Annotated in this window: 428 protein-coding genes, 5 tRNA genes, 1 other RNA gene and 4 riboswitches (1 of these 438 cut by a window edge); of the genes, 230 read left to right on the top strand and 204 right to left on the bottom strand. The window is 70.2% G+C overall.

Going from position 1 to position 454,806, the window contains the following annotated elements; translation table 11 throughout:
* Window positions 1-102, bottom strand: the 5' portion of a protein-coding gene (locus tag ABD798_RS07175; protein WP_344871883.1) for a hypothetical protein. Its footprint begins 351 nt before the window's first position; only the first 102 of its 453 coding nucleotides appear in the window; it begins with the start codon at window positions 100-102; its stop codon lies beyond the left edge, outside the window.
* 116 nt (window positions 103-218) lie between these two features.
* Between ABD798_RS07175 and ABD798_RS07170 the strand changes: the two genes are divergently transcribed.
* Entirely contained in the window at window positions 219-1,358 is a 1,140-nt protein-coding gene (locus tag ABD798_RS07170; RefSeq protein WP_344871881.1) for a hypothetical protein, read from the top strand.
* Window positions 1,359-1,363: 5 nt separating this feature from the next.
* On the opposite strand, the gene ABD798_RS07165 is transcribed toward ABD798_RS07170, so the two are convergent.
* The 5 genes from ABD798_RS07165 to ABD798_RS07145 all read right to left on the bottom strand — a co-directional run bounded on the left by ABD798_RS07165 (window position 1,364) and on the right by ABD798_RS07145 (window position 5,933).
* Entirely contained in the window at window positions 1,364-2,140 is a 777-nt protein-coding gene (locus tag ABD798_RS07165; protein WP_344871879.1) for a hypothetical protein, read from the bottom strand.
* 35 nt (window positions 2,141-2,175) lie between these two features.
* Window positions 2,176-2,976, bottom strand: a complete 801-nt coding sequence (locus ABD798_RS07160) for an SAM-dependent methyltransferase (RefSeq protein ID WP_344871876.1) — start codon at window positions 2,974-2,976, stop codon at window positions 2,176-2,178.
* A complete protein-coding gene (locus ABD798_RS07155) occupies window positions 2,976-3,620 on the bottom strand; it encodes a response regulator (RefSeq protein WP_344871874.1) in 645 nt (214 codons plus the stop codon). Before ABD798_RS07155 ends, ABD798_RS07160 begins: the two co-directional genes overlap by 1 nt.
* Complete coding sequence (locus tag ABD798_RS07150) at window positions 3,608-4,900, bottom strand: sensor histidine kinase (protein ID WP_344871872.1); 1,293 nt, start codon at window positions 4,898-4,900, stop codon at window positions 3,608-3,610. Before ABD798_RS07150 ends, ABD798_RS07155 begins: the two co-directional genes overlap by 13 nt.
* Before the next feature lie 262 nt (window positions 4,901-5,162).
* On the bottom strand, window positions 5,163-5,933 hold the full coding sequence (locus ABD798_RS07145) for a glucose 1-dehydrogenase (RefSeq protein WP_344871870.1): 771 nt from the start codon (window positions 5,931-5,933) through the stop codon (window positions 5,163-5,165).
* Window positions 5,934-6,360: 427 nt separating this feature from the next.
* Between ABD798_RS07145 and ABD798_RS07140 the strand changes: the two genes are divergently transcribed.
* Window positions 6,361-7,503: a thioester domain-containing protein gene (locus tag ABD798_RS07140; protein ID WP_344871868.1), complete on the top strand. Its 1,143-nt coding sequence runs from the start codon at window positions 6,361-6,363 to the stop codon at window positions 7,501-7,503.
* A 59-nt stretch (window positions 7,504-7,562) separates the two neighbouring features.
* Here ABD798_RS07140 and ABD798_RS07135 read toward each other — a convergent pair whose 3' ends face one another.
* The gene (locus ABD798_RS07135; protein ID WP_344871866.1) at window positions 7,563-8,948 is read right to left on the bottom strand and encodes a BNR-4 repeat-containing protein; all 1,386 of its coding nucleotides are present in this window, start codon (window positions 8,946-8,948) and stop codon (window positions 7,563-7,565) included.
* A gap of 279 nt (window positions 8,949-9,227) precedes the next feature.
* Here ABD798_RS07135 and ABD798_RS07130 point away from each other — a divergent pair, with 279 nt between their 5' ends.
* Window positions 9,228-9,830 (top strand): putative glycolipid-binding domain-containing protein, encoded by a 603-nt coding sequence (locus ABD798_RS07130; protein WP_344871864.1) that lies wholly within the window; start codon window positions 9,228-9,230, stop codon window positions 9,828-9,830.
* Between the two features lies 1 nt (window position 9,831).
* On the opposite strand, the gene ABD798_RS07125 is transcribed toward ABD798_RS07130, so the two are convergent.
* The 4 genes from ABD798_RS07125 to ABD798_RS07110 form a co-directional block, all read right to left on the bottom strand.
* Complete coding sequence (locus ABD798_RS07125) at window positions 9,832-10,239, bottom strand: nuclear transport factor 2 family protein (RefSeq protein ID WP_344871861.1); 408 nt, start codon at window positions 10,237-10,239, stop codon at window positions 9,832-9,834.
* A 55-nt stretch (window positions 10,240-10,294) separates the two neighbouring features.
* Window positions 10,295-11,479, bottom strand: a complete 1,185-nt coding sequence (locus ABD798_RS07120) for a thiolase family protein (protein ID WP_344871859.1) — start codon at window positions 11,477-11,479, stop codon at window positions 10,295-10,297.
* A gap of 27 nt (window positions 11,480-11,506) precedes the next feature.
* Window positions 11,507-13,468 carry a hypothetical protein gene (locus ABD798_RS07115; RefSeq protein WP_344871857.1) on the bottom strand — a complete coding sequence of 654 codons (1,962 nt, stop codon included), beginning with the start codon at window positions 13,466-13,468 and terminating at the stop codon, window positions 11,507-11,509.
* Between the two features lie 67 nt (window positions 13,469-13,535).
* Window positions 13,536-14,519 carry a prephenate dehydrogenase gene (locus ABD798_RS07110; protein WP_344871855.1) on the bottom strand — a complete coding sequence of 328 codons (984 nt, stop codon included), beginning with the start codon at window positions 14,517-14,519 and terminating at the stop codon, window positions 13,536-13,538.
* A 187-nt stretch (window positions 14,520-14,706) separates the two neighbouring features.
* Here ABD798_RS07110 and ABD798_RS07105 point away from each other — a divergent pair, with 187 nt between their 5' ends.
* From ABD798_RS07105 to ABD798_RS07090, 4 genes are all read left to right on the top strand, one after another.
* Window positions 14,707-15,195 (top strand): tRNA adenosine deaminase-associated protein, encoded by a 489-nt coding sequence (locus tag ABD798_RS07105; RefSeq protein ID WP_086820817.1) that lies wholly within the window; start codon window positions 14,707-14,709, stop codon window positions 15,193-15,195.
* Window positions 15,196-15,199: 4 nt separating this feature from the next.
* A complete protein-coding gene (locus ABD798_RS07100; protein WP_344871853.1) occupies window positions 15,200-15,682 on the top strand; it encodes a nucleoside deaminase in 483 nt (160 codons plus the stop codon).
* A gap of 84 nt (window positions 15,683-15,766) precedes the next feature.
* A complete protein-coding gene (locus ABD798_RS07095; protein WP_086820815.1) occupies window positions 15,767-15,976 on the top strand; it encodes a CsbD family protein in 210 nt (69 codons plus the stop codon).
* Between the two features lie 47 nt (window positions 15,977-16,023).
* Window positions 16,024-16,110, top strand: a tRNA-Ser gene (locus tag ABD798_RS07090).
* A gap of 388 nt (window positions 16,111-16,498) precedes the next feature.
* On the opposite strand, the gene ABD798_RS07085 is transcribed toward ABD798_RS07090, so the two are convergent.
* The gene (locus tag ABD798_RS07085) at window positions 16,499-17,239 is read right to left on the bottom strand and encodes an APH(3') family aminoglycoside O-phosphotransferase (RefSeq protein ID WP_344871850.1); all 741 of its coding nucleotides are present in this window, start codon (window positions 17,237-17,239) and stop codon (window positions 16,499-16,501) included.
* 127 nt (window positions 17,240-17,366) lie between these two features.
* Between ABD798_RS07085 and ABD798_RS07080 the strand changes: the two genes are divergently transcribed.
* From ABD798_RS07080 to ABD798_RS07055, 6 genes are all read left to right on the top strand, one after another.
* The gene (locus ABD798_RS07080; protein ID WP_344871848.1) at window positions 17,367-19,829 is read left to right on the top strand and encodes an endonuclease/exonuclease/phosphatase family protein; all 2,463 of its coding nucleotides are present in this window, start codon (window positions 17,367-17,369) and stop codon (window positions 19,827-19,829) included.
* A gap of 226 nt (window positions 19,830-20,055) precedes the next feature.
* On the top strand, window positions 20,056-20,511 hold the full coding sequence (locus ABD798_RS07075; protein WP_344871846.1) for a hypothetical protein: 456 nt from the start codon (window positions 20,056-20,058) through the stop codon (window positions 20,509-20,511).
* Window positions 20,508-20,786 (top strand): type II toxin-antitoxin system RelE family toxin, encoded by a 279-nt coding sequence (locus tag ABD798_RS07070; protein WP_344871844.1) that lies wholly within the window; start codon window positions 20,508-20,510, stop codon window positions 20,784-20,786. Before ABD798_RS07075 ends, ABD798_RS07070 begins: the two co-directional genes overlap by 4 nt.
* Window positions 20,787-20,870: 84 nt before the next feature.
* Window positions 20,871-21,422: a DUF433 domain-containing protein gene (locus ABD798_RS07065; protein ID WP_344871842.1), complete on the top strand. Its 552-nt coding sequence runs from the start codon at window positions 20,871-20,873 to the stop codon at window positions 21,420-21,422.
* Between the two features lie 29 nt (window positions 21,423-21,451).
* Entirely contained in the window at window positions 21,452-21,622 is a 171-nt protein-coding gene (locus tag ABD798_RS07060; protein WP_344871840.1) for a hypothetical protein, read from the top strand.
* Window positions 21,623-21,696: 74 nt separating this feature from the next.
* On the top strand, window positions 21,697-21,972 hold the full coding sequence (locus ABD798_RS07055; protein ID WP_344871838.1) for a hypothetical protein: 276 nt from the start codon (window positions 21,697-21,699) through the stop codon (window positions 21,970-21,972).
* A gap of 55 nt (window positions 21,973-22,027) precedes the next feature.
* Here the strand turns inward: ABD798_RS07055 and ABD798_RS07050 are convergent.
* The 3 genes from ABD798_RS07050 to ABD798_RS07040 form a co-directional block, all read right to left on the bottom strand.
* Window positions 22,028-22,112 (bottom strand) — tRNA-Ser (locus tag ABD798_RS07050).
* 46 nt (window positions 22,113-22,158) lie between these two features.
* On the bottom strand, window positions 22,159-22,698 hold the full coding sequence (locus tag ABD798_RS07045; RefSeq protein ID WP_344871836.1) for an AAA family ATPase: 540 nt from the start codon (window positions 22,696-22,698) through the stop codon (window positions 22,159-22,161).
* A gap of 7 nt (window positions 22,699-22,705) precedes the next feature.
* Complete coding sequence (locus ABD798_RS07040; protein ID WP_344871833.1) at window positions 22,706-23,944, bottom strand: ATP-grasp domain-containing protein; 1,239 nt, start codon at window positions 23,942-23,944, stop codon at window positions 22,706-22,708.
* A 140-nt stretch (window positions 23,945-24,084) separates the two neighbouring features.
* Between ABD798_RS07040 and ABD798_RS07035 the strand changes: the two genes are divergently transcribed.
* From ABD798_RS07035 to ABD798_RS07025, 3 genes are all read left to right on the top strand, one after another.
* Entirely contained in the window at window positions 24,085-25,380 is a 1,296-nt protein-coding gene (locus ABD798_RS07035) for a hypothetical protein (RefSeq protein ID WP_344871831.1), read from the top strand.
* Between the two features lie 18 nt (window positions 25,381-25,398).
* Window positions 25,399-25,493, top strand: an RNA gene (gene ffs / locus ABD798_RS07030) — signal recognition particle sRNA small type.
* Window positions 25,494-25,565: 72 nt separating this feature from the next.
* On the top strand, window positions 25,566-27,665 hold the full coding sequence (locus tag ABD798_RS07025) for a DNA polymerase III subunit gamma and tau (RefSeq protein ID WP_344871829.1): 2,100 nt from the start codon (window positions 25,566-25,568) through the stop codon (window positions 27,663-27,665).
* Window positions 27,666-27,883: 218 nt separating this feature from the next.
* Here ABD798_RS07025 and ABD798_RS07020 read toward each other — a convergent pair whose 3' ends face one another.
* Together ABD798_RS07020 and ABD798_RS07015 are read right to left on the bottom strand one after the other, a co-directional pair.
* Window positions 27,884-28,681, bottom strand: coding sequence for a DUF3592 domain-containing protein (locus tag ABD798_RS07020; protein WP_344871827.1), 798 nt, complete (start codon window positions 28,679-28,681; stop codon window positions 27,884-27,886).
* A gap of 95 nt (window positions 28,682-28,776) precedes the next feature.
* Window positions 28,777-29,610 carry an N-acetylmuramoyl-L-alanine amidase gene (locus ABD798_RS07015; RefSeq protein ID WP_344871825.1) on the bottom strand — a complete coding sequence of 278 codons (834 nt, stop codon included), beginning with the start codon at window positions 29,608-29,610 and terminating at the stop codon, window positions 28,777-28,779.
* A gap of 99 nt (window positions 29,611-29,709) precedes the next feature.
* On the opposite strand from ABD798_RS07015, the gene ABD798_RS07010 reads away from it, so the two are divergent.
* The 10 genes from ABD798_RS07010 (at window position 29,710) to ABD798_RS06965 (ending at window position 38,988) form a co-directional block, all read left to right on the top strand.
* A complete protein-coding gene (locus ABD798_RS07010; protein WP_344872916.1) occupies window positions 29,710-30,030 on the top strand; it encodes a YbaB/EbfC family nucleoid-associated protein in 321 nt (106 codons plus the stop codon).
* Window positions 30,031-30,042: 12 nt separating this feature from the next.
* The gene (gene recR, locus ABD798_RS07005; protein WP_344871823.1) at window positions 30,043-30,651 is read left to right on the top strand and encodes a recombination mediator RecR; all 609 of its coding nucleotides are present in this window, start codon (window positions 30,043-30,045) and stop codon (window positions 30,649-30,651) included.
* On the top strand, window positions 30,648-31,208 hold the full coding sequence (locus ABD798_RS07000) for a uridine kinase family protein (protein WP_344871821.1): 561 nt from the start codon (window positions 30,648-30,650) through the stop codon (window positions 31,206-31,208). Before recR ends, ABD798_RS07000 begins: the two co-directional genes overlap by 4 nt.
* Before the next feature lie 176 nt (window positions 31,209-31,384).
* On the top strand, window positions 31,385-33,073 hold the full coding sequence (locus ABD798_RS06995) for an ABC transporter substrate-binding protein (protein WP_344871818.1): 1,689 nt from the start codon (window positions 31,385-31,387) through the stop codon (window positions 33,071-33,073).
* A gap of 37 nt (window positions 33,074-33,110) precedes the next feature.
* Complete coding sequence (locus tag ABD798_RS06990) at window positions 33,111-34,121, top strand: ABC transporter permease (protein WP_344871816.1); 1,011 nt, start codon at window positions 33,111-33,113, stop codon at window positions 34,119-34,121.
* Window positions 34,122-34,159: 38 nt separating this feature from the next.
* Window positions 34,160-35,074, top strand: coding sequence for an ABC transporter permease (locus tag ABD798_RS06985; protein ID WP_344872914.1), 915 nt, complete (start codon window positions 34,160-34,162; stop codon window positions 35,072-35,074).
* Window positions 35,075-35,080: 6 nt separating this feature from the next.
* Complete coding sequence (locus ABD798_RS06980) at window positions 35,081-36,067, top strand: ABC transporter ATP-binding protein (protein ID WP_344871814.1); 987 nt, start codon at window positions 35,081-35,083, stop codon at window positions 36,065-36,067.
* Window positions 36,064-37,194 (top strand): ABC transporter ATP-binding protein, encoded by a 1,131-nt coding sequence (locus ABD798_RS06975; protein WP_344871812.1) that lies wholly within the window; start codon window positions 36,064-36,066, stop codon window positions 37,192-37,194. Before ABD798_RS06980 ends, ABD798_RS06975 begins: the two co-directional genes overlap by 4 nt.
* A 203-nt stretch (window positions 37,195-37,397) precedes the next feature.
* Window positions 37,398-38,273 (top strand): lysozyme, encoded by an 876-nt coding sequence (locus ABD798_RS06970; RefSeq protein WP_344871810.1) that lies wholly within the window; start codon window positions 37,398-37,400, stop codon window positions 38,271-38,273.
* Between the two features lie 67 nt (window positions 38,274-38,340).
* Window positions 38,341-38,988: a class II aldolase/adducin family protein gene (locus ABD798_RS06965; protein ID WP_344871808.1), complete on the top strand. Its 648-nt coding sequence runs from the start codon at window positions 38,341-38,343 to the stop codon at window positions 38,986-38,988.
* Here the strand turns inward: ABD798_RS06965 and ABD798_RS06960 are convergent.
* The 3 genes from ABD798_RS06960 to leuA form a co-directional block, all read right to left on the bottom strand.
* The gene (locus ABD798_RS06960; RefSeq protein ID WP_344871806.1) at window positions 38,967-39,572 is read right to left on the bottom strand and encodes a DedA family protein; all 606 of its coding nucleotides are present in this window, start codon (window positions 39,570-39,572) and stop codon (window positions 38,967-38,969) included. The two genes, ABD798_RS06965 and ABD798_RS06960, sit on opposite strands and share 22 nt — an antisense overlap.
* A gap of 63 nt (window positions 39,573-39,635) precedes the next feature.
* Window positions 39,636-40,685, bottom strand: a complete 1,050-nt coding sequence (locus ABD798_RS06955; RefSeq protein WP_344871804.1) for a DNA topoisomerase IB — start codon at window positions 40,683-40,685, stop codon at window positions 39,636-39,638.
* A gap of 58 nt (window positions 40,686-40,743) precedes the next feature.
* The gene (gene leuA / locus ABD798_RS06950) at window positions 40,744-42,537 is read right to left on the bottom strand and encodes a 2-isopropylmalate synthase (RefSeq protein WP_344871802.1); all 1,794 of its coding nucleotides are present in this window, start codon (window positions 42,535-42,537) and stop codon (window positions 40,744-40,746) included.
* Window positions 42,538-43,109: 572 nt separating this feature from the next.
* On the opposite strand from leuA, the gene ABD798_RS06945 reads away from it, so the two are divergent.
* Both ABD798_RS06945 and ABD798_RS06940 read left to right on the top strand, forming a co-directional pair.
* Window positions 43,110-43,412: a hypothetical protein gene (locus ABD798_RS06945; protein ID WP_344871800.1), complete on the top strand. Its 303-nt coding sequence runs from the start codon at window positions 43,110-43,112 to the stop codon at window positions 43,410-43,412.
* Between the two features lie 21 nt (window positions 43,413-43,433).
* Window positions 43,434-43,766: a hypothetical protein gene (locus tag ABD798_RS06940; protein ID WP_344871798.1), complete on the top strand. Its 333-nt coding sequence runs from the start codon at window positions 43,434-43,436 to the stop codon at window positions 43,764-43,766.
* Window positions 43,767-43,941: 175 nt separating this feature from the next.
* Here the strand turns inward: ABD798_RS06940 and ABD798_RS06935 are convergent, their stop codons facing one another.
* A complete protein-coding gene (locus tag ABD798_RS06935) occupies window positions 43,942-44,547 on the bottom strand; it encodes a nitroreductase family protein (RefSeq protein ID WP_344871796.1) in 606 nt (201 codons plus the stop codon).
* A gap of 367 nt (window positions 44,548-44,914) precedes the next feature.
* On the opposite strand from ABD798_RS06935, the gene ABD798_RS06930 reads away from it, so the two are divergent.
* The 3 genes from ABD798_RS06930 to ABD798_RS06920 are packed head-to-tail and all read left to right on the top strand — an operon-like array spanning window position 44,915 to window position 48,764.
* Complete coding sequence (locus tag ABD798_RS06930; RefSeq protein WP_344871794.1) at window positions 44,915-46,180, top strand: aspartate kinase; 1,266 nt, start codon at window positions 44,915-44,917, stop codon at window positions 46,178-46,180.
* 6 nt (window positions 46,181-46,186) lie between these two features.
* Complete coding sequence (locus tag ABD798_RS06925; RefSeq protein WP_344871792.1) at window positions 46,187-47,245, top strand: aspartate-semialdehyde dehydrogenase; 1,059 nt, start codon at window positions 46,187-46,189, stop codon at window positions 47,243-47,245.
* A 19-nt stretch (window positions 47,246-47,264) separates the two neighbouring features.
* On the top strand, window positions 47,265-48,764 hold the full coding sequence (locus ABD798_RS06920) for a gluconokinase (RefSeq protein ID WP_344871790.1): 1,500 nt from the start codon (window positions 47,265-47,267) through the stop codon (window positions 48,762-48,764).
* Here the strand turns inward: ABD798_RS06920 and ABD798_RS06915 are convergent.
* Window positions 48,689-49,906, bottom strand: coding sequence for an MFS transporter (locus ABD798_RS06915; protein ID WP_344871788.1), 1,218 nt, complete (start codon window positions 49,904-49,906; stop codon window positions 48,689-48,691). The genes ABD798_RS06920 and ABD798_RS06915 overlap by 76 nt on opposite strands.
* Before the next feature lie 146 nt (window positions 49,907-50,052).
* Between ABD798_RS06915 and ABD798_RS06910 the strand changes: the two genes are divergently transcribed.
* Window positions 50,053-50,634, top strand: coding sequence for an NADPH-dependent FMN reductase (locus ABD798_RS06910; protein ID WP_344871786.1), 582 nt, complete (start codon window positions 50,053-50,055; stop codon window positions 50,632-50,634).
* Window positions 50,631-51,173: a DUF1707 SHOCT-like domain-containing protein gene (locus tag ABD798_RS06905; RefSeq protein WP_344871784.1), complete on the top strand. Its 543-nt coding sequence runs from the start codon at window positions 50,631-50,633 to the stop codon at window positions 51,171-51,173. The genes ABD798_RS06910 and ABD798_RS06905 overlap by 4 nt, the downstream gene beginning before the upstream one ends.
* Window positions 51,174-51,295: 122 nt before the next feature.
* On the opposite strand, the gene ABD798_RS06900 is transcribed toward ABD798_RS06905, so the two are convergent.
* Window positions 51,296-53,131 carry a S9 family peptidase gene (locus ABD798_RS06900; protein WP_344871782.1) on the bottom strand — a complete coding sequence of 612 codons (1,836 nt, stop codon included), beginning with the start codon at window positions 53,129-53,131 and terminating at the stop codon, window positions 51,296-51,298.
* Between the two features lie 144 nt (window positions 53,132-53,275).
* Between ABD798_RS06900 and ABD798_RS06895 the strand changes: the two genes are divergently transcribed.
* A complete protein-coding gene (locus tag ABD798_RS06895; RefSeq protein WP_344871780.1) occupies window positions 53,276-53,635 on the top strand; it encodes a YciI family protein in 360 nt (119 codons plus the stop codon).
* 22 nt (window positions 53,636-53,657) lie between these two features.
* On the opposite strand, the gene ABD798_RS06890 is transcribed toward ABD798_RS06895, so the two are convergent.
* The 5 genes from ABD798_RS06890 to ABD798_RS06870 form a co-directional block, all read right to left on the bottom strand.
* Window positions 53,658-54,869, bottom strand: coding sequence for an RNA polymerase sigma factor (locus ABD798_RS06890; protein ID WP_344871778.1), 1,212 nt, complete (start codon window positions 54,867-54,869; stop codon window positions 53,658-53,660).
* Between the two features lie 7 nt (window positions 54,870-54,876).
* The gene (locus ABD798_RS06885; protein WP_344871776.1) at window positions 54,877-57,183 is read right to left on the bottom strand and encodes a VIT domain-containing protein; all 2,307 of its coding nucleotides are present in this window, start codon (window positions 57,181-57,183) and stop codon (window positions 54,877-54,879) included.
* The gene (locus ABD798_RS06880; RefSeq protein WP_344871774.1) at window positions 57,180-57,743 is read right to left on the bottom strand and encodes a helix-turn-helix domain-containing protein; all 564 of its coding nucleotides are present in this window, start codon (window positions 57,741-57,743) and stop codon (window positions 57,180-57,182) included. Before ABD798_RS06880 ends, ABD798_RS06885 begins: the two co-directional genes overlap by 4 nt.
* A gap of 140 nt (window positions 57,744-57,883) precedes the next feature.
* A tRNA-Pro gene (locus tag ABD798_RS06875) sits at window positions 57,884-57,957 on the bottom strand.
* A gap of 18 nt (window positions 57,958-57,975) precedes the next feature.
* Window positions 57,976-58,938, bottom strand: coding sequence for a metallophosphoesterase (locus tag ABD798_RS06870; protein WP_344871772.1), 963 nt, complete (start codon window positions 58,936-58,938; stop codon window positions 57,976-57,978).
* A 74-nt stretch (window positions 58,939-59,012) separates the two neighbouring features.
* Here ABD798_RS06870 and ABD798_RS06865 point away from each other — a divergent pair, with 74 nt between their 5' ends.
* Window positions 59,013-59,483: a GatB/YqeY domain-containing protein gene (locus tag ABD798_RS06865; RefSeq protein WP_344871770.1), complete on the top strand. Its 471-nt coding sequence runs from the start codon at window positions 59,013-59,015 to the stop codon at window positions 59,481-59,483.
* Between the two features lie 22 nt (window positions 59,484-59,505).
* Here the strand turns inward: ABD798_RS06865 and ABD798_RS06860 are convergent, their stop codons facing one another.
* Window positions 59,506-61,911: a penicillin-binding protein gene (locus ABD798_RS06860; RefSeq protein ID WP_344871768.1), complete on the bottom strand. Its 2,406-nt coding sequence runs from the start codon at window positions 61,909-61,911 to the stop codon at window positions 59,506-59,508.
* Between the two features lie 245 nt (window positions 61,912-62,156).
* On the opposite strand from ABD798_RS06860, the gene ABD798_RS06855 reads away from it, so the two are divergent.
* A complete protein-coding gene (locus ABD798_RS06855; RefSeq protein WP_425549189.1) occupies window positions 62,157-62,438 on the top strand; it encodes a WhiB family transcriptional regulator in 282 nt (93 codons plus the stop codon).
* Between the two features lie 6 nt (window positions 62,439-62,444).
* Here ABD798_RS06855 and bagB read toward each other — a convergent pair whose 3' ends face one another.
* From bagB to ABD798_RS06835, 4 genes are read right to left on the bottom strand one after another with little or no spacing between them, the layout of a single operon-like run.
* The gene (bagB, locus tag ABD798_RS06850) at window positions 62,445-63,581 is read right to left on the bottom strand and encodes an ATPase BagB (RefSeq protein WP_344871764.1); all 1,137 of its coding nucleotides are present in this window, start codon (window positions 63,579-63,581) and stop codon (window positions 62,445-62,447) included.
* Window positions 63,578-64,579, bottom strand: a complete 1,002-nt coding sequence (gene bagA, locus ABD798_RS06845; RefSeq protein ID WP_344871762.1) for an ATPase BagA — start codon at window positions 64,577-64,579, stop codon at window positions 63,578-63,580. The genes bagB and bagA overlap by 4 nt, the downstream gene beginning before the upstream one ends.
* Window positions 64,580-64,618: 39 nt before the next feature.
* Window positions 64,619-64,870, bottom strand: coding sequence for a hypothetical protein (locus ABD798_RS06840; protein WP_344871760.1), 252 nt, complete (start codon window positions 64,868-64,870; stop codon window positions 64,619-64,621).
* A gap of 59 nt (window positions 64,871-64,929) precedes the next feature.
* Complete coding sequence (locus ABD798_RS06835; protein WP_344871758.1) at window positions 64,930-65,379, bottom strand: phospholipase A2; 450 nt, start codon at window positions 65,377-65,379, stop codon at window positions 64,930-64,932.
* Window positions 65,380-65,463: 84 nt separating this feature from the next.
* Between ABD798_RS06835 and sp36 the strand changes: the two genes are divergently transcribed.
* Window positions 65,464-65,622: a Sp36 family protein gene (gene sp36 / locus ABD798_RS06830; RefSeq protein ID WP_086823907.1), complete on the top strand. Its 159-nt coding sequence runs from the start codon at window positions 65,464-65,466 to the stop codon at window positions 65,620-65,622.
* Window positions 65,623-65,626: 4 nt separating this feature from the next.
* Complete coding sequence (locus ABD798_RS06825; protein WP_344871755.1) at window positions 65,627-66,085, top strand: RidA family protein; 459 nt, start codon at window positions 65,627-65,629, stop codon at window positions 66,083-66,085.
* Between the two features lie 279 nt (window positions 66,086-66,364).
* On the opposite strand, the gene ABD798_RS06820 is transcribed toward ABD798_RS06825, so the two are convergent.
* The 3 genes from ABD798_RS06820 to ABD798_RS06810 form a co-directional block, all read right to left on the bottom strand.
* On the bottom strand, window positions 66,365-67,576 hold the full coding sequence (locus ABD798_RS06820; protein ID WP_344871753.1) for a hypothetical protein: 1,212 nt from the start codon (window positions 67,574-67,576) through the stop codon (window positions 66,365-66,367).
* A 75-nt stretch (window positions 67,577-67,651) separates the two neighbouring features.
* A complete protein-coding gene (locus tag ABD798_RS06815) occupies window positions 67,652-68,542 on the bottom strand; it encodes a Gfo/Idh/MocA family protein (RefSeq protein ID WP_344871751.1) in 891 nt (296 codons plus the stop codon).
* An 18-nt stretch (window positions 68,543-68,560) separates the two neighbouring features.
* The gene (locus tag ABD798_RS06810; protein ID WP_344871749.1) at window positions 68,561-69,013 is read right to left on the bottom strand and encodes a hypothetical protein; all 453 of its coding nucleotides are present in this window, start codon (window positions 69,011-69,013) and stop codon (window positions 68,561-68,563) included.
* A gap of 23 nt (window positions 69,014-69,036) precedes the next feature.
* Here ABD798_RS06810 and ABD798_RS06805 point away from each other — a divergent pair, with 23 nt between their 5' ends.
* Together ABD798_RS06805 and ABD798_RS06800 are read left to right on the top strand one after the other, a co-directional pair.
* Window positions 69,037-69,906, top strand: coding sequence for an NUDIX hydrolase (locus tag ABD798_RS06805; RefSeq protein ID WP_344871747.1), 870 nt, complete (start codon window positions 69,037-69,039; stop codon window positions 69,904-69,906).
* Between the two features lie 46 nt (window positions 69,907-69,952).
* A complete protein-coding gene (locus tag ABD798_RS06800; RefSeq protein WP_344871745.1) occupies window positions 69,953-70,729 on the top strand; it encodes an MBL fold metallo-hydrolase in 777 nt (258 codons plus the stop codon).
* 228 nt (window positions 70,730-70,957) lie between these two features.
* Here the strand turns inward: ABD798_RS06800 and dnaN are convergent, their stop codons facing one another.
* A complete protein-coding gene (gene dnaN / locus ABD798_RS06795) occupies window positions 70,958-72,082 on the bottom strand; it encodes a DNA polymerase III subunit beta (RefSeq protein ID WP_344871743.1) in 1,125 nt (374 codons plus the stop codon).
* A 106-nt stretch (window positions 72,083-72,188) separates the two neighbouring features.
* Here dnaN and ABD798_RS06790 point away from each other — a divergent pair, with 106 nt between their 5' ends.
* The gene (locus ABD798_RS06790; protein ID WP_344871741.1) at window positions 72,189-72,797 is read left to right on the top strand and encodes a hypothetical protein; all 609 of its coding nucleotides are present in this window, start codon (window positions 72,189-72,191) and stop codon (window positions 72,795-72,797) included.
* Between the two features lie 53 nt (window positions 72,798-72,850).
* The gene (locus ABD798_RS06785) at window positions 72,851-74,311 is read left to right on the top strand and encodes a CehA/McbA family metallohydrolase (RefSeq protein ID WP_344871739.1); all 1,461 of its coding nucleotides are present in this window, start codon (window positions 72,851-72,853) and stop codon (window positions 74,309-74,311) included.
* Window positions 74,312-74,314: 3 nt separating this feature from the next.
* Here ABD798_RS06785 and ABD798_RS06780 read toward each other — a convergent pair whose 3' ends face one another.
* From ABD798_RS06780 to ABD798_RS06770, 3 genes are all read right to left on the bottom strand, one after another.
* Window positions 74,315-75,580, bottom strand: a complete 1,266-nt coding sequence (locus tag ABD798_RS06780; protein WP_344871737.1) for an MFS transporter — start codon at window positions 75,578-75,580, stop codon at window positions 74,315-74,317.
* 412 nt (window positions 75,581-75,992) lie between these two features.
* Entirely contained in the window at window positions 75,993-76,667 is a 675-nt protein-coding gene (locus tag ABD798_RS06775) for a Crp/Fnr family transcriptional regulator (RefSeq protein WP_030428181.1), read from the bottom strand.
* Window positions 76,668-76,920: 253 nt separating this feature from the next.
* Window positions 76,921-77,184, bottom strand: coding sequence for a hypothetical protein (locus ABD798_RS06770; RefSeq protein ID WP_030428182.1), 264 nt, complete (start codon window positions 77,182-77,184; stop codon window positions 76,921-76,923).
* Window positions 77,185-77,340: 156 nt separating this feature from the next.
* On the opposite strand from ABD798_RS06770, the gene nth reads away from it, so the two are divergent.
* The 4 genes from nth to ABD798_RS06750 are packed head-to-tail and all read left to right on the top strand — an operon-like array spanning window position 77,341 to window position 80,538.
* Window positions 77,341-78,036 carry an endonuclease III gene (nth, locus tag ABD798_RS06765; RefSeq protein WP_344872912.1) on the top strand — a complete coding sequence of 232 codons (696 nt, stop codon included), beginning with the start codon at window positions 77,341-77,343 and terminating at the stop codon, window positions 78,034-78,036.
* On the top strand, window positions 78,033-78,656 hold the full coding sequence (locus ABD798_RS06760) for a TlpA family protein disulfide reductase (protein WP_344871734.1): 624 nt from the start codon (window positions 78,033-78,035) through the stop codon (window positions 78,654-78,656). The genes nth and ABD798_RS06760 overlap by 4 nt, the downstream gene beginning before the upstream one ends.
* Window positions 78,657-78,697: 41 nt before the next feature.
* On the top strand, window positions 78,698-79,357 hold the full coding sequence (locus ABD798_RS06755; protein ID WP_344872910.1) for an NUDIX hydrolase: 660 nt from the start codon (window positions 78,698-78,700) through the stop codon (window positions 79,355-79,357).
* Window positions 79,354-80,538, top strand: a complete 1,185-nt coding sequence (locus ABD798_RS06750; RefSeq protein ID WP_344871732.1) for a MarP family serine protease — start codon at window positions 79,354-79,356, stop codon at window positions 80,536-80,538. The genes ABD798_RS06755 and ABD798_RS06750 overlap by 4 nt, the downstream gene beginning before the upstream one ends.
* Before the next feature lie 70 nt (window positions 80,539-80,608).
* Here ABD798_RS06750 and ABD798_RS06745 read toward each other — a convergent pair whose 3' ends face one another.
* Window positions 80,609-81,094 carry a phage holin family protein gene (locus ABD798_RS06745; protein WP_344871730.1) on the bottom strand — a complete coding sequence of 162 codons (486 nt, stop codon included), beginning with the start codon at window positions 81,092-81,094 and terminating at the stop codon, window positions 80,609-80,611.
* Between the two features lie 57 nt (window positions 81,095-81,151).
* On the bottom strand, window positions 81,152-82,342 hold the full coding sequence (nhaA, locus tag ABD798_RS06740) for a Na+/H+ antiporter NhaA (protein ID WP_344871728.1): 1,191 nt from the start codon (window positions 82,340-82,342) through the stop codon (window positions 81,152-81,154).
* A 103-nt stretch (window positions 82,343-82,445) separates the two neighbouring features.
* Here nhaA and ABD798_RS06735 point away from each other — a divergent pair, with 103 nt between their 5' ends.
* On the top strand, window positions 82,446-83,225 hold the full coding sequence (locus ABD798_RS06735) for a sulfite exporter TauE/SafE family protein (RefSeq protein WP_344871726.1): 780 nt from the start codon (window positions 82,446-82,448) through the stop codon (window positions 83,223-83,225).
* Between the two features lie 204 nt (window positions 83,226-83,429).
* On the opposite strand, the gene acs is transcribed toward ABD798_RS06735, so the two are convergent.
* Both acs and ABD798_RS06725 read right to left on the bottom strand, forming a co-directional pair.
* Complete coding sequence (gene acs / locus ABD798_RS06730) at window positions 83,430-85,397, bottom strand: acetate--CoA ligase (RefSeq protein WP_344871724.1); 1,968 nt, start codon at window positions 85,395-85,397, stop codon at window positions 83,430-83,432.
* Window positions 85,398-85,519: 122 nt separating this feature from the next.
* Window positions 85,520-86,122, bottom strand: a complete 603-nt coding sequence (locus tag ABD798_RS06725) for a GNAT family N-acetyltransferase (RefSeq protein ID WP_344871722.1) — start codon at window positions 86,120-86,122, stop codon at window positions 85,520-85,522.
* A 142-nt stretch (window positions 86,123-86,264) separates the two neighbouring features.
* Between ABD798_RS06725 and ABD798_RS06720 the strand changes: the two genes are divergently transcribed.
* Window positions 86,265-86,969 (top strand): Fic family protein, encoded by a 705-nt coding sequence (locus tag ABD798_RS06720; RefSeq protein ID WP_425549171.1) that lies wholly within the window; start codon window positions 86,265-86,267, stop codon window positions 86,967-86,969.
* A 57-nt stretch (window positions 86,970-87,026) separates the two neighbouring features.
* Here the strand turns inward: ABD798_RS06720 and ABD798_RS06715 are convergent, their stop codons facing one another.
* From ABD798_RS06715 to ABD798_RS06690, 6 genes are all read right to left on the bottom strand, one after another.
* Window positions 87,027-87,959 carry an N-acetylmuramic acid 6-phosphate etherase gene (locus tag ABD798_RS06715; protein ID WP_344871718.1) on the bottom strand — a complete coding sequence of 311 codons (933 nt, stop codon included), beginning with the start codon at window positions 87,957-87,959 and terminating at the stop codon, window positions 87,027-87,029.
* Entirely contained in the window at window positions 87,956-88,891 is a 936-nt protein-coding gene (locus tag ABD798_RS06710; RefSeq protein WP_344871716.1) for a MurR/RpiR family transcriptional regulator, read from the bottom strand. Before ABD798_RS06710 ends, ABD798_RS06715 begins: the two co-directional genes overlap by 4 nt.
* 468 nt (window positions 88,892-89,359) lie before the next feature.
* Complete coding sequence (locus ABD798_RS06705; protein ID WP_344871714.1) at window positions 89,360-91,105, bottom strand: serine hydrolase domain-containing protein; 1,746 nt, start codon at window positions 91,103-91,105, stop codon at window positions 89,360-89,362.
* A gap of 9 nt (window positions 91,106-91,114) precedes the next feature.
* Entirely contained in the window at window positions 91,115-92,395 is a 1,281-nt protein-coding gene (locus ABD798_RS06700) for an exo-beta-N-acetylmuramidase NamZ family protein (RefSeq protein ID WP_344871712.1), read from the bottom strand.
* A gap of 17 nt (window positions 92,396-92,412) precedes the next feature.
* Window positions 92,413-94,107 carry a glycoside hydrolase family 3 protein gene (locus tag ABD798_RS06695; RefSeq protein ID WP_344872908.1) on the bottom strand — a complete coding sequence of 565 codons (1,695 nt, stop codon included), beginning with the start codon at window positions 94,105-94,107 and terminating at the stop codon, window positions 92,413-92,415.
* 775 nt (window positions 94,108-94,882) lie between these two features.
* Window positions 94,883-95,716, bottom strand: coding sequence for an HAD family hydrolase (locus ABD798_RS06690; RefSeq protein WP_344871710.1), 834 nt, complete (start codon window positions 95,714-95,716; stop codon window positions 94,883-94,885).
* A 775-nt stretch (window positions 95,717-96,491) separates the two neighbouring features.
* On the opposite strand from ABD798_RS06690, the gene ssd reads away from it, so the two are divergent.
* The 8 genes from ssd (at window position 96,492) to ABD798_RS06650 (ending at window position 102,127) form a co-directional block, all read left to right on the top strand.
* The gene (ssd, locus tag ABD798_RS06685; protein ID WP_344871708.1) at window positions 96,492-97,565 is read left to right on the top strand and encodes a septum site-determining protein Ssd; all 1,074 of its coding nucleotides are present in this window, start codon (window positions 96,492-96,494) and stop codon (window positions 97,563-97,565) included.
* Window positions 97,562-98,755 carry a TadA family conjugal transfer-associated ATPase gene (locus ABD798_RS06680; protein ID WP_344871706.1) on the top strand — a complete coding sequence of 398 codons (1,194 nt, stop codon included), beginning with the start codon at window positions 97,562-97,564 and terminating at the stop codon, window positions 98,753-98,755. The genes ssd and ABD798_RS06680 overlap by 4 nt, the downstream gene beginning before the upstream one ends.
* Window positions 98,756-98,765: 10 nt before the next feature.
* Window positions 98,766-99,530, top strand: a complete 765-nt coding sequence (locus ABD798_RS06675) for a type II secretion system F family protein (protein ID WP_344871703.1) — start codon at window positions 98,766-98,768, stop codon at window positions 99,528-99,530.
* A gap of 275 nt (window positions 99,531-99,805) precedes the next feature.
* Entirely contained in the window at window positions 99,806-100,264 is a 459-nt protein-coding gene (locus tag ABD798_RS06670) for a type II secretion system F family protein (protein ID WP_344871701.1), read from the top strand.
* A 78-nt stretch (window positions 100,265-100,342) separates the two neighbouring features.
* Complete coding sequence (locus tag ABD798_RS06665; RefSeq protein WP_344871699.1) at window positions 100,343-100,546, top strand: DUF4244 domain-containing protein; 204 nt, start codon at window positions 100,343-100,345, stop codon at window positions 100,544-100,546.
* Window positions 100,546-100,890 carry a TadE family type IV pilus minor pilin gene (locus ABD798_RS06660; RefSeq protein WP_344871697.1) on the top strand — a complete coding sequence of 115 codons (345 nt, stop codon included), beginning with the start codon at window positions 100,546-100,548 and terminating at the stop codon, window positions 100,888-100,890. Before ABD798_RS06665 ends, ABD798_RS06660 begins: the two co-directional genes overlap by 1 nt.
* Before the next feature lie 8 nt (window positions 100,891-100,898).
* Window positions 100,899-101,255 carry an Rv3654c family TadE-like protein gene (locus ABD798_RS06655; protein ID WP_344871695.1) on the top strand — a complete coding sequence of 119 codons (357 nt, stop codon included), beginning with the start codon at window positions 100,899-100,901 and terminating at the stop codon, window positions 101,253-101,255.
* Window positions 101,256-101,506: 251 nt separating this feature from the next.
* Entirely contained in the window at window positions 101,507-102,127 is a 621-nt protein-coding gene (locus ABD798_RS06650; RefSeq protein WP_344871693.1) for a bifunctional DNA primase/polymerase, read from the top strand.
* Here the strand turns inward: ABD798_RS06650 and ABD798_RS06645 are convergent.
* A complete protein-coding gene (locus ABD798_RS06645; protein WP_344871691.1) occupies window positions 102,111-104,525 on the bottom strand; it encodes a DEAD/DEAH box helicase in 2,415 nt (804 codons plus the stop codon). The two genes, ABD798_RS06650 and ABD798_RS06645, sit on opposite strands and share 17 nt — an antisense overlap.
* Window positions 104,526-104,767: 242 nt before the next feature.
* Here ABD798_RS06645 and ABD798_RS06640 point away from each other — a divergent pair, with 242 nt between their 5' ends.
* The 7 genes from ABD798_RS06640 (at window position 104,768) to ABD798_RS06610 (ending at window position 115,312) form a co-directional block, all read left to right on the top strand.
* Entirely contained in the window at window positions 104,768-107,089 is a 2,322-nt protein-coding gene (locus ABD798_RS06640) for a sodium-translocating pyrophosphatase (RefSeq protein ID WP_344871689.1), read from the top strand.
* 192 nt (window positions 107,090-107,281) lie between these two features.
* Window positions 107,282-107,902, top strand: a complete 621-nt coding sequence (locus ABD798_RS06635; protein WP_344871687.1) for a hypothetical protein — start codon at window positions 107,282-107,284, stop codon at window positions 107,900-107,902.
* A 109-nt stretch (window positions 107,903-108,011) separates the two neighbouring features.
* Complete coding sequence (locus ABD798_RS06630) at window positions 108,012-108,602, top strand: hypothetical protein (RefSeq protein WP_344871685.1); 591 nt, start codon at window positions 108,012-108,014, stop codon at window positions 108,600-108,602.
* Window positions 108,603-108,765: 163 nt separating this feature from the next.
* Window positions 108,766-111,600: a type I DNA topoisomerase gene (topA, locus tag ABD798_RS06625; RefSeq protein ID WP_344871683.1), complete on the top strand. Its 2,835-nt coding sequence runs from the start codon at window positions 108,766-108,768 to the stop codon at window positions 111,598-111,600.
* Window positions 111,601-111,702: 102 nt separating this feature from the next.
* On the top strand, window positions 111,703-112,107 hold the full coding sequence (locus tag ABD798_RS06620; protein ID WP_344871681.1) for a hypothetical protein: 405 nt from the start codon (window positions 111,703-111,705) through the stop codon (window positions 112,105-112,107).
* 40 nt (window positions 112,108-112,147) lie between these two features.
* Entirely contained in the window at window positions 112,148-114,100 is a 1,953-nt protein-coding gene (locus tag ABD798_RS06615) for a bifunctional MFS transporter/dTMP kinase (protein ID WP_344871679.1), read from the top strand.
* Window positions 114,101-114,103: 3 nt separating this feature from the next.
* Complete coding sequence (locus ABD798_RS06610) at window positions 114,104-115,312, top strand: DNA polymerase III subunit delta' (RefSeq protein WP_344871677.1); 1,209 nt, start codon at window positions 114,104-114,106, stop codon at window positions 115,310-115,312.
* 17 nt (window positions 115,313-115,329) lie between these two features.
* Here the strand turns inward: ABD798_RS06610 and ABD798_RS06605 are convergent, their stop codons facing one another.
* Window positions 115,330-116,091, bottom strand: a complete 762-nt coding sequence (locus ABD798_RS06605) for an SDR family oxidoreductase (protein ID WP_344871675.1) — start codon at window positions 116,089-116,091, stop codon at window positions 115,330-115,332.
* Between the two features lie 265 nt (window positions 116,092-116,356).
* Here ABD798_RS06605 and ABD798_RS06600 point away from each other — a divergent pair, with 265 nt between their 5' ends.
* Window positions 116,357-117,559: a glycoside hydrolase family protein gene (locus ABD798_RS06600; RefSeq protein ID WP_344871673.1), complete on the top strand. Its 1,203-nt coding sequence runs from the start codon at window positions 116,357-116,359 to the stop codon at window positions 117,557-117,559.
* Here ABD798_RS06600 and ABD798_RS06595 read toward each other — a convergent pair.
* Window positions 117,556-119,049 (bottom strand): hypothetical protein, encoded by a 1,494-nt coding sequence (locus ABD798_RS06595; protein ID WP_344871671.1) that lies wholly within the window; start codon window positions 119,047-119,049, stop codon window positions 117,556-117,558. The genes ABD798_RS06600 and ABD798_RS06595 overlap by 4 nt on opposite strands.
* Window positions 119,050-119,212: 163 nt before the next feature.
* Between ABD798_RS06595 and ABD798_RS06590 the strand changes: the two genes are divergently transcribed.
* Window positions 119,213-119,286 (top strand) — tRNA-Thr (locus tag ABD798_RS06590).
* A 41-nt stretch (window positions 119,287-119,327) separates the two neighbouring features.
* Here ABD798_RS06590 and ABD798_RS06585 read toward each other — a convergent pair.
* The gene (locus tag ABD798_RS06585) at window positions 119,328-119,546 is read right to left on the bottom strand and encodes an AMED_5909 family protein (protein WP_344871669.1); all 219 of its coding nucleotides are present in this window, start codon (window positions 119,544-119,546) and stop codon (window positions 119,328-119,330) included.
* Between the two features lie 131 nt (window positions 119,547-119,677).
* On the opposite strand from ABD798_RS06585, the gene ABD798_RS06580 reads away from it, so the two are divergent.
* Window positions 119,678-120,421, top strand: coding sequence for a DUF5919 domain-containing protein (locus ABD798_RS06580; RefSeq protein WP_344871667.1), 744 nt, complete (start codon window positions 119,678-119,680; stop codon window positions 120,419-120,421).
* An 8-nt stretch (window positions 120,422-120,429) separates the two neighbouring features.
* Window positions 120,430-120,900 (top strand): NUDIX hydrolase, encoded by a 471-nt coding sequence (locus ABD798_RS06575; protein ID WP_344871664.1) that lies wholly within the window; start codon window positions 120,430-120,432, stop codon window positions 120,898-120,900.
* 319 nt (window positions 120,901-121,219) lie between these two features.
* On the opposite strand, the gene ABD798_RS06570 is transcribed toward ABD798_RS06575, so the two are convergent.
* Both ABD798_RS06570 and ABD798_RS06565 read right to left on the bottom strand, forming a co-directional pair.
* Window positions 121,220-121,819 (bottom strand): SMI1/KNR4 family protein, encoded by a 600-nt coding sequence (locus ABD798_RS06570; RefSeq protein WP_344871662.1) that lies wholly within the window; start codon window positions 121,817-121,819, stop codon window positions 121,220-121,222.
* Window positions 121,816-122,325, bottom strand: coding sequence for a GNAT family N-acetyltransferase (locus tag ABD798_RS06565; RefSeq protein ID WP_344871660.1), 510 nt, complete (start codon window positions 122,323-122,325; stop codon window positions 121,816-121,818). Before ABD798_RS06565 ends, ABD798_RS06570 begins: the two co-directional genes overlap by 4 nt.
* 144 nt (window positions 122,326-122,469) lie before the next feature.
* Between ABD798_RS06565 and ABD798_RS06560 the strand changes: the two genes are divergently transcribed.
* Window positions 122,470-122,754 carry a chorismate mutase gene (locus tag ABD798_RS06560; RefSeq protein WP_344871658.1) on the top strand — a complete coding sequence of 95 codons (285 nt, stop codon included), beginning with the start codon at window positions 122,470-122,472 and terminating at the stop codon, window positions 122,752-122,754.
* On the opposite strand, the gene ABD798_RS06555 is transcribed toward ABD798_RS06560, so the two are convergent.
* Both ABD798_RS06555 and ABD798_RS06550 read right to left on the bottom strand, forming a co-directional pair.
* On the bottom strand, window positions 122,717-123,724 hold the full coding sequence (locus ABD798_RS06555) for a serine hydrolase domain-containing protein (protein WP_344871656.1): 1,008 nt from the start codon (window positions 123,722-123,724) through the stop codon (window positions 122,717-122,719). The two genes, ABD798_RS06560 and ABD798_RS06555, sit on opposite strands and share 38 nt — an antisense overlap.
* Window positions 123,724-124,260 (bottom strand): MOSC domain-containing protein, encoded by a 537-nt coding sequence (locus tag ABD798_RS06550; protein ID WP_344871653.1) that lies wholly within the window; start codon window positions 124,258-124,260, stop codon window positions 123,724-123,726. The genes ABD798_RS06555 and ABD798_RS06550 overlap by 1 nt, the downstream gene beginning before the upstream one ends.
* Before the next feature lie 46 nt (window positions 124,261-124,306).
* Here ABD798_RS06550 and ABD798_RS06545 point away from each other — a divergent pair, with 46 nt between their 5' ends.
* Complete coding sequence (locus tag ABD798_RS06545) at window positions 124,307-125,434, top strand: winged helix DNA-binding domain-containing protein (protein WP_344871651.1); 1,128 nt, start codon at window positions 124,307-124,309, stop codon at window positions 125,432-125,434.
* Between the two features lie 78 nt (window positions 125,435-125,512).
* The gene (locus tag ABD798_RS06540) at window positions 125,513-125,902 is read left to right on the top strand and encodes a hypothetical protein (protein ID WP_344871649.1); all 390 of its coding nucleotides are present in this window, start codon (window positions 125,513-125,515) and stop codon (window positions 125,900-125,902) included.
* Here the strand turns inward: ABD798_RS06540 and ABD798_RS06535 are convergent.
* A complete protein-coding gene (locus ABD798_RS06535; protein WP_344871647.1) occupies window positions 125,879-126,847 on the bottom strand; it encodes an N-acetylmuramoyl-L-alanine amidase in 969 nt (322 codons plus the stop codon). The genes ABD798_RS06540 and ABD798_RS06535 overlap by 24 nt on opposite strands.
* A gap of 121 nt (window positions 126,848-126,968) precedes the next feature.
* Window positions 126,969-127,427 (bottom strand): DUF4442 domain-containing protein, encoded by a 459-nt coding sequence (locus ABD798_RS06530; protein WP_344871645.1) that lies wholly within the window; start codon window positions 127,425-127,427, stop codon window positions 126,969-126,971.
* Between the two features lie 52 nt (window positions 127,428-127,479).
* Between ABD798_RS06530 and ABD798_RS06525 the strand changes: the two genes are divergently transcribed.
* The 3 genes from ABD798_RS06525 (at window position 127,480) to ABD798_RS06515 (ending at window position 130,198) form a co-directional block, all read left to right on the top strand.
* A complete protein-coding gene (locus tag ABD798_RS06525; protein ID WP_344871643.1) occupies window positions 127,480-127,887 on the top strand; it encodes a MerR family transcriptional regulator in 408 nt (135 codons plus the stop codon).
* 98 nt (window positions 127,888-127,985) lie between these two features.
* Window positions 127,986-128,513 (top strand): MarR family winged helix-turn-helix transcriptional regulator, encoded by a 528-nt coding sequence (locus tag ABD798_RS06520; RefSeq protein ID WP_344871641.1) that lies wholly within the window; start codon window positions 127,986-127,988, stop codon window positions 128,511-128,513.
* On the top strand, window positions 128,513-130,198 hold the full coding sequence (locus ABD798_RS06515) for an MDR family MFS transporter (protein WP_344871639.1): 1,686 nt from the start codon (window positions 128,513-128,515) through the stop codon (window positions 130,196-130,198). The genes ABD798_RS06520 and ABD798_RS06515 overlap by 1 nt, the downstream gene beginning before the upstream one ends.
* 90 nt (window positions 130,199-130,288) lie before the next feature.
* Here ABD798_RS06515 and ABD798_RS06510 read toward each other — a convergent pair whose 3' ends face one another.
* A complete protein-coding gene (locus ABD798_RS06510) occupies window positions 130,289-130,804 on the bottom strand; it encodes an inorganic diphosphatase (protein ID WP_344871637.1) in 516 nt (171 codons plus the stop codon).
* 296 nt (window positions 130,805-131,100) lie between these two features.
* On the opposite strand from ABD798_RS06510, the gene dacB reads away from it, so the two are divergent.
* From dacB to hpt, 4 genes are all read left to right on the top strand, one after another.
* Window positions 131,101-132,696, top strand: coding sequence for a D-alanyl-D-alanine carboxypeptidase/D-alanyl-D-alanine endopeptidase (gene dacB / locus ABD798_RS06505; RefSeq protein WP_344871635.1), 1,596 nt, complete (start codon window positions 131,101-131,103; stop codon window positions 132,694-132,696).
* A gap of 98 nt (window positions 132,697-132,794) precedes the next feature.
* Entirely contained in the window at window positions 132,795-133,838 is a 1,044-nt protein-coding gene (locus tag ABD798_RS06500) for a zinc-dependent metalloprotease (RefSeq protein WP_344872906.1), read from the top strand.
* 3 nt (window positions 133,839-133,841) lie between these two features.
* On the top strand, window positions 133,842-134,828 hold the full coding sequence (tilS, locus tag ABD798_RS06495; RefSeq protein WP_344871633.1) for a tRNA lysidine(34) synthetase TilS: 987 nt from the start codon (window positions 133,842-133,844) through the stop codon (window positions 134,826-134,828).
* A gap of 19 nt (window positions 134,829-134,847) precedes the next feature.
* Window positions 134,848-135,399 carry a hypoxanthine phosphoribosyltransferase gene (hpt, locus tag ABD798_RS06490; RefSeq protein WP_344871631.1) on the top strand — a complete coding sequence of 184 codons (552 nt, stop codon included), beginning with the start codon at window positions 134,848-134,850 and terminating at the stop codon, window positions 135,397-135,399.
* A 4-nt stretch (window positions 135,400-135,403) separates the two neighbouring features.
* On the opposite strand, the gene ABD798_RS06485 is transcribed toward hpt, so the two are convergent.
* Entirely contained in the window at window positions 135,404-137,062 is a 1,659-nt protein-coding gene (locus ABD798_RS06485; protein ID WP_344871629.1) for a substrate-binding domain-containing protein, read from the bottom strand.
* 462 nt (window positions 137,063-137,524) lie between these two features.
* On the opposite strand from ABD798_RS06485, the gene ftsH reads away from it, so the two are divergent.
* The 5 genes from ftsH to folK all read left to right on the top strand — a co-directional run bounded on the left by ftsH (window position 137,525) and on the right by folK (window position 142,269).
* Window positions 137,525-139,837 carry an ATP-dependent zinc metalloprotease FtsH gene (gene ftsH, locus ABD798_RS06480; RefSeq protein WP_344871627.1) on the top strand — a complete coding sequence of 771 codons (2,313 nt, stop codon included), beginning with the start codon at window positions 137,525-137,527 and terminating at the stop codon, window positions 139,835-139,837.
* Window positions 139,834-140,448, top strand: a complete 615-nt coding sequence (folE, locus tag ABD798_RS06475; RefSeq protein WP_344872904.1) for a GTP cyclohydrolase I FolE — start codon at window positions 139,834-139,836, stop codon at window positions 140,446-140,448. The genes ftsH and folE overlap by 4 nt, the downstream gene beginning before the upstream one ends.
* A complete protein-coding gene (gene folP, locus ABD798_RS06470) occupies window positions 140,448-141,296 on the top strand; it encodes a dihydropteroate synthase (RefSeq protein WP_344871625.1) in 849 nt (282 codons plus the stop codon). Before folE ends, folP begins: the two co-directional genes overlap by 1 nt.
* The gene (gene folB / locus ABD798_RS06465) at window positions 141,293-141,673 is read left to right on the top strand and encodes a dihydroneopterin aldolase (protein ID WP_344871623.1); all 381 of its coding nucleotides are present in this window, start codon (window positions 141,293-141,295) and stop codon (window positions 141,671-141,673) included. Before folP ends, folB begins: the two co-directional genes overlap by 4 nt.
* Before the next feature lie 110 nt (window positions 141,674-141,783).
* Window positions 141,784-142,269 carry a 2-amino-4-hydroxy-6-hydroxymethyldihydropteridine diphosphokinase gene (folK, locus tag ABD798_RS06460; RefSeq protein WP_344871621.1) on the top strand — a complete coding sequence of 162 codons (486 nt, stop codon included), beginning with the start codon at window positions 141,784-141,786 and terminating at the stop codon, window positions 142,267-142,269.
* A gap of 174 nt (window positions 142,270-142,443) precedes the next feature.
* Here the strand turns inward: folK and ABD798_RS06455 are convergent, their stop codons facing one another.
* Genes ABD798_RS06455 through ABD798_RS06445 form a run of 3 tightly spaced genes read right to left on the bottom strand, consistent with a single transcriptional unit; the run spans window position 142,444 to window position 143,596 of the window.
* Window positions 142,444-142,809 (bottom strand): cupin domain-containing protein, encoded by a 366-nt coding sequence (locus tag ABD798_RS06455; RefSeq protein WP_344871619.1) that lies wholly within the window; start codon window positions 142,807-142,809, stop codon window positions 142,444-142,446.
* The gene (locus tag ABD798_RS06450) at window positions 142,806-143,297 is read right to left on the bottom strand and encodes a YbaK/EbsC family protein (protein ID WP_344871617.1); all 492 of its coding nucleotides are present in this window, start codon (window positions 143,295-143,297) and stop codon (window positions 142,806-142,808) included. The genes ABD798_RS06455 and ABD798_RS06450 overlap by 4 nt, the downstream gene beginning before the upstream one ends.
* A complete protein-coding gene (locus ABD798_RS06445) occupies window positions 143,297-143,596 on the bottom strand; it encodes an ArsR/SmtB family transcription factor (RefSeq protein WP_344871615.1) in 300 nt (99 codons plus the stop codon). Before ABD798_RS06445 ends, ABD798_RS06450 begins: the two co-directional genes overlap by 1 nt.
* A 60-nt stretch (window positions 143,597-143,656) precedes the next feature.
* On the opposite strand from ABD798_RS06445, the gene ABD798_RS06440 reads away from it, so the two are divergent.
* Both ABD798_RS06440 and ABD798_RS06435 read left to right on the top strand, forming a co-directional pair.
* A complete protein-coding gene (locus ABD798_RS06440; protein ID WP_344871613.1) occupies window positions 143,657-144,130 on the top strand; it encodes a DUF3180 domain-containing protein in 474 nt (157 codons plus the stop codon).
* Window positions 144,131-144,229: 99 nt separating this feature from the next.
* Window positions 144,230-146,044 (top strand): DUF6779 domain-containing protein, encoded by a 1,815-nt coding sequence (locus ABD798_RS06435; protein WP_344871611.1) that lies wholly within the window; start codon window positions 144,230-144,232, stop codon window positions 146,042-146,044.
* Window positions 146,045-146,051: 7 nt separating this feature from the next.
* Here the strand turns inward: ABD798_RS06435 and ABD798_RS06430 are convergent, their stop codons facing one another.
* Both ABD798_RS06430 and ABD798_RS06425 read right to left on the bottom strand, forming a co-directional pair.
* A complete protein-coding gene (locus tag ABD798_RS06430; RefSeq protein ID WP_344871609.1) occupies window positions 146,052-147,188 on the bottom strand; it encodes an NADH-quinone oxidoreductase subunit D in 1,137 nt (378 codons plus the stop codon).
* The gene (locus ABD798_RS06425) at window positions 147,185-148,123 is read right to left on the bottom strand and encodes an SAM-dependent methyltransferase (protein ID WP_344871607.1); all 939 of its coding nucleotides are present in this window, start codon (window positions 148,121-148,123) and stop codon (window positions 147,185-147,187) included. The genes ABD798_RS06430 and ABD798_RS06425 overlap by 4 nt, the downstream gene beginning before the upstream one ends.
* 85 nt (window positions 148,124-148,208) lie before the next feature.
* Between ABD798_RS06425 and ABD798_RS06420 the strand changes: the two genes are divergently transcribed.
* From ABD798_RS06420 to ABD798_RS06400, 5 genes are all read left to right on the top strand, one after another.
* Window positions 148,209-149,417 carry a PrsW family intramembrane metalloprotease gene (locus ABD798_RS06420; RefSeq protein ID WP_344871605.1) on the top strand — a complete coding sequence of 403 codons (1,209 nt, stop codon included), beginning with the start codon at window positions 148,209-148,211 and terminating at the stop codon, window positions 149,415-149,417.
* A gap of 106 nt (window positions 149,418-149,523) precedes the next feature.
* Window positions 149,524-150,438, top strand: a complete 915-nt coding sequence (locus ABD798_RS06415; RefSeq protein WP_344871603.1) for a Rossmann-like and DUF2520 domain-containing protein — start codon at window positions 149,524-149,526, stop codon at window positions 150,436-150,438.
* Entirely contained in the window at window positions 150,435-151,346 is a 912-nt protein-coding gene (panC, locus tag ABD798_RS06410; RefSeq protein ID WP_344871601.1) for a pantoate--beta-alanine ligase, read from the top strand. The genes ABD798_RS06415 and panC overlap by 4 nt, the downstream gene beginning before the upstream one ends.
* A gap of 13 nt (window positions 151,347-151,359) precedes the next feature.
* Complete coding sequence (gene panD, locus ABD798_RS06405) at window positions 151,360-151,839, top strand: aspartate 1-decarboxylase (RefSeq protein WP_344871599.1); 480 nt, start codon at window positions 151,360-151,362, stop codon at window positions 151,837-151,839.
* Between the two features lie 13 nt (window positions 151,840-151,852).
* Window positions 151,853-152,638: a type III pantothenate kinase gene (locus ABD798_RS06400; protein WP_344871597.1), complete on the top strand. Its 786-nt coding sequence runs from the start codon at window positions 151,853-151,855 to the stop codon at window positions 152,636-152,638.
* Here the strand turns inward: ABD798_RS06400 and ABD798_RS06395 are convergent, their stop codons facing one another.
* Window positions 152,639-153,403 carry a class I SAM-dependent methyltransferase gene (locus ABD798_RS06395; RefSeq protein WP_344871595.1) on the bottom strand — a complete coding sequence of 255 codons (765 nt, stop codon included), beginning with the start codon at window positions 153,401-153,403 and terminating at the stop codon, window positions 152,639-152,641. It lies immediately after the preceding gene.
* A 113-nt stretch (window positions 153,404-153,516) separates the two neighbouring features.
* Between ABD798_RS06395 and lysS the strand changes: the two genes are divergently transcribed.
* Both lysS and ABD798_RS06385 read left to right on the top strand, forming a co-directional pair.
* Complete coding sequence (gene lysS, locus ABD798_RS06390; RefSeq protein WP_344872902.1) at window positions 153,517-154,971, top strand: lysine--tRNA ligase; 1,455 nt, start codon at window positions 153,517-153,519, stop codon at window positions 154,969-154,971.
* Between the two features lie 141 nt (window positions 154,972-155,112).
* Complete coding sequence (locus ABD798_RS06385) at window positions 155,113-155,460, top strand: histone-like nucleoid-structuring protein Lsr2 (protein WP_086826837.1); 348 nt, start codon at window positions 155,113-155,115, stop codon at window positions 155,458-155,460.
* Between the two features lie 100 nt (window positions 155,461-155,560).
* On the opposite strand, the gene ABD798_RS06380 is transcribed toward ABD798_RS06385, so the two are convergent.
* Together ABD798_RS06380 and ABD798_RS06375 are read right to left on the bottom strand one after the other, a co-directional pair.
* Window positions 155,561-156,580 (bottom strand): ABC transporter substrate-binding protein, encoded by a 1,020-nt coding sequence (locus tag ABD798_RS06380; RefSeq protein ID WP_344871592.1) that lies wholly within the window; start codon window positions 156,578-156,580, stop codon window positions 155,561-155,563.
* Between the two features lie 146 nt (window positions 156,581-156,726).
* On the bottom strand, window positions 156,727-157,713 hold the full coding sequence (locus ABD798_RS06375; RefSeq protein WP_344871589.1) for an ABC transporter substrate-binding protein: 987 nt from the start codon (window positions 157,711-157,713) through the stop codon (window positions 156,727-156,729).
* Between the two features lie 91 nt (window positions 157,714-157,804).
* Between ABD798_RS06375 and ABD798_RS06370 the strand changes: the two genes are divergently transcribed.
* From ABD798_RS06370 to ABD798_RS06360, 3 genes are read left to right on the top strand one after another with little or no spacing between them, the layout of a single operon-like run.
* Complete coding sequence (locus tag ABD798_RS06370; protein WP_425549170.1) at window positions 157,805-158,896, top strand: FecCD family ABC transporter permease; 1,092 nt, start codon at window positions 157,805-157,807, stop codon at window positions 158,894-158,896.
* Entirely contained in the window at window positions 158,893-159,981 is a 1,089-nt protein-coding gene (locus ABD798_RS06365; protein WP_344871587.1) for a FecCD family ABC transporter permease, read from the top strand. The genes ABD798_RS06370 and ABD798_RS06365 overlap by 4 nt, the downstream gene beginning before the upstream one ends.
* Window positions 159,978-160,820: an ABC transporter ATP-binding protein gene (locus ABD798_RS06360; protein ID WP_344871585.1), complete on the top strand. Its 843-nt coding sequence runs from the start codon at window positions 159,978-159,980 to the stop codon at window positions 160,818-160,820. Before ABD798_RS06365 ends, ABD798_RS06360 begins: the two co-directional genes overlap by 4 nt.
* Window positions 160,821-161,155: 335 nt before the next feature.
* Here ABD798_RS06360 and ABD798_RS06355 read toward each other — a convergent pair whose 3' ends face one another.
* Window positions 161,156-162,037 (bottom strand): (2Fe-2S)-binding protein, encoded by an 882-nt coding sequence (locus tag ABD798_RS06355; RefSeq protein ID WP_344871583.1) that lies wholly within the window; start codon window positions 162,035-162,037, stop codon window positions 161,156-161,158.
* Between the two features lie 344 nt (window positions 162,038-162,381).
* On the opposite strand from ABD798_RS06355, the gene ABD798_RS06350 reads away from it, so the two are divergent.
* Window positions 162,382-164,913, top strand: coding sequence for an ATP-dependent Clp protease ATP-binding subunit (locus tag ABD798_RS06350; RefSeq protein WP_344871581.1), 2,532 nt, complete (start codon window positions 162,382-162,384; stop codon window positions 164,911-164,913).
* A 90-nt stretch (window positions 164,914-165,003) separates the two neighbouring features.
* Window positions 165,004-166,029, top strand: coding sequence for an endonuclease/exonuclease/phosphatase family protein (locus tag ABD798_RS06345; protein WP_344871579.1), 1,026 nt, complete (start codon window positions 165,004-165,006; stop codon window positions 166,027-166,029).
* A 15-nt stretch (window positions 166,030-166,044) separates the two neighbouring features.
* Here ABD798_RS06345 and ABD798_RS06340 read toward each other — a convergent pair whose 3' ends face one another.
* From ABD798_RS06340 to ABD798_RS06325, 4 genes are all read right to left on the bottom strand, one after another.
* Entirely contained in the window at window positions 166,045-166,422 is a 378-nt protein-coding gene (locus ABD798_RS06340) for a hypothetical protein (protein ID WP_344871576.1), read from the bottom strand.
* Window positions 166,423-166,769: 347 nt separating this feature from the next.
* Entirely contained in the window at window positions 166,770-167,138 is a 369-nt protein-coding gene (locus tag ABD798_RS06335; protein ID WP_344871574.1) for a hypothetical protein, read from the bottom strand.
* Between the two features lie 135 nt (window positions 167,139-167,273).
* Window positions 167,274-168,098, bottom strand: a complete 825-nt coding sequence (locus ABD798_RS06330; RefSeq protein ID WP_344871573.1) for an SIR2 family NAD-dependent protein deacylase — start codon at window positions 168,096-168,098, stop codon at window positions 167,274-167,276.
* Entirely contained in the window at window positions 168,091-168,402 is a 312-nt protein-coding gene (locus ABD798_RS06325) for an antibiotic biosynthesis monooxygenase family protein (protein ID WP_344871571.1), read from the bottom strand. The genes ABD798_RS06330 and ABD798_RS06325 overlap by 8 nt, the downstream gene beginning before the upstream one ends.
* A 54-nt stretch (window positions 168,403-168,456) precedes the next feature.
* Here ABD798_RS06325 and ABD798_RS06320 point away from each other — a divergent pair, with 54 nt between their 5' ends.
* A complete protein-coding gene (locus ABD798_RS06320) occupies window positions 168,457-169,206 on the top strand; it encodes an alpha/beta fold hydrolase (RefSeq protein WP_344872898.1) in 750 nt (249 codons plus the stop codon).
* On the opposite strand, the gene ABD798_RS06315 is transcribed toward ABD798_RS06320, so the two are convergent.
* From ABD798_RS06315 to ABD798_RS06300, 5 genes are all read right to left on the bottom strand, one after another.
* On the bottom strand, window positions 169,203-169,709 hold the full coding sequence (locus ABD798_RS06315) for a 2'-5' RNA ligase family protein (protein WP_344871569.1): 507 nt from the start codon (window positions 169,707-169,709) through the stop codon (window positions 169,203-169,205). The two genes, ABD798_RS06320 and ABD798_RS06315, sit on opposite strands and share 4 nt — an antisense overlap.
* Window positions 169,702-170,595, bottom strand: a complete 894-nt coding sequence (locus ABD798_RS06310; protein WP_425549169.1) for an HhH-GPD family protein — start codon at window positions 170,593-170,595, stop codon at window positions 169,702-169,704. Before ABD798_RS06310 ends, ABD798_RS06315 begins: the two co-directional genes overlap by 8 nt.
* Before the next feature lie 93 nt (window positions 170,596-170,688).
* Complete coding sequence (locus ABD798_RS37195; RefSeq protein ID WP_425549168.1) at window positions 170,689-170,997, bottom strand: DUF6355 family natural product biosynthesis protein; 309 nt, start codon at window positions 170,995-170,997, stop codon at window positions 170,689-170,691.
* A 198-nt stretch (window positions 170,998-171,195) separates the two neighbouring features.
* Window positions 171,196-171,480 (bottom strand): DUF6355 family natural product biosynthesis protein, encoded by a 285-nt coding sequence (locus ABD798_RS06305; RefSeq protein ID WP_344871567.1) that lies wholly within the window; start codon window positions 171,478-171,480, stop codon window positions 171,196-171,198.
* Between the two features lie 592 nt (window positions 171,481-172,072).
* Window positions 172,073-172,564 (bottom strand): beta-class carbonic anhydrase, encoded by a 492-nt coding sequence (locus ABD798_RS06300; protein ID WP_344871565.1) that lies wholly within the window; start codon window positions 172,562-172,564, stop codon window positions 172,073-172,075.
* Window positions 172,565-172,750: 186 nt separating this feature from the next.
* Between ABD798_RS06300 and ABD798_RS06295 the strand changes: the two genes are divergently transcribed.
* Window positions 172,751-173,473 carry a hypothetical protein gene (locus ABD798_RS06295; protein ID WP_344871563.1) on the top strand — a complete coding sequence of 241 codons (723 nt, stop codon included), beginning with the start codon at window positions 172,751-172,753 and terminating at the stop codon, window positions 173,471-173,473.
* Here the strand turns inward: ABD798_RS06295 and disA are convergent.
* Entirely contained in the window at window positions 173,470-174,534 is a 1,065-nt protein-coding gene (gene disA / locus ABD798_RS06290) for a DNA integrity scanning diadenylate cyclase DisA (RefSeq protein WP_344871561.1), read from the bottom strand. The genes ABD798_RS06295 and disA overlap by 4 nt on opposite strands.
* 264 nt (window positions 174,535-174,798) lie before the next feature.
* Between disA and ABD798_RS06285 the strand changes: the two genes are divergently transcribed.
* Genes ABD798_RS06285 through ABD798_RS06275 form a run of 3 tightly spaced genes read left to right on the top strand, consistent with a single transcriptional unit; the run spans window position 174,799 to window position 177,366 of the window.
* Window positions 174,799-175,362 carry an RNA polymerase sigma factor gene (locus ABD798_RS06285; protein ID WP_344871559.1) on the top strand — a complete coding sequence of 188 codons (564 nt, stop codon included), beginning with the start codon at window positions 174,799-174,801 and terminating at the stop codon, window positions 175,360-175,362.
* Window positions 175,359-176,294 carry a hypothetical protein gene (locus ABD798_RS06280; RefSeq protein WP_344871557.1) on the top strand — a complete coding sequence of 312 codons (936 nt, stop codon included), beginning with the start codon at window positions 175,359-175,361 and terminating at the stop codon, window positions 176,292-176,294. The genes ABD798_RS06285 and ABD798_RS06280 overlap by 4 nt, the downstream gene beginning before the upstream one ends.
* 52 nt (window positions 176,295-176,346) lie before the next feature.
* On the top strand, window positions 176,347-177,366 hold the full coding sequence (locus tag ABD798_RS06275; RefSeq protein ID WP_344871555.1) for a S1 family peptidase: 1,020 nt from the start codon (window positions 176,347-176,349) through the stop codon (window positions 177,364-177,366).
* Here ABD798_RS06275 and radA read toward each other — a convergent pair.
* Window positions 177,363-178,754, bottom strand: coding sequence for a DNA repair protein RadA (gene radA, locus ABD798_RS06270; protein ID WP_344871553.1), 1,392 nt, complete (start codon window positions 178,752-178,754; stop codon window positions 177,363-177,365). The two genes, ABD798_RS06275 and radA, sit on opposite strands and share 4 nt — an antisense overlap.
* 111 nt (window positions 178,755-178,865) lie before the next feature.
* Window positions 178,866-179,651, bottom strand: coding sequence for a copper chaperone PCu(A)C domain-containing protein (locus ABD798_RS06265; protein WP_344871552.1), 786 nt, complete (start codon window positions 179,649-179,651; stop codon window positions 178,866-178,868).
* A gap of 337 nt (window positions 179,652-179,988) precedes the next feature.
* On the opposite strand from ABD798_RS06265, the gene ABD798_RS06260 reads away from it, so the two are divergent.
* From ABD798_RS06260 to ispF, 3 genes are read left to right on the top strand one after another with little or no spacing between them, the layout of a single operon-like run.
* Entirely contained in the window at window positions 179,989-180,477 is a 489-nt protein-coding gene (locus ABD798_RS06260; RefSeq protein ID WP_030428277.1) for a CarD family transcriptional regulator, read from the top strand.
* Between the two features lie 24 nt (window positions 180,478-180,501).
* Window positions 180,502-181,200, top strand: a complete 699-nt coding sequence (gene ispD, locus ABD798_RS06255; protein WP_344871549.1) for a 2-C-methyl-D-erythritol 4-phosphate cytidylyltransferase — start codon at window positions 180,502-180,504, stop codon at window positions 181,198-181,200.
* Window positions 181,197-181,691, top strand: a complete 495-nt coding sequence (ispF, locus tag ABD798_RS06250) for a 2-C-methyl-D-erythritol 2,4-cyclodiphosphate synthase (RefSeq protein WP_344871547.1) — start codon at window positions 181,197-181,199, stop codon at window positions 181,689-181,691. Before ispD ends, ispF begins: the two co-directional genes overlap by 4 nt.
* Window positions 181,692-181,881: 190 nt before the next feature.
* Here ispF and ABD798_RS06245 read toward each other — a convergent pair whose 3' ends face one another.
* Window positions 181,882-182,133 (bottom strand): hypothetical protein, encoded by a 252-nt coding sequence (locus ABD798_RS06245; protein ID WP_344871545.1) that lies wholly within the window; start codon window positions 182,131-182,133, stop codon window positions 181,882-181,884.
* A gap of 215 nt (window positions 182,134-182,348) precedes the next feature.
* On the opposite strand from ABD798_RS06245, the gene ABD798_RS06240 reads away from it, so the two are divergent.
* From ABD798_RS06240 to ABD798_RS06215, 6 genes are all read left to right on the top strand, one after another.
* The gene (locus ABD798_RS06240) at window positions 182,349-183,665 is read left to right on the top strand and encodes an MFS transporter (RefSeq protein ID WP_344871543.1); all 1,317 of its coding nucleotides are present in this window, start codon (window positions 182,349-182,351) and stop codon (window positions 183,663-183,665) included.
* Window positions 183,666-183,674: 9 nt separating this feature from the next.
* Window positions 183,675-184,331 (top strand): HAD family hydrolase, encoded by a 657-nt coding sequence (locus ABD798_RS06235; protein ID WP_344871541.1) that lies wholly within the window; start codon window positions 183,675-183,677, stop codon window positions 184,329-184,331.
* Window positions 184,332-184,364: 33 nt separating this feature from the next.
* Window positions 184,365-185,756: a cysteine--tRNA ligase gene (gene cysS, locus ABD798_RS06230; protein WP_344871539.1), complete on the top strand. Its 1,392-nt coding sequence runs from the start codon at window positions 184,365-184,367 to the stop codon at window positions 185,754-185,756.
* Window positions 185,756-186,712, top strand: coding sequence for a 23S rRNA (guanosine(2251)-2'-O)-methyltransferase RlmB (gene rlmB / locus ABD798_RS06225; protein WP_344871537.1), 957 nt, complete (start codon window positions 185,756-185,758; stop codon window positions 186,710-186,712). The genes cysS and rlmB overlap by 1 nt, the downstream gene beginning before the upstream one ends.
* Window positions 186,713-186,939: 227 nt before the next feature.
* On the top strand, window positions 186,940-188,373 hold the full coding sequence (locus ABD798_RS06220; protein ID WP_344871536.1) for an MBOAT family O-acyltransferase: 1,434 nt from the start codon (window positions 186,940-186,942) through the stop codon (window positions 188,371-188,373).
* 19 nt (window positions 188,374-188,392) lie between these two features.
* A complete protein-coding gene (locus tag ABD798_RS06215; RefSeq protein WP_344871535.1) occupies window positions 188,393-189,709 on the top strand; it encodes an alginate O-acetyltransferase AlgX-related protein in 1,317 nt (438 codons plus the stop codon).
* A 2-nt stretch (window positions 189,710-189,711) separates the two neighbouring features.
* On the opposite strand, the gene ABD798_RS06210 is transcribed toward ABD798_RS06215, so the two are convergent.
* The 7 genes from ABD798_RS06210 to ABD798_RS06180 form a co-directional block, all read right to left on the bottom strand.
* Entirely contained in the window at window positions 189,712-190,575 is an 864-nt protein-coding gene (locus ABD798_RS06210; RefSeq protein ID WP_344871534.1) for a metal ABC transporter permease, read from the bottom strand.
* 6 nt (window positions 190,576-190,581) lie between these two features.
* Window positions 190,582-191,379, bottom strand: coding sequence for a metal ABC transporter ATP-binding protein (locus tag ABD798_RS06205; protein WP_344871533.1), 798 nt, complete (start codon window positions 191,377-191,379; stop codon window positions 190,582-190,584).
* 9 nt (window positions 191,380-191,388) lie between these two features.
* Window positions 191,389-192,348 (bottom strand): metal ABC transporter solute-binding protein, Zn/Mn family, encoded by a 960-nt coding sequence (locus tag ABD798_RS06200; RefSeq protein ID WP_344871532.1) that lies wholly within the window; start codon window positions 192,346-192,348, stop codon window positions 191,389-191,391.
* Between the two features lie 132 nt (window positions 192,349-192,480).
* On the bottom strand, window positions 192,481-193,581 hold the full coding sequence (locus ABD798_RS06195; protein ID WP_344871531.1) for an ABC transporter ATP-binding protein: 1,101 nt from the start codon (window positions 193,579-193,581) through the stop codon (window positions 192,481-192,483).
* Between the two features lie 115 nt (window positions 193,582-193,696).
* Entirely contained in the window at window positions 193,697-194,599 is a 903-nt protein-coding gene (locus ABD798_RS06190; RefSeq protein ID WP_344871530.1) for a sugar ABC transporter permease, read from the bottom strand.
* Window positions 194,599-195,516, bottom strand: a complete 918-nt coding sequence (locus ABD798_RS06185) for a carbohydrate ABC transporter permease (protein WP_344871529.1) — start codon at window positions 195,514-195,516, stop codon at window positions 194,599-194,601. The genes ABD798_RS06190 and ABD798_RS06185 overlap by 1 nt, the downstream gene beginning before the upstream one ends.
* 145 nt (window positions 195,517-195,661) lie before the next feature.
* Entirely contained in the window at window positions 195,662-196,924 is a 1,263-nt protein-coding gene (locus tag ABD798_RS06180; RefSeq protein WP_344871528.1) for an extracellular solute-binding protein, read from the bottom strand.
* Between the two features lie 239 nt (window positions 196,925-197,163).
* On the opposite strand from ABD798_RS06180, the gene ABD798_RS06175 reads away from it, so the two are divergent.
* Window positions 197,164-198,189: a LacI family DNA-binding transcriptional regulator gene (locus tag ABD798_RS06175; protein WP_344871527.1), complete on the top strand. Its 1,026-nt coding sequence runs from the start codon at window positions 197,164-197,166 to the stop codon at window positions 198,187-198,189.
* Between the two features lie 193 nt (window positions 198,190-198,382).
* Here the strand turns inward: ABD798_RS06175 and ABD798_RS06170 are convergent, their stop codons facing one another.
* From ABD798_RS06170 to ABD798_RS06160, 3 genes are read right to left on the bottom strand one after another with little or no spacing between them, the layout of a single operon-like run.
* Complete coding sequence (locus tag ABD798_RS06170) at window positions 198,383-198,814, bottom strand: VOC family protein (protein WP_344871526.1); 432 nt, start codon at window positions 198,812-198,814, stop codon at window positions 198,383-198,385.
* Complete coding sequence (locus ABD798_RS06165; protein ID WP_086821494.1) at window positions 198,814-199,059, bottom strand: acyl carrier protein; 246 nt, start codon at window positions 199,057-199,059, stop codon at window positions 198,814-198,816. Before ABD798_RS06165 ends, ABD798_RS06170 begins: the two co-directional genes overlap by 1 nt.
* A 7-nt stretch (window positions 199,060-199,066) precedes the next feature.
* Window positions 199,067-200,920: an HAD-IIIC family phosphatase gene (locus ABD798_RS06160; protein ID WP_344871525.1), complete on the bottom strand. Its 1,854-nt coding sequence runs from the start codon at window positions 200,918-200,920 to the stop codon at window positions 199,067-199,069.
* Between the two features lie 132 nt (window positions 200,921-201,052).
* Here ABD798_RS06160 and ABD798_RS06155 point away from each other — a divergent pair, with 132 nt between their 5' ends.
* Together ABD798_RS06155 and ABD798_RS06150 are read left to right on the top strand one after the other, a co-directional pair.
* Complete coding sequence (locus ABD798_RS06155) at window positions 201,053-201,739, top strand: UDP-N-acetylglucosamine acyltransferase (protein ID WP_344871524.1); 687 nt, start codon at window positions 201,053-201,055, stop codon at window positions 201,737-201,739.
* Window positions 201,740-201,936: 197 nt separating this feature from the next.
* Window positions 201,937-203,034, top strand: coding sequence for a LacI family DNA-binding transcriptional regulator (locus tag ABD798_RS06150; protein ID WP_344871523.1), 1,098 nt, complete (start codon window positions 201,937-201,939; stop codon window positions 203,032-203,034).
* Between the two features lie 272 nt (window positions 203,035-203,306).
* Here the strand turns inward: ABD798_RS06150 and ABD798_RS06145 are convergent, their stop codons facing one another.
* The 5 genes from ABD798_RS06145 to ABD798_RS06125 form a co-directional block, all read right to left on the bottom strand.
* The gene (locus ABD798_RS06145) at window positions 203,307-204,539 is read right to left on the bottom strand and encodes a pentapeptide repeat-containing protein (protein WP_425549167.1); all 1,233 of its coding nucleotides are present in this window, start codon (window positions 204,537-204,539) and stop codon (window positions 203,307-203,309) included.
* Between the two features lie 109 nt (window positions 204,540-204,648).
* A complete protein-coding gene (locus ABD798_RS06140) occupies window positions 204,649-206,619 on the bottom strand; it encodes a tachylectin-related carbohydrate-binding protein (protein ID WP_344871522.1) in 1,971 nt (656 codons plus the stop codon).
* The gene (locus ABD798_RS06135) at window positions 206,616-208,604 is read right to left on the bottom strand and encodes a tachylectin-related carbohydrate-binding protein (protein ID WP_344871521.1); all 1,989 of its coding nucleotides are present in this window, start codon (window positions 208,602-208,604) and stop codon (window positions 206,616-206,618) included. The genes ABD798_RS06140 and ABD798_RS06135 overlap by 4 nt, the downstream gene beginning before the upstream one ends.
* Window positions 208,605-208,810: 206 nt before the next feature.
* Window positions 208,811-211,345 carry a trehalose-phosphatase gene (gene otsB / locus ABD798_RS06130; RefSeq protein WP_344871520.1) on the bottom strand — a complete coding sequence of 845 codons (2,535 nt, stop codon included), beginning with the start codon at window positions 211,343-211,345 and terminating at the stop codon, window positions 208,811-208,813.
* Between the two features lie 85 nt (window positions 211,346-211,430).
* Window positions 211,431-212,873 carry an alpha,alpha-trehalose-phosphate synthase (UDP-forming) gene (locus ABD798_RS06125; RefSeq protein ID WP_344871519.1) on the bottom strand — a complete coding sequence of 481 codons (1,443 nt, stop codon included), beginning with the start codon at window positions 212,871-212,873 and terminating at the stop codon, window positions 211,431-211,433.
* A 286-nt stretch (window positions 212,874-213,159) separates the two neighbouring features.
* Here ABD798_RS06125 and ABD798_RS06120 point away from each other — a divergent pair.
* The 6 genes from ABD798_RS06120 (at window position 213,160) to thpD (ending at window position 218,200) form a co-directional block, all read left to right on the top strand.
* Window positions 213,160-213,232, top strand: a tRNA-Thr gene (locus tag ABD798_RS06120).
* A 658-nt stretch (window positions 213,233-213,890) separates the two neighbouring features.
* Window positions 213,891-214,919 carry an L-glyceraldehyde 3-phosphate reductase gene (gene mgrA, locus ABD798_RS06115; RefSeq protein ID WP_344871518.1) on the top strand — a complete coding sequence of 343 codons (1,029 nt, stop codon included), beginning with the start codon at window positions 213,891-213,893 and terminating at the stop codon, window positions 214,917-214,919.
* 140 nt (window positions 214,920-215,059) lie between these two features.
* A complete protein-coding gene (gene ectA, locus ABD798_RS06110; RefSeq protein ID WP_344872892.1) occupies window positions 215,060-215,557 on the top strand; it encodes a diaminobutyrate acetyltransferase in 498 nt (165 codons plus the stop codon).
* Window positions 215,558-215,612: 55 nt separating this feature from the next.
* Window positions 215,613-216,854 (top strand): diaminobutyrate--2-oxoglutarate transaminase, encoded by a 1,242-nt coding sequence (ectB, locus tag ABD798_RS06105; protein WP_344871517.1) that lies wholly within the window; start codon window positions 215,613-215,615, stop codon window positions 216,852-216,854.
* The gene (locus ABD798_RS06100) at window positions 216,851-217,243 is read left to right on the top strand and encodes an ectoine synthase (RefSeq protein ID WP_344871516.1); all 393 of its coding nucleotides are present in this window, start codon (window positions 216,851-216,853) and stop codon (window positions 217,241-217,243) included. The genes ectB and ABD798_RS06100 overlap by 4 nt, the downstream gene beginning before the upstream one ends.
* 21 nt (window positions 217,244-217,264) lie before the next feature.
* Window positions 217,265-218,200 (top strand): ectoine hydroxylase, encoded by a 936-nt coding sequence (gene thpD / locus ABD798_RS06095; protein ID WP_425549166.1) that lies wholly within the window; start codon window positions 217,265-217,267, stop codon window positions 218,198-218,200.
* 65 nt (window positions 218,201-218,265) lie between these two features.
* On the opposite strand, the gene ABD798_RS06090 is transcribed toward thpD, so the two are convergent.
* The 3 genes from ABD798_RS06090 to ABD798_RS06080 form a co-directional block, all read right to left on the bottom strand.
* Window positions 218,266-219,774: an alpha/beta fold hydrolase gene (locus ABD798_RS06090; protein WP_344871515.1), complete on the bottom strand. Its 1,509-nt coding sequence runs from the start codon at window positions 219,772-219,774 to the stop codon at window positions 218,266-218,268.
* A gap of 166 nt (window positions 219,775-219,940) precedes the next feature.
* Window positions 219,941-220,378, bottom strand: coding sequence for a hypothetical protein (locus tag ABD798_RS06085; protein ID WP_344871514.1), 438 nt, complete (start codon window positions 220,376-220,378; stop codon window positions 219,941-219,943).
* 61 nt (window positions 220,379-220,439) lie between these two features.
* A complete protein-coding gene (locus ABD798_RS06080; protein ID WP_344871513.1) occupies window positions 220,440-221,546 on the bottom strand; it encodes an ADP-ribosylglycohydrolase family protein in 1,107 nt (368 codons plus the stop codon).
* A gap of 155 nt (window positions 221,547-221,701) precedes the next feature.
* Here ABD798_RS06080 and ABD798_RS06075 point away from each other — a divergent pair, with 155 nt between their 5' ends.
* The 3 genes from ABD798_RS06075 (at window position 221,702) to ABD798_RS06065 (ending at window position 228,072) form a co-directional block, all read left to right on the top strand.
* Complete coding sequence (locus ABD798_RS06075) at window positions 221,702-224,533, top strand: AfsR/SARP family transcriptional regulator (RefSeq protein WP_344871512.1); 2,832 nt, start codon at window positions 221,702-221,704, stop codon at window positions 224,531-224,533.
* The gene (locus tag ABD798_RS06070; RefSeq protein WP_344871511.1) at window positions 224,530-227,349 is read left to right on the top strand and encodes an AfsR/SARP family transcriptional regulator; all 2,820 of its coding nucleotides are present in this window, start codon (window positions 224,530-224,532) and stop codon (window positions 227,347-227,349) included. The genes ABD798_RS06075 and ABD798_RS06070 overlap by 4 nt, the downstream gene beginning before the upstream one ends.
* Before the next feature lie 219 nt (window positions 227,350-227,568).
* Window positions 227,569-228,072: a hemerythrin domain-containing protein gene (locus ABD798_RS06065; protein ID WP_344871510.1), complete on the top strand. Its 504-nt coding sequence runs from the start codon at window positions 227,569-227,571 to the stop codon at window positions 228,070-228,072.
* A 207-nt stretch (window positions 228,073-228,279) separates the two neighbouring features.
* Here ABD798_RS06065 and ABD798_RS06060 read toward each other — a convergent pair whose 3' ends face one another.
* The 7 genes from ABD798_RS06060 to ABD798_RS06030 all read right to left on the bottom strand — a co-directional run bounded on the left by ABD798_RS06060 (window position 228,280) and on the right by ABD798_RS06030 (window position 235,986).
* Window positions 228,280-229,056, bottom strand: a complete 777-nt coding sequence (locus ABD798_RS06060; protein ID WP_344871509.1) for an SGNH/GDSL hydrolase family protein — start codon at window positions 229,054-229,056, stop codon at window positions 228,280-228,282.
* A 105-nt stretch (window positions 229,057-229,161) separates the two neighbouring features.
* A complete protein-coding gene (locus ABD798_RS06055; protein ID WP_344871508.1) occupies window positions 229,162-230,163 on the bottom strand; it encodes an N-acetylglucosamine kinase in 1,002 nt (333 codons plus the stop codon).
* 169 nt (window positions 230,164-230,332) lie between these two features.
* Window positions 230,333-231,598 carry a 6-phospho-beta-glucosidase gene (locus ABD798_RS06050; protein ID WP_344871507.1) on the bottom strand — a complete coding sequence of 422 codons (1,266 nt, stop codon included), beginning with the start codon at window positions 231,596-231,598 and terminating at the stop codon, window positions 230,333-230,335.
* A complete protein-coding gene (locus tag ABD798_RS06045; protein WP_344871506.1) occupies window positions 231,598-232,458 on the bottom strand; it encodes a carbohydrate ABC transporter permease in 861 nt (286 codons plus the stop codon). The genes ABD798_RS06050 and ABD798_RS06045 overlap by 1 nt, the downstream gene beginning before the upstream one ends.
* The gene (locus tag ABD798_RS06040; RefSeq protein WP_344871505.1) at window positions 232,455-233,435 is read right to left on the bottom strand and encodes a carbohydrate ABC transporter permease; all 981 of its coding nucleotides are present in this window, start codon (window positions 233,433-233,435) and stop codon (window positions 232,455-232,457) included. Before ABD798_RS06040 ends, ABD798_RS06045 begins: the two co-directional genes overlap by 4 nt.
* Window positions 233,432-234,757, bottom strand: coding sequence for an extracellular solute-binding protein (locus tag ABD798_RS06035; protein WP_344871504.1), 1,326 nt, complete (start codon window positions 234,755-234,757; stop codon window positions 233,432-233,434). Before ABD798_RS06035 ends, ABD798_RS06040 begins: the two co-directional genes overlap by 4 nt.
* 20 nt (window positions 234,758-234,777) lie before the next feature.
* Window positions 234,778-235,986 (bottom strand): ROK family transcriptional regulator, encoded by a 1,209-nt coding sequence (locus tag ABD798_RS06030; RefSeq protein ID WP_344871503.1) that lies wholly within the window; start codon window positions 235,984-235,986, stop codon window positions 234,778-234,780.
* A 159-nt stretch (window positions 235,987-236,145) separates the two neighbouring features.
* Between ABD798_RS06030 and ABD798_RS06025 the strand changes: the two genes are divergently transcribed.
* From ABD798_RS06025 to ABD798_RS06015, 3 genes are all read left to right on the top strand, one after another.
* Window positions 236,146-236,808, top strand: coding sequence for a DUF3159 domain-containing protein (locus tag ABD798_RS06025; RefSeq protein ID WP_344871502.1), 663 nt, complete (start codon window positions 236,146-236,148; stop codon window positions 236,806-236,808).
* A gap of 9 nt (window positions 236,809-236,817) precedes the next feature.
* Complete coding sequence (locus tag ABD798_RS06020; RefSeq protein ID WP_344871501.1) at window positions 236,818-237,705, top strand: helix-turn-helix domain-containing protein; 888 nt, start codon at window positions 236,818-236,820, stop codon at window positions 237,703-237,705.
* A gap of 238 nt (window positions 237,706-237,943) precedes the next feature.
* Window positions 237,944-242,308, top strand: coding sequence for a DUF7927 domain-containing protein (locus tag ABD798_RS06015; protein WP_344871500.1), 4,365 nt, complete (start codon window positions 237,944-237,946; stop codon window positions 242,306-242,308).
* Window positions 242,309-242,517: 209 nt separating this feature from the next.
* Here ABD798_RS06015 and ABD798_RS06010 read toward each other — a convergent pair whose 3' ends face one another.
* The 3 genes from ABD798_RS06010 to ABD798_RS06000 form a co-directional block, all read right to left on the bottom strand.
* Complete coding sequence (locus ABD798_RS06010) at window positions 242,518-242,832, bottom strand: DUF6355 family natural product biosynthesis protein (RefSeq protein WP_344871499.1); 315 nt, start codon at window positions 242,830-242,832, stop codon at window positions 242,518-242,520.
* Window positions 242,833-242,972: 140 nt separating this feature from the next.
* The gene (locus ABD798_RS06005; protein ID WP_344871498.1) at window positions 242,973-243,944 is read right to left on the bottom strand and encodes an N-acetylglucosamine kinase; all 972 of its coding nucleotides are present in this window, start codon (window positions 243,942-243,944) and stop codon (window positions 242,973-242,975) included.
* A gap of 75 nt (window positions 243,945-244,019) precedes the next feature.
* Complete coding sequence (locus ABD798_RS06000) at window positions 244,020-247,292, bottom strand: S8 family serine peptidase (protein WP_344871497.1); 3,273 nt, start codon at window positions 247,290-247,292, stop codon at window positions 244,020-244,022.
* Between the two features lie 258 nt (window positions 247,293-247,550).
* Between ABD798_RS06000 and ABD798_RS05995 the strand changes: the two genes are divergently transcribed.
* The 10 genes from ABD798_RS05995 (at window position 247,551) to ABD798_RS05950 (ending at window position 256,914) form a co-directional block, all read left to right on the top strand.
* A complete protein-coding gene (locus ABD798_RS05995) occupies window positions 247,551-248,405 on the top strand; it encodes a fumarylacetoacetate hydrolase family protein (RefSeq protein WP_344871496.1) in 855 nt (284 codons plus the stop codon).
* Between the two features lies 1 nt (window position 248,406).
* Complete coding sequence (locus ABD798_RS05990) at window positions 248,407-249,702, top strand: enolase C-terminal domain-like protein (protein WP_344871495.1); 1,296 nt, start codon at window positions 248,407-248,409, stop codon at window positions 249,700-249,702.
* The gene (locus ABD798_RS05985) at window positions 249,699-250,436 is read left to right on the top strand and encodes an SDR family NAD(P)-dependent oxidoreductase (RefSeq protein ID WP_344871494.1); all 738 of its coding nucleotides are present in this window, start codon (window positions 249,699-249,701) and stop codon (window positions 250,434-250,436) included. Before ABD798_RS05990 ends, ABD798_RS05985 begins: the two co-directional genes overlap by 4 nt.
* A 33-nt stretch (window positions 250,437-250,469) precedes the next feature.
* A complete protein-coding gene (locus ABD798_RS05980; RefSeq protein WP_344871493.1) occupies window positions 250,470-251,492 on the top strand; it encodes a sugar ABC transporter substrate-binding protein in 1,023 nt (340 codons plus the stop codon).
* On the top strand, window positions 251,493-253,013 hold the full coding sequence (locus ABD798_RS05975) for a sugar ABC transporter ATP-binding protein (RefSeq protein ID WP_344871492.1): 1,521 nt from the start codon (window positions 251,493-251,495) through the stop codon (window positions 253,011-253,013).
* Entirely contained in the window at window positions 253,010-253,981 is a 972-nt protein-coding gene (locus ABD798_RS05970) for an ABC transporter permease (RefSeq protein ID WP_086822165.1), read from the top strand. Before ABD798_RS05975 ends, ABD798_RS05970 begins: the two co-directional genes overlap by 4 nt.
* 38 nt (window positions 253,982-254,019) lie before the next feature.
* Window positions 254,020-254,964, top strand: a complete 945-nt coding sequence (locus ABD798_RS05965; protein WP_344871491.1) for an aldo/keto reductase — start codon at window positions 254,020-254,022, stop codon at window positions 254,962-254,964.
* Complete coding sequence (locus ABD798_RS05960) at window positions 254,961-255,791, top strand: amidohydrolase family protein (protein WP_344871490.1); 831 nt, start codon at window positions 254,961-254,963, stop codon at window positions 255,789-255,791. Before ABD798_RS05965 ends, ABD798_RS05960 begins: the two co-directional genes overlap by 4 nt.
* A 111-nt stretch (window positions 255,792-255,902) precedes the next feature.
* Entirely contained in the window at window positions 255,903-256,439 is a 537-nt protein-coding gene (locus tag ABD798_RS05955; protein ID WP_344871489.1) for a M23 family metallopeptidase, read from the top strand.
* Between the two features lie 160 nt (window positions 256,440-256,599).
* Complete coding sequence (locus ABD798_RS05950; protein WP_344871488.1) at window positions 256,600-256,914, top strand: hypothetical protein; 315 nt, start codon at window positions 256,600-256,602, stop codon at window positions 256,912-256,914.
* Window positions 256,915-256,983: 69 nt separating this feature from the next.
* Here the strand turns inward: ABD798_RS05950 and ABD798_RS05945 are convergent, their stop codons facing one another.
* Together ABD798_RS05945 and ABD798_RS05940 are read right to left on the bottom strand one after the other, a co-directional pair.
* Window positions 256,984-259,833: a BREX system ATP-binding domain-containing protein gene (locus tag ABD798_RS05945; protein ID WP_344871487.1), complete on the bottom strand. Its 2,850-nt coding sequence runs from the start codon at window positions 259,831-259,833 to the stop codon at window positions 256,984-256,986.
* A gap of 115 nt (window positions 259,834-259,948) precedes the next feature.
* Window positions 259,949-260,626: a FadR/GntR family transcriptional regulator gene (locus tag ABD798_RS05940; protein WP_344871486.1), complete on the bottom strand. Its 678-nt coding sequence runs from the start codon at window positions 260,624-260,626 to the stop codon at window positions 259,949-259,951.
* 253 nt (window positions 260,627-260,879) lie between these two features.
* Here ABD798_RS05940 and nagA point away from each other — a divergent pair, with 253 nt between their 5' ends.
* From nagA to ABD798_RS05915, 5 genes are all read left to right on the top strand, one after another.
* Entirely contained in the window at window positions 260,880-262,106 is a 1,227-nt protein-coding gene (nagA, locus tag ABD798_RS05935; RefSeq protein ID WP_344871485.1) for an N-acetylglucosamine-6-phosphate deacetylase, read from the top strand.
* A 215-nt stretch (window positions 262,107-262,321) separates the two neighbouring features.
* A complete protein-coding gene (locus tag ABD798_RS05930) occupies window positions 262,322-262,483 on the top strand; it encodes a hypothetical protein (protein WP_344871484.1) in 162 nt (53 codons plus the stop codon).
* Between the two features lie 116 nt (window positions 262,484-262,599).
* A complete protein-coding gene (locus ABD798_RS05925) occupies window positions 262,600-263,226 on the top strand; it encodes an FMN-dependent NADH-azoreductase (protein ID WP_344871483.1) in 627 nt (208 codons plus the stop codon).
* A 20-nt stretch (window positions 263,227-263,246) separates the two neighbouring features.
* Entirely contained in the window at window positions 263,247-263,684 is a 438-nt protein-coding gene (locus ABD798_RS05920) for a YybH family protein (RefSeq protein ID WP_344871482.1), read from the top strand.
* Window positions 263,681-263,860: a hypothetical protein gene (locus ABD798_RS05915; RefSeq protein WP_344871481.1), complete on the top strand. Its 180-nt coding sequence runs from the start codon at window positions 263,681-263,683 to the stop codon at window positions 263,858-263,860. Before ABD798_RS05920 ends, ABD798_RS05915 begins: the two co-directional genes overlap by 4 nt.
* 328 nt (window positions 263,861-264,188) lie before the next feature.
* Here the strand turns inward: ABD798_RS05915 and ABD798_RS05910 are convergent, their stop codons facing one another.
* From ABD798_RS05910 to ABD798_RS05885, 6 genes are all read right to left on the bottom strand, one after another.
* The gene (locus ABD798_RS05910) at window positions 264,189-264,524 is read right to left on the bottom strand and encodes a hypothetical protein (RefSeq protein ID WP_344871480.1); all 336 of its coding nucleotides are present in this window, start codon (window positions 264,522-264,524) and stop codon (window positions 264,189-264,191) included.
* 99 nt (window positions 264,525-264,623) lie between these two features.
* Window positions 264,624-265,664: an SIS domain-containing protein gene (locus tag ABD798_RS05905; protein WP_086822195.1), complete on the bottom strand. Its 1,041-nt coding sequence runs from the start codon at window positions 265,662-265,664 to the stop codon at window positions 264,624-264,626.
* Window positions 265,661-267,097 (bottom strand): glycoside hydrolase family 3 protein, encoded by a 1,437-nt coding sequence (locus ABD798_RS05900; protein ID WP_344871479.1) that lies wholly within the window; start codon window positions 267,095-267,097, stop codon window positions 265,661-265,663. Before ABD798_RS05900 ends, ABD798_RS05905 begins: the two co-directional genes overlap by 4 nt.
* A gap of 6 nt (window positions 267,098-267,103) precedes the next feature.
* Window positions 267,104-267,919: a carbohydrate ABC transporter permease gene (locus ABD798_RS05895; RefSeq protein ID WP_344871478.1), complete on the bottom strand. Its 816-nt coding sequence runs from the start codon at window positions 267,917-267,919 to the stop codon at window positions 267,104-267,106.
* Window positions 267,916-268,881, bottom strand: coding sequence for a carbohydrate ABC transporter permease (locus tag ABD798_RS05890; protein ID WP_344871477.1), 966 nt, complete (start codon window positions 268,879-268,881; stop codon window positions 267,916-267,918). The genes ABD798_RS05895 and ABD798_RS05890 overlap by 4 nt, the downstream gene beginning before the upstream one ends.
* A gap of 7 nt (window positions 268,882-268,888) precedes the next feature.
* Entirely contained in the window at window positions 268,889-270,157 is a 1,269-nt protein-coding gene (locus ABD798_RS05885; RefSeq protein WP_344871476.1) for an extracellular solute-binding protein, read from the bottom strand.
* A gap of 291 nt (window positions 270,158-270,448) precedes the next feature.
* On the opposite strand from ABD798_RS05885, the gene ABD798_RS05880 reads away from it, so the two are divergent.
* Both ABD798_RS05880 and ABD798_RS05875 read left to right on the top strand, forming a co-directional pair.
* On the top strand, window positions 270,449-271,204 hold the full coding sequence (locus ABD798_RS05880; protein WP_344872888.1) for a GntR family transcriptional regulator: 756 nt from the start codon (window positions 270,449-270,451) through the stop codon (window positions 271,202-271,204).
* Complete coding sequence (locus tag ABD798_RS05875) at window positions 271,201-272,703, top strand: MFS transporter (protein ID WP_344871475.1); 1,503 nt, start codon at window positions 271,201-271,203, stop codon at window positions 272,701-272,703. Before ABD798_RS05880 ends, ABD798_RS05875 begins: the two co-directional genes overlap by 4 nt.
* Window positions 272,704-273,173: 470 nt before the next feature.
* On the opposite strand, the gene ABD798_RS05870 is transcribed toward ABD798_RS05875, so the two are convergent.
* Window positions 273,174-274,124, bottom strand: coding sequence for a threonine ammonia-lyase (locus ABD798_RS05870; RefSeq protein WP_344871474.1), 951 nt, complete (start codon window positions 274,122-274,124; stop codon window positions 273,174-273,176).
* Window positions 274,125-274,219: 95 nt separating this feature from the next.
* Here ABD798_RS05870 and ABD798_RS05865 point away from each other — a divergent pair, with 95 nt between their 5' ends.
* From ABD798_RS05865 to ABD798_RS05855, 3 genes are all read left to right on the top strand, one after another.
* Window positions 274,220-274,861: a hypothetical protein gene (locus tag ABD798_RS05865; RefSeq protein WP_344871473.1), complete on the top strand. Its 642-nt coding sequence runs from the start codon at window positions 274,220-274,222 to the stop codon at window positions 274,859-274,861.
* A gap of 325 nt (window positions 274,862-275,186) precedes the next feature.
* Window positions 275,187-276,311, top strand: coding sequence for a S1 family peptidase (locus ABD798_RS05860; RefSeq protein WP_344871472.1), 1,125 nt, complete (start codon window positions 275,187-275,189; stop codon window positions 276,309-276,311).
* A 235-nt stretch (window positions 276,312-276,546) separates the two neighbouring features.
* The gene (locus tag ABD798_RS05855) at window positions 276,547-277,746 is read left to right on the top strand and encodes a S1 family peptidase (protein ID WP_344871471.1); all 1,200 of its coding nucleotides are present in this window, start codon (window positions 276,547-276,549) and stop codon (window positions 277,744-277,746) included.
* A 55-nt stretch (window positions 277,747-277,801) separates the two neighbouring features.
* Here the strand turns inward: ABD798_RS05855 and thiE are convergent, their stop codons facing one another.
* A complete protein-coding gene (gene thiE, locus ABD798_RS05850; protein ID WP_344871470.1) occupies window positions 277,802-278,458 on the bottom strand; it encodes a thiamine phosphate synthase in 657 nt (218 codons plus the stop codon).
* A 31-nt stretch (window positions 278,459-278,489) separates the two neighbouring features.
* A riboswitch (TPP riboswitch) is annotated at window positions 278,490-278,599 on the top strand.
* Here thiE and thiO point away from each other — a divergent pair.
* From thiO to ABD798_RS05830, 4 genes are all read left to right on the top strand, one after another.
* On the top strand, window positions 278,594-279,649 hold the full coding sequence (thiO, locus tag ABD798_RS05845) for a glycine oxidase ThiO (RefSeq protein ID WP_425549188.1): 1,056 nt from the start codon (window positions 278,594-278,596) through the stop codon (window positions 279,647-279,649). Its footprint overlaps the riboswitch before it by 6 nt.
* Complete coding sequence (gene thiS, locus ABD798_RS05840; protein ID WP_344871468.1) at window positions 279,646-279,843, top strand: sulfur carrier protein ThiS; 198 nt, start codon at window positions 279,646-279,648, stop codon at window positions 279,841-279,843. Before thiO ends, thiS begins: the two co-directional genes overlap by 4 nt.
* 4 nt (window positions 279,844-279,847) lie before the next feature.
* Window positions 279,848-280,612, top strand: a complete 765-nt coding sequence (gene thiG / locus ABD798_RS05835; RefSeq protein WP_344871467.1) for a thiazole synthase — start codon at window positions 279,848-279,850, stop codon at window positions 280,610-280,612.
* Window positions 280,613-280,623: 11 nt separating this feature from the next.
* Window positions 280,624-281,202 (top strand): DUF3558 domain-containing protein, encoded by a 579-nt coding sequence (locus ABD798_RS05830; protein ID WP_344871466.1) that lies wholly within the window; start codon window positions 280,624-280,626, stop codon window positions 281,200-281,202.
* A 191-nt stretch (window positions 281,203-281,393) separates the two neighbouring features.
* Here ABD798_RS05830 and ABD798_RS05825 read toward each other — a convergent pair whose 3' ends face one another.
* From ABD798_RS05825 to ABD798_RS05800, 6 genes are all read right to left on the bottom strand, one after another.
* On the bottom strand, window positions 281,394-282,185 hold the full coding sequence (locus ABD798_RS05825; RefSeq protein ID WP_344871465.1) for an ion transporter: 792 nt from the start codon (window positions 282,183-282,185) through the stop codon (window positions 281,394-281,396).
* Window positions 282,186-282,258: 73 nt separating this feature from the next.
* Window positions 282,259-283,233 (bottom strand): GNAT family N-acetyltransferase, encoded by a 975-nt coding sequence (locus tag ABD798_RS05820; RefSeq protein WP_344871464.1) that lies wholly within the window; start codon window positions 283,231-283,233, stop codon window positions 282,259-282,261.
* On the bottom strand, window positions 283,230-285,983 hold the full coding sequence (locus ABD798_RS05815) for a transcriptional regulator (RefSeq protein ID WP_344871463.1): 2,754 nt from the start codon (window positions 285,981-285,983) through the stop codon (window positions 283,230-283,232). Before ABD798_RS05815 ends, ABD798_RS05820 begins: the two co-directional genes overlap by 4 nt.
* A gap of 75 nt (window positions 285,984-286,058) precedes the next feature.
* The gene (thiD, locus tag ABD798_RS05810) at window positions 286,059-286,925 is read right to left on the bottom strand and encodes a bifunctional hydroxymethylpyrimidine kinase/phosphomethylpyrimidine kinase (protein WP_344871462.1); all 867 of its coding nucleotides are present in this window, start codon (window positions 286,923-286,925) and stop codon (window positions 286,059-286,061) included.
* Complete coding sequence (gene thiC / locus ABD798_RS05805) at window positions 286,922-288,568, bottom strand: phosphomethylpyrimidine synthase ThiC (protein WP_344871461.1); 1,647 nt, start codon at window positions 288,566-288,568, stop codon at window positions 286,922-286,924. Before thiC ends, thiD begins: the two co-directional genes overlap by 4 nt.
* A riboswitch (TPP riboswitch) is annotated at window positions 288,559-288,685 on the bottom strand. (Overlaps the previous gene by 10 nt.)
* A gap of 74 nt (window positions 288,686-288,759) precedes the next feature.
* A complete protein-coding gene (locus tag ABD798_RS05800) occupies window positions 288,760-289,332 on the bottom strand; it encodes a peptide deformylase (RefSeq protein WP_344871460.1) in 573 nt (190 codons plus the stop codon).
* 132 nt (window positions 289,333-289,464) lie between these two features.
* Here ABD798_RS05800 and ABD798_RS05795 point away from each other — a divergent pair, with 132 nt between their 5' ends.
* Together ABD798_RS05795 and ABD798_RS05790 are read left to right on the top strand one after the other, a co-directional pair.
* Window positions 289,465-289,779, top strand: a complete 315-nt coding sequence (locus ABD798_RS05795) for a DUF3263 domain-containing protein (RefSeq protein WP_344871459.1) — start codon at window positions 289,465-289,467, stop codon at window positions 289,777-289,779.
* Between the two features lie 28 nt (window positions 289,780-289,807).
* Complete coding sequence (locus ABD798_RS05790) at window positions 289,808-290,431, top strand: LytR C-terminal domain-containing protein (RefSeq protein ID WP_344871458.1); 624 nt, start codon at window positions 289,808-289,810, stop codon at window positions 290,429-290,431.
* Window positions 290,432-290,479: 48 nt separating this feature from the next.
* Here the strand turns inward: ABD798_RS05790 and ABD798_RS05785 are convergent, their stop codons facing one another.
* The 6 genes from ABD798_RS05785 to moeA all read right to left on the bottom strand — a co-directional run bounded on the left by ABD798_RS05785 (window position 290,480) and on the right by moeA (window position 298,151).
* Window positions 290,480-292,678, bottom strand: coding sequence for an AAA family ATPase (locus ABD798_RS05785; RefSeq protein WP_344871457.1), 2,199 nt, complete (start codon window positions 292,676-292,678; stop codon window positions 290,480-290,482).
* Window positions 292,679-292,869: 191 nt separating this feature from the next.
* Complete coding sequence (gene pssA / locus ABD798_RS05780) at window positions 292,870-293,811, bottom strand: CDP-diacylglycerol--serine O-phosphatidyltransferase (protein ID WP_344871456.1); 942 nt, start codon at window positions 293,809-293,811, stop codon at window positions 292,870-292,872.
* Window positions 293,812-294,522: a phosphatidylserine decarboxylase gene (locus ABD798_RS05775; protein ID WP_344871455.1), complete on the bottom strand. Its 711-nt coding sequence runs from the start codon at window positions 294,520-294,522 to the stop codon at window positions 293,812-293,814.
* A 75-nt stretch (window positions 294,523-294,597) separates the two neighbouring features.
* Entirely contained in the window at window positions 294,598-294,861 is a 264-nt protein-coding gene (locus tag ABD798_RS05770) for a GlsB/YeaQ/YmgE family stress response membrane protein (protein ID WP_344871454.1), read from the bottom strand.
* Between the two features lie 4 nt (window positions 294,862-294,865).
* Window positions 294,866-296,806, bottom strand: coding sequence for a M48 family metallopeptidase (locus tag ABD798_RS05765; RefSeq protein ID WP_344871453.1), 1,941 nt, complete (start codon window positions 296,804-296,806; stop codon window positions 294,866-294,868).
* A 130-nt stretch (window positions 296,807-296,936) separates the two neighbouring features.
* Window positions 296,937-298,151: a molybdopterin molybdotransferase MoeA gene (gene moeA, locus ABD798_RS05760; protein WP_344871452.1), complete on the bottom strand. Its 1,215-nt coding sequence runs from the start codon at window positions 298,149-298,151 to the stop codon at window positions 296,937-296,939.
* A 64-nt stretch (window positions 298,152-298,215) separates the two neighbouring features.
* Here moeA and ABD798_RS05755 point away from each other — a divergent pair, with 64 nt between their 5' ends.
* The 9 genes from ABD798_RS05755 to ABD798_RS05715 all read left to right on the top strand — a co-directional run bounded on the left by ABD798_RS05755 (window position 298,216) and on the right by ABD798_RS05715 (window position 308,596).
* The gene (locus ABD798_RS05755) at window positions 298,216-298,902 is read left to right on the top strand and encodes a TIGR00266 family protein (protein ID WP_344871451.1); all 687 of its coding nucleotides are present in this window, start codon (window positions 298,216-298,218) and stop codon (window positions 298,900-298,902) included.
* A gap of 102 nt (window positions 298,903-299,004) precedes the next feature.
* Entirely contained in the window at window positions 299,005-299,211 is a 207-nt protein-coding gene (locus tag ABD798_RS05750) for a cold-shock protein (protein WP_344871450.1), read from the top strand.
* A gap of 81 nt (window positions 299,212-299,292) precedes the next feature.
* Window positions 299,293-300,600 carry a protein kinase domain-containing protein gene (locus tag ABD798_RS05745; protein ID WP_344871449.1) on the top strand — a complete coding sequence of 436 codons (1,308 nt, stop codon included), beginning with the start codon at window positions 299,293-299,295 and terminating at the stop codon, window positions 300,598-300,600.
* A 160-nt stretch (window positions 300,601-300,760) separates the two neighbouring features.
* Window positions 300,761-302,383, top strand: a complete 1,623-nt coding sequence (gene groL / locus ABD798_RS05740) for a chaperonin GroEL (RefSeq protein WP_344871448.1) — start codon at window positions 300,761-300,763, stop codon at window positions 302,381-302,383.
* Between the two features lie 711 nt (window positions 302,384-303,094).
* Window positions 303,095-303,772 (top strand): copper homeostasis protein CutC, encoded by a 678-nt coding sequence (locus tag ABD798_RS05735; protein WP_344871447.1) that lies wholly within the window; start codon window positions 303,095-303,097, stop codon window positions 303,770-303,772.
* Window positions 303,773-303,917: 145 nt separating this feature from the next.
* Window positions 303,918-305,207 carry an extracellular solute-binding protein gene (locus ABD798_RS05730; protein WP_344871446.1) on the top strand — a complete coding sequence of 430 codons (1,290 nt, stop codon included), beginning with the start codon at window positions 303,918-303,920 and terminating at the stop codon, window positions 305,205-305,207.
* A gap of 24 nt (window positions 305,208-305,231) precedes the next feature.
* Window positions 305,232-306,173: a carbohydrate ABC transporter permease gene (locus ABD798_RS05725; protein WP_344872886.1), complete on the top strand. Its 942-nt coding sequence runs from the start codon at window positions 305,232-305,234 to the stop codon at window positions 306,171-306,173.
* Entirely contained in the window at window positions 306,170-307,024 is an 855-nt protein-coding gene (locus ABD798_RS05720) for a carbohydrate ABC transporter permease (RefSeq protein ID WP_344871445.1), read from the top strand. The genes ABD798_RS05725 and ABD798_RS05720 overlap by 4 nt, the downstream gene beginning before the upstream one ends.
* A gap of 6 nt (window positions 307,025-307,030) precedes the next feature.
* Window positions 307,031-308,596, top strand: coding sequence for a beta-N-acetylhexosaminidase (locus ABD798_RS05715; protein ID WP_344872884.1), 1,566 nt, complete (start codon window positions 307,031-307,033; stop codon window positions 308,594-308,596).
* Between the two features lie 115 nt (window positions 308,597-308,711).
* Here the strand turns inward: ABD798_RS05715 and ABD798_RS05710 are convergent, their stop codons facing one another.
* Window positions 308,712-308,936: a PspC domain-containing protein gene (locus ABD798_RS05710; RefSeq protein ID WP_086823285.1), complete on the bottom strand. Its 225-nt coding sequence runs from the start codon at window positions 308,934-308,936 to the stop codon at window positions 308,712-308,714.
* A gap of 93 nt (window positions 308,937-309,029) precedes the next feature.
* Here ABD798_RS05710 and ABD798_RS05705 point away from each other — a divergent pair, with 93 nt between their 5' ends.
* The gene (locus ABD798_RS05705; protein WP_344871444.1) at window positions 309,030-310,181 is read left to right on the top strand and encodes a CapA family protein; all 1,152 of its coding nucleotides are present in this window, start codon (window positions 309,030-309,032) and stop codon (window positions 310,179-310,181) included.
* Between the two features lie 341 nt (window positions 310,182-310,522).
* Here the strand turns inward: ABD798_RS05705 and ABD798_RS05700 are convergent, their stop codons facing one another.
* Complete coding sequence (locus ABD798_RS05700) at window positions 310,523-310,759, bottom strand: hypothetical protein (RefSeq protein ID WP_344871443.1); 237 nt, start codon at window positions 310,757-310,759, stop codon at window positions 310,523-310,525.
* A gap of 86 nt (window positions 310,760-310,845) precedes the next feature.
* Between ABD798_RS05700 and ABD798_RS05695 the strand changes: the two genes are divergently transcribed.
* Entirely contained in the window at window positions 310,846-311,004 is a 159-nt protein-coding gene (locus ABD798_RS05695) for a hypothetical protein (RefSeq protein WP_344871442.1), read from the top strand.
* Between the two features lie 11 nt (window positions 311,005-311,015).
* On the opposite strand, the gene ABD798_RS05690 is transcribed toward ABD798_RS05695, so the two are convergent.
* Both ABD798_RS05690 and ABD798_RS05685 read right to left on the bottom strand, forming a co-directional pair.
* Complete coding sequence (locus ABD798_RS05690) at window positions 311,016-311,972, bottom strand: o-succinylbenzoate synthase (RefSeq protein ID WP_344871441.1); 957 nt, start codon at window positions 311,970-311,972, stop codon at window positions 311,016-311,018.
* A 3-nt stretch (window positions 311,973-311,975) separates the two neighbouring features.
* Window positions 311,976-313,637, bottom strand: coding sequence for a DNA repair helicase XPB (locus ABD798_RS05685; RefSeq protein ID WP_344871440.1), 1,662 nt, complete (start codon window positions 313,635-313,637; stop codon window positions 311,976-311,978).
* A gap of 159 nt (window positions 313,638-313,796) precedes the next feature.
* Between ABD798_RS05685 and ABD798_RS05680 the strand changes: the two genes are divergently transcribed.
* The 7 genes from ABD798_RS05680 to ABD798_RS05650 all read left to right on the top strand — a co-directional run bounded on the left by ABD798_RS05680 (window position 313,797) and on the right by ABD798_RS05650 (window position 320,578).
* Window positions 313,797-314,438: an LppU/SCO3897 family protein gene (locus tag ABD798_RS05680; protein ID WP_344871439.1), complete on the top strand. Its 642-nt coding sequence runs from the start codon at window positions 313,797-313,799 to the stop codon at window positions 314,436-314,438.
* A gap of 70 nt (window positions 314,439-314,508) precedes the next feature.
* Window positions 314,509-315,492, top strand: coding sequence for a Bug family tripartite tricarboxylate transporter substrate binding protein (locus ABD798_RS05675; protein WP_344871438.1), 984 nt, complete (start codon window positions 314,509-314,511; stop codon window positions 315,490-315,492).
* Entirely contained in the window at window positions 315,489-315,986 is a 498-nt protein-coding gene (locus ABD798_RS05670; RefSeq protein WP_344871437.1) for a tripartite tricarboxylate transporter TctB family protein, read from the top strand. Before ABD798_RS05675 ends, ABD798_RS05670 begins: the two co-directional genes overlap by 4 nt.
* The gene (locus ABD798_RS05665) at window positions 315,973-317,460 is read left to right on the top strand and encodes a tripartite tricarboxylate transporter permease (protein ID WP_344871436.1); all 1,488 of its coding nucleotides are present in this window, start codon (window positions 315,973-315,975) and stop codon (window positions 317,458-317,460) included. Before ABD798_RS05670 ends, ABD798_RS05665 begins: the two co-directional genes overlap by 14 nt.
* Before the next feature lie 155 nt (window positions 317,461-317,615).
* Window positions 317,616-318,596, top strand: a complete 981-nt coding sequence (locus ABD798_RS05660) for a Bug family tripartite tricarboxylate transporter substrate binding protein (protein ID WP_344871435.1) — start codon at window positions 317,616-317,618, stop codon at window positions 318,594-318,596.
* Window position 318,597: 1 nt separating this feature from the next.
* Window positions 318,598-319,083, top strand: coding sequence for a tripartite tricarboxylate transporter TctB family protein (locus ABD798_RS05655; protein ID WP_344871434.1), 486 nt, complete (start codon window positions 318,598-318,600; stop codon window positions 319,081-319,083).
* Window position 319,084: 1 nt separating this feature from the next.
* The gene (locus tag ABD798_RS05650; protein WP_425549165.1) at window positions 319,085-320,578 is read left to right on the top strand and encodes a tripartite tricarboxylate transporter permease; all 1,494 of its coding nucleotides are present in this window, start codon (window positions 319,085-319,087) and stop codon (window positions 320,576-320,578) included.
* An 87-nt stretch (window positions 320,579-320,665) separates the two neighbouring features.
* Here ABD798_RS05650 and ABD798_RS05645 read toward each other — a convergent pair whose 3' ends face one another.
* A complete protein-coding gene (locus ABD798_RS05645; RefSeq protein ID WP_344871433.1) occupies window positions 320,666-321,649 on the bottom strand; it encodes an ABC transporter substrate-binding protein in 984 nt (327 codons plus the stop codon).
* Window positions 321,650-322,104: 455 nt separating this feature from the next.
* Between ABD798_RS05645 and ABD798_RS05640 the strand changes: the two genes are divergently transcribed.
* Genes ABD798_RS05640 through ABD798_RS05625 form a run of 4 tightly spaced genes read left to right on the top strand, consistent with a single transcriptional unit; the run spans window position 322,105 to window position 326,857 of the window.
* Complete coding sequence (locus tag ABD798_RS05640; RefSeq protein ID WP_344871432.1) at window positions 322,105-325,218, top strand: nitrate- and nitrite sensing domain-containing protein; 3,114 nt, start codon at window positions 322,105-322,107, stop codon at window positions 325,216-325,218.
* Complete coding sequence (locus ABD798_RS05635; RefSeq protein WP_344871431.1) at window positions 325,215-325,637, top strand: roadblock/LC7 domain-containing protein; 423 nt, start codon at window positions 325,215-325,217, stop codon at window positions 325,635-325,637. Before ABD798_RS05640 ends, ABD798_RS05635 begins: the two co-directional genes overlap by 4 nt.
* A gap of 28 nt (window positions 325,638-325,665) precedes the next feature.
* A complete protein-coding gene (locus ABD798_RS05630) occupies window positions 325,666-326,277 on the top strand; it encodes a DUF742 domain-containing protein (protein WP_344871430.1) in 612 nt (203 codons plus the stop codon).
* Window positions 326,258-326,857, top strand: coding sequence for a GTP-binding protein (locus ABD798_RS05625; protein WP_344871429.1), 600 nt, complete (start codon window positions 326,258-326,260; stop codon window positions 326,855-326,857). Before ABD798_RS05630 ends, ABD798_RS05625 begins: the two co-directional genes overlap by 20 nt.
* 78 nt (window positions 326,858-326,935) lie before the next feature.
* On the opposite strand, the gene ABD798_RS05620 is transcribed toward ABD798_RS05625, so the two are convergent.
* Entirely contained in the window at window positions 326,936-327,655 is a 720-nt protein-coding gene (locus tag ABD798_RS05620) for a hypothetical protein (RefSeq protein ID WP_344871428.1), read from the bottom strand.
* A gap of 344 nt (window positions 327,656-327,999) precedes the next feature.
* A complete protein-coding gene (locus ABD798_RS05615; RefSeq protein ID WP_344871427.1) occupies window positions 328,000-330,258 on the bottom strand; it encodes a helicase-associated domain-containing protein in 2,259 nt (752 codons plus the stop codon).
* 104 nt (window positions 330,259-330,362) lie between these two features.
* Between ABD798_RS05615 and ABD798_RS05610 the strand changes: the two genes are divergently transcribed.
* From ABD798_RS05610 to ABD798_RS05595, 4 genes are all read left to right on the top strand, one after another.
* Window positions 330,363-330,548 carry a hypothetical protein gene (locus ABD798_RS05610; RefSeq protein WP_344871426.1) on the top strand — a complete coding sequence of 62 codons (186 nt, stop codon included), beginning with the start codon at window positions 330,363-330,365 and terminating at the stop codon, window positions 330,546-330,548.
* Between the two features lie 100 nt (window positions 330,549-330,648).
* On the top strand, window positions 330,649-332,043 hold the full coding sequence (locus ABD798_RS05605; RefSeq protein WP_344871425.1) for an NAD-dependent malic enzyme: 1,395 nt from the start codon (window positions 330,649-330,651) through the stop codon (window positions 332,041-332,043).
* A 5-nt stretch (window positions 332,044-332,048) separates the two neighbouring features.
* Complete coding sequence (moaC, locus tag ABD798_RS05600; RefSeq protein WP_344871424.1) at window positions 332,049-332,531, top strand: cyclic pyranopterin monophosphate synthase MoaC; 483 nt, start codon at window positions 332,049-332,051, stop codon at window positions 332,529-332,531.
* Window positions 332,528-333,445 carry a molybdenum cofactor biosynthesis protein MoaE gene (locus ABD798_RS05595; RefSeq protein WP_344871423.1) on the top strand — a complete coding sequence of 306 codons (918 nt, stop codon included), beginning with the start codon at window positions 332,528-332,530 and terminating at the stop codon, window positions 333,443-333,445. The genes moaC and ABD798_RS05595 overlap by 4 nt, the downstream gene beginning before the upstream one ends.
* A 208-nt stretch (window positions 333,446-333,653) precedes the next feature.
* Here the strand turns inward: ABD798_RS05595 and ABD798_RS05590 are convergent, their stop codons facing one another.
* Together ABD798_RS05590 and ABD798_RS05585 are read right to left on the bottom strand one after the other, a co-directional pair.
* Complete coding sequence (locus ABD798_RS05590; RefSeq protein WP_344871422.1) at window positions 333,654-334,295, bottom strand: transglycosylase family protein; 642 nt, start codon at window positions 334,293-334,295, stop codon at window positions 333,654-333,656.
* A 1-nt stretch (window position 334,296) separates the two neighbouring features.
* Window positions 334,297-334,445, bottom strand: a riboswitch (cyclic di-AMP (ydaO/yuaA leader).
* 295 nt (window positions 334,446-334,740) lie between these two features.
* Window positions 334,741-335,589, bottom strand: a complete 849-nt coding sequence (locus ABD798_RS05585; RefSeq protein WP_344871421.1) for a phosphatidylinositol-specific phospholipase C/glycerophosphodiester phosphodiesterase family protein — start codon at window positions 335,587-335,589, stop codon at window positions 334,741-334,743.
* 1,159 nt (window positions 335,590-336,748) lie between these two features.
* Between ABD798_RS05585 and ABD798_RS05580 the strand changes: the two genes are divergently transcribed.
* The 3 genes from ABD798_RS05580 to ABD798_RS05570 are packed head-to-tail and all read left to right on the top strand — an operon-like array spanning window position 336,749 to window position 346,244.
* A complete protein-coding gene (locus ABD798_RS05580; RefSeq protein ID WP_344871420.1) occupies window positions 336,749-339,835 on the top strand; it encodes an AfsR/SARP family transcriptional regulator in 3,087 nt (1,028 codons plus the stop codon).
* Window positions 339,832-343,044, top strand: coding sequence for an AfsR/SARP family transcriptional regulator (locus ABD798_RS05575; protein WP_344871419.1), 3,213 nt, complete (start codon window positions 339,832-339,834; stop codon window positions 343,042-343,044). Before ABD798_RS05580 ends, ABD798_RS05575 begins: the two co-directional genes overlap by 4 nt.
* An 11-nt stretch (window positions 343,045-343,055) precedes the next feature.
* Window positions 343,056-346,244, top strand: a complete 3,189-nt coding sequence (locus ABD798_RS05570; RefSeq protein WP_344871418.1) for an AfsR/SARP family transcriptional regulator — start codon at window positions 343,056-343,058, stop codon at window positions 346,242-346,244.
* Here the strand turns inward: ABD798_RS05570 and ABD798_RS05565 are convergent, their stop codons facing one another.
* Both ABD798_RS05565 and moaA read right to left on the bottom strand, forming a co-directional pair.
* A complete protein-coding gene (locus tag ABD798_RS05565; protein ID WP_344871417.1) occupies window positions 346,245-346,505 on the bottom strand; it encodes a MoaD/ThiS family protein in 261 nt (86 codons plus the stop codon).
* Window positions 346,502-347,551 carry a GTP 3',8-cyclase MoaA gene (gene moaA, locus ABD798_RS05560; protein ID WP_344872880.1) on the bottom strand — a complete coding sequence of 350 codons (1,050 nt, stop codon included), beginning with the start codon at window positions 347,549-347,551 and terminating at the stop codon, window positions 346,502-346,504. The genes ABD798_RS05565 and moaA overlap by 4 nt, the downstream gene beginning before the upstream one ends.
* Window positions 347,552-347,721: 170 nt before the next feature.
* Between moaA and ABD798_RS05555 the strand changes: the two genes are divergently transcribed.
* The 7 genes from ABD798_RS05555 to ABD798_RS05525 are packed head-to-tail and all read left to right on the top strand — an operon-like array spanning window position 347,722 to window position 352,769.
* A complete protein-coding gene (locus ABD798_RS05555; protein ID WP_425549164.1) occupies window positions 347,722-348,228 on the top strand; it encodes a MarR family winged helix-turn-helix transcriptional regulator in 507 nt (168 codons plus the stop codon).
* A 32-nt stretch (window positions 348,229-348,260) separates the two neighbouring features.
* Window positions 348,261-348,653: a TOBE domain-containing protein gene (locus tag ABD798_RS05550; RefSeq protein ID WP_344871416.1), complete on the top strand. Its 393-nt coding sequence runs from the start codon at window positions 348,261-348,263 to the stop codon at window positions 348,651-348,653.
* Window positions 348,650-349,399, top strand: a complete 750-nt coding sequence (gene modA / locus ABD798_RS05545) for a molybdate ABC transporter substrate-binding protein (protein ID WP_344871415.1) — start codon at window positions 348,650-348,652, stop codon at window positions 349,397-349,399. Before ABD798_RS05550 ends, modA begins: the two co-directional genes overlap by 4 nt.
* A gap of 2 nt (window positions 349,400-349,401) precedes the next feature.
* On the top strand, window positions 349,402-350,175 hold the full coding sequence (locus ABD798_RS05540) for an ABC transporter permease (protein ID WP_344872876.1): 774 nt from the start codon (window positions 349,402-349,404) through the stop codon (window positions 350,173-350,175).
* Window positions 350,172-351,206, top strand: a complete 1,035-nt coding sequence (locus ABD798_RS05535; protein ID WP_344871414.1) for a sulfate/molybdate ABC transporter ATP-binding protein — start codon at window positions 350,172-350,174, stop codon at window positions 351,204-351,206. The genes ABD798_RS05540 and ABD798_RS05535 overlap by 4 nt, the downstream gene beginning before the upstream one ends.
* A 34-nt stretch (window positions 351,207-351,240) precedes the next feature.
* Entirely contained in the window at window positions 351,241-351,999 is a 759-nt protein-coding gene (locus tag ABD798_RS05530) for an HAD-IIA family hydrolase (RefSeq protein WP_344872874.1), read from the top strand.
* 32 nt (window positions 352,000-352,031) lie between these two features.
* Window positions 352,032-352,769, top strand: coding sequence for a maleylpyruvate isomerase family mycothiol-dependent enzyme (locus ABD798_RS05525; RefSeq protein WP_344871413.1), 738 nt, complete (start codon window positions 352,032-352,034; stop codon window positions 352,767-352,769).
* Window positions 352,770-352,772: 3 nt separating this feature from the next.
* Here ABD798_RS05525 and ABD798_RS05520 read toward each other — a convergent pair whose 3' ends face one another.
* The 8 genes from ABD798_RS05520 to ABD798_RS05485 form a co-directional block, all read right to left on the bottom strand.
* Window positions 352,773-353,525 carry an ESX secretion-associated protein EspG gene (locus ABD798_RS05520; RefSeq protein WP_344871412.1) on the bottom strand — a complete coding sequence of 251 codons (753 nt, stop codon included), beginning with the start codon at window positions 353,523-353,525 and terminating at the stop codon, window positions 352,773-352,775.
* A complete protein-coding gene (locus ABD798_RS05515) occupies window positions 353,525-353,902 on the bottom strand; it encodes a hypothetical protein (protein ID WP_344871411.1) in 378 nt (125 codons plus the stop codon). Before ABD798_RS05515 ends, ABD798_RS05520 begins: the two co-directional genes overlap by 1 nt.
* A 161-nt stretch (window positions 353,903-354,063) precedes the next feature.
* Window positions 354,064-354,459 (bottom strand): hypothetical protein, encoded by a 396-nt coding sequence (locus tag ABD798_RS05510; RefSeq protein ID WP_344871410.1) that lies wholly within the window; start codon window positions 354,457-354,459, stop codon window positions 354,064-354,066.
* Window positions 354,460-354,471: 12 nt separating this feature from the next.
* Window positions 354,472-355,017 (bottom strand): DUF3558 family protein, encoded by a 546-nt coding sequence (locus tag ABD798_RS05505; RefSeq protein WP_344871409.1) that lies wholly within the window; start codon window positions 355,015-355,017, stop codon window positions 354,472-354,474.
* Window positions 354,999-355,394, bottom strand: coding sequence for a hypothetical protein (locus ABD798_RS05500; RefSeq protein WP_344871408.1), 396 nt, complete (start codon window positions 355,392-355,394; stop codon window positions 354,999-355,001). Before ABD798_RS05500 ends, ABD798_RS05505 begins: the two co-directional genes overlap by 19 nt.
* A gap of 1 nt (window position 355,395) precedes the next feature.
* A complete protein-coding gene (locus tag ABD798_RS05495) occupies window positions 355,396-356,550 on the bottom strand; it encodes a hypothetical protein (RefSeq protein ID WP_344871407.1) in 1,155 nt (384 codons plus the stop codon).
* 52 nt (window positions 356,551-356,602) lie between these two features.
* Window positions 356,603-356,917, bottom strand: a complete 315-nt coding sequence (locus tag ABD798_RS05490) for a hypothetical protein (RefSeq protein ID WP_168200752.1) — start codon at window positions 356,915-356,917, stop codon at window positions 356,603-356,605.
* 119 nt (window positions 356,918-357,036) lie between these two features.
* Window positions 357,037-357,432 carry a YccF domain-containing protein gene (locus tag ABD798_RS05485; RefSeq protein ID WP_344872872.1) on the bottom strand — a complete coding sequence of 132 codons (396 nt, stop codon included), beginning with the start codon at window positions 357,430-357,432 and terminating at the stop codon, window positions 357,037-357,039.
* A 96-nt stretch (window positions 357,433-357,528) separates the two neighbouring features.
* Between ABD798_RS05485 and ABD798_RS05480 the strand changes: the two genes are divergently transcribed.
* The gene (locus ABD798_RS05480; protein ID WP_344871406.1) at window positions 357,529-359,163 is read left to right on the top strand and encodes an AMP-binding protein; all 1,635 of its coding nucleotides are present in this window, start codon (window positions 357,529-357,531) and stop codon (window positions 359,161-359,163) included.
* 4 nt (window positions 359,164-359,167) lie between these two features.
* Entirely contained in the window at window positions 359,168-359,704 is a 537-nt protein-coding gene (locus ABD798_RS05475; protein WP_344871405.1) for a hypothetical protein, read from the top strand.
* Here ABD798_RS05475 and ABD798_RS05470 read toward each other — a convergent pair.
* Both ABD798_RS05470 and ABD798_RS05465 read right to left on the bottom strand, forming a co-directional pair.
* Window positions 359,635-360,576: a R2-like ligand-binding oxidase gene (locus ABD798_RS05470; RefSeq protein WP_344871404.1), complete on the bottom strand. Its 942-nt coding sequence runs from the start codon at window positions 360,574-360,576 to the stop codon at window positions 359,635-359,637. The two genes, ABD798_RS05475 and ABD798_RS05470, sit on opposite strands and share 70 nt — an antisense overlap.
* Complete coding sequence (locus ABD798_RS05465) at window positions 360,573-361,184, bottom strand: TetR/AcrR family transcriptional regulator (protein ID WP_344871403.1); 612 nt, start codon at window positions 361,182-361,184, stop codon at window positions 360,573-360,575. The genes ABD798_RS05470 and ABD798_RS05465 overlap by 4 nt, the downstream gene beginning before the upstream one ends.
* A gap of 91 nt (window positions 361,185-361,275) precedes the next feature.
* On the opposite strand from ABD798_RS05465, the gene ABD798_RS05460 reads away from it, so the two are divergent.
* Together ABD798_RS05460 and ABD798_RS05455 are read left to right on the top strand one after the other, a co-directional pair.
* Window positions 361,276-361,938, top strand: coding sequence for an HAD family hydrolase (locus ABD798_RS05460; protein WP_425549187.1), 663 nt, complete (start codon window positions 361,276-361,278; stop codon window positions 361,936-361,938).
* A 149-nt stretch (window positions 361,939-362,087) separates the two neighbouring features.
* On the top strand, window positions 362,088-362,477 hold the full coding sequence (locus ABD798_RS05455) for a cold-shock protein (RefSeq protein ID WP_086820569.1): 390 nt from the start codon (window positions 362,088-362,090) through the stop codon (window positions 362,475-362,477).
* A 3-nt stretch (window positions 362,478-362,480) separates the two neighbouring features.
* Here ABD798_RS05455 and ABD798_RS05450 read toward each other — a convergent pair whose 3' ends face one another.
* The 3 genes from ABD798_RS05450 to ABD798_RS05440 are packed head-to-tail and all read right to left on the bottom strand — an operon-like array spanning window position 362,481 to window position 365,697.
* Window positions 362,481-362,960, bottom strand: a complete 480-nt coding sequence (locus tag ABD798_RS05450) for a DUF2771 family protein (protein WP_344871401.1) — start codon at window positions 362,958-362,960, stop codon at window positions 362,481-362,483.
* A 9-nt stretch (window positions 362,961-362,969) separates the two neighbouring features.
* A complete protein-coding gene (locus ABD798_RS05445; RefSeq protein ID WP_344871400.1) occupies window positions 362,970-364,850 on the bottom strand; it encodes an MFS transporter in 1,881 nt (626 codons plus the stop codon).
* Window positions 364,851-364,902: 52 nt separating this feature from the next.
* Window positions 364,903-365,697 carry a glutaminyl-peptide cyclotransferase gene (locus ABD798_RS05440; RefSeq protein WP_344871399.1) on the bottom strand — a complete coding sequence of 265 codons (795 nt, stop codon included), beginning with the start codon at window positions 365,695-365,697 and terminating at the stop codon, window positions 364,903-364,905.
* Between the two features lie 58 nt (window positions 365,698-365,755).
* On the opposite strand from ABD798_RS05440, the gene ABD798_RS05435 reads away from it, so the two are divergent.
* Window positions 365,756-366,676, top strand: a complete 921-nt coding sequence (locus tag ABD798_RS05435) for a DUF3027 domain-containing protein (protein ID WP_425549163.1) — start codon at window positions 365,756-365,758, stop codon at window positions 366,674-366,676.
* On the top strand, window positions 366,673-369,612 hold the full coding sequence (locus tag ABD798_RS05430) for a sacsin N-terminal ATP-binding-like domain-containing protein (RefSeq protein ID WP_344871398.1): 2,940 nt from the start codon (window positions 366,673-366,675) through the stop codon (window positions 369,610-369,612). The genes ABD798_RS05435 and ABD798_RS05430 overlap by 4 nt, the downstream gene beginning before the upstream one ends.
* A 96-nt stretch (window positions 369,613-369,708) precedes the next feature.
* On the opposite strand, the gene ABD798_RS05425 is transcribed toward ABD798_RS05430, so the two are convergent.
* Entirely contained in the window at window positions 369,709-370,050 is a 342-nt protein-coding gene (locus ABD798_RS05425) for a DUF2530 domain-containing protein (RefSeq protein WP_344871397.1), read from the bottom strand.
* Between ABD798_RS05425 and ABD798_RS05420 the strand changes: the two genes are divergently transcribed.
* The 5 genes from ABD798_RS05420 (at window position 370,049) to ABD798_RS05400 (ending at window position 375,986) form a co-directional block, all read left to right on the top strand.
* Complete coding sequence (locus tag ABD798_RS05420) at window positions 370,049-371,497, top strand: NCS2 family permease (protein ID WP_344871396.1); 1,449 nt, start codon at window positions 370,049-370,051, stop codon at window positions 371,495-371,497. The two genes, ABD798_RS05425 and ABD798_RS05420, sit on opposite strands and share 2 nt — an antisense overlap.
* A 58-nt stretch (window positions 371,498-371,555) precedes the next feature.
* The gene (locus ABD798_RS05415; protein WP_344871395.1) at window positions 371,556-372,551 is read left to right on the top strand and encodes an esterase/lipase family protein; all 996 of its coding nucleotides are present in this window, start codon (window positions 371,556-371,558) and stop codon (window positions 372,549-372,551) included.
* 17 nt (window positions 372,552-372,568) lie between these two features.
* Window positions 372,569-373,003: a MarR family winged helix-turn-helix transcriptional regulator gene (locus ABD798_RS05410; RefSeq protein WP_086820560.1), complete on the top strand. Its 435-nt coding sequence runs from the start codon at window positions 372,569-372,571 to the stop codon at window positions 373,001-373,003.
* A gap of 4 nt (window positions 373,004-373,007) precedes the next feature.
* Entirely contained in the window at window positions 373,008-374,387 is a 1,380-nt protein-coding gene (locus ABD798_RS05405; protein WP_425549162.1) for an MFS transporter, read from the top strand.
* Between the two features lie 231 nt (window positions 374,388-374,618).
* The gene (locus ABD798_RS05400) at window positions 374,619-375,986 is read left to right on the top strand and encodes an ATP-binding protein (RefSeq protein ID WP_344871394.1); all 1,368 of its coding nucleotides are present in this window, start codon (window positions 374,619-374,621) and stop codon (window positions 375,984-375,986) included.
* Window positions 375,987-376,066: 80 nt separating this feature from the next.
* On the opposite strand, the gene ABD798_RS05395 is transcribed toward ABD798_RS05400, so the two are convergent.
* Window positions 376,067-376,690: a superoxide dismutase gene (locus ABD798_RS05395; protein ID WP_344871393.1), complete on the bottom strand. Its 624-nt coding sequence runs from the start codon at window positions 376,688-376,690 to the stop codon at window positions 376,067-376,069.
* A 170-nt stretch (window positions 376,691-376,860) separates the two neighbouring features.
* Window positions 376,861-376,978, top strand: a riboswitch (cobalamin riboswitch).
* A gap of 29 nt (window positions 376,979-377,007) precedes the next feature.
* On the opposite strand from ABD798_RS05395, the gene ABD798_RS05390 reads away from it, so the two are divergent.
* From ABD798_RS05390 to ABD798_RS05370, 5 genes are read left to right on the top strand one after another with little or no spacing between them, the layout of a single operon-like run.
* A complete protein-coding gene (locus ABD798_RS05390) occupies window positions 377,008-377,973 on the top strand; it encodes an ABC transporter substrate-binding protein (protein WP_344871392.1) in 966 nt (321 codons plus the stop codon).
* A gap of 47 nt (window positions 377,974-378,020) precedes the next feature.
* Window positions 378,021-379,019, top strand: coding sequence for a FecCD family ABC transporter permease (locus tag ABD798_RS05385; protein ID WP_344871391.1), 999 nt, complete (start codon window positions 378,021-378,023; stop codon window positions 379,017-379,019).
* Window positions 379,016-379,774: an ABC transporter ATP-binding protein gene (locus ABD798_RS05380; protein WP_344871390.1), complete on the top strand. Its 759-nt coding sequence runs from the start codon at window positions 379,016-379,018 to the stop codon at window positions 379,772-379,774. Before ABD798_RS05385 ends, ABD798_RS05380 begins: the two co-directional genes overlap by 4 nt.
* A complete protein-coding gene (locus ABD798_RS05375; protein ID WP_344871389.1) occupies window positions 379,771-380,463 on the top strand; it encodes a hypothetical protein in 693 nt (230 codons plus the stop codon). The genes ABD798_RS05380 and ABD798_RS05375 overlap by 4 nt, the downstream gene beginning before the upstream one ends.
* 41 nt (window positions 380,464-380,504) lie before the next feature.
* A complete protein-coding gene (locus tag ABD798_RS05370) occupies window positions 380,505-382,139 on the top strand; it encodes an ABC-F family ATP-binding cassette domain-containing protein (protein WP_425549161.1) in 1,635 nt (544 codons plus the stop codon).
* Between the two features lie 108 nt (window positions 382,140-382,247).
* Here the strand turns inward: ABD798_RS05370 and ABD798_RS05365 are convergent, their stop codons facing one another.
* Window positions 382,248-383,747, bottom strand: a complete 1,500-nt coding sequence (locus ABD798_RS05365; protein ID WP_344871387.1) for a glutamate-cysteine ligase family protein — start codon at window positions 383,745-383,747, stop codon at window positions 382,248-382,250.
* 219 nt (window positions 383,748-383,966) lie between these two features.
* On the opposite strand from ABD798_RS05365, the gene ABD798_RS05360 reads away from it, so the two are divergent.
* Both ABD798_RS05360 and ABD798_RS05355 read left to right on the top strand, forming a co-directional pair.
* On the top strand, window positions 383,967-384,800 hold the full coding sequence (locus tag ABD798_RS05360; RefSeq protein WP_344871386.1) for a TrmH family RNA methyltransferase: 834 nt from the start codon (window positions 383,967-383,969) through the stop codon (window positions 384,798-384,800).
* Between the two features lie 59 nt (window positions 384,801-384,859).
* A complete protein-coding gene (locus ABD798_RS05355) occupies window positions 384,860-385,453 on the top strand; it encodes a DUF2537 domain-containing protein (protein WP_344871385.1) in 594 nt (197 codons plus the stop codon).
* A 141-nt stretch (window positions 385,454-385,594) separates the two neighbouring features.
* Here ABD798_RS05355 and ABD798_RS05350 read toward each other — a convergent pair whose 3' ends face one another.
* Both ABD798_RS05350 and ABD798_RS05345 read right to left on the bottom strand, forming a co-directional pair.
* Window positions 385,595-387,367 carry an ABC transporter ATP-binding protein gene (locus ABD798_RS05350; protein WP_344871384.1) on the bottom strand — a complete coding sequence of 591 codons (1,773 nt, stop codon included), beginning with the start codon at window positions 387,365-387,367 and terminating at the stop codon, window positions 385,595-385,597.
* Window positions 387,364-389,133: an ABC transporter ATP-binding protein gene (locus tag ABD798_RS05345; protein ID WP_344871383.1), complete on the bottom strand. Its 1,770-nt coding sequence runs from the start codon at window positions 389,131-389,133 to the stop codon at window positions 387,364-387,366. The genes ABD798_RS05350 and ABD798_RS05345 overlap by 4 nt, the downstream gene beginning before the upstream one ends.
* A 353-nt stretch (window positions 389,134-389,486) precedes the next feature.
* On the opposite strand from ABD798_RS05345, the gene ABD798_RS05340 reads away from it, so the two are divergent.
* Complete coding sequence (locus tag ABD798_RS05340; RefSeq protein WP_344871382.1) at window positions 389,487-389,939, top strand: MarR family winged helix-turn-helix transcriptional regulator; 453 nt, start codon at window positions 389,487-389,489, stop codon at window positions 389,937-389,939.
* Window positions 389,940-390,018: 79 nt separating this feature from the next.
* Here ABD798_RS05340 and sepH read toward each other — a convergent pair whose 3' ends face one another.
* The 7 genes from sepH to ABD798_RS05305 form a co-directional block, all read right to left on the bottom strand.
* Complete coding sequence (sepH, locus tag ABD798_RS05335) at window positions 390,019-390,969, bottom strand: septation protein SepH (RefSeq protein WP_344871381.1); 951 nt, start codon at window positions 390,967-390,969, stop codon at window positions 390,019-390,021.
* 219 nt (window positions 390,970-391,188) lie between these two features.
* Window positions 391,189-392,325, bottom strand: coding sequence for a phosphoserine transaminase (gene serC / locus ABD798_RS05330; protein ID WP_344871380.1), 1,137 nt, complete (start codon window positions 392,323-392,325; stop codon window positions 391,189-391,191).
* A 155-nt stretch (window positions 392,326-392,480) separates the two neighbouring features.
* Complete coding sequence (locus ABD798_RS05325) at window positions 392,481-392,612, bottom strand: hypothetical protein (protein WP_344871379.1); 132 nt, start codon at window positions 392,610-392,612, stop codon at window positions 392,481-392,483.
* Window positions 392,613-392,624: 12 nt separating this feature from the next.
* Window positions 392,625-393,383, bottom strand: coding sequence for an alpha/beta fold hydrolase (locus ABD798_RS05320; RefSeq protein ID WP_344871378.1), 759 nt, complete (start codon window positions 393,381-393,383; stop codon window positions 392,625-392,627).
* Between the two features lie 39 nt (window positions 393,384-393,422).
* On the bottom strand, window positions 393,423-394,043 hold the full coding sequence (locus tag ABD798_RS05315; protein ID WP_344872865.1) for a response regulator: 621 nt from the start codon (window positions 394,041-394,043) through the stop codon (window positions 393,423-393,425).
* Between the two features lie 8 nt (window positions 394,044-394,051).
* On the bottom strand, window positions 394,052-395,329 hold the full coding sequence (locus tag ABD798_RS05310; RefSeq protein ID WP_344871377.1) for a sensor histidine kinase: 1,278 nt from the start codon (window positions 395,327-395,329) through the stop codon (window positions 394,052-394,054).
* Window positions 395,330-395,690: 361 nt separating this feature from the next.
* Window positions 395,691-396,824, bottom strand: a complete 1,134-nt coding sequence (locus tag ABD798_RS05305; RefSeq protein WP_344871376.1) for a citrate synthase 2 — start codon at window positions 396,822-396,824, stop codon at window positions 395,691-395,693.
* Window positions 396,825-397,065: 241 nt separating this feature from the next.
* Between ABD798_RS05305 and pdxH the strand changes: the two genes are divergently transcribed.
* Window positions 397,066-397,725 carry a pyridoxamine 5'-phosphate oxidase gene (gene pdxH / locus ABD798_RS05300; RefSeq protein WP_344871375.1) on the top strand — a complete coding sequence of 220 codons (660 nt, stop codon included), beginning with the start codon at window positions 397,066-397,068 and terminating at the stop codon, window positions 397,723-397,725.
* Between the two features lie 4 nt (window positions 397,726-397,729).
* Here pdxH and ABD798_RS05295 read toward each other — a convergent pair whose 3' ends face one another.
* Window positions 397,730-399,109 (bottom strand): hypothetical protein, encoded by a 1,380-nt coding sequence (locus tag ABD798_RS05295; RefSeq protein ID WP_344871374.1) that lies wholly within the window; start codon window positions 399,107-399,109, stop codon window positions 397,730-397,732.
* A 180-nt stretch (window positions 399,110-399,289) separates the two neighbouring features.
* Here ABD798_RS05295 and ABD798_RS05290 point away from each other — a divergent pair, with 180 nt between their 5' ends.
* Entirely contained in the window at window positions 399,290-400,573 is a 1,284-nt protein-coding gene (locus ABD798_RS05290; protein ID WP_425549186.1) for an MFS transporter, read from the top strand.
* Here the strand turns inward: ABD798_RS05290 and ABD798_RS05285 are convergent.
* Window positions 400,545-401,441 carry an arginase family protein gene (locus ABD798_RS05285; RefSeq protein WP_344871373.1) on the bottom strand — a complete coding sequence of 299 codons (897 nt, stop codon included), beginning with the start codon at window positions 401,439-401,441 and terminating at the stop codon, window positions 400,545-400,547. The two genes, ABD798_RS05290 and ABD798_RS05285, sit on opposite strands and share 29 nt — an antisense overlap.
* A 186-nt stretch (window positions 401,442-401,627) precedes the next feature.
* On the opposite strand from ABD798_RS05285, the gene ABD798_RS05280 reads away from it, so the two are divergent.
* The 8 genes from ABD798_RS05280 (at window position 401,628) to ABD798_RS05245 (ending at window position 410,403) form a co-directional block, all read left to right on the top strand.
* Window positions 401,628-402,263, top strand: coding sequence for a DUF2975 domain-containing protein (locus ABD798_RS05280; RefSeq protein ID WP_344871372.1), 636 nt, complete (start codon window positions 401,628-401,630; stop codon window positions 402,261-402,263).
* The gene (locus tag ABD798_RS05275; RefSeq protein WP_344871371.1) at window positions 402,264-402,524 is read left to right on the top strand and encodes a helix-turn-helix domain-containing protein; all 261 of its coding nucleotides are present in this window, start codon (window positions 402,264-402,266) and stop codon (window positions 402,522-402,524) included.
* A gap of 64 nt (window positions 402,525-402,588) precedes the next feature.
* Complete coding sequence (locus ABD798_RS05270) at window positions 402,589-403,983, top strand: APC family permease (protein WP_344871370.1); 1,395 nt, start codon at window positions 402,589-402,591, stop codon at window positions 403,981-403,983.
* Between the two features lie 41 nt (window positions 403,984-404,024).
* On the top strand, window positions 404,025-404,942 hold the full coding sequence (locus tag ABD798_RS05265; protein WP_344871369.1) for an aldose 1-epimerase family protein: 918 nt from the start codon (window positions 404,025-404,027) through the stop codon (window positions 404,940-404,942).
* An 83-nt stretch (window positions 404,943-405,025) separates the two neighbouring features.
* Window positions 405,026-406,243, top strand: coding sequence for an amidohydrolase (locus ABD798_RS05260; RefSeq protein WP_344871368.1), 1,218 nt, complete (start codon window positions 405,026-405,028; stop codon window positions 406,241-406,243).
* Window positions 406,240-407,178: a carbohydrate kinase family protein gene (locus ABD798_RS05255; RefSeq protein ID WP_344871367.1), complete on the top strand. Its 939-nt coding sequence runs from the start codon at window positions 406,240-406,242 to the stop codon at window positions 407,176-407,178. Before ABD798_RS05260 ends, ABD798_RS05255 begins: the two co-directional genes overlap by 4 nt.
* 458 nt (window positions 407,179-407,636) lie before the next feature.
* The gene (locus tag ABD798_RS05250) at window positions 407,637-408,968 is read left to right on the top strand and encodes a citrate synthase (RefSeq protein ID WP_344871366.1); all 1,332 of its coding nucleotides are present in this window, start codon (window positions 407,637-407,639) and stop codon (window positions 408,966-408,968) included.
* 94 nt (window positions 408,969-409,062) lie between these two features.
* Entirely contained in the window at window positions 409,063-410,403 is a 1,341-nt protein-coding gene (locus ABD798_RS05245; protein WP_344871365.1) for a cryptochrome/photolyase family protein, read from the top strand.
* 13 nt (window positions 410,404-410,416) lie between these two features.
* On the opposite strand, the gene ABD798_RS05240 is transcribed toward ABD798_RS05245, so the two are convergent.
* From ABD798_RS05240 to ABD798_RS05230, 3 genes are all read right to left on the bottom strand, one after another.
* Window positions 410,417-411,070, bottom strand: coding sequence for a hypothetical protein (locus tag ABD798_RS05240; protein ID WP_344871364.1), 654 nt, complete (start codon window positions 411,068-411,070; stop codon window positions 410,417-410,419).
* A 116-nt stretch (window positions 411,071-411,186) separates the two neighbouring features.
* Window positions 411,187-412,389 (bottom strand): ABC transporter permease, encoded by a 1,203-nt coding sequence (locus ABD798_RS05235; protein WP_344871363.1) that lies wholly within the window; start codon window positions 412,387-412,389, stop codon window positions 411,187-411,189.
* The gene (locus ABD798_RS05230) at window positions 412,386-413,297 is read right to left on the bottom strand and encodes an ABC transporter ATP-binding protein (RefSeq protein WP_344871362.1); all 912 of its coding nucleotides are present in this window, start codon (window positions 413,295-413,297) and stop codon (window positions 412,386-412,388) included. The genes ABD798_RS05235 and ABD798_RS05230 overlap by 4 nt, the downstream gene beginning before the upstream one ends.
* Before the next feature lie 139 nt (window positions 413,298-413,436).
* On the opposite strand from ABD798_RS05230, the gene ABD798_RS05225 reads away from it, so the two are divergent.
* Window positions 413,437-413,928: an FBP domain-containing protein gene (locus ABD798_RS05225; protein WP_344871361.1), complete on the top strand. Its 492-nt coding sequence runs from the start codon at window positions 413,437-413,439 to the stop codon at window positions 413,926-413,928.
* Here ABD798_RS05225 and ABD798_RS05220 read toward each other — a convergent pair.
* Both ABD798_RS05220 and ABD798_RS05215 read right to left on the bottom strand, forming a co-directional pair.
* A complete protein-coding gene (locus ABD798_RS05220; RefSeq protein ID WP_344872861.1) occupies window positions 413,925-415,475 on the bottom strand; it encodes a glycerol-3-phosphate dehydrogenase/oxidase in 1,551 nt (516 codons plus the stop codon). The two genes, ABD798_RS05225 and ABD798_RS05220, sit on opposite strands and share 4 nt — an antisense overlap.
* A 26-nt stretch (window positions 415,476-415,501) precedes the next feature.
* Window positions 415,502-416,224 (bottom strand): TetR/AcrR family transcriptional regulator, encoded by a 723-nt coding sequence (locus tag ABD798_RS05215; protein WP_344871360.1) that lies wholly within the window; start codon window positions 416,222-416,224, stop codon window positions 415,502-415,504.
* A 16-nt stretch (window positions 416,225-416,240) separates the two neighbouring features.
* On the opposite strand from ABD798_RS05215, the gene ABD798_RS05210 reads away from it, so the two are divergent.
* Window positions 416,241-417,896 (top strand): FAD-binding oxidoreductase, encoded by a 1,656-nt coding sequence (locus tag ABD798_RS05210; RefSeq protein ID WP_344871359.1) that lies wholly within the window; start codon window positions 416,241-416,243, stop codon window positions 417,894-417,896.
* Here the strand turns inward: ABD798_RS05210 and ABD798_RS05205 are convergent.
* Window positions 417,853-418,368, bottom strand: coding sequence for a VanZ family protein (locus ABD798_RS05205; protein WP_344871358.1), 516 nt, complete (start codon window positions 418,366-418,368; stop codon window positions 417,853-417,855). The genes ABD798_RS05210 and ABD798_RS05205 overlap by 44 nt on opposite strands.
* A gap of 47 nt (window positions 418,369-418,415) precedes the next feature.
* Here ABD798_RS05205 and ABD798_RS05200 point away from each other — a divergent pair, with 47 nt between their 5' ends.
* From ABD798_RS05200 to ABD798_RS05190, 3 genes are read left to right on the top strand one after another with little or no spacing between them, the layout of a single operon-like run.
* Window positions 418,416-419,618 (top strand): amidohydrolase, encoded by a 1,203-nt coding sequence (locus tag ABD798_RS05200; RefSeq protein WP_344871357.1) that lies wholly within the window; start codon window positions 418,416-418,418, stop codon window positions 419,616-419,618.
* 41 nt (window positions 419,619-419,659) lie between these two features.
* Window positions 419,660-420,556 (top strand): GNAT family N-acetyltransferase, encoded by an 897-nt coding sequence (locus ABD798_RS05195; protein ID WP_344871356.1) that lies wholly within the window; start codon window positions 419,660-419,662, stop codon window positions 420,554-420,556.
* Entirely contained in the window at window positions 420,556-421,443 is an 888-nt protein-coding gene (locus tag ABD798_RS05190) for a GNAT family N-acetyltransferase (protein WP_344871355.1), read from the top strand. The genes ABD798_RS05195 and ABD798_RS05190 overlap by 1 nt, the downstream gene beginning before the upstream one ends.
* Before the next feature lie 18 nt (window positions 421,444-421,461).
* Here the strand turns inward: ABD798_RS05190 and ABD798_RS05185 are convergent, their stop codons facing one another.
* The 4 genes from ABD798_RS05185 to ABD798_RS05170 all read right to left on the bottom strand — a co-directional run bounded on the left by ABD798_RS05185 (window position 421,462) and on the right by ABD798_RS05170 (window position 425,202).
* Window positions 421,462-421,839: a hypothetical protein gene (locus tag ABD798_RS05185; protein WP_344871354.1), complete on the bottom strand. Its 378-nt coding sequence runs from the start codon at window positions 421,837-421,839 to the stop codon at window positions 421,462-421,464.
* Window positions 421,836-424,622 (bottom strand): FtsK/SpoIIIE domain-containing protein, encoded by a 2,787-nt coding sequence (locus ABD798_RS05180; RefSeq protein WP_344871353.1) that lies wholly within the window; start codon window positions 424,620-424,622, stop codon window positions 421,836-421,838. The genes ABD798_RS05185 and ABD798_RS05180 overlap by 4 nt, the downstream gene beginning before the upstream one ends.
* Window positions 424,623-424,688: 66 nt before the next feature.
* On the bottom strand, window positions 424,689-424,937 hold the full coding sequence (locus ABD798_RS05175) for a hypothetical protein (protein ID WP_344871352.1): 249 nt from the start codon (window positions 424,935-424,937) through the stop codon (window positions 424,689-424,691).
* Between the two features lie 4 nt (window positions 424,938-424,941).
* Window positions 424,942-425,202 (bottom strand): hypothetical protein, encoded by a 261-nt coding sequence (locus ABD798_RS05170; protein ID WP_086828749.1) that lies wholly within the window; start codon window positions 425,200-425,202, stop codon window positions 424,942-424,944.
* Window positions 425,203-425,571: 369 nt separating this feature from the next.
* On the opposite strand from ABD798_RS05170, the gene ABD798_RS05165 reads away from it, so the two are divergent.
* Window positions 425,572-427,305, top strand: a complete 1,734-nt coding sequence (locus ABD798_RS05165) for a M14 family zinc carboxypeptidase (protein ID WP_344871351.1) — start codon at window positions 425,572-425,574, stop codon at window positions 427,303-427,305.
* Between the two features lie 358 nt (window positions 427,306-427,663).
* On the opposite strand, the gene ABD798_RS05160 is transcribed toward ABD798_RS05165, so the two are convergent.
* The 7 genes from ABD798_RS05160 to ABD798_RS05130 form a co-directional block, all read right to left on the bottom strand.
* Complete coding sequence (locus ABD798_RS05160; protein ID WP_344871350.1) at window positions 427,664-428,518, bottom strand: hypothetical protein; 855 nt, start codon at window positions 428,516-428,518, stop codon at window positions 427,664-427,666.
* 29 nt (window positions 428,519-428,547) lie between these two features.
* On the bottom strand, window positions 428,548-429,060 hold the full coding sequence (gene ahpD / locus ABD798_RS05155) for an alkylhydroperoxidase, AhpD family (protein ID WP_344871349.1): 513 nt from the start codon (window positions 429,058-429,060) through the stop codon (window positions 428,548-428,550).
* Entirely contained in the window at window positions 429,060-429,512 is a 453-nt protein-coding gene (locus ABD798_RS05150) for a hypothetical protein (protein WP_344871348.1), read from the bottom strand. The genes ahpD and ABD798_RS05150 overlap by 1 nt, the downstream gene beginning before the upstream one ends.
* Entirely contained in the window at window positions 429,509-429,964 is a 456-nt protein-coding gene (locus ABD798_RS05145; RefSeq protein ID WP_344871347.1) for a hypothetical protein, read from the bottom strand. The genes ABD798_RS05150 and ABD798_RS05145 overlap by 4 nt, the downstream gene beginning before the upstream one ends.
* 111 nt (window positions 429,965-430,075) lie before the next feature.
* Window positions 430,076-430,870: a transporter substrate-binding domain-containing protein gene (locus tag ABD798_RS05140; RefSeq protein ID WP_344871346.1), complete on the bottom strand. Its 795-nt coding sequence runs from the start codon at window positions 430,868-430,870 to the stop codon at window positions 430,076-430,078.
* A 19-nt stretch (window positions 430,871-430,889) separates the two neighbouring features.
* Window positions 430,890-431,501 (bottom strand): DUF4232 domain-containing protein, encoded by a 612-nt coding sequence (locus tag ABD798_RS05135; protein ID WP_344871345.1) that lies wholly within the window; start codon window positions 431,499-431,501, stop codon window positions 430,890-430,892.
* Window positions 431,502-431,572: 71 nt separating this feature from the next.
* Window positions 431,573-432,631 carry a gamma-glutamylcyclotransferase family protein gene (locus ABD798_RS05130; protein ID WP_344871344.1) on the bottom strand — a complete coding sequence of 353 codons (1,059 nt, stop codon included), beginning with the start codon at window positions 432,629-432,631 and terminating at the stop codon, window positions 431,573-431,575.
* A gap of 22 nt (window positions 432,632-432,653) precedes the next feature.
* Here ABD798_RS05130 and mtnA point away from each other — a divergent pair, with 22 nt between their 5' ends.
* Window positions 432,654-433,661 carry an S-methyl-5-thioribose-1-phosphate isomerase gene (mtnA, locus tag ABD798_RS05125; RefSeq protein WP_344871343.1) on the top strand — a complete coding sequence of 336 codons (1,008 nt, stop codon included), beginning with the start codon at window positions 432,654-432,656 and terminating at the stop codon, window positions 433,659-433,661.
* A gap of 132 nt (window positions 433,662-433,793) precedes the next feature.
* On the opposite strand, the gene ABD798_RS05120 is transcribed toward mtnA, so the two are convergent.
* The gene (locus tag ABD798_RS05120) at window positions 433,794-434,993 is read right to left on the bottom strand and encodes a cytochrome P450 (protein ID WP_344871342.1); all 1,200 of its coding nucleotides are present in this window, start codon (window positions 434,991-434,993) and stop codon (window positions 433,794-433,796) included.
* Between the two features lie 85 nt (window positions 434,994-435,078).
* On the opposite strand from ABD798_RS05120, the gene ABD798_RS05115 reads away from it, so the two are divergent.
* The gene (locus ABD798_RS05115) at window positions 435,079-436,248 is read left to right on the top strand and encodes a cytochrome P450 (RefSeq protein ID WP_344871341.1); all 1,170 of its coding nucleotides are present in this window, start codon (window positions 435,079-435,081) and stop codon (window positions 436,246-436,248) included.
* Window positions 436,249-436,455: 207 nt separating this feature from the next.
* On the opposite strand, the gene ABD798_RS05110 is transcribed toward ABD798_RS05115, so the two are convergent.
* From ABD798_RS05110 to ABD798_RS05095, 4 genes are all read right to left on the bottom strand, one after another.
* Window positions 436,456-437,547 carry a LacI family DNA-binding transcriptional regulator gene (locus ABD798_RS05110; RefSeq protein WP_344871340.1) on the bottom strand — a complete coding sequence of 364 codons (1,092 nt, stop codon included), beginning with the start codon at window positions 437,545-437,547 and terminating at the stop codon, window positions 436,456-436,458.
* A gap of 350 nt (window positions 437,548-437,897) precedes the next feature.
* Window positions 437,898-438,566: a ceramidase domain-containing protein gene (locus ABD798_RS05105; protein WP_344871339.1), complete on the bottom strand. Its 669-nt coding sequence runs from the start codon at window positions 438,564-438,566 to the stop codon at window positions 437,898-437,900.
* 16 nt (window positions 438,567-438,582) lie between these two features.
* Window positions 438,583-439,122: a PEP/pyruvate-binding domain-containing protein gene (locus tag ABD798_RS05100; protein WP_344871338.1), complete on the bottom strand. Its 540-nt coding sequence runs from the start codon at window positions 439,120-439,122 to the stop codon at window positions 438,583-438,585.
* Window positions 439,122-439,787 (bottom strand): hypothetical protein, encoded by a 666-nt coding sequence (locus ABD798_RS05095; RefSeq protein WP_344871337.1) that lies wholly within the window; start codon window positions 439,785-439,787, stop codon window positions 439,122-439,124. The genes ABD798_RS05100 and ABD798_RS05095 overlap by 1 nt, the downstream gene beginning before the upstream one ends.
* 642 nt (window positions 439,788-440,429) lie before the next feature.
* On the opposite strand from ABD798_RS05095, the gene ABD798_RS05090 reads away from it, so the two are divergent.
* Window positions 440,430-440,756 (top strand): hypothetical protein, encoded by a 327-nt coding sequence (locus ABD798_RS05090; protein ID WP_344871336.1) that lies wholly within the window; start codon window positions 440,430-440,432, stop codon window positions 440,754-440,756.
* A gap of 369 nt (window positions 440,757-441,125) precedes the next feature.
* Here the strand turns inward: ABD798_RS05090 and ABD798_RS05085 are convergent, their stop codons facing one another.
* The 6 genes from ABD798_RS05085 to ABD798_RS05060 all read right to left on the bottom strand — a co-directional run bounded on the left by ABD798_RS05085 (window position 441,126) and on the right by ABD798_RS05060 (window position 445,853).
* Entirely contained in the window at window positions 441,126-441,578 is a 453-nt protein-coding gene (locus ABD798_RS05085) for a flavodoxin family protein (protein ID WP_344871335.1), read from the bottom strand.
* Window positions 441,579-441,588: 10 nt separating this feature from the next.
* Complete coding sequence (locus ABD798_RS05080) at window positions 441,589-441,828, bottom strand: hypothetical protein (protein WP_344871334.1); 240 nt, start codon at window positions 441,826-441,828, stop codon at window positions 441,589-441,591.
* A 48-nt stretch (window positions 441,829-441,876) separates the two neighbouring features.
* On the bottom strand, window positions 441,877-442,548 hold the full coding sequence (locus ABD798_RS05075; RefSeq protein ID WP_344871333.1) for a TetR/AcrR family transcriptional regulator: 672 nt from the start codon (window positions 442,546-442,548) through the stop codon (window positions 441,877-441,879).
* A 168-nt stretch (window positions 442,549-442,716) separates the two neighbouring features.
* Entirely contained in the window at window positions 442,717-443,367 is a 651-nt protein-coding gene (locus ABD798_RS05070) for a response regulator (RefSeq protein WP_344871332.1), read from the bottom strand.
* Entirely contained in the window at window positions 443,364-444,437 is a 1,074-nt protein-coding gene (locus ABD798_RS05065; RefSeq protein ID WP_344871331.1) for a sensor histidine kinase, read from the bottom strand. The genes ABD798_RS05070 and ABD798_RS05065 overlap by 4 nt, the downstream gene beginning before the upstream one ends.
* Window positions 444,438-444,455: 18 nt before the next feature.
* On the bottom strand, window positions 444,456-445,853 hold the full coding sequence (locus tag ABD798_RS05060) for an alpha/beta hydrolase (protein WP_344871330.1): 1,398 nt from the start codon (window positions 445,851-445,853) through the stop codon (window positions 444,456-444,458).
* A 90-nt stretch (window positions 445,854-445,943) separates the two neighbouring features.
* Here ABD798_RS05060 and ABD798_RS05055 point away from each other — a divergent pair, with 90 nt between their 5' ends.
* Entirely contained in the window at window positions 445,944-446,654 is a 711-nt protein-coding gene (locus ABD798_RS05055) for a class I SAM-dependent methyltransferase (RefSeq protein ID WP_344871329.1), read from the top strand.
* On the opposite strand, the gene ABD798_RS05050 is transcribed toward ABD798_RS05055, so the two are convergent.
* Both ABD798_RS05050 and ABD798_RS05045 read right to left on the bottom strand, forming a co-directional pair.
* On the bottom strand, window positions 446,602-447,363 hold the full coding sequence (locus ABD798_RS05050) for an SDR family oxidoreductase (protein ID WP_425549160.1): 762 nt from the start codon (window positions 447,361-447,363) through the stop codon (window positions 446,602-446,604). The genes ABD798_RS05055 and ABD798_RS05050 overlap by 53 nt on opposite strands.
* Window positions 447,364-447,368: 5 nt before the next feature.
* Window positions 447,369-448,169 (bottom strand): alpha/beta fold hydrolase, encoded by an 801-nt coding sequence (locus ABD798_RS05045; RefSeq protein ID WP_344871328.1) that lies wholly within the window; start codon window positions 448,167-448,169, stop codon window positions 447,369-447,371.
* 62 nt (window positions 448,170-448,231) lie between these two features.
* Between ABD798_RS05045 and ABD798_RS05040 the strand changes: the two genes are divergently transcribed.
* Window positions 448,232-449,560, top strand: coding sequence for an aminotransferase-like domain-containing protein (locus ABD798_RS05040; RefSeq protein WP_344871327.1), 1,329 nt, complete (start codon window positions 448,232-448,234; stop codon window positions 449,558-449,560).
* An 11-nt stretch (window positions 449,561-449,571) separates the two neighbouring features.
* Here the strand turns inward: ABD798_RS05040 and ABD798_RS05035 are convergent, their stop codons facing one another.
* Window positions 449,572-450,369 (bottom strand): erythromycin esterase family protein, encoded by a 798-nt coding sequence (locus tag ABD798_RS05035; RefSeq protein ID WP_344871326.1) that lies wholly within the window; start codon window positions 450,367-450,369, stop codon window positions 449,572-449,574.
* A gap of 171 nt (window positions 450,370-450,540) precedes the next feature.
* Here ABD798_RS05035 and ABD798_RS05030 point away from each other — a divergent pair, with 171 nt between their 5' ends.
* From ABD798_RS05030 to ABD798_RS05020, 3 genes are all read left to right on the top strand, one after another.
* Window positions 450,541-451,677, top strand: coding sequence for a Zn-dependent alcohol dehydrogenase (locus ABD798_RS05030; RefSeq protein WP_344871325.1), 1,137 nt, complete (start codon window positions 450,541-450,543; stop codon window positions 451,675-451,677).
* 71 nt (window positions 451,678-451,748) lie between these two features.
* The gene (locus ABD798_RS05025) at window positions 451,749-452,303 is read left to right on the top strand and encodes a TetR/AcrR family transcriptional regulator (RefSeq protein ID WP_344872857.1); all 555 of its coding nucleotides are present in this window, start codon (window positions 451,749-451,751) and stop codon (window positions 452,301-452,303) included.
* A gap of 26 nt (window positions 452,304-452,329) precedes the next feature.
* Window positions 452,330-454,258 carry an ABC transporter ATP-binding protein gene (locus ABD798_RS05020; RefSeq protein ID WP_344872855.1) on the top strand — a complete coding sequence of 643 codons (1,929 nt, stop codon included), beginning with the start codon at window positions 452,330-452,332 and terminating at the stop codon, window positions 454,256-454,258.
* A 66-nt stretch (window positions 454,259-454,324) separates the two neighbouring features.
* On the opposite strand, the gene ABD798_RS05015 is transcribed toward ABD798_RS05020, so the two are convergent.
* Window positions 454,325-454,618 (bottom strand): DUF6355 family natural product biosynthesis protein, encoded by a 294-nt coding sequence (locus tag ABD798_RS05015; protein WP_344871324.1) that lies wholly within the window; start codon window positions 454,616-454,618, stop codon window positions 454,325-454,327.
* Between the last annotated feature and the right edge of the window lie 188 nt (window positions 454,619-454,806).

Raw genomic sequence — 454,806 nt, 5'->3', positions numbered from 1 at the left:
GACCGCGCCCACGGAAAGCAGTACCAGTGCCCGTTTCCGGCGCCCGGCCTGGTCGGTCTCGAAGCGCGTGACGCGGGCGCCCAGTTCCCTGCTGCCGGCCACTCCGCGGCTCCTCTCGCCGCGCGGAAGACTAGCGCTGCCGATCTCCCTCGCCCGCACGAGACCGTCTCCCCCTGCGGAGGGAGGTCGCGGCGCGGCGTGCGCCAGAGACTCGGAGCATGACCGAACGAGCACTCACGCGGACCTCCGCGCTCGCACTCCTCTGGTCGTTGCTCGCGACGGCGCTCGGACTGCTGTGGACCATCGACACCTCGCTGTACCCCTTCGGCGCCAACGACACCCGGCCCGGCGGCGGTTCACTGCTCGCGAGTGTCGACGTGCGGGTCGGCGCCTCGGCGACGCTCGTGCTGGGTGCGGTCGGAGTGCTCGCGGCGCTCGCGCTGCGCAGGGGGAGCGGGCGTCCGGTGGCCGTGCTGGGCGGGCTCTACGCGGTCCTCTTCGGCCTGTGCGTCCCGGACATGCAGGTGCTGATCCTGGTCGGCTACCTCTTCGCGCTCGGTGCGCCGATCGCGCTGGTTGTCGTCCTGATCGCGGGAGCGCTGGGGAGCCTGCGGCGCGCACTGGTCGTGCTCGGCGGGCTGCTGGTGCTCGGGTTCGCGGCGTGGTGGAGCGGAATCCTCGACGGCACTTCGGTTTCCGCGCTCCTCAACGCTGAGGCCGCTCCGGAGAACCAGCTCTCGATCCGACCGGTCTACATGGTGTTCTTCCTCGCGGGCGGCCTGGTGTGGGCGTGGGCCTCGGTCGTCGCTTTCCGTGCCGCGAAAGGACGTTGCGGCTCGTGCGGGCGGCCTGGCGCCAGGTGGACCGAGCCGGAGGCAGCTGCGCGCTGGGGCCGCTACGTCACCATCGCGGCCGCGCTGTGCCCGCTGCCGTACGGCCTGATGCGGATGTCGTGGCTGACGCCGGTCGCGTTGCTGGGGCCGGAGAACGTCGCGGAGTCGCCGGGAATCCGGCTGATGGGACTGCTGCTGGGCTTCGCCGCGATCGGTGGCAGCGTGCTGACGCTCGGGCTGATCCAGCGCTGGGGCGAGATCTGGCCCCGCTGGGTGCCGGTGCTGCGCGGACGCCCGGTTCCGCTCGCGTTCCCGGTGACCTTCGGCGCCCTGATCGCCGCCGTGATGGCCTTCGCCGGGGTCGCCTTCGCGATCACGGCGCTGTCGGGGCCGGACCCGAAGCCGGAGATGCTGCTGGTCTTCCCGTTCCCGCTGTGGGCGCCGCTGCTGGCCGCTGCCGTGCTGGCGCACTACTACCGGCGCCGTCCGGCCTGCCGCCACCACGCGGTGACGGCAGACCGATGAGCGAGCTACACCGCGCCCTCGTCCAGACCGTCGGCGTCGAGGCCTTCGAAGCCCTCCGGGCCGAAGCCGTCCGGGAAGGCGGCGCTGGCGGCCAGCTCGAACGCGGCGGAGCGGGCGACGATGTCCGTCGGCGCGTCGGCCAGGTTCCACTCGACCATGTCCAGCACGTCGGGGTTGCCGGAGACGCGCTCGCGCAGCTCCTCCGGGTCGACGTCCTCGCCGCGCAGCAGCGCCACCGCGATCCACGCGGCCGCGCCCAGGTCACCGCCGTCGGTGGCGAGCTTGGCGAAGGACTCCACGTGCAGCGGGGACACCGCGTCGGGGGCGACCGTGGCGAGGGCGATCATGCCCGCTGCGTCGCGCTCCAGCGTCAGGTGCTCGAAGAGCGCGGGGGCGACGGCGACGACGGCCGCGCGTGCGGCGACCACGGTCTCCGGGAGGTCGGTCTCCACGCCCGCCTCGTCGTAGGAGGCGCAGACGATCTCCGTGCCGTCGGCGGAGAAGGCCGAGGTGGTGTTGGCGATCGCGGCGACGAAGAAGGTCAGGTGCGCGCGGATCTCGGCGTCCAGCCCCGGACGGGGGAGCAGCTCCGCGAGCATCGGCACCACGTGCGGTGTGGCCTCGGACAGCGTGTCCTGGTGCAGCAGCCTGCCGTAGAGGTCGTTGATCGCCGACTGGCGGCCGTCCTCGTCCGCGCCGGTCAGCGCGTCCAGCAGGGCCGGAACCTCGGTCGCGGGCCCGTAGGCGTCACGCAGTCCGGTCCAGTCAAGAACCCCGGTCACTTTTCCTCCTGGCCTCACCGATGTGACGGCCGAGGCTAGTGGATCACCCGGGGCCGCCACGACAGGGTGACAACGTCGTCCCCGGACGAGCCGAGGTCCGGCGGCCGATCCGGGTCGACCCCGAGCACGCGCAGCTGTCTGTCCACTTCGGACGCTCGGTCGCCGGGAAGGCACAGCCGCCGCCTGGTGACCTCGACGAGCGAGGCGAAGTCGGCGTGCTCGGCGGCGGGCGCCCGGCTCCACCGCTCGACGCGGGGCTCGATTCCCAGCTCCCGCAAGCAATCCGCGAAGTCATCAGCCGTGGGGCCGGTCGGTCGCTCGATGCCGTGGAAGTGCCGCCACAACGGGTTCAGCGAGGTCAGCGGGTGCCGCTCGGCCGTCTCCACCACGACCAGCCGCCGCGCGTGGGCGGTCATGGCCGCCACGAAGGGTCCGAGGTCCGGCACGTTGTAGACGACGTGGCCGCACACCACCACGTCCACCACCGGGCAGCTCGGCGCGACCTCGGGCCAGTGGCCGAGCACCGTGCTGGCCTCGGCGCGCCTGGAGAACTCCGCGAGCAGCTCGGCGTCATCGTCCACCGCTGTGAGCGATGTGGCTGCACGCAAGGGAATGCTGGCCGCGCCCGCCGCCGCGCCGATGTCGAGCACAGTGCCACCAGCGCCGAGCGCCTCCTCGGCGAGCCGCAGCGAAGCGCCTTCGCGCCGAAGCAGCTGGCGGTCGCACCGCCGGAGGAAGACCTCGCGCGGCAGCACCCACGGCGACTCGGGCTGGCCGACGTCGGCCGGGATCGCCCACGCCGCAAGGGAGTCACGCCACCTGTCGAGTGCTCGCATCAGCTCTCAAGATAGCGGAGCACGGCCAGCACGCGCCGGTGGTCGGTGCCGGCGGGCGGGAGGTCGAGCTTGCCGAGGATGCTGCCGACGTACTTCTCCACCGCGCGTTCGGTGATCGTCAGCGCCGAGGCTATGCCCGCGTTGGAGCGGCCCTCCGCCATCAGCTGCAACACCTCCCGCTCGCGCGGGGTGAGCGGCGCCATCGGGTCGTTGCGCCGGTTGCGCGCCAGGATCTGCGCGATCACGTCGGGGTCGAACACCGCGCCGCCCGCCGCGACGCGGTTCAGCGCGTCCAGGAAGTCCGCGACGTCGGCGACGCGGTCCTTGAGCAGGTAGCCGACCCCGTTGAGATCGCCGCCGATCAGGTCGGCCGCGTAGCGCTCCTCGACCCACTGCGACAGCACGAGCACGGCGGTCTCCGGCTGCGCCTGCCTGATCAGCAGGGCCGCGCGCAGTCCCTCGTCGGTGAAGGTCGGCGGCATCCGCACGTCGACGACGGCCACGTCGGGCCGGTGCGAGCGGACCGCGCGCAGCAGCTGCTCCGCGTCGCCGACGGCCTCCACGACCTCGTGCCCGTTCTCCGCGAGCAGCAGGGTCAGCCCGGTGCGCAGCAGCGCGGAGTCCTCGGCGATCACGATTCGCACGGCAGCTCCATCGTCAGGGTGGTCGGCCCGCCCACCGGGCTGTGCACCGTCAGCGTTCCGTCCACGCCGCTCGCGCGGTCCGCCAGCCCGGCCAGGCCGTGGCCCGGCCGCACGAAGGCTCCGCCGGAACCGTTGTCCCGCACGGTGATCCGCAGCGCCACGCCGGAGCGCTCCACGCCGACCACGACCTTGCTCGCGTCGGCGTGCCTGGCGATGTTGGTCAGCGCCTCGGCGGCCATGAAGTAGGCGATGGCCTCGATCGTCCTCGGTGGCCGCTCGGAGACGTCGTAGCGCACCGTCACGGGCACCGGAGAGCGCGCGGCGAGGCCGGACAACGCCGCGTCCAGGCCCCGGTCGGCGAGCACCGGGGGGTGCAGTCCGCGCACCAGGTCGCGCAGCTCGGTGATGGCTTCTTTGGCTTCGTTGTGGGCTTGTTCGAGCAACGCGCTCGCGCCGTCGGGGTCGTTGTCCTTCTTGCTGCGAGCCCGGCCGAGCGTCATCGCCAGCGACACCAGCCGTTGCTGCGCGCCGTCGTGCAGGTCGCGCTCGATCCGCCTGCGCTCCGCCTCGACGGAGTCCACCGTCGCGGCCCTGCTCACCTCCAGCTCGCCGACGCGCTCCGTCAGCTCGTGCATCTTGCTGCCGCGCAACAACAACTGCGCGAGTCCGATGTGGACGTTGGAGAAAACCCGCCACAGCAAGGGAGAACCCAGTACGAGCGTCAGACCGAGCAGGATGCACAGCGGCCCGTTGATCGCGATCTTGGGAGGGGTCGCCAAGAAGGCCAGCTCCGGCAGCGCTCCCTCGACGAACATCATCCGCAGCGGCTCCCTGACGAGGTAGCCGCCCAGCGCGAGGACGAGCAGCGGCGCCAGCAGCGTCAGCAGGGCCAGCGGCAACCGCAGGACGTTGTACGCGGCGAGCTGCCAGAAGCCGGAGTCGGTGAGCAGCGAGCGCGCGTCGCCGAGCAACGAGGTGCCGGTGGGCACCGTGCGCGGCGAGATCCGGATGTGCACTCCGAAAACCCGGCGGAACCACGTGGACTCGCTGCGCGCTGCGCTGATCAGCACGTCCCCGGTGAGCACGAACAGCGGCACACCGAGCAGCACCAGCGGGAGCGTCACCAGCGAGCCGACCAGGCCCGCGACCGTCGCGAAGGCGGTCAGCAGCGCCCACCACGGGGCGATCAGCAGGTGCAGCGCGCCGAGCCACGCCCGCTTGCCGTAGACGAACCGCAGCCCGGTGCTCACCCGGCTCGCGGCGGCCATGTCACCACTCACCGGCACATTGTTTCGGGAGCGCGATGACCTGCGCCAACCCGGGAACCCGTCAGCCGGCACACCGGCTAGCACCCCTGCCGATTCCGGTGTTCGCTCAACCGCGACATCCGGGACGCGCCGGAGGTACGGGTGTCTTCAAGACCACCAAACCCCCCTTTCGATCATCGCCAACCGCCCCCGACTTCGGCGCATCCGAGGGTTTGCCGTCGTTGGAGACCGCGGGGAACGGGGTTGGGTGGTCTTGAAGACCGGCGAACCCGGGTCAGACGAGGCCGCCCGCGGCGACGATGGACTGGCCGGTGATCCACCGCGACTCGTCCCCGGCCAGGAAGGCGACGACGTCGGCGATGTCCTTGGCCTGCCCGAGCCTGCCGAGCGGCGTCTGCGCGATGAACCCGTCGAGGTTCTTCCTGACGTCCTGCGAGATCCCGTCGGTGTCGGTGATCCCCGGCAGCACGGTGTTCACGGTGATCCCGCGCGGCCCCAGCTCCTTGGCGGCGGAGACGGCGAACTGCTCGACGGCGGCCTTGGTGCCCGCGTAGATGCCGACCTTCGGGCTCGGGTAGCGGGTGTAGCCGGTGGAGATGTTGATGATCCGCCCGCCGTCGCGCAGCTCGCGCGCCGCGTACCGCATCGCCTGGAACGTGCCGATGAAGTTGACCGCGACGGTGCGCTCGATCTCCTCGTCGCTCACCTCGGCGGTGGGCTTGTTGACGGCGACCACCCCGGCGTTGTTGACCAGGATGTCCAGCGCGCCGAACTCCCGCAGCGCGGTCGCGAAGAGCCGGTCGACGTCGGCCGGGACCCCGATGTCGGCCTGGACGGCGACGGCCTTCCCGCCCGCCTCGGTGATCGCGTCTACGACCTCCTCGGCCGCGGCGGAGTTGCTGTGCCAGTTCACCACCACCGAGGCCCCGTCCTCGGCGAGCCGCAGTGCGATGGCCCGGCCGATCCCACGCGAGGCCGCGGTCACCACGGCCACCTTCCCGGTGAGCTTCTCGTTGTGCGCCAAGGATTTCGCTGAAGTCGTCATGGGACCGACGCTAAAGTTTGACACCCGTGTCAGGGTCAATGTGGTGCCGGACACACCCGGCCGCTGGATAGGCTCGGCGTTGCCGGGGGATTCGGAAACGATTGCGAAGCGTTTTCGCGGCGTTACACGTAATGCGTGTTTTCGCCCGATCGGTCCCATTGCCGTAACGCTGTACTGGGCTTTTGTCGGCCGCCCGGCTTTCGTTACCCACAGTGAAGATCGTTTTCCCGCTATGGGGTACCCCGCTCACGCGGGTTTGACACGAACGAGTATTGTTCGCCCGGTCGTTCCGCGAACCTGGTATTTCTCGCCGAGGAACTAGCCCGAACGGGCTAACCGGCTCGACGTCGAGCGACGGGTGCGTTTCAACAATTCCAAACCCTTTAAGCCCCGTTTCCGGGAGAGATCCCGAGCGGGAAGGAGAGTTATGGCATCCGGGTTGCGTTCCTCGCGCCTCGGCGCGGTGCTGCTCAGCGCCGCGGCGATCACCCTGGCCTTCGCGGGCCCTGCGTTCGCCGAAGCCGCCAAGGCCAAGGTCAACCACGCCGCCAACGTCGACGGCCTGCACGTCAAGCTGTCCGACGGCAACTCCTGGCACGCCAAGCTGCTTGGCGTCGAGCTGGAGGACGGCACCAAGGTCAAGACCTACTGCGTCGAGCTGACGGTCAACAACGTCAACGGCGCCCCGCTCGTCGAGTCCCCGTGGGAGAAGTACCCCGACAGCTCCAAGGGCTTCAAGACGCAGCCGGAGAAGGTCAACTGGATCCTGCACCACTCCTACCCCGCCGTGTCCGACCTGGCCGAGCTGGCCAAGGCCGCCGGCAGCGGGCCGCTGGACGAGCGCGAGGCCATCTCGGGCACCCAGGCCGCGATCTGGCACTTCAGCAACAAGGTCAACCTCCTCGACAAGCCCGGCGACAACCCGGCCGACGTCGTGGCGCTGTACAAGTACCTGACCGGTCCGAAGAACGTGGGCATGAAGAACCAGCCCGCGCCGGCGCTGACCGTCGAGCCCGCCGAGAAGTCGGGTGTCGCGGGCAAGGCGATCGGCCCGTTCAAGGTCAACACCACCGCCGACAAGGTGAGCGTGGAGGCCAAGGGTGACGCGGGCGCCAAGCTCGTCGACGCCAAGGGCAACGTCGTGACCTCGGTCGCCAACGGCGGCGAGGTCTTCGTGTCGGTCCCGGCCGATGCCAAGGCCGGCAAGGCCACCATCGACTTCAACGCCAAGGCCGTCCTGCAGAAGGGCCGCCTGTTCGTCGGTGACGGTGCCCGCACCCAGACGCTGATCCTGGCGCAGGCGGAGAACACCAAGGTGAAGGCCAAGGCCAAGGCTGACTGGACGGCGGCCCCGGTCGTCACCACCACGCCGGGCCCGACCACCACCACGGTCCCGACCACGGCGCCCACCACGACGCCGACGACCGCGCCGACCACCACGACCACGGCGAACAACGACGACCTGGCCAACACCGGTGCGTCGATCCTGTTCCCGGCGATCCTCGGTGGCGTGCTCGTCGCCGGTGGCGCCACCGCCCTGGTGCTCCAGCGCAAGCGCAAGAAGGCCTGATAGCCCTCTGAGCTGACGAGACGGGGCCGTGTCCACTGTGGACACGGCCCCGTTTCTCGTTACCGCAGCACGCAGCCGAGCACCGGCAGTTCGACCCGGCAGGGCCTGATCCCGGCAACGGTGATGTCGCCGTCGGCCACCTTCACGTCGCGGTCGCTGGACGCGCCGGTCGCGATGATCCGCGCCGGGTCGCGGAAGCCGGTGACGACCTCCACCCGCTGCACGGGCTTCGCCGTCGGGATCACCGTTTCCGGCCGCCAGTTCCGCCCGTCGGAGAGCAGGAACGTCTCGATGTTCGGCTGTCCCTCGCGCGTCGCGTACACCCGCCAGGTCGAGCTGTCGACGCGCTCCGCCTCGCGCACGCGCAGCCCCGTGGCGATTTCCTTCGTCTCCCAACGGTTTCCGGTCCACACCGACGCGAAGTCGTGCAGCACCTTGTTGTCGTCGCCGGTGAACCACAACAGGAACGGCCGGTTTTCGTTTGCGCCGACGAGCTGGATGTAGTCCGGGGACTTCATTCCGCCCGGCAGCACCAACGGCGTCTCGGCGACCTTCAAGTGCAGTTCCTGGTCCGCGTCGTCGATCTGCGTGCCCAGGTCGCGTCCGTTCGCGGAATGGAACGAGCGGGTGGCCGGGTCGAACGACGCGTAATAGACGTTTCGGTGGTAGCGGTCGTGTTTGTGGCCTTCAGGACCGCCGCCCGCGAGCGTGTAGACGATGTGCACCCGCTCCCGGGAACCGCTGCGTTCGTAACGCATCTGGCCGATGTAGATCTCGTTCATGTTGTCCGCGCGCGCCGTCGAGCCGATCGCGAACGGCTTCCCCGTGAGCTGCTCGGAATTGCGCCACGTCCGCCCGTTGTCGGTGGAGAGCACGTAGCGCATGGGCCGGGTGTCGGTCGGCACCGACGGGTCCAGCTCCTGCGTGGTCTCGCGGAAGAACACGTAGATGTGGCCGTTGGCGGTCTTGAAGGGCATCGGGTAGCTCGCGGCCTTGCCCTGCGGGATCTCCGTCTGGGTCCAGCCGTCCGAGATCGAGTGCGGGCGGTTGGTGCGGGTCATCACCAGCGCCTTGTTGTGCATGCCCTGGAAGACCAGCACGTGCCCGTCGTCGGCGAGCACCATCGTGGGGTAGTTGTGCGGGTCCGACTCACCCGCGGCGATCTTCTGCGGCGGGCTCCACGTGCCGCGCCGGTGGTCGTAGCCCTGCACGTAGTTGTCGGCGTGCTGGCCGGACCAGGTGATGTAGGTGGCTCCGGCGACCGGGTCGTGCACGGCGCCCGCCATCGGACGGCGGTCGGTGCGCGAGGCCACGGTGCTCGCCGTGGTGGTCGTGCTGAACTCCGGGGCCGGGCGTGCGGCGACGACCGCGGCGGCGGCCGGTGTTGCGGTGACCGTGGCCGCGAGCAGCGACAACGGCACGAGGACGCGAAGCAATCGCGACATGGGCGGGGACCTCCTGGTTGCGACCCGTTTCGGGTGCGCTCCAGGCGGCGGCGCGACGATCGTCGCACGTGGCTACCGGTGCGGGCCAGAACGGCGGTAGCGTGATCTTGGCTCGGCCGTCCTCCGACGTGGTGACTCACCGCCACGGCAGCGAGGGCCGGTCGGGTCGGCTGTGAGAACGCCCGGGTGAAGTCGAGTACGCTGCGTGGCTGGTGCTCGGCGCGCACTGTTCGTGACCAGGCCGGGCCGGAACGCGGGGACGCACGAGGAGCGATGAGCGTGTCGAACACCACTCCCGGCCAGCGCCGTCCGTTGCTGCTGACCTGGCAGGGCGTTGGCGCCCCGCGCCTGGAGTCGGCCCGGCTGCTGCTCTCCGACAACCGCAGGCTGCGGGCCGCGGGCCGGATGATCGCCCCGCGCACCCGCGAGGCCGAGGCCTTCAACGCCACCTACGACGTCACGGTCGGCGAGAACGGCGTGGTCAAGCGGGTCTTCCTGCACAGCATCACCGCCGAGGTCGAGCGGCAGCTGTCCTTCAGCCGCTCCGAGGACGGCTTCTGGCTGATGGACCGTGGCCAGGGCGCCCAGCGCACCCAGTTCGACGGCGCCGCCGAGGTCGACGTGCAGCACTGCGTGCTGTTCAACACGCTGCCCGTGCGCAGGCTCCAGCTGCACCACGAGGCGGGCGAGCACGACCTGCCGATCGCGTACGTGAGCCTCCCGGACCTCACCGTGGAGATCAAACGGCAGACCTACCGCACGGTCTCGGTCGGCGAGGGCACCTCGGTGGTCAACTACTCCTCCGAGGGCTTCAGCTCCGACATCACCGTCGACCGCGACGGCATCGTGATCGACTACCCCGAGATCGCCCGCCAGATCTGAGCTAGCGCGTGGCTTCGGCGATGGCGGCGGTGTCCCAGTAGAACGGGCGCACCTCGCTGATCCGGCCGCCGTGGAAGGCGATCGTCTGCAGGATCGGGAACTCCAGCTCGCGCCCGGTGGCCCGCGCACGCGCGCGAACGTCGGTGAGCACCACGATCGGCTCGGTCGTGGAGATCATCCGCTGCCGCACCATCTCGAAGGACTCCCACGCGGCGCTCATCGCCACGAAGAACCGCTCCATCCCGTCGTGCCCGCGCCACACCCCGCCGTAGGGCAGCGCGTCGGCCTGGTGCAGCACGACGTCCTCGGCGAAGAACGGCGCCAGCTCGGCGAAATCCGCCCTCCCCGGCCCACCGGCGGCGAGGTAGCTGGCCTCGGCGGCGTACATCCCCTTCAGCACGTTCAACATGCCTGGAAGCCTCGTCCGCGCGGCGCCCAAGAGCTGGCGGGAAACCGCCGTTGCCTCAGCCGCGCACTGCGATGGCCTGGGCCTGGCCGACCGCGACGCAGCTGACCGCGACGCCGACACCACCGCCTCGCGCACGGAGGTGCCTGCACAGGTCGGCGATCACGCGTGGCGTCGAAGCGCCAAGAGGGTGGCCGTAGGCGATCGCCCCGCCGTGCACGTTCACCCGCTCAGGCGCGATCTCCGGCAGGTGCCGCTGCACGGCCAGCACGACGGCCGCGAACGCCTCGTTGATCTCCCAGAGCGCCACGTCCTCGGCCTTCACGCTCATCCGGGCCAGCAGCTTCCGCACTGCCAAGGCAGCTGCGCCGAGGAAGCTCTGCGGTTCGCCCGCGACGACAGCGCTGCCGACGATCTCGCCGAGCGGCTGGACCCCGAGCTCGGCCGCCGTGCGTTCAGTACCCAGGAGCAACGCGACCGCGCCGTCGTTGAGCGGGGACGAGTTGCCCGCGGTCACGGGGCCGTCCGTGGAGAACGCCGAGCGCAGCGACCCGAGCTTCGCCGCGCTCGTCTCCGGTCGCACGGACTCATCGCGCCGCACAGGGTGCGAGGAATCCGGGGCGAGCACCGGGAACACGAAACCGTCGTGCACGCCCGCGTCCCACGCCGCAGCGGCCCTGCGGTGCGAGCGCAGCGCGAACTGGTCCATCTCCGCGCGGTCGATGCCCAGCTCCACGGCCGCGCGCTCGGCGGCGAGCCCCATCGGCACTGTCCACTCCTGAAGCATCCGGGGGTTCACCATCCGCCAGCCCAGCGTCGGCACCAGCTCCATGCGGTCGGGCATGGCCTGCGCGGGCCGGGGCACCACGAACGGCGCGCGGCTCATCCCCTCGACACCGCCCGCGATCACCACCTCCGCGTCACCAGCGGCGATCGCGCGCCCCGCCAGCACCACGGCCTCGCCGCCGGAGGCGCACAGCCGGTTCACCGTCGAGCCGGGCACCGTCACGGGCAGGCCCGCCAGCAGCGCGGCCATCCGGCCGACGTTGCGGTTCTCCTCACCGGCTCCGTTGGTGTTGCCGTAGACCACGTCGTCGACGCGGGCCGGGTCGAGTGTCGCGGAGTGCCGTCGCACCAGCTCCGAGATCGGCAGTGCCGCGAGGTCGTCGACCCGAACCCCGGAAAGACCGCCCCGGTACCGGCCGAACGGTGTGCGTGCTGCGTCCAGGATGAGCGCGGGCATGCCTCCATGCTGCCGTGTTCCGTGCGGTTACGCGGGGCCGAGCAGGAAGGAGACGAACGCCTGCGCAGGTGGGGTCGACGGATTCACCCCGATGGCCCGCACCTCGACGGTGTGCGGACCGAACGGCAGCTCGGTCGTGCTCAGCCCGAAGCGCCACCGCCCCGCCACACCCGGCCCCTGCTCGGCCGTGGGCAGCCGGGCAACGCGTTCGTTGTCCACCAACACCTCCAGCCCGGCCAGCGGCGCCAGCTCGCCCGCGGCGACCTGCGCCGCCGGACCGTCCAGCTCCACGGCCAGCACCACGCGGCCCGGTGTCAGCGTCTTGCCGGGGACCAAGGGCCGCGCCGAGGCGTCCAGCAGCTCGGCCCTCGGCTCCGCGAGCAGCGGCGGGGTCCTGCGGACCAGCGGGCGGCTCGACTGCGTCGCGGGGGGCTCGACGCGCGCGCCGGGCTCCGGGAAGACCTCGATCCCGGCCTGCATGACTTCGAGCGGGCCTTCGTACTCCACCACCACGTTCAGCGTGTTGAGGTCGCCGGTGACCACGAGCGCGTCCTTCGGCAGGTCCGCGACCACGGGGAAGCCCACGCCGGTCACGATCTCCGTTCCGGGCACCGCCATCCGCACGGGCACGCGGACGGTGCCGACCCGCACGGTCATCTGCTCCAGCCGCACAGTGCCCCGCGAGAGCAGGGTGAACCGCAGCTGGCCGCCGGAGTACTGGTCGAGCTGACGCCCGTTCACGGGGCGCTCCAACGGTTCCCGCCGATCGTCCTGCGACCAGTTGAGCCGTGGCTGCACCGACGGCTGCGGGGGAGCGGTCGGTGCTCCGAGGAAGCCGACGAGGTCGACGGTGCTGCGCGTCTGCCCCGAGCCGCGGCCGGTGAACCCGAGCAGCACGGTGGCTTCGCGCCAGTTCACCACGATGTTCGCGGCAGCCACGGGTTGCTTGTCCCGCAACACTTCCACGCGGTCCGCGTAGACGACGACCTCCCAGCGCTGCCGCACCGAGATCGGCATCGGCGGCAGGGTCGCGGGCACCGAGCGCCGATCGATCACCGTCGCGGAGCGCGGCGTTCCCGGCGGCACCAACAGCTGCGCGGCCCCGCTGTCGCCGAACGCGGTGGCCCGCAGCCGCACGGTTCCTGGCGGCAGCGACTGGTCCTCGACCGCCTCGGTCGGCTTCGTCGAGCCCTCGACCTCCTTCACCGTCCCCAGCACGAGATCCGCCGGGCCCGGCACGAGGTCGATGGTGAACTGCTGAGCGGTGCCGGGGCCGTCGGTCTCCACGATCGCGCGGCCCAGCTCCCCGTTTCGCTGCGGCGTCTGGGCCAGCCGGAACGGAGTGCGTGGGCGCAGCGTCGCGGGCTCGTTGCCGCAGTTGCCGACGATCACCAACTGCCCGGCCTCCTCGCCACCACCGGGCATCGCCGTGCCGCAGGAGCCGCGCTGGTTGAGCCGCCAGTTGTCCGCGATGGTCCTCGGATCGTCGAAGGCGTCGACGTAGCTCCACGGCTCGCGCAGCGGATACGGCTCCGGCCGCCCTGAGCCGCCGACGGGCGCCGAGCGCTGCCCGAAGGCGTCCACCGTGCGCACCTCGACCCGGTACTCGGCGCCGTTGTCCAGCCCGCCGATCTGCACGAGCGAGCGCGACACCAGGCGCGTGTGCTCCAGCGCCTTCCCCTTGCCCCACCGCACCTCGTACCCGGCCGCCCCCGGGGGAACGACGCCGTCGGAGAGCGAGTCGCCCCACCTCAGCAGCAGCTGGCGCGGGCCCGGCTCCACGGAGAGCACCGACACGGCGGCCGGGGGTGCCTGCGCGACCGGCAGGATCGCTCCGGAGGTCGAGAAGCGCTCCAGCTGGCGGGGTTCGGTCTGGCGCGGACCCTGGCGCACCGGCTCCGGTCCCTCACTGGTGGAGCGCAGCACGGTGACGGCGCCGACGAGGAGCACCGCCGCTCCGAGCAGCAAAACGAGACGCCGACGTTCCACCCGGCCACGCTAGCGGCGCCGGTGACCCCGGTCACCCAAGGTTGCCGAGCCGCAACGCTGCACGGGCTCAGATGGGCCAGTCGGCGTACTCGCCCACGGCGGTCATCCCGTCCAGCGAGGTGACCCGCCCGCCGAGGATGCCGAGGCTGCGCAACAGCTCCATGGCTTCGGGAGCGGTGAGGTCCACGCTGGTCAGCGGCTCGGGAGCCTGCTCGCGGCCCGCCTCCCACGCCCGCCGCGCGCGGTAACCGGTCTCCAGCGTCGCGCCGAGCGCCCCCGTCGAGGCCAGCGAGCCCCGGGCCGCGCCGAGCCTGCCCAGCGCGTCGTCGACCGCGTCCAGCAGCGCGTCCCTGTTGCCCTCGCACATCGCCTTCACCAGCGCGGGATCGCTGCCCGCCACGCGCGTCCCGTCGGCGAAGGACCCCGCCGCCAGCGCCATCGCCATCGGTCCGCCGTCCGTCCCGACCGCGGCGAGCACCGCGGCGAGCACGTGCGGCAGGTGCGAGATCCGCGCGACCGCCGCGTCGTGGTCGCCCTCGCCGGCGGGCACGACGTAGGCGCCGCAGTCCAGCGCGAGCGTCGCCACCTCGGCCCAGGCGATCGCGTCCGTGCCCTCGTCGGCGGCGACCACCCAGGCCGCGCCCTCGAAGAGCTTGGCGTCGCCTGCCGCCCAGCCGGACTCGGCCTTGCCCGCCATCGGGTGCCCGCCGACGTAGCGGGCCTCCGGCGCGTAGCGGCGCACGGCCTCCGCGATCGGGCCCTTCACGCTCATCACGTCGGTCAGCCGGGTCTTCGCCGCGAAGCGGTGCACCACGGTCAGCACGTCCGGCGCCGCGGTCAGGGGGACCGCGAGCACGATGAGGGAGTCCCGTTCGGCGGCGTGGATCACCGCCTCGTCCACCGTCGACACCACGGTGAAGCCGTCGGCTTCCGCGGCGGCCCGGTCAGCGGCGGAGGCCGCCGTGCCGAACACCTGGTAGCCGGCGGCGGCCGCGGCACGCAGCACAGAACCACCGATGAGACCCAACCCGATCACACACACCGAACGCACCCGGCCATCCTGCCGGTAGCCCGGCCGTCGCGGCAGAGGGCGGGCGGGTCGAACCTTCACCCGATCACGTGAGCCGGTGTCCTCAGCGCGCCGCAAACCTCCTCCGCACGGCCCGTATCGGGAATTCGCAGGTCTCCCGAGCCCCTTCTGGCTTTCGGCGGAGCGCGAATGCGCATAGCGTGTGGTCATGGCGGTGCAAGAACCGATCGGGGGAATTGCGGTCGCCGTCGTCCGAGAGGACGGACGGTGGCGGTGCAGCCCCATGGACAGCTCGGTGCTCACCGACCTCGACAAGGCGATCACCGAACTGCGCGGACTGCGGTCCACGGGTGCGGTCTTCGGACTCCTCGATGTCGATGACGAGTTCTTCGTTGTTGTCCGCCCCACCCCGGGCGGAGTCGACCTGCTGCTCTCCGACGCGGGCGCGGCGCTGGACTACGACGTGGCGGCCGACGTGCTCGACCTGCTGCGCGTGGATCCGCCCGATCCCGACGACGAGGAGCTCTGGCCGGAGGGCGACCTCGGCCTGCTCGCGGACCTCGGCATGCCCGAGCCCGAGCTGCGCCTGGTGGTCGGCGAGGACGAGCTCTACCCCGACGAGCAGCTGCGCATGATCGCCCAGCGCTGCGGCTTCGTCGACGAGTTCGACAAGGTCGCGGAACCCCTGCTGGCCTGAGCGCATGACACCGTTCGCCACCCCGGCCGACCGGGCGCTGATCCGCGTCGCGATCGAGGTCGCGCGCACCGCCGCCACATCAGGGGACGTGCCGATCGGCGCCGTCGTCGTCGCTCCGGACGGGACCGAGCTGGCGCGCGCCCGCAACGCCCGCGAGGAGCTCGGCGACCCGACCGCGCACGCCGAGATCCTCGCGCTGCGCGCCGCGGCGGCCCGCAACGGCGACGGGTGGCGGCTGGAGAACTGCACGCTCGCGGTCACCGTCGAGCCCTGCACCATGTGCGCGGGCGCGCTCGTGCTCTCGCGGATCGGGCGCGTCGTCTTCGGCGCGTGGGAACCGAAAACCGGCGCCGCGGGATCGCTCTGGGACGTGCTCAGGGACCGCCGGTCCAACCACCGTCCCGAAGTCGTCGGCGGCGTTCTCGAAGCCGAATGCGCCTCGCTGATGAACGAGTTCTTCGCGTCTCCTTCTCACCGCTCCGAGTGATCCCGGCCACGAAACCGTGATGGATTCCGCAGCGCGGGCATCTCTCCTGTGTCCCCTGCCAGAACGCGAGAAGGAGAAGTCGCCATGAGCGTTTTCGACAAGGCCAAGGACAAGGCCGAGCAGCTCGTCGGACAGGCGAAGGAGGGCCTCGGCAAGCTCACCGGCAACGAGGACCTGGAGAACGCGGGCAAGCGCGACCAGCTCTCCGGTGAGGTCAAGGAAGCCGGTCACGACCTGAAGGACAAGGCCGCCGGCGCCGTCCAGGACGCCAAGGACAAGCTCTCCGGCAAGTAGCGGGGGGCCGTGCGAAAGCGGCGTCAGGCTCGGGTAGGCTGTCCCACGGTAGCGTGTCCGAGCGGCCGAAGGAGCACGCCTCGAAAGCGTGTGAGGGTTCACGCCCTCCGTGGGTTCAAATCCCACCGCTACCGCTCAGGCTCAGGCGACGTGTGTCCGCGGAAATCGCGGACCCCGTCGCCTGAAGTCATTCTGGGGGTGCAACCCCCAGGCCCCGCCCGGGCGGCTTCGCCCCCGGACCCCCGCCCAGCGTGGTTTCGTCGGGTGGGCTGGGTTCCGTTGGATGCCGGGCTTTTTCGTTGCTGCGCCTAGAGGCCCTGTCCTGTAAGTCACCGGGTTTGCAGGTCTTCAAGACCACCCAACCCCCGCCCCAGCCGTCTTCAACGACGGCAAACCCCGCAAGGCCAGAGGGTTTGCGGCGGTTAGCGATGATCAACAGAGGGGTTTGGTGGTCTTGAAGACACCCCAACCCCAGCGACACCGTGACCGGAACGCACAGCGCAACCACTTACAGGACAGGCCCTAGAAGAACTCGTCCAGCAGTTGGTAGAACTCCACGCGCTCGGGGTCGGGAACGACGCCGTAGGACTTGAAGAAGCGCGGTGCGTGAGTGGGGCCGAGGCTGCGCGCGGTCAGCGCGAGGTCGTTGTAGCGATCCGCGACGCCGAGCCGCCCCACGTCGATCAACCCGGTGATCGTGAGCGTGTCCGGGTCGAGGAGCACGTTCGGAGTGCAGAGATCGCCGTGGCAGACCACGAGATCCTCGCTCTCGGGGCGATTCGCTTCGACATCTTTGATCAGCTCCAGGGCTGTGCGGCCGAGGCGGTGCTCGTCGAAGTCGGTCTCGTCGACCAGCCCGGCCTCGGCGTTGCGCCTGGCCTGCGGGATGACCTCGTCGAGCGTGCGGTCGAAGGGGCAGTTCGCCACCGGTAGCGCGTGCAGCGTCCTGGTGATCTCGGCCAGCGCGGCGACCTGCTCGGCGCTCCAGTCCCTGTCCTCACCGCCCAGTTCGGCGAGCGAGCGACCGGGCACGGCGACGGTCACCATCCAGGTCTCGCCCAGCTCGACGACCTCCGGTGCGGGCAGGCCCTGCTCCCTGAGCCAGCCGAGGCACGCCGCCTCCTCGTGCAGCTCAGTGCCACCCTCGACGGTCTTCAGGAAGTAGTCGGTCGAACCGGAGAGCCGCCAGACACCGGCGCCCGAACAGCCGATGGTCACCTGCTCCCACGTGTGCTGTGCGTATCGGGCGTGCACCTGCTCCATCACTCTTCCAGCTTCGCTCACCGCGCAATCGGTTTCGAACTGGTGGCAAGTTGTTGCATAGGCGCCTGTCCAAGTTCACCCCGTCGGGGAAAGATTCCACCTCCCGAATACCTGTACGGGAGGACGCGTGACCCCGCACCGCCGCCGCACCACCCTGTCGGCACTGGCAAGCACAACCCTGCTCGTCGCACTCGCCCCGGCCGCAACGGCGGCTCCCTCGCCCGACGCGGTCATCGCCGAGGTCTACGGCGGAGGCGGCAACGCAGGGGCCACGCTGACCTCGGACTTCATCGAGCTGAGCAGCCCGACCGCCGTTTCGCTCGACGGTTGGAGCGTGCAGTACCTGCCCGCCGCGCCGTCGCCGACCAGCCGCTGGCAGGTCACCAAGCTGGCCGGGAGCATCCCCGCGGGCAAGCGCTACCTGATCGCCCAGGCCAAGGGCCCCGGCGGCACCGTCGCGCTGCCCACCCCGGACGCGACCGGGACCACCAACCTCTCCGGCACCGCGGGCACCGTCGCGCTCGTCAACAGCGACCAGCCGCTGACCTGTCTCACCGCCGCTGACTGCGCCGCCGTCCCCGCCATCCGCGACCTGGTCGGCTTCGGCGCGGCCACCGTGCGCGAGGGCGCTCCGGCTCCCGCCGCCAGCAACACCTCCTCGGTCGCGCGCAAGGCCGACACCGACGACAACGCCGCCGACTTCACCGCAGGCGACCCGACGCCGGAGAACACCAAGGGCGAGCGCCCCGGTGGCGGCGACCCCGGACCGGCTCCGGAGAAGGCCCGCATCCACCAGATCCAGGGCACCACGCGGCTGTCTCCCTTGGCGGGCAAGCAGGTCATCGACGTTCCCGGCGTGGTGACCGGTGTTCGCGCCTTCGGCTCCTCGCGCGGTTTCTGGTTCCAGGACGCGCAGCCGGACTCCGACCCGCGCACCAGCGAGGGCCTGTTCGTCTTCACCGGCACCACGACGCCCGCCGTCAAGGTCGGCGACTCGGTCCTGGTCGCGGGCAAGGTGGCCGAGTTCTACCCGCTCGCCAGCGGGGAAACCGTCGCCAACACCGCGAACCAGTCGGTCACCCAGCTCACCGGCGCGCAGTGGACCGTGCAGTCCAGCGGCAACACCGTGCCCGCCGCCGAGGTGCTCAAGCCGGACACCGTTCCGGTGCCGATCGCGCCGAGCCCCGGCGGCAACATCGAGGGCCTCGCCCTTGAGCCCGCCAAGTACGCCCTCGACTTCTACGAGTCCCGCGAGGGCATGCGGCTGCGGGTCGACGACGCGCGCGTCGTCGGGCCGACCGACGGCTTCAACGCGTTGTGGGTGACCAGCAAGCCCGGCCAGAACCCGACGGCGCGCGGCGGCTCGAACTACCAGTCCTACGCAGACGCCAACACCGGCCGCATCAAGATCGAGTCGCTGATCCCGTTCGCTGAGCGGCCTTTCCCGATCGCCAACGTCGGCGACAAGCTCACCGGGACGACCGAGGGACCGCTGGACTACAGCCGGTTCGGCGGGTATGTCCTCCAGGCCAGCGCGCTCGGTCAGCACGTCGCCGGGCCGCTCGCGCCGGAGACCACCCGCAAGCAACGCGAGCACGAGCTGGCCACCGCGACCTACAACGTGGAGAACCTGTCGCCGAAGGACGACCAGGCCAAGTTCGACCGCCTCGCGGGTGCCGTCGTCCGCAACCTCGCCGCGCCGGACATCGTTGCGCTGGAAGAGATCCAGGACGACAACGGCTCGACCAACGACTCCGTCGTCTCCGCCGAGCAGACACTGCGCCGCTTCACCGACGCGGTCGTCGCCGCAGGCGGTCCGCGCTACGAGTGGCGCCAGATCAACCCCGTCGACGACGCCGACGGCGGTCAGCCCGGCGGCAACATCCGCGTCGCCTTCCTGTTCAACCCCCAGCGAGTGTCCTTTGTGGACCGTCCGGGCGGCGATTCCGTCACTCCCGTTGCGGTGCACCAGGAATGGGGCCGCGCCAAGCTCAGCGCGTCGCCCGCCCGCATCGCCCCGGCCGACCCCGCGTGGCAGTCCAGCCGCAAGCCCCTCGTCGGCGAGTTCCGCTTCCCGGCTCAGGGACCTTTGCAGCGCAGCGTTTTCGTGGTCGCCAACCACTTCAACTCCAAGGGCGGCGACCAGCCGCTGCACGGCCGCATCCAGCCGCCCGTGCGCTCCAGCGAGACCCAGCGCCTCGCGCAGGCCAAGCTCGTTCGCGGCTTCGTCGACAGCCTGCTCAAGGCCGACCGCAACGCCAACCTCGTCGTGCTCGGCGACCTGAACGACTACGTCTTCTCCCCGGCCGTTCAGTCCCTTCTCGACCCCAAAGCCCTTGTCGCGCCGATGAACCAGCTTCCCGTCGGCGAGCGCTACAGCTACGTCTTCGAGGGCAATTCGCAGACCCTCGACCACATCCTGGTCGGCAACCGCCTTCAGAAGCGGGCCAACCTGGACGTTGTGCACATCAACTCCGAGTTCCACGACCAGGCAAGCGACCACGACCCGCAGGTGGTGCGATTCCTCCCGCGAACCGGAATCGACTGGATCGACGACCTGGAGCAGTTCCTGTACGGCCTGCTTCCCTGATGTGACGCGCTTTCCGGCCCGTTCCAGTTCCTGGAGCGGGCCGGAGGTCTGTCAGCACATCGAGGGATCGTTTGCCAGCGCGGCAAACCCCCTTCCGCTGCCATCGTTCAGGAGTGACGATCCTGCACGACGCGAAGGGTTCTGACGAATGAAAACGGAAGTGGGCGCCTGTAGGGCGTATTCTGCTGAGGGTGGCTCTGTCATCGTGAGACCGGATCGGAGGGCCATGAACGAGCATTCCGCCAGGGTGTCCGCCGACGAGCTCCGCGAAGTGCGGAAGAGTGACCAGGATTGGGTCGCACGCGTCAGGACGGCCTATGAAGCGGTCCGCGAGGCCGCTGCGCACCAAGACGAGCGTGCGCGCCAGCGTGCGATGGCACATCTTGTCGCGATCAGCGAGGAGTACGCCGACGCGGTCCGGGGCGCCGCCGAGAGCCTGAAGTGGGAAGCGGCGGTCCAGCGCGCGGAGCGCGGCGAGACCGTTGCCGTCATCGCGCACGGCGACCACGTTGCCGACGTCGTTCCTTCTGGAGAACTGCACCGTCTCCGCGAGACCGTCGAGGTGTTGTCGGACAACGATCTCGTCCAGCAGCTGCGCGATGGCCTGCGAGATCTCCGCGACGGTCGTACGTACTCGCTCGCGGACATCGAGTCGGACATCGAGGCTCGCCGCGCTCCATGACCGTTCCGCCGTCCTACAAGATCGAATTTTCTGCTACCGCAAGACGGGGGATGAACAAGCTGCCGGTCGAGGCGGCTCTTGCACTGCTGGAACTGATCTCAGGCCCGTTGGCCGAGAACCCGCGTCGCCTGGGTAAACCGCTCGACGAGCCCTATGACGGGGTCCTGAGCGCACGGCGCGGTGAGTATCGCGTTCTCTACGCGATCCAGGACAACACGATGACGGTGGTCGTCCTGGCGGTCAGTCACCGTCGGGACGCCTATCGGCCGCGATGAAGGAGCGAAGAAGCTCGATTGTTCATCAGGTCGAGTGACGGATTGCCTTGGTGGCAACAACATCCTCCCTGAGATGGTGCGGCCATGTTGACGATCGCTCAAGCGGCGTTCCACCTGGACATCCCGTTAAGGGCCATCCGGAGCTGGATGAGACGAGAACTGGTGGAAGGGGTGCGCGAGGGACGTCTTCCGCTTCCCGCGCTCGTGCAGGCCCACTTTCTGAGATCGCTCCTCAGAACAGGGATGAGCGGGACGGTGCTGGCCGACGTCGCCACGGATTTCGGGCAGCTGTGGCCCGCTCGGCAAGAACTGGTCAAAGCGGTTTCGAGAAGGGCGAAGAACGTCGACTTCGCTCAGGTGCTTGACGAGCACACCGCTCTCGTCGCGGTCGACGCCGACGGCATGCCCCAGGCGATACGCCTGAGGTCCTACTGGGAACAAGGGGTTGCTGTCGTCGTCGACCCGCGCACAGCCGAGGGTCGGCCGGTCTACGAACACAGCGGTGTGCCCGTTCTCAACGTTGTGAGGGCTTTTCTGACCGGAGAGCGTCCCATCGACATCGCATGGGAGCACTCCGTTCAGCTCGACGACGTCCACGGGGTGCTCCGGGTCCACCTCGAACTGACGCACCTGTGAAGGCTTCCCACTTGAGAGAGAGCACAGCCGTGTCGGACGAAGAGATTCGCCACCCGTTGTTCGCCGCTCCGCAGCCGGTCGCGTTCCTGGACGGGGCGCCGCCGCGGGACGGTGACAACGCGGCCGCGCTGGAGACGCTGCTCAACATGAGCCGGGCCCTGCTCTTGGTGCTGCACGACACCGGGCGAGAGGACCCGTGATCATTGACGTGATGCTCACCGACTACGACCAGTTCGGATGGGGTGTCAGCAGCCCCAGCTGCCCGAATTGATCGGTGGTCGGAAGACCTACCAGGAGTTGGTGGGAGAACTCGCCGGGGGACACCATCGGATGGATCACTGACCAGTTGGCCGCCGAGGACGCCGCGTGCGTGGTGATCAACGTGGCCGAGGACATGATCCGCACCCAGTTCCTCGGAACCGGTGCACCCACCGACGGAGGGAAGAGCGTCGACGAGATGCGGTGGAACGCGGACACCACGATCAGCGACATCATTCGTGCCCAGGACGCGGGCACGGTGGAAAGCGGTCAGCTCGTCGCGGTCTGCTGAACGAGGCCCGAGGACGACGAAGGCCCCGAACGCTGGGCGTCCGGGGCCTTGTCCGCGGAGGATGCGGGATTTGAACCCGCGAGGGTTTTACCCCAACACGATTTCCAATCGTGCGCACTAGGCCACTATGCGAATCCTCCGTCGCAGACTTTACCGGAGGAGGGTGTTGCGGCCCAAAACGGGGGGTCAGACGGGGTCCGGCAGCCGGTAGACGCCCCGCGCGATGCCTTCCAGCACCACCGTGGCGGTGGTGTCGACGTCGAGGTCGGCCGAGTCGATGACGTGGCGCTCCCAGTCTCCGAGGTCGGCGAACTGGCGGTGCATCGCACGCACCGGCTCCTCCTCGGTGAGTGCGTCGGCGCCCCGGGCGGCCGCGCGGGTCACGGTGGTGGTCTCGTCGGGGCGCAGCACCACGTAGTGCACGGCGAAGTCGTTGCCAGGCCTGCGAAACGCGTCGAGGAACCACGGTCCGACCACACCGTCGCAGATGACGTCGTAACCCCCGGCGGCGTAGCCGAAGGCCGCGGTGGCAATGACGCCGGTGACGACCTGGTTCTGGTGCTGGGCCTCGGGAAGGTACGGGAGCACGGAGCCGCGCCGGATGCACGCGTAGAAGTCGTCGGTGTGCAGGTGGACGCTGGAGGAGAACTCGTCGGCGAGCAGGCGCGCCACGGTGCTCTTGCCCGCACCGGGCGGTCCGCTGAGGACGATGACCTGTCCGCTCATGCCCCGATCATGACGGTTCGACGTGGAGTTCCGCTTCGATTTCCCTGAGGAGTGCCTCGTCGGTGGCGACGGCGGCAGGGTCCTCGGCAGCGAGGACGACGTGGCCGAGGTTGGTCCACAGGTCCACCGTGCGGGCGACCCGCGAGCCGTCGCGGTGCGGAATGTCGACCTTGTGCAGAGTCGGCAGCAGCTCCCGGAGCCGCCCGAGCCGCGCAGCGCCGCGCAGGACCCCGGACTCGGGCGCGGAAAGGTAGACCGAGCGCGCGTGGCGCAGCAGCCGGTAGTCCGCGATCGCGCCCTCGCCGTCGACCCAATGGCGCACAGTGCGCTCGAGCTGCGAGTCGCCGACGGCGAGGCGGGACAGGTACTGCTGGTCGCCACCGGCGAGCCGCGCGCCGACCTCGATCAGCCGGGGGCCGGACGCGGTCAGCATCACCTCGACGTGTCCCGGACCGTTGCGCACACCGACGGCGTCGAGCACGCGCCGCGCGTAGTCAGCGACGGCGGTGACAGCGGGATCGTCGGGAGACACCGCGCACGCGGAAAGGTAGACACCGAGCCGGTTTCCCTCGGCGCGCTTGTCGTAGCGCCACACCGCGACCAGCCCGTGCGCGCCACCGACGGAGTAGGTGTCGATCGCGTACTCGACGCCCTCAGCCAGCTCCTGCACGAGCACGCTGGTGTTGGTCAGCTCCAAGCGGTTCACCGCGCCGAGGATGCGGTGGAGCGGCACGCGCCAGTCCTCACCCGGGCGTGCGATGAACACGTCGTCGGCCCCGGCGCTGTTCTGCGGCTTCAGCACGATCGCCGAGCGGTCGAGGTCGTTGGCGCGCAACCATTCCGCGACCTCGTCGGCGGTGGAGGCGCTCAGCTGCCGCAGGTGCGGGATGCCCGCGTCGGCCAGCGCCACGCCCATGCGCCACTTGTCGCGCCGCGCCGAGGACAGCTCCGCGACGTTGCTCTGCCCGGGCAGGACGAGCTCGGACAGGTGCTCCGCCGCTTCGACACCGGTTTCGGTCCCCGGCAGCACGCACAGCGGGTCCAGCTCGCGCAGCCGCCTTGCGAGCTTGTCCGCGTCGTCGAGGACGAAGACCTCGGTGAAGTGCTCGGGGTGCCAGGTGTCGGCGAAGGACGCCGTCGGCTCCGGTGTGGTGAGCACCGCGACGGCGGGGACTCCGCGTTCGGCGAAGGCGGGGGCCAGGGCACTGCCCGTCGAGTACGGGTCGACGAGCACCACGTTGCGCATCGGCGCAGGTTAGTGGCTCGGAGGAAGCGGTTTCGCGTTCCTGTCCGCCGTTGGCAGGACAGATGTGACCGAGGACTCCGACCGGCTGATTTCGCCGGGCACACCGGGCGGCGCGGACATGATCGGGTCAGTGTTTCGCCATGGATCGGGACAGGGCCGGTCTTCATCGCTGGCTGATGCGGACGACGGCTGCGCTGTGCGTGCTCTCGGGAGCGGGGTTGATCGCGGCGCTGGCGCTCGCGGAGCGGCCTCGTCTGCCCGCCCTCGTCGGCTTGGCGGTGGTGTTCCTCTCGGCGCTCGTGGTGTTCGTCGTCCGGCCCTTCGGGCGCGAGCCCCGCCACTACTGGATCTGCTCAGCCGCGATCAGCGCCCTCTGCCTCGCCGGGCTCGTCGGCACGTGGCACCTGGTGCACGAGGACGACCACCACGTGGTGATCGGCTCCGAGGTCACCTCCGCCGAGAGCTCGAACGCCTTCCTCGCACGCGAACTGCCGCCCGAGAGCAGGCCGTGGCGCGTGCCGACCGGCGTCTACCTGGAGTCGATCCAGTTCGCCAACAGCAACGAGGTCAAGGTCAGCGGCTACGTCTGGCAGCGCTACAGCGACGACATCCCCGCATCGGTCGCGCGCGGCGTGGTGCTGCCGGAGGCAGACGACTCCTACCCGGCGAAGCAGGCCTACCGCCACCGCGAACCCGGCGCGGAGGTCATCGGGTGGTACTTCAAGACCGCGTTCGTGCAGAAGTTCGACTACACGCGCTACCCGCTGGACCGGCAGGACGTGTGGGTCCGGATGTGGCACCCCGACCTGGACCGCCGCGTCGTGCTCACGCCGGACTTCGACGCGTATCCGAGGCCGTGGGAGGCGAGCGCGATGCACGGACTGGACCCCCAGTTCGTCACCGCGCGGTGGCAGCCGCAGTCGACGCTGTTCAGCTACTCGCGGCACGACTACACGACGAACTTCGGGCAGGGCAGGTACGCCGACCGGCCGCCGTTCCCCGAGCTGTACTTCAACCTGCTGGTCAGCCGCCAGTTCCACGGGCCGCTGTTCGAGACGCTGGTGCCGACGGGGTTCATCGCGGTGCTGGTGTTCGCGGCGCTGTTCGTCACCACCCGGGGCGACGAGCTGCGCAGGACCTTCGTCGGCTTCACCTCGTTCGGGGTGATCAGCTTCGCGGTCAGCATGGTGCTGGTGATCGCCGTCCGGCAGAACGCGATCAGGGAGGCGACGGCCGCGCCCGGCATCGTGTACCTGGAGTACTACTCGTTCGTGCTGTACCTGGTCGTGCTGCTGAGCGCGATCAACGCGCTGCTGGTGACCGGGCGCAACCCCACGATCCTGGTGCGCTGGCGGGACAACCTGCTGCCGAGGATCGCCTACTGGCCCGTGCTGTTCGGCTTCTCCCTGGCGGCGACCCTGTACACGCTCGGATGAGCGGCGCGCTACACTTTCCGTGGACCCCATGCGGTGCGCATCTCGTGAACCTCCCCAGGGCCGGAAGGCAGCAAGGATAAGCGGGCTCTGGCAGGTGCGTGGGGTCCCCTTTTGTCTCCAGGTGCCCCTGCCCTGACGGGCCCGGATTCTCCCGTTGTCGGTGCTCGCCAGTAAGGTGCGGAGCCGTGGCGCTGGCCCTGTATCGCAAGTACCGCCCGGCGAGCTTCTCCGAGGTCGTCGGGCAGGAGCACGTCACCGACCCGCTGCGCATGGCGTTGCGGGCCGGGCGGATCAACCACGCCTACCTCTTCTCCGGCCCACGCGGCTGCGGGAAGACCTCCAGCGCGCGCATCCTGGCCCGCTCGCTCAACTGCGTGCAGGGCCCGACGCCCGATCCGTGCGGCGAGTGCAACTCGTGCGTCGCACTGGCGCCGGAGGGCGGCGGCAACGTCGACGTCGTCGAGCTCGACGCGGCCAGCCACGGTGGTGTCGACGACACCAGGGAGCTGCGCGACCGCGCGTTCTACGCCCCGGCCGAGTCGCGCTACCGCGTCTTCATCATCGACGAGGCGCACATGGTCACCACGCAGGGCTTCAACGCCCTGCTGAAGATCGTCGAAGAGCCGCCGGACCACCTGATCTTCATCTTCGCCACCACCGAGCCGGAGAAGGTGCTCGGCACCATCCGCTCGCGGACCCACCACTACCCGTTCCGGCTGATGCCGCCCGGCGTCATGCGCGAGCTGGTCGAGCGGATCTGCGCCGACGAGGGCGTCGCGGTCGAGCCCGCCGTGTTCCCGCTGGTCATCCGCGCTGGTGGGGGATCGGCGCGCGACACGCTCTCGGTGATGGACCAGCTGCTGGCCGGTGCCGGGCCGGAGGGCGTGACCTACGCGCGCGCCGTCTCGCTGCTGGGCGTCACCGACGTCGCGCTGATCGACGAGATGGTCGACGCGCTCGGCGCGCACGACGGTGCCGGGGTCTTCGGCACGGTGAACCGGCTGGTGGAGGCGGGCCACGACCCGCGCCGCTTCGCCACCGACCTGCTCGACCGGCTGCGCGACCTGGTGCTGCTGCACGCCGTTCCGGACGCGGGCGAGCGCGGCCTGGTCGACGCGCCCTCGGAGCAGCTGACCACGATGCTCGGCCAGGTCGACAAGATCGGCGCGGGCACGCTGACCCGCTACGCCGAGATCGTCCACACAGGACTGATCGACATGCGCGGCGCGACCGCTCCGCGCCTGGTGCTGGAGCTGCTCTGCTCGCGGATGCTGCTGCCCGGTGCCGCCGACAGCGAGGCCGCGCTGCTGGACCGCATCGACCGCCTCGAGCGGCGTGCCCCGGCCGTTGCGCCCGTTGCCGCGGCTCCGGCTCCCGCCGGTGCCCCCGTCGCGGCCGCTCCCGCACCGGCTCCGGCCGCCGCGTCGCCCGCGCCCGCAGGGGACCGCCCGACGTTCCAGCGCCGTTCGCAGGCCCCGTCCGAGCCGCAGGCCCAGCCCGAGCCCGTCGCCCAGCCGCCGCAGCGCCCAGCCGCTCCCGAGCCAACGCCGACTCCGGCGCCAGCTCCGGTCCAGGCCGCACCGGCTCCTGCACCGGAGCCCGAACCGGCCGCTCCCGCTGCTGCCTCCGGCGTTCCTGGCGCGGTGGACGTGGCGACGCTGCGCCAGTCGTGGCCCGCGCTGCTCGCCGCCGTGCGCGCGCAGAGCCGCAGCACCGAGGCGATGCTGACCAACGCCGTCGTGCAGTCGGTGGAGGGCAACGCGATCACGCTGACCCACACGGCGGAGGCACTGGCCAAGCGCTTGTCCGACCCGAGGAACAGCGAGGTCATCGCCGCGGCCGTTGAGAGCGTGCTCGGCGGGAAGTGGCAGGTCCGCTGCGTGGCGGGCAACGCCGCCGCCGCGCCCGCGCGCGCTGCCGCCGCCAAGCCGGCGGCGGAGCGCCCGGTGGTGCAGCGCCGCAGCCAGCAGCAACCCCAGCAACAGCAGTCCTCCGCCGACACCGCTGTCGCTGCCGCACCGCAGGCCCCCGCTCCGGCCCGTCGGCCCGAACCCGTCCGGCGCTCCGCGTCGGCCCCGGCCTCCGACGAGCCCCCGCCGCCGGAGCCGCCCGCCGACTTCGACGAGCCGCCGCCGCCCGACCCCGCCTCCGAGCGCGAGGACGAGGAGGCGATGCTCGACGAGGTCGCCGCGGCCCCGATGGGCAGCCCGGACGTGAAGCAGCACGACCCGGACGAAGAGATCATCAAGCTCTTCAGCCCGCTGGGCGCCCGCCGCATCGACTAGGCCCCGTCCCGCGCGTGGTTGAGCCGAGGACCCGGTCACGGCGTAACCGGGGGTGAGGTGCCTTCAAGACCCCCCAACCCCCTGTCGATCATCGTTAACCGCCTCAAACCCCATGACTTCGCGAGGTTTGCCGTCGTTGAAGACGATTGTGGTGGGGGTCGAGTGGTCTTGAAGACCGGCGAACCCATGACCCGCAGAACGCCGCGCGCTCGGCCCTTTCACCACCAGCGGAGGAAGGCGGCGCCGGTGGTGAGGCCCACCAGGCCCAGCACGAGCAGGGTGATCGGGAAGATCCACGTCCACACGGTGTAGAGCGTGCCGACGGCGGGAGCGCGCGGGTCGACGTAGACGCACACGCGTTTGCCCACGTCGGCGGAGCTCTGCCTGCGCGCGCCGGTCCAGCTGCGCCGCACGCGGCCGTCGATCTCGTACTCCACCTGGGGCTCGTAGGTGGTCTCGCCGGAGCGCGAGCGGTGCGCCACGATCATGCCGCCGACCTTGCGGGAGGCCCGCGCGAAGCGCAGCGCGCCGACGAGCACTCCGATCCCCGTCACCACGAGCAGGCCGGAGAACAGCGGGAACACCAGCGGGGCCAGCTCGACCAGCTCGGCGGCCCCGGGTGGGGCGATCCACGCGGCGGCGAGCAACAGCACGCCGTAGCCGATCAACGCGCCGGGCATCACCGTGCGCGGAGTGCCGGTCAGCCGGAGCGCGGCGGGGTGCTCCAGGCAGGGGTGGACCTGGACCTCGTCGCCGACCTCGACGTTGAGGCGGGTCGGTGCCAGCTCGACCAGTTCTCCGTCGCGCGCCCCGGACACCAGGCACAGCGTCGCGCCGCGCTTGCCGCCGGAGGCGTCACCGACCTCCTCGACGCGGGCGCGCAGCAGTGAGCGCCGCGTGGTGCGCCTGCGCAGCAGCCAGTAGACCCCCGCGAGCAGCACGAGCGCGCTGATCACGGACAGGGCGATGCGCGTGGCGTCCTTCGCAACCACGATGTCGGCGAGGGTGCTGCTCATGGGTGCAGTGATAACTCTCCGACCCGCCGTCGCCGTCCCCGACCGGGCGATCGATACCAACTCGGCGCCCGCCGGAGACCGCTTGGGCTAGCCGGTTACCCCAGGTAGCGGAGCAGTCCGTCGGTGATCGCGCTCGCGTACTTGGCCCGCCCCGCCGCGCTGGAGAGCTGGGCGGCGTCCTCCGGGTGGCGCATGTTGCCGCACTCGACCATGACCGCCGGGCGGGTGGTGTGGTTCATGCCCGCGATGTCCGGCCTGCCGTGCAGACCGTTCGAGCCGATGTAGTTGGACACCGGGAAACCCTTGGCGCGCAAGGTGTCCCTGAGTGCGCCCGCGAGCTTCGTCGACGGTTCGCGCTGCGCGGCGTTCAGCGGCGGCGCCGAGTAGATGATGTGGAAACCGCGTGCTGACGCGGAGTTCGAGCCGTCGGCGTGGATGGAGACCACCGCGTCGGCGCTCGCCCGGTTGCCGATCTTCGCGCGCTCGTCGACGCAGGGGCCGACGCCGTTGTCGTCCTCGCGCGTCATGACCACCTTGACGCCGCGCGCGGTCAGCGCCTCGCGGACGCGGACGGCGACGTCCCAGGTGAAGGCGTGCTCGGAGTAGCCGGCGTTGGTGGCGGTTCCCGTGGTGTTGCACGCCTTCGAGCCACCGCGGCCGTCGGGGACGGGCTTGTTGATCACGCCGGGGTTCGAGGAGTTGCGACCGTTGTGCCCGGGGTCGAGCACCACGGTCTTCCCGGCGAGCGCGTTCGTGCTGGGGCTCGCGGGGGCGGTCGTCGGATCGGCGGTGATCGGCGGACTCCCGACGGACATCGAGGTGGGTTCGGGCGCGGCACTCGACGGTGGGGTCTCCGCAGGTCCACCGCAGGCGGTGAAGACCAGGGCAACCGATCCGGCGAGGAAGATGCTCAAATCGCGGCGTCGCACGCGGTACACGGTGCCAGACGGTGCGCGACTACCCTGACCGCATGCTGTGCCTTTCCGGAGCACAGCTCGCCGAGAGGAGCCGTCTTGCAGCCCGGTGGCATGCCCGACATCCAGCAGATGCTGCAACAGGCCCAGCAGATGCAGCAGCAGCTCATGGTCGCCCAGCAGGAGCTGGCCGACGCCGAGGTCTCCGGCAACGCCGGTGGTGGCCTGGTGACCGCGACCGTCTCGGGCGCTGGCGAGCTGAAGGCGCTGACGATCGACCCCAAGGTCATCGACCCCGAGGACCCGGACACGCTGGCCGACCTGGTGGTCGCCGCGGTCCGCGACGCCAACACCAACGCCCAGGAGCTGGCCCAGCGCACCATGGGTCCGCTGGCGGGCGGCCTCGGTGGCGGGTTCCAGCTCCCCGGAATGTAGGCACGGAGCGACGTGTACGAGGGACCGGTCCAGGACCTGATCGACGAGCTCGGCCGGTTGCCCGGCGTCGGGCCGAAGAGCGCGCAGCGCATCGCTTTCCACCTGCTCGCGGCCGAGCCCGCCGACGTGACCCGGTTGCAGGAGGTCCTGCAGAAGGTCAAGGAGGGCATCCAGTTCTGCGACGTGTGCGGCAACGTCTCCGAGGAGACCACCTGCCGCATCTGCCGCGACCCGCGCCGCGACCTGTCGGTGGTGTGCGTGGTCGAGGAGCCCAAGGACGTGCTCGCGATCGAGCGCACGCGGGAGTTCAAGGGCCGCTACCACGTGCTCGGCGGCGCACTGGACCCGTTGTCCGGCGTGGGTCCTGACCAGCTGCGCATCCGCGAGCTGCTGTCCAGGATCGGCACCACGCTCGACGGCGTGGACATCTCGGAGATCATCATCGCCACCGACCCGAACACCGAGGGCGAGGCGACGGCGACCTACCTGATGCGCATGCTCAAGGACTTCCCGGGCCTCACGGTGACCCGCCTGGCCTCCGGCCTGCCCATGGGCGGTGACCTGGAGTTCGCCGACGAGCTGACCCTGGGCCGGGCCCTCTCCGGCCGCCGCGCCATGTGAGCACCCTCGCGGACGTCCTCGCCGCGGTCGAGGCGGCACCCGCCCGCCTCGGCCGGGTGAAGCTGGTCGCGGTGGACGGGCCGTCGGGCGGCGGGAAGTCCACCTTCGCGAAGGCCCTCGTCGAGGCGCTGGGGGAGCACCGCACGGCGCTGGTGCCGACGGACGACTTCGCGACCTGGGACGAGCCGGTGTCGTGGTGGCCGAATCTCGCCAGTGGAGCACTCGAACCTTTCCGGCGCGGTGAGCCCGCCGTTTACCGGCGGACCGAATGGTCGGATGGCTTGCCCCGGACGGGCTCAGAAGTCCGCATCGACACGCCCGAGATCCTGGTCCTGGAGGGCGTCTCCAGCGGGCGTCGCTCGATCAGGTCGTCGCTGTCCGTGTTGGTGTGGGTCTGTTCCGGTGATCGCGAGCATCGCCTGAAGAGGGCTGTTGCCAGGGATGGCGAAACCTGCGCGGGACCGCTTTCCCGCTGGCAGGACTTCGAGGCGGGCTGGTTCGCGGTGGACGGCACCAGGGAGGCCGCGGACGTGCTCCTCGCGGAACACCTCCGGTAGTACCAGCCGGTTGACGCCAGAAAGCGGTGTGACTCGCGGGTAACACCGGCGAAAATTCACCCGATCTTACGACGTTCTGCGTGGCCGGATCGTGACCTGGAGCACTCGGCAACGAGCTCGTAAGGGGTTAGTGTCGGCCACCACACACAGTGACATCGGACCATGAGGTGTGCGCGATGCCCAAGAAATTCACTGCGCTCAGAACCCCCATGCGCAGGCTGGCGGTGATCGGCGTCGCCGGCGTCACCGCACTGTCCCTCGCCTCCTGCGCGCAGTCGCAGCGCGGGAACGACGCGGGACAGGGCAAGGTCGGCGGAACGATGACCTTCGGCGCCGAGGGCGCACCGAAGCTGTTCGACCCGTTCTACGCCACCGACGGCGCCACCTTCCGGATCTCGCGGCAGATCTTCGAGGGCCTCGTGGGCTTCGAGCCGGGCACCGCGAAGGCCGCGCCCGAGCTGGCCGAGAAGTGGTCCTCCTCCCCGGACGGCAAGGTCTGGACCTTCACCCTGCGCGAGGGCGTGAAGTTCCACGACAACACCGACTTCAACGCCGAGGCCGTCTGCGCGAACTTCAACCGCTGGTACAACCAGAAGGGCGCGGGCCAGAGCGACGCCGTCTCCCAGTACTGGGGTGACAACTTCGGCGGGTTCTCCGACGGCGCGAAGCCCTCGCTGTTCAAGTCCTGCACCGCCAAGGACCCCAAGACCGCCGTCGTCGAGCTGACCGCGACCACGTCGAAGTTCCCCGACGTGCTCGGCCTGCCGTCGTTCTCGATGCAGAGCCCGACCGCGATGAAGAAGTTCAACGCCGACGACGTCAAGGCGCAGGGCGACAGCTTCGTCTTCAACGAGTACGCGCTGAAGAACCCGACCGGCACCGGCCCGTTCAAGTTCGTCAACTACGACACGGCGAACAACTCGATCGAGCTGGCCCGCTTCGACGGCTACCGCGCGGACAAGGCCAAGCTGGACAAGCTGATCTTCAAGATCATCCCCGACGAGACCGCGCGCAAGCAGGCGCTGCAGACCGGGGACATCGACGGCTACGACTACCCGGCCCCGGCCGACTGGGCGCAGCTGAAGCGCGACGGCTTCAACGTGGCGATCCGCCCGGCGTTCAACGTCATGTACCTGGGCTTCACGCAGAAGAACAACGCCAAGCTCAAGGACCTCAAGGTCCGCCAGGCCATCGCGCACGCGATCAACCGCGAGCAGCTGGTCAAGTCGCAGCTGCCCGAGGGCGCCGTGGTGGCGACGCAGTTCATCCCGGACACCGTCGACGGCTACAACCCCGACGTCAAGAAGATCGAGTACAGCACCGCGAAGGCGAAGCAGCTGCTGGCCGAGGCGGGCGCGTCCGACCTGACGGTCAACTTCTACTGGCCCAGCGAGGTCACCCGGCCGTACATGCCGAACCCCAAGGACATCTACGGCGCGATCGCCGCTGACCTCCAGGCGGCGGGCATCAAGATCAACGTGACCACGAAGCCGTGGAACGGCGGCTACCTCACCGATGTCGACCAGAACAAGGCCGACCTGTTCCTGCTCGGCTGGACCGGTGACTTCAACACCGTCGACAACTTCGTCGGCACCTTCTTCGGCAACCCCGAGAACCGCTTCTACACCGCCGGTTCGCCGTGGGGCACCAAGCTCGGCGCCGACCTGAAGAAGGCCGACGCGGAGCCGAACAAGGCCGCCCGCGACCAGCTCTACAAGGGCCTGAACAAGCAGATCATGGAGGAGTACCTGCCCGCCGTCCCGCTCTCGCACTCGCCGCCCGCGCTGGTGCTGAAGAAGGACATCAAGGGCCTGGTCCCCAGCCCGCTGACCGCTGAGGAGTTCGGCCCCGTCAGCAAGGGCTGATCGTCCCCCTCCCACCACGAGAACAACGGGATAGCCAGTGCTCCGCTTCACCGTGCGGCGGCTGATCCAGCTAGTCGGGGTCGTCGCGGTGTTGTCGCTGCTGCTCTTCGCGTGGCTGCGCTCGCTCCCAGGAGGGCCGGTTTCGGCCCTCCTGGGCGAGCGCGGCACCGAGGAGTCGCGCGCGCGACTCACCGCCGAGCTCGGCCTCGATCAGCCGATCATCACGCAGTACTTCAAGTTCATCGGGCGCGCCCTCTCCGGCGACTTCGGGACCTCGACGGGGGTGCAACCGGGAACCGCCGCCATGGACATCTTCCTGGAGCGCTTCCCGGCGACCCTGGAGCTGAGCATCTTCGCGATCGTCGTCGCGGTGGCGTTCGGCATCCCGCTCGGCTACCTCGCGGCCAAGCGCCGGGGCGGCTGGCTGGACAACCTGGGCGTTGTCGGCTCCCTGATCGGCGTCGCCGTCCCCGTCTTCTTCCTCGCGTTCCTGCTCAAGTACGTCTTCGCGGTGAACCTGAACTGGTTGCCCTCCTACGGCCGCCAGGCCGACGCGCTGGAGGCGACGCGGGTCACCGGGTTCTTCGTGCTGGACGGGCTGCTGACGCAGGAGTGGGACGCGGCGTGGGACGCCTTCGTCCACCTCATCCTGCCCGGCGTCGCGCTCGCCACCATCCCGTTCGCGGTGATCTTCCGGATCACCAGGGCGGCGGTGCTCGACGTGCTCGACGAGGACTACGTGCGGACCGCCGAGTCCAAGGGCCTCACCCTCCAGACCATCCGGACCAGGCACGTCGTGCGCAACGCGATGCTGCCGGTGGTCACCACGATCGGCCTGCAGACCGGCGCCCTGCTGGCGGGGGCGGTGCTGACCGAGAAGGTCTTCGCCTACCCCGGCCTCGGCGAGGCGCTGGCGATCAGCTTCGAGCGCAGGGACTACCCCGTGCTGCAGATGGTGATCCTGATGGCGGCGCTGGTGTACGTGGTGATCAACCTGCTGGTCGACCTGTCGTACGCGCTGATCGACCCGCGCATCCGGACCAGGTGAGGGGAGGAGAAGAAGTGACCACCACCAAGAAGGAGCGCGTGGACGCGCTCGCCGCCTCCTCCGCGAAGAAGGCCGACGACAGCGGGGTCAGCCTCGCCGCGAGCGCGTGGCGCAGCCTCCGCAGGAACCCGGTGTTCCTGATCGGCGCCGTGCTCGTCGCGCTGTTCGTGCTCGTCGCCCTGCTCTCGCCGCTGCTGGCCCAGCACGACCCGGGCGAGCGGATGCTGGCCGACCAGGTCGTCAAGGCGCGCAACGAGATTCCGCCCGCCCAGGCGGGGCACCCGCTCGGCGGTGATCTCCAGGGCAGGGACCTGTTGTCCCGCTTGCTGATCGGCTCGCAGCAGACGCTGATGGTCGGCGTGCTCGCGACCGTCCTCGGGCTGATCGGCGGGTTGGTGCTGGGCACCCTCGCCGGTGCGCTCGGCGGCTGGGTCGACTCGCTGGTCATGCGCGCGGTCGACGTGATGCTCTCCATCCCGAGCCTGCTGCTCGCGGTCTCGGTCGGAGTGCTCTTCTCGCCGCCGAACATCTACACGGTGATCGTCGCCGTCGCGATCGTGCAGGTGCCGATCTTCGCGCGGTTGCTGCGCGGATCGATGCTGGCGCAACGGCACAGCGACCACGTGCTGGCCGCGCGCTCGCTCGGGGTGAAGCCCGGCGCGATCGTGTTCCGGCACATGCTGCCGAACTCCCTCGGCCCGGTCATCGTGCAGTCGACCCTGGTGCTCGCGGTCGCGATCATCGACGCGGCGGCGCTGTCCTTCCTCGGCCTCGGCAACCCCGACGACTCCGTCCCGGAGTGGGGTCAGATGCTCGGCACCTCGCAGCAGGTCTTCGACAGCCACCCCAACCTGGCGTTCTGGCCCGCGGGCTGCATCATCGTGGTCGCGCTCGGCTTCACCCTGATGGGCGAGGCGCTGCGCGAGGCACTCGACCCGAAGAACCGGCGGTGATTTCCCTTGGCACTGCTTGAGGTTCGCGATCTCAGCGTCGTGTTCCAGCGCAAGGGCGAGGAGCCCTTCACCGCTGTCGACGGCGTCAGCTTCGACGTGGAGCCCGGCCAGACGGTCGGGCTGGTCGGTGAGTCCGGCTGCGGCAAGTCGGTCACCTCACTGGCGATCATGGGTCTGCTGCCACGGCGCGGCCCGAAGATCTCCGGCTCCGTGCGCTTCGAGGGCACCGAGCTGCTGTCCTTGTCCGACAAGCAGATGCGCGACCGCCGTGGTCGCGATCTCGGCATGGTCTTCCAGGACCCGCTGTCCTCGCTGAACCCGGTCATCCCGATCGGGCTCCAGGTCACCGAGGTGCTGGAGCGGCACCGGGGGATGAGCCGCAAGGCCGCCCAGCCGCACGCCGCTGACCTGCTGGACAAGGTCGGCATCCCGGACCCGACGCGGCGGCTCAGCGAGTACCCGCACCAGCTCTCCGGCGGGATGCGCCAGCGCGCGCTCATCGCGATGGCGCTGGCCTGCAAGCCGAGGCTGCTCATCGCCGACGAGCCGACCACGGCGCTGGACGTCACCATCCAGGCGCAGATCCTGGCGCTGCTCGCGGAACTGGTGCAGGACACCGAGACCGCGCTGGTGATGATCACCCACGACCTCGGCGTCGTCGCCGGGCTGTGCGACGAGGTCAACGTGCTCTACGGCGGGCGGGTGGTGGAGCGGGCGCGGCGGCACGAGCTGTTCAAGCGGCCGAGGCACCCCTACACGCACGGTCTGCTGGCCTCGATCCCCAGGCTCGACGCGCCGCGCGGGGAGCGACTGGTGCCGATCAAGGGCTCGGTCGCGGACAACATCCCGTGGACCAACGCCTGCGCCTTCGCCCCGCGCTGCCCCAACGCGCTGGATACCTGCGTCGAGACGACACCGGTGATGGAGGCCGACAACGGCCGCCTGCTGCGCTGCCACAACCCCGTCGAGCAGGAGCAGGAGGTGTCCGCATGAGCACCCTGGTCAGCGTCCAGGACATGAAGGTGCACTTCCCGATCAAGCGCGGCGTCGTGCTCGACCGGACCGTCGGCTACGTCTACGCGGTGGACGGGGTCGACCTGGAGATCCGCAAGGGCGAGACCTACGGCCTGGTCGGCGAGTCCGGCTGCGGCAAGTCCACCCTGGGCCGCGCGATGCTCCGGCTGACCGAGCCCACCGGCGGCAAGGTCCTCTTCGACGGCAACGACCTGTCCACCATGAAGGGCGAGCCGCTGCGCAGGATGCGGCGCCGCATGCAGATGGTGTTCCAGGACCCGTTGTCCTCCTTGGACCCCAGGCAGTCGGTGGAGTCCATCCTCGTGGAGGGGCTGCGCGCGCACGATCTCGACAAGGGCAAGGAGTCCACGGCGAAGCGGCTGCGCGAGCTGCTCTCCGCCGTGGGCCTGCCGTCGACGGCACTGCGCAAGTACCCGCACGAGTTCTCCGGCGGTCAGCGCCAGCGCATCGGCATCGCCAGGTCGCTGTCGGTGAACCCGGACCTCATCGTGGCCGACGAGCCGGTCTCCGCGCTCGACGTGTCCGTGCAGGCCCAGGTGGTGAACCTGCTGGAGGACCTCCAGGTCGAGTTCGGGCTGACCTACCTGGTGATCGCGCACGACCTCGCGGTGGTGCGCCACATCGCCGACCGGGTCGGCGTGATGTACCTGGGCGGGCTGGTCGAGGAGGCCACCTCCGACGGGCTCTACGCCGAGCCGCTGCACCCGTACACGCGGGCGCTGCTGTCGGCGGTCCCGGTGCCCGACCCGGAGCTGGAGGACCGCCGCGAGCGCATCCTGCTCACCGGCGACCTGCCCTCGCCCGCCGCGCCGCCGACGGGCTGCCGTTTCCACACCCGCTGTCCTTGGCGGCAGCCGGGCAAGTGCGACACCGAAAGACCTGTGTTGCGCGAACTCGCCGTGTCGACGCTCGATCCCGCAAGCGGATCTTCGGCGGGGCACAAGGTCGCCTGCCACTGGGCCGAGGACATCCGCGACGGCAAGATCCAGCCGCACGCGGTGGAGCCGGAGCTGGTCGAGGTCAACGACACGATCTCGCCGGACATCAGCGCTGCGGGACCGGCCTCTGTGACCGAGGTCATCTGAGGCCTGACGTCCGCTGAACGGAGTCGAGGGGGCGTCCGAAAGGGCGCCCCCTTCTCGTGCGCGTACCGCCTGATCAGGGGAATTCCGCGAAACTCCCGCTGGATGTCAGCGGTTTTTTAGCCCGATTTGTGACCATCGCCTCAGTCCGGTGGGTGGCCCTGCCTCCACCCGCACCCCTGCAACGGACGAAAGAGGGCTGAAGCATGTCCATCACCGTGCGAGCAGCACGATCCGTCGTCACCGCCGCCGCGCTGGTCGCGGCGCTCGGATTCGGCGCGGTGGCCCCCGCCGGGGCCGACCCACTGATCGGCAACCCCGACACCCCGATCGGCGAAACCTCCGGAGGTGACGCCACTGAGGGCGATACACCGATGGGTTCGCAGATCGCCAAGCACGAGGGCGTCTCCGCCGAGCGCGCCCGCAGCCTCACCGATCCCGTGCCCGCGGACGCGGAGACGCGCGCCGCGGTCGCCGGGATCGACGTCAGCGGCCACCAGGGCAACGTGAACTGGCAAGCCCAGTGGAACGCGGGCAAGCGGTTCGCCTACGTCAAGGCCACCGAGGGCACCGGGTACAAGAACCCGTACTTCGCCCAGCAGTACAACGGTTCCTACAACATCGGCATGATCCGCGGCTCGTACCACTTCGCGTTGCCGAACAAGTCCAGCGGCGCCGTCCAGGCGAACTACTTCGTCAACAACGGCGGCGGCTGGTCCCGGGACGGGAGGACCCTGCCCGGCGCCCTGGACATCGAGTACAACCCCTACGGCGCGACCTGTTACGGGCTGAGCCAGCAGGGGATGGTCAACTGGATCCGGGACTTCAGCAACACCTACAAGAACCGCACCGGTCGCTACCCGATGATCTACACCAGCACCAGCTGGTGGTCGCAGTGCACCGGCAACCTCGGTGACTTCAGCAGCACCAACCCGCTGTGGGTCGCGCGCTACGCGGCCTCCGTCGGCACGCTGCCGCACAAGTGGGGCTTCTACACGATCTGGCAGTACTCCGAGACGCCGATCGACCAGAACTCCTTCAACGGCGCGCACGACCGCCTGGTGGCTCTGGCCAACGGCTGATCTGCGGTTCGGCAACGGAACGGCCGTCGAGGACACTCGGCGGCCGTTCTTTCGCATACTGGGACGCGTGCTGCTGCAAGAGGAACGCGAAGCCGTCGTCCGCGTCTGCCGCCTCATGGCCTCCGAGGGACTGGTCGTGGGCACGGCGGGCAACATCAGCGTGCGCAAGGGCGAGCTGATCGCGATCACGCCGAGCGGGCTGTCCTACGACGCGCTGACGCCGGAGCTGGTGTCCGTGTGCGAGCTGGACGGCACGCTGGTGGACTCGCCGCTCAAGCCGACGAGCGAGCTGCCGATGCACTCCGCCGCCTACCTCCAGTCCATGCCCGGTGCGGTCGTGCACACGCACTCCGTCGCCGCGACCGCGCTGTCCTGCCTGGTCGACGAGGTGCCGCCGGTGCACTACTACCTCGGCCTGTTCGGCGGGAGCGTGCGCGTGGCGCCTTACGCGCTCTACGGCAGCCCGGAGCTCGCGGAGAACATGTGCGTGGCGATGACCGAGCGCACCGCGTGCCTGCTCGCCAACCACGGCGCCGTGGTTCTCGGCGGCAGCCTCGATGACGCCTACGAGCGCGCGAAGTACTTGGAATGGCTGTGCGATGTGGCCCTGCGCGTGCAGTCGGCGGGCCTGCTGCCTCGTGTGCTGGGGGAGGAGCGGATGGCCGAGGCGGTCGATCGGCTGTCGACCTACGGTCAGAAGGCGCCGGAGCGGTAGTCCGCGGCAGCGCGCTCGCGCACCGCGTCCTTGGCCTGCGCGCGCTTCACCGCGTAGCCGATCGGCAGGCTGACCAGCACGGTCATCCCGATCGACAGCGCGATGGCGACGAACGGCTCGGAGATCAGCTGGCCTCCGGTGTAGCCGATGAGCGTCGCGTAGGTGGACCACAGCGCGGAGCCGATCGTGGCCACCGGCAGGAACCTCGGCATGCCCATCCGGAACGCGCCGGCGAACACCGCGCCGACGATGCCGCCGCCGGGGATGAACCGCCCGGCCACCATCATCGGCTCGCCCCGGTTGTCCAGCTGCCTGCGCAGCCAGCCCAGCGCGGCGGCGGTGCGCGGCTTGGACTCGAAGCGCTTGACCGCGCGCATGCCGAGCCTGCTGCCGATCGAGTAGTTGAACAGGTCCGAAGCCAGGCAGCCCGCCGTGGCCACGAGGATCACCGTGACCAGGTGCACCTCGCCGTTGGCCGCCAGGACCGCGCAGCCGATGACGGCGGCTTCGGTCGGCAACAGCGGCACGGCCGCGATGATGAACATCATCAGCAGCGCCAGCTCCGGGGCCTGGGCGAAGGACACGATTCCAGTAACGCCTCACGTCGGCCGCGGGGCATCTGCCACGCGGACATCTTCAGGAAGTCCTCAGATGGTGCTCGGTGGGTCCAGCTCCTGACGAGCCCTGCGCAGCAGTGCCAGCACCGCGCGGTCCACCCTGTTCCTGGCGTCGTTCCCGGTGTCGCTCGACTCGAGTTCCGCCGAACCGCCTCGCAGCACTCTACTGCCCGTCGGAATTCCGTGCTCGAAGGCATCGATCACATACGGGTCCACATAGGATTTGCGACACACGGCCGGTGTGTTTCCCAGCTCCTCCGACACTTCACGCATCGCCGCGGTCACAGCGCGTTGCCGACCGCGTTTCGTATCCGGTCGCGGGCCCGCTGCCAGCGCGATCGCCGCCAGCACCGTGCCATTCCACGTTCTGAGATCTTTCGCCGTGAATGGACCTCCGGTGATCTCGCGGATGTGGTCGTTGATATCCGGAGAGCGCACGTTGTGCCATCGCTGACCGTCCCAATAGGACAGTAGTTCCGGATTTCGGTCACGCCTCCGAAGCAGTCCGCGAACCACGTCGCACACCTGTTCGTCGTCGATCACCACATCGCGGTCCTGCCCGCCCTTGGCGACGTAGCGCATCCGGACGCGGCCCTTCCGCAGCGTCACGTGCTCGCGCAGCAGCGTCGAGAGCCCGAAGCTGCCGTTCTCCTTGGCGTAGGCGTGCCCGCCCGCCCGGAACGCGCCCAGCTCCAACATCCGCACCGAGGCCGAGAGCACCCGGTCCTTGGTCAAACCCTCGGTGTCGAGCCGCTTCGCGATCTCCTCGCGCACCTTCGGCATGCGCGCGCCGAGCTTGAGCACGCGATCGAACTTCTCCGAGCCGCGGCGCTCGGTCCACGAGGGGTGGTAGAGGTACTGCTTGCGCCCGGCCTCGTCGACCCCGACGGCCTGGATGTGCCCGTTGGGCGCCGCGCAGATCCACACGTCCTGCCAGGCGGGCGGGATCACCAGCTCCTTGACCCGCCGCACGACCTCGGGGTCGTCGACGGGACCGTGGCGGTCGAAGTACCGGAAACCGCGCCCGCACCGCTTCCTGGTCAGTCCAGGACCGCTGGGATCACTCCGCCGCAACCGCACTCCGGGCTAGTACCCACCGTTCGCGGACTCAATGCCCGCGAACGGTGGGACACCCGGGCTAGCGGAAGGCGCGGTTCACGGCGGAGAGGACCGCGCGCAGCGACGCGGTGACGATCGAGCCGTCCACGCCAACGCCCCAGAGGACGCGGTCGCCGATGGTGGTCTCTACGTAGGCCGCGGCGCGGGCGTCATCACCCGCGGACATGGCGTGCTCGGCGTAGTCCAGCACGCGCACGTCGTAGCCCACGGTGGCCAGCGCGTCCACGAACGCCGCGATCGGGCCGTTGCCGCGACCGCTGACCTCGTGGTCCTCGTCCTCGACGCGGACAACGGCCTCGATCTCGTCGTGGCCCTGGCCGTCGTCGGACAGGCGGTGCCGGACGAGGCGCACGGGGGCGACGCGGTCCAGGTACTCCGTGGCGAAGACGTCCCAGATGCCCTTCGGGTCGATCTCGCCGCCCTCGTTGTCGGTGACCTCCTGGACGAGCTTGGAGAACTCGACCTGCAGCCGCCTCGGCAGGTCCAGCTGGTGCTCCGCCTTCATCACGTAGGCGACGCCGCCCTTGCCGGACTGCGAGTTCACCCGGATCACGGCCTCGTAGCTGCGGCCGACGTCCTTCGGGTCGATCGGCAGGTAGGGGACCTCCCACGGGAAGTCGTCCACGTGCTCGCCCGCGGCCTTGGCCGCGCGCTCCAGGGCCTCGAAGCCCTTCTTGATCGCGTCCTGGTGGCTTCCGGAGAACGCCGTGTAGACCAGGTCGCCGCCGTAGGGGTGCCGCTCGGGAACGACCAGCTGGTTGCAGTACTCGACGGTGCGGCGGACCTCGTCGATGTCGGAGAGGTCGATCTGCGGGTCGACGCCCTGGCTGAACAGGTTCATCGCCAGGGTCACCAGGCACACGTTGCCGGTGCGCTCGCCGTTGCCGAACAGGCAGCCCTCGATGCGGTCGGCCCCGGCCTGGTAGCCCAGCTCCGCGGCGGCCACACCGGTGCCCCGGTCGTTGTGCGGGTGCAGGCTCAGCACCACCGCGTCGCGGCGCTCGAGGTTGCGGTGCATCCACTCGATGGAGTCCGCGTACACGTTGGGCGTGGCCATCTCCACCGTGGCGGGGAGGTTGATGATCGCCGGGTTCTGCGGCGTCGGCTGCCAGATCCCGGTGACCGCGTTGCACACCTCGGCGGCGTAGCTCAGCTCGGTGCCCGTGTAGGACTCCGGCGAGTACTCGAACCGGAAGTTCGTCTCCGACTGCTTGCCCGCCAGCTCCTGCACCAGGTGCGCGGCGTCGGTGGCGATCTTCATGATGCCCGCGCGGTCGGAGTTGAACACCACGCGCCGTTGCAGCACCGAGGTCGAGTTGTAGATGTGCACGATCGCGCTGTGCGCGCCCTCCAGCGCCTGGAAGGTGCGCTCGATCAGCTCCGCGCGGCTCTGCGTCAGCACCTGGATCGTCACGTCCGCCGGGATGGCGTCATCGGTGATGATCTCGCGGACGAAGTCGAAGTCGGTCTGGCTCGCGGCCGGGAAACCGACCTCGATCTCCTTGTAGCCCATGCGCACGAGCAGGTCGAACATCCGCCGCTTGCGCGCGGGCGACATCGGGTCGATCAGCGCCTGGTTGCCGTCGCGCAGGTCCACCGCGCACCACTGCGGCGCCCGGTCGATGACCTTGTCCGGCCAGCTCCGGTCGGCCAGCGCGATCGGCTCGACGAGCTCCGCGAACGGCCGGTAGCGGTGGTAGGGCATCGAGCTGCCGCGCTGGGTGTTCCACCCGGGCTGGTCCGAGGGGGCGGGCCTGGAAGGGGTGTTCAGCCTGCTGGTCGCCGAGGTGAAGGTGGCGGGGTCGATCGTCATCGCTGGGGGAGCTCCTGCTGCCGGGGAAGAGTCGACCGGCGGGCGTGGGGCCGCAGCCGAATCCCGCGACGGGGGGCCGGTCTGGTCAGACCCCGTCGCGGCGAAGAAGGAGCAGGACACCCGCCACGCCGCCAGACTAACCATGCGCGGGCCGCTGGATGAAACCCACGTCCCACATCCTGGGCCATCCTCCGCACTCCGCCACCCACCCCGCGCCGCTGCGCCCTGAATGACTCATTCAGGTACTTGAGCTCCCTCAATGACTCCTTCAGGTACCTCAACTCCCTCAATGACTCATTCAGTCCGTTGAGCGTGCTGAACGACTCGTTGAGCACGCTCAACCCACGTGAACGACCCGTTCAGTGCGTTGAAGTACCTGAACGACCCGTTCAGTGCGTTGGGAGCCCTGAACGGGTCGTTTAGTGCGTTCAAGTACCTCAACGGGTCGTTTGGTGCGTTGAGCGCACTGAAGGGGTCGTTCAGGGCCGGTGCGGTCAAGACGGCGGAGGTGTGTGGAGGGGGCGGGAGGGGTACACGGTCGGGTGACAGGTGCCGAGGGAAAGGACGTCCTCATGGTTGCCAGGGACCGCGTTCGCAGTGGTGGCTCGGTCGTCGCGTCCGTCGTTCGGGCGATCGGGACGGTCATCGCGCTCATCCTGCTCGCACACGTGATCTTCGTGTTGGTCTCGGTGAACGAGGCCAACGCGCTCGTGCAGTTCGTGGCCAGTGCCGCGAGTGCGCTGGCGCTGTGGTTCGTGAACCTGTTCGCCACGGGCAACGCCACGATGGACCTGCTGCTCAACTACGGCATGGCCATCGTGTTCTGGCTGGTGGTGACGGGAATCGTGGTGAGGTTGTTGCGCCGCACGGCCTGATGTCCTGTCAGACTCGCCGGCATGGCCAACCACGCTGAGCGCCGCAAGGGCGGGGGCGCCGCGCAGACCAAGGCGGTCCTCGGCGTGCTCGCCCAGGTCATCCGCTGGGCGGGCACGCTGATCGCGGTCCTGCTGGTGGTGCACGTGATCCTCACCGTCGGCGGGGCCAACCCGGACAACGGCATCACCCAGTTCGTGCGCGCGTGGGCCGATCCGCTCGCGCTCGCCTTCCGTGACCTGTTCCCCGCCGAGCGCCCGGAGACGGCGGTCCTGGTGAACTACGGGACGGCGGCAATCTTCTGGTTGGTGGCTACGGCGCTCGTGGTGAAGCTCCTGCGCCGGATCACCGCCTAGGCCCTGTCCTGTAAGCGGTTGAGCTGTGGGTCCCGGTCACGGCGTGCCAGAGGTTCGCCGGTCTTCAAGACCACCGAACCCCTTTCTCGATGAGGTTTGCCGTCGTTGGAGACCGCGAAGGCGGGGGTTTGTGGGACTTGAAGACCGGTGAACTGCGAGACTTGCAGGACACGGCCTAGAACGCGGGAGTTCCCCACCCAGCACCGAAAACCAGCTCCGACAGCGGCTTGCGCTGACGTGGTTTGGTGTCGCGCTCGACGATCGAGGGGTCCACGTCGACGCCGTCGCCGAAGTGGCCGATCGCGATGGCCACCAACGGTTCCACGCCTTCGGGCAGCTCGAACGCCGCCTTGGCCGCCTCGGCGCTGAAGCCCGCCATCTGATGCGCCACAAGGCCTTCCGCCACCGCCTGCAACACCAGGTTCTGCGTCGCGAGGCCGAGGCCGTACTCCGCGTAGGGCATCGGCTCGCCCTCGTCGTTGCGGGTCCTGGCGATGCCGAGCACCAGCGCGCCCGCTGGAGCGGCCCAGTTCTTGTTGCCCCGGCTCAGCGTCGCGAAGATCCGCTCGAAGGTCTCCTCGCCCCGCCTGCCGACGAGGTAGCGCGCGGGCTGGCTGTTGCCCCACGACGGTGCCCAGCGCGCGGCCTCGAACAGCGCGCGCAGCTGGTCGTCGGTGATCTCCGCCTTCGGGTCGAGCACGCGCGGGCTCCACCGGTCGCGGATCAGCTCGTGCAGCGGCGCGCTCGACTCGGCAGGCCGGTGCGCACTCAGTTCCGTCACGAGAACCCCTTCAGTCAGTGTGAATACCGTCACGCCCGCGCTGGTCGGCGGGAGACGACTCGTCACCCGTGGCACCGAAGATCCTCCACCTCGGGCCCCGACCGGCGAACGGATCTCCGCTCAGCCCGGCGCGTCGTCGTGGGCTCTGCCACACGATGCCCCGCGACACGCCGCAACGGGAAGGCGTTCTCCGAGGTGGTGGCGCTGCGAAGTGCGAAAACGCACTGGTGGACGGGGTGGCTCTGGTGAGTAGGCTTGCCCGGAGACTGCGATGGCGCGGTCCAGGTACAGCCTGTGCAGAAGGCCCATCCGTCGCGCCCGCGCCACCAGTGCGGGCACGGCAGGGCCGTCGTCCGGAGGAGGTTCGGTGGCGCTCGTCGTCCAGAAGTACGGCGGATCATCGCTGGAAAACGCTGAACGAATCAAACGAGTGGCCGAACGGATCGTCGAGACGCGCAAAGCGGGCAACGACGTGGTCGTCGCGGTCTCCGCGATGGGCGACACCACCGACGACCTGCTCGACCTCGCCAGCCAGGTGTCCCCGGTCCCGCCGGACCGCGAGATGGACATGCTGCTCACCGCGGGCGAGCGCATCTCGATGTCGCTGCTGGCGATGGCGATCCACTCGCTCGGCGCCGAGGCCCGCTCCTACACCGGCTCGCAGGCCGGGGTGATCACCACCTCGGTGCACGGCAAGGCGCGGATCATCGACGTCACGCCGAGCCGCATCCAGGAAGCGATCGACGCGGGCGCGATCACCATCGTCGCCGGTTTCCAGGGCGTCAGCCAGGACACCAAGGACATCACCACGCTCGGCCGCGGCGGCACCGACACCACGGCCGTCGCGCTGGCCGCCGCGCTCGGCGCCGACGTCTGCGAGATCTACACCGACGTGGACGGCGTCTACAGCGCCGACCCGCGCATCGTGCCCAACGCCAAGAAGCTCGACAACATCACCTACGAGGAGATGTTGGAGATGGCCGCGTGCGGCGCGAAGGTGCTGATGCTGCGCTGCGTCGAGTACGGGCGCCGCAACAACGTCGCCATCCATGTCCGCTCGTCGTTCAACAACAAGCCCGGAACCATCGTGTCCGGGTCCATGGAGGACCTTCCCGTGGAACAGGCCATGATCACCGGCGTCGCGCACGACCGGTCCGAAGCCAAGATCACCGTCACCGGCGTCCCGGACCACCCGGGTGTGGCAGCCAGGATCTTCCGGGTGATCGCCGAGGCCGAGCTGAACATCGACATGGTGGTGCAGAACATCTCCCAGGTCGCCACCGGCCGCACCGACCTGACCTTCACGCTGCCCAAGACCGACGCCGCGACCGCCGTCGAGCAGCTGGACAAGGTGCGCGAGGAGATCGGCTTCGAGCAGGTCCTCTTCGACGAGCACGTCGGCAAGGTCTCGCTGATCGGCGCGGGCATGCGCTCGCACCCCGGCGTCACCGCGGTCTTCTGCGAGGCGCTCGCCAAGGCCGGGGTGAACATCGAGATCATCTCCACCTCGGAGATCCGCATCTCGGTGGTCTGCCGCGACACCCAGCTCGACGACGCCGTGCGCGCGCTGCACGAGGCGTTCGACCTGGGCGGCACCGAGGAAGCCGTCGTCTACGCCGGAACCGGGAGGTAAGCACCGATGAGCACCCGTCCCACCCTCGCACTCGTCGGCGCGACCGGCGCCGTCGGCACGGTCATGATCGACATCATCAACGGCCGCGAGTCCGTGCCGTGGGGGGAGATCCGGCTGATCGCCTCCCCGCGCTCCGCGGGCAAGCGGATCACCGTCCGCGGTGAGTCCCTCGAGGTCATCGCGCTCTCCGCCGAGGCCTTCGACGGCGTCGACGTCGCGATGTTCGACGTCCCGGACGCGGTCTCCGCCGAGTGGGCGCCGATCGCCGCCGCGCGCGGAGCTGTCGCCGTGGACAACTCCGGCGCCTTCCGGATGGACGACGACGTGCCGCTGGTGGTGCCGGAGGTGAACGTCGACCAGGTCGCCAACCGGCCGCGCGGCATCATCGCCAACCCCAACTGCACGACGCTGTCGATGATGGCCGCGCTCGGCGCGCTGCACCACACCTTCGGACTGCGCGAACTGGTCGTCGCCTCCTACCAGGCCGCTTCCGGCGCTGGTCAGGACGGTATCGACCGCCTGTACGCCGAGGCCGCCGCGGTGGCGGGCAAGGGCGTCGGCAACCGCGCCGGTGACGTGCGCGAGGCGCTCGAAGCGGCCGGACTGTCCTCTTCGGACTCCCCGTTCCCGGCCCCGCTGGCGTTCAACGTGGTCCCGTGGGCGGGCTCGCAGCGCGACGGCGGCTGGTCCAGCGAGGAGCTCAAGGTCCGCAACGAGTCCCGCAAGATCCTGGGCATCCCGGACCTGAAGGTCTCCGCGACCTGCGTGCGCGTCCCCGTGGTCACCACGCACTCCCTCGCCGTGCACGCGGTCTTCGCCGAGGAGGTCACCGTCGAGCGCGCTCGGGAGATCTTCGCGGCGCAGCCCAGCATCCGGCTGGTCGACGACGCGGCCAACGGCGTGTTCCCCACGCCCGCGGACGTGGTCGGCGGCGACCCGACCTACGTCGGCCGCATCCGCCAGGCGCTGGACTTCCCGAACACGCTGGACTTCTTCGTGTGCGGGGACAACCTGCGCAAGGGCGCGGCGCTCAACACCTACGAGATCGCCGAGTCGCTGGTCTGAGCACTGGTAAGAAGAACCCGTGACGACACGGGTAGTGCTCGGGATCGACCTGGGCAGCACGGCGACGAAGGTGGTCGCCGCTGATGCCTCCGCAGTGGTCCACGTGCTCGCCGAGCGCGGTTGTCCGATGCTCGGCGAGCACCCCGGCGAGGCCGTCCACGACCCTCGCCAGGTGCTCACCGCCGCCCTTGAGGCGTTGACCGAGTGCGTTGTCCACTGTGGACAGAAGGGGCTCGTCGTCGATGGGCTCTCGCTGACCGGCGCGATGCACACGCTGATGGCGTTGGACGCCAACAACAATCCGCTCACGCACGCGGTCAGCTGGGCGGACAACCGCGCCGCCGACCAGGCCGCGCGCATCAAGGGTAGCCCTGCGGGGGCCGAGTTGCACCGCGCCACCGGCACGCCCGTGCACCCGTTCGCTCCGCTGTCGAAGCTCGTGTGGTTCCACGAGAAGACCGATGTGCGAGCCGTGAAGTGGTGCAGCCTCAAGGACTTCGTGCTCCTGCACCTCACCGGGCGCCTGGCCACCGAGCACTCCTACGCGTCGGGCTCCGGCCTGATGAACATGCACACCCTCGACTGGCACCCGGAGTCGTTGCGGCTCGCGGGGATCACCGCCGACCAGCTCCCGGAGCTGGTGGCGCCCACGGATGTCCTGCCGCTGACCGCGCAGATCGACGGCCTGCCAACGGGTCTGCCCGTCGTCGCGGGCGGGGGAGACGGTCCGCTGGCCAACCTCGGCGTCGGCGCGGTCGTCCCGGGGATGGCCGCGCTGTCGCTCGGCACCAGCGGCGCGCTGCGCGTCGTCCGTGACGAACCCGGGATCGACGAGCACTGCCGGGTGTTCTGCTACGCGATCGGCGAGGGCCTGTGGGTGCTCGGCGGCGCGATCAGCAACGGCGGCAGCGTCGCCGCTTGGGCCGCGAAAGCGTTCGGTACCAACGACATCGGCTCACTGCTCGCCGAGGCGGAGAGCGTGCCGCCCGGCGCCGGCGGTCTGCTCGCGCTGCCCTACCTGCTCGGCGAGCGCGCTCCGTGGTGGGACCCGGACCCGCGCGCGATGATCCTCGGACTGCGCCGGGAGCACGGCCGAGCGCAGATCGTGCGCGCGCTGATCGAAGGTGTCGGCCAGCAGCTTGCCCTGGTCCGCGATGCCGTGGCCGCCACGGGCGCGCCGATCGACCGCGTCCGCGCGACGGGCGGAGCCTTCCGCTCGCCGCTGTGGGCCGAGGTGATCTCCGCGAGCCTGGGCACCGACCTGGAGCTGGCTGAGGACAGCGAGGGCTCCGGCCTGGGCGCGGCGCTGCTGGGCTGGCGCGCGCTCGGCGAGCTGTCTTCGCTGCGCGCGGCCGCAGACCTCATCGAGCCGGTCGACGTCGTCCGCGTCGACGCCGCCAACGCCGCGCGCTCAGCCGCCGTGCGCCCGGTGGTGGAGCGGGCCTACGAAGCGCTGCGAACGCTCTCTTCGGAGCTGGCGGAAGCCGAAGCCGGAGCGGCCGACGCGCGCGGGCGCTGAAGGAACAGCACAGCGGCGGCGGCCACGGTCACGAGGCCACCCGCCGCGACGAAGCCCATCGCGGGCGAGGTCGCGTCCATCACCGCGCCGACGAACGGGGCGCCCATCGCGCTGCCGAGGGTGAGCGCGGACTGCTGGAGCCCCATCACCTCACCGCGCACCGACTCCGGCGCGAGCCTGCTGATCCACTCCGTGGTGGCCGACAGCAGCGGGGCGCACAACGCGCCCGCGGGAAGGATCGCCAGGCACAGCCACCACCAGTCGGTGGCGATGCCGACCGGGATCGTCAGCACGCCCATCGTCGTCATCAGCACGAGCGGCGGCACCGTCCTGGTCATCGCGCCGTAGACGAAACCGCCGGTCAGCGAGACCAAGCACCAGACCACGATCACCAGGCCGGTCCACGACACCTGGCCGTGGCGTTCGAGCGTGGCGACGATCGCGACGTCGGTGCCCGCGAGCACCAGGACCGCGCCCGCCGAGATGATCAGCGCGCCGACCAGCTCCCTGGTCAGCCACTCCTTGCGCGGAACCGGCTCGGCGGACTCCTCGGTGCTCGCCGCCGACCGGATCGGCGGGTTGACCAGGAAGAGCACGCTGCCGGAGATCACCAGGCCGCCGCCGATGGCGACCAGCGTGAGCGTGGTGGAGACCTGCGTGGCCATCAGCACGCCGAGCGCGGGGCCGAGCATGTAGCTGGTCTCCACGAAGATCGTGTCCAGCGAGAACGCGGCCTTGCGGTGCTCCGGCGGCACGATCGCGGCCAATGCCTGCCGTGAGGTCGCGCCGACCGGCAGGGTCAGGAAACCGCCGATCAGCGCCGTGCCCAGCAGCGCCGCGTACGGCAGCGACGGCGCGATGAACCAGAACGTGGCTTCGCCGATCGTGGTGATCGCCAGCATCAGGCGCAGCCCCCGGCGGTCGACGAGTCGTCCGAACAGGGGACCGCTGAGCGCCATGCCGATCGTCGCGCAAGCGGAGACGAGCCCGGCCGCGCCGTAGCCCTCCTTGAGCGTCAGCACCACGTGCAGCGTCATCGCGACACCGACGGCGCTGCCGGGAATGCGGGCGAACAGCGCGATCAGCAGCAGGCGCCGAACGCCCGGCAGGGCGAGCACCTGCCGGTACGGAGAAAGGGCCACCCCACCATGAGACTCCTGGATCCGTTTGTTCTCAACAGCTTTTCGCCTTTCGTGGGCGGCCTTGACCTCAACGTAGGTCGAGGTCCTAGCGTGAAGGTCTTCACGACGACGACCGACGGCAACGCCTCGGTGGAAGGATCAGGCGCATGACGGTCACGGTGGTGGGCATCGGCGGCTCGATCAGGGCGGATTCGCAGTCCGAGCGCGCGCTGCGGGTGGCCCTGGCGGGAGCCGAGGAGGCGGGAGCGCGCACGATCGCGATCTCCGGCTCCGACCTGGTGCTGCCGTTCTACGACCCCGCCGTCAGCGAGCGGACCGAGGCCGCGCGCAGGCTGGTCGACACCGTGCGCGAGGCCGACGGCGTCGTCCTGGTCTCGCCCGGCTACCACGGCACGGTGTCCGGCCTGCTCAAGAACGCCCTCGACTACATCGAGGACCTCCGCCAGGAGCCCCACCCGTACCTGGACGGCCGCGCGGTCGGCTGCGTGGCCACCGCCTACGGCTGGCAGGCGTCGGTGACCACGCTGACCGCGCTGCGCTCGATCGTGCACGCGTTGCGCGGCTGGCCGACCCCGCTCGGCGTCGCGCTGAACTCCACCGAGGTCATCTTCGACGGCGAGGGCTGCTGCTCGGACGCGAAGACCTCCGGCAATCTTCGAACCGTCGGCCGGCAGGTCGTCGAGTTCGCCCTCTCCCGCCGTGAGCAGGTCCTAGGCTCGAAGCCGTGACTGACGAACTCGTCCCGAACCTCCAGCCGTCGAAGGAGGCCGCGCAGCACGCACTGGAGCGCGCGGTCGGCCAGGGCAGGCTGACCCTCGACCAGTTCACCGAGCGCGTCGACCTGGTGTGGCAGGCGGAGAGCCTCGCCGAGCTGGAGAAAGCCACCTCGGGACTGCCCGCGCCGATCGAGGACTCGAACGTGGTCGTCGTCGGCAGCGTGCGGCACTCCGTCTTCGACGACGTCAAGCGCAAGGGCCGCTTCGCGCTGCGCTCCGGCACCACGGTGTCCTCGGTGTTCGGCGACGTGCGGCTGGACCTGCGCGACGCGGTGATCACCGAGAGCGTCGTGGACATCACCGGCAGCACGTTCTTCGGCGACGTCAAGGTCGTGGTGCCCGAGGGCGTTCAGGTCGAGGTCGAGTCCTCGCTGTTCTTCGGCGCCGAGAAGATCCGCGTCGCCGAGGTGCCGCGCATCCCCGGCTCACCGGTCATCCGGCTGCGCGCCAAGACCTTCTTCGGCGATGTGAAGGTCACCACCAAGCGTTAGGCCGCTCGGTCGCGTGGGTACCCGTTCAGTGCGGAGGGAGGCGGTGCCCGCTCGGACACCGCGCCCACCTCTCGTGACGGCCCCTCGTGACCCCCAGGCGAGGGGCCGTCCCCGTGCTCGGGTCAGAGGCCGAGCACCCGCCGGGTGAAGGCCACCTCCGCCGCGGTCTGCTTGATCGTCTCGGCCACCACCAGCGAGCCGTGGCCCGCGTCGTAGCGGTAGACCTCGTACTTGGCGCCGCGCTCGGCCAGCCGCTCCAGGTAGTTCTCGATCTGCCGGATCGGGCAGCGCGGGTCGTTCTCACCCGCGAGCACGAGCACCGGAGCGCGCACCGCCTCCACGTAGGTCAGCGGCGAACATTCCTTGTACAGCGCGGGAAGTTCCTCCGGCGAGCCACCGAAGAGCGCGCGGTCGTAAGCGCGCAGCGGCTCCATCTCGTCCTCGTAGGCCGCCACGTAGTCCGCGACCGGCACACCGGCGACACCGGCCGCCCAGCGCTCCGGCTGCGTCCCCAGCGCCAGCAGCGTCAGGTACCCGCCCCACGACGCGCCGTTGACCACGCAGCGCTCCGGGTCCGCGAGGCCCGACTGCACGGCCCAATCCTGAACCACAGCAACGTCTTCCAGCTCCGTGAGCCCTGGGCGACCCTCGATCGCGTCGCGCCAGACCGAGCCGTAGCCGGTCGAGCCGCGGTAGTTCACGTGCACCACCGCGAAGCCCGCGTCCAGCCACACCGCGCGGTAGGCGGAGAAGCGGTCCTCGTCCGCTGCGTGCGGTCCGCCGTGCAGCAGGAACACCGTCGGCAGCGGGCCTTCCGCGCCCTCCGGCCGCGCGATCAACGCGTGCACCGGCCCGCCCGCACCCGGCACGAAGGCGTCTTCGAGGTCCTGCGAGGGCGCGGGCTTGTGGCCAGCGGGCTCCAGCAGCACGCGGTCCGAGCCGTCCGGCGACATCGCGCGCACGACCGGCGGTCGCCCGGCGGAGGACCACGAGTACTCGATCGTCCCGTCCGGCCGCGCCGAAGCGCTGCCGACCGTCCCCTTTGGAATGTCCAAAGCGGACAGTTCACCGTTGGCGAAGTCGTAGCGGTACAAGGTGTTCCGGCTCTGGTGCGTGTGCACGACGAGCAGTCCGGAGCCGTCCGGGTACCAGTCCGCGACGATCTCGCCCGGCAGGTCGAACTCCAGCAGGGACTCGGTGTCGGCCTCGACGTCCCAGATCAGCAGCTCCTCGCGCCCGCGCCGCTCGTGCAGCACCAGCAGCCGGGGGTCGCCCTCGATCGGCGCGAACCCGATCGACTCCAGTCCCTTGCCCTCGCCGTCCCACTTCTCGGCCACGGTCGAGCCGTCGGCCACCCGCAGCACGCGCAGCGCCGGGTGCCGCGAGTCGCCGTGCTCGGAGTGCGCGATCGACAGCAAGCGCTCGTCCTTGGACAGCGAACCCGCGCCCGCGTCGTTCTCGTGCTGGTAGAGCACGGTCGGGTCGCCGCCGAGGGGCGCCGTCCAGATCGTCGTGCCGTCGTCGGTGGACATGCCGAGTGCGACGATCTTCGACCCCACTTGCAGGCCCGCCGGGTAGCCCGCGTGCGTTCCCGGCACCCCCGGCTCCGGCTCGGTTCCCTGCGCGCGCCCCGCGAAGGGCTCCGCCACCCACGTGCCGAACTCGTCGCCGTCGGTGTCGGCGAACCACCAGATCCGCTCGCCGTCCGGGGTGAGCGTGCCGTGGTAGGTGCCGTTCGGCCGGTCCGTCACCTGCCGGTGGGTGTCCGTCGCCCGGTCCCAGGCGTAGACCTCCCACACCCCGCTGGCGTTGGAGACGTACAGGTTGCGGTCCGGGGCGTCCTCCGCCCACCCGGGCAACGACGTGCGGCGGGCGGTGAACCGCTCCGTCCACCGCGCCTCGGCCTCGGGGTCGTCGAAGAGCCGCTCGGGGATGTCGGTACTGGGGTGCTCCGTCACACCCCGATCCTGCCCCACGCGGCGTTCTGCCCGATCACCGCAGCGCGGCGAAACTGTGGCAAGAAGTTCGCGCGAGCTGTCGAGAACCGGTGCTGCTCGTTCGTCACCCGGGTGACAGAGCCCTTCCGACCATGAGGAGCGACCATGAAGTACGCGATGTTGATCTGCGGTGACGACCGTCAGTGGGCCGCCTTGTCCCCGGCTGACGAGGAGGACGTGATGAAGCAGGTCTTCGCGTGGTTCGAGCGGTGGCAGCCGGCGGGCAAGGTCGCCGAGGGCGGCATCGAGCTGCAGCCCAGGGACACGGCGAAGACGGTGCGCGCAGGCGCGAACGGCGAGCCGGTGATCACCGACGGGCCGTACTTGGAGCTCAAGGAGGTCGTCGGCTCGGTCATCGTGCTGGAGTGCGACGACATCGACGAGGCTGTGGGGATCGCGGCGACGTGGCCGCTCGCCCCGGGCGTGAGCGCCGTCGAGGTCCGCCCGGTGATGAGCCGCGACTAGGGGTGGCGCTGGGGCGCCGGCCTCACAGCCGGCGCTTCAGCTCTCCCACCCGGCGGGACATCAGCTCGCGTTCGGCCGGGTTCGCGGCCAGTTCCAGGGCGCGCTCCGCCGCCGCCAGCGCCTCCGACGGTCGATCGAGCGCGGCCAGCAGATCAGCCCGGGCGGCGTGCCACAGGTGGTAACCGGCCAGCCGTTCGCCGAGCGCGTCGACCTCGGCCAGCGCCGGAACCGGGCCCACCGCGAACCGCGTGGCCACGGCCCGGTTCAGCAGCACCACCGGCGACGGGTCCAGCGGGTACAGCCGGTCGTAGAGCGCGCGCACGTCGGCCCAGTTGGTGTCCTCGTAGGAGCCGGCCAGGGCGTGCAGCGCGGCGATGCCCGCCCGCGCCTGGTACGGCCCGGGCTTGCCGGAGAGCACCGCCGCCCGCAGCCGCAGCACCGCACGTTCGATCGCCGCCGCGTCCCACAACCGCCGGTCCTGCTGGTCGAGCAGCACGATGCGGCCCCACGAGTCGAACCGTGCGGCAGCGCGAGCGTGATGCAGCTCCAACAACGCGGCAAGACCGGCCACCTCCGGCTCGCGCGGCAGCAGAGCGGCGAGTTGGCGCGCCAGCTCGACCCCCTCGCGGGCCAGCTCACGCCGCTGGTGGGCCGACCGGCCACTGGACAGGTAGCCCTCGTTGAACACCAGGTAGATCACCGCGAGCACGGCCGGCAGCCGGTCGGCGTACTCGTGCGGCTGCGGTACCTCGAACCCGATGCCGCGCTCCCGCAGCTGGCGCTTGGCCCGGGACAGCCGCTGCGCCATCGTCGGCAGCGGCACCAGGAAAGCGGCGGCGATCTCGGCCGTGCTCAGACCGCTGGCCGCGTACAGCGTGAGCGCGACCTGGGCCGGCTCGGCGAGATCCGGGTGGCAGCACGCGAAGATCATGGCCAGCCGGTCGTCCACACCGGGCTCCGGCGGTGCTTCGGCGGCCACCCGGGCCGCCTTCTCCCGGCCGACGGTGTCGCGGCGCAGCCGGTCCAGCGCCTTGCGCCAGCCCGTGGTGACCAGCCACCCGGTGGGGCTGTCCGGCACACCCTCGTCCGGCCAGCGCTTGAGCGCCTCGGCCACCGCGTCCGACAGCGCCTCTTCCGCCCGCTCGAAGTCACCGAGCCGACGGCTGAGCGCGCCCAGCATGCTGGCCGCGTCCGTCCGCCAGATCCGGTCGACCAGCTCGGTCACGCCGTCCACTGGTGGTTCAGGGTCTCCAGGACCTCCGTCGCCCCGCCACACCAGCGAGATCTTCCAGCACCGCTGTGGCGTGCCGCCAGCGGCGGTCCACCTCCTCGAAGCCATCGCCTCCAGGTGCGGAAAGCACCTCAGCCAGTGCTTCGAGCTTGGCTCGTGCCTCAGAATCGGTGGTGGAGCCGGGCACGGACAGCCACGACCTGATTCGTGCGGCCAGCTCGGTGAGGTGCTCGGCTCGATCGAGGTCGCCCCGCACTCGCCGTTCACGGAGCACACGCAGTTCTTCGCTGACGAACAGAGCCAGCTCGAAACGAGGAGGCGTGGAAACGTAGGCCCCTCCAGGATCTGCCGGACCACTGCCCAGGAAGGGCATCGCGCGCGCGGCACCCATCGCAGCGCCGTACCCCGGCACACCGCCCGGCGCTCCTGAGGGGGCGGCGGGTGCTGCTGCTGCGGCCCAGCCGCTGGGCGCTTGGACCGGCTGAGTCACCCGGTGCACGCGGCCTGCGGGGTTGACCACGTCCTCGTCCGTGGCAACGAAGGCGGTGAACCGCGAGAGCACCCCGAACTTCAGCGAGGTGGCGACGATCTGCTCCTCAAGGTCCTCCTCGGAGGAACCGACCACGTAACGGTCCTCCAGGTCGCGCAACCGAGCCCGCGCCCACAGCGCGTCCAGTCCCGGGTTGTCGCTCGGCACGGCTTCGACAGCGGTGCTCCACGTCGGGTGCCCGGCAACCGCGACGCGCCCACGTGCCGGCCCCGAGAAACGACCGGTCACCACCACGGGAACACCCGGGTACAGGTCGGGCACCGGCTGCGGGGCGATGCTGTCGGCGTCGATCGCGAGGCTGTCGCCGGTCACCCGCAGGCCGGTGAGCACCGGGGTGCCGATCCGCCGGTGGATGTTGTGCATGGCCTCGTCGAGGCGGTCCTCCGACTCGACCAGCTCGCATCGTCCGGTGCCCGCGCTGAGGCGCTGGAGGAAAGCTTCGTTGACCGCTCGATCGATGCCGACGGTGTGCACGCGAACGCCGGCGAGCCGAGGGCCGAGTTCACGCAGGAGCTGGTCCTCGTTGCCGACCTGCCCGTCGGTGACCAGCACCAGGACGCGCTCCCGTGCCGTCTCCCCGTTCAGCATCTCGGCGGCCCGGCGCAGCGGCCCCAGCATCTCGGTGCTCCCGCGCGCGTCAACGCCGACGAGGAATTCGACCGCCCGGAAACGGTTTCGGTCATCGGCGTCGACGAGTCCGTCGGACATCCCCGGCGGACTCTCGCAGGTGTGGTCGAAAGCCAGGACGGCCAGGCGGTCTCCGCTGCCCAGCGTGTCGACGATGCGTGCGGCGGCTCGCCGCGCGGCGACCATCTTCCAACCGGTCATCGAGCCGGAGCGGTCCAGTACGAGCACCACGTCTCTGGCGGTGGCAGCCGGGGTGCATGTTGGGGGCAGCACGGTCAGCGCGAAGGTGCCGCCTCCGCCGTCCTCGTCGGCGCGCACGGCGAGCGAGGTGCTGAGCGCGGACTCGTCGCCGATCTTCAGTCGCAGCAGGAAGTCGCGGTCGGCCCGGTCGCCCGCTTCGAGCCGGACGCGCAGCCTGTCGCCGTGTTCCTCGGTGACCACGGTGTGCAAGCTGGAGCTGACCCCGAGCAGCGGCAGTCCGGCCGGATCGATGTCGACCTCCGCGCTCAGGCGCACCGGGTTCGGGAAGCCGGGCAGCAGCACCGGTGGGCTGATCCTCGACGCGTCGGGCACCGCGTCGGTGTCCAACGCCGTGCCGTCGCCCGCCTGCCCGCCTTCCAACGGGGTTCCCGGCACGTAGCGCGGTGCGACGACGAGCGGTAGCCGGAAAGTCGCCTGACCGTCCTCATAGGACAGTGCGCCTGCGAGGGTCAGGTGCACGGAGACCCGCTCGCCGGGCAGGATGTTGCCGACGCGCATGGTGAACACGCCGGGTCGCTCCTCCTCGGCGATCGAGGCGCGCCTGCCCTCGGCGACGGCGTTGTCGTAGTCCTCCCGTGCCTCGTCGCGCTTCTTGAGCCTGCCCTCGATCACCCGGCCGTCCGCCTCCATGCGCATCGCCGTGACGGCGGCGCGCGGCGGCAGGGGGAAGACGTAGGTGGCCTCCAGCGGCTGCGCGTGGGTGTTGCGAAAACCCTGGACCAGCTCGGTCCGCGAAGCGAGACCGGTGAGCCGCGCCCGCACGTCGATCGACTCCAGCGGCAGATTGCCGAGTTCGGTCTGGAGGCAGCCGATCCCCTCGTCCGTACCGGGGAGCGCGGACGCCTCCTCGGGGCCCATCAGATCGACGGTCGTTCTCATCGCTCTTCCTTTCGCTCGGTCAGGCCGAGCCGTTCGAGCGACTCGAGCAGCGGCGCGGCGGCTGTTCCCAGCTCGGCCAGCTCTGTCGCGTTGGGCGCCCTGGTGGCAGCATCCAGCACGACGGTGACAGTGTCGCTCAGGCGGATGCTGTGGATGTTCTTCGCGGCGGTGCGGGGCGGGGCAGGACGGTCCTTCCAGAACTCCGCGCTTCGAGCGGGTGCGGGAGTGCGCGTATCCCGGGGCGGTGGCGCGCCGGCGAGCTCGGCGAGCCGTTCATCGGTCGCTCCGACCAGCTCACCCTGGATCTCGGCCAGCGTGAGCCCCGCCGCCTGCAATCTCTTGACGGCCGCGAGCTGGACCACGTGGCGAGGTCCGTACAGCGCTGTCCTTCCCCGCATCGCCACCGGGCGGTCCACCAGCCCGATCGTGGTGTACCAGCGAATCGTGCGACCGTTGGGCAGCTCTCGGACACGGCCACTGGACTGGCCGTCGTAGTTCTCCGACAGCATCGCCGCGACCTGGTCCGGCAGCTGTTCGATGGTCCACAGAGACTCCGGCACGCCGCAATGGTGACAGTGTCATCTGACAGTGTCAAGGTGGGCCGAATGCGGCGGGGGATGTTCTCCCGGATTTCTCCCTGAAACGCACATCAGGCCCGGTCCACATCTCCTGTGGACCGGGCCTGACCTGGGCTTACTTGTCGGGGTGACAGGATTTGAACCTGCGACCTCTTCGTCCCGAACGAAGCGCGCTACCAAGCTGCGCCACACCCCGAGTGGAACGAGAGAAAGCCTATCGCATGTCCACGCCAGCTCCGAATCGGGTGGGGGCCTGGGCCCGCGATCCCTTGAGCGAGGCCTCTTCCGAGCGTGGGACCAGCGTCAACAGGCTGGCTTCCGGCAGGCAGGCGAACCGTACGGGGGCGTACGGCGAGGTGCCGAGCCCGGCGGAGACGTGCAGCCAGGTGTGCTCGCCCCACTGCGACGGGCCCTTGACGCGCTTGCGGTCGAGGCCGCAGTTGGTGACCAGCGCGCCGTAGAACGGGACGCAGAGCTGGCCGCCGTGGGTGTGCCCGGCGAGCACCAGGTCGTAGCCGTCCCGCGCGAACGCGTCGAGGATGCGGGGCTCGGGGGAGTGCGTGACGCCGATGCTGAGCTGGGTCTGCGGCCCGGGCTTGCCCGCGATCTGCTCGTAGCGGTCGCGCTTGAGGTGCGGGTCGTCGACACCGGCGGCGGTCACGGTGACACCGGCCACCGTCGTGGTGTGGCGCAGGTGGGTCAGGTCCTGCCAGCCGCGCTCGGTCATGGCGGCGCGGAGGTCGCGCCACGGCAGGCCGGTGCCGTGCACGCGCTTGGCCTTGTGCGCGGGGATCAGGTAGCGGAAGGGGTTCTTCGGCTTCGGCGCGAAGTAGTCGTTGCTGCCGAAGACGAACATGCCGGGGAAGTCCAGCAGCGGCCCGAGCGCCCGCATCACCGTCGGGACGGCCTTGGCGTGTGCGAGGTTGTCGCCGGTGTTGATCACGAGGTCGGGTTCGAGCCTGGCGAGCTCGGCGACCCAGCGCTGCTTCTTGGTCTGGTTCGGCGTCATGTGCAGGTCGGAGATGTGCAGGATGCGCAGGGGGCGCGCGTTCTCCGGCAGCACCGGCAGCGTGGCGTGCCGCAGGGTGAAGCGCAGGCGTTCGATGCCCGCGGCGTAGCCGACCGTCGCGGCGCCGAGCGCCGTCGTCCCGAGGAGAATCCGACCGAACGTGTTCACCTCCCCGAGCCTACGGACCCCGCCCCTCGTCGCCGGAACGGGTGAGCCCCTTCACCGCGGGTAACCTCGCCGCCATGGCAGAGCTCAAGGCACGGTTGAAGGCCGACATGATCACCGCGCTCAAGGCGAAGGACAAGATCGTCCTCGACACGCTCCGGATGGCGCTGACCGCGGTCGGCGCGGAGGAGGTCGCGGGCAAGCAGGCCCGCGAGCTCTCCGACGACGAGGTGCTCAAGGTCCTGGCGCGCGAGGCGAAGAAGCGCAAGGAGTCGGCGGAGGCCTTCGCCGCGGCCGGCCGGGACGAGCTGGCGACGAAGGAGCGCGCCGAGGGCGAGGTGCTCTCCGCGTACCTGCCCAAGCAGCTCTCCGACGAGGAGCTGACCGCCGTCGTGCGCGAGGCGCTGGCCGAGGTCACCGAGCAGGTCGGCGGCAAGCCCAGCCCGAAGCAGATGGGCCAGGTCATGAAGGCCGCCAACACCAAGGTCGCCGGGCGCGCGGAGGGCGGCAGGGTGGCCACCCTCGTCAAGGCCATGCTCAGCCAGTAGGTCAGTAGGCCAGGAGGACCGGCTAGCCCGGCGGAGCGGGACCGCCGGTCTCTCCGCCGGGGCCAGGACCCGGGCCGGGCGAGGGCGGACCACTGGGCGGAGGTTCGGGCGCGGTGGTCGGCGCGACGCCGTTGCTCACCACGAGGGAGATCGTCTCGCCGGGCAGCGCGGCGCCGCGCGGGCTCTGGCTGAGCACGGTGCCCTTCGGCTTCAGGCTGTCCGTGCTGGACGCGCTGACCTCGTAGCCGGCGCTCTTCAGCTTGGTGCGCGCGAAGCCCTCGCTCAGCCCGACCACGTTGGGCACCTTGGCCTCGTTGCCGCCCTCGGAGTAGCGGTCGTCGACGTCGGGCAGCGACGCCGTGTCCATGTCGGTCATGATCCCCGGCGCCGACCCGATCCCGTTCATCGCCGCGAACCAGCTGCGCGCGGGGGATTTGCCGCCGTAGATGAAGGTTCCCGAACTGCACGGCCGAGGCGGCGCGTTGCCCGCCGGATCGCACAGCGTCTTCGGCGAGGGCGTGTCGTCGAAGGTGAACACCGCGCCGGCGAGCTGCGGGGTGTAGCCGAGGAAGCCCGAGGACTTGTGCTCCTGGGTGGTCCCGGTCTTGCCGGCCATCGGCCTGTTCCACCCGAACGCCCGCGCGGCGTCCCGCGCGGTGCCTGAGGTCGCGTCCTTGCTCATGCCCACGGTCAGCGCGTTGGCCAGACCGGCGGGAACCACCTGCTCGCAGGCGTCCTCGCGCAGCGCGACCGGGCGGCCGTTGCGGTCGAGCACCTGCTCGATCGGGCTCGGCGGGCACCACATGCCCTCGCTGGCCAGAGTCGCGCCGACGTTCGCCAGCTCCAGCGTGCTGGTCGGCGTCGGGCCGAGGGTGAACGAGCCGAGGTTCTGCTCGGCGAAGAACTTGCCGATCGGCCGCTTCTTGGGGTCCTCACCAGCGGGCACCGTGCCCAGTGAGCGCAGGCCCAGCCGCACGGCCATGTCCACCGCCGACGACACCGTCGTTCGTTCCAGCAGGGCCACGAAACCGGTGTTCGGCGACTGCGCGAGCGCGTCCTGCAGGCTCATCCGCTCCGGGTACTTGCCCGCGTTCTGCACGCAGTACTTCTTCGCGCCAGCCGCGCCGGGACAGCTCGCCCCACCGCCCTTGAACACCTCGGAGACGTAGGTGCCCGGAACGGAGATCGAGTTGTTGATCCCCATGCCCTTCTCCAGCGCGGCGGCCGCGGTGAAGAGCTTGTAGATCGAGCCCGCGCCCAGGTTCTGCATCGCGTAGGGCAGCCCGAGCGTGGTCTGGTGCTCGTCCCGGTTGAGGCCGTAGGTGCGGTTCGCGGTGATCGCGACGACGCGGTGCTTGTCCTTGCCCGGCTTGACGATCGCCATCGCGTTGGCGACGTGGTCGGTGTCCGGTGGTACCTCGGCGTCTACCGCCGCCTTGGCCTTGGTCAGCGCGTCGCGGTCGAGCGTGGTCTTGATCGTGTAGCCGCCCCTGCGCAGGTTCTCCTTGGAGAAGCCCGCGCCCTCCAGGTACTTGATCACGTAGTCGCAGAAGTAGCCCGCGTCGCCCGTGCCGATGCAGCCGTTGGGCGGGGCGCCGATGTCCGGGCGCGTGCCGAGCGGGGTCTTCTTCTCCGCCTCCGCGACCTCCCTGGGGATGCGGTTCTGCTTCGCCATCTCGTCGATCACGACGTTGCGACGGGTCAGCGCGCGCTCGGGATGCCGCTCCGGGTTCAGCCCGCTCGGCTCGTTGACGATGCCCGCGAGCAGCGCCGCCTGCGCCACTGTCAGCTTGTCGGCGGTGGTGTCGAAGTAGGTCTTGGCCGCCGCCGCGATCCCGTAGGAGCCGTTGCCGAAGGGCACGGTGTTCAGGTAGCGGGCGAGGATCTCGTCCTTGCTGAGCTTGTTCTCCAGCTGGAGCGCGATCCGCAGCTCGCGGAGCTTGCGCGCGGGGGACTGCTCCTGGGCCTTGGCCTGCTCGGACTTGGAGGTCGCGACCACGTGCATGAGGTAGTTCTTCACGTACTGCTGGGTCAGCGTCGAGCCGCCCTGCGCCACCTTGCCCTGGAGCGTGTTGGTGATCAGCGCGCGCATCGCGGCCCGCCAGTCGACGCCCTGGTGGTCGTAGAAGCGCTGGTCCTCGATGGCCACGATCGCGGCCTTCATCGTGGTGGCGATCTTGTCGGGGGCCACCAGGACCCGGTACTGGTCGAACAGGTGCGCGAGCGGGTTGCCGTTGGTGTCCAGGACCGTGGTCAGCAGCGGCGGGTCCTTCTGGACCAGGTCGGCCGATGTGCTGTCGACGGTGTCGCTCGCGCGGTTGGACACCACGCCGATGGCGCCGACCGCGGGGAAGAGCACCCCGGCGAGCAGGACGCCCGCCAGCAGGCACAGGCCGACGAGCTTGAAGACCGCACGGCGAACAGGCACGCAGCCCAATGTACGCGTGGCCCGGATGGAGCAGTGACCGCGAACACGTTCCGGTGACCGCAGATAACGGGTGGGCAAACGCCACTTGGTTGCGGGAACCGCGAAGCTCTACAGTCCGTCAACGTCTCACGACTGCGAAACCGGTCAACGTGTTATGTCTCTGTGACACGTCGGTTCTCGCAGCTCGGCGCCGGGGGGTGCCGGGTCAGGTCGCGACGACGGTACTGAGGAGCTGGGGGAACATGATGTTCAGCCAGGGGGACTGGCGGGTTGACGCGTCGTGCCGCGACGAGGACCCGGACCAACTGTTCGTTCGAGGCGCCGAGCAGCGCAAGGCCAAGACGGTCTGCATGGGCTGCCCGGTGCGCACGGAATGCCTCGCTGAAGCGCTCGACAACCGCATCGAGTTCGGTGTCTGGGGCGGGATGACGGAGCGGGAGAGGCGCGCGCTGCTGCGCCGTCGCCCCGACGTCGACTCGTGGGTGGAGCTGCTCGACGAGGCGCGCAAGGAGCGCCAGGTCAGCTAGTACGGCTCACTCGCCTGCCAGCCGGTGGCCGATCTCGCGGAGTCCGTCGAGGTCGTGCACGTCGGAGGGCAGCGCGGGCACGCCGACCAGCGCGACGGCCGGGTGTGCCCTGGTGAACCGGGAGAGCGTCCGTTTCTCCCGGTCCGCCACGGCCACTCGGTCCGCGTGCAGCCGCAGCACCGCGCTCGCCAGCGGTGCGGAACTCGCGCGTTCGAGGTCCTCCGCCGCCGCGAGCGCTCGCGCTGCCGGGAGTTCGGCGAGCACCGGGTGCGTGCGGTTGACCACGAGCCCGGCCAACGGCATCTCGTCACCGCTGAGCCGGTCGACGAAGTAGGACGCTTCGCGCAGCGCGTCCGGCTCCGGCGCGGCGATCACCAGGAAGGCCGTGCCCGGCGAGCGCAGCAGCTCGTAGGTGGCCTGCGCGCGTTGGCGGAACCCGCCGAACATGCTGTCGAAGGCCTGCACGAACGCGGAGGCGTCGGCGAGCAGCTGGCCGCCGATGATCGTCGAGACGGCCTTGGTGAAGAGCCCGAAACCCGCGCCCACCAAGCGTTTCAGCCCCAGCCCGCCCGCGCGCGCAGGAGCGGAGAGCATGCGGATGATCTTCCCGTCGAGCACCGTGGACAGCCGCTGCGGCGCGTCCAGGAAGTCCAGCGCGGAGCGGCTCGGCGGGGTGTCCACCACGACGAGGTCCCACTGGTCGTCGTGCACGAGCTGGCCCAGCTTCTCCATCGCCATGTACTCCTGCGTTCCGGAGAACGACGAGGAAATGGTCTGGTAGAAGGGATTGCTCAGGATCTGTTGCGCGCGTTGATGTCCAGCGTGCGCCAGCACCATGTCGTCGAAGGTGCGGCGCATGTCCAGCATCATCGCGTGCAGCTCGCCGCCGCCGTCCTCGCCGAGCTCGACCGCGCGCGGGTGGTTGCTCAGCTCGCTGAGCCCGAGCGACTGCGCCAGCCTGCGGGCGGGGTCGATGGTCAGCACCACCACGTGCCTGCCCCGGCTCGCCGCGCGCAGGGCCAGCGCCGCCGCCGTGGTCGTCTTGCCGACGCCGCCGGAGCCGCAGCACACCAGGATGCGCGTGTCCGGGTCGTCGATCAGCTTGTCGACGTCCAGCAGCGGTGGACGGGTGCGCGCACTCACCGCACGCCCTGTTCGCCGAGCAGCTCGGCCAGCTCGTAGAGCGCCCCGGTGTCCACGCCGTCGGTCAGCTCCGGCAGCTCCAGCGACGGCAGGTCCACCGCGTCGAGGTCCGCGCGGGCGCGCTGTTCGGCCTGGACCCGGATCGCGTGTTCCACCGTCTCCTCCACCAGCCCTTCCAGCACGTCGGCATGCAGCTCCAACCCGGCTTCGAGCAGGCCCGCGCGCACCCGGCTCGCGTCGACCCTTCCGCCAGCGGCAGCGGTCATAGACCTCGCGGACAGCCGGGGCGGGCGCACGCGGTTGGTGATCACCGCGCCCGGTCGCAGGTCCGCGGCGTCCAGCTCGGTGACCGCGTCGAGGGTTTCGCGGACCGGCATCTCCTCCAGCAGGGTGACCAGGTGCACCGCGGTGTCGCCGGAGTGCAGCAGCCGCACCACGCCGTCGCTCTGCGAGCGGATCGGGCCGACCTTCGCCAGGTCGGCCATGGCCTTGGTGACGTCGAGGAACTTGACCACGCGGCCCGTCGGCGGGGCGTCGAGCACCACCGCGTCGTAGACGTGCCTGCCGCCGGAGTCCGTTCGCCGAACGCACTCCTTGACCTTTCCGGTCAGCAGGACATCGCGCAGGCCCGGCGCGAGCGTGGTGGCGAACTCGATGGCGCCCATCTTGCGCAGCGTCCGCCCGGCGAAGCCCAGGTTGTAGAACATCGACAGGTACTCCAGCAGCGCCGCTTCGGCGTCCACCGCCAGCGCGCGGACCTCGCCGCCGCCCGGCGCCGCCGCGATCCGCTCCTCGGAGTACGGCAGCGGCGCGGTGTCGAAGACCTGCGCGATTCCCTGCCTGCCCTCGACCTCGACCAGCAGCACCCGGCGCCCGCCGGAGGCCAGGGCCAGCGCGAGCGCGGCGGCCACCGTCGTCTTGCCGGTTCCCCCCTTGCCGGTGACCACGTGCAGGCGCGCGCGGCTCAGCTCGTTGGTCCACCGGTCAGGGCTCGTCACACGATCAGCGTATGCGGGCCCGGCGTGGACTGCCCGTGCTCAGCCGACCATGGTGAGCGTCAACACGATCAGCACTACGAATGCGACCAGGGCCCACGCGATCGTTTCGGGGAGCACCGTGGCGATGAGCGCGGTGACCACCGACAGGACCGCGAGCGCGATCAGGCCGGTCTGCGTCACCTGGGCCCTCGTGCTGTGCTTGCGGTCGCGGACCTGCGCCATCGCCACCAGTACGAGCACCAACCCACCGAGCGCGAACACGCCGGTGGCGATCATCCGCCAAGTCTCCACCCGCCAACGGTAGCGCTCCAAGATCCCGGACAGGTGGCGTTCAGATCGCTATCACCGCATTACGGGAAGAAGTGCTTCGCGCCGAAGTTCCGGACGACGCTCGCGTACTTGCTCGCCCAGCTGAGGCAGTCATCGCGGTGCTCGCCGGCGAACACGTTGCAGCGACGGTCCATTTCCTGCTTGAAACGGCCGTCGACCCACGCGCGCCGCTTCTCGGTCACGTCCAGGCGCAGGCGCGTCGTCCCGTGGTAGCCGTAGTTGCGGTACCCGAAGTCGTGCATCTCGCACGGCCCGGCGAAGGTCTGCCGGTAGGGCAGCGGGATCGGAGTGCTGCACTGGTCGGTGTTCCAGTCGAAGGGCTTCGGGTGCTGGTGCCGGAACTTCACGAAGGAGACGTAGTCCACTTTCATCATCCGGTCGGCCTGCTGGAGCAGCGTCTCGGCCGAGCCGGTTCCGGTCACCGTGCCCATCAGTACCGCGATGACCAGGCCGATCTTTCCCACGCGCATGCCGTGGTGATCGACGCGGCGCGTGCGGGAGTTGATCACTCGGTGGTGGGATGGCCGAGGGAGCGTGCGGTTAGGCTGCCCGGCATGACGAAGTGGGAGTACGCGACCGTCCCACTGCTGATCCACGCCACGAAGCAGATCCTGGATCAGTGGGGCGTGGACGGCTGGGAACTGGTGACGGTCCTGCCGAACCCGAGCGGCGAGCAGCACGTCGCCTACCTGAAGCGACCGAAGGGCGAGTAGAGAAGTGGCTGACTGGAAGCAGCGCCTGGCCGAGCTCGGCCTGAAACTGCCGGTGGTGGCGGCCCCCGTCGCGGCGTACGTGCCCGCGGTGCGCACCGGATCGCACGTGTTCACCTCCGGCCAGCTGCCGTTCGTCGACGGCGCGCTCGCCGCGACCGGCAAGGTCGGCGCCGAGGTCGGTCCCGAGGAGGCCAAGGAGCACGCCCGGCTGTGCGCGCTCAACGCGCTGGCCGCGGTCGACGCGCTCGTCGGCATCGACTCCGTCGTGAAGATCATCAAGGTCACCGGCTACGTGGCCTCCGCCGAGGGCTTCACCGGCCAGCCCGCGGTGATCAACGGCGCCTCCGAGCTCTTCGGTGAGATCTTCGGCGAGGCGGGCGCGCACGCCCGTGCCGCCGTCGGCGTCGCCGAGCTGCCGCTGGGCGCCCCGGTCGAGGTGGACCTGATCGTCGAGGTTGCCTGACCCCACCGCACGACACCACGACAGGGGCCCCGCCGAGCGAGCGGGGCCCCTGTCCCGTTAGTGCGCTGAATGACTCATTGAGGTACTTGAGCGTCCTGAATGAGTCATTCAGGACGCTCAACGCGCCAAACGAGGCTTTCGCGGCCAGCGCCACGGTCCGGCCCGGGTGTCGGTCACGCAGGCGAACAGCCGGAGAGCCGCGGTCGCACCGACGTCCATCGCGAACCCTGGACACGACGAAGGCGGCGCCGGAGGAACCCGGCGCCGCCTTCGTCGTACTCAGGACGGGAGCGCGTGCAGCGCGGCGATCAACCGCACCCGCTGCTCCGGCTCGATCCTGCGGTACGGCCGTGCTGCCACACGGCCGGTCGCGGCCTCGATCCGCCTGCGCACCGGATCACTGCCGCGCAACGCGCGCACGCCCTCGGCGGTCAGGCCCTCCGCCTGCCAGGCGGCCGCGTGGGAGTCCGCCCGGTGGTACCGCAGCGCGCCGAGCCGGTCGAGCAGCCTGCCAGCCACTGGACCCGCCGGGTGGCGCGCCGCGAGCGCGTCGAAAACCAGTCCGGCCGACGTGCCCGAGGCACGGTCGACCACGTTCTGCACCATCGCCAGCTGCTCGGCGGGCTCACCCCACAGTTCGGTCGCGGCGGCGTCAAGTCGTTGGGACACATTGGAAAGCAGCTCGCGGGAGCGCTGGGTCACCGCGACGCCGTCACCGCGCCGCAGCAGCCAGCCGTCGCCGACGAGCGACTCCAGCGCGAGGTCGAGCTCCGGGACGTAGCGGTGCACCGCCCGCACCAGGGACATCGGCACCACACCGTCGAGCAGCGGGCGACGGATGTCCACCAGCAGCTCGGTGTGGCACGGGAGAGCGCCGATCCTGTTGCGCACGGCGGGAATCAGCCGGTCGAGCTCCTGCGCGGCGAGCCGCCCGGTGAAGCACGCGTCCGCGGCGTTGAGCGCCTGGCTGGAGGAGGCGATCAGCTCGGGATCGGCGTCGGATGCCAGTCGCAGTCGCAGCGCCATCGCGAAGTGCGAGCGCGCGATCTCCCAGTTTCCCGTGTCGTAGTGGCACTTCCCGGCGTGCTGGAAGGCGAAGTACTTGCGGGCGTTGAGACTTCCGATGCGACCGCTGTCCTCGATGCAGCGGTCGAACTCCACGAGCGCCTCGTCGAAGCGGCCCTGCCACTGGAACACGTGCGCGAGCCGGATGCGCGCGAACACGGCCTCCTCGTCCCTGCCGTGCCGCTCCGCCAGCTCCAACGCCGTCGCCAGGTGCTGCTCGGCGATGTCGAGCCTGCGCAGCATCCTGGCCGCGGTGCCGATGCGCGTGTGGTGCTGGCGCGCCTCACCGACCTCGGCGGGCAGCGGTTCGGCGAGCGCCCTGCGCAGCCAGGCCGATGCCGCGGCGGGATCGTCGAAGGAGTCCTGCAACGTCTCGTCGTCCATGCTGAACGCGAGCGTGTAGAACTCGATGTGAGGCGGAGTCACGAAGCTCCTCTGTGGACGGTCCGGGTGCCTCTTCGTGGGGTAGATCGCCCGGAACCGCCCGCGGTGTTACTCCGCTCACCCAGCCCGGTGACGAACCTCGTGCAGCAGCCGTTGCAGGTGCAGTCCCCTGCGGACGTCGCACGGGTGCGAAGCCGTGCCACTGTGGATCATCGCGAGGAAGTCGTCGAGCAGGGCCGTGTAGCAGTCGGAGCCGGTGGTGTTGTTGTTGGCCAGCTCGCGGTAGCCGTGCTCGCCGTAGACCGAGATCTGCCACAGGGTCGGCCGTACCGGCATGCGCATCGACATGCTCGCCGTGCTGACCGCGCCACCCGTGTGGCCGAACATCACGTGCCACAGGTCGTTGGCGGGCTCGTGCTTCGCCGCGAGCACCTCGGTGATCTCGCCGAGCGCCGCGTCGAGCAGGTCGAACATGTGCGGGCCGATGTCGGCGAGCGCGCCACCGCTGTGCCGCCACGCCGAGTGCGAGTAGTCGCCGCCGAGCAGCGCGCCGGAGAACCACTTCGCGCCGCCACCGGTCCACTGCCCGGCGCGCGCGATGCCAGCCAGCCACTCCTGGGTCTCGCCGGCGAAGCGCCGCGTGAGCACGACGAGCGAGGCCACCCCGGCGCCCTCGACGGCGTCGGCGAGGCGCTCGGCCTGCTCAAGCGAGCCCGCGATCGGCTTCTCCAGGATCACGTGCTTGCCCGCCGCGACGGCGCGCAGCGCGAGTTCGCCTTGCACCTCAGGGGGAACGGCGAACGCCACAGCGTCCACAGTGGACAGGAATTCGTCGAAGTCCTCGTACGCCTCAGCGCAGTAGGGGCTCGCCAGCTCCCGTCCGGCATCGAGGCGGCGGGTGTGCACCGACGTGAACCGGATTCCGGGGTGATCGGCGAGCAACGGCGCGTGTATCGCACGAGCCCAGGGCCCGGCGCCGACCAGACCGGTCCGGAGGTGTTGTTCCACCCAGCTAATCCTGCCCGGTCACCGCGTGTCCTTAAACACGCTGACCGGAACGCGGATCTCGACACCGCGCGGGAAACGCAGAACTGCCGCGTCTGCCAGCCATTCCACCCGCATCTCGGCGGTCGGGCCCCACCCCGCCGACACCTCGACGACGTGACCGCGAGTGACGTCCCCGCCGCTGTTGCGCCCGAGCCACACCGCGTCGGAGTCGCCGCCGAAGACGCGAGAGGTCCGCTTGGTCGCGGCGGCGTAGCCCGTGTAGTCACCCGCCGACGCCACCTCGGCCGGGGCGTCGTTGACCGACACGGTGCTGGTCGTCGGAAGGAACAGCAGCAGCCCGGCGACCACGGTCATCACCGTGCCGACGAGCGCGCCGAGCACCACCGAGACGATGTTGGCCAGGCAGCCGAACGCGGCCGGTCGTGCGGGGCGCGCGACGGAGATCTGCTCGGGATCGTGCTGGTCGGGCATGGAGGACACCCTAGGCTGCTGGGATGCCCGAGCTTCCCGAGGAACTGACCCTGCCGAAGGGCTACGTCGCGGACAGCCCGCCCGAGGTGCCCGCCCCGGCCAAGGACTCCGCGACCGTGGTGCTGCTCAGGGACGCCCCGGGCAACATCGAGGTCTTCCTGCTGCGCCGTGTGCTGGGGATGGCCTTCGCGGGCGGCATGACCGCGTTCCCCGGGGGCGGCCTCGACGGTCGGGACGCGGACACGTCGGTGGCCTGGGCAGGTCCCGAGCCGGCCTGGTGGGCGCGCCAGTTCGGGTGCACGCCGGAGATGGCGCGCGCGCTCGTGTGCGCCGCCGTGCGGGAGACCTTCGAGGAGGCGGGCGTCCTGCTCGCCGGGCCCGACGAGCACAGCGTTGTCGGCGACACGAGCCGGTACGCGGAGTACCGCGCCGCGCTGGTCGGTCGCCAGGTCTCGCTCGCCCAGTTCCTGGCCGAGGAGGGCCTGGTGCTGCGCGCGGACCTGTTGCGCCCCTGGGCGAACTGGGTGACTCCGATCGACGAGCCGCGCCGTTACGACACCCGCTTCTTCATCGCCGCGCTCCCCGAGGGACAGCGGGCGGACGGTGTCACGACCGAGGCCGAGGACGTGGAGTGGTGCACGCCCGCCGAAGCGCTGGCCGCGTGGCGCGATGGACGGCGCGGGCTGCTGCCTCCGACCTGGATGACCCTCGCTGAGCTGGCCGAACACCCCGACGTGGCCTCCGCGCTTGCCGAGGACCGGACGATCGACAAGATCATCCCGAGGGTGGTGCGGGAGGGTTCGGTGATCCGCGCGGTGCTGCCCGGCGACCCGCGCTACGACGCCGCCCCCGCCCACGTGGACGCCGAGCCGGGCGACCGGATCGAACGCTGACGTTCGTCACATCCGCACGCGGGCCCGATCCGCCTACGCTGGGGCGATGATCAGCCATCCCGCGTACGGCGAGCTGCGTGCGGTCACCCCGTACGCCGCGGTGCTGCTGGCCGAGAACCCCTCGGGCATGACCCTGGAGGGCACCAACACCTGGCTGCTGCGCGCTCCGGGCGCGGAGTCCTGCGTGGTGGTCGACCCCGGTCCCGCCGACGACGCGCACCTGGAGCGCATCGCGGCCAACGGCCCGGTCGAGCTGATCGTGCTCACCCACTTCCACGGCGACCACAGCGATGGCGCGGCGCGCCTGGCCGAGCTGGTCGGCGCTCCGATCCGGGCCATCGACCCGAAGCTCTGCGTGCGCGCCGAAGCGTTGGCGGACGGCGAGATCGTGCGTGCGGCCGGGCTCGACATCAAGGTCGTCGCGACTCCGGGCCACACGGCGGACTCGCTGTGCCTGCTCGTGGAGGACGCGGTGTTCACCGGCGACTCCATCCTCGGGCGCGGCACCACCGTCGTGGCGCACCCGGACGGCAGCCTCGCGCCGTACCTGGACTCGCTGCGCTGGCTGGCCTCGCTGCCCAAGGGCACCCCGGCCTTCCCCGGCCACGGCCCGGAGATCGCCGACGTGGTGCCGGTCGCGGAGCAGTACCTCGCGCACCGCGTCCAGCGCCTGGAGCAGGTTCGCGGCGCGCTCGACACCCTCGGCGCCGACGCGACGGCCCGCCAGGTCGTCGAGCTGGTCTACGCCGAGGTCGACAGGTCGCTGTGGTGGGCGGCCGAGATGTCGGTCCACGCCCAGCTGGACTACCTGCGAGCGCGCTAGCCGCAGTCCTGTGAGCCGCCGCGGGGTTCGGCAGTCTTCAAGACCCGCAAACCCTCGCCCTGGCAGTCCTCAACGACGGCAAACCCTCACCGGGGCACGGGGGTGTGCTGCGGTTGACGATGATCGAGTGGGGGGTTCGGTGGTCTTGAAGACTGGTGTACCCCCGGCAGCGCCGTTACCGGAACGCGCGCTCATCCACTTGCAGGGCGAGCGCGCTGGGCGCGGCGCTCAGTCGGAGGGCAGGCGGATCGGCATCACGACGTAGCGCAGGTTCGCATCCCCCTCCGCCACGTCGGCGAGCGCGATGACCGTGGAGCGCATGCCGTGCCGCACGCTCAGCCGGAGCCTGGCCGAACCGAACACGCGCAGCGCGTCCGCGAGGTAGCGCGCCTGGTAGCCGTGGGTGAACCGGTCGCCGTCCACGGTCGCCTTCACCGTCTCCTCGGCCTCGCCGTTCTGCGGGTCGGCCGCCCTGATCCGCAGGCCGGAGTCGCCCAGCTCGACCGCGATCACCGCGCGCGGACCCGAGTACGGCGCCACCCGTCGCACCGCGCCTGCCAGCACTTCGCCGTCCACCTCCACCACGGCGTCCACCGGCGCGTCGGTGTGCCGGGACTCGTCGGGGAACGTCGAGGCCAGCAGCACCGTGCCGAGCTGCGCGCCGGGCCAGCTCAGCCCGAAACGGCTGCCGTCGGCGTGGATCGTGATCACTTCTGCGGTCCGCGCCTGCTTCGCCACCTCGATCAGCAGCGGCGCGGGCACCAGGACGTCCAGATCGCCCTCCGGCTGCCACGGCAGGTCGCCGATCGCCATCCGGTAGCGGTCCGTGGCCACCAGCGCCAGCCGGTCGCCGCGTCCCTGCACGTGCACTCCGGTGAACAGCGGCAGCGCGTCGTCCCTGGACGCGGCCGACGCCACCTTGCCGACGAGCGCGATCAGCTCGTCCGCGCTCACCTGCCCGACCGCGGCGGGGAGCGCGCCGACGCCGGGGTGCAGCTCGCCGTCCATCAGGGGCAGCGCGAAGCGACCGCCGGGCGTGCGGATCGCCAGCCTGCTGCCCTCCACCACGAGCCGGACCTCAGGCTCCTCCAGCGCGCCCAGGGTGTCGGCCAGCGGCTTCGCCGGGACCAGCACCTCGCCGTCGGTGTGCACGAAGGCGGTCCGCCGCAGCCGGACGGTGTTCGTGCGGTCGGTGCCGGAGAGCACCAGCTCGTCGTCCTGCCCGCTCAGCAGCAGGCCGGTCAGCAGTGGCTCGATGCCCTTGACCGGCAGCAACCGGGCGGCGTCCGCGACAGCGGCGGCGAGGACGGCGGTGTCCGCGGTGACATCAAGACCGGTGAGATCCAGGCTCATGGTGGCGGACGCTACGACGGACCCCTGACAACGTAACGAAGTGGCGACGCACGGTAACCACGCGCACGCCTGCCACGACACCCCGGGCTGAGCGAGAGGAGCCGACGTGGCTGGCAAGCGTGATCCATCGGTCGTCGTGGCGATATGGGCGACGGTCGCCGCCATCGGTGGTGCACTCATCACCACCGGGGGCGGACTGCTCAGCGGACTGCTGTCCGCAGGGCCCGCGACTCCGAAAACCGTGGTCAGCACGGTCATCCAGACCGAGACGGTGACCGTGCAGGCTCCTGCGGGGAGCACGACCAAGCCGCCTGCGGGCGCTCCGGTGGGCAAGGGGTTGTCGCTGCGCGAACTGCCCGCGCAGGGCACCAGGGTGTTCACCTACTCGCCGCAGACCGTCGCCGGGGTCCGGTACGAAACGGTGCTCGGCGCCCCGGCGAACCCCAACAACTACCGGCGCGAGAGCTACATCGCCCCCGCCGACAAGGGGACCTTCCGCGCGGTCATCGGCCTCGTCGACGGCGCGCCCCCGGACTCGACCGGCACGTTCGTGGTCACCGACTCCAAGAACCGCAAGGTCGAGAAGACGGTGCTCGCGGGCAAGACCGAGACCATCGAGTCGGTCGTCGGCAAGGGGCAGCGATTCAGCATCTCGGTGCTCAGCCACACGGGCGAGAACACCCTGGCGTGGGTCAACCCCGTGTTGGACGAGTGACTTCACTCCGTTCGCGGTGTCCGGATCTTGTTGTGCCCCATAGCGTTTGAGCAATGTGCGAGTGCGCGAAGCGGGTGTCGAGGCGATCGGTGCTGCTCGCCGGGGCGGTGAGCACCCTCCTGCCCGCCGTCGCCTTCGCCGAGCAACCGGACTCCGAGCGCACCAAGACGATCAAGGGGCGCTTCGAGCCGGGCGCGCCGGACTGGGCCTACCTGCCGGTCGACGTGCCGCGCGGAGTGCGGGAGATCGAGGTGGTCTACCGCTACGACAAGCCGCCCGGTGTGCCCGGCAACGCGCTGGACATCGGCATGTTCGGGCCGGAGGGCCACGAGCTGGGCGATCACCGGGGCTTTCGCGGCTGGTCGGGCGGGGCGCGCGACCGGTTCACGATCAGCGCGTCCGGCGCGACCCCCGGCTACCTGCCCGGTCCGGTCGTCGCGGGCACCTGGCACGTTCTGCTCGGCCCGTACACGGTCTCGCCGCAGGGGATGAACTACGAGGTCGACGTGACGCTGCGGTTCGGCCCGCCGGGGGAGCCGATCCGGCCGAACCCGGCTCCGCGCAGGGCGACCGGTCGCGGTCGGGCCTGGTACCGGGGCGACTGCCACCTGCACACCGTGCACTCCGACGGCAAGCGCACGCCCGAGGAGCTGATCACCGCCGCGAAGACCGCCGGCCTGGACTTCTTCGTCTCCACCGAGCACAACACCACCTCCGCGAGCTTGCGGTGGGGCGACCACGCCCGGCCCGATCTGCTCATCGTCAACGGCGAGGAGGTCACCACGCGGTCGGGGCACTGGCCCGCGCTCGGCCTGCCCCCCGGCTACTGGATCGACTGGCGCTACCGGGGATCGGAGCAGGCCGCGTTCGAGCGCTTCGCCCGGCGCGTCCACGCCGTCGGCGGCCTCGTCGTCGCCGCGCACCCGTACGCGGCGTGCCCCGGCTGCTCGTGGGAGTTCGGCTACGACCACGTCGACGCCGTGGAGGTGTGGAACGGCGACTGGTCCTTCGACGACGAGCTCTCAGTGCGTCTCTGGGACGGCCTGCTGCGCGAGGGGAAGTGGGTGCCCGCGATCGGTTCGAGCGACGCGCACCGCGAGCCTCAGCCGGTCGGGCTGCCGCAGACCGTGGTGCTGGCCGAGGACCTCGACACGCGCTCGGTGCTCGCGGGCATCGAGGCCGGGCGGTCGTGGCTCGCCGAGTCCTCCCGCGTCGAGCTGACCATGCGAGCCGTCGCGGGCAGGCAGGTCGCGGGCATCGGTGATCGCCTGCGCGCGGCGGAGGCGCGGATCGAGCTGGACATCGCGGGCGCCCCTGGCTGCGAGGTCCGGCTGATCACGCCGACCCGCATCGCGCACAGCGAGTGGGTCCCCGCGACCGGCAGGGCTCAGGTCCGCTGGGCCGCCGTCGACGCCGACTGGGTCCGCGCCGAGGTCCGCAGACCCCTGCGAACCCCGACGACACCGGACACGATGGTGGCCCTGACCAACCCGATCTTCCTGGGCCGCAGGTAGACCTCAGCGACCCGCGAGCTCGACCTCGTCGCGGGTGCAGCTCGCCGCGTTCTCCAGCCACTGCCTGCTGTCGCGCACGCTGTGCCTGCGCAGCCACACCACGCTCGCGATCACCAGGCCGAAGAACGCCGAGGCGAGGAAGGCGGCGGGCGGCCCGAACAGCTCGATGAGCTGGCCGCTGAGCAGCTGGCCGAAGGCGAGGCCCACGGTCACCGCGGTGATCACCCAGCCGAACGCCTCCGTTGCGGTGCCCGGCAGCGCGACCTCCTCGATCGCGGCGGAGTGCGTCATCGCCTGCGGGGTGATCAGCGTGCCGACCACGAACAGCGCGACGGCCAGCCCGATCAGCGTCGTCGGGATCGCCAGCAGCGTCACCAGCACGGAGAAGCCGCCCAGCAGCACCGGCAGGCGCAGGTAGATCGGCCGCGGCCAGGGACGGGAGCCGTAGAGGACGCCGAAGATGACGGAGCTGACCGACCAAACGCTCAGCAGCACTCCGCCGAGCGCCTCGTGGCCCGCGTGCGTCGCGGCGGCCGGGACGGCGACCTCGACGAAGCCGATGGTCACACCGAAGCCGAGCGCGGCGATGGCGACCGTGCGCATGCCGGGGGTGCTGAGCGCGCCGAGCATGCCGACGCTGGCCCGCTCGTCGCTGCGCGGACGCCACGCCCGCACGGTGCGGGTCAGCGCGAAGCCGGTGGCTCCGACGACCTCGCAGACCGCGCCCAGCAGCACGCCCGTCCCGGCCCACGGCAGCGCGGTGAACAGACCGGCGAGGCCCGGGCCGAGGATGAAGAAGACCTCCATGCTGATGGCCTCGTAGGAGTAGGCCGCCTGCCGGGCCGATCCGGGCGGCAGCAGCCTGGTCCACAGCGACCTCGACGAGGAGCCGACCATCGGCTGGCTGGTGCCCAGCGCGAGCGCGAGCACGGCCATCAGCCAGGCGGGGGCGCCGGACTCGATCGCCAGGATCTCCGCGGTCACCATCACGCTGAACAGCGCGGACGCGGTCAGCAGCACCCGGGTGGGGCCGACGAGGTCGACGAGCCTGCCCTGCAGGACCGAGCCCATCGCCACACCGACGAGCGCGCCGGCGGAGACCAGGCTCGCCGCCGCGAAGGAACCGCTGACCCGCTGCACGTAGAAGAGCAGCGCGATGCCCACCATGGCGACCGGCAGCCGGGCGAGCAGTGAGGTCAGGACGGGACCGCGCGCACCGGGGGCGGTGAGCGCCGTGCGGTAGTCGGCGAGGGAGGCATTCTGGGACACGCGTACCAGTATGCCGGAGAACTGGTACGGGGGTACCACTAATTCGCGGTGGTCTTGCTCACCGTGTCACGATTTGATAACAACGTTCGGGCGCACGGGTGAAATCGCACAACGAAACGGGCCCCGCCGGCGTCCTTGAGGGTGAAAGCAATTGAGTAAACGAGCACTTCGGGACCATTGTGGGCAGCAACGCCGGGCTGGTATCGGCCGCGTTACACCCATGGACCACAATTGCTCGCAGTTGCTTCGCCTTGAGGAAGCTCAAGACCTCCTTCGGCGCTAACGGGTCGGGGCCGGGCGTCGGAGGTCGGGAAAGCGTGGCCGGTCGGGGGACGGGTCGCGCACACACAGGGAGGCCGGTGCGCCGCGTCGGGGGCGGCGCCCGGCCTCCTTGTCTTTTTCGCTGTGGTGCCTAGCGCGCCCTGCGGGCCAGCCGCTCCGGGTCCAGGATCAGCACGCTCTTGCCCTCCAGCCGCAGCCAGCCGCGGTGCGCGAAGTCGGCGAGCGCCTTGTTCACGGTCTCCCTGGAGGCGCCGACGTACTGGGCGATCTCCTCCTGGGTCAGGTCGTGGGTGACCCGCAGCAGACCGGCCTCCTGCGAACCGAAGCGCTGGGCGAACTGCAGCAGCGCGCGCGCCACCCGGCCCGGGACGTCGGTGAAGATCAGGTCGGCCAGCATGTTGTTCGTGCGGCGCAGCCGTCGCGCGAGCACGCGCAGCAGCTGCTCGGCGATCTCTGGCCGCTTGCCGATCCACTCGCGCAGGCTGGGCCGGTCCATCGTGAGCGCCCGCACCTCGGTCACCGTGGTCGCGGTGGAGGTCCTGGGGCCGGGGTCGAAGATGGACAGCTCACCGAACATGTCCGAAGGACCCATGATGGACAGCAGGTTCTCGCGGCCGTCCGGTGACTTCCGGCCGACCTTCACCTTGCCCGACTGGATGATGTACAGCCGGTCGCCGGGCTCGCCCTCCGCGAAGATGACGTGCCCACGCGGGAAGTCCACCTGCTCCAACGTGGCCACGAGCGCCTCGGCGGCTGCCGGTTCAACGCCCTGGAAGATGCCCGCCCGGGCAAGGGTCTCGTCCACCTCGTCCCTCCATGTTGAGACGCGACGGTTCACGTGAGCGGCCAGTACCGCAGGAATGCGGTCTTCGGCCACGTGCCGCCGATCACTGGCGAGCAGTCTAGGCCGTCTTCGGCAAGGATCTGCTCGGCTCGCCGGTTGAAACCGATCAGTCGACCGACCGGTCTGTTAAAAGTCCCCCTGAGCAGGCCTGATCAGCACGGGTGCGACAGCGGCGGCCGAGTGCGGGGACTTCGGTCGCGGGCGCGTCGCCCGATCAGGCGCGGCTGCGCGTGCGGCGCGGCTTGCGCGGGGGACGCGCGGTCCCGCCGACGCGGCGCCTGCGGCGGAACAGCTCGAGGGCTCGGCCGATGCCGTGGCCGTAGAGAGCGCGCACCTCGTCGGGCCGCGCCTTCTCCAGGAACTCCTCGACCTCGTCCTCCTGCACCGCGACGTGCCGCAGGCGAGCCTCAACGCGCTCCATGAAGAGCGCGAAGAGCATCACGATGAGTGGAACCACCACTACGAGCCATGCAGTCATAGTGCGCCCGATCCTCCCCCACTCCGCTTCTTCGCGCGCATCCGGGGTCGGTCCGGCTGTCGGTCCCACCCGTACGCTGGAGGGGTGCCAGCGAAGACCCGCCAGACGACCAAGGCAGTGGAGACCAGGCTCGGCCTCGTGCGGCGGTCGCGGCGCATGCTGCGCGGGCTGGAGGTGGCCTTCCCCGAAGTGCGCTGCGAGCTGGACTTCACCACCCCGCTCGACCTCGCGGTCGCGGTGATCCTCTCCGCCCAGTGCACCGACAAGCGGGTCAACGAGGTCACCCCGGCGCTGTTCGCCCGCTACCGCACGGCCGCCGACTACGCGGGGGCCGACCGGGCGGAGCTGGAGGAGCTGATCCGGCCGACCGGCTTCTACCGCAACAAGGCGACCTCGATCACCGGGCTCGGCGCCGCGCTGGTGGAGCGGCACGGCGGCGAGGTGCCCGGCAAGCTCAAGGACCTCGTCCTGCTGCCCGGTGTTGGCCGCAAGACCGCGAACGTGATCCTCGGCGAGGCCTTCGGCGTCCCCGGCATCACCGTGGACACCCACTTCGGCCGACTCGTGCGGCGGTGGGGCTGGACGGAGCTGGAGGACCCGGTCAAGGTCGAGCACGCGATCGGCGAGCTGATCCCGCGCAAGGACTGGATCTCGCTCTCGCACCGGGTGATCTTCCACGGCCGTCGCGTCTGCCACGCCCGCAAGCCCGCCTGCGGTGTGTGCGTGCTGGCCAAGGACTGCCCGTCCTTCGGCGCGGGCCCGACCACCCCCGCCGAGGCGGCCAAGCTCGTGCGCGGTCCCGAGACCGAGCACCTGTTATCGCTGGTCGCCGAGGGCGAGGCCGGTCGATGACCGATCGCGGACAGGCTCTGCGCTGGTTGCTCGTGGTCGCGGTGCTCGGCGTCGCCGGGATCGTCGCGATCTGGCCGCGCGACGATGGCGCGCAGTCCTCCGCGGCCTCCGGGCCGCCGGCCGTCGACCTGGCCGCCGCGCGCGCCAAGGCGGCCCTGCCCGCGTGCCCCGCCGCGAAGCAGGGGGCCGCGCCGGTGAGCGGGCTGGCCGGGCTGTCCCTGACCTGCATGGCGGACGGTTCGCGCATCGACATCGGCACCGCGCTCGCGGGCAGGGCGACTCTGATCAACATCTGGGCGACGTGGTGCACGCCGTGCCGCGAGGAGCTGCCCGCGCTGGCCGCCTACGCGTCCTCGCCAGGGGCGGCCGGAGTGCTCGGCGTGCAGATCAAGAGCGGCGAGGCGGACGGCTTGGAGATGCTGGCGGGACTCAACGCGCGCATCCCCTCCGTCGTCGACGTGGACGAGCGGGCTTCGGGAGCGCTGAAGCCGCCCGTGATGCCGATGTCCTACGTCGTGAGCCCCTCCGGGCGCATGGAGCGCGTCAACCCGCCCGTGGTCTTCAGGTCCGCCGAGCAGGTCCGCGCGACGGTCGACGAGTACCTGAGGCGGCTCGGGTGAACCCAGGACCTCTGGTCGGCGAGAACGACGTGCCGGAGTGGATGCGGCCCCTGCTGCGTTCCGTGGCCAACCTGGAGAAGAAGCACTTCCAGCGGGTCAAGCCGCCCGCGGACGGATCGGGGCGGCCCGCTGCCGTGCTGATCCTGCTCGGCGAGGGCGAGGACGGGCCCGACGTGCTGCTGCTGCGCCGCGCGGACACGCTGAACTCGCACGCGGGCCAGGTCGCTTTCCCCGGCGGCACGATCGACCCCGAGGACGACGGTCCCGTCGCCGCCGCGCTCCGTGAGGCGACCGAGGAGACCGGCGTGCTGCCGAGGGGCGTGCGTCCGGTGGCGCTGCTGCCCGAGCTGTACCTGACACCGACCGGCTTCCTGGTCAGCCCGGTGCTCGCGCACTGGGTGGAACCGAGCCCCGTCATCGCGGTCGACGCCAACGAGACCGCTGCCGTCGCCCGGGTCCCGCTGGCCCACCTCGCCGATCCCGCCAACCGCTGCACGATCGCCTACCGGGGCTACCGAGGGCCCGGCTTCCTGGTTCCGGGGATGCTGGTGTGGGGCTTCACCGCCCTGCTGCTGTCGGGCGTGCTCGAACTCGGCGGCTGGGAACGGCCGTGGAACCGCACGGACGTCCGCGACCTCGACGAGGCGTGGCTGGCGGTCTCGGAGCCCGAGCTGCCCGCGAGCGCGAAGGAGCAGACGTGAACTGGGTCGACCTGCTGATTGTCCTGCTCGCCGTGCTCGCCGCCGTGTCCGGAGCGCGGCAGGGCATGGTCGTGTCGCTGTGCTCGGTCGCCGGTGTGCTCGCGGGCGCGATGCTCGGCCTGTGGCTGGCGCCGATGCTGGTGGCCAACTTCGCCGACGTGAGCACCCGCGTCGCGATCGGCGTCGCGCTGGTCGTGCTGATGATCGCCCTCGGCGAGATGCTGGGCGTCTGGGTCGGCAGGCCCATCAAGGAAAAGCTCAACGCCACCAAGCTCACCGTCGTGGACAACACCCTCGGCGCGGTCACGATGAGCGCGGTGGTGTTCGTCGTCGCGTGGCTGCTCGCGGTGCCCCTGACCTCCGCCGCCGGTCTGCCCGCGCTGTCCTCCGCCGTCAAGCGCTCCACCGTGCTCGGCGTCGTCGACGACGTCATGCCGCCCGCCGCGCAGAGCCTGCCCGGCTCGCTGCGCCAGCTGCTCGACTCCTCCGGCTTCCCCGCCGCGCTCGACCCGTTCTCCTCAACGCCGCGCGCCGAGGTCGGCCCGCCGGACCTCGCTCTGCAGACCGATCCCGTGGTCCAGCGCGTGCGCGCCAGCGTGCTCAAGGTGCGCGGCCGGGCTCCGTCGTGCTCGCGGGCGTTGGAAGGCACCGGTTTCGTCATCGCTCCGCAGCGCGTCATGACCAACGCGCACGTGGTCGCCGGTACCGACAAGGTCACCATCGAGGTCGGTCGCGGTGACTTCGCCGCCACCGTCGTCCTCTACGACCCGCAGACCGACGTGGCGATCCTGGACGTGCCCGACCTCAAAGCTCCCGTGCTTCCGTGGGCTCCCACCGACGCCAAGCCCGGCCAGGACGGCGTCGTCGTCGGCTACCCGCTCGACGGCCCGTACACCCCGTCCGCGGCGAGGGTCCGCGACCGCATCAACCTGCGCGGCCCCGACATCTACGAGGCCAAGACCGTGGTTCGCGACGTCTACACCATCCGCGCGAAGGTCCGCAGCGGGAACTCCGGCGGTCCGCTCATCGATCCCAGCGGCCGCGTCCTCGGCGTGGTCTTCGGCGCCGCCGTCGACGACCACGAGACCGGCTTCGTGCTGACCGCCAAGGAGGTCGCCGACGAGCTGGCCTCCGCCCCGAAGCTGTTCAGCCGCGTCGCAACCGGAACCTGCACGACCTGATCCTGATCAACGCAAACGAAGATCAACGGTCATCTGGCCGCTGACTTCGTGGTCACCTGGACGGAGAGGCTCAGTACTGAGCGGGCTCGTCCTCGGGGGAGCGCCGGGCGATCGAGGCGTTCTCGCGCATCGTGCGGATGGTCCGCTCCGGCGCGCGGATCTTGCGCACCTTGCGGTAGCCGAGGAAGCCGAACAGCCCGGCCGCGCCCAGCATCAGCAGGAACACGATGCCGAAGGCCGCCCAGCGGTAGAGCCACACCGACAGCAGCTCGCCGAGGAAGAAGAACAGGAAGAACATGCTGAAACCCAGCACGGCGAGCGCGAGGACGAAGTACACGCTGCCCTTGAGGCCCTTGCGCACCTCACCCTTGAGCTCGAGCTTGGCGAGTTCCAGCTCGGCCCTGATCAGGGTGGACACGTGCGTGGTCGCCTCGCGGACGAGCCCGCCGATGGACTGCTCGGCCGCGGTGCTGGCGCTGTCGTCGGTCAGCGGGATGGACGCGACGGGCGGCAGCTCGGCTCCGCTGCCGTTGCCTTTGTGCTGGGCGCTGGTCACGCGGTCATCGTGCCATGCGCCCCGCGCACCGGCGTGTCGGCTCCTCGCCCCGGCATGTCACGAGCTGCGCGCCCGGCTCCTCTTGATCAGCATCGCCGCGGCGAGCAGGGCGGCTGCGGCCGACGCGACCAGCACGGCAGCCTTCGCCAGCTCGGCCTCCGCCTTGGGCAGCGCGAGCTCGGCGATCAGCAGGCTCACGGTGAAACCGACGCCGCCGAGCATCGAGACGGCGGCCATGTCCCGCCACGCCAGGTCCACGGGTTTGCTGGCCAGGCCGAAGCGCACGGACAGCAGCGAGAAGCCGAAGATCCCGATCAGCTTGCCGACCACGAGCCCGACGATGACGGCGAGCGCGATCCGATCGGTGGTCAGCGCGGACAGCGCGGAGGCGCCGACCGGGACCCCGGCGGCGAACAGCGCGAACACCGGGACGGCGAGCCCTGCCGACCAGGGCTGGAGGCGGTGTTCCAAGCGGACGGCGGGCGCTGCGGGCTCGTAGCGGTCCTTCTTCACCCGCGTGAGCAGGCCGAGCGCGACCCCGGCGATGGTGGCGTGCACGCCGGAGGAGTGGACCGCGACCCATACCGCGACGGCGAGCGGTACGTAGATCCACGACGACCTCACGCGGCGCCGCTGGAGGAACCAGTACAGCGCGAGCAGCACGGCCGCGGCGCCGAGGGCCAGCAGGTCGAAGCCGCTGGTGAACAGCACGGCGATCACCAGGATGGCGCCGAGGTCGTCGACGACGGCCAGGCTGAGCAGGAAGATCCGCGCGCTGCTCGGCAGGCCGGAGCCGGTGATCGCCAGCACGCCGAGCGCGAAGGCGATGTCGGTGGCGACCGGGATCGCCCACGCCTGACCGGAGCCGGGAGCGCCCCAGCTCACCGCGAGCGCGATGCCCGCGGGCACCACCATCCCGCCGAGCGCGGCGATCACGGGCAGCGTGGCGGCCTTGCGGTTGGACAGCTCTCCGACGACGAGTTCGCGCTTGAGCTCAAGGCCCGCGACGAAGAAGAACAGCGCGAGCAGGCCGTCCTTCGCCCATTCGCCCACCGTCAGGTCGAGGTGCAGCGCGGCCGGACCGAGCCGGAGATCGCGCAGCCACTGGTAGGACTCCGCCAGCGGGGAGTTCGCCCACACCAGAGCGACGGCGGTGGCCCCGAGCAGGACCATGCCGCCGACGGTCTCGGTACGGAGGTACCTGGCGAGGTCGGGCAGGACGGCGGCGGCTCGGCGGGCTCGCGACAAGATCGTGCTCCTCGGTCTGGGGACGGCGCAGCGCTCGCCGACCAGACTTCCCGGCACACCTGTGCGCAATCTTAACGGCGCGCCGAGCACCTAGGGTCGAACTGTGAGACCCGGCTCCGAACACGCCCGGCTGGCCACCATCGGAGCGGTGGCGGGGACGCTCTCCGGGCTCTTCGGCGTCGGCGGTGGAGTGGTGGTCGTTCCCGCGTTGGTGACCTGGTGCGGCCGTGACCAACGGGAGGCGGTCGCGACGTCGTTGACCGCTGTCGGACCGCTCGCCGTCGCCGGAGCGGTCGGGTACGCGCTGCACCGCCAGATCGACCTCGTGGTCGCGCTCCCGCTCGGCATCGGCTCGGTGATCGGTGCCTGGCTTGGCGCGCACCTGCTCACCAGGGCTCCGCTCGCGGCTTTGCGCTGGCTCTACGCGGTGATCGCCGTGGGCACCGCGGTGCGCCTGTGGATCGCGCCTGGCGAGGTGGGCGGCGTGGTCAGCCACGGGCTGGGGACCCTGGCGCTGCTGCTGCCGATCGGGATCGCGGTGGGACTGCTGTCGGGGCTGACCGGGATCGGTGGGGGAACCGTGCTGGTGCCGATCATGCAACTGGGATTCTCGCTCCCGGCGGCTCCAGCGAAGGGAACCTCCCTCCTGGTGATTCTACCGACTTCCGCGCTCGGCGGTTACCACAATGCGAAAAAAGGAAATGGTTGCCTGAAAGATTCTCTCTTGGTGGGGTCCGTAGGTGTGCTCGCCACGCTGGTGGCCAGTCAGTTCGCTGTGTTCAGGGACTACGCCCTGTCCGACGTACTCCTAGCGTTCTTGCTGCTGGCAGTGGGCATCGGGGCGATTTTGGGAGACTTGCGATCGCTACTTCGGCGACGGTAAGAATCGCAAGACAGACATTTTAGCAAGAATAAGACGTGTTCTTCGGTTTCGTGTCCGCGCACTTTCGAGCCAGGGGGCCGTCAGCTCGGTGCGTGCGGTGTCGCGGACGAGGTGCAGTAGCACTTCCGCGCGCGCCTTCCCCGGCGCTGACAAGGAGAACGGGACCCTCCGGAATCCCGGAGAGCCCCGTTCGTCCACAAAGGACTAGTCCTCGGAACCCTTGTTCAACCCGGAGCTGATCAGGTCCATCACGGTCGAGTCGGCCAGCGTGGTGACGTCGCCGACCTGGCGGTTCTCCGCGACGTCGCGCAGCAGCCGCCGCATGATCTTGCCGGAGCGGGTCTTGGGCAGCTCCGGGACGACCATGATCTGCCTGGGCTTGGCGATCGGGCCGATCTCCTTGGCGACGTGGTCGCGCAGCTCCTTCACGATGCCCTCGCCCTGCTCGACACCGCCGCGCAGGATCACGAACGCCACGATGCCCTGGCCCGTGGTCGGATCGGTCGCGCCGACCACGGCGGCCTCGGCCACCTTGGCGTGCGAGACCAGGGCCGACTCCACCTCGGTGGTGGAGATGCGGTGCCCGGACACGTTCATCACGTCGTCCACCCGGCCGAGCAGCCAGACCGCGCCGTCGCTGTCGTACTTGGCGCCGTCACCGGCGAAGTAGAAGCCCTGCTCCTCGAAGCGCGCCCAGTAGGTGTCGCGGAAGCGCTGCTCGTCGCCCCAGATACCGCGCAGCATCGCCGGCCACGGCTGGTCGAGCACGAGGTACCCGCCGCCGCCCTTGCCGACCGCCTCACCCAGCTCGTCGACGACCTTGGCGCCGATGCCGGGCAGCGGGCCCATGGCCGATCCCGGCTTGCACTCGGTGACCCCGGGGAGCGGGGCGATCATGATGGCACCGGTCTCGGTCTGCCACCACGTGTCCACGATGGGGCAGCGGTTGCCGCCGACGTGCTCGCGGTACCACATCCACGCCTCGGGGTTGATCGGCTCGCCGACGCTGCCGAGCACCCGCAGCGAGGACAGATCGTGCTTGGCCGGGATGTCCGCGCCCCACTTCATGAACGTGCGGATCAACGTCGGCGCCGTGTAGTAGATGGAGACCTTGTACTTCTGCACGATCTCCCAGTGGCGCGCCTCGTTCGGCGTGTTCGGGGTTCCCTCGTAGACAACCTGGGTCGCGCGGTTGGCCAGCGGCCCGTAGACGATGTAGGAGTGCCCGGTGACCCAGCCGATGTCGGCGGTGCACCAGTAGACGTCCTCGCCCGCCTTGTGGTCGAAGACGTAGTGGTGGGTGTAGGCCGCCTGGGTCAGGTAGCCGCCCGAGGTGTGCAGGATGCCCTTCGGCTTCCCAGTGGTCCCCGAGGTGTAGAGGATGAACAGCGGGTGCTCGGCGTCGAAGGACTCCGGCGCGTGCTCGTTCGACTGCCCGTCGACGAGGTCGTGCCACCAGATGTCGCGGCCCTCGGTCCACTCCACGTCGGTGTCGGTTCGCTTGACCACCAACACGTTCTGGATGCTCGGCGTCTGCGCGACGGCCTCGTCGACCGCGGGCTTCAGCGGTGCGGGCTTGCCCCTGCGGAACTGCCCGTCGGTGGTGATCACCAGCTTCGCCTCGGCGTCGTCGATGCGCGAGCGCAGCGCCTCCGAGGAGAACCCGGCGAAGACCACGCTGTGGGTCAGGCCGAGCCGCGCGCACGCGAGCATCGAGTAGATCGCCTCGGGGACCATCGGCATGTAGATCGCCACGCGGTCGCCCGCGACGAGGCCGAGCGAAGCCAGCGCGTTGGCGGCCTTGCTCACCTCGTCCTTCAGGTTCGCGTACGTGATGGTGCGGGAGTCCCCGGGCTCACCCTCCCAGTGGATCGCGACCTGCTCCCCGTGCCCGTCGGCCACGTGCCGGTCGACGCAGTTGTAGGCCACGTTGAGCGTGCCGCCGACGAACCACTTCGCGAACGGCGCGTCCGACCAGTCCAGCACCTGGTCCCACTCCGAGCTCCAGCTCAGCCGTCTGGCCTGCTCCGCCCAGAACTCCTCCCGGTCGGCAGCGGCCCGCTCGGCCAAGTCCGTCCCGGCGTTGGCCTGCTCGGCGAACTCCGCGCTGGGCGGGAACGTGCGGCTCTCGGAGAGCAGGTTGTCCAGGGCGTTGCCGCTCGGTGGGGTCATGGGGGCGGACCTCCAGGAGATATGGGCGCTTCGCATTCACGTTCACGTTCGACCGTAGTGCGATCCAGCTCACGAAAACAGCTGAGCCCCTGTGGTCCAGACCACTTCGTTGCCGGTCCGTGTCAGTTCACGAGGCGCGCTGTCAGCCGCTCCCTCGCCCCCGGCCACTCCTGCTTGATCATCGAGAAGGTCACGGTGTCCCGCAATGAGCCGTCCGGACGGATCCGGTGCGCCCGGTGCACGCCCTCGCGCACCGCGCCGAGCCGCGCGATGGCCCGCTGCGAGCGGAGGTTGTTGATGTCGGTGTGCCAGGTGACCCTGTTCGCGTCCAGCAGCTCGAAAGCCCTTGCCAGCAACAGCAGCTTGGCCTCGGTGTTGAGCGCGGTGCGCTGCCACGGCGCGCCGATCCAGGTGTAGCCGATCGCGACGCCCCGGTGCTCGGGGGTGATCTCGTAGTAGGAGGTCGTCCCGGCCACCTCGCCGGTGCGCTGGTCGATCTGCGCCCACGGCAGCCGGAATCCGCGCTCCCGGTCGGCGGTGCCCACGTCGATGATCCGCCGCGTGTCGTCGAGCTCGATCGGCTGGCGCCAGCTCAGCCAACGCCAGATCTCCGGGTCCTTGCCCGCCGCGTGCAGCCCCTCGGCGTGCTCCTGGGTCAGCGGTTCGAGCCGGACGTGGCGGCCGATCAGGACCGGCTGCTCCCACCACCTGCTGTCAACAGTCACAACCCGAAGGTAGGTATCAAGCCACCGAAGGGGGAACGTCCACATCGCGACGATCGCGCTAGGCCACTGCCGCCGGTAACGTCCCCGTCTTGTGAGTGCCTTGGTCGCTGACCCACTGCGTCCGCTACTCGACCTGCCTCGGGTGTCCGAGGCCGTGAAGTCCGCCAGGGAGGCGATCGACGAGCTGCACCGGCACCCGGCCAACCGCAAGGGCTGGCCGACCACCGCCGCCGAGGCGTCGGTGCGCGCCGCGCGGGCTTCGGCGGTCCTCGACGGCGGCAGCGCGGAGATCCCCGCCGGGGGTGAGGTGAGCGATCCCGTGCTCGCCGGTTCCCTGCGCGTCGCGGAGTCCGTCGGCTTACTGCTGACCACCTGGCAGCGCGCGCCGTTGCAGGCCCTCGCCCGGCTGCACGTGCTCGCCGCGGCGGACCTGGTGCCGATCGCCCAGTCCGACGCGCTCGGCCGCCCCAAGGGTGATCCCGGGACTTCCACCCGGCTCGACCTCCTCGCACAGCTCGTTGCCGGTGCCACCGAGGTCCCGGGCCCGGTGCTGGTCGCCGTGGTGCACGGGGAGCTGCTCGCGCTGGACGCCTTCGGCACGGCCGACGGGGTGGTCGCGCGCGCGGCGGCCCGGTTGACCGCCATCGCCACCGGCCTCGACCCGAAGGGGCTCGCGGTGCCGGAGGTGGGGTGGATGCGCAAGCCGGAGGACTACCGCAGGGCCGCGGCGGCCTTCGCCTCCGGAGAGCCCGACGGCGTCGGCGAGTGGGTGCGGTTCTGCTGCGCCTCACTGGAAGCCGGTGCGCGCGAGGGCAAGAGCATCGCGGACGCCGCGCTCGAAGCCTGACGCTCGACGTGACAAGGCCCCCGGGAGAGAGACCGGGGGCCTTGTGCGCCTTGCGTTCTAGCGGGTCGCCGCGCCCAGCGTCACCAGGGCGTCGCGCACGTGCCCGTCGGTCTCGCCGAGCGCGAGCGCGGCCTGAGCACTGTCCACACCGGACAGAAGGCAGACCAGCGCGACCTTCACGTCGCCGTCCCCCGCCTGCAGCGCGTCGGAGCACTCCTGCTCGCCGAGCCCGGTGGCCTCGCGCAGGATGGTCACGTTGCGCCCGCGCAGCTTCGCGTTGGTCGCGCGCATGCTGACCATCAGGTTGGAGTACGTGCGGCCGAGCTTGATCATCACGGCGGTGGAGAAGGACGTCAGCACCAGCTTCTGCGCGGTGCCCGCCTTCATCCTGGTGGAGCCCGCGATCGCCTCGGGGCCGGTCTCCAGCGCCACCACCACGTCCACCTCCGCCAGCGACGCGGTCGCCGGGTTGGAGGAGACGAAGCCGGTGTGCGCGCCGATCCGCTTCGCCTCGGCCAGCGCGCCGAGCACGAACGGCGTGCGCCCGGACGCGGCCAGGCCCAGCACGAAGTCACCGGCGACGGCGTGCTCGCGGATGACCCGCGCGCCCGCCTCGTCGTCGTCCTCGGCGTTCTCGACGGCCTTGATCAGCGCGGCGGTCCCGCCCGCGTGGTGCGCGAGGAACCAGTCGTCCGGCGCGTTGAACGTCGGCGACAGCTCGGCGGCGTCCAGCGTGGCGAGGCGACCGGAGGTGCCCGCGCCGACGTAGTGGACCTTGCCCCCGCCGCGCAGCGCGGCGACGGCGAAGTCAACGGCGCGCGCGAGGTGCGGCAGCGTGGCCGCAACGGCGTCGGGGACCGTGCGGTCCTCGTTGTTGATCAGGCGCAGGATCTCCTGCGTCGGCAGCAGGTCGATGTCCATCGTGCGCGGGTTGCGGCGCTCGGTCGGCGCGTTGACCTGGACGGCCGGGCGAGGGCTTGGCACGGTCATTTTCCTGACTCCCGTTGGCGGCGGCGGCCGTCCGGCCGCGGTCCGAGGCGGTGACCGCTCACCGCCTCGTAGGTGGCCTCCAGGGCCGCGGTCGCCGAGTCGTGGTGCCGCTGGGCGATACCGACGAACAGGCAGTCGATCACGGTCAACTGGGCGATCCGGCTCGCGGTGGCACCGGAGCGGAACGTGGTCTCGCGCGCGGCGGTGGTCAGCACGTGGTCGGCGACCTCGGTGACCGGCGAGCGCGGGAAGTTGGTCAGCGCGACGGTGATCGCGCCGCGGCTGCGTGCGACCCGCAGCGCCTCCACGGTGTCCGCGGTCGCGCCGCTGTGCGTGATGCCGACCGCGACGTCGCCCTCGGTGAGCACGGCGGCGGAGGTCAGCGCGATGTGCGTGTCGCTCCACGCGAAGGAGGTGCGGCCGATGCGGTGCAGCTTCTGCTGGAGGTCCATGGCGACGAAGGCGCTCGCGCCGACGCCGTAGACGTCGACCCTGCGGGCGATGGACATGGCCTCGACGACGCGCTCCAGCACGGTGACGTCGAGCTGGTCGGCCGTCTCCTCGACCGCGCGGGCGTCGGAGAAGGCGACCTTGTTGACCACGGCGCGCAGGTCGTCGCCGGGGCCGATGTCGCTGCCCACGTCGCGTTCCGCGCGCGCGGCGGTCCTGGCGGTGTCGGCGGCGAGCGCGATGCGGAGATCTGGGTAACCCCCTACGCCGATCGCCTTGCAGAAGCGGGTGACCGTCGTTTCACTGGTACCCGCCTGCTCCGCCACCTCGGTGATGCTCCGGTGTGCCACGGTGGCCGGATCCGCGAGCACGACCTGGGCGACCCGCTGCTCCGCACGGGCGAGACCCGGGAACAGTGAACGGATCCGAACGAGGGGGCTTGCTTCGCCGGTGTCCATAGCTACGCCGTTCTCTGAGGCCATGTCGGAAACTTACTAACAAGTAGGTTGCGGATCAACCCCAGGCGAACTGCTTGTCTTGGAGGCTGCTTCGTCACCATAACTCAGCTGAGCGGGGCTGTTGATGAAGAACTTGCCCCGATCTGGATACGCAAAGTGCTTTCCGATGTCGTTCATTCGGACGACAGGTTGTAGCACGTTCAACTTCCAGGCGACCAGACATCCGGCTGGTGGGGGCGGTGCGGCCCTCGACGGGTGAGAGCCCTCTCATGGCCTGATCCGCTGATGACAACGTTTGTTCCCGATCGGTTCAGTGCCTCGAAAATCCGTAGGACGTTCATCTGCCCGCGCTGTCCGCGAGGCCGAATCGTTACACCGCACCCGGATCGACCTCCGCGCCGATGTGACGAAGGCGTCACCGCGCACCGGACAAACGCGGCGAAGCCCCACCTCCCGCGCTGGTGGAGGTGGGGCTTCGTGGTCACGCGGGCGTCAGCGCCGAGCGGTCTGCCACCCATCGCCGGTGAGGCGCTGGGGCTGCCGCTCGCCGTCGAGCACGAGCCCGCCGGAGCCCCAGACGCGGATGCCGTCGAGGTACACGCCGCGACCGGAAGCCTGGGCGTCCGTGCTGTAGCGCCACCGCAGCGCGAGGTCCTTCGCCTCCGGCAGCTCTGCCCGGATCTTCCACCACGAGCGGTGCCCGCTGCCGCTGAGCGACTCCTGCGCCCCGTCGGGAGCGCCGCGACCGCTGACCCGCAGCGGCACGGCCTTCCACGTGGTGCCGCCGTCCGAGCTGGCCTCGACGGTCAGCTTGTCCAGCTTCGGCTCGGTGTCCACGAAGGCGTCGAACGTGGCGACCTTCGCCCCGGACAGCACCGGCGTGGTCAGCGTGGCGTTGCGCGCGTCGGGCGCCCCGGAGTACCAGGCGTCCGGGCCCTGCACGGGCCGCACGGGCATCGCCTGCGCGAGTCCTCTGGCGAACGCGCGCCGTGCCGGGTTGTTCGAGCCCCAGTTGCGCGTCGGGTGCACGCGGTTGGTCAGCAGCACCGCGACCGAGCGCGAGGTCGGGTCGATCACCAGCGAGGTGCCCGTGAAGCCGGTGTGCCCGACCGTGCGCTGCCCCGAGAGCCCGTCCATGTACCAGTGCTGGTTCATCTCGAAGCCCAGCCCGCGCTGGTTCGGCGCGAACTGCGGGATGTAGTTGACCATCATGTCGCGCAGCGTGTTCGGCTTCAGGACGCGCTCGCCGCCGTAGCTGCCGCCGTTGAGCACCATCTGCCCGAACACGGCCATGTCCTTGGCGGTGGAGAAGACGCCCGCGTGCCCGGCGACGCCGCCGAGCGACCAGGCGTTCTCGTCGTGCACCTCACCGCGGACCATGCCGCGAGGGGGAGTCGCGGCGAACTCCGTGGCTGCGACGCGGTGCAGCTTCTCCTTGGGCGGGTTGTAGCCGGTGTCGACCATGCCGAGCGGGTCGGTGACTCCCTTGCGCACCAAGGTGTCCAGCGGCGCGCCCGCCACCTGCTCGGCCAGCACCGCGAGGGTGATCAGGTTGAGGTCCGAGTAGATGTAGGCGGTGTTCGGCGGCTGCTGGAGCTTGGACTCCAGCGCCGCCTTGATGCGCGAGGCCTTGTTCGGCCAGTCCCGCCACAGCGGGATGAACGGCTGCATGCCCGTGGTGTGGGTGAGCAGCTGCCGGACCTTGATGCCCTCCTTGCCGTTGGCGGCGTAGGCGGGCAGGTAGCTGGCGACGGTGCGATCGAGGTCGATCTTGCCGCGCTCCACCTGCTGCATCACGACGACCGTGGTGAACAGCTTGGAGATCGAGGCCATGTCGAAGATCGTGTCGGCACCCATCGGCACCCACTTGTCCTTCGGCAGCTCGGTGCCCTTGTCGTCGGCGTAGCGCAGCGCGTGGCCTAGAGCGTCCTTGCTGACCACGACGCCGTCGTGCACCAGCACGCCGACCGCGCCCGCGTACAACGGATTCGTGGTGCCTTGCTTCTCCGTCCAGGACCGCAGCTGGTTCCACGCGGCGTCGATCGGAGCGCGGTCGAGGCCGACCTGCTCCGGGCTGCCGTCACGCAGTTTCGTCCACTGCGGCGCGAAGTCGGAGTGCGGGCGGTCGAACCGCCCGGCTCCGCCGAAGGCCGACGTCTCGGGCGCCGCCGACGCGGTCCCGCCGAGCACGGCGAGACCCGTCAGCAGTGCCGCACAAGTCAGTGCAGGGGAACGCATGTCACCTCATTACCGGTAGATCAGGTACTTGGCGCGGTGCTTGCGGAACTCGGCTTCCTCGACCCGGTAGGTGCCGACGATCTCGTCGACGCCCGCGCCGCGCTCCACCATGTCCTTGAGCCGGTCGGTGCCCCACAGCTTCGCGATGAAGTTGTCGGTGCGCCACGCGAACAGCGTCGGGTAGAGGCGCTTGGCCTCCACCAGCATCGCCACCCCGGCCCGGATCGGCTCGAAGCGGTGCCGATCGGTGATCATCAGCTGCACGCCGCCGCAGTTCACGCCGACGTGCTTGTTGAAGGTCGGCTGGAAGTAGGTCTCGCGGAAGAGCACACCCGGCATGCGGTAGCCGTTGAGCGCCTCGGCCCACTTCCAGTCCACCTTGGGCGCGCCGATGATCTCGAACGGCCGCGTGGTGCCCCGGCCCTCCGACCACAGCGTGCCCTCGAACAGGCAGGTGCCGGGGTAGGCGAGCACGGTGTCCGGCGTCGGCACGTTGGGGCTCGGCGGGACCCACAGCAGCCCCGTGTCGGCGAACAGCGTGTCCCGGCGCCAGCCGCGCACCTCGATCACGTCGAGCTTGGTGACCTTCGAGCCGGCCTCCTGCGGCAGGAACGTGTCGTTGTACAGCCGCGCCAGCTCGCCCATGGTCATGCCGTGCCGCAACGCGATCGGCTTGCGACCGACAAGGGAGGCGTGCTTCGGGTCCAGCTGCGGCCCGAACGCCTGCCCGCCAATGGGATTGGGCCTGTCGAGCACGATGACCGGCAGGTTGCCCGCGAGCACCGCGGCGTGCATGGCCGTGTAGAGCATCCAGATGTAGGTGTAGAACCGCACACCCGCGTCACCGATGTCGAAGACGATGGTGTCGACACCGGCCTTCTTGTACTTCGCGGCGAGTTCGGCGGCGGTGATGTGATAGGCGTCGTAGACCCGCAATCCGGTGCGCGGGTCGTCGAACTCGCCTTCGGAGCCCCCGGCCTGCGCGGTGCCGCGGAAGCCGTGCTCGGGTCCGTAGATGCCGACGATGTTGACCTTCTTGCTGTCGGCCATGGCGTCGACGACGTGCCGCATGTCCGAGAGCATGCCGGTCGGGTTGGTGACGATGCCGACCTTCTTGCCCGCCAACGCCTTCCAGCCGCTCGCGGCGAGCACGTCGGCGCCGGTGAGCACGCGGCGCCCGAAGGACTCCGCCTCCGGCTGCTGAGCCGCTGCGGTACCAGCGCCGAGACCGAGAGCGGGCGCGGCGAGAGCACCGGCGGCGAGGAACCTCCGCCTGTTCAGACCATCCATTGTGGACATTCCTCCGCTTACCAGGTCAGGCCGTGGCCGAACGGGAACCGGACAACGTTCGGGTCGCTCGCGCTCGGCACGCTCACCGGGAGCTTGCCCTTGGGCGACAGCTCGCCGAGCACGACCTTGGCGACAGACTCCATCGAGCCCGCGCTGAAGGAGTAGGTGTTCAGCCACGTCTTCACGGCGTCCACGTGCGCGGCGTCGTACGGATCGCGCACCGCGACGGCGATGACCGGCTTGCCGGTGGCCGCGAGCTTCTCCAGCAGCTGGCGCTGCAAGGGCTCCTTGGCCGCGCGGTTGGTCAGCACGACCACGGCGTCGTTCTGCCCAGCGGCGGCAACCGCCGAGTCGATCGCCTGCGACGTCGGCCTGAGCCCCGTGGTCAGCGCGGTCGTCGCGACACCGCGCGCGTTGAGCTGCTTCGAGAGCGTCTGCGTGCTCGCGGTGCCCCACGTGGCCGCGGTGTCGCTCCAGCCGGTCACGAGGACCTTGCCGGGCTTGGCGCGCATCGGCAACAGCTTGTCGTCGTTGCGGATCGCGGTCACGGTGTTGTCGGTGACCTTCTGCGCCACGACCTGGTTGCGCTTGTTGCCGACGAGCTTCTCCGCGGCGGCCGGGTCGACGAACGGCTTGGTGAGGATGCCGCGCTTGAGCTTCATCATCAGGATGCGCAGCACGCTCTCGTCGATGCGCCGCTCGGTCAGCTCACCGGTGCGCACCGCGTCGATCACGCTGTTGATCGCCAGCTCCAGGTACTGCGGCATCAGCAGGACGTCCACGCCCGCCTTCAGCGCCAGCACCGGCAGCCGGGCGTCCGGGTGCTTCTTGCGCGCGCCCTCCATCCGCAGCGAGTCGGTGTAGACAACGCCGCGGAAGCCGAGCTCACCGCGCAGCATCCCGGTGATCACCTTGGGGGACAACGTCGACGGCTCGCCGGAGTCGTCCAGCTTCGGCACCACGATGTGCGCCGTCATGATCGAGTCCACGCCCTTGGCGATGGCCGCGCGGAACGGCGGCGCGTCCAGCTGCGCCCACTGCTCGGGGGTGTGGTTGATGACCGGCAGGCCGTAGTGGCTGTCCACGTCGGTGTCGCCGTGGCCGGGGAAGTGCTTGACGTTGGCGGAGACGCCCTGCGTCGGCAGTCCGCCCTGGTAGCCCCTGACCTGCGCGGCGACCATGTCGGAGACGAGCTTGGGGTCGGAGGAGAACGACCGCACGCCGATCACCGGGTTCGCCGGGTTCACGTTCACGTCCGCGTCCGGCGCGAAGTCCTGGTTGATGCCGACCGCGCGCAGCTCCTGGCCGGTGATCTCGGCGGCCTTCCTGGCGTCCTCGGTGGAACGCGACGCGCCGAGCGCCATGCTGCCGGGGAACTGGGTGGCGGGCGGACCGAACCGCGTCACCACGCCCTGCTCCTGGTCGGTGCTGACCAGCAGCGGCAGGTTCCCGGAGCTCACCGCCGCGCGCTGAAGGCCGTTGGAGAGCTCGGCGACCTGGCGGGCGTTGTGGAAGCTGTCTGTCCACGCGAAGTAGATGACGCCACCGAGGTGGTAGCGCTTGACGACCTCGGCCGCCGTGTCGACGCCGAACTCCTCGCGGTTCTTCGGGTGCGGGGTGTCGGCCGTCTTGCCGTAGACGTTGGCCACGAAGAGCTGGCCGACCTTCTGCTCCAGCGTCATGCCGCGGAGCGTGCTCGCCGCCGCGCTCATGGTCGCAGCCTCGGTGCTCTGCGTCTCCGCGGGCTGCGCGGGCGCGTCCTGTGCTGTGGCCGCAGGGGCGCCCACCGCGGCGGCGGCGATGGCTGCTGACAGCAGCACCGCGACCTGCCTGCGGGGGATGGACTTGACGTGACGCAACGGAGCCTCCCGACGTCGCTGGCGGGCAATTCTCAACTGGATACCCGGTAAGCACGGCAAGTTACCCACGGGAATGGTGGGGGTCAACGCGCGTGACGGGGCTGCAACGAACTCATGTGCCCTGGTCACCCGCTTGCCGAACAATCCGATCCCATCACTGGTTCATCTGGCGCAGTGGGTGCAGGCTTTCACGAGCGGTGCCGGGATGCCCACCCTGTGTGGCAGGGGCCGAAGTGTGGGAGCACGAAAAAGGGGACGGCGCCCGTCGACTTTCGTCGAGGGCGCCGCCCCATCAGCGAGGAGGATCGGGGTACCAAGCGTGCATCTCGTGTCGTACCTGGTGAGGACTCGGCGTCCAGCGTCCTGATACGCAGTCCTTCGACGACATGCCTCCCGCGGCGTGCTGCGCGTGGGTTCCCAATCTCCTCGCACGGAGCGACGGGGGGTGAGCGGTACTTCTCTTCGTATCGCCCCTGGCCTCTGCCGGTCCGCACTTCCCTTTGTAGTCCGTGATTGCCGTCACAGCAAGGGCACGGACGGGTGCACCGTTTCAGCAAGGTCGACACGCCTTGCGGCAACCCGTCAGTAGGGCTGCGCCTTCGGCTGGAACCCGCTAGCCCTAACAGGTTCAGTAGCCCGGTTCCTCTTGCCCTTTGGCCCTTCGCTGGTGCCTGCGGATGCCGTAAAAAGCGACTCCCGCCGCCGCGACGACACCGAGGCCGACCGCCGCCGCGGCGACCGCCGTGCCGGACGGGCTCGGGATGCGCGAGCGGAGCGAGACCGGGTCGGAGAAGGTGAGCACCGGCCACCCCCGCTGCGACGCGACCTTGCGCAGCGACCGGTCCGGGTTCACCGCCGTCGGGTGGCCGACCGCCTCCAGCAGCGGCAGGTCGGTGATGGAGTCGGAATAGGCGTAGCAGTCGGCCAGGTCGTAGCCGTTCGCCTCGGCCAGTTCCCGGGCCGCCACCACCTTGTTCTCGCCGTAGCAGTAGAAGTCGACCTCGCCGGTGTAGCGGCCCTCGGCCGACACCATCCTGGTGCCGACGCTCTGGGTGGCACCGACCATCTCCGCGATCGGCTGGACGATCTCCGCGCCCGAGGCAGAGACGACGATCACATCGTGGCCCTCGGTCTTGTGGTCGGCGATGAGCTCGGCGGCCTCGGAGTAGACCAGTGGGTTGACGATGTCGTGCAACGTCTCGTCCACGATCGCGCGCACCTGCTCGACATCCCAACCGGTGCAGAGCGAGGTCAGGTGCTCGCGCATGCGCTCGGTCTGGTCCGCGTCCGCCCCGGCGAGCATGAACATGAACTGGGCGTAGGCGCTCTTCAGCACCGCGCGCCGGTTGATCAATCCTTCCTGGAAGAAGGGCCTGCTGAAGGCCAGCGTGCTCGATTTGGCGATGACGGTCTTGTCGAGGTCGAAGAACGCCGCGACCCGGGTCTTTGCCGTCTTTCGCACGCTCTCACCAGGAACGATCACGGGCTCAGCATAGGTCTCGTTGCGGCACCGGTGCCGAATCGTCACCTGTCGCTCGAACGGACGAGAGGCAACTTCTGGTGGCGGGGGGATACAGTAGTCACGTCCGGCTGTGCCGGACGGGTTCAGTCCGACCCCCCGGGACTGAACCTATGACGACCCCCGTCCCTCCCCCCTGGCGGGGGTCGTCCCATGTCCGGACCCGTTTTCGACCGGTCTTCGGAACGCTTCTCACGTCCTTGAAACGTTCTACGCCGCCGTTGTGCGCGACCGGATCGCGACCCCGTGCGCACCGCCGAAGCCCGGTGCCGCAGAACGGTTTCACCCCGGGTTCACACCACGAGCGCCGACGCTGAACGACTGATCGGTTCAGGCCTTCGCCGCGCATCCACCCGGCTCCGCCGCCGCGTCCTCCGCTTCTCGTCGGCTCCGCCGCCGCTTCTCCCGCTTTCTCCGCCGACGCCGCTTCCCTCGGCACCTCCGCCGATGCCGCTTCTCTCAGCACCTCCGCCGACGCTGACTCCCTCCGAGGCGTTCGCACGGTGAATCGCGCGCGTGGGGGAGCCCCCCACATTCAATTCTTCCCTGTGGCACCGACATTTCCGCCGCGGCGACCACCAGGTGCGGCCGAGTTGTCCACAACGCACCCCGTTGTCCACAGATCGCCGATACCCCATGGCAACCGACCCGCCCCCGAGCGACCGTGGAACGACCGCCGGAACTCACACCGGCGAGACACGAACGGCAGGGGGAGACAGTGGAAACGGCACGACCTCTGGTGTTGATGGAGGACACCGAACTCCTCGACGAGGCACTGCGGCTGGCCGCGGCGGCGGGCTGCGACGTGCACCGGGTGCTCGACCCCGCCGCGGCGCGGCGGCACTGGGCGGCGGCACCGCTGGTGCTGCTCGACGACTCCGGCCTGAAGCACTGCTCCGACGCGGACCTGCCGCGCCGGGCCGACGTCGTGGTGCTGACGACGACCGAACTCGACCCGGCGATGTGGCGGAGGGCGGTCGATCTGGGAGTGCACAAGGTCCTCTCCCTCCCGGAAGCCGAGGACTGGCTGACCGCGACGCTCGCCGACGTCGCGGAAGGGCCGGGATCGGACGGGGGCCGCGTCCTCGCGGTGATCGGCGGCAGGGGTGGAGCGGGAGCGTCGGTGCTGGCCTGCGCGGCATCGGTGGTCGCGCTCCGCAGGGGCGAACAGGTGCTGCTGGTGGACTGCGATCCGCTCGGCGGCGGTCTGGACCTGATGCTCGGCGCCGAGCACACGGAGGGCCTGCGCTGGCCCGCGCTGACCCCGACGCGCGGCCGGATGTCGTCCTCCTCGCTGCGATCCGCCTTGCCCACGGCCGGTGTGCGGGGCGGTGGTCTCACCGTGCTGTCCTGCGACCGGGACGGCACCGGTCCTGAACCGGCCGCGGTGGAAGCGGTGGTGTCGGCGGGGCGCCGTGGCGGCGGGATCGTGGTGTGCGACCTGCCCCGGCACCTGCCCGACGCCGCGCTCATCGCGCTCGACCTCGCCGACCTGGCGGTGCTCGTCGTGCCCGCCGAGGTCCGTGCCTGCGCGGCGGCTTCCCGGGTCGCCGAGCGGGCGCTGAGCCGAGGGGTGCAGCTGCGCGTCGTGGTCCGTGGACCGGCACCGGGCGGCCTCCTGGCCGAGGACGTCGAGCGCTCCCTCGCTCTGCCCCTGCTCACGACGATGCGCCCGGAACCCGGTATCGACCGCGCGCTCGACAACGGCCACCCCCCGGCGCAGGCCAAGGGGCCGCTTGCCGAGGCTGCCGGAGAAGTGCTCGACGCGTTGCGCGGGGACGGGGCGCGATGAGCGGCGATCTCGCCGATCGCGTCCGCCACCGGCTCGCGGCCACCAACGGCTCCGTGACCGCGGGGGCGGTCGCCGACGCGGTCCGCGCGGAAGCCGGGGGAGTGATCGGCGACGCGACACTGCTGCACACGATTCGCTTGTTGCATCAGGAATTCGTCGGTGCGGGGCCGCTCGAACCACTGCTGCGCGACCCCGCGACCACCGATGTCCTGGTGGCCGGTCCGGGCAAGGTCTGGGTGGACCAGGGCAGGGGACTGCGCCAGGCCCTGGTCGACCTGCCGGACGAGGAATCCGTGCGGCGACTGGCACAGCGGCTCGCGCTCGCGGCGGGGCGGCGGCTCGACGACGCGCAGCCCTTCGTCGACGGTTGGCTGCCCGAGTGCGGCGCCGGGGGCAATGTTCGGCTGCACGCGGTGCTTGCGCCGATCGCTGCGGACGGCACGTGCGTGTCGCTTCGCGTGCTGCGTCCGGCAACGCACGACCTGGACGCCCTGTGTCGCCTCAAGACCTTCGACCGCGAGATGACGGCGGTGCTCAAGGCGTTGGTGGCGGCGCGGTTGGCCTTTCTCGTCGTCGGCAACACCGGTTCCGGCAAGACGACCTTGCTGGCCGCGATGCTCGGCTGCGTTCCCGCCGAGGAGCGGATCGTCAGCGTCGAGGAAGCCGCGGAGCTGCGGCCTGGGCACCCGCACGTGGTGCGTCTCGTGGCCCGCCCGCCCAACGTCGAGGGCGCGGGTGAGATCGCACTGCGCCAGCTCGTCCGGCAAGCCCTGCGCATGCGCCCCGACCGCTTGGTGGTCGGGGAGGTGCGTGGTGCGGAGGTGTGCGAACTGCTCGCGGCGCTGAACACTGGTCACGACGGCGGGGCGGGCACCGTGCACGCGAACTCTCCGGCGGAGGTCCCGGCGCGACTGGAAGCGCTGGCCGCGCTCGGCGGGCTGTCCCGTGACGCCTTGCACAGTCAGCTCAGCGCGGCTGTCCAAGTGGTGCTGCACATGAAGCGCGAACCGGACGGACGGCGTCGTCTGGCGGCTGTTGGCACCCTCGCTCGCATCGACGAGCGGGCCAGGTTCGTGCCTGCCTGGCAGCACGGCGGCGGGTGGTCCTGCGGGCAGTCCCTGCTCGCCGATCTCCTCAGGGCGAGGGAGGTGAACCCGCCGTGGCCGGTGCCGCTCTCCTCCTCGCACTAGGAATCATGTTGTGGCCCAACGCTTCTGCAAGACCCAGGCTTGCCGCGCTGTTCGGGGTGCCACCGCGTTCCCGACGGTTGCGGCTCCGACCGAGCACGGCGCTGCTCGTTCCGGTCACTGGCGCGTGCGGGTTCTGCTCGCCGGAGTGGGCGGGGGAATCGCGGTCGCGGCCTTGGCGTGGACCGGCGTTCGGCAACTGCGGCGGCACCGGTTCGAGCGCCGCCAGCGAGCCGCTGCGTGCGGTCTGGCGGAGGCGCTCGAACTCGTCGTCGGAGAGTTGCGTTCGGGTGCGCATCCCGCGAGCGCGGTCGCCGACGTCGCGGCGGATGTGGATCCCGAGGCTCAGAAAGCCTTGCAGGCCATAGCTTCCACGGCTCGGCTCGGTGGGGATGTGCGCGCGGCCGTCGACCGCCTCGCGCTGGAGGACCCCTTGCGCGGGCCAGTACTGAAGCAGTTCGGCGAGGCGTGGAGCACGGCGGAGAACCACGGTGTGCCCCTGGCGGAATTGGTGGAGGCGTTGTACCGCGACTTGAGCCAGCGGGTCCGCTTCGCGCACCAGGTCGAGGCACGCATGGCCGGTCCGCGCGCCACGGCCTCGGTGCTGGCGTGCTTGCCCGTCTTGGGTCTGCTTCTCGGTGAGGCGATGGGAGCTGCCCCGCTCGCTGTGCTCGTGCGGACTGGAGTTGGCCAAGTGCTGCTGGTGATCGGCTCCGCGCTGATGTGCGCGGGTGTGACGTGGAGTGCGCGTTTGGTTTCGCGGGTGGTGACCTCATGACGGCACAGGCCCTGGCGGCACTCGTGTTGGCGACGGCATTGGTTGTCGCGCCCGGTTCGCCCAGCACACGGCGAAGGCTTAGCGCTCTGCAGGGGCAACCACGCGCGGAACACGACGCCGATGCTCGAGCTGCTCTTCGGCGGCGGTGGTTGGCCGTCGTCGTCGGGCTCAGCGTCGGCGGCTGTTTCATCGCGTTCGCGCCAGGCTCCGTCTTGCTGGGTCCCGTTGTCGCGGCCGTGGCTTGGTATGGCGCGCGTTGGTGGCTCAGCAGACCGGTGACGCCATCTGAGGCCGATCCGTTGGTGCTCGCCGCAGCGTGGGACATGCTCGCCGCCTGCCTGAAGTCCGGCATGCCGGTGCCCGTTGCCGTGCGCGTTGCCGCAGAACGGCTTTCCGGGCGAACACGAGCCGCGTTGGTGGAAGCCGCTGATCTGCTCGCGCTGGGCGCGGATCCCGCCGTCGCGTGGCGATCCGCGGCTGACCTCCCCGAGACCACTCGATTAGCCAGGGCGGCGCGGGGAACGGCCCGGTCGGGTGCCGCGCTCGCCCATCTCGTTCACGAGCTGGCCGTGGCGCTCCGTGCCACCGCAACCGAACGGGCCGAATCGCTCGCGCAGCGGGCAGCGGTCCTGATCTCCGCGCCGCTGGGTGCGTGCTTCCTGCCCGCCTTCCTCTGCCTGGGCGTCGCCCCCGTGGTCGTGGGGCTGGCGAACGGGCTGCTGACCACCTGGTAACGCCGATATGCGAAATGTCCGAAGTGGACAGGAAATACATGGAGAACTCGCCGAGTCCCCGGAAGAGGTCGGTTGAACGTGCAAGGGAAAATCTTTTCGCCATCGAGGTCCCTCCTTGTCGGACTCGTCGACTCCGACACCGGGATGGCCAGCTCGGAATACGCGATCGTCACCATTGCCGCCGCCGCATTGGCGGGCATCCTCTACGCGGTGGTCACCGGCGAGCCGGTGACGGCGGCACTGGAGGGGTTGGTCCGGCGTGCCCTCGACGTCGCTTTCTAGTGGCGGGCGACCGCGGCGCGGTGACCGTGGAGGCCGCCGTCGCGGTGGCCGCGCTCGTGCTCGTGCTCGGCCTCTCGCTGACCGGGCTGCGGGCCGCCGTCGACCAGATCCGGTGCGTCGACGCGGCCCGCGAGGTCGCCCGACTGCTCTCCCGTGGCGATCACGGCGGCTCGGCGGAAGCGCTCAGCAAGATCGCTCCGAGCGGTGCCGTGCTGACCGTTCGGCGGGACGGCGACAGCGTCTCCGTCGATGTGGAGGTGGCCGCACTCGGGCGCCTGCTGCCCGGCCTGCGGCTGCGCGGGAGCGCGTTCGCACTGCTCGAACCCGGGGTCGGCGAACCCTGAACAGGCCATTGAGCAGCGCAGACGGCGCCGATCGCGGGTCTGTGACCGTGCTCGCGGCGGTGGGGATCGCCGGGCTGGTCTCCGTGCTGGCGCTGCTGATCGGGCTCGGCTCGGCTCAGGTCCAGCGGCACCGGGCCGAAGCGGCGGCCGATCTCGCGGCGCTCGCGGCGGCTGGGCAGGCGCTCGCCGGGACCGTCGCCCCGTGCCGCGCGGCGGAGCGGGTCGGAGCCCGGATGGCGGTCGTGGTGACCTCCTGCCGGCTCGACGGGTGGGACGCCCTCGTCGAGGTTCGAGCGGTGCCGAACGGTCCCCTGCCGTTCGTCGTACCGGTCGTCGCACGGGCCAGGGCCGGTCCGGCGGAGTGATCATCCCGTGGCGACTGCGATGAGCGGTCGGTGAGCGACGGCGAGCGGCAGAGAGATCCACTGTGATCGGCATTACCCCCGGAGAGAGGGTGTCGGCCGTCGCAGTCGAATGGTCCCCGGAGTTCGTTCCGCCTGCGATCCACGTCTCATTCGCCGTGCCGTAGCTACCGGTTGTCGACGGGGGGTTACGCAAGGTGGCTGTTGTGCCGTTTGGTTTTACTGGAAGCGAGAAGCACTGTTGGAGGCAGAAAATGGATTGGTCGGACAGCTGGCGCGGAGCATTCCGGATCGAGCTGCGCGCTGAGGCCATCGGCCTCGCCTGGCGCGGCTGGCCGGTCCTGCCGGGCACCTACCCGACCGCCGCCGGATGGGCGGGCCGGGACGGCATCCAGACCGACGGTCCCGTTCCCGTGCACCAGGACTGGGCCGACCGCGTCGGCACCCAGCCCGACCAGGTCGCCACCTGGTGGAGCGGCCGCCCCTACTCGCTGCTCGTCGCCACCGGCACCGTCCTCGACGCGATCGAGGTGGACGCGGAGCTCGGTCGCCGCGCCGCCATCGAGCTTCGCGCCGCCGGTGTCATCGTCCCCATCGCGGCCACCCCTTCCGGCCGCTGGCTCTTCCTCACCGACACCGGTGCCCCGCTCCGCGAGGAGCTGGCAGACCAGGAGGGGATCGTCCTGCACGGCAAGGACAGCTACATCCCGCTCCCGCCTTCGCCTTTCCAGCACGGCGTCGCGCACTGGCGGGTCAAGCCGCAGCTCTGCGGCTGGAACCTGCCGAGCTCGGAGATCGTTCAGGACGCTCTGTCCCTGGCTCTGCGCTCCGACGTCGTCGACAACGCTGCGCGGCTGGTTACCGCGGAGCGCTAGAGGGAGAACGGTCCGCCCGTTCGACGCGACTCGACCCCACGACGGCGAGTACCGCATCGAGCACGGCGACCGCTCCCGCCTTGTCCAGCGGTTCGTTGCCATTCCCGCACTTTGGCGACTGAACGCAGGACGGGCACCCCGCCGGGCACTCGCAGGAAACGATCGCCTCCCGCGTAGCTGCTAGCCAAGGGACAATCGCGGCATGGCCGCGATCGGCAAAGCCGGCTCCCCCCGGATGCCCATCGTGCACGAACACCGTCGCCTCCCCGGTGTCAGCGTGCGAAGCGGTGGACACCCCGCCGATGTCCCAACGGTCGCAGGTCGCAAACAGCGGTAGCAGGCCGATCGCCGCGTGCTCGGCAGCGTGTAGCGCGCCGGGGGTGCGCGCCGGTTCCAGACCGGCGCCCCCCGGCGCGCTACCGCGCAGAAGCTCCTCCGACAGCGTGTACCAGACAGCCCGCGTGGTCAGGGTCTGCGCGGGCAGGTCGAGCGGAACCTGGTCGAGGACCCGGCCGGAGGGCAGCTTCCTCAGGAAGCCCACCACCTCCGAGGTCACCTCCACCTCACCGAGGCAGACCGACACCCCACCTGAATAGCGACGTTCCTCCTCGGTGCGCACCACGGAGATGTCCACGACCGTCCTCGGTGAGGTCGTCCACTCCGGGTCCTCCGCGTGCACGAGCGCGAGACCGCCGTCCAGGTCCAGCTCGTCGACCACGTAGGACTCACCCCGGTGCAGGTACACCGCGCCCGGATGCACTGTGGCGCAAGCGGAATCCGGGTCGACCGTGCCGAGCAGCCTGCCGGACTCGCCCTCGACGACCGCGATCTGCTCGCCGCCGGAGCCCCTGATGTCGACAGTCGCGTGCGGGCTCTCCCGGTCGGTCCAGAACCACCCGGTCGGCCGCCGCCGCAGCACTCCGTCGGCGACCAGCCCGTCCAGCACCGGACGTGCGGCGGGACCGAACCCGGCAACGCAATCCTCGGTCAGCGGCAGCTCCGCCGCGGCGCAGACCAGTTGCGGCGCAAGCACATAGGGGTTGGCCGGGTCCAGCACCGTTGCCTCGACCGGACGGCTCAGCAGCGCGGCGGGGTGGTGCACCAGGTAGGTGTCCAGCGGGTCGTCCCTGGCGATGAAGATGACCAGTGCCTCGTCACCGTCCCGCCCGGCACGGCCCGCCTGCTGCCAGAACGAGGACAGCGTTCCCGGCCAGCCCGCCACGAGCACCGCGTCCAGACCGGAGATGTCGACGCCCAGTTCGAGCGCGCTGGTGGTGGCCAGGCCGAGCAGCCGCCCGTCGAGCAGGGCCCGCTCCAACGCGCGCCGCTCCTCCGGCAGGTAACCGCCGCGGTAGGAGTCCACGAACCGCGCGAGCTCCGGATCGACGTCGGCGAGGGCGCGGCGGGCGCCGAGCGATGCCAGCTCCACCCCGCGCCGCGATCGGACGAAGGCCAGCGTGCGCGCGCCTTGGAGCACCAGGTCGGCGAGCACGCGCGCGGCCTCGGCCCCGGCGGAGCGCCGGAGGGGTGCGCCGTTCTCGCCGGTCAGGTCCTCCAGCAGCGGCGGTTCCCACAGCGCGATCGTGCGCCCGCCGCTCGGCGAACCGTCCTCGGTGACCGCGTGGCACTCCGCCCCGGTCAGCAGCGATGCGGACTCGGCGGGGCTGGCCGCGGTCGCCGACGCGAGCACGAACACCGGGTCGGAGCCGTACCTGCGGGCGATCCGGCGCAGCCGCCGCAGCAGCAGGGCGACGTGCGAGCCGAACACCCCGCGATAGGCGTGGCACTCGTCGATCACCACGTGCGTCAGCCTGCGGAAGAAGCCCGACCAGCGGGCGTGGGCGGGCAGGATCCCCCTGTGCAGCATGTCGGGGTTGGTGAAGATCCATCGCGAGTGCGCCCGCACCCAGTCCCGCTCCACCCGAGGTGTGTCCCCGTCGAAGGACGCGGCCCTGATCCCGGCGAGCCCGAAGCCGTTGACCGAGCGCAGCTGGTCGGCACCCAGCGCCTTGGTCGGCGCGAGGTAGAGCGCCCGCGCCCGCTCGTCCTCGGTCAGCGCCGCCAGCACGGGTAACTGGTAGGCCAGCGATTTGCCCGACGCGGTGCCGGTCGCAACTACCACGTTCCGGCCCGCGCGCGCCAATTCGGCCGCGTCGACCTGGTGCCGCCACGGCCGTCGCACTCCGTCTTCGCGCAATGCGTCCACCAGCGCGCCAGGAGCCCAGTCCGGCCAGTCCGCGAAGACCGCCGACCGGGCCGCGACGGTGGCGACGTGGGTCAGCGGATCCTCCTCAGGACCGGTGCCCGCGACCACCTGCTCCAGCAGGTCACGGCCGCGCGGGCGCCGATGCGCCGCACCGCCCGCAGTCTCCCGTCGCCCTTCCGTCCGCCCTCGCACGTCCCGGAGTCTGACAGCAGGCACCGACAGCCTCGAAACCCATGATCAGCGCGGTCGAAACGATCACGGAGAGTGCCCGTGTAGGGACGGCGTGAAGGCGCCTGTGACGTTGGCAATAGACTCCGCCTCCGTTGCATCGCCGGGACCGCGCCGTCCCGGCGGTGCACGTGCCTTTTCCGCGTCGGAGCTGACGCAGCTGGTGGCTCCTGGCGTGGCATAACCGCGACAGACCAGGAGGACGGATGTCCCGCCTCAACCTCGCCCAAAGCACGTGGGCGCAGGGCATCGAGCTCAGCGGAGGTGATCGCGGCCTCGTCGCGATCGTCGCCGTTGTCGCTCTTGCCGCGCTCGGCATTGGGTACGTCCTGCTCAGGGAGGTCCTGGCGGCCGGCCAGGGCACCGAGAAGATGCAGGAGATCGCCAAGGCGGTGCAGGAGGGTGCGGCCGCGTACCTGAACCGCCAGTTCCGCACGCTCGGCATCTTCGTCGTGATCGTGTTCGTGCTGCTGTTCGCGCTGCCCGCGGAAGACTGGTCCGAGAGGATCGGTCGCTCCCTGTTCTTCATCGTGGGCGCCGTGTTCTCCGCGGCCATCGGCTACCTCGGCATGTGGCTCTCGACCAGGGCCAACGTCCGGGTCGCCGCCGCGGCCAACGAGGGTGAGGGCGGCCGGGAGAAGGCGGCCCGCGTGGCCTTCCGCACCGGTGGCGTCGTCGGCATGATGACCGTCGGCCTCGGCCTGTTCGGTGCCGCGATCGTCGTGCTCACCTACGCCGGTGCCGCCCCGAAGGTGTTGGAGGGCTTCGGGTTCGGTGCCGCGCTGCTCGCGATGTTCATGCGTGTCGGTGGCGGCATCTTCACCAAGGCCGCCGACGTCGGCGCCGACCTGGTCGGCAAGGTCGAGCAGGGCATCCCCGAGGACGACCCCCGCAACGCCGCGACCATCGCCGACAACGTCGGTGACAACGTGGGTGACTGCGCGGGCATGGCCGCCGACCTCTTCGAGTCCTACGCCGTCACGCTGGTCGCCGCCCTGATCCTCGGCACCGCCGCGTTCGGCACCCAGGGCCTGCTGTTCCCGCTGATCGTTCCGGCGATCGGTGTGGTGACCGCGGTGCTCGGCGTCTACATCACCAGGACCAAGGCCGGTGAGAGCGGGCTGACCGCGATCAACCGCTCCTTCTACATCTCGGCGATCATCTCCGCCGTCCTGTGCACCATCGCGGCCTTCGCCTACCTGCCGAGCACGTTCGCGGGCCTGACCGGCCTGGCTCCCGAGGTGGCGGCGGAAGAGGGCAGCCCCGCCATGATCGCCGCCGTCGCGGTGATCATCGGCATCGTGCTCGCCGGTGTGATCCTGTGGCTGACCGGTTACTTCACCGGCACCGACTACCGCCCGGTCAAGGACGTCGGCAAGACCTCGCTGACCGGCGCGGCCACCGTCGTGCTCTCCGGCATCTCGGTCGGTTTCGAGTCGGCCGTCTACACGGCGCTGGTCATCGGCGCCGCGGTGTACGGCGCGTTCCTGCTCTCCGGCTCGGTCATCATCTCGCTGTTCGCCATCGCGCTCGCCGGCTGCGGCCTGCTGACCACGGTCGGCGTCATCGTGGCGATGGACACCTTCGGTCCGGTCAGCGACAACGCGCAGGGCATCGCGGAGATGTCCGGAGACGTCGAGGGCGAGGGCGCGAAGATCCTCACCGAGCTCGACGCGGTGGGCAACACCACCAAGGCGATCACCAAGGGCATCGCGATCGCGACCGCCGTGCTCGCGGCGACCGCGCTCTTCGGCTCCTACACCGACGCGATCACCAAGGCGCTCGGTGGCGTCGCGCAGGACCTGGGCCTTGCCTTCGGCTACAACATCGTCCAGCCCAACCTGCTGGTCGGTCTGATCATCGGTGCCGCGGTCGTGTTCATGTTCTCCGGTCTCGCCGTCAACGCGGTGACCAGGGCCGCTGGCGCGATCGTGTTCGAGGTCCGGCGCCAGTTCCGGGAGAACCCCGGGATCATGGACGGCACCACCAAGCCGGAGTACGGCCGGGTCGTGGACATCTGCACCAAGGACTCGCTGCGCGAGCTGGCCACCCCCGGCCTGCTGGCGGTCCTCGCCCCGATCGCGGTGGGCTTCGGCCTCGGTGTCGGCCCGCTGGCCGGTTACCTGGCCGGCGCCATCGCCACCGGCACCCTGATGGCGGTCTTCCTCGCCAACTCCGGTGGTGCGTGGGACAACGCGAAGAAGCTGGTCGAGGACGGCAACCACGGTGGCAAGGGCTCCGAGGCCCACGCCGCGACCGTCATCGGCGACACCGTCGGTGACCCGTTCAAGGACACCGCCGGTCCGGCCATCAACCCGCTGATCAAGGTCATGAACCTGGTCGCCGTGCTCATCGCGCCGGCCATCGTGACCCTGAGCATCGGCGAGAGCGCCTCGCCCGGCATCCGCGCGGCGATCGCCATCGTGGCGATCGTGGTGATCGTCGGTGCGGTGCTGGTCTCCAAGCGCCGCCCGACCGCCATCGCGGACGACAAGGCCTCGGAGGACGCGGCGAGCACGACCGCCTGATCCTCGCGGCATCACTCGGCCCATCCTGGGAACACTCCCGGGGTGGGCCGAGTTGTTGTTGGGCGCAGACCTGAATTTAGTAACTCGTCCGGGGGTACCCCGCCATGAGAGTGTCAGTGGGTGCCGGTAACTTCCGGATCGGTTGCTGAAGATCAATGCTGTCTGAGGCACTGAAGCGCTGGGGGTAGTCAGGTGGATCGCAAGCTTCTGGTGGTGACAACAGTCGCGGCGGGCGTGCTCGCCGCGGTCGTGGGCTGTGCGCGCGGTGGCGTCGAAGCGGCCGCGGGGGACCGTCCCGCCGACGCCACGACCGTCAGCGTCCGCAAGGCCCCGGTGAGCAGCTGGGCCGCCTCCACCTGCACCGGATTCGTCGACACGCTCAAGACCATCGCGACCTTCATCGACTACGACCCGACCGCGCACGGCTCGACCGAGCGGGCCAAGCGCGCGGCGTTGGACCTGCTCAACGCGGCCATCAAGCGCACCTCGGAGATCAAGAAGAAGCTGGCGGACGGCGGTGCGCCGGACGTCGCGGACGGCGAGCGCGTCCAGCAGCTGCTGCTCACCGACTTCTCCGGTCAGATCGGTGTCTTCGAGACCTCGCGCAGGGACACCGAGGCGATCGACCCGGCCGCCGCGAACTTCACCGAGTCGGTCATGCGGGCGCTCAGCGGCGAGGGCAACCCCGCCGCGCAGGGTGAGCCCAAGGTGCTCGCGGAGCTGGAGAACAACGCCGAGATCAAGCAGGCGATGGCCGCGCACGCGTCCTGCCGGGACCTCCGGGGGGCGCTGACCGGCCAGAGCACCCTGTGAGGGCTCAACCGGCGTAGCTCGCACGTCGTCATCCGGAAGAGGGAATTCGGCTCCTCGCTGTGCGTGACCGAGGTCCCTCGCGTTCGAACACCTGTTCTACGCTGCCCGCGTGGGGCAGCTGTCCTTCTACTCGGCCGAGGCCGCGCCGCCCGCACTGGGCGACCTGGCCGGGCTGCTGTGCGCCCACGGACGGCTCACCGGGTTCGGGCGGGGCACCGCGGCGAGCGTGTCGGTCGAGCTGGCTGAGCGCTGGCGGGCGCACGCGCTGGCAACGGCGTGCGCGGAACTCGGCGTGCGGACCCGTCTTGGCTGGTCGGAGCGGGGGCGAACGGTGCTCGGCAGCCCGTTCCGGACCGATCTCACCGGGCTGGCCGAGGCGTGGTCGCGTGGCGGGGCCAAGCGGGTCCCGGCTAGCTTCACCCTCGACGGGCGGGCGCTGCGGGTGTGGGCGCTGGCCGCCGGGCGCTGGCAGGGCCCGGCCTACGCGCTGGGGCTGGACCCGGACGCGCCGGAGACCCATGATCCACTGCTGGGGGTCTTGACCGCGGCCGGTCTTGCGGCGACGGTGATCGCCGCCAGTGACGGCGAACCGGCGCTGCGGGTCACCGGACGGAGGCGACTCGCGCGGCTCGCCGAGCTGGTGGGGCCGGTCCCCTCGGGGGCCGCCGCAGCGGAATGGCCTGCTCGACCGGGCGACTGACCTGGGAATCCAGTGTTCGGAGAATGCGTTCGCAGGGTAAGCGCGACGGAGGCGGCACGCGGGTGTGCCACTCTGTCAGCTCACCCGCAACACCGAGGGTGACCGCGCTCGGTGCACACTTGCGAACCGGGACGTACTACAGGGACGAGAGAGCGGTATAAGCGTGGCAGGGTCGACACGGGCGAAGAAGGACGGCGGTGACGGCGGTTCGGGCACGCGTCGCCTGGTGATCGTCGAGTCACCGGCGAAGGCGCGCAAGATCGCCTCCTACCTGGGCAGGAACTTCGTGGTGGAGTCCTCGCGAGGGCACATCCGCGACCTGCCGAGGGGCGCGGCCGACGTACCGGCCAAGTACAAGGGCGAGGCGTGGGCCCGGCTCGGCGTGGACGTCGAGAACGACTTCGAGCCCCTCTACATCGTCACCCCGGACAAGAAGTCCACGGTCACCGAGCTCAAGGAGGCGCTGAAGAGCGTCGACGAGCTCTACCTCGCGACAGACGGTGACCGCGAGGGCGAGGCCATCGCGTGGCACCTGATGCAGACCCTCAAGCCCAAGGTCCCGGTGCGGCGGATGGTCTTCCACGAGATCACCGAGCCCGCGATCCGCGCCGCCGCCGAGAACCCCCGCGACCTCGACCAGCACCTGGTCGACGCGCAGGAGACCCGCCGCATCCTCGACCGCCTCTACGGCTACGAGGTCAGTCCCGTGCTGTGGAAGAAGGTCATGCCGAAGCTCTCGGCGGGCCGCGTGCAGTCGGTGGCGACCAGGATCGTCGTCGAGCGCGAGCGCGAGCGCATCCGCTTCGTGCCCGCCTCGTACTGGGACATCTCCGCCGTCATGGAGACCCAGAAGACCGACGGCGACTCGGCGAACCCGCGCTCCTTCGGCACCCGGCTGATCTCCGTCGACGGCACGCGCCTTGCGACCGGCCGCGACTTCGGGCCGGACGGCAACCTCCGCGCGACCTCCGAGGTGCGCACGCTGGACGAGGCCGAGGCGCGCCGCCTGGCCACCGGGCTTGCCAACGCGGCAATGGCCGTGAGCAGCGTCGAGGAGAAGCCGTACACGCGGAAGCCGTACGCGCCCTTCATGACCTCGACACTTCAGCAGGAGGCCGGGCGCAAGCTGCGGTTCACCGCTGATCGGGCCATGCGCACCGCGCAAAGGCTCTACGAGAACGGCTACATCACCTACATGCGTACCGACAGCACCACGCTGTCGGAGACCGCGATCACCGCTGCCCGATCGCAGGCGACGGAGCTCTACGGCGCGCAGTTCGTCTCGGACAAGCCGAGGCAGTACACGCGCAAGGTCAAGAACGCCCAGGAGGCGCACGAGGCCATCCGCCCCGCCGGTGAGGTCTTCCGCACCCCCGGCCAGGTCGCGCGTGAGCTGGAGGCCGACGAGTTCAAGCTCTACGAGCTGATCTGGCAGCGGACCATCGCCTCGCAGATGGCCGACGCCAAGGGCACCACCATGACCGTGCGCATCACCGGCACCGCCGCGAGCGGTGAGGAGTGCACGTTCTCCGCCTCCGGTCGCACGATCACCTTCCCCGGCTTCCTCAAGGCCTACGTCGAGACCGTCGACTCCGAGGCGGGCGGTGAGGCCGACGACGCCGAGACGCGCCTGCCCAGGCTGACCAAGGACGAGCCGGTCACCGCGACCGAGCTGAACCCGGACGGCCACACCACCAACCCGCCGCCGCGGCTGACCGAGGCGAGCCTGGTCAAGACGATGGAGGAGATGGGCATCGGCCGCCCCTCCACCTACGCCTCGATCATCAGCACCGTCCAGGACCGCGGCTACGTGTGGAAGAAGGGCTCCGCGCTGGTGCCCTCGTGGGTGGCCTTCGCTGTGGTCGGGCTGCTGGAGCGGCACTTCGGCCGCCTGGTCGACTACGACTTCACCGCCGCGCTGGAGGACGAGCTGGACGGCATCGCCGCCGGTCGTCAGGAGCGCACGATCTGGCTGTCCGGGTTCTACTTCGGCGGCGATGTCGGCCCCGACGGCTCGATCGGCCGTGCCGGTGGGCTGAAGAAGCTGGTCGGCTCGTCGGTGGAGCAGATCGACGCCCGCGAGGTGAACTCGATCCCGATGTTCGCCGACGACAAGGGCCGCACGGTGATGGTCCGCGTCGGGCGCTACGGCCCCTACCTGGAGCGCGACGGCGACAGCGGCGCCGATGGCGACGTGCAGCGGGCGAACCTGCCCGACGACCTGCCGCCGGACGAGCTGACCTCGGAGATCGCGGAGAAGCTGTTCTCGACCCCGATGGAGGGCCGTTCGCTGGGCACCGACCCGGCGAGCGGCAACGAGATCGTGGCGAAGGAGGGTCGCTTCGGGCCCTACGTCACCGAGGTGCTGCCGGAGGACGCGGGCAAGGTCAAGCCGCGCACCGGCTCGCTGCTGAAGTCCATGTCGCTGGACACCGTGACGCTCGCCGACGCGCTCAAGCTGCTCTCGCTGCCCAGGGTGGTCGGCAAGGACCCGGAGAGCGGCGACGAGATCACCGCGCAGAACGGCCGCTACGGCCCGTACCTGAAGAAGGGCACGGACTCGCGCTCGCTCGCCACCGAGGACGACATGTTCACCGTCACCCTCGAAGAGGCGCTGAAGATCTACTCGGAGCCGAAGAAGCGCGGCAGGCAGGCCTCGGCGGCCCCGCCGCTGAAGGAGATGGGCAACGACCCGGTCTCCGGCAAGCCGATGATCGTCAAGGAGGGCCGCTTCGGCCCGTACGTCACCGACGGCGAGTACAACGCGTCGCTGCGCAAGGGCGATGACGTCGAGACGCTGACCGATGAGCGCGCGGCCGAGCTGCTCGCCGAGAAGCGGGCGAAGGGACCGGCGCCGAAGAAGAAGGCGGCGGCCAAGAAGCCCGCCGCGAAGAAGCCGGCGGCGAAGAAGACCGCTGAGAAGAAGACGACGACCGCTGAGAAGAAGCCCGCCGCCAAGAAGCCGGCGGCGAAGAAGGCTTCGGCTTCGAAGTCCTGACCCACCCGGTGCAGAGGGGCCCGCTGCGGCCCCTCTGTCCGTTTTTCCGGGCTTGAGGGCGCGGCGACGGGGGTGGACACTCGCCCGAGGAGGTGAGGGCCTGTGAGCTCTGATGCGTTGTTCGGCCCGGACGGCACCCAGGCCCCGCCGCCCCCGCCCTCCTTCCCGGACGCGTTGAGCGCACCGGCCGAGCTGGACTTCGTCGACCAGCCCAAGATCGCGGTCCGACCTCCCGGCCTGCCCGATCCGGACGCCGTCCAGCGCGCCGTCGAGCAGGTCATCGCGGCTGAGCGGGCTCCCGTGCCGAAGCAGCGCCCCCGTCAGCGCAGGCAGGCGCCGGTCCAGCAGCCGATGCGGCCCATGCAGCCGATGCCTCCCGCGCTGCCCCAACCCCAGCCCCAGCAGCAGGCCAAGCCCGGCGCGGGCTGCGGCATCAGCGCCATGATCTTTTTCGGACTCCTGCTCCTTGGCTTCATTCTCAACGTGGCTGAACACCTCTTCCCCTAGTCTGAGCACCGCTTCGGCTGATGCGAACGGGTGATCTGACGTGGGTGATGCGGGAACGCCGCCGGTCTCGACCGCTCACCGGGTCCGCAGCGTGCTGGCCATCCAGCCGTTCCGCAGGCTGTGGGCCGTCAACGCGCTGAGCAGCGTCGGCGACTGGCTGTCGCTGCTGGCGCTCTCGGCGCTGGCGACCAACATGACCAGCGGTTACCAGGCGCAGGGCTTCGCGCTCGGCGGCGTCGTGGTCACCAAGCTGCTGCCCGCGCTGCTGTTCGCCCCGGTCGCGGGCGCGCTCGCGGACAAGTTCGACCGCCGCGCGCTGATGGCGATCTGCGACGTGCTGCGCTGCGTGCTGCTGGTGAGCGTGCCGCTGGTGGGCTCGCTGTGGTGGCTGTTCGTCGCGACCTTCCTGATCGAGCTGGTCACGCTGTTCTGGGCGCCCGCCAAGGACGCCGCCGTACCGAACCTGCTGCGCAGGCCGGACCAGGTGGAGACGGCCAACCAGCTGAACATGGTGATGACCTACGGCGTCTCCGTGGTCGCGGCCTCCGGCCTGTTCACCGCGCTGACCGTGATCGGTCCGACGCTGGCCCTCCAGCTCAGCCCGACGGGCACGATGGCGGTCGCGCTGCTGCTCAACGCGGTCCTCTACCTCGGCAACGCGATCACCGTCGCGGTGCGCATCCCGGAGATCTCCAGCCGCGCCCACGATGCCGGGAAACTGGCGGGGGAGAGCCTGTTCGCCCTGGTCCGCGGCGGTCTGACGTTCGTGGGGCGGACGCCGCTGGTGCGCGGCCTGGTGATCGGCATCGGCGGGGCGTTCGCGGCGGGCGGCGCGGTGATCGCCTGCGCGAAGCTCTACGCGCTGAGCCTCTCCGGCGGTGACGGCAGCTACGGCCTGCTGTTCGTGTCGGTGTTCTCCGGGCTCGGCATCGGCATGGTGTTCGCGCCGAAGCTGGCCGCGCGCATGCCGCACAACCGGCTCTTCGGCGCCGCGATCATCGCGGCCGGGCTCGCCATGGTCCCGGCGGCGCTCGCCCCGCACCTCTGGGTGGCGCTGGCGACCGTGGCGCTGGTCGGCACGTCGGCGGGCGTCGCCTTCCTGACCGGGATGACGATCATCGGCGCGCAGGTGGAGGACACCGTGCGCGGCAGGACCGTCGCGTTCATGCAGTCGCTGGTCCGGCTCGTGCTGATGGGCGCGATGGCGGTGGTGCCGCTGCTGGTCGCGGTGGTCCCGCCGATCACCTTCGAGGCTCTGGGCCGCGCGGTGCGGATCGACCCCACCAGGCCGGTGCTCTTCGCCGCCGGTCTCGTGGCCGCGCTCGCGGGGGCGATCGCCTACCGGCAGATGGACGACAGGCGCTCCGGAGGTGTCCGCGACCTGCTGTCCGCGCTGGTCAGGACCCCGCGAACGGGCAGCGGCCTCTTGTTGTCGGTGGAGGGGGATACCGTCGGGGAGACGGCCGCGCAGGCACGCCTGCTGGTGGACTGGCTTCGCGAGGGTGGACGCGAGGTCCTGCTGGCGGGAGACCCGGCCTCGGAGGGCGAGCGCCTGCGCGACCTGGCCGAACACGGTGGCCTGACCGGACTTCGGGCGCACTCGTTGCTGGCCGCCGCGGTCCGCGCGGACGTGGTGGAGCGGCAGGTGGTGCCCGCGCTCGAAGCCGGTTCGGTGGTGGTCCTGGTGTGCGAGCCGAGTTCAGGGTCCCCGGACGGGCTCGTGGACTGGGCGACCGGGCGGTTGCGTCCCGAGGTCACCGTGCTGCTCGACCGCGCCCAGGACGGGCCGGCCGGGCGGATCGAGTACACGTGGCGGCACGTGCTGACCGAGCTCGCGGCGGCGGACCCGGAGCGCTACGTGGTCGTCGACGCGGACGGAGAACGGGAGGAGGTGGCACTCAGGGTGCGGGAGGCGGTGCTTCCCGCGCTGTCGGCGCGGCGCGTTACGGTGCCACCGACCGATGGGTCCCTGGCGAGTTCCGAAGCGGGGTAATGCGTGAGCACCGGAGTGTGGGCCGAGGTGGTCGGCCAGCCGGAGGCGGTGGCCGTGCTCGGAGCGGCGGCCCGCGCCGCTGACGAGCTGGTGTCAGGACGTCCGGTCACCCCCGGGGCGATGACGCACGCGTGGCTGTTCACCGGCCCTCCCGGCTCGGGGCGGACCACGGCGGCCAAGGCGTTCGCGGCGGCCCTCCAGTGCTCGTCGGCGGGCTGGGGCGATGTGCCCGGCTGCGGCGAGTGCCAGGCGTGCCGCACGGCGCTCGGCGGTACGCACCCGGACGTGCGCGTTGTGGCTCCGGAAGGACTGTCCATCGCGGTGGCGGAGATGCGCGCCCTGGTGCAGATCGCGGCGCGCAGGCCGACCACCGGCCGCTGGCAGGTCGTGATCATCTCCGATGCCGACCGGCTCACCGAGGGTGCTTCGAACGCGCTGCTCAAGGCGATCGAGGAGCCGCCGGAGCGCACGGTGTTCCTGTTGTGCGCGCCGTCGGACCACCCCGAGGACATCTCGGTGACGATCCGTTCGCGGTGTCGTGCGCTGAGCCTGCGCACGCCCCCGGCATGGGCGATCGCGCAGGTTCTCCAGGACCACCACGGTGTTCCGGAGGACATGGCGGCGTGGGCGGCTTCGGTCAGCGCCGGGCACATCGGACGCGCTCACCGGCTCGCGACGGACCCCGAAGCGCGCACGCGGCGCGAGGCCGTGCTGAGCATCCCGCTCGGCCTGCGCAGGCTCGGCGACGTCTTCACCAAGGCTGATGACCTGGTGAAGTCCGCCGAGGCGGAGGCGAGCGCGCTCAGCGAGACCAGGGACGAAGCGGAGAAGGAGGCGCTGAAGACCGCGATGGGCTCCGGCGGCACCGGGCGTGGTGTCGCGGCGGCCGAGCGCGGGGCCAAGGCTGCCTTGCGGGACCTGGAGAAGCGGCAGAAGTCGCGGGCGACGCGGACCCAGCGGGACGCGCTGGACCTGGCGCTGATCGATCTCGCCGGGTTCTACCGCGACGTGCTGACCGCGGCGGTGCGCTCCGAGGTCACGCTGAACCACCCCGACCGCGCGGCCGACGTGCGCACGGCCGCGGCGGAGTGGAGCGCTGACTCAGCGCTCCGCCGACTCGAAGCGGTGATCCACTGCCGGGAAGCGTTGGGGCAGAACGTGAAACCCCGGATCGCGATCGAGGCCATGCTGACGTCCCTGCACCGGGGCTGATCCTTGGGGCTGACGCTTCAGCGGCCGAGCCAGCCGCCGTCGACGACGAGCGTGTGCCCGTTGACGTAGTCCGACGCCGAGGACGCCAGGAACACCGCCGCGCCGACGACGTCGTGCGGCTCGCCCCAACGACCTGCGGGGATGCGGGAGCGGATCGCGGGCTCGCGCACGGGGTCCACCAGCAGGGGAGCGGTGTTGTTCGTGCGGATGTAGCCGGGGGCGATGGCGTTGACCTGGACGCCGCGCTCGGCCCACTCGTTGGACAGCGCCTTGGTCAGCCCGGCCAGCGCGTGCTTGCTCGCCGTGTAGCCGGAGACCAGGATGCCGCCCTGGAAGCTCAGCAGCGACGCGATGTTGATGATCTTCCCGCTGCCTCGCGCCAGCATCGGCCCGCCCACGGCCTGGGCGAGCGCGAACGCCGAGTCCAGGTTCACCGACAGCACGCGCCGCCACTGCTCCAGCCCGAGTTCGGCGGCGGGCTCGCGGTGGATCATCCCGGCGTTGTTGACCAGCACGTCGACCTGTCGTTCGGCCAGCAGTTCGGCGATCGCCGGGCCGACCGCGCTCGGGTCGCTCAGGTCGAGCACCAGGCGCTTCGTGTCCGCGCCGGTCGCCCTGACCTCGGCATCCACCTCGTCGAGGTCGTCGGTCCGGCCGAGCAGGACGACATCCGCCCCCGCCGCTCCGAGCCCGATCGCCACGGCCCTGCCGATACCGGTGCGGGCGCCGGTCACCAGCGCGGTCCGGCCGCGGAGCGAGAACAGCTCAGCAACGTCCACTGTGGACTCCAGCTGGCGCCGCTCCCGGGTTCTCGGCGGGCGATTTCACCAGTGTGAAAGGAAAGCTGGTCCGGCCGTGCCGTACCGCCATGCGCTACCTCCGCCTCAAGCCCGGTTGGCCCCTTCCGCGCGCCTGCGGTCGATGCCACGATGTCGTTCGCAGCACATGGAACTACGTTCCGCCCGACGGAACAAGGCTTGTGCGAAGCCGCCTCGCGACTCCCCATTTCCGCCCCAAAGCCGCCGCCGCGACGAAAGGGCAGTGATGACAGCGCTTTCCAGGAGGCTGGTCCTCGGCGGTGCCGCAGCGGCGGCGACGACCCTCGGCCTTCCGCTGGCCGGTGGGACCGCCCAGGCCGCGCCGAGGGCTTTGCGAGACGGCCTCGACTACTCGGTGCGCAAGCTGCGCGCCGTCGCGCCGGGCATCACCCGGTTCCCGGAGGAGACGAAGTTCGAGAAGTGGATCTACACCGACGGCGGCGGCTGGGTGGGCGGCTTCTGGCCCGGCCTGCTCTGGCTCGCGCACGTGGAGACCAAGGACCCGCTGTTCCGGCGGCTGGCCGAGGAGTCCGCGCAGCGCTTGGCTCCGCGCCGGACCGACCTGGGAACGCACGACCTCGGCTTCCTGTTCTACCCGTCGTGGGTCACCGCCTACCGGCTCACCGGTGAGCGCGCGTGGCGCGACGGCGCGATCCAGGCGTCGGACTCGCTGATCCGGCGCTACAACGCCAAGGGCAAGTTCCTCCGCGCCTGGGGGCACATCAACGACCCCGGCAACGCGGGCCGCGTCATCATCGACACGATGATGAACCTGGACCTGTTGTTCTTCGCCAGCAAGGAAACCGGGGACGCCAAGTACTCCACGATCGCCGTCGAGCACGCCAGGACCACCGCGAAGTACTTCCTGCGCCCAGACGGCTCCACACCGCACGTCTACGACTTCGACCCGGCGACCGGAGCGCCGATCGGGCCGAACACCGTGCAGGGCTACAGCCCGACCTCGTGCTGGTCGCGCGGGCAGTCCTGGGCGATGTACGGGTTCACCACCGTCTACCGGCGGACCGGGCAGCGCGAGTTCCTCGACGTGGCAACGAAGTTGGCCGATCACGTCCTGCCGTACCTGCGCACCGATCCCGTGCCTATCTGGGACTACCGCTCGCCCTACGCGCCGCACGACATCCGCGACTCGTCGGCGGGGGCCATCACCGCGTGCGCGCTGCTGGACCTCGCCAAGATCACCGGCAACAACCGCTATCGCGACACGGCGGTGTCCGTGCTCAACGCGATCACTGACACCTGTCTCACGACGAAGTCCTCGCGCGCCGAGGCGATCGTTGCGCGAGGAACTCGTCATCGCAGTGCTGAGGGCGGCATCGAGGTGTCGCTGCCCTACGGCGATTACTACTACGTCGAGGCGTTGCTGAGGCTGTTCCGCCCCGCTGAGCTCGGCGCCGCGATCGGGCTCTAGGTACGGCGGCGGTCAGGCAGGGCCGCCACCATGATCACGCCGACCAGCAACAGGAACGTTCCCGTCCAGAACAGGGGAACCGTTTGGTAGGCCGCGCTGGTGTACGCCAGCTCGGGGCCGGGCGGCGATCCCTGCGGTTCCGGCGAGGCGACGCCCTGCGTGCTGGTCGGCGTGATCGCCTTGCACACCACGCCTCCTGGCGGTGCCGACGCGCGCGCGACCTGCTCGCCGAATGCGACCTGCGCGAGCGCTGCGGGAAGTCCCGGCAGTGCCAGCGCGTCCGTTGGCAGCAGCTGCAAGTCCATCAGCCTCGCCACCGCTCCGACGGAGCTGCCGTCGCGCTTTTCCTTGAGCTGCCCCACTTCCAGGCGCAGCACACCGATGTCGAGCTTGCGTGCGCCAGCACCGACGATCGGCAGATTTCCCAGGCCTGGCAACGGAATCCCGACCGGTACGTCCAGCCTCGGATTCGCCGCGTCGAGCGTGCCGAGCGTCTTTCCGCCCTGCGACACCCGCAGCACCGGCGCCGTGTACGTCACCTTCGACGTTTTCGCGTCGCCCGTGGACAGCGCCGTCAGCGTCGGCTTGCTGACCACGTCGATCCTGATCTCCTGCGGTGTCCCCGCCAGCACCTGGATGCTTGCCAGCTGCACCGTCGAGACCGCGCTCACCGCTTTGCCCTTGTGGTCTGGCACGTCCACCAGCCGCACCGTCGACTGCGCGCTCATCGTCTCCGGCAGCCGCACCAACGAGCCGTTCGCCGTGAGCAGTCCGCCCAGTTGGCTCAGCGGCGCGGCCAGCCCCTTCACCGCTTCGATCAGGTCCACCTTGCCCGCCGCGATCGAGCTGAGGTCGGAAATCCTTGGCAGGGAAGGGATCGTGTTGATCGCCGACAGGCTCGCCACCGAGGTCTTCGCGTCCGCCACCGGCTCCACGCACGGCCCGAGCTTGTCGTCCCAGCGCGCGTGCACCGAGCCCTCCACCAGGCCGATGTTCAGCAACGGGTTCGCGGGCGGCGTCAGCCCACCCACCGTCGGCTTCGCGTTGTCCGGGCTCGCCGTCTGCGCCAACGCCCCCGGCGTCCGCGGCGCCCTGCCACCCAAGGCGAACCCGAACGGCGAGGACTCCGCGATCGCCCTGTCGTGCGCGTAGACCGCGTGCGAGTTCCCCTGCGCGATCGCCAACCCCACGCCGAACTCGCCCGCCGCCTGCTTCGGCAGCTTCTTCTCCTGCTCGTCCGTCAACCCCGGCGCGTCCGTCTGCACCGACCCCGGCAAGACCCGCACCAGCCCGAGCCCCGCCCCCGCGTCCCCGATGATCGGCCCCGGTTGCGGCGTCGGGTTCGGGTTCGTGAACGGCGGCTGGCTCGGGTCGACCGGTGTCGGCACCGGCGTCGTCGGCGGGGCCGCGAGCGCCGGCGCCGCGCAGAGCGCTGTCAGCAACGCCGCTGTCGGCAGGGCGACGGTCAGAGGTAATCGGCGGGCACGCATCGGCGGGTGTCCTCCTCGCGGGCTGGTGTGACGCAGAGCACCACGCCGTGCTCAACGACCGATGTGCCCGAAGGGTGACGCTCTGGTTCGTTGCCGCAGCTCAGGGCCTTGTGGGATACCTGTTCGGAACCTGGCCGTCCGCCCGCTACACTTGTCACGCCTCGCCGCCTTAGCTCAGTCGGCCAGAGCGACGCACTCGTAATGCGTAGGTCAAGGGTTCGATTCCCTTAGGCGGCTCAGCGAGGACCAGGGCGCTTCCCACCGGGAGGCGCCCTGGTTCATGTCCGGGCCTCCTCAAACTCCGCGGCCTTCTGCCGCTCATGGCTGACCCAGTACAGCGCTTCGTGATGGTGGCGACGGTCGATGTCGGCAACGTGCGCGTAGACCTGCTCGCTACGCCGGTAAAACTCCCGCCAGAGTTCAGGCTGCTGTGCGCCCGGCACAGGCCGCAGACGCCGCAAGACTTCGTGCGCTTCCCTCAGCGTCTCGACCTTCATCGCTGCATCCCACCGGTCTCCTGTCGCCACGTCATCAGAGCAACCGAAATCCCGAGACACCGGCACCGCGCTGTAGGACTTTTTGAGACGTCTCGCGTCCATTCGCGTCCTAGTCGTCCCTCGGAGGGGGCATGGCGAACGAACGGCTACGAGACGCGCTGGCCCGCAATGGCCTCAGCTACGAGCAGATCGCCGAGGCAACCGGGGTCGATCAGAAGACCGTCGAACGCTGGATCACCAAGGGCCGCACGCCCTATCCGCGCCATCGCCACGTGATCGCGTCGATGGTCCGCGAGACCGAGACCTACCTCTGGCCGGATGCCGTTGTCCCCGAACGCAAAGCCCGGATCACCGAGTCGGAGTTGGTCAAGCTCTACCCGCACCGCAACTCCATCCCTGCGGACCTGTGGGACCACCTGATCACCAACGCCACTGAGCACGTTGAGGTGCTGGTCCATGCCGCGATCTTCCTGATCGAGCGCCCGACCTTCGTCCGCGACCTCGTGCGCAAGGCCGAGGCCGGAGCCAGAATCCGCCTGAACTTCGGTGACCCAGCCAGCCGTGACGTTGCCCGCCGCAGTGAAGAAGAGCAGCTAGGAAAGGGCACGCTCGGGTCCCGCATCCGCAACGCCCTGGCCTTCTACCGCCCCCTGCAAGGCGTCGAGGGCATCGAGATGCGCTTCCACAAGACCACGCTCTACAACTCGATCTTCCGCTTCGACGACGAGATGGTCGTCAACACGCACATCTATGGCTTTCAAGGTGCACACGCGCCCGCCTTGCACCTGCGTCGCCTCACTGCAGGCGAGTTGTTCGAGTCCTACTCTGAGAGCTTCGAACACGTCTGGAAACTGTCCAAGCCAGCGACGTTCTAGGGAGCTACATGGGCCGCGTGGACTACGTCAACGACCCCAACGCCCCGAAGGTCAACAGCATCCGCCCTGCCGTCAGTGTCTTCGTCCAAGATTCGCGCGGCCGCATCCTCATGATCCGCCGCACCGACAACGACAAGTACGGCCTCCCCGGCGGCGGCCAGGAACCCGGCGAAACCCTCACCCAGACCGCCGTCCGCGAAACAGAGGAGGAGACCGGCATCCACGTCGAGGTTACCGGTCTCATCGGCCTCTACTCCGACCCCACTCACGTCATCGCCTACGACGACGGCGAAGTCCGCCAAGAGTTTTCGATCTGCTTCCGCGCCCGACCAGTCGGCGGTGACCTCCGCACCAGTAGCGAATCCAAGGAAGTCCACTGGGTTCAGCTTGAACGGCTGGACGAATTGGACATCCACTCTTCGATCAGACTTCGCATCCAGCATGGCTTACAGAGTCGTCGAGAACCTTATTTTACGTAGAATCTAGCTGGCATTGGCGCTGAGTTCCGAAGACTTATCGCGTTCGACGTCTCTTCAGGTCAAGTAAATGACCAATCTGTGCGATCTTCTTGCGGCCGATGACGCTTGAGCAGATCCTCAACGTCAAGCGGTAGACGGTGGTGTCCTGCCAGCCGTCGGGTTCGCTGGTCTTCAAGACCCGCAAACCCCTGGCCGTATCGGGGTTTGAGGCGGTTAACGATGATCGACAGCGGGGTTTGGCGGTCTTGAAGACCGGCAAACTCCCGGTGTTCTGCGCTTCAAAGGGCTGCGGAACGCGGGAGCCGAGAGTTGCGTGCGGTCAGACCCAGTCGAGGGTGCCGTCGTCGAGGGCTTCGGGTTGGTAGCCGGTGATGTCGGTGTTGTGGTCGAGAGAGTGGGCGATCTCGGCGAGCATGGTTGCGGTGTTTGGCCAGCTGGGCTCAGACACTGCGGCTTCGTATTTTTCCCACTGCATGACGCAGCCGTGGAGAGGGCCGGAGCGTAGGTCGACGAAGAGGTAGTCGCCGCCGCCGTTGTGCGCGAGGGGGAGCCACACTGGGAGCCAGAAGGTGCATGCTGAGCCAGCGGGGTCGGCTGCGAGGGCTGCGGTTTCGGCGGCGTCGTCGCAAGGAGCGATGTCGAGCATTTCCTCGCGGTGCTCGATCGCTTCGTCTGCCGTGAAGGGGGCGAAGCCGGGGATCAGGCGGCCCTTGATGAAGTCGGTTACACCGCAGGATCGGCGCCACCATGCGAGGAGATCGGCGGGTAGCTCTCGGTTGAGAAGGGCCTCGACGACGGCGATTTCGTTCTTGGTCGCGGGTCGGCCGATGTGGGCTGCGGATACGGGCACGTTGCGGTGCAGCCAAGTGACGACGCGATCCCAGGACTCCTCAGCAGGGTGAGTCATCTGGGAAATCATGCCAGCATCAGGGACTTCACGAGGAACCGCGCGGGATCGGCGATGTCGTAAAGGTTTCCGTCGTCGTCGGTGTACTGGTAGCGGTCGAGGTAGTGGAGGCCGGTTTCCTGGTAGCCGAGACGGAGGTAGAGGGCGGCGGCTTGGGTGTTTCCGTCTTCCACGCCTAGGCCGATCTGGTGGTGGCCGCGTTGGCATACAAGGGTTTCGGCGAAGGAGATGAGGGTTGTGCCGATGCCGTGGGACCGGAGTTCGGGCGGCCAGACGTCGAGGCCGTTGAGTTCTGGGCAGGTGGGGTAGTGCTTGTTGATCTCAGGAGCTGCGCAGCCGTTCCAGAAGATCTCGCCTGCGCCGACGGGGCGTTCGTCGAGCCATGCGATGAGGAATGTGCTCTGACCGAGTTGCTGGCGTTCGAACCGCGTGGCGTGACGAGCGGGTTGGCCTGGCGTGGGAATGTGCTTTTGTAGCAAGGCGATGTCTTGTTCCTCGCAAGGGCGAACGGTGACCATCTATACCCCTCTGTCGGCAGGTTTGAGCGGGAACGACTGTCGGGCCGTGCGCCAGATTTGATGAGGCCGAGCAGGTTTACGTGGCGAAGCACCTCGCCGTCGTGGTCCCGAATCCATTGCGTCACGGCATGCGAGGATCGCGTGATGGCTGAACCGAAAACGTTGGCTGAGGTTAGGGCGCGGATCGATGAGCTGGACGCGGAGCTGATCGGGAAGTTGGCGGAGCGTCAAGGGCTTGTGCGCGCGGCGGCGGTGTTCAAGGCCGATGAGCACGCGGTGCGGGCGCCGGGGCGGGTGGAAGAGGTGGTGGCCTTGGCGCGGAAAAGGGCGGTGGAGGAAGGGCTGGCGCCTGAGGTGGCGGAAGCGGTGTGGAGGGCGATGATCGGGGCCTTCATCGACTGGGAGATGGGTCAAGCAGGAGTTCGTTGAGCGCGCGGGCGATGGGCCAAGCGCCGTCGGAGGTGTTGGAGATGACGGTGTAGGTGAGGCCCGTGGCGGGGTCGTGGGCGCTGCGGAACGAAACGCCGGCGTCGTAGCCCTCCAACTGGAGAACGTCCCGGGTGAGGTGCATCCAGAAGCCGAGGCCGCAGCGCAGGTACGAGTTGGAGCTGCGGGGGCGGACCATCTCGGCGACCACAGCGGGCGGGACGATGCGGCCGGAGAAGAACGCGGGCCAGAAAGCGCGGAAGTCGGCGGCGGTGGAGTAGATGCCGCCATCGCCGTTGCCGCGCACGGGCAGGTGGTGGACGTTGGTGCGCAGTCCGGTAGCGGCCAGGTAGCCGAGAGCCGTGCGGCCAGGAAGCGAATCGGAGCGCAGAAACTCGGTGTCGGACATGTTCGCTGGTTTGCAGACGCGGGAAAGCACCAGGTCGTGGAAGGGAATGCCGCTCGCGCGCTCGGCGATGAGGGCGAGGACGACGTAGCCGCCGTTGCAGTACGACAAATCGGTGCCGGGGGCGAATTTGGTGGGGAAGCCGTCGAGCACGGCGAGGAAGTCCGACGTGGTGGCGAGCGCGTGGACGGGCACGGGGAGCACGTAGTCGTTGATGTCGCCACCGGCGTCCTCGTCGAAGTAGTCGCCGATGCCGGAGCGGTGGGCGAGGAGGTGCTCGACGGTCACGGCGGAGTCGATGAGCGGCAGGTCGTCGCCGAGCAGCGACCGCGCGGTAGTGGAAAGGCTGAGCGTGCCGTCGGCGACGAGGCTCATCACGGCCAGCGCGGTCAAACCCTTGGTGCCACTGGCGATCGCGAAGCGGGTGTCGAGTTCGTTGGGGATGCCGTAGCCGCGGTGCGCGAAGCCGTAGGCCTCGGCGAACTCGACGGAATCGCCGCGGCTGACGGAGATGACGCCGGAGAAATCGTTCGAGGCAGCCAGCGACGAGACATCGGCGTAGGTCATCAGACGGGCTCCAACCGCTCGTGGGGCTGAGCGGGGAGCTCGACCCGGATCTGGTCGCCGGGGCGGACCTCGCCGCCTGTCACCACGACGCCCATGATTCCGGCCTTGCGCACGACATCGCCGTTGGAGTCGCGGCCGAGCACGGCGGGCAGGACGCCCTTCTGGAACCGGTCGATCTGGACGCAAGGGTTGCGGAGGCCGGTCACGCGCACCACCGCGTTTGCCCCAACGTGCAGCAGCGTGCCGGTGGGCAGGCCGAGCAGGTCGATGCCGCGCGTGGTGATGTTCTCGCCGAGCTCGCCGGGGCCGACGCTGTAGCCCGCTTCGGCCAGCTCGTCGTGCAGCTCGGCGTGGATGAAGTGGACCTGGCGGAGGTTCGGCTGGCTGGGGTCGCGGGCGACGCGCGAACGGTGCTTGACGGTCTCGCCCATGTGCGCGTCGCCGTCGACACCGAGCCCGGCGAGCAGTGTGATCGACTCGTGGTTGGGCTTGCTGAACGAGTAGGTGGCGTTGCGGCTCACGGCGGCGACGAGCATGCGGTTCCTCCGGCGAGTGTCGGTGGGCGGAGCTAGCTTTCCCAGCATGGGTGAACGGCTCTCGTTGGTCGAACAGAATCGCGCGCTCCTGGCGCGCCAGGGGCTGTTGGAGCGGTGGCGCGCGCCGTTGACGGACGTCGTCGAGTCGATCGGAGCGCTCCAAGCGCAGCAGTGGGGCGCGCTGCCGGTCGCGCTGTGGACGCGGATGCACGACTTCGAGCCGGACGAGCTGTACAGCGCGTTCGAGCGGCAGGAGCTGGTGACGGGGCAGTTCCTGCGCGGGACGCTGCACGCGGTGACGGCGCGGGAGCAGCCGTACTACTCGATGGTGGTGCAGGACGGCGGCCTCAACGCGTGGCAGCGGACCAAAGCGGAGTCGAATGGCGAGGACCTCCGGAAAGCGTTGCGCGAGTACACAGACGGCGTGACGCGGACCGTGGAGGAGTCGTGTGCCTTCATCGAGGACTGGGTGAGCGCGAATCCGGGGGCGATCGCGGATGAAGAGCATGTGTTCCAACGGGATCGCAAGTGGCGGCCGTTCCGCGCGACGAGTGACTTCATGCGGTGGCCAGCGAGCGGGGAGTGGGGGACGAAGGCGCCGGAGGCGCACCGCACCGCGCCGTGCCCGCCAGGGGAAGGGCCCGACGGCGAAGAAGCACTCGAAGCCGTTGTGCGTTGCCATATAAGGGCTTTCGGGCCAGTAACGGCTGAGGACACGGCGTACTGGATGGGCTGGAAGGTGCCTCCGGTGCGCAAAATGCTTGAAGCGCAAGGAGATCTGCTGCGGTTCACCGACGAGGCGGGGCGCCCGCTCTACGACCTCCCGGACGCGCCGAGGCCGGACGCGGAAACCGTTGCTCCGGCGCGGTTTCTCGCGCCCTTCGACAGCGTTTTGCTTGCGTACGAAGCGAAACGACGGCAGCGCGTGCTGCCTGATGAGCACCGGTCGGCCGTCTACATGAAGGCGAACCTGCGCGTGCTGCCGACGTTCCTGGTGGACGGCCTGGTGGCAGGGCTCTGGGGGAGCGAGCTCAAGCGCGGCGAGGCCACGCTGACGCTCCAGCCGTTCGGCAAGATCACCAAGGCCGCGCGCCGCGAACTCGACGCCGAGGGGGAGGGTTTGGTGCGCGTGCTGCACCCGCGCGCCAAGAACTGGCACGTCGTCCTTGAGTGATAGGTGCAGCTTCATGACCGGTAAAGCATCCAAATGGCTGATAGCCGCCAAAAGTGTGACGGCGAACACTCCTCGGTCATGCGTTCAGACCTCGCGGAGCCACTCTCCGTCATGTCGCGCCGGAGACGGTCGCGGCACGGGCCACTGGCCCACGCCCTGGAAACCATGCTGGAGCGGGACGAGCGCATCCGCGCCGTGGCCGCGGGGCTGTCGCCAGGGATCGGGGACGTGCTCCTCGCGGCCACGACGCGGCGCATGGTCGCTGTCGCGCACGGTGGCTGGGCGGTCTCGGTGTTCTACCCGCAGATCGCCAGCGTGGTGACCGGCGGCTGGCTGGGCCTGACCGTCACGATCACCACCGCCGGCACCGTTCTGTGCTTCCGCGCACCCGGTCACTCCGGGCGCGAGTTCGCCGACGCCGTCCGGATCGGGACGCCGATCGTGTCAGGCGGCCTTGCGGCGGTCTAGCTCCTCCTGCGCTGCCCGCGCCACCGCCGCGAGCTGCTCATCGGTCAGCTCACCCCGCCGCTGCTGGACGGTGTCGGCCGCCGCGCTCGCCAATCGTTTGTTGATGTCCTCGTCCTTGATCTCCGAGGGCTGGTTCGGCTGGCCCGCCGCCTTCCACGCCGCGAGGTTCGCGTAGGTCAGCCACACCCACGCGGCGTGCTTGATGTTCGGGTCGTCCGGGTTGTCCAGCACCTGGTTCCACACCGCCGCAGGCAGTTGCGGCAGGCCGTCCGCCGCCATCCAGGCCGCGACGTTGGCGTAGGTCAGCCACACCCACGCGGCCTGCTTGTTCTCCGGCTTGTCCGGCTGGGCCAGGATGTGGCTCCACACCGCCGTGGCGATCTCCTCTGGGCTTGGCATGCCACCCTCCATCCATTCCCCGACGGAGCCCCGGAAGCCGCCCATGTCGCCGGGCCAGCCGGCGGGGTCGATCTTGCGGTTGGGGGCCCACTCCTTGTGTGCCAGCGCTCGGTCCGGGCCCAGCCCGACGTGCCCGAGCAGCGCCGCGACGCCGCGCGGGTACGACTCGTGCTGGGCCGAGGTCCAGTCGCCGCGACCTGTCGACTCCGCTTCGACGCCGATCAGGTGGTTGTTCCCGTTGTCCCTCCCGCACCACGACGCGTAGCCGGCGCCCGCGTGGTACGCGAGGCCGGCGGCGACGACGAACCAGGTGCCGTCCCGTCCGAGTCCGAGGTTGCACAGGGGCCCGGCCAGGCCCGGACGGCCGTTCACGAGCACGCCCTGCGAGGGGAAGTTCCCGCTCGCCGGTCCGGCGGTGTGGTGCAGGAGCACACCCCGGACATCGGAGAAGTTGCCGTGTCCCCGGTTCTGCCAGCCGCCGATCTCCACCACGTCCAGGCCGGCTTCGCGCAGGACTCCTGGCATCCAGGTCAGCGCGTAGACCACGGTTATCACCTCCAGAGAACTGGTCGGTGCGGTCCGCTCGCAAACCAGTCTGGGGGTGAAGAAGAAACGGGGTATACCTCCAACTAGATGACGTTTGCCCGAACGGCTGTGGAGTACCCGTTTAGCCCTTGGAGTGCGGTTTCAGGGTCCAGACGATGTCCAGCCGCCCGGTCTCCAGCCCCTCGGCGTCGTTGATCGTCACGTGCACGGGGACGTCGGGGCGGATGCCCGCCTTCAGCTCCGCGATCGCGTCGGCGGCCGGCCTGCCCAGCACGGCGGTCGCGGTGAGACGACCGCGCGCGAGCTTGGCGTAGGTGATCTCGCCCTTGGTCGGCAGCGGCGTCGCGATGGCCAGCTGCTCGATGAACGCGGCCGCGACCAGCGCTCCGGAGGCGGTCTCGGCGGCGCCGAACATCATGGCCGCGTGCGGCCCGCCGACGTGGTTGCGGTTCTCCTCGAGATCGGGCAGTTCGACGACCACCTTCTCCGGTCCCGCCTCCAGGAACTGGATGCCCACCGTGCGCACCCACGGGACGATCTGTCGCATCATTTCGCCGACCTGGCTGGTGTCCACGCTCATGCCCACGGACATTACTCGCGAGTAACAACGCTTGGCCAGGTCCGGTTCGGGAATGTCCGCGCCGGGTGCCGTCGTTGGGGTCGGAGTGCTGATCGGAGAGCTGGCCGAGCGCACGGGGGCCAGCCCGCGTTCGCTGCGGTACTACGAGCGCCAGGGCCTGTTGGTCGCCGTGCGCAAGGGCAACGGTTACCGCGAGTACGACGCCGAGGCGGTGCGAACGGTCTGCGTGATCCGTTCGCTGCTCGACGCCGGGCTCAACACGGAGACCATCGCCAGGATGCTGCCGTGCATGCGGATCGAGGGGCCGCGCGTCGTGCCGTGCGCCGGGTTGGTCGAGGACCTGGCCGCGCAGCGGCGGCGGATCGACGGCGAGATCGCCGCGCTGAACCACTCGCGAGGGCTGTTGAGCCAGGTCATCGATGCTGCGAGGAGTGAGGCTCCGGTGACCGTGGGTGCGTGAGAGTTCTCCCACAGCATATTTCAGTTGCTAAGAGAACCCGGTGCATCGCATGCTTGTACCCAGCAACTAGTTGGCTGATGCAATCAAGCGAGGCAAGCGTGACTCCTTCCGCGACCGACACGGCGGCGCCCACCGAGGCCGACCTGGCGATCGCCGACGAGCTCGGGATGGCACTGGTCCGGCTGAACCGGGTCCAGGCGTGCATCGCCGGTCACGCCTCCAGGAACGGTGGGCTGGACAAGTCCTCCTTCATCCTGCTGGCCACCCTCGTCGGACAGGGGCCGACCCGGTCGAGCGCGCTCGCCGAGGCCGTGCACTCCGACCCGTCCACCATCAGCCGGCAGGTCGCGCAACTCGTCAAGGACGGCCTCGTGGAACGCAGGGCCGACCCGGTCGATGGGCGGGCAACTTTGCTCGCGGCCACCGACACGGGCCTTGAGCTGCTTAAACTGCACCGCCACCGCCGCAATGGGGCCATTGCCGGGATGGTGGCGGACTGGGCGGCCGAGGACCGTCGGCTGTTCGTGGAGCTGCTCTCGCGCTTCGCGGGCGACTACGAGGACTACATGCCTATCGCTATCGCCGAGTTCAACCGCCAGGGAAGCTCGGAAGAGGGGAACCACTGATGTCCGACTCCGCAACGCGCGCCGCCGCGGCGCCCGCGGACTCCGACGGAGGACTGAGCCATCGGCAGGTCCTCGTCGTGCTCTCCGGGCTCCTGCTCGGCATGCTGCTCGCAGCGCTGGACCAGACCATCGTCTCGGCCGCGATGCGCACCATCGCCGACCAGCTGCACGGTCAGACCATCCAGGCGTGGGCGACCACCGCGTACCTGATCACCGCCACCATCTCCACGCCGATCTACGGCAAGCTCTCCGACATCTACGGCCGCCGCCCGATGTACCTCGCGGCGATCTCGATCTTCCTGATCGGCTCCGCGCTCTGCGGCATCTCGTCCAACATGTACGAGCTGGCGGGGGCCCGCGCCGTGCAGGGACTGGGCGCCGGTGGCCTGATGTCGCTGGCCTTCGCGATCCTGGCGGACATCGTCCCGCCCAGGGAGCGCAGCCGGTACCAGGGCTACTTCATGGCCGTCTTCGGCACCTCCAGCGTGCTCGGCCCGGTCGCGGGCGGCTTCTTCGCAGGCCTCAACGACTTCGTCGGCATCGACGGCTGGCGCTGGGTCTTCCTGATCAACCTGCCGGTCGGCATCATCGCGCTGGTCGTGGTGAGCCGCGTGCTCAACATCCCGCACAAGCGGGTCGACCACCGCGTGGACTACCTCGGCGCGGCGATGCTGTCCCTCGGCCTCGTGCCGCTGCTCGTGGTCGCCGAACAGGGCCGCGAGTGGGGCTGGACCTCGTTCACCTCGCTGAGCCTGATCGCGCTGTCGGTCATCGGCATCGTGCTGTTCATCTTCGCCGAGCGGCGCGCGGGCGACGAGGCGCTGCTGCCGCTGCGGCTGTTCCGCAGCTCGGTGTTCAGCGTCGGCAACGCGCTCAACTTCATCGTCGGTGTCGGCATGTTCGGCGGTCTGCTCTCGCTGCCGCTGTACCTGCAGATCGTCAAGGGCGCCTCGCCGACCGAAGCCGGTCTGCTGATGCTGCCGCTGACCTTCGGGATCATGGTCGCCTCCGGTGTCAGCGGCTCGATGACCGCGCGGACCGGGCGCTACAAGGTGTTCCCGATCATCGGCATCGCGGCGATGATCGTGGCGATGCTGGTCTGGAGCAACATCGGCGTCGACACCCCGCTGTGGCTGACCTCCGCGGTGATGGTGCTGATGGGCGCGGGCCTCGGCCTCTGCATGCAGACCCTGGTCCTGGCGGTGCAGAACGACGTGCCGCCGTCGGACATGGGCGTCGCGACCGCGTCGGCGACCTTCTTCCGGCAGATGGGCGGCACCATCGGCGCCGCGGCCTTCCTGTCCGTGCTCTTCGGCGTCGTCGGCGACCGGATCGCCGACTCCTTCCGGACGGCGGCGGGCTCGGTGGACTTCCGCGCCGCGCTCAGCGACCCGACCGTGCTGGCCAACCCGGCCAACCGGCCGGTGCTGGACATGATGCAGAACGGTGCGGCGGGCGGCGGTCCCTCGCTCGATGACACCACCTTCCTCAACCACCTCGACCCGAGGCTGGCCCGTCCGTTCCTGGAGGGCTTCTCCAGCGCCATGGACACGGTGTTCCTCGTCGGCGGCCTGGTCATGGTCGGCGCCTTCATCCTGATCTGGTTCCTCAAGGAGAAGCCGCTGTCCACGCAGTCCGGCATGCAGGCACGGGCCGCCGAGGCCCGCGCGGCCGCCGCGCACTGACGCACTGACCGGCAGTTCCCACCACAGCGAAGGGCGCCCCCGGAAGTTCCGGAGGCGCCCTTCGTGCGTTCAGGCTCAGTGCCCGTTCGCTCAGTGGCCTTCGCCGTGCGGGCCTTCCTCGGCCAGCCGCTCCAGCTCGCGGTCGTAGGACCGCTTGATCTCGGCCTCGGCCTCGGTGCGGCCGACCCAGGTCGCGCCCTCGACGCTCTTGCCCGGCTCCAGGTCCTTGTAGACCTCGAAGAAGTGCTGGATCTCCAGGCGGTAGAACTCGCTCAGGTGGTGGATGTCGCGCAGGTGCTCGGTGCGCGGGTCGTCCGCCGGGACGCAGAGGACCTTGTCGTCCCCGCCCTTCTCGTCGGTCATCCGGAACATGCCGATCGCGCGGGCGCGGATCAGGCAACCCGGGAAGGTCGGCTCCTGGACGAGCACGAGCGCGTCGAGCGGGTCCCCGTCCTCGCCCAGTGTGTTGTCCACGAAGCCGTAGTCGGCCGGGTACTGGGTGGCCGTGAACAGGGTGCGGTCAAGACGGATGCGACCGGTCTTGTGGTCCACCTCGTACTTGTTCCGGTTGCCCTTGGGGATCTCGATCGTGACGTCGAACTCCACGCGCTTCCTCGCTCGCCTTTGTTCTGTGCAGTGACTGCTGTGTTCGACCGAGGGCGGTGCCGCACGGCCATGTCAAGACACGTCTAGTGTGAACCAAGAGTCGCACCGAACCCGCATCCGAGTGGGGCGTCCACTGTGTGACATTGCTTGTGTTCACCGCTTGTGTTCACACACGACACCGCACGGGAGGCCGGGTGTCCGACGCTGGACAGCCACGGGGTGGGGACGCGCCGGAGGAGCCGACGCGGAAGCTCCAGCAACCACAGGGACCTGGCCTCGACCAGGCAACCGTTCGCATGCAGAGGCCGCACGCGCAGCCGATGCGCGTCGGTCCGGTCCCGCCCGGCAAGCCCCAGCCCCAGGTGTTCCCGGTCGGTCCCACGGTGCCCTCGCGCAAGCCCGAGGAGGCCGCTCCGGCAGCCCCTCCGCCCGAGCCGCCCGTGACCGAAGACACAGCGGACGCTGCCGAGTCCGAGTCCCCGACGCCGAAGAAGAAGCGCCGCGTCGGGCTGGTGCTCACCGCGCTCGTCGTGGTGGCCGGACTCGGCGTCGGCGGAGCGCTCTACGGGCCGCAGGCGCTGCGCGCGGTCGGACTCGGCGGCATGGTCGCCGACCCCACCGCCGCCCCGGCTCCGCCCGTCCAGGTCCGCGCCGCTCTGCGCCCGCTCGGCGCGCAGGGGCCGAGCCCCACCAAGCAGGGCGTCTCGTCCGCGCTCGCCGGGCCGTCCGGTGCGTCGGTGCTGGGCACCCTCGGCGGCACTGTCGTCGATCCGGCCAGCGGTGACGTGCTGTGGGACAAGTCCGCGGGCACCGCGATGACGCCCGCCTCCACCGCCAAGATCATCACGTCGGCGGCGGCGCTGCTCGCGCTCGACCCGCAGGCGACGCTGACCACCAAGGTCGTCGAGGGACCGGAGCCCGGCACGATCGTGCTGGTCGGCGGCGGCGACCCGACGATCTCCGGTGGTGCCAAGGGGTTCTACCCGGGCGCGGCGAAGCTGGACGACCTGGTCGCGAAGGTCAAGGCGGCCACCAACGGCCAGCAGGTCCGCAAGGTCCTCGTCGACACCAGCGCCTACAGCGGCGACACCAAGGGGCCCGGTTGGCAGGGCCCGGACATGGACGGCCAGGGCGATGACTACGCCGCGCCGATGGAGCCCGTGATGCTCGACGGCGGGCGGCTCGTCATCACCAACGGCGACTCCGCGCGGACCACCACCCCGGCGCGCTCGGCGGCGGGCAAGCTCGCCGAGCGGCTCGGCGTCTCCGGCGGCGCGAGCCCCGGCACGGCCGCGCCCACCGCCCGCGTGCTCGCCGAAGTGCAGTCGCCGCCGATCCGCCAGCTCGTCGAGACACTGCTGCTGACCTCGGACAACGTCCTCGCCGAGGCCATGGCCAGGCAGGTCGCCAAGGCCGCCGGTGGCGAGGTGTCCTTCGCGGGCGGGGCCAAGGCCGTGCACGACGTGCTGTCCCGCAACGGCTTCGACCTCGCCGGGAGCACCCTCGTCGACGGCAGCGGCCTCTCCACGCAGAACAAGATCACTCCGAAGCTGCTCGGCTCCGTGCTCGCCGCGGCGGCAGCCCCGTCCACCGGCCCGACCGCCGAGCGGACCGCCAAGCTGCGCGCGCTGCTGACCGGCCTGCCGGTCGCGGGGGGCAGCGGCACGCTCGCCGAGCGCTACGCCTCGGGCTCGGCGACCGCGGGCAAGGGCTGGGTGCGGGCCAAGACCGGCACGCTGAACGGGATCAACAGCCTCGCCGGGCTCGTCACGGACTCGGACGGGAAGTTGCTGGTCTTCGCTTTCCTGGGCAACGGGACCGGGGCCAACGCCGACGCGCGCGCCGCGCTGGACGTGCTGGCCTCCGCCCTGCGCTCCTGCGGCTGCCGCTGATCGAACTCGTGATCGCGGACGGCCCGGTTGGCTGATGCCCGGGTGGGGTGGCCACAGGTAGCGTCGGTGGGGTGAACGCCGGATCGGCCGCTCCCGACATGCCGCCGGTCGAGGGCCAGGGGCCCATCGACTGGGGGATCGCCGCTGCCACCGCTCAGCGCTTCATGAGCGCGGGGCCGGTGATCCCGAAGGAGGAGGCCGGTGACGCGGTCCGCCGGATGCGCGAGCAGACCGTCGAGGCGGAGCGGCACGTCCGCGACCTGACGGGGCTCGGCCACGGCCTGCCCGTGTTGCCGGGCGATGTGGTCGACAGGGCGGGCTGGGTGCGCGCCGCGACGGCGGGGCTGGCCGCGCTCACCGATCACGCCTTGCCGAGGAACAGCCCCGGCCTGCGCGGCAACGTGCTCGCGCGCACGGCCGGAGTGCAGGCGGGCATGGTCCTCGCCTACCTCGGCGGACGGGTGCTCGGCCAGTACGACCCGTTCGGCGGGGACGGCCCGGGTGGCAGGCTGCTCGTGGTGGCGCCGAACGTCGTGGCGACGCAGCGGGCGCTGCGCGTGCCCGAGGACGACTTCGCGCTGTGGGTGTGCCTGCACGAGTCCACCCACCGGCTCCAGTTCACCGCCGTCCCGTGGCTGCGCGAGTACTTCGCGTCCCAGGTCGGCGAGCTGTTGTCGATCATGGACGAGTCCACGGCGACGGTGCTGACGCGCATGGCCGAAGCGCTGAAGACCGCGCGCTCGGAGAAGGACAACAAGGACAGCGTCGGGCTGCTCGAACTGCTCCAGAGCCCCGAGCAGCGCGTGGTGCTCGACCGGCTTCTCGCGCTGTCCACGCTGCTCGAAGGGCATGCAGAGCACGTGATGGACGCGGTCGGGCCCGCCGTCGTGCCGAGCGTCGGCACGATCCGCGCGCGCTTCAGCGTGCGTCGCGGTCCGCGCGGCAACGTGGACCGGCTGCTGCGCGCGCTGCTCGGCGTGGACGCGAAGGTCAGGCAGTACGCGCAGGGCTCGGCCTTCGTCGACCACGTCGTCGGAGCCGTCGGCATGGAGCGCTTCAACACCGTGTGGACCTCGCCGGAGACGCTGCCGACGCGCGCGGAGATCGGCGACCCGGCGCGCTGGCTGAACCGGAACGCCTGACCCGTGGGCGGACCCGATCCGGCGGTAGCCGCAGTGCGCTTCGCTGTGCGCCGCCTGCTCGACGCCGTCCAGCCGCGCGAGCACGTCGCGGTCGCGTGCTCCGGCGGCACGGACTCGCTGGCGCTCGCCGCGGCCACCGCGCACGTCGCGCAGCGCCGGGGCGTCGTGGTGCACGGCTTCGTCGTCGACCACGGTCTCCAGGCCGACTCCGCCGAGGTTGCGGCCAAGGCAGCCGCTCAGCTCTCCGCTCTGGGCATCGTGGCCCGCGTGCTCCCCGTGCGCGTGGAAGGGCCCGGCGGACCGGAGGCGGCGGCTCGGCGGGCCCGCTACGCGGCGCTGCTCGACGCGCGGCCGGACCCGGACTGCGTCGTGCTGCTCGGACACACCCTCGATGACCAGGCCGAAACGGTTCTGCTCGGCCTGGGGCGGGGCTCCGGAGCGAGGTCGATCGCCGGGATGCGCGCGCTGGACCCGCCCTGGGGCCGACCGCTGCTCGGAGTGCGCCGGGGCACCACGCGGGCCGCGTGCGCGGCGCTCGGGCTCGACCCGTGGGAGGACCCGCACAACCTCGACCCGGCGTTCACCAGGGTCCGGCTCCGCCGCGAGGCGTTGCCGCTGCTGGAGAACGTGTTGCACGGTGGCGTCGCCGAGGCGCTCGCCCGCACGGCGGCGCAGGTGCGCGAGGACGGCGAGGCGCTGGACGAGCTGGCCGCCGCGTTGCTGCTGCGCGCGGAGGACGGCCGCGAGCTTGAGGTCTCCGAGCTGGCGCAGGCCCACGCGGCCGTCCGGCGGCGCGCGCTGAGGGCCTGGCTGCTGGCGGGCGGAGTGACCGAAGTCACCGACGCGCACCTGCGCTCCGTCGACGCGCTGGTGGGCAAGTGGCGTGGTCAGGGCGGTGTGGCGCTGCCCGGTGGGTTGGTCGCCGAGCGCGCGCATGGCAGGCTTCACCTCGACCTGGGCGGCTCCGGCTCGGAGCGGCTGAACCCGTAGCTAGCAGGGGAGTCCGGCCTTGTACGACGGCGACATCGCGTCCGTCCTCGTGACCGAGCAGCAGATCAAGGACAAGATCGCTGAGCTGGCGAAGCAGGTGGCCGACGACCACCCCGAGGGCAAGGGTTCCGACCTGCTGCTCATCGGCGTGCTCAAGGGCGCGGTGATGTTCATGACCGACTTCGCCCGCGCGCTGCCCGTGCCGGTGCAGCTGGAGTTCATGGCCGTCAGCTCCTACGGCTCGGCCACGTCCTCCTCCGGTGTCGTGCGCATCCTCAAGGACCTCGACCGCGACATCACCGGCCGCGACGTGCTGATCGTCGAGGACATCATCGACTCCGGCCTGACGCTGTCCTGGCTGCTGAAGAACCTCCAGTCGCGCGGGCCCGCCTCGCTGGAGGTCTGCTCCCTGCTGCGCAAGCCGGACGCGGTGCAGGTGGACGTGCCGGTGAAGTACGTCGGCTTCGACATCCCCAACGAGTTCGTCGTCGGCTACGGCCTCGACTACGCCGAGCGCTACCGCGACCTGCCCTACATCGGCACGCTCGACCCCAAGGTCTACTCGAACTGAAGCGTCAGCAGTTCGGGCGGCAGCGGCGCTGGATGACGGCGTCCACCAGCACGCCCCGGACGTCACCGGCCTCGCGCGCCGCGTAGGCCTTGCCGCCCGTTGCCGTCCCGATCTGCTGCAACGCCTCCATGTCCACCTCCGGGCCGAGCCCGATCAGGATGATCGGCACCGGCTGCGCGGGGTTCGCCTCCGCGCGCAGGGTTTGCAACAGCCCGGACAGGTCCAGCCCCTGCTGGTCCTCGTTGCGCCCGTCGGTGATCAGCACCACCGAGTTGACCTTGGTGGGGTCGTGGTCGGCGCGCACGGTCCGCCACGCTGCCAGCGCCGTGTCGTAGAGCCCGGTCGCGCCCCTTGTCCGGCCGGTCAGGCTCGCCGCGGCGGCCTTCAGCGCGTCCCTGCGGGTACCGCCGTCCATCCGCTCCATCAGCGGCCCGAGCCCGACCAGCTGCGTCCAGTCCTGGCTGCCGGAGTGGTTCGTCGAGAAGATCCACAGGCCCAGCTGGGTGGAGTCCGGGAGCACGCCGAGCGCGGTCAGCGCGGCGTCCCTGGCCAGCTCCATCCTGGTCTGCCCGTTGCCCGCCCTGGCCTGCATGGACCCGGACACGTCGATCACCGCGAGCATCCGCGCGTCCAGCGTCGCCGCGCTGAAGGTGCGCAGGACCTCGGCCGCCTGGTCCGGGGTCGGCGTCGGCACCAGCTTCGCGGCCGCGCCGCGCACGCCGTCGCGCTCCGCCCAGCCCGCCGCCGCGGCGCCCTGCGGATCGCGGAACCCCGCGTCGCCGAAGCGCTTCGCGGCGGCCGGCGCGCGAAGGGCCTCCTCGACCAGGTCCAACGCCTTCTCCAAGCCCTCGGGCTCGCCCCGTGAGCGCACGCGGACCAGCGGGTGGTCCATGGACAACGTGCCCTCTTCCGCGTAGCGGACGGAGACCCGGTTCGCCGCTGCGGCGTTGTGGGCGATCACCGACTGCTCGGTGGTGCTGAAGGCGGGTGCGGTCAGCGGGTCCTGCTCGACCTTGGCGAAGGCGTCGCGCATGGACGGCAGGGCGTTGCGGCCGACCTTCATCAGCGTCTCGACCAGCTCCGGCCGGGGCGTCCCGTCGTTGTTGCCGAGCAGCGAGCGGATCAGCATCAGCGTGGCCAGGCCCTCGGTGGCGCTGGTCGGATCGCCGATCACCGCGGGCACCCCGCCCTGGATGAGCTTGCGCCAGCCGGTGGACTCGCCCAGCTTCTCCACCATCGGCAGGCTGGCGGCGACCACCAGCGGGGAGCTGGCCAGCGAACCCCGGATGTCCAGCTCGGGAACGGGCCCGCTGGCGCTGCTCGCCTGCTGGAGCACGCGCGCGGGCCACAGCCCGGAGTCGGGCACCCACAGGTTCGGCGTGCGGGTGCCGCCGGGGAGCACGTTGACCAGCTCGGTGGCCACGGCGGAGGCCGCCTTCACCGACACCTTCACGTGCACGCAGCGGCCGTCGACGGCAGGCCTGGTGGCCTGAAGTTCCTCGACCACGGCGCGCAGCGGGCGTTCCGCGTTCGCCGTGACCGCGAGGTTGACCGGCAGCTCACCCGTGCAGGTGCCGCCCCAGCCCCGCAGCGCCACGACGGTGGTCGCCGCTGCCGCCGCGACGCCGAGCAGGGCCCCGAGGGGCAGGGCGACGCGCTTCATCCGACTGCTGGGACGGGGCAAGTGGTGTCTGCCAGGCATGGTCCTGTGGCTTTCCAACGGGGGAGGGGTTTCGGCCGTGAGTCATTTGCACGAGCAATCGGGGCTGTGCGCGCACGGAGACTGCCACGCTCACTCGTCGGAGTGAAGCATCTTCGCCTTTGCTCACTCGGAAAGGCCAATAACGATTGCGCCACGTGACCAGGGCGAACCCGCCGGGTGGGGGCGTGTCCGGTGTCACCGCGCCACCGCGGGAACCCTCCGCCGCCCCCGCCCGTTGCCTGGGGAGACCGGTTCGCCAGGGTCGTCCCGCGCCGTGCTTCGGAGCGGGACTCGGCTCGGGCGGTACGCTGGTCGGACGACGGTCGCCGGACGAAAGCCGGACACTCCGTGTGCCCCACTCGGCGGCCCGTCACCCGACATGCAAGTCAGGGAGGGGCGAGGCCGCCCGACGGCCGCAAGTTGATGGACCGCAAGCGCCTGCTTCGGAACCCGCTGATCTGGATTCTCGCGGCGTTCCTGCTGTTCTACGCCTTCAGCGTGCTGCTGGACGACACCCGCGGCTACGAGGAGGTGCCCACCTCCCGCGCCCTGGAACAGCTCAACAACGGCAACGTCAAGAGCGCGATCCTCCAGGACAAGGAACAGCGGCTCAAACTCGATCTGAACAACCCGGTCGACGGCAACAAGACCCGGCTGATCACGCAGTTCCCGCGCGGCGGGGACACGATGCTGGTCCAGGCCCTGACCAACGCCAAGAACATGTCCGGCGGCTGGAAGACCGAGGTCACCCAGGAGTCGCTGCTGGTGACGGCGCTGCTCTACCTGATACCGGTCGGCCTCGTCCTCGTCCTGCTGATGTGGATGATGAACAACTCGCAGGGCGGTGGCAGCCGGGTCTTGAACTTCGGCAAGTCCAAGGCCAAGCAGTTGTCCAAGGACATGCCGAAGACCACCTTCGCCGACGTGGCCGGGGCCAACGAGGCGGTGGAGGAGCTCTACGAGATCAAGGACTTCCTCCAGAACCCCGGCCGCTACCAGGCGCTCGGCGCCAAGATCCCCAAGGGCGTCCTGCTCTACGGACCGCCGGGAACCGGAAAGACGCTGCTCGCGAGGGCCGTCGCCGGTGAGGCTGGAGTGCCGTTCTACTCGATCTCCGGCTCGGACTTCGTCGAGATGTTCGTCGGTGTCGGCGCCTCCCGGGTGCGCGACCTGTTCGAGCAGGCGAAGCAGAACGCCCCGTGCATCATCTTCGTCGACGAGATCGACGCGGTCGGCCGCCACCGCGGCGCCGGCCTCGGCGGTGGGCACGACGAGCGCGAGCAGACCCTCAACCAGCTGCTGGTCGAGATGGACGGCTTCGACTCGCGCGGCGGGATCATCCTGATCGCCGCGACCAACCGGCCGGACATCCTGGACCCGGCGCTGCTGCGCCCCGGTCGCTTCGACCGGCAGATCCCCGTCGCCGCGCCCGACCTCTCCGGTCGCAAGGCGATCCTGCGGGTACACTCCAAGGGCAAGCCGCTCGGCCCGGACGCCGATCTGGACTCGCTGGCCAAGCGCACCGTCGGGTTCTCCGGCGCCGACCTGGCCAACGTGATCAACGAGGCCGCGCTGCTCACCGCGCGGCACAACGGCCAGCTCATCACGGCCGAGGCGCTGGAGGAGTCGGTCGACCGCGTCGTCGGCGGCCCGGCCCGCAAGAGCAGGCTCATCTCCGAGAAGGAGAAGAAGGTCGCGGCCTACCACGAGGCGGGCCACGCGCTCGCGGCGTGGGCCATGCCCGACCTGGAGCCGGTCTACAAGGTCACGATCATGCCGCGCGGTCGCACCGGCGGGCACGCGCTGGTGGTGCCCGAGGACGACAAGGAGCTGATGACCCGCTCCGAGATGATCGCCAGGCTGGTGTTCGCGATGGGCGGTCGCTCGGCGGAGGAGCTGATCTTCCACGAGCCCACCACCGGCGCCTCCAGCGACATCGAGCAGGCCACCAAGATCGCCCGCGCGATGGTCACCGAGTACGGCATGAGCGCCAAGCTCGGCGCCGTGAAGTACGGGACCAACCAGGGCGAGCCGTTCCTCGGCAGGCAGATGGGCCACCAGCCGGACTACTCGCTGGAGGTCGCGCACGAGATCGACGAGGAGGTGCGCAAGCTCATCGAGGTCGCGCACACCGAGGCGTGGGAGATCCTGTCCCAGTACCGCGACGTCCTCGACTCGCTCGTCGTCGAACTGCTCGACCGGGAGACGTTGCAGCGCAAGGACCTGGAGCGCGTCTTCGCCACGGTGGAGAAGCGGCCGAGGATCACCGCGTTCAACGACTTCGGTGGGCGCACGCCCTCGGACAAGCCGCCCATCAAGACCAAGGGCGAGCTGGCCATCGAGCGCGGCGAGCCCTGGCCCCCGGTCGTCGAGGAGCCCGAGCCCACCCCGGTCGGCACCGCCCCCGGCGGCAACGACCTGCCAGGCGGCCCGCCGCACGGCAGCGGGGAGACGCCCGGCCCGAACGGCAGTGGTCCGCAGCAGCCGCACCCGCCCGCGTGGCAGGCGCAGCAGAACGCCGACCCGGCCGCTCCCGCCCAGCCGCACGCGGCCGGACCGCCCTACTACGGGGCGCCTCCCGGCTGGACCCCGGCGACCGCCCCCGGCGGCCCGTCGGCGGCGTGGAGCGGGCAGCAACAGCCGAGCACCGAGCGCCCGGCGGAGCAGCAGCAGCCGGAGACGCAGAAAGAGGTGCAGCGCTCGATCGACGCCGACCCCCAGGACGGCAAGCGCTGAACGGCAACGACACCGACGGCACACCCGGCCTCGGCGGGCACCTGGTCTTCGACCGGGAGCGCGCCGAGGCCGCTGTCCGCGAGCTGCTCGCCGCGGTGGGGGAGGACCCCACACGCGAGGGGCTGCGGGACACCCCGGCCCGGGTCGCGCGGGCCTACGAGGAACTGTTCGCCGGGCTGCGCACGGACCCGGACGAGGTGCTCGACAAGACCTTCGACGAGAGCCACGAGGAGCTCGTCCTGGTCACCGACATCCCGATGTACTCCACCTGCGAGCACCACCTGCTGCCCTTCCACGGCGTGGCCCACGTCGGCTACATCCCGAACGCGCAGGGGCAGGTGACCGGGCTGTCCAAGCTCGCGCGGCTGGTCGACCTGTACGCGCGGCGCCCGCAGGTGCAGGAGCGGCTGACCTCGCAGGTCGCCGACGCGCTCGTGCGCAAGCTCCGCCCCCGCGGAGTGATCGTGGTGATGCAGGCGGAACATCTCTGCATGGGCATGAGAGGCATCAAGAAGGCAGGGGCGCTGACCACGACCTCCGCCGTGCGCGGGCTGATGCGCGACTCCGCGTCGACAAGGGCCGAGGCCATCGCGCTGATCAAGGCCCGGTGATGGGCCACCCCGCCCTGCCCAGCACCGGCCGGTGCGCCGTGATGGGCATCCTCAACGTCACGCCCGATTCGTTCTCCGACGGCGGGCGCTACCTCGACCACGACGACGCGGTCGCGCACGGCATCGAGATGTTCCACCGCGGCGCCGACCTGATCGACGTCGGCGGTGAGTCCACCCGGCCGGGCGCGCAGCGCGTCGCTCCCGCCGTCGAGGCCGCCCGCGTGGTCCCGGTGATCCGCGACCTCACCGCGCACGGCGTGCGGACCAGTGTGGACACCATGCGCGGTGAAGTCGCCGTCGCGGCGCTGGAGGCCGGTGCCACCGTGGTCAACGACGTCTCCGGCGGCTTGGCCGACGAGCGGATGGCGCACGTGGTGGCCGAGGCCGGCTGCCCGTGGATCCTGATGCACTGGCGCGGTCACAGCACCGAGATGGACCTGCTCGCCAGCTACACCGACGTCGTGTCCGACGTGGGCGCCGAGCTGACCGCGCGGGTCGAGGTGGCCATCGCCGCCGGGGTCGCCGAGGACGCGATCGTGCTCGATCCCGGGCTCGGGTTCGCCAAGAGCCGCAGGCAGGACTGGGAACTGCTGCGCAGGCTGGACGAGCTGGTGAAGCTGGGCTTCCCGCTGCTCGTCGGAGCCTCGCGCAAGCGGTTCCTCGGCGCGCTGCTCGCCGACGCCGACGGGACGCCGCGCCCGCCCGACGGCAGGGAGTTCGCCACCGCCGCGATCACCGCGCTGGCGGCCTCCTCGGGCGCGTGGGGCGTGCGGGTGCACGATGTCGCTGGGTCGCTGGACGCCGTGGCTGTGGCGACCGCGTGGGCGCGAGGCTGGGAGGACCGATGACGGACCGGATCACGTTGACGGGGCTGCGGGTGCGCGGCCACCACGGCGTCTTCGACCACGAGAAGCGCGACGGTCAGGACTTCGTCGTCGACATCACCGTCTGGATCGACCTCGCCCGCGCCGCCGAGACCGACGACCTCCGGCACACGCTCCACTACGGCGTCCTCGCCGAGCGCGCCGCGGAGATCGTCGGCGGCAAGCCCTACGACCTCATCGAGACCGTCGCCGGCCGCGTCGCCGACGACGTGATGATGGACGAGCGCGCGCACGCCGCCGAGGTGACGATCCACAAGCCCAACGCGCCGATCCCGTTGGAGTTCACCGATGTCGCCGTGACCGTTCGGCGTTCTCGCCGGAAGGGACGCGCGGCCGAGTGAGCACCGCCGACGTGCTCTTCCCAGCGGAGGCGGCATGAGTACCGCCGACGTACTTCTCCCAGCGGAGGCGGCATGAGCACCGCCGACGTACTTCTCCCCGCGGAGGCGGCATGAGCAGGGCTGTGCTGTCGCTCGGTTCGAACATGGGGGACCGATTGGGTTTCCTCCAAGCAGCTGTCGACGGGTTCCGCCCCGAGCTCGTCGCGGTGTCGTCGGTCTACGAGACGGCTCCGTGGGGCGGTGTCGAGCAGGAGGACTTCCTCAACGCCGTGCTCGTCGTCGAGGCCCCGGACGCCGACGAGTGGTACTGGCTGCGCCGCGGTCAGGACCTGGAGGAGCAGGCCGGTCGGGAGCGCCTCGTGCGGTGGGGGCCGCGGGTGCTCGACGTGGACGTGGTCGCCGTCGACGGCATCGCCTCCGACCACCCCGACCTCCTGCTGCCACACCCCGGAACGCCCGACCGCGCCACCGTGCTGCTGCCGTGGCTCGACGTCGAGCCCGACGCCGTGCTGCCCGGCCACGGCTCCGTGCGCGACCTCCTGGCCCGCCTCTCCACCGACGGCGTCCACCGCAGAACCGACCTGGCCCTCACCTAGCCGCCAGTGCGCCGCAAGTGGTCGAACAGAGGAGTCCGGCCACGGTGTGTCGCCGGGGTTGGGGTGTCTTCAAGACCAGCAAACCCCTCTGTTGATCATCGCTAACCGCCGCAAACCCTGCGGTCTCGCGGGGTTTGCTGTCGTTGAAGACGCCCAAACCCTGGCCGTGCCGGGTCAGTCGCCGGTGGGAATGACGGTGCCGGGCTCGACCATGAGGACGGTGGTGCGGGTCGGGGCGACGGGGCGGTGCATGACGTTCTTGGGGACTGTGAAGGCCTGGCCGGGGCCGAGTTCGGCGTCCGGGTGGCCCTCGACCTCGATGATCAGCTTGCCTTCGACGACGTAGAAGAACTCGTCCTCGTTGTCGTGCTTGTGCCAGTGGAACTCGCCTTCGAGCACGCCGAGCCGGACGACGGAGTCGTTGACGGTGCACAGCGTCTGGTTGTGCCACTGCTCGGTGACGGCGGCGGCGAGGAGGCCGACGTCGATGCGCTCAAGGTGGGCGAAGCGCGCTTCGGTGGTGATGGAGTACTCGGTCACGGGGTGCTCCCTGCGGCGGCGGTGGCGATGCGTTCGACCCTGGGGCGGGTGATCGCGACGTAGTCGTTGGTGGACAAGGCGATCGAGCGGTCCAGGCGAGCGGCGTTGAAGTACAGCTCCTCCTGCTCGACCAGCGCGGGGTCGACGATGAGTTCGAGGTCGGGGTGCCAGGTGAAGGGCAGGATCGTGCCGCTGGCGCTGCCCGCGAGGGCCTCGGCGACCTCCTGCGACGCGAACGCGGCGTAGCTGCCGCCGAGCAGGTCTCTGAGCCCGGCGAGGTCGACCCTGCGGTCACCGGGCACCACGGCGAGCACGTGGCGCCTGGTCCTCTTGCCGATCTTGACCATCACGACGACGCACTTCGCGGCCTGGGCGAGGGCGTTGCCGCGCAGTTCGCTGACGAGGTCGGTGCGGCCCTCGGGTGCGTGGTCGAGCACGCGGTAGCGGGCGCCCTCACTGTCGAGGAGGTCGATGAGCTTCTCGTACATCACAGGTCCTTCAAGGCTTCGCGGACTTCCTCGATGCGCTCCTCGTTGCGCCGGTAGAAGACCCACTGCTTGATCCGCGTGCCGATGACGAGGTCGGCGGCGGCCAGGACCTTGAGGTGCTCGCCCGCGCTCGGCTGGCTCATGCCGAGCTTCTCGGCGATGTAGAGCGCGCACACGCCGTCGCGCTCCAGGTCCCCGTCCACCTGGGGCGGGAAGTGCCGCGTCGGGTCCTTGAGCCAGTCCAGGATCTGCATCCGCCGCTCGTTGGCCAGCGCCTTCAACACGTCGATCGTTGTCACTTAGGCAGTTTGCTTATTAGCTAATTGTCTTGTCAAGGGCGGAGGCGTCAGGATGGGAGTGTGAGATTCACCAGGCCACGGGATCTGGCCGTCGCGGCGGTGGTGGCGGCGTTGCTGGCCCACCTGCTGCTGATCGCCGGGTACAACTCGCTGCCCCGCCTGCCCGCGTTCATCGGGCTGACCTTCCTGGTGCTCGGCGGCGTCGAGGCGTGGTTCGGGTTCAGCCTCCGCTCGCGCATCCAGCGCAAGCCGGGAACGGTGCCGGTCGAGGCGCTCGTCGCGGCCCGCGCCGTGGCGCTGTCGAAGGCGTCCTCGCTGGCAGGGGCCATCATGGCCGGGGTGTGGGGTGCCGTGCTGCTCTACGTGGCACCGCGCTTCGCCGATCTTGAAGCGGCGGCGGGGGACACGCTCGCGGCGGTCGTCGGACTGGTCAGCTCGGCGGTGTTGGTCGGGGGCGCGCTCTGGCTGGAGCACTGCTGCCGGACCCCCGAGGACCCGGACGAATCGGACAAGATCACCAGGCTTCGGCGCTGAGCAGAAAATCTGATGTGGATCACAACGTGCCTGCACCGAGACGGGAATGAGCCCGCGGAGGAGGTCTCGGTCGGATAACCGCCAGGTACCGTAGAGCGTATGACCGGCCGCAGCGACTCGTCCGAGCGCAGCACTGGCCGTGGCATGGGCTTGGCGTTGGTCGTGGCAGTGCTGTCCTTCGCCGTGGTCGCCGCGGCCGTGTTGGTGTTCAGCGACTCGTCCCGTTGGCTGCGCCTGGCCGTGGTCGCCGCGCTCTGGGCGGCCCTGCTCGCCGCCTTCGCCGCGGCCCGCTACCGCAACCAGGCCGTGGAGCGCGAGGAGCGCGAGGAGGAGCTGCAGCGGGTCTACGAGCTGGAGCTGGAGCGCGAGTGCGCCGCCCGCCGCGAGTACGAGCTGGAGGTCGAGGCCGACACCCGGCGCCAGCTGGAGGACGAGTCCCGCAACGAGCTGGACGACCTCCGCAGTGAGCTGCGCACGCTGCGCGAGAACCTGGAGGCGCTGCTGGGCGGCGAGGTCCTGGTGGAGCGGGTGGCGCTGCGCGCGGAGGCGACGCGGATGCGCGCGCTGGACCAGGCCCGCCTTGTGGCCATCGCGGACAGCCGCGAGAGCCGGATCATCACGACCACCGAGGAGCACCGCCGCAAGCTCGCGCCCGCCCAGGCGCAGGTGCGGCAGCAGCCGGTGCGCGCGGACGCGGCGCACACGCAGGTGATGGCCAAGGACAGCGCTCGCCGCGTCGAGTCCGGTCGTCCGCAGCCCGTGCGCAATGAGCCGTCCCGCCCGCAGCGCCCGCAGCCCGCTCAGCGTCCTGAGCCGACCCGGTCCATGCCGCAACGGCGCGACCACCAGATGCAGCCCGCTGCGGCGATGCCCGAGGTCGTTGAGGCGTGGCCCGTCACGCGTCCCCAGCAGCCCGCCGTCGCGCCGCCGGTCACCGCGCCGCCGGTCACCGCGGCGGAGACCACCGAGGTGCACGAGCGCACGCCCGCTCAGCCGCCGCAGCGCCCACGTGACTCCGGTCGGATGGCCGCGCCCGCTCAGCCGCCGCAGGGGTCACGTGACTCCGGCCGCATGGCCGCGCCCGCCCCGGCACCAACACCAGCGCCGACGCCTGCACCCGCGCCCGCCCCGGCACCGGCGCCAGCTCCAGCTGTGGCGCCGACCCCGCCCGCCAAGCCGCAACGCCCGGAACCGCAGGTTGTCACCCGCCCGCCGGTGCGTGAGCCGCAGGTCGTCAACCGTGCGCCGGAGCGCGCTCCTGAGCCCAAGCCCGAACCGCGTCGTCCGGAGCCCGAGGCCCGCCGCCCCGCACCGCTCCCGGAGCCCGAGCCCGAGGTGCGCGAGACGGAACCCGTGCGCAGGTCCGAGCCGCCGCGCCGTCCGGAGCCCGAAGTCCGTCGTGCCGAGCCCGAGGCTTCGGCGCTGTCCTCGCTCGCGGAGCCGTTCTCCCTGCCCGAGCCCGAGCCGGAACCCGCGCCTGTGCCTGAACCCGAGCCTGAGCCGTACGTCGAGCCCGTGCGCTCCAGCGGCCGCAGGCACCGGGGTGACTCCGAGCCGAGCTGGATGGACAAGCTCGCCGAGTCCCAGCGCGAGGCCCCCAAGCCGACCCCGACCCCGCCGCCTCCGCCGCCGAAGGTCGACGTGAACGCGGAGTGGGCCACGCAGGACGACCCGCCGCCGCGCCGGGACACCTCGTCGTCGACCGGACGCCGCCGTCGCCCCGAGGGGGTCGCTCCGTCCTGGGACTCCACCGGAGCCTGGAACCCGGAACTGTCCGACGCCGCGCCAGCCAAGCCGCCCGTGCCCGCCGCAGGCAACCACTCCTCAGGAGCGGGGCTCTCCGTCAGCGACCTGCTGGCGGCCAACGGCGTGAACGACTCCCCGCGCCGACGCCGCCGCCGCGCCGACGACTAACCAGGGCTCACTTGTCGATGTCGCCCACGACGAGGGCGAAGGAGCCGAGCACGGCGGGCAGGTCGGCCACTCGTGTTCCGGGCAGCAGGGATGCCAGGGCTTGGACGTTGTTGAAGGACGGCGTGCGCAGCTTCAGGCGCCACGGGGTCTTCTCGCCGCGCGAGGCCAGGTAGACGCCGCTGACGCCCAACGGCGCTTCGAGCCAGGTGTAGACCGAGCCCTCGGGAGCCTTGACCGCCTTGGGCAGGCGCACGTTCACGGGGCCGCCGGGTAGGCGGTCGAGGCATTCGCGGGCCAGGCGGACGGACTGCGCGATCTCGCCCGCCATGCACTCGACGCGGGCCAAGGCGTCGCCGGTGGTGCCGAGCACGGGCTCGACGGTGAGTTCGCCGTAGGCGCAGGTCGGGTCGTCGCGGCGGAGGTCGATGTCCACGCCGCTCGCCCTCGCGGCCGGGCCGGTGACGCCCAGTTCGAGCACGTCGTCTCCGGAGAGCACGCCGATTCCCGTGTAGCGGGCGCGAAAACCAGGATCGTCCACAGTGGACTGACGGATGACTCCGAGGTCCACAGTGGACAGAGCGGCGGCGACGTTGGCGGTCCAGCCTGCGGGCACGTCCTCGCGGAGGCCGCCGATTCTCGTTGCCATGAAATGGATTCGCCCGCCGGTCGCCTCCTCCATGACCGACTGGACGGCGTGCATGCCCTGCTGCGCGGCGGTGGTGCCCGCCGTCGACGAGCCGTCCGGGGTGCGGGTGAGCGGGGCCAGGAACGCGAGGTGCGCGAGCATGCGGTTCAGCTCGCACAACAGGCTGCGCAGCCACAAAGCCCTTGGGGGCACGTCCATTCCGGTCATCCGCTCCACCGCGAGGGCGAGCGTGACCTCGTTGCAGAACGCGGCGAGCCAGTCGTGGCGGTTGGCCAGCGCGAGGGCCTGGCGGTAGTCGCGGACCTCGAAGAGCTTCTCCGCGCCCCGGTGCAGGTGGCCGACCAGGGGCTCCGCCTCGGTCACGACCGTGTCCTCCAGGCGCAGCCGCAGCCGGTACGCGCCGTGCGCCGCCGGGTGCAGCGGGCCGAGGTCGATCACCCGGTCGACTCCGAGGTAGGCCGCGCCCGCGCCCACCCCGATCGTTTCCTGCCTGCTCACGGGAGCATGCTTCCATGCAGCAGCCAGTGGAATCCGCCTAACCCCATCGGGTCGGTCAGCTCGGCGATCCGGCCTGCTCGGGCGGCTTCGTCGAGCCAGCGCAGGGGATCGGTCGCGGCGAGCCCGGACGCGGGCGCGGAAGCGGAGATGCCGAGGGCCGCGAGCGCGGTGGCCTGCGAAGTGATCACGCCACCTCCGGCCGCCGCCGCGCACGAGTCCATCGCGACGTGCGCGGTCAGGTCGCGGCTGCCGTCCGGGATCGGCGGAACTTGGCGGCCGCCCAGATAGCCGGTCAGCGTGCCGAAGCGGGGCCGCCGCGACCGGAGGTGCCCGTAGTCGACGGCCAGCGCCGCTCCCGCGCGCACGCGCCCGACCGCGTCGGCCCAGGCCTCGTCCCTCGGCAGGCCGACCTCGGCTCGCTCCGCAAGAGGCCACCACCGGTGCAGCCACTCCAGCGCCGGGCCGGTGACGGGCGGGCCGAGGGACTCGGTGCCGTGGTCGTCGACGTGCATGGCGCTGGTCTGTCCACTGTGGACTTCGACGACCTGGCACGGGATCGAGTCCAGCCACTCGTGGCCGACGAGCAACCCCACGACCTGTTCGGGGAGGTCGCGGCGCACGCGCACCCCGGTGGGCACGGCGGGCGGGGCGAACTCCACGGCCGTCACGCACAGGCGCCGACGGAGTGCGGGCGGGGCGAGGTCGTGCACGGCGGCGGACAGCTCGCCACCACCCGCGCCGACGTCCACGAAGTCCAGCGAGCCGGGGCGGCCGAGCGCGAAGTCCACCCGGGAGAGCAGTTCGAGCAGCGCCTGCGCCAGCTCCGGGCCGACCAGCGGCGAGGTCCTGAAGTGCGCGGACGGGCGCTCGCCCCGGGCGAAGAAGCCGTCGGGGGAGTACAGCGCCGCCTGCCACGCCTGCCGCCAGTCCCGCACGGAACGGGGACCCTACCGAGCCGTCCGGGCGGGACCGGCACGTCCGTTCCGAGCGGTATGGGGCGAAACCGTAGGCTCACGCATCGTGACCACGGATGAGCTCCCGGCCCGGCCGGCTCAGCAACGCCGACAGCAGCGCGCCGTCATCGGCTCGGTGATCGGCCTGATCCTGCTCGGCACGTGCGGCCTGATCCTGCTCGGGATGGCCACCTCGCGCGTCGGCCTGCTGGCCGTGCTGATCGGGGCGGGCACGGCGCTGGTCCCGGTCGGCTTCGTCGTCGGCGCCTTCCTGTGGATCGACCGCTGGGAACCCGAACCGACCCGGCTGCTGCTCGCCGCGTTCCTCTGGGGGGCCTGCGGTGCGACGATCAGCGCGCTGCTGATCAACGACAGCGCCCGCGCGGTCGGTGACCTGCTGCTCGGCCCGTCCGGCGGTGACTTCCTCAGCTCGGTGGTCTCGGCGCCGCTGGTGGAGGAGACGGCCAAGGCGCTGTTCCCGCTCGCGCTGATGCTGCGGCGCAGGCACGAGTTCGACGGCGTGGTGGACGGCATCGTCTACGCGGGCGTCACCGCGGCCGGGTTCGCCTTCACCGAGAACATCTTCTACTTCGGCCAGGGCTTCGCGCAGGCCGGTTTCGGCAACGCCACCAGCGGGGTGGTGGCCGTGTTCATCCTGCGCGGAGTGCTCTCGCCGTTCGCCCACCCGCTGTTCACCGCGATGACCGGGATCGGGCTCGGCCTCGCGGCGGGCAGCTCGCGCGCCGCGGTCCGGTTCTTCGCGCCGCTGCTGGGTTTCCTGCTCGCGATCGGCCTGCACGTGCTGTGGAACGCGGCGGCGACGCTCGGCGGCGGGCTGGACTTCCTCGACGTCTACTTCCTGATCATGGTGCCGATCTTCGCCGGGATGATCTGGCTGGTGGTCTGGCAGCGCCGCCGCGAGCAGCGGATCGTGGTCGACCAGCTGCCCGCGATGGCGGAAGCGGGCTGGATCGCGCCGAGCGAGGTTGCGCTGCTGGCCAGCATGGCGGGCAGGCGCTGGTGGCTCGGCCGGGTCCGGCACCGCGCGGGCGAGGAGGCCGCGCGTGCCGTCGCCGGGTACCAGACGGCGGTCACCGAACTCGCGTTCGTGCGGCACCGCATGCACAACGGCACCTGCGGCGGCGACTCCGACCAGCGGCACGCGGAGCTGCTGGCCACGCTGCACCAGGCGCGGGCCGCCGCGGTGAACGCCCCCGGCGCGCTGGGGATCTCGAACAACCGCCAGCCCCGCCGCCGTCCCGGACGCCCCAGGTGAAGCTTGTCACCAGCGTCGGCGCGGACCCCCTCACGGCGGTTAGTCTCGCGCCGCTGTCCGGTACCCGCGGAGGACGTGGGCCTGGAACACCACGAGGAGCAGGACGATGACGTCAGAGCGCCCCGCGCGGCTCGCCGTCGGAGTGATCTCCGCGGGCCGGGTCGGATCGGTGCTCGGCGCCGCCCTGGCCAGAGCCGGCCACATCGTCAACGGTGTCTCCGCGGTGTCCAGCGCCTCCCTCGCCCGCGCCGAGCAGCTGCTGCCCGGAGTCCCGGTGCTCGCCCCCGACGAGGTCGCCCGCAAGGCGGATCTGGTGCTGCTCGCGGTGCCGGACGACGAACTGAGCGGCTTGGTGCGTGGTCTGGTCGCGACGAACTCCTTGCGCGCGGGGCAGATCGTCGTGCACACGGCGGGCGCCAACGGCGTCGAGGTGCTGCGGCCCGCGACCGAGATCGGCGTGCTGCCGCTGGCACTGCACCCGGTGATGACCTTCACCGGCCGCGAGGAGGACCTCCAGCGGATGGCCGCGTGCTGCGTCGGCATCACCGCCGCCGATGAGGACGAGGTCGCCTGGCACGTGGCCGAAGCCCTGGTCGTGGAGATGGGCGCGGAGCCGGTGCGCGTGCCCGAATCGGCCCGCAAGCTCTACCACGCGGCGATCGCGCACGGTGCCAACCACCTGATGACCCTGGTCGCCGAGTGCGCGGACCTGTTGCGGGAGGCGGGGATCGGGCCCGCCGAACGCGTGCTGGCGCCGATCCTGTCCGCCTCTCTGGACAACGTGCTCCGGCTGGGCGACCGCTCGCTCACCGGCCCCGTCGCCCGAGGTGACGCCGGGACGGTGCGCTCCCACGTCGACGTGCTCCGCCGCTCGTCACCGGAGGCGCTGCCCGCCTACCTGGCGCTGGCCCGGCGCACCGCCGACCGGGCAGAGCGCTCCGGCCTGCTGCGACCCGGCGCCGCCGACGCCGTCCGCTCCGAACTCCCTGGACTGCCCGAACCCCCCGAGGACCCGCGATGACCACCAGCACGCCGAAGTTCACCCGCGACGAGCTCACGGTGCACACCGATCCCGTCGAGCTCGGCAAGGTCACCAGGGCGCTGCGCGGCGTCGGCAGGAAGATCGCGCTGGTGCCCACGATGGGCGCGCTGCACGACGGCCACCTGGAGCTGATCAGGATGGCGCGGCGGCTGCCGAACACCGTGACCGTCGTGTCGATCTTCGTGAACCCGTTGCAGTTCGGGCCGAACGAGGACCTGGCCAAGTACCCGCGCACCCTGGAGGACGACCTGGCCAAGTGCCGGGAGGCCGGGGTGGAACTGGTGCTCGCACCCGCGGCCGAGGCGATCTACGGCGACTCCCCGCAGGTCACCGTGCACCCTGGGCCGCTTGGCGATGAGCTGGAGGGCGCGGTCCGGCCGGGCCACTTCGCGGGCGTGCTCACCGTGGTGGCGAAGCTGTTCAACATCGTGCGGCCGGACCACTCGTTCTTCGGCGAGAAGGACTACCAGCAGCTCGTGCTGATCAAGCGCATGGCGCGCGAGCTGAACTTCGAGACCTCCGTCGTGGGCGTTCCGATCGTCCGCGACCGCGAGGACCACCTGGCGCTGTCCTCCCGCAACCGCTTCCTCTCCGAGGCGGAGCGGGCCAGCGCGCTGGCGCTGCCCAAGGCGCTGTCCGCGGGCACGGAGGCCGCGATCGAGGGAGCGGAGCAGGGGGTGGCGGCGGCGCGGGCGGTGCTCGACGCCCACCCCGAGGTGGTCGTGGACTACCTGGAGCTGCGCGGCAAGGACCTCGGACCGGCTCCCGCCACCGGCGAGGCGAGGCTGCTCGTCGCCGCCAGGGTCGGCGGGACCAGACTCATCGACAACACCCCCGTGCTGCTCGGCGTGCCCGAGAGCGGGGGGACACCGGAACTCCACGGGTGAGAGGGGCAGCCCCATGTTCCGCACCATGCTCAAATCGAAGATCCACCGGGCCACGGTGACCCAGGCCGACCTGGACTACGTCGGCTCGGTCACGGTGGACGAGGACCTGATGGACGCCGCGGACCTGCTGCCGGGCGAACAGGTGGCGATCGTCGACGTGACCAATGGGGCCAGGCTGGAGACCTACGTGATCCCCGGCGAACGGGGCAGCGGGGTGCTCGGCATCAACGGCGCCGCCGCGCACCTGGTGCACCCCGGCGACCTGGTCATCCTGATCGCCTACGGGCTGATGGACGACGTCGAGTCGCGCGCCCACCAGCCGAAGGTGATCTTCGTGGACGCGCGCAACTCCATCGTCGAGCTGGGCACCGACCCGGCCTTCGCGCCCGAGGGCTCCGGCCTGACCAGCGGCGCGGAGACCGAGCCCGAGGAGCCCGCGGCCGAGACGGTCGACGCGGCCCGGCTGGACAAGCTCATCCAGGCAGAGGACTGAGAGGCGGTTCCCCGTGCTGCTCGCCGTTGACGTCGGCAACACCAACATCGTGCTCGGCCTGTACGCGGGCGACGGCGCGGACACCACGCTGCTGCGCGACTGGCGGATGCGCACCGACGCCAGGATGACCGCGGACGAGCTGGCGCTGACCACGCGCGGACTGCTCGGCGAGCACGCCGACAAGATCACCGGGGTCTCGGCGCTGTCCACGGTGCCGTCGGTGCTGCGCGAGCTGCGGGTGATGCTCGGGCGCTACTGGGGCGACGTGCCGCGCATCATCGTCCAGCCCGGCGTGCGCACCGGAGTGCCACTGCTGGTGGACAACCCGAAGGAGGTCGGGGCCGACCGCGTGATCAACACGCTGGCCGCGCACCACCTCTTCGACACCGCCTGCGTCGTGGTGGACTTCGGCACCTCGACCAACATCGACGTGATCTCCGCGAAGGGCGAGTTCCTCGGCGGGGCCTTCGCGCCCGGCATCGAGATCTCCGTGGACGCCCTCGCCGCGCGCGCCGCCCAGCTGCGCAAGGTGGAGCTGGTCCGGCCGCGCTCGGTCATCGGCAAGAACACCGTGGAGTGCCTCCAGTCCGGCATCCTCTACGGCTTCGCCAGCCAGGTCGACGGCCTGGTCCGGCGGATCGTCGCGGAGCTGGAGGCCACGGACTCCGGCCCGGTCACGGTGATCGCCACCGGCGGACTCGCGCCGTTGGTGCTCGCGGAGTCCTCGACCATCCAGCACCACGTCTCCGACCTGACGCTGCTCGGCCTGAAGCTGGTCTACGAGCGCAACACCAAGTAGCTAGAGCTTGCGGACGCGGATCGCGGTCGTGACCAGCGGCAGGTCGAACTCACCGTCGGCGGTCTCGGGGGTCGCGTCGAGGTAGGCGCGCACGCGGGCGAGGGTCTCCGCGCGCTCAGCCTCCTCTTTGATCAGCGTCACCGAGTGGGTGGCGACGGTCTCGGTGAGCGTGGCCGCTGTCCTGCGCTGCGAGTGCTCGAAGGTGCGCTGGCCGAACGCGGTGAACACGTCGTTCTCCGGCAGCAGCTCGGAACGGTCGTGCTGGTGCTCGGTGTAGCGGACCTTCGTGCCGGTGATGTCGGCGAGCCCGGCCACCCACGGCACCCGGTCGTCGTCGTGGTTCCACAGCGCCGCGAGCACCCCGCCGGGCTTGAGCACGCGCGCGATCTCCGGCAGCGCCAGCTCCGGGTCGAACCAGTGGAAGGCCTGCCCGACCAGGACCGCGTCCACCCGGTCGTCGGGCAGCGGGATGTCCTCGGCGGTGCCCTTCAGAGCGGCCAGGCCGGAGAGCCGGTTCAGCAGCTGCTCGCGCATGGCGTCGTCCGGCTCCACCGCGATCACCGCGACCGGCTCCTCCAGCAGGGCTTCGCTCAGCCTCCCGGTGCCCGCACCCAGGTCGAGCACGCGGACCTGCTCGCGGTCGCGCACGGGCTCCAGCGCCCAGCGCACCGCTTCGGCGGGGTAGCCGGGCCGGTGCTCGGCGTACTGGGCGGCACGCGCTCCGAAGGACAGGGCGCGGCGGGCCTTCGTTGCGGCGTCGTCCATCGGCAGACCGTATCCCGTTCGCCTCGCGGACAGGGGGTTCCGTACCCTTTTCCACCGTGAACTCAAAGCCCCAGCAGCAGCCTGCGACCAGCGAAGACGACCTGCCAGAGCAGATGCGGGTGCGCCGGGAAAAGCGGGAGCGCCTGCTGGAGGCAGGCGTCGACCCGTACCCCGTCGTGCTCGAGCGCACCCACTCCCTCGCCGAGATCCGCGCGGCCTACCCGGACCTGGAGCCGGACACCTCGACCGGTCTGGTCGCCGGGGTCACCGGCCGCGTGATGTTCGTGCGCAACACCGGCAAGCTCTGCTTCGCGACGCTGCGCGAGGGCGACGGCGTCGAGCTCCAGGCGATGCTCAGCCTCGACCGCGTTGGCGCCGACGCGCTGGCCGCGTGGAAGAGCGACGTCGACCTGGGTGACCACGTGTTCGTCCGCGGTGAGGTCGCCACCTCGCGGCGCGGCGAATTGTCGGTGATGGTCACGGAATGGCAAATGGCGGCGAAGACGCTGCGCCCGCTCCCGGTCGCGCACAAGGAGCTCTCCGAGGAGACCCGAGTGCGCCAGCGTTACGTCGACCTCATCTTGCGTCCGCAGGCCAGGGATACCGTTCGCTTGCGCTCCGGAGTGATGCGATCACTGCGCGAGTCCTTCCACGAGCGCGGATTCCTCGAGGTCGAAACGCCGATGTTGCAGACGCTGCACGGCGGCGCCTCCGCTAGGCCATTCGTCACGCACTCCAATGCCATGGACACCGATCTCTACCTTCGAATCGCGCCCGAGCTGTACCTGAAGAGGTGCGTCGTCGGCGGTATCGAGAAGGTCTTCGAGATCAACCGCAACTTTCGCAACGAGGGCATGGACTCCTCCCACTCGCCGGAGTTCGCGATGCTGGAGGCATACGAGGCCTACGGTTCCTACGACACCATCGGCGTGCTGACCAGGGAGTTGGTCCAAGAAGCGGCGCAGGCCGTATTCGGCACGCAGGTGGCCACGTTGGCCGATGGCACGGAGTACGACCTCTCCGGCGAGTGGACGACAATTACGATGTACGGCTCCCTGTCGGAGGCCCTCGGCGAGGAGATCACTCCGGCCACCTCGGTGGAGCTGCTGCGCAAGCACGCGGAATCGCGCGGTATCTCCACCGACCCCGCCCTCGGCCACGGAAAGCTGGTCGAGGAGCTCTGGGAGCACCTGGTGGGAGACCACCTGCACCTGCCGACCTTTGTGCGTGACTTCCCAACCGAGACCGCGCCGCTGACCCGTCAGCACCGCAGCGTCGCCGGGGTGACCGAGAAGTGGGACCTGTACGTGCGCGGCTTCGAGCTGGCCACCGGGTACTCCGAGCTGGTCGACCCGGTTGTGCAGCGGCAGCGCTTCGAGGACCAGGCCCGTCTCGCGGCCGCCGGGGACGTCGAGGCCATGCGGCTGGATGAGGACTTCTTGCGAGCGCTCGAGTACGGAATGCCACCGAGTGGCGGCATGGGAATGGGCATGGATCGCCTGTTGATGGCCCTGACCGGCCTCGGTATCCGCGAGACGATCCTCTTCCCACTTGTCCGACCTGAATGACGTTCACCACTTTGAGACCGAGCGGCGTCTGCTCTTTTGAACAGAGCTGCGCTAATGTCGCGATCAGTCTCGTTGCCGAGCTGGCGACTGGGGAACGCATCCGGACCGCACACGTCGCCGGATTTCAGGGAAGGAAGACGCATGGCTGAGAAGGTCATCCGGACCTTGGTGGACGACCTCGATGGTTCCGAGGCCGAGGAGACCGTCGAGTTCGCAATCGACGGGGTGTCCTACGAGATCGACCTTTCCGGGGGTAACGCCGGAAAGCTGCGCGACTCCCTCGCCGACTTCATCGCGAGCTCGCGCAAGGTCGGCGGCAAGCGTCGTTCCGCCGGTGGTCGTTCCGGCGCGCGTCCCGGCCGCCCGGCCGCCGCTGACCGCGAGCAGAACCAGGCAATTCGCGAGTGGGCGCGCAAGCGCGGCATGAAGGTCTCCGACCGCGGTCGTATCCCGGCCGACGTGCTGGAGTCCTACCACAACGAAAACTGAGCCGACCGGTTCTGCGCCGATCGGTTCAGAAGTGCAAAAAGGACCCCTTCAGCAGTCGTGAACCGCTGAAGGGGTCCTCGCGTTTCTCCGAGATCTCGAATCAGCTCTTCGCCGGGTCGACCCCGAATGCCTTGGCCAGGTCGTCCAGGATCGCGTGCGCGCCCTGCAGGCTCACCGAGGCGATCCAGGTGCCGTCCTGGACGTCGGTGACCTTGCCCTTGAGCTGCTTCCACAGCGGGTTGGCCAGGTACTTCTCCTTGGCCTTCGCGGAGTCGCCCTTGGGGTCGGGGAAGGCCGAGACGAAGACCGCGTCGGCGTCGGCGTCCAGGATGCGCTCCTCGGCGACGTTCACCGAGATGTCCTTGGCCTTGGAGTCGTCCTGCGAGGCCGGACGGGCCAGGCCCGCGTCCTTGAGCACGATGCCGACGAAGCTGTTCGGCGTGTAGAGCCGGGTCGGGCCCGCGACGAAGCGCACCACGGAGATCGTCGGGTTCTTGCCCGCCTTGGCGCGGATCGACTCACCCAGCTTGCGGGCGCGCTCCTCGTAGGCCTTGATCTTCTTGTCGGCCAGGTCCTCCTTGCCGAGCGCGGTCCCCAGAAGGCGGATGTTGTCCTTCCAGGTCAGCCCGGTGGTCTGGCTGAACACCGCGGGCTTGCGCGCGGAGAGCTGGCCGTAGAGCTGCTCGTGGCGCACCTTCGCCGAGACGATCAGGTCCGGGTTCAGCGCCAGGGTCTCCTCGACCTTGGGCTGTTCCAGCGATCCGACCGCCTTGGCGTTGCGGCCGTAGACCTCGGCCTCGGCCTTGAGGTAGTCCGGGAACTTGTCGCCGGTCAGCGGGAACAGCGTGAACGCCACGACCTCGGTCTCCAGCGCGAAGGCCGCGTCGACGTAGCTGCTGTCCAGCGCGGCGATCTTCTTCGGCGCGGTGGCGATGGTCGTCTCGCCCATCGCGTGCTTGACGGTCCTCGGGAAGCCCGCACCCGCCTGGCCGGAGGCCGGTGGTGGCGAGCTCGGTGCGGCCCCGCCGCAGCCCGCGACCACGGCGGCCACGGTCAAGGCGGCCACTCCGGCGAACGCCCGCCTGGCCAACAGCGCCCTTGTCCTCAAGGTCTCCTCCAAGAGTCGTCAATCCTTTTCACGAGTGAGGATAGGGTGCCCTAACTTCCTGGAGGGCTTCGGCGGGTGCTCCGCAACCACCTCGGAACCGGCGCGTGACCGCCCCCGGGCAGCGGGCTCGGGGGCGGTCGGCTTCCGGTCGTGCGCGTTCAGCTCTTGGCGGGGTCCACGCCGAAGGCCTTGGCCAGGTCGTCGAGGATGATGTGCGCGCCCTGCAGGCTCACCGCGGTCACCCAGGTCAGGTCGTTGACCGCGACCACCTTCGGCGCCAGCGGGCGCCACAGCGGGTTGGTCTCGAAGCGCTGCTTGGTGCCCGCGGACTGGCCCTTCTCGTCGGGGTAGGCCGCCACGAAGATCTTGTCGGCGTCGGCGTCGCTGATCCGCTCCTCGCTGATCTCGGCGGCGAAGGACTCGGCGGCCTGCGGGGCCGGACGGGCGAGGCCCGCGTCCTTCATGACGATCCCGGAGAAGCTGGCCTGCTGGTAGAGCCGGGTCGGGCCGTCGACGAAGCGGACGATGGAGATCGTCGGGTTCTTGCCCTCCTTGGCCCGGATCGCGTCGCCGATGCGGCGGGCCCGGTCCTCGTAGGCCTTGATCTTCTTCTCGGCCAGGTCCTCCTTGCCGAGCGCCTTGCCGACCAGGCGGATGTTCTGCTTCCAGGTCGGGCCGGTGGTGTCGCTGAACACCGTCGGCACCTTGGCGCTGAGCTGGCCGTAGATCGCCTCGTGGCGCACCTTCGCCGAGACGATCAGGTCGGGCTTCTGGTTCAGCAGCAGTTCGATCTTGGGCTCGGCCAGCGTGCCGACCGCCTTGGCGCCCGCGCTGAGCCGCTTGCCCTCCTCGCCCAGGTAGTCGGGCACCCGGTCACCGATCGAGCGGTAGCTGGTGAAGGCGACGACCTCGGTCTCCAGCGCGATCACCGCGTCCACGAAGCTCGCGTCCAGCGCGGCGACCCGCTTGGGCGCGGCCTGGATCGTGGTCTCGCCCATGGCGTGCTTGACCGTCCTGGGGAAACCCGCCGCGGGGGCGGCCGAGCCACCGCCCTGCGGGGTGGCGGGAGCGGGCCCGCAGGCGGCCACCGCGGCGGCCACGGCGATGATCACCAGGCTCCGTCTCGCCAACAACGCTCTGGACAAGGTTCCTCCACGGTTCGGTTAGGCTTGCCTGACTACGGCAAGGTCGGCCTTACCTTGACGGGCGAACGGACCAGAGGGAAGGAGATGTTCGTTGGAACGCAGTGTGACCGTGGCGACTCCACCTGGGTCACAACGCTCCCCCCGGTCGGGTGTCACCTCCGTCGGCAACGCCGAGGCCACCGTTCGCCGTCGCCGTCGCCGACTGGTCGGTCTGCTGGTGCTCCTGCTGGTCCTGACCGCCGCCGTCCTCGCCAGCATCGCCATCGGCTCCAAGCCCATCGCGCTGCCCGAGGTCTGGCACGCGCTGACCTCGCCGACCGGCACCGAGGACGACATCGTCATCGGCTCGCTGCGCCTGCCGAGGACCATGCTCGGCCTGGCCGTGGGCATCGCGCTCGGCGTCGCGGGCGCGCTGATGCAGGGCCACACGCGCAACCCGCTCGCCGACCCCGGCCTGCTCGGCGTGAACCAGGGCGCGGCCTTCGCCATCGTCCTGTCGATCTTCATGCTGCGCACCGACGACATCTACACGCTGGTCTGGTTCGGCTTCGCCGGAGCGCTGGTCGCCACGGTCGCGGTCTTCGCGCTCGGCTCGGTCGGCAGGGGCGGGCCGACGCCGGTCACCCTCGCGCTGGCCGGAGCCGCGATCAGCGCGCTGCTCTACGCGCTGACCTCGGCGTTGGTGCTGCTGGACGCGCAGAGCCTCGAAGCGTTCCGGTTCTGGCGCTCGGGCTCGCTGGCGGGCCGCGATCCGGAGATCGTGCTCCAGGTGCTGCCGTTCCTGGTCGCGGGCCTGGTGCTGGCGTTGATCAACTCGCCGGGGCTGAACGCGTTGTCCCTCGGCGAGGACGTGGCGCGTTCGCTCGGTCAGAGCGTGCTGCTGACCAGGGTCGTCGGCATCGCCGCCGTCACGCTGCTGACCGGGGCCGCGGTGTCCGCGTGCGGACCGATCGGCTTCGTCGGCCTGGTCGTGCCGCACATGGCGAGGGCGATCACCGGCCCCGACTACCGCTGGCTGCTGCCCTACTCCGGGCTGCTCGGCGCGATCATGCTGCTGGTCGCGGACGTGGTGGGGCGCGTGGTCGCGCGGCCGGGTGAGCTCCAGGTCGGCATCATGCTCGCGCTCATCGGCGCTCCGTTCTTCTTGATCCTCGTCCGGCGGAGAAGGTTGGTGCGGCTGTGAGCGCGCTGATGGGACGGGAGACCTCGATCCCCGGTCGCCCCGCGCTGCGCGTCGGGCCCGTGTCGTGGATGGTCCGGCTGCGCCCGGTGCTCGTGCCCGTGATCGCGTTCGGCCTGCTCGCGCTGGCCATGGCGGTCAACCTCGGGCGCGGTGACTTCCCGATCGGCGTCGGCGACGTGCTCGCCGTGCTGCTCGGCGGCGGGGACGACACGCACGCCTACATCGTGCTCGAACTGCGGCTGCCGAGGGCGCTGACGGGGGCGCTCGTCGGCGCCGCGCTCGCGCTCGCCGGGGCGATCACCCAGTCCATCGCTCGCAACCCGCTGGCCAGCCCCGACATCCTCGGCGTGACCGCGGGCGCCGGGGTCGGCGCGGTCGCGGTGATCATGCTCGGCGGCAGTGCGGGCGGGATCAGCGGCGGCATCGCCGAGCTGGGCCTGCCCGCGGCGGCGCTCGGCGGCGGTCTGGTCGCGGCGCTGTTCGTCTTCGCGATCTCCTGGCAGCGCGGTATCGACGGCTACCGGTTGGTGCTGGTCGGACTGGGGATCACCGCCGTCCTGGTGGCGATCAAGTTCTACCTGCTGACGCTGTCCGAGGTCGCTGACGCGGGCCGGGCGATGGTGTGGATCACCGGCAGCCTCAACGGCCGTGGCTGGGAGCACGTCACCCCGGTGGCGCTCGCGCTGCTGGTGCTGGTGCCGCTCGCGCTGTTCACGGCCCGTCCGCTCGGCGGCCTCCAGTTCGGCGACGACACCGCGCGCGGCCTCGGCATCCGGGTGAACGGCTCGCGCGCCGCGCTGATCCTGATCGCGGTCGGTCTCGCCGCCACCGCCACCGCTTCGGCGGGGCCGGTGGAGTTCGTCGCGCTGGCCACCCCGCAGATCGCCATGCGGATGGCCGGGACGCCCCAGCCGCCGCTGGTCGGCTCCATGGTGCTCGGCGCGGCCCTGACGGTCATCGCCGACGTCATCGCCCGCACCGCCTTCGGCGTGGTCGAGCTGCCCGTGGGCATCGTGACCGCCGTGATCGGCGCGCCCTACCTCATGTACCTGCTGGTTCGTCGTTATCGAGAGGTCCGGACATGACTGCTACCGCTCCGGTGCGGCTGCGCGCCGAGGGACTCAGCCTCGGCTACGGCGAGAACCGCGTGGTCGAAGGCCTGGACCTGGACGTCATCGACGGCACCATCACCGCCGTCATCGGCCCCAACGGCTGTGGCAAGTCCACCCTGCTGCGCGCGCTCGGCCGCCTGCTCTCCCCGCAGGAGGGCCACGTGCTGCTCGACGGCAAGCGCATCGACAAGACCCCCACCAGGGAGGTCGCCAAGATCGTCGGAGTGCTGCCGCAGACCCCGGTCGCCCCGGACGGCCTCACCGTCGGCGACCTCGTCGCGCGCGGTCGGCACCCGCACCAGGCCTGGTACAGGCAGTGGTCGGCCGACGACGAGGGCGCGGTCTCCGAGGCGCTGCGGATGACCGGGATGCTGGAGTTCTCCGAGCGCACGCTCGACCAGCTCTCCGGCGGTCAGCGGCAGCGCGCGTGGATCTCCATGGCGCTGGCCCAGGGCACCGACCTGCTGCTGCTCGACGAGCCGACCACCTACCTCGACCTCGCCCACCAGGTCGACGTGCTCGACCTCGTGCAGCAACTGCACGACCAGGCCGGGCGCACCGTGATCATGGTGCTGCACGACCTCAACCTGGCCGCGCGCTACTCCGACCGCCTGATCGCCATGCGGGACGGCAAGATCGTCGCGCAGGGCGACCCCAAGGACGTGCTGACCGAACAGCTGCTCAGCGACGTCTTCGACCTCGACGCGCGCGTGGTCCCCGACCCCGTCGCGGGCACTCCGCTCGTCGTCCCCATCGGCAGCCGCCACCGCGTCCGCATCGACTCCACCGCCCTCGCCGACGACACCATGTAGCCGCCCACACCCCACCCGCGCTTAGGGCGTGTCCTGTAAGTCGCGGAGTTCACCGGTCTTCAAGTCCCACAAACCCCCGCCTTCGCGGTCTCCAACGACAGCAAACCTCACCGAGCATCGGACGTTTGCTGCGGTTGACGATGATCGACAAGGGGGTTCGCTGGTCTTGAAGACCAGCGAACCCTGGCGGTGCCGTGACCGGGACGCACAGCTCAACCACTTACAGGACAGGCTCTAGTAGCTGAATGACTCATTGAGGTACTTGAGCGTCCTCAATGAGTCATTCAGGGCTTAAGCGGAGCGCAGCGGGTGGGGCGCAGCGCGGAGTGCCTGGGTCAGCGGCCGCGTTCGAGGACGCGGGCGGAGCGCTCGTCCTCGGTGATGCGGGGGCACGTGGTGCACGCGCGCTGTTCCGGCAGGGCGAAGTGGAAGCAGCAGCTCTCGCGGCGGCGGGTCCACAGCGCGTTGCCGTCGTCGCCGGTGACCGCGCGCAGGGTCGACGCCGAGGTCAGCGGGGCCTCGGCGGTCGGCAGGAACAGGGCGGAGTCGGCGACGCCGGCGCCCTCGTCGCCGCAGGCGCGCCCGGCGAGCCAGCCGGAGCTGTCCAGGGCGTCGGTGGCGGCGGCCCAGAGCATCCGCTTGCCGAAGCGCGTGCCGGGGCCGAAGGCCGTGACGAACTTGGCGGCGTGGGCGGTGAAGCGGGCCCGGAACATCGCGGCCAGCGCGCGCTCGTCGGCGACCGTGGTGGCCTCGGGGCGGTGCGACTCGGGGTCGTCCGGCAGGCAGCAGAAGTCGTCGCTGAGCAGTGCGACCGCGTTCGGGTGCGGCCGGTCGCCGGAGAGCCGGAAGGCGATGTCGGCCGGGCGCAGCGACGGGACCCGGCGGGAGGCGTGGAACAGCAGCCCGCCGAGGAAGCCGGGGACCTGGAGGTACCACGACATGATGTAGCCCGAGGTCGTGCGCTCGGGGATCTCGGCGTCGTGGCGCTCGCTCAGCCAGTCGGCGAGGCGCTTGCGCCAGCGGTCGAACATGCCGGGGTCGCCGAGCAGGTCGGCACAGCTGATCCACTCCTCAGACGAGCCGGAGGTGTCAGCGGGCAGCCCGTGGCGGACCTGCGTCGTCGCGAGGTGGCCGACCCGGTCCAGGGTCGCGGCCAGCACGCCGCGCTCGCCCTCGCCGACGCGCTCCAGCGGACTCAGGCCCGCGGTCACGGTCACCGGCGCGCCCGGAGGGCGGTGCTGGTGGTGCGTGGCACGGCGACTCCCGGGCATCCTCGGCGCGTATCGATTCGGCAACCTCAGTCAGGCTTGCCTAACCTTACATATAGGCGTGCGACGTTGCTCCGCAAGGGTGGTCGGCTTAACACACCGGTGAACGGATCGTTGTTCGCGCTGAGCGGACAGCACCGTGTTGGCGGAATCCGAGTACGTCAGAGCACGTTGAGCGTGATGTCGGGAGGGGGCGACCGGTCACCCGGAGTCGTGCCACCAACCCGGTGCGACGGACCACCCGACTACAGTGGTCATACGGTGCCGGTCCCAAAGTGCGGCAGGGAGTGCGAATGTTCGAAAGATTCACCGACCGCGCAAGGCGGGTGGTCGTCCTGGCTCAAGAAGAGGCCAGGATGCTGAACCACAACTACATCGGCACCGAGCACATCCTCTTGGGCTTGATCCACGAGGGTGAGGGTGTCGCCGCCAAGGCGTTGGAGTCGCTGGGTATCGCGCTCGAAGGGGTACGCCAGCAGGTCGAGGAGATCATCGGCCAGGGACAACAGGCCCCGAGTGGGCACATCCCCTTCACGCCTCGGGCGAAGAAGGTGCTCGAACTGTCGCTGCGCGAGGCGCTGCAGCTCGGCCACAACTACATCGGCACCGAGCACATCCTGCTCGGGCTGATCCGTGAGGGCGAGGGCGTCGCGGCGCAGGTGCTGGTCAAGCTTGGTGCTGACCTGAACCGGGTCCGCCAGCAGGTGCTTCAGCTGCTGTCGGGCTACCAGGGCAAGGAGCCCGCCGAGTCCGGCGGTGGCCGCGGTGAGGGAACTCCGTCCTCCTCGCTGGTCCTCGACCAGTTCGGCAGGAACCTGACCTCCTCCGCCCGCGAGGGCAAGCTCGACCCGGTCATCGGGCGCGAGAAGGAGATCGAGCGGGTCATGCAGGTGCTGTCCCGCCGCACCAAGAACAACCCCGTGCTGATCGGTGAGCCCGGCGTCGGCAAGACCGCCGTCGTCGAGGGCCTCGCTCAGCGCATCGTGAAGGGCGAGGTGCCCGAGACGCTGAAGGACAAGCAGCTCTACACGCTTGACCTCGGCTCCCTCGTGGCCGGCTCGCGCTACCGCGGTGACTTCGAGGAGCGCCTGAAGAAGGTGCTCAAGGAGATCAAGACCCGCGGCGACATCATCCTGTTCATCGACGAGATCCACACCCTTGTCGGCGCGGGCGCCGCCGAGGGCGCGATCGACGCGGCGAGCATCCTCAAGCCGATGCTGGCCCGCGGCGAGCTGCAGACGATCGGTGCGACCACCCTCGACGAGTACCGCAAGTACGTCGAGAAGGACCCCGCGCTGGAGCGACGCTTCCAGCCGATCCAGGTGGGCGAGCCCTCGCTGGAGCACACGATCGAGATCCTCAAGGGCCTGCGGGACCGGTACGAGGCGCACCACCGCGTCTCGATCACCGACTCGGCGCTGGTGGCCGCCGCCACCCTGGCCGACCGCTACATCAACGACCGCTACCTGCCGGACAAGGCGATCGACCTGATCGACGAGGCCGGCGCCCGGATGCGGATCAGGCGGATGACGGCCCCGCCGGACCTGCGCGAGTTCGACGAGAAGATCGCCGACGTGCGCAGGGAGAAGGAGTCCGCGATCGACGCGCAGGACTTCGAGCGGGCCGCCAAGCTCCGCGACTCCGAGAAGCAGCTGCTCGGCCAGAAGTCGGAGCGGGAGAAGCAGTGGAAGGCCGGTGACCTGGACGTCGTCGCGGAGGTCGACGACGAGCAGATCGCCGAGGTGCTGGCCAACTGGACCGGCATCCCCGTCTTCAAGCTCACCGAGGAGGAGACCTCGCGTCTGCTCCGCATGGAGGACGAGCTGCACAAGCGGATCATCGGCCAGCACGAGGCGGTCAAGTCCGTCTCGCAGGCGATCCGCCGCACCCGCGCCGGTCTGAAGGACCCGAAGCGGCCGTCGGGCTCGTTCATCTTCGCCGGCCCCTCGGGTGTCGGTAAGACCGAGCTGTCCAAGTCGCTGGCGAACTTCCTCTTCGGCGACGACGACGCGCTCATCCAGATCGACATGGGTGAGTTCCACGACCGCTACACCGCTTCCCGGCTCTTCGGTGCCCCTCCCGGCTACGTCGGGTACGAGGAGGGCGGCCAGCTCACCGAGAAGGTGCGCCGCAAGCCGTTCTCCGTCGTGCTCTTCGACGAGATCGAGAAGGCGCACCAGGAGGTGTACAACACGCTGCTCCAGGTGCTGGAGGACGGCCGCCTGACCGACGGTCAGGGCCGCACGGTGGACTTCAAGAACACCGTGATCATCTTCACCTCGAACCTGGGCACGCAGGACATCTCCAAGGCCGTCGGCCTCGGCTTCGCCAACAGCAACGCTCAGGGCTCCAACTACGAGCGGATGAAGCAGAAGGTCAACGACGAGCTGAAGAAGCATTTCCGCCCGGAGTTCCTGAACCGGATCGACGACATCATCGTCTTCCACCAGCTGACCCAGGACGAGATCATCCAGATGGTCGACCTCATGGTCGCCAGGGTCGAGACCCAGCTGCGCAACAAGGACATGTCGCTGGAGCTCACCCCGCTGGCCAAGCAGTTGCTGGCCAAGCGCGGGTTCGACCCCGTGCTCGGTGCGCGGCCGCTGCGCCGCACCATCCAGCGCGAGATCGAGGACCAGCTGTCGGAGAAGATCCTGTTCGGCGAGCTGTCCGCCGGCCAGGTCATCATCGGCGACGTCGAGGGCTGGAACGGCGAGGGCTCGGACGACCAGGCCCGGTTCGTCTTCCGCGGTGAGACCCGCGGTGGCGTGACCGTGCCGGACGTTCCGCCGGTCGAGGTCGCCGCAGAGGGCGACTCCGAGTAGTACCGGGTACCAGGTAACAACATCGACAACCGACGGGGCGGGTGCGGCCATCGCACCCGCCCCGTCGGCGTTTTCGGGCACCCTGGAGGGGTGCACCCGCAGACCACGTATCCGGCTTACCCGGTCGAGCGACCGGTGGAGCAGGCGCGCGGCGCTCGCGGCGGCGCCGCCGTCGGGTTCCTGCTGTGGCTGGTGGCGGCGCCGTACTTCGTGCTCTGCCTCGCTCGCCTGCTCAGCCTGGACAGCAGCCACTGGATCCTCGTCGCGGCGGTGTCGCTGACGCCCTACGCGCTGCCGATCGGCGCCGTGCTGACGGCGGTCCTGCTGCTCACGCGGCGGTGGATCGTCGGGCTGGTCTCACTGCTGCTGACCGTCCTGCTCGTCACGGTGGTCGCTCCGCGCACCGCTGCGGCCGCGCGCCCCAACGGTTCGGGAGCCACGCTGCGGGTGCTCAGCGTGAACATCTCGATGGACCAGGGAGACGCCGCGGCGGTGGTGCGCCTGGTCCGCGACCGTGCGGTGGACCTGCTCAGCATTCAGGAGCTGACGCCAGGGGCGGAGCGTGCGCTCGACGCTGCCGGGCTCGCGGAAGTGTTGCCGCACAGGGTGTTCAAGCCGCGCCCGGGAGCGGTTGGCGGCGGACTGGCGTCGCGGTTCCCGGTGCGGGAGCGCGTGGTCACCAAGCCCACCACGGCGGAGCACCCCGCCGCGCTCATCGACCTGCCGACCGGGCCGGACGTGGAGTTCGTGTCGGTGCACCCCTGGTATCCCGTGGGCCCGAAGGGTGCGGAGCCCTGGCTGCGGGACCTCGCCGGGCTGCCGAGCCCCGACGCCACGCGGACGCCTCGGATCCTGGCGGGGGACTTCAACGCCTCGCTGGACCACTCGGCCTTCCGGGGCGTGCTCAACCAGGGCTACCTCGACGCGGCGGAGCAGGTCGGGGCCGGGCTCACCCCGACGTGGCCCACCGACAAGCGGTTCGTCCCCGCGTTCGTCGCGCTCGACCACGTCCTGGTGGACGACCAGAACTTCGTGGTCGAGACCTTCGGCACGGCGGTGGTGCCCGGAACGGATCACCACGCCGTCTTCGCCGAGGTCAAGCTCGTACGGGGCTGATCAGCTCGAACAAGATCAGGAGCAGGCGAAGCTCTTGGACTTCAGCGCGTCGGCGACCGCCGCGCCCTCCGGCAGCGCCGCGCCCTGGACGCAGGTGTTCTTGACGGCCTTGAACGGCAGCTTCACGGTGCGGCTGTCGCCCGCGCGGAAGGGCATGTAGGTGTTGTCGAACTTGTGGCTGGTGCCCTGGCGGTAGCCGAGCTTCACCCAGACCTCGCCACCGCTGGTCTTGGAGTAGGTGATCTCGATGTTGCTGCCGTTCTTCTGCGCGCAGACCTTGCCGTTGCTGTGCGTCTGGCAGTTCTCGGAGGCAGCGAGGGCGGTGCCCGGGGCCAGGAGGGCCGCACCGGCGATGACGGCCGCGAGGCCCAGAGCCGTTGCCTGCTTGCGCATGGGAGTTCTCCTACGTCGTCGTGCGACCCGTTGTGGGCCACTAACCGATAACGAAGGTATTTGGAAAATCTGGTGCAGAATAGGGAGTTTGAGTCTTCGCAGGCCCTGGTCGAGCACGTCATTTCGTGTGCTGCCGGAATGTGAAGGCGAGGGCGGTGCAATGTCGTCGAAGTGGGCAACGGTGGGCCGTCCGGCCTTCACAGTGCCCCTGAGCAGCAGTTTTTGTTCGCGCTTCGCCGTGCGGCGAATTCATGTTCATCAGGCAATCGATGGGCTTCGGGTGGCGCGCGCCACGGCGGCAACCGTTGTTCGATCGCCGCCGTGATCACGTGCTCACCCGCTGTGCGTCAGGTGCGGATGTGCTCGGTCTTCAGGCCGTGCGAGATCTCCGTCCCGGTGGAGGCGACGATTCCTTGAAGGTAAGTCCCCGGCTTCTTGGTAAGCGGCATCGTCTTGGTGACCGTCGTGCCCTTGGCGACGGTTGCGGACGGGCCGGTGTAGTAGACGCTGCCGTAGCGGTAGCCGAAGGTCGTGCTGGCCGTGCTGCCGCCCGTCTTCTGGTACCGCACGTCGACGGTGGCGGCGTTGACGCGGGCGCAGACGGTGCCGTTGGTGTGCTCGACGCAGCCCGTGAAGCCCGCGGTGGCGGATGCGGTTGCCGGGGCCGTCAGAGCGATGGCCGTCGTCAGTCCCAGGACCGTCGCCTGCTTGCGCATGAGTTCTCCCTGCTCGGTGCTTGCTGTGCGAGCCGGGACGTTAAGCGCGGGTTCCTTGTGGCACAACGAAAAGCCGTGATGAGCGAATTGAGGCTGGGAGAGTCGAGATCGTGCTGTGCGAACGCCGCTCGCGTGCTACAGGAGCGCGTCCAGTTCGCTGAGCGCGGCCAGCGCGGGCATGGGCAGCGAGACGCCGCGACCGTGCCGCACCTCGGGCTCGCGCGGGTTGATCCGGATCAGCGACTGCGCCGCCGCGCTCGCCAGCTCCGCGTAGCGGCGCACGGTGGGGACGGCCTGGCCCGCGCCGATCTCGACGACGACGAGCCGCTTCCCGCGCAGGCCGCGACGCCAGGCGTTGAGCGCGTCCAGCTGGGCCTGGCCGCGGTCGGGAACCCACGTCGTGTCACCGAACATGAGGATGTTGGGGCGCTCCAGGTCGCCGCAGTCCGGGCACTCCGGCAGCGGCGGCACCGCGCGCATGGTCTCCGCGTCGACCGGCACCGCGACACCGTCGGCGGAGCTGATGCGCCGTGAACACGGGAAGACGCACTGGAGGTGGTGGATCGAGCCGTGGCACTCCGCTACCTGGTCCTCGGCGAAGCCCGCGCGCTGGAACTGACCGTCCACATTGGACGTGAACACGCGGACGCCGCCGGGCAGCGCCGAACCCCAGCGGCGCAGGAGCTCGAAGCCCGCGTGCGGAACCGTCTCGCGGTAGAGCGCCATCCTGTGCCCGTAGAAGCCCCACGCCAGCTCGGGATCGGCGGCGAAGTGCACCGGATCGGCCAGCTCCTCGAAGCTCATGCCTAGCCGGGCGTAGGGCGGGTAGGCGCGCCAGAAGCCTTCGCCACCACGGAAGTCGGGAAGGCCGCTGTCCACGCCCATCCCCGCTCCGGCACAGACCAGCAGTGCCTCGGCGTCGACGAGCAGGGCAGCGGCGCGCTCCAGAGCTTCAGTCACTGGAGGGCTTGGAACCCAGAACGACCTCGAACTCCAGCAGGCTGGACCCGGACGCGACCGGCTTGGCGCGCTCGCCCGCGTGCGCCTCCTTGGCGGAGCCGCCCATCCAGTTGCGGAAGTCCTCGTCGGTCTCCCAGTGCGTGACCACGAAGTAGCGGGTCTCGCCGGACACCGGGCGCAGCAGCTCGAAGCCCAGGAAACCGGGGGAGCCGTCCACCGCGCCGAGCCGGGCGGCGAAGCGCTTCTCCAGCTCGGGGCCCGCGCCCTCGGGAACCTCGATCGCGTTGATCTTCACTACGGCCATGACCCCAGCGTAGCCACACCGCGTGGTAGACCTCGACGTGTGCAACGTCGCGACGTGGTCGACTTCGGCGGCTCCGGGCAGCCGATCCTGGTGCTGCACGGCCTGATGGGCCGGGCGCGCACGTGGTGGCCGGTCGCCCAGTGGCTCAAGCGCTACGGCCGCGTGCACGGGCTCGACCAGCGCGGTCACGGGTTGAGCCCGCACAGGGGTTTCGCCAGCGTGAGGACTGAGGACTTCGTCGCGGACGCGGCCGAGCTGCTCGCCGAGCTGGGGCCTGCCGTGGTGATCGGGCACTCGATGGGCGGGCTGCACGCGTGGGAGCTGGCCGCCCGCCACCCCGACCTCGTCCGTGCGGTCGTGGTCGAGGACATGGCTCCTGACCAGCGCGGCAAGACGGTGGACGGGTGGCGCGGCTACTTCGACTCGTGGCCGGTGCCCTTCGAGTCCCTTGACCACGTGCGTTCGTTCTTCGGCGGCCCGGTCGGCGACTACTTCACCGAGTGCGTGACCGAGCGCGAGGACGGCTACCACCTCATGGCCGACCTGGAAGACCTCTACGTGATCGCCGCGGAGTGGGGGAGGCGGGCGTACTGGGACTCCGTCGAGAACCTGCGCTGCCCGCTGCTGGCGATCGAGGCCGAGCACACCGCGATGCCGCCCGGACAGATCCGTGAGCTGGCCGATCGTGCCCGCGACGCGCGCTATCTGCGAGTGGAAGGCGCGGGTCACGTGGTCCACCGCGACCGTCCTGACACGTATCGCGGCGCGGTCGAAGCCTTCCTCTGCGAGGTCCTCGACCGCTAGAGCAGTACGTCCACCGCGCCGGTGCGGGTGTCCACGATCCCGATCTCGGCGACGTTGGCGCGGATGGGCTCGACGGGGTGCAGCGCGGTGAATCCGGTGACGATCTCCGCATCCGAACACCCCTGTGCCAGAACGCAATGCGGCAACCAGGAGCCCGGCAGGTAGTACGCCGAAGGGTTCTTCACCTTGCCCGCCAACACGTCGTGCACGGCGGAGTGCACCGCGAGCAGCTCGCCGTCCACCACTGCGCCGAGCATCAGCACGTTCTCCGTCGACGTGAACGTGCCGAGCGTGCGGAGCCACAACGACGGCATGGCAAGCATTTCCAGCTCGGAGCGCAGTTCGTCGCGCGTCTTCTGCGGCATCGCGCTGGCCGCCGCGAGCGTGAGCTGAGGCCGCTCGTCCGTCGGAGCCGCGACACCCGCCTTCGCCAGCTTGCGCCACAGGCCCCGCACAGCGACTTCGGCCTCGCCGTCGAAGAACACCCGCAGCACGTCAGCCATGGTCGCCGCCATCGCCCGGCAGTGCGAAGAGCCCCTTGGCTGTCTGCTCGATCAGGCCGTCCACCAACAGCGAGTCCAGGCAGCGATCCCGTTGCCCCGCTTCGGCCCAAGCCGCGTCGAGCTGCGCGCGGGTGACCGGGCCGGGCGCGTCGCGGAGCACGTCCAGCAGGCGCCCGCGAACCTGGCGATCGGTGCCCGCGAACTTCTGCACCACCTTCGCCGGGCCCGCGTACGCCGGGCGGCCCGCCTCCTGCCACGCGCAGCTGTCGTAGACCGGGCAGTCGGCGCAGCGCGGAGTGCGGGCGACGCACACGATCGCACCGAGCTCCATCAGCGCGGCCGAATAGCGTGCGGCGAAGCTGTCTTCCTTGGGCAGCAACGCATCCACGTCCGCGAGATCGCGCTTCGTCGACGGCGGTCCCGCGTCACCGGCGCCGTGCACCGCGCGCGCGACGACCCGGCGGACGTTGGTGTCCACCACCGGGCAGCGCTGGCCGTACGCGAAGGCCGCGACAGCGCGCGCGGTGTACTCGCCGATACCGGGCAGCGACAACAGAGTGTCCACATTGGACGGAACGGCGTCCCCGTGCTCCGCCGCGATCGCGGTCGCCGCCGCGTGCAGCCGCAGCGCCCGGCGCGGGTAGCCGAGCTTGCCCCACGCGCGCACCACGTCGCCCTGGCTCGCCGCCGCCAACGCGGAGGGCTTGGGCCAGCGCTCCATCCACTCCAGCCAGATCGGCTGCACCCGGTTCACCGGGGTCTGCTGCAGCATGATCTCGCTGACCAGCACGCCCCAGGCGTCGCAGTCGGGGCGCCGCCACGGCAGGTCGCGCGCCACCCGGTCGAACCAGTCGACCAGCACCTCTGGTTCCAGTCTCACGCTCATCGCGGCCCGATCCTGCCAGTCGCGGTTCCGCACCTGGCGGACAGGGAGGTCCTCACTCTGGAGTGCGAGGTGTGGCCGTGACCGGGGAAGCGATCAGCACGGATAGATGTAGTAGGCGTACGTAGCCTTCTGCTTCCCATCCAGGAAAGTCCTGCCCGGAGCGACGCATCCTTCACTCGTCGTTCCGTTCTGGTAAATGGTTCTGATCGCCACGTCCGTTTTGCCGCAATGGGTGTAGAAAGAGCTGCCAAACCTGTCCTCCCAGTAGCCGCAGATTTCGTTGGCGCTCTGGGACGCGGTACTCGTCGTTGACGAGGGTGCCGCTCCTGCGGCCGTCGCGGTGGTCACTCCTGCGAGGACGGCGAACGCGATGGTCAATCCCAAACGACGGTTTTTCCTCATGAATCACTCCCGGTGCGATTATTTGTTCAAGGGTGATGGGGTGCATTCGGGAGGGAAAGCTATAGATTTCTTTGATGTGGCGGTAAGGTATTCATCTGTCCCTGAAGCTGCTGCTCCATTCGCGGGGATGCGAATCGCATTCGCCGTATCGGGAGCGAAAGAGTGCGGCCACATGGCCGCGCTTCGGGAGGTCTCGGCTCAACAGCCTCTCATGTACCAGGCATTCTGGACGATGCTGGCTCGACCGAGCGGGGTCCAGCCCGGCAGAAGGCACCAGTCCACATCATTCCAAGTCTTGTAGTCGATGTGGACCAGGACCTTTCCGGAGCCGCAGTGGTGGTAGTAGGCGCTGCCGTCCTCGTCGGCGACATATCCGCAGTCAGGGTCCTGAGGTGCTGGTGTCGCGCTCGCCGTCGCGGTGGTGGTCGTTCCGGCGGCGACCGCCGCCACGATCGCCACGGCGATCCGGATGTTCCTGCGCACAGTTCTGTCTCTTCTCTTCGTGAGGATTGCGATTCAGGGCTGTTCGAGGGAGTTCGTGAAGTCGATGCGGATGTTCGGGGTCGCGCATGAGTTCTCCCTTGTGCGAAGAACCCTCTTGCTGCGAGGTGAAACTTATCGAGACTCAGGGAGATCAGTGAGGGCCTTCAGGCGCTGTTGAAGACCCTCGCCTTCAGGGATGAATGCGAACGCGATTCTATTCCTGGGATTCTTTCACGAGCGCGTCGTGCTGAACGGCGCCCTGGACTATCATATTCAAATAGAAGTGAGCTGGCGTCTCGCGTGAACCTTGGGTGTCCGGCGAGTGAATGCAAGAAATTCTGTCTGCATGATGGGATTGCACGTTCAACGCACTGGAACTCAACTCCGTCAACCTGATCAAGGCTGTGTAGCCCATGACGTGGTCTACGACCTCGTCGTGGGCTACGCGTTCGCGATGTCCTCGGCCCTTGCGGATGTGCTGGTTCCGGTGCGGTCAACGATGATCAACAGGGGGTTGGGTGGTCTTGAAGACAACCCAACCCCCGGCGACACAGCGGCCGGAGCTCTCAGCTCGGCCGCGTGTGGGACAGGGCTAGACGACCTCGTCCAGCAGGCCGGTCGCGACGTCGTAGACGAAGCCGCGGACGTTGTCGGGGCTGGGCAGGAAAGCGCTGCGCCGCACACGTTCCACGGACACCTTCACGCTGTCCTTCACCTCGCGGAAGGCCTCGACGGCCCAGGTCGGCCGCAGGCCGGTGTCCTCCTCGACGAGTGTCTTGAAGTCGTCGTCGGTGATCTGCGACAGGCCGCAGTTGGTGTGCTGCATGACGATGACCTCGCGCGTGCCGAGCAGGCGCTGGCTGATGGTCAGCGAGCGGATCACGTCCTCGGTGACGATGCCGCCCGCGTTGCGCAGGATGTGCGCCTCGCCGTGCTTGAGCCCGAAAACGTCGAACACCTTGATGCGCGCGTCCATGCACGTGACGATCGTCAGCGCGAGGCTGGGCACCGGCGTCTGGATCTCCGGGTGCCCGAGGTCCTTGCCCTGAGCGTGCCTGGCCAGCAGTTCGTTGATCGCGCTCACGGCGCCGCCTCCTGGTCGTTCCGGTGCACTGGAGCCGCGACGCTGCGGCTGTGGTCACGACCATGAGAACCCGAGGTGAACGGCACTGACAACCGTTCCTGGTCGAATATCACGCGGCTGCGACACACCCGTACGGGTTACAGTGACCTCCACCACTCTCCGCAATCACGGGGTTACGGTCAGGCCGTGTTGCAGCCGGTGGGTCCCCTCCCCGAGTCGGTGTACTGGCGCCGACGCGCGGTGGCTATTGCGGTCGGCGTGGGAGTGCTCCTCGCCGGCGTCTGGGGTGTGACCGCGATGGCGGGCGGTGGTGAAGACCCCGCCGTGCGCCCCGCGGCCAACCAGAGCGCGGAAGCGCCGAAACCCCCGCCCCCCGCCACGTCCTCGCCCGAGCAGTCGCCGAACCCCTCGGTGCCCGGCTCCGCGACGCCCACCTCGGGTCCTCCGCCGCCGAGCACCGAACCCGCGCCCCCGCCGCCCCCACCTCCTCCGCCACCGCCACCCCCGCCGCCTCCCGGCCCGTGCCCCGACCAGGCGATGAAGCTGACCACCGAGGTCGGGCAGCCGGAGTACCGCGTGGGCCAGCGCCCCGAGCTGCGCCTGGTGATCGCCAACTCCGGGCCCGTCGCGTGCTACCGGGACCTCGACGCCGGACTCCGCGAGATCGTCGTGACCAGCGTGGACGGTGGGACCAGACTGTGGTCCAGCAACGACTGCTACGCCTCGAACTCGCCGAACTCGCGGCTGTTGCAGCCGGGGGAGGGCCAGATGTTCAAGGTCGCGTGGGCGGGCCGCACCTCGGCCCCCGGCTGCGCGGGCAAGCGGACCTCGGTGCCCGCCGGTGACTACCTGGTGGTGCCCAAACTCGGTGCCCTGCAAGGACAACCGACGCCGCTGCGGCTGAACTAGCCGTAGCGCTCGATGATGGAGGTCTCGGCGAGCCGGGACAGGCCCTCGCGCACCACCCGGGCCCGCGTCTCGCCGACCCCCTCCACCTCCTGGAGGTCGCTCACCGTCGCCGACAGCAGCGCCTGCAACGAGCCGAAATGCTCGACCAGCCGGTGCTGCACCGGAACGGGAAGCCGGGGAATCCTTGCCAGCAAACGGTATCCGCGCGGGCTGAGCTGCTTTTCCAGCGAGTCCACCTCGCCGGGGTGACCGAAGGCGCGCGCGATGGAGCACAGGTCCAGCAGCTCCGTTCCGTCCAGTTCGCTCAGCGCCGAGGACACCTCGGCCAGCTCCGCGACGGCGTAGTCGCGCAGCACCAGTTCGCGGTCCAGCTCGACCCCGCCTAGCAGCTCGTCCAGCTGGAGTTCGATCAACCGCCCGTCGACGCCGAGCTCCACCACGTGCCCGGTGATCTCGCTGGCGATGCGCTCCACCATCTCGAGCCGCTGCACCACCGCCATCGCGTCCCGCAGCAGCACGAAGTCCTCGGTCTCCAGCGCGGACAGGGCCTGGGTGACCTCGTCCAGCCGCGCCCGGTAGCGCTCGAGGGTGGACAGCGCCTGGTTCGCCAGCGACATGATCGTCGCGGAGTCGGTGAGCACGTGCCGCCCGCCGTCGGCGTAGACGCTGATGATGCTCATCGACTGGCTGACCGAGATCACCGGGTGGCCGGTCTGGATCGCGGTGCGCTCGGCGGTGCGGTGCCGGGTGCCGGACTCCTCGGTCGGGATGGTCGGATCGGGCACGAGCTGCACGTTGGCGCGCACGATCCGCTTCGCGTCGGTGGAGAGCACCAGTGCTCCGTCCATTTTGGACAGTTCGCGCAGCCGCGTCGAGCTGAACTCCACGTCCAGCTCGAACCCGCCGTCGCAGAGCGACTCCACCGCCTCGTCGTGGCCGAGCACGATGAGTCCGCCGGTGCGCCCGCGCAGCACGCGCTCCAGCCCGTCCCGCAGCGGTGTCCCGGGTGCCAGGCGCGCGAGCGTCGCGCGGACCAGCTCGGACCGCCCCCGTTCGCCCACAGCCGCTCCTTCCGGTTCGTCAGCCGATCCTACGGCCCTTCACCTGCGGAAACCGGTTTCACGAGATGCGGAGATCAACACCACGCGAGGTGCACGGTCGCTGACCCGCTGTCAGCGGCGACCGCCCGTGCTGACAGGATTGGCCGGGTACCGGTCGCGTAGCTCGGGGCACGAGGCCGGAACGTTTCCGGGGGCCCGCGCGCCGCTCGGGGGTGCGCGGGCCGCCTCCGGGAACGCCGCGCGCCGCTGCGGCAAAGACCCTGTGTGCAGACTGAGAGCGTGCTGGACCACGGGCCGGGCGAGCACCCGGACCTGACGGAGCCCGGCGGCGATGCCGTGATCGTGGCCCTCTACGACGCGCATTCCCGTGCGCTGCACCGCTACCTGGCCCGCAGGGTCGGGCAGGACCTGGCCGACGACCTCGTCGCCGAGGCCTTCCTCGTCATGTGGGAGCGGCGTGGCGACTACGACCCGCGCCGGGCGAGCGCGCGGGCCTGGCTCTTCGGCATCGCCACCAACCTCGCTCGCATGCACGAGCGCACGGAGGTCCGCAAGCTGCGGGCGTGGGGGCGAGAGCTGGGCAGGGGGCTCGACGTCGAGCCGCCCGACGCCCGCGCGGCAGCGGCCGTCGACGCTGAGAACGACGTGGGCCGCTACGCCGAGGCGCTCGCCGGACTTCGGCAGGAAGAGCGCGACGTGCTGCTGCTGACCGCGTGGGCCGACCTGAGCCCCGCCGAGATCGCCAAGGTCCTCGACCTGCACGTGACCACCGTGCGAACGCGCCTGTACCGGGCGCGCGGCCGCCTGCTCAAGAGGGGAAAGCCATGACCGAGCACAACCGCCTCCTCGGAGCGATCCGCGCCGATGTCGAGGAGATGAGCGAGGAGGCGTTCCAGTCGGGGCGCGAGCGGCTGCTCACCGCCACGAAGAACCAGGAGCTGCCTCGGGTGCACCGCCTCGCCGAACGTGAGCGGCCCCGCCGGTCCCCGCTCGTCGCCGCAGCGGCAGCCGCTGTCGTCGTGGTCTGCATCGGTGGCGGGGCCGTCTACCTGAACTCAGCCCCCGAGGTCGCCGTTCCCGCCGCCGCACCGACCTACGGAACGACCATGCCGCCGGAGATGCCGCTACAGCCGCTGAACCGCGCGGGGGAGCTGCTCGGGAAGGTGTCCGACCAGCCGCAGCTGCCGAACCAGCTCCGCTACGTCGCCGAAAGGACGATCGTCCGCGAGAGCGCGGGTCAGATGAGGCGCGAGACGCTCACCGAGTGGTGGATTCCCGGCAACCGCGACGGCGCGTGGTCCAGCCGCCGCGACGGCGGTGCGGTCGAACTGCGCACTCCGTCTTCGCTCGCTTCCGCCGCAGTGGTCGAAGCCGAACACGTCGTCGCCCAGCTCCCGCGTGATCCCCGGCAGCTCTACGCGGCGATCACCGCCCGGTTCCCGTCCTCGCCATCCGCGAACCAGCTCTTCTTCTCCTACGCCAAGTCGTTGCTCGTGGCGAACAAGGTTCCGGCGGAGCTGCGCGTTCCGCTGTTCCAGGCGCTCTCTCACGTTCCCCGCATCGAGGTGCGCAACAACGGGGTGGAGGTCTCCCTGACGATGTACTTCGACAACGACGTGTCGGAGACGTTGATCATCGGCAGCCGGGACGGTCGACTGCTCAGCACCAGCAGGACGTTCTGGGGCTCCCCGCAGACGCTCACGTGGAGCGGCTACGAGTACGGGGTCGTCGACGCGGTGGGCGAGCGGCCGACGCGCTGAGCCTCCCGGCTATCGTGATCACCCCTTGTGGTCGAGCGGGTTCGGAGCGCACATGTTCGGTCGACGCCTGGTGGCGCTGCTGTGCGTCGCCGCCCTGTGCCCCACGGGCGCCGCGGCGGCTGCGCCGTCCACTGTGGACACTCTGTTCTCCTTGCAGGCCAAGGATCTTCCCGCCGACCTCATCGATGCGGTGCGCCGGGACCTCGGCATCGACGCCCCGACCTACCTGGAGCAGGCGTGGCGGGCGTCCGGGCGCGCCGAGTCCCCGCTGGAACGACCGCTGCGCGCACTGCTGCCCTCGCGCGGCGTCGCGGCGGGCGTGGGCGTGCGGCTCACCACGGCCGCTCGCGGTCAGGTCGGGCTGTGCACGCTCGGCTTCCTCGCCGTGGACGACATGGGTCGCTCCACGCCGTTGACCGCCGGGCACTGCGCGGCGTTGACCAGCGCGGAGAACGCGGAGCTGGAGCGCGGCGGTGTCCTCGGCCGCTTCGACACCGTTCGCTTCGACGACCTCCGCTCCGGAGGCAGCGGTGACGACTACGCCACCGTGCGCCTCACCAACCCGTGGCTGCGCCCGGCCGCCGAAGTGATCGACCAGCGTGGCGGGCGGGTGCCCGTGGAAGGCGTCGCGGCTCCGGTCGAGGGCATGCCCGTGTGCAAGTCCGGCCGCACCACCGGGTGGACGTGCGGGCGCGTTCGCAAGCAGCGCGTGCACGCGGTCTCCGGCTCGACCGGGCGCCGCATCGAGGCTTTCGCGCACACCGCGTGCTCCGGCGTCGGGGACAGCGGCGCTCCGGTGCTCTCCGGCACCCTCGCCGTCGGCGTGCTCCAGGGCGGAACCCAAGCACCCGGCGGACGCTGCCTGGCCGAGTCCGGGGGCGAGGCAGTCGCGGAGAGCCTCGTGCACGACGTGCTGCCGGACTTCCCCGGGACGCTGTTCGTCCTCACCACCACCGGCGACCAGGACCGAGACGGCAAGCCCGACACCGAGGAGCTGGCCGCCGATCCCACCGCCGTCCGCGACGACAACGACAACGGCGTTCCCGCGTTCCGCGACCCCGCCGAGCACTAGTCCCGCTCGGACTCCTCTCGGAGGGCCTTGCCTTCCTTGCGGAGGATGCGCAGAGCTGCCTGGAGGTCCTCGACCACGCTCACCCGCATGCCCTTCGGCATCGGGCCGGAGTCCGGGGGCACGAGCGCCCTGGTGAAGCCGAGCCGCATCGCCTCGGTCAGCCGCCTGCCCGCGCCCGCGACGCGCCGCACCTCGCCCGCGAGCCCGACCTCGCCGACGGCGACCATGTCGGGCGGCAGCGCGATGTCCCGCGCGGCGGAGGCGATGGCCAGCGCGAGCGCGAGGTCCGCGGCGGGCTCGACGACCTTCATCCCGCCGACGGTCGCCGCGTAGACGTCGGAGGCGCCGATCCGCACCTTCCCCCGTCGCTCCAGCACGGCGAGCACCATCGCCACCCTGGCTGAGTCCAGCCCGCTGACCGCGCGCCTCGGCTGGGGCATGGAGGACTGCGCGACGAGGGCCTGCACCTCGGCCAGCAGCGGGCGCTTGCCCTCGACCACGACGGTCACCGCCGTGCCCGCGACCGCGACCTCCCGCTTGTTCAGGAACAGCCCGGAGGGATCGGGCACGCCGACGATGCCCTCTTCGACCAGCTCGAAGCAGCCCACCTCGTCGGAGGGGCCGAAGCGGTTCTTCACACCGCGCAGCAGCCGCAGCGTCGAGTGCCGGTCGCCCTCGAACTGGAGCACGACGTCGACCAGGTGCTCCAGCACGCGCGGACCGGCGACCGAACCGTCCTTGGTGACGTGGCCGACCAGGACCACGGGAAGGCCGCGTTCCTTGGCGAGCGCGACCAGCGCCGTAGCCACCGCGCGGACCTGGGTGACACCACCGGCCGAGCCCTCGGCGGTCGCGGTCGCCATGGTCTGCACGGAGTCCACGATCAGCAGGCCGGGCTTCACCGCGTCCACGTGCCCGAGCACTCCGCCGAGGTCGCTCTCGGCGGCCAGGTACAGCTCGTCGTGCAGCGCGCCGGTGCGCTCGGCCCGCAGGCGCACCTGACCGGCCGACTCCTCGCCGGTCACGTACAGCGCCGGGGTTCCCGAGCCCGCCGCCCAGCGGTGCGTGACCTCCAGCAGCAGGGTCGACTTGCCGACACCGGGCTCTCCGGCGAGCAGGATCACCGCGCCGGGCACGACTCCGCCGCCGAGCACGCGGTCCAGCTCGCCGAGCCCCGACGGGCGCGCGCGGGCGGACTCCACGTCGACCTTGGCGATGGGCATCGCGGGCGCGGCCGGAGCGCCCGCCGCCACCTTCGCCAGCGCGGGCCTCGCCGCGGCGGCCTCGGCGATGGTGCCCCACGCCTGGCACTCCGGACAGCGCCCGACCCACTTGGCCACCTCGTGACCGCAGTCTGCGCAGCGGTAGATCGCTCGGGTTCTCGCCACGACCGCAACGCTAGGGCCACCCACCGACAACTCCGCGCCCGCCCGCCGAAGACGGAGGCGGCGCTCACCACGTGGGTGAACGCCGCCTCCGGGACGAGCCTTGCGGGTCGGTCAGTGACCGTCGCCGGCGGGCTTGGTCTGGTTGTGCTCGCCGCCGCCGTGCTCCGAACCGCCACCGTGGCCGCCGCCACCCGTTGCCGGGGTGCGGGGCTCGCTGTCGTTGGCGATCGGCACCTGGAGGGTGACCTCACCGGCGTTCTGGAAGGTGAAGGTCACCGCGACGGTCTGGCCGGGGCGGAGTTCCTTGCCCAGCCCCGTGACGACCAGCTCCACGACGCCGACCTTGGTGGCCGAGCCGCTGGCGGTGGTGGTCGGGCGGACCGAGCCGCTCGGGGTGGTCGTGGTCGCCGCACCCGTCGTCGAGGACGGGGTGCCCGAGGACGCGGCACCGGTGGTGCTGCTCGGGGCGGAGGACTTCGGCGCGCTCGCGCGCTCCAGCACCTTGGCGGTGAGCGCGAAGCCCGCGGGCAGGTCGGTGCTGCCGCTGACCTTCACCTCACCGGCGCCCGCGGCGGAGACCTTGACCAGCTTGTCGGCCTTGGTGCCCTGGTTGACGATCGTCACCTTCAGCGGGGCGTCGGTGCCCGCCGAGTAGAACTTCTCGGCGGGGAAGGCGAACTCGGCCTCGCGCAACGCGATCGCGCCGTCCTTGCTCTGGCCGAAGGCGCCGTTCACGGCGGCCACCTGCTGGTCGGTCTGGGTGTGCATCCCCGCACTGCACCCGGTGACGACCAGCGCGACCCCGAGCCCGACGGCGACCGGGACCATCCGGAGGCGCGAGGTCCTCGGGCTCCCGGCCGGGGCGACCATGCTGACGGCCTGCTCTGCGCGGCTCACGGTGCTCGATCCTCCATGTCGATGATCGACTGCCTGCGGTCGACGCTGCGACCAGCTGGCGATCTGGCAGCGCGAAGCGTAGCCCGATGGTGCGGGGGGCTCGCGGCCAACCCGGTTGTGACCACTCGCACGGTTTCGTTGCCCCGCGCGGCAATCAGCGCGACACACCGCGCGGGTGCGCTGGGCGGATTTCCCCCAAACGGTTGCCCATGGCACGCCCCGCGCGGGTTTGTCAACCCCTCCCATGAGGGCTGACCTGCGGTTACCCAGCACACGGCTGCCGATGCGACAACGGTGGACGTGTTAGGATGGTGTCAGCGAAAGGGGCAGAGGACACATGGTTTTTAAGGTCGGAGAGACCGTCGTCTACCCGCACCACGGTGCCGCTCTCATCGAAGCGATCGAGACCCGAACGATCAAGGGCGAGGAAAAGAAGTACCTCGTTCTCAAGGTCGCTCAGGGCGATCTGACCGTGCGCGTTCCCGCGGACAACGCCGAGATCGTCGGTGTTCGGGACGTCGTCGGTCAGGAGGGCCTGAACCGGGTCTTCGAGGTGCTGCGTGCTCCCCACACCGAGGAGCCGACCAACTGGTCTCGGCGGTACAAGGCAAACCTGGAGAAGCTCGCCTCCGGCGATGTGAACAAGGTTGCCGAAGTGGTGCGCGATCTCTGGCGGCGGGAGAAGGACCGCGGCCTGTCCGCTGGTGAGAAGCGCATGCTTGCCAAGGCTCGGCAGATACTGGTGAGCGAGTTGGCGTTGGCCGAAGGCACCGACGAGGACAAGGCCGAGGTTCTCCTCGACGAAGTTCTCGCCACCGCCTCCTGACCCACGCCTGAACAGCCGTCCGCCGTGAGCGTTGTCGCGCTCGTGCCCGCAGCGGGGCGCGGTGAACGGCTCGGTGCCGCGGTGCCGAAGGCACTCGTCGAACTCGACGGCGAGTCGCTTCTGGTGCACGCGGTGCGTGGACTGTGGGCGTCGGGGTGCGTGCACCACGTGGTCGTCGCCGCGCCACCCAACCAGATAGACGTCGTGACCGCCGCACTGAGTTCGCTCGGTGCGGCGGTCACTGTCGTTTCCGGGGGTGCAGAGCGCACCGAGTCCGTGTGGCTCGCCCTCCAGGCCGCCGTTGCTGAGGTCCCGGACACCGAGGTCGTCCTCGTGCACGACGCGGCCCGCGCCTTCACCCCGCCCGCCATGATCCGCTCGGTCGTCGAGGCGGTCCGGGCGGGCGCCCCCGCCGTCGTCCCCGTGCTCCCGCTCGCCGACACGGTGAAGCAGGTCGACGCCGACGGGCGCGTGCTCGCCACCGTGGACCGCGCGTCGCTGCGCGCCGTGCAGACCCCGCAGGGCTTCGAACGCGGAGTCCTCGTCCGCGCCCACGAGGCGGCCGCGAAGGCCGCGCTGGGGGCGACCGACGACGCGGGGCTGGTGGAGCGGCTGGGCGAACCCGTGCTGACGGTGGCGGGGCACACCGATGCTATGAAGATCACCACCCCGTTCGACCTCGCGGTCGCCACGGCCCTGCTCACCCACCGAGGACGTCTTTGACCCAGCAGCAGATCTGGCCCCGCGTCGGCGTCGGCACCGACGTGCACCCCGTCGAGCCGGGCAGGGAGTGCTGGATGGCCGGGCTGCTGTGGCCCGAAGCGGACGGCTGCGCCGGGCACTCCGACGGGGACGTCGCCGCGCACGCGCTGTGCGACGCCATGCTCTCCGCGATCGGGCTCGGCGACCTGGGCGCGGTGTTCGGCACCGGTGACCCCCGCTGGTCCGGGGCGCACGGGGCGGACATGCTCGCCGAGGTGCGCAGGCGGATCGAGGAGCGGGGCTGGCGGCTGGGCAACGCCGTCGTGCAGGTGATCGGCAACGCGCCGCGCGTCGGCAAGCGCAGGGACGAGGCGCAGCGGGCGCTGTCGGCCGCCGCCGGCGGTGAGGTCGCGGTCTCCGGGACCACCACGGACGGTCTCGGGCTGACCGGACGGGGTGAGGGCGTCGCCGCCGTCGCCACCGCGATGCTGGTTCCCACCGAGCCCGCCTGAAAGTCGAAATCGGCCACCCGCGTCGCGTGAATATGTCTCGGATGCGTCTCGGTCACGACAAGTGCGGCCTGCAAAATACATTCCCGGTGGACGTCCGGTTGTAAACCGCATTAGGCCAGAACGCCTAACGGGAATTGTGTGAAAAAGTGAAGGGGCTGACGCCGGACGGGTCCCAAGCCACCACCCGGCGTCAGCCAAATTCAGAGGGCGCGGTGCGCGCCAGTACGGTCATCGGCCGAATCGCCAGCTCGCGGCCCCGGCTGACCACGCGATCGCAGTGCACGAACGCCGAGGTCCTCCGGCGTGCACGGATCTCACGGGTCGCACGGCGAGCCTGCCTGCGAGCGCGTGCAAAATGCAGTTTTTCGGACGAGCGGACCGCTTCCCACACGAACACCAAAAGCAACACGAAGGCGGGGACCAGTGACACCAGAAGGGACATCGCTGACCTCCTCACGATCCGCGTGCGGTGTGTCGTGGGTCTCGCAGTGGTTGATGTAGAAGGTCCTCTCCGCCCGCTCGGGACTAAAGCCCTGAATAAAAATTTGTGACCTTAAATTTCTCCCAACATGCCGCAACCTGGCACTTCTGTTCTCGGCCCGCTACGGGCGGTGTACTTTCGGGCACCTTGCGTGGCCCTGGGACGAGGAGAACGCGGTGGCGAACACAAGGACGGCTGGCGGTGCGGCGCGGACACAGCCGCGCATCGGCACGATCGCGATGGCGAGCTTCATCGGCACATCCATCGAGTTCTACGACTTCTACATCTACGGAACGGCCGCGGCCCTCGTGCTCAACGGGGCCTTCTTCCCCAACCTGTCACCGCTGGCCGGACAGCTCGCCGCGTTCTCGACCTTCGCGGTCGCCTTCATCGCCCGGCCGGTCGGCTCGCTGCTGTTCGGTCACTTCGGCGATCGCGTCGGCCGCAAGTCCATGCTGGTGGCCTCGCTGCTGACCATGGGCTTAGCCACCGTGGGGATCGGGCTGCTGCCCGGCTACGAGACCATCGGCGTGGCCGCGCCGATCCTGCTGGTGGTGCTGCGCTTCGTGCAGGGCATCGGCCTCGGCGGCGAGTGGGGCGGCGCCGTGCTGCTCGCCGCGGAGAACGCCCCGGACGCCAAGCGCGGGTGGTACGGGGTCTTCCCGCAGTTCGGCCCCGGCGTCGGCTACTTCGGCGCCGCGGCGTCCTTCCTCGCGCTGTCGGCGACCATGGACAACGAGGACTTCACCAGCTGGGGCTGGCGGGTGCCGTTCCTGGCGTCGGCGGTGCTGGTGATCATCGGCCTGCTGGTGCGGATCAGGCTGGTCGAGACGCCCGCCTTCGCCGAGGTGCTGCGCAAGCGCGAGCGCAGCTCGATGCCGGTGATCGACATGTTCCAGTCCTCGTCGTGGCGGCTGCTGCTCGGCGCGGGCACGATGGTGATCAGCTACGTGCTGTTCTACCTCGCGACCACGTTCATGCTCTCCTACGGCACGGTCACGCTGGAGATCCCGCGCGACACCATGCTGACGCTCCAGATCGTGACGATCTGGGCGATGATCGTCGGCACCGCGATCTCCGGCTGGGCCTCGGACAAGTTCGGCCGCAGGGCCGTGCTGATCTTCGGCTGCGTGTTCGCCGCCGCGGTCGGGCTCGCGCTGCCGCTGCTGGCCTCCACGGGCTCGCCGAACCTCGTCGCGACGGCGCTCGCGCTGATGCTCGGCGCGATGGGCCTGTGCTACGGCCCGATCGGGTCCTTCCTGCCGGAGCTGTTCGAGGTCCGCTACCGCTACACGGCAGCGTCATTCGCGTACACGATCGGTGGCGTCGTCGGTGGCGGCTTCGCGCCGCTGATCGGCACCGAGCTGGCCGCGCGCTACGGCATCTCCTCCGTCGGCTGGTACCTGGCGGCCGTGGCCGCGCTCAGCGCGCTGTGCGCGATCATCCTGCCGGAGACCAAGAACACCAGCTTGCGGATGGTCGAGCGCGACTAGCGTGGCGGCGTGACGATTCGCGGGGTGTTGTTCGACTTCTCCGGCACGCTGTTCCGGCTGGAGGTCGCCAGCGGCTGGCTCGACGGGATCATGGACGACGCCACGGCGTCGGAGCTGATGCGGAAGATGACGGCGCCGGTGACCGCCGAGTCCGACGTGCCGGAGGACTTCGACCGCCGGGACCTCGACGAGCTGACGCACCGGCGCGTGCACGTGGAAATGCTTGTGCGCGCCGGTGTCGGCGACCACGCCAAGGCGGACACCGTCTACGACCGGCTGCTGGAACCCGAGTCCTGGAAGCCGTTCCCGGACACCGAGGCCGTCCTGCGCGGGCTGCGCGAGAGCGGCGTGCCCGTGGTCGTGCTGAGCAACATCGGGTGGGACATCAGGACCGTCTTCCAGCACTACGGCCTGCTCGACCTCGTCGACGACGTGGTGATGTCGTACAAGGAAGGTCTGCTCAAGCCCGACGCCGAGCTGTTCCGCATCGCCTGCGCGCGGCTCGGCGTGCCACCGGAGCACGTGCTCATGATCGGTGACAGCGAGGAGGCTGACGGCGGAGCGGCCGCGCTGGGCAGCGCTGTGGCGATCGTCGAACCGCTGCCGACCGACCAGCGACCGGACGCGCTCGCCGCCGCCTTGAAAGCGCGTGGAGTGATGCGGTAAAGACCCGATCGGGCGGCGCCGTACCATCGACGGGTGAGCCTGCGCATATATGACACCGGAACCAGGAGCATGCGGGAGTTCTCCCCGCTGCGAAGCGGAGCCGTGTCGATCTACCTGTGTGGGGCCACCGTCCAGGGGGTTCCGCACATCGGACACGTGCGCAGCGGTCTCAACTTCGACGTGCTCCGACGCTGGCTGACGCACCTGGGCAACGACGTCACGCTCGTGCGCAACGTCACCGACATCGACGACAAGATCCTGTCGAAGGCCGCGGAAGCAGGCCGTCCGTGGTGGGAGTGGGCCGCGACGCACGAGCGCGAGTTCATCTCCGCCTACGACGCGCTCGGCTGCCTGCCCGCCTCCGTGGAGCCCCGGGCGACCGGCCACGTCACGCAGATGGTCGAGCTGATGCAGCGGTTGATCGACGCCGGTCACGCCTACGCGGCGAACGGCGACGTCTACTTCTCCGTGTCCTCCTACTCCGAGTACGGCGCCCTGTCCGGCCAGCGGCCCGACGAGGTGCAGCAGGGCGAGACGGGCACGGAGGGCAAGCGCGACCCGCGCGACTTCACGCTGTGGAAGAGCGCCAAGCCCGGCGAGCCCTCGTGGCCGACGCCGTGGGGGCCGGGCCGTCCCGGCTGGCACCTGGAGTGCTCCGCCATGGCGGGCGCCTACCTCGGGTCCGAGTTCGACATCCACGGCGGCGGCCTGGACCTGGTCTTCCCGCACCACGAGAACGAGCAGGCGCAGTCCAGGGCGGCCGGTGACGGCTTCGCCGGCTACTGGATGCACAACGCCTGGGTCACGCTGAGCGGCGAGAAGATGTCCAAGTCGCTCGGCAACACGGTGTCCATCCCGGCGATGCTGGAGCGCGTGCGCGCGGTCGAGCTGCGCTACTACCTGGTGACGCCGCACTACCGCTCGAACATCGAGTACTCCGAGGAAGCCCTGCACGACTCCGTGCTCGGCTACCGGCGGATCGAGTCGTTCCTGCGCCGCGTCGTCGAGCGTGTCGGTGCCCCGGAGCCGGGTGCGCTGACCGAGGACTTCGTCAACGCGATGAACGACGACCTCGGCACCCCGGCCGCCGTCGGCGCCGTGCACACCGTCGTGCGCGAGGGCAACGCGGCGCTGGACTCGGGCGACCGGGACGGCGTGCTGGCCGCGGCGGGTTCGGTGCGCGCGATGATGGGCGTGCTCGGGCTCGACCCGCTCGACTGCTCGTGGAGCGGTAAGTCCACTGTGGACACAGGGGCGCAGAAGGTGCTCGGCGCGCTGGTCGAAGAACTGCTCGAACAGCGCAAGGACGCCCGCAAGAACAAGGATTTCGCAGCTGCGGACGCGATTCGGGACCGCCTGATCGCCGTCGGCGTCGCCGTCGAGGACACCCCCGACGGTCCGAAGTGGACATTGAAGGACTGCTGATGGCAGGCAACTCCCGGCGCAAGGGCGCCATGCGCAACCCCGGTAGCAAGAAGGGGGCGGTCGTCGGTTCCGGCGGCCAGCGGCGCAAGGGACTCGAAGGCAAGGGCCCGACGCCGTCCGCGGCGAACCGGCCCAACCACCCCGCGGCCAAGCGCGCCGCCACGGCGGCCAAGGCCCAGGCAGCGCGCAAGAAGAAGGAATCGGGGCCCGAGCACGTCGCGGGCCGCAACCCGGTCGTGGAGTGCCTGCGCGCCGGTGTGCCGTCCACGGCGCTGTACGTGGCGCTGGGCATCGAGACCGACGAGCGCGTCGCCGAGGCCGTGCGCCTCGCGGGTGACCGTGGCATCTCGGTGCTGGAGGTCTCCAAGTCCGAGATCGACCGGCTGACCAACAACGCCATGCACCAGGGCCTCGCGCTCCAGGTGCCGCCGTTCTCCTACACCCACCCCGACGACCTGCTGTCGCTCGCGGTGGACTCCGGGGACCCGCCGCTGATCGTCGCGCTGGACGGGGTGACCGACCCGCGCAACCTCGGCGCGGTCATCCGCTCCGCCGCGGCCTTCGGCGCGCACGGTGTCGTCGTGCCGCAGCGCCGGAGCGCGGGCATGACGGCCGTGGCGTGGCGGACCAGCGCGGGCACGGCGGCGAAGCTGCCCGTCGCGGTGGCGGTCAACCTCAACCGCACGCTCAAGGACTGGGCCAAGCAGGGGCTGATGATCGTCGGCCTCGACGCGGACGCCACCGTGAGCGTGGACGAGCTCGACGTGGCGACCTCGCCGATGGTGCTCGTCGTGGGCTCCGAGGGCCGAGGCATGTCACGGCTGGCCAAGGAGTACTGCGACCAGACCGTCGGCATCCCGATGGCCGCCGGGGTCGAGTCGCTCAACGCCTCCGTCGCCGCGGGAGTCGTCCTCGCGGAGATCGCCCGCCGTCGTCGCGCCGCCGGTCGCGCCTGATCAACGCCTCTTGTGGTGCGTTGAGCGCCCTGAACGACCCGTTGAGTGCGCTGGAGTACCTGAACGACCCGTTTGGTGCGTTGAACGCACTGAACGGGTCGTTCAGTGCTTCTAGGTACCTAAACGGGTCGTTCGGTGCGTGGGGCGGTTGAGTGAACCCACGGGGGCATTGGTTACGTTCACTGCGACGAACGGTGGAGCGGGCAGGAACCTCGGGGGTGGGCTGAGTGTCTTTCGCGAGCCCCTTGTTCCTGTGGTACTTCATGCCGATCGTGCTCGGCGCGATCCTGCTGCTGCCCGGACGGTGGCGCAACGGCGTCGTCGCGGTGGCGAGCCTGGTGTTCTACGCGAGCGGTGCGGGCGGGACCACGCTGCTGTTGCTGGCGTGCATCGTCGTGAACTACTTCGTGGGGCCGTCGCTCGAACCCGATGAGTGGGACCTGAACCCGCGACGGCGGCGCGGCCTGCTGATCGGCGTGATCAGCTTCGACGTGGCCGTGCTGGTGGTGTGGAAGTACGCGGGCTTCGCGACGCAGCAGGCCGCCGCGCTCGCCGGACTGGTCGGACTCGACCTGCCGGTGGTGCAGCTGGTGCTGCCGATCGGCATCTCCTTCTACACCTTCCACCACATCTCCTATGTGGTGGACATCTACCGGGGCGAGCGACCCGCGCTGCGCAACCCGGTCTCCTTCGTCACCTACATCGCGATGTTCCCGCAGCTCGTCGCGGGCCCGATCGTGCGCTACCGGGAGATCGCCGACCAGCTGCCCCAGGTCCGCACGCACCGGATCGACGACATCGCGTCGGGCTTCCCCCGCTTCGCGCTGGGGTTGACCAAGAAGGTCGTCGTCGCGGACTCGCTCGCGCCGCTCGTCGAAGCCTGCTTCAGGACGCCGCCGGGCCAGATGACCTTCGCCATCGCTTGGCTCGGCGCGATCGGCTACACGCTTCAGCTGTACTTCGACTTCTCCGGCTACTCCGACATGGCCATCGGGCTCGGGCGGATGCTCGGCTTCCGGCTGCCGGAGAACTTCGCGCGGCCGTACTCCTCGGTGACCGTCACGGAGTTCTGGCGGCGCTGGCACATGTCGCTGTCGCGGTGGTTCCGGGACTACGTCTACATCCCGCTCGGCGGCAACCGGCACGGCGTCGCCAAGACCTACCGCAACCTGACGATCGTCTTCGTGCTGACCGGTTTCTGGCACGGTCCGAACTGGACGTTCCTCGTGTGGGGCCTGTTCCACGGGCTGCTTCTGGTGATCGAGCGCTCGCGCCGGTGGGACGCCCCGCCCCGCCCCGGCTGGCCCCGGGTGGCTCGGCGCGCGCTGACGCTGCTGCTCGTGGTGTTCGGCTGGGTGTTCTTCAAGTCCGCCGACCTCGGCTCGGCGTTCGCGATGATCGGCCACATGTTGGTGCCGGACCTCGGCGGCATCACCGACCTCGTCGAGTCCGCGATGACCAACCAGCGGACCCTGATCCTGCTCGTGGCGCTGTCGGTGTTCTTCCTGCCCGCAGGGCCGGTGACGGGGCCTTACCTGGAGTCCGTGCGCGGGCGGCTCGCCTCGTCGCTGCGGATCGGCGTGATGACCGCCGGGCTCGCGTACTCCGCCATCCTCGTGGCCACCGGCACCTTCTCGCCGTTCCTCTACTACCAGTTCTGACGGGAAGTACGGTGGGCTCGTGACGGTGCGGGACGAGGGCTTCAAGCTGCCTCAGGTGCATGAGGCGTGGCTGCCGAGGGAGCACTCGCTGCACCGGCCCCGCCACGGCAAGCGGCAGTTCGTCGCGTTGATCTCGGCCATCGCCTTCTTCGCCACTCCGCTGGCCGCGTGGACGCTCGGTGCGCGGCCGGTGGCCTTCGAGAACCGCGAGATCGTCGCGTTCCCCTCGCTCGCCGACGGGTTCGCGTTCTTCACGAAGCTGCCGCAATGGGCGACCGATCACTTGGTGTTCCGGCAGGACGCCGTGCACGCGACGGACTGGATCAGCGAGACGTTCTTCGGCGAGCCGGTGCCGTTGGACGGCGGGAACGGCGGCGGTGGCCCAGTGCCCGCCAACCCGATCGCGCCACCCGCGCCGACGGAGCCGACGGGCCCGGAGCAGGTGCTGCCGCCGGACAGCTCCGGCTTCGTGAAAGTGGTGCAGGGCAAGGACGGTTGGCTGTACTTCGGCGGCGACGCGCAGAGCAAGTGCCAGCCCGCCCAGCCGCTGGACCGCACGCTGGCCCAGGTGAACCGGCTGCGGTCGATCGTGGAGCGGTCCGGGCGGAAGTTCGTTCTGGTCGTCGCGCCGGACAAGAGCACGGTCGTGCCGGAGAAGCTGCCGGACAGCTATCCGGGCCGGGACTGCTCGCGGCAGCCGAACGCCGACTTCTGGGCTCGGTTCGTGGCCGAGGCTGGGGCGGTGGATCTCCGCCCGCAGCTGGCCGCAGCCGCCGCCGAGGTGAAGCACGAGGTCTACCACCGGCAGGACACGCACTGGACCGACGAGGGCGCCCTGGTGATGACGCGGCGCCTCGCCGACATCGTGCAGCCGGGTGTCAGCCGCACCTGGGTCACCGAGGTCGAGCGCACGTGGAAGTCCACCGGCGGAGACCTCGCCGCGCTGATGGGGCGCAAGGGCGAGATGTCGGGCACGCGGTACCGGCTGCGCCCTGATGGCACCGTCGACCGGACCCGGCCCATCGGCACCAAGTTCCCCGAGCCGCTGACGTTGCGGACCGCGCAGGGCCCCGGCATGGTCGCTCCGAGGGTCGCCGTGCTGACGGACTCCTTCAGCCAGGCCGCGGCGCCGTACCTCGCGGCCACCTTCGCCAACCTGACGTTGCAGAACTACCTGGACTTCGCGAAGAGCCCTGAGGCCGCCGCCGCCACCATCGCCGGTCAGGACGTCGTGGTCGTGCAGATGGTGGAGCGCAACCTGGCCGCAGGCGGCGGAACCCTTGTGATGCCCCAGTTCCTCGACCGCTTCGAGCAGCTCCTCCCGCCCCGCCGCTGAGATCAGGCGCGGCGGGCGGAGAGGGTGCGGAGGCGGGCTGTGCCCACTGCGCGGCAGACCAGGTAGATGACGAACGAGATCGTGGTGATGAAGGCGCTCACCGGGACGCCGGGCGCCAGGGAGAGCAGGATTCCGCCCAGCGCGGCGATCTCGGCGAAGACCACGGAGAGCACGATCGCCATGGTCGGGTTCGCGGTGAGGCGGGCCGCGGCGGCGCCGGGCGTGACCATCAGGGCGAGCACCAGGAGCGCGCCGACGGTCTGCACTCCGAGCGCGGTGGCGACGCCGACGAGGACCGCGAAGAGCGGCGTCAGCGCGCGCACGGGAACACCGCGCGCGACGGCTACTTCGGAATCGACGCTGGCGAACAGCAGCGGGCGGTAGATGAACCCGAAAACCACGAGAACGGCGAGCGCGGCGACGGTCAGCAGCACGAGATCGGCCGAGTCGACACCGACGATCTGCCCGATCAGCAGGCTGAACTTGTTTGAAGTGCGCCCGGGATACAGGGCGAGCAGGAGTACACCCAGGCCCAGCCCGAATGACAACACAGCGCCGATGACGGAGTCGCGTTCGCCGTCGCGCTGACCGAGCAGGCCGAGCAGCAGCGCGGCGACCACGGAGCCCGCGAGCGCGCCACCGCCGACGCTGGTGCCGATGAGCAGAGCGGCGGCGGCGCCGGTGAAGGCCAGCTCAGCGGTGCCGTGCACGGCGAAGGACATCCGCCGGGCGACCACCATGGGCGCGAGCGCTCCGGAGACCAGGCCCAGCACGGCGGCGGCGAGCAGCGCGTTGCGGACGAAGTCGTAGCCGAGCAGCTCCAGGGTGGCGTTGAAGTCGAAGAGCTTGCCGAAGAAGTCCTCCACGCCCGCTCAGCCCTTCGCCTCGACGTGGTGGTGCACGGTGGCCCCGTCCTGTTCGGCGCCGACCACCACGATGCGGTCGCGCACCCGCAACACCTCGATGGGCGTGCGGTAGAGCTCGCTGAGCGTCTCGGAGGTCATCACCTCGTCGGGCGTGCCGACCCGGAAGCGGCCGTCGACGAGGTAGAGCACGCGGTCCACGAACGGCAGGATCGGGTTGATCTCGTGCGTCACGAACAGCACCCCCGCCCCGCGCAGCTTGGCCTGCTCGGCGATGAGGCCGCTGACCACGCGCTGCTGGGCCAGGTCGAGCGAGAGCAGGGGCTCGTCGCAGAGCAGCACCTCGGGCCCGGCTACGAGGGCCTGGGCCACGCGCAACCGCTGCTGCTCGCCACCGGAGAGCAGGCCGACGGGCATGTGCGCGTAGCTCTGCGCGCCGACCTCGCTGAGGATCTCGTCGACGCGCGCGCGGCTGGACCGGCGCGAGCCGAAGCCCCACCGGTGACCGTCGAGGCCGAGCGAGACGAGGTCGCGCCCGCGCACGCTGAGCGTGGCGTCCACGGAGCGCTGCTGCGGGATGTAGCCGACGCGCGTGCTGCCGCGCCGCGCGGGCTCGCCGTGGATCTCCACGGTGCCCGAGGACAGCGGCTGGAGGCCGAGCAGCACGCGCAGCAGGCTGGTCTTGCCGGAGCCGTTGGGGCCGAGCACGGCGAGGAACTCACCTGGCGCGACGTCGAGGTCGAGCCCGTCCCACAACACGCGCGGGCCGTACGCCAGCCGCGCGCCCCGCAACCTCACGACACCCAACGCGCTCTCCTACTTCTTCGGCAGTGCCTTGGCGAGCGCGTCGACCTGGGCGCTCATCCACTGCTGGTAGTTCTTGCCCTGGGGCAGCGTCTCAGTCAACTCCACCACCGGGATGCCCGCCGCGACGGCCTTGGTCTTGACCTGCTTGGTCACCCCGGACTCGGTCTGCGGGTTGTAGATCAGCACGACGGCCTGCTTGCCGGTGATCAGCTTCTCCAGGTCGGCGATGGCGGCGGCGGGCGGGTCGTTGCCCTCCTCGACGGCCTTGCTGAACTGCGCTGGGGTCACGTCCTTGAGCCCGGCGTGGGTGATCAGGTTCGCCGCGACGGGCTCGGTCGCGATCACCGAAGCGCCCTTGTTGGCCTCGCCGAAGGCGTGCACGCGCTTGTCCAGCGCACCGACCTCGTCCTTGAACTTCTTGGCGTTCTCGGTGAACTTCGCCTTCGCGGCGGGGAGCAGGTCGCCGAGGCGCGCGGCCAGCTCGTCGGCGACCTTGGAGACGGTGTCGAAGTCGTACCAGACGTGCTCGTTGTGCTCGCCGGAACCGTGCCCGTGGTCGTGCCCGTGCTCGTCGGCCCCCTCGGAGGTGGTCTCGTTGGCGTGCTCGTCGAGCTTGACCGCCTCGATCACCACGGCGTTGGGCTGCACCAGCTTGCCGATGGCGTCGTCGTAGCCGCCGCCGTTGAACACCACCAGGCCCGCGTCCTTCACGGCGGCGCTGTCGGCCGGGGTGACCTGGTAGGAGTGCGGGTCGACGCCGCCGCCGGAGATCAGCGCCTTGACCTCGATCTCCTCGCCGCCCACGGTCGAGGCGATGTTGCCCCACACGTCGGTGGAGGCGACGACCTTGAGCTTGGCGGAGCCGGAGCCGCCGGGCTGCTGACCCTGGGGTGCTGCGCCGCCGCAGCCGGTGAGCACGAGCGCGGCGGCGGTCAGGCCGACGAGCAGCCGGGGGTTGCGGACGGTCATGGGCGGCACTCCTAGGCGACACTCGAACAGGTAATGGAAACCGTTGTCGAGTTCACCATACGAGCACGAGACCGGCCCCCGTCCAGCTGGAGCGGACGAGGGCCGGAATTGTGATGCGATAGACGCCCGGGATCAGCCCTGGATGCGGGCGCCGGACTCCGGGTTGAACAGGTGGATCTCGGTGTTGTCGCGCAGGCCGACGCGCACGGTCTGGCCCAGCACGGGCGGGGTGCGGCCGTCGACCCGGACGATGAAGCGCTCCGGGCGGTCGGCGATGCGCACCGAGCCGTAGACGTAGGCGTCCGCGCCCAGCTCCTCGACCAGCTCGACGGTCAGCTCCATGCCGGCCTCGTCCGCGCCGACCAGGCCGAGCGACTCCGGGCGGACGCCGAAGGTGACCTCCTTGAGGCCCTCCGCGCCGACCTTGTCCAGGGTGGTCCTCGGCAGCGGGACCTCCAGCCCGTCCAGCTGCGCGCCCGCGGCGGTCAGCGGAACGGTCTTGAGGTTCATGCCGGGGGAGCCGATGAAGGCCGCCACGAACGCGTTGGCCGGGGTCTCGTACAGCGCGCGCGGGGTGTCGCACTGCTGGAGCAGGCCGTCCTTGAGCACCGCGACGCGGTGGCCCATGGTCATGGCCTCGACCTGGTCGTGGGTGACGTAGATCGTCGTGGTGCCCAGCCGCCGCTGGAGCGCGGCGATGTTGGCGCGGGTCTCGACGCGGAGCTTGGCGTCGAGGTTGGACAGCGGCTCGTCCATCAGGAAGACGCTGGGTTCGCGCACGATCGCGCGGCCCATCGCGACGCGCTGCCGCTGGCCGCCGGAGAGGGCCTTGGGCTTGCGGTCGAGGTACTTCTCCAGGTCGAGCATCTTGGCCGCCTCGGCGACCTTCTCCTTGATCTGCGGCTTCGGCACACCGCGCAGCTTCAGCGCGAAGCCCATGTTCTCGCCGACGGTCATGTGCGGGTACAGCGCGTAGGACTGGAACACCATCGCGATGTCACGGCCCTTGGGCGGGACGTTGGTGACGTCCTTCCCACCGATCTCGATGGCGCCCTCGTCAACGTCCTCCAGCCCGGCCAGCATGCGCAGCGCAGTGGACTTGCCCGAACCGGACGGCCCGACCAGGACCAGGAACTCGCCGTCAGCGATGTCCAGCTTCAGCTCGTCGACCGCCCGCACCGGCGGGCTGCCCGGGTACACCCGGGACGCGTTGACGTAGGCGACCTCGGCCATGTGTGGGTCCCTTCACTTCACTGTGCGGCGAGAAAGTCAAGGTAGCTGTTCAGAACGATTCCGTCAGCCCCTCGGGTGACACTTCAACGATAAAGGTTCAGACCAATAGCGCGCGCTACCCCTTGACCGCTCCTGAGGCAAGTCCGGCAACGAGGAACTTCTGGACCAGGTAGAAGACGATTACCGCCGGAATCGCCACGAGGATCGAGGCCGCGGCCAGATGACCCCATTCGGTCCGGTTCTGCTGGACGAACACCTGAAGGCCGACGGCCAGCGTCTTCGACTCGTCGGAGGCCGAAAGGAAGGCCGAGGCGAAGGCGACCTCACCCCAGGCGGTGAGGAAGGCGTAGAACGCCGTGACCGCGAGGCCCGGCTTCGACAGCGGCAGCACGAGCCGCCAGAAAACGGCGAACGGGGAGAGCCCGTCGATGCGGCCCGCCTCGTCGATGTCGCGGGGGATCGCGTCGAAGTAGCCCTTGAGCATGTAGGCGCAGAACGGCACCGCGGTCGTGCAGTAGACCAGTACCAGGCCGAGGCTCGTTCCCTGAAGCCCAAGGGAGAGAAGGATGTTGTACAGCGGCACGATGAGCACCGCGAACGGGAACATCTGGATCAGTAGGAACGACAACATCATTCCGCGGTAGCCGGGGAAGCGGAACCGGCTCACGGCGTAGGCGGCGGTCGCGGAGAGGAACACCGAGATGACCGTCGTCAGGATCGCGATCACCGCGGAGTTGGCGAACCAGGACAGGAACGAGCCCTTCTCGCCCGCGAGGATGTTCGCGTAGTTGTCCAGGCTCGACTCGTTGAACAGCGTCGGCGTGGTCTCGGCGGCCTTCGCGTCGGGCTTCAACGACGTGATGAAGACCCAGAACACCGGGAAGACCGCGATCAGCGACGCGACGATGAGCGTGCCGTGCAAGCCGAAACTGGCCAGCCGCGAGCGCTTGGGCTTGCCCATTGGCTTAGGCGCAACGGCGTTCTCCGTCGCCTTGATCGAAGCGGCGTCGAGGCTCATCACCACACCTCACCCTGCCGGCGAAGCGCGCGGCGATAGACGGAAGCGAACACGAGCAGCACGGACAGGATCAGCACGCCGTAGGTCGAAGCGATGGCGTAGTCGCGCGAGGCGCCGTTGAAGAAGCGCTCGAACGCGTAGGTGATCAGCAGTCGAGTGTTCGGGTTGATACCGGTGATCAGGTACACCACCGCGAACATGTTGAACGTCCAGATGGTGCCGAGCAGGATCACCGTGCTGGACACCGAGCGCAGGCCGGGCAGGGTCACGTTGCGGAACCTCTGCCACGGGGTGGCGCCGTCGATCTCCGCCGCCTCGTAGAGCGAGCCGTCGATCGCTTGCAGGCCACCGAGAATCGTCATCATCATGAACGGGACGCCGAGCCAGACGTTGACCAGGATGACCGCGACCAGCGCGAGATCGGACTGGCCGAGCCAGACGAAGTCGGGGAGCCCGACCGCGCGCAGCAGCTGGTTGATGATCCCGTACTGCGCGTTGAACATGTACTTCCACGCGAAGGCGCTGATGAACGCGGGCACCGCCCACGGAAGGATCAGCAGCACCCGGTAGACGCCCCGGCCGCGCATCGGGCGGTTGAGCAGCAACGCCAGCGCGAGGCCGATGACGAAGTGCAGGCCGACGCAGGCGAAGGTCCAGATCAGGGTGCGCAGCAGGACGTCCCAGAAACTGCCGTAGGACGCGTCGCCGCTGAGGACGTTCGCGTAGTTCTCCAGGCCGGTGAACTCGTAGCTCGCCGGGCGGTCGAGCACCGGGTTGGCGATGTTCGACTCGTTGATGTTGGTGAGGCTGTAGAAGGCGCCCTGCAACAACGGCAGGATCACCAGCACGCCCGTGACGATCACGGCTGGCAGCACCATCGCGTAGGCGTACCAGTGCCGACTGAAGAACCCTCGCACTGTCCCTGACTCCCGTGTCCGAGACCGAGAAGGCGCCCCTCGTGGTGAGGGGCGCCCTAGGGCGCGTTTCACAGGTCCGTGTTCGCGATAGCCGGGCCGATCCCGACTCTCATCGAACGAGACCCATGAAACACGCCCTAGTCGGTCAGCCCTGCGAATACTCCTTGACGACCTGGTCCTTGTAGGTCTTGGCGACCTCGTCCAGCGCGACCTTGGCGGTCTTCTTGCCGGAGAGGACGTCGGCGTAGCCGATCTTCAACGGGTCGAAGAGCTGGCCGCCCTCGGGAATCCACGCGCGGGCGTGCGCCGACTTGATCGCCTCGGAGAAGCCCGTGACCACGGCCTGCGACTTGACGTCGGCGTTGTCGTAGACGGCCTTGCGGGTGGGCAGCAGGCCCAGTTCCTTGGCGACCGTGGCCTGCGACTCCGCCGAGCTCATGCACTGGATGAACTTGATGGCGTTGTCCTTGGCCTTGGTGCCCTGGCGGATCACGTAGTTGTGCCCGCCGACCGGCCCGGAGCCCTTGCCCGCGCTCGCACCGGGAACGGGAGCGATGCCGAGGTTGGAGGCGTCCTTGAACGCGTCGCTCTTGAGGATGTCCACCACGGCCCACGGACCGTCGATGATCATCGCGACCTGGCCGCCGGAGAACGCGGCCTTCATGTTGTTGTAGGAGTTGCTCGGGTCCTGCGCGGTCTGCGCGGCCTTCGCGTCCAGCAACGACTTCGCGGTCTCGACGCCCTTGACCGAGGCCGCCGCGTTCACGGTGATCTTCTTGGACGCGGTGTCCACCAGGTCACCGCCGTCGCCGTAGATGAACGGCAGCGCGTAGTAGGCGTCGTTGTTGACGAAGAAGGCCTTCTCGCCGAGCTTCGCGCCCGCGGCCTTCACCTCGTCCCACGTCTTCGGCGGCTGGATGCCCGCGTCGGCGAGCATCTTCTTGTTGTAGAGCAGGCCGAGGGTGTCGGTGACCTGCGGGACGGCGTAGGTCTTGCCGTCGTACTTGGTCGAGCCGGCCGCCACGTCCAGGTAGTCGGCGCCGTCCTTGGCGAGGTCGGTCGCGGACAGGTCCTGGATCAGCCCGTTCTTGGCGAACTCGGAGACCCAGGCGACCTCGGCGCGGAACACGTCGGGACCCTGCCCGCCCTGCGCGTTGGTCTTGTAGTTGCTGCGAGCCTGGTCGAAGGCGACCTGCTCGGGCTGGACCTGGTAGCCGCCCTTGGTGGCGCAGCCCTCGGCCAGCTTCTTGAACACCGGGTGCTCGTTGGGGCCGCTGGTGTCCCAGAAAACGATCTTGTTGGCGTTGCCGCTGCCGGAGCCACCGCCGCAGCCGGTGAGGGCGAGCGCTCCCGCCGCCGTCAGCGCGGCGGCGCGGATGAGGTTCTTCGCGAGGGGTGTGCGTCGCATCGTTGCTGTCGTTCCCTCCGTGTACCTGCGCGTCGTCGTCGGCGGCAGGCGGGTCAACTTCTGCAAGCTTTTGCGTTGAGGCTGACGCGGATTTCATACCCGAAGGGCATGTTCGGTCAAGACTTCTGGCGTAACCAACCAGTAACAAGCCCGAAGTCACTGCAACATTCTTCAGGCCATTGCAAAAACTTGCTGACCTCGGCAGGCTAGTGCCCGACGGCAGGAGAACGGAGGAGCGCGTGGCAGGTCTTGCCGAGATCGCCAAGGCCGCTGGCGTGAGCATCTCGACGGTGAGCCGGGTGCTGAACCGGCGCGCGGGCGTCAACGAGGCGACCCGGCGCCGAGTGCTGGAAGCGTTGGGGGAGTTGCCCTACAGCCCTCGCGGCCTGGGCGCGCTGCAACGCACCGGGGTGATCGGCCTGCTCGTGCCCGAGCTGTCGAACCCGATCTTCCCGGCCTACGCGGAGGCGCTGGAGACGCGCGCGTCGCTGGCGGGCTACTCGTCGCTGCTGTGCAACACCCGCTCCGAGGGCTGGGCGCTGCGCGAGGAGGAGTACGTCCGAATGCTGCTCGCGCGCGGCGTCGAGGGCATGGTCTTCGTGTCCCCGGAAATCACGAACGTCGAAGCGGGCGGAGAGACCTACTACGCGCGGTTGCTGGCCGACGGCGTGCACATGGTCTTCGTCAACGGCGGCGCACCCGGGCTCGACGTTCCCGACGTGACGGTCGACGAGCAGGTCGCCGGCTACCTCGCGACCCGGCACCTGGTTGAGCTGGGGCACAAGCGGATCGGCTTCGTCTGCGGTCCCGCGCGCTCACTGCCGACGCGGTTGAAGCGCGCCGGATGGGCTGCGGCGCTTGAGGAATCCGGCCTGCACGCCGACGAAACCCTTGTGGCGCACGCACCTTACGGCGCCGAGGGCGGAGCTGCCGCGATGGCCACGCTGCTCGACTCCGCGTCGGCTCCGACCGCCGTGATCTGCTCGTCGGACCACATGGCGCTCGGCGCGATGCGCGAGGCGCACCGGCGCGGGCTCTCGGTCCCCGGGCAGATGTCGATCGTCGGCTTCGACGACATTCCCCTTGCGGCGTACTGCACTCCGGCGCTGACCACGCTCGCCCAGCCGATCGCGGAGATGGCCCGCGCGGCCGTCGACGAGCTGGTCCAACGCCTCACCCCGGGCGCGAGGCGCACCGGCGGCAGCTACAGCCGCGTGTTCCGCCCCCGCCTCGTGGTGCGCGAGTCCACCGCCCCACCGTCCTGACCCAGCGCTTAAGCCCTGAACGACCCGTTTAGTGCGCTAGATGCCCCGAACGACCCGTTTAGTGCGCTAGAAGCCCCGAACGACCCGTTCAGTGCGCTAGAAGCCCTGAACGGGTCGTTTAGTGCGTTAGACGCACCGAACGGGTCGTTCAGCGCGTTCAGCGCACCGAACGGGACGTTGGCGGGGCGGAGGGCTACTGGGCGCGGCGCGGGGTGGAGTACTGGACCAGCTCGATGAGGAAACCGGCGGCCCGGCCGAGGTAGAAGAAGGCGACCTGCATGCCTTCGCGAGCACCCGCGCACGGCTCGGCGTCGAGCTGGACGAAGCCCTGGGAACGCAGGCGCGTCATCTCCGCCGCGAGGTCGTCGACCTCCAGCGCGATGTGGTACGCGCCAGGACCCTTCTTGGCCAGCTGCGACTGGACCGACGAGTCCTCGCGGGTCGGGGAGACCAGCTCGACGCTGACCTCCTCCGGCTTGCCGGACAGGCCCCAGAACTCGCACGCCACGCCGTACTCGTCGGCGGTGCCGGTCTCGCCCTGGGACATGCCGAGCGCGGTGAGGAGCTTGCCCGCGGCCTCGGGGTCCTTGACCGCGACGCCGACGTGGTCGATGCCGAGGATCACTACTTGATCCCCGCGCTGACGGCCGAGGCTAGCTCGTCGACGGTCTTGGCCGCGTTGAACTCGCGCAGGTCGAGCTGGACGCCGAAGCGGCCCTCCACCTGGGAGAGGATCTCCAACGCGCCCATGCTGTCCCAGTTCTCGTGGTCGCGCAGGGTCGGGTGCGCCTCAAGGTCCGCGCGCGGGATCTCCAGCACGTCCTCCAGGATGTCCAGAACCCCGTCGGTCACCGACTGCGTGTCCGCCATGACTGCGTCACTTCTCCTTGAGTTGGATCGAATCGGGCACGAGGTCGGCGGCGCCGTCCACGGCCAGCTCGTGGACCTGGGTGGAATCCCTGTCCCCGGTGTGCGTGAAACCGAGCTGAGACCACAGCTTCGACGAGACGGTGTTGCGCGCCGACGGCGTGAAGGTGCCGCGCAGCGTGGCCGCTCCGGATTCCTTTGCCTGCCGCAGCAGCCAGCCGACCATGGCCTGCTCCACCCCGCGACCGAGCACGCGGCAGCTCATCACCAGGTTGAGCACCTCCCACGCGTCGGCGTCCTTGCGGACCCACGCGGCGCCCACCATGCCCTCGTCGCCGAAGCGGTCGGCCACCGAGCAGGACAGCACGACGTGGTCGTCGCTCTCGGACATCGTGGTGGTCTCGGCCTGGTCGAAGCGCAGGCCGGTGAGGTTGAACTGGTTGGTGCGCGCGGCGAGCTGCGCGATCCGGGCCACGTCGAACGGCGTTGCCTCGGCGACGGTGACGACGACTTCGAGCGCCTTGAGGTAGTCGTCGGCCGAACCGAAGCCCTCGGCGAAGTTCCCGCGCTCGGCCCGCGCCTTGTACAGCCCGGGGCGCTTGCGGTCGGTGTCGGTCAGCTCCAGGGTGTCGAACCACCCGCCACGCAACAGGTTCCGCACCAGGTAGGCCGGGTCGCCGTCGGCGGCGATCACCGCGACTTCGGGCAGTGCGGCGGTCACCTCGCCGCGCTCGAAGCGCGAGTCGTCCATGAACACGAAGGAGTTCGGCGACAGGCTCAGCTGTGCGGCCATCGCCTTGAGGTTGCCGGACTTCGGCGACCAGTTGACCGCGCTCGCCGAGAACATCTCTGGGCGCAGCAACACTTCCGGGTGCTCGGTCAGCGCGGACTCGACGTGCTCGGCGTCGTTCTTGCTCGCCAGCGCCAGGATCACGCCCTGGTCCCGCAGGCGGAGCACGCTGCGCTGGAACTCCGTGTAGGCGCTGCCCGGGTAGAGCCCGCCCAGCTCGACGCCCGCCGCGCCGACCTCGCCGAGCACGCCGCCCCACTGGGTGTTGTCCAGGTCCAGTGCGAGCACCTTGCGGGAGAGCCCGGTCTTCGCCTGGAGGAACCGCCGCGCCTCGCGGGCCAGCACCATCAGCGCCGCGTCGGTGTAGGGGAGATCGGCGAAGCGCAGCAGCCGATCGTCCTGCGCGGCAACGGCTTCGTCGGCGAGCGCGCTGACGAAGTCGGCGACGGCGATCGCCGAGTGCTCCTCGGCCAGCTCCAGGATCGCGGCGTTGAGCTGGGCCCAGCAGCGGCTGACCTTCGCCCGCGCGCTCCAGCTGACGAGTCCGTCGCGGACCACGGCGGGCAGCGGGACGGTGTGCGTGAGCACGGTGGTCTTGCCCCGGGTCACCACGTCGGCGAGCAGGCCGCGGAAGGACTGCACGCGCTCGGTGATGAAGGCGGTCAGCGCGTCGACATCGCTGCCGCTCCAGTCCTTGGGCAGGAAGTAGGAGGAGTCGGTGGTGCAGAACAGCACGTCCTGGCCCGCGTCGAAGAGCGGGTCGTCCGCCCGTGACAGCGTGAGCTCGAACGCGGCGTAGTCACCCGTGGTGAAGCTCGGCAGCATCCCGCCCGCCGCGAGGCTCGCGCGCAGGATCGGCTCCAGCGGGCCGACCGTGTACGTGGCGAGCACGCCGACCTTGGTGGCGTTCAGCCCAGTGGCTTCGGCGGTGGCCGACTTCAACGTCCTGCCGAGCTTGCGGAAGGCCGCGGGATCGTCGCTCTGGGCGAGCGCGGTCAGATCGGCCCGGCCCAGGGGGCTCCCCGCCTTCGCCGCGGCCGTGAGGTTGGTGAGGAACCCGTCGGTCGCGTCCACCACGGTCTTCGGCCTCGCTTCGGGTGCTCGGGGTCGCAGGTCCGGGCGAGTCTACCGAAACGGGTGAGGCGGCCTCCGGGGCCGATCAGGACTGGTCACGGCGGCGTGTGACGGGCCTGACAGGATGCGCGCATGGCGAACCGCATTCACCCAACGGCGATCATCGGCGACGGCGTCGAGCTCGGCGAGGACAACGTCATCGGCCCGCACGCGGTCATCCTCGGGCCGACGCGGATCGGCGACGGGAACTGGATCGGCCCCGGCGCGGTCATCGGGACGCCGCCGGAGAACCGCGGCACGCACCACGTGGTCGGCTGGGAGGGCGAGCAGAGCGAGCACGGCGTCGTGATCGGCGACCGCAACCGCTTCCGCGAGCACATCTCCATCCACAGCGGCACGCACCGCCCGACGCGCGTCGGCGACGACTGCTTCTTCCTGGTGTACAGCCACATCGGTCACGACGTGCGCGTCGACGACAACGTCACGCTCGCCCCGTCCGCGCGCGTCGCCGGGCACAACCACGTGTGGTCCTACGCCAACATCGGCATGTCCGCCGCCGTGCACCAGCAGGTCGACATCGGCCCCGGCGCGATGATCGGCATGGCCGCCGCGGTCCGCAAGGTCGTCAAGCCGTTCACCACCGTCGTCGGCAACCCGGCCAAGGCGGTCGGCGTGAACACCGTCGGCCTGTCCCGGCTCGGCTGCTCCGACTCCGTGGTCGAGGCCCTGTCCGATCACGTGCTCGGTGGCTCGGCTGAGCTGCCCGCGGGCGTGCCCGACGCGCTCGCCGGACTCCTCAAGGAGTGGGCGGCTCGCTAGAGCGTTGACGGCGGAGGGCGCGAGAGCGCTCTCCGCCACTCGATCGGGCAGCCTTATCCCGCGAAGTGAACAGATGCGCAAATTGGTCTGGACCAAAGTCAGTCGAGTTCAGAGCTTTGACCTGCGGATTTGTTGAGTTGAACACAGGTTCGTCACCCGGACTTCTCTCGGTGGTTCTGAACCGTTACGGTCACGTCATGGCGCGGTCGATGAACACGCGGCGCCCCGCTACTTTGGCGTCTCTGGCAGCGGAACTCGGGGTCTCGCGGACGACGGTGTCGAACGCGTACAACCGGCCCGACCAGCTCTCGCCCGAGCTGCGCCGCCGAGTGCTGGAGACCGCGCGGCGCCTTGGTTACCCCGGTCCCGATCCGGTTGCTCGGTCCCTGCGCACCCGCAAGGCGGGCGCGGTCGGACTGCTGCTGACCGAGAACCTCTCCTACGCCTTCCGCGACCCGGCGGCCGTCGGGTTCCTCGAAGGGCTCTCGCTGGCGTGCGAGGAGGCCGGGCAGGGCCTGCTGCTCGTCCCGGCCAACCCCGAGCGCGAGGACGTCGCGGCCGTGCACCGCGCGGGCGTCGACGGCTTCGTCGTCTACTCGGTGCCCGACGACGACCCCCACCTGGCCGCCGTGCTGGAGCGGCCCGTGCCGACCGTGGTGTGCGACCAGCCCGATGTCGATTCCGTCGACCGGGTCGGCATCGACGACCGCGAGGCCATCGCCGCCGTCGCCAGGCACCTCATCGAGCTCGGCCACCGCCGCATCGGCGTGGTCTGCATGCGCCTGGCCCGCGACCGCAACGACGGTTTCGTGTCCGTGCAGCGGCAGCGCGAGGCCCACTTCCACGTGCAGCGGGCCCGGCTCGCCGCGCTGGCCGACACCTTCGGCGCGGTCGGCGTCGAGTGGACGAACGTGCCCGTCGTCGAGCGCTTCGACCACACCATCGCCAGCGGTGCCACCGCCGCCGGGCAGCTGCTCGACCGCGACCCCGACCTGACCGCGATCATCTGCACCTCCGACATCCTCGGGCTCGGCGCGCTCAACGAGGCTCATCGGCGCGGGCTGCGGGTGCCGCAGGACCTCACCGTCACCGGCTTCGACGGCATCACCGAGGCCGAGCGCGCCGGGCTGACCACGGTTCGCCAGCCCGTCCTGGAAAAGGGCCGCGCAGCCGGGCGACTGCTGATGGACAACGCCGACCACGGCCGTCCGCGCACCGTCACCCTGGACACCGAGCTGGTCATCGGCACCACCGCCGCGGCCCCCAAGCCCGTCGACCAGTGGTACGGCCCCTGACCCTCCACCTCGGCTGAGGTCGTTGTCCCTGAACGGGTCGTTTAGTGCGCTCAACGCACCAAACGACCCGTTCAGTGCGTTGAGCGCGTCAAACGAGCCGTTGGCGGGCGCTCCACCACCTCAACGAGTCATTGAGGCCGCCCAACCATCTCAACGAGTCATTGAGCACGCTCAACGACCTGAATGAGTCATTGAGGGAGTTGAGGTACCTGAATGAGTCATTGAGGGCGCTCAAGTACCTCAATGACTCATTCAGCGCGTAAGGGGTGGGGCTAGCCGAAGGGGATGAGGGAGTCGTCGGGGGGCTCGTCGGTCGGCGGGTCGACGCGGGTGACCTTGCCGTTGTGGTCGACGACGGCGTTCCACCCCCACGGCAGCTGCACGCGGTTGTCGCGGTTGGTCAGCTCGACGTCCTGCAGGCCGATGAGCTCGTCGCCGATGGTGGCGTCGGCGAGCACGAGCGTGGCGATGGTGGACTCGTCGAAGAGCACGCCGTGGTGGAAGTGGGATCGCTGCATGTCGACGTACTTGGCGGCGGAGATGCCGAAGAACACGGGCGTGTCCCAGAACTCCGCCTCGACCGCGCGCAGCTCGCCGTGGAACTTGGTGCCGCTGAAGCTGATGGGGCCCCACACGTGGCTCCGGCCGAGGTCGACGTCGCCGCTGAACTGGCAGCCGTCGAAGGTGGTGTCGCCGTAGACCTGGGCGCCGCGCAGGGTCAGCGTCCCGAGCTGCGCGCTGGGCAGCGCCAGGTGGTCGAGCACGGCGCCGGTCAGGTCGAGGGTGCAACCGGGCTGGTTGTGCAGGGCGTCGCCGATCAGGCGCTGAGCGGCCATGCGGACCTGGCGCTCGCGGTCCACGCCGGGGTCGCTGCTGAACTCGCTGTCGTCGGGCTCGTAGTCGGTCGGGACCTCGGTCTCCGAGCGGTAGCGGTGCCGCAGGTCCCGGTAGCGCGGGTGGTCGAAGGGCCGCCGCAGGTACGAGCACAGGATGTCCACGACGGTCTGCGTGCGGTGCGGGTGGCTGCGGGCGAGCCCGGCCAGGGCGTGCAGCGCGCCGACGCGGACCTGGTCGGCCTCGTGCCCGAGCAGCTCGATGCCCCGGGCGAAGCGCTCGTCGGCGGTCTTCTCGCGCTCGTGCTCGGTGCGCAGCCGCTCGAGCTCCTGGCGCTCGTGCTCCAGCTTCTGCCGGTCCTCCTCGACGACCTGCCGCGACTCATCGGTGCGGCGCCTGCGGTCGTTGAGCCACAACGCGTACAGGGCCACGATGGAGCCGGACGCGAGGCCGCCGGTCTTGAGCGCCTCGGTGCGGTTGACGTAGGGATCGGTGGCGATCAGCCAGCCCACGACGACGCACATCGCGGCAGCCGCGCCGAAGATCGTGGTGGTCAGCATGGGCGCGTACTTGGCGGGGCTGGTCTCCCGGCGTCGCCGGTGCACGACGAAGAACGCGAGCGCGGCCAGCAGGCACGCACCACCGCATCCGAACCACACCCACGTCTCCATGACGCGATTGTCGCGCGTGGACTCCACGATTGCCGATCATGTTCACCTTGTTGTCCCACAACGAAGGGCCGTCCACCCGCAGAGGTGAACGGCCCTTCGCGTCAGGACGTCAGCGCTTCTTCTTGATCTTGGTGAAGGTCACCTTCGCGAGGTCGGCCTTCTTCTCGCCGGAGCGGGGAGCCTGAGCGCCCCAGTTCAGCGAGGTGATCCAGAGCTCGTCCTGGGCGTCCCGGAAGGACAGCACGACCTGGGTGTCGCGGTAGCGCGCGACGCTCGGGTCGGTCGCCGAAGCGGGGGCGCCGGCCGCCAGCCGCTCCCACGGGTGGAACGCGCCGTCCGCCTTGCGCTCGGTGAAGTGCAGCGCTCCGGCCGAGTCCCGCGCGGCGATGCCGAGCGAGCCGGTCGGCGTGTGCACGGCCTGCGGCTCACCCACGACGGTCAGCCCCGCAACGGCCTGCCACTTCTGGCCGACGAAACCGTTGTTGGCCTCGGCCATCGCGTAGACCTGGCCGTCCGCCCCGCGCACGACGAGCTCGGAACGGTTGTCGCCCTTGGTGATCGCCGAGACCTGGCCGGTGAAGCCGCTCTCGGTGCCGAGCTGGGTCCAGCGGGAACCGTTGTCCCCCAAAGGAACCAGATCGGTGGAGACCTCGGTGGCGAACAGCTTGCCAGTGCGGTCGGATGCGATGATCCGGATGGAGTCCGGCTTCGTCGAGTAGTGCACGCTCTGCGCGGTCGGCGCGGTGGAGCTGAGCACCGGAGCGCCGTCGGCGGGAACGCGGATCCGCTTCCACGACGGGAAAACGCCGTTCTTGCGGTTCTGCAACCTGCCCCAGAGCTTGCCCTCGCCGTCGATCGCGATCGCCGCGACCTGGCCGGGCTGCGGCGTCACCAGCGTGGTCGGGCTGGACATCCGGCCCGTGCCCTCGCCGACCGGGGACCACTGGTCGCCCAGCCTGCTGTCGCGCACGCCGCTGTCGGCGCCCTGCGCGGCCAGCTGGAGCGAGCCGTCGTAGTTCTCGGTGAGCGACGGGGTTCCGACGAAGTTGTCGTGGCCCTCGACGACGCGCCACGCACCCTGGTCGGACGGGTTCGCCTGCGAGAGGTGGAACACCGTGCGCTGGTGGTCGACGAACACGTGCTCGACCCGTCCACCCCGGCTGGCGTAGAGGTTCGTGCGCGAGTTCGGCTTCGCCCCGATCTGCGGCGCATCAGGCGTGCTGAGGGTGTTCTCGAAGCACTGGTTGGTGAACGCGGTGATGTCCGCCTCCGCCGTCCAGCCCGAGACGAGCACCTTGCCGGAGCGCGGGTCCAGCTTGTTGTCGGTGACCCGGTGCCACTTCAGCTGGCCCGAGGTGGTCATGCCGTAGATCAGGCCGCCACCGGGGGAGAACAGGCGGGTGAAGTTCTGCCAGCCGCCGTTGCCGATCTCCACGCCGACCTCGTCGATCCAGCGGTCGGAGGTGGCGTTGTGGTGGTGGCGGAACAGCCTGCCCTGCGCGTCACGGCCGAAGATCGCGCCGTCCCACGAGGTGACGACGGCGTTGTAGCGGTCCCACCCGGTGGAGAGCAGCCGGGCCGGGCCCCACTGCCGCGTCTGCGGGTTGTACGGGTTGCGCCACAGCTCGCCGCCCGGCTCGATGGTGATCATCGCGCCGGTGTTGTCGAAGGAGATCCGGTTGCGGTACTCCGGCGTCAGGAACTTCTTGACCCAGTCACCGCGGGCGATGACGTCGAAGGCCTGTCCGGGGGGCGGTGCGTCCCAGCCGTTGCCGTTCCAGCGCCAGCGGTGGATCTCGCCTTCCTTGATCAGCGCGAAGACGCTGCCGTCGTGACCGGCGATCGTGCGGCCGGTCCAGCCGCCGCTGAGCAGCCGGGCCTGGCCCCAGCGGGCCTCGCCGCCCACCGGGTCCTCGTGCTTGTTGAGCCACAGCCCGCCGTTCGGGTCGACGCCGAGCGTCTGCACGGGCGGGTTGCACAGCAACTCGGCGGCCTTCGCCTTCGGAGCGGCCGTGGCGGCCCCGCCGAAGAGCAGCGTCGAGCCGAGCGCGGCGACTGCCGCGATCGCGGTGATCCTCACTTGGTAGCCACCTTCTTGGCCTTGGCGAAGCTGACCTTGGCGGAGCGCTTGGCGGTGGTGCCGGGCGCCTGCTTCTGGTTCCACTCCAAGGTCCCGATGTAGATCTCGTCCTGGGCGTTGCGGAAGCTCAAGATCACGGAGTTGGCGCCGTAGCGGAGAAGGCTCAGCTCGGTCGCGGCCACGCCCGGGTCGCTCACCAGCTCCCACGGCAGGTACGCGCCGTCGCCGCCCTGCTCGGTGAAGTACAGGGCGCCGTCGGCACCCTTGGCGCTGATCGCGGGAACCCCGTTGGGGCTCGCGACGACCTGCGGCTCACCCGCGAAGGCGCGGTCGCCGACGACCGTCCACGTGGAGTTCTTGAAACCGTCCCACTTGTTGGAGCCGGTGATCACGCGGACCTTGCCGTCGGTGCCGCGCGCGACCACGGCCTGGCCGCCGCCGGGCAGCTCGGTCACGGTCGGACGGCTCGCGAAGGTCACGTCGGAGGCGAGCTTGCGCCAGACCGTGCCGGTGCTGGGCACGTGGTCCGCCGCGAGGTCGACGTACTGGATGCCGCCCCACTTGTCGAGCCCGAAGACCCGGTTGTTCTCACCAGCGCGCAGCACAGCGGGGGCCTCGGCGACGAAGTTCGTGGTCTCCGGGTACACCGACAGCTTGCGCCACGGGCCGAACGCGCCGTTCTGGCCGACCTGGGTGCGGTGCCACAGCCACCCGCCGCCGTCGAAGGCGTAGATCGACAGCTCGTTGCGGTTGTTGCGGATCAGAGCGGGCTCGCCCGCCATGCGTCCGTTGAGCGCGTCACCGGGCTGCCAGGTGGTGCCGAAGGTGCTGCGCTGCATGTCGGAGTCGACGTTGTGCGTCACCAGGTGCTGCGTGCCGTCGGCGGACTGGCCGAAGGCGGGAGCGCCGTTGGCGCCGTCGTGCCCGCGCGCGAGGTGCACCTCCAGGTTCAGCTCGCTCGGAGTCCGCTGGATCGCGTCGGCCACGAGGCGGTCGTTGGACACGAAGCTGTGGTGGATGCGCCCGTCAGGGGAGACCGAGAGCGTGGTGCGCCCGTGGTCCTTGCGCCACACGTCGGGGCGCCCGGGGATCAGCGGCGGCGACGGCGGGCACTGGTTGGTGAACGCGGTGATGTCCGCGTCCGCAGTCCAGTTCGAGATGAGGACCTTGCCGGAGCGCGGGTCCAGCTTGTTGTTGGTGACCCGGTGCCACTTGAGCTCACCGTTCTTGGTCATCCCGTAGACGATGTCGCCGCCGGGGGAGAACAGGCGGGTGAACTCCTGCCAGCCACCGTTGCCGATCTCCACGCCCGCCTCGTCGATCCAGCGCTGCGTGGCGGCGTTGTAGTGGTGGCGGAAGAGCTTGCCCGCGTTGTCGCGGCCGTAGATCACGCCGTCGAAGGTCGTGAAGATCGCGTTGTAGCGGTCCCAGCCCTTCGCGAGCATGCGCGCCGGGCCCCAGACGCGGGTCTGCGCGTTGTACGGGTTGACCCACAGCTCACCGTTGGCCTCCACGGTGTACATGTGGTTGAAACCGTCGAAGGCCACGCGGTTGCGGAACTCCGGCGTCAGGAACTTCTTGACCCACTCGCCGCGGGCGATGACGTCGAAGGCCTGTCCGGGGGGCGGTGCGTCCCAGCCGTTGCCGTTCCAGCGCCAGCGGTGGATCTCGCCCTCCTTGATGAAGGCGTAGACCGAGCCGTCCGGGCCTGCGATGGTGCGGCCCGTCCAGCCACCACCGAGGAGCCTGTTCTCGCCCCACCGCGCCTCGCCGTTGGCGGGGTCGAGGTGGTTGTTCAGCCAGAGGCCGCCGTTCGGGTCCACGCCGAGCGTGCGGATCGTGCTGCTGCAGGTCAGCTCCTGCTGCGGAGCCTTGGGTGCGGGCGAGGGCGCGGCCTGTGCCGCACCGGAGAGGACCAGCGTCGAAGCGACGGTGGCCGCTACCGAGAGCGCGCGGAAACGCGCGCCCGTGTTACTGGGCGTCATGTTTGTGTTTCCCCCATGCCGATTCCGGGCCCTGGAGCGGGCACCGGCATCCCCGACGCGGCCCGCTCGAGAGAGCGCTCCGCACGGGTGAGCATTCCGGGGAAACGGACGCCGGTCAATGTGCCAAATGCCGCAAAGTCCCAGCGTAACGGCACAAAAAAGACCCGCCGCCCCTACTACGGGACGGCGGGTCCTGACAACAAATTTCAGTCTTGCTTCGAGAGAAGTTGTGCGCAGCGGATGAGTCCGATGTGCGAGTAGGCCTGGGGGTGGTTGCCCAGGGAGCGTTCGGCGATCGGGTCGTACTCCTCGGGCAGGAGTCCGGTGGGGCCTGCGCAGTCGACCATCTGCTGGAAGAGTTCTTCTGCTTCGGTGCGGCGTCCGGTGAGCAGGTAGGACTCGATCATCCAGGCTGCGCAGATGTGCCAGCCGCCTTCGGTTCCGGGGAGGCCGTCGTCGCGGTGGTAGCGGTAGACGGTGACGCCGGAGCGGAGTTCGGCTTCGGTGGCGGTGACGGTGGCTTGGAAGCGCTCGTCCTGCGGGTCGATGAGGCCGGAGAGTCCGATGTGGAGGGTCGCCGCGTCCAGGTCGGGCCCGTCGTAGGCCGTCGCGTAGGACTGGACCTCCTCGTTCCACCCGTTCTCGACCACGTCCGCGCGGATGGTGTCGCGCAGCTCGGCCCAGCTCGCTTCGGCCTCGCGGCCGTAGGCGTCCGCGAGCTTGATCGCGCGGTCGAGGGTCACCCAGCACATCACCTTGGAGTAGACGCGGTGCCGCGGCGCGGCGCGCTCCTCCCAGATGCCGTGGTCCGGCTCGTGCCAGCGGCGGCTGACGGCCTCGGCCATCGCCTCCACCATGCGCCAGTCCTCGTCGGTGAGCTTGCCGCGCGCCTCGGTGACCATCGCGACGAGGTCGACGATGGGGCCGAACACGTCGAGCTGGACCTGCTGGTTGGCCAGGTTGCCCACCCGCACCGGACGCGAGCCCGCGTAGCCGGGGAGCGTGTCGATGACCGCCTCCGGCCCGAGGTGCGTGCCGTGCAGCGTGTACAGCGGGTGCAGCCGCTCCGGGCCCGGCAGCGTGGCGAGCACGCCGTGCACCCAGGACAGGTACTTCTCCGCTTCGGCGGTCGAGCCGAGGCGGACCAGCGCCTGCGCGGACAGCGCCGCGTCGCGGATCCAGCAGTAGCGGTAGTCCCAGTTGCGGACGCCGCCGATCTCCTCGGGCAGCGACGTGGTCGCGGCGGCCAGGAAGGCGCCGGTCTCGTCGTGCTGGAGACCCTTGAGCGTCAGCGCGGAACGGGCGACCAGGTCGCGCTGGACCTCCGGCAGGTTCAGACCCGCCAGCCAGTCGGTCCAGTACGAGCCCGCGCGGGCCCTGCGGTCGGCCTCGGAGACCTCGGCCGGGCCGAGGTCGTCGCTGCCGCAGCGCAGTTCGAGCACGATCGGCTGCTCCGGCGTCACCTCGACGACCGCGCGGGCCGATTCGTGCTGGCCGTCGGAGGTGATCGTCCACTCGACGCCGGGCGCGCGCAGCACGATCGGGTCGGAGGTGCCGAGCACCCGCAGGCCGTCCGCCTCGGCGGAGAGCTTGACCGCGACCTGGCCGAACTCCGGGCGCGGCGCGAAGTCGATCACCGCGCGGCTGTTGCCGGAGATGACCCGGACGATCTCCGTGCGGTGCGGCGGCGCGTAGTGGTCGAGGTAGTCGGTGACCAGCAGCTTCGACCAGCGGGTCTCCACCGTCATGGTGCCCGGAAGGTAGCGCTGGCCCAGCGGCAGGCCGTTGCGCTCCGGCTTGATGCCGAAGACGCCCGCGGTCGGTCCGCCGAGCAGGTCGGCGAAGATCGCGCCGGAGTCCGGCTCGGGGTGGCACAACCAGGTGAGCTTGGCGTCCGGCGTCAGCAGCGCCACGGAGCGCTCGTTGGCCAGCATGGAGATGCGCTCGATCGGCACCGCCTGCTCGCCGTAGAGCCAGGTGCGGCGCTCCTCCATCAGGAAGGCGAGCACCCTGGCCACGTCGGTGGTGTCGGCGATCTTGTACGCGGCCTGCGTCTCGCCGTCGCCGACCTTGATGCCCAGGTCGGGGCCGGTCAGCCGGGCGAAGGCCTTCTCGTCGGTGACGTCGTCGCCGACGAAGATCGCGGCGGTCGCGCCGACCTGGTGGCGCAGCACGTCGAGGGCGTGGCCCTTGTCGGTCTGCACGACGGCCAGCTCGATGACGGCCTTGCCCTCGGTGACCTGGACACCGTCCCAGGTGCACGGGCCGCTGCGCAGAGCTTCGAAAACGCGCTCGCCGACGGCGGCCTCCGCGCGGCGCACGTGCACCGCGACGCTGGCCGGCTTCATCTCCAGGTGCACGCCTTCTGCGCCGTCGATGATGCCGTCGAGCTCGTTCTTGATCTTGGCAAGCAGCTGCCGGGCCGTGGCGTCCAGCGCGTGCACGAAACCGACGTCGAACTCCGAGCCGTGGCTGCCGACGAGGTGCACCTCGGAGGGCAGCCGGGACAGCGTGGCGAGGTCGCGCAGCGCGCGCCCGGAGATCACCGCGACGGTCGTGGACGACAGGGTGGCCAGGGACCGCAGCGCGTTCACCGACTCCTGCAGCGGACGGGCCTGCTCAGGATCGGCGACGATGGGCGCCATCGTTCCGTCGTAGTCGCACGCGATCAGCAGCCGGGGAGTGCGGGCCAGCTGCACGAGCGCGCGACGAAGCTCGGCGGGAAGGGCTTCGGCGGTCAACGCCTGCTCCTACGGGGGCGTCGAAGGGACAACGGAAGTATGTGGAAAGCCGGGAGGAAAAGTGAATCCGACTTTCTTTGTGCGCTTACGCGTTGTTCGTCTCCTGCGCGCCGAGTGCCTCGAGGAACGAACGTGCCCAGCGGTCGACGTCGTGCGTGAGGACTTGGCGGCGTAGAGCGCGCATCCTACGGCGGCCCTCCGCCGGGTCCACGTCGAGGGCAGCCTGCAGCGCGTTCTTCACGCCGTCCAAATCGTGTGGATTGACGAGGAACGCGCTGGTGAGCTCGGCGGCGGCGCCGGCGAACTCACTGAGCACGAGCGCACCCCCCAGGTCGTGTCGAGTGGCCACGTACTCCTTGCAGACCAGGTTCATACCATCTCTGACCGGCGTCACCACCATCACGTCGGCCGCGCAGAAGTACGCCACCAGCTCCTTCCGGTCCACCGACTGGTGCAGGTAGTGCACGGCGGGGTGACCGATCTTGCCGAACTGGCCGTTGATCCGGCCGACGAGCCCTTCGATGTCGTCGCGCATCTGCTGGTAGTGCTCGACCCGCTCCCGGCTCGGCGTCGCCAGCTGCACCATGATCACGTCCTCCGGGTCGATCCGGCCCTCGGCCAGCATCTCCCCGAGCGCGTGCAACCGGACGTCGATGCCCTTCGTGTAGTCCAGCCGGTCGACCCCCAACATGATCTTCTTCGGGTTGCCCAGCTCGTTGCGGATCTCCTGCGCCCGCTTCTGCACGTCCGGGTCGTGCGCCAGCGCGTCCAGCCCCGCAGAGTCGATGGAGATCGGGAACGCCCCCACCCGCACCATCCGGTCCCCGTTGGGCACCACACCCGGCCGCGTCCGCACGCCGACCGCGCCCCGGCTCGGCTCCAGCCCCAGCAGGCGGCGGGCCAGCCACAGGAAGTTCTGCGCGCCGCCCGGCCGGTGGAACCCGACCAGGTCCGCGCCGAGCAGCCCCCTGATGATCTCCGTGCGCCACGGCAGCTGCTGGAACAGCTCCACCGGCGGGAACGGGATGTGCAGGAAGAAACCGATCTTCAGATCCGGCCTGCGCTCCCGCAGCATCGCCGGGACCAGCTGCAACTGGTAGTCCTGCACCCACACCGTCGCCCCCGGCCCCGCCGCCTCCGCCGTCGCGTCGGCGAAGCGCCGGTTCACCCGGACGTAGGCCTCCCACCAGTGGCGGTGGTACACCGGCGGCGCCACCACGTCGTGGTAGAGCGGCCACAACGTGCCGTTGGAGAAGCCCTCGTAGTAGTCCGCGACCTCCTTGGCGGACAACGGGACCGGGTGCAGGTGCACGCCCGTGTCCTCGAACGGCTCCACCTCGACGTCCGGCACCCCCGGCCAGCCCACCCACGCGCCGCTGCGGCTGCGCAGGAACGGCTCCAACGCCGACACCAACCCGCCAGGACTGCGCTTCCACCGTTCCGTGCCGTCCTCCAACCGTTCCAGGTCCACCGGAAGACGGTTGGCCACAACGATGAAATCGGCCTTCGACACTGGCGAGCTCGCCACCGGGAAACGCCTCCTCGACTGCCTGGCTGGATGAGCTGTGCGGAACAGGCGGCCACACCGAGATTAGCCAGTACCGGCACACCCCACGCCCGGCCGTTATCGCCGTCACATTCAGTGAGTTCATCGGCGCCCCACGCCCGGCCTTGAGCCGCCGAACGGCCCCTTTGACCTGCGCCGAGTCCCCACGGAGATCATCTCTAGGTTGCTTGCGCCCCATGCCAGTCCCGGTCTGCACGAGCCATCGGTGTGCTTACGATGTGCACGGGTCACGCTCTCACCGACCCGTGCTGGTGTAGCTCAATTGGCAGAGCACCCGCCTTGTAAGCGGAAGGTTGCGGGTTCGAGTCCCGCCACCAGCTCCCGTGTGTTCGGTGCGCTGCGCGCACCTTCCCGGCCTCCTCGCACTGCCCGGGGGCCGAGCCCCCGGAGCCCCCACGGTGCGAGCTCCTCGCCCCGACTGCGTGCTCACGTTGGGTGTTGACCAGCCTTCGGCGGTCAGGCCCCAGCGTTGGGGTGTGACCGGCCTTCGGCGGTCGCTCCCAGCCTTGGCTTGCGTTGGGTTGGGTTTGGTGGTCTTCAAGTACGGCGAACCCCCGTTTCTGGGGTCTCTAACGGCAGCAAACCCTCGTTGCGGTGGGGTTTGTGGTTGTTGGAGACGGATTTGGCGGGGGTTTGGGGTACTTGAAGACCGGCGAACCCACCCCGCTGGAGCGGACGGCCGCCTGGTCGACGGGGGTAGCAGGGGGGAGGGCGCTCAACTCTGCTGGGACGGGAGTCGAGGTCGGCTTTACCTGGGGTGCGCGTGCCATACGCTCGCGCGAGGGCCGGGGTTTCATCCCGTGCCCCTGTGAGGCCCAGGGGCACGCGCGAGGGGCCCCAGGTCAAGCCGACACCAGCGCAACCACCAGGCCCTGAACGCAAGGACCAGCGCAATCACGCGGGGTGCAGAGCGAGCCGGGAACGTGAAGCGTCAACTAGGCTCGCCACCGAGAAGTGCCCAGCGGTGATCGGAGACGCATGTCCCACCAGGCCGAGCCCAGTCGCTACGACCGCATGACCTACCGGCGGTGCGGGCGCAGCGGACTCGACCTCCCGGCGGTGTCCCTGGGGCTGTGGCAGAACTTCGGCGCGGACCGGGGCTACGTCGGCGGGCGCGACATCGTGTTGCGGGCCTTCGACTGGGGTGTCACGCACTTCGACCTCGCGAACAACTACGGACCTCCCTACGGCTCGGCCGAGGAGAACTTCGGCCGGATGCTGGCGACGGACCTGCGCGGCTACCGCGACGAGCTGGTGATCTCCACCAAGGCGGGCTACGACATGTGGCCGGGGCCGTACGGCAACGGCGGATCGCGGAAGTACCTGCTCAGCTCGCTGGACGCCTCGTTGACGCGCCTGGGGCTGGACTACGTCGACGTCTTCTACTCGCACCGCTTCGACCCGGACACGCCGTTGGAGGAGACCATGGGCGCGCTGGCGTCCGCGGTCAGCCAGGGCAAGGCGCTCTACGTCGGCATCTCCTCCTACTCGGCGGAGAAGACCCGTGAAGCGCACGCGATCCTGCGCGAACTGGGCGTCCCGGCGCTGATCCACCAGCCCTCGTACTCGATGCTCAACCGCTGGATCGAGACGGAGCTGCTGGACACCCTCGGCGAGCTGGGCATGGGCTGCATCGCGTTCTCGCCGCTGGCCCAGGGCATGCTGACCGACCGCTACCTCAACGGCGTTCCGGAGGGTTCGCGGGCGAGCCAGCACGGTTCCCTGCGGCCGGAGCACCTCAGCGACGAGAACATCGCGCGGGTGCGGGCGCTCAACGAGATCGCCTCGGCGCGCGGGCAGAGCCTGGCTCAGCTCGCGCTGTCGTGGGCCTTGCGCGACGATCGGGTCACCTCGGTGCTCGTCGGAGCCAGCTCGGTGCGGCAGCTGGAGCAGAACCTGGCCGCGCTGGACCGCCTGGACCTCTCCGGCGACGAGCTGACGGAGATCGACAAGCACGCTGTCGAGTCGGGCATCGACCTCTGGGCCACCTCCCGCAACTCGGGCTGATCGCCCTTAACAAAGGCGTTCACAAGAAGGCAAGCGTTACGTAGCCTTCATCACGCATGTTTCTGCGAATGCGCAGGCACATGCGATTCGCGATCTTCGGAGACTGGCGCGAAAAAATTACTCTGTTACGTTCACATGACATGGCAGAAGGTCGCCAGCAACTCCTCCAGATCGATCAACCCGCACTTGCCGACGGCGCTGAGATGTGGCGGGTCGCGCGCGATTCCGGAACCCTCGACCTGAATTCTCCTTACGCCTATCTGTTGTGGTGCAGGGACTTCGCCGAAACTTCGGCGGTCGCTCGCACAAAAGGTGGTTTAGCGGGGTTCGTCACGGGGTACACGCGACCGGATGAGCGCGAGACGCTCATGGTGTGGCAGGTCGGCGTCGACGCCGCGCACCGAGGTCAGGGCGTGGCTTCCGCGCTGCTCCAGGCCGTGGTGGACCGCGCGGTGAGCCAGGGGGCGCGGTGGCTGGAAACCACCATCACCGCCGACAACCGGGCCTCCATCGCCCTGTTCTCCGCGCTCGCCAGAAGCCGCGGTGCCCGGCTCTCGGTCAGTGGTCTCTTCGGTGACGACCTGTTCGCGGGGAGTCATATCGCAGAGGATCTCTACCGGATAGGTCCTTTCGTCTAGTCGCTCTCCTTCCAACGTATCCCGAGTCCGCTGACGGATGATCGGACGGTTTTGCATGGAAATCTTCGAGGCTCTTGAGTCGGAAGTCCGCTCGTATTGCCGGGGCTGGCCGACGGTATTCGACACCGCTACGGGCAGTCATATGACCGACGAGGACGGCAACCGCTACCTCGACTTCTTCGCCGGGGCGGGCGCGCTGAACTACGGGCACAACCCGCCGGAGCTGAAGCGGGACCTGCTCGACTACCTCGCCCGCGACGGGGTCACCCACGGGCTGGACATGAGCACCAGCGCCAAACGGCGGTTCCTGGAGACCTTCCAGCGCAGGGTGCTCAAGCCGAGGGGACTGGACTACAAGATCCAGTTCCCCGGGCCGACCGGGGCGAACTCGGTGGAGTCCGCGCTGAAGCTGGCCCGCAAGGTCACCGGCCGCGAGCCGGTCATCAGCTTCACCAACGCCTTCCACGGGATGACCCTCGGCGCGCTCTCGGTCACCGGCAACGCGATGAAGCGCGGCGGTGCCGGGGTGTCGCTGACCAGCACGGTGCCGATGCCCTTCGACAACTACCTCGACGGCCAGATGCCGGACTTCCTGCTGTTCGAGCGCTTGCTGCTGGACAGCGGCAGCGGGCTGGACAGCCCGGCCGCGGTGATCGTGGAGACGGTGCAGGGCGAGGGCGGCATCAACGTGGCGCGCGCGGAGTGGCTGCGCGGGCTCTCCGAGCTGTGCAAGCGGCACGACATGCTGCTGATCGTCGACGACGTGCAGATGGGCTGCGGCCGCACCGGCCCGTTCTTCAGCTTCGAGGAAGCCGGGATCACCCCGGACATCGTGTGCCTGTCCAAGTCGATCAGCGGCTACGGCCTCCCGCTGTCGCTGACGCTGATCAAGCCGGAGCACGACGTCTGGGAGCCGGGCGAGCACAACGGCACCTTCCGGGGCAACAACCCGGCGTTCGTGACCGCGACCACCGCGCTGGACACCTACTGGGCCGACGACGCGCTGGAGCGCTCGACGCTGGCCAAGGGCGAGTGGATCAACTCCGAGCTGTCCGCCATCGCCGCCTCCGGCGAGGGGATGTCCGTGCGCGGGAGGGGACTCGCGCAGGGGCTGGCCTTCGAGCAGGCCGACCGCGCGGGCAAGGCGTGCCGCGCCTCCTTCGACCGGGGCCTGCTGGTGGAGACCTCGGGGCCGGAGAGCGAGGTCGCCAAGCTGATGCCCGCGCTGACCATCACCGACGCCGAGCTGGAGCGGGGACTCGCCCTGTTCGCCGATGCCGTGAGGAGCTGCCAGTGATCGTCCGGAACCTCTCCGAGATCGAGAACACCGAGTATGACGTCCGTGCGGAGACCTGGCGCAGCAGGCGGATCGTCCTGGCCAAGGAGGGCGTCGGCTTCTCCGTGCACGACACCGTGCTCTACGCCGGGACAGAGACCGCCATGTGGTACGCGAATCACGTCGAGGCCGTCTACTGCATCGAGGGCGAGGGCGAGCTGATCAACGACGAGACGGGTGAGGTGCACCCGATCTCCCCGGGGACGCTCTACCTCCTCGACGGGCACGAGAAGCACCGGCTGCGGTGCAAGACCGACGTGCGCACGGTCTGCGTGTTCAACCCGCCCGTCACGGGCAGGGAGGTGCACGACGAGCACGGTGTCTACCCGTTGCTGACCGAGTCCGCCTGAACCTGACGCGCGAGGAGCGAGATGACCACCATCGACACCGGCACCCTGTACGGCAACCTCGTCGAGGACAGGTACCCGACCCGCTGCAAGAACTACCCGATGATGCTGCGCCGCCCCGACCCCGTGGTGTGGCCGACCGAGGGCGGCACGACCGCCACCGGGCCGATCGACGCGGACGCGGTCGCCGACTACGACGCCAAGGGGTTCCTGTCGGTCGACTCGCTGCTCACGGGCGAGGAGGTGGCGCTCTACCGCGACGAACTGGACCGGCTGGCCGCCGACCCCGCGATCAAGGCCGATGAGCGCACGGTGGTGGAGAAGTCCTCCAACGAGGTTCGCTCGATCTTCGAGGTGCACCGGATCAGCTCCGCCATCGCGCAGCTGGTGCGCGACCCGAGGGTGGTGGACCGCGCGCGGCAGCTGCTGGGCTCCGAGGTCTACGTGCACCAGAGCCGGATCAACTACAAACCGGGCTTCACGGGCGGCTCGTTCTACTGGCACTCCGACTTCGAGACCTGGCACGCCGAGGACGGCATGCCGGGCATGCGCGCGGTCAGCATCTCCATCGCGCTCACTGACAACCACCCGTTCAACGGTGGCCTGATGATCATGCCGGGCTCGCACCGCACGTTCGTCAGCTGCGTCGGCGAGACACCGGCCGACCACTACAAGGAATCGTTGCGGGAACAGGAGATCGGCACCCCGGACAACGACAGCCTGACCGTGCTCGCCGGGCGCTACGGCATCGAGCAGTTCACCGGGCCCGCTGGTTCGGCGGTCATGTTCGACTCGAACTGCATGCACGGGTCCAACGGCAACATCACGCCGTTCCCGCGCTCCAACATCTTCGTGGTGTTCAACAGCGTCGAGAACGTGCTCGTCGAGCCGTTCTCCGCGCCGACGCCTCGGCCGCCGTTCATCGCGAGCAGGGACTTCACCCCGGTCGGGAACGGGTGATGGAGGTGGTGGCGGACCCGCACTCGGGGTCGCGGGTCCGCCACCACGCACTCGGCAGCGGGTGATCAGCCCTGTGGCACGCGCTGGAGTGCGCCGTCGTCCATCCGCTGAGCCGGCGGCGCAGTGGGCCACTCAGCCGCGCAGTGGGTGTTCGGCGCGGGCAGGCGCAGCGAGGTCAGGTAGGTCTCGATGTGCCCGCGAGCGCACTTGCTGCGCGAGAACTGCCCGTGGCCGACGCCGTCGTAGTGCAGCAGCACAGCGTTCTTGATCTGCTTGGCAGCGGCCAGGTTCCACTCGCGCGGGGTCGCCACGTCGTGCTTCGCCGTCACCATCAGGATCGGTGGCGCATCCTTGATCGACAGCCGGTGCTGGGGGTTGGTGACCTTGGCGGGCCAGCCGAGGCACGCGGTGACGTCGCCCCAGAACGGGCTGAGCTTGGTGTGCGGGGCGAGGCGCTCGAGGCGCTTCAGCATCGACCTGAACTCCCCGGCGCCGTTGACCCGCCAAGCCCAGTCCTGGCACCAGATCGCCTGGTACGGGTTCTCCGCGAGTTCTCCGGCAGCGGGAGCCGCAGCGACCCGGGCGCCGCCTGAGTCCAGCGCGGCGAGGCGGGTGGCGAGCGGGAACCACCGCTGCTCCGGCCGGTACATCGCCACGAACAGCTCCTCGCGCAGCGCGGATGCGGTCAGCGGCTTGCCGGTGGCCGGATCGGTCAGCTTCCCGGCCTCGGCCTTGGCGAAGAGCCCGTCCCAGACCTTGCGGACGTCCTTGCCGTTCAAGGCGCAGGGCTGGGTGCGCTCGCACCAGTCGGCGAACTCGGTGAACGAGCCTTCGAGGTCGCGCGTCGCCGTTTCCAAGTACTGGTAGGCGGAGGTGATGCTGTGATCCATGTTCGAGTCGATCACCATCGCGCGCAGCCGCTTGCCGAACAGCTCCGCGTACTGCTGACCGACCTGCGTGCCGTAGGAGAAGCCGAGGAAGTTGATCTTTTCCTCGCCGAGCGCCGCGCGGATCGAGTCCATGTCCCGCACGGTGTTCACCGTGTCCACGTGGTCGACCAGCGGGCCGGTGTTCTTGCGGCAGTCGGCGCCCACTTCGGCGTTGTGCGCGAGCAGCGCCTTGAAGTCCGCGTCGGTGACCGGGACCGCGCTCGGGCCGCGCGCCAGCAGGTCCTTGTCGCACTTGACCACGTTGCTGAGCCCGACCCCGCGCGGGTCCCAACTGATGATGTCGAAACGCGCGCGCAGCTCGCTGTCGTCCGGGATGCTCCGGCCGGTGATGAAGCTGCCGATCCCGGAGCCGCCGGGGCCGCCGGGGTTGGCCAGCAGGACGCCGATCCGTCGCGCCGGGTCGGTGGCCTTGAGCCTGCCGATCGCCAGGTTGATCTTCGCGCCGTCCGGCCGGGCCCGGTCGAGCGGAACGGGGATCGTCGCGCACTCGCCCTTGAACTTGTCACCGCATTCCGACCACGCGATGGAGCCGGTCGGAGCGGTGTTCGCGGTGGCCGTCGGCGCGCACATCGACACGAGCGCCGTTGCGACCAGAAGCGATCCCGTTGCGGATCGTTTTCGCATTCCTATTCCCCCAGGTCAGCGTTGTCTAATCGAATGCACGCTATAGCCGGGGCTTTGGTCGATACAGCGAGTTTCAATGATTCTTCTGAACGCGGACAGCGCTGGAGGGCCGTCCCAGGGGGGTGAGAACGGCCCTCCAGCGCTCCCCGAGCGAGGGTTCGTGGGGTTAGAAGTTGTTCGCGTTCATGCTCGGGTTCACATTCGGCTGCTGCTGGTGTTCGTCGTGCCTGCGCTCTTCGAACTGCGCGTTGGTCTCCTGCGTGAGCAGCTGCGAGCTCTGCCGTTCACGCATGTTGCGCAGCACCGACAGGGCCACCGCGTGCGCCGCACCGAGCAGCAGCAGGACGATGCCCAGCTTGGTGACGACCTGCTGCACGGCGCCCTCGACGGGGATGTTGACCGTGGAGAGCAACATCAGCAGGCCCAGCGTGATGATGTGGAAGAGCACGCCGATCATGCGGCCCATCGAGTTCGCGGCCTTCTCGTCGGCATAGGCCGAGCGCAGGTAGCCGCGACTGGCGCGCATGATCAGCTGCCCGTCCGCGATGACGAGGATGGCGCCGACGATCAGGAAGGCGAAATAGGCGTTCAGGTTCTCTTCCACCGCCGACCTCCTCCGAGCTTGGGGACCCTCGGGTACCCGATGTGCGCGGAGGGAAACCGGCTCAGAACCCGTAGTAGTCCTCGTCGAAGCCGTTACCGGTGCACGAGGCCGCGAGATCCCTGCCCACCTGGTCGATCAGGTCGGACAGTTCGAGCCTGCCGACCCACTCACGCGGCAGCGCGGCGGCTCCGTGCAGCGCGCCGAGCAGGTTGCCGGTGATCGAGGCGGTCGAGTCGCTGTCGCCGGAGTGGTTGGCGGCCAGCCGCAGCGCGTCGGGGAAGCGCTCGGGCGTGCGGTGCGAGAGCGCGGAGTAGACGGCGATCGCCAGCGCCTCCGGGCCGACCCAACCGCCGCCGAGCCGTTCGATCGAGCGGTCCGACGGGCCTCCGGTGACCACGCGGCGGCCGAACACCTTGGCCTCGCGCACCTGCTCCGCCTTGGAGCTGTCGTACCCGGCGAGCGCGACGGCGGCGGCCAGGGCGTGCGCGGTCTCGCGGTCGTCGCGCAGCACCCGCCCGGTCGCCTGGTCCACGGCCTCCACCAGGGAGCGGCGGCGGATGGCCACCAGGTGCACGATCATCGCCAGCGCCCCGGCGGGAGCCCAGCCCGCGGGACTGCCGTGGGTCAGCGAGGCGAACTCGCAGCCCAGGCCGTAGGCCGTCTCGGCGGTCGGCGCGAAGCCCGCGGGTGCGACGCGCATCACGCCGCCGCAGCCGCGCGAGTCGTTGATCGGGTGCTCCGGGTCGGGGACCTCGGACAGCTCGTTGGCGCCCTGGAGCACGCGCAGGCAGGTCACACCGGGCGCGCGGCTGGCGTAGAGCCGCTTGTCGGTGAGCAGGCCGACCGAGTCGGGGGAGGGCGCGCGCTGCTGCTGCGAGTCCAGCCAGCGCCGGTAGCTCAGCCAGACCATCGCGGCCGGACCCCACTGCCCCTGGTGCTTGCCGCGCACCCACGCCCGCAGGTAGCCCTCCGCCGTGAACAGCGTCATCTGCGTGTCGTCGGTGATCAGCCCGAGCCTGGGCGGGTGGGTGACGCCCGCGGGGCCGTACTCCTTGCGGATCTCGTCGAGCCGCATGAACTCCACGGGCGCGCCAAGGGCATCGCCGAGCGCCCCGCCCAGCAGGCACCCGGCGCCACGGTCTGCGACGACGGTCGGGTCCAGGGGCACACCACTGACCCTAGTGCTTTCGGCCGTTCTGCCCCCGGCTTTGCCGGTCTTCGACAACGGCGGCGCCGGCACACCTGCCGGAAGGTATGCGGAACCTTGAACCGGCCTGACCATTGCACCATTGGGCGGTAGCCGAAACGTCGTATTGTTTGCTGGTGCGATCATCGGCGGCCGAAGCGAGGGACCTGGAGTTCCGGCTGCTCGGTCAGGTCGAGGTGCTCGCGAACGGGATTCCGGTTCCGCTCGGCGGAGCCGGGGTGCGCAGGCTGCTCGCGCTGCTGGTGCTGGAGGCCAACCAGGTCGTCGGCCGGGGCCGCATCGCCGACGTGCTGTGGGAGGAGGAGCCGCCCTCCACCGCGCGCACGATCATCCAGGGCTACGTCTCCAAGCTGCGCAAGCTCCTCGTCGAGCACGCGCCCGGCGACCGCGTGGAGATCATCACGCGTTCGTCCGGCTACCAGCTGCGCGTCGACCACGACCTCGTCGACCTGCGCAGGGCCACCGCGCTGATCGACCGAGCGCGCGGGTTGCCGCCCGCCGGGCGCGCCGAGCTGCTCGCCGAGGCGCTGCGGCTGTGGCGCGGGCCGGTGCTGGGCGGTGTGAAGGCCGGTCGGCTGGAGCACGTCGTCTACGAGCTGGAGGAACTGCGGCTGGTCGCGCTGGAGGACCGGATCGCCGCCGACCTGGAGCTGGGGCGGCACGCCGACCTGGTCGCCGAGCTGTCCGGACTGCTGGCGCGGCACCCGTTCCGGGAGCGGATGGTCTCCCAGCTCGTGCTCGCGCTCTACCGCAGCGGCAGGCGGGCGACCGCGCTCGGCACCTTCCAGGACTTCACCGTCCGCCTCGCCGACGAGCTGGGCATCGACCCCGGGCCGCAGCTGCGCGCGCTGCACGAGCGCGTCGTCCGCGACGACCCTTCGCTGCACTGGGCGCCCGCCGTGAGCGAGCAGGGCGCTTCGGTGCCGCGCAGGCCCGCGCAGCTGCCGCCGTCGCCCGCCGGGTTCACCGGGCGGGAGCGCGAGATCGCCGCGCTGGACGCGCTCCTGGTCGGCAGGGACGAGCGGCCGAGCCCGGTGATCGCGACCGTGGTGGGCGCGGCCGGTGTCGGCAAGAGCGCGCTCGCGGTGACGTGGTCCCGCCAGGTCTCACCCGAGTTCCCGGACGGGCAGCTCTTCGCCGGGCTGCACGGCTTCGACCCCGAACACCCCGCCGCCGAGCCGAGCCGGGTGCTGCGCCGGTTCCTGATCGCGCTCGGCGTCGCCCCGGAGGCGGTCCCGGTCGAGGAGGACGAGCGCGTCGCGCTGTACCGGTCGTTGCTGGCCGGGCGGCGGATGCTGGTGCTTCTGGACGACGCCCGCGACTCCGAGCAGGTCCGGCCGCTGCTCCCGGGTGACAGCGGTTCGCTGGTGCTGGTGACCAGCAGGCGCAGGCTCGGCGGCCTCGCGGTGTCGGTCGGCGCGAGCGTGCTGACCCTGGACACGCTGCCGGAGTCGGAGGCGGTGCGGATCATCGAGGCCGCTGCGGGGGAGCGGGCCGCGCGCGAGGCGGTCAGCCTGCGGGTGCTCGCCCAGCTCTGCGGGGGCCTGCCGCTGGCGCTGCGGATCGTCGCCGCCCGGCTCGTGGTGAACCCGGACCGCTCCGCCGCCGACCTCGTCGCCGAGCTCGCCGACGAGCGGGAACGCTTGGCAGCACTGGACACCGACGACGCCGAGATCTCCGTGCGCGGGGTCTTCGACGTCTCCTACCGGCACCTCTCCGAGCAGGCCGCGATGCTGTTCCGGCTGACCGGTCTGGTGCCGGGGCGCGAGGTCACGCCGCTGTCCATGGCCGCGATGGCGGGCATCGACCCGAGCGCGGCGCGGCGCGGGCTGCGCTCGCTGGCCGCCGCGCACCTGATCGCCGAGCAGCGACCCGACCGCTTCGTCATGCACGACCTGCTTCGCTTGCACGGCAGGGAAAAGGCGCGCACCGACCTCACCGAGCGGGAGCGCGTGGCGGCCAGGCGGCAGCTCGTGCGCTTCTCCCTGACGACCGCTGATCTCGCCAGGCGCGCCATCCGCCCGGCGGGTGACGAGCTGAGCTTCCCCGCCGAGCCGGGCCAGCTGCTGCCCGAGGTCGACACCCCGGCCAAGGCGCTGGAGTGGTTCGACGCCGAGCTGGGCAACCTGATCGAGCTGCAACGCGGTCTGCTGGAGGAGGGCGATGACGTCGAGGCGTGGGTGCTGCCGAGGCTGATGCTGAACTTCTTCTCCGCCCGCTGCCTGGTGGACGAGTGGATCACCACGCACCGCCGCGCGCTGCCCGCCACCGACCGCCTCGCCGACCAGCACGCCGAGGTCACCACGCGGATCGGCCTGACCGTCGCACTGGCGCGGGCGAACCGGCACGCCGACGCGCTGGAGCAGGCGATGGCCGCGCGCGCGGCCGCGAAAGCCCTTGGCAGCGCCAGGGACATCGGCACCACCACGGCCAACGTGGGCATGGTGCTGATGGAGCTGGCCCGCTACACCGACGCACTGTCCTATGTGGAGGAAGCGCTGCGGCTGGCCGAGGAGTGCGGTGACGCGCTGAACCGGGCGAGCTGCACGTTGAACCTGGGCTTCATCCAGAAAGCCTTGGGGGACATCGATTCCGCGGTTCTGCGGCTGCGCGAGGGGATCGAGCTGAGCAGGCGGACCGGGGACAGGGAGACGCTGGCGCTCGGGCTGGTGTGGCTCGGCGACACCATGGTCGAGCTGGGCGAGCGCGACGCGGCGCGGCGGCTGTTCTGGGAGGCGCTGGAGATCGCCGAGCACATCGGCGTGCCGATCGAGCAGGCGCGCGCCCGGCGCGGGCTCGGCGACGTCGCGATGGCCGACGGCGACGCCGTTGCGGCCGGCGAGGAGTGGGCAAGGGCGCTGGAACTGTTCGAGCGACTCGGACTTGCCGAAGTGGAAAGCGTTCGCGGCCGGTTGTCCGCGCTGTCCGGTCAGGAGAGGTCCGCGTGAGCCCGCTGGGGTTCCGGGTGCTCGGGCCGGTGGAGATCATCACCGACCGCGAGGTGGTCCAGGTCGGCAGCCGGGGCGCGCGCACGCTGCTGGCCCTGCTGCTGCTGGAGGTCAACCAGGTCGTCTCGGTCGCGCACATCGAGGACGTGCTGTGGGAGCACAAGCCGCCGTCGACCGGGCGCACGATAATGCAGAGCTACGTCTCCCGGCTGCGCAAGCTCTTCGCCGAGATCGCCCCCGGCGGCGAGGTGGAGATCATCACCCAGCCGCCCGGCTACCTGCTGCGCGCCGATCCCGAGCTGATCGACCTGCACCGCGTGCAGTCGATGATCTCCGGGGTCGGCGAGCTGGACGCGCGGCGGCGGGCGGAGGTGCTCGGCGGGGCACTGGCGCAGTGGCGCGGGCAGGCGCTGGCCGACCTGCCGTCCGAGCGCCTGCGCACCGGGGTCGCCGCCGATCTCGAGGAGTTCCGCCTCGGGCTGCTCGAGGACCGCATCGACGCGGACCTGGAGCTGGGGCGGCACGCGGAGCTGCTCAGCGAGCTGTCCGGACTGCTTGCGCGACAACCCTTCCGCGAGCGGATGATCGGTCAGCTGATGATCGCGATGCACCGCTGCGGTCAGCGCGCCGAAGCCATCGGCAGCTACCTGCGCTACCGCAGGCTGCTCGCGGAGGAGCTCGGCGTCGACCCCGGCACCACGCTGCGCGACCTCTACGCCAGCCTGCTGCGCGACGACCAGGAGGTGCAGGCCAAGGGCTCCCAGGTCACCCCGCGCGGCACCGCGACCGTGCTCCGCCCGGCTCAGCTCCCGCCCGCACCAGCGGGATTCGCGGCGCGGGAGAGCGAACTGTCCTGGATGGACAGTCTGCTCGGCGATGGTGACGGGACCGGTGCTGCGCCACGTGTCGCGCTCGTCGTCGGCACGGCGGGCATGGGCAAGAGCGCGCTCACGGTCAGCTGGGCGCGCCGCGTGGCCGACCGCTTCCCCGACGGCCAGCTCTACGCGTCGCTGCGTGGTTTCGACCCCGAGCGCGCGCCCGTCGAGCCCGCCGAGGTGCTGCGCCAGTTCCTTGTGGCACTGGGGATCGCGCCCGCCGGAGTTCCGGTGGACCTCGACGAGCGGATCGCGCTCTACCGGTCGCTGCTCGCCGATCGCAAGGTGCTCGTGCTGCTCGACGACGCGCGCGACGCCGAGCAGGTGCGCGATCTGCTCCCGGTCGCCTCCGGCTCGCTCGCCCTGGTGGCCAGCCGTCGTCGGCTCGGCGGCCTGTCGGTCTCCGCGGCGGCCCGCGTGCTGACGCTGGACGCGTTGCCCACCAACGATGCTGTGCGCATCCTGGCCGGAGCGCTCGGCGACGACCGGGTGGAGGACCCCGAGGACCTGCGCCGCCTCGCGGAGCTGTGCGGCGGGCTCCCGCTGGCGCTGCGGATCGTGGCGGCGCGGCTCGCGGTGAACCCGAACCGCTCGGTCGCCACCGTGGTCGCCGAGCTGACCGACGAGCAGCAGCGGCTCGGCGCGCTGGGCACCGAGGACGACGACATCTCCGTGCGCGGCGCCCTGGACATGACCTTCCACAGCCTCGGCGAGTCGCTGGCGCGGGTGTTCCGCCTGCTCGGAGTGCTGCCCGGCACCGACGTGACGCCTCAGCTGCTCGCCGTCATGGCCGGGGTGGAAGCGGCGTGCGCCCGGCGTTCCCTGCGCGCGCTCGCGGCGGCGCACCTGGTCAACGAGTACCGCGCGGACCGCTTCACCATGCACGACCTGACCCGGCTCTACGCGCGTTCGCTCGCCCGTTCCCAGCTGCCGCACGCCACGCGCGTCGTGGTGGAGAACCGGGCCGTCGACCACTACCTGACCGGCCTCGACCACACGCGGCGCGCGCTGCGCCCGACGTTCACCGGGCCGCACTACGCCGCCGAGCACCCCGAGCTGGTCCCCGCCGAGGTGGTCGACCGCAGGACCGCGATGGCGTGGCTCGACGACGAGTGGCCGAACCTGATGGCGCTGGTGCGCTTCAGCCACGCCACCGGCCGGTTCGAGGCGACGTGGACGGCCACCCACATGCTCAGCGCGTACCTGTTCGCCCGCTGCCCGTGGGAGGTGTGGTTCGAGTTCACCGAGCTCGGCATCGACGCGGCGCAGCGGCTCGGTGACCGCTTCGCCGAGGTGCGGATGCTCAACACGGCGGGCCTGGCCTACCGCAACAGCGAGCAGAACGAGCTGTCCATGGCCTACTACATGCGCGGCTACCGGCTCGCGGAGGAGATCGGCGATCCGCACCACGTCGCGTTGATCGCCACGAACATGGTGCCGGGCCTGTTCGACCGAGGGGACACCGAGGAGGCCGAGCGCTACTGCCGCCTCAGCGTCGATCTGGCGCGGCGGATCGAGGACATGTTCGTGCTGCCGCTGGCGCTGACCAACCTCGGCGAGATCTGCAAGCGCAAGGGCGAGCACGAGCAGGCGCTCGCGCACTTCCAGGAGGTCCTCGCGCTGCACCAGCGGATGGAGAACTTCGACCGCATCGGCATGGCGTGGCTCAACCTCGGCCAGGTCAGCGAGGCCATGGGGGAGCTGGAGGCCGCCGAGCGCTACCTCCGCGACGCCGCGCGCGACACGGCCGCCGCGGACTCGGTGCTGCTGGAGGCGTGGTCGTGCCAGAGCCTGGGCCGCGTGCTGCGGCTGCGCGGGGAGCGGGAGGAGGCCGCGGCGGTGCTGACGCGGGCACTGGAGCTCTTCGGCGGGCTCGGGCTCAGCTCGGCCGACGACGTGCGGGCTGAGCTGGAAGAACTCGCCGCTGAACGGGTCGTTTAGCGATCGTTTAGCGTCCCGCGTCGCGAGCCTGGCAACCTAGGTAACGACGTCGTTTGGTTCGCGCTGGATCGGCGTCACCGGGTGGTCCTGGGGGAAACCTCACCAGAGGTCATGATCATCCGCTTTGTCTCGGCCGGCACCCGCGTCCCCGGGTGCCGGCCGATGGCAGTTTCGGGGACTGTTCGTTTCGGGGTCCGGCGGTCGAGGTACTACCCGCTCATGGCCAACGACGTCGTAGAACTCATCCTCGCCGACCACCGCCGCTTCGAGGACCTCTTCCGCGATCTCCGCAACCGCGACAACGACCGGGAGAAGCTGCTCGCCGAGCTGGCCGCCCTGCTCGTCGCGCACGCCGAGGCCGAGGAGAGCGAGGTCTACCCGGCGCTCAAGCGCTTCAAGAACGTGGACGACCACGAGGTGGAGCACGGTGCCGAGGAGCACGCCGAAGGGCACCAGGCGCTGCTCGCGCTGATGGAGGTCGGCGACACGTCCTCTGAGGAGTGGGAGGACAAGCTCGAAGAGCTCGTCGAGGCCCTCAACCACCACGTGGACGAGGAGGAGCGGACCATCCTCAACGACGCCCGCGACTCCGTGCCCGAGCAGCGCAAGGCCGAGCTGGGCGCGAACTTCGTGCGCGTGCGCCAGGAACGCCTCGACGCCGACTGCGGGTCGGTGGACCACGTGCGCCAGCTGGTGAAGGCCACCGAACACCGCGTCGACTAGGTGCGCGGGGAGAGCACACGCGCACTCCGCCAGCCAGCACGTCACAGGGGAGGAAGCGCGAGGTTTGCCGGTCTTCAAGACCAGCGAACCCCCGCCCGCGCGGTCTCCAACGACGGCAAACCCCCGATCGCGCGGAAGGGGGGGCGGTTAGCGATGATCGCAAGGGGGTTCGGCGGTCTTGAAGACACCCGTACCTCGCGATGTGGGTCAGCAGTCGCAGGTGGAGTCGGCGAGTTCGACCAGCTCGGGGCGCTTCGGCTGGAGGTTGTCGCCCATGGACACGCCACGGATCTGCCTGCCGACCCACGGCACCAGGTGCGCGCGGGCCCAGTGCAGGTCGCCCCGGCGCAGGGTCACCCACGTCGCGGGCGGCTCCTCCGGCAGCGGCGTCGACCAGTCCTCCTCCACCGGCACACCGAGGACCTCGCAGGTCCGCAGCGCCACGCGGTGGTGGCCCTCCGGCGTCAGGTGCAGGCGGTCCTCGCTCCACATCCGGCGGTCCTGGAGCACGCGCATCGACCACAGGTCGACGACGAGGCAGTCGTAGCGGTCGGCGATGGCGCGCAGGTGCGCGTTGTAGGTGGCGACCTTGCCGCGCACGCGGCGCAGCACCGGGGTGTCCCTGGTGTCGAAGCCGGTGAAGACCACGACCTGGCTGCCCGCCGCGCGCAGTTCGCTGACCGCGCTCTCGTACAGCTCGGCCAGCGAGTCGGGGTCCGCCGACGGCATGATCAGGTCGTTGCCGCCGCCGCAGAGGGTCACCAGATCCGGGCGCACGGAACTGACCAGCGGGACCTGCTCCGCCACGATCTCGCCGAGCAGCTTCCCCCTGATGGCGAGGTTCGCGTACCGCAGACCCGGGTTGAGCTCGGCGAGCCGCTCGGCCGTGCGGTCGGCCCACCCGCGGAACTGGCCGTTCGGGCCCGGGTCGTCCAGGCCCTCGGTGAAGGAGTCACCGATCGCGACGAAAGATCCCCACTCCACGACGTCCCTCCCAGTACTGCCGAATGTCCTACGCCGTTGGCATCCTCCCACCGTAACTTGACACACCGTCAGATAACCTGCGAGATCTGCCCGATGCGGGGACCATCACGCCGCCACCGGCGAGGGCAGGGCTGATCCGCGCAGCGCGGCCTCCGCCTGGGGGCCTGCTCCGAGGGCGTCGAGCCCCCACAGCGCGGCCCCCACCACGGGCGGCAGGTCGACCAGGCGCAGCTCCGCCAGCGGGGCCACCTCGCGGCACCGCCGGCCGACCTTGTCCAGCAGCTGGCCGGACGCGCCGGTGAGCACGCCGCCGCCGAGCACCACGGGAACCGGCTCGGCGGTCAGCCCGAGCCGCCGCATGCTCACCCCGGCGAGCAGGCCGATCTCCTCGGCGAGCCGGTCGACGACGGCGCCCGCCACCGCGTCCCCGGCGGCCGCCACCTCGAACAGCACCGGCGACAGCGCGTGCTGGGCCGAGTACAGGTCGAGTTCGCCGAAGTGCAGGCCCTCGATCACCTCGGCCATGCTCGACGCGCCGAAGTGCGCGAGCACGGCGGGCAGCAGCTCGGTCGGTTCGCCCCGTCCGTCGTCGGCGCGCACCGCGAGCCACAGCGCCTCGCCGCCCATCTGCGGGCCACCACCCCAGTCACCGGAGATCCGGCCGAGCGCGGGGAAGCGGTGCGTGCGCCCGTCCGGTGCCACGCCGACGGCGTTGATCCCGGCGCCGCACACCACCGCGACGCCGATCCCGTCGCTGGTTCCCGAGCGCAGCAGGGCGAAGATGTCGTTGGCCACCACGGTGGAGGACGACCAGCCGCGCGCGCTGACGGCCTCGCTGAGCAGCTCCTCCTCCCTGGGCAGGTCGGCTCCGGCCAGGTAGGCGGCCGTGTGCGTGGCGAACGGGGCTTCGCCGGAGAGCCCTGCGGCACGAGCGGCGCTCGCGGCCAGCTCGGCGAAGCAGTCCAGGCTCGCCTGCACACCAACGGTTTGCGGAGACGCGCCGGGGCCGCGAACCCGGGAGAGCACCTCGCCGTCGGTGTTCACCAGCATCACGTCGGTCTTGCTGTTGCCGCCGTCGATGGCGAGCACGGTCTGTTCGGCCTTCACGTCGTCTCCCCCTGCCGCCGCGCCGCGGTCAACCCGCGAACGACGATCTCCCGCGCGCGCTCCACCCTCCTGAAACACGGGAAATCCGTGTGGGAGCGCTCTCTTCTGGGACGTGCCTCCGCGGCGAGGAGCTCGCGGAGGGTCCTGATCGGCCGGCCCTCCTGCCGGTTCACGACTTGGCCCAGGGCAGGTGGTCGCGGTTCTCCGCCACCAGGTCGTCGGCCAGCTTCTCGGCGAGGGCGAACTGGCCGACCAGCGGGTGGGCCAGCAGCGCGTCGGCAACGCGGTCCCGACCGCCGTGCACAGCGGCCTTCAGCGCCAGTTGCTCGTAGGCGGTCACGTGCGCGATCAGTCCTGCGAACTCCGGCGGAACCTCGGTGACGGGCAGCGGGACCGCGCCGTTGGTGTCCACAGTGGACGGTACTTCGATCACCGCGTCGGACGGCAGGAACGGCAGCGTGGAGCCGTTGCGCACGTTGACGACGTGCTCCTCCGCGTCGCCGCCGCCGGTCAACGCGTGCACCAGCTGGATGGCCGCCTCGGAGTAGTAGGCGCCGCCGCGCTCGGCCAGCTCCTGCGGCTTGGTGACGACGTTCTCGTCCGAGTAGATCTTCATCAGCTCGTGCTCGACATCGGTCACCACGTCCGCGCGCGGGCGCTCATCCCTTTGCTTCGCAACGATGTCGTCGTGGGAGTAGAAGTACTTCAGGTAGTACGAGGGCAGCACGCCGAGCCGCCGGAGCACGTCCGCGGGCAGTTCGAGGTCGGCCGCGATCTCGTCGGCGTGGTCGGCGATGAGCTGCGGCAGCACGTCGCGGCCGTCCACGAGGACCTGCCGGGTCCACGTGAGGTGGTTGAGTCCCACGTGGTCGAGCTTCACCTCCTGCGGATCACTGCCGAGAACCCGAGAAACCAAGCGCTGCAACGTGATCGCCACGTTGCACAGCCCGACCGCGCGGTGCCCGGCCTCCAGCAGCGCGCGCGTGACGATGCCGACGGGGTTGGTGAAGTTGACGATCCAGGTGTCCGGCCCGGTCACCGCGCGCACGCGCTCGGCGATGTCGAGCACCACCGGGACCGTGCGCAGCGCCTTGGCGAGGCCGCCCGCGCCCGTGGTCTCCTGGCCAAGACAGCCGCAGTCCAGCGGGAAGGTCTCGTCGGAGCGCCGTGCTGCCTGGCCGCCGACGCGCAGCTGGAACAGCACGGCGGACGCGCCCTCCGCGCCCTCCTCCAGGTTCGAGGTGGTGCGCACGCGCGCCGGGTGCCCCGCGTGGTCGAGCAGCCGCTGGGAGAACGGCCCGACCACGGCGAGGCGGTCGTGGTCGGGGTCGACGAGCACGATCTCGTCGACCTTGAGACTGGTGCGCCTGCCCGCGATCCCGTCGATCAGTTCGGGTGTGTACGTCGAGCCGCCGCCGACAACGGTGAGCTTCATCAGCCTTTGACCCCCGTGAACGTGATGCCTTTGACGAAAGACTTCTGGGCGAACAGGAACAGCACGATGGCCGGGGCCATGATCAGCACGGTGGCCGCCATGGTCAGGTTCCACTGGACCTGGTGCGATCCCCTGAAGGACGCCAGCGCGAGCGAGAGCGTCCAGTTCTGCTGGTTCTCCCCGGCGTAGAGCAGGGGCCCGAAGTAGTCGTTCCAGGTGAACAGGAAGCAGAACAGCGCGGTCGCGGCGATCCCGGGCTTGGCCATCGGCACCAGTACTCGGACGAGCGCGGTGAACTCCGAACACCCGTCGATCTTGGCCGCGTCGATGTAGTCCTGCGGGATCGTCAGGAAGAACTGACGCAGCAGGAAGACGCTGAACGCGTCGAAGAGGAAGTACGGGATCACCAAGGGCCACAACGTTCCGGTGAGCCCGAAGCTGATCCACATGTCGTACAGCGGCACCGAGACCACCTGAGGCGGCAGCATCATCGCCGCGACCACGAGCAGGAAGACCACGTTGCGCCCGCGCCACTTCATCCGCGCCAGCGCGTAGGCCGTCGGGATCGCCGACAGCATCACGCCGAGCGTCGCCAGCAGCGAGTAGAGCAGCGTGTTGCCCATGTACTGCAACATCGGGGCCTTCTCGAACACCCTGAGGAAGTTCTCGAAGTGCCACTCCTGCGGCCACAACGTCGAGGACAGCGCCTGCTGGTCGGACATGACCGCGGTCAGGAACACGAACAGGATCGGCATGGTGAAGCCGATCGCCAGCGCGATGCCGATGCTGTGCGTGGCGATCCACTGGAGCTTGCGATCCCAGGAACCCTTGCGGGGCTTGACGTTCAGCGTCGTTGTCATGAGCCCTCCTCGACGTGCGAGGCCCTGCGCATCTGGCGCACCAGGATCGCGGTGAAGACGAAGGACACCACGAACAGCAGCACCGCCATGGCCGCCGCGTAGCCCATGTTGAAGTAGCGGAAACCCTGTGTGTACAACCACATCGGGTAGGTCAGCGTGGAGTTCTGCGGGAAGCCGAGGATCTTCGTGGAGCCCGCGACGTCGGCGGAACCGGAGGCCACCGAGCCCGCGACGACGGCCTGGGTGAAGAACTGCAACGCGAAGATGATCGAGTTCACCACGCCGAACATCAGCACCGGCGAGATCGTCGGCAGCGTGATGTGCCAGAACTTGCGGACCGGGCCCGCGCCGTCCAGCTCGGCCGCCTCGTACTGCTCCTGCGGCACGTCGAGCAGCGCGGCCAGGATGATGATCATCAGCTCGCCGGAGCCCCACAGCACGAGCAGCGTCAGCGCGGGCTTGGCCCACTCCGGATCGCTGAACCACAGCGGGGACTCGATGCCCACGAACTTCAGGAACGCGTTGACCGGGCCGAACTCCGGGTTCAACAGGAAGCTGAACACCAGCGTCGCGGCGACCGGGGGCGCCAGCGACGGCAGGTAGCACAGCGTCCGGATGATGCCGACGCCGCTCTTCAGCCGCGCGATCACCGAGGCGACGCCGAGCGCGAAGGTCACGCGCGCCACCGTGAGCACGATGACCAGCCACAGCGTGTTCCACGCGGCGACCTTCACCAGCGGCTCGCTGGTGAACATCCGCACGTAGTTGTCGAACCCGATCCACTCCGGGGCGTTGATCAGGTCGTAGCGGGTGAGCGAGAAGTAGCCGGTGGCGATCAGCGGGTAGCCGAAGAACACGACGAACCCGACGATCGCGGGCGACATGAACGCCAGCACGGTCCACTTGTTTCGGGCGCGCGGTCTCGCCGTGCGGCGGGGCGCCGGAGCCACCGCCGCACGGTCCAGCGTCGTGGTCACTTCCCGCTCTGCGCGAGCGCGTCGTTGATCTGCTGGTCGACCTTCTTCAGGCCCTCGTCGAGGTTCGCGACCTTGCCCGCCTGCCACTCCGCCGCGAAGTCGTTGACCGCCTTGAGGTGCGCGTCACCGATCGGGGTCGGCGGGTTGGACCACAGCTTGCCGCCGCCGTAGAGGTCGATGAAGGTCTTGAACTGCGGGGTGACCTGGAGCCTGGGGTCCTTCAGCGCGGCGTCGGTGCTCGGCACGTTCTTGATCGCGTTGGAGAGGTTGACCAGGGTGTCGGTCTCCAGCGTCATGTGCTTGATCAGCTCCCACGCGGCGCCGGGGTTCTTGGCGCCCTTGGGGATTCCGATGATCGTGCCGGTGGCGAAGGCGCCGTCGGCGCGGTCCGGGCGGGCGGGGGAGTGCGGGAACGGGGCGGTGCCGAAGGCGATGTTCGGCGACTGGTCGGCGATGAAGGCCGTCCGGTACTCACCGTCCATGATCATCGCGAGCTTGCCCTGCTGGAAGGCGTGGTCGGCGGAGTACTCCTGGCCGAGCCCCGCGCGGAAGCGCTCCAGGTTCTCGTAGCCGTAGAACTCCACCAGCTTCTTCTGGAACTCGAACATCGCCTTCCACTCGGCGCTGCCCGCGAGCGCGGACTTGCCGTTGGCGTCCAGGTAGCGCGCGCCCCAGGACGGCGCCCAGATCTGCGCCTGGTTGTTGTAGAAGGGCATCGACGGCAGGAAGCCCGCGACCTTGATCGAGCCGTCCGGGTTCTTCTGGGTCAGCCGCTTCGCGGCCTCCAGCAGCTGGTCGGTGGTCTTGGGGACCTCGGCGATGCCCGCGGAGGAGAACAGGTCCTTGTTGTAGAAGAGCCCGTAGACGTCGGCGAGCATCGGCAGCGCGCAGCGGGTGCCCTTGAAGTCGGTGTAGTCGCGCACCGCCTGCGGGATCACCGAGAGGTCGACCTTGTCGCGGTCGAGGTAGCCCTTGAGGTTCTGCCAGGAGCCGCTCGAACAGAACTGGCCGAGGTTGTCGGTCATGAAGGTCATCGCCACGTCCGGCGGGTTCCCGCCGCGCACCGCACCGGTGATCTTGTCGTCGTCCTGGTTGCCCTCGTGCTTGATCTCGATGTTCGGGAACTTCGCCTTGAAGCTGTTGAGCGCCTTGGTGACCTCGCGTTCCTCCCGGTCGGAGTACTTGGAGAACACCGTCAGCGTGAGCTTGTCGTCCTTCTTCGGCGGATCGGCGATCGCGCCGCTCCCACCGCGTCCGCCACCACCGGCGCACGCCGTCGTCAGCACCGCCACCGCGGTGAGTCCCGCAAGTGTCTTGCGCATCAAGCCCTCCAGCAATGAGGTCAAGCGGGTCGCGGGGACCCGCGGAAGGGTTCTGCCGTGGCGGCGGCGGTGAGTCCGAAAACCTTCTGCCTGGCCAGCGCGAGCGCCGAGTGCAGCGCGCCCGCGCGCACCGGGTTCCCGGTGACCAGGGTGGGAGCGACCGGGGTGCGGGGCACCACCAGTTCGTGCAGCTCGGTGGCGACGAGTCCGCACAGCGCCTCCCCGCCCGCCTGGCCGGTTTCCCCGGCCAGCAGGACGAGTTGCGGATCGACCACGCTGACCACCCCGGCGACCCCGGTGGCGATCCGCTTGGCCAGATCGGCGAGGAACGGCCTGCCGTCCTCGCCGGAGGTGCGCGCCTTGCGCACGGCCGACCACGCGGTGCGCGCGGACAGCCCGTGTGCGCGGGCGAGCTTGAGGATGGTCGGCGAGCCGAGCAGGTCGCCGAGCCGGATGCCCCTGCGGTCTATGCCGGTGTCGGCGTCGGCCAGGTCGGGAACGCGCATCCAGTCGATCTCACCCGCACCGCCGGTGGCTCCGCGCAGCATCCTGCGGTTGATCACCACGGCGGCACCGATGCCCTCGCTGAGCCAGATCAGCACGAAGTCGTCGATGTCGGTGGCCCGCCCGGCGACCATCTCCTCCAGCGCGACCAGGTTGACGTCGTTCTCGACGGTGACCGGGGCCTCCAGCAGCTCGCGCAGCCGCCCCGGCATGTCGAAGCCCTCCCAGCCGGGCAGGTGCGGTGCGAAGCCGAGGTGCCCGTCCGCGGGGTTCACCGCACCGGGCGAGCCGACGACGACCGCGCACAGCTCGTTCGTGGACAGCCCCGCCCTGCCCGTGGTCGCGCGCACGGCGTCGGCGAAGGCGGTGACCACGCCGGGGCCGCCCTCCGGGAGTTCTTGCTGCCGCTCGGCCAGGATCGCGCCGGTGATGTCGGCGACCACGATGTCGGCGTGGCTCGGGGTGAGGTCGACGGCCACGACGTGCGCGAGGGCCCCGTTGACCGCCCACAGCTGGGCGCGCGGTCCCCGGCTCCCGCCGCGCAGCCCGTCGCGCACGACCGCGCCGTCCTGCTCCAGCCGGGTCAGCAGCTGAGCGGTGGCGGGCTTGGACAGTCCGATGATCGCCTCGACCTCGGACCGCGTCATGGCGCCGCGCTGGAGCAGCGCCTCGATCGCGGCGCGGTCGTTGATCTCCCGCAGCAGCCTCGGACTCCCCGCCCTCATCCGCTCCTCCGTTCCGACTTGTCTGTTAACTTCCCAGACGATTTCCGTCACCGTAGTAACCCGCCTCACGGAGGTCAATCCCCAAACCGTGAGCGAATCCGCTCACAAAGGGTTGCCTAAGCGGTGTTCGTCGGCGGGCTGTTCAGGCAGGCTGGAGGGGTGACGCAACGGTCTGCCGCCTCGCAGGAGGCCAACCCCGGCGAGGAGACGCTCGCATCGCTGCTCGGCGGGCGGCGGGCGGCCGTGGACGCGACCTTGCCGCCGGTGGCCTTCGTCGTCGGCTGGCTCGCCTTCGGCGACTCCGTGCTGCTCGGCGCGGTGGCCGCGGTCCTGGTCGGCGGGGTGCTGGCCATCGTCCGCCAGCGGCGCGGGGACAAGCCCCGTGCGGTGCTGCTGGGCATGCTCGGCGTCGTGCTCGCCGCGCTGGTCCCGCTCTACACCGGGCGCGCGTCGGACTTCTTCCTGCTCCAGCTGATCGCCAACGCGGGCAGCGCGCTCGCGTGGGCGGTGAGCATCGTGATCCGCTGGCCGCTGCTCGGCGTCGTGGTCGGCACCGCGCTCGGACAGCGCACGCGCTGGCGCAAGGACCCCGCGCTGCTGCGCGCCTACAGCCTGGCGAGCTGGTCGTGGGTGCTCCAGTACGTGATCCGGCTGGCCGTGTTCATCCCGCTGTGGTGGATCGACGCGACCGTGGCCCTGGGCACCACGCGTGCCGCGCTGACCTATCCGCTCGTCGCGCTGAACCTCGCGGTGAGCTGGTGGATCTTCCGCAAGGCACTGCCCGCCGACCACCCCGGCATCCGGCACCCACGTGTTCCCTAGACTTCGCGCATGAGTCGGCTGGAACCCGGGAGCGCGGCCACTCCCGCCGAGTTCGTCGCCCTGCTCAGGCAGGTCAGGGACCGTTCGGGGCTCACGTACCGGGAGATCGAACGCCGGGCCGAAGCGCTCGGCGAGGTCCTGCCGAAGAGCACCACCGCCTCGATGCTCACCCGCGACACGCTGCCCCGCCCGGAGCTCGTCAGCGCGCTGCTCAAGGTGTGCGGTGAGACCGACGACGCGAGCTGGCTGCTCGCCCACGAGCGCCTCTCCGGTCCCGCAGAAGCTCCCGTTCCCGTTCCGGTTCTCGTGGAGGACAAGCCCAAGCGCCGGTGGATCTGGCCCGTCAGCGGCGCGGCGGTCGTGCTCGTCGCGGTCGCGGTGGCCGTTCCGATGATCTTGCTCGGCCAGCGCTCCGGCGACGAGCCGCACCCGATCGCCGCCAAGCCGAACCCGGCCGCACCCGCCGAGGGCGACTACCGGCTCCGCGCCGTGCACTCCGGCCTGTGCCTGTCGGAGCGCGAGGGCTCGGACACCGGCGTCGTGTTCCAGAAGGACTGCGCGCGCACGCATCCGCGCTACACCCTGGACCGGCTCGAAGACGGCTCGTACCACGTTCGCGCTGATCACCCGCAGTACGGCCCGGGGTGCCTCGGCGTGCGCAAGGAGTCCATGGAGATCGGCGCGGCGGTGGTCGACGACGAGTGCGCCATCGGCAACGCCGAGCTGTTCAACGTGGAATCCGCAGGCGCCAACGGTTTCCGGCTGCGCGCGCTGCACAGCAACCTGTGCGTGGGGATCGCGGACGGCGACAAGGGCGAGTGGGTGCCCCTCCGCCAGGTCGTGTGCGAGTCACCCGTTTCCGCTGCCGTCCTGGCCTTCGACCCGGCGCCGAAGTAATCCCCCGAATGCGCCGTTGCGCTTTGTGGTGAACCCTTCCGGGTGATGCCCCTCTTCGGGTCCCTCGGGTGATCACCTGCGGGGCGTGACGGTGATCTCCGGTGTGTCCCCTGTCTGAGGTATTTCCCTATTCTGGCGCGTTCTCCCTGGTCCGGGCATGTCTATGTTCGTGTGTCCACCGTCCTTCGGAAAGGGCAGGGAAATGTCGAAGCCGTTGTGGCACGGCCTATTTCGTGTTATGCGCTCCACGTTGGCCGTCCTTCTCGTGCTTTCTCTGCTCGCGCCCTCGGCGGCTTTCGCGCAGCAAGCGCGGGGACTGGGAACGGAGCGCCAGATCGGGCCGACGCCGGTGTACTCCGGCCTCGCCCACGGCGCGATCACCATGGCGTCGAACTCCGTGGTCACCTGCGGCGCGACCACCTGCACCGACAGCACCAGCAACGGGCAGCCCGCCACGTGGGTGAAGGTCGACCCCGCCGCGCCCGGCAACACCGCGTCGAGCGCGCGGATCAGCCTGCCCAGTGGTGCCACCGTGCTCTCCGCCCGGCTCTACTGGCAGCTCAATCCCGTTGCCAGCACAGGAACTTCGGGGGACGCGAGCAAGGCGAACCAGGTCTCGTTCAAGGTCCCCGGCGGCACGACGTACCGGCGGCTGACCGCCGACACCTACGACTGGTTCGACGCGGCGGGCCGGGGCACCCCGGTGCTCACCGCGCACGCGGGCGCGAAGGACGTCACCGACCTGGTCCGCGCGGCGGGCTCGGGTGACTACACCGTCGCTGACGTGCAGGCGTGCGAGGGAAGGTCGATCAACTCCTCGACCAACCTCGGCTGCTGGGGCGGGTGGTCCCTCGTCGTCGCCTACGAGAACCCGGCCGAGCCGCTGCGCTACCTCCAGGTCTGGGACGGCTTCCAGAAGGTCGTCGGCACCAACTCGGTGGCCATCGACCTCACCGGGATCAAGTCCGTCAGCAGCCGCGTCCCGAACGCCACGCTCGGCATCACCGCAGGCGACGGGGACGCCGACATCGACGGGGACTTCCTCCAGGTCGGGCGGGACGCGTCGTCCTTGCAGACGCTGACGATGCCCGCGCCCGCGCTCCCGGGCTCCAGTCGCCCCAACGCTTTCAGCAGCCGCATCGACCAGGTCTCGGCCACCGGCGCCGGAACCAACATCAGCGCGAGGAATCCCGCGCCGGTCAACAACTTCGGCTACGACGCCCGCACGGTCGACGTCACCGGCAAGGTCCCGGCGGGCACCGACCGGCTCCAGCTGAAGATCGCCACCAACGGCGACGCGATCTACCCGCAGACCGTGTGGCTGATGACCGACGCGCTCGAACCCGATCTGCGCATCACCAAGGCGAACACGCCGCCCGGCAACACCGCCGACAACCCGCCGGGATGGGTCGTCAAGGGCGGCGAGATCACCTACACCCTCGACGTCGTCAACAAGCACGCTGACGGCAGCACCACGGACCTGGACACCGCGACGGCCATTTCGGTCACGGATCGCCTGCCCGCCGGTCTGTCCTATGTGGACGGATCGGGGGCCGGGTGCTCGGCGAGCGGACTGCTCGTCACGTGCCCGCTGGCAGACCTCAAACCCGGCGCCAGCGCGAAGATCACGTTCCGCGTCAAGGTCGGTGACTCCGTCGCGGACGGCACGAAGTTCGACAACACCGCCCAGCTCACGTTCAAGGGCGCGCAGACTGGACGGCCGCAGTCGCGCGAGAGCAACACCGTGCGCAACACCGTCACCTCGCCGCGCTACGAGCTGGTCAAGTCGGTGGACAAGGCCGAAGCGCTCCCCGGCGACACGCTGACCTACACCGTGGGCATCCGGAACACGGGAACCGTTGGGGCGCCTGGGATCGTGGTCACCGACACGCTTCCGGCAGGAACGAGCTACATCGAGTCGACGCCGTCACAGGGCACGGTGTCCGGCTCCGGCCCGCTGGTGTGGAACGCGGGTGACCTCGCGATCGGAGGCAGTGCGAGCCTCCAGGTCAAGGTCCGTGTCGGCGAGGACGCCATCGGCAAGTCGCTCGTCAACCGCGCCAAGGGAACAGGAGGGCCGCCCGGCACCGTGCCACCGGCGAACCGGTGCACCGACGACGCTTCTGCGGCCTGTGCGACCACGCTCGTGCCAGGGCCGGGCTACACCGTGACCAAGACCGTCGACAAGGCCGAAGCGAAGCCGGGCGAGAAGGTGGTCTACACGCTGACCGTGCGCAACACGGGCCGTGTGATCGCCAAGGACATCAAGGTCGTCGACGACCTCTCCAAGGTGCTGGACGACGCCGACTACAACTCCGACGCGTCCGCAACCGTTGGTGCGCCGACATATGCGGCGCCGCGACTGACGTGGGCCGGGACGCTGCCTGTCCAGGGAACGGCCACGATCACGTATTCGGTGACGGTGAAGTCGCCGAACACCGGGGACCACAAGCTCGTCAACGCGGTGACCTCGGAGACGCCGGGCGGCAACTGCCCGCCGGACTCGACCGATCCGGCGTGCTCGAAGACGACGCTCGTCCCCGGCATGGCCCTCAACAAGGAGGTCGACAAGAAGTCGGCCAACCCGGGCGACAAGGTCACGTACACGGTGACCGTGCGCAATACCGGGCAGACCACACTGACCGGAGCGTCCTTCGTGGACGATCTGAGCAAGGTGCTCGACGACGCGGTGTACAACGCCGACGCGTCCGCTTCCGTTGGTGCCGCGACCTATTCGGCTCCGCGACTGACCTGGACCGGAGATCTGAAGGTCGGCGAGAGCGCGAAGATCACGTATTCGGTGACGGTGAAGTCGCCGAACACCGGAGACCACAAGCTGATCAACACGGTCAGCTCCGAGACACCGGGCAACCGTTGTGAGTCCTCGTGCACGACGACGACGCCTGTCTCCGGTTTCCGTATCGAGAAGAAGGCCGATCCCGCTCAGGCCAACCCGGGCGGCACGGTGACCTACACCGTGACCGTGACCAACACCGGGCAGGTGGACCTGACCGGAGTGTCCTTTGTGGACGATCTGACCGGCGTCCTGGACGACGCGGTCTACAACGGGGACGCCACCGCCGCGCCCGGCGCGGTGACCTACGAGGCTCCTCGGCTGACGTGGAAGGGCGACCTCGCGGTCGGCGGCTCCGCGACGGTGAAGTACTCGGTCCGCGTGAGCGACCCGGTGAAGGGTGATCACAAGCTCGTCAACGCGGTCGGCTCGGAGACACCGGGCGGCAACTGCCCGCCGGGCTCGACGGACCCGAAGTGCTCGACGACGACCCCGGTGTCCGGTGTGGACATTCGCAAGGAAGTCGACAAGAAGTCCGCCAACTCCGGTGACAAGGTCACGTACACGGTGACAGTGACCAACAAGGGGCAGACGGCGTTGGCCGGAGCGTCCTTTGTGGACAATCTGACGGCAGTGCTCGATGACGCGAAGTACAACGACGACGCCACCGCGACGATCGGCACGGCGACCTTCGCGGAGACGCGGTTGACGTGGAAGGGTGATCTGGCGATCGGCGCCGTGGCCACCGTCAAGTACTCGGTCACCGTGAACAAGCCGAACACCGGCGACAACGAGCTGATCAACGCGGTCAGCTCCGAGACGCCCGGCGGCAACTGCCCGCCCGGCTCGACGGAACCGCACTGCGTCACCACGACAACGGTTCCCGGGATCACGATCAAGAAGGTCGTCGACAAGCAGGTCGCCAAGCCCGGCGACAAGGTCACCTACACGGTCACTGTGGCCAACACGGGCAAGGCGGACGTGAAGGCGGCGACGTTCACCGACGACCTGTCGAAGGTCCTCGACGACGCTGACTACAACGCCGACGTGGCCGCTTCCGTTGGCAGCGCTACATATTCGGCTCCCCGATTGACGTGGGCGGGAGACCTGAAGGTCGGCGAGACGGCCAAGATCACGTACTCCGTGACCGTGAAGGCCGCTGGTGGAGACCGCAAGCTCGCCAACGTGGTCAGCTCGGAGACCCCCGGCGGCAACTGCCCGCCCGGCTCCACCGATCCGGACTGCGGCACGAGCACGCTGATCCCCGGCGTGCTGATCATCAAGACCGCAGACCCGCAGCGCGTGCAACCCGGCGAGAAGGTGACCTACACGGTCAAGGTCACCAATACCGGCACCGCGCCGCTGACCGGAGTGTCCTTTGTGGACGACATGACCGGGGTGCTCGACGACGCCAAGTACAACGACGACGCCAAGGCCTCCTCGGGATCGGTCACCTACTCGGCGCCGAAGCTGAGCTGGAGCGGTGACCTCGCGGTCGGCGCGACGGCCACGATCACGTACTCCGTGACGGTCGGGGACCCGGTGAACGGCGACAGCAAGCTCCGCAACGCCGTCACCTCGGAGACGCCGGGCGGCAACTGCGTTCCCGACGGCAAGGACCCGCAGTGCGCCACGGAGACCCCCGTCGATCCCAAGCCGCCGGCGCCACCGGTTCCGCCGACACCGGGTGATCCGAAGCCGCCGCTGGCCGACACGGGAGCCACGGTGGGAGCCCTGATGACCTGGGGCCTGCTGCTCGTCGTCGCGGGCTTCGCCGCCCTGATCGGCTCGCGCAGGCGGCGGGTCTGACAGGTTCGTCTGAACAGAACGAAACGGCCCGACTGCCACCGGGCCGTTTCGTTCCTGGAGATTCGTCCTCTGAATTGGCCGCGCGGCGGCGAATCGTCGGGTTCGTCAGTCTTCAAGACCCACAAACCCCCGCCCCCGAGGTCTTCAACGACGACAAACCCTCACCGGCACCGACCGAACGCGCGGCTCAACCACGTGCAGTGAAGGCGCTAGTCGACGGTGCCCTTGTAGCCGGGGATGCAGTTCGCCCCTCCGACGTACCAGGCGTCAGTGACTGCCCAGTTCTGGGGGCCCGGCGAGTACTGCTGGAGGTCCGTCCTGCCCGGCTTGACGCAGACCTTGAAATCACTGCCGAAGAACCGGGAGACCTGGAGCATCACGTTCACGTTCGAACAGTGCTCGTACGTGCCCCACCCCTGGTAGCCGCAGCCGCGCGGTGCGGGGTCGGCCTGGGCGACGGGCACCGCCACTCCGGCCGCGACGATGCCCAGCGCCAGCACGCTCAGGGCGCGCACAATCCTCATCGATCATTCCTCGCTTGAAGTCGGGATTTTCCTGTTGCGACAACGGTAACGAGGGCGATCTGCGCGAAGATGCGTCTTCTTGAGTTCTTTGGATATGACGGTGTGTTTGTCCCTGGAACAGGCCACGTTCCGGCCTTGTATTAACTGAAAACAATCGGGGGATGGGCGAGGAGCGCGGAGTGCAGTGCGCGGCGCTGGGCCTCGTCGGGGAGGAGTTCTGTCGCGGCCAGCCAGGCGGCTCCGGCTGCTCCGTCGGTGGCTTCGGAGATGTCGTGGAAACCGTTGGCGCTCAAGCCGACCCGGAGCGCGTCGCCGAAAGGGTTGCCCGCCTCGGTGAGGCTGCCGATGAGCACCACGGGTGAGCCGTCGGCGGCGGGCGCGGCGGCGAAGGTGATGTCGACCAGGTGCAGCACTCCGCGCCGCACGATGTCCTGCGCGATCTCGTCGCCCTCGGCGGCGGCGGTGCTGACCAGGGGGGCGAAGCGGGCCAGGCGCACGGGCTCGTCGGCGTTGCAGCGGGTGATCACCAGGCGCCTGCGGTCTGCGGAGTCGGTGCCGCCGACCTCGGTGAGCACGGCCCTGCTGAGCGCGGTGAGCGGCGCGCGGCCCTCGATGGCCTTGAGCGTGGCGCGCACGGCCTCCCGGCCGACCCAGTAGCCGGAGCCCTCGTCGCCGAGCAGCCAGCCGTTGCCGCCGAAGATCGCGGCCATCCGGTGGTCCACGATCCGCATCGCCACCGAGCCGGTGCCCGCGACGAGCGCGGCGCCGTTCGGTTTCGGGGTGCCCGCAGCGAAGCCGACCTCGCAGTCGGTGACCACGCGCAGCGGGCAGCGCAGGCCGACCCCGTGCCACATCTCGGTGAAGAGCGCGACGATCTCCGGGTCGGACATCTTGCTGGCGCCCGCCATGCCGACGACGGCGGCCGCGACCCCGGCGGGATCGCGGCCGTCCAACGCGGCTTTGAGAGCACCGGCCACCTCGGCGGCGGCCTGGGCGGGCGCGTGCGAGTTGGGGTTCCCGCCGCCCGTCCTGCCCGTGCCGAGGCGCGTGCCGTCCAGGTCGGCCAGCAGGGCCCTGCTCGACGTGCCGCCGATGTCCACTCCGAGGATCACGAGCCGACCCTAACGGCGCCATCTCGTGGGAAAAAGACCGATAAGGGGCTCCTTATCGTCAATGTTTCCCCACGATCACATTGCGATGAGGCCGGCCCGTTGACCCCGCCCGTTGTGGTGGTGCAAGATCAACAGCTCCTTCGGGATGGTGCCAGGACCGGGCTTGACCTGCAACGTTGACCGGTCGCGGGCCACGTGCGCGACCGCGGGGGCCGAGCCGATCACCACGCCGGGCTTGAGCGGGTCGAAGCTGACCGGGGTCCCACTGGTGTCCACCAGGCCGTCGGAGTCGCTGGGCGCCACGTAGTAGCCCCGCACGTTGACCATGTACTTCAGCGGCGCGGAGGTCGCTCCGGCCGGGATGCCCAGCGCCTTCAAGGTGGTCGGCAGCGCGATCACGCTGCTGTCGTAGACGTTGGTGTCCACGTCGCCGTACTGCGTGTTGACCGGCTGGGCCTCGACGATCGTGAAGGTGCCGTCCGGGTCCCGCTTGGTGAGGTCCCTGGTCTGCGCGAGCAGCAGATCGGTCTGCGGCTGCCTGCCGACCTCGACGCGGCGGTCGGGCCTGCCGTCACCGGTGGTGTCGATGTCCACGAACGGCACGGTGTTGCCGCCGATGCTGGACCAGTCGCCCCACGTCGCGATGCCGAAGGTGACCAGCCCCTGCTGGTTGCTGTTCGCGCCGTACCACCGCAGATCACCGCCGCGCGCGGTCTGGTTGATCGTGCAGTTGTCGACGACGGCGCCGCCGCACTCGCGCATCTGCGGTGAGCTGCCGTGCAGTTCGAAGACGCTGGCCAGCGAGCGGTAGGCCTGGCTGCCGCTGCCCTGGTCGAGGCCGCGCCCGGTGAACTGCACCAGCCGCTGCGCACCGACTTCGAGCTTCTGCGCGGCCAGCTGCGAGACCGGCTTCGGTGCCGCGTAGACCGGCAGCCGCAGCGCCGCTCCGCCCTCGGGGGTCACGGTCAGCCAGCCGGAGGCGTCGCTGACGAACTGCCGCGCCTTGCCGCCCTGCTTCTCCTGCATGGTCGGGTCGATGACCTTGCGCAGCGCCCGCGCGTCGTCGATCCGCAGCGTCACGGTGAAGGTCCTGGTGAGCTTCGGCCCCAGGTCCAGCTCGCTCGGCGTGACCTCGTAGCGCACGCCGGGCATCATGGTGGCCGCCACGTAGTCGATGGCCACGCTGACCGGCTTGTCGCTCTTGTTGACCACCTTCACGGTCCTGGTGGCGCGCACGCGGTCGATGACCTCGACGGTGCCGAAGGAGACGCTGACGGCCTGCGACGGGTCGTCGGCCATCACCAGCAGCTGGTTCTGCTGTGCGGCGAGCGCGTCGACACGGCCGGAGCCCACGCGCTGCGGGCCCTCGGCGACCTTCTTGTCGGCGGCGGCGTTGATGGTCGCGGTCGCGGTGTTCATCACCGACGCCTTGACCTCTTCCGGGGTCCAGTCCGGGTGCGCCTGGCGGACCAGGGCGGCGATCCCGGCGACGTGCGGGGTGGCCATCGAGGTGCCACCGATGACGAGGACGTCGTTGCCACTGCCCGATTTCGCCGAGGAGATCGTGTCACCGGGCGCGGCGACGTCCGGCTTCACGGCGGGACCGCGTCCGCCACGGGAGGAGGACGGCGTGACGGTGTCGGTGATCCGGGGCTCGACGTTGGGGGTGGACCCGCGCAGCGAGCCGCGCAGGCGGACGCTGAGCTGGCCGAGCACCGGGCGCACCTGCTCGCTGGCCTGGCGGGTCAGCTGGAACATCGGCGTGGTCTTGTTGCCGCCGATGCCCGCCGCGAACTCGAAGGCCGTGGTGGGCAGCAGGACCGCCTTGGCCCCGGCGGCTTCGGCGTTGTTGGCGCGCACCGCGGAACCGCACTTGCGCGTCGCGTCGTCGTCGTCCCACTCCAGCCAGACGATCTTGTCGGCGACCTTGGCCTTGTCGGCGTCGGAGAAGGCCTTGCAGCCGTCCTTGTTGGTCTCGTCGGAGAGCGGGACGACCGCGCGGGTGAGGTCCAGGCTCGCGTAGCCGCCGTACTCCACGCTGAGCTGGCCCGCCTTGCGACCGGCCACTGTGGACGGTGCGGTGACCTCGATCCCGTCGCGCAGCGAGTAGGCGTCCCTGGTGTTGGCCACCGCCAGCGTGGACGGGGCGTTCGCGGGGGAGCCGCCGACGTCGGTGATGTCGCCGCCGTTGCCGTTGGCCGCGACCACGAGCACGCCGTGGTCGGCCAGCGTCTTCATGATCTTGTTTTCCGGGGTGTCCGAGGTGCCGAAGTCGGTGCCCAGGGACAGGTTCACCACGTCGAGCCGGTCGCTGAAGTCGCCGTCGGAGTTCGGGTCCAGCACGAGGTCCATCGCCTTGCCGACAACGCTCGTCCCGCCCTTGCAGCCGAAGACCTTGTAGGCGTAGATCTTCGCCTTCGGCGCGGTGCCGGGCCCGATGCGCATCGCCGCGAGCTGCTCGCCGCCGAGGGTGTTGTAGTCGCCCTTGAAGGTGCTGCCGTCGGCGTTGACGCCGAAGCCCGCCGCGGTGCCGGCGACGTGCGTGCCGTGCTGCCCGCACGCGATCGGGTTCGGGTCCGGCTTCGGCGTGCGCGAACCGAAGCGGCCGGAGGAGTCGTAGTCGTTGCCCACGAGGTCGGCCCCGCCCACGACCTTGGCGGTCGGGAAGTACGAGGACTCGACCTTGGTGGAGTCGATGGCCTTGTAGGCCGCCTCGGTGCCCGGCCCGCCGAAGTCCGCGTGCGTGTAGTCCACGCCGTCGTCGACGATGCCGATGCGCATGTTGTCGCCGAGCCGCCCGGTGGCCTTCCACGCGCTCACGGCCTTGGTGAGCTGCGCTGCGCTGGCGTTCATCCGCTCGGTCGGCAGGTGCCTGCGCACCGAGCGGACCTCGGGCAGCTTGCCGAGCGCGGCGAGCTTGTCGGCCTTGCCGCTGAGCATCAGGCCGTTGAGCGCGTTGCCGGTGCGGTACAGCTCCTCGCCGCCGGAGCCCAGCGCGGCGACCACGCGGTCGGCCTGCTGGTTCATCCGCTCGCGCGTGGAGCGCACGGCCTGCGCGGTCTGCTCGGGCGTCGCGCGGTTGCGGCGCTGCTCGGCGTAGACGTCGACCAGCGAGCGCTCGGACAGCTCGACGAAGGCCGTCGCGGTGCCGTCCGCCGCGAGCAGCGCGGGGTCGACCCGTTCGCGCTCGGCCAGCTTCGGCCACGGCCCGGTGGGCGCCGCGGGGGTGAGGCCGTCGGCGGGGGTGGTCTGCGCGCTCGCGTGACCCGCGAGCCCGGCCGCGGCCAGCGCGGCGACGAGCACCACAGCCCCGCCGCGCAGCGCTTTCTGTCCTCGGCGGAGTGCCATGCGCGTCCTCTCCGAAGGGAAGTGATCACCAAGACCGGTCCATCAGACCCGCCCGGGGGCCCCAGTGGCGGAGCAAGCCCGGGGAACCACCCGTTGGGGGAGGTCGGCGCGGTGGAGGAGAGGCAAGTTGATCATGGCTGCGCACTGGCCGATTCATCGGACCTCATCTCCCTTCGGTGGCATTCGGAGGCTGGACTTCGGCGTGTGGGCGAGCTATACATCGGATGTCTGAGTGGTCGTTGCGAGGAGGGTCCGCCCGTGCAGCTGATGCGACTTGGTCCGCCCGGAGCGGAACGGCCGGTGGTCCGCGACGCCGACGGAGCCCTGCACGACCTGGGCGGGCTGACCGCCGACATCGGCGGCGCGTTCCTGGCCAACGGGGGTGTCGCGATGGTGCGCGCGGCGTTGGAGGCGGGCGTGCTGCCCCGGCTCTCCGACGAGGGACTGCGCGTCGGCCCGCCGATCGCCCGGCCCGGCAAGATCGTCTGCGTCGGGCTGAACTACCGCGACCACGCGGCGGAGACCGGGGCGCAGATCCCCGCTGAGCCCGTGCTGTTCATGAAGGCCCCGGACACCATCGTCGGCGCGTACGACGAGGTGCTGGTCCCGCGCGGCTCCACGAAGACCGACTGGGAGGCCGAACTCGGCGTCGTGATCGGGAAAACCGCTCGCTACCTCGCAGAGGACGACGACCCGTTGTCGTATGTGGCCGGTTATGCGACCTCGCACGACGTCTCCGAGCGCGAGTTCCAGTTGGAACGCGGTGGCACCTGGGACAAGGGCAAGTCCTGCGAGACCTTCAACCCGCTCGGCCCGTGGCTCGTTCCCGCCGACGAGGTGCCGTTCCCACAGAACCTGGGCCTGCGCCTGTCGGTCAACGGCGTGGAGCGGCAGAACGGCAGCACCTCGGACATGATCTTCGGCGTGGCCGAGGTGGTGCGCTACATCAGCCAGTTCATGGTGTTGCACCCCGGAGACCTGATCAACACGGGCACTCCGGCGGGCGTCGCGCTCGGGCAGCCGGAGCCGAAGCCGTTCCTGCGCGCGGGCGACGCGGTGGAGCTGGAGGTCGACGGCCTCGGCCGCCAGCGCCAGACGTTCGGGCAGGCCTGACATGGCCCGCGTGAGCGGCGTCGACGTGCTCGACATCCGCTTCCCGACCTCGCGGGAGCTGGACGGCTCGGACGCGATGAACCCCGATCCGGACTACTCGGCCGCGTACGTCGTGCTGCGAACGGACATCGGGGTGGACGGTCACGGGCTCGCCTTCACCATCGGCAGGGGCAACGACGTCCAAGCCGCCGCGATCCGGGCGCTCGCTCCGCACGTGGTCGGCCGCGAGGTGCCGCGTGAGGCCGCCGCACTCGGCGCGCTGTCCCGCGACCTCGTCGGCGACTCGCAGCTGCGGTGGCTCGGGCCGGAGAAGGGCGTCGTGCACATGGCGGTCGGCGCGGTGGTCAACGCCGCGTGGGACCTGGCAGCGAAGCTCGCGGACCGTCCACTGTGGAGGTTCATGGCGGAGATGTCGCCGGAGGAGCTGGTCTCCCTGGTGGACTTCCGCTACCTCAGCGACGCGATCACCCCCGAGGAGGCGCTCGCGCTGCTGCGCGCGGCCGAGCCCGGGCGCGCTGAGCGGACGAAGGTGTTGCTGGACGAGGGTTACCCGGCCTACACGACCTCGCCGGGCTGGCTGGGCTACTCCGACGAGAAGCTCTCCGGGCTGGCCCGCCAGGCGGTCGCCGACGGCTTCGACATGATCAAGCTCAAGGTCGGCGGGGACCTCGGTGACGACGTGCGGCGGATGCGGCTGGCCCGCGCGGCGGTCGGCTCCCAGGTCCGCATCGCGGTGGACGCCAACCAGCGGTGGGACGTCGCGGACGCGGTGAGCTGGATGAAGGAGCTGGCCGAGTTCGACCCGTACTGGATCGAGGAGCCGACCTCGCCGGACGACGTGCTCGGCCACCTCGCCATCGCGCGGGCGCTGCGCCCGATCCGCGTGGCCACCGGCGAGCACGTGCACAACCGCGTGATGTTCAAGCAGCTGCTGGCCTCCGGCGCGATCGACGTGCTCCAGCTGGACGCGGCGCGGGTCGGCGGGGTGAACGAGAACCTCGCGATCCTGTTGCTGGCGGCCAAGTTCGGCGTCCCGGTGTGCCCGCACGCCGGCGGGGTCGGGCTCTGCGAGCTGGTGCAGCACCTGGCGATGTTCGACTTCGTCGCGGTCTCCGGCACGTGGGAGAACCGGGTGATCGAGTGGGTGGACCACCTGCACGAGCACTTCGTCACCCCGGCCACCGTCCACAATGGCCGGTACACCACGCCGACCGCGCCGGGCTTCTCCGCCGAGATCCACCCGGCGTCGTTGCACCACTTCGCCTACCCCTACGGAGAAGAGTGGAGCGCGCCATGAACGACTTCGACGGCCTGGTCGCGGCGGTGACGGGCGGGGCTTCGGGCATCGGGGCGGCGACCGCTCTGGAGCTGGAGGCGCGGGGCGCGCGGGTCGCCAGGCTGGACGTCAACCCCGGCTCGGACGGCATCGCCTGCGACGTCACCGACGACGAGTCCGTGAAGGCCGCGATCGAAGCCACCGTCGAGCGCTTCGGACGGCTGGACGTGCTGGTCAACAACGCCGGGATCGGCGCGCAGGGCGATGTCTCCGCGAACGAGGACGCCGAGTGGTTCCGCGTGCTCGACGTCAACGTCGTCGGCATCGCGCGGGTGAGCCGGGCCGCGTTGCCGCATCTGCGCAGGTCGCCCGCTGCGGCGATCGTCAACACCTGCTCGATCGCCGCGTGGGCGGGGCTGCCCCAGCGCGCGCTGTACTCAGCCTCCAAGGGGGCCGTGTACGCGCTCACGCTGGCCATGGCCGCCGACCACGTGCGCGAGGGGATCAGGGTCAACTGCGTCGCACCCGGCACCGTGGACACGCCGTGGGTCGGCAGGCTGCTGGACGCCGCAGAGGACCCGGAGGCGGAACGGTCCGCACTGGAGGCTCGCCAGCCCACCGGCCGGTTGGTCTCCGCCGAAGAGGTGGCAAAAGCGATCACCTACTTGGCCAGCCCGCTCTCCGGGGCCAGTGTGGGCACCGTGCTGGCCGTCGACGGCGGCATGCACGGGCTGCGGCTGCGGCCGCACAGCTGAACCGGGTCCACAAACGACACCCAGAGGACATCCATGCAACGACGCAGAATCCTCAGCCTGATCTCCGGTATCGCCCTGCTCGGCACCGTCGCGGCCTGCGGCGGCGGCGCCACCGGCGGGGCTCAGATCGGTGTTGACTACCCGCGCGCGGACTCCGACTTCTGGAACTCCTACATCAAGTACACACCGCAGTTCGCCAAGGAGCTGGACGTGCGGCTGATGTCGCCGACCAACTCGCAGAACGACGTGGCCAAGCTCGTCGCCAACGTCCAGGCCATGACCAGCCAGGGCGCCAAGGCGATCGTGATGGCCCCGCAGGACACCGGCGCCATCGCCACCACGCTCGCGCAGCTGGAGCAGAAGAAGATCCCGGTGGTCACCGTGGACACCCGCCCGGACAAGGGCAAGGCGTACATGGTCGTGCGCGCCGACAACAAGGCCTACGGCGAGAAGGCCTGCCGCTACCTAGGTGAGAAGCTCGGCAACAAGGGCAAGGTCGTGGAGTTCCAGGGCGCGCTGTCCTCGATCAACGGCCGCGACCGCTCCGAGGCGTTCGCCTCGTGCATGAAGCAGCACTACCCGGGCATCACGATCTTCGAGGAGCCCACGGACTGGCTGGACACCAAGGCCGCGGCCGCGTTGCAGACCCGGCTCACCCAGCACCCGGACATCAACGGGATCTACATGCAGGCGGGTGGGGTGTACCTGGCGGCGACGCTCCAGGTGCTGCGCTCGGCGGGCAAGCTGTTCCCGGTCGGCGACCCCAGGCACATCACCATCGTGTCCAACGACGGCATCCCGCAGGAGTTCGAGTCCATCCGCAAGGGCGAGATCGACGCGACCGTCTCGCAGCCCGCCGACTCCTACGCGAAGTGGGCGCTGTTCTACGCGAAGGCCGCGATCGAGGGCAAGGTGTTCAAGCCGGGGCCGACCGATCACGACAGCACGATCATCGAGGTGGGCAACGGAGTGCTGGAGGACCAGCTGCCCGCGCCCCTGGTGACCAAGGACAACGTCGACGACCCCAAGCTGTGGGGCAACCAGATCGGCAAGTAGATGACCGCCCTTCAAGCAACAGCCGTCAGAGCAACAGGGGTGACCAAGCGGTACGGCTCCACCGTCGCGCTCGACGACGTGGGGATCACCGTCGCTGACGGGGAGTCGCACGCGCTCGTCGGGCGCAACGGCGCGGGCAAGTCGACCTTGGTGTCCATCCTGACCGGGCTCAACCGCGCGGACGCCGGTTCGGTCACCTTCGGCGGTGACCCGGCGCCCGCGCTGGCCGACCGCGACGCGTGGCGGCGCAAGGTCGCCTGCGTCTACCAGAAATCGACGATCATCCCGGCGCTCACCGTCGCGGAGAACCTGTTCATCAACCGGCAATCGTTGGAGCGCCGCTCGCTGATCAGGTGGAAGTCCTTGCGCACCAAGGCTTCTGAGGTGCTGGCCAGCTACGGCGTCGACGTCGATCCCGCTCGCCCCGCCGCCGACCTGACGGTGGAGCAGCGGCAGCTCGTGGAGATCGCGCGGGCGCTGTCCTTCGGGGCGCGGTTCATCATCCTCGACGAACCGACTGCCCAGCTGGACGGTCCGGCGATCGAACGGCTCTTCGAGCGGATGCGCGGGCTCCAAGCCTCGGGGGTGACGTTCCTCTTCATCTCCCACCACCTCCAGGAGATCTTCGAGATCTGCCAGACGGTGACGGTGTTCCGCGACGCGCGGCACGTGCTCACCAGCCCTGTCGCTGAGCTGTCCACCGACAGCCTGGTGGCGGCGATGACCGGCGATGCGGCGGGTTTGCGCGTCGGGCACACGCGGCCTTCGCTGGCTGATGACGCGCCGGTCGTGCTCTCGGTCTCCGGGCTCCGATCGGAAGCATTCTTTGGTGTTGATCTTACGATTCGCGCCGGGGAGGTCGTCGGCATCGCAGGTTCGGCCAGTAGCGGCAAGGTGGAGCTGGGTGAGGCTGTCGTCGGCCTGCGCAAGGTCTCGTCCGGGACCGTCCACGTTGGACGGACAGCGGTGCGGTCGGGCAGCGTGCCCGACGCGTTGAAGGCGGGGATCGGCTTCGTGCCTGAGGATCGGCACAAGGAGGGGCTGGTCCCGACGCTGGGGGTGGGTGAGAACGCCACGCTGCCGATCACTGATCGGCTTGGCCGCTTCGGCGCGATCTCGCCCACCCGCCAGCGCACCGTCGCGGAACGCATGATCGCCGACCTCGGGATCAAGACCTCCGGGCCGTCGCAGCCGGTGTCCGGACTGTCCGGCGGCAACCAGCAGAAGGTCGTGATGGCGCGAGCGCTGTCCAGCGATCCAGCCTTGCTGGTGCTGACCGATCCGACCGCGGGCGTCGACGTGCGCTCGAAGGAATCGTTGCTGGGCGTGGTCGATCGGGTCGCGGGGGAGGGCACGGCGGTGCTGGTGATCTCCGACGAGCTGGACGACCTGCGGCCGTGCGACCGGGTGCTGGTGATGTTCCACGGTGAGGTGACGGCGAGCTTCCCGCGCGGGTGGACCGACGGGGAACTGGTCGCCGCGATCGAGGGTGTTTCTGCGGAGCAGGGAGCGGACGAATGACCAAGACGTTGCGGTTCGCCCGCTTCCGGGATCTGGCGCTGCTCCCGGCGATCGTCGTGCTGATGATCGTCGGAGCGCTGGTGGACCCGGTGTTCCTCAGCGCGGACAACCTGACCAATGTGCTGCAACAGCGCACCGAGCTGAGCTTGCTGGTGCTCGGCCAGGCGCTCGTGCTGATCAGCGGCAAGATCGACCTGTCGCTGGAGTCCACGATCGGTCTCGCTCCCGCGCTGGCGCTAGGGCTGATCATCCCGGCGTCCGCGCACGGGCTCGGCATCGAGCTGCCGGAGTGGACGGCGATCCCGCTGTGCCTGCTGATCGGTGTGGTGATCGGCGCGTTCAACGGGTTCCTGATCCTCAAGCTCCAGCTGTCGGCGTTCATCGTGACGCTGGGCATGCTGACGGTGTTGCGGGGCTTGCAGATCGGCTTCACCGAGGGGCAGAACCTGTTCGAGGTGCCGCTGTCGTTCACCTACCTCGGCAGCGCGCGGTGGTTCGGCCTGCCCGCGTCGGTGCTGATCTGCCTGGTGGCCTTCGTGCTGGGCATCGTGGCGCTGGCGTACTTCCGGCAGGGGCGCTCGATCTACGCGATCGGCGGCAACGTCGAGGCGGCTCGCGCGGCGGGCATCCGCACCGAGCGCGTGCTGTGGACGGTGCTGATCATCGCCAGCCTGCTGGCGGCGCTGGCCGGGCTGCTGATGACCGGTCGGCTCGGGTCGGTCGGTCCGGCGCAGGGCCAGGGGATGATCTTCACGGTGTTCGCCGCCGCGGTGATCGGCGGGGTCAGCCTCGACGGCGGCAAGGGCACGCTCTTCGGGGCGCTGACCGGTGTGCTGGCGCTCGGGCTGATCGAGAACATCCTGACGCTGGGCGGGGTCTCGCCGCACTGGATCCAGGCCATCTACGGCGCGATCATCCTCATCGCGTTGATGCTGGCGCGGTTGACCTCCGGCAAGGCGCAGGACTAGCCGTGCGCCGAGTCCGCTTGGGACGCACCGAAGTCCAGGTGAGCACCCTGGGCTTCGGTGCGGCGCCGATGGCGGGCCTCTACCGGTCGGTCTCCGAGGAGGTCGCCGCGGGGGCGGTCGCGGCGGCGCTGGACGCGGGCGTCTCGTACTTCGACACGGCCCCGCACTACGGGCTCGGCGTCTCGGAGCGGCGGCTGGGCAAGGCTCTGGCGTCGGCATCGGACTTCGTGATCTCCACCAAGGTCGGTCGTCGGTTGGAGCCCATCCCGGTGGTGGGGGACGACATGGCGAACGGATTCGCCGTGCCCGCAACGCATCGGCGGGTGTGGGACTTCAGTGCTGCCGGAGTGCTCGCCTCCGTCGAGTCCTCTTTGGACAGACTGGGGGTTTCGCGGGCGGACATCCTGTTCCTGCACGATCCCGACGACCACTGGGACCAGGCTGTCGGCGAAGCGCTGCCCGCGTTGGCTTCGCTGCGCGCTCAGGGTTTGGTTGGGGCGATCGGTGCTGGCATGAACCAGTGGCAGATGCTGGCGCGCTTGGTCGCGGAGACCTCGGTGGACGTGGTGATGCTGGCCGGGCGCTACACGTTGCTCGAACAGTCCGCGTTGGACGAGCTGCTTCCGCTCTGTTCGGAGCGCCAGGTGTCCGTGGTCGCTGCGGCCGTGTTCAACTCGGGAATCCTGGCTCGGCCGGTTGTGGCGCCCGATGCGACGTACAACTACTCGGCGGCTCCGCCAGCGCTGATCGATCGCGCGCGGCAGATGGCGGAGGTGTGCGGCCGGTTCGATGTGACGCTCCCGCAAGCGGCTTTGCAGTTCCCGTTGGGGCATCCGGCGGTGGCTTCGGTGGTGATCGGCGCGCGGACGGCTTCGCAGATGGCGGAGAACGCGCGGTTGTTCGCCTCGCCCGTGCCCTCGGAGTGCTGGGCGGCGTTGAAGTCCGAAGGGCTGCTGCGCCCGGACGCGCCGGTGCCGTCATGATCGACGCACATCAGCACTTCTGGGACCTGGGCGTGCGCGATCAGGCGTGGATCACCGGCGCCATGCGTCCGTTGCGCCGGAACTTCGGCGTCGCGGATCTGCGCGCGGCGGCTCCCGACGTTACCGCGACCGTGCTCGTGCAGACCGTCACCGTCGCGGAGGAGACGCCGGAATTCCTTGCTCTGGCGGCAGAATCCGACCTCGTTGGCGCCGTCGTGGGCTGGGTGGACCTGACGGCTCCGGACGTCGGCGATCGCCTTCAGTCCTATGTGGACGGATGCGGCGGTTCCTGGTTGCGGGGGATTCGGCATCAGGTTCAGGGGGAGCGCAACCCTCGTTGGCTGTGCCGGCGCGATGTGCGGCGCGGTTTGTCGGCGGTGTCCGACAACGGTCTCGTCTACGAGTTGTTGACGTTGCCGCATCAGATTCCGGCTGCCGTGGAGACCGCTTCTGCGCTGCCGTCGACGCACTTCGTGCTCGATCACTGCTCGAAGCCGCCGGTTGCTTCCGGGCGGCTTTACCCGTGGGCGGAGAACATCCGGGCTCTGGCGCTCAACGAGAACGTGTCGTGCAAGCTCTCCGGTCTCGTCACCGAAGCTGACTGGACACAGTGGACGGTCAGCGATCTGCGCCCGTACTTCGACGTGGTGCTGGAGGCTTTCGGGCCCGAGCGGTTGATGTTCGGTTCGGACTGGCCGGTGTGCCTGCTGGCCGCCGAGCACTCCGAGGTCGTCGCCGCCGCGCGTTCGCTCACTGCGGAGCTTTCGCCTGACGAGCAGCATGCGATCTTCACCGGAAACGCGGCGCGGGCGTACCGGATCGGCTAGCGGTTCCGCAAGAGTTTCGGCTCTGTTCAAACGGGATCTCCGCTTCCTTGACCCGTTGCGGCCCAGGTCACAACCTGGTTGGCAGGCCCCCACCCCTGCCGAGGAGCCCACATGAAGAAGCACCCTGTCCTCGCGCTGGCCGCCGCCAGCGTGCTGTCCCTGACCTTGTTGAGCGCCAACGCTTCCGCCGCTCCGCGCCCGAACTTCCAGTTGCCGTTCGCCTGCGGCCAGGTCTGGGCGATGACCACCTACGCCGGGCACGCGCCCGACGACAAGAAGATCGACATGTTCAACGTCAACGGCCCGACCGAGGGCGCGCACGTGGTCGCCGCCGCGCCGGGCGTGGTCAACGAGATCCACCCGCGCTCGGGCGGCGTGGAGATCAACCACGGCGACGGCTGGTTCACGCTCTACCTGCACATGAGCATTCGTACGGTCAACGTCGGCGACCGCGTGCTGCGCGGCCAGCGCATCGGCACCGTCGGCAAGGTCAACACCAGCGTCGCGCACCTGCACTACGAGCTGCTCCGCGACGCCAACGGCAACAACAACGGCGAGAACGGGGAATGGGTCAAGCCCATCTTCAACGGCGTCGAGTACACGATGAACCCCAACCGCCCGTTCAACCTCCGCAGCAACAACTGCTGAGACCTGCGGGCACCTGCGGGATACCGAAGGAGGACACCGGTACCGAAGCGGTGATCGACAGCCCCCAGTGCTTCGGCTTTCTCCGTTGTTAGCAACGGTTTTCGCGATTCACCATTGCCGGGCACTGGCAAGCAGCTCTTCAACTGCAAGGAGTGGGGACATGTCGATTTCCGCGAAGTTTCTCGCCGCGATCACCGTTTCCGGCGCGGTTCTGCTCGGTGCGGGCACCGCGCTCGCGGCCCCTGCCGCCGGGAGCACCGCAACCGCCTCCGCCGAGATCGTGCTGGACAGCGCGACCGTGGTCTCGGTGAGCGCGGGCAAGCTGAACGTCAAGCTCAGCACGGGTGCCTCCGCGTCGGTGAAGCTCAACTCCGCCACCGAGATCACCGGCAAGCTGGTCGCCGGCGTCAAGGTGAAGGTGCTGTGCTTCAAGGTGGACGGCTCGCTGGTGGCCAAGACCGTCATCGTTCTCTGAGCACTGTCCGGTAAGCACGGCAACGAGCGGCAGGCGTCCTTCCCCGAGGGCGCCTGCCCTCTCGTGCGTCTACTGGCCGAGATCCGTTCGCTGGAGGGCGATTCCGAGCTGCGAGCGCCGGTTGATGCCGAGCTTGCGGTAGACGTGCGTGAGGTGCTGCTCCACCGCGCGCCGCGTCACCAGGAACGCTTCGGCGATCTCGCGGTTGGTCATGCCCCGCACGGCCAGGTCCGCGATCCTGCGTTCGTGCGGCGTCAACCCACCGCTGGCGCAGCGCTTCACCGCGACGCCGCCTCGGGCATCGCGCACCGCCGTCGCGAGCGCGTCGGAACCGCACGCCGTCGCGATCTCCATGGCCGCCCGCAGGTGGGGCTCAGCCTCATCGGCCCGTCCCACCCGCACCAGTTCCGCGCCCAGCGTCGCCAGCGACCACCCCCGCTCAAGGCGAAACGTCGACGACGAGAGCGTGCAGACCGACTCCATCAGCAGCGCGAGCTTCTCCGGCCCATCAGCCACCGTGCCCGACACCCGCAGCGCGACTCCGAGCCGCACCGGCCCCGCCCATTCCCTCGCGTGCGCCAGCTCCACCGCGGCCATCTCGCGCGCCGCGTCGGCTTCGCCGAGCGCGTGGTGCGCGAGCGCCGCCAGCATCCGCCACGCGAGCGGAGAGCGCCCCGGCATCCCGCGCTGCGCATAGCGTCGCCCGCACTCCAGCAGATCCGCGAGTGCGCGCCGAGGATCACCGAGCGCGAGCCAGAGCCGTCCTCGCGACACCAGGAGGTAGTTGTAGCGCCACGACGGCGGCAGCTCTCCGGTGAGCGCCCGTTGTTCCAGCTCGGTCGCGGCGGCCTCGGCCCGGCCCCGATCGATCAACGTCTCGACCAGCGTGGACAGCGCGAAGATCGTCGCGGTCCTGGTCCCCGTGCGGATCTCGTCCAGAACCGCGAGCGCCGACCGCGCGTCGTCCTCGGCCTCCGCGAGCGACCCTGCCCGGAACCGCGCCTGCGCGCGCAGAGCCTCCGACGCCGCGCTGCCCAACGACAGCCCGAGCGCGGTCGTCGCGGTCAGCATCTCCGAGCAGTACTGGTCGGCCAACTCCAGCTTCTCGGTCACGATCAGCGAGATGGCCAGGTAGACGTACTGCCAGCCGCTCGTGACGTCCCACGGCGTGCCCTGCCAGGAACGCGGAGGAACCCGCTGCGCCCAGGACGCGGTCACCGCCGCCGAAGCCGTTCCCCACGAGTCACCGTCCACCGCCGCCAAGAACGTCAGCAACGCGTCGCGGAAGCGCACGGTCTCCGGCGGCAGGTCGTCGTACTCCCGAATGCGATCGAGCCGGTCCGCCAGCGCCGACACCACGTGGTGCGAGTCGAGCGAGACGCAGACCGAGCACAGCTCCAGCCGCACCGCCACGTCCTGGTTCACCGGACGGACCTCGCTCGCCGCCGCGTCCAGCAGCTCCGTCGCTTCGGTGTAGCGCTCCCGCTCCGCCAGCTCCTGCGCGAGGGCCACCGCGATGTCCGCCCTCGCCAACGGATCGGGCGCGCGGGCGTGCGCCTCGGTGAGGTTGTCCAACGCGGACTGCGGGTCCGAACTCAGCTCCGCGATGCCCAACTGGAACAGCGCCGCCGAGCGCTCCCGGTCCGGCAGCTGTTCGCGCAGCACCCGGCGAAGGCAGGCCGCGGCGACATCCGGCGCCCCGCCCAACATCGCTTCGCGGCAGGCGCGCTCCAGCGCTCCGACCACCCACGCCCCGCGCGCGACACCCGTGCGCAGCAGGTGAGGCGCGATCTGGCCAGCGTTCGCCCCCGTGTCGTGGAGGTACCGCGCCGCCCGCGCGCTCGCCTGCTCGTAGTCCACAGTGGACAGATCCGCCGCGACCGCCGCCCGGACGATGGAGTGCTCGAAGGCCAGCACCGGCCCCGCACGGAACACCCCTCTGGCCACCAGGGTCTGCACGGCCGCACCCGCCTCGGCGAGGTCCAGCTCCGCCGCCGCTGCCGCCACCGCGAGCTCCGGTTCGCCGAGCGCTGCCACCGCGCGCACCACCGCGACCAAAGCGGGGTCCCGGGCCCGCAGCCGGGTGAGCACCGTCCGCGTGAGCTGAGCGGGCCCGAGGTCGTGCAGCTCCCGCGCCGAATCCGACGTCGGACGTGTACCCGCCAGGGCGAGTGCCTTCGCCAATTCCTTGACCAGGAAAGGGTTTCCGCCCGTCGCACTCCGGCACGCCGCCGTGAACTCCAACGCGGGCGACTCACCGAACTCGTGCTCGATCAACGCCTCGCAGCCGCCGTGGTCCAACCCCTCTACGGTGAGCCGCGTGGCGTCCACGGTCAGCCCGGCGAGCAGCGTCGGATCCGACCAGCCGGTCCCCGCGCCCACCGTCATCACCACGGCCACGGGCAGCGAGCCCAGCCGCCGCGCGAGGTAGGCCAGCCACCGCAGGGAGCCCACATCGGTCTGTTCCACGTCGTCCACGGTCAGCAGCAGCGGTTGCCGCGCCGCCAGGTTGACCACGAGGTGGTAGAGCCCGTGCAGCGTCGCGTACACGTCCGGCCCCGGAGCGTCCTGGACCGCGCCGCCGGAGATCCCGAGCACCCGGTCCGCAGGCTCGGCCAAGCCCGACAGCAGCGCCCGCCGCTCGGACTCCGCGACGACCAGCACTCCCGGCTCCAGGAGCTGGCGAACCACACCGAAGGCGAAGTCGCGCTCCACCGTCGACGCCTGTGCGCTCAGCACCAGGAAGCCCGCCGCACGCGCCCGCTCGGCGGCGGTGCGCAGCAGCGTGGTCTTGCCCGCGCCGCTCGGCCCGTCGATCACCAGCACCGCGGAGCCACCCCGCGCAGCCCGATCGAGGCATGCCGAGACCAGCCCCAGTTCCCGCTCGCGACCGACAACCGCCGGAGGCGCCTCACTCATGGCCCGAAGCTAGTTCGCGCCCCGTTGGGCCAACAGGGTGCATCGGGAACTCAAGGCAACCCCTTTCCGGCTGGTCAAAGCGTGGCGTAAGCTGCGCGGCCCGACCGCCGCCACCTCACTCGCTGATCTCGCGCAACCACTGCTCGACGCCCGCCACGTGCACCGTCGACCACGAGCGCGCCAACTCCGGCTCCCCGGCGGCGAGGGCGGCGATGATCGACCTGTGCTCGGCGATGGTCCGGTCCGTCGCGCCGCCCTGGCTGATGCCGCGCCAGATGCGCGCCCGCACGGTCGGACCGGCGAGCGTGTCCAGCAGCCGCGCCAGGTAGGCGTTTCCGGAGATCTGGGCGATCCGCCGGTGGAACTCCAGGTCCTGCTCGACCAGCCGTTCCACCGAGTCGGCCCGCTCGCTCTCCTCGCACAGCGCTTCGAGCGCGGCGATGTCCTCGGCACCGGCCTTGGTCGCCGCCATCGCGGCCGCCGCGGGTTCGAGCACCCGCCGCACTTCGAGCACCTCCAGCACCGACTCGTCGCCCCGGTGCAGGTCGAGCACGAAGGACAGCGCGCCGAGCAGCTCGTCGGCCCGCAGGCTGGACACGTAGGTGCCGTCGCCCTGGCGCACGTCGAGCACGCGCACGAGCGACAACGCCTTCACCGCCTCGCGCAACGAGTTCCGCGACAGGCCGAGCCGTTCCGCGAGGTCGGCCTCACGGGGCAGGCGGTCACCCGGGCGCAGCTCGCCGGAAGCGATCATGGAGCGGACCCGCAGGATCGCATCGTCGGTGACGGCCACGGCCACTCCCGGGTGCTCGGGGAGGTCGACGGGGAAGACCTCCGATGTCTGGCATCGTAGGGTCGACGGCCGACAGCCCCGCACGGTTCCCGTGGCGCGCGTTGCTCCATTTGGCGTAACCTCGGCGTGGCCCGCCTCGTCCCGCCCCCTCGACGAGGCGGGCTTTTTCTGTTCTCCTCCCGTGTTGGTGAAGGATTCACTGGACTGACACGATTCCGACCCGCATAATGGTCTAAACCATTGGGAGGGCAGTTTGGACGCCGTTGTCGCAGCTCAGCGCGCACTGCTCGGCCGGGAGCTGGTCGGCCCGGTGACGGTCCGCATCCAGAACGGCCGGATCGCCGACGTCACCGTGGGGCAACCGCCCGGCGCCGGCGTCACGCACGTCCTGGAGGACGGGACGCTCACCCCCGGCCTGGTCGACGTCCAGATCAACGGCGCGGTCGGCGTGGACTTCGCCGAGGTCGACGCCGAGAGCATGGCCGCCGTCGCCTCAGCCCTGCCCCAGACCGGGGTGACCCGGTTCGTGCCCACGCTGATCACCGCGCCGGTCGACACGATCGTCAAGCAGTCGCACGCGGTGCTGGACGCGATCGCGGCCCTGCCGGACCGCCCCGCCGCCAGGCCGCTCGGCCTGCACCTCGAAGGCCCCTTCCTGTCGCCGCTGCGGCACGGGGTGCACGACCCGAACCTGATGGCCGACCCGACGCCCACCGCCATCGACCAGCTGCTGGACGACGAGCGCCTGCGCGCCGCGCTGCGCGTGCTCACCCTGGCGCCGGAGCGCCCGGGTGGCCTGGAGGCGGTCCGCAGGCTGAGCGAGGCCGGAGTGCTGGTGTCGGTCGGCCACACCGACGCCACCGGGGTGGAGACCAAGGCCGCCGCCGACGCGGGGGCGGCCATGGTCACGCACCTGTTCAACGCCCAGCGCGGGCTCGGCCACCGCGAGCCGGGCGTCCCCGGCACCGCGCTGGTCGACGAGCGCTTCACCCTCGGCCTGATCGCCGACCTCGCCCACGTCGACGCGGACGTGTGCCGCCTGGTGTTCAACGCGGCCGCCGAGCGGGTCGCGCTGACCACCGACGCGGTCGCCGCCGCCGGGATGCCGCCGGGCCGGTACCAGCTCGGCGGCTGCGACGTGCTGCTGACCGAAGAGGGTGTTCCGCGCTCCCCTGAGGGCACCATCGCGGGGAGCGCGCTCACCATGGACCGAGCAGTTCGCAACATCGTGTCCCTCGGCGTCGACCCCGCGGTGGTCTTCGCCTCGGCGAGCACGGTGCCCGCGAACGCGCTCGGTGAGCACGGGCTCGGCCGCATCGAGCCCGGTGCCGTCGCCGACCTGGTGTGGTGGGACGCCCAGCTGCGGCCACGCCGGGTGTGGGTGGACGGTGAGATCGCCTTCGACGCCCGCGACGGTCGCGTCGCCCGTCACGGGAGCGCTCGGGCCGGGCAGGCGCGCCTGCCCGCCGCCGGTCGCTGATCGGGACTCCTCACCAGTTCTCCCGCACCACACCTCACAGATCTGCCATCGGCCCTCCTCGACTCCGGTGCCCTCGTCTCGATGATGCGGGCTCCGGAGCGGGGAGGGCCGACGTCGTCGCGAATCTGTGGACAACCACCCCCGATGTGGACAACTACCCGTTCCTGGTCCACGGTCCGGGCTCCAGCCTCGCGATCACGCGTATGGTCCGCCTCGTGTGTCGACGAATCACGTGTTCAAAGTGCGGCAAGCCGACCTATCGGGGCTGCGGCAGCCACGTCGAGCAGGTGCTGGGCGACGTGCCCCGCGCCGAGCGGTGCTCCTGTGCGGCGGAGGTCCCGCAGCGCGGCCGGTGGCGCCTGTTCGGTCGTCGCTGACGAGCACGGCACCCTAATCGGACCGTGGTCCCCTTGGTCTTGACCGAGGGGGTCCGCGCGCCTATCGTCGACCTCGAAAATAAACGGACTACAGTCCGATTGAGAGGAGTCAGGCGATGGGCACGTTGCTGCACATCTCCGCCTCGCCCCGTGGTGAGGCGTCGGAGTCGCTGCGGATCGCGCGGCACTTCATCGAGGCCTACCAGGAGAACCACCCGGAGGACCAGGTCGAGCACTGGGACCTGTGGGACGGCTCGCTCCCTGAGTTCGCGGCGGGCGCGCGCGCCAAGATGACCGTTTTCGGCGGCGGCGAGCCGCAGGGCGAGGAAGGCGACGCGTGGGCGGCCGCGCGCCAGGTGTTCGACCGCTTCGACGCAGCCGACCGCGTGTTGTTCAGCGTGCCCATGTGGAACTCGGGGATCCCCTACGTCCTCAAGCAGTTCATCGACGTGGTGAGCCAGCCCGGATGGGTCTTCGGCGTCGACCTGGAGACGGGGTACCAGCACCTGCTCGCCGGTCGCGGCAAGAAGGTCGCGACGGTCTACACGAGCGCCGTGTGGGCGCCGGGGATCGCGCCGGGCTTCGGCAGCGACTTCCAGTCCACCTACTTCAACGACTGGCTCCGCTGGACCGGCATCACCGACCTCAGCGAGATCCGTTTCCACCCGACGCTGACCGGTGACGTGGACGCCGCGCGGGCGGACGCGGACGCGCAGGCGCGCGAACTCGGCAAGACCTTCTAAGACAGCAAAGGAGTCCCGAAATGCACGCCACCCGCCCCGAAGACGTGGACTACCTGCTGGCGCACGCCTTCAACGCCAACGATCTCGACACCGCGACCAACCTGTACGAGCAGGGCGCCAGCGTCCGCAGGCTCCCCGAAGCCGGTGGCACCCTCGCCACGGGCAGCGTCGCCGTCCGCGAGGTGATGGCGAGCTACGTGGGCCTCAACCCGCGCATGGAGCTGATCGTCCACCACGTCACGCAGTCCGGGGACATCGCGCTGCTGCGCTCGCAGTGGCGGATCACCGGAACCGGCCCGGATGGCGGGACCGTTGAGCTGAAGCACCACGGTTGCGAGGTCGTGCGCAAGCAGGCCGATGGCTCGTGGCGCTTCGTCATCGACCACCCCTTCGGGGCCGACATGGAGCTTGCGATCGACTACGACACGATTCCCGAGTTGCCGGAGATCGCGTCATGAGCGGCTCCGTTCTGCTCACCGGCAGCACGGGGCTCGTCAGCAAACGACTGCTCGAACAGCCGTCGAGCCTCGGGCACCGCGTGGCGACTTACGACCGCTTCAGCCCACCCACGCATGTACAGGGCGACCTCGGCGACTTGCCGCGAATATTGGGCGCCTTAAGGCACACGACGTGAGCCGGAAGGGCATTTTGTGAAGACCACGCGCTGCGGGCGTCACAAAGGTCACCGGCGCGAGAAGTACGGCGTGGAGGTAGTCAGTCTGCGCGTCACCGAGGTGTACGGCCCGGGACTAGTTCTTCCCACGGAACTGCAAGCCATTGCGCTTGCAGCCGTGGAGAAGCGCCCGCTGCGGCTTGCTTATGGGGCGGGTGAATGGACGTTGCCCATTCATGTCGCCGATGCCGCTAGCGCGGGCGTGCTGGCGCTGTCTGCTGAACAGCTCACTGTCCCGGGTCACCTTCGAGCGCTCGGCGCTGGCCGACTACCTTGCCTGGCTCAAGGATCAGTACGTCAGGACGTAGCCGTAGGAGTACGCGCCGTTCGTACCCGCGTGCTTGTTGAACCAGATCTTCTTGCCGCTGGGGCATGCGACAGACGCCTTCGTCCCCGCTTTGATCAGGTTGCTGCTCACGACGGTGACCGGGCCGTTGTTCGACGTGACGCAGTCCACGCTGAGGCGGAACTTCTTGATGCCGTGACCGCTGCACGTTCCGCTGGTCCCGGTCTTCGCGGAGTTCATGCTGATCGTGCAGCCGTTGGCGTCGGCGGCGCGCGCGTCGGGTGCGTTGAGAACGCACAGGATCGCGGCCAGCGCACCAATGACGGAGAAGGTCTTCATGCGGGGAAAGGTAAACGCAGAGCGCCGAATTCGCCCATTCTCTTCGGAGGCGGGCGAATTCGGCGCGGGTTTTTCTTGAAGGGCAACCTGAACGAGTGGCTACCGCGTCTTGGTCACCTTGAGCAGACCGCGCGGGCTGTCCGGGTCGCCGCCGCGCGCGAGCGCCAAGCCGAGCGCGAGCCGCTGCAACGGCAGGATCTCCAGGACGGGGGACAGTTCCTCCGGGCACAGGGGCACGCCGATCCGCAGCGCCGCCGCCACATCCGCGGACGCCGAGCCCACGGCGCACACGTCGGCCCCGCGTGAGCGCACCACCTCAAGGACTTCGCGCATCGCGTCGCCGCCCTTGCCCGCACTGGTCACCGCGAGCACCGCCGTCTCGCCGTCGACCGCGGCGACGGGGCCGTGCAACAGGTCCGCGCCGCTGTAGGCGCGCGCGGCCAGGTAGCTGGTCTCGGCGAGCTTCAACGCCGCCTCGGCCGCGCTGGCGTAGGAGTAGCCACGGCCCGTGGCGAGGATGCGTTCGACGAAGCGGTAGCGCTGCACCGCCTCCGCGACGGCGGGCTCCGCACCGTCCAAAGTGGATTTCGCTAGCGCGCCGATGTCCAGCGCGGACTCCGCCTTGCCGCCGCGGATCGCGTCGATCAGCAGGTACAGCGCGAGCAGGGTGGTGCTGTAGGTCTTCGTCGCCGCGACCGCGTGCTCCTTGCCCGCGCCCACGTCCACGGACAGCTCCGCGACCTGGTTCAGCGGGGAGTCGTCGGTGTTGGTCACCGCGACGGTCAGCGCGCCGCGACGGCGGGCCGACTCGGTCACCTCGACGAGGTCGGGCGAACCGCCGCTCTGGCTGACCGTGATCAGCAGGACGTCGGTGAGGTCGGGCTGCGCGCCGTAGAGCGTGGTGGTCGACGCGGACACCAATCCGGCGGGCAGTTGCAGCAGCACCTCGATCAGGTACTTCGCGTACAGCGCGGCGTGGTCGCTGGAGCCGCGCGCGGCGAGCAGGACGAACCGGGGCGCGCGCCGCTTGATCTGCTCGGCGACCGCGGCGATCTCGGCGGCCCTGCGCACCAGGTTGTCGAACAGGACCGGTTGCTCGGCGATCTCCGCCGTCATGTGGCGGCCGGGCTGGCTGGTCATCGGCTGTCCTCCCCCGCCGCGTGCGCGGCGAGCAGCTCGGCGGCGGCGCGCAGGCTGACGTACGAACCGCCGTGGGTGTCGATGCGGGCGGCACTGCCCAGGTCGGGACCGGGGACGCCCGTTTCCACGTGCACCAGGTCTAGACCAATCTTACTCAGGCTGAGCACGAGATCGCGAGCCTCAGGATGCCTGTGGGCGTCCCTGGTCACAACAACGACGGGCCGGTCGGAGGACACCGGAGGAAGCTCACCGGAGGAACGGAGGACCTCCGTGCCCGGGATCAGCTCCGCCAGGTGCGGGCCGAGGCCCCACGGCACCGGTCCCGCCGCGATGGTCGGGGCCACCTCGACATCGATGACCAGCGGCGGAGCGCTCAGCGTCGGCGCGCCGGTCACCCGCAGCGCCCGCCGCGCGGCGAGCATGCCGAGCGCAGGGTCCCACGTGCCGGACGGTGACACCGGGCCGCCGAGCGAACGGGCTCGCGCAGCAGCCGAGACCAGTCGCTCCTCGGGGAGCACGCCCGAGCGCACGGCCGCGATGATCGCCGCCGCGAGCTGGTCCACGACGTCGGAGTCAGCCAGCTCGCCCCCGACGCACAGCAGGTCAGCGCCCGCCACGAGGGCCTGGATCGCGCCTTCCGCGATGCCCGACGTGCCCGCGACCGCGCCCATCTCCAGCGCGTCGGTGATCACCGCGCCGGTGAATCCGAGCTGGTTGCGCAGCACTTCGGTCAGCGCGTGCCGGTTGGTGGTCGCGGGCTCGGGGCCCCAGTCCGGCACGACGAGGTGGCCGCTCATGATCGAGCGCACCCCCGCGCCGACCGCCGCTCGGAACGGCACCAGCTCGGTCTCCCACAGCTGGCGCTCGGTCCTCGGCAGTACCGGGAGCGTGTGGTGGGAGTCCACAGTGGACGCTCCGTGGCCGGGGAAGTGCTTGGCGCAGGCCGCGATCCCCGCGCTCTGCATGCCGGAGACGTAGGCCGCGACGTGCGCGGCGGCTCGGTGCGGGTCGGAGCCGAACGCGCGCACTCCGATGATCGGGTCGTCCGGGGTGAGCGTGAGATCGGCCGAGGGCGCGAGGTCCACGGTCACGCCGCAGGCCGCCAGGCGCGCGCCGAGCGCCGCTGCCACCGCTGAGGTCAGCTCGACGTCGTCCGCGACACCGAGCGCCAGGCTGCCCGGCACCAGCGATCCCGTTGCCGCGTCGAGGCGGGTGACGTCACCGCCCTCCTCGTCGATGCCGACCACCACGTCGGGCCGCTCGGCGCGCAGGGCCTCCGTCAGCGCGGCGACCTGCGAGTCGTCGACCACGTTGCGCGCGAACAGGACCACGCCACCGAGGCCCTCCGCGACCCGCCGACGCACCCAGTCCGGCGGTGTCGTTCCGAGGAAACCGGGCAGCAGCACGGAATCCACGAGCCTTCGAAGCTCCATTGTGGACTATCCCTTCACGGCGCCGGCGGTCGTGCCGGCCACCAGGTTGCGCTGCACGATGAGGAAGAACGTCAGCACCGGGACGGCGAAGAGCACCGAGGCCGCCATCGCTCCGCCCCAGTCGGTGCCGAAGGCGGTCTTGAAGGAGGACAGCCACACCGGCAACGTCTGGTTCTCCTTGTCCCGCATGAACACCAGCGCGTAGAGGAACTCGTTCCACGCGGTGACGAACGCGAACACCGACGTCGACACCAGCGCCGGGCCGAGCAGCGGCAGGGTGACCCGTCGGAACGCCTGCCAGCGGCTGCACCCGTCCACCATCGCGGCCTCTTCGAGCTCGGCCGGGATGCCGTTCACGAAGCCGCGCAGGGTCCAGATGGTGAACGGGAGCGTGGTGGCGAAGTACACCAAGAGCAACGAGGGCAGGGTGTTCAGCAGGTCGAGGTCGCGCATCATCAGGTACATCGGGATGAGCAGGGCTTCGAGCGGGGCCATCTGCGCGATGAGCACCAGAAGCAGGAAACCCTTGCGGCCACGGAACTTCAGCCTGGACAACGGGATCGCCGCGAGCAGCCCGGCAACCAGCGCGAGCAGGACCGCACCGATCGTGACCACGAGGCTGTTGGTCAGGAACGACGAGAAGCCGGGCTTGGTGACCGCGGTGACGAAGTTGTCGAAGGTGAACTCGAACGGCACCAGGTCGTAGCGCGAACTGAGCACCTGGCCGGTCGGCTTGAACGCCGTCGAGAGCATCCAGTACGTCGGGAACGCGAACAGCGCGGCGATGAGCAGAGCCACCGCTGACAAGGAGAAGCGCTTCACAGTTCCTCCCGGCCGGAGCGCAGCAGCATGCGCAGGTACTGCGCGGTGAACACGACCAGCACGACCATCATCACGACGGCGACCGCCGCCGCGACGCCGAACTGGCTGCTGGAGATGCCTTTCAGGTACTGCAGGACCGGCAGCGTGGTGCTCCCGCCGTCGGGGCCGCCCTCGCGGATCGCCCAGACCTGCGCGAAGACCTTGAAGTCCCACAACACCGACAGGAACGTCGACATCGTCACCAGCGGCGCGATCGACGGCCAGGTCACCGCGCGGAAGGTCTGCGCGCCGCTCGCCCCGTCCATGCCCGCCGCCTCGTAGAGGTCGCTCGGCACCGCGAGGAGCCCGGCGTAGAGGGTGAAGGCGATGAACGGAACGGCCTGCCAGACGATCAGCAGCCCGATCACCACCAGCGTGGAGGCCCCGGTCGAGAACCACGAGTACCCGGCGAAGGACTCGAAACCCAGCAGCACCAACGTCTTGTTCAGAATCCCGTACTGCTGGTCGAAGATCCACTGGAACACCGTGGTCGCGGCCAGGATCGGCACCGCCCACGCCAGCACGAGCGTGACCTGCAGGACGATGCGCACCCTCGGGCCGATGTGCCGCATCAGCACCGCGATGCCCAGCGCGGCCAGCACCGTTCCCGCGACACAGCCCGCGGTGAACAGCACGGTCCGCAGCGTGATGCTCCAGAAACCGGGATCGGAGAGGACTTCGGCGTAGTTGTCGAAGCCCGTCCAGACCACTTCCCCGCGCACGAGCTCGCCGAGGTCGAGCGTGCGGAAGCTGATCAGGACCACCTGCAGCGCCGGCCAGCCCAGCAGCACCAGCAGCGCGAGCACCGCCGGGGCGAGCAGCAGGTACGGCAGGGAGCGCTCCCCGAAGGGGCGCCTGCGCGCAGCGGAAGGCGCCGGGGGGACGGGCCCCGCCGGCGCCACCGCGTCAACCGTCGCGGTCACGGTTGGATCAGCCGAGCAGGCCGTTGAGCTTGGCCGCCGCGTCCGCCGTCGCCTTGGTCGCGTCCTTGGCGCCGGTCAGGTAGGCGGTCAGCATGTCCTTCAACGGGTTCTGCCCCTCCTCGACCGTGCTCCACTTGGGGCTGGCCGGAACAGCCCTGCCGTTGCGCGAGGCCTTCGCCATGGCCGCGCCGACCGGGCTGGACTCCAGTTCGCCGGTGTCCTTGGAGGTGCCGGGCACCATGCCGCTCTTGGCCAGCTGCGCCTGGTACTTCGCGCTGGTGAGCAGCTTCAGGTAGTCCTTGGCCAGGTCGGAGTTCTTGCTGCCAGCGGGGATGGACAGGTTGGAGCCGCCCTGGAAGACCGGGGCCGTGGTGCCCGCGTTCTTCGACGGGATCGGGAACGCGGCGGACTTGGCCTTGATCGACGGATCGGTCTTGGCGGCGGTGTCGACCTCCCACGGCAGGCCGATGATCATGCCGACCTTGCCCTGGCCGTAGACGCCCGCCTGCTCCGGCTTCTGCTCGTCGGCGTCCTTGGGCGCCTTGGTGCCGGAGACCTCGACCAGCTGCTTGTAGAACTCCAGCGCGGACTTGACCTCCGCGCTCTCCAGCGTCGCGGTGAACTTCTCGCCCTCCTGCTTGGCGATGTCACCGCCCTCGTCCCAGATGAAGGACAGCAGCGAGTACCAGTTCTGCCCTGCCAGGTACAGCGGCTGGAACTCGGGGTCGGACGCGTTGGCCGCCTTGAGCTTGCGGATGGCCTCCAGCCACTCAGCGCGCGAGGTCGGCTCCTTGATGCCCGCCTTGTCGAAGAGGTCCTTGCGGTAGATCACCGAGCGGTTGGCGGCGTAGAACGGCACGCCGTACTGCTTGCCCTGCCAGGCCCCGGACTGCTTCAGGCCCTCCAGCCACTGGCCGCCGCCCAGCTGGCTGGCGTCGGCGGCGAGGTCGGTCAGCACGCCCGCCTTGGAGAACTTCGGGTTCTGCGTGTTGCCCAGCTCGACCACGTCCGGCGGCTGGTTGCCCGCCAGCGCGGTGGTCAGCTTGTCCTGGATACCGGTCCACTGCTGGATCTCGTACTTGACCTTGACCCCGGGGTGCTTGTCCTGGAACTCCTTGTGCAGCTCGTCGGTCAGCGTCGTCGGCGCCGAACCGTTCATCAGCCACACGGTGAGGGAGCGCTCTCCCGAAGCACCGCTACCGCTGCCGCCGCCACAGCCGGTGGCGAGCAGCGCCACCGCCACGGCGCCGGTCGCCGCCTTTGCCCAAGCCTTCACTGATGCCGCCCTTCACAGGGCCCGGCGCATGACGCAAGCGCGACGAAACCGGCCTGGAACTGTCTCGCCACAGTCCCGCTGCCCCGACGGCCGACCGTTGCGCCTGATCAGTGGCCAGGCGTACAGAAGTGGTGTAGACCAATGCGTGCAGAGTGGTCCGGACCACTCCGCACTGTCAAGGCAGTTGCGAAGACGTTGTAAATCCGCGCCCCCGCACGCCTGCGCCGGCTCCGGCGCTGCTTAGGGCATGCTTGACAACACGTGACAGCGCGGGGAAGGGAGTGGGAGGCCATGCTCGACGCGACGCCGTCGGAGGCCGGGGTCAACCCCCGGACCCAGCGCGAGCCGAAGTACTGGGGGCTCAAGCGCCACCTGCTCGACCTGCTGCGCGCCATGCCGCCCGGCTCGCCCATCCCGACGGAGCGCTCGCTGGCTTCGGACTTCGACGTCTCCCGCACCACGGTCCGGCAGGCGCTCGCCGAGCTGACCGTCGAGGGCAGGCTGCTGCGGGTGCAGGGCAAGGGCACCTTCGCCGCCGCGCCCAAGGTCGCCCAGCGGTTGCAGCTGTCCTCCTACACCGAGGACATGCGCGCCCAGGGCCGCCAGCCCACCTCGCGGCTGCTGGAGTCCAGCGAGCAGCCCGCCGAGGCCGAGCTTGCCCGCTACCTCGGGGTGCGCCCCGGCGCCAAGGTGCTGCGGCTGCGGCGCCTGCGGCTGGCCGACGGCGAGCCGATGGCCATCGAGACCACGCACCTCGCGCTCGGCCGCTTCCGCGGTCTGCGGCGCTACATCGGCGTCGGCGGCTCGCTCTACCAGGTGCTGCGCGAGCGCTTCGGGGTGGAGATGGCGCACGCCGACGAGACCATCGAGACCGCGCTCGCCACGCCGGAGGAGGCCGAGCTGCTCGGCGCGGACATCGGCCTGCCGATGCTGCTGCTGTCCCGGCACTCCTTCGACACCGAGGGCAACCCCGTGGAGTGGGTGCGCTCGATCTACCGCGGTGACCGCTACAAGTTCGTCGCGCGCCTGAACCCGCCCCAGGCATGAGCACGGTCGTCTGGGGCACGCCCCGGGCCAGGGCGGTGCTCGCGACGACCATCCTCGGCTCCGGCATGGCGATGCTGGACGGGACGATCATCAACGTCGCGCTGCCCGCGATCGGCGCGGAGCTGGGCGCCTCGGTCGCCGGGCTCCAGTGGATCCTCGACGGCTACCTGCTGTCGCTGGCCGCTCTGATCCTGGTCGCGGGTTCGCTCGGCGACATCTTCGGGCGCAGGCGGATGTTCGTCGTCGGCACGGTGTGGTTCGGCCTCGCGTCGCTGCTCTGCGGGCTCGCCCAGACCACGACCCTGCTCGTGTTCGCGCGGGTGTTGCAGGGCGTCGGCGGAGCGCTGCTCGCACCGGGCGCGCTGGCGATCCTCCAGTCGGCTTTCCCGCGCGATCAGCGTGCTCGGGCGATCGGCGCCTGGTCCGGGCTTTCCGGTGTGGCAACGGCGATCGGGCCGTTGGTCGGAGGGCTGCTGATCCAGGCGGGCTCGTGGCGACTGGCGTTCCTGATCAACCTGCCGCTGGCCGCCGTGTGCGTGTGGATGGCCGTGCGGCACGTCCCGGAGTCCAGCGATCCCGAGGCCGCTCGCCGCCCCGACGTGCTCTCCGCCGTGGTCGGTGCGCTCGGCCTGGCCGGGGTGACCGCCGCGCTCGTCGAGGCTCCCGGGCTCGGCGTGACGCATCCGCTCGTGCTCGTCGGCGGTGTCGGCGGGCTGGCTCTGATGATCGGGTTCGGCGTCATGCAGACGCGTCGCCGCACACCCCTCGTGCCGCCTTCGTTGTTCGCCACCAGGACGTTCGTGCTGTCCAACGCGCTGACCCTGGTGGTGTACGCGGCGCTCGGTTCGATCATGGTGCTGCTGGTGTTGCAGCTCCAGGTGTCGCTCGGGTACTCGCCGACCGCCGCCGGCCTGGCCGGGCTGCCGATCACCGTGCTGATGCTCGTGCTGTCGGCGCGCTCGGGGAAGCTCGCGCAGCGCATCGGCCCCCGCGCTCAGCTCGTCGTCGGGCCGTTGTTGATCGCGGCGGGCATCGCTCTGCTGTCTCTCGTCGTGCCCGGCGCGAGCTACCTCACCGGAGTGCTGCCCGGCTTGCTGGTGTTCGGCTTCGGCCTGGCCGCCGTGGTGGCTCCGGTGACCGCGACCGTGCTCGCCGCCGCGCCCGATCGGTACGCCGGAGTGGCTTCCGGGGTGAACAACGCGGTCGCTCGGACCGGCACCCTGTTGGCGGTCGCTGTCCTTCCGGCCGTCGCGGGGTTGACCGGGGACGCGTACACCGATCCCGTGGCGATGACGTCGAGCTGGCAGGTCGCGCTCGTGGTGTGCGCCGTGCTCGCGGCGCTCGGCGGAGTGCTGGCGCTCGGTGTGGACAACTCCGTGCTCGGCGTCGCTTCGGAGCCTGCGGAGGTGGCTTCGCAGCCCCGGCCCGGGGAGTGCTTGACCTGCGGCGTAGATGCTCCGCCCACGCACATCGGCGCACCGGTGAACAAGTCGGTTTGACGTTCACTGCCGTCCTGTTGAACCGCACGGCCAGGAACGGTCGGCAGGAGGAGCAGGTCGCTCCGTGATCGAAGCGCCGTGGAGTACAGCTACGTGGCGCACCTCCGCGAGATCCCGCCGATGTGCACAAGGCCGCGCACGAGTTCTTCACCTCGGCCGGCGCGCCGCCGAACTGCCTCACGCGGCAGGAAGATGTCGAGGTGGTCCGGCCCGACGTTTGAACCCAATGCGGCATTCGTTACGTCTGGCGAAACAAATGCCACATTGGGTACGTAGCCCCTCCGTGTGGCTGCCTCGGAGTAGGTGGCGGTTAACGGTGATCAGGAGAGGGGTTTGGTGGTCTTGAAGACCCCTCAACCTCTGGTGCCACGCCACGCCTCGGCTCGACGCCAAAGCCCCGTTTGGTGCGTTGAGCGCGCTGAACGGGTCGTTTGGTGCGTTCAAGGACCTCAACGGGTCGTTTGGTGCGTTCAGACGAGTTGTGCGAAGAGGTGGGGGTCCAGGTTGCCGCCGCTGACCAGGACGACGGTGCGGCCGCGCGGGAGTTCGGCGGCGCGGTTGAGGTAGGCGGCCATGGGGACGGCTCCGCTGGGTTCGGCGACCAGGCGGGCGTTGTGCGCGAGCCAGCCGACGGCCGAGGTGATCTCGTCCTCGGTGACGGTCACGATGTCGTCAACGCGGGCGCGCAGGTGCGCCAGGGTCAGCTCGGAGAGGTAGCTGCGCAGTCCGTCGGCGATGGTGCGCCCGCGTTGCTCGGCGGTCCACCGGTCGAGCACGCCGGAGCGGTAGCTGGCCTGGGCGTCGGCGGCCAGCTCGGGCTCGACGCCGACGACCTTCGCGGCCGGGCACAGCGCCTTGATCGCGGTCGCGACGCCGGAGAGCAGGCCGCCGCCGCTGACGGGAACGAGCACCAGTTCGACCTCGGGCAGGTCCTCGGCGATCTCCAGGCCCGCGGTGCCCTGGCCCGCGATCACGTGCGGGCTGTCGTAGGGCGGGATCATCGGCAGGCCGCGTTCGCGTGAGATCGCCTCGGCGGTCTCCTGGCGCACGGCGAGCTCGCACTGCACGATCTCCGCGCCGTGCCGCCGAGCCGCGTCGACCTTCGTTTGCGGTGTGCCGTAAGGGACAACGACGACGGCGGGCACTCCGGTGACCTTCGCCGCGTAGGCGAGGGCCTGCGCGTGATTGCCGCTGGAGTGGGTCACGACACCGCGCTCGCGCTCGTCCTTTGTCAGGCGCAGCAAGGCGTTCGTCGCGCCACGGATCTTGAAGGCGCCGGTCGGCTGGAGGCTCTCCGGTTTGATCCACAGTGGACGGTCGGGGTCGCCCGCGAGACAGGGCAGCAGGGGCGTGCGCACCGCCGTGCCGCGCAGAAGCTCCGCTGCGGAGCGGACATCGTCGATCGTGATCAGCTCGGGCATGCGCCCATCATGCCCGCGATGGTGTCAGCGCTCACGTGCCGACAACCGTTGCCCGCGCGCCCCCGTCCACCTTGTAGGAGGTCGAGGGAACAGCGATGAGCAGCGAAGAACGCAAACTGGACATCACGACGACGAAGGTGGTGGCGGGTGCGCTGGCCGCGGTGACGGCGGCGGTGCTCGGCGCCCAGCTCGGGGTCGCGGGGACGGTGATCGGGGCGGCGCTGGCCAGCGTGGTCAGCACGATCGGCGGTGCGCTCTACGAACACTCGCTCGTCCGCAGCCGCACGGCGGTGCGCGACAAGATCAACACTGGCCGGGTCGAGGAGCGGCTCGACGCGCCGACCGAGGTGATCGCCAGGCCGGGGACCGAGCGCAAGCCGTGGTGGACGCGGCGGCGCTGGTGGGTGGTCGGCGCGACAAGCGGGCTGGCGTTCGCGCTGGCGATGGTGCTGGTGACCGGCATCGAGCTCATCGGCGGACAGCCGTTGTCCGGCAACGGGAACGGCTCCACGGTCGGCACGATCTTCCAGGGCGGCAACGGGAAGCACCGCGACGAGCGGCAGGAGGAGCAGCCGCCGATCACCACAACGGAGCAGCCGAGGCCGACCACCACGCCCCCGCCGACCACGACGACTCCGGCGACGACGACCGCGCCGCCGACCACGACGACTCCGCCGCAGGTCACGACCACGTCCAGGCCGCCGACGACCAGTCAAGAGCCCCAGACGTCGGGCTGAGCCCCACCGAAAGTAGGGAATCGGCGGGCGGGGAAGCGTCGTTCCATGCACGCGCAAGCGCTGTTCCAGGCGTGACGAACCGCCTGAACGAGATGGCCGCAGGGGCTACTGCGGGTCGACCCCTACGAAAGTAGGGACATGTGCTTGAAGTGAATGGCTTACCCCGAATGGCGGATGCCAAGGGCAATCACGGCTCCATAACGTCCGTCGAAAGTGATTCGGCTCTCACTGTGAGTCACCGCGCACATGCTCATCAGCTCTAGCTTCCCTCACCGGCACCCCCTGACCTGGCCGGCGAGGACCCCTGCAGCAAGAGGGAGATGTCATGAAGCCGAAGTCTGCGGTCCGCTACGTCGGATCCGCCCTACTGGCACTGGGATCGGCGGCGGCCCTCACCCTGCCCGCGGCGGCCGCCGCGACGGGTGACGCGTTCGCTTCCCCGGAGATGCTCACCGCGATGCAGCGCGACCTCGGTCTGACCGCCGATCAGGCGACGGCCCGGGTGACCAACGAGATGAAGGCGGCGGAGGCCGATGCGGGCCTGCGCGGCACGCTCGGCAGCAGCTACGCCGGGTCCCACTTCGCCGACGGCAGCGCGAAGCTGACCGTCTCGGTGACCGACGCCGCCAAGGCGGACGCGATCCGCGCGACCGGTGCCGAGGTTCGCGTGGTCGCGCGCAGCGCCGCTCAGCTGGACGCGGTCAAGTCCACCTTGGACAAGGCTGACCAGCAGGCGAACGGCGTCAGCGGCTGGTACGTCGACACCGTCAGCAACCGGATCGTGGTGACCGCCAAGGTCGTCGCGGACGGCGAGAAGTTCGTCAAGGCCAGCGGTGCCGACGCGGCGGCGATCACGGTCCTGCAGAGCAACGAGGACCCGACCACGCTCTACGACGTCCGTGGTGGCGACGCGTACTACATGGGCGGCGGGCGCTGTTCGGTCGGCTTCTCCGTCCAGGGCGGCTACGTCACCGCCGGGCACTGCGGCACCGTCGGCACCGCGACGCAGGGCTTCAACCGCGTCGCCTCGGGCAGCTTCCGCGGCTCCAGCTTCCCCGGCAACGACTACGCCTGGGTCGGCACGAACTCCAACTGGACCCCGCGTGGCGTGGTGAACCGCTACAACGGCGGCACCGTCGCCGTGAAGGGCTCCTCCGAGGCCGCGGTCGGCGCGTCGATCTGCCGCTCCGGCTCCACCACCGGATGGCGCTGCGGCACCGTCCAGGCCAAGAACCAGACCGTCCGCTACCCCCAGGGCACGGTCAACGGCATGACCAGGACCAACGCGTGCGCCGAGCCGGGCGACTCCGGCGGCTCGTGGCTGGCGGGCAACCAGGCCCAGGGCGTGACCTCCGGTGGCTCCGGCAACTGCTCCTCCGGCGGCACGACCTACTTCTTCCCGGTCAACCCCATCCTCAGCCGCTACGGGCTCCGGCTCGTCACCAGCTGATCACGGGGAGGGGACCGGCTCTGACGCCGTCCCCGAGGAGAGCACCCACGGGAACCCTGCACCCGTGGGTGCTCTTCTTTATGCGCTCAGTGATGGAACCGTCGAATGGCGGGTACTGGATTGAAAATTTGTGGACCAAAAGAGTGAAGCAAGGGGTTCATTTGTCGCAGAGAGTCGCATAGCTTCCGTCCAGACGGGCTAGCGCCCAGGTCCACCTGACGGAAGGACGGTTCGGATGTCTCGACGCACCGCGACTCGCGCACTCGGTGTCGCACTGCTTGTCACCGCCACCGCTGGATCCCTCTCCGCCCCCGCCCTCGCGGCGCCGGGCCCGTCCGGTGCGGTGCTCTCCGCGATGCAGCGCGACCTCGGCCTCACCGCCGATCAGGCCCGCGAGCGCGTCCGTCAGGACTCCGACGCCGCCCGCGTCGCCACCAGCGCCCGCGTCGCCGCCGACAGCTCCTACGCGGGCTCGTGGATCGAGTCCGGCAAGACGGTCGTCGCCGTCTCCGACCCCGCCCGCGCCGAGGCCGTCCGCGCCGCCGGTGCCGAGGCCCGCGTGGTCGGCGTCAGCCGCTCCCAGCTCGACGGCGCCAAGGCCGAGCTGGACCGCCGCACCGACTCCTCGCCAGCGGAGGTGGGCAGCTGGTACGTGGACGAGCCGAGCAACTCCGTCGTCGTCACGGTCACCAAGGGCCAGCGCACCCCGGCAACGGACGCCTTCGTGGGCGGCCTCGCCAAGTCGAACACCCCGATCCGCGTCGAGGAGACCGAAGGCACCCCTGTCGCCTCCGGTGACCTGGTCGGCGGCAACGCGATCTACATGGGTGGTGGCACCGCCGGTCGCTGCTCGGCGGGCTTCGCCGCCAAGACCACCTCGGGCGAGCCGCGCCTGATCACCGCGGGCCACTGCTCCAAGCCCGGCCCGGTCGTCGCGCTCGGCAACCTGGGCATCGGCGAGTTCGTGAACACGAACTGGAAGGACGGCAACGACTTCGCGGCCGTCGCGGTCGACCCGCTCGTCTGGGCGCTGCAGCCGCTGGTGAACCAGTGGAACGGCGGCAACGTCACCGTGAAGGGCTCCGAGGAGGCCCCGCTCGGCGGCGCGATCTGCAAGTCCGGCTCGACCACGCAGTGGACCTGCGGCACCGTGCGGGCCCGCAACGTGACGGTGAAGTACGGCCAGGCCGACGGTTCCACCGTGGTCGTGCGCGGCCTCACCCAGTACACCGCCTGCGTCGAGCAGGGTGACAGCGGCGGCTCGAACATCTCCGGCGACCAGGCTCAGGGCCTCACCAGCGGCGCCCGCCTGAAGGACGTCGGCGGCAAGCTGCGCTGCCTCTCCAACGCGAACGAGGGTGCGACCTCGGTGTCGTGGTTCCAGCCGATCAACGAGGCGCTCAAGGAGTACAGCCTCACGCTGCTCACCGGCTGAGCACGCCCCACGAGCAGGAGGTTGTCCCAGCGCGCACTGGGACAACCTCCTTTTTTCATGCGCGCAGGCGTGCCGCGATCGACGCGGCGGCGGCACGGGGGTCCTCGGCCTCGGTGATCGCGCGGACCACGACGACGCGACGGGCTCCTGCCTCGACCACGTCGCCGAGGCGGGCCTCGTCGATGCCGCCGATCGCGAACCACGGCCGCTCGAAGTTCTGCCCCGCCGCGAAGCGGACCAGGTCGAGCCCGGCCGCAGGACGCCCCGGCTTGGTCGGCGTCGGCCAGCAAGGACCGGTGCAGAAGTAGTCCACCCCGGCCTCGTGCGCGGCGTGCTCGGCTTGGGCGGGGGAGTGGGTCGAGCGGCCGATCACCACGTCCTCGCCGAGAACCCGCCGAGCCCACGGCACCGGCACGTCGTCCTGGCCGAGGTGCAGCACATCGGCTCCGGCGGCGAGCGCGATGTCCGCGCGGTCGTTCACCGCGAGCAGCGCGTCGTGCCTCGCGCAGGCTTCCGCCAGCACTTCGAGCGCCGCCAGCTCCTGTTTCGCTTCGAGGTTCTTGTCGCGCAGCTGGATGACGTCGACCCCGCCCGCCAGCGCCGCGTCCGCCAGCTCGGCCAGATCGCCCCGCTCGGTGCGCGCGTCGGTGCACAGGTACAGGCGCGCCGCCGCGAGCTTGCGGCGGATTTCCTTGCCATCGAGTAAGGGCATGGCGGTCACAGTACAAGCGGGTATGGTGGGCAGCGGTCCGCACGGGAGCCTGGGGAGACCAGGCTGAGAGGGGGTCTGACGACCCCGACCGTCGAACCTGATCCGGGTAATGCCGGCGCAGGGAGCGTGAGGTCGTTGTTCAGTGGTGCGCGTGGTTCGGTCGTCGTCGTGGGCGCCGGAGTCATCGGTCTGTCCGTCGCGTGGCGGGCGGCGTCGGCCGGGTTCGCCGTCTCGGTGCTCGATCCTGCCCCGGCTTCGGGTGCCTCGGCGGTTGCTGGAGGCATGCTCGCGCCGGTGACGGAGGCCTGGCCGGGCGAGGAATCCTTGCTGGAGCTGGGATCGGCGTCGCTGCGGCGCTGGCCGGAGTTCGCGCGCGAGCTGGGCGCGGCGAGCGGGCGGGATGCCGGACTGCGCGAGGAGGGCACGCTCGTCGTCGCGGTGGACGCGGCTGACCGGGCTTCGCTGACCCTGCTGGCCGAGTACCTCGCGTCGTTGGGCAGAGGCGCGGAGTCGTTGACCGGCAAGCAGATCAGGGCGTTGGAGCCCAGCATCGGGCCATCTGTCCGAAGTGGACTGTCGGTGCCCGGGGATCTCGCGGTGGACAACCGGATGGTGCTCGCGGCGCTGCGCTCGGTCTGTGAGGTCGAGTCGGTTCGCGTTGCCAAAGTCGGTCCGGGAACCGTGCGACTGGCAGACGGGACGACGCGGCGCGCAGATGCCGTCGTGCTCGCGGCCGGGGCGTGGAGCGGGCAGCTGTACGAGCCGTTGCGCGACGTGGTGCGTCCGGTGAAGGGGGAGATCCTTCGCTTGCGCGCCACAAGGTCCACGCTTCCCCCGCCGAGCAGGACCGTGCGGTGTTCGGTGCAGGGAAACCACGTCTACCTCGTGCCGAGGGACGGCGGAGGGCTGGTCGTCGGCGCGACTCAGTACGAGGCGGGCTTCGACACGACGGTCACGGCGGGCGGAGTCCGTGATCTGTTGCGGTGGGCCGAACAGGTGCTGCCATCGATTTCGGAGTACGAGTTCGTGGAGTGCGCGGCGGGGCTCCGGCCAGCCACAGCGGACAACCTGCCGGTGATCCGAGAGGTCGAGCCGGGCTTGGTCGTGGCAACGGGTCACCACCGCAACGGCATGCTGCTGGCACCGATCACCGCCGATCTCGTGCTGGCCGAGCTGGAAGGGACGTCATGAGGATTCGGCTCAATGGCAAGGAAAACACGCTCGCGCCCGGGAGCACGGTAGCCGACGCGCTCGCACTGCTCGGGGCTCCGGAGTCTGGAGTGGCAGTCGCGGTGGACGGCGACGTGGTGCCCAGGAGCCAGTGGCACACGGCTCTGCGCGACGGCGCGGTGGTGGAAGTTCTCACTGCGGTACAAGGAGGCTGAGGGCGTGTCGGAGGACCAGTTGGTGATCGCGGGCCGCGAGTTCGGATCACGGTTGATCATGGGAACCGGGGGTTCGGGCAACCTCTCCGTGCTGGAGCGTGCTCTGGTGGCCTCTGGCACCGAGATGACCACCGTCGCGATGCGCAGGATGGACGCCGATGGCGGCACCGGGGTGCTGGAGTTGTTGCGGCGGTTGAACATTCAGCTGCTGCCGAACACGGCGGGGTGTCGTAGCGCCGCCGAGGCCGTGCTCACCGCGCGATTGGCCCGCGAAGCGCTCGGGACGGACTGGGTGAAGCTGGAGGTCGTCGCCGACGAGGACACCCTGCTGCCCGATCCGCACGAGCTGCTCGACGCGGCGGAAACCCTTGTGGCGGAAGGGTTCTCCGTGCTCCCGTACACCAACGACGATCCCGTGCTCGCGCGCAGGCTTCAAGACGCGGGATGCGTCGCGGTCATGCCGCTGGGGTCGCCGATCGGCACCGGGCTCGGCATCCGCAACCCGCACAACATCGAGCTGATCGTTGCCAGGGCATCGGTTCCGGTCATCCTCGACGCGGGCATCGGCACCGCTTCCGACGCCGCGCTCGCCATGGAACTCGGCTGTGACGCGGTATTGCTGGCCACGGCCGTCACCAGGGCTCACCAGCCCGAACGGATGGCGGCGGCGATGCGCGCGGCCGTCGAGGGCGGACGCCTCGCACGCCGAGCCGGACGCATTCCGCGACGATTTTGGGCCCACGCGTCCAGCCCGGCAAGGGAATGCTGAACAATGGCGCGATGAGTCTTCGACGTCTTCTGCTGGCAGTGGGTGTGGCGCTCGTGGTCGCGGGTTGCTCGAACACGGTGGGCGAGCCCTCCTCCCCGGACACCTCGGCCTCCTCCGCATCGCAGTCCGGTGCGGCGCCGAGGGTTCCGGCCGCGCTCGACGTGAGTTCCATCCAGTCCAACGCCTGCGCGGCGATCTCGGACTCGAAGCGCTCCTCGCTCGGCTACGGTGCGGGCAAGCCGCGCGCCGGCGCGTACGGGCCGAGCTGCACGTTCCAGATCGCCGACGAGCCGTTGAACCAGATGGACCTCACCGTGTTCACCGCCAACAAGAACGGCCTCAGCGACATCTACGACACCAAGGGCAACAACGACTACTTCGAGCCGACGACGATCGAGGGCTACCCGGCCGTCTACGCCGCCTCGCTCGACCACCGCAGCAAGGGCAAGTGCGGCCTGTTCGTCGCGGTGACCGACCAGCTGACGGTGAACCTGCTCTCGCAGTTCGACCGCGGCGCCGGTGCGCAGGCCCCCTGCCCGGTGGTGGCCAAGGCCGCGGCGTCGGTGATCCAGACCCTCAAGGGCGACTAGCGCCTGTCCTGCAAGTCAAGACCACCCAACCCCCACCCCCACCGTCTCCAACGACAGCAAACCCCGCAAGACCGCAGGGGTTTGCGGCGGTTAACGATGATCAACAGCGGGGTTTGCGGGTCTTGAAGACACCCCAACCCCCGGTGGCACCGTGACCGGAATACGCAGCGCAACCATCTGCGGGACAGGGCCTAGCGCAGGCCGGACTGCTCGCGGAGTTCGCGCAGTTCTCCACGGAGCGCCTTGACCTCGGCGAGCAGCATGTCGTTGGAGATCAGCGTTTCCTCCTGCTGCTCGCGCTCGGCGGCGACCTGGTGCTCCATCGCGCTCACGCCCACCGCGATGAACAGGTTCAGCACGGTGAAGGAGGTGATCAGGATGAAGCCGACGAAGAACAGCCACGCCCACGGCTCCTGGTCCATGATCGGCCGGGCCACGTCGGACCACGCCTCGCCGGTCATCACCTGGAACAGCGTGAACAGCGAGTCGCCGAGATCCCCGAAGTACTCGGGGGAGAGCTCGCCGTAGAGCTTGGTCGCCATCACACCGCCGACGTAGATCACCAACGCCAGCAACGCGGCGATCGACGCCATACCGGGGATCGCGGTCAGCAGCGCGGAGACCACGCGCCGCATGCTCTTCACCATCGACAGCAGGCGCAGCGCCCGCAGGATGCGCAGCGCGCGCAGCACCGCGAACGACCCGGAGGTCGGCAGCAGCGCGAGGCTGACGATCGCCGCGTCGAAGCAGTTCCACGGATCGCGGAAGAAGTCCCTGCCGAAGGCGTGCAGGCGCAGCAGCAGCTCGCCGACGAAGATCGCCAGCGCGAGCCGGTCGATGGTGTGCAACACCGTGCCGTAGCGGGATATGAGCGCCTCGGAGGTCTCCAGCCCCAGGGTCACCGCGTTGATCAAGATCACCGCGATGATGAACCGCTGGAATCCGGATGAGTCGACTAACAGCCGAAGGCGCGCACGTGTCATGAGCAGGGCTCCCAGGGGGTGACAACGATCATCAGGGCAAACGCGAGCCTAATGTCTTGTCAGCGCTGGGTGCTCAGTCGGTCACGGACAGTACCCGTGCGTGAACGGACTGCCGGGTGACGAGCGCGAATCCGCACCGCTGGTAGATGCCCAATGCACCGGTCGGGTTGTCCGCGTCCACGGAAAGCGCCGCCCGGGTGAACCCGGCGTCACAACTGTCAGCGAGTGCGCGCAACAGCATCACCGTCGCGAGCCGGTTCCCGCGCCAGGCCCGGCGTACTCCGATCTGGTCGTACCAGACCTCGCGGACACCGGTGACCGCCGCGTCGGCCTCGAACTCCTTGGACAGCAGGTAACCCGCGATCTCCTCGCCGTCGAGCACGAGGTAGGACAACGCCGGCCGGAACCAGCTCGTGCCTGTGTACCACTGCTTCCAGCCGTCGAGGTCGACCTCCGTGCTGCCCCAGTGGTCGCGGAAAGCCTCGTTGTGCGCCAAGCGGAGCGCCTCGTCGTAGCGCGCGTCGTAAGGGATCAGCCGCAGTCCCTCCGGCAGCGGCTGCGGGGAGACCTCCGCGTCGGGCTCGGTGGACCGCTTCAGCTCGAAGAACCACCGCCGCGGCAGATAACCGGCTTCGTCGAGCAGAGCCCGCAGCGCGGAGTTGTGCTCAGCGCAGGAAATGTTGACCTCGCCGGGCAGATCCGGTCGGTGCGCACGGTGCAACTCGGTGGCGCGCTGGGTGATCCAGTCCACGAGCTGGGCGCCGATGCCGCGCCCACGCCAGTCCGGGTGCACAACGCTCTGCGAGGGCAGGCGGTGCGTGCCCTCCGGCGTGACCCGCCTGTGCACCATGGCGTACGCGACCAGCACCGAGCCGTCGAGCACGGCGATCGAGTCGCGCTCGGCGTTGAGATCCGGGTCGGCCCACTCCTCGCGCAGGTCGTCCTCGCTGTAGTTCTCGCCCTGCTGGTCGGCCCGCTCGGCAGCGGCCAGCAGCGCGGTCCAGCCAGGGATGTCGCTCTCGGCCATCGGACGCCACAGCAGGTTCATGCTCCGGAAGCTACGGTCGGCCCCTTCGCGTCGCGAGCGAATTTCCCCTTCGTGCGGGGCGGTGCGACGGTCGCCAGGCCCCACGCCTCCCGGAAGTCGCTCACCGTCAGCCACGCCAGCCTGACGTTGACGCCGAACAGCTGCCGCACCGACGCGAGGGCGTTGAAGCCGCCGGGCCCGTCCTGGGTTCGGCCGAACTCCAGTTGGCGTTCGGTGAGCCCGTCGTCGAACACCTCCAGCAGCGTTGCGGCGTAGTACAGGTAGCCGAGCGCTTCGAGCTGGAGGTGCCACAGCTCTCCGTCCTCGATCGGCGGGGTGCTCGTGGCTTGGAGCAACCGCGCCGCGTCCGGGCGGGCGTGCAACTGGATGTGCCGCATCAGCTCGCTCGCGTGCGGCTCGTCGGCGAGGCCTCGCGCGATCACCGTGCGCAGCGCGGCCGTCTTACCCGCGATGTCCGCCGCCACAATGCTTTGGCACACCTCGGCGAGCGAGCGCTTCTGCGAGGCCACCACGGTGCGCGCGGTCCTGATCAGCTCGCGCGGCAGGCCGCCGGAGACGCTGTGGCACAAGCACATGAACGGCTCCGACATGCCGAGCACACGGCTGCGCAGCAGGGCTCTGGCGTCGTCGAGCCCGAGGTAGTCGACGCGGAAGATCGTGTCGAACGCGCTGTCGAAGGCGTCGCGCACGGGCAGCCCGCGCCGTTCGAACGCGGCCAGCGCGTCCTCGGAGACCGACACCAGGAACAGGCAGCCCGGGACGTCGACGGAGAACAACGCCTTGACCTCGTTGACGAACTCCTGCGCGCTCTCCGGGGAAAGGATCTTGTCCAGCTCGTCGAGCACGATCGCGATCCTGATGCGGGCGGCCCTCGGCACGGTGTCGAGGACCCTCGCCGCGGTGGCCAGGAAGTCGCGGAAGTCGCTCACCACCTCGGGATAGGTCATCGCCTGCCGCGCGAGCTCCATGCCCCCGGAACGACTGCCCTCCGCGCCGAAGAGCAGCCCGACCTTGCCGGACCAACCCGACGTGTGCTTCTGGAGGTAGCGGATCGCGTCGAGCTTGTCCTCCGCGCAGTCGCACAGATCGCGCACGCTCCGCACATCGCTCGTGCTCATGACGACCCGCGCAGCGGTCGGACGTCGTTTCACCGCAAGGAAAAGCAGCGACGCTACGGCGAGAACCGCGACCAGCGGCCACAGGAACCCCTCGCGGAACACGGCGAGATCGGGAGCGCGCAACGTCGTCGTTCCCAGGTACCCCACGGCCAGCCAGCCCGACAGCACGACGAAGGCCACCGAGATGTTCTGCGCCCACCTGGCGACCTGATGCCACCGCTTCGACGTCGGGCCGCCGTGCTTGCGCCCGAAGCGGAGCACCTCACGGCACAGCCCCGCGTACAGGTGCAGCGCGAAGTCGCGGGCGTCGTAGCGCACGGGAACGCTTTCCACCAGCGCGATGTGCTCCTCGCCTGGGCCGAGGAAGATCCCGTCGCGGTAGGCCTCCAGCAGCGTCGACTTCCCCGCCCCGCGCGGTCCAGCGATGCCGATCGCGCCACCGCCGATGCCCTCGGTCACGCGCCGGAACTCGGAGAAAGTCCCTGTGGCCACGACGAACTCGCTCGACCGGAGGTGGTGCAGCCCCTTGCTGTCGTGCACCTCGAGGTTGGTGGAGAACGGTGGGCTCACCATGTCGTTGACCTGGCGCAGGATCAGCGGCCGGATCGCCTTGTCCACCACCGCGCGCCGCCACTGCGCCTCCGCCGCGTCCCGCGCCTGCTTCAGCACGGCCAAGTTCCTCCGCCACGACGGGCTGCCGAGCCGTCGGGGATCGGTGGAGAGCCACTTCGGCAGCCAGGCGGTGCCACGCCGAACGGTCAACGGCCGCAGCACCACCACGACCAGCAGGCTCACCGCGCCCGCCGCCGCGACCGGTACCCAGTCCCAGGTGACTGCCTCCCAGAGGTCGAGCCCGATCCACGCCGCGGCACCCAGGCCCACCGCGAGCACCATGCTGACCATGACGTCACGGGCGCTCGCGACGCCGGAGAGGTCGCCGAAAGCGCCGAACAGGCAGAACGCCACGACACCCAGGACCAGCAGGGACGACGGCCCCCAGATTGCCGCAGCCACGACGTCGTTGGTGGCCGCGCGAGTCGGCGCGTACAGCAGCGTGACCATCAGGGCCTGGCCGCCGCCCAGACCCAAGGCCAGCACGATCGCGGCGCCGCTGATGGAGTTGCCGTTGTCGTTGTCGTAGCTTTCGTGCCCGTTGATGATCGCCGCTACCGCCGCGGCGATAGCGGCGATCACCACCCAGAAACCGCCGATGAACGGCTGGAGCACCGGCCACAGCTGCCACACCGCGAAGGGGTAGGCCGCCCCGCACCACACCGCGAAGCCCATGGAGCGCTGGCTGCGCCCGTATGCGTTCCGCGGGGGTGCAGCGCCGACGTCGAACACGGGTGCACCCGAGACGACGAGCGATTCTGGTTGTTGGACGGCCATCCTGGGGTTCTGGTGGAGGAAGAGGTTCAGCTCGGCCGCGCGGAGCTCGGCGATCTCCGGGTTGGTGGCCTGCAGCAGCTCGTCGCCGCGCGCCACCGTCCGCTTCTCGATGACCTCCGGCTGCACCCGGCCCTTCTTGAGCGCCTTGTCGATGTCCGGCTCACCGAGGGTCCCGCGCACCAGGAGCGGAACTTCCTTGCGCAGCCTGGGGACCAGGTCGGCAGTGGCAGCGGGCTGGGACAACGAGCACCTCCGGCGGGCAGCGATCTTGCGTTCTACCCTGCCATCGGGCTCGGCGCGCTAGGCCGTTCGAGTGCATCACACGGGTGTTGTGGACACCCGCCAGAACGCCGAGACCGGGCCGACGCCCGCGCCGAGCGGGTAGGAGTGCGCGACCGCCCGCTGCACGAACCGCTTGCCGAAGCGCACCGCCTCCAGCATCGGCGCGCCCCTGGCCAGCGCCGCCGTGATCGCCGAAGCCATGGTGTCACCGCCGCCGTGGGTGTGCGGGGTGTCGTAGCGCGCGCCCGGCAGCTCGTAGAACTCGGTGCCGTCGAAGAGCAGGTCGACGCACTCCGGGTCCTCGGTGAGGTGGCCGCTCTTGATGAGTGTCCACTGTGGACCGAGTGCGTGCACCGCCCGCGCCGCGTCGGCGAGCTGGGCGCGCGTGCTCACCTCGACGCCGGTCAGCAGGCGCACCTCGTCCAAGTTCGGCGTGACCAGCGTGGCCATGGGGAAGAGCAAGTCCCGCAAGGCGTTCAGCGCGTCGTCGTGCAGCAGCGGGTCGCCGTGCATCGACGCCGCGACCGGGTCGACGACGAAGGGCGCGACGCCCGCGCGGCCGATGCCGACCTTGTGGCACACCTTGGCCACCGCGTCGATGATCGCAGCCGAGGCCAGCATGCCGGTCTTCGCCGCGTCCACGCCGATGTCACTGGCCACCGCCTCGATCTGGGCGGCGACGACCTCGGCCGGGATCTCGACGAAGTCCTTGACCCCCAACGAGTTCTGCACGGTGACGGCGGTGACGGCGGTCATCCCGTGCACGCCGCAGGTCAGGAACGCGCGGATGTCGGCGTGCATGCCCGCGCCGCCCGCGGAGTCCGAGCCCGCGATCGTCAGCGCGCACGGCGGTGTCTCCCACGTGCCGTCCGAGCTGAGCGCGCGGCCGGGGAGGGCGTTCACGGGTTCACCACCGGCAGGTACACCTTGCCGCCCTGCTCGTCGAACTCCTCGGACTTCTCCTGCATCCCCGCCTCGATAGCCTCCACAGTGGACAGTCCGCGCTCCTCGGCGTACCTGCGGACGTCCTGGGTGATCTTCATGGAGCAGAACTTCGGCCCGCACATCGAGCAGAAGTGCGCGGTCTTCGCCGGAGCCGCGGGCAGGGTCTCGTCGTGGAAGGACCGCGCGGTGTCCGGGTCGAGCGAGAGGTTGAACTGGTCCTCCCACCGGAACTCGAAGCGCGCCCTGGACAACGCGTTGTCGCGCTCCTGCGCCCTGGGGTGGCCCTTGGCCAGGTCGGCGGAGTGCGCGGCGATCTTGTAGGCGATCACGCCCGCCTTCACGTCGTCGCGGTTGGGCAGGCCGAGGTGCTCCTTCGGCGTGACGTAGCAGAGCATCGCCGTGCCGTGCCAGGCGATCTGCGCCGCGCCGATGGCCGAGGTGATGTGGTCGTAGGCGGGCGCGATGTCGGTCGCGAGCGGGCCGAGCGTGTAGAACGGCGCCTCACCGCACAGCTCCTCCTCCAGCCGCACGTTCTCCGCGATCTTGTCCATCGGCACGTGCCCGGGGCCCTCGATCATCACCTGCACGTCGTGCGCGCGGGCGATGTGCGTCAGCTCGCCGAGCGTGCGCAGCTCAGCGAACTGAGCCGCGTCGTTGGCGTCGGCGATGGAGCCCGGGCGCAGCCCGTCGCCGAGGGAGAACGTCACGTCGTAGGCGCGCAGGATCTGGCACAGCTCCTCGAAGTGCGTGTACAGGAAGCTCTCCCTGTGGTGCGCCAGGCACCACGCCGCCATGATCGAGCCGCCGCGCGAGACGATCCCGGTCACCCGGCGCGCGGTCAGCGGCACGTAGCGCAGCAGCACGCCCGCGTGCACGGTCATGTAGTCCACGCCCTGCTCGCACTGCTCGATCACGGTGTCCCGGTAGACCTCCCAGGACAGCTTCGCCGGATCGCCGTCGACCTTCTCCAGCGCCTGGTAGATCGGCACGGTGCCGACGGGAACGGGGGAGTTGCGCAGGATCCACTCGCGCGTCTCGTGGATCCGCTTGCCGGTGGACAGGTCCATGATCGTGTCGGCGCCCCACCTGGTGGCCCACACCATCTTCTCGACCTCCTCGGCGACCGAGGAGGTCACCGCGGAGTTGCCCAGGTTCCCGTTGATCTTCACGAGGAACTTCTTGCCGATGATCATCGGTTCGGTCTCCGGGTGGCGGCGGTTGGCCGGGATCACCGCCCTGCCGATGGCCACCTCGTGCCGCACCAGCTCCACGTCGACGCCCTCGCGCGCGGCGATGAACTCCATCTCGCGGGTGACGATCCCCGCTTTCGCGTACGCCAGCTGGGAAACCGCGCCGCCGACCGGTTCCAGCCCCCAGCCCTCGCGCAGCCTCGGCAGTCCACTGTGGACATCGATGGTGGCCTCGGAGTCGGTGTACGGGCCCGAGGTGTCGTAGAGGTCGAGGTGCTCACCGTTGGTCAGCTCCACCCTGCGCCGCGGAATCCGCAGTCCACCAGGGGAATCGGTGTAGACCTTGCGCGAGCCCGTGATCGGGCCGGTGGTCACGCTGGGCGCGACGGAACTGTCGGCAAAGGCCGTCATGGCGAATCCTCCCTACGCCGGCATTATCCGGTACAGGTTCAGGCGGTCGGCGGCGCCGGGATCGTTGCCCAGCCGCCCTCTCAGCCCGCTTCGGTGCGAGCTCCCGCGTTCGATGTGAAGTTGTTCCGGGCCCGAGGCTAACCACAGGCCCGGCCCACTGCCAAGTCGTTGGACCCGACCGGCTCAGTGCTTCAGTGGCCGAACGGGTCCTCGACCTCGCCCGGCATCCAGGACAGCCCGGGCACGCCCCAGCCGTTGCGCTTGAGCATCCGCTTGGACTCCTTGGCGTACCTGCCGACGAGGCGGTGCAGGTAGAGGAAGCCGTCGAGGTGGTCGGTCTCGTGCTGGAGGCACCTGGCGAGGAAACCGGTCGCCTCGACCTCGACGGGCTTGCCGTCGCCGTCGAAGCCGGTGACCTTGGACCAGGTGGCCCTTCCGGTGGGGAAGGACTCGCCGGGGGCGGACAGGCAGCCTTCCCAGTCGTCCTCCGGGTCGGGCATGGTCTCCGGCCGCTCGGAGGTCTCCAGCACCGGGTTCACCACGACGCCGCGGTGCCGGGCGCCCTCGTCGTCGGGGCAGTCGTAGACGAACAGCCGCAGGTCGACGCCGATCTGGTTGGCGGCGAGGCCGACGCCGTTGGCCGCGTCCATCGTCTCGTACATGTCGTCGATGAGGGTGCGGAGCTCGTCGTCGAAGGTCTCGACGGGGCGCGTCGGGTTGTGCAGCACCGGGTCGCCCGCGATCCGGATCGCGTGAATGGCCATGCCCGGAACCCTAGTAGCGCCGCTCCCCGTGACGCGCCGGGTTGTGCCCGAGCCTGTGTCGGTGCCTCGTGATGTAATAGAACTAGTTGGAAATCACACTCCTGTGATTCTTCTGTGACTTCGAGGAGCGGGATGGACGCCGCCGAGGTGAGGGCCCAGGGTGAGCACCGGACCTCGTCCGCGCCGGGTACCGGCGGCCTCAACAGCACCGAGCAGGAGATCCTCGCCTTCGAGCGCCAGTGGTGGAAGTACGCGGGCGCGAAGGAACAGGCCATCCGGGAGCTGTTCGACATGTCGGCGACCCGGTACTACCAGCTGCTCAACGCCTTGATCGAGAAGCAGGAGGCGCTGGCCGCCGACCCGATGCTGGTGCGCAGGCTGCGCCGGTTGCGCACCGGGCGCCAGCGGGTCCGCACCGCCCGCCGCCTCGGCCTCGACCCGCGATGACGACCGCCACGATCTGGAGGCAGCCGAGATGAGTTCCGTCGAGCCGCCAAGCGCGCCCCGCCCCCTGTGGGTGGCCGGGGTCGTGGCGCTCGGGGTCGCCGCGGTCGCGCTGGCCTTCGGCGTCTTCTCCCTGTTCGGTGGGGACACGCCGACGGACCAGCTCGGGCAGCAGCAGACAACGACGACCGAACCGGCTCCGGGCAGCCCCCCGCCGCCCGCGCCGCCGACGTCGGAGCCCGCGCCGCAGGTGACCACGACCGTGCCACCCCCGGCCACGACGACCCCGCCCACCACGACCGCGACCCCGCCGAGCAGCGCGGGTGGCGGAGGTGGCGGTGGCACTCCGGGCAAGCCGAGGACCGGGATCAGGGTCTACAACAACAGCACCATCCCCAAGCTCGCCGACCGCGCCGCGCAGGACATCCGTGAAGCCGGGTGGACGGTCGAGCAGGTGGACAACTACCCGCACGGCGTGATCTACACGTCGACGGTGTACTTCACGTCGGGCACCGACGAGGAGACCACGGCGCGGACCCTCGCGGGCGAGTTCGGCATGCGCGTCGAACCGCGCTTCGAAGGCATCAAGGACGCGAAGCCGGGCGTGATAGTGATCGTGACGAAGGACTACAAGAACGCCGCCAGCGCCAAGTAGTTCTCAAGCCGAACCGCCCCCGGTTGTCGTCGGGGGCGGTTCGGCGCGTCAGGGGCGTTGCGAGGACGCGTACGCCTCCAAGGCCGCGAGCTGCGCGGGGTCCAGCGACGGGCGCACGGTCTCGCGGGCGTGGTTGAGGTGTTTGAGCCCGACCTCCGCCGCCGACAGTGATTCGCGCATCGCGGTGAGCGCGGCCTCGCGGATCAACGCGGCGCAGTCGGCCGCCGAGTAGCCCTCCAGCTCTGCGGCCAGCCCCGCCAGATCCACGTCCTCGCCGAGCGGCGTGTGCTTGGCCGCCGACTTCAGGATCTCCGTGCGCGCGTCGGCGTCCGGCGGCGGCACGTAGACCAGGCGCTCCAGCCTGCCGGGCCGCAGCAGCGCCGGGTCGATCAGCTCGGGGCGGTTGGTCGCGCCGACCACGACGACGTCGTTCAGCGGCTCCACACCGTCCATTTCGGTCAGCAGCGCGGCCACGACCCGGTCACCGACGCCGGAGTCCGACGACTGGCCCCGGCGCGGCGCGAGCGCGTCCACCTCGTCCAGGAACAGCATCGCCGGAGACGCCTCGGCCGCCCTGCGGAACAGTTCGCGCACCGCGCGCTCGGACTCGCCTACCCACTTGTCGAGCAGCTCCGCGCCCTTCACCGACAGCACGTTCAGCCGCCCGGTCCCCGCGAGCGCGCGCACCAGGAACGTCTTGCCGCAGCCGGGCGGGCCGTAGAGCAGCACCCCGCGCGGAGGCTTGACCCCAAGGCGCGCAAAGGAATCCGGGTACTGCAACGGCCACAGCACTGCCTCGGTCAGCGACTGCTTCACCTCGGTCATGTCGCCGACGTCGTCCAGGGTGAGGCCGCCGGTGGCCAGGTTGTCCGAAGTGGACATCGAGATCGGGCGCACCGTCTCCAGCGCGCCGATCAGGTCCTCCTGGCCGATGCGCGGCTCCTCGGAATCCCGCTGCCGCAAGGCCGCGCGCACCGCTGCTTCCCGCCGCAGCGCCACCAGGTCCGCCGCGACGAAGCCCGGAGTGCGGTCCGCGACGGCGGTCAGGTCGATGCCGTCCTCCAGCGGGGCGTCGCGCAGCAGCACGCGCAGCAGCTCCGCGCGCACGGAGCCGTCCGGCAACGGCAGGCTCAGCTCGCGGTCGATCAGCTCGGGGCTGCGGAGCTTGGGGTGCACCGACTCCGCCGCCGAGGTGGTCGCGACGACCGCGAGCTTCGGGGTGTCGATCGCCGCGAGCAGCGCATCAAGGACCACAGTGGACAGTGGAGGCGGATTGTTGGCCGGTACCAAAGCTTCCACGTCGGAGATCAACAACACGCAGGCGGTGCCGCCGCGCGCCGCCGCGACCGCGGAGTTGATCGCGTCGTGCGTGCGCTGCGAGGCGGTGGCCGGTTCGAGCGCGGCGGCGCTGGGCGCGACGAGCTCCACGACCTCGGCCTCCACCGCCGCGGCGACCGAGCGCACCAGGGTGGCCTTGCCGACCCCGGACGGCCCGGACACCAGGACGCCGAGCCGGGACTCCGCGCCGAGCTGCGCCAACAACTCCGGCCGTCGGAACGCCAGGTCGAACCACTCGCTCAGCCGCCGCACCGCGTCCTTGGCGCCCACCAGGTCCGGCAACGCCAACGCGGGCTCAGCCCCCTGGGGAGCTGGGGCAGGGGTGGTGGCCGCAGGCGGGAGAGCGGCCGTGCGCTCGCCGCCGCGCCAGCCGACCACCGTCGCGGGCTGCACGGCGACCACGCCGGGCGGCTCGATGCCGGTCACGGTGAGCAGTTCGTTGGTCCACGTCATGCCGATCGCCAGCGACAGCTTGCGGCGCGCGGTGCTCACGTCCGAGCCCGGCGGCGGCGCGAGGTCCTGCGGCAGCAACGACACCGCGTCGCCGACCGTGAGCACCTTGCCCATCAACGCCAACCGCAACGTCTCCGGGGTCAGCGAGGCCGAGGCCAGGCGCGAGCCCGCCACCGTCACCGACCGCGCCGTGGACACCTCGACCGGCGCGACGACGACCTCCGAGTCCTCGGTGAGGCCGAGGTTGGACATCGTGATGTCGTCGACGTAGATGAAGCCGGGGGAGTGCGACCCGTCCGAGGCCGCGGCCAGCGCGGCGGTCTCCCGCGTCCCGGTCAGCCGCACCGCGTCCCAGGCCCGCAACCCCAGCGCGTCCAGCACTTCAGGGTGCAGCCGGACGACACCGCGGCGCGTGTCCAGAGCGGACGGGGACAACCGGATGGTCAGCGTGATCACGCCTCAGACCCTAGCCGCCGAGGTGCGCCCTGAATGACTCATTCGGGACCCTCAAGTACCTCAATGAGTCATTCAGCGCGCTCAAGTACCTGAATGACCCGTTCAGGGCTCCCAACGCACCAAACGACCCGTTCAGTGCGTTGAGCGCACCGAACGGGTCGTTCAGGGTGAAGCGGCGAAGCGGTGGGATCTCAGTCGCGGCGGTTGCGGCGGAGGCCGAGACGGCGCCAGCTGGTGCGGGCGACCGGGCCGGGGCCCGGCGTGCCGTTGCGGCGGGGGATGCGGCGCAGGCGGATCGCCGCCCCCGCCACCCGGCGCCGCAGCGGCGGCCGGATGCCGAGCCTGCGGGTGCTGCGCCGCCGGATCGCCCTGCGCTCGGCGGGCTCCACGTCCCACGCCTCGGGGTGCCGCGAGAGCCAGTAGTAGCGGTACACCGCGTACGGGATGTGGCCCAGGTAGAACACGACGACCACGGCGAGCATCAGGAAGGGGTAGGTCAGCAGCGCGGCCCCGGCGATCCCGATGATCAGCAGGACCGGCGCGATCGCCTTGGCCGGGATGCGCAGCTTCTTCAGCGACAGCGTGGGGATCCGGCTGATCAGCAGCATCGCCACCAGCAGGGTCCACACCAGCAGCACCGGCTTGGAGGACCACCAGCCCTCGGACTCCAGGCCGAGCGAGACCACCATCGGCAGCAGCGCCAGGATCGCCCCGGCCGGAGCCGGGACGCCGACGAAGAACTCCTTGGTGAACGACGGCTGTTCGGTGTCGTCGAGCAGCGTGTTGAACCGCGCCAGCCGCAACACCATGCACACCGCGTACACCAGCGCCACCAGCCAGCCGGTGCGCTCGCCGTCCCAACCCCAGATGAACAGCACGATCGCGGGCACGACGCCGAAGGAGATGCCGTCGCACAGCGAGTCCAGCTCGGCGCCGATCTTGCTGGTGGCGTCGAGCATCCGCGCCAGGCGGCCGTCGAGGCCGTCCAGCACCGCGGCGACGCCGATCGCCAGCACCGCCGCGCTGTACTCCTTGTTCAGCGTGAACTGGATCGCCGAGAGCCCGGAGCACAGCGCCAGGATGGTGATCGCGTTCGGCAGCAGCCGCACCCCCGGGGCGGTGCGGGCGTCCACCTAGAACTCCGCGCCGGGCAGCAGACCGAGCACGGTCTCCCCGCCGATGGTCTTCTGGCCGGGCTCCACCAGGACCCTGCTGCCCTTCGGCAGGTAGACGTCCACGCGGGAGCCGAAGCGGATCAGGCCGTAGGTGTGCCCGGCGGCGATCTGCTGGCCCTCCTCGACGAAGCACACGATCCGGCGGGCGATGAGCCCGGCGATCTGCACCACGGCGATGTCGTGGCCGTCGGTGGTGCGCAGCAGCAGGCTGTTGCGCTCGTTGTCCTCGCTGGCCTTGTCCAGGTCGGCGGAGAGGAACTTGCCCGGCCGGTAGGAGACCTTCGCGACCGCACCGGACGCGGGCATCCGCTGCACGTGCACGTCGAAGATCGACAGGAACACGCTGACCCTGGGCACCGGCTCCTCGCCGAGGCCGAGCTCGGCGGGCGGGACGGCGGGGCCGACCGTGGACACCGTGCCGTCGGCCGCCGAGACCACCAGGCCGGGGCGAGTCGGCGTGACGCGCTTGGGCTCCCGGAAGAACCAGGCGCACCAGGCGGTCACCACCATCCCGATCACGCCTGCCCTGCGGGAGAACCGCCTGATCAGGAAGGTGGCAACGGCCGCGCCGAGCACGAAGGGGCGGCCGGCGGGGTGCATGGGGGGAACCGTGCTGCGCGCGAGTTCGACAAGGTGCGCGAGCGGGCCCGAACGTTCTTCCGCGGTCATCGTCAGGTGATCCGTGATCCTTGGCCGTGAAGAGAGCAAAATGGACACTTCACGGTACGCCAGCGACCCACCGGGCTATCTGCGGGACTGCACCAGCCGCACGATCACCAGCAGCAGCACCGCGCCGAGCGCCGCCACCCCGAAGCTGCCGAAGCTGAACTCGAAGTCCCACTTCTCGCCGGTCGCGAGCTTGTAGACGAGCCCGCCGAGCGCCGCGCCGACGATCCCGACGACGATGCTGAACAGGCAGCCGAGCGGACGCCGGTCGCGCCCGCCGACGATCAGGTTTGCCGCCCAGCCGGCAAGAGCGCCGAAGATGATCCACGAGAAGAAGCCCACGTGGTCAGCCTACGGGTGCAGCGCCCTCCTGCGCGGGGACGCCGCGCGACTGGAGCACCTCCAGCACGAAACCGACCAGCGCCTCGTAGGCCTCGTCGGAGGCGCTGCGCAGCTCCAGCCTGCTGCCGTCGGCGAGGTCCAGCCCGATCTTGCCGCCGCCGGTGAGGAAGCTCTTGTTGGTGCCGCCGACGATGTCCTCCGCGCCGATCCACCTGGCGTTGGGCAGCTGGCGGTTCGCCGCGGCGGAGGCCTCCACGAGCGGGGTGAGCCGCTTGCGGCGGATGCCGTGGCCCGCGCCGACGCGATCGGCGGACTGCTCCTTGAGCACGGTCCGGAACCGCAGCTTGAACAGCAGCAGACCCGTGTCGTAGACGAGCAGGTCGTGCCAGGTGTTGCGGCCGACGGTCACCTGCGTCCCGAAGGCGTGGGTGAGCTGGGGTTCGCCGCCGATCTGCGGGTCCTGCTCGCTCGGCCAGCGCACGAAGCCCAGCGGGACGTTCATCCGCACCAGCTGGTCCCACAGCTCGCCGACCTTGGCCGGGTCGTTCACGGCGGGCGCCACCAGCTCCTCGGCGTCGAACTCGGAGCCGTCGTCGAGCAGGCGCACCACCCAGCCGCCGCCCCAGTTCAGCTCGTGCCGCACGCGGCCCTGCGCCACCAGCGCGGCCACCACCACGTCGCCGAGCAGCTCGGTGGCCACCGACCGGCACGCCCCGGCCAGCTCCTCGAACGGGATGTTCGGCTTCAGCAACGGCTTGACCAGCTGCTCGACCTCGCCCCGGCCGATCGCGTGGAGGATGTCGCCGAGAATGCCGCGCGGCGCCACCTGGCTGTCCAGGGCGGCCTTGGCCAGCATGCCCGCGCCGCGCTCTGCCGACGTCGCCCCGGCGAGCCGGACGATCTCCGCCCACTGCGCACGCGGGCCGAGGCCCTCCTTGAGCATCGAGCCCTCGACGGCGGGGACGCTGTTCTGCGGGTCGTTGAGCAGCGACCACGCGGGCCTGGTGTCCCCGGGCGCAGGGCGGTCGGCCTGGTTCGCGATCACCGCGATGCGCTGGCGGATCGGTGGGTGGCTGTCGAAGAGCGAGCTGGACTCGGCGTCCAGCAGCTGCTCCTCCGCCCGCTCCACCCACTCCTTCTGGTTGGGGTGCAACAGGAACGCGCGGTAGCCCAGCAGCAGGTCGGGCGTGCGCCGCGCCATCCCGGCGAGCGGGAGGTAGCGACTGGAGTACGCGTCCCAGGTGTGGCTCAGCGTCGGCAGCTTGCGCAGCGCCGCGATCGCGACGGCCTGCCCGGAGGTGCGCACCATCGCCTGGTCCGCCTCCAGCTCCTGCTGCCGGTTCGCCGAGCTGGCCACGAGCATGTAGAGCTTCGCGTAGTTGTTCAGCAGGAACCGGGCCGGACCGCCGTCCAGCCGTTCCACGGTGCGCTGGAGGGTCTCGGTGCCGCGATAGGTGATCGCCAGCAGCCGCGTGTGGCCGCCGCTGTAGTGACCGAGCTCATGCGCGAGCACCGAGCGCAGCTCGTCCACGCTCATCCCTGCCAGCAGCGGCAGACCGATCATCATGTAGCGCTTGCCCGCGCGCAGGCCCAGCATCCGCGAGTCCTCGGAGACCGCCGCGTTCACGTCCGGGATCAGGATGATCTCGTCGGGCGCGCGGGTCTGGACCTGCTCGGCGAGCTCGTCCACGCAGGCCCACAGCGTGGGCTGCTCCTGCCTGCTCAGCCGCGGTCCGCTCGGCGGCTCCACCCGCGTGCGCAACGCGCTGACCAGCGCGATACCGAAGGTGATCAGGACGCCGATGCCGAGTACGAACAGGTAGGCGGCCGCTCGTCCGCTTGCCGTGGTGGCCAGCAGGATGCCGCCGACCCCGATCCCGATCACCAGGAACGGGAAGGCGATCAACAGCACGACGGCGACGAAGGCCCGGAAAGATCCGCGCACGGTGTTTCCTCCGCGATGACGTGTTCCGCTCACCCCCAGTTGTGAGCAGCGCGTGAGTCTGCGGTGCCGCGGTGAGTTTGCGCAAGTCGCCGCCCTGCTGGCCAAAACGCCAGCTCAAGTGACCTGAAGATCAACGCGTCAGCAGCACCGTGACCTCGGCCCCTTCGACGAGCTCGGTGTCGCTCTCGCCGATCTCCATCAGACAGTTCGACGTGGAGAGCGCCGACAGCAGGTGCGAGCCCGGTCCGCCGACCACCGACACCGTGCCCGCGTCGGCGTCGTGGAGGCCGCGCCGGTACTGCCGCTTGCCAGGGGCGGAGCGCAGCGGCTCGGTCAGCCTGGCCCGCCGCGTCGGCCGGTCGGGGGCGGTGTCACCGGCCGCCGCGCGCAGTGCCGGGCGCACGAAGACCTCGAAGGACACCATCGAGCTGACCGGGTTGCCGGGCAGCGTGATCACCGGAACGCCCCGGTACACCCCCGCACCCTGCGGCATCCCCGGCTGCATCGCGACCTTGACGAACTCCACGCCCTGACCGGAGAACGCGTCCTTGACCACCTCGTAGGCGCCCGCGCTGACCCCGCCCGAGGTCAGTACCAGGTCCACAGTGGACAGATGGGGGGCGAGCGCCGCGTGGAACTCGGCGACGTCGTCGGGAACGAAGCGCAGCAGCTCGGCGGAGCATCCGGCCTGCTCGACCGCCGCCGCCAGCATCACCCCGTTGGACTCGTAGATCTGCCCGTGCAGCAACGGTTTCCCGGGTTCGACCAGCTCCGAGCCGGTGGACAGCACCAGCACCCTCGGCGGCCGGTGCACCGCCAGCTCACCCGCGCCGATCGCCGCCGCCAGGCCCAGCTCCGCCGCACCGAGCCGGGTCCCCGCGCCGAGCACCTTCGCTCCCGCGCGCACGTCCTCGCCCGCGCGCCGGATGTGCATCCCCGGCTCCTTGGGCTGGTGCACCGCGACGCGCTCGACACCGCCGTCGGTCAGCTCCACCTGCACGATCGCGTCCGCGCCGGGCGGGAGCGCGGCGCCGGTCATGATCCGGTGCGCGGTGCCGGGGGCCAGGGCGGGGGAGTCCGTGCGCCCGGCCGGAACGTCCTCGGCCACCGGCAGCACCACCGGCGATCCCGGGCTCGCGGAGGCGATGTCGGCCGCCAGCACCGCGTAGCCGTCCATCGCGGAGTTGTCGAACGGCGGCAGGCTGATCCGCGCGGTCAGGTCCTCCGCGAGCACCAGGCCGAGGCAGTCCGCGAGCGGCCTGAGCTCGACCGGAGTCCTGGGGATCAGCGCGGCGACGGCGGCGCGGTGCTCGGCGACAGGGCGCAGGGAAGGCGTGTTCGGCACTCCGCCATCCTGCCGTGTCAGACTGCGTGACGCGCTGACGCGGGGGTCGTCGTACGGAGGTCTTATGCAGGTCCGGACCAGGCACACGCCGAACTTCGGAGTGGCCAGGCTGATCCTCGCCCCTGGCGAGCCCGTGCGCTCCGAGCCCGACGCGATGGTGGCGACCAGCTACGGCGTCGTCGTGGAACAGCGCGCCTCCCATGCGCTCAAGGCGCTGACCAAGGCGGGCTGGGGCGCCGATCCGCTGCCGTCGGCCACCTACACGGCACCGCCGCAGGGCGGCTGGGTGGACGTCGCCCCGCACCTGCCGGGCGACCTGCACGTTGTCGAGTTGTCCGGTTCGCTGAGCGGCGGCTGGTGCCTGGCGCGCTCGCGCTGGCTCGCCTCGGCCGCGACGGTCACGTTGGACAACGTGTGGCCGGGTTTCCGTTCGTTGTTCGGGGCCGACAGCGGGTTCCTCGTGCACGCGGGCGGTCAGGGCTCGCTGGTGCTCTCCTGCTTCGGCGCGCTCGACGTGATCACGTTGCAGGCAGGGGAGTTGGTCACCGTCGACTCCGGGCACCTCGTCGGTTACTCCGAGGGGGTGCAGGCCCGGTTGCGCGCTCTGGCGCAGGGCGGTCCGCAGTCGATCAAGACGGGCGAGGGGCTCGTGTTCGACTTCGCCGGACCCGGCGAAGTGCTGGCACAGACCCGAAATCCCAGGACACTCGCGTCCTCGCTGCACTCGGCGGGCGGCGGAAACCGCTTGTAGCAAAGGAATCCGCTCATCGCCAGTGACAATTTGGTAGCGGACTTCCGAGGCGTGCTCGGGTAGCGTTGATCGCGCTTCATCGGATGCGCCAAGGAGGATTCGGTGGCTCTGGGCACGGTCAAGTGGTTCAACGCGGAAAAGGGCTACGGCTTCATCGCCACCGACGGAGGGCCTGACGTCTTCGTCCACTACTCCGCCATCGAGATGGACGGCTTCCGCACCCTCGCCGAGGGGGAGCGCGTGGAGTTCGACGTGCAAGACGGTCGCGACGGCCGCAAGCAGGCCGCCGGCGTCCGCAAGGCCTCGTAGGCCTCCCGCCGCCCACATTTCACCGCGACATTCGGGGGTTACTCCCGCCTCCCGGCACGACAAGCCCTAAGCTGCTCGTTTGTGTCGGAGGACCTCACCGGACGCCGTCTTGGTCATTACCGCATCGACGGCGTGATCGGCCAAGGCGGTATGAGTGTCATGTACCGCGCCACCGACGTCCGGCTGGGCAGGAAGGTCGCGCTCAAGGTGATCGCCGATCACCTGACGGTCGACGCCGAGTTCCGCGAACGGTTCGTCGACGAGGCGCGCAACACCTCGGCCATCGACCACTCGCACGTGGTGCCGCTCTACGACTTCGGCGAGGTCGACGGGCTGCTCTACATCGCGATGCGCTTCGTCGACGGCTCGGACCTGGCCAGTCTGATCAAGGACGGCCCGATCTCCCCCGAGCGCACCCTGCGGCTGATCGGCCAGGTGGCCGACGCGCTGGACATGCTGCACGGCAGGGGCCTGGTCCACCTGGACATCAAGCCCGCCAACATGCTGGTCACCAACCAGGAGTCCGCGAGCGAGCACGTCTACCTCGCCGACTTCGGGCTCACCCGGCGCGGCGCCACCGGCCACCGCACCAGGGGCGGCGACTTCCTCGGCTCGCCGACCTACGCCGCGCCCGAGCACCTGCGCGGGGAGCCGGTCGACCCGCGCACCGACGCGTACTCGCTGGCGTGCGTGCTCTTCGCCTGCCTCACCGGCCGCCCGCCGTTCCAGGGCAAGGTGCCCGAGGTCATCCAGGGCCACCTCGGCAAGGAGGCGCCCGCGGTCAGCTCGCTCGTGCAGCTGCCGCCCGCCATCGACGAGGTCATCCGCAGGGGCATGGCCAAGGAGTCCGGCAAGCGCTACGCGAACTGCCGCGAGCTGATCGCCGCCGCGACCAAGGCGCTGGCGAACGTGCCCCAGCCGAGCACCCCGCCCGCCTACCGCCCGCCGCCGCAGGCCCAGCCCGTTCAGCAGCCCCAGCCCGCTCCGGCTCCGGCTCCGGCTCCGCAGGGCATGGTCAGCAGGCCGCCGATGCCGCAGCACCAGCACCCGCAGCACCAGAACTACGCCCAGCCCCCGCAGCAGGCCCAGCAGCACCGCCCGGTTCCGCAGCAGGGCTACCAGCAGCAGCCGCTGCCCCCGGCCAACGGGGAACCGATGCGGCTGCGCCCGCCGATGCCGGCGGGGACGACCGCCTTCGGCAAGAACAGCGGCTCCGGCCTGGCCCGCTGGGTGATCCCGGTGCTCGCCGTCGTCGCGGTCGCGGTGCTGGTGCTCGTGGTGGTGCTGATCGTCAACGGAGGCGGCGGCGAGAGCACCGAGAACCCGATCCCACCGACCCCGAGCGTCTCGCGCGGTCTGCCGACCAAGGTGCCGACGGTCACGCGCTAGCTTGCACTCGCCCCCTCCGAGTGCTAAACCTGCATTAGCACTCGCTACCGGTGAGTGCTAAGAGGTCGGGACGGTGAGTCCGGGAAGAACCGGGCGTCCGTCGCGGGCACCGAGCCTGGCCGAGCATCGTGTCATCCATGCACCGGAGGACTACGCCGCAATGGCCAAGATGATCGCGTTTGACGAGGAAGCCCGTCGCGGCCTTGAGCGGGGCATGAACACCCTCGCTGACGCCGTCAAGGTGACGCTCGGGCCCAAGGGCCGCAACGTCGTGCTGGAGAAGAAGTGGGGCGCTCCCACGATCACCAACGACGGTGTCTCCATCGCCAAGGAGATCGAGCTCGAGGACCCGTGGGAGAAGATCGGGGCCGAGCTCGTCAAGGAAGTTGCCAAGAAGACCGATGATGTCGCTGGTGATGGCACCACCACCGCGACCGTTCTCGCCCAGGCTCTGGTGCGTGAGGGTCTTCGCAACGTCGCCGCCGGCGCCAACCCGATCGCGCTGAAGCGCGGTATCGAGAAGGCGACCGAGGCTGTTGCCGAGCAGCTGTTGAAGAACGCCAAGGAGGTCGAGACCAAGGAGCAGATCGCTGCCACGGCCTCGATTTCCGCTGCTGACTCCACCATCGGCGAGCTGATCGCCGAGGCGATGGACAAGGTCGGCAAGGAAGGTGTCATCACCGTCGAGGAGAGCAACACCCTCGGGCTCGAGCTGGAGCTCACCGAGGGCATGCGCTTCGACAAGGGCTACACCTCGGGCTACTTCGTGACCGACTCCGAGCGCATGGAGGCCGTTCTCGAGGACCCGTACATCCTGCTGTACGGCTCCAAGATCTCCTCGGTCAAGGACCTGCTCCCGCTGCTGGAGAAGGTCATGCAGACCGGCAAGCCCCTCGTGATCATCTCCGAGGACGTCGAGGGCGAGGCCCTGGCGACCCTGGTGGTCAACAAGATCCGCGGCACCTTCAAGTCCGTCGCCGTCAAGGCGCCCGGCTTCGGCGACCGCCGCAAGGCGATGCTGCAGGACATGGCGATCCTGACCGGTGGCCAGGTCATCTCCGAGGACGTCGGCCTCAAGCTCGACAGCGCCGACATCGCGCTGCTCGGCTCCGCCCGCAAGGTCGTCATCACCAAGGACGAGACCACGATCGTGGAGGGCTCCGGCGACGCCGAGGCGATCCAGGGCCGGGTCAACCAGATCCGCGCGGAGATCGAGAAGTCGGACTCCGACTACGACCGCGAGAAGCTGCAGGAGCGCCTGGCCAAGCTGGCCGGTGGCGTCGCCGTCATCAAGGCGGGCGCGGCCACCGAGGTCGAGCTCAAGGAGCGCAAGCACCGCATCGAGGACGCGGTGCGCAACGCCAAGGCCGCCGTCGAGGAGGGCATCGTCGCCGGTGGTGGCGTTGGTCTGCTCCAGGCCGCGACCGAGGCGTTCAGCAGCCTGACCCTGACCGGCGACGAGGCCACTGGCGCCAACATCGTCAAGGTCGCGGTCGAGGCCCCGCTGAAGCAGATCGCGGTCAACGCCGGCCTCGAGGGCGGCGTTGTCGTGGAGAAGGTCAAGGGCCTCAAGTCCGGCGAGGGCCTCGACGCCTCCACCAACGAGTACAAGGACCTCGTGGCCGCGGGCATCATCGACCCGGCCAAGGTCACCCGCTCCGCGCTGCAGAACGCCGCGTCCATCGCTGGTCTGTTCCTGACCACCGAGGCCGTCGTCGCCGAGAAGCCCGAGAAGGCCGGCGCCGCTCCGGCCGCCCCGGACGCCGGTGGCATGGACTTCTGATCCACCCCGCACCACCCAGCAGTACCCGCAGCACCCGAAGGGGCCCGGTCCACCAGGACCGGGCCCCTTCCCTTTCCCCCGCTTTCCCCCTGAATGACTCATTGAGGTACTTGAGCTCCCTCAATGACTCATTCAGGGACCTCAACGCACCAAACGCGGCATTGGCGTCACGCCCACGCAGAGGCCAGCACCACGTTCGCCACCGCCCGCCCGCACCCCACCGCCCGCCCTCGCGCCCCTCCCCCTCGCAGCACTCCGCCAGGGTGGTTCGCCGGTCTTCAAGTACACCGAACCCCCGCCGAAACGGTCTTCAACCGCACCAAACCCGCCACGCCCGCCACGCCGAGCCTTCGCCTCAGCCATGCGAACCGTCCGCTCGCCACCGCACTCCGTTCCGCAGGACTCCGTCCCGGCGGCATCCCGTTCCTCGCACCGCCTCCTCCGCCTCCTGGTGCCCTCCGTTTCCGCGCGGTGCTTCCGTCCCTCGTAGCACTCCGCCAGGGTGGTTCGCCGGTCTTCAAGCACACCGAACCCCCGCCGAAACGGTCTTCAACCGCACCAAACCTCGGCCCAACGTCGACCGAAACGCCCAGGCGCCGGACGTACCCAATGTGGCATTTGTTTCGTCAGACGTAACCAATGCCGCATTGGGTGCGCGAATGGGTCGAGTGGCCCTGCCGCCGAAAAGGTCTAGACCACTAGCATGGCTCCATGCTGGAAGTCATCGCGCTGGACCCCACGGACGCCGAGGCCGCTCAGGCCGGTGGCGCAGACCGGCTCGAACTCGTCTCCGACATGTCGGCGGGCGGGCTCACCCCCGATGTCGAGGTGACCAGGGCGGTGCTCGCGGCGACGACGCTGCCGGTGCGCGTCATGCTCCGCGACCAGGACGGCTACCGCCCGGCGGATCTCGCGGGCCTGCGCAAGAGCGCGGCGGAGCTGCGCGCGGCGGGGGCGACGGAGTTCGTGCTCGGCTTCCTCCGCCAGGACGGCAACCTCGATCTCGATGCCTGCCGCGAACTGGTCGGGGAACTGGACGGCTGCCGCTGGACCTTCCACCGCGCGCTGGACAACTCGGCCGACCCGTTGCTCTCGTGGGCCGAGGTGGAGAACCTCGGCGCGGACACGGTGCTCGCCTCGGGCGCCCCGAAGGGGGTCGAGCACGGCATGTCGATGCTGCGCGAACTGGCGCTCCGGCAGGACCCGTTGAGCCTGCTCGTCGGTGGTGGTCTCCAGCGCGAGCACGTGGCGCCGCTCAAGGCGGCCGGAGTGCGCGGGTTCCACGTCGGCAGCGCTGTCCGGCCCCGGGGCTGGGCGGGAGCGGTGGACGCGAAGTCAGTTCGCGAATGGGCACAGTTGTGTCACGGAGGGCTTCACGATACGGCCTGACCAGCGCGTTTGTTCATCGAGGGGCACCTTCCCGCGTGGAAGGTGCCCCTCGTCGTCTCTTGTCGCGCTGGTTCAGACCACTTAGCATCCGATCCATTGCCCATTGTGAAACAGTAGTTGCACGATATGCAACGGAGGTCGGAAGATGAGGCTGAGGCGGCTTCTGGTGATCGGCGCGCTGGGCACGCTCGCGCTCTCGGGCTGCGCCCCGGTGCAGTCGGCCTCGCAGTCCAGCGGCACGGACGAGAAGTCCGGCACGCTGCGCGTCTGGCTCTTCGACGAGGTCAACCGCGCGCCCAAGGAAGCGGTGGTCGCCGAGGCGGTCAAGGAGTTCGAGGCGCGCAACGCCGGGGTCAAGGTCGACGTCCAGTACATCCAGATCGCCTCGCGGGCCGAACGGTTCAAGGCCGCGTTCAGCGACGCGAAGAGCTCGCCGGACGTCGCGGAGTTCGGCAACACCGACCTCGCGGGCTACGTGGCTTCCGGTGGCTTCACCGATGTGACCGCCGACGTCTCCGCCTGGCCGGAGGGCAAGGACCTCGACCCGTCGGTGCTGGAGACGGGCAAGGTGGACGGCAAGGTCTACGGCGTTCCGTGGTTCGTCGGGCTGCGCGCGCTGTACTACCGCACCGACGTGTTCGCCGAGCTCGGTGTGCAGCCGCCGAAGACGATCGAGGAGATCGCCCCGCTCGCGCGTCGGATCAGGCAGGCGAAGCCGGAGCTGTACGGCATCTCGGTCGGCGGCAAGTACACCTACGCGATGCTGCCCTTCGTCTGGGCGGCGGGCGGCGAGATCGCCAGGCAGGACAACGGAAAGTGGTCCTCCACTGTGGACAGTTCGGCCGCTCGTGCCGGGATCGCCCGCTACACCGAGCTGCTCAAGGACGACATCTGCCCGCCCGCGCAGTGCGCGCAGAACGGCGGCGACGCGAGCGTGCAGCAGTTCGTCTCCGGCAAGGCCGCGATGACCATCGGCGGCAACTTCAACCGCCAGGCCGTGGAAGCCGGTGCGGCGAAGGGCAAGTACGCCGTGGTCCCGCTGCCGGGCACCGCGGCGGGCTCGGTGGCGCCCGCGTTCGCCGGTGGCAACCTGCTCGGCGTGCTGAAGTCGACGCAGCGGCGCACCCTGGCCAAGGACTTCATGCAGCTGCTGGGCGGCAAGCAGTACCAGGAGAAGCTGTACCGGGCCATGGGAAACCTGCCGACCTTCTCCGACCTCCAGCGCACCCTCGGCGCCAACGACCCGTTCGTGAAGCCGTTCATCACCACCTCGGAGGCAGGAACGCGGTTCGTCCCGGCGACCCCGGCCTGGGCCAAGATCGACGCGCAGGCGGTGCTGCCCAACATGATCCAGCAAGTGATCACCGGCGCGCAGCCGATCGACCAGGCGAGCTCAGCGGCGGCGCAGCTGATGAACTCGGCCTTCACCTCCTAGGCGGTCGCGATGACACACCAGGTCATGGTGGCCGAGCCGGTGCACGATGTGCCTGCGCGGCAAGGGAAACGACGTGGCGACGGGTGGGCAGCGGCGAGGTACCTCACGCCCACCCTGCTGATCCTGGGCGGCCTGCTCGGCTACCCGCTCTACCAACTCGTCCTGATCTCGCTCTTCGACTACGGCCAGGAGCAGGCGAGCGGCGGGGCTCCGTTGGAGTTCCTCGGCCTCGGCAACTACCAGAAACTGTTCGGTGACCCGCAGTTCTGGACCGTGCTCACGCAGACCGTGGGGTTCGCGGCGGTCTGCGTGATCGGCACGCTGGCCGTCGGCGGAGCGCTGGCGGTGCTCGCGTCCCGGGTGCGCGCCGTGCCGAGAATGATCCTGTTCCTCGCGGCGCTCGGCGCGTGGGCGACTCCGGCGGTCGCGGGCTCGACGGTCTGGATGTTCCTCTTCGACACCGACTTCGGCCTGGTCAACGAGGTGCTGGTCGGACTCGGGTTCGACGGCATGGCCAACTACTCGTGGACCTACGACAAGTTCGTCGCCTTCGGGCTCGTTGCCGCACAGGTGATCTGGTGCTCGTTCCCGTTCGTGATGGTCACGCTGTACGCGGGCATCATCGCGATCCCGAAGGAGATCCTGGAGGCGGCCTCGCTCGACGGCGCCTCGACCGCGCGCACGGTGCGGACCGTGATCCTGCCGCTGCTGCGACCGCTGCTGGTGATCGTGACCATCCAGTCGATCATCTGGGACTTCAAGCTCTTCACCCAGATCTACGTGATGACCGGCGGCGGTGGAGTCGCGGGCAACAACCTGGTGCTCAACGTCTACGCCTACCAGAAGGCGTTCGCCGCCTCCGAGTACGGCATGGGCTCGGCGATCGGCGTCGTGATGACGGTGCTGCTGCTGGCCGTGACGCTGGTGTACCTGCGCGCGCTGCGCCGGTCGGGGGAGCCGCTGTGAAACTCGCCGTCAAACGTCCGCACAGGACGGTCGCGGAGATCGTGACCGTGCTGATCGCGATCGTGGTCGCGTTCCCGCTGTACTGGATGGTGCTGACCGCGCTCAAGCCCGAGGGCGAGGTGCTCTCCACGTCCCCTCGGCCGTGGACGCTCGCCCCGACGCTGGACAGCTTCCGCCGGGTGCTCGACGTGCAGAACTTCGGGCGCTACTTCCTCAACAGCGTCGTGGTCGCGCTGATCGTGGTGTTCTTCGCGCTGCTGTGCGCTTTCCTCGCCGCGATCGCGTTGACCAGGTTCCGCTTCCGCGGCCGCACGGTGCTGCTGGTGATGCTGCTCGTCGCGCAGATGGCCCCGGTCGAGGCGCTGACCATCCCGCTGTTCTTCGTGATGAAGTCCGTCGGGGACGTGGCGCCGGCGTTCGGGTTGAACCACCTCGGTTCGCTCGTGCTGGTGCACTTGGCCTTCGGGCTGCCGTTCGCGATCTGGATGCTGCGCGGGTTCGTCGCGGCGGTGCCGGTGGAGCTGGAGGAGGCCGCCACCCTCGACGGCGCCAGCCGCTTCCGGTTCACCTGGCAGGTGCTCTTCCCGTTGGTGGCTCCGGGCCTGGTCGCGACGAGCGTGCTGTCGTTCATCCACGCCTGGAACGACTTCCTGTTCGCCAAGACCTTCATCATCTCCGCGTCGGAGCAGCAGACGCTGCCGCTGGGCATCCTGACGTTCTTCCGGCCGGACCAGAACGACTGGGGCGCGATCATGGCGGGCTCCACGCTGATGACGATCCCGGTGCTGATCTTCTTCGTGCTCGTGCAACGACGACTGGTCTCCGGCCTCGCCGGGGCCGTGAAGGGGTGAGCGGTGTTGTCGCCGTTCGATGTCCTGCTGCCGCGTCCCGTCGAAGCCACCGCCGCCGAGGGGATCTTCCCGCTCGACGAGACGACGGCGCTGACCGGTCCGCTGCCCGCCGTTGAGTGGTTGCGGACCCAGCTCCGTGCTGCCACAGGGTTTCCGCTGACCGAGTCCGGTTCCTCGGCGATCACGTTCTCCGTGGACGAATCGCTGCCCGCCGAGGGCTACCGCCTGGAGATCACCCCGGCCGCGGTGCGAGTCAGCGCGGCTGACGGGACCGGAGCGTTCTACGCCGCGCAGAGCCTGCGCCAGCTCATGGGCCCAGCCGCGTTCCGGCGCGCAGCTGTCCACAGTGGACGGTGGGAGTTGCCGTGCGGGACCGTGGTCGACCACCCGCGCTTCGGGTGGCGCGGCTGCCTGCTCGACGTCGCAAGGCACTTCCTGCCGAGGTCGGACGTGTTCCGGTTCCTCGACCTCATGGCCGCGCACAAGCTCAACGTGCTGCACCTGCACCTGACCGATGACCAGGGCTGGCGCATGGAGATCGAGCGCTACCCCAGGCTCACCGCCGTAGGAGGCTGGCGCGAGCGGTCCACGGTCGGCCACGGCAAGCTCGGCGCGCTCGACGACCGCCCGCACGGTGGCTTTTACACCAAGGACGACCTGCGCGAGATCGTCGCCTACGCGGGCGAGCGGGGCATCACCGTCGTCCCCGAGATCGACGTGCCCGGGCACACCCAGGCGGCCATCGCCGCGTACCCGGAACTGGGCAACACCGGCGCGGACCTCGGGGTGTGGACCGGCTGGGGCATCAACCCCAACGTGGTCAACGTGTCCGACGAGACCGTGAAGTTCTTCCGCGACGTGTTCGACGAGGTGATCGAGGTCTTCCCCTCGGAGGTCATCTGCGTCGGCGGCGACGAGGTGCCGCTGGGCCAGTGGCGCGAGAGCCCGGACGCGCGTGCGCGCATGGCCGAGCAAGGCCTGACCTCCGAAGCGCAGCTGCACGGCTGGTTCATCAGGCAGATGGCCGTGCACCTCGCCGAGCGCGGCAGGCGGATCATCGGCTGGGACGAGATCGCCGAGGTCGGCGACCTGCCCCCGGGCGCGATCGTGGCCTCCTGGCGCGGCGAACAGGCCGGGGTGGACGCGGCCCGCGCGGGTCACCAGGTCGTCATGTGCCCCGAGCAGCACGTCTACCTGGATCACCGGCAGGCCGATCACCCCGAGGAACCGATCCCGGTCGGCTACCTCCGGACCCTCGCCGACGTCTACGCCTACGAGCCCGTCCCCGCCGGCCTGGACGCGGACGCGGCGACCCGGGTCCTCGGCGCACAGACACAGCTGTGGACCGAGCACCTGGACACGCCGAGGCGGCTGGACTACGCCGCCTTCCCGCGCCTGTCGGCGTTCGCGGAGGTGGTGTGGAGCCCGGCGGAACGCGACCCCGAGGCGTTCCTGCGCAGGCTCACCGACCACCACCTGCCCAGACTGGACGCGCTGGGCGTGGAGTACCGGCCGCTGGCTGGCCCGCACCCCTGGCAGACCCGCCCGGGCGTGCCGGGTCTGCCGAGGTAGGCGCGGGCCCTCCGGCGAAGGGCGCCGGGGGCTGCCACCCCCGGCTCAACGCCGAGACCACGGAGCGCAGGCGCTCACAGGCGTCCGCGGCCCCGGCGTCGAGTTCGTGAGGTGTTCAGGCGTCCTCGGGCATCAGGATCCAGCAGACGAGGTAGAGGACCGCGCCCGCGCCGAAGCCGAGCAGGGTCGCCGCGACGAGCAGGATGCGCAGCAGCGCCGCATCCACGTTGAGGACCCGGGCGACGCCTCCGCACACACCAGCGACCATCCGGTCGGTACGGCTGCGGCGGAACCGGCGGACCGAGCTCCCGGACTGCGTGGTGGTGTCGGTGTCGAACATGACTCCACTCTCGCCCGGAAACGTGCCCCGGACATCGGGGTGCTCCCGGAAACCAACCCGGAGCGACCCCTGAGCGTCCTGTAGACAATGCCCATGACATCCAGGGGAATCCGGACGAGCCGCATCGCCGCGGCCACGCTGTGCGCGGTCGCACTCGCGGCGTGCGCCACCGAGACACCCCCGCCCGCGTCCTCGTCCGCTCCGTCCGCGCCCTCGTCGGCGGGACCCACGTCGTCCTCAGCGGCCTCCGGTGACTCGTTCACCGTGGCAGCGACGGGAGACGTGCTGATCCACCCGGAGCTGACCGCACAGGCCACCGAGGACGGCCAGGGGCGACGTGACTACGGCCCCCTGCTGGCGGGCGTGAAGCAAGCGATCTCCTCCGCCGACCTCGCGATCTGCCACTTGGAGGTGCCGATCGCCCCGGCGGGCGGCCCCTTCAAGGGCTACCCGAACTTCAGCGCTCCGCCCGAGGTCACCAAGGGCCTGGCCGACACCGGCTACGACGCCTGCTCGACGGCCTCGAACCACACCATCGACCAGGGTGCCGCGGGCGTGACCCGCACGCTCGACGCGCTGGACTCGGCGGGCATCGCGCACACCGGCTCGGCGCGCTCGGCGGCGGAGGCCGCCAAGCCCAGGGTGCTCGACGTGCACGGCGTGAAGGTCGGCCACGTGTCGTTCACCTTCGGGTTCAACGGCATCCCGGTGCCTGCGGACAAGCCGTGGCTGTCCAACAAGCTCGACGCCAACGCGGTGCTCGCCGCCGCCCGCGCCGCGAAGGCCGCAGGTGCCGAGGTCGTTCTCGCCAGCCTGCACTGGGGCACGGAGTTCAAGCACGAGCCGACCTCGGAGCAGAAGCAGCTCGCCCGCAAGATCCTCGGTGATCCAGCCGTGGATCTGATCATCGGGCACCACGCGCACGTCGTGCAGCCGTTCGAGAAGATCGGTGACAAGTGGGTGGCCTACGGTCTCGGCAACCACATCGCCAAGCACGCGGAACCGCGTGGCGTGAGCGAGGAGGGCGCCATCGCCCGGTTCACCTTCGTCCGCGACGGGGCGAAGTGGAAGGTCGGGACAGCGGAGTTCTCGCCGACGCTGGTCGAGCTGGGGCCGCCGATCCGCTTGCTGGACCTCAGCACGGCGCCCGCGTCGACTCGGAACACCGAAGCCGTCACCCGCACCGAACGCATCGTCCGGAGCCTGGGCGCGAACAAGGAGATCCTGACCCGCAAGGGAAGCTGACCGGGATCCGCTCTCGCGATCTCACTATTCGGTTGTGGGGCAAGGCAAAGTCGACCACCTCCCGACCTCGTTGGTGACTCCAGCCTGTCCGCCCGGTGACCGCCCGGCAAGCCCCGAAGATCGACTTGTGGACAACTTCGCCGGTGGGGACAACTCACCCGCACCTGCTCCGCGATTCCCCATCCCCGTCACCCACGTCCGGAAGAATGGAACGCGGGGGAGGGCCCCGCGCGCGGGCGCGTGAGCGTGAAGCCGCCGGAGAACGACGTTGTGGCAACGCGTTGCGATTGTCGAGCGCTCTTCCTCGCAAGGAGTTGCCAGAACGCTTGGAGGTGGCGAGGTCAGGAGGGGCGGAACTTCTTGGCGAAGGCGACCATGAGCGCCGAGATGAGGGGGAGCTTCTTGGACCAGCCCTGGATCAGCGTGGCGTCCAGCTCGGGGCAGTTGGCCAGGAACCACGGGCCGAGCCGGAGGGCCAGGCCGGGGATCTTGCTCTTGGCGCACTCGGTGAAAGCGTCCTGGACCGGCCCGGAGCACAGGTCGCCGGGCTTGTAGCAGTCCTTCTTGAGGCTGCCCACCACCGATTTCCAGTTCGGTGGCGGGCTGTTCCCAGGAACGCCTTGGTGAACACCTTCGGCAGGACGTCGTTCTCGAACCAGGTGACGTGGGCGGGGCTGCTGCCGGGTTGATGCCCTTGCCGCAGACCTCCTTGGTGAACTTCGCCTTGAGCTGCTCGCCGATGGCGGCGACCTTGTCCATGTCGGGGCGGGCCTCGGCCGTTGTGCCCAGGAACATCGCGGTCGCGCGCAACCCGTTCGAATGAGAACGTGCGAGCTACGCGGGCAGGAGCGCCGCGACGCGTTCCATGCGGGAAAGCCACCTGCGCTCGGTCTCGGCATCGGCGCGCACGCCATCCAACAACGAAGGCTCAGCGGCGCGCGCGGGCACGGGAAGAAAACCGTCCACCGGGCGCAGTGAATCCGACGCGACGTCCTCGGTGAACAAGGAGATCGTCCCCAGCCCACAAGCGAAATCGAGCGACGGAAGCGCAGCCGCCAAAGCGAGCTGGCCCGCCAAACCCACGCTGGACTCCAACGCGGAGGACACTACGCACGGCAGCCCGCACGCTTCCGCGACCTCCAGCGCCCGCCGAGCCCCACCGAGCGGAGTCGCCTTCAACACGGCCACATCGGCGGCGCCCGCCACCGCCACCTTCATGGGGTCCGAAGCGCGCCGGATGGATTCGTCGGCGGCGATCCGGACGTCCACGCGCTTTCGAACGGCGGCGAGTTCCGAAAGCGTCCGACACGGTTGTTCCACGTATTCAAGACCGCCAGCTTCGCGGTCCAGGGAACGGATCGCGGCTACCGCCGAATCGACCGACCACGCCATGTTGGCGTCCACCCGGATGGCACCCGAGGGGCCAAGCGCCGAGCGCACGGCGGCAACCCGCTCGCAATCATCCTCGATGGACTGACCCGGATCGGCGACCTTCACCTTGGCCGTGGTGCACCCCGAAGCCGCCACGATCTCGAAAGCCCGTGAAGGCGGCACAGCGGGAACGGTGCAGTTGACGGGAATCCTCGACCGAACCGGAGTCGGCCACGAGCCGGAACACGACTCAAGCGCAGCCGCCAGCCACGGAACGGATTCCGAATCGGAGTAGTCCTCGAAAGCGCAGAACTCCCCGAAACCGGACACACCCTCCAACAGCACGCCGTGTCGCACGGTGATGCCACGAAAACGGTTCCGCAGCGGCAATGCGTACACGCCGACCACAGAGAACGACACGCCTCAGCCGATCTCGGGCAACGCGGGACCGAGCAGGTCATCGGCGTCGACGATCCGGTACGCGTAGCCCTGTTCGGCGAGGAAGCGCTGCCGGTGCGCCGCGTACTCGGTGTCCAGCGTGTCCCGCGAGACCACCGAGTAGAAGTGCGCCTGACGGCCGTCTCCCTTGGGGCGCAACAACCTCCCGAGCCGCTGAGCCTCCTCCTGGCGGGAACCGAAGGTGCCGGAGACCTGCACGGCGATCGAGGCTTCCGGCAGGTCGATGGAGAAGTTGGCGACCTTCGACACCACCAGGGTGCTGATCTCCCCGCGCCGGAACGCGTCGAAGAGCTGCTCGCGCTCCTTGTTCTTCGTGGAGCCCTGGATGATCGGCGCGCCCAACGCCTCGCCGAGCGACTCCAACTGATCCAGGTACGCGCCGATCACCAAGGTCGGCTCGCCGGGGTGGCGGTCCAGGATCGCTTGCACCACAGGCAGTTTCGTGCGCGCGGTGGAGCACAGCTTGTACCGGTCCTCGGCCTCGGCGGTGGCGTACTCCAGCCGCTCGTTCTCCGTCAGCGTCACCCGGACCTCGACGCAGTCGGCCGGCGCGATCCACCCCTGCGCCTCGATGTCCTTCCACGGCGCGTCGTAGCGCTTCGGGCCGATCAGCGAGAACACGTCGCCCTCGCGGCCGTCCTCGCGGACCAGGGTCGCGGTCAGCCCGAGCCGCCGCCTCGACTGGAGGTCGGCGGTCATCCGGAAGACCGGCGCGGGCAGCAGGTGCACCTCGTCGTAGACGACAAGGCCCCAGTCGCGGGAGTCGAACAGCTCCAGGTGCTTGTACTCGCCCTTGGTCTTGCGGGTGATCACCTGGTAGGTCGCGATGGTGACCGGGCGGATCTCCTTGCGCTCACCGGAGTACTCGCCGATCTCCTCCTCGGTCAGCGACGTCCGCGCGATCAGCTCGCGCTTCCACTGCCTGCCCGCGACGGTGTTGGTGACCAGGATCAGCGTCGTCGCCTGCGCCTCGGCCATCGCGGCCGCGCCGACCATCGTCTTGCCCGCGCCGCAGGGCAGCACGATCACGCCGGAGCCGCCCGCCCAGAACGCCTGCGCCGCCATGCGCTGGTAATCGCGCAGCGCCCATCCCTTCTCCTCCAAGGAGATCGGGTGCGCCTCGCCGTCCACGTAGCCCGCGAGGTCCTCTGCGGGCCAGCCGATCTTGAGCAGCATCTGCTTGAGCCGCCCGCGCTCGCTGGGGTGCACGGCCACGGTGTCGTCGTCGATGCGCGCGCCGAGCATCGGGGAGATCTTCTTGTGGCGCAGCACCTCTTCGAGCACCGCGCGGTCGAGCGAGTGCATCGTCAGCCCGTGCGCGGGGTGGTTCGCCAGCTGCAACCGCCCGAAGCGGCCCATGGTGTCGACGATGTCGACCAGCAGCGGCTGCGGCACGGAGTACCTGGAGAAGCGGACGAGCGCGTCCACGACCTGCTCCGCGTCGTGGCCCGCCGCGCGGGCGTTCCACAGCGCGAGCGGCGTGACGCGGTAGGTGTGCACGTGCTCCGGCGCGCGCTCCAGCTCCGCGAACGGCGCGATGGCGATCCGCGCGTCCCCCGCCGCCGGGTGGTCCACCTCGAGCAGCAGGGTCTTGTCGGACTGGACGATGAGCGGGCCGTCGGTCACAGTTCGTGCACTCCTCGCGTTCGCACTCTGTACTTCAGTGTTGCACCGTAGAAGCAACCCCTGACACGCGCGCCGTGTTCCACCCTGCGTGCGGTCACCCGACGGGGCTACATTGTTCACCCGCTGTCACGGAGCCACGGGGACGAAAGAGGACTGACGGTGACAACCCCACCGCACCAGCCCGATCGCCAGGGACGCCTGGGGTACGCCCAGAACGGGCGCCCCGCCTTCGCCCCGGCACGCGCGGAGGACGAGGGCAAGCCCCACTTCATCCCGCAGCAGCCCGCGCCGAAGCGCAGGAGCTTCCAGGCGCGGATCACGGTGCCGCTGGTGGTGCTCGCGCTGGTCCTCGCGGGGTACTTCCTGATCAGGGGTGACGCGCAGAAGGTCGCGGCAGGCGAGTGCGTCGCGCTGGCCGGGGGCGGCGCCGACCCGACCGTGTCCATCGTGACCTGCGAAGACGTCCGTGCCACGTACAAGGTCGCGAAGAAGCTCGACGACAGCGACGGGACCTGCCCGCACGGGGACTACATCGAGTACTGGGAGCGCACGCGCCGCACCGGCGGGCTCAAGCTCTGCCTGATGGCGAACGCCAGGGAGGGCGACTGCTTCGTGGTCACCGGCACCGGGCAGGACACCGACCTGGTGAGGGCGGCCTGCGCGGAGGCGGGGGCGATCCGCGTCGTGAAGGCCCACGACGGCAGGTCGGACGGGGCGCTGTGCGGCAACCCGGACTCGGCGTGGATCTACAGCGAGCCCGCGACCACCTACTGCCTGGGCAAGCCGGACGCGGGCACCTAGCCGCCGCGATCTACCCCATTCGTCTTGCGCCTCTGGTGGCCGTCGTCACAGTGTGCTGAGATCCGAAACCATGTCACGTCGTGCCCTGCTCATCGGCGCCCTCAGCACAGTCGCGGCGCTGGTCGCCGGATGCACCTCCGGAGCCGGTGGAGCGCCGGGCGCGCCCATCGCGGGACTGCGGATCATGGCCCCCGCGAAGCCCGGGGGCGGCTGGCACCAGACCGCGCAGAGCCTGCAGGACGTGCTCCAGCGCGACCGGCTCGCCGCGGCGCCGGTGCAGGTCTACAACGTCGAGGGCGCCGGCGGCGTCAACGGCCTCAACCAGCTGGCAGGGGAGAAGGACGACAAGGTCCTCATGGTGATGGGCCAGGTCATGGTCGGCGGCATCATCAGCGCGAGCGCCCAGCGGACGCTGAAGGACACCACCCCGATCGCGCGGCTGCTCGGCGAGAGCCTGGTGCTCGTGGTCCCGGAGTCCGCGCCGTACCGCAACCTGGAGCAGTTCCTCTCCGCGTGGCGCGCCGACCCCAAGGGCACGGTGATCACCGGCGGTTCGGCGGGCGGCGCGGACCAGATCCTGGCCGGGCTGATCGCCGACCGCGTGGGCATCGACCCCGCGCAGCTGAACTACGTGCCCAACAGCGGCGGCGGTGAGTCCATCCCGAAGCTGCTCTCCGGCGAGGTCAAGGCGGGCATCTCCGGGGTCGGCGAGTACAAGGACCTGATCAAGTCGGGCAAGCTGCGCGCGATCGCGGTCTCCGGGCAGAAGCGCTCCAACCTGATCCCCGAGATCAAGACGCTGACCGAGCAGGGCATCGCGCTGAGCTACCTGAACTGGCGCGGGGTCGTCGCGCGGCCGGGGCTGTCGGCCTCGGTGAAGCAGCAGTACGTCGAGATGATCAGGAAGATGCGCGACAGCGCGACCTGGCAGCAGGTCCTCAAGAGCAACGACTGGGAGGACTCCTTCCTCGCGGGTGAGGAGTTCGCCAAGTTCATCGAGGAGGAGGACGGCACCGTGCGCAAGGCGCTCAAGGAGATCGGTGCCGTGAAGTGAGGACTCGGCCGAGCGGCGAGCTGCTGCTGGTCGCGCTGCTCGCCGGGCTGGGCGCGTACACGCTGGCCACGACGCCGTCGATCATGGTGCCGCCGATGGCGGAGAACGCGGGGCCGAGGCTGTTCCCGTACCTGATCGGCGGGCTGCTGGTCGGCGTCGCGGTGCTGCTGGGCGCGCAGGTGCTGCGCGGCAAGGCGGCTCCGCCCGAGGAGGGCGAGGACGTCGACCCGGACGGCCGCACCGACTGGCGGGCCGTGGTGCTGCTGATCGTGCTGTTCGCCGCGCACGCCGTGCTGATCGAGCCGATCGGCTGGCCCCTCGCCGCCGCGCTGCTGTTCTCCGGCGCCGCGGTCGTGCTCGGAGCCAGGAAGTGGTGGCTGATCGTGGTGAGCGCGCTCGTGCTCGCGGTCGGCCTGTGGGCGGTGTTCGTGTTCGGGCTGGGCGCCTACCTGCCCGGCGGACCGTTGCAGGGACTGGTGCATGGGCTCGCTTGACCTCCTCCTCGACGGCTTCGCGAGCGCGCTGAGCGCCCAGAACCTGCTCTTCGCCGTCATCGGCGTGCTGCTGGGCACGCTGGTCGGAGTGCTGCCGGGGATCGGCCCCGCGATGACCGTCGCGCTGCTGCTGCCGATCACCTTCACCGTGCCGCCCGCCGCCGCGCTGATCATGTTCGCCGGGATCTACTACGGCGGCATGTACGGCGGTTCGACCACCTCGATCCTGCTCAACACCCCCGGCGAGTCGGCGTCGATCGTGACGGCGCTCGAAGGCAACAAGATGGCCAGGGCGGGCAGGGGCGCGCAGGCGCTCGCGACCGCCGCGCTCGGCTCCTTCGTCGCGGGCACGATCGGCACGCTGCTGCTGTCGCTGGTCGCGGTCCCCGTCGCGACCTGGGCGAGTTCGCTGACCTCGGCCGACTACTTCGCGCTGACCGCGCTGGCGTTCTGCACCGTCGCGGCGATGCTGGGCACCTCGCCGCTGCGCGGGGTCGCCTCGCTCTCCGTCGGGCTCTACCTGGGGCTGGTCGGCATCGACAAGATCACCGGCCAGTCCCGCTTCGCGATGGGCATCGACGAGCTCAACCGGGGCGTCCCCGTGGTGATCGCCGCCGTCGGCCTCTTCGCGGTGGGCGAGTCGATCTACGTGGCCTCGCGGCTGCGGCACGGCCCGGTGAACGTCATCCCGGTGGGCACGACGTGGGGGCTGCCCAAGGCCGACCTGAAGCGCTCGTGGAAGCCGTGGCTGCGCGGCACCTTCATCGGCTTCCCGATCGGAGCCGTGCCCGCCGGTGGTGCCGACGTGACGACCTTCCTGTCGTACGCGACGGAGAAGAAGCTCGCGGGCAAGAACAACGAGTTCGGCAAGGGCGCCATCGAAGGCGTCGCCGGACCCGAGGCGGCCAACAACGCAGCCGCGGCCGGAGTGCTGGTTCCGCTGCTGACACTGGGTCTGCCCACGTCAGCGACGGCGGCGGTGATGCTCGCCGCGTTCACCAGCTACGGCATCCAGCCGGGACCGCTGCTCTTCGACACCAAGCCCGAACTGGTCTGGGCGCTGATCGCCTCGCTCTACCTGGGCAACGTGCTGTTGCTGGTGCTGAACCTGCCGCTGGCCGGGATCTGGGTGAAGCTGCTGCGCGTTCCGCGCCCCTACCTCTACGGCGGCATCCTGCTGTGCGCGTCGCTGGGCGCGTTCGCCTCCAGCCAGTCCGCGGCGGGGCTGCTCGTGCTCGTGGTGATCGGCGCGCTGGGCTTCGCGATGCGCCGTTACGGCTGGCCGGTCGCGCCCGCGGTGCTGGGCCTGATCCTCGGCCCGGTCGCCGAGGAGAACCTGCGCAAGGCGCTCCAGATCAGCCAGGGCGATCCCGGCGCGCTGGTGTCGAGCACCTTCTCGAAGGTCATGTTCGCGCTCGCCCTGCTCGCGGTGATCGTTCCGCTGATTCTTCGGGCGAGGCGCCGCCGGAGCTGATTAGCAATATTGATTTCTGAATCCCCCGAATATTCACTCCCGGTGTGCGTTGGCCTCCTTACCTGTGTTGGGATGCGCCGTCACGCCGAACGAGTCCAATTGTTGTGAAAAGTTCGCGCGTGGCTCGCCGCCAGTCCCACCGAAGGAAGCCGCCCGTGACACGCCGCCGCCAGTTCCTGTTCGCCTCACTGCTGCTCACAGCCGGCCTCGCCGCGGGCTGCACCACTCCCTCCGCCTCGGGCGAGGGCTCGATCGACGGCCTGCGGATCCTGGTCCCGGCCAAACCCGGCGGCGGTTGGCACCAAACCGCCCAGGCCCTCCAGGACGTGCTACAGCGAGAAAAGCTCGCGTCCGGCGTGCAGGTTTTCAATCTGGAAGGGCCCGGCGGCGTTGCCGGACTGAACAAGCTCGTCGGGGAAAAGGACGACGACCTGCTCATGCAGATGGGCAAGGTGATGGTCGCGGGCATCATCAACAACAAGTCGGAGAAGACGCTCAAGGACACCACCCCGATCGCCCGCCTCACCGGCGAGAGCCTCGCGCTGGTGGTCCCCGCCGAGAGCCCGTACCGCAACCTGGAGCAGTTCCTCACCGCCTGGCGCGGTGACCCCAAGGGCATCGTGATCACCGGCGGCTACGTCGCCGACGTCGACCACATCCTGGCCGGGCTGATCGCCGACCGCGTCGGCATCGACCCCGCGCAGCTGACCTACCTGCCCAACGCCGGTGGTGGCGAGTCGGTCACCCGGCTGCTCTCCGGTGAGGCGAAGGCGGGCATCTCCGGCATCACCGAGTACGCCGAGCACATCAAGGCGGGCAAGCTGCGGGCGATCGCCGTCTCCGGCAGCCAGCGCTCCAAGCTGCTGCCCGAGGTCAAGACGCTGACCGAGCAGGGCATGGGGCTGACCTACCTGAACTGGCGCGGGGTCGTCGCGCGCCCCGGGCTCAGCGACGAGGCCAAGACGCGCCTGGTCAACGCCGTGACCAAGTTGCACGCCTCGCCCGCGTGGAAGCAGACCCTCAAGGCCAAGGACTGGGACGACGCCTTCCTCACCGGCCCCGAGTTCGACAGCTACATCGAGACCGAGGATGCTGCCGCGCGAAAGGTCCTCCGAGAGATCGGCCTGGTGAACTAGCTTGGTACGGCGCTTCAGCGGCGAACTCGTCCTCGTCGCCCTGCTCGCGGCGGCGGGCGTCTACGTCCTCGTGCAGACCCCGGAGATCGTGGTGCCGCGCAGCGCCGCGACGGCCGGGCCCCGCCTCTTCCCCTACCTGATCGGCGGGCTGCTCGTCGGCCTCGCGGTCCTGCTCGCCGTGCAGGTCCTGCGAGGCAGGTCCGCTCCGCCGGAGGAGGGGGAGGACGTCGACGTCGATCGCCGCACCGACTGGCGGGCGATGCTCGTGGTGATCGTGCTCTTCGCGGCGCACGCGCTGCTCATCGAACCGATCGGCTGGCCGCTCGCGGCGACGGTGCTCTTCGCGGGCACCGCCGCCGTGCTCGGCGCCCGCCGCTGGCTCGTGGTGCTGGCCAGCTCGTTCGGTCTGGCCATCGGGCTGTGGGCGGTCTTCGTGTTCGGGCTCGGGGCGTACCTGCCCGGCGGCCCCTTCCAGATGTGGACGTGACGTGAGCTCGTTCGACTACCTCATGCAGGGCTTCGCCGCCGCCCTGACCCCCGAGAGCCTGATGTTCGCGCTGCTCGGCGTGCTGCTGGGCACGCTGGTCGGAGTGCTGCCGGGGATCGGCCCCGCGATGACCGTCGCACTGCTGCTGCCGATCACCTTCTCGGTGCCCGCGACCTCGGCGTTCATCCTGTTCGCCGGGGTCTTCTACGGCGGCATGTACGGCGGTTCGACCACCTCGATCCTGCTCAACACCCCCGGCGAGTCGGCGTCGATCATCACCGCGCTCGAGGGCAACAAGATGGCCAAGCTCGGCCGTGGGGCCCAGGCGCTGGCCACCGCCGCGCTCGGCTCCTTCGTCGCGGGCACGATCGGCACGCTGCTGATCGCGGTGCTCGCGCCGGTGATGGCGGACTGGGCCGTGACGCTGACCTCGGCCGACTACTTCGCGCTGGTGGTGCTGGCCTTCTGCACGGTCTCGGCGATGCTCGGCTCCTCGCCGCTGCGCGGGGTGGCGTCGCTGTCGGTCGGGCTCGCGCTCGGGCTGATCGGGCTCGACTCGGTCTCCGGCCAGCCGAGGTTCACCTTCGGCCTGTTCGAGCTGGCCAACGGCGTCGACGTGGTGATCGCGGCCGTCGGCATGTTCGCGGTCGGCGAGACGCTGTACGTGGCCTCCCGGATGCGGCACGCGCCGCCGGAGCTGGTGCCGGTGAGCCGGACGTGGTGGCTGCCGAAGGAGGACCTCAAGCGCTCGTGGAAGCCGTGGCTGCGCGGCACGGCGATCGGCTTCCCGCTCGGCGTGATGCCCGCAGGCGGCCCGGTGGTGACGACCTTCCTCTCCTACGCGGTGGAGAAGAAGCTGTCCAAGCGGCCCGAGGAGTTCGGCAAGGGCGCGATCGAGGGCGTCGCCGGTCCCGAGGCCGCGAACAACGCGGCGGTCGCGGGCGTCCTGGTCCCGCTGCTCACGCTCGGTCTGCCGACCTCGGCGACGGCGGCGATCATGCTCTCCGCCTTCAGCAGCTACGGCATCCAGCCGGGGCCGCTGCTGTTCGAGATGCAGCCCGAGCTGGTGTGGACGTTGATCGCGTCGCTGTGCATCGGCAACGTGATGCTGCTGGTGCTGAACCTGCCGCTGGCCGGGATCTGGGTGAAGATCCTGCAGATCCCGCGCCCCTATCTCTACGCGGGCATCCTCGTGTGCGCCTCGCTCGGCGCCTACGCCTCCAGCCAGTCCTGGCAGGGACTGCTCGTGCTGCTCGGGATCGGCGTGCTCAGCTACGCGATGCGCCGCTACGGCTGGCCCGTGGTGCCCGCGGTCGTCGGCCTGATCCTCGGGCCGATCGCCGAGGACAACCTGCGCAAGACGCTGCTGGTCAACCAGGGCGACCCGGCCGCGCTCGTCGGCACGCCGTTCGCGCAGCTGATGCTCGCGCTGGCGCTGCTGGCGATCGTGGTCCCGCTGATCATGAAGGCGCGGGCCCGGCGGAAGGTCCCCTAGACGCGCGTGAGGGGCGCCCCATGCCCCTGGGGCGCCCCTCTCAGGGGACAACCAGAACTTCGAAAGTCTGTCGCTATATATAAGGAGCTAGGACACCCTCGCCGGAGGCAGCAGCTGCTGCACGTCGAGGCGGCTGGTCAGCAGCTGCGAGGTCTCCATCATGTCGGCGACCCGCTGGAGCCGCACCGGGTTGATCGAGACCGGGTAGGTGCCCACCGAGACGAGGCCCGCGGTCTGCGCGTCGACCTCCGCGTACTCGGTCAGCACCTCCTGCACGGCGAGCTTGTTGGTGCCGAGCTCCTGCGCCTTCTCCAGCACGTTGCGGAATGCAGCGAGGGTCTTCGGGTAGGAGTCGGCGAACTTCTTGCTCGATGCGTACCCGGACATCGGGAAGTCGAGGGTGTAGCCGCGCGCGGTGTCGGTCAGCACTCGCGCACCCAGCGAGCGCTGGGCTTTGGTGATCCAGGGCTCGACCATCCAAGCCGCGTCCACCGACTTGTTGCTCAGTGCCGCGGTCATGTCCGCGAACGCCATCGGCGTCCACTTGATGTTGCCCTTCTGCACGTTTGCGGTCTGCAAAACGCTCTCGGTGGTCAGTGTGCCGAGGTCGTCCTTGCGGTTGACCGCGATCTTCGGCTTCTGGATCTCACCGGGGTTGTCGTAGTCGGAGTCGGCGAGCGTGACCAGCGCCATGGTGTTGCGCGCGGCCTGGTAGGCCTCGCCCTGCAACTGCAGTTCCTTGCCGGAGTGCACGGCGCGCAACAGCGTGACGTGGCTGGCGAAGGCGATGTCGAGGGTCTGGCTCTCCAGCTGCTGCACCGCGGAGTTGTCGTCGTTGACCACGATCAGCTCGACCTGGAGTCCCGCGTTGGCGAACAGCTTCTCGTTGCGCGCCAGGTAGAGCGGGGCCACGTCGACGCTGGGCAGCACGCCGATGCGCAGGGTGCCGCGCTCCGGCTTGGGCGCGGAGGCCTGCTCAGCGCCGCCGAACAACCCGCACCCGCTGGTGCTCGCCAGCACGACCGCACTGGCCAGCAGCGCGAACGCGCGCCGGAAGGCTCCGATGGTCATGCCGACTCCTCGTTCTCTGATCAACTCACGGTGACATGCCGGGGAAGGCGTGGCGATGCTATCCACCCACAAGAGGGAATAGAGTCACAACTTCAGACACTGTCCGCTGTCTCATCTTCCCGTTCGCTGGTCCGTACCACTACGCTCCCCTGGCTAGCGACCCGTGGCGCCCTGCAGGGGAAGTCCGCTGGTCAGCGCCGGTGAGACTGGCGTTGGCGGCTGGGACTGTGCTGCAATGCGGCCCGCATTCGCAAGTCCGACCTCGGTCCGGGGAGGGATCGAGATACTGCTGCCGGAAGAGGAAGCCCAGGGTGGCGCGTCGAGAGAGAGGTCCCAGCCGGACCGGTGAAGGGGAAGCCCTTCCACCCGAAAACCCCGTAAAGGGTGACGGGACGGCTGCGCAGCGTGACGGAGGCGAGGCCGGCGGACACGCCGCCGAGTCCACCGTGGCGCCGGTGACCGACACCGAGCAGGACCCGCCCGCCTCGCGGTGGCGACTGCGGAACTGGCGACTGCGGACCAAGCTGCTGGCCGTCCTGCTCATCCCCACCGCCGCCGCCCTCGCGCTCGGCGGGCTCCGGGTGACCAGCGACCTCGCCGCCGCGACCAAGCTGGAGCAGCTGGCCAACCAGGTCCGGCTGAACGGCACGATCTCCGTCCTGGTGCACAACCTCCAGCGCGAACGCGACCTGACCGTGCGCTTCGTCTCCAGCGGGCGCAGCGGCGACCAGGTGGTCATGGAGCGCCAGCGCAAGCGCGTCGTCGACTCGGTCGACGAGTTCCGCAAGCAGGTCAAGGAGCTCGGCCCGGAGCTGGCCCCCGGCCACGCCGCGATCTACGACAAGGCCGCCCAGCAGCTGGACCGGCTCACCAAGCTCCGCCAGGCGGTCCAGGGCCCGGACTCCCGCTACCCCGAGGAAGCGCTGCTGCGCTCCTACAGCGAGTCCATCGACGAGCTGCTCTCGCTGACCGAGCTCGGCCTCGCCCAGACCGACAACCCGGCCCTGATGAACCTGCAGGGCAGCGTGCTCTCGGTGTCCAGGGTCAAGGAGCAGACCTCGCGCAAGCGGGCGATCCTGCTGGATGCGTTGCAGCAGAAGAAGTTCGCGCCCGGCCAGCTGCGCCAGCTGCTCGCCGTCGACGCCGAGCTGCAGGCCGCGCGCAACGACTTCCGCAAGGCCGCGACCTCCGAGCAGCGCAGGCTCTTCGACGACATGGTGACCGGCTTCATCGTCGACGTCGCCAACAACATCGAGGAATCGGCGCTGCAGAACGCCGAGGCAGGCCAGCAGCTCACCGCGACCCCCGAGCAGTGGGACGTCGCGGCGACGCTGACCGTGAACCTGATCTACGATGTAGAGTCCAAGCTGCTGGAGCAGCTGCGCGAGGACAGCTCCAGCCTGGCCACCACGGCCAGCACCAACGCCGTCCGCGACTCCGCGCTGGTGCTCGGCGCCCTCGCCCTCGCGGTCATCCTGGCGCTGTTCGTCGCCCGGTCCCTGCTGCGCCCGCTCCGCGTGCTGCGCAAGACCGCGCTCGCCGTCGCCGACCACCAGCTGCCCGACGCCGTCGAGAAGATCCTCGCCGCGCCGAACCCGACCGCGGCGTCCAAGATCGCCGTGGCCCCGGTGCCCGTGCACACCACCGAGGAGATCGGCCAGGTGGCCCGCTCCTTCGACGCGGTGCACGGCGAGGCCGTCCGGCTGGCCGCCGAGCAGGCGATCCTGCGCGACAACGTCAACTCGATGTTCGTCAACCTCTCCCGGCGCAGCCAGGCGCTGGTGGAGCGGCAGCTGAACCTGATCGACCGGCTGGAGCAGGACGAGCAGGACCCCGACCAGCTGTCCAACCTCTTCGAGCTGGACCACCTGGCCACCCGGATGCGCCGCAACAGCGAGAACCTGCTGGTGCTCTCCGGCAACGACCTCACCCGCAGGCTCACCAAGCCGGTGCCGATCTCCGACGTCATCGGCGCCGCGGTCTCCGAGGTCGAGCAGTACGCCAGGGTCCAGGTCGGCCAGGCACCCGACCTGGCGATCCAGGGCCGCGCGGTGAACGACCTCGTGCACCTGGTCGCCGAGCTGCTGGACAACGCCACCGCCTTCTCCGACCCGCAGACCAAGGTCGTCGTGCGGACCGCGCGGACCCGCAAGGGCGAGCTGGCCGTGGAGATCTCCGACCGCGGTGTCGGCATGCCCGACGGCGAGATCCGCGAGGCCAACCAGCGCCTGGCCGAGCCGCCGGACGTCGACGTCGCGGTGTCCCGCAGGATGGGCCTGTTCGTGGTCGGCAGGCTGGCCAAGCGGCACCAGGTCCAGGTCAAGCTGCGCTCCAACGAGGACATCGAGGGCGGCACCACCGCGCTCGTGGTCATCCCGGCCGACCTGGTGCAGCCGGTCCCGCCGCGCACCGCCACCCTCGGCGGCCCGGTCACCGGCACCGTGACCGGCGTGGCCGCGGTGAGCGCACCCAGCCAGCCCAGCCAACCCAGCGCACCCAGCTCGCCGAGCCAGCCGAGCCAGCCCGAGCCGGAGTTCCACACGAACTCGCTGTTCGTGCACACCCCGGCCGAGACCAGCCAGGCGTCGAGCTACCCGAGCGTGAGCGGCACCCCGCCGCTGACCGTCGGCGACGTCACGCGCGCGCTCGCCGAGGCCGACGGCACCGAGCCCGAGCCCGGCGCCGCCGGGACCGGCACCGCGGTGGCCGATGCCGAAGCCGAGCAGCCCGCCAAGAAGGACATCCCGCCGCTGGACCTGGACATCCAGGTGGTCGCGGCCGACGGCGAACTGGACCCGGCCAAGCCGCCCAAGCTGCCCGGCGACGACCAGCCCCCGGTGCGCTACGAGGACCAGCGGCCCGAGCTCAACGGCGAGTTCTCCGGCTCCTGCGATCCCGCCCCTGCCAAGGCCCCCGCCGCCGAGCAGGGCGGCAACGGCATCCGTCCGAGGGAGATCCCCCGCGACGACGCGCCGACCGAGCGGCTGCCGATATACGAGGAGATCCTCTCCCAGTGGTTCCAGGCGGCCGAGCCCCAGCAGTCCGCGCCCGCCAGGGAGATGCCGCTCGGCGAGCCCGCGCTCAGCGCGACCGTCGACGAGCCGCTCGTCCAGCCGAAGCCGGAAGCGCCCCCGAAGCAGCAGCGGTTGAACGCGCTGCCCAAGCGCCAGCGGCCGGCTCGTGCGGCTGAGCCCGAAGAGACCGCGGCGCCCAGCGTGCCGCAGTCGGTGTGGCAGTCCCCGGGCGACGAGGGCTGGGAGGCGGCGAACTCACTGCTGAACAGCCCGGCCGGCCAGGGCGTGACCACGGCGGGGCTGCCGAAGCGGGTGCCCAAGGCCCAGCTCATCCCGGGCTCGGCGGCACCCCGTCCGCAGGCCCCCGCCTCCGCCCCGTCCACCAGGGCCCCGCAGACTCCTCGCACCGCGGACAACGTCCGTGGCAGGATGTCGAGCTTCCAGCAGGGTCTGCGCCGAGGCCGGCATGCCAGGATTGAGACGCTGGCCGCCGACCGCGGTCAGACGGAGCAGTCCGGCCCGGGTCATGGCCGTCAGGACGAGGAGCAGCAGTGAACGAGTCGGTCCAGCAGCCTGGCACCTTCGGTTGGTTGATCACCGACTTCGTGCGCAGGGTCCCGGGCGTCGCCCACACGGTCGTGGTCTCGGCGGACGGCCTGCTGCTCGCCGCGTCCCAGGGCCTGCCGCGCGATCGCGGGGAACAGCTCGCCGCGGTGTCGTCCGGTTTGGTCAGCCTCACCCAGGGAGCGGCACGGTGTTTCGAGGCGGGCAACGTCGCACAGACCGTGGTGGAGATGGAGCGGGGTTACCTGTTCCTCATGTCGATCAGCAACGGCGCCTGCCTGTCCGTGCTCGCGGCGCCGAACTGCGACATCGGCCTGGTCGCCTACGAGATGACCCTGCTCGTGGACCGGGTCGGCCAGCAGCTCACGCCGGAGCTGCGGGCGCAGCTGCAGGGCGTCGTGCGCAGGTAAGTGAGGAGTCGGGTGGGGTGAGGTCGCGATGACGACGGGACCCGGGTTCTCCAGTGACCGCTTCGACTACCGGGAGTGGGCGCTGGGTGGATTCCGCTACGACGAACCCGAGGACGAGCGCGAGGGTGCCGGCGCGGCGCCGCAGGAGCCCCCGCTGATGTCGCCGCGCGACGGCCTCGGCGGGACCGGCCTGTTCGGCGGCCCCGGCGCGGACCTGTTCGGCGGCGGAGCGGTGGACGAGTCGCCGATCCCCTCCGTGCCCGCGCAGCAGGTGGTGCACGAACCCGACCCGTTCACCGAGTCCGGTTCGCTGGTCCGGCCCTACACACGGACCGGCGGGCGCACGCGGCCCGACTACGACCTGGCCATCGAGGCGCTGATCTCCACCAGCGACCGCGGCCGGGAACGGGACGCCGCCGTGCTTCCAGAGCACAGGTCGATCTGCGGGCTCTGCCTGGAGACCCGATCGGTTGCAGAAGTCGCCGCGCACTTGCGTTTGCCACTGGGCGTGGTACGCGTATTGATCGGTGACATGGCGGGCCTCGGCCTCGTCATGATCCACCAGAGCGGCTTGGTCATGGGGGACCGGCCGTCCCTCGGGTTCCTCGAAAGGGTGCTGAGTGGCCTCCGCAGGCTCTAACCCCCACACGCCGGACACCCGGCAGGCCACGACCTCGGCGAAGATCGTGGTCGCCGGTGGCTTCGGTGTGGGGAAGACGACGTTCGTCGGTTCGGTCTCGGAGATCGTTCCGCTGACAACCGAAGCCGTGATGACCGAGGCCAGCGTCGGGGTCGACGACCTCTCGGCGACTCCCGGCAAGGTCACCACGACCGTGGCGATGGACTTCGGCCGCGTCTCGCTGGACCAGGACCTGATCCTGTACCTGTTCGGCACGCCCGGCCAGCACCGGTTCTGGTTCATGTGGGACGACCTCGTGCGCGGGGCCATCGGCGCCGTCGTGCTCGTCGACACCCGCAGGCTCGCCGACGCCTTCGCCTCCATCGACTTCTTCGACGACCGCCAGCTGCCCTACATCGTCGCGCTCAACTGCTTCGACGGCATGCTGCACCACCGCATCGAGGACGTCCGCGACGCGCTCACGATCGACGACTCCATCCCGATCGTCACCTGCGACGCCCGCACAAAGGAGTCCACCAAGCACGCGCTGATCACCCTGGTCGAGCACGCGATGCGGCAGTGGATGACCGTGGGCGCCTGACGCACCCGAACAGCAGACGCACAAAGCGGGAGCCCCGGTCGATGACCGGGGCTCCCGCTTCAGTGCTGGTGCGCTGGATCAGCCGATGCCGACGCAGGCGTTCAGACCGGTGATCTTCGGCTTGATGCTCAGGGCGCCGAGGATGCCACCGCCGCCGACCTTGACGGCCGGGTTCGCCGACGCGGAGGCGCCGATGCTCGGGGCGCTGACGCACGCGCCGATCTTGTCGAGCTTCACGGCCGCGGCCACGTCGACCTTGGCGTCGACCTTGGCGGCCAGCTTGACCTTCAGATCAGCGGCGGAGACGCGGACACCGGCAGCGGCGTCCACCTTCGCGTCGACCTTGGCGTCGACGAGCTTCGGGGCGGCGGAGCGACCGGCGCCCACGCCGACGCCGACACCCGCGTCGACGTCAGCGTCGACCTTCGCGCCGATGCCGATGCCGACCTTGATCGGCAGCTTGACCTTGACGCCGAGGTTCGCGCCGACGCCAACGCCCGCGCCGACACCGACGCCGACACCCGCGCCGACGCCGACCTTGATCGGGGCCTTCACGCCGACACCGACGCGGATCGGGCCACCGACGCCGACACCGACGCCGACCTTGACCGGGGCCTTCACGCCGACACCGACGCGGATCGGGCCGCCAACGCCGACACCGACGCCGACCTTGACCGGCAGCCTGACCCCGACGCCGACGTTCGCGCCGACCTTCGCGTCAACGTCGGCGTCCACCGTGGTGGCGCCGGCGTAACCCGCGGACATGAAGAAGACCGACATGGCAACCGCCGCGGTCACCGTTGCGAATCTGCGCGCCAACCTGCTGATGGGCATTTTCGGGGTTCCTCCTAGATGTGGCCGGGCCACGAGGGCACAGCCGGGCACTGTCCGATTCCGGCGTGCGGCACCCGTGTGGGGCGAGTGAGCGCAGCCACCCACCACGTTAGGGCTGAACGGGGCATCACAACGGGTACAGACCGACCACAATGGAGGGACGTCGGGCAACTACCCGGTTGTGCCAGCTAATGGCGTGAATGACACGTATTAAGTCCACTGTGGACACTGCCGGAGCGTTGATAACTAGAGAAGTTTCGCCCCGGGTGAAGTCACTCCAAAGTGGACGATGATCACCGAGGGGCCGGTCAGTCCTCCGCGAGTGCCGTCGAGGTGATCCGGTGGAGGGGGAACCGGCACACCATGTCGAGCACGGCGTCGAAGGCGTCGAGCACGCCTCCGGCCACGCGCACCGGCGTGACCATCTGCTGGCTCGCCGTGCCGTGCGAGTCCACGACGCCGATCCACACCATCCGGCCCTCGGCCGCCGCCTTCTGCAGCAGCGCCACCGTGGCGGCGGTCCCGAGCACCGAGGTGGAGACCGCGGCCCCGCGCGGCGCCTCCGCCGCCCGGTCGCCCGCCTGGATCATCCGCACCACCGAGGCCAGCTGCTCCACGCTCGGGCGGCTGGGGGAGAACAACCGCCTCGTGCCCTGCGGCCTGCCGGGGATGCGGTGCCCCGCCGGGCGCAGGTCGACGACGGCGCCGTCCGGCCCCTCCGCCGCGGGCGCGTAGCCGCTGTCGCGCAGCCCTTCGAGCACCTCAAGCAACGCCAGCGGACTGATCAGCACCGTCGGTGCGATCCGGCGCAGCTCCAGCCGCGCGATGTCCTGGTTGGCCAGGACCTCGGCGATCAGCGCGGGATCGTCGCAGCGCAGGAAGGACCCGGCCTGGCCGCCGCGCAGCTGGCCGTGCTTCCTGGCGATGTCGTCGATCAGGTAGCTCAGCGACTGCGGGACCGGCGTGCGCGAGCGCTTCGCGAACAGCTCGTGCAGCTCCGCCGCCGAGCGCCCGCCGTCCAGCGCGCGCCGCACCGTCTTCTCGGTGATCCGGTAGACGGTCGCCCCACCCGCCGACTCCACGTCCGCGACCGCCGCGATGTCGGCGGCGAGCTCCGGTTCGAGCCTGCCGGGCGCCACCACTGTCAGGTCCGCCTGCACGAGGACGTGGTCGATCGGCTCGGGCAGCGAGTCCAGCATCCGCTTGGCGGCCTCGCCGGGGCCCTCGTTGAGCAGTGCCGCCCCGGCCGTCGACAGGCCGCCGAGCGCGACGATGCCCAGCGCGGTCGCCTCGGCCACGATCCAGCGCACGAGGTCGTCGCGCATCCGCCCACCCCGCGCGGGCGCGCGCCAGGCCAGCGCCGCGACGAGGTCTTCGGCGCTGCCGACGCAGGAGCCCGCGGGCAGCTCCGCGAGCACACCGAGCACCCGGTGCCGCTCGCGCACCGCGTTCGGGCGGCGGAGGTCGTTGGAGAGCGGGCTGAGCAGCTTGTCGCGGTCGTCCCGGCGCCCGGCGAGCGCGGGCAGCCTCGGCAGCTCCAGCCAGCCCACCGCCAGCGTCGCCCACTGCTGGTCCGGCGCGGCGGCCAGGAACGGCTCGACGTGCGTCGTCGGGACCCACTCCGGCTCGCCGCCACCGCTGTTGTCGATGAGGTCGGAGTCCACCGCCAGCTCGACGAGCAGCGTCGCCCGCTCCTCCTCGATCTCCAGCTCCTTGGCCACGCGGCGCAGCTCGCGCACGCCGAGCCCGCCCGCGCGCAGCACACCCGGCGGCTCGGCCGACCAGAGCGCGATCAGGCCCTCCAGGTGCCGCAACAGCTCCAGCGCGGCACCGGCCGCAGTGGAGTCCACAGTGGACACACTGCGTCCGGTGACGTTCAGCTCCGGCTGCGACACCTGCACCTGGCCCATCGGCCGGTCGCCGCGCAGCAGCAGGCCGAGCTGGCGGGGCAGCTCCACCGTCTCGTTGTCCCTGCGCACCAGCAGGCCGCGCGCCATCAGGCTCTGCACCGGGCTCTCCGCGCGCTCCAGCGGCACGGCCCGCCCGGCGTCCTTCGTGCGGCCGATCGGCGGTCCGGCCGCGAGCGTCTCCAGCAGCCTGCGCTCGGCCGGGTCCAGCTCCGTCAGCACCTCCGGCAGGTCCATCTCGTCGAGCTGGGGGACGGCGCGGCCGAGGTTGCCGGGGAACTGCGAGATGACCTCCGTCGCGGCGGGCACGATGCTCAGCGCGGTGTCCGGCCCCCACGCCACGGCCAGCTCGCGCAGCCGGTGCACGGCCTCCTTGGTGCGGGCCGCGGGCACGCCCTTGCCCATCAAACGGTTGATCCTGGTCAACGGCTGCGGCTCGGTGTCGGCCCCGGCGATCGCCAGCGCGTCGAGCACGGTGCGCGTGAGGGCGTCCAGGTCCTCGCACGCGCGCACCACCGACGCGCGCATGCCTGCTCTGGTCGCCAGCACGCTGCTGTCGGCGGGGGGCGGGGTCGCCAGGTCCGGGCGCGCTCGCAGCAGCTCGACGAGAACCTGCTCGTCCTGCGCGCGCAGCCAGTCGACGAGAGAGTGACCGGACATCGGTCCCACGTTATATGCCGATGATTTCGCTGCCTATGGCCGCGCGTCGGGCCCGCGTGCGATCAGGCACACTGAGCGGGTATTTCCCGAGTAGAGGAGGAGCCGTGGCCAAGGCCGCCCGCCGCCCCGAGCGCATCGACCCGACCTGGCCCGGCGAGACCGCCGACGGGCACCACCCGGTCAGCGAGCTCGCCAGCCACACCCAGGGCGCGCAGTCCCCGTTCGGCGAGGTCACCTTCCCCGCCGAGGGCGTGCACTACGAGCACCCGGTCACGGTCATCAACAAGTAGGCCGCCCGCCCTCCCCGGCTTTCCGAGCCGTGCGCGTACCGGATTCATCCGAGGTCTAGGCTGTGCGCACCGCTGAGCAGCACTGACCGGGGAGGGTGCAATGCCGGTTCCGGGGCCGGGATATTCGATCACCGTGCGTGTCGAGGCGCCGCCGTCGGCGAGCGCCGCTGGTGACCTCACCAGCTCCATCGGCAAGGTCGGCGGTGTGATCACGGCCTTCGACGTCGTCGAGTCGCACTCCGACCGCGTCGTCGTGGACATCACCTGCAACACGCTCTCCGGTGACCACGCCACCGTGATCACCGACGCGCTGTCGGTGCTGCCGGGCGTGAAGGTCCGCAAGATCTCCGACCGCACGTTCCTGATGCACCTCGGCGGCAAGCTGGAGATCTCCTCCAAGGTCGCGCTGCGCAACCGTGACGACCTGTCCCGCGCCTACACGCCCGGTGTCGCCAGGGTCTGCCAGGCCATCGCGGCCAACCCGGAGGACGCGCGCAGGCTGACCATCAAGCGCAACACCGTCGCCGTGGTCACCGACGGCTCCGCCGTGCTCGGTCTCGGCAACCTCGGCCCGGCCGCCGCCCTCCCGGTGATGGAGGGCAAGGCGGTGCTGTTCAAGAAGTTCGCAGGCGTCGACGCCTGGCCGATCTGCCTGGACACCCAGGACACCGAGGAGATCATCCGCACCGTCGAGCTGATCGCCCCGGTCTACGGCGGCATCAACCTCGAGGACATCGCCGCCCCGCGCTGCTTCGAGATCGAGGCCAGGCTGCGCGAGAAGCTGGACATCCCGGTCTTCCACGACGACCAGCACGGCACTGCCATCGTGGTGCTCGCCGCGCTGCGCAACGCCCTGCGCGTGGTCGGCAAGGACATCGAGGACTGCCGCATCGCCGTCTGCGGCGTCGGTGCGGCGGGCTCGGCGATCATCCGCCTGCTGCTCAAGCAGAAGCCGGGCGACATCGTCGCGGTGGACATCGACGGCATCGTGCACACCGAGCGCGAGGGCCTGGTCGACGAGAACCTGCGTTGGATCGCGGAGAACACCAACTCGCAGAAGATGAGCGGCACCCTGCACGAGGCGCTGGTGGGCGCGGACGTCTTCATCGGCGTCTCCGCCCCCAACCTCTTCGGTGAGGAGCAGGTCGCCACCATGGCGGAGAACGCCATCGTCTTCGCGCTGGCCAACCCGGACCCGGAGATCGACCCGCTGGAGGCGCAGAAGCACGCGGCCGTCGTGGCAACGGGCCGCAGCGACTACCCGAACCAGATCAACAACGTGCTGGCCTTCCCCGGTGTCTTCCGGGGCCTGCTCGACGCCCACGCGCGCACGATCACCGATGACATGCTCGTCGCCGCCGCGAACGCCATCGCCGACGTAGTCGAACCGAGCCAGATCAACGCCTCGTTCATCGTGCCGAGCGTGTTCGACAACGCCGTCGCTCCCGCGGTCGCCGAGGCCGTTCGCGCCGCGGCGGTGCGGGCGAAGGGCTAGAGCGCGTGGCGGAGGAGCTGACCCACGTCGACTCGGCCGGGGCGGCGCGGATGGTCGACGTGTCCGGCAAGCAGGCGGTCGCGCGGCTCGCGGTCGCCTCGGGCGTGCTGCGCACCACCGAGGAGGTCGTCTCGCTGCTGCGCCGCGACGGCCTGCCCAAGGGCGACGCGCTGGCCACCGCCAGGATCGCCGGGATCATGGGCGCCAAGCGCACCCCCGACCTCGTGCCGCTGTGCCATCCGATCGCGTTGTCCGGCGTGGTGCTCGACCTGCACGCGGAGGGCTCTTCGGTTCGGATCACCGCGACCGTGCGCACCACCGACCGCACCGGCGTGGAGATGGAGGCGTTGACCGCTGTCACCGTCGCCGGTCTCACGCTGCACGACATGGTGAAGGCCGTCGATCCCGCCGCGACCCTCGACGGCGTGCGCGTCGAGCGCAAGGAAGGCGGCAAGACCGGCCTGTGGACGCGTCCGGAGGACCGATGAGCACGCGGACGGCTCGGGTGGTCGTGGCGTCGAACCGCGCCTCGGCCGGTGTCTACGCCGACAAGACCGGGCCGGTCATCGAATCCTGGCTGAGCGCGAAGGGCTACGAGGTACCTGCACCCGTCGTCGTGCCCGACGGCGATCCGGTCGCCACCGCACTCCGCGCGGCCGTGGCTGACGGGGTGGACGTCGTGATCACCACGGGCGGCACCGGCATTTCGCCGACCGACGGCACGCCCGAGGCGACGCGCTCAGTGCTGGACTACGAGATCCCCGGCCTCGCGGACGCGATCCGCGCGCAAGGTCTGCCGAAGGTGCCGACCGCCGTGCTGTCCCGTGGCATCGCCGGAGTCGCTGGCCGGACCCTCGTGGTCAACCTGCCCGGCTCGACCGGTGGTGTCCGCGACGGTCTCGCGGTGCTCGATGGCGTTCTCGACCACGCCGTCGACCAGATTCGCGGCGGCGATCACGCGCCCGCGTCCGGCTCCACGGCTCAGGTGCTGCGTGCGGTGGTGACGGAGACGCCGTTGGACGTCGCCGAACACGCCGCTTTGGTGGAGAGCCGTGTGGCGGGCGCCGTTGTCACGTTCTCCGGCGTTGTCCGCGACCACGATGGCGGTCGCGGAGTGCGCGAGCTGGAGTACTCCGGTCACCCGAGCGCTTCGTCGGTGATCGCTGAGGTCGCCGCCGACGTGGCCGCGCGGCACCCGAAGGTCCACGCGCTCGCGGTCAGCCACCGCATCGGCGATCTCGGGATCGGTGACTCCGCCCTGGCGTGCGCGGTTTCGGCCGCCCACCGCCGTGAGGCGTTCGTCGCGTGCGCTGATCTCGTCGATGAGGTCAAGCTACGGCTGCCCATCTGGAAGCGCCAGCTCTTCGACGACGGCACCGAAGAATGGGTCAACTGCCCCTAGCGGGCTTTGACGCATCGTTCGGTTTGCCAGGACACCGGGTTTGCGGTGGTTAAGGATGATCAACAGAGGGGTTCGGTGGTCTTGAAGACACCCCGACCCTCGGCGGCGCCGTGACCGGAGTCTTCAGCTCAACCACGTGCGGGACGGGCTCCTGGACACGCGAAAGGCCCCGACCATTGCTGGTCAGGGCCTTTCACCAGGACAAACGTCACTTCAGGTCGAGCTGCTGCCCGACGAAGATGAGGTTCGCGTCCTTGATGACGTCCTTGTTGCGCTCGAACACGGCCTGCCAGCCGCCTTCGACGTTCTGCGCCGAGGCGATCTTGGACAGCGTGTCGCCAGCGGCAACGGTGTAGTCGGCACCGTTCTTGGTCTGCACCGGAGCAGCGGCGGGCGCGGGGGTCGCGGCCGGCTTCGGAGCAGCCTTCTTGGTCACCTTGGAGACGGGCTTCGACTTGACGGCACCGCCGCCACCGCCGCCGTTCGCCCAGCCGGTCTTCTTGGAGCAACCCGGCCACGGCGTGGCGCCGCGCTTGTCGTAGAGCCGCTGGGCGATCTCGGTCTGCTGGGCCAGGGTGGCCTGGTGGGCGTTGGGCGCGTACTGTCCGCCGCCGTTCGCGCGCCAGGTGCCGCTGTCGAACTGGTAGGCACCGTAGTAGCCGTTGCCGGAGTTGATGCTTGCGTTGCCGCCGCTCTCGCACTTGGCGAGGGCTTCCCAGTTGGGAGCGGCCGAGGCGGTGCCTGCGGTCACGACGAATGGCGCTGCGGCCACGGCGCCGGCGACAGCCAGGCGAGCCACGTTGCGACCGGTGGTGGACTGCTTGCGGTGCTTGCCTCGGTAAGAAGTCATTTCTCTCTCTCCTACCGCACCTGCGAGTGAGCTGTCGGGTTCGGGCCCTGTCGGGGAGTGCCCGGCCGGTCGGGGGACCGGCTTCACCCCTAGGGCGCTCGGGACGCCCGGGAGTGCTCTCACGCTCCTGTCCAGAAGTGCTTTCCGCTCGGGGTCGTTGACCGGGGACCTGTTGGACAGGATTTGGCGCGTCAGGTCTCCGGCACTGCGTCGGTTGGGTTTCGGGGCCAACCGAGAAGCGACCGTACGTAACCGCTGGGGCCAACCCAAACGTCTCGGGGTGTGACCGTCATCACGGTAACGCCGAGGGGGGATTCAGCGATGCGGAGGGTTTAACCAGCTTGGGGCACCGTTACCGGGGCGTTTCCCGCCCGGGATCAATTACCGACGGTGAGTTCTGGGTCACGTGGGTGAAGCCCTGCGAGAGGGTGGGAGTACATCCCCGTCAGCCCCTGGTGAGGAACGCTCGCAGTCCGCTCAGGTCGTCGGTGTTGAGGTGATCCACTCCAAAGGTGACGAGTTCTCGCCAAACGGCCTCGCGTTGCGGGCCGGGCGCGTCCGGCGTCGCCCAGAACCGCACTCGCTGTCCGGCCTCGTGCGCCTTGGCCACGATGTTCCGAAGCTTCGCCTTCTCCGCCGTGGGCATCTGCCCGGCGCCGTTCCAGGTGAACAGCTTCGTCCAGTTGTCGGAAACGAGAGCCGCGAGCTTGGCGTCCGAGCCGGGACCGAGGTCCGCCGGGTCGGTCATCCGACCGTCGTAGAAGGCGAAACGGTGGCGCTGGCCGCTCATCAGCTCTCGCGGCCGATCTCCGGAAACCACCACGTCAACGGCACTGTGAACGACCTTGCCCGCGATGTACTGGCTGAACATGAAGGCGTAGCGCGGCGAACGCAGCACCTTGTCCAACTCTGCGTAGGTGGCCGCGCCGGTGTTCTTGAGGTCGATGAGCAGCTGGAAGAGACCGGGACGACCGGGATGGACCTTGCCGCCGTTGTCGAGGACGCGCTTGCGCAGCGGCTCCAGGTACAGCGACTGAAGAGTGCGGTCCGGCCGTAGATCGCCGACGTCGTGCCCGACGAGCAGAGCGCCCTTCACCAGGTAGATGTCGGCCTCAACGCTGGTGAAGCCGTTGTCCAGCGCGTCGAACAGCGGGCGCTTGTGCTCGTAGTCGTTGTGCGCGTGCGCTTGGGGAAGCGGCTTGACGCGCGGTGCGGCGATGCTTGGCGCGGTGGCACTCGCGAGCACTCCGGCGATCGTCAGCACAAGAACCGCGATGCGACGGAATGCCTGCACAGCCACCTCCTGGAACGGCGTCGACAGCTCGGACGCTAGGCGCTCGGGATGGACCGGTGATGAACGCCGGGAGTCCGGCCGCCGAGCGCGGGACGGCCGGTAGGGGGACGTTCGTCACTATGGGCAGGTTGCCCCTGTGGTGCGGAACACGTTAGTGGCACATGGTGACAGGGCGATAACGCGGGGTCGCTTTGAGTGCCCCGAGCAGGCTGACTCGACGGTCCCGTTCTGGTCAATGCCCCAAAGAACGCCTACTCCACGTCGCAGCGCCTCACCAGGCGCGATGCTCAGGACGCCGCCATGTAATAGAGGTGTGTGTGGAGAGGCCGCCGCGACTCTGGGGAGAGATCTCGCGGTCGGCGTGTCGTGAACGACGAGGGGGACAGTCATGAGGACAGCCGTGCACCGCGCGCGACGAGGTGTTGCGCGATGACCGTCGAGTTCAAGGTGCTCGGCTCGCTTGAGGTCATCGTTGACGGCGTGGTCGTGGCGGACGAGCCGGTAAGGGAAGCGAGTGCCCGGCGACGCTGCGCGTGATGCTTCCGCTCAGCAGCGTGCGGGACCTCAGCATGGCTCGCCCGAGATGCGCGCCAGCTACGTCCAGTGGCACGTCGTTTGCCTCGCCCGTGCCTGAGAATGGCAACTGGAAGATCAATGGCCTCGACAGCACCGTCCGCTGCTGACCACCGCTCTCAAGGCCACGCTCGCTAGCCCCCGACACGACCGCACTCCGCCAGCTAGGCCGAGTTCCCCCGTCTTCAAGACCCCCAAACCCCCGCACAGCCCGTGGCGGAGGCGTACCCAATGCGGCATTGGTTACGTCTGGCGAAACAAATGCCACATTGGGTACGTCGCGGTGGCGGATGAGTGGGCCGCAGGCGATCTGCCTCAACGGCTCATTTGGTGCGTTGAACGCACTGAACGGGTCGTTCAGGGCTGAAGTGACGGCGAACGGGCAGTTGCGCGGCACCGAGTGCTCCGGCACAGGGTGTGGGAGGCGCGGACGCTTCGGGTTATCGGGCAAGCTTTGTGGGTGTCGGGCGAGCGGGACGGGGCGCGGGTGCACTGGGAGCGGGCGCATGCGATGTTCGCGGAGATGGGCATGCCGGAGGGCGACGAGGTGCGGGAGCTGCTGGGCCAAGTGCGATGAGCGGGCGCGATGACGGTTGAGTTCAGGGTGCTCGGCTCGCTGGAGGTGCTGGTCGACGGGCGAGCGGTGCCGGTGCGGGCGGGCAAGCAGCGGGTGGTGCTGGCGGCGCTGCTGCTGCACGCGGGGCGCGCGGTGAGCGTGGGGGAACTCCTGGACGTGCTGTGGGGGGACGAGCCGCCGACGACGGCGCGAAACGCCCTGCAGACGCACATCGCGAGGCTGCGGAAGCTGCTGGGCGAGGACGTGATCGCGACGGTGGGCGGGGGCTACGTGCTCGCGACGGAGCGGATCGACCTGGTGCGCTTCCACGAACTGGTGCGCAGGGCGAAGTCGACGTCGAAGAGCACGAGGGCGAGGCTGCTGGGCGAGGCCTTGTCGTTGTGGCGGGGGGCGGTTCTGGCGGACGTTCCCTCGGTTTCCTTGCACGCCAACGAGATCGACCAGCTCAAGGACGAGCTGCTTGACGTGGTGGAGCAGCGGGTCGACGCGGACCTGGAGCTGGGCAAGCACCGCGAGCTGGTGGGCGAACTGCGCGCGCTGGTGGCGGACCACCCGGTCAGGGAACGCTTCTGGGGGCAGTACATGCTGGCGCTCTACCGCTCGGAACGGCAGGCGGAAGCGCTGATGGCGTTCAGGGACCTCGCGAGCGCGCTGAAGGAGCGGCTGGGGGCCACGCCGAGCGCGGAGCTGCGGGCGTTGCACCGGGCGATGCTGGTCGGCGACGTGGCGCAGGCGAATGCGGTGCCGCGAAGCGCAGCCGTTGTGCCGCAACAGCTTCCGGGGGACATCAGCGACTTCGTCGGCAGGGAGGAGTTGCTCGGCCGCATCGTGGGGTTGCTCGACGAGGGCATGCAGCTCGTGGTGGTGTCGGGGCCACCGGGGGTGGGCAAGACGGCGCTCGCGGTGCGGGTCGCGCACAGGTTGAAGCAGCGGTTCCCGGACGGCCAGCTGCACGTGAACCTGCACGGGTACTCGGCCAACGCGAGGCCGACGCCGGGGCAGGTGCTGGCGCGTTTCCTCCGAGCGCTGGGTGTGCCGACGGACAGGGTGCCCGCGACGGTCGACGAGCAGTCGGCGATGTTGCGCTCGGAGCTGTCCGACCGGCGAGTGCTCCTGGTGCTGGACAACGCGATCGACGCGGAGCAGGTGCTGCCGCTGATCCCGGAGACGGGTGGGTGCGCGGTCGTGGTCACGAGCCGGGGGGTGCTGCGCGAGCTGATCGAGCACGAGCGGGTCGAAGCGGTCGTGCTTTCGGTTCTGCCGCAAGGGGATTCGCTCGCGCTGCTCGCTGAGTTCGCGGGCGGGGTGGTGCGCGACGATCCGGAGGCGAGCGAAGAGCTGGTGCGGCTGTGCGGGAGCCTGCCGCTGGCGCTGCGCATCGCCGGAGCGAACATCGCGCAGCAGGGGTGCACGGTCCGCGCCTACGTCGACGAGGTGCGCGGAGGTGACGTGCTGTCGGCGCTGACGGTGGACGGGGATGAGCAGTCGGCGGTCCGCGCGGCGTTCGCGATGTCCTACGCCACGTTGTCGGACGAAGCGCGGCGGGTGTTCCGGTTGCTGGGGCTCGTGCCGGGGCCGGACTTCACGGCGTGGGCGGCCGCGTCACTGCTCGATTCCACAGTGGACGGAGCAATCGCGCTGCTCGACGAGCTGGCGACGGCGAACCTCGTGCAGCGGCACCAGAACGACCGCTTCCAGTTCCACGATCTGCTGCGGGCCTACGCGGCGGAGCAGGCGATGGCGGAGGAGCGCGCGGAGGAGATCGACGCGGCGGTCAGCCGACTGCTGGACTGGCACCTCTTTGCGGCGGGGACGGCGCGGACGCTGCTGCCCCTGCGGGCCTACACCGCCAAGCTCCCCGAGCACGTGCGCATCGGCGCCCCGTTCGGTGACCGCGCCGGGGCCGAGGCGTGGATGGAGGACGAGCGGGCGAACCTGCGGGCGGTCGTCGCGCTGGCCGCGCGAAGAGGACGGAACGAACACCTCTGGCAGTTCGTCGATGTGTTGTGGACCTACCTGCTGAGCAAGGGGCACAACGTGGACTGCCGGGAGATCGCTGAGCGCGGACTGGCCACCGCCATCGCGGTGGACAACAGCGACGCGGTCTCGACCATGCACTCGCATCTGGCCCACCTGACCTGGATCAGCGGTGACCCGCGCGGGGCGCTCGCGGAGTACGACAAGGCGCTGGCCGCCGCTGACCAGAGCGCCTCCTCGCTGGAGCTGGGCAACATCCTCAACAACTGCGCCGGAGTGCACTGGGAGCTGGGCGACAACGTCCAGGCCATCGAGCACCTGCACCGGGCGTTGCGGATCTACCAGGACATCCAGGCTCGCCACCAGGAGGCGAACACCAGGGGCAACCTCGGACTCGCCCACCAGGAGCTGGGCCACTTCCACGAGGCGGCCGAGCACCACGAGGCGGGCATGCGGCTCGCTGAGCAGCAGGGGGCGTGGGACAGCTACGCCAACCACCTGGCGAACCTGTCCAGCGCGCGCTACCAGCTCGGCGACTTCACCGGAGCCCGTGCCGCGGTGCGGGAGGCGATCGAGCGCTGCGCGGAACTGGGCCTGCACCAGGCAGAAGCGCTCGCGCACGTCGGGTTCGCCGAGCTGTTGGCCACCGAGGGCGACGGGCCGGGCGCCATGCGCGAGGCGCTCAGGGGCCGGGAGCTGGTCAGCGAGATCGACAAGTGGGGCAACGCCGCCGTGACGATCGCCATCGGCTCCGCGCACCTGGCGCTGGGCGAGCTGGCGCAGGCGCGCGCGAGCTACCGCGAAGCGATGAACGCGGCGCGGCGGGCGGGGTTCGTTCGGCACGAGGTGGACGCGGCGATCGGGCTGGCCAGGACGGGTTTGCGCGCCAAGACGACCGGCCAGGCCATCGCCTACGCGCGGACCGCGGTCGAGCAGGCGCGGGAGCACGGCATCCGGATTCGCCAGGCGGAGGCGATGCACGTGCTCGGTCTGCTGCTGCACGAGACGGGCGAGGTGGAGTCGGCGCGCGAGCAGTGGCGGCTGGCCGAGGTCATGTTCACCGAGATGGGCGTGCACAGCGCCGCCACGGTGCGAGCGCTGCTGGACGGTGCGTCATGACCATCGAGTTCCGCGTGCTCGGCGCCCTCGAAGTCGTCGTCGACGGCGAGGTCAGGCCGATCCAGGCGGCCAAGCTGCGCACCCTGCTCGCCGGGTTGCTGCTGCGCGCGCCGAGGCCGTTGGGCCCCAGCGACCTGATCGACATCCTGTGGGGCGACAAGCCGCCCGCGACGGCGCGCAACGCCATCCACATCCACATCGGCCGGTTGCGGCGGCTGCTCGGCGACGAGGGCGTGATCAGCACGGTCGCCGGTGGCTACGTCATCCGGCGGGGCGAGGTGGACCTGGACCGCTTCCGCGACCTGGCCGCCGCGGCGACGCGGGCGAGCGACGCGGTGGAGGAGATCAGGCTGCTGCGCGAGGCGCTGGCGTTGTGGCGCGGACAGGTCCTCTCCGACATCGACTCGGAGTCCTTGGCGGACAACGAGATCGCCGCGATCAAAGCCGAGCTGCTCGTGGTGCTGGAGCATCGGCTGGACGCCGACCTGCGCCTGGGACGGCACCGCGAGGTGATCGCCGAGCTGCGCGCCCTCACCGCGGAACACCCGCTGCGGGAACGGTTCTGGGGTCAGCTGATGGTGGCGCTGTACCGCTGCGAGCGGCAGGCCGAGGCGCTGGAGGCGTTCCGGACAGCCTCCGCGACCCTGCGCGCCGAGCTGAACGTGTCGCCCGGACGCGAGCTTCGCGAGCTGCACAACGGGATCCTGAACGGCAGCGCCGCCGTCGCCGCGCCGGCGGTCGCGGCCGAAGCACCCGCGAAGGTCGTCCCCCACCAGCTCCCCGCCGACATCACGGACTTCGTCGGCAGGCGGGAGCTGGTCGAGCTGCTGGTGCACGAGCGCCCCCGGCTCGCCGTGCTCTCCGGCCCGCCCGGCGTCGGCAAGAGCGCGCTGTCCGTGCGGGTGGCGCACCGGCTCAAGCAGCACTTTCCTGATGGGCAACTCTTTGCCAACCTGCACGGCTACTCCGCGGGCACAGCGCCGTCGACGGGGCAGGTGCTCGGGCGGTTCCTGCGCGCGCTCGGTGTCGCGCCGGACAAGGTGCCGCTGGACGTGCCGGAGCAGAGCGAGATGCTGCGCCACCAGCTCGCCGGGCGCAAGGTACTGATGGTCCTGGACAACGTCGCCAACGCCGACCAGGTCCGCACGTTCCTGCCGGAGGAACGCGGGTGCGCGGTGCTCGTCACCAGCCGCGACACCTTGCGGGAACTGGCCGCCGACGGAGCGCTGCTGGAGTCCCTCGACGTGCTCGCCGCGGACGAGTCGCAGAGTCTGCTCAGTGATCTCCTCGGCACACAACGGTTTGCCGACAACCGTGCGGCGGGGGAGGAGCTGGCGAGCCTGTGCGGCAACCTCCCGCTCGCGCTGCGGATCGCGGGGGCGAACCTCGCGGGGCAGAGCCGCACGGCGCTCAGCGAGTACGTGCGCCAGCTCCGGGACGGGGATCGGCTCGCGGTGCTCGCGGTGGAGGAGGACGAGCAGGCCGCCATCCGTGCGACCTTCGCGCTGTCCTACACCTCACTGGACACAGAGCTCCGGCGGTTCTTCCGCGCGCTGGCCCTGCAACCGGGGCCGGACGTGACCGCGCACACCGCAGCGGCGCTCGCCGACGTCCACGTCGAGCACGCGTCCGGACTGCTCGACCGGCTGGTCTCGGCGAGCCTGGTGCACGAGCACGCGCCCGGCCGCTACCAGTTCCACGACCTCGTGCGGCTGTTCGCCCAGCAACAGTCCACAGTGGAGGATGCGGCTGCGGATCGTGCCGCCGCGAGGGAAAGGCTTCTCGTCTCCTACGTGATCAACTGCGCGAGGGCGGCGAGCCTGATCACCCCTGAGCTGTACTACCTGCCCGCTGTGGAGCACAGCACGCGGGTCGTCGAGCAGGAGCTGACGGGGCTGCTCGACTCCCACGCGTGGATGGAGGCCGAGCTGCCCAACCTCATCGCGGCGATCGTGTTCGCCGCGGACAACGGGCCGCAGCGGGTCGCGTGGCACCTCGCCGCGTACCTGACGAGCTTCTTCCGGCACTCCCGCAACGACGCCGACTGGCGGCTGGTCGCGGAGTTCGGGCTGCGTGCTTCCTTGGCGGACAACGACATCCACGGCCAGGCCGCACTGATGCGCAGCCACTCGATGCTGCTCTGGTGCATGGGGGACAACGAGAAGTCGCTGGAGTACTCCGGGCAGGCGCTCTCGCTCTACCAGGAGGTCGGTGACCGACGGGGCCAGGCGCAGGTGCTGAGCAACATGGGCGTTTCCCACGCCATGGCGGGAAACCAGGCGACGGCGGTGTCGTTGCTGACGCGCGGGCTGGCGATCGAGGACGAGCTGGGCGCCTCGCGCGGACTGGCCAACTGCATGCTCAACCTCGGCACGGTCTACGCCTACATCGGCCAGGTGGACCTCGCCGTCGCGACGTTCACCCGGTCGCGGGCGATCGCGGCGGAGCTGGACGTGCGGCACGTCGAAGGCGTCGCAGGGCACAACCTCGCGATCCTCGACCGGGAGGCGGGCCGGTTCACCGAGGCGCTGGAAGGCTTCGAGCGCACGCTCGCGGTCTGGCGGGAGATCTCCTCCAGCCACGACGAGGCGGCGGTGCTCGACGAGATCGCGGTCACCGAGGTGCTGCTCGGCCGCTACGGCAGCGCGCTCACCAACGCCAACGCGGCACTGCGGGTCTCGGCGGGAACGGGAAACCGCGTGAAGGAGGTGGAGGCGCTGAACACGATCGCCTCCGCCTACGTGAAGCTCGGCGAGCCGGAACGCGCGCTGCCCGTGCAGCAGGAGGCAGTGCGCATCGTCGGCGAGATCGGCTACGAGCACGGAACCGTGGACGCGCTGATCGGCTTGGCGGCAGTGCGGCGCGCGCTCGGCGACGGCGCGGCGGCGGTGGAGTCCGCGCGCCAGGCGCTCGCGTGCGCGGTCGGCAACGGGCTGCGGCTGTGTGAGCCGCGGGCGCTCACTTCCCTTGCGCAGAGCCATTTTCACGTTGGTGACCTTGCCGAGGCAGTTGAACACGCCAACCGCGCCATTCCGATGCATCGTGAGACGCGCCAACGAGTTTGGGAGGCGTGGACGGAGCAGGTGCTCGGTTTGGCCCTTCGTGCGTTGGGAAACGACGACGACGCTGTGGTACATCTGCGTGCCGCCCATGAGATGTTCGTGGAGATGGGGATGCCGGAGGCGGATGAGTTCCCGGCGCGGGGGTAAGGGGGACAGCGGTGCCGTCAGAGGTCAGGTTCAAGGTCTTGGGGCCGCTTGAACTCGTGGTCGACGGCGCCCCGATTCCCGTGCAGGCGGCCAAACAACGCGTCGTGCTCGCGATGCTCCTGCTGCGCTCCGGCCGCGCGGTCTCGATCGACGACCTCATCGAGGCGCTGTGGGGTGACAGCCCGCCTGCCGAAGCGCGCAATGCCTTGCAGGTCCACGTCATGCGGCTGCGCCGGGTGATAGGCGGTGATCTGCTGCGCACGGTTCGCGGTGGCTACGCGATGACCCTCACCTCCGAACAGCTCGACCTGCTCCGCGCGCGCGAACTCGTCGACCGGGCGGCACGGTCCAGAGAGGACGGGTCGGAGGAGTCCGAGCGCGCTCTGCTCGCCGAGGCACTTCGCCTGTGGCGTGGGCCCCTGCTCGCCGAGATCGAGTCGGAGTCCTTGCGGCGCAACGAGATCACCTCAGCGCTTGAGCTTCTCCTCGGCGCGCTCGAACGGCGCGTGGACCTCGATCTCGCTTCGGGGCGGCACCAGGAACTGATCGGCGAGCTGACCACGCTCACCGCGGAACACCCGCTGCGCGAACGGTTCTGGGCCCAGCTGATGCTCGCGCTCTACCGTTCCGGGCAGCAGGCCGAAGCGCTCTCCGCCTACCGCAAGATCACCACGTTGCTGCGCGCCGAGCTGGGCGTGGGGCCGGGGACCAGCCTGCGCGAGCTGCACCAGGCGATCCTGGTCGGCGGCCACGACCTGACCGAGGCCACGGTGCGGACGGTGCCTAGGGTGGTGCCCGCGCAGCTGCCGCCGGATCTGGCGGACTTCGTCGGCCGCACCGACCGGATCGAGCTGGTCGAGCGGACGTTGGTGCCCACCGAAGGGCAGCGTTCGGTTCCGGTGACGGTGATCTCCGGTTCGCCCGGCGTCGGCAAGACGGCGCTCGCGGTCCGCGTCGCGCACCGGCTCAAGCGCGGGTTCCCGGACGGTCAGCTCTACGTCGACCTGCGCGGGTACGCGTCGGGGGAGCCGGTCACGACGGCCGAGGTGCTGTCCAGATTCCTTCGCGCACTGGGGATTCGGCCGGAGCAGATCCCCGTGGACGTCGACGAGCAGTCGGCGCTCTACCGCTCCGTCCTGTCCGGCAAGCGCGTCCTGGTCCTGCTCGACAACGCCAGCGCGGCGGACCAGATCCGCTCGCTGCTGCCAGGAGATCCCGGCTGTTCGGTGTTGGTCACCGGGCGCAACGAGCTGCGCGGACTGGTGGTCGGTCATGGTGCGCGAACCCTGCGCCTTGAGCCCTTCGGTGCGCCGGAATCCGTTGCACTGCTGACGAGTCTGCTCGGTGCGGAGGCCGGAGCCCACCCGGCGGCCGCCGAGCTGGCCGAGCTGTGCGGGCACCTGCCGCTGGCTCTGCGCATCGCGGGCGTGAACCTCGCCGGCCGTTCCAGGCCCGATCTCGCCCAGTACGTCGACGAGCTACGGCGAGGCAATCGCCTTGCCGCGCTTGCGATCCCGGACGAGTCCTCGGCAGCGGTGCACGCGGTGTTCGGGCTGTCCTACAGCGCGCTCAAGTCGGAGGCGCGCCGCCTCTTCAGGCGCCTCGGCCTCGTCCCGGGCCCGGACTTCGACGCCAACACCGCCGCGGCGCTGCTGGACTCGGAACCGGAGCGCGCCGCCCAGTTGCTGGAGCAGCTCGCGGCGGTGAACGTCGTCGCGATGTCCGGACCCGACCGCTACTACCTGCACGATCTGCTGCGGCTCTACGCCGAGCACCTGTGCGCGGCCGAGGAGAGCCGGGCCGACCGGTCGTCCACTGTGGACCGTCTGCTCGACCACTACCTGCGCGCCGCCGATCGAGCCGCGCGCGAGGCCCACCCGGACATCAGCCGGATCGGGCTGCCGGAGGAGGAACCACGCCCCTGGCTGCCTTCCTTCGGCGATCGCGAGGCGGCGATCGGGTGGCTCGACGCCGAGCGCGCGAACCTGGTCGCCGCGGTGAGATCCCGGAGCCACCCGCTCGCGGTGCACCTCGCAGACACCGCGCGGATGTACTTCAGCACGGGCGGCCACATCGCGGACTGGCGCGCGGTCGCCGAGACAGGCCTTGCCGTGGCACGGGAAACCGGTGATCTCCGAGGAGAAGCCGCCGCGCACAACAGCTACGCGCGGCTGTGCTTCGACCTCGCTGAGTACAGGGCGGCCGCTGAACAGTGGAGCATGGGTTTGGCGTTGTGCGACAAGGGTTTGCCGCCGAGCGTGGAGGTCGGGTTCCTCAACAACCTCGGGGGCGCCCACGCCGAGCTGGGGGACACGGCGCTGGCGCAGGAGTACTTCGAGCGCAGCCTCGCGCGCAGTCAGGTCAGCGGCCCGCCGCACGTGGAAGTGCTGGGAATGCTGAACGTCGGCGCGATCTACGTCTACCGGGGGCTGCTCGCCGACGCCGCGCGGGTGCACGAGTCGGCGGTGCGGAAGTGCTCGGAGCACGGCTTCACCACGATCGAGGTGCTCGCGGCCAACAACCTCGGCATCGCTCGACGCGAACTGGCCGAGTACGCCGCCGCGATCGAGTCGCTGGACCACTCGTTGCGGCGCTGCCGTGAGCTGGGGCAGCGCTCGCCCGAGTCGAGCGTGCTCAGCAGCCTCGCGGAGGTCCACCGCGATCTCGGCGAGTACGAGCGCGCGCACGAGCTGTGCCTGGAGTCGATCGAGCTGTCGAGGGCGACCCAGCGGCGCAAGACCGTCGCCGACGCGGTGATCGTCGCCGGTGGGATCGAGCTCGGGCGCTCTCGCCCGGAGCGCGCGCTCGACCGGTTCCAGGAGGGGCTGTCGCTGTCCCGCGAGTCCAACTTCACCTACGGCGAGGTCACGGCCCTGATCGGGCTGGCCGAGACCACCAGGGTGCTGGGCCGCGCGGGCGAGGCCATGGAGTTCGCCCGGCTCGCCGAGTCGCACGCCCGAGTTGTCGCTTTCCGGCTCTGCGAAGGCAAAGCGATCAGCGCACGGGCCCGCGTCCACCACGACCTCGGCGAGCGCGGCGAGGCGATCACCCAGGCGCGGCGGGCGGTCGAGGTGCACACCGAGACCGGGCACCGCCTCGGCGCGGCTCGGTCGCTGGCGTTGCTGGGCGTGCTCGGCGACGCGAACGCGGCCGAGGAGGCCGCCAGGATCCGCGCCGCCATCGGCGTGCCGGAGCAGTGATCAACCGCCTGCGAACGGTGGGAGCACGTCCAGTTCGGCGCCCGGCGGGACGGTGACGGCCCTGTCCCGCACGGCCACGCCGTCCAGCAGGAAGCTGCACGCGGGCAGGACCGTCCTCAGCCGGGTGCCGTGCCGCTCGCGCAGCAGTTCGAGCACTTCGTCCACAGTGGACGGCTTGTCCAGTTCGACGGCTTCGGCCGGCGTTCCGGCGGCCGCCCTGGCCCCCGCGAAGTACCGCACGGTCAACGACTGCACGCTCATCCTCCGATCGCGCTCATCGGTCGGTCCGGTTGGGCGAACCCGGCTTCGTCGATGCCGTGCCCAGCCGCCTTCCCCCACATCGCGCTCCGCCAGAGCGCGGCGATCTCCTCGTCGGAGGCGCCCTCGCGCAGCGGGCCGCGCAGATCCGTCTCGGTCCTGGCGAACAGGCACGACCTGATCTGCCCGTCCGCCGTGAGCCTGGTGCGGTCGCACGCGGCGCAGAACGGCTGCGTCACGGACGCGATCACGCCGACCGAGCCCCTGCCGCCGTCGACCACCCAGCGCTCCGCCGGCGCGCCACCGCGCGGTGCCGGGTGCGGGGCCAGCTCGAACGCCGCGCCCAGCATGTCCAGGATCTCCGTCGCCGTGACCATCCGGTCGCGGTCCCACGCGTGCTGCGGGTCGAGCGGCATCTGCTCGATGAAGCGCAGCTCGTAGCCCTTGTCCAGGCAGTACTCCAGCAGCGGAACGGCCTCGTCCTCGTTGACCCCGCGCATCAGGACGGCGTTGACCTTCACCGGCGTCAGCCCGGCACCGGTCGCCGCCGCCATCCCGTCGAGCACCTTGTCCAGCCGATCGCGCCTGGTGATCGTGAAGAAGCGGTCCGCCCGCAGGGTGTCCAGCGAGACGTTGACCCGGTCCAGCCCGGCCTCGGCCAGCTTCCCCGCCAGCTCCGGCAGCCGCAGCCCGTTGGTGGTCAGCGACATCCTCGGCCTGGGGGACAGCTCGGCCGCCGCGCCGATCACGTCGAGGATGTCCTTGCGCAGCAGAGGTTCTCCGCCGGTGAAACGGATCTCGGTGATACCCAGGTCGCGCACGGCGATCCCGATCAGCCTGGTCAGCTCCGCGCCGCTGAGCAGCTCCGAGCCCGGTAGCCAGTCCAGGCCCTCGGCGGGCATGCAGTAGGAGCAGCGCAGGTTGCAGCGATCGGTCACGGAGACCCGGAGATCTGTCGCGGTCCGGCCGAAGCGGTCAACGAGGGTGTTCTCGTCCGGTCGCGCGGGCAGAGCGGTGCCGCGCCTTGAAGAGCGCGCGACCGAAGGCATACCCAGGGGGACGGGATTCACCTTTCCGAGAGTAGCGGCGGATGCCGACAAATCCTCGTGAGCGCCGCAGGACCGGTGGCTCTTGCCGGGTAACATGCCTCACGGTCAAGTAGCTGAGCTGCAAAGCTTCTTGTCCCGAAGATGTTGACGTCGGCGGAGGCAGGGGACGCATGGCCAACGGCGAGAAGCAGGTCGATCCCGGGTTCGGGCTGGACATGTCCGAAGGCGGTGTCCGGCTCGCGATGTGCGGGAGGGCGCTGAGCGCGGCGACGGTGATGTTCCACACCGCGGTCGCCGACCGGATGGGGCTCTCCGTCACCGACCACAAGTGCCTTGACCTGGCCAGACGCGCCGAGGGGCCGGTGACGGCCGGGCGCATCGCCGAGCTGTCCGGGCTGTCGACCGGAGCGGTCACCGGGGTGATCGACCGGCTGGAGCGGGCGCGGTTCGTGCGCCGCGTGCGTGATCCGCACGACCGCCGCAAGGTGCTGGTCGAGGTGCTGGCCAAGGACGCCGGTGAGCACGCGTGGATGTTCCAGGGGCTGCGCGACGCGTGCGAGAAGGCGGTCCAGCAGCACAGCGCGGGCGAGATCGAGGTGATCATCTCCTACCTCACCGAGATGACCGAGACGCTGCACGCGGAAACAAAGCGAGTTCGAGACCACGACAACGGCTGACTTTCCGCAAATGCGGAACTATTGTTCTCAGCGTGCCGCATTTTCGAATTAGCGAGGCTGCCGGGCTGCTCGGGGTCAGCGATGACACCGTCCGCAGGCTCGTCGACTCCGGGGTGCTGACCGGCCACCGCGACGCCGCGGGCCGGATCGCCGTGGACGGGGCGGAGCTGGCCGCGCACGCCAGGGACAGCGCGCGTGCCGCCGCTGACCCGACCGGCATCGGCAGCTCCGCGCGCAACCGGTTCGTCGGCCTGGTCACGGACGTGGTCGCCGACCGCGTGATGGCCAAGGTGGAGATCCAGTGCGGCCCGCACCGCGTGGTCTCGCTGATGAGTTCCGAGGCCGCCGAGGAACTGGGCCTCAAGCCGGGCGCGCTCGCCGTCGCAGTGATCAAGTCGACCCAAGTCGTGGTGGAGACCCCATGAAGCGCATGAGCGCACTGTTGCTGTCGTCGTTGTCGTTGCTGCTCGTCGCTGCCTGCACCAGCGGCCCGGAGAAGCGGGAGATCACGGTCTTCGCGGCCGCGTCGCTGAAGGACGCCTTCACCGAGCTGGAGAAGTCCTTCGAGGCCAGCCATCCCGGTGCCGACGTGCGGATCAGCTTCGGCGGCTCCTCCGACCTCGCCCAGCAGATCGTCAACGGCGCGCCCGCCGACGTCTTCGCCTCCGCCAGCCCGTCCACCATGGACACCGTGGCCAAGGCGGATCTGATCGAGGGCCGCGCCGAGGTCTTCGCGGTCAACACGCTGCGGATCGCCGTGCCCCCTGGCAACCCCAAGGGCATCAAGGCGTTGGCCGATCTGACCAAGCCGGGGACCGCGCTCGTGCTGTGCGCGCCCCAGGTGCCCTGCGGTGCCGCCGCCAAGCAGGTCGCGACGGCCGCGAAGCTGACCTTGAAGCCGGTCAGCGAGGAGCCGGATGTGCGCTCGGTGCTCGGCAAGGTCTCGGCGAAGGAGGCCGACGCCGGTCTGGTCTACGTCACCGACGTGCTCTCCGCGCCCGGCAAGGTCGAGGGCATCGACTTCCCCGAGTCCGCCGACGCGGTCAACGAGTACCCGTTGGCGCTGCTGAAGAAGTCCAAGCAGGCCCAGCTCGCGCGCGAGTTCGCCGAACTGGTCCGGGGCCAGGCCGGCCGCGACGTGCTGACCCGCGCGGGCTTCGGTCCTCCGTGACCCTGCCCCGGCTGCTGTGGGTGCCCGCGCTCCTCGGGTTCGCGGTCGTCGTGCTGCCCGTGATCGGCCTCCTCGGGCGGGTCGACTGGGTGCGGCTGCCCGAGCTGGTCAGCAGCGACGCCGCTCTCTCCGCGCTCGGGCTGTCCCTTCAGACCGCGGCGATGTCGACCTTGCTGTGCCTGCTGCTCGGTGGTCCGCTCGCGCTCGTGCTGGCGCGAGCGGACTTCCGCGGCTTGCGGTTCCTGCGGTCGTTGGTGCTGCTGCCTTTGGTGCTACCGCCGGTGGTCGGCGGCTTGGCTTTGCTGTACCTGTTGGGGCGCAATGGGTTTCTCGGCCAATGGCTGGACGTCGGTTTCGGTCTGCGCCTGCCGTACACGACCGCCGCGGTGGTCCTGGCGCAGACCTTCGTCGCGATGCCGTTCCTCGTGGTGAGCCTCGAAGGCGCGTTGCGCACGGCTGGTGAGCGCTACGAGGCGGTGGCGGCGACGCTCGGCGCGGGTCGGTGGACGGTGCTGCGCCGCGTCACGATTCCCTTGCTGCTCCCGGGAATCGGGTCCGGGGTGGTGTTGGCGTTCGCTCGGGCTCTCGGCGAGTTCGGTGCCACGATCGCGTTCGCGGGCAGCCTGGAGGGAACCACGCGCACGCTGCCGTTGGAGATCTACCTCCAGCGCGAGTCCGATGTGGACGCTGCGGTCGCGCTTTCCCTGCTGCTGGTGGTGATCGCGATCGTGGTGATCGCCGTTGCCCGCCCGCGAGCTGTGGAGGGGCTGCGGTGAAGGCGGAGTTCCAGTTGGCTCGCGGTGCTTTCGCGCTCGACGTTGCTCTCACCGTCGAGCCGGGCGAGGTCGTCGCGGTGGTGGGGCCCAACGGTTCCGGCAAGTCCACGCTGCTGAACCTCATCGCCGGGCTCGTGCGCCCCGACGCCGGGCACCTCCAACTCGGCGGTCGTGATCTCCTCGGCACGCCACCACATCAGCGCGGTATCGGCCTGCTCGCGCAGGAGCCGTTGCTCTTCCCGCACCTCACGGTTCTCGCCAACGTCGAGTTCGGGCCGCGCGCACAACGCCGTGCGGATCACCGCGAGATCGCGTTGCGGTGGCTGGAGGAAGTGGACGCTCTCGCGCTCGCCGGTCGCAGACCGCGGCAGCTGTCCGGCGGTCAGGCGCAACGTGTCGCGCTGGCCAGGGCGCTCGCCGCCGAGCCCGAGCTGATGCTGCTGGACGAGCCGTTGACCGCGCTCGACGTCGACGCCGCGCCCGCCGTGCGAGGGCTGCTCCGCCGAGTCCTGCGTGCACAGAACCGCCCGGCGATCATGGTCACCCACGACGCGCTGGACGCGCTCGTGCTGGCCGATCGAGTGATCGTGCTCGAAGCCGGGCGGATCGTGGAGCAGGGGCCGGCGCGCGCGGTCCTGACCCGCCCGCGCAGTGCCTTCGCCGCGCGCATCGCCGGGCTGAACCTGGTGGCCGGTACCACCGTTGAGGGTGGTCTTCGCAGCTCAGCAGGGGTGGTCATCGCGGGGCTCGGCAGTGCCGGCGTCGGTGAGGAAGGCGTCGCGGTGTTCTCGCCGGCGGCCGTCGCGGTGCACCGGGCCAACCCGCACGGCAGCCCGCGCAACGCGCTGCGCGTCCGGCTCGCGGGGATGGAGCCGCACGGCGACCTGATCCGGCTCCGCGCCGATGACGGGCTCGCCGCCGACATCACCCCGGCGGCCGCCGCCGAACTGGAACTGGAACCCGGAGAGCAGGTCTGGTTCGTGGTGAAGGCGACAGAGGTGGGCGTGCACGCCGCCAACGGGGGAGTATGAGGGTGTGACTGAGCCGGTGACCTGGAACTACCTGATGGACATGGACGGGGTGCTGGTGCACGAGGAGCACCTGATCCCCGGGGCCGACGAGCTGCTCAAGGAGCTGCGGGACAAGGACGTCCCGTTCATGGTGCTCACCAACAACTCCATCTACACCCCTCGCGACCTGCGCGCGCGGCTGAGCCGCACGGGGCTCGACGTGCCCGAGGAGGCGATCTGGACCTCCGCGCTGGCGACCGCGAAGTTCCTCGACTCGCAGCGCCCCAACGGTTCCGCCTACGTCATCGGCGAGGCCGGGCTGACGACCGCGCTGCACTCCATCGGCTACGTGCTGACCGACCGCGACCCCGACTACGTGGTGCTCGGCGAGACCAGGACCTACAGCTTCGAGGCGATCACCAAGGCGATCCGGCTCGTCGAGGCGGGCGCGCGGTTCATCGCCACCAACCCCGACGAGACCGGCCCGAGCCGTGAGGGCGTGCTGCCCGCCACCGGCTCCGTCGCCGCGCTGATCGAACGCGCCACCGGCCGCGCTCCGTACTTCGTCGGCAAGCCCAACCCGCTGATGATGCGCTCCGCCCTGCGCGCGCTCGGCGCCCACTCCGAGAGCACGCTGATGATCGGCGACCGCATGGACACCGACGTCCGCTCCGGCCTGGAGGCGGGCCTGGCGACGATCCTGGTCCTCTCCGGCATCTCCACCGCGGAGACCGCCGACCGCTTCCCCTACCGCCCCACCCGCACGATCGGCTCGGTCGCCGACCTCCTCGGCAGCGCTGACCAGCCCTTCTGAGACTGTCGGTGCCCCCGTCTAGTTTTCTGCGCATGGGCATCGACTACATCGCGACCACCGTGGAGCAGACCGCGGCCTTCACGGCGGCGGTCAGCGCCCCGGGCGCACTCACCAGGCGCGTCCCGTCCTGTCCTGAGTGGACGGTCGCCGACCTGGTCGCGCACCTGGGCGAAGTGCAGACGTGGTGGGAGCACGGGCTGCGCTCGGCAGGTCTGGTCCCGGACGAAGCCGTCGTCGCGGAGTTGGCCGAGCCCGGAGCCGACCTGCTCGCGTGGTGGCGTTCGCGTTCGGCGTCCTTCCTGGGCACCCTGCGCGCGACCCCACCCGATTCGGCTTCGTGGTGCTGGTGGTCCGACAACAAGCTCACCTCGGCCGCCGAGGTCGCCGAACGCCAGGCGCACGAGGTGCTCATCCACCGCTGGGACGCCGAGAACGCCCTCGGCGCCGCCGCTCCGCTCGACCCCGCACTGGCCGCGGACGGTGTGCGCGAGTTCCTCCAACGCTTCCTGTGGGGCAAGCCGTGGAGCGGGCCTGAGGGCCTGGTGCGCCTGCGCGCGAGCGACACCGGCGACGAGTGGGACGTAGCGCTGCGCTCCGCCCAGCCGCGACGCGTGCCCGTCTACCCCGAAGTGCCCGCCTCCGCCGTCGTCAACGGCACCGCTGAGCAGCTCGACCTGGTGCTCTGGCGCCGCATCCCGCTGACCGCGCTCGCCGTCGAAGGGGAGGTGGAGCTGGTGGACGCCCTCGTCAGCTGGACCAGCTTGGACTGACGCCTAGGTGAACGATCCGGTCAGCAGTTCGGCGAACCGCGTGCCCAGCGCCGCCGCACTGACCGGCGCGAGCGTCACCTGCCCGCCGTTGACGGTCGTCACGTACCGGCCCTCGCCGGTGTCCAACCAGCTGAGCGGGTCGGTGGACAGCGCCGCCGATCGGCCCTGCCTCGGCTGGACGGCCGATGCCTGCCCCATCGCGTCCGCCGCCGAGTAGACCGTCAGAAACCGTTGTGCTTGAAGGCGATCGGCTCCGACGTCGATGAGTGCCGCAACACCGTCACTGATCAAGCCGGAGCGCTTCCAGTCGTCCCCGCACTTCGTCAGAGCTTCCACCGGAACCTGCGCGGACTGCCCGCGCCCCGCCCCGCGCACCGGCAGTGCGCCAACCGCAGCGCTCGGCAACGAGGTGTCCGCGAGCCACGCCAGCTCGACGCTGTCCCCGTGGAGCACCACCCGCAACACACTTCGGCCCTTCCGGAAGCAGCCGATCCTGTTCTGCCCCTCGCGGTCGGTGTGCACCAACGCCAGCTCGATGTCGTGATCCGCGACGACGCGAAGCGCTTCCGCCAGCTCATCCCCGAGCCCGTGCCACGCCACCCAGCCCTCCGCCCACGCCCGCGCTCTGCCGCGCTCGTCGGAGTCCGCTCCGTGCTGGAACACCACGAGCGGAAACGGCATCACCCCGAGCCCCAGCCGCTCCCACCACACCTCGTACACCACCGCCGGGACCCGCAACGCCCTCCGCCCCCGCATCACGGCACCCGCGGAATGACCCGCTCCGCCACGTGCCGCACCGACGCACACCCGTCCCGATCGGGCGCGGAGCGATCAGCGATCTCGATCGCCCACACCCCGGCGGGCGATTCGAACATCATTCCGCACTCTCCGGATTCGCCTTTGACCTCGCCTTGGCCAATAGCGACACGCCTGCCCGCGACAATGTCTTCCTTTCTGTTCTTGAGGTGGCTTGGAAGAATTTTTCCTTCTGGAAGAAAATCGATTCCAGCTGAGAATGTATCGCCAACTCCTCCGGTCTTGACGTGATAAAAGCATGAAGGAGAGTACTTTTCTTCGATTTCTGGGGACGTCGGCGCCAGCTGTCCCTGTACTGGGAAGTCGGCTGGGGTCATTAATTTGCACAACTCCGCAGCTGTGGGCAATCTTCCAGGAGAGACAATTGATCCTCCGGTAGGGGAGGGCTGGCCATAGACGGTACTGGAACAGCCTGATGTGACAACGGACACGCCAAGGGCAGCTACCGCCAACCAAGGGAATCCTCTGTGGGCGGCGTTCATGAGTTGGCTCGCCACTGTAGCTCCGCGCCTTTCTGGTCGTTGGCTTCAAGTGCGGTGGCCATGCCGACTATGCGCCTTCGGAACTCCACAAGGGCGTCGTGGTATCGCTGCCAGAACCACACGAGACCGCCCTCCTGGTCCGAGCTGCGATGGATGAACTTGTCCCGCATCGCCTGCCCGGCTCTGGTGGCTCCGAAGTCGACTGACGCCGCCTTTCTGGCGAATGTCTTCGCGGCTCTGAGTTCGGCCTCGGCAATCCGTATCAGCTCGTCCATGTGGTTGGTGACCCATTCCTTGGTGCCGGCGTCCATGCGGACCTCGCCGTTGGACACCATGTCGGTGACCTCGGCGAGGCCGTCGTTGGCCCAGGGGTCGCTGTTCCAGGTCGTCACGTCATTCCCCGATCACGGCACCCTCGGAATGACACGCTCCGCGACGTGCCGAGCCGATGCACACCCATCCCGATTCGGCGCGGACAGGTCGGAGAGCTCGATTGACCACAAGCCGACGGCTGAGTCGAATATCGCTCCGCACGACGACGCTTCTCCCGCGAGGTCCCCTCGGCCGAGCGCGACGCGCCTGCCGCCTATGCGTTCTTCCTTGCGGTTGCTGAAGTAGTCCTGGCTGAGCGTCACCTCTGGGACGAATACGATTCCGCCGGTGAAGAGCTCACCCACCCCGCCGGTTTTCAGCTGGTACATGCAGGAGGGCGAAAACTTCTCCTCAACCTTTGGCGAGCCAGGAACCAGCTGCCCTTGGACCGGAAAGTCGGCGGGCGTCAGCAGTCGGCAGAGCTCGCGCGCCGTCGGATTCTTGCCGGGGTGGAGGCCGATGGTCGCGCTCGGCACGGCCTCCCCAGGAGTCGGGGTAGAACAGCCAGTCAATGCCAGCACGGCGGCAAGGAGCAGTGCTGACTCCTTCCGGGGACGGCTCACGAACCGGCCTTCCATTGCAGTTCCGCGCCTTTCTGGTCGCTCGCTTCGAGTGCTGTTGCCATGGCGACCACGCGCCTGCGAAACTCCACGAGGGCGTCGTGGTAGCGCTGCCAGAACCACACGAGCCCTCCTTCCTGGGAGGATGCTCGATGCAGGAACTTCTCCCTCATCGCCAGCCCTGCTCGTGTTGCGCCGAAGCTGATTCCACGCGCTCGTGTCTCGAACTGCTTTGCGGCGTTCAGTTCGGCTTCGGCGATCTGGATCAGCGCGTCCATGTGGTTGGTGACCCATTCCTTGGTGCCGGCGTCCATGCGGACCTCGCCGTTGGACACCATGTCGGTGACCTCGGCGAGGCCGTCGTTGGCCCAGGGGTCGCTGTTCCAGGTCGTCACGTCATTCCCCGATCACCGGTGGCGCCACCTTGGGCAGTTCGCCGACGAGGTCCTCCACGTACGGGTATCGGCGGTCGTGCTCCTCGTCCTCAGCGCCCTGAGAGGTGCCGGGGACCGCGGGCTGCATGAAGCCGCCTTGCCCGGCACGCCCTCCCGGTCCCGACCCGCCGGGGGAACCGCCGCCGCGGCCAGGTGGGGGCGTCAGAGCAGAACCAGGTGATCGCCTCGACTCGGCACTGTGGCCGCTGCCGCCGAACGAGCCACCGCCGGACGAGCCGGCACCGAACGAACCACCACCAAAGCCAACGCCGCCGAAGGAGCCGGTTCCACCGCCACCGGCCATGCCGCCGCGACCGGAGTCGGACCCACTTCCAGATCGTCCGCCGTCGACCTGGCCGCCGACGGGACGGTCCCAGCCCGCCCGTTCGACCTCGCCGGGACGCCAGCCCTCCGGAGTCGGTGTGGGGCCCGGGCGTGAGCCATCAGAAGTGGGTGCGGGCTCGATGACACCACCACCCCGCTCGCCGGGCAGACCACGAGGCGGCGTGGAGCCACCGCCGCCGCCGCCGCCACCCTCCGGAGGACGTGGGGGCGGAGAAGGCGAGAACACCGCTGGGAGGTCGTCGAAGCGAGGGGAGACGCGGTCGGTCCGCTCGGCCTCGCGGTCCAGGGAACGGCCCAGTTCGATGGCCTCCTGGCGCAGAGCCTCCTTGGCCTGCTCCTGCCGCGCCATGCTTGCCTGGAGGACGGTGATCTCCTCGGGGCGCAGTCCGGTGGGCAAGGACTTCGGGAACTCCGGCCCGGCGAGCTTGAGTTCCTTGACGTGCTCGGAGACCTGTTTGACGGCGTGGGCCATGGACGCGAACGGTTGCCCGATACCGCGGGCGATCTGCTCCTGTTCGTCGCCGTAGCTCCTGAGCAGGTCGCCTGCCGCCTTGGCCCGGGTCACCGAGCCCGACTGCCAGCGGCCTTCGAGTTTGGCCGCGAGCTCGTTCATGCCGTCAGCGAGCCGCTTCGCCGCCGCGCCGCGCTCACCGATCTCGGTCGCGAGCTGGGCTGCCAGCGCCGTTCGCGCATCACCCAGAAGCGAGCGCAGTTCTTCGAGTGACTTCGACTCGTAGTTGTCCCCACCGCTGAAATGCCGATCCGCAGACACGGACTCCCCCTCCGCCTCACATACCGGACGGTACGGGAAACGGCGGCGGGCGTCAGCGTTCCGCGGCGGAGCGGGAGCCCTCGGCCCAGAGCTGGACGACCTCGGCCCTGTGCTGGCCCGGCGGTGCCGCCGGGATGATCCGGGTCAGCTCGTCGGCCATGCGCTCGGCGCGGTCGCGGATCAGCTCGGCCCTGCGGGCGATCTGACCGGCGCCGCGCTGCGCCGCCGCGAGTCGGTCGAGCAGATCGGCCTTGAGCCGGAGCCACTCCACGTGCTCCCAGCTCGGGTCGGTCTGTGCGGTGGAGATCCGGTGCATGGCGCGGTCGATCGCGTCGGCGATCTGCCCCAGTTCGCGGTCCACGGTCATCGGGCACCCCCGATCGAAGTCCGAACATGTCACGACAGAGATCCGGCAGAAGAGGAGGATCACACGCGACTGTGTTCTAGCTCACCGCATACCCGCACGTCCGAGGGACACGCGGGCGTTCACCTGGTGAAGCCGAGCCTGTCGTCAATCCAGGCGATCTCCTGCCCGAGCGGCCACAGAGCGACAGGGATCAGCTTGATGTTGGCCAGGCCGAGCGGGATGCCCACGATCGTGACGCACTGGAGGATGCCGGTGACCAGGTGCAGCAGCGCCAGCCACCACCCGGCGACCACGAGCCAGAGCACGTTGCCCAGCGCGGAGCCGAGCCCGGAGTCCCTGCGCTTGACCAGCGTCCTGCCGAAGGGCCACAGGCAGAAGTTGGCGTTGCGGAACGCGGCGATGCCGAACGGGATGGTCACGATCAGCACGCAGCAGATGATCCCCGCGACCAGGTAGCCGATGGCCAGCCAGAAACCTCCGCAGATCAACCAGATCGCATTGAGCAACAGTCGCAGCACCCCACCCATGGTGCCCGAACCCCGGAGGCGGGGCTTGACGGGGAGTCCAGGATGAGTGGCGGCTGTCACAACGCGCGCAGGAGGTAGTTCACCGTGGCCGAGTCCACCGCTCTGCCGAGCTATGCGTCCGGGACCTCCGAGGTCCCACTGCTCGGCGACACGATCGGCGACAACCTCGACCGCACGGTCGCGGCGTTCGGTGACCGGGACGCCCTGGTCGAGCGGGCCACCGGGCGCAGGTGGACCTACCGCGAGCTCGCGGCGCAGGTGGACCAGCTCGCGCGCGGGCTGCTGGCGGCGGGCATCGGCAAGGGCGACCGCGTCGGCATCTGGTCGCCGAACCGGGCGGAGTGGACCTTCACCCAGTACGCCACGGCCAAGATCGGCGCGATCCTGGTCAACATCAACCCCGCGTACCGGGTGCACGAGCTGGAGTACGTGCTCAACCAGGCCGGAGTGCGGTTGCTGGTGGCGGCCAAGGAGTTCAAGACCTCCGATTACGCCGGGATGATCGAGGTGGTGCGGCCGAACTGCGGCGCGCTCGACCGGGTCGTGCTGCTCGACACTCCACAGTGGACAGAGCTGGTGGAGTCCGGGGACGACGTCGAGCGGAGCGCGCTCAGCACCGCGCAGGCCGGGCTCTCCGCGGACGACCCGATCAACATCCAGTACACCTCGGGCACGACCGGCTTCCCCAAGGGCGCGACGCTGTCGCACCACAACATCCTCAACAACGGGTTCTTCGTCGGCGAGCTGTGCGGCTACACCGAGGCGGACCGGATCTGCATCCCGGTGCCCTTCTACCACTGCTTCGGCATGGTGATGGGCAACCTCGCGGCGACCAGCCACGGCGCGTGCATGGTGATCCCAGCACCCGCGTTCGAGCCGAAGGCCACCCTCGCCGCGGTCCAGGCGGAGGGCTGCACCTCGCTCTACGGCGTGCCGACGATGTTCATCGCGGAGCTGGCCGAGGATGATTTCGACTCCTACGACCTGTCCACCCTGCGCACCGGGATCATGGCGGGCTCGCCGTGCCCGGTGGAGGTGATGAAGCAGGTCATCGAGCGGATGGGCATGCACGAGGTGACCATCTGCTACGGCATGACCGAGACCTCGCCGGTGTCGACGCAGACCAGGGCCGAGGACTCGCTCGACCTTCGGGTGTCCACCGTGGGCAGAGCGCACCCGCACATCGAGGTGAAGATCGTCGACCCGGCGACCGGGCTGACCGTGCCGCGCGGTGAGCAGGGCGAGCTGTGCACGCGCGGGTACTCGGTGATGCTCGGTTACTGGGAGCTGCCCGAGAAGACCGCCGAGGCGATCGACGCGGCGCGCTGGATGCACACCGGCGACCTCGCGGTGATGGACGAGCAGGGCTACGTCGGGATCACCGGGCGCATCAAGGACATGGTGATCCGCGGCGGAGAGAACATCTACCCGCGCGAGATCGAGGAGTTCCTGTACGGGCACCCCGACGTCCTCGACGCGCAGGTCGTCGGGGTCCCGGACGTGAAGTACGGCGAGGAGCTGATGGCGTGGGTGCGCATGCGCCCGGGTGCCGCGCCGCTCACCGCCGAACTGGTGCGCGAGTTCTGCACGGGCAAGCTCGCGCACTACAAGATCCCGCGCTACGTGCACGTCGTCGACGAGTTCCCGATGACGGTCACCGGCAAGATCCGCAAGGTCGAGATGCGCGAGCGCGCGGTCGGCATCCTCGGGATCGGGTGAACCGGTGAGCTGGACGCCGAAGCGCGCCGACCCCGGCACCGTGGCGCGGTGGGAGTCGCTGGCCAGTGCCGTGAAGGAGGACCTCGCCGTCGCGGGGTTGCCGATCGTCCCTGGGGATCTCCGGTTCGACACGACGGTGTCCGCGGGGGCGCGCGTGTACGTCGACCCCCTCGACGAGGACGGCGGCGTCTTCATCTCCTGGGAGGCGCACGACGTGCTGCGCAGCGCCGCTGTCGATGCCCTCGTCCGCAGGGACCTGGAGGACCACTGCCTGCACTACTCCGGCGCGGTGGCGGAGGTGATGCAGGACGCGATCGCGGCGATCCTCACCAAGGCCGGGTACGCCGTGCGAAAGGACGCCAACGACATGGCGCCCTACGAGATGCAGGTGCTGGAGCAGGGGACAGGGCCGTCCTGGCGGGACTGGCTGGCCGCGCGGACCGAGCGCCACGCGGCCGGAACCGGCTCCGGTCAGTCCGCTCCGGCCAGCGCGGCCGAGTCCTCCTCGCCGAAGCGCTCTTCGAGCAGCTCGGGGGAGTAGTCCAAGTCGATCTTCTCAACCGGCACGCCGCGCGCGGACTCGATCGCGCCGAGCCGCCGTTGCGCGCGGTTGGCGGCGTACTCGACGAACTCCTGCACGTTGAGCTCGAAGGGCTGCTCGTCGAACTGGTCGTAGACCCACTGGATGGCGCTGAGCGCGTGCGGGAGCAGCTCACCCATCCTGTCCTGCACGACCTGCCAATTGCGGTCGTCGGCCGCGACGTGCCGACGGCAGGTGAAGGTGCCCCACGCCATGTGCCTGCGCTCGTCGTCTCCGATCCGCTTCACCAGCTCCTGCATACCGGGCAGGATCCCGTTGGTCACGCACACCTTGTTCCACGCGAAGTACCCGGTCAGCGCGAGCGTGCCCTCGACGACGTGGTTGTAGGTGACGCTGGCGCGGACCTGGTTCTCCGGACTGGGATCGGTCTCCAGCACGCGCAACGACCTGGGCAGCTCGTCGAAGAAGATCGCGCGGTAGCCGGGGTTGTCGGCGACGTAGGAGTGCAGGTCCTCGTCCAGCCCGACCGCGTCCAGCCAGCGCCGGAACACCTCCGTGTGCTTGGCCTCCTCGTAGGCGAACTGCGTCAGGTACATCTCGTCGCCGAAGCGGCCCTCCGAGGACATCGCGCGCAGGAACGGCTGGATGTCCTCGGTGACCGCCTCCTCGCCCGCGATGAACATCGCGCACAGGTACGCCGAGCCGCGCCGCTGCTCGTCGGTCAGCGATGCCCAGTCCTCGGCGTCCTGGCTGAAGTCGATGTCCGCAGGGTTCCACTGGCGGGCGTTGCCCTTGGCGAACAGCCGCAACGGGAACGAGTCCCAGTTGAGGCCGCCGCTGCGCAGTGAGTGGAAGCTCTGTCGACTCGTCATGACCGCTCCTCTGCGGTGGACAGGTACGGGGTGAGCAGCACCCGCGCGATCGCCGCCACGGCGTCGGCCGCCTGGGCGACGGTCCCGGTGGGCAGCAGCAGGTGGCTCAGGGTCAGCCGGACCGTGGTCTCGGCGTAGAGGTCGGCGGTGTGCTCGGGCACCCCCGGCAGCCGCCCGCGCAGGTGCTGGCTGACCAGGTCGGTCGCCGAGCGCAGCACGGGCTCGCCCTTGATCGTCAGGAACGGCAGCATGTCCTCGGCGCCCGTCCCGGTCAGGATCGAGCTGACCAGCGGGTCGCGCAGCGAGCGGTCGAGGATGTGCCGGACCGCGCGGTGCGCCCCGGTCAGGAAGTCCGGCGCCTCGTCCAGCGCGGCGGCCGTGCCGTCGAGGAAGTCCGCGGTTACGCGCAGCGCGACGGCCTGGACCAGGGCTTCCTTGTTGCCGAACTCGTTGTAGACGGTCTGCCTGCTGACCCCGGTCGCGGCGGCGACGTCGGCCATCCGCAGCCCCTGGAAGCCGCGTTCGGAGAGCAGGCGCGTCGTGGCGTCGAGCAGGTCCTCCCGCAGCGACGCCTTGACCTTGGCCGTGAACGGTGTGATCTGGCCCACTGCGACAGCTTTACACAAGCGCTGCGTGTGTAAAAGAGGTGGACGCTAAATCGACTTGTGTCAACACCGTAGTGTCGCCACCGTGGCCGTGCTGACCGTGGGTTTCGACCTGGACATGACGTTGATCGACCCTCGTCCGGGCATGCGGCGGGCGTTCGAGGTGCTGGGCGGCCAGACCGGGCTGCCGCTGGACGGCGAGAGCTTCGCCAACAACCTCGGCCCGCCCCTCCAGGACGAGTTCCGCCGCTACGTCACCGACGAGGCCCTGGTGACCTCCCTCGTCACCGAGTTCCGCGCGCTCTACCCCGGGATCGTCATCCCGCGGACCGTCGCGCTGCCCGGCGCGGTCGAGTCCGTCGCCGCCGTCCGCGAGCTGGGTGGCCGCGTCGTGGTCGTCACCGGCAAGTACGCGCCCAACGCCTCGCTGCACCTGGACGCGCTCGGCATCGAGGTCGACCACCTCGTCGGCGAGCTGTGGTCGGTGGCCAAGGCCGACGCGCTGCGCGAGTTCGGCGCCCAGATCTACGTCGGCGACCACATCGGCGACGTGGTCGGGGCGAAGGCCGCCGGTGCGGTCGCCGTCACGGTGCCCAGCGGAGCCTGCGACGCGGCCCAGCTGGCCGGGGCCGGGGCCGACGTCGTGCTCGGCGACCTCACGGAGTTCCCCGCTTGGCTGCGGGAGTGGGCGGGCACCGGGCAAGCCCTTGATCTTCGCCACGAACGGCGCAGTCTCGATCAGCAGAATGCGCCGTAGCCTGTCGCTGAACCGGTGATTCTCGGTACGCTGACGATTCGCGCGTCCTAGGCCCGCCTAGGACGCGTTCGTCATGCGAGGACGCCGCAGGGTGAACACCGGGGCAGTCGCGCGGGGCGCAACCAGAAGCTAAGGGAACGGTGAGCATAGTGCCGACCGGCAGGGTCAAGTGGTACGACGCGGAGAAGGGCTTCGGCTTCGTCACCCAGGACGGCGGTGAGGACGTCTATGTCCGCGCCTCCGCACTGCCCGCGGGAGTCGACGCGCTCAAGTCCGGCCAGCGCGTGGAGTTCGGCGTAGCCGACGGCCGTCGCGGCCCGCAGGCGCTGTCGGTTCGCCTCGTCGATCCCGCGCCCTCGGTCGCCGAGGCGCAGCGCCGCCCGGCCGAGGAGCTGCACGGCCTGGTCGAGGACATGATCAAGCTGCTGGAGATGAAGGTCCAGCCGGACCTGCAGCGCAACCGCTACCCGGACCGCAAGACCACCAAGGTCGTCGCCGACGTCGTTCGCGCCGTGGCCCGCGAGCTGGACCCGAACTAGCGCTCAGCGGCGGTCGTCGACGGAGAGCACCCAGGTTCCCCTGGTGACGAAGTCGACGCCGCCGTCCTCGCGGGCCGCGAGCACCCCGCCGAACTGCTGGATCTCCACGGTCTCCAGCTGCGCGGCGTTGGTCGGCAGCCGCAGGGTGTAGGCGAGCCGCTTGTTCTCGCCGTAGAACACGGCGCTGCGGCCCTCGATCGGCGTGCCCGCCGCGTCGCGGTAGCGGAAGACGACCTGCCACGGGGTCTCTCCGACGTGGGCGTCCACCGAGATCTGCAACGGGCTGCCCGGCGGCACCCGCAGCACGGCGTGCGCGTCGGGGTCGGCCGAGCAGTTCTCCACCTGCACGTCGCAGTGCTGGGCGGGGCCGGTCACCACGGAGGTGCCCGCCGCGTAGAAGGTCACGGTCGGCGGGGTCGGCGCGGCACACCCGGCGAGGGTGGCACCGGCGGCCGCGAGCAGTAGGGCGAGTCCTCGACGCACCCGTCAAACCTACGGGGAGTGCGGTGGTGGGGCTGCGCCCGGCTGGCCCTGCGAGCCCGGCCACCCGGGAGCCCAGCCGTCCGGCCTGCTCACCGGCGGTACCGGCGGTGCGGTGGGCTTGGTCCGGTCCTCGCTGCCCGGGCGCAGCGGCCGGTCGCCACCGAGTCCGGGGATCAGCGAGGTGCCTCGGTGCGTCAGCACGGTCTGCACGAGGCCGACCGCGAGCACGCACGCGACCACGGTGAAGCCGAGCCAGTAGACCGGCGGCAGCAGCAGGCCGAGCACGCCGCCGAAGACCCACGCGAGCTGAAGGATCGTCTCCGAGCGGCCGAAGGCCGAGGCCCGCGACTCGTCCGGCATATCGGTCTGGATCGCCCCGTCGAGGCACGCCTTGGCCAGCGCCGAGGCGGTCGCGCCCATCAGGCCGACGATGGCCGCGGTGACCAGGCCCTCCATCAGCGCGGCGAACACCACCGAGGTGAGCGCGGTGCTCAGGCAGGCGATGACCACGGTGTCGGGCTTGTCCAGCTGCAACCGCGCGCCGATGGCGTTGCCGAGGAAGGTGCCGAGCCCGGCCGCCGCGCCGATCACGCCGAGCAGCATCAGCTGGAGCACCGCGTCGCCCTCGGTCTGGGCCTTGATCACGAACGCCGCGAACAGCGTCAGGAAGCCGGTCAGCACGCGGATCGAGCCCGCGCCCCAGAGGCCGACGAGCAGGGTGCGGCCCATCGGCTGGCGCTTGGGCTTGCCCTCGCGCTTGTCCGCCTTGGCGCTCAGCGACGCCGGGACCTCGCCCTCGGTCACCTCCACCCAGGCCGGGATGCGCAGGCAGCGCCACACGCCGATCGCGCAGATCACGGCGGCGAACCAGAGCGCGGCCGACTCGTGGATGATCTGGCCGAGCCCACCGGCTACGCCACCGAAGACCACGCTCGCGCCCAGGCCGAACACGGCCATCCGCGAGTTGGACTTCACCAGCGAGATGTCCGGTGGCAGCACGCGCGGCGTGACCGCGGCCTTGAGCACGCCGAAGGACTGGGACAGCACCATCGCGCCGAGCGCGGCCGGGTACAGCCCCCAGGAGTCGAAGTTCGTCGCCATCACCATGACGAGCACGGCGCGCCCGGCGAAGGAAGCTGCCAGGGCGAGCCGCCTACCGCGCTGGAGCTTGTCCAGCAGCGGGCCGACGACCGGCGCGACCAGCGCGAACGGAGCGACGGTGATCAGCAGGTAGAGCGCGACCTTGCCCTGGCTCTCGCCCTTGGCCGCCGAGAAGAACAGGGTGTTGGCCAGTGCCACCGCGATCGCCGCGTCCAGCGCGAAGTTCATCATCACCGCGTAGGTCAGCGCGGCCAGCCCGGACTTGTCCGCCCCGTCCGCGTGCACCCCGCGCCGGAACGCCTGCACGGCCTGCTGGCCGAGCTGACGGGTGCGGTAGACCGCGACCCGGCTGACGGTGATCTTCTTCGGCAGCTTCGGCCCGGACGAGCCGTACTCCGGTGGCGGGGCCAGCCGGGAGTGCTGCTCTTGGTGGCCCTCGTGCCTGTCCTGCCTGCCCGAGTCCTCGACCGGCACCGGGTAGCCGTCGGAGTTGTAGCGCTCGCGGTAGCGCGGCGGCTGCTGCGGGTAGCTGTCCGGCGGGTAGTACTTCGGCTCGTACCGCGTCTCCGGCTCAGTGCGCTGGCGACGGGGTCGTGCCTGGTAGTCGGGGTCTTCGTCCCACGGGTAGGACGGCTGTTCCTCGGGACGGGTGCGCTCTCGGCCGCGCGGCGGCTGCGGGTGCTGCTGCTCGCGCGCGGGCTCGGCGGAGCTGTGCAGCTCCTGCGCCTCCTTGTGCCGCTTGCGATTCCCCCCGCCCCAACCAGGGCGGCCCCGACCGGTACCAGTCACGTCCTCATCCTGCCGTACGTCGTGCTGCCAGTGTCCCAGCCTTGACCACGCGTTATCGCACCGGCACGAACCGCACCCGGAAGATCTTCGGCCAGAGCTTCCCGGTGATCAGGAACTCGTCCGTCCCCGGTACGGCGGCGATGCCGTTGAGCACGTCGGTCGCCGTCCTGTCCGCCTGGCTGAGCAGGCCGGACGCGTCCACGGTAGCGGTCACCGCCCCGCTGGCCGGGTCGATCCGGACGATCTCGTCGCGTTTCCAGAGGTTCGCCCAGACCGCGCCGCCCGCGCACTCCAGCTCGTTGATCTCCCTGACCGGCAGCCCGTCCCTGCTGACCTCGACCTTGCCCAGCTCGGCGAAGGTCGCGGGATCGCGCAGCGTCAGCGTGGAGCTGCCGTCGCTCATCACCAGCCGCGACCCGTCCATGCACAGCCCCCAGCCCTCGCCGGGGTAGCTCACCCGACGCAGTTCGCGCAGGTCGGAGCGGTCGCGCTCGATCGCGACGCCCTCCTGCCAGGTGAGCTGCCAGAGCCGGTCGCCGGAGACCGTCACGCCCTCACCGAACAGGCCGGGCAGCGGCACCTGGCGGCGCACCGCCCCGGTCGCCGGGTCGAGCTCTCGCACGCTGGACTGCCCGGTGAGGCCCGTGCCCTCGTAGAGCACGCCGTCGCGCAGTTCCAGGCCCTGCGTCCACGCCGAGGTGTCGTGCGGGAGCGTGCCGAGCACCTCCACGCGCAGCTGTTGCACGGCCGGTGAGCCGGGCGTGTCGCCCTCGGTCAGCCACACGGCTCCGACCACGACGGCCAGCCCAGCAGCCGCCGCGCCGTACCGCCAGGTTGCGGGTCGCATGCCGTCAGCCTGGCACGCATGACGAGCGCCGTACGGACATGCGGCACAATCGTCAACCGTGACGCCCACCTCCTCTCCTGCCAGCCACCATTCGGCGGACACCCACGACGCGGCGACCACGCAACCCGCTGAGGTGCTGGTCGACGCGCTCGAACTGGCCAGGAGCGCTGCCGCGCAGGAGGCCGGTGGCGAGGTCGGTGACCACGTCGGTGTCGAGGCCGAGGACGACGTCACCGCCACTCACCTGTTCGAGGCCGCGCACCCCGGCTACGGCGGCTGGCGCTGGGCGGTGACCGTCGCGGTCGTCGGCGCCGGCGAGCCGGTCACCGTCAGCGAGGTCGTGCTGCTGCCCGGCCCGTCCTCCCTCGTGGCCCCCGACTGGGTGCCCTACAACCAGCGCATCCGCGCCGGTGACCTCGGCCCCGGCGTGCTGCTGCCGACCGCGCCCGACGACCCGCGCCTGGCTCCCGGCTACGTGCTCAACGACGACGCCGGTGAGCAGGAGGTCGCCTACGAGATCGGCCTCGGCCGCCCGCGCGTGCTCTCCCGCGAGGGCCGCACCGACGCCGCCGACCGCTGGCACCGGGGCGAGTTCGGCCCGTCCAGCGACATGGCCAAGGCCGCGCCCGGCAACTGCGGCAACTGCGGTTTCTACCTCCAGCTCCAGGGTTCGCTGAGGGCCGCCTTCGGCGTCTGCGCCAACGAGCTGGCCCCGGCCGACGGGCGCGTCGTGCACGCCGAGTACGGCTGCGGCGCGCACTCGGAGGCCGAGGTCGACACCAGCTCGATCGTGCCGATCTCCGAGGTGGTCTACGACGACTCCGTGCTGGAGATCGATCACACGCCGCGCGGCGGGGACCTGCCGTCCACCGACACCCCGCCCTCGGCCGAACCCTCGCCCGAGGCCGAGGCCGCGGCGGAGATCACCGAGGCCACCGAGGTCGCAGAGGCTGAAGCCGCGCCAGCGACCGAGTCATGAGCACGGACCCCTTCGGCACCGCCGCGCTGCGGCAGGCGGTGCTGGACGCGTGGCGCGCCTCGCCGACCCGGTTCCGCGAGGACGCCAACGCCGAGGAGGACCTGCGCTACGGCGGCTACCGCGACCGGCTGCTCGTCGAGCTGGCGCAGAACGCCGCCGACGCGGCAGGCAGCGGCGGGCACCTCCGTCTGTCCATTGTGGACGGAGAGCTGCGCGCCGCGAACACCGGTGAGGCGCTGACCGCGCAGGGCGTCGCGGCGCTGGCCTCGCTGCGCGCCTCGCCCAAGAAGGACTCCAACCGCGTCGGCCGCTTCGGCGTCGGCTTCTCCGCGGTGCTCGCGGTGACCGATGAGCCCAGGGTCGTCTCGACCTCCGGCGGCATCGCGTTCTCCGCCGACCACACGCGTTCGGTGAGCGCGGACCTGCCGACCGTCGCCGAAGCGCTCGCCGAGCGCGGGGGCGCCGTGCCGGTGCTGCGCCTGGTGTGGCCGGTCGGCGAGGACGAGCCGGGTGTGCCCGAGGGCTTCGCCACCGAGGTCCGGCTGCCGCTGCGCGCGGACATCGACCCCGACGAGGTGATCAAGGGCTTCGCCGCCGAGGCGGAGGACCTGCTGCTCGCCCTGCCCGGCCTGGCCGAGGTGGAGATCGACGGCCGGAGCTGGCGCCGCGAGGACCTGCCCGACGGAAACCTCCGCGTGCACAGTGACATCGGTGGGGATTCGGGCTCGACCACCTGGCACGTGCACCGCAGGGACGGCACGCTCGGCGAGGACGACCTGCACGGCCTCGGAGCCGAAGCCCGCCTCCGTCCTGAGTGGACGGTCTGCTGGGCCGTGCAGCTCGACTCCGGGGGAGCGCCCGAGCCGCTCGCTCAGGACGTCCTGCACACGCCCACGCCGACCGACGAGCGGATGTCGTTGCCGGCAAGGCTCTTGGCGACCCTGCCGGTCGAGCCGTCGCGGCGCAGGCTGATGGCGGGTCCCGCCACCGACCGCGTCCTGGAAGCCGCAGCGCGGTGCTACCCCGACCTGTTGCTGACGTTGCCGGTCGAGCACCGCACCGCCCTGGTGCCGCTTCCCGGCTTCCCACTGTCCGATGTGGACGGAAAGCTGCGCGATGCGGTGCTTTCCGCATTGCGCCAGGTTCCGTGGCTGACCTCGGTCGCCGAGGAGGACATCGCGCCGTCGCGGGCTCGCGTGCTGGACCGGCCCTCCGCCGAGCTGGCCGAGCTGCTCGCCGACGTGGTGCCGAACCTGCTTCCCGCTGAGTTCGCGCAGAACTCGCACGCGAAAGCGTTGCAGGCGTTGGGTGTTGCGCGCATCCGGCTCGCCGAGCTGGTCGAGTCGGTCACCGGGTTCGACCGCGCGCCGGAGTGGTGGAAACGGCTCTACGAAGCGGTTTCCGAGCTGCTGGACGCCGACCCGAGGGCGAGCGAGGAACTTTCCGCGCTGCCCGTTCCGCTGACCGACGGTCGCATGGCGATCGGCCCGCGCGGCACCCTGGTGCTCGACACCGATCTGTCCACTGTGGACGCTCTCGGTCTCCGTCTGGTGCACGCGGACGCCGTGCACCCGCTGTTGGAGCGCCTCGGCGCTGGGCGTGCCGGAGCAGACGAACTCCTCGACGCGCCAGAACTCCGGGCCTCAGTCGAGCGCAGCGTGGCCGACGCCGAAGCCGGGCTCGACCTTGACGCCGACGCGCTCGCCGACGCCGTGCTCCGCCTGGTCGAACGGGCCGGTCCGCGCGAGTGGCTCGGCGCGCTCGCGCTGCGCGACGCCGAGGGCGAGATCCACCGCGCCGACGAGCTGCTGCTGCCGAGTTCCCCGCTGCTGGACATCTTCGAGGAGGACGCTCCGCTGGGCGTGCTCTCCGAAGACCTGGCGGCGAAGTGGTCCGCTGAGACGCTGCGGGCGGTCGGCGTGCTCGACGGCTTCACCGTGCTCGTCGACCAGTCCCCGGTCGGCCCCGATCACCGCCTCGCCGACGAATCGGCGTGGTGGGAGGAGATCGATGGGGACGCGAACCCGCCCTCCGAGCTGCGCGCGGTCCGCGACCTCGACCTGGTCGCCGACGACGCGTGGCCCGCCGCGCTGCGGTTGCTCGCGGCCGACCCCGACACCTGGCGGGCGTTGACGCAGCCGGACGGCTACACCGGCTGGTGGCTGACCCGCTACGCGCTGCTCGACGGGTTGCCGCCGACGCACTGGCGGTTGCCGGAGGCCGACGACCTCGCCGGGCTCTACGAGGTCGTGCCCGCCGAGGAGCTGTCCGAGGACCTGTTGGTGCAGCTCGGCGTGCGCTCCGGCCTCTCGGTCGACGACGCCTTCGACGCCGAGGATCTCCTTGCGCGCCTAGGGGATGAGGACCGGCTCGTGCGCGACGGCACCATGTTGCGCGCGCACTCGGTGCTCGCGGGCGCCGTCTCCGACGGGCTGTTCGAACCCTCCGATGTGGACGTTCCCGAGTTCGTCCGCGCGCTCACCGGCGACGTCGTGTCCACCGAGTACGCCGTGGTGCTCGACGGCCCGTGGCTGCTGCCCGTGCTCGACGCGGGCACGCTCGTCGGCGGTGGCACGCCCGAAGTCCTCGCCGACCTGCTCGATCTCCCGCTCGCGTCGGACTACGCGCAGGCGTCCGTGGTCAGCACCGGCACCGCGTCCGAGTGGGCCGACCTCGACGGCGTCGTGGAGGCGTGCGACCTCATCGGCGTGCCCTTCCCCGACGGCGAGGTCGTCCTGCACGACCGCCTCGTGGTGAGCGTGCGTGGAGCGGAGCACGAGGCCGAGTGGTGGCGCGACGACTCCGGCCGCCTCCACACCACCGAGGCTCCCTCCGGCCTGGCCCGCGCATTGGCCCACGTGCTCGGCCGCTGGCCCCAACGCCACCAGCTCTCCGCGCTGCTCGCTTCCCCCACCGCCACCACCCACCTCGCGTAGTCCCTGAATGACTCATTCAGGGAGTTGAGGTAGCTGAATGAGTCATTGAGGACGCTCAAGTACCTCAATGAGTCATTCAGCGCATGAGCGCGGGGGTTAGAGGCCGTCGCCCTGTTGGGCGGTGCGGGAGCCGCGGCGGGCGGCGCGGCGCTGCCACATGATGATCGACCAGCCCATGAGGCCGAGGACGCCGCCGCAGAGCGTGGTCCACACCCAGACCCACTGGCCGGTGTCGAAGCCCGTGCGCAGCACCAGCAGCACCGCGAAGGCCACGAACCACAGCGCGGTGCCGGCCGCGATCAGCGGGACCGGGTCCGCGAGGGCACGGGGCAGCGGCGGGGGCGCGGGACTTTCCGCACTCGTAACCTGGCCGCGTTCGCTCTTCTCCGCCACATCGGGCAGGCTACCGGCCGAAACACCGCGGTAGGGAGTGCGCATGGGCTCAGGCAGGCTGGACCGCTACTTCAAGATCAGCGAGCGCGGCTCGACGGTGGGCCGGGAGGTCCGCGGCGGGCTGGTCACCTTCGTCACGATGGCCTACATCGTGGTGCTGAACCCGCTGATCATGGGCAGTTTCGCCGTTGACGACGCGGGCGCCAAGCGCGACGTGCTCGGCAACATCCTCCCGGTTCCGCAGGTCGCCGCCGTGACCGCGCTGGTCGCGGGCGTGATGACCATCCTCTTCGGACTGATCGCGAACTACCCCTTCGCCATCGCGACCGGGCTCGGCATCAACAGCCTGGTCGCGGTCACCCTCGCGCCGCAGATGACCTGGCCGGAGGCGATGGGCCTGGTCGTGGTCAACGGCCTCGTGGTGCTGGTGCTCGTCGCGACGGGTTTCCGCACGGCCGTGTTCAACTCCGTGCCGCCGGAGCTCAAAGCCGCCATCGCGGTCGGCATCGGCCTGTTCATCTGCCTGATCGGCTTCGTCGACGCGGGGTTCGTCCGCCGCCTGCCCGACGACGCCAAGACCACGGTGCCGGTCGGACTGGGCATCAACGGGTCGATCGCGTCGTGGCCGACCTTCGTCTTCGTGTTCGGGCTGCTGCTCACCGGGGTCCTGGTGGCGCGCAAGGTCCGCGGCGCGATCCTGATCGGCGTGCTCGGCAGCACCGCGATGGCGATGGTCATCGAGGCGATCTTCAAGGCCGGACCGTCCAAGGGCACCGACCCCAAGGGCTGGAGCCTGGGCTACCCGGGCCTTCCCGACCAGGTCTTCGGCCTTCCCGACCTCTCGCTGGTCGGCGACGTGTCCTTCGGCGCGTGGTGGCGGCTGCCCGCGATCACGGTGGCGCTGCTGGTGTTCACGCTGGTGCTGACCGACTTCTTCGACACCATCGGCACGATGACCGGTCTCGCGAAGGAGGCCGACCTGCTCGACAAGGACGGCCAGCTGCCCAACACCGGCAAGGCCCTGTTCGTCGACGGTGCGAGCGCGGTCGCGGGCGGTTTGGCGTCCTCATCGTCGAACACCGTCTACATCGAGTCGGCCGCGGGGATCGCCGAGGGCGCGCGCACCGGGCTGGCGAACGTGGTGACCGGCCTGCTGTTCCTGGCCGCCATGTTCTTCACCCCGCTCTACCAGGTCATCCCCGTCGAAGCGGCCGCGCCCGCGCTGGTGATCGTCGGCGCGCTCATGGTCAGCCAGGTGCGGGAGATCGACTTCTCCGACTTCACCATCGCGCTGCCCGCGTTCCTGACGATCGTGGTCATGCCGTTCACCTACTCCATCGCCAACGGCATCGGCGCGGGCTTCATCAGCTACGTGCTGCTCCAGGTGGTGACCGGCAAGGCGCGCAAGGTGCACCCGCTGATGTGGGTCGTCTCGGTGGCCTTCATCGCGTACTTCGCGGTCGGCCCCCTCCGCCAGGCTCTGGGCATCTGACCCACAGCCGGGTGACTCGCGTGGCTGGGCGGGGGAACGGCGCCTAGCCTCGGAAGTCGTGGGGATCAACAAGCTCTGGCGGCTCCTGCCCTGTGCTGCGGTGATCGCGACGTTCTCGCTCCCGGCGGAAGCGGTTCCCCAGCCCCCACCACCCGGCCCCGTCCTGCACACCCCGGCGTCCGCGCTGAACACCGCGCTGTCCTGCGGCGGCGACGTGGACGACTCCGGGACCGCGAAGCCGGTGCTGCTCGTGCACGGCACCGGGCTGAGCGCGGCGGAGACCTGGGACTGGGGCTACCGCCGAGCGCTCGGCAAGCTCAACCGGCCCGTGTGCGTGCTCGACCTGCCGGGCAAGGGCATGGACGACATGCAGGACGCGGCCGAGTACGTCGTGCACGCGATCCGCACCGTCGCGGAGCGCAGCGGCAACAAGGTCTCGGTGGTCAGCTACGACCAGGGCGGCGTGCTCGCGTTGTGGGCCTTGAGGTTCTGGCCCGACATTCGGTCCACAGTGGACGATTACGTCGGGCTCGGCGTGCCCTACCGGGGATCGCGCGCGGCGGCGGAGCACTGCGTCCGCAACCCGTTGTGCCAGCCCGCGGTCCGCCAGCTCCACCCGGAGTCGCAGCTGATCCGCAACGCCAACCTCGGCCAGCTCCCGCCCGGGCCGTCCTACACCTCGATCCACACGCTCTTCGACGAGCTGGTGACGCCGCAGCCGACCGCGAGCCTGCTGCCGGAAGCCACCAACATCACGACCCAGGTCTTCTGCCCGTTGCGGCACACCGGTCATCTCACGCTGCTCGCCGACGCCGTGGGCTACGCGCTGACGGTGGACGCCCTGGAGCACGCGGGGGCCGCCGATCCGCGCCGGGTGTCGGGTTCTCTCTGCGGGCAGCGGGCGTTACCGGGGGCTGATCTCGTGGCGATGGCGACCAGCCTGCCGCTGCTGCGACCGAGCGAGCTGTTCGACGTGGTCGGCGGCCAGGCGACCGAGACCGAGCCGCCGCTGCGCTGCTACGTCGGAGGGACCTGCGCTCCGGCAGCGAGATAGTGAGGTATGCTAAAGACATGTCGGAGTCTGAACCGGGTGAGCCCAACCTGGCCAGCCGTCTGAGGCTGTCCGTAGTCCGGCTCAACCGCAGGCTCCGCGCCCAGCGCAGCGACTCCACGGTCTCGCTGACCCAGCTCTCCGCTTTGTCCAGCCTGCACAAGGGCGGGCCGTTGACCCCCGGGGAGCTGGCATCGCGCGAGGGGGTCCAGCCCCCGTCCATGACCAGGGTGATAGCCGCGCTGGAGGAACACGGGTACGCGACGCGCTCGCCGCACCCCACCGACGGCAGGCAGGCGATCGTCGACCTGACCGAGGCCGGACGGACCTTCATCAAGGCGGAGGTCTGCGCGCGCGAGCGCTGGCTGGACAAGCGGCTCGCGGAACTGGACGAGTCCGAACGGGAGGTTCTCTCCCGCGCGGCTGAGATCATCGACAGGATGGCGGGGCAGTAACGAAGTGCCGATTCACGCGGGGAACACCAGAGCACAGCAGCAGCTCGACGACAACCACTCCCCGCCAGGCACACCCCCTCCGTCTATTGTGGACATAAAGGCTCCCTCGGAGGACGAGAAGCCGCGCGGCGGCATGTTCTCCTCGCTGCGGACGCGCAACTACCGCCTCTACGCCTCCGGGCAGGTCATCTCGCTCATCGGCGTGTGGATGCAGCGCGTCGCCCAGGACTGGCTGGTGCTCCAGCTCTCCGACGGCAGCCCTGTCGCGCTGGGCATCGCCGTCGCGATCCAGTTCGCGCCGACGCTCGCGCTGTCGCTGTGGGCGGGCGTGCTCGCCGACCGGCTGGACAAGCGGAAGTTCCTCATCGTGCTCCAGGCGGCGATCGGCCTGTGCGGGCTGACCCTCGGCGTGCTGGACGTGACCGGCGTCGTGCAGCTGTGGCACGTCTACCTGCTCTGCCTGGTGCTGGGCGTGTTCACCGCGGTGGAGACGCCGGTGCGGCAGTCCTTCTCCGTGGAGATGGTCGGCAAGGCGCAGGTCACCAACGCGGTCGCGCTGAACTCGATGACCTTCAACATCGCCCGCATCCTCGGCCCGGCCCTCGCAGGCCTCATGATCAACTGGGTCGGCACCGGCTGGGTGTTCATCGTCAACGGCGCCAGCTTCGCCGGGGTGATCACCGGGCTCGTGCTGATGAACCCGGCCGAGCTTTTCCGCTCCAAGCCGGTCCCGCGCGGGCGCGGCCAGCTCCGCGAGGGCCTGCGCTACGTGCGCGGGCGCGCCGACCTGGTCGTGATCATGGTGTTGGCGTTCGGTGTGAGCACCTTCGGGCTGAACTTCCACTCCACCCTGGCCGTGATCTCGCGCAACGAGTTCCACGGCGACGCCTCCCTCTACGGCGCGCTGTCCACCGCGATCGCCGTCGGCACGCTCTCCGGCGCGATCATGGCCGCGCGGCGCAGCAGCAGGGGGCAGCCCCGCCAACGGCTGCTCATCGGCGGCGCCGCGGCCTTCGGCGTGCTGGAGATCATCACCGGCTTCATGCCCGATCCGTGGACCATGGGGGCGCTGCTGGTGCTCACCGGAGCCGCCGCGCTGACCTTCACGACGGTCTCCAACGCGATCGTGCAGCTCTCGGTCGCCCCGGAGATGCGCGGCCGTGTGATGGGCCTCTACATGCTGGTGTTCCTGGGCGGGAACCCGCTCGGCAGTCCCCTGATGGGGTGGGTCGCCGAGCACTGGGGGCCGCGTTCGCCGGTGTTCCTCGGCGGGGCCATCTCGCTGCTGTTCGCGCTGGTCTGCGGGGTTGTGCTGATGCGCCGTGGTGGGGTCGAACTGCCGGTGCGGCGCCTGGTCCGACTCCGGGTGCTCACTCGGAAGTGAGCGGGGGCTTGCCACCCTGGTGTAGTTAGGCTAACCTAATTCTTGTCCGCTTCGTGGTGGGAGCGGCAGTCAGTTCGGGAACATGAAGAGTCCCTGACTTCCGACCGGGAGTCAGGGGCTTTTCGTTTGTGCCGGTCAGTGAACTGACATCAGACATAACTTACGTGCCGCGTAAGTTACGCTGGCCGTGAGTTACGTCCGGCGTAAGTTATGACTGGTGGGTGAGGTGCGATGTTCGTCAACCGCGTCGACGAACTGGCTGCTCTGGAGCGCTGGTGGCTGACCGGCAGGCAGCTGGCCGTTGTCTGGGGGCGGCGTCGGGTCGGCAAGACCGCGTTGTTGCATCACTTCGCCCGTGACCTGCGCAGCGTGTTCCACACCGGCGCTGGTCGCTCGGCACGCGCAGAGCTCGTCCAGCTCGCCCGCCAAGTGGCCGCCACACAGTCGCACCGGCTGCGCGATCTGACCGCGCGGCCCTACACCGACTGGGATGACGCCCTTGAGGACCTTGCGCTGCTCGCCACGGACGAGCCGTTGCTGGTGGTGCTCGACGAGTTCCCGGAACTGGTCAAGGGTTCTCCAGAGCTTCCGGGCGTGATTCGTGCGCTTTTCGACCGGGTCGCGGGACGCACGAAGCTCAGGTTGCTGCTGTGCGGCTCGGCCGTGCGGCGCATGGAAATGCTCCAGGAAGAACGTGCGCCGCTCTACGGCCGATTCGACATCTCACTCCTCGTGCATCCGTTCCAACCACACGAGGCCGCTTTGCTGCTGCCCTCGCTGGCTGCCTCCGACCGGGCACTCGTCTACGGGCTTCTCGGCGGCGTCCCGCTCTACCTGTCCTGGTGGGACTCCTCAGCAGATGTGACCGAGAACCTGCTCCGGCTCGTCGCACGGCCGGGTGCGCCGCTGCTCACCGAGGGCCAGCTCGTCCTGGCCACCGAGGCCGAGCACGGAGACCAACCGTCTGCTGTGCTGCACGCGGTCGCTTCCGGCGCCACCAGGTACGGACAGATCAAGGACACCTTGGGAGCGGAGCCCGCCCGCACGATCGAGCGGCTGATCCAGTTGCGCCTTCTCGAAAAGCGGGAGCCGGTCACCGAGCGGGGGCGGACCAAGAAGGTCAGCTATCGAGTGTCCGACAACTTTCTGGCTTTCTACCTGGGTGTGCTCTCCCGCTTTCGCAGCGAGATCGAGGGCGGCCTCGGAGAGAGCATCCTGCCGGTGCTCCTCGGCTGCCTCGGCGACTTCATGGGTGAGCGGTGGGAGGAGATGTTCCGAGCGCACCTGCGCCGACTCGCGGTGGCGGGCGAGATCGCCCCGGAGATCGTCGCGGTCGGACAGTGGTGGAACGACCCGTCGAACGTGGAGATCGACGCTCTGGTGCTCGCTGGGCGCGCCAGGAAAGTCGTCATGGCGGGCGAGGCGAAGTGGGCGAAGTCCCCGGACGCCGAGCGGGTGCTGCGGTCCTTGCGCACCAAGGCAGCCGCTGTCCCAGGCGTCGACCCGGAGCAGATCGGCTACGCGGTCGCCACGCGCGAGCAACCGCGCTCTGCGCCAGCGGGCGCGCTCCTCGTCACCGCCAACGACATCCTGGGCTGAACGCAAAGGACCCCGGCCATCAAGGATGGCCGGGGTCCTTCCTGAGCAGCTTCGCTTGTCGGAGCATCCACTGCCAGGTCTTAGGGGAGCAGCAGCCCGTTCTTGCCAGCCCGCGCGGCGACGAAGCGCTCGTTGACGTCGTTCCAGTTGATGACGTTCCAGAGCGCGTTGAAGTACTCGGCCTTCACGTTGCGGTACTGGAGGTAGTAGGCGTGTTCCCAGGCGTCGAAGGCCAGCAGGGGGGTGGTGGCGATCGACAGGTTGGAGTGGTGGTCCTTCAGCTGCTGGGTGATGAGTCGCTGGCCGACCGGTTCCCAGGCGAGGATGCCCCACCCGGAGCCCTGGATGGTGGAGGCGGCGGCGTTGAGTTGGGCGCGGAGTCCGTCGAAGGATCCGAAGAACTCATCCACGGCTGCGGCGAGTTCGCCGGTGGGCTTGTCTCCGCCGTTGGGGGAGAGGTTTTTCCACCACACCTGGTGCAACGCGTGTCCGGCGAGGTGGAACGCGAGGGTGGTCTCCAGCCCGACGATGGAGCCGAAGTCTTGCTTGTCCCTGGCTTCGTCGATCTTTTCCAGGGTTTGGTTGGCGCCGGTGACGTAGGCCTGGTGGTGCTTGGAGTGGTGCAGCTCGTTGATCTCGCCGATGATCGCCGGCTCCAGAGCGGAGTAGTCGTAATCCAGGTCCGGCAAGACGTACTGCGCCACGGTGAGCCTCCGGTGTGCCTCGTTGATGCAAGTCTCTCTTAGTTGCAACTTACTTGCATCTGGATGGACGCCGCGCGGTGGGTCCAAACACGTGCCGGGTGGGAATACGGTCACAACCCGTGCCAGGGGTTTGACCGGCCAGCCGCAGCTCAGGGAGCATCCGGGGCGACAACCGAATACACGTCTCAGGCAGGGGAAGACCGGTCGAAGTCCGGCGCTGACCCGCAACGGTAGGCCTCCGCACGCGCGGTGGCGAGCCCGAACACCTGCCCGAGTGCGTTCGGCTCGAACTCCGTCGAGGTCTACGGAAGGTGCCAATGACCAGGTCTTTTCGGCGTGCGCTCAGCGCTGCCGCGCTCACCGTCGCGCTGGCCGCGTGCGCGGCCCCGCCGCCAGCTCCCGCGCCGTCGGCCGCCAGCGTGACGAGCTGCGGCAGGGCGCAGTCGTTCCCGACGCCGCCGCAACGGATCGTCAGTCTCAACCAGCACGCGACGGAGATCCTGGTCGCGCTCGGCCTGACCGACCGCATCGTGGGTACCGCCTACCCCGACACCCCCGACGTGCCCGCGTCGATCGCGGCGGACTACAAGAAGATCAAGCTGATCGCGGAGAAGTACCCGTCGATGGAACAGGTGCTCGCTGCGGAGCCGGACGTGGTGGTCGGCGGCTACGCCAGCGCGTTCGCGGAGAAGGACGGTCGCGGCCGGGAAGCCTTGGAGCGCAAGGGAATCCGGACGCTGCTGCTGGCGGAGTCGTGCTCGACGGGGCCGATCGGGATCACCACCTACACCGAGGACCTCGCACTGTTCGGCAAGGCGTTCGGGGTCGCCGACCGCGCGAAGACCTTGGCGGCGGAGACCACGCGGCGCATCGACGCGGTGGCGGCCAAGGTCCAGGGTGTCGAGCCAGTACCGGTGTTCTTCTACGACAGCGGTGAGAAGGCCGCGTTCACCGTGGGCGGTCACGGCCTGGGCAACGACCTCGCCAAGCGAGCCGGTGGCCGCAACATCTTCGCTGACCTGCCGAAGGTCTTCGGCGACGCGAGCTGGGAGCAGGTCGCCGAGCGCGCGCCGAAGGCCGTGGTGCTGGTCGACTACCTCGGCGCGGGCGGATTGGACGGCAAACGTGCCTTCCTGCAAGGACATCCGCTCGTCGCCAAGGTTCCAGGTGTTGCTCAGGGCAAGTACGTCACGCTGACCCTGCCGGACCTCATCGAGGGCATCCGGCTGGCAGACGCGGTGGAGAAGCTGGCGCGCGGCCTGCATCCCGGCGTGACCTGGTGACGGTTCTCGTTGGTGTGGCTCGAAAGCGGCCACCCCTGCTGTTCACAGTGCTGACACTCACTGCTGCCGTGGTGGTCGTGTGCGTGCTGGCGGTGTCGTTCGGGTCGGTGTGGCTACCCCTCGGTCACGTGTGGGGCATCCTCGCCGAACCGTTCGCGCCCTGGCTGGTGGACGTGACGTGGAGCCCGGTGCGCGCGTCGATCGTGTGGGATTCCCGCCTGCCCAGGGTCGCGATGGCGGTGGTGGTCGGCGCGGCTCTCGCACTGGCGGGAGCCATCGCGCAGATCGTCACGCGCAACCCCCTCGCCGACCCCTACCTCCTCGGTGTCTCACAGGGTGCCGGTCTCACGGCCTCACTGGTGATGGTGCTCGGGGTAGAGGTGCTGGGGATGGTCGCACTGCCACCGGTCGCCTTCGTCGGAGCGTTGGGAGTGCTGCTGGCGGTGCTCGCGATCTCGGGTCGCTCGGGCTCGGTCAGCGTTCTCGTGCTCGCCGGGCTCGCGGTGGGTCAGGTGTGCAGTGCTGGGCTGTCACTCGTGATCTTCTTGCAGGCCAAGGGAGATCAGGCCAAGCAGGTGTTGTTCTGGCTCGCGGGCGGCCTGGGCGACGCGAGGTGGGACGCGCTCGCGATCCCCTTCGTGGTGCTCGTTCTGGCCGTGCTGGGCGGCATCGTGGCGGGTCGGCGGATCAACCTGCTGCACGCGGAGGACGACGCCGCGACCGCGCTCGGCGTGAACCCCCGCCGCTTCAGGCTGGTGATGCTGATCGGAGTCTCGCTGCTGGCGGGCACTTCGGTCGCGGTCGCGGGCGGGATCGGCTTCGTGGGGCTGATCGTGCCGCACGTCGCGACGTTCCTCGTCGGCTCCGACGCGCGACGGCTGCTGCCGGTCTCCGCCTTGCTGGGCGCGGGTTTCCTGGTCGGAGCCGACCTGCTCGGCAGGTTGTTGGCCTCGCCGTCGGAACTGCCGGTCGGAGTGATCACGTCAGCCGTTGGCGGCCCGCTGTTCATCCTGATGCTGCTGCGGAATCGACGGAGGATGGGATGAGCCTTCGCGCTGATGGCCTCAGGGTGCGTCTGGGCGGACGGTTCGTGGTCGACGGTGTCGATCTCGCGGTCACGCCCGGCGAAGTGCTCGGACTGGTCGGCCCCAACGGCAGCGGCAAGACGACGTTGCTGCGAACCCTCTACCGCGCGGTTACTCCTGCTTCCGGCAAAGTCTACATAGGACAGTCCTCTGTGGACGAGCTGCCGCGCAGGGAACTCGCGCGGAGGTTGGCGGCGAGCACCCAGGAGCCGGAGCACGCGGCCTCGCTCACGGTGACCGAGGTCGTCGAGCAGGGACGTGTGTGCCATCGCGGTTGGCTGGAGGCGATGCGGGCCGAGGACAGCGAAGCGGTGGAGTCGGCGATCCGCGCGGCGGGGCTGGCCGAACTGCGCGATCGGGATGTCCGAACGCTTTCCGGTGGAGAGCGGCAGCGGGTCTCGATCGCGCGCGCATTGGCTGTGCGACCAGAAGTTCTGGTGCTGGACGAGCCGACGAACCACCTCGACCTCCGGCACCAGCTCGGAGTGCTCGGCCTGCTGCGGGAGTTGGCGGACGAAGGGCTCGCGGTTCTCCTGACACTGCACGACCTGCGGCTCGCGGTGTCCTACTGCGATCGGATCGCCGTGCTGGACGAGGGGAATCTGGTCGCGTCCGGCACTCCGGCCGAGGTGCTGGACGAGCGGTTGCTCGCCGACGTGTTCGGGGTTCGCGGTTGCGTGCGCGGGTCCACATTGGACATTGAGGGGCCCGTGTGAAGGAGCTGTTCGCGGCATGCTGTCCAGAGGCTGAGGTGATCGTGGGGGAGCCTCCGGCCGATGCGATCAGGTGCACTGACCTGATCTCCAAGCCTGAGGTGTTGCGGTCACTCGTCGACGTCGAGGAACGGTCGAGCGGACACATCCTCCGTGCGTCGGCGGCTCGTACTTTCCTTTCCTGCTATGCGATTCGCGTGCTTCAGGTGACTGTCATGCCCACGGTCATCGGTGCTGTGCTCGTGCACCCGGATGGCGTTTCGATCCGTGGCGACGGGCATGGCTTCAGCATCGTTTACGTTGAGCCGCAGGCTGTTCAGCCCATCGACGATTCGGTGCGCGGCTTGGTGATCGTGGCTCAAAGGGTGTTGGAAGGGCACATGCGCGCGCTCGCGGAGAGCTTGTCCGTCGAGCCGGGGTGCGCGTGGAGTCCGGTGGCGGGACAGATCGGTTTCGGGCTCGGCACCGCGATGGCCCGTGCCCGCGCGCCGAAGGAAAAGCTGCTGGAAGCACACCGGGAACTCGTCGCGCACGTGCCCTGGCTCGCTCACACCGGGCGGCTGGTCGAATCGACGGCGGGGGACAAGCTGGTCTTCCTGAGGTCGAAGTGCTGCCTGTGGTGGACCATTCCGGTGGAGGACGAGTGCCGCAGCTGCCCACGTCGGAGTGACGAGGAAAGGCTCGCCCGATAAACCAGTTGCCCAGCCGGGACAGCTGGTGCACCGTGGTGCGAGTGTCCGTTCTGGTAGCGCGCGGTCTTTCGCTGTCATTCGGTCCGAGAACCGTTCTCGCGGAGGTAGATCTCGATGTCGCTGCTGGTGATCGCGTAGGGCTCATCGCCCCGAACGGAGTCGGCAAGTCCACGCTGCTGCGCGTGCTCGCCGGGGAACTCCCGCCCGACGAAGGCACTGTACGCACCCATCCGCCCAGCGCCACGGTCGCGTACTTGACGCAGGAAACCGATCTGCGCCAAGGGGAATCTCTGCGCGACCACCTCGCGCGGCGGACCGGCATCGGCCACGCGGAGCGCGAGTTGCAGCGCACCGCCGAGCTGCTCGCGGACGACCCGTCCGGCTCCGAGTACGCGGATGCGTTCGACCACTGGACAACCGTGGGCGCGGCCGACTTCGACGAGCGCGCCGACGGGGTGTGCGAACGGCTGGGCTTGCCCGCCGACCTGCTGGACGGGCGCGGCGCCGACCAACTCTCCGGCGGGCAGGCCGCGCGGTTGCGGTTGGCGTCGGTGTTGTTGGTGCGCGCCGACGCGATCCTGTTGGACGAGCCCACGAACGACCTGGACACCAGCGGCCTGGAGCTGCTCGAACAGCACGTGGTGGACAGCCGGGCGGCGATCGTGCTGGTCAGCCACGACCGCGAGTTCCTCGCCCGGACCGTCACCACGATCGCCGAGCTGGACGAGTTCTCCCACCGCCTCAAGCTCTTCAGCGGTGGCTGGGAGTCCTATGTGGACGAACGGCTGAACGAGGAGCGGCACGCGCGCGAGGCCTACGAGCAGTACGCGACCAAGCGCGACAACCTGGTCCAGCGCTCGCGCAGAGCGAAGGAGTGGTCCCGCACCGGGATCAGGCGTGCGACGAGCGCGAAGGCGATGAACGACGAGCCCGACCGCAACGTCAGGGCGGGCAAGAAGCAGGGCGCGCAGTACGTCGCGGCCAAGGCCACCCTCGCTGAGCGCCAACTGGACCGGCTGGAGGAGGTCGACGAGCCGCGCGAGGCCTGGGAACTGAGGTTGGCACTGCCTTCCGCCGGGCGCGGGAGCGACGTCGTGTTCACCTTGCGCCAGGCCGTCATGCGACGTGGTGACGTCACGCTCGGCCCGGTCGACCTGGCCATCGGCGCCGGCGAGCGGTGGCGCGTCGTCGGGCCCAACGGCTCGGGGAAGTCCACGTTGATCGCGGCGCTGCTCGGCCGCCTCCCGCTCGTCTCGGGTGCCCGCAGTGCCGGGGCGAACGTGGTGGTCGGCGAGGTCGACCAGCTCCGCACCGCCTTCGCCACCGACGAGTCGACGCTGGCCGTGGTCGCCGCAGCGGCCGGACTATCCACAGTGGATTCACGAACGCTGCTCGCGAAGTTCCGGGTTGGGGCGGATGCCGTACTCCGTCCGGCCCGCACACTGTCGCCGGGAGAACGTACCCGTGCGGGCCTTGCGGTCCTCCAAGCGCGCGGAACCACGTGCCTGGTGCTGGACGAGCCGACCAACCACCTCGACCTGCCCGCGATCGAACAACTGGAGCAGGCGCTCGCCGAGTACCCGGGCGCGCTCATCCTCGTCACCCACGACCGCAGACTGGCCACCCGCATCACCACCGACCACACCCTGGACGTCACCGACCTGCGTGCGCGCTGAATGACTCATTGAGGTACTTCAGCGTCCCGAATGACTCATTCAGCTACCTCAACTCCCTGAATGAGTCATTCAGGGAGTTCGGCGGCGCGATGTGGCGTTGAGGTGCGCTCAGGCGCCGAGTGGCCAGGTGTGCACGGGGTCGCCCACGTGCATCAGCTCGATGTAGCTCTGCAGCATGCCGGTGATCGCGGCGTCCCGGCTGAGGCCGCGTTCCTCAAGGCGCGCAACGGTTTCACGTTGCCACGACGCCCCGGTCCGGCGAGTCACGCAGCGCTGCTCGATGATGCCCAGGTAGCGCTCGCGGGCCTCGTCGGAGACGCCGCAGGCACGCAGGCCCTCGTGCGCCATCGGCAGCAGCCGCCGCAGCACCAGCTCGTCCGGAGGGATCCAGCCGATGCCCGGCCAGTACAGCTGGGCCTGCATGGCGTGCCTGGCACCCGCGTAGAAGTTCTCCTCGGCCGCCTGGAAGGACATCTGGCTCCAGATGGGCCTCTCCTGCTCGCACAACGCTCGCTGCGCCCCGTAGAAGAACGCCGCGTTGGCCAGCACGTCCACCACGGTGGGCCCTGCGGGCAGCACGCGGTTCTCCACGCGCAGGTGCGGAACGCCGTCAACGATGTCGTAGACCGGCCGGTTCCACCGCCAGATGGTGCCGTTGTGCAGCCGGAGCTCGCCGAGCTGCGGTGCCCTGCCGGCCTCGATCGCCTCCAGCGGGTCCTCGTCCTCGGTCTCCGGGAGCAGCGCGGGGAAGTAGCGCGCGTTCTCCTCGAACAGGTCGAATATCGAGGTGATCCACCGCTCGCCGAACCACACCCTCGGCCGGACGCCCTGGTTCTTCAGCTCCTGCGGCCTGGTGTCGGTGGCCTGCTCGAACATGGGGATGCGGGTCTCCTGCCACAGCGCCTTGCCGAGCAGGAACGGGGAGTTCGCCGCGAGCGCGACCTGCACGCCCGCGAGGCACTGGGCCGCGTTCCAGTGCGCGGCGAAGTCGTCGGGGTCGACCTGCAGGTGCAGCTGCACCGACGTGCACGAGGACTCCGGCAGGATCGAGTCCGCGTAGCTGCGCAGCCGCTCGCCAGGACGGCCGGGCATCGGAACGCCCTCCATGTCCAGCAGCATGTCCTCGCCGCGCTCGTCGAGGATCTGCCGGTTGAGCACGCCGTAGCGCGGGTTGCTGGACAGGAACCGCCGGTCGAAGTGCTCGGCGCGCAAGGTCGGCAGCATCCCGACCATCACCATCCTGGCGCCCGCGTCGTGGGCCTTGCTGTCCGCGCTGTCCAGGACCGCGCGCAGCTCGTTCTCCAGTTCCAGCGCCTCGTCCCCGGCGAGGGGTCGCGGCGGGACGTTGATCTCCAGGTTGTACTGGCCGAGTTCGGTGGTGAACAGCGGGTCGGAGATCTTCTCCAGCACCACCGCGTTCAGCATCGCCGGGTTGAGCGCCTGGTCCACCAGGTTCAGCTCGATCTCCAGGCCCATCTGCTGGCGGGGGAAGGAGAAGTGGTTCTCGGCGAGCATCCGGGCGAGCGCGTCCAGGCACCGCTGGACCTTCTCCCGGTAACGCTGCCGGTCCTCCCTGCTGAACGTCCGTTCCGACACGTCCCTACCCATGCCGCCCTCCCGTGCGGTCGGCTGGTTTCCGAGGGGCACACCAGCGGCAAAGCGAACGACCACCGTCGCATAGCGGTTCCCCCGTCACCAGCGGCCAAACCGGTGCTCTCTGTCACATCGACATGACCTTGTGTGACAAAGTCCTGGTCAAGGAAGTGCAAAGCGCAGATTGTTACTGGACGGTGTAGTCCAGGATCTGAGAACGGCACAATGTCGCAGGTGGCGAACGTGATCACCATCGACGACCCGGCCGACCCGAGGCTGGCCGACTTCCGCGACCTGTCCACGGCCGACCGCCGCCCCGACCGGCCGGGCGGCAGGGGGCTGGTGATCGCCGAGGGCGTGGTGGTGGTCGAGCGGCTGCTCTCCTCGCCCTTCCCGGTTCGCGCGCTGCTCGGGGTCGCGCGGCGGATCGAGGCGCTGGGGGACCAGCTCGCGTCGCTGGACGCGCCCGCCTACGTCACCACGGCCGAGATCATGGCGGAGGTGGTCGGTTTCCACCTCAACCGCGGGGTTCTGGCCAGCGCCGACCGCGCCGTGCAGCCGCCGGTCGCCGACCTCGTCGCGCGCTCGCGCAGGCTCGCCGTGCTGGAGGGCGTCGGCGACCACGAGAACCTGGGATCGTTGTTCCGCAACGCCGCCGCGCTCGGCCTCGACGGGCTGCTGCTCGGCCCCGGGTGCTCCGACCCGCTGTACCGGCGCAGCGTCCGAGTGTCCATGGGGCACGTGCTGCGGGTGCCCTTCGCCTCCCTCGACGACCTGCCCGGCGGGCTGGACCTGTTGCGGGAGAACGGGTTCAAGGTCGCCGCGCTCACGCCTCGCGCGGACTCCGTCCCGCTCTCCGCCGCGCGGCTGCACACGGGCAAGGCCGCGCTGCTGCTCGGCTCGGAGGGGCCGGGGCTGACCGAGGAGGCCATCGCCGCCGCCGACGTCGCCGTCCGCATCCCGATGTACGGCGGCGTCGACTCGCTCAACGTCGCCACCGCCGCCGCGATCGCCTTCTACGCCGTCGGAATCCAAGACACGTCAAGGGAAACTGACCCGTGCTCCTGAGCGCCCGGTAGGTCCCCGCAGCGGTGGCGTTCACCCGAAAGGCCCTAAGATCCTCTGCCGTGGAGCTGCGCGCGCACGAGGGGCGAGCGATCCTCGTCCGAGCGGGCGAGGGACGTGCGCTGGACCCTGCCGACCTCGCGCTGCCCGCCGCCCTGGTCTCGGCCCTGCACGAGTGGGCCTCCGTCGCGCGCCAGGTTTCCCCGCCGCCGCACGGGGATGACGGCCCGGCACTGGAGTTGATCACCCACCGCGGCCGCCTGCTCGCCGGGCGGGTCGCGGCGCTGCTGGGCACCACGGTCCGCTACCGCGACCCGATCGGTGGGCGCACCGAGAGCGTCGACGTCCCTCGCGCGCGCCTCGCGGTCCCGCCGCCCCCGGTGCCGATCGGCGAACCGACCCCGTGGGCGACGGGCCTGACCGTGAGCCTCTTCGTCGCCGTGCTCGTGCTCTGCGTGATCATCGCGCTGTCCAGCGGCTTGGCCGAGGCGAGCCCGTGGTTTGCCCTCGGCGCCAACGTGCTGATCGCCGCGGGGCTCGCGCCCTCGCTGTGGCTGTCCAAGGCGGTCCCGGTCTGGAGGTGGGTCGCGCTCGGCGCCACGGCCGGACTGCTCTCCGCCTGGCTCGCCCTGACCCTCGCCCTGCTGCTCGGGTAGTGGTGTCTTCAAGACCACCGAACCCGCCTGTCGATCATCGTTAACCGCGCCCTACTTCGGCGCGGTGGCGGGTTTGTCGCCGTTGAAGACCACCGGGGCGGGGGTTTGTTGGTCTTGAAGACCAGCGAACCCGGCGGCGCGCTAAGCCAGTGACGCCGTCCAAGCGGAGTGCAGCGAGGCGAACTCCCCGCCGCGGCCGAGCAGTTCCTCCGGCGAGCCGTCCTCGGTGATCCCACCGCGCTCCATCACGAGCACGCGGTCCGCGATCAGCACCGTGGACAGCCGGTGCGCGATGATCACCGCGGTCCGGTCGCGGAGCACGGTCTCCAACGCCTCCTGCACGGCCCGCTCCGTCGGAATGTCCAAGCTGGACGTTGCTTCGTCGAGGATGAGCACCGCCGGGTCCGCGAGGAACGCCCTGGCGAACGCGACGAGCTGCCGCTGCCCCGAGGAGAGGCGGCTGCCGTGCTTGTTCACGTCAGTGTCGTAGCCCTCGGGTAAGGTCGAGATGAAGCTGTGCGCGCCGACCGCACTCGCCGCCGCCTCGATCTCCGAGCGCTCCGCCGAGGGTTTGCCCAGCGCGATGTTCTCCGCGACGGAGCCGGTGAACAGGAACGATTCCTGCGTCACCATCACCACCGCGCGCCGGAGGTCCTCATCGCTGAGCTCGCGCAGGTCGACGCCATCGAGGGAGACCACGCCCGCCTCCGGGTCGTAGAACCTGGCGAACAGTTTGACGAGCGAGGACTTCCCGGCCCCCGTCGCGCCGACCACCGCGAGCGTCTGCCCTGCGGGCACCCGGAGGTCCATGCCGGACAACACGATCGGCGTCTCGTCGGAGTACCGGAAGGACACCGCCGACATGCGCAGCTCACCGCGCGCGGAGGGCAGCGGCGTCGGCCGCGCGGGCTCGGGGACGCCGGGCTCCTGGGCGAGCACGCCGGAGATCTTCTCCAGCGCCGCGTTGGCGGAGGCGTAGGTGTTGAGGAAGGCGCCGAGCTGCTCCAGCGGGTCGTAGAACAGGCGCACGTAGATCAGGAACGCCGCGAGCACGCCGACCGCGAGGCTCTCCGTCGACACCAGCCACGCGCCGACCGCGAGCACGATCACGAAGGACAGCGAGCCGACGAGGCGCAGCGTGATCAGGTACACGCCGAGCACCCACGTCGCGCGGTTCTGCGCGACGCGGTAGCCGTCGTTGTGCTCGTCGAGGACCTTCGCGTTCGCCTCCTCGCGCCGGTAGGCCTGCACCGCGCGGATGCCCGTCATCGTCTCGGTGAACTGCGTGATCACCTTGGCGATCTCGGTCCTGGTGCGGCGGTAGCAGACGGCGGAGGCCTTGCGGAAGGCCAGCGTCGCCAGGACCAGCGGCACGAAGCCGGCGAGCACGATCAGCGCCAGCCGGTGGTCCAGCGACAGCATCAGCACGGTCACGCCGATCACCGTCAGCGCCGAGGAGATCAGCCCGTCGAGGCCCTCGTCGATCAGGTCGCTGAGCGTGTCGATGTCGCTGGTGGCGCGCGCGATCATCTTGCCGGAGGTGTAGGACTGGTGGAAGGACAGCGAGAGCCGCTGCGAGTGGGTGAACAGCTTGCCGCGCAGGTCGATCAGCACGTCCTGGCCGACCCGCCCGGACGTCATCAGGAAGCCCCACCGCAGCCCGGCGGTGAGCAGGGAGCTGGCCGCGTAGCCCGCGACGAACCACGCGATCGGCGTCGGATTCCCCTTCACCGCGGCGGGAACTCCGATGTCGAGCGCGCCGGCGATCAGCAGCGGGCCCGCGAGGTGCGCCGCGTTCTCCGCCAGCACCAACACCATCGCGATGATCGCCCTCGCCCGGTGCGGCCGGAGCAGCGAGCCGAGCAGCTTGCGCGCGCGGCCCGGCTCGGCCTCGATCTCCAGTGGGCGCGTCATCGCGCGGTCACCTCCAGGTTTTCGTCCACTGTGGACAGAAGAGTGCGGTAGAAGGTCGAGGAGTCGAGCAGCTCGCGGTGCGTCCCCGTCGCCACGATGCGCCCCTCGTGCAGCACGGCGACGCGGTCCGCGAGCTGCACGGTGCTCGGCCGGTGGGCCACCACGAGCGCGGTGACGCCGTGCAGCACGCGGCGCAGCGCCTGCTCGACCTCGGCCTCGGTGTGCACGTCCAGCGCGGACAACGGATCGTCGAGCACGAGCACCGACGGCCGGCCGATCACCGCGCGCGCCAGTGCGAGCCGCTGCCGCTGACCGCCGGACAGCGACAACCCCTGCTCGCCGATCGGCGTGTCCAGGCCCTGCGGCAGCGCGTCGACGAAGTCCTCCGCGTTCGCCACCCGCAGCGCCTCGCGGACCTCCTCCTCGGTCGTCGGCCGGTCGGTGCCCATGGCCACGTTCTCCCGCACGGTCGCGGAGAACAGCACGGCCTCCTCGAAGGCCACCGCGACCCGCCCGCGCAGATCGTGCAGCGCGAGCGTGCGGATGTCCTTGCCGTCCAACGTGATCCGCCCGGCGGAGACGTCGTAGAAGCGTGGCACCAAGGAGGTCAGCGTGGTCTTGCCGCAGCCGGTCGCGCCGACGAGGGCGACGGTCTCACCCGGGCTCAACGTCAAGTCCACTGTGGACAGAACATCGGTTTCCGCGCCGGGGTAACGCATGCGCACGCCCTCGAAGCGGACCTCGCCGCGCACCGGGTTCGGCAGCCGCTCGGGGTGAGCGGGGTCGGTCACGCTCGGCGCCGTGTCCGCGACCTCGCCGAAGCGCTCGCACGCCGCGGCGGCGGAGTTCATCTCGGCGAGGAACCACCCCAGCGACTCCACCGGCCACGTGAGGAAGGTGGTGAGGGTGACCGCGGCGACCAGGGTGCCCAGCGTGATGCTGCCGGTGGCGATGCCGTGAGCGCCGACGCCGAGCTGCGCGGCGATCGCCAGGCCGGGCAGCGCGATGATCACCGCCCAGATGAGCGCGAGCACGGCGAGCTTGCGCAGACCCGACTCCCGGAGGTCGGCGGCCTGCCTGAGGTAGTGCGCGCGCAGGTGCTTGCCCCTGCCGAACGCCTTGAGCACCCGCACGCCCAGCACGGACTCCTCGACCGTGGTGGCGAGGTCACCGGCCTGGTCCTGCGCCCGCCTGGCCACCACGCGGTAGCGGGTCTCGTAGAAGTAGCTGCTCACCACCAGCGGCAGCAGGCACACCGTCACGACGAGGCCGAGCAGCGGCGCGAGCGTGTACATGATCACCAGGCCCACGACGATGGTGGTGGAGTTGATCACGAGGTAGATCAGCGTGAAGGTCATGAAGCGGCGGATGGTCGCCACGTCGTCGACGCCGCGCGAGAGCAGCTGCCCGGACTGCCAGCAGTCGTGGAAGCCCAGCGGCAGGCGTTGCAGGTGCGCGTAGAGCGCCGCGCGCATCCCCGCCTCGGCCCGGTTGTTCGGCGGGGCGGAGAGCTGCCGCCGCGCGAACAGCAGTCCGGCCTCGGCCAGCCCGAGCCCGAACACGAGCAGCACCAGCCAGATCAGGCCGGGGACGTCCCCGGTGCGCACCGGCCCGTCGATGATCTTCTGCGTCACCAGCGGGATGGTCAGCCCCGCCATCATGGCGCCGAGCGCGCAGATCCCCGCCACGAGAAGGGGGAGCCGGGACGCTCGGTAGTAGGGAATCAGCCTTCGCAGTTCTTTCAGTGTCGATCCCCGGTCGCTCACCGGAACATCCCCCTAGCGTCTGGCCCGAGCCAGCGACGCTACGACGACCGGAGGTGTGTGGTCATCTGGTTTTCCGCCGACCGCGCGCGTGCGACAGCGCTATTCCGGAGGCGCGATCACTAGCCGCACGTGCGTATTCGGGTCGATTTCCGCGTGTTCGCGCGGGTGCGTTCAGCCGAGATCGCGATCATCCGAACGGGCAGTTCGACGGGCCGACTACTAGAGCGGGGTGCTTTCGCGCAATACCTCACCGGGGCATGCAGAAGTAGACCTCCAGTCGGAGGCGCGAGCGCGGCTCGTGCGGTGAACTGGTGGTGACGTTTCCATAACGGCAGCAGAAGGTGAGTGAGTCGGTGTTCGCACAACGAGCCATGCCGGTGTTGTTGCCGCCGATCCCGGCGGACCGAGAGCTGTGGTCCACCCTCACAGCCTTGTTCGGGCAGGTCGAGGCGGCGCTGGAACGCGCGCTGCAACGCGGCTACGGCCTGAGCCTGTCGGAGTACCGCGCGGTGTGCGCCCTCGCCGAGAGCGACCTGGGCTACCTGCGGATGCAGGACCTCGCCGACGCCGTCGGGCTCAACCAGAGCTCGATCAGCCGACTCGTCGCGCGGCTGGAGCGGGCCGGGCTGACCACCCGCAAGCTCTGCGAGACCGACCGCAGGGGCGTGTGCACCGAGGTCACCGAGCGCGGCAGGTCGGTGTGCGAGCGCGCCGTGCTCACCTACGAGGTGGTGCTGACCGCGGAACTGGACCGCGCCGCCGCCGAACCGCGCTTCTCCGCGATGGTCGACCGCATCCGCGGCTGACCTGCCACGACAACGACGACAACGACAGGGCCCCCGCCGGGAGATCCGACAGGGGCCCTGGTGCCGTGACGTGGTGCGGCTAGCCGCGCTGCGAGCGGACGCCGAGCAGGACGTCCTCCCACGAGGGGACGATCGGGTGGTTCTTCCTGCCACCCTTGCGGGCGGCGGGCTCGGCGCGCCGGTCGGCCTCGGGCTGCTGCTCCTCGACCTCGGTGCTGACCGCCTGCTCCGGCTCGCCGGCCTCGGCGGCCGGACCCGGGTCCATCTCCGCCGGGAGCGGTTCCGGCTGGTAGCGACCGTGCCCGGTCGGCTCCTGCGGTGCGGCGGGAACCTGCTCCGGTTCGACGGCGGGCGGCAGCAGCGACTGCTCCAGCGGGCCGTGCGACTCGTCCAGCTCCAGCGCCTGCCGGGCCAGCTGGGTCACCGGCCGCACCGTGCGCAGCGAGCGGTTCGGTGTCGGGTCGATCAGGTCGGCGGCGTGCTCGTCCAGCGGCGTGACTGTGCCGCCGTGCGCCCCGGGGTGGAAGATCCAGTGCGCGCGGATGTCCGAGCGGCCCGCCCGCCACAGCAGCTGGACGACCCACTTGCCGTCCTCACCGCGCCAGGAGTCCCAGCTGCCCGACTCGTGGTCCTGACCGCGCAGGCTGAACGCGTGCGCGACGACCTCGCCGAGGGTCTGCACGTCGGGGCCGTCCTCGCGGACCGGGTGGGCGCGCTGGGCCAGCTCGGCCGTGCGCGAGCGCTCCAGCAGGACGGGGTAGGCGAAGCGCTCGACGCGCTGCGGGTCGATCCCCGCCGACGCGGCCAGCTGCTCGATGGACTCGCCACCGCGGATGCGGGCCTGGATCTCCCTCGGCCGCAGCTGGCTCTCCAGCTCGATCTGGGCCTGGCCCAGCTTGGGCAGGTCCCCTCGGGCGGCGGCGCGCAGCCGGTCGTCAGCGGGCAGCGTGAAGCGCTCACCACGTTCCGCGTCCTCCAGCACGACGGTCTGACCGTCCTCGCCGAGCCCGACGACTCGCAGCGCTCGCATCACTGCCTCCCCGATTTACTTCACCTCGCTAGAGGTCACGGTATGTCGGCGTGCCTACTTGACGGCGTAGGCGCGCCGACACTCATGTCTCTTCCCCATGCGATCTTGCCCGAAGCGCAAGGGGTTACGCATCTTTGATCTCGTGACGATACGAAGCCGAAACGGCCACACCGTGAACACTGTGTGATCACGATGTGGCCGTGGGCAACCGGTGGTGGATCAGCCGATCTGCTCGACGACCCAGTCGACGCAGCGGGTCAGCGCGGTCACGTCGTCCGGCTCGATGGCCGGGAACATGGCAACGCGCAGCTGGTTGCGGCCGAGCTTGCGGTACGGCTCCACGTCCACGATGCCGTTGGCGCGCAAGACCTTCGCCACGGTCGCGGCGTCGACGGAGTCCGCGAAGTCGATCGTGCCGACCACGTGCGAGCGGTTGCGCTCCTCGGTCACGAACGGGGTGGCGAACTGCGATGCCTCGGCCCAGCCGTACAGGCGCGAGGCGGAGTCGGCGGTACGCGCGGTGACCCAGTCCAACCCGCCGTTGCCGAGCATCCACTCGATCTGGTCGGCCAGCAGGAACAGCGTCGCCACCGACGGCGTGTTGTAGGTCTGCTCCTTCACGGAGTTGTCCAGCGCGGTGCTCAGCGACAGGAACTCCGGGATCCAGCGGTCCGACGCCGCGATCTCGGCGACCCGCTCCAGCGCCGCCGGGCTCATCAGCGACAGCCACAGGCCGCCGTCGGAGGCGAAGGACTTCTGCGGCGCGAAGTAGTAGACGTCGAAGTCCTCGGCCTTGACCGGGAGACCGCCCGCGCCGGAGGTGGCGTCGACCGCCACGAGCGCGCCCTCGCTGTTCGCGGGGCGGGTCACCGGCACCATCACGCCGGTGGAGGTCTCGTTGTGCGCCCAGCCGATGAGGTCGACGCCCTCGTGCGCGGTGATCTCCGGCGCGCTGCCGGGCTCCGCCTTCACCACGACCGGCTCACCGAGGAACGGCGCGCCCTTGGTCACGGTGGCGAACTTCGACGAGAACTCGCCGTAGGTGAAGTGCTGCGAGCGCTCGCGGACCAGGCCGAACGCGGCGGCGTCCCAGAAGGCGGTTGTGCCGCCGTTGCCCAGGACCACCTCGTAGCCCTCGGGGAGCGAGAACAGCTCGCGCAGCCCGGAGCGGACCCGGCCGACCAGCGCCTTCACCGGCTTCTGGCGGTGCGAGGTGCCCATCAGCGCGCCACCCTCGGAGGCGAGGCGGGCCAGCTGCTCTGGACGGATCTTGGACGGTCCACAGCCGAACCGGCCGTCCGAGGGCTTCAGCTCGGCGGGCAGCTTCAGGGTCGTGGGATCAGCCGTCTGGGTCATTACGGCGCCTCCGGAGGGCGGTCTCGTGGTCTGGAGTGACCCGGCGCCGTTGCCGGAGCCCTCAGTGTCGCAGCCCGATGACCTGCGTGTGACCACCGGGTGTCCATCCCCACGTCAGGAGCGTGTCGTCCGTTGTCCCTGGCCCGGGCCCGGCCTCACGGGTCCTCTGCCGCGTCGATGCCGAACTCGGCCGCGACGTCGTCGAGGCTGTGCCGTCGGCCGTCATCGGTGGCCGTCCGCACCAGTGCCAGGGCGAGTAGTCGCTGGTCCTCCGTGTCGTTTTCCATCACATGAGGTTCCTAGCCCTGACCTGGCTTCGAATCCAGTGACAGGGCGAAGTGGCGCAGGACTTCGGTGAAGTCGGGGGCGCGGTCCCAGTGCGCGGTGTGCCCGGCTCCGGCGAGGACGCGGACGGCGGCGTGCGGGGCCGCGGCGAGCAGGCGCCGCTCGGCGCGGCGGTTCACGCGGTCGTCGGCGCCGTTGAGGATCAGGGTGGGACCGCCGTAGGCGCGCAGAGCGGGCGTGTAGTCGACCCCGGCCAGCTCGCGCAGGATCTCCGGCCCGGCCTGCGGGCGAACGCCGACGGCGAGCACGGCGGCGGCGACCTCGCGACCGGCGTGCTTGGTGAAGCTGCGCGCGGCGACCTTGCGCACGGCGCGGTCGCCGACGATCCGGAAGACGAGGCTGAGCAGGGCGGCAGTGGCCCGCATCCGCAGACCGGCCACTCCGGTGTGGTCCCCGGAACCTCCGGAGACCACCAGTCCGGCGACGCGCTCCGGGTACTGCCCGGCGAAGCTCATCGCCACGTGCGCGCCGAGGGAGAGGCCGACCACCAGGGCGGGCCGCTCCAGTCGCACGCGCGCGACCTCGGCGACGGCGTCCTCCATCCGGAAGCGGCGGTCGGCGAGCGGGCCGTGGCCGGGCAGGTCGAGCGTGATGACGCGGAATTCCTTCTCCAGCGCCGCCACCTGGGACAGCCACATTTTCCGGTTCATGCTCGCGCCGTGCAGGAACACGATCGCGGGCGCGTCCTGCGGCCCGCTCGCCTCAATCGTCACGGAATGTGCTTCCCCGATTCCCGCTCGAAGAAAACCCAGTCAGTCCAGCAGGCCGTACTCCATCGCGGTGGTCACGGCGGCGGTCCGGTCGGAGACGTCGAGCTTGGTGAAAACGCGCAGGAGGTGTGTTTTCACGGTCGCCTCGCTGATGAACAGCTCCTTGCCGATCTCGCCGTTGCTGAGACCGCGCTTCACCTGGCGCAGCACCTCGACCTCGCGCGCGGACAGGCTCGGCACCTGACCGCCCCGGACCCGGCTGAACAGCTTCGCCGCGACCGAGGGCGTGAGCACGGTCTCGCCCCGGCCCGCCGCCCGGATCGCGTGCAGCAGGTCCACGCGCGAGGTGTCCTTCAACAGGTAGCCCGACGCGCCCGCCTCCACCGCCCGGAGGATGTCGCTGTCGGTCTCGTACGTCGTGAGGACGACGACCCTGCTGTCGGGGCACTCCGCGCGGATGCGCGCCGTCGCCGCGACACCGTCCCCGCCGGGCATCCGCAGGTCCATCAGCACGACCTGCGGTCTGTGCGCGAGCGTCATCGCCAGCGCCTCCGGTCCGGACGCCGCCTCCGCGACCACGTCCAGATCGGGCTCGGCGTTGAGCATCCCGCGAAGTCCTTCTCGCACAACGGGATGGTCGTCGACCAGGATGATCTTGATCAGGTCGTCGCTCATATCGGCACCGCCACCTTCACCACAGTTCCCTCACCGGGGGCGCTGCTCACGGCGAACGCGCCGCCCACCTGTTCCGTCCGTCCGCGCAGCCCCGGGAGTCCGAAGCCGGTCGGCTTGCTCTCGGGGTCGAAGCCCACTCCGTCGTCGGCGACCCGCAGCAGCACGGCTTCCTCGGTGAATTCCACGGACACCGCGACGGCACTCGCTCGCGCGTGCTTGCGCACGTTGTTCAGCGCCTCCTGCGTCGCGCGCAGCAGCATCACCTCGACGTCGGTGCCCAACCGCGTCGGCTCCCCGGAGACCACGCACTCCGCGGCGATCCCGAGGTCGTGGCCGACCCGCTCGACCAGCCTGCGGATCGCCTCGACCAGCGAGGAGTTCGCCAGCGGGGCCGGGGTGAGCGCGCCGACCAGTGCCCGCGCCTCGTCCAGATTCTCCCGCGCGGTGCGCACGGCGAGCCCGAGGTGCCGCCGAGCCAGCTCGGTGTCCCGCTCACTGTCCATTTCGGACTGCGCGGCCTGCACGAGGGTGACGATGCTGGTGAAGCCCTGCGCCAGGGTGTCGTGGATCTCCCCGGCCAGCCGCTCGCGCTCGGCGGAGACCCCGGCCTCGTGGGAGAGCCTGGCGACCTCCGCCCGCGAGCTCTCCAGCTGGTCGATCAGCCGCTCGCGCACGGCGTTCTCCTCGGCGATCCGGTCCAGCCAGAGCCCGAACGCCAACGCGTAGAAGGCGGTCATCAACGCGAAGATCCCGTACACCGCAATCGTCTGCCACGGCTCGCCCTCGACGACGAGCACCGCCATCGCGGTGAGGTCCAGCAGCAGGATCATCGTGATGGCCAGCCGCAACCGCACCGACAGGAACAGCTGCGGCCCGAGCACGAACAGGATCGAGCTCGCATCCAGCGACGCGGCGACGGCGGGCCCGTAGAGCACCATCACGCCGACGACGTAGACGATCCCGACCCACGGCGGCCCCTTGCGCCCGATCGAGGAGCGGCCGAAGAGGCAGTACCAGACACCGATCGCGCACAGCAGCGCGATCGCGCGCATCTTGTCGGTGTGAACGCTGTTGGGGGCCAACGAAACCGTGGTCAGCGTCAGCGCGAGGAAGGCGGCGAAGAAGGCGTCCCACATCGGGAAGACCCGCAGCCACGCGTTCTCCGACCAGCTCCGGCCATGCTCCGGCGCGGAGTCGTCGGTGGGCACGTGCCAGTGGCTGAGGGTGCCGAGGGCTTTGCCGACGCCTTCCCAGCGCCCGCGCTTCGGCGTCACGGGCGGACCCGGGAGCCGAGCGCGTCGTCCGCGCGACTGGGGCGCAGCGGACGGTCACGGCGCTCCGAGCGGGAGAGGCGCGCCGTCGTGGCCGCGCTCGCGCGGAGGAGCAGTCCCCCCTGATCCCCGCGCGAGCGCCCGGCCCGGTGCCCCCGGCCCCCGGATACCCCTCCGCCGCACCCGGGTGCGACGGCCGTGAACGGGGGAGCGGCCACGGCGTGGGCTGTGCCGAGGCGCTCCTTCCCGCTCATGACCCGATGGTGCCCTCGTGCGGTGCTCGCTCGCGACGAACGGGTGGTGGAACGCGGTGTCCACCGGCCGGTGGATGCGCTTGGCGTGCTCACCCGGACAGTCTGCGGGGTCAGACCGGGGTGATGCCGGACCAGCCCTCGATGGTCTCGGGGGAGCGCGGGGCCGGGCCGATGTACTCGGCGGAGGGCCGGACCAGCCTGCCGGTGCGCTTCTGCTCCAGGATGTGCGCGCACCAGCCCGCGGTCCTGGCGCAGGTGAACATCGCGTGCATCATGTGCGGCGGCACCTCGGCGAAGTCGAGCACCACGGCGGCCCAGAACTCCACGTTGGTCTCGATGGCCCGGTCCGGCCTGCGCTCGCGCAGCTCGGCGAGCGCGGCCCGCTCCAGCGCGGCGGCGGCCTCGAAGCGTTCGGCGCCGAGCTCCTGGCAAGTCCTGCGCAGCACCCTGGCCCGGGGGTCCTCCGCGCGGTAGACGCGGTGGCCGAAGCCCATCAGCCGTTCCTTGCGGTCGAGGATGTCGGCGACGACGCGGCGCGCGTCACCGGTCCGCTCGACGGCCTCGATCATCGGCAGCACCCGGGCCGGAGCGCCGCCGTGCAGCGGGCCGGACATGGCGCCGATCGCGCCGGACATCGCGGCGGCCACGTCCGCCCCGGTGGAGGCGATCACCCGCGCGGTGAACGTGGAGGCGTTGAGCCCGTGCTCGGCGGCGGAGACCCAGTAGGTGTCGATCGCCTTGACGTGCGCGGGATCGGGCTCGCCGCGCCAGCGCGTCATGAAGCGCTCGGTGATCGTCTGGCACTCGTCGATCCGGTACTGCGGGACGGCGGGAACGCCGATGCCGCGCGCGGACTGGGCCACGTAGGACAGCGCCATCACCGAAGCGCGGGCCAGTTCCTCGCGCGCGGTCTCCTCGGAGATGTCCAGCAGCGGGCGGTAGCCCCAGATCGGCGCGACCATCGCCAGCGCGGCCTGCACGTCGACGCGGACGTCGCCGGTGTGCACCGGGATGGGGAAGGGCTCGGCGGGCGGCAGGCCCGCGCCGAAGCGGCCGTCCACCAGCAGCGCCCACACGTCGCCGAAGGTGACCCGGCCCGCCAGCTCCTCGATGTCCACGCCCCGGTAGCGCAGCGCGCCGCCGTCGCGGTCCGGCTCCGCGATCTCGGTCCGGAAGGCGACAACGCCTTCGAGACCGGGCCGGAACCCGTTGTCGTGGCCCGCGTCCTGCACCGCGTTGTGCATCCGATCGCCTCCATCGCCCGCCGCTGCCGGCAAGGCTCATTAGTGGCCACCCGGACAGATTTACAAGGCGGCCTTCCATCTGTTTCGGTGCAGTAACCCTCCTCCCGCACACTCGGTGGCAGCAATCACCTCGTGCGGTGGCATGCATCACCGACCAGGCGGTTCCGCAAAGCCTTCCGAGGCCGTACGGTCCGCTCTCACGGGTTGTGTCGGTCGGCCAGCAATTCCCGGGAGGAACGTCATGCCGGACGCGGACGTGAACATCGCACTGCCAGCCATGAGGGTGTCCTACGAAGCGGGCGTGCTCGATGAGTCCTCGCTGGCGAACACCTGGCACGAGCAGCTGAAACTGTGGCTCGACGAGGCGATCGAGTTCAAGATCCCCGAGCCGAACGCGATGGTCCTGGCCACGGCCGACCGCGAGGGCCGCCCTTCCTCACGCACCGTGCTGCTGAAGGGTCTCGATGACCGGGGAGTGGTGTTCTTCACCAACTACACCTCGAACAAGAGTCACGATCTGTTGGCGACCCGCTATGCCTCCGCCACTTTCCCGTGGTTCTCCATGCAACGCCAGGTGAGCATTCGCGGCGGCGTGGAAAAGGTCGGCGCTGCGGAGACCGCGGAGTACTGGAACAGCCGTCCGCGCGGTTCCCAGCTGGGCGCGTGGGCTTCTCCGCAGTCGCGAGTGATCACCGGCAGGAACCCGCTCAACTCGGCGCTGAACTCGGTGCGCAGGCGTTTCGCCGACGCCGAGCGGATCCCGGTACCCCCGCACTGGGGCGGCTGGCGGATCCGGCCGGAGATCGTCGAGTTCTGGCAGGGCCGCGAGGACCGCATGCACGACCGGCTGCGCTTCCGCGACAACCGCGACGGCTGGAAGGTCGAGCGGCTCGCGCCCTGACCCCTCACTCGTTCACCACGTAGGAGAACGCGTCGCGCACCTGGTCGTCCGACGGGGTGACGTAGGACTGCAACGACTCGTTGATGTCCCTGCCGGGCACGAAGAACGGGCAGCTCGTCCCGCCGATCTCCACGGTGGTCTGGAAGACCTGCCTACCGGTTCGGAGCTCGTAGGCAGTCAGCGGGATCGCGATGGTGTGGAAGCTGATGTTCTCGCGCGCGTTCGTGGTCTGGTTGCGGTAGGCGCAGGTCTTGACGTGAGCGCCGTAGTCCTGCGCGCCCGCGCAGAGCACCAGCACGGCGTCGCTGACGTTCTTGGCGATCCACTCGGCCGGGAACTTGCTGGTGTAGGAGTGCATGCTGGTGCCGTAGACCAGTGAGCGGTTGACGCCCGGACCGTAGGGCGCTGCGCCGCTGTAGGCCGCGGGACGCGAGCAGTAGCTCTGCCCGAGTGAGCTGACGTACGCGAGCTCGATGGCCACGGCGGCTCGCTTGATCCCGTCCTGGGCGCGCGCGGTGAACTCGGTTCCGGGGTACTGGCTGAGCAACTGCTCGTACCGCGTCCGAGCCCTCGCCCAGCTCTGCGTGGCCATGAGCTGGTCACCGCAGCCGACCAGCGCGGCGGGCTCGACGCGGGCGACGGTGTGCGCGGAGCGGTCGGCCACGCTCCCGCTCAGCTTCATCGCGCGGAGCCCATCGGTGATCGAGAGGGTGTCGCACGGCTCCTTGGTCGGCAGACCGCCGAAGAATCCGTCGAGCACGACGTCGACCATCTGCTCGTGGCCGGGCAGGTCCCTGCGAACCATGGCCGAATCCTGGAAGCCCACCTTCATCGACTCGACGTCACCGGTGAGCGCGAGGGCGAACTTGTTCTTGGTCGCCCCGAGCTTCTGGCACGCGTGGACGGTGTCCTCGCCCTTGACGGTCATCGGGGCGTCGACGACGTGGTGGCCGAACCACATCCGGTCCAGCGCGGCCAGCGCCCGCGCGCAGTCGCCGCTGCCGCGGGCTTCGGAGACCGTGCTCCAGAGCATGGCGGAGTCGACCCGGAGCAGCCCCACGATCAGCAGCACCGGGACGGCGAAGCCGAGCGCGATGCCCCGCTCGCGGCGAACGCTGGTCCGCTGAGCACGTCCACCGGCCAGGCGCCACCCGTGCGCGATGAGGAACAGCCACCAGAGCAGCACGACGACCTCGAACCACGTCGAGCGGAAGAGCACGCCGAGCAGGACGACGAGCAGCACGGTGACGATCCCGGTGAAGACCGCGAGCTTGCGGCGACCGGCCAGCACGTAGCCGACACCGAGCAGGGAGGCGTTGCCGAGCGCGACGGCCAGCGGGTCGTGCGCCGGGGCTGGGGGAGCGGCCTGCTGCTGGAACTCCATGGCGGGTCCTCCGGGGTGGAGCGGGTGGGTCGCAGCCGATTGTCACGACGACCTCCGGGACGGGTCCCGGCGCCGGAAACCCGCCACGTGAGCCGGAATACGCTTTCTCCGCCGACGGTCGTTACCTACGCTCACAAGGTGGACGACAAGGCGGAATCACGGAGTCAGCAGCCAGGGACGATCGATCCGCCCGTCCGCAAGGGATGGCTGCGCCGGATCGTCATCGACACCGAGCCGCTGGGCATCCCGGACTTCCGCCGCCTGTGGCTGTCCGGCATCGTCACCGCCGTCGGCAGCCAGCTGGCCACCGTCGCGGTCCCCAAGCAGTTGTTCGACCTCACCGGTTCCTCCGCGTGGGTCGGCCTCGCCGGTGCCTTCGCCGTCGTCCCGCTGATCGTCTTCGGCCTGTGGGGCGGGGCCATCGCCGATGCGGTCGACCGCCGCAAGCTGCTTCTGGTGACAAACGTTGGCGTGGCCCTGACCTCGGTGTTGCTCTGGGCTCAGGCCGCCGTCGGGATGAACTCGCCGTGGGCCGTCCTGGTGCTGCTCGGTGTCCAGCAGGCGTTCTTCGCGGTGAACATGCCGACCCGCAGCGCGGTGCTCGCCCGGCTGGTCCCGCTGCGCCTGATGCCCTCCGCGCAGGCGCTGAACACGACCACGTTCTCCACCTCGGCGGTCTTCGGCCCGCTGCTCGCGGGAGTTCTGCTGCCGGTGCTCGGCGTCTCGACGCTGTTCCTGATCGACGCGATCGCGCTGACCGCGACGCTGTGGGCGGTCTTCCGGCTGCCCTCGATGCCGCCGCTCGGCGACTCGCCGTCGCGCCGGGCGGGGCTGCGCGAGGTGCTCGACGGCTTCCGCTACGTGGCGACCCGCAGCATCCTGCTGGCCTCGTTCCTGCTCGACATCATCGCGATGGTGGCGGGCATGCCGCGCGCGCTGTTCCCGGAGATGGCCGAGCGGACCTTCGGCGATCCGCCCGGCGGCGGCCCCGCGCTCGGCCTGCTCTACGCGGCGATCCCGTTGGGCGCGGCGCTGTGCGGGTTGTTCTCCGGCTGGTTCATGCGGGTCCAGCGGCACGGCGTGGCCATCGCGGTCTCGGTCGTGGCGTGGGGTGTGGCGATGGTCGGCTTCGGGCTCTCCGGCTCGGTCTGGTGGGCGACGGCCTTCCTGGCCTTCGGTGGAGCGGCCGACATGGTGTCCATGGCCTTCCGGGGCGCGATGCTCCAGGCCGCGGTCACCGACGACATGCGCGGCCGGATGCAGGGCATGTTCACCGTCGTGGTGGCGGGCGGTCCGCGCGTGGCCGACATGCTGCACGGAGCGGTCGGGGCTTCCGCGGGTGCGGGTGTCGCGGCTGCGGGCGGAGGAGTGCTCGTGGTGGTGCTGACCGTTGTCGCGGTCCTGTTCCTCCCGGCGTTCTGGCGCTACGTCGCGCCTAGCGGGGAGGCGTCAGGCCAGCGATGAGCGTGGCGGTCAACTCCGCCGCCAGTCTGCCGTCGGGGTCCAGGTCCGGGTCGAACACGGTCACCTCGACGCCGAGGCAGTTCGCAGCGCTGGTGAGGCCGGACAACAGCTCCGCCAGCTCCTCGTGCTCAAGGCCGCCCGGGTCCGGGCTGTCCACGGCGGGCATCACCGCCTCGTCGAGGATGTCGACGTCGAGGTGCACCCAGAACCCGTCCAGCCGGTCGAGCCGCCGCCGCGCCCACTTCGCGCTCTTCGCCGCGCCCGCCGACCTGATCGCGGCGGCCGTGCGCACGAGGATCTTGGTGCCCGCCAGCTCGTCCAGGTCCTCGTCGTCCTCGCGGATGCCCATCAGCACCACGTGCTCGTCGGCGAAGATCGGGCCGCGTCCGTCCACATTGGACAGGTCATCCTGGCCGCGCCCGGTGACCAGCGCGAGCGCTTCGCCAGCTGCCGCTCCGACGTACGGCGAGTTGCCGACGTGGCGGAAGTCGGAGTGCCCGTCCAGGTAGACCAGTCCGGCCCTGGGTACGTGGCGGCGCACGGCTTCCCCCGTGCCGAGAAGGATTCCGCAGTCACCGCCGAGCACGACCGGGAAGCGCCCCGCGTCGAGCAGCTCGCCGACGCGCGCGGCCAAGCGCTGCGCGTACTCGGCGATCAGCGGCGCGTGGAAGACGCCGTCGCCGGGCTCCCAGTCCTCCCGGTCGTAGCGCGGCGCGACGAGGTGTCCCGCGTCCTCCGCGTCCAGTCCGGCCAGCAGGCCCGCTTCGCGCAGCGCTCCCGGGGCCTTGGCGGTGCCGGGCACGGTTGCGGGCTTGGGCGGGCGCAGTCCCAGGTTCGACGGGGCGTCCAGCACGGCGACGGTCCTCATGAAACCACTGTAACAACAACAGTGGTTACTGGTGAACGGTCAGTCACTCGTCAGCGAGCCGCCGTCCGCACTCCGGCGCCCACCTCCACTCGCCTCCGGTTCCAGTGCGGGGCGGATGGGGTGAACCGGTCGCGAACCATATCGATAAGCGATACCATCGTTTTTCGATATGGCTCAGGAGGCACGGTGGCACAGAAGAACGACCCGCTGGACAACCCGGCCGAGCCCGCGGCGGCGATCGTCCGGGTGCTGTTGGTGCTGGTAGGGGTGGGCTACGCGGTCAGCATCCTGCTCGCGGTGTTCGGCATCGGCTCGTTCCACCCGTTCGGCTCGGACCAGCTCTGCGAGGAGAGCAGTGGCGTCATGCAGCGCTCCCTGGCGATGGACGGGCTGAGGCCGGGCACGGAAGCGCACGTGCTGGAGATCCGCTTCTGCGCCGAGCCCGTCACCGGTGAGCAGCGCGTGCTGTGGGGCGTCGCCAACCACCTCGGAACGTTGCTGAACATCGGGCTGCTGGTGTTCGCCTACCGGCTCGTCAGCGCGGTCCGGGACAGTGGGCTGCACACCGCGTTGACCGCGCGTCGGCTGCGGGTGCTGGGGTGGTTGCTGGTCCTCGGCTGCGCCGCGGCGAGCTTGATCGAGACCGCCGCGCGCAGTGCTTTCCTGAGCTCGGTCCTCGATCCCGCCCGCTACAGCCCGGCCTGGTACGCGCACTGGGAATTTCCTGTGTGGCCGCTCATCCTCGGTTGTGTGCTGCTGTCGCTGGCGAGGATCATCCGCATCGGCAGCGAGATGCAGAAGGACCTCGAAGGGACGGTGTAGATGTCGGCGGACTCCGAGTCGCACGGCGTCCGGGTGCATCTGGACCGGCTGCTGGCCGAGCGGGGGATGACGCTGACCGAGCTGGCCGAGCGCGTCGGCGTGACGGTGGTGAACCTGTCGGTGCTGAAGAACGGGCGCGCGCGGGCCATCCGCTTCAGCACGCTCACCCGGTTGTGCGAGGTCCTGGGCTGCCAGCCGGGTGATCTGCTCAGCAACGGTGGCGGAGATGAAGATCAATCGCGAAATAACCTTTTGAATTAGCTCGAAGAACAGATGGGCGCGGCTGACTTCTTGTACGGATAGTGACCAGGCACACTCTGTTGGCATGTCCGAGACGACGCCGCCCAGCACGGCCTCCGCCCCAGCGGCCGAAGGCCAACCGGAGCTGAAGCGGGCCATCGGCCCGAAACTGCTGCTGTTCTTCGTGATCGGTGACATCCTCGGCACCGGCGTGTACGCGCTGATGGGAGATGTCGCGGGTCAGGTCGGTGGTGCCCTCTGGGTGCCGTTCCTGATCGCCTTCGTCGTCGCTTTCCTCACCGCGTTCAGCTACCTCGAACTGGTCGGGAAGTACCCGAAGGCGGCCGGCGCCGCGCTCTACACCAACCGCGCCTTCCGCAAGCCGTTCTTCACCTTCATGATCGCCTTCACGGTGATGTGCTCCGGGATCACCTCGGCCTCCTCGGCGGCCGTGGCCTTCGGCGGCACCTACCTCAAGGAGTTCGTGCAGACGCCCGCCCCGTGGGTGGCGATCGGCTTCATCGCGCTGCTGGCGTTCATCAACTTCCGCGGTGTCGGCGAGTCGGTGAAGGCCAACGTGGTGCTCACGATCATCGAGCTGTCCGGCCTGCTGATCATCATCGGCATCGGCGCGATGGCCGTCGTCAACGGCCAGGGCGACCCCGGGCGGCTGGTGGAGTTCAACACCGCCAACCAGAGCACGCTCATCGCGATCACCTCGGCCACCTCGCTGGCCTTCTTCGCGATGGTCGGCTTCGAGGACTCGGTCAACATGGCCGAGGAGTGCAAGGACCCGGTCAAGATCTTCCCGCGCTCGATGCTGCTCGGCATGGCCGTCGCGGGCTCGATCTACGTGATGGTCGCGGTCACCTCCTCGCTGCTGATCCCGGCCGCCGGGCTCAAGGCCGCGGGCTCCGGCGCGCTGCTGGAGGTCGTGAAGGTCGGCGCGCCCGGCTTCCCGCTGGCCCTGTTCTCCTTCATCGGCCTGTTCGCCGTCGCCAACTCGGCGCTGATCAACATGCTGATGGCCAGCCGCCTCGTCTACGGCATGGCCAACGAGAAGATCATCCCGATGCCGTTCGCCAAGGTGCACCAGACGCGGCGCACCCCGTGGATCGCCATCGCCTTCACCAGCGTCATCGCGATCTTCCTGGTGTCCTTCGTCCCGCTCAAGGACCTGGGCGGCACCACCGCGCTGCTGCTGCTGATCGTCTTCACCGTGGTGAACATCGCCTGCCTGGTGCTGCGCAAGGAGAAGGCCGGCCACAAGCACTTCAGGGCGCCCACGATCGTCCCGGTCATCGGCGCGATCACCTGCGCCTACCTGGCGCTGCCGTTCACCGGGCGGGCACCGCAGCAGTACGTGCTCGCGGCCATCCTGCTCGGCATCGGCCTGCTGCTGTGGATGGTCAACTGGTTCTTCTTCCGCCGCAAGCAGCACCTCAAGGCGGAGTTCGACGCCGGAGCGCTGACCAAGTAAGACCGGGAAAGCGACCTGAATCGTTTGCGTAGGCTGCCCCCATGGGAGCGGGGCAGCCTACGGGCGAGCAGTTCGAGATCACCAACGGAGCCGCGCGCGCCGTCATCACCGAGGTCGGCGCGTGCCTTCGGGTTTTCGAAGTGGCCGGAGCGCCGTACGTCACCAGCTTCGCCGAGACCGAGGCGCCCCCGCTGTCGGCGGGCCTGGTGCTCGCGCCGTGGCCGAACCGGGTCCGTGACGGCCAGTGGAGCTTCTACGGCGAGCCGCAGCAGCTGGAGCTGAGCGAGTCCAAGCGCAACGTCGCCATCCACGGCCTGACCAGGACGATTCCCTGGCAGGTCGTCGAGCGCTCCGCCGAGGCGATCACCCTGGGCGTGCTCATCGAGGCTCAGGCCGGCTGGCCCGTGCCGATGCGCACCACCGTCCGCTACGCGCTCGACGCCGACGGCGGACTGACCGTCACGCACACCATGCTCAACGTCGGCGACCGCAAGACGCCCTTCGGCGTCGGCGTGCACCCCTACCCGCGCGCGGGCCACGCTCCCGCCTACGAGTGCACCCTCCAGCTCGCCGCGCGGACCAACCTGCCGGTCGACGAGGACCGCCTGCTGCCCAACGGTCCCGTCGCCCCGCTCGACGGCGGCGAGTTCGACTTCCGCGAGCCGCGCAAGCTCGACGGCATGCTGCTCGACCACACCTACGGCGGCTGCGTGCCCGACGAGGACGGGATCATCCGGCACCGCCTCGTCGGCCCGGACACCGGCGTGGAGATCTGGGCGGAGCCGGACTTCGGCTGGGTCCAGGTGTTCTCGACCACCGGCTTCCCCGGCACCAGCTCCGCCATCGCGGTGGAGCCGATGACCTGCCCGACCAACGCTCTGAACTCCGGGATCGACCTGCGCGAGCTGGAGCCGGGGCAGGACTGGTCCGGCAGCTGGGGTCTGCGCCCGATCGCCTAGCGGCACGTGACCACTTGGCCGTGTTTGTCTTCAACGGGTCAGATCGGGTTTCTCCCGCCGCACCGAGCGGTTACGGTCCGACCGTGGATGTCGCGATCACAGGTGGATACGTCGTGCCCGTCGCCGGGGACCCCATTGACGGCGCAACGGTGCTGGTCCAGAACGGGAAGATCACCGCGGTAGGCGCGGACGCCGACGTGGAGGTGCCGGACGGCGTCCCCGTCGTCGACGCCTCCGGCGCGTGGGTGCTCCCCGGCTTCGTCGAGGCGCACGCGCACATGGGCGTGCACGAGGAGGCCGAGGGCTGGGCAGGCCAGGACACCAACGAGATGACCGACCCGGTGGGCGCCAGGATGCGCGCGCTGGACGCGATCAACCCGGCCGACATGGGTTTCGCCGACGCGCTCTCCGGCGGTGTCACCACGGCGGTGATCAAGCCGGGCTCGGGCAACCCGATCGGCGGCCAGACGATGGCGATGAAGTGCTGGGGCCGCACGGTCGACGAGATGCTGGTGGCCGAGCCGGTCAGCGTGAAGAGCGCGCTCGGCGAGAACCCGAAGCGCGTCTACGGGGACAAGAAGACGCTGCCCTCGACCCGCCAGGGCGTGGCCGCGGTGATCAGGGACGCGCTGACCAAGGCGCAGGACTACCGGGCCCGGCGCGCGCATGCCGCTGAGGAGAACAAGCCCTTCGAGCGGGACACCACCATGGAGGTGCTGGTCCGCGTGCTCGACGGCGAGCTGCCGTGGTGCCAGCACGTGCACCGGCTCGACGACATCGCGACGGCGCTGCGCCTGGCCGACGAGTTCGGCTACCGCCTGGTGATCAACCACGGCACCGAGGGCCACCTGATCGCCGACGTGCTGGCGGAGCGGGACGTCCCGGTGATCATCGGCCCGCTGCTGACCTCGCGGTCCAAGGTGGAGCTGCGCAATCGTTCGCTGCGCAACCCGGGCCTGCTGGCCAAGGCGGGCGTGCGGATCGCGATCACCACCGACCACCCCGTCGTGCCGATCCACTTCCTGGTGCACCAGGCCACCCTGTCGGTGAAGGAGGGCCTCGACCCGGACGTGGCGCTGCGCTCCATCACCACCAACCCGGCGGAGTTCATGGGTCTGGACGACCGCGTCGGCTCGCTGAGGCCGGGCCTCGACGGCGACGTGGTGATCTGGTCCGGCGACCCGCTCGACGTGATGAGCCGCGCGCTCCAGGTCTTCATCGAGGGCCGCGAGGTCTACCACTACGACGCCGACCGCGGCGAGGGTGTGGTCACCGACCCGTTCCGCAGGAGCGCCCAGTGATCGTGGTCGGCGGGGAGGCCCTCGTCGACCTCGTGCCGTCGCCCTCCGGTGAGTCCACTGTGGAGGGTCTGCCCGCGCTGCTTCCCCGCCTCGGCGGCGGCCCGTACAACGTGGCGGTCGCGCTCGGGCGCCTCGGCAGCCGGGTGTCGTTGCTGTCCAAGGTGTCCACGGACTTCTTCGGCGACGCGCTCGTCGGGCGGCTCGGTGCGTCCACTGTGGACACAGGATTGCTCCAGCGCGGGGCGGAGCCGACCACCCTTGCCGTCGTCGGGCTCGCCGAGGACGGCTCCGCGCGCTACTCCTTCCACGTCGAAGGCACCGCGGACCGGCTCGTCGCCGATCCCGGGCCGCTGCCGGAGGAGGTGCGCGCGGTCTCTCTCGGCACGCTCGGCATGGTGCTGGAGCCCGGTGCGTCCGCGTACGAGGCGGTGCTGCGGAGGGAGTCCGAGCGCGGGCGGTTCACCGTGCTCGACCCGAACATCCGCGCCGCCCTCATCAGCGATCCAGCCGCCTACCGCGAGCGCTTCCTGGGCTGGCTGCCGCACATCGGGCTGCTCAAGCTCTCCGTCGAGGACGCCGCGTGGCTGGCCGGCGCGGAAGACCCGTGGCCCGCGCTGCGCGAGTGGGCGGGCAAAGGCCCGGCAGGCGTTGTGGTGACCCTCGGCGGCGACGGCTTGGCGGTTCTCACGCCGGGCGGTGGTCTGGTTCGGGTGCCCGGTCAGCGAGTCGACGTGGTCGACACCATCGGCGCCGGCGACACCGTGCACGCGGCGATCTTGCACTGGTTGGACGCGGCAAACGCGCTTTCCACGGAATCCGTGCGGGAAATGCCTGAGGAATCCTGGCGCGAAGCACTGGAATTCGCGGCCCGTGCGGCGGCGATCACGTGTTCCAGGGCGGGCGCGGAACCACCGTGGGCGGACGAGCTGAAATAGGGAATGAACGTAATGCGGGGCCGGGAACGTCACGCGGAGTTCCCGGCGCCGCCACGTTCAGCGACCATCCGGGTGTTCCGGGTGGCGCGACCTTTGCCGCCTGGGCGGGATGCTCGCCCGGATGGCTCAACCGTTGCGACACCGTTGTCATCTGGTGCGCCCCGTGACCACGTCGGGCATTGGTCCAGCGCGTCCGCGCTCGTCACGGCGCCCTGACCGGTACAGATACCGTTCAGTAACCGAAAAGCACGTGGCCTGAGCCACCACAGGCGGTGAACCGGACCGTACGAGCGTTATGTGATACCTGTCCCAACTGCCCCGAGCGGGTAAGCCGAAGGCTGCGAAAAGGGCGGACCGCCTACTAGCTTGGAGTCTCCAGGACCCCAACGAGGCGGTGCTGCGGACGGACATCCCGACCGTTTTCCACCCGTCCTCGTCCGAGCGTGAGAGGGACTCGCATGCCCGACGCGACGACCGCGCCTGACCAGGCGGCCACTTCGGCTGATGCCACCACCGTCGCACTGCGCCACCCGGGCGGCGAGCACGAGATGTCTCTGGTGTCCGCCAGCGAGGGCGCGCCAGGAATCGATCTCGGCAAACTGCTCGCGAAAACCGGTCTCGTCACTCTGGACACCGGTTTCGTCAACACCGCCTCCTGTTCCTCGGAGATCACCTACATCGACGGTGACGCCGGAATCCTGCGCTACCGGGGCTACCCGATCGAGCAGCTGGCCGAGAAGTCGAGCTTCGTCGAGGTGAGCTACCTGCTCATCCACGGCGAGCTGCCGACCAAGGAGCAGCTCGACGACTTCACGACCAAGATCAGCAGGCACACCCTGCTGCACGAGGACCTCAAGCGCTTCTTCGACGGCTTCCCGCGCGACGCGCACCCGATGCCGGTGCTGTCCTCCGCGGTCTCCGCGCTGTCCACCTTCTACCAGGACAGCCTGAACCCGTTCGACGACCAGCAGGTCGAGATGTCCACCATCCGCCTGCTCGCCAAGCTGCCGACCATCGCGGCCTACGCGTACAAGAAGTCGGCCGGTCAGCCGTTCCTCTACCCGGACAACTCGCTCGGGCTGGTGGAGAACTTCCTGCGGATGACCTTCGGCTTCCCGGCCGAGCCCTACGACGTCGACCCGACGCTGACCAAGGCGCTCGACCTGCTGTTCATCCTGCACGCCGACCACGAGCAGAACTGCTCCACCTCGACCGTGCGCATGGTCGGCTCCTCGGAGGCCAACCTCTTCGCGAGCGTCTCCGCGGGCATCAACGCCCTGTTCGGCCCGCTGCACGGCGGCGCCAACCAGGCGGTGCTGGAGATGCTGGAGAGCATCAAGGCCGACGGCGGCGACGTCGACAAGTTCGTGGAGCGGGTGAAGAACAAGGAGGCGGGCGTCCGCCTCATGGGCTTCGGCCACCGCGTCTACAAGAACTACGACCCGCGCGCGGCGATCATCAAGAAGACCGCCGACGAGGTGCTCAAGAAGCTCGGCGGTGACGACCAGCTGCTGGAGATCGCCAAGAAGCTGGAGGAGCGCGCGCTCGCCGACGAGTACTTCATCTCCCGCAAGCTCTACCCCAACGTGGACTTCTACACCGGCCTGATCTACCGCGCGATGGGCTTCCCGACGCGGATGTTCACCGTGCTGTTCGCGCTGGGCCGCCTGCCGGGCTGGATCGCCCACTGGCGCGAGATGATGAAGGACCCCGCCACCAAGATCGGCCGCCCGCGCCAGATCTACGTCGGCCCCACCGAGCGCGACTTCATCGAGCTCGAGAAGCGCTGAGCTCGGCAAGCGCTGACACCTGCACTTTCCGAACCGCCCTGGCGCACCCGCGCCGGGGCGGTTCGCTGTGCGCCCGGGTGGGTACGGTTCCCTGATGAGTACGTCGATCTTGTGGTTCCGGCGGGACCTGCGGCTGGGGGACCACCCCGCGTTGGCGGAGGCGGGGCGCGCGGCTGAGCGCGTGCTGGCGCTGTTCGTGCTGGACCCCAGGCTGCTGGAGGTTTCCGGGGCGCCTCGGCGGACCTTCCTGTACCGGTGCCTGCGTGAGCTGGACGAGCGGCTGGACGGGCGGCTGCTCGTGCTGCACGGCGACCCGGCGGACGTGGTGCCGCGCGTGGTGCGGGAGTACGAGGCGGGCAGCGTGCACGTCTCCGCCGACGCCGGACCGTACGGGCGCGAGCGGGATGCCTTGGTGGAGAAGGCGATCGACGCGGAGTTCGTGCGCACGGGCTCGCCCTACGCGATCACCCCTGGGCGTGTGGTGAAGGGCGACGGCACGCCGTTCAAGGTGTTCACGCCGTTCTACCGGGCCTGGACGGAGCACGGGTGGCGCGGCCCCGCCACCACTTCGAAGTCCACTGTGGACTGGATTGAACCGTCCACAAAGGACAGTATTCCGGACGATGAGGACCTGGGCGGGATGTCGTTGCCCGCAGCGGGGGAGGCCGCCGCGCGCAAGGCTTGGCGGAAGTTCCGCGAGGTGCGTTCGGAGTACGCCGAGCACCGCGACCGCCCGGATCTCCCTGGCACGAGCCGGATTTCTCCTTACCTGCGTTGGGGATGCGTGCACCCCCGCACACTGCTGGCCGACCTCGGCGCCGACGACGAGGCGTACCGGCGCGAGCTGGCGTTCCGCGACTTCTACGCCGATGTGCTCTGGCACCGCCCGGAGACCGCGCGGGAGAACTACGACCGCAAGTTCGACGTGCTGCCCTACGACAGCGGCGACAAGGCCGATGAGCTGTTCGACGCGTGGTGCGCCGGGCAGACCGGGTTTCCCGTCGTGGACGCCGGGATGCGGCAGCTGCTCGCCGAGGGGTGGATGCACAACCGCGTGCGCATGATCGTGGCGAGCTTCCTGGCGAAGGACCTGCACATCTGGTGGCGGCGCGGGGCGTCGCACTTCATGCGGCACCTGGTGGACGGGGACCTCGCGTCCAACCAGCACGGGTGGCAGTGGACGGCGGGCAGCGGAACCGACGCTTCGCCGTACTTCCGCGTGTTCAACCCCATCACGCAGGGGGAGAAGTTCGACCCCAACGGTGACTACGTCCGCAAGTACGTGCCAGAACTCCGTGGTGTGCAAGGGAAAGCCGTGCACCAGCCGTGGAAGCTCGCCGGTGGCAGGCCGAAGGACTACCCCGCGCCGATCGTCGACCACGCCGAAGAACGCCTGGAAGCCCTGCGCCGCTACGACATCGTCAAGGGACGCTAGAGGGCGATCCGCCTCAGCCGAAGGTGATGAGGGTGCCGTTCGCGACGGAGACGCGAGCGGCCTCGTAGTAGAGCAGCCACGTCACTCGCTCGCGCCACAAAGGGTGGCTGTCGGGGTCGTTCTCGTCGTGGATGCTGTCGATCTCGGAATCGGACAGCTCACCGTTGTCCAGTGCTATCCCGAGGTGTGGAGCGACGTAGACGAGTTCGCGCAGAAGTGCCTGGCTCGATCCGACCATGCCGCCCGGGAGGCCGAGTTCGTCGTCCGGGAAGAGCACGTCGTCGAAATCGATCGGAACGTAGTAGCCCTCGCAGTCCGAGTGGCAGAGAAGATGGCACTCGAAGGTGAGGCTGAGGTCCTCGACCGCCGCGTCGTGGGCGGGGTCCTCGCCTTCCGCAACGGGCTCCAGCGGCTCGTCCGGTTCTTCGCACGCCCGGGCGTACGCGCGCCGGAGGTAGTGCGTGAAGCTGTAGGGGACACCGCCCATGCGATCCCGTGTGGTCGCCGCGCCGTGAACCGTCGGTTCGTGGTGGGGTGGAAGACCTTCGCTCGCCATGAGCTCGTTGATCGCGCGGAGATGGTCTCGCAACTCGTCGAGCCCGACGAGTTCGGGTTCGTCGAAGGCCAGTGCGTCGGCGAAGCCGTGTGTCGCCACTGAGAGACCCATGTTCTCGAAGATAGCTCGGTCGATCACCTTTCACGGCCTGGCGAACAGACTTGTGGATGTGAACGGGCCGCCCCCAACCCCGGGGAGGGTTGGGGGCGGTTGAAGACTGGTGAACCTCAGCTGGCGCGGAAGGCGTCGCGGAGCTTGACGCGGCTGCCGGTGCGCAGGACGGCGTTGCCGAACACGCGGCCCGCCAACCAGATCAGCCCGGCCAGCGCGGCGGCGGCGATGACGGCCGACACGATCACCTGCCACGGCGGAGCGACGCCGAGCGCGGCGCGGGCGGGCATCACGATCGGCGAGAACGGCGGGATGAAGGACAGCACCTCCAGCAGCTTGCTCTCCGGATCGCGCGGGATCGTGATGAAGGTCAGCACGAACGGGATGATCGCGGAGAACATCAGCGGCTGAACCACCGAGTTGATGTCCTCCTGGCGCGACACCAACGACCCCGCCGTCGCGAACAGCACCGCGTAGAGGAAGAAGCCGAGGAAGTACCAGACCAGAGTGGACAGCACGGTCACGAGCACGGCGCCCTGCGGCAGCGTGAGCACTCCGAGCTGGATCGCCGCGGTGAGCCCCACCCCGGCCACGATTCCCATCTGCAGCAAGCCGACCAGGCCGATGCCGAGCACCTTGCCCGCGAGCAGCTGCCACGGCCGCACCGCCGACAGCAGCAGCTCGATCACGCGGCTGGACTTCTCCTCGACGACGCCCTGCGCGACCGCCATGCCGAACATCAGCAACGAGCCGTAGAGCAGGAACGTCACGCCCATCGCGACGCCGAGCCGTTCGCCGCGCTCGGGGTCGTCGGGTTCGATCGTGCGCACCTCGAACTTCGCGCCCGCCACGGTGGTCCGCACCGCGTTGGGGTCGAGCCCGGCCTCGGCCAGCTCGGCGTCCAGCGCCTGCTGCCGCACGAGTCCGTCCAGCGCGGCGCGCACCTGGTTGCCGAGGTCCTTCTTCACCAGCACCTGGAGCTTGTCGGTGGCACCGCTGACCAGGACGTCGATCTCGCCCTCGGCGACCTGGCGCTCACCGGTGGCCACGTCCGGGACGGTGGTGACCGAGACGTCCTCGCCGAGCGCCTTGGCCGAGGTCTTCAGCGGCTCCGCGAGGACGCTCGCCTGGCCGGTCATGCCGACGGTGGTCTGCGACATGCTCTGGCCGACGAAGAACATCACGCCGATGTAGGCGGCGATGACCACGATGATCGCGGCGGTGCCGATGACGAACGCCTTGGAGCGCACGCGGGTGTTCAGCTCGCGCTTGGCGACCAGCCACACGCCGCGCGAAACGGAGACGGAGGTCTTGCTCATGCCGCGCGCTCCTCGGTGACCACGTTGCGGAACAGTTCGGTGAGGGAGGGCCGGAGCCTGGCGAACTCGTGCACGGGCCCGGTGTCGAGCGCGGCGCGCAGGACCTGCTGGTCGTCGGCGCCCTCGCCCAGCTCCAGGACGGTGCGGCCGTCGACGTGGCTGATCGGCGTCACGCCGGGCAGCTCGTCGGCCCAGCCGTAGCTCGCCAGCGGCGCGTGCACCTCGATGCGCGCGGCCCCGCTGGAGCGCAGCTCCTCGACCGTCCCGTTGGCCACCATTTGTCCACTTCGGACGATCCCGACGCGGTCGCACAGGCGCTCCACCAGGTCCAGCTGGTGGCTGGAGAACACCACGGGCACCCCGGAGTCGCACTTGTCGCGCAGCACCTGGCTCATCACGTCCACCGCGACCGGGTCGAGTCCGGAGAACGGCTCGTCGAGCACCAGCACCTCGGGGTCGTGCGCCAGCGCGGCGGCCAGCTGGACGCGCTGCTGGTTGCCGAGGGAGAGCTTCTGCACCTCCTCGTTGCGCCGCGCGGTCAGCCCGAGCCGTTCGGTCCACTCGTCGGCGGCCTTGCGGGCGGCCGCGTTGCTCATCCCGTGCAGCTCGGAGAGGTAGACCAGCTGCTCGACGACCTTCATCTTCGGGTAGAGGCCGCGCTCCTCCGGCATGTAGCCGATGTGCCGCCTGGTCTCGAAGGTGATCGGTTCGCCGTTCCAGCGGATCTCCCCGGAGTCGGCCGAGAGCACCCCGAGCGCGATCCGCATCGTGGTGGTCTTGCCCGCTCCGTTGCTGCCGACGAATCCGAACATCTCGCCCGCTCGGACCGAGAAGCTCATGTCCTGCAAGGCCACGACGGTGCCGTAGCTCTTGGAGACCCGATCGATCTCCAGCACCGCGTCAGACACGGTGTTCTCCCTCCGGTGGGCGACGACCTGCTCCGAGTCTGTCAACCTCGCGGCCGTGAGCACAAAAGATCGCGGGCAACGCGGCCGAGTTCACAGATAACCGGTGGCCGTCTCCGGCGCACCGGCCTACCTTCGCCTGGTGGACCCGCTCAGCCAGGACGAGATCCGCTCGTCGTTCGTGAACTGCTCCAAGGGTGAGGCGAAGGGCGTGACGCTGCCCGCCAGGGTGGAGACGATCCTGTGGGCCGATCTGGAGTTCCTCGGCTGGCGCGACCCCAAAGCCCCCGGCAGGGCCTATCTGGTGCTCTGGCACGACGGTACGCCGGTCGGGCTGTCCCTGCGCGCGACCACGCCGCCGAAGAGCAGGCTGCGTTCGTCGATGTGCGCGTTCTGCACGACCGTGCACGGCGCGACCGACGTGGCGATGTTCTCCGCTCGCCGTGCGGGAGCCGCGGGCAAGGCGGGCAACACGCTCGGCACCTACCTCTGCCGCGACCTCTCGTGCTGCCTCTACGTGCGGCGCAAGCTCAAGTCCGAGGTACCGCAGCCGAACGAGACGCTCTCCGTCGAGGACCGCATCGCCCGCCTTGAGCTGAACGCGCACCGCTTCGTCGCCGACGTGCTGGGCTAGACGCCTTCCAAAGCCTGCCGCACCAGGGATTCCACGCGCGCGGCGGCCTTCGCGCGCTCGGCGGGAACGAGGCCGACGCGCGTGCGCCGGTCGAGCACGTCGGCGGCGTCGAGCGCGCCTTCGTGCCGCACGGCCCACACCACCTCGGCGGCGGTGACACCCTCGGCGACCTCCTCGGACAGCTCCGCGTCGAACTCGCTGAGCGCGCTGACACGGGGTGCCTCCGCGCCGTAGCGGGCGACGAGCGACCTCGGAGCGTCCACAATGGACAGATAGCTCTGCTGCGCGGAGCCGACGAGCGGAACGCGGTCCGTTCGCGACTCGCCGCAGTGCAGATCTCTTCGCCGCACAAGGGCGTCCACCGCGTCGGCGGCCATGCGCCGGTAGGTCGTCAGCTTGCCGCCGACGATCGTGATCACACCCTCGCGCGAGTGCATGACCGCGTGCTTGCGCGAGATGTCGGCGGTCTTGCCGTTCGCGGAGTCGAGCAGCGGCCGCAGTCCCGCGTAGGAGCCGATGACCTGCTCCCGGCCGATCCGCCGCTCCAGCACGGAGGACGCGACGCCGAGCAGGAAGTCCACATCGGACTCCGGCACTTCCGGCACATCGGGCACGGGGAGGTCGACCGGCTCGTCGGTGAGCCCGAGGTAGACGCGCCCGCCCGCCTGCGGCAGCACCAGCACGTAGCGGTTGCGCTCGCCCGGAACCGGCACGGTCAGCGCGGTCTGCGTGATGCCCAGGTCAGCGCCGGAGAGCACGAGGTGCGAGCCTCGCGAGGGCCGCAGCTGAACGCCGTCGACGACCTGGCCCGCCCAGACGCCGGCGGCGTTGATCACCGACTTCGCCCGGATGTCGAAGGACGCGCCGGTCAGCTCGTCGCGGACCTCCGCGCCGTCGCCGCCGACCTTGAGCGCGCGCACCTTGGTCAGGATGCGCGCGCCGAACCCCGCCGCAGTCCTGGCCAGCGTGACGACCAAGCGCGCGTCGTCGATGAGCTGGCCGTCGAAGGACAGCAATCCTCCGCGCAGCCCGGCTCGGCGCAGTCCCGGAGCGAGCGCGAGCGTCTCCGCGATCGGCACGCGCCTCGGTCCGGGCAGCACGGCGGTCGGAGTGCGCGCGGCTCTGCGCAGCGCGTCGCCAGCGTGCAGGCCTGCGAAGAGGAACGCTTCCGAGCTGCGCGAAATCCCTTGTCCAGCACGAGTTTTCGCGTGCAGCGGGATCAGTTGCGGGAGTGCTCGGACGAGGTGTGGAGCCGTGCGCGTCATCAGCAACCCGCGCTCGACCGCGCTCTCGTGCGCGAGCGCCACATCGCCGCGCGCGAGGTAGCGGAGGCCGCCGTGGACGAGCTTGCTCGACCAGCGCGACGTGCCGAACGCCAGGTCGTGCGCCTCGACCAGTGCCACGGAGAGCCCGCGCGAGGCCGCGTCCAGCGCGACTCCGGCCCCGGTCACGCCGCCGCCGATCACGAGCACGTCCACGACCAGGCCGCCCGCGAGCGCTTCCAGTTCGGCCGCGCGCCGCCCGGCGTTGAGCGAGGTGGCCCGCAACGAGCCCGCAGGCAGCGGAGTGGCTGTCACGATGTCGCCTCCGGGGTCAGCGCGGCGTCGAGGGTGTGCGCCAGCTCCGCGAACAGGGCGTCCTCGTCGACGTCCGATGTCGCGGGCCGGAGCGAGAGCACGACCGTCTGCGCGATCAGCAGCAGCATCCTGACCTGCGCGCTCGTGTCGCCGCGCCGGATCGAGCCGTCCGCGTGCCCGGCGAGGACCTGATCGTGCAGGAACTGCTCCGCGATCCGCTGCGTGCTGCCCAGCCGCTCGAAGACGTAGGGGATGAGCAGCTGCGGGTCCACCTCCAGGACGCTCCGCAGCAGCGGACTCGCACTGAGCCCCCGCACCCCCGCCACCACTCCCGCCACCAACCGCCTCCGCGTGTGCTCGGCGTTGTCCCTGAACGGGTCGTTTGGTGCGTCTAACGCACTGAACGACCCGTTCAGTGCGTTCACGGCCCTCAACGGGTCGTTTGGTGCGTTTGGGGTGGCGACTGCGGTCAGGAGGGTGCCGAATTCCCTGGTCATGAGGGCTGCGAGGAGGGAGGTGACGTCGGGGAAGCGGCGGTAGAGGGTCATCCGGCTGACTCCGGCCCGCCTGGCCACCTCGCTCAGCGTGGTGCGGCGCACGCCCAGCGCCAGCACGCAGTCGCGCGCCGCGTCCAGCACGGTGTCGTCGTGCACCCGGTTCGCCGGGGGCCGCGGTTCCGGCTCGCTGGCGGGCGAAGGGGTGTGACATTCGGCGGTCATGTGTCACACTCTAGCCGTGAACCAGCGCATCGACCACACCCTTCGCGGGAGCTGGACCTCTGCCCCCGCCGCCGAAGCGCACCTGCCGCCGCACGCGCTGCGGTGGCTGCGCACTCGCACCGGCCTGGGCACCGCGATCACTCCGGCGGCGCCCGGCTCGGTCCTCGCCGTCGGGGACTCGCAGCTCGGAGCGGGCGCGCGGGCCGCGCTGGTCGACGTGGTCGGCGAGGCGCAGGTGCTGGTCGACCGCGATTCCCGGCTCGGGCGCGCGGGCGGACTGTCCTATGTGGACTTGATGCGCCGTCGCGGAGCGGGGGAGCTGGACGTTCCGGACGCCGTGGTGCTGCCCGCCGATCCGGAGCAGGTGCAGCGCGTGCTCGAAGTCTGCGTCGAGCACGACATCGCCGTGGTTCCCTTCGGCGGCGGAACGTCCGTGGTCGGCGGCGTGAACGCGTTGCGCGGCAACAAGAGCGCGGTGATCTCGCTCGACCTGGTCCACCTCGACCAGCTGGTGTCGGTCGATCCGATCTCGCGCACAGCCGTGTTCCGCGCTGGAGTTCGCGCGCCGGACGCGGAGCGCCTGCTCGCCGCGCACGGCTTCACGCTCGGCCACTTCCCGCAGTCCTTCGAGCGCGCGACGCTCGGCGGCTTCGCGGTGACGCGGTCGTCAGGGCAGGCGTCGGCGGGCTACGGGCGCTTCGAAGAGATGGTCATCGGAGTGCGAATGGCCACGCCGCAAGGCGAAATGCGGCTCGGCGGTGTGCCAGCGTCGGCTGCCGGACCGGATCTCAAGCGCTTGGTGATCGGGAGCGAAGGGCTGTTCGGCGTGGTCACCGAGCTGACCCTGCGCGTGCGGCCCGCTCCGCGCGTCAAGCACTATGAGGGCTTCGTGCTCGACGGGTGGGAGCGCGCGGCGGACGCGGTTCGCGAGCTGGCGCAGGGAAAGGCTCTCGCGGACGTCACGCGACTGTCCGATGTGGATGAAACCGAGGTCTCGTTCGAGCTGTCCGGTGGCTGGAAGGTCAAGGCGCTCAAGGCTTACCTGCGCGCTCGCGGTGTCGCCGAGCCGTGCATGCTCGTGCTCGGCTGGGAAACCGGTTCGCCTAGGGAACTCGCGACGCGGCGCGCGGCGGCGCTGAGCAAGCTCAAGCGGTTCCGGCCGGTCGCGCTCGGGCGGGCGCTGGGCGAAACCTGGCGCAAGGGGCGGTTCAACGGGCCTCGGCAGCGCGATGTGCTGCTGGACGCGGGTGTGTGCGTCGAGACGCTGGAGACGGCGGCGACGTGGAACGACCTGACCGCGCTGCGCACGGCTGTGCGTGGAGCGCTGATCGATTCCCTTGGTGCGCAAGGCAAGAGCCCGGTCGTGATGTGCCACATCTCGCACGCGTACGAGACCGGTGCCTCGCTGTACTTCACCACGCTGAACCCGCGCTCCGCCGAGGACCCGCTCGGGCAGTGGCAGCGGGCAAAGGTCGCGGCGTGCGAGGCGATCGTCCGGCACAGCGGCACGATCAGCCACCACCACGCGGTCGGTGTCGACCACGCGCCGTGGCTCGGGGCGGAGATCGGTGACCTCGGACTCGAAGTGCTGCGCGCGGTCAAGCAGCGGCTCGACCCGACCGGCGTGCTCAACCCGGGAAAGCTCGTCGGCGACGCAAAACCGCGCCCGTGACCACAGCGGCGAGCACTCCGCCGAGCGCGTTCGCCAAGTAGTCGGCGGTCGAGCACACGCGCCCGGCGATCTGGGTCTGCACGACCTCGATGACGCCCGGCAGGAGGAGCGCGAGCCACACGCCGTACGCGGTGCGCCGGGTGGCCAGCACGACCGCGATCACCACGGGTGCGAGCACGATGATGTTCAGCGAGTTCTCCAGGTCCCCCGCGAGCTGGGCGAGCGACCGCAGCAGCTTGCTCGCGCGCGTCGGCAGGCACTGCGTCAGTGTCGGCGGACGCAGCTCCGCGCCGGGGCCGAAGGTCAGCGCCAGCGTCGAGCTGAGCAGCAACAACGACACCAGCGTCCAGCCGTGGTGCCAGCCGGTCCGCGCGGCGAGCGGGCGCCAGAGCAGAAGGCTCGCCACGCCGCCGACCAGGAGGCCGAGTCCGGTCCACCACGTGAGTGGCACGTGGACGTCGAAGAGATACACAGGCGTGGATGCTGCCTTGTCGGGTGTAGCGGGATAGTGTGGCCTGGGTGACCGGTGATCTCCTGATCCGTTCGGTGCGCCCCTGGCCCCACACCGCTGGCGGCCCCGAGACGGACGTCCTCTGCCAGGGCGGCTCCATCGCCGCCATCCAGCCCGGCATCCCCGCCCCGGACGGCGTCGCCGTCGTGGACGGGCGCGGCGGTGTGCTGCTGCCCGCCTTCGCCGACGCGCACGCGCACCTCGACTCCACCCGGCTCGGGCTGCCCTTCCGCGAGCACACCGCCGGACCGGGTCTCGCCGGGTTGATCGACAACGACCGCGCGCACTGGCGTTCGGCGGAGAAGAGCGTTGCCGAGCGCGCCACCCACACCCTCGGCCGCACCATCGCGGCGGGCGCGACGCTCGTCCGCAGCCACGCGCAGGTCGACACGGACTCCGGCCTGGAGCGGCTCGAAGGCGTGCTCGCGGCGAAGGAAGCGCACTCCGCGCGCGCCGCCGTGCAGGTCGTCGCCTTCCCGCAGTGCGGAATCCTGCGCGATCCCGGCACGCAGGACCTGCTCGACCAGGCGCTGCGCGCGGGCGCGGACATCGTCGGCGGCATCGACCCCGCCGGCTACGACCGCGATCCCGTGCGCCACCTCGACATCGTCTTCGGCCTCGCCGAGCGGCACCAGCGCGGAGTGGACGTGCACCTGCACGACGCCGGAGAGCTGGGCGCCTTCGAGATCGAGCTGATCTGCGAGCGCACCGCCGCGCTCGGCATGGCGGGCCGGGTGACGATCAGCCACGCGTTCGCACTGTCCACTGTGGACTCCGATCGTCAGGTCGCGCTGATCGACCTGTTGGCGTCCAACGACGTCGCGGTCACCACCGTGGCGGGTGGTCGGGCGAACCCGCTGCCGCTGCGCCGACTGCGGCGGGCCGGGGTGCGCATCGGGCTCGGTCAGGACGGCATCCGCGACTACTGGTCCCCCTACGGCAACGCCGACATGCTCGACCGCGCGTGGCAGTTGGCCTACCGCAACGGTTTCCGCGCCGATGACGAGATCGAGATGTGCGTGGACATCGCCAGCCGGGGTGGAGCGCACGCGCTCGGCGTCGACCGCCACCGTATGATCGAGGGCGACTCCGCCGACCTCGTCGTCGTGCCGGGCGACTCGGTGGCGGCGGCCGTGATGGATCGCGGAGTGCGGACCCTCGTCGTCCGTGCGGGTGTTCTCGTTGCCGCGAACGGTGAACTCTACGTTTAATTCAGAAGACAAGGTGGACGTGCGGAGGTAGGAAGGGCCGCATGACCGCCGATGACGTCGCTCGCAGCCATTTCGCCCGGCTGGCGGCGCTCGACCCGCTGCTGCCCGGCGGCGTGCGTCCGACTGGGCAGCTCGTCGAAGCTCCGGGCGCGGTGGGCTACTACGCCGACGAAGTCAGCGACCCGGCCACCGCGATCTGGGCCGCGGCGCGCACGCACACCCTCCGCCCCCGGCTCGCCACCGGCAGTGCTGAGGAGCTGGGCGGCCTGCTCGACGAGTGGGAGAAGCTGCTCGCGGAGTCGTGCACACCCGGCGACCGCGACGAGTCAGCCATCGTCAGAATGCCCAGTCGGGACAGCGTTGCCTTGCGGGAGTTGGTGTTTCACGGCTTCGCGACCGCGACGGTCATCGCCGTGCGCCCGGCGGGTCAGCTGTCGCCGCCCGTGTCTGCCGGGCACAGGATCCGCCCGGCTGAGCCGTCGGACATCCCCGCGCTCACCGAGCTTTCCGTTGAGCTGCACAGACATGCTACGCAGTACGGCATGCTCACCGAGCGCCCCCAAGTCCGGGAACTGTTCGGCGAGAGCGTGCGCGGTGCCGTCGAGTTCGGTGAGGGCTTGACGATGGTCGCTGAGCAGGACGGCGAGGTGATCGGCCTCGTCGAAGCGATGGTGGGCGAGCGCGCCGCGTGGATGCGGGGCTTGACCTCGGCCTCACCCTCCGCCTACATCGCCAAGCTCTTCGTCCGGCCCGACGTGCGCGCTTCCGGCGTCGGCGGTGCGCTCGTCGCCGATGTGCACGCGAAGCTCGACGATCGAGGAATCCCGGCCACGGTGTTGGAACACGTGCTGCACAACGAGTTCTCGACCCCCTTCTGGTACCGCCACGGATACCGTCCACTGTGGACTACTTGGCAGCGGCGACCGGCGGTGCGTTGATGGAAGACGTCGTTCAGAGCCACTACGAGCGGCTGGCCGCGCTCGATCCGCTGTTCCCGGTCACCACGCCGCCCTCCGACACCACGCGGATCGACGTGCCTGGTGCGGTCGGTTTCTTCGGGGCTGAGCACAGCAGCCCCGAGGTGGCGTTGTGGGCGGCGACGCATCGCAACGTCCTGCGGGCGCGGCTTCGCACTGGTGCGCCCGAAGAACTCGGCGCCCTGCTCGACGAGTGGGACAAGCACCTCGCCGCGTCCTACGTGGCGGGGGACCGCGACTCCGCCGCGATCGTGAACTGGCCGAGCCGGGACAGCCTCGCGGTGCGGGAGCTGGTGTTCCACGGCTTCGCGCCCGCGTCCGTCATCGCCGTTCGCCCCGCAGGCCGCCCGATCCCCGCCGCTTCGGTCGCGCACGAGATCCGCCCCGCGACGGAGGCTGATCTTCCCGTGCTCATCGAGCTCTCCGTGCTGCTGCACAGCCACGACGCGCGCTACGGCCTGGTCACCGAGCGCCCGAACGCTCGCGAGGTGCTCGCCGGGGAGACGCGCGAGGCGGTGGCCGAGGGGCTCGTCCTCGTGGCCGAACGCGACGGCTCGGTGGTCGGGTTCGTCGAGGCCGACACGGGGGAGCGCGCGGACTGGGCGCAGGGCATGGTCACCGCGACGCCGACCGCCTACCTCAACAAGCTCTTCGTGCTGCCCGAGGCGCGCTCCGGCGGCATCGCCAGCGCGCTGGTGGCGGAGGTGCACACGCGGATCGACGCGGCGGGCGCTCCGGTCACGCTCATGGAACACATCCTGGCCAACGAGTTCTCGACGCCGTTCTGGTACCGCCAAGGCTACCGTCCTCTGTGGACGGTGTGGCAGCGCCGCCCCGTCATCCGCTGACGCCGCCCCGAGACAGGCTCAGTCGCGCCTGCGGGGGCGGAGGAGGGTGCGCTTGGCGAGCACCTCTTCCAGGGCCTGGCGGGTGCGCTCGACCTCGCCGTCGAAGTGGTTCTGGTCGGCGGCGGGGACGGACTCGGCGGGCTTGGGCAGCGGTTTGATGGACAGCCACCGCTCGTCCCACAGCGCCTCGACGGCGGTCTCCCACTGGGTTTCCACGCTCATCCGCACGAGCCGTTCGCGGTCGGCGGCGCGGGCGAGGCGTTCGCCGTTGCTCTCCACCTCCAGCTCCAGCTCGCGCGCGCGTTCCTTGTCGCGGGCCCGCGTGCGCTGCACGGCCTCGTCCACCCGGCCGGTGATCTCGCGGTACCGCTGGCTCGCGGAGAGACCCTCGCTCACAGCTCACCTCCGCCTGCGCTGATGCCGATGCTGAAGGGGATGACGACTTCGGGCTTGGCGTGCTCGAAGCGGTCGAAGAACAACCCGCGCCTCGGTCGCGGAGCCCAGCTGATGATCTGCCCTGCGGCCAGGCTGGACAGCTCCTGCCCGTGCACGTCGAGCGCCACCCAGCTGCCGATGTCGTCGAGCGCCCCGCCGATCAGCGAGCTCTTGAGCCGCTGAGCGCTGCGCCACCAGCCGATGACGTGCGTCCCGAACTCCGGGCCGTGCTTGAGCACGAACTTCATCGTGTCGAGGCCGGACTGCCGCGTGGCCGGATTCTTGTTCTCCAGCAACGGATAAGCCGCGTCGATCGCGTAGAGCAGCACGTAGTGCGGGCGCGGCGCCTCGGTTCCGGTGCCGGACAGGCGTGCGTTGAGGCCCTCGGCGAGGCCGTCGAGCTTCTCGCGGATGCCGTCGAGGTCGATCAGGTCGACGCCGTGGCCCGCTGCCCCCAGCTCCTCCGCCAGCGACCGCGCGCTCGCCGAAGCGTCTTCGGTCAGGTAAGCGACGGTGAAGTCAGCCTCGCCGGGAACGTGTTGCCGCGCAAGGGAGAGCGCCGCCGCGCCGAGCACTCCGGCGGCGTCGCCGAGCACGGAGCCGATCGCCGCGACGTTGCGCCCGGGAGAGCGGACCATGCGGACCTTGGCCGCGCTGCCGCTGACGTCGATGACCTGGCCCAGCAGCGCCGTGGGCACACCGGCTCCCGGGCTGAGCGCCGCATAGTCGTCCACAGTGGACAGACGAGGCACCTTCTCGCCGTCGAAGAGCAGCGGCTCCGCCAAGCTCTCCGCGCGCCGCTGCCACAGGTCGAGCTGGAGCGCGTCGAAGGTGCCCTTGCTGGTCGCGTCGGGAACGCGCGCGATCTCGTTGCCGTGCCGCACACCGGAATCGTGGTTGATCACCGCGTGCCTGCGCGGCACCTCCATGGCGGCCAGGTTGGTCTCTGCGAGCACCCGCCGCGCCTTGGGCAGCGCGACCCGCAGCACGAACTGCTCGAAGATCGCGGGCTTGCCCCAGAACGCCTCGATGCCGGAGACGTCCTGGCTGGAGAGCACGAGGTGGATGCCCTGCGAACGACCGCGCCGCGCCACGTCCTCCAGCAGCCCGACCGCGCGGCTGGTGACCGCGTCGCGCTCGGCGAACAGGTACTGGAACTCGTCGATCACCGCGACGATCCTGGGCCAGCGGCCGGAGGGGTCCTCGGCGCGCAGCTCCTCCAGCTTGGTGACCTCGTGGTGCTTGGCCGCGTCCGCGCGCCGCCGCATCTCGTCGGCGAGGAACTTCAGCAGCGCCAAGCCGAACTCGCGGTCCGCGTTGACGTTCACGCCGACCAGGCGGGCGTGCGGCAGCCAGCTCGGGTCCTTGCGGCCCGGGGTGAACTGCGCGAAGGACACGCCCTCCTTGAAGTCGAGCAGGTACAGCTCCAGCTCGTCGGGGGAGTAGCGCGACACCAGCGCGCCGAGCATCGCGTAGAGGAAGTTCGTCTTGCCGGAACCGCTCGGCCCGCCGACGAGCACGTGCGGCGAGGCGTCACCGATGATCATCGAGACGGGTTCGCCGTCGTGGTAGCCGATCGGCGCCTCCAGGCCGGAGGACGACGTCGAGCTCCACCGCGCCTCGGGCAGCAGGTCGTCGAAGGAGCAGACCCGGCTCCTGCGCTCCAGCAACGACTCGGAGATCGCGCCGCAGGCCTTGGTGACCTGCTCGCGGGGCAGCTGCGGATCGAGCGTCACCGACGCGTGCGGGCCGGTCATCGTGCCGCGCACGACGCCGTCCTTGCCCACCCGGATCGTTTCGAGCGGAGAGTTCACGGTGATCGGCAGATCGACCAGGATCAGCTGGATGCCGCAGGCCAGGCCGTTGCGGGCGATGCGTTGCAGCTTCTGCTGGAGCTGCTCCTCCAGCGCCTTGCGGTTGCCGAAGAGCACTGCGACGCGCCACGGCTCGGTGCGCCTGCCCGTGGCCTCGGCGACCGCGCGCAGCGACGGTCTGCCGTCCACGAGGACGCTGGTGTGGATGCGGCGGATGTGCTCGGCGAACTCGTCCAGCAGCTCGTGCAGCCGCGCGGGGTCGTGCACGGTCAGCAAGCCCGCCCTGGCCAGCGGGTAGAGCCCGGGCAGCGCGCCGGTGAGCTGGGCGACGTCCCAGACGTGCAGCTGCACGGTCCCCGGCTGGAAGAAGCTGATCAGGCGCAGCAGCAGCGCTTCGACACTGCCTTCGATCTGCGCGCGCGTCTCCGGGGTGGAGCTGAACGACAGGTGCGACTCGTCGAGCAACGGGATGGCGGCGGGGAACTCCTCGCGCTCGGGAGCCCGGTCGATCACCGCCGTGCCGACGCGCCACAGTCCGGGAACGTCGCTGTTGCCGTCGCGCTGGCCCGCTTGCCCCAGCCAGGTCTGCCACGGCTCGCCCGCCGGTCCCGGCGCGGCCTCGGCGACCAGGCGGTGCAGCTCCAGGGGGCCCTGGCCGGTCCAGCCGGTGAAGATGCCCTGGTGCTCCTCCAGCGCCTGCTGCACCACCGGCTTGAGCAGCGGGTTGTCCAGGCAGCGGCGGAAGGCGGGGTCGTCGACCGCCGCGGTCACGCCGGTCTGCCGCAGCCACAGGTCGAACATGCTGCGGGCATGGGCCACCGCCGCCCGCGAGTGGTCCCGGGCAGCCGCGCCGAGGGCAAGGCCCACGGTCTCGCGGAACTCCTCGAACGCGTGCTCGATCTTCTTGCGGCGTTCGGTCCGCTTGTTCAACGCTCACCCCAACGGCGTTGTCGGTGTACCCATGATCAAGTTATCAACGCACGGGGCACGGGTTCCTCACAGGGCTTGTGCGAAAACACCGATCGCCTCCGCGCCCTCTGACAGTGTGCCCACCAACCGCTCCAGAAGTTCCTCCGCCCTGGCCAGTTCGGGCGGGACCAGTGAGCGCTGGTGGTCCCTGGACAGGTCCGCGAACTCCTCGGCGGCCTCGGACAACCTGTCCGACGCGGTGCGTGCGTGGTGCACGGCCGCGCCGAGGTGCTGGTGCGCCACCTCGAACGCGGCCCGCAGTTCGGCGACCGACACGCCACTACAGCCGGTTCGCGTAGTCCTCGGCGGTCGAGATCGCCTGGGTGACGCCGTTCTGGACGTTGTTGAGGTCCTCCAGCATCTGCGTGAACATGCCCTGGATCTTCTCGGCGTCGTCCTGGGCGCTGCCCTCGGAGGCAGCCACGAAGGCCGTCTGCGCCTCCTCGATGGCCGAGGCGGCCTGCTGGAGCGCGGCGATGCTCTCGTTCGCCTTCTCGGTGGCCAGGCTGATTCCCGCTCGAACCTGCTCGACGCTTGCCATGTCGCTTCAGCCCTTTCAACACGTCGTGCACTGCGGCCGACTCCTGTGGGCCCCACCGGCCGCACTTCGAAAGTAATACCGCTCCGCCGCACGGGCGCAAGCACGAGGGAACAAGATCGGCCGATAGGGCGTCCCACGACCCCGCCCGGCTCCCCACCTGTGGGTCTTCCGTTCAGGTGCGCTCCGAGAAGCGCAAGCCGGTAACCGAATGACGCGCCTGGGCAAATCAAGGAAAATTCCTAACTCACCCTCTGGTGCGCGCGCGGCCGGGCGCTCACGTGTGGACGGCGTGGGCCGTCTGGCGGATTGTCGGCCTTCGCGCCCGGCCAACAGGATCTTTTCGTCGCCAACGACGGAAGGACTTCCTCCATGCCAAGTCGCTCAGGTCGTCTCCGCAGCGCACTCGCCGCGACCGCGGCCGCGCTGACGGTGGCCGCCCTCGCGCCGGTCGCCACCGCGGCCCCGGGCGCCGAGCAGCCCCAGGTCTTCGACGTCACCGCGCCCGGGCAGGACGTCGCCGCGCTCGCGAGGCGGCTCGCCGAGAAGGGCTTCGACGTCGTCTCCCGCAAGGGCGGCGAGGTCCAGGTGCTCGGCACGGAGCGGACGAGGGGAGAGCTGGCCGCCGAGGGCGCCTCCGTCGTGCGCAGCGCGCCGGGCCCCGCGCAGGTGGTGGCCGCCGCTGCCTACCCGAAGCCGAAGTTGTTGGCGGACAAGGACTACCCGACGCACTACGGCGGATACCGCACCGTGGAGGGCTTCCACTCCTTCACCCGCGACGTCGCGGCGGCGTACTCGTCGCTGGTGCGGCGCGTCGAGTACGGCGACTCGTGGAAGAAGGCCCAGGACCCGGGCGCCGGGAACACCCTGGAAGCCTTGTGCATCACGGCGAACGCGGCGAACGGCTGCAAGACCGACCCGAACTCGGCGAAGCCGCGCTTCCTGCTGATGGCCCAGATCCACGCGCGCGAGCTGACCACGAGCGAGCTGGCGTGGCGCTACATCACGAAGCTGGTCGACGGCTACGCCGCGGACGCGGACGTGACCGCGGTGCTCGACGGGACCGAGATCTGGGTTGTGCCGCAAGTGAATCCGGACGGCATCCAGTGGGTGGAGTCCGGTCTCAAGGGCGAGACGGGCGCGGCCAGCAACTCGTTCCAGCGCAAGAACGTCAACAACACCAACGGCGCTGAGCCCTGCCGAGGCAACTCCGGCTCGCAGTTCGGCATCGACCTGAACCGCAACTGGGACTCCAACTGGGGCAAGGCGGGCACCTCCACCGGCACCTGCAACCAGGTCTACAAGGGCCCGAAGGCGGCTTCGGAGCCCGAGGTCTCGCAGCTCGCGGCGCTGTTCGCCAAGCTCTTCCAGGACCAGCGCGGCCCGGCGCCGACCGACCCGGCCCCGGCGACCACGCGCGGCGCGATGATCACCCTGCACACGTACTCGAACCTGGTGCTCTTCCCGTGGGGCTACGACGGCAACGTCAAGGCGCCCAACGACTCCGGCCTGCGCTCGATGGCGTTCCGGATGAATCACTACAACGGCTACGACGCCGGTCAGCCCGGCGAGGTCCTCTACGACGCTTCGGGCACCACCGACGACTGGGCCTACGACAAGCTCGGCATCGCGTCCTTCACCTACGAGGTCGGTCCGCCGTCGGGCGAGTGCTCCGGCTTCCACCCGGCCTACACCTGCCAGGACCGCTTCTGGCGGGAGAACGAGGGCGCGCTGCTGTACGCCGCGAAGGTGGCCGCTCAGCCTTATGTGGCGGCGCAAGGCCCCACCGTCTCCGGCATCACCGTCGCGCGCGCTCGCGGTCAGTTCGCGTCCTTCACCGCGAAGGCGGACGACGACGCCTACGGCCGCGCGGGCGTGGGGCGCCCCGCCGCGCAGAACATCGCGGCGGCGGAGATCTACCTCGACAAGGCGCCGTGGGCCGGTGGCACCCCGCAGCCGCTCGACGTCCGTGGCACCGGCCCCACCGTGGAGATCGGCGGCGTCGTGCCCACCACGGACCTGGCCAAGCGCCTCGCCTACGTCCGCGCCAAGGACGCCGCGGGCAACTGGGGCCCCTTCACCACGACCTGGCTCCCCGCCCGCTAGCTCCACCGGGGGTTCGCCAGTCTTCAAGACCCGCGAACCCCCGTCCGCGAGGTCTCCAACCGCCCCCAACCCCATCCGGGCTGGGGGCGGTCTTCGTGCCCGGCCCCTGTCCCGTAAGTGGTTGAGCTGTGCATTCCGGTCACGGTGTCGCCGGGGGTTGGGGTGTCTTCAAGACCAGCAAACCCTCCTGTTGATCATCGTTAACCCCCGCAAACCAGCGGTCTTGCGGGGTTTGCTGTCGTTGGAGACGACGGGGGTGGGGGTTGGGTGGTCTTGAAGACTGGCGAACCTGATGACCTACCGGACACGGCCTGGCCAACAACGCTAGGAGTACGAAACGGATGCGCGACCAGTCGCGCTAGGTGGTGGCGGGGCGGGGGAGGGGTTCCACGGCCAGTTGGAGCGCGGCGATGCCGTTGGCCGGCGCCGATGCGGCGATCCAGGTGATGGCGCCCGCCTCGCCCTCCCAGAGCATGTCCCAGCCCTCGCGGCCGAGCGGGCGCACGACGTCCTGGAGCACTTCGGGCTTCTCGCAGACCACCGGGCCGAGGTTGATGTCCACGCGGCGCAGACCGGGCTCGCTCTCGGCGCACTCCACGACCTGCGCGGAGCGGGCGAGGCGGCTGGCGACGGCGCGAGCCTGCCACTGCGCGTTGGCGGGGCTGTCCGTGGCCACGTCGACCGACAGCCACAGGACGTGCGTGACATCGGGGGCCTCGAAGTCCCACGGAGCCTCGCGCTCGGCGGCGGCCTGGAGCTCGTCGGGGTCCTCGGCGCCCGCGCCGAACTCGTGGGTGAGCGGATTTCCCCCCACCCACGCCTCGACCAGCAGCCGCTCGCAGTTCGGCACGAGCTCGCCGATGGCGGTGGGCTCGTCGAGCACGGTCCACGCGGTGGGCAGCTCGCACGCCACCTGCGGGGTGCCGAACTCCGGCCCGAGCTCGCGGACGAACCGGCGGACCGCCCTGGCCAGCGTGGCGGTGACGTGCTCGGAGACCCGCTCCGAGCTGGGCTTGCTGATCGTCACCGACCAGCAGCCGGGTTCCTCGTCGGAGCAGTCGCCCGCCTCCACGATCCGGCCCCCGACGCGATCGACCAGCTCGCGGCAGGCCGCGCGGGCCTGTCGCTCGTCCTCGGCGCCGACCACCACGGTGATCAGCAGCTCCAGCTCGTCGTCCACCATCGTGGCCCCATTCTGGACCAGGCTCCGCATGACCCGTCCGACGACCGCCGGTTCCCCGGTCAGCCCCTGGCCAGAGCCTGTTCCGCGTCGAGGGTGACCGCGGCGGAGTGCACGACGGCGGCGATCCGCAGCGCGTCGTTCACCGCCTCCGCCGAGACCCCGGCCGCGCGCAGCGCATCGTTGTGCGCCACCACGCAGACCTCGCAGCCGGTGACCGCCGAGACCGCGAGGCACCACAGCTCGAAGTCGATCTTGTCGACGCCCGGGCGGGCCACCACGCGCATGCGCAGCCGTGCGGGCAGCTCCGAGCCGATCATGTGCTTGGCGCGGAAGTAGACGTTGTTCATCGCCATGACCGACGCGGCGGCCTTCGCAGCGGTCACCACCTCCGGAGCAAGGTCCTCGGCGAGCTCACGCAGTACGACGGCGTTGCGCGCGGCCACCGCGACCGCGACGGCGGTGCCCCACAACTGCTGTTCGGACAGCGACGAACCGGTGAACACCAAGCCCAGGTTCTGCTCGATGTCCGCCGCGTACTCCGGCAGCGCGGCCCTGAGCGCGTCCAGAGACATCAGTTCACCAAGCGGACCAGCTGGACGGGGTGGTCGGCGGCCCAGTGCAGCACGTCGCCGCCGCTGACGACCACGCGGACCTGGCCGCCGGGGTGCAGCGAGACGTCGACGAGGCGGGTCACCGGGCCGATCTCCCCGTGCAACCGCACGTCCTGCCACGGCGCGAGCCTGTAGGCGGGGCAGGCGCCGAGGTTGCGGGCCTCCGACGCCGGGCAGACCAGCGTCGTGAAGAGCTTCCAGATGCCGTAGCCCGCCGCGGCGGTGAACAGCGGCAGGAAGCCCACCTCGGACCACGGCATCGTCACGAACGGGATGAAGGCGAACGCGATCGCCGTGAGGACTCCGGAGCTGACCGCTCTGCCCGAGATCACCAGCCAGCCCGTGGTACGCACGGTGCCGTCCGGCAGCAGGCCGCGCGGGGACGAGGGAGTCGCCTGCCTCCTGGTGCTCACAGCTGCCTCCACTTCAGCCGCTGATCGCCCGGATCTTTCATGCACAGCAACGCTTTCCCCTGGTCGCTGATCGCGAAGTCACCCTGCTTGGCACACGCGCCACCCGCCTTCGGCAACGCCGGTTTCTCCGTGGTGGTCGGCTTGGGCGCCGGTGTGTGCGTGCGCGGCGGCTGCGTGGGCTTCTTCGTCGGAGCGACAGTGGTCGTCGGCGGCGGCGGCGGAGCCTCGGTGGTGGTCTCCACAGGGGCCGGGGCCGAAGTAGTTGTCGGCGCAACGCTGGTACTGGACTGGACGACTGTGAGCGCGGCAGGAACCGCTGTCGGATTGGGCCGCAGCAGCGCGCTCGTGCCGCCGAGCGCGCTGAGCCCGAGCGCGGTGCCCGCGACCGCCGCGCCGAGCCGTTGCCAGCCCTGCGCCTCCCACCACCACCGTCGGATCGTCCCTCCGACCATGATCAACACTCCCACTCGACCATCGGGGTTTACCCCAAGAGGGTGACAGCCCGCGCAAGACCCGCGAAGGCCCGGTCCGCTGTGGCCGTGGTCACACTCGGGGCTTGTCGGTCACCCGAGCCAGGGCTTGCTGATCCGCTCGTAGGTGCCGTCGTTCAGCGCGAGGGTGAGCCACTGGTCGACCCAGTGCTTGAAGACCACGTCGCCGAGCGGCACCAGATAAGCCTTCTCGGAGAAGGTGAACGGCTTCTCCGGGTGCACCGCGCACAGCTCCGGCCGCAGCTTCGCCTGCCACCGCGTCTCCACCGCGTCGGTGATCATGAGGTCCACCCGGCCCGCGACGATCTCGTCGAAGATCGTGTTGTTGTCCGGGTGCGCGACGATGGTGGCCCGTTTCAGGTTGGCGCGGGCGAACTGCTCGTTGGTACCACCGGGATTCACGATCGCGCGCACGCCCGGCTGGTCGATCTGCTCCAGCGTCTGGAAGCGCGAAGCGTTCTCGCAACGGGTGATCGGAGTCTTTCCGTCCCGCACGTAGGCGTTCGTGTAGAAAGCCTGCCGTGCGCGCTCCAACGTGATCGATACCCCGCCGACCGCGATGTCGCAGCGCCGCCGGAAGTCGTCGACCAGCGTCTTCCACGTGGTCGGCACGATCGTCATCTTCACGCCGAGCCGCTTCGCGAGGTCACCGGCCATGTCCAGGTCGATGCCGCTCCACGCCCCGGTCGCGGGGTCGCGGTAGGTGAAGGGCCGGTAGTCGCCCGTGCTGCACACGCGCAGCTCACCGCGCTTGGTCACCAGGTCGAGCCGACTGCCGGCGCTGCCCCGTTCGTCGGGGCCAGCGCTGGAGACCGAGCCGAGGGCAAGAACGGAAACCACAGCCAGGAGAACCGCCTTGGCACGCATGCGTGCAGGTTAGGCGGACTCACATGCGGAAGTAAGCCGTCCCGTCGATCTTGCCGCCGTTGCAGACGTAGCCGCTCGTCCACGGGATCGTGAACTGCTTGGTGTCGTCGGGCGGCGTCACCGCGAGCACATCGGCCGTCGGCGCGCACGGCCCGTCAACCGGTTCCGCACCGGCCGGGACCGGGCTCCAGTGCAGTTTCTTGCCCGCCTTCTGCCCCGGCGGGAGCATGACGGTCTTCGGCCCGGGATCGGCGCTGCGCTCGGCCTTCGTCGGCACCCGCTCACCGTCCTTGCGCCGCAGTTCCATGCCGCCGTAACCGAAGAGCGTGCAGGACTTCCCGCTCTTGTTGGTCACCACCAGCGTCGCGTAGCGCTGACCGGCGCCCGCGTCGGCATCCTTGAGCTCACCGCTGAGATCGGCCGCCGTGCATCGCGTGTCCGCGGGCTTGGCGCCTGCCGGGTGCTCCTCTGGCGCGACTCTCGCCGCCTCCGCTGGATCTGGCTGTGGTGCGGGTGTCGTTGCCGCGAGCGGGTTCGGCGCGGCCGGTGTCACTGGCGGCGGCGTGCCACAGGCGGTGATCGCCATGAGGACGGCCGCGCTCGCGACAACAGCTTGTCCGGTTCGACGCATGTCTAGGACCTCCCTGCTCAGGAGTACCCGGGCTGCGTCCGTTGTACACCGGAACGGAGCAGTCGGCATGTCTAGACCAGCCAGCCCGAGGTCAGCTCGGCCATCCCCGCGACCTCCTCCACCCAGACGTAGGTCCACGCGACCAGCCCGTCCGCCAAGCTCACGCGCACGCGGCGGTACTCCTCGCCCTCGTACTCGTCGAGCACCGGGAACGCGGCGGCGGGATCGCGCAGAACCACTGCTCTGCCAGGCACTCCAGGCCCGCCGCCGAGCCGTAGCGCGGGGTAGCCGAGCCCGGTGTCGTAGAGCCGCCCCGGCAAGCGTTGCTCGGTTCCCGGTCCGTCGGCGAACGGTTCGAGCAGCCGCCACGCGGAAGCTCCCGGCTGCAACGTGCCGTAGACGAACAATCGACCGGGCCACTCGTCCGGCTCCGGCTCACCGTCCACAAAGGACACGTTGAGCCCGTGGTGTCCGATGTCGCCCTGCAAGGCGAGCGCGGCGGCCTGGTCGACATCGGCGCAGCGGACCATGTCGCCGTTCTGCAACAACGGCATGCGGATGTCGGTAAGGCCGACGTAGCTCAGCGCTTCGTCCACAATGGACCCGTCGTCGAGCGTGATTACTCCACTGTGGAGCTTCGCGAGCCCGTAGCGGGTTCCGCGCCCCTCGCACACGTCCAGCACCCTGACCTGCTCCCGCGTCGCCAACCACACCGCGTGCGTCTCCACGGTGCCCGGGGCGTGCGCCAGCGTCGCGGGACGGGCGCCGTCGCGCTTGCGCAGCCCGCTCGCCCACACCGCCGCGAGGTCGGCGCACCGCGCGCGCAGCACGACAGCCGGGCCCGGCAGGCGCAGTGCCTCGCGGAGCCAGGTGATCTTGGACGGGCACTGGTTCGAGCCGTAGACCAGAACCGGCACGCGTTCGGCCAGCGGCGCGGCCCCGCGCTCGGCGAGCCAGTCGTCCAGCTCCTGGTCCCCGGCGAACCACGACCCGTCGCGCGAGTGCAGAAGAAAGCCCTGGCCATCGTGGTGCGCGTAGGAGCCGTCGGGTCGCGCGCCCGGGTAGGGCTCGGCCGGGAAATCGGAGTCGCTGAACGAAGAGTCGCTGACTGAGCTGAACGAGGGCGGCATCACCGCGTACCGTACGGAACTCGTGGAGCGGACCACCATCACCTGGGTCGACGGACACGTCGAGACCATTGACCAGACCGTGCTTCCGGAACTCCGGTTGCTTCGACTGTCCACAGTGGACGAACTAGTGGACGCGATCAAGCGCCTGGTCATCCGGGGAGCGCCGTTGCTCGGCGCCGCCGGTGCGCTGGGCGTCGCGCTGGCGGCGGCGGTCGCGGAGCGCGAGGGCTACGACCCCGAACGCGTGCGCGCGGACGCCGAACGCATCGCGTCAGCCCGGCCGACGGCGGTGAACCTGCGCTGGGGCGTCGAGCAGGTGCTCCCGTTCGTGGACAAGGGCGCGGACGCCGTGCTGGTCGCCGCGCTCGACCTCGCCGCGGCGGACGTCACCGCCAACAAGGAGCTCGGCAGGCGCGGCGCCGACTTCCTGCGCGAACAGCTCGGCGAGCGCCCGCTCGCGCTGCACACGCACTGCAACGCTGGAGCGCTCGCGTGCGTCGGCTGGGGCACCGCGCTCGGCATCGTGCGCTCGCTCCAGGAGGACGGTCTGGTCCGCATGGTCTTCGCGGACGAGACGCGACCGCTGTTCCAGGGCTCGCGGATCACCGCGACCGAGCTGGCCGAGCTGGGCCTGCCGCACCGCGTGGTGGTCGACGGAGCGGGAGCCGGGATCATCGCGCGGGGCATGGTCGACGCGGTTGTCGTTGGCGCGGACCGGATCGCGGCCAACGGCGACGTCGCCAACAAGGTCGGCACCTACCCGCTGGCGCTGGCCGCCGCGCGGGCCGGCATCCCGTTCGTCGTCGCCGCGCCCGAGTCGACCATCGACCCCGCGACCCCCGAGGGCGCCGCGATCGAGATCGAGGAGCGCGAGGCGGACGAGGTGCTCGTCATCGGTGGGCGCCGGATGGCCCCCGCGGGCACCGGTGCGGTCAACCCGGCCTTCGACGTCACGCCGTCGGACCTGGTCACCGCGATCGTCACCGAGCGCCGGGTGATCCGCCCGGCGCTGGGCGAGCGGGCGATCTGAAAATTTGTCCGCTTCTGCCGCTTGACTCCGAGCGGTCGCCGAGCCACTCTATGAGAGCGCTCACACACGAGTGCGACAGGACTCGGGGGGATTGGCCCCAAGGCGGCGGAGGCCAATCCCCCCGATTCCATTTCACCAGCTCACAGGCAGTTCTCGGACCCCGTAGAACGGGGCGTCCATGAGGAACTCCAGCTCCCCGAAGGCCACGCCGACGCGCAGCCCGGGAACCCGGCGCACGAGCGTCCGCAACACCACTTCCAGCTCCAGCCGGGCCAGGTGCTGACCGATGCACTTGTGCATGCCCCAGCCGAAGGTCATGTGGTCGCTCGCCGAGCGGCACACGTCGAGGCGGTCCGCCTCGGAGAAGTGCTCGGCATCGCGGTTGGCCGAGGACAGCGCGAGGATCACGCCGTCCCCGGCCTTGATCAGCTGACCGCCGACCTCCATGTCGGCGACCGCCGCGCGCACCACGCCGTGCTGGGCCAGCCCCAGGTAGCGCAGCAGCTCGTCGGCCGCGCCCACCGCTCGGTCCGGGTCGGCCACCAGCTCCGCCCACTGGCCGGGCTGCTCGTGCAGCGCCAGCGCCGAGAGCGCGATCGCGTTGGCGGTGGTCTCGAAGCCGCCGACCAGCAGCAGCACCGACATCCCGACGAACTCCGCACGCGTCAGGTCCCCGGTGCGCAGGTGCCGCACGGCGAGGCGGCTGAGCAGGTCCGTGCCCGGCTCGGCCACGCGCTCCGCGATCAGCCGGTCCAGGTAGTCCTCCAGCTCCGCGAGCGCGGTCCCCACCTGGTCGGCGGGCAGCGAGCGGTCCAGGTGGCGGCGGCTGCGGTCGATGAAGAACTCCTGGTCGGACTCCGGGACCCCGAGCAGCAGGCTGATCACCTTGGCGGGCACGGGAACCGACACGTGCCGCACGAGGTCCGCCTGCTGGCCGCCAGCGACCAGCTCGTCGACGCAGCCCTCCACGATCTCGTTGACGGCGGGGCGCAGGGCCTCCATCCGCGCTGCGCTGAACTCGGCGGCAAGAATCCTGCGGTACTTGGTGTGCAGCGGCGGATCGGTGACAAGGAAACTGCCCGGTTTGGCCTTCTTGTCCACTACCGGGCGCAGCTGCGGGAAACCCGGCTTCGCGGGGTCGGAGCTGAAGCGCGCGGGGTCGCTGAGCACGCGGCGCACGTCCGCGTAGCGGGTGACCAGCCACGCCGTTTGCCCGTGCCGCAACCGAACCGGCGCAACCGGCAGCTCGGCGCGCAGCCGCTCGTACTCCTTCGGCGGGTCGAACCCCGGGCACCGGGTCATCGGGAAGTTCGGGATTTCAGCGTTCGTCACAACGGCCCTCCTGCAACGATCCTCACACCGCGCACCGACAACGCCAGCATGGGAAATCTCGCATGATGGCGGGGTGGACTACCCGATGCGCCGTGACGACCCTTTCCACCCGCCGCCCGCCTACGCCCAGTTGCGCGCGGAGCTGCCGGTCTCCAAGGTCCGGCTGCGCACCGGGCAACAGGTCTGGTTCGTGACGCGGCAGGCCGACGCCAAGGTGGTGCTCGGCGACCCCGCGTTCAGCTCAGTGCCCAACACCCCCGGCTACCCCGCGATCCGCCCGCTGCCGGAAGGACCACCGCCGCCCGGCGTCTTCCTCGCCATGGACCCGCCCGGCCACACCCGCCTGCGCCGCATGCTGACCGGCGAGTTCACCGTCAAGCGGATGGCCGCGCTGCGCCCGGTGATCGACAAGGTGATCGCCGACTGCCTCGCCGAGCTGACCGCCGTCGACGGCCCGGTCGACCTGGTGGAGGTCTTCGCCCGCCCCGTGCCGTCGCTGGTGATCTGCGAGCTGCTCGGCGTCCCGCACTCCGACCGCGAGTTCTTCAACGAGCGCAGCCAGGTCCAGCTCGACCGCGCCGCGCCCGCTGCGGATGTCGCCCAGGCCGTGGAGGACCTGCGCGCGTACCTCGACGGCCTGTGCCGCGCCAAGACCTCGTCGCCCGGCGATGATCTGCTCAGTCGCCTTGTCCTGCAACGGGTTCGCGCCGGCGAGCTGACGCACGAGGAGCTCGTCGGCATCGCCCGCCTGCTCCTCGTCGCGGGGCACGAGACCACCGCGAACATGATCGGCCTCAGCGTGCTGACCCTGCTGTCACAGCGCTCGCGCTGGGAGGAGCTCTGCGCCGATCCCGGCCTAGTCCCCGGCGCCGTCGAAGAGCTGCTCCGCTTCTCCAGCATCGTGCAGCAAGGCGTCGCGCGCGCCGTCGTGGCCGACATTTCCGTTGGGGGACAGGCAATGCGGCCCGGTGACGGCGTTCTCGTCGCACTGGCCTCCGCCGACCGCGACGAACACGTCTTCGCTGATCCCGACACCCTCGACCTGCACCGCACCGCCAACCGCCACATCGCTTTCGGTTTCGGCGTGCACCAGTGCCTCGGCCAGATGCTCGCCCGCACCGAACTAGTCGCTTCTCTCACCGCCCTGACGCAGGCCGTCCCCGACCTCCGCCTCGCGATCGACCCCGCCGACGTCGAGTTCCGCCCCGACATGGCCGTCTACGGCATCTCCGCCCTCCCCATCACCACCACCTGACCGCCCCAATGCCCCCTTCAGTGCGTCTAACGCGCTGAATGACTCATTGAGGTACTTGAGGGTCCCGAATGAGTCATTCAGCACCCTCAACTCCCCCAACGGCCCTTTCAGGTACTTCGCAACGCACTGAACGGGTCGTTCGGGTACTTGGGCGCCCTCAACGGGTCGTTTGGTGCGATGAGCGCGCTGAACGGGTCGTTCAGGGCTCTACGACGGTGGTGGGGCGGTGGAGGCGCGCATCACGAGGCTGGGCGGTGGGTCGGTGATCATCACGCGGCTGGGCTTCTCGCCGCTGAGCGAGTTGAGCAGCATCTGCGCGGCGCGGCGGCCGAGTTCGCGTTGCGGTGTCTGCACGGTGGTCAGCGGCGGGTTGGTGTGCTCGGCGACGATGTGCTCGTCGATGGCGATCACGGAGAGGTCGCCGGGCACGGTGAGGCCGAGTTCGTGGACCGCGCTGAGCGTGCCGAGCGCGCTGATCAGGTTGGCCACCACCAGTGCGGTGGGGCGCTCGGCCTCGGGAACGTCGAGGATCTCGCGCGCGGCGGCCTGGCCACCGGTCCAGTGGAAGCCGCCGTCGGCGATCCACTCGGGGCGCACCGTCAGGCCGTGCTCGCGCATGGCTGCGGCGAAGCCCTCCTGGCGGCGCAGGCCGGTGTCGGTGCGCAGCGGTCCGCTGACGTGGCCGATGCGGCGGTGCCCCAGCTCGACCAGGTGCTCCACCATGACCGCGACGTTGCGCTGCTCGTCCATGACCACGGAGGCCGGGTAGCTCGGAGTGCCGCGTTGCACGAGCACCATCGGCAGCCGCTCGCGCTCGGCCCACTCCTGCACGTGCGGGTCGTCCATGCTGGCGAAGGCCACCAGGATGCCGTCGACGCGCCCTTCGAGCCCGAGGCGCTCGTAGCTGATGCCGCCGCCCTCGCCCGCGCCCGCACCGGCCTCGACCAGCATCAGCGTGTACTCCTGCTCGGCGGCGACCTCCTGCACGCCGCGCAGGATCTGGGTGAAGCCGAAGTTGTCCAGGTCGGGCACGAGCAGCCCGATCGCCTGCTGGCGCTGCAACCGCAGCGCGCGGGCCTGCTGGTTGGGGCGGTAGCCGAGCTTCTCCGCCGCGTCGAGCACACGCTGCCGGGTCTCCGCCCGGTACGGCATGTCCTGCCCGCGCAGCAGCCTCGACGCCGTCGAGACGTCCACGCCCGCCGCAGCCGCGACCTCGCGCAGCGTCGGGCGGCCCCGCCGCCCCACCGGAGTCGCGACGCGATCGCCTTCCGGTCGGTCGGCCGCTGAACTGGTGCCCACTTCTCAACCCCCTAGACGGCGCCGAACCGGTGCCACTCTAGGGGGTAGTTCAAGCCGCTCACCGAATCGAAAACGCGATCACTCGGATGGCTGCCCGACAATCGGTGTTGCATTCCAAAGACAGGCACAACATGGTCACAAGCTGGTCAAACATCCGGACAAGTGAACGCGGCAACGGTCACGGACTTTCGGATTCCCCCCGAATCCGACTCACGTCCGTGCCGTGCCGCGTCTCCCCTTGTACTGCATCCCCCGGCCCCCGCGGGTGAAGGTGCGACCCCTCGGCGCACCCCCGTCCCGCTGAGGAAAATCCTGCCGGAGCCGCACCCGCCCAACATCGGGAGAAACCCCTAAACCTCGGGGGTGAGTTCGCGGGCGCGCACCACGGCGGCGCGCCCGACCAGGTACAACACGCACGCGTTGAAGCTGTGCCAGAGGAAGTGGGTCCCGGGGGTGAAGGTGGGGCAGACGGCCAGGTCGACCGAGCGCAGCGTCAGCGAGACCGCGAACGCCCCTGTCGCCGCGCCGAACCAGAGCCGGTAGCGCACCAGCGCCGGGTCCTTGCTCGCCGAGAGCACGATCGTGAAGGCCGCCAGCCCGATGATCGCCGGGAAGTACGACGCCGAACCCTCGCCGCCGGTGATCCACGCCATCAGCGCGTTGAACAGCGCGAAGCCGGGTGCGCCGAGCCAGGCCAGCGACCAGCGCACGCCCAGGAACCAGTGCAGGAAGCACACGACGTAGACGTGGATGAACACCGCGATGAAGAAGACGTCGAGGAACTGCGCCCAGCCGGTCGCGATCGTGTGGAAGGCACCGCTGCCGAGGCCGATCAGCGCGAGCAGCACCGCGAGCACGTAGAGGCTGCCGGGCCGAGCGGGCGCGGTCCTGCGCACGGCCAGCCACAGCGCGACCGCCGCGATGATGAACGCCAGGTTGCTGAGCGCGTTGAGCGGTTCGGCCAGCAGGCCGGGCTCGGTGCGCTCGCAGTAGTCGTCGATGTAGTCGGTCCAGGCCATCGAACCCCCAGGTGTGTCAGCCCTGCCCCACAGCGGTCCGCTGGACGCCGACCGCGACGCGGATGGAGCGTAGGTCCACGCCCCGGTGCGTCGCGTGCAGGAGGGCCTGAGGGGAGAAGACCGAGGCGCAGCAGTCGGCGACGCGGTCGGCCAGCTCGTGCCGGGGCACGTAGAGGTAGCCGCCGCTGATGCCCTCGAAGGTGGTGCCGTGGCCGCCGAACGCGCTGGCGCGCACCGCCACCAGCCCGCCGGGTCCGACGAGCCGGTCGAACTCGGCGTGCAGCGCCGCGGCCAGCTCCTCCTCGACGCCGGTCGCCCTGATCTCCTTGCCCGCAGACTCCGACCAGGTCAGCAGCTCCGGGTAGCCCGTCGGCGGCGGCACTCCGAGCCGGTCGAGCACCGAGGTGAGGACGTCCTCCAGCGCGGTCGCCGGGACGCAGAAGAACGCGGGGACGCCGAAGCCCTGCCTGCGCAGCGCCGCCTGGCGGGCGAAGCGGTGCCCCACCACCGACGGGTCGAGCAGGGCAGGCAGGTCGGCGGTGACCAGCCGGATCATCAGGCGACCCGCGCGGCATCGCGCCTCAGGCACCCGTTCGCCGCGAACCAGTCGAAGCGCACCCTGCCGACCTCGGCTCCCGCCTGGTCGGCGACGCGCACCTCACGCCCGACCCGGCCGGACTCCGGCACGTGGGTCAGGGTGAGCGGGCGCCTGCCGGGGAGCCCCCTGAGCAGCTCGGCGCGCATCCCGAGCAGCGGCGGGAGCTCGTGCTGGCAGCCGGGACCGCCCACCGCCACGGCGAAGCGCAGTGCCGCGTCCAGCAGTTCGTCGAGGCCGAGCACCCTGTTCTCCGCCAACGCCTCGTCATCCCTCGGCGCTCCGGAGAGCTCGACCTCGACCGCGCCGGTACAGGCCACCATTCCGTCCTGCACCGCGCGCACCTCCCACACCGGCTCGGCGACCAGGCGTGCGCGCAGCTCCACGGGACGCCGCGCGTTCCACGGGCGGCGCATCCGCAGATCGAGCAACAGCCGCCGTGTGACCAGTCCGTCGAAGTCGGCGCCGCACACCCCTCGCACCAGGTCCAGCAGTCCTCTGCTGACCGCGGCGAGCCCCGCGCACGGAACCGCGGCGACCCAGTCGGCCCCGTCCAGCTCAGGAAGTCCGCCCAGCGGTGTCACGGTCTTCGGTTCGTCGCGAAACCTTTCCAGTACCGACGTCATCCCTGCCCCCAGGTCATGAACGAATTTGTAGGTTATGACCTGGGGTGGACGAGTCAACAGAGCGCTCTCCCAGCGCGTTTGACGGTCTTTATGCTGATTCTGTCCATCCTTCGCTGGACATACTTGTGCAATTGCTGAACCGGCCTGGCGAAAGCGGTCGAACGGGCAGTTCGGGTCGCATCACCCGGGCTGCCCCCGCGTGCGGCGGGTGTCCGGTTCAGGGGGTGTCGAATCGTTATTTGCCCTGGCTGGCCGCGCCTTTGCCGAAAACTTCCCATCCGCTGAAATCCCGCGCCGCGGTCTTTTCGGTTTAGCCCCGCCGTCCGCATCCGTCGATCACGTGCAAGTCCGGCCCGACAGACCTTCGAAGCGCCTGGGAGCAACCCGTGCGCCCGAACGCCCTAGCGTGCGGCGAGGCGTTGAGGCATCGGCCGAGGGCCCAGCTGGGACGCCGAGGGCTCTCCCATTTCCACAGTTTCGCCTCTCGGGTACTCCCTCGCGGGCCACCTGCTCCAGACGGGAGGGTGTGGTGTTGTTTTCGCAGTGCCCGTGCAATCGGCGTCACCGGCTGGACGAGGCCCACCCTACGAACGCCGCGCGCGGGTGTCGCCCGCCTTGAACGAGAACTGAAGGAGAACACCGGTGGACTACGGCGAACTCAGGGAATTCGCGGAAGAGGCGCTGAGCTACGACTGGGTGCAGATGGTGGACATCATCGCCGCGGTCCAGCGCTCGGACGGCGCCGACGTCGACGGGACCGAGGTTCTCCGGAGGGCTGGCGACGGCGCCGCCCGGCTCGTCCGGGACGGCGTTCTCGTCCCCGGGCGCATCGGCGACGACGGGTTCGAGCCGTGGACGTCCACTGTGGACGACTCCGCCGAGCGCATCCGGCGCGAGGTGCACGAGGTGGCCGACCGGGGAGGCGAGATCACCCTCGGCGACATCGCCTGGTTCGCCGCGCCGGACTAGGGCCTGCTCGTCGCCGGGTTCGCCGGTCTTCAAGACCCGCAAACCCCCGCCCCAGCCGTCTCGAACGACGGCAAACCCCGCAAGGCCGCTGGGTTTGCGGCGGTTAACGATGATCAACAGAGGGGTTGGGTGGTCTTGAAGACACCCCAACCCCCGGCGACACCGTGACCGGAATATGCAGCTCAACCGCTTACAGGACAGGTCCTAGGGCATGCTCGTCGCCGGGTTCGCCAGTCTTCAAGACCGGCAAACCCACGCCTCAGCGGTCTTCAACGGCCGCTAACCCTGACCGGGGTGCAGGGTTGACGGTGATCGACGAGAAGACGCCTCAACCTCAGGTGCGGCTGCTCGCGGGACAGGTGTTGGCGGTCAGGGCATGAGGGTGGCGGCGACGGTCGCGCCCAGTTCCCAGCAGGCGCGCAGGTCGTCCTTGGTGGGCGCGCCCGTGACGAGGACGTGCTCGGCGCCCTTCTCCCAGCCCATGCCCTTGGTGATGCCCTCGACGGAGCGCACCGCACCCGTGGTGTCGTTGTTGCCGTGCACGTAGAGGCCGTACGGGCGGCCCCTCGCGGCGTCCAGGCACGGGTAGAAAACGGAATCGAAGAACGTTTTCAGGGCGCCTGACATGTATCCCAGATAAGCGGGGGTGCCGAGCAGGAAGCCGTCGGCGGCGAGCACGTCGGAGGCGCTCGCCTCCAGTGCGGCGCGCCGGACCAGGTCGACGCCCTCGATCTCGGGGTCGGTGGCGCCGGAGACCACGGCCTCGAACATGGCCTGGAGGTTCGGCGACGGCGTGTGGTGGACCAGCAGCAACCGGGGCACGAGCGCCAACCTAGGGCAGATCCCGGGTCAAGCGCAGGCGCGCGGTCCGCACGCGTTGCGCGTACGCGGGGTCGAAGGTGTCGATGACCTGGTCCTCCAGTGTGGCGGCCAGGCTGGACAGGGCGACGCGCTCGGCGTGGTCCTCGGTCAGCGGGTCGAGGCCGCCCTGGTCGTCGGTGCGGGAGAGCCAGTCGAAGAGGACGAGCGCCTCGTCGGGGCTCAGGTTGATGGTGACCTGATGGCTTGTCACTCCAAAGAAGGTATCGAGTACCCACCCGTTCGAGCGACCCCGTGTTGATCACTTCTCGGAGGTGTTCTCCTGGGTCGGGCGCGCGTTGGCGGCGATGCCGTCGAGCACCACGGCGAGCTTGCGCGCGGCCCACGGGCGCAGGTCGAGGCTGAGGGCACCGCTGACCTCGCGCAACAGCTCGTTCTCGGCCTCGTCGGCGCTGACTCGGCCGAGCACGGCGCGCACCTCGGCGGCGGAGGTGGCGTGCAGCAGACCGGCGGTGCCACCGGAGGCCCGCGCGAACTCGACGACGATGTCGGCGGCGAGCACGGCGAACTCGGGGTCGAAGCCGACCTGGCACAGGCGGCGGACCAGCGCGAGGGTGTGGCAGACGACGACCTCACGCGCGGCGGGGACCGAGCAGAGCACCTGGTCGACGCCGGGGTTCTCGGCGTACATCCGCCACAGCGCCCAGGTCGCCGCTTCGAGCACCTCGCGCCAGTCCGGACTTTCCAGGGCCTTCGGCAGCCCGCTGACCAGGCGTTCCACCGCCGCGACGACCAGGTCGTCGCGGTCGGTGATGTGGCGGTAGAGCGCCGCGTGGGTGGCGCTCAGCCGCTCGGCGACCGAGGCCAGGGTCAGGTCGGTGAAACCGACCGCGACGGCGGCGTCGGCGATCAGGTCGCGGCTGAGCCTCGGCGGCGGCCCAGGTCTGCGCCGCCGGGGCGGCTCACTGCTCACCGCCCCAACGTAGACCGCCCACGTTCTGAATCGCCTTGGCCCACTGTTACAGCTTGTAATAATCTCGGGCGGAGATCGCTCGTTCTGCGCCACCTGGGGGTGTGCAGAACGGATCGGTCGGCGCGGGCGACACTGTCGGGGAACAGTGCGTGTTGCCCGCGCCGGTCCCTAGCGCGTGCGCGGCACCAGCCCGTGCTCGTGCGCGTAGATCACCGCGTGCACGCGACTTCGCAGGCCGAGCTTGGCGAGCACGCGCACCACGTGCGTCTTGACGGTGCCCTCCTCGATCCACAGCCGCCCGGCGATCTCGGCGTTGCTCAGCCCGAGCGCGATCTCCAGCAGCACCTCGCGCTCCCTCGGCGTCAGCCGGTCCAGCTCCTCGGTGGCCGGGCGCGGGCTGAGGCTGGCGAAGCGGTCGATCAGCCGGTGCGTCACCTGCGGGTCGACCAGCCCGTGCCCCCGGTGCGCCGCGCGGACGGCGTCCAGCAGCAGCCGTGGCTCGGAGTCCTTGAGCAGGAACCCGGTCGCCCCCGCCCGCAGTGCTCCGAAGAGGTACTCGTCGATGCCGAAGGTGGTCAGCGCGACGATCCTGGTGGTGCTCGCCGAGGCCGCCAGCCTGGTGATCGCGCCGATCCCGTCGAGGCGGGGCATCCGGATGTCGACCACCAGCACGTCGGGGCGCCGCTGCTCGGTCCTGAGCACTGCTTCCACGCCGTCGGCGGCCTCGGCCACCACCTCGATGTCCGGTTCGGCGTCGAGCACGAGCCGCAGCGCCGAGCGGACCTCGGCCTGGTCGTCGGCGACGATCACCTGGATCACCGCGCCCCCCTCGCCGGGAGCACGGCGCGGACGCGCCAGCCGTGCGGTCGGGCCGCGCTGATCGTCACGGTTCCGCCGAGCAGCCGCGCGCGCTCGCGCATGCCCCGGACTCCCGAGCCCTCGTCGGTGACGGAGGTGCTGGAACCGTTGTCCTCCACGGTGATCACGACGGAGTCGGGCTCGCGCGCGACGCTGACCGAGATCGTGTCCGCGCCGGAGTGGCGGATCGCGTTGGTCAGCGCCTCCTGGGCGAGCCGGTAGCCGCCGTGGTCGACGAGCGGCGGCAGCTCGTGCAGCGCTCCGGACTCGGTGAAGGTGATCTCAATGTCCGATGTGGACAGTCGGGAGACCAGGTCGGCGATCTCATTGACGCGCGAGCCGGAAGGTTTGTCGCGCAAGGTTTCCAGCATGTCGCGCACCTCGCTCAGCGCTCGCGCGGCCAGGTCGTTGATCGTGTTCAGCGTCGTCGTCGCCACGGGGGAGGCGTCGGTGAGCACGTGTCGCGCGGCGGTCGCCTGCATGCGGATCGCGGTCAGGTGGTGGCCGACCGCGTCGTGCACCTCGCGCGCGATGCCCGCCCGCTCCTCAGCGACCGTCCGCGCGGCCTCGGCGCGGTGCAGGCGGGCCAGCTGCTCGCCGCGCTCCGCGCGCAGTCGCATCGCGTAGCCCAGGACGGCGGGGGCGATCGACGTGATGATCATTTCGGTGAGCACGGCGGTGGTGCCGAGCGGCCGGGACGCGACCACGGCGGGCACCAGCAGGAAGCCGAGGATCGACACGGCCAGCACCCCGGCCAGCCGGTTGGGGCGGTGGTAGGCGGCGGCCCCGCACGCGACCATCGCCACCACCTTCCCCGACCAGCCGGGTATCGCGAAACCGAGCAGGGCCACCAAGGACGCCAGCGCCGCCGAGGTGATCGGTAGCCGCTCGCGCAGCATCAACGGCGCCGTCACGCCGACGCTGAGCACGGCGAGCGCCATCGGCCGGGCGGGCGAGCCCTCCAGCAGCGCGGCGCCGAAGACGAGGGCCGCGATCGCCGCGCAGCCGAGGGCGTCCCTGGTGGTGGACATGCGACGTTGGTACACCAGTCAGGCGGCGCAGTGGGTTCCGGGCGCGGGCAGTTCGCCGCCGACGAGGTAGCGGTGCACCCGATCGCGCAAGCAGGCGTTGCGCCCGGCCCAGTACTGCGCGTGCCCGCCCTCCGCGCTGAGGTAGCGCGAGCCGGGCAGCTGCGCGGAGACGCGCTTGGCGAACTCGGGAGGCGTGCCGTCGTCGTGGTTGCCGCTGGCGACGAGGATCGGCGGGAGCTCCCTGGCCTTGATCGGCTTCGGTGGGTAGGTGCCGACCTTCGGCAGCCCCGCGCAGTGGTAGCCCATCAGCCACACCGAGCGCCAGCCCACGCGCGGTGCGCGCTCGCGGGCCTCCCGTTCGACCCGTTTGAGGCTGTCGTAGCTCACGTCGTAGGGGAAGTCGGAGCAGAGCGCGATCCTGGACAGGTCGGGGTCCATGCCGCCCAGCCGCCTGGTCGCGATCAGCGTCGCGTCACCGGTGTCGGCCTGGGCCAGCGCCTTGGCGAAGTTCGGCCACTCCTGCTCGAAGCCGGACGGCGCGGCCATGACGATCTCCGTGGCGGCGACGGTGCGGCCCGCGCCCGGAGCGGGGATCGGATTCCGTTGTGCCGCAGTGATGACGCGATCCCAGACGGCGAGGACGTCCTTGCCGCGCAAGGCGGAGCCTGCGTCCTGCTGGGCCCACTTCGCGAAGCGGTGGAAGTTGGCCTCGGTCACCGCCGGACCCGACAGGGACCAGGACCTGATGTCCGGGTTGGTGTGGTCGAACACGCTGTCCAGGTACATGCGGTCGACCTTGTCGCCGAAAATCTCGACGTAGTTCTGCGCGTAGACGGTCCCGTAGGAGTTGCCGTAGTAGTTCAGCTTCCGCTGGCCCAGCGCCACACGGATCGCGTCCAGGTCGTGCGCGCCCTGCCACGAGTTCAGCTCGTCCCGCAACGCTCCCAGGGCCGGAGTGCAGTCCTGGGCGAAGCGCCGGTTGGCTTCCGCGTAGCTCTCGAAGGCCTCCCGGTTCGGTGGCCATGCCTTGAGATCGGGGACCGGGGCGGGTTTCGGGCACGTGACGCCCCGGCTCGCGCCGAAGCCGCGCGGGTCGAAGACGACCACGTCGAACCACTTCGTCAGCTCGGCGAAGCTGCCCTTGAGCTGCGGCACGTGCGGGACGGTCGCGCCCGGCCCCCCGAGGTTGGCCACGAGCGGGCCGAGCTTGCTCGCCTGGTCCCGCGCGGGGATCTTGGCGAGACCGATGCTGGTCCGCGCCCCGTGCGGCCGCGCCCAGTCCACGGGAACCCGGACGTCGGCGCACTGGACGCCCTCGCCGCAGTCCCGCCAGCGCAACGGTTCCGAGGCGCCCGCCGTCGCGGTGAGCCCGGCCAGCAGGCTCACGACGGCGATGGTGGTGATCGCTGTCCTCATGTGTCGAGCGTGACCTGAGGGGCGGGCGGTGTCGTCTGCCCTGGGGTAGATCTTTCTTGAATTGATAATCGTTTTCGTTAAGCTGGCACCATGCTGACGAAGGAAGAAGCGCTGGCCATCCAGGCGGAGTGGGACCGCCAGCAGGAGGTCTACCTGCCCTGCCGCGAGGAGGCCGCGAGCGCGCTCGTGGACCTGGTAGGGGCGCCCGCGCGCGTGCTTGACCTCGCGGGCGGGACGGGAACGCTCGCCAGGAGGCTGCTCGACCGGCTGCCCGGCGCGGAGGTGACCGTGCTCGACCTCAGCCCGGCGCTGCTCGCCATCGCGGAGGCGTCGCTGCCGGGCGTGGAGCTGGTGCGGGCCGATCTGGGCTCGGCGGGCTGGACGGAAGCGTTGCCGCACAAGGAGTACGACTTCGTGCTGACCATGACCGCCATGCACTGTTTCGCGGCGGAGCCGTTGCGGAGGCTCTACCGCGAGGTGCGCGGGGTTCTCGCGCCGGGCGGGGTGTTCGCCAACGCGGACCGGATGCCGGACGCGCCGGTGCGGACCGAACCCTCGGACGCGTGGGCGCGGTGGTGGGCCGGGATCGCCGCTCACCCGGCTCTGGAAGCCCTTGTGGGACACCAGAACGGGGCGTCTGCGGACTTCTACCCGCCCGTGTCGTGGCACGTGGACGCGCTGCGCGCCGCAGGGTTCGCCGAAGTGGGAACCCCGTGGCGGCGGCACGATCAAGCGGTGGTGCGGGCGATCAGCTCTCCCGGTGGACCTGGAACGCCGCGAAGCTCTGCGCCACCGGCATGAGCTCGATGGTGTTGACGTTGAAGTGCGGCGGCTGCGCGGAAACCCAGTGCACCGACTCCGCGATGTCCTCGGCGCTCAACGGCGTCATCCCCGCGTAGACGCTGTTGGCCTTGCTCGTGTCACCGTCGAAGCGCACCGTGGAGAACTCGGTCCCGCCGCACATCCCGGGCTCCACGCAGGTGACGCGGACACCGGTGCCGTGCAGGTCGCTGCGCAGGTTGAGGCTGAACTGGTGCGTGAAGGCCTTGGTGGCGCCGTAGACGTTGCCGCCGGGGTAGGGGTAGGTGCCCGCGATGGAGCCGAGGTTGATCACGTGGCCCCGGCCGCGCGCCACCATGCCCGGAAGCAGGGCACGGGTGCAGTACACCATCCCCTTGCAGTTGGTGTCGATCATCTGTTCCCAGTCGTCGAGGTCGGCCTTGTGCGCGGGTTCCATGCCCTTGGCCAGACCCGCGTTGTTGACCAGGACGTCGACCTCGGAGAACTCCGAGGGCAGGGTGGCGATCGCGGCCTCGACGGCGGTGCGGTCCTGCACGTCCAGCTCGATCGGGAGCACGTCGGGGCCGAGCTCGTCCGCCAGTTCGGTGAGCTTGCCGACGCGGCGGGCGGTGGCGACGACGCGTGCGCCCTCCGCGACGAACCTGCGCGCGATGGCGGCGCCGAACCCGGCGCTGGCCCCGGTCACGAACACGGTCTTCTTGCTGGTCACGAAGATCACCGTTCTGCTCGGTCTGCGATCCTGTCGAGGAAAGTGTGCAACGCGCGGTTGAACTCCTCGGTCCGTTCGAGGTTCGGCATGTGCGCGGCGCCTTCCACGACCACCAGTGTGGAGTCCTGGAGCCGCTCGTGCATGAGCCGTGCGTCACTGATCGGCGTGTACTCGTCCTCCGTGCCGACCACCACGAGCGCGGGCACCTCGACCTCGCCGAGCAGGTCGAGGTAGTCCGGGCGCTCGGCCCGCCCGAGCAGTGCCGCCGCCGCGCCCTCCGGTGGTGCGGCGAGCATCATCCGGAGCACGTGGTCGGCGGCGTCCTTGTCATCGGCGACCATTTTCCACAGCACTTCCTCGGAGTACCCGCGCATGCCTTCTCGGAGCAATCGTGCGGCCATCTCGGCGCGGTTGCGCCTGCCGTCCGGAGTCTCGGCCTCGGCCGTGGTGTCGGCCAGCAGCAGGCCGGTGATCCGCTCGGGGAACTGCCGGAAGCACTCCATGACGATCTGCCCGCCCATGGACAGCCCGCCGAGCGCGAAGCGGTCGACGCCGCGGTGGTCGAGCAGCGTCGCGATGTCCTTCGCGAACGTGCTCAACAGCGTTTTTCCTGGCACCACAGTGGTTTCGCCGTAGCCTCGCAGATCGGCGGCGATCACCCGGAAGCCGCGCTCCGCGAAGTGCTCGACCTGCGGGCGCCACATCGTGCGGTCGAAGGGGTGGCCGTGCACCAGGACAAGCACCCGGTCGCCGGAGCCGAGGTCGTCGTAGCCGAAGGTGATGCCGCCGAGGGTTACCGTACTCATGCCAACGACGCTAAGCTCACGCAATAGCGAGTGCAATCAAAGCAATGTTCTCGGAGCAATCAGTGGACGACTACCGAGTGATCGCGGACGCCATCGCGGGCGACATCGCCGCCGGGCGTTTGCGTCCTGGTGAGCGGCTCATCCCGCAGCGGCAGTTCGCGCGCAGGCACCGCATCGCCAGCTCGACCGCCGCGCGGGTGTACGGCGAGCTGGTGCGGCGGGGCCTCGCGGTCGGCGAGGTCGGCAGGGGTACGTTCGTCCGCGCGGGCAAACCGCCGCTGGAGACTGCGCTCGCCGAGCCGGGCGGAGCGCGCGTCGACCTTGAGCTGAACTTCTCCGTGCTGCCCGAACAACCCGGCCTGCTCGCGCGCAGCATGGAGCGGCTGATGCGCCCGGACGTCTTCGGCTCGGCCCTGCACCCCGTTGTGGTGCAAGGCGATCCGGCTACGCGGGAGATCGCCGCGGCACTGCTGGCCCGCACCGGCTGGACGCCTTCGCCGGAGAACGTGGTCTTCGCGGGCAACGGCCGCCAGGCGATCGCCGCCGCCATCGCCGCGCTCGTGCCGGTCGGCGAACGGCTCGGCGTTGAAGCGCTGACCTACCCCGTGGTGAAGGCCATCGCGGCGCGGCTGGGCATCACGCTCGTGCCGCTGCCGATGGATTCGCACGGCATCGACCCGGATGCGTTGCGCCAGGCCAACGTCCGCGCGGTGTACCTGCAACCCACGCTGCACAACCCGCTGGGCACGTCGATGCCGCGCGAGCGCCGTGAGGCAATCGCGGAAGTGTTGCAGCACTTGGGCATCTGTGCGATCGAGGACACGATCTACACGTTCCTCCGCGACGAGACCGCGCCGCTGGCCGCCTTCGCCCCCGCGCACACGGTGGTGGTGGACAGCCTGTCCAAGCGCATCTCGCCCGGCCTCACCGTCGGATTCCTCGTGCCACCAACGGCTCTCGTCGAACGCATCGCCGGAGCCGTGCGCTCGGGCACGTGGGCGGCTCCGGGCTTCGCGCTCGCGGCCGCTTCGTGCTGGATCTCCGACGGGACCGCTGAAGTGATCGCTTCGGCGAAGCGCTCGGATGCGTCGGCGCGGCAAGCCTTGGTGCGCAAGGAATTGTCGTCCTTCGCGATCACTGGCGACGCGCAGGCGTACCACTGCTGGTGGGAGCTGCCCGAGGCTTGGCGCGCCGAAACATTCGTGGCCGCGGCGGCTCGCCGGGGGATCGCGGTCAGCCCCGCCGCCGCGTTCACCGTGGGTTCTGGCCGTGCTCCGAACGCCGTGCGCTTGGCCACGTCGGCGCCCGCCCCGGACGTCCTCACGGCCGCACTCCGCACCCTCGCCGCGATCGCCCGCTCCGCCCCGGAGTCCTCCGAGCTGATCCACTAGCCACTCCTGGCTCAGGGGAAGAGGTGGACGGGGGTGGTTTCGCGGACGTGGAAGACGACGTCGAACCACTGGCGGAGCGAGCCGTCGGAGAGGTGCTGCTCGGCGTCGGGGAGCGGGCCGATGAAGCGGGTCTTGCGCGCGTCGGAGTGCGGCGGCGGGACGAGGTAGAAGGCGTCGAGGACCGGGTCGAACGCGGCTTCGGCGAAGTCCGGAGGGGGAGCGGGAACGGGGAAGAGCACGTTGCCGTGGTGGAAAGTCAGGCCGATCGACGCGAAGTCCGACCCGTACCGCTCGCGCAAGTAGCCGCCCGCAGTGCCGGAAGCGACGGCGGTGTGGGCCAATCCGCCCCAGTACACGATCTTGTGGCCGGTCCGCTCCCGCCAAGCGATGACGTCGTCGGCCAGCTGACGCTCAAGGGCGCCGGAGCCGGGACGCGGTGGGTGCGCGATGCGGACGGGGTCGTCAGGGTGCTCCTCGTTGTGGGCGCGGACCCAGCGGATCGTGTCCAGGATTTCCTCTGTGCGCCAAAAGGGACGCGCTCCGGCGAGCAGTGCGCGAGGATCGCCGATCCCCGTGCGCACGTAGTCGTCGAGGCGGGCGCTGGTCGCGTCATCGCCCTCCAACGCGAGCGTTCGGAAGCCGGATCGCGTGACGAGAACGCGCAGAACCCGCTGGGAGAAAAGGGAAAGCTCGCGCGAAGTGCGGCACGAAACGCCTAGCGCGACGATCTTCGCGTTGCCGACGGCGGCGACGAGCGGAAGCAGGTCGCCAGGCTCGGCGGTGGGATCGAGGGCGACGGGGTGGGTCATGGCCCCAGCCTGCAACCTCAATGACGGTTGAGGTCAAGCGCAAGGCATCTTCCGTCGAGTGGAAGAAGAGTCCTTTCTCAAGCCTCACAAGCGTTTCACGGCGCCGCGAACAGCGTGGAGAGCATGGAGCTGTCAAGACGAACCCTGCTGGCGCTGACAGGAGCGATGGCTGTGAGCGGACCGAGTGCCCGAACCACCACCCGTGCGGCGCTGTTCCGAGGCGTCGGCCAGCCGTTGTCGGTGGAGACGATCCAGCTCGACCCGCCGAGGCCGACGGAGGTTCACGTGCGGATGGTGGCGGTCGGCCTCTGCCACACGGATCTGCACGTGCTCCGGGGCGAGCGCCAAGTGGGGATGCAGCCGATGGTGATGGGGCACGAGGGCGCCGGAGTCGTGGAAGCCGTCGGTGCGGCCGTCCGCGACATCGAAACAGGCGACCACGTCGCGCTCACGTGGCTGCCCGCGTGCGGTGTCTGCCGGTGGTGTCGCGCCGGAGCCCACCACCGCTGCGCGGAGAGCAGTCGGATCGCGCGCGGCCCGCAGCTCGACGGCACCTACCGCCGACGCGATGCCGCTGGCCGGGACGTGGGTTCGTTCTGCCTGGTCGGAGCCTTCGCGGAGCGGACGGTGGTGGACCAGGCGAGCGTGGTCGTTGTGGACAAGAGCATCCCGTTCGAGGTCGCGGCGCTCGCGTCCTGCGGAGTCCCGGCGGGCGTCGGCGCGGTGACGAACGCGGCGCGCGTGCGCAGCGGGGACAGCGTGGTGGTGATCGGCGTCGGCGGTGACGGGATGAACGCCGTGCAGGGGGCGCGGCTGGCGGGCGCCAAGGTGATCATCGCCGTGGACCTGCACGCGTGGAAGCTCGACGCCGCGAGGACTTTCGGTGCTACGCACACGATCCAGGCGGGAGCGGGGGTCGATCTACCCGCGCGAGTGCGCGAGCTGACGGAGGGCGTCGGCGCCGACCACGCCTTCGTGTGCGTGGACCCGGCCGCGACGTTGCTCGACGCGAGCCGGGCGACGACGGTCGGCGGCACGGTGGTGATGACGGGGCTGACTCCGGAAAGCGTTGCCACGACACCGGTTCCGCCGATCGAACTGCTGCGCGGGCAGAAGACGGTGATCGGGTCGGTGTACGGCTCGGCGAGCCAGCGCACGGGCATCCCGGAGGTGCTGCGGCTCTACCGGCAGGGCTCGCTGAAGCTCGGGGAACTGGTCAGCCGCCGCTACCGGCTCGACGAGATCAACCAGGGGTACGCCGACCTCGCCGCCGGGCGCAACCTGCGCGGCGTGCTGCAACTCGGTTGACGGAGTGAGTGCTCACTCCGCACACTGGTGGCATGACACCCACGGAGAACACCCGGCGAAGGGCCCCGGGCATGAGCGTCGAGGAGCGGCGCTCGATGATCGTGCACGCCGTGCTCCCGCTGCTGGTCGAGCACGGCCCGACGGTCACCACCAGCCAGATCGCCCGCGCGGCCGGGATCGGCGAAGGCACGATCTTCCGCGCTTTCAAGGACAAGGAGGAACTCTTCGACGCGTGCACGGTCGAGGCGCTGCGCCCGGACCACGTGCTCGACGCGATCGCGGAGATCCCGCTCGACCAGCCGCTGGAGGCGCGCCTCGCCGAAGCCGCTGAGGCGCTCGGCGCGCACCTGGAGCGGATGAGCGCGCTGATGGCGGCACTGCACCCGCTCGGCCGGACGCGTCGCTCGCCGATGAAGGGCGGTCGGCGCGAGTCGATGACCGCCATGCAGGAGGCCGTGACGGAACTGTTCGCACCGGAGCAGGGCCGCCTGCGCCTTCCCGCTGACCAGCTCGCGTCGCTGTTCCTGTCCCTGCTCTTCAGCGGCAAGCGGCTCAGCCTGGAGGCCAGCCCGACCACGAGCCAGATCATCGACGTCTTCCTGCACGGCGCAGTGGGGGCCGCATGATGCCGGGCGGCGGCTTCGAAGCCGCGATGCTCGCGCGGCGAGGGCGAAGGCCTCCCGCGACGGTTCCCGACAGCGGCCTGACCGGCTCCGCCGACATCCCGGAGCCCGCGCCGCCGGAGCGCCCGAAGGGTGTGCGGTCCCGTCTCGCACGCATGCGCGCGTCGATCGCGGGCACGGTCAGCGGTCTGCCGAAGGTGGCCAGGCTGACCTGGCAGGCGAGCCCGGTGCTGACCATCGTGATCACGTTGGTGACACTGGTGTCCGGCCTGCTCCCGACGGCCACCGCCTACGTCGCCAAGCTGCTGCTGGACTCCGTCGTCGCGGCGATCCAGCACCAGGGCACCACATCCGGCGTGGTGTGGGTGGCCGTGCTCCAGTTCGGGGTTCTGGGGCTGTCCTCGATCTGCGGCGCGGTCACGATGGTCGCGCAGACGCTGTTGCAGGAGCGGATGACGCTCACCGTGCGGCACCAGGTGATGGGTCACGCGAGCGAGCTGCACCTGGCGTACTTCGAGGGCTCGGAGTCCTACGACACCTTGCGGCAGGCCGCCCAGGAGGCGCCGCGCCGGCCGCTGTCGATGATGACCTCGGCACTCGGCCTCGTCCGCTCGGCGATCACCTTCAGCAGCATGATCGTGCTGCTGGTGGTGGTCAGCCCGGTGCTCGCGCTGGTCGCGCTGCTGGCGCCGATCCCGGCGTTCATCTCGCAGTCGAAGTACGGCGCGCGCACGTTCTGGCAGACCTTCCTGATGTCGCCGATCAAGCGGCGGATGGACTACCTGTCCTCGCTGGTCACCACGGACACCTACGCCAAGGAGACCAAGCTCTTCGGGCTCGGCGGCTACTTCGTCGACCGCTTCCGCAAGCTCGGCGAGGTCTCCTATGAGCGCCAACGGAAACTGGCCGTGAAGGGCAGCGTCAGCTCGACCTCGTGGGGGCTGCTGAGCACGCTCGCGGGCTCGGTGATGGCGCTCTACATCGCGCTGGAGGCCGTCGCGGGCAGGCTGACCCTGGGCGACCTCGCGCTCTACACCGCCGCCGCGACCGCCGTGCAGACCTCGGTCTCCGGCCTGTTCACCGCGTTCTCCGGGATGTACGAGAACAACCTCTACCTCGACACGCTCTACAAGTTCCTGGACACCGAGCCGGAGATCGGGCCGCCCGCGAAGCCCCGCCCGTTTCCGTCCACAGTGGATGGTCACATCGAGTTCCGCTCCGTCACCTTCACCTACCCCGGCGCGGACGAGGCGGCGCTGGACGGCGTGAGCTTCGAGATCCGCCCGGGGGAGACGGTGGCGGTGGTGGGCCGCAACGGCGCCGGGAAGTCCACGCTGTTCAAGCTGCTGTGCAGGCTCTACGACCCGGACGGCGGCGAGATCCTGCTCGACGGCGTGAACATCCGTGAGTACGACCCGGTCGAGCTGCGCGCGCAGATCAGCGCGATGTTCCAGGACTACGTGACCTACCAGGGCACGGCGGCGGAGAACATCGGCCTCGCCGACCTGAACCGCTTGGAGGACAGGGAACACATCGAACAGTCGGCACGGCGCGCGGGCACAGCGGAGCGCATCGACCGGCTGCCGCGCGGGTACGACAGCCCGCTCGGCCGGTGGTTCGACAAGGGCGTGAGCCTGTCCGGCGGCGAATGGCAGAAGATCGCTCTGGCGCGGGCCTTCCACCGCGAGGCACCGCTGCTCATCCTCGACGAGCCCACCTCGGCGCTCGACGCGCAGGCCGAGCACGAGCTGTTCTCGCGGCTGCGCGAGCTGGCCTCCGGCAGGACGACGCTCTACATCTCGCACCGCTTCTCCACCGTGCGCCAGGCGGAGCGAATCCTGGTGCTGGAAAAGGGAAAGGTCGCGGAGTACGGCACGCACGAGCAGCTGATGGCGGCCGGTGCCGGATATGCCGAGCTGTTCGACCTGCAAGCGCAGGCCTACCTCGATCAGCGCTGAGCCAGCAGAACGGGAAAGGCCCTCCGCTGATCCCTGAGAGCGGAGGGCCTTTCCCGGAAACGGCGATCAGCAGCCGCTGCGCACGTACCAGGCGTTGGAGATGAACTTGTCGCCCGGTGCGTTCGGGTCCTCCAGTGCGTGGTCGCCGGGCCCGATGCAGCGTTCGAAGGGGAACATTCCCAGCCAGCGCACCTTGATGGTGATCGAGTCCTCGCCGCAGTGGTTGTACCTGGCGGTGTTGTCCGAGGTGACGTAGAAACCGCACGGCGCCGCGTCCGCGGCGGGTGCGGTCAGCACGGCGGTTCCCGCCATCGAGCCGACTGCGACGGCAAGTGCGGCGAGAGCTTGTGCGATCTTCATTGGGGCCTTTCTGGAGCGGCGAGAGCGCCGGGAACGGCAGGAAGCGCGATGATCATGCGCAGGCGTGTCGGAACCGTAGCGCGCAGACAACTGCGCACAAATTGCTTCGCAATGCCCTGAATCGCCCACAAGTGAAGCAACCTGGAGCATTCTCGCGCATCCAACAGAATTGGCCAAAGAGGGTCGAG

The organism is Allokutzneria multivorans, assembly GCF_039537405.1.
Taxonomy (GTDB): Bacteria; Actinomycetota; Actinomycetes; order Mycobacteriales; family Pseudonocardiaceae; genus Allokutzneria; species Allokutzneria multivorans.
This window is presented reverse-complemented; position numbering and strand designations above follow the sequence as displayed.

What these genes read in the sequence shown, in the direction of transcription:
- ABD798_RS07170 (WP_344871881.1), top strand. Translation starts at nt 219, where the DNA reads ATGACCGAACGAGCACTCACGCGGACCTCCGCGCTCGCACTCCTCTGG.
- ABD798_RS07160 (WP_344871876.1), bottom strand. Translation starts at nt 2,976, where the DNA reads ATGCGAGCACTCGACAGGTGGCGTGACTCCCTTGCGGCGTGGGCGATC.
- ABD798_RS07145 (WP_344871870.1), bottom strand. Translation starts at nt 5,933, where the DNA reads ATGACGACTTCAGCGAAATCCTTGGCGCACAACGAGAAGCTCACCGGG.
- ABD798_RS07140 (WP_344871868.1), top strand. Translation starts at nt 6,361, where the DNA reads ATGGCATCCGGGTTGCGTTCCTCGCGCCTCGGCGCGGTGCTGCTCAGC.
- ABD798_RS07135 (WP_344871866.1), bottom strand. Translation starts at nt 8,948, where the DNA reads ATGTCGCGATTGCTTCGCGTCCTCGTGCCGTTGTCGCTGCTCGCGGCC.
- ABD798_RS07125 (WP_344871861.1), bottom strand. Translation starts at nt 10,239, where the DNA reads ATGTTGAACGTGCTGAAGGGGATGTACGCCGCCGAGGCCAGCTACCTC.
- ABD798_RS07120 (WP_344871859.1), bottom strand. Translation starts at nt 11,479, where the DNA reads ATGCCCGCGCTCATCCTGGACGCAGCACGCACACCGTTCGGCCGGTAC.
- ABD798_RS07105 (WP_086820817.1), top strand. Translation starts at nt 14,707, where the DNA reads ATGGCGGTGCAAGAACCGATCGGGGGAATTGCGGTCGCCGTCGTCCGA.
- ABD798_RS07100 (WP_344871853.1), top strand. Translation starts at nt 15,200, where the DNA reads ATGACACCGTTCGCCACCCCGGCCGACCGGGCGCTGATCCGCGTCGCG.
- ABD798_RS07095 (WP_086820815.1), top strand. Translation starts at nt 15,767, where the DNA reads ATGAGCGTTTTCGACAAGGCCAAGGACAAGGCCGAGCAGCTCGTCGGA.
- ABD798_RS07085 (WP_344871850.1), bottom strand. Translation starts at nt 17,239, where the DNA reads ATGGAGCAGGTGCACGCCCGATACGCACAGCACACGTGGGAGCAGGTG.
- ABD798_RS07075 (WP_344871846.1), top strand. Translation starts at nt 20,056, where the DNA reads ATGAACGAGCATTCCGCCAGGGTGTCCGCCGACGAGCTCCGCGAAGTG.
- ABD798_RS07070 (WP_344871844.1), top strand. Translation starts at nt 20,508, where the DNA reads ATGACCGTTCCGCCGTCCTACAAGATCGAATTTTCTGCTACCGCAAGA.
- ABD798_RS07065 (WP_344871842.1), top strand. Translation starts at nt 20,871, where the DNA reads ATGTTGACGATCGCTCAAGCGGCGTTCCACCTGGACATCCCGTTAAGG.
- ABD798_RS07045 (WP_344871836.1), bottom strand. Translation starts at nt 22,698, where the DNA reads ATGAGCGGACAGGTCATCGTCCTCAGCGGACCGCCCGGTGCGGGCAAG.
- ABD798_RS07040 (WP_344871833.1), bottom strand. Translation starts at nt 23,944, where the DNA reads ATGCGCAACGTGGTGCTCGTCGACCCGTACTCGACGGGCAGTGCCCTG.
- ABD798_RS07035 (WP_344871831.1), top strand. Translation starts at nt 24,085, where the DNA reads ATGGATCGGGACAGGGCCGGTCTTCATCGCTGGCTGATGCGGACGACG.
- ABD798_RS07020 (WP_344871827.1), bottom strand. Translation starts at nt 28,681, where the DNA reads ATGAGCAGCACCCTCGCCGACATCGTGGTTGCGAAGGACGCCACGCGC.
- ABD798_RS07010 (WP_344872916.1), top strand. Translation starts at nt 29,710, where the DNA reads ATGCCCGACATCCAGCAGATGCTGCAACAGGCCCAGCAGATGCAGCAG.
- ABD798_RS06995 (WP_344871818.1), top strand. Translation starts at nt 31,385, where the DNA reads ATGCCCAAGAAATTCACTGCGCTCAGAACCCCCATGCGCAGGCTGGCG.
- ABD798_RS06975 (WP_344871812.1), top strand. Translation starts at nt 36,064, where the DNA reads ATGAGCACCCTGGTCAGCGTCCAGGACATGAAGGTGCACTTCCCGATC.
- ABD798_RS06970 (WP_344871810.1), top strand. Translation starts at nt 37,398, where the DNA reads ATGTCCATCACCGTGCGAGCAGCACGATCCGTCGTCACCGCCGCCGCG.
- leuA (WP_344871802.1), bottom strand. Translation starts at nt 42,537, where the DNA reads ATGACGATCGACCCCGCCACCTTCACCTCGGCGACCAGCAGGCTGAAC.
- ABD798_RS06945 (WP_344871800.1), top strand. Translation starts at nt 43,110, where the DNA reads ATGGTTGCCAGGGACCGCGTTCGCAGTGGTGGCTCGGTCGTCGCGTCC.
- ABD798_RS06940 (WP_344871798.1), top strand. Translation starts at nt 43,434, where the DNA reads ATGGCCAACCACGCTGAGCGCCGCAAGGGCGGGGGCGCCGCGCAGACC.
- ABD798_RS06925 (WP_344871792.1), top strand. Translation starts at nt 46,187, where the DNA reads ATGAGCACCCGTCCCACCCTCGCACTCGTCGGCGCGACCGGCGCCGTC.
- ABD798_RS06910 (WP_344871786.1), top strand. Translation starts at nt 50,053, where the DNA reads ATGACGGTCACGGTGGTGGGCATCGGCGGCTCGATCAGGGCGGATTCG.
- ABD798_RS06895 (WP_344871780.1), top strand. Translation starts at nt 53,276, where the DNA reads ATGAAGTACGCGATGTTGATCTGCGGTGACGACCGTCAGTGGGCCGCC.
- ABD798_RS06885 (WP_344871776.1), bottom strand. Translation starts at nt 57,183, where the DNA reads ATGAGAACGACCGTCGATCTGATGGGCCCCGAGGAGGCGTCCGCGCTC.
- ABD798_RS06865 (WP_344871770.1), top strand. Translation starts at nt 59,013, where the DNA reads ATGGCAGAGCTCAAGGCACGGTTGAAGGCCGACATGATCACCGCGCTC.
- ABD798_RS06855 (WP_425549189.1), top strand. Translation starts at nt 62,157, where the DNA reads ATGTTCAGCCAGGGGGACTGGCGGGTTGACGCGTCGTGCCGCGACGAG.
- ABD798_RS06835 (WP_344871758.1), bottom strand. Translation starts at nt 65,379, where the DNA reads ATGCGCGTGGGAAAGATCGGCCTGGTCATCGCGGTACTGATGGGCACG.
- sp36 (WP_086823907.1), top strand. Translation starts at nt 65,464, where the DNA reads ATGACGAAGTGGGAGTACGCGACCGTCCCACTGCTGATCCACGCCACG.
- ABD798_RS06810 (WP_344871749.1), bottom strand. Translation starts at nt 69,013, where the DNA reads ATGCCCGACCAGCACGATCCCGAGCAGATCTCCGTCGCGCGCCCCGCA.
- ABD798_RS06805 (WP_344871747.1), top strand. Translation starts at nt 69,037, where the DNA reads ATGCCCGAGCTTCCCGAGGAACTGACCCTGCCGAAGGGCTACGTCGCG.
- ABD798_RS06800 (WP_344871745.1), top strand. Translation starts at nt 69,953, where the DNA reads ATGATCAGCCATCCCGCGTACGGCGAGCTGCGTGCGGTCACCCCGTAC.
- dnaN (WP_344871743.1), bottom strand. Translation starts at nt 72,082, where the DNA reads ATGAGCCTGGATCTCACCGGTCTTGATGTCACCGCGGACACCGCCGTC.
- ABD798_RS06785 (WP_344871739.1), top strand. Translation starts at nt 72,851, where the DNA reads ATGTGCGAGTGCGCGAAGCGGGTGTCGAGGCGATCGGTGCTGCTCGCC.
- ABD798_RS06770 (WP_030428182.1), bottom strand. Translation starts at nt 77,184, where the DNA reads ATGACTGCATGGCTCGTAGTGGTGGTTCCACTCATCGTGATGCTCTTC.
- nth (WP_344872912.1), top strand. Translation starts at nt 77,341, where the DNA reads ATGCTGCGCGGGCTGGAGGTGGCCTTCCCCGAAGTGCGCTGCGAGCTG.
- ABD798_RS06760 (WP_344871734.1), top strand. Translation starts at nt 78,033, where the DNA reads ATGACCGATCGCGGACAGGCTCTGCGCTGGTTGCTCGTGGTCGCGGTG.
- ABD798_RS06755 (WP_344872910.1), top strand. Translation starts at nt 78,698, where the DNA reads ATGCGGCCCCTGCTGCGTTCCGTGGCCAACCTGGAGAAGAAGCACTTC.
- acs (WP_344871724.1), bottom strand. Translation starts at nt 85,397, where the DNA reads ATGACCCCACCGAGCGGCAACGCCCTGGACAACCTGCTCTCCGAGAGC.
- ABD798_RS06715 (WP_344871718.1), bottom strand. Translation starts at nt 87,959, where the DNA reads ATGACCGTGCCAAGCCCTCGCCCGGCCGTCCAGGTCAACGCGCCGACC.
- ABD798_RS06710 (WP_344871716.1), bottom strand. Translation starts at nt 88,891, where the DNA reads ATGGCCTCAGAGAACGGCGTAGCTATGGACACCGGCGAAGCAAGCCCC.
- ABD798_RS06705 (WP_344871714.1), bottom strand. Translation starts at nt 91,105, where the DNA reads ATGCGTTCCCCTGCACTGACTTGTGCGGCACTGCTGACGGGTCTCGCC.
- ABD798_RS06700 (WP_344871712.1), bottom strand. Translation starts at nt 92,395, where the DNA reads ATGGATGGTCTGAACAGGCGGAGGTTCCTCGCCGCCGGTGCTCTCGCC.
- ABD798_RS06695 (WP_344872908.1), bottom strand. Translation starts at nt 94,107, where the DNA reads ATGAGCGCGGCGGCGAGCACGCTCCGCGGCATGACGCTGGAGCAGAAG.
- ABD798_RS06680 (WP_344871706.1), top strand. Translation starts at nt 97,562, where the DNA reads ATGAGCGGCGATCTCGCCGATCGCGTCCGCCACCGGCTCGCGGCCACC.
- ABD798_RS06650 (WP_344871693.1), top strand. Translation starts at nt 101,507, where the DNA reads ATGGATTGGTCGGACAGCTGGCGCGGAGCATTCCGGATCGAGCTGCGC.
- ABD798_RS06640 (WP_344871689.1), top strand. Translation starts at nt 104,768, where the DNA reads ATGTCCCGCCTCAACCTCGCCCAAAGCACGTGGGCGCAGGGCATCGAG.
- ABD798_RS06600 (WP_344871673.1), top strand. Translation starts at nt 116,357, where the DNA reads ATGACAGCGCTTTCCAGGAGGCTGGTCCTCGGCGGTGCCGCAGCGGCG.
- ABD798_RS06595 (WP_344871671.1), bottom strand. Translation starts at nt 119,049, where the DNA reads ATGCGTGCCCGCCGATTACCTCTGACCGTCGCCCTGCCGACAGCGGCG.
- ABD798_RS06585 (WP_344871669.1), bottom strand. Translation starts at nt 119,546, where the DNA reads ATGAAGGTCGAGACGCTGAGGGAAGCGCACGAAGTCTTGCGGCGTCTG.
- ABD798_RS06580 (WP_344871667.1), top strand. Translation starts at nt 119,678, where the DNA reads ATGGCGAACGAACGGCTACGAGACGCGCTGGCCCGCAATGGCCTCAGC.
- ABD798_RS06575 (WP_344871664.1), top strand. Translation starts at nt 120,430, where the DNA reads ATGGGCCGCGTGGACTACGTCAACGACCCCAACGCCCCGAAGGTCAAC.
- ABD798_RS06570 (WP_344871662.1), bottom strand. Translation starts at nt 121,819, where the DNA reads ATGATTTCCCAGATGACTCACCCTGCTGAGGAGTCCTGGGATCGCGTC.
- ABD798_RS06565 (WP_344871660.1), bottom strand. Translation starts at nt 122,325, where the DNA reads ATGGTCACCGTTCGCCCTTGCGAGGAACAAGACATCGCCTTGCTACAA.
- ABD798_RS06560 (WP_344871658.1), top strand. Translation starts at nt 122,470, where the DNA reads ATGGCTGAACCGAAAACGTTGGCTGAGGTTAGGGCGCGGATCGATGAG.
- ABD798_RS06555 (WP_344871656.1), bottom strand. Translation starts at nt 123,724, where the DNA reads ATGACCTACGCCGATGTCTCGTCGCTGGCTGCCTCGAACGATTTCTCC.
- ABD798_RS06550 (WP_344871653.1), bottom strand. Translation starts at nt 124,260, where the DNA reads ATGCTCGTCGCCGCCGTGAGCCGCAACGCCACCTACTCGTTCAGCAAG.
- ABD798_RS06545 (WP_344871651.1), top strand. Translation starts at nt 124,307, where the DNA reads ATGGGTGAACGGCTCTCGTTGGTCGAACAGAATCGCGCGCTCCTGGCG.
- ABD798_RS06540 (WP_344871649.1), top strand. Translation starts at nt 125,513, where the DNA reads ATGCGTTCAGACCTCGCGGAGCCACTCTCCGTCATGTCGCGCCGGAGA.
- ABD798_RS06530 (WP_344871645.1), bottom strand. Translation starts at nt 127,427, where the DNA reads ATGAGCGTGGACACCAGCCAGGTCGGCGAAATGATGCGACAGATCGTC.
- ABD798_RS06525 (WP_344871643.1), top strand. Translation starts at nt 127,480, where the DNA reads ATGTCCGCGCCGGGTGCCGTCGTTGGGGTCGGAGTGCTGATCGGAGAG.
- ABD798_RS06515 (WP_344871639.1), top strand. Translation starts at nt 128,513, where the DNA reads ATGTCCGACTCCGCAACGCGCGCCGCCGCGGCGCCCGCGGACTCCGAC.
- dacB (WP_344871635.1), top strand. Translation starts at nt 131,101, where the DNA reads ATGCAGAGGCCGCACGCGCAGCCGATGCGCGTCGGTCCGGTCCCGCCC.
- ABD798_RS06500 (WP_344872906.1), top strand. Translation starts at nt 132,795, where the DNA reads ATGCCGCCGGTCGAGGGCCAGGGGCCCATCGACTGGGGGATCGCCGCT.
- ABD798_RS06485 (WP_344871629.1), bottom strand. Translation starts at nt 137,062, where the DNA reads ATGAAGCGCGTCGCCCTGCCCCTCGGGGCCCTGCTCGGCGTCGCGGCG.
- ftsH (WP_344871627.1), top strand. Translation starts at nt 137,525, where the DNA reads ATGGACCGCAAGCGCCTGCTTCGGAACCCGCTGATCTGGATTCTCGCG.
- folP (WP_344871625.1), top strand. Translation starts at nt 140,448, where the DNA reads ATGGGCCACCCCGCCCTGCCCAGCACCGGCCGGTGCGCCGTGATGGGC.
- folB (WP_344871623.1), top strand. Translation starts at nt 141,293, where the DNA reads ATGACGGACCGGATCACGTTGACGGGGCTGCGGGTGCGCGGCCACCAC.
- folK (WP_344871621.1), top strand. Translation starts at nt 141,784, where the DNA reads ATGAGCAGGGCTGTGCTGTCGCTCGGTTCGAACATGGGGGACCGATTG.
- ABD798_RS06450 (WP_344871617.1), bottom strand. Translation starts at nt 143,297, where the DNA reads ATGTACGAGAAGCTCATCGACCTCCTCGACAGTGAGGGCGCCCGCTAC.
- ABD798_RS06435 (WP_344871611.1), top strand. Translation starts at nt 144,230, where the DNA reads ATGACCGGCCGCAGCGACTCGTCCGAGCGCAGCACTGGCCGTGGCATG.
- ABD798_RS06415 (WP_344871603.1), top strand. Translation starts at nt 149,524, where the DNA reads ATGACGTCAGAGCGCCCCGCGCGGCTCGCCGTCGGAGTGATCTCCGCG.
- panC (WP_344871601.1), top strand. Translation starts at nt 150,435, where the DNA reads ATGACCACCAGCACGCCGAAGTTCACCCGCGACGAGCTCACGGTGCAC.
- panD (WP_344871599.1), top strand. Translation starts at nt 151,360, where the DNA reads ATGTTCCGCACCATGCTCAAATCGAAGATCCACCGGGCCACGGTGACC.
- ABD798_RS06395 (WP_344871595.1), bottom strand. Translation starts at nt 153,403, where the DNA reads ATGGACGACGCCGCAACGAAGGCCCGCCGCGCCCTGTCCTTCGGAGCG.
- lysS (WP_344872902.1), top strand. Translation starts at nt 153,517, where the DNA reads ATGCGGGTGCGCCGGGAAAAGCGGGAGCGCCTGCTGGAGGCAGGCGTC.
- ABD798_RS06385 (WP_086826837.1), top strand. Translation starts at nt 155,113, where the DNA reads ATGGCTGAGAAGGTCATCCGGACCTTGGTGGACGACCTCGATGGTTCC.
- ABD798_RS06360 (WP_344871585.1), top strand. Translation starts at nt 159,978, where the DNA reads ATGACTGCTACCGCTCCGGTGCGGCTGCGCGCCGAGGGACTCAGCCTC.
- ABD798_RS06350 (WP_344871581.1), top strand. Translation starts at nt 162,382, where the DNA reads ATGTTCGAAAGATTCACCGACCGCGCAAGGCGGGTGGTCGTCCTGGCT.
- ABD798_RS06340 (WP_344871576.1), bottom strand. Translation starts at nt 166,422, where the DNA reads ATGCGCAAGCAGGCAACGGCTCTGGGCCTCGCGGCCGTCATCGCCGGT.
- ABD798_RS06335 (WP_344871574.1), bottom strand. Translation starts at nt 167,138, where the DNA reads ATGCGCAAGCAGGCGACGGTCCTGGGACTGACGACGGCCATCGCTCTG.
- ABD798_RS06325 (WP_344871571.1), bottom strand. Translation starts at nt 168,402, where the DNA reads ATGGCCGTAGTGAAGATCAACGCGATCGAGGTTCCCGAGGGCGCGGGC.
- ABD798_RS06315 (WP_344871569.1), bottom strand. Translation starts at nt 169,709, where the DNA reads ATGGCTGACGTGCTGCGGGTGTTCTTCGACGGCGAGGCCGAAGTCGCT.
- ABD798_RS06310 (WP_425549169.1), bottom strand. Translation starts at nt 170,595, where the DNA reads ATGAGCGTGAGACTGGAACCAGAGGTGCTGGTCGACTGGTTCGACCGG.
- ABD798_RS37195 (WP_425549168.1), bottom strand. Translation starts at nt 170,997, where the DNA reads ATGAGGAAAAACCGTCGTTTGGGATTGACCATCGCGTTCGCCGTCCTC.
- ABD798_RS06280 (WP_344871557.1), top strand. Translation starts at nt 175,359, where the DNA reads ATGACCGAGCACAACCGCCTCCTCGGAGCGATCCGCGCCGATGTCGAG.
- ABD798_RS06275 (WP_344871555.1), top strand. Translation starts at nt 176,347, where the DNA reads ATGTTCGGTCGACGCCTGGTGGCGCTGCTGTGCGTCGCCGCCCTGTGC.
- ABD798_RS06260 (WP_030428277.1), top strand. Translation starts at nt 179,989, where the DNA reads ATGGTTTTTAAGGTCGGAGAGACCGTCGTCTACCCGCACCACGGTGCC.
- ABD798_RS06245 (WP_344871545.1), bottom strand. Translation starts at nt 182,133, where the DNA reads ATGTCCCTTCTGGTGTCACTGGTCCCCGCCTTCGTGTTGCTTTTGGTG.
- rlmB (WP_344871537.1), top strand. Translation starts at nt 185,756, where the DNA reads ATGGCAGGCAACTCCCGGCGCAAGGGCGCCATGCGCAACCCCGGTAGC.
- ABD798_RS06200 (WP_344871532.1), bottom strand. Translation starts at nt 192,348, where the DNA reads ATGACCGTCCGCAACCCCCGGCTGCTCGTCGGCCTGACCGCCGCCGCG.
- ABD798_RS06195 (WP_344871531.1), bottom strand. Translation starts at nt 193,581, where the DNA reads ATGGCCGAGGTCGCCTACGTCAACGCGTCCCGGGTGTACCCGGGCAGC.
- ABD798_RS06190 (WP_344871530.1), bottom strand. Translation starts at nt 194,599, where the DNA reads ATGAGCCTCGACGCCGCTTCGATCAAGGCGACGGAGAACGCCGTTGCG.
- ABD798_RS06180 (WP_344871528.1), bottom strand. Translation starts at nt 196,924, where the DNA reads ATGCGACGCACACCCCTCGCGAAGAACCTCATCCGCGCCGCCGCGCTG.
- ABD798_RS06165 (WP_086821494.1), bottom strand. Translation starts at nt 199,059, where the DNA reads ATGGCGGACACGCAGTCGGTGACCGACGGGGTTCTGGACATCCTGGAG.
- ABD798_RS06155 (WP_344871524.1), top strand. Translation starts at nt 201,053, where the DNA reads ATGGCGAACCGCATTCACCCAACGGCGATCATCGGCGACGGCGTCGAG.
- ABD798_RS06150 (WP_344871523.1), top strand. Translation starts at nt 201,937, where the DNA reads ATGGCGCGGTCGATGAACACGCGGCGCCCCGCTACTTTGGCGTCTCTG.
- ABD798_RS06145 (WP_425549167.1), bottom strand. Translation starts at nt 204,539, where the DNA reads ATGGAGACGTGGGTGTGGTTCGGATGCGGTGGTGCGTGCCTGCTGGCC.
- ABD798_RS06135 (WP_344871521.1), bottom strand. Translation starts at nt 208,604, where the DNA reads ATGACGCCCAGTAACACGGGCGCGCGTTTCCGCGCGCTCTCGGTAGCG.
- mgrA (WP_344871518.1), top strand. Translation starts at nt 213,891, where the DNA reads ATGTCCCACCAGGCCGAGCCCAGTCGCTACGACCGCATGACCTACCGG.
- ectA (WP_344872892.1), top strand. Translation starts at nt 215,060, where the DNA reads ATGGCAGAAGGTCGCCAGCAACTCCTCCAGATCGATCAACCCGCACTT.
- ectB (WP_344871517.1), top strand. Translation starts at nt 215,613, where the DNA reads ATGGAAATCTTCGAGGCTCTTGAGTCGGAAGTCCGCTCGTATTGCCGG.
- thpD (WP_425549166.1), top strand. Translation starts at nt 217,265, where the DNA reads ATGACCACCATCGACACCGGCACCCTGTACGGCAACCTCGTCGAGGAC.
- ABD798_RS06090 (WP_344871515.1), bottom strand. Translation starts at nt 219,774, where the DNA reads ATGCGAAAACGATCCGCAACGGGATCGCTTCTGGTCGCAACGGCGCTC.
- ABD798_RS06065 (WP_344871510.1), top strand. Translation starts at nt 227,569, where the DNA reads ATGGCCAACGACGTCGTAGAACTCATCCTCGCCGACCACCGCCGCTTC.
- ABD798_RS06050 (WP_344871507.1), bottom strand. Translation starts at nt 231,598, where the DNA reads ATGAAGCTCACCGTTGTCGGCGGCGGCTCGACGTACACACCCGAACTG.
- ABD798_RS06045 (WP_344871506.1), bottom strand. Translation starts at nt 232,458, where the DNA reads ATGACAACGACGCTGAACGTCAAGCCCCGCAAGGGTTCCTGGGATCGC.
- ABD798_RS06035 (WP_344871504.1), bottom strand. Translation starts at nt 234,757, where the DNA reads ATGCGCAAGACACTTGCGGGACTCACCGCGGTGGCGGTGCTGACGACG.
- ABD798_RS06030 (WP_344871503.1), bottom strand. Translation starts at nt 235,986, where the DNA reads ATGAGGGCGGGGAGTCCGAGGCTGCTGCGGGAGATCAACGACCGCGCC.
- ABD798_RS06020 (WP_344871501.1), top strand. Translation starts at nt 236,818, where the DNA reads ATGAGTCGGCTGGAACCCGGGAGCGCGGCCACTCCCGCCGAGTTCGTC.
- ABD798_RS06015 (WP_344871500.1), top strand. Translation starts at nt 237,944, where the DNA reads ATGCGCTCCACGTTGGCCGTCCTTCTCGTGCTTTCTCTGCTCGCGCCC.
- ABD798_RS06010 (WP_344871499.1), bottom strand. Translation starts at nt 242,832, where the DNA reads ATGAGGATTGTGCGCGCCCTGAGCGTGCTGGCGCTGGGCATCGTCGCG.
- ABD798_RS06000 (WP_344871497.1), bottom strand. Translation starts at nt 247,292, where the DNA reads ATGGCACTCCGCCGAGGACAGAAAGCGCTGCGCGGCGGGGCTGTGGTG.
- ABD798_RS05990 (WP_344871495.1), top strand. Translation starts at nt 248,407, where the DNA reads ATGGCCCGCGTGAGCGGCGTCGACGTGCTCGACATCCGCTTCCCGACC.
- ABD798_RS05985 (WP_344871494.1), top strand. Translation starts at nt 249,699, where the DNA reads ATGAACGACTTCGACGGCCTGGTCGCGGCGGTGACGGGCGGGGCTTCG.
- ABD798_RS05980 (WP_344871493.1), top strand. Translation starts at nt 250,470, where the DNA reads ATGCAACGACGCAGAATCCTCAGCCTGATCTCCGGTATCGCCCTGCTC.
- ABD798_RS05975 (WP_344871492.1), top strand. Translation starts at nt 251,493, where the DNA reads ATGACCGCCCTTCAAGCAACAGCCGTCAGAGCAACAGGGGTGACCAAG.
- ABD798_RS05970 (WP_086822165.1), top strand. Translation starts at nt 253,010, where the DNA reads ATGACCAAGACGTTGCGGTTCGCCCGCTTCCGGGATCTGGCGCTGCTC.
- ABD798_RS05960 (WP_344871490.1), top strand. Translation starts at nt 254,961, where the DNA reads ATGATCGACGCACATCAGCACTTCTGGGACCTGGGCGTGCGCGATCAG.
- ABD798_RS05955 (WP_344871489.1), top strand. Translation starts at nt 255,903, where the DNA reads ATGAAGAAGCACCCTGTCCTCGCGCTGGCCGCCGCCAGCGTGCTGTCC.
- ABD798_RS05950 (WP_344871488.1), top strand. Translation starts at nt 256,600, where the DNA reads ATGTCGATTTCCGCGAAGTTTCTCGCCGCGATCACCGTTTCCGGCGCG.
- ABD798_RS05945 (WP_344871487.1), bottom strand. Translation starts at nt 259,833, where the DNA reads ATGAGTGAGGCGCCTCCGGCGGTTGTCGGTCGCGAGCGGGAACTGGGG.
- ABD798_RS05925 (WP_344871483.1), top strand. Translation starts at nt 262,600, where the DNA reads ATGGGCACGTTGCTGCACATCTCCGCCTCGCCCCGTGGTGAGGCGTCG.
- ABD798_RS05920 (WP_344871482.1), top strand. Translation starts at nt 263,247, where the DNA reads ATGCACGCCACCCGCCCCGAAGACGTGGACTACCTGCTGGCGCACGCC.
- ABD798_RS05915 (WP_344871481.1), top strand. Translation starts at nt 263,681, where the DNA reads ATGAGCGGCTCCGTTCTGCTCACCGGCAGCACGGGGCTCGTCAGCAAA.
- ABD798_RS05910 (WP_344871480.1), bottom strand. Translation starts at nt 264,524, where the DNA reads ATGAAGACCTTCTCCGTCATTGGTGCGCTGGCCGCGATCCTGTGCGTT.
- ABD798_RS05905 (WP_086822195.1), bottom strand. Translation starts at nt 265,664, where the DNA reads ATGACCAGCCAGCCCGGCCGCCACATGACGGCGGAGATCGCCGAGCAA.
- ABD798_RS05900 (WP_344871479.1), bottom strand. Translation starts at nt 267,097, where the DNA reads ATGGAGCTTCGAAGGCTCGTGGATTCCGTGCTGCTGCCCGGTTTCCTC.
- ABD798_RS05880 (WP_344872888.1), top strand. Translation starts at nt 270,449, where the DNA reads ATGCTCGACGCGACGCCGTCGGAGGCCGGGGTCAACCCCCGGACCCAG.
- ABD798_RS05875 (WP_344871475.1), top strand. Translation starts at nt 271,201, where the DNA reads ATGAGCACGGTCGTCTGGGGCACGCCCCGGGCCAGGGCGGTGCTCGCG.
- ABD798_RS05870 (WP_344871474.1), bottom strand. Translation starts at nt 274,124, where the DNA reads ATGCCCGAGCTGATCACGATCGACGATGTCCGCTCCGCAGCGGAGCTT.
- ABD798_RS05865 (WP_344871473.1), top strand. Translation starts at nt 274,220, where the DNA reads ATGAGCAGCGAAGAACGCAAACTGGACATCACGACGACGAAGGTGGTG.
- ABD798_RS05860 (WP_344871472.1), top strand. Translation starts at nt 275,187, where the DNA reads ATGAAGCCGAAGTCTGCGGTCCGCTACGTCGGATCCGCCCTACTGGCA.
- ABD798_RS05855 (WP_344871471.1), top strand. Translation starts at nt 276,547, where the DNA reads ATGTCTCGACGCACCGCGACTCGCGCACTCGGTGTCGCACTGCTTGTC.
- thiE (WP_344871470.1), bottom strand. Translation starts at nt 278,458, where the DNA reads ATGCCCTTACTCGATGGCAAGGAAATCCGCCGCAAGCTCGCGGCGGCG.
- thiS (WP_344871468.1), top strand. Translation starts at nt 279,646, where the DNA reads ATGAGGATTCGGCTCAATGGCAAGGAAAACACGCTCGCGCCCGGGAGC.
- ABD798_RS05830 (WP_344871466.1), top strand. Translation starts at nt 280,624, where the DNA reads ATGAGTCTTCGACGTCTTCTGCTGGCAGTGGGTGTGGCGCTCGTGGTC.
- ABD798_RS05825 (WP_344871465.1), bottom strand. Translation starts at nt 282,185, where the DNA reads ATGACACGTGCGCGCCTTCGGCTGTTAGTCGACTCATCCGGATTCCAG.
- ABD798_RS05820 (WP_344871464.1), bottom strand. Translation starts at nt 283,233, where the DNA reads ATGAACCTGCTGTGGCGTCCGATGGCCGAGAGCGACATCCCTGGCTGG.
- thiC (WP_344871461.1), bottom strand. Translation starts at nt 288,568, where the DNA reads ATGACGGCCTTTGCCGACAGTTCCGTCGCGCCCAGCGTGACCACCGGC.
- ABD798_RS05800 (WP_344871460.1), bottom strand. Translation starts at nt 289,332, where the DNA reads ATGGCCATTCACGCGATCCGGATCGCGGGCGACCCGGTGCTGCACAAC.
- ABD798_RS05795 (WP_344871459.1), top strand. Translation starts at nt 289,465, where the DNA reads ATGGACGCCGCCGAGGTGAGGGCCCAGGGTGAGCACCGGACCTCGTCC.
- ABD798_RS05790 (WP_344871458.1), top strand. Translation starts at nt 289,808, where the DNA reads ATGAGTTCCGTCGAGCCGCCAAGCGCGCCCCGCCCCCTGTGGGTGGCC.
- ABD798_RS05775 (WP_344871455.1), bottom strand. Translation starts at nt 294,522, where the DNA reads ATGACCGCGGAAGAACGTTCGGGCCCGCTCGCGCACCTTGTCGAACTC.
- ABD798_RS05755 (WP_344871451.1), top strand. Translation starts at nt 298,216, where the DNA reads ATGCAGGTCCGGACCAGGCACACGCCGAACTTCGGAGTGGCCAGGCTG.
- groL (WP_344871448.1), top strand. Translation starts at nt 300,761, where the DNA reads ATGGCCAAGATGATCGCGTTTGACGAGGAAGCCCGTCGCGGCCTTGAG.
- ABD798_RS05735 (WP_344871447.1), top strand. Translation starts at nt 303,095, where the DNA reads ATGCTGGAAGTCATCGCGCTGGACCCCACGGACGCCGAGGCCGCTCAG.
- ABD798_RS05730 (WP_344871446.1), top strand. Translation starts at nt 303,918, where the DNA reads ATGAGGCTGAGGCGGCTTCTGGTGATCGGCGCGCTGGGCACGCTCGCG.
- ABD798_RS05725 (WP_344872886.1), top strand. Translation starts at nt 305,232, where the DNA reads ATGGTGGCCGAGCCGGTGCACGATGTGCCTGCGCGGCAAGGGAAACGA.
- ABD798_RS05710 (WP_086823285.1), bottom strand. Translation starts at nt 308,936, where the DNA reads ATGTTCGACACCGACACCACCACGCAGTCCGGGAGCTCGGTCCGCCGG.
- ABD798_RS05705 (WP_344871444.1), top strand. Translation starts at nt 309,030, where the DNA reads ATGACATCCAGGGGAATCCGGACGAGCCGCATCGCCGCGGCCACGCTG.
- ABD798_RS05675 (WP_344871438.1), top strand. Translation starts at nt 314,509, where the DNA reads ATGTCACGTCGTGCCCTGCTCATCGGCGCCCTCAGCACAGTCGCGGCG.
- ABD798_RS05665 (WP_344871436.1), top strand. Translation starts at nt 315,973, where the DNA reads ATGGGCTCGCTTGACCTCCTCCTCGACGGCTTCGCGAGCGCGCTGAGC.
- ABD798_RS05645 (WP_344871433.1), bottom strand. Translation starts at nt 321,649, where the DNA reads ATGACCATCGGAGCCTTCCGGCGCGCGTTCGCGCTGCTGGCCAGTGCG.
- ABD798_RS05630 (WP_344871430.1), top strand. Translation starts at nt 325,666, where the DNA reads ATGACGACGGGACCCGGGTTCTCCAGTGACCGCTTCGACTACCGGGAG.
- ABD798_RS05615 (WP_344871427.1), bottom strand. Translation starts at nt 330,258, where the DNA reads ATGTCCGGTCACTCTCTCGTCGACTGGCTGCGCGCGCAGGACGAGCAG.
- ABD798_RS05605 (WP_344871425.1), top strand. Translation starts at nt 330,649, where the DNA reads ATGCCGGTTCCGGGGCCGGGATATTCGATCACCGTGCGTGTCGAGGCG.
- ABD798_RS05595 (WP_344871423.1), top strand. Translation starts at nt 332,528, where the DNA reads ATGAGCACGCGGACGGCTCGGGTGGTCGTGGCGTCGAACCGCGCCTCG.
- ABD798_RS05590 (WP_344871422.1), bottom strand. Translation starts at nt 334,295, where the DNA reads ATGACTTCTTACCGAGGCAAGCACCGCAAGCAGTCCACCACCGGTCGC.
- ABD798_RS05580 (WP_344871420.1), top strand. Translation starts at nt 336,749, where the DNA reads ATGACGGTTGAGTTCAGGGTGCTCGGCTCGCTGGAGGTGCTGGTCGAC.
- ABD798_RS05575 (WP_344871419.1), top strand. Translation starts at nt 339,832, where the DNA reads ATGACCATCGAGTTCCGCGTGCTCGGCGCCCTCGAAGTCGTCGTCGAC.
- ABD798_RS05565 (WP_344871417.1), bottom strand. Translation starts at nt 346,505, where the DNA reads ATGAGCGTGCAGTCGTTGACCGTGCGGTACTTCGCGGGGGCCAGGGCG.
- moaA (WP_344872880.1), bottom strand. Translation starts at nt 347,551, where the DNA reads ATGCCTTCGGTCGCGCGCTCTTCAAGGCGCGGCACCGCTCTGCCCGCG.
- ABD798_RS05555 (WP_425549164.1), top strand. Translation starts at nt 347,722, where the DNA reads ATGGCCAACGGCGAGAAGCAGGTCGATCCCGGGTTCGGGCTGGACATG.
- modA (WP_344871415.1), top strand. Translation starts at nt 348,650, where the DNA reads ATGAAGCGCATGAGCGCACTGTTGCTGTCGTCGTTGTCGTTGCTGCTC.
- ABD798_RS05530 (WP_344872874.1), top strand. Translation starts at nt 351,241, where the DNA reads ATGGACATGGACGGGGTGCTGGTGCACGAGGAGCACCTGATCCCCGGG.
- ABD798_RS05525 (WP_344871413.1), top strand. Translation starts at nt 352,032, where the DNA reads ATGGGCATCGACTACATCGCGACCACCGTGGAGCAGACCGCGGCCTTC.
- ABD798_RS05520 (WP_344871412.1), bottom strand. Translation starts at nt 353,525, where the DNA reads ATGCGGGGGCGGAGGGCGTTGCGGGTCCCGGCGGTGGTGTACGAGGTG.
- ABD798_RS05515 (WP_344871411.1), bottom strand. Translation starts at nt 353,902, where the DNA reads ATGACCCCAGCCGACTTCCCAGTACAGGGACAGCTGGCGCCGACGTCC.
- ABD798_RS05505 (WP_344871409.1), bottom strand. Translation starts at nt 355,017, where the DNA reads ATGGAAGGCCGGTTCGTGAGCCGTCCCCGGAAGGAGTCAGCACTGCTC.
- ABD798_RS05490 (WP_168200752.1), bottom strand. Translation starts at nt 356,917, where the DNA reads ATGACCGTGGACCGCGAACTGGGGCAGATCGCCGACGCGATCGACCGC.
- ABD798_RS05470 (WP_344871404.1), bottom strand. Translation starts at nt 360,576, where the DNA reads ATGACGAGTCGACAGAGCTTCCACTCACTGCGCAGCGGCGGCCTCAAC.
- ABD798_RS05440 (WP_344871399.1), bottom strand. Translation starts at nt 365,697, where the DNA reads ATGCGACCCGCAACCTGGCGGTACGGCGCGGCGGCTGCTGGGCTGGCC.
- ABD798_RS05430 (WP_344871398.1), top strand. Translation starts at nt 366,673, where the DNA reads ATGAGCACGGACCCCTTCGGCACCGCCGCGCTGCGGCAGGCGGTGCTG.
- ABD798_RS05420 (WP_344871396.1), top strand. Translation starts at nt 370,049, where the DNA reads ATGGGCTCAGGCAGGCTGGACCGCTACTTCAAGATCAGCGAGCGCGGC.
- ABD798_RS05425 (WP_344871397.1), bottom strand. Translation starts at nt 370,050, where the DNA reads ATGCGCACTCCCTACCGCGGTGTTTCGGCCGGTAGCCTGCCCGATGTG.
- ABD798_RS05410 (WP_086820560.1), top strand. Translation starts at nt 372,569, where the DNA reads ATGTCGGAGTCTGAACCGGGTGAGCCCAACCTGGCCAGCCGTCTGAGG.
- ABD798_RS05400 (WP_344871394.1), top strand. Translation starts at nt 374,619, where the DNA reads ATGTTCGTCAACCGCGTCGACGAACTGGCTGCTCTGGAGCGCTGGTGG.
- ABD798_RS05390 (WP_344871392.1), top strand. Translation starts at nt 377,008, where the DNA reads ATGACCAGGTCTTTTCGGCGTGCGCTCAGCGCTGCCGCGCTCACCGTC.
- ABD798_RS05380 (WP_344871390.1), top strand. Translation starts at nt 379,016, where the DNA reads ATGAGCCTTCGCGCTGATGGCCTCAGGGTGCGTCTGGGCGGACGGTTC.
- ABD798_RS05365 (WP_344871387.1), bottom strand. Translation starts at nt 383,747, where the DNA reads ATGGGTAGGGACGTGTCGGAACGGACGTTCAGCAGGGAGGACCGGCAG.
- ABD798_RS05350 (WP_344871384.1), bottom strand. Translation starts at nt 387,367, where the DNA reads ATGACGCGCCCACTGGAGATCGAGGCCGAGCCGGGCCGCGCGCGCAAG.
- sepH (WP_344871381.1), bottom strand. Translation starts at nt 390,969, where the DNA reads ATGCGAGCGCTGCGAGTCGTCGGGCTCGGCGAGGACGGTCAGACCGTC.
- serC (WP_344871380.1), bottom strand. Translation starts at nt 392,325, where the DNA reads ATGACCCAGACGGCTGATCCCACGACCCTGAAGCTGCCCGCCGAGCTG.
- ABD798_RS05325 (WP_344871379.1), bottom strand. Translation starts at nt 392,612, where the DNA reads ATGGAAAACGACACGGAGGACCAGCGACTACTCGCCCTGGCACTGGTG.
- ABD798_RS05305 (WP_344871376.1), bottom strand. Translation starts at nt 396,824, where the DNA reads ATGCACAACGCGGTGCAGGACGCGGGCCACGACAACGGGTTCCGGCCC.
- pdxH (WP_344871375.1), top strand. Translation starts at nt 397,066, where the DNA reads ATGCCGGACGCGGACGTGAACATCGCACTGCCAGCCATGAGGGTGTCC.
- ABD798_RS05295 (WP_344871374.1), bottom strand. Translation starts at nt 399,109, where the DNA reads ATGGAGTTCCAGCAGCAGGCCGCTCCCCCAGCCCCGGCGCACGACCCG.
- ABD798_RS05285 (WP_344871373.1), bottom strand. Translation starts at nt 401,441, where the DNA reads ATGAGGACCGTCGCCGTGCTGGACGCCCCGTCGAACCTGGGACTGCGC.
- ABD798_RS05275 (WP_344871371.1), top strand. Translation starts at nt 402,264, where the DNA reads ATGTCGGCGGACTCCGAGTCGCACGGCGTCCGGGTGCATCTGGACCGG.
- ABD798_RS05270 (WP_344871370.1), top strand. Translation starts at nt 402,589, where the DNA reads ATGTCCGAGACGACGCCGCCCAGCACGGCCTCCGCCCCAGCGGCCGAA.
- ABD798_RS05265 (WP_344871369.1), top strand. Translation starts at nt 404,025, where the DNA reads ATGGGAGCGGGGCAGCCTACGGGCGAGCAGTTCGAGATCACCAACGGA.
- ABD798_RS05250 (WP_344871366.1), top strand. Translation starts at nt 407,637, where the DNA reads ATGCCCGACGCGACGACCGCGCCTGACCAGGCGGCCACTTCGGCTGAT.
- ABD798_RS05245 (WP_344871365.1), top strand. Translation starts at nt 409,063, where the DNA reads ATGAGTACGTCGATCTTGTGGTTCCGGCGGGACCTGCGGCTGGGGGAC.
- ABD798_RS05240 (WP_344871364.1), bottom strand. Translation starts at nt 411,070, where the DNA reads ATGGGTCTCTCAGTGGCGACACACGGCTTCGCCGACGCACTGGCCTTC.
- ABD798_RS05235 (WP_344871363.1), bottom strand. Translation starts at nt 412,389, where the DNA reads ATGAGCAAGACCTCCGTCTCCGTTTCGCGCGGCGTGTGGCTGGTCGCC.
- ABD798_RS05215 (WP_344871360.1), bottom strand. Translation starts at nt 416,224, where the DNA reads ATGACCGCCGAATGTCACACCCCTTCGCCCGCCAGCGAGCCGGAACCG.
- ABD798_RS05195 (WP_344871356.1), top strand. Translation starts at nt 419,660, where the DNA reads ATGACCGCCGATGACGTCGCTCGCAGCCATTTCGCCCGGCTGGCGGCG.
- ABD798_RS05190 (WP_344871355.1), top strand. Translation starts at nt 420,556, where the DNA reads ATGGAAGACGTCGTTCAGAGCCACTACGAGCGGCTGGCCGCGCTCGAT.
- ABD798_RS05170 (WP_086828749.1), bottom strand. Translation starts at nt 425,202, where the DNA reads ATGGCAAGCGTCGAGCAGGTTCGAGCGGGAATCAGCCTGGCCACCGAG.
- ABD798_RS05165 (WP_344871351.1), top strand. Translation starts at nt 425,572, where the DNA reads ATGCCAAGTCGCTCAGGTCGTCTCCGCAGCGCACTCGCCGCGACCGCG.
- ABD798_RS05160 (WP_344871350.1), bottom strand. Translation starts at nt 428,518, where the DNA reads ATGCGGAGCCTGGTCCAGAATGGGGCCACGATGGTGGACGACGAGCTG.
- ahpD (WP_344871349.1), bottom strand. Translation starts at nt 429,060, where the DNA reads ATGTCTCTGGACGCGCTCAGGGCCGCGCTGCCGGAGTACGCGGCGGAC.
- ABD798_RS05145 (WP_344871347.1), bottom strand. Translation starts at nt 429,964, where the DNA reads ATGGTCGGAGGGACGATCCGACGGTGGTGGTGGGAGGCGCAGGGCTGG.
- ABD798_RS05140 (WP_344871346.1), bottom strand. Translation starts at nt 430,870, where the DNA reads ATGCGTGCCAAGGCGGTTCTCCTGGCTGTGGTTTCCGTTCTTGCCCTC.
- ABD798_RS05135 (WP_344871345.1), bottom strand. Translation starts at nt 431,501, where the DNA reads ATGCGTCGAACCGGACAAGCTGTTGTCGCGAGCGCGGCCGTCCTCATG.
- ABD798_RS05130 (WP_344871344.1), bottom strand. Translation starts at nt 432,631, where the DNA reads ATGCCGCCCTCGTTCAGCTCAGTCAGCGACTCTTCGTTCAGCGACTCC.
- ABD798_RS05115 (WP_344871341.1), top strand. Translation starts at nt 435,079, where the DNA reads ATGCGCCGTGACGACCCTTTCCACCCGCCGCCCGCCTACGCCCAGTTG.
- ABD798_RS05105 (WP_344871339.1), bottom strand. Translation starts at nt 438,566, where the DNA reads ATGGCCTGGACCGACTACATCGACGACTACTGCGAGCGCACCGAGCCC.
- ABD798_RS05100 (WP_344871338.1), bottom strand. Translation starts at nt 439,122, where the DNA reads ATGATCCGGCTGGTCACCGCCGACCTGCCTGCCCTGCTCGACCCGTCG.
- ABD798_RS05095 (WP_344871337.1), bottom strand. Translation starts at nt 439,787, where the DNA reads ATGACGTCGGTACTGGAAAGGTTTCGCGACGAACCGAAGACCGTGACA.
- ABD798_RS05065 (WP_344871331.1), bottom strand. Translation starts at nt 444,437, where the DNA reads ATGTCCACCACCAGGGACGCCCTCGGCTGCGCGGCGATCGCGGCCCTC.
- ABD798_RS05060 (WP_344871330.1), bottom strand. Translation starts at nt 445,853, where the DNA reads ATGAGGACAGCGATCACCACCATCGCCGTCGTGAGCCTGCTGGCCGGG.
- ABD798_RS05055 (WP_344871329.1), top strand. Translation starts at nt 445,944, where the DNA reads ATGCTGACGAAGGAAGAAGCGCTGGCCATCCAGGCGGAGTGGGACCGC.
- ABD798_RS05045 (WP_344871328.1), bottom strand. Translation starts at nt 448,169, where the DNA reads ATGAGTACGGTAACCCTCGGCGGCATCACCTTCGGCTACGACGACCTC.
- ABD798_RS05035 (WP_344871326.1), bottom strand. Translation starts at nt 450,369, where the DNA reads ATGACCCACCCCGTCGCCCTCGATCCCACCGCCGAGCCTGGCGACCTG.
- ABD798_RS05025 (WP_344872857.1), top strand. Translation starts at nt 451,749, where the DNA reads ATGAGCGTCGAGGAGCGGCGCTCGATGATCGTGCACGCCGTGCTCCCG.
- ABD798_RS05020 (WP_344872855.1), top strand. Translation starts at nt 452,330, where the DNA reads ATGCTCGCGCGGCGAGGGCGAAGGCCTCCCGCGACGGTTCCCGACAGC.
- ABD798_RS05015 (WP_344871324.1), bottom strand. Translation starts at nt 454,618, where the DNA reads ATGAAGATCGCACAAGCTCTCGCCGCACTTGCCGTCGCAGTCGGCTCG.